Below are 444,437 nucleotides of genomic sequence, written 5' to 3'. Positions count from 1 at the left end.
GATCGAGAAGAACGCCAGCGTCCACTGGGAAGGCCGGGGCAAGCAGGGCCAGGGCCAGGTCAGCACCGAGACCGGCGCGCTGCAGGCCTACCCCTACGGCTTCGGCAGCCGTTTCGAGGACGACCGCCGCGGCAGCAACCCCGAGGAACTGCTCGGCGCGGCCCACGCGGCCTGCTTCACGATGGCGTTCTCGTTCGCCTGCGACAAGGCCGGCTTCGCCACCACCGCTGTCGACACCCAGGCCAGCGTGCGCCTGGCGAAGCAGGGCGAGGGCTTCGTCATCGACCGCATCGCGCTGCGCCTCGAAGCCACCGTGGCCGGCGTCGACGATGCCATGTTCCAGCAACTGGCCCAGAGTGCGAAGGAGAACTGCCCGCTGTCGAAGGCGCTGGCCAGCGTGCCCAGCATCACCCTGGTGGCCACGCTGCGCCGCTGACCCACCTGTCCGAGGGCGCCGCATGAACATACCGAGCATTTTTCCGGCGCTCGCCGGCTGGTTGATCGCGAGCGCCTGCACGCTGGCCTTCGGCCAGATGGACACGCCGTCGCCTCCCGGCCCGCCGGCGGCGCAAGCGGTGCGCCCCCCGGCGAAGCCGCCGCTGCGGCCGCCGGCACCGCCTTCGTCGGCCCCCTTGCACGCGGCAACGCCGGCCTACCCGGGAGATCCGCAGATCAACATCCCGCTCGGCAAGAAGCCGGTGCCCCCGGCGACCGAGGCGTCTGCGCCGGAGCCGCCGCGCGCCGCGTCGGCGCCCAGCGCGGCGCGCGATTCGATGGCCCGCTGCGACCGCCTGTCGGGCAAGGCGGCGGTGGCCGAGTGCCGCCGCCGCGCGGCGATCGAAGCCAAGCTGCAGCGGCCACCGTCCCCTTGAGGCAAGGCGCTCGGTTCATGCCCAAAAAAGAAGCCCGGTACAGCAGCGCTGCACCGGGCAATTGACGATGATCATTCCTGGTGGATTGGCGTCCAGAGAGGAATGGATTCATCCTAGTTCCTGCCCGCCGTTTCCGGGCCGGGAAAGCCTCCCGAAGTGAGGGGGCATTCGCCGGAGCGAGGCGGCTACCGGGTTCCCGCCTCGGCGCCGGTGAGCGCCCGCAGCTGCCGGTCGTGCCGGCGCGCCAGCAGCCACTGCGCGGCCATCGCGCCGAGCCAGGCGCAGAACATGTCCTTCTGGGTGTCGAACGGGTCGCCCTGCGTGCCCAGGAAGGCGTCGGCGCCGCCGCCCAGCGCAACGGCCGCGCCCCATTCGACCAGCTCGTAGAGCGCGCTGATCGCGAGGCACACCGCGGTGACCAGCGTGAACAGCCAGCCGCCGCGCATGTCGGGCCGCGCCAGCGGCGTGAGCCGCAGCAGCAGCTCGCGCGCGGCGATCGCCGGCACGAAGCCCTGCATCAGGTGGCCGATGCGGTCGTAGTGGTTGCGCGTGAAGCCGAACCACTCCTGCATCCAGTGGCCCAGCGGCACCCGCGCATAGGTGTAGTGCCCGCCCAGCATCAGCACCGCCATGTGCAGCAGGATCAGGCCGTAGAGCAGCGGCGTCAGCGGGAAGCCGAGCTGGGTTGCCAGCAGCAGCGGCAGCACCACCAGCACTGGCGCCACCTCCAGCAGCCAGGTGCCCCGCTCGTACGGGTGCAGGCCGGACCAGGCCAGCAGTGCTGCGGCGACGGCGGCATAGACCCACAGACCCTTGAGCGACAGGCTGGCGTTCGGCATGCACCGATGCTGCCAGAAGCGCCGAGGGTTGTTCCGCCGCCATGAGGGTGCGGTCGAGCGTGAATTGGCGGCTTCTCTTCAATTGTCGCGATTGACAACGGAAAGTGCGTCGTCAACCCGACAGAGGAACGGCCTGACTAGAGCCGTTTCAGCCCTTCGTCATAGCTGATGACTTCGTAAGCCTGGCTGTATTTGAGTGCGCCATCGACGATCGCATCGATCTTCTCGGCCGTATCCATCTTCTTCATCTTCGTCTTGTCGAGATAAAGGAAGTCGATGAGTTCGTTATAGACCGACGTGTCGTCAAGCGGCAGAACGTAAAACGGAACACCATTGAATTCGATCTGATAGCGCGAGGCGCGATCGAGATCGGACACGTAGATGAAGTATTTGCCGCCGGCCTTGATGTTCGCGCCCAGCGCCTCGATCAGCGCGGGAAGATGTTTGAAGGTCGAAAGCGAACCAGCCAGAAAAGACAGGGTCGCCTGCGCGTCGTCGGCCGCGGCGAAGGCCGCTTCAAGCGTCACCGCCGGATCAAGCGTCAGAGCGATTTCACCGCGAAAGCCGAAACGGCCAGGGAAACGCGTTGGCCCATTGTGAGCCGGCTTCAACAACCGACCTTCAGCTTCGAGACGCTGAAAAGCGGGGGATTTGATGGTGGTGGTCATGACATGTCCTTGTAATCCCGTCCTCGCGCATCAACGCTCGAACGGATTGTTCTTTCGGGATTGGAAGCAAAAAGGCGAGATGGAAGACGCGGCCCGTGCGATCACGTCCGGAGATGTCTTCTTGTGAGAGTGCGGATTGCCTCGCCAATAGCGAGCCAAGACGGGATTGCGCGTTGATCGACGCGCTCCGGGCCATGCCACCCGGATTGAAAGCCGCCGCCACAAGCGACGCTCCTGCCAATAGCCACTGCATTTATCGGGCCACGAGTCTTGCGCACTCACCCTTTTCAGTTCCGCAGGCACGGTGGCCCGACCCTGCGGATCGGGCCGCGCCGCCGCTGGTGCTTCAGAGCTTCAGGCGGCCGACCGCCTCGATCTGCGGGTTCATGCTCAGCATGCGCGCCGGGCCGAACAGCGTGGCGAAGGCCACGTCCTTGGCGTCGCGGCCGCTGGCAATGCGCACCAGGTCCTCGACCTGCGACATCTTGGTCGGGTCGAACAGCACCCAGCGCCCGCCCAGCCAGGCTTCGAACACCGCGTGGAAGTCGGGTGGCGGCTCGTCGAAGTGCGCATAGCCCACCGCCAGTCGGGCCGGGATGTTGAGCGCGCGGCAGAAGGTGATGCCCAGGTGGGCGAAGTCGCGGCACACGCCGGCGCGCTGCACGAAGACTTCGCGCGCGGTGGTCGTCGGCCCGGTCGAGCCGATCGCATATTCGATGTGCTCGTGGATCCAGTCGGCAATGGCCTGCACCCGCGGGTGGCCGGGTGGCAGGTCGCCGAACAGTTGCAGTGCGGCGCGCCCGAGGTGGTCCGATTCGCAGTAGCGCGTGGGCGCCAGGTTGTGCAGTACGTGGTCGGGCAGCTCGTGGACCGGATGCTCCGGTGCCTGCAGGTCGCGCGCGAACGGCCGCTTCCTCACCAGCGCGCGGTACAGCAGCGTGAAGCGGCCGGCCTCGGCCCGCACCCGCGTGAAGCGGTGGCCCTGCGTCGGGTCGGCGAACACGTGGAAGGGCACCTTGCTGTGGAAGGCGATGGACTCGCCGCTGATCCGCTGTTCGGGGTCATCGAGGGCGTGCACCAGGAACACGAAGTCGGTCGGGGCGCTGACCTCGTAGCTCAGCTCGCAGTCGATGCGGAACACGCGTTCCTTCAGCCGCGGCGCGGCCGAAGGAAGAAGCGGAAGCAGGGCGGAGACGGGCATGACGCGACAGGCTGATGACACCGGTGTTCATTTCAGCTGCGCCGGCCGGGGCTCACCATCGGACGCGCCGCCGCGGCGGCGTAGGACACCGCCGCAGGGGCGGTTGGATTCGGCCCGCACGCTCAGGAAAGCGCGGTCGCCTCGGCCTCGAGTTCGCGCAGCACCGCGGCGACGATCGCGAAGGAGCCGCAGACCAGCACGCGATCGTCCGGCCCGGCGGCGGCCAGGGCCTCGCGGTAGGCGTCGAGCGGCGAGGCGCCCAGGTGCACCGTGCGTTGCACCTGCGCGGCGTCGAGCGCCGCGGCCATGTCGGCGGTCGAGGCGCCGCGCCGCTCGGCGATGCCGGCGACGAACCAGGCGTCGACGCCACCCTGCAGCGCCTGCGCGGTGCCGGCGATGTCCTTGTCGCGCAGCATTGCGAACACCGCGAGCGTGCGGCCCGGTACCGGGTGCTGGCCCAGCGTCACCGCCAGCCGCTGCGCCGCATGCGGGTTGTGCGCCACGTCGAGCAGCACCTCGGGCACGCCGGCGCAGCGACGCCAGCGCTGGAAGCGGCCGATCAGCCGAACCTGCCGCAGGCCGCGGTGGATCTGCACGGCATCCACCGGCAGGGTGCGGGCCAACGACTCCAGCGCCATCAGGCAGGCGGCGGCGTTGTGCAACTGCACATCGCCGGCCAGCGCCGGCAGCGGCAGGCCGGTGAGCTCGCCGCTGCGGCGGCTCAGGGTCCAGGTGTCGCCGTCGCGGCGCAACCGGTAGTCGCGGCCGCTCTGCAGCAGGCGCGCGCCGACCCGCCTGGCCTCCTGCGCGATCGTGGCCGGCGGCTCGGGGTCGGCGCAGATCGCCGGCCGGCCGGCGCGGAACACGCCGGCCTTCTCGACCGCGATGCGCTCGCGCGTGGGCCCGAGGTAGTCGACATGGTCGATGCCGATGCTGGTGACGATGGCGCAGTCGGCGTCGAAGGCATTCACCGCGTCGAGCCGCCCGCCCAGGCCGACTTCGAGCACGGCCACGTCGAGGTCGGCCTCGGCGAACACGCACATCGCCGCCAGCGTGCCGAACTCGAAGGGCGTGAGCGGCGTGTGGCCGCGCGCGCCCTCGACCCGCGCGTAGGCGGCGCACAGCGCCGCGTCGCCGACGGGGGCGCCGTCGATGCGCACCCGCTCGTTGTAGCGCAGCAGGTGCGGTGAGCTGTAGACGCCGACGCGGTAGCCCGCGGCGCCCAGCACCGACGCCAGCAGCGCGCAGGTCGAGCCCTTGCCGTTGGTGCCGGCGACGGTGATCAGCGGGAAGCCGGGCTTCAGGCCCAGCGCGTCGCGCACCCGGGCCACCCGTTCCAGCCCCATGTCGATGGTCTGCGCGTGCAGCGCATCGGCGTGGGCCAGCCAGGCGGTGAGATCGGCGCCCTGGCGCGGGCGGCGCACGCGCGCCGGCGGCACGGCCTGCGGCCGCAAGGGAGCGAGCATGGCGGCGGCCTCGGGTCGCAGGCCGGTCAGAACAGGCCGACGACCTTGCCGTCGTCGCCGAGGTCGATCTTCTCGGCCGACGGGACCTTGGGCAGGCCCGGCATCGTCATCACGTCGCCGCACACCATCACGACGAACTCTGCACCAGCGGCCAGGCGCACCTCGCGGATGTCCAGCGTGTGGCCCGAGGGCGCGCCGCGCAGGTGGGGGTTGGTGGAGAACGAGTACTGCGTCTTCGCCACGCAGACCGGGTAGTGGCCGTAGCCGGCGTCCTGCAGCTTCTTGATCTCGGCGGCCACCTTGGCGCTGGCGGTGACCTTGGCCGCGCCGTAGATCTTGGTCGCGATCGCGGTGATCTTGTCCATCAGCGGCAGCGACTCGTCGTAGACGAACTTGAAGCCCGCGGCGCCGCTCTGGCCCTTCTCGACGATCTCGACCACCGCGCGCGCCACGTCCTCGGCGCCCTTGCCGCCTTCGGCCCAGTGGCGCGCCACGATCACCGGCACCTCGTGCTTCGCCATGCGGTCCTGCAGCAGCTTCAGCTCGGCCGGCGTGTCGAAGCTGAAGTTGTTGATCGACACCACGCAGGGCAGGCCGTAGTGCTCGCGGATGTTGGCGACGTGGCGCTCGATGTTGGCGATGCCCTTCTCCAGCGCCTCGAGGTTCTCGATGTTGAGCTCCTTCACGTCGACGCCGCCATGGAACTTGAGCGCGCGGATGGTGGCCACCAGCACCACCGCGTCCGGGCGCAGGCCCGACTTGCGGCACTTGATGTCGATGAACTTCTCGGCCCCCAGGTCGGCGCCGAAGCCGGCCTCGGTGACCACGTAGTCGGCCAGCTTCAGGCTGGTCTGGGTGGCGATCACGGAGTTGCAGCCGTGGGCGATGTTGGCGAACGGGCCGCCGTGCAGGATGGCCGGGTTGTTCTCCAGCGTCTGCACCAGGTTGGGCTTGAGCGCGTCCTTCAGCAGCACGGTCATCGCGCCGTGCGCCTTCAGGTCGCGCGCGGTCACGGGCTTTTGCTGGCGGGTGTAGCCGATGACGATGTTGCCCAGCCGCTCCTTCAGGTCCTTGAGCGAGGTCGCGAGGCAGAAGATCGCCATCACCTCGGAGGCCACCACGATGTCGAAGCCGTCCTGGCGCGGGTAGCCGTTGCCGGGACCGCCGAGCGAGCAGGTGATGTCGCGCAGCGCACGGTCGTTCATGTCGACCACGCGCTTCCAGGTGATGCGCCGCACGTCGATGTCGAGCTCGTTGCCGTGGTGGATGTGGTTGTCGATCATCGCGGCCAGCAGGTTGTTGGCCAGCGCGATCGCGCTGAAGTCGCCGGTGAAGTGCAGGTTGATGTCCTCCATCGGCACCACCTGCGCATGGCCGCCGCCGGCCGCACCGCCCTTCATGCCGAACACCGGCCCGAGCGAGGGCTCGCGCAGGCACACCAGCGCCTTCTTGCCGATGCGGTTGAGCGCATCGCCCAGGCCCACGGTGGTGGTGGTCTTGCCTTCGCCGGCCGGCGTCGGGCTGATCGCGGTGACGAGGATCAGCTTGCCGTTCGGCCGGCCCTTCAGCGTTTCGATGTAGTCCAGCGAGAGCTTGGCCTTGTAGTGGCCGTAGGGCTCCAGGTGCTTGTCGGCGATGCCGAGCTTGTCGCCGGCCACCTGGGTGATGCGCTGCAGCGTGGCTTTCTGGGCGATTTCGATGTCGGAGGCCATCTTGTCTCTCTCGTCTGGTGCGGGTGGGATGGAAGGAAAGGGGAGGCGCGCCTGTCGTCGCGTCACTCGATCAGGATCGCGCGGAAGTCGTTCACGTTGGTCATCGTCGGGCCGGTCATCACCAGGTCGCCGAGCGCCGAGAAGTAGCTGTAGCCGTCGTTGTTGGCCAGGAAGGCCGGTGCGTGCAGGCCCAGCGCACGCGCGCGCGCCAGCGTGTCGGGGGCGAGCAGGGCGCCGGCGTTGTCCTCGGTGCCGTCGATGCCGTCGGTGTCGCAGGCGATCGCGTGCATGCGCGGGTGGCCGTCGAGCGCGACCGCCAGCGCCAACAGGAACTCGGCATTGCGCCCGCCGCGGCCTTTGCCGCGCACGGTGACCGTGCCCTCGCCGCCCGACAGCAGCACGCAGGGCGCCGCCACCGGCTGGCCGTGGCCGGCCACCTGGCGTGCGATGCCGGCATGCACCAACGCCATCTCGCGCGCCTCGCCTTCGAGCGCACTGCCCAGGATCAGCGGCGCGATGCCGGCCGCGCGCGCGACGCCGGCCGCGGCTTCGAGCGACATCTGCGGCGTCGCCACCATCACCTGGCGGGCGCGGGCCAGGCGCGGATCGCCCGGCTTCGGCGTCTCGTCGTGACCGCGGCGGATGTGATCGAGTGCCGCCTTCGGTTCCGTGATCGCATATTTGGCGAGGATGGCCAGCGCGTCGGCGCAGGTCGTCGCGTCGGCCACGGTCGGGCCGGAGGCGATCACCGAGGGGTCGTCGCCCGGCACGTCGGAGATCGTCAGCGTCAGCACCGCGGCTGGCGCGCAGGCGGCGGCCAGGCGCCCGCCCTTGATGGCCGACAGGTGCTTGCGCACGCAGTTCATCTCGGTGATGTTGGCGCCCGACTTCAGCAGCGCACGGTTCACCGCCTGCTTGTCCTCCAGCGTCAGGCCCTCGGCCGGTAGCGCCAGCAGCGAGGAGCCGCCGCCGGAGATCAGGCAGATCACCAGGTCGTCCTCGTGCAGGCCCTGCACCCGCTGCAGCATGCGGCCCGCGGCCGCGCGGCCGGCGGCGTCGGGCACCGGGTGCGCGGCCTCGACCACTTCGATGTGCCGCGTCGGAACGCGGTGGCCGTAGCGCGTGACCACCATGCCCGACAGCTCGCCGGGCCACTGCGCCTCCAGCGCCTGGGCCATCGACGCGGCGGCCTTGCCGGCACCGATCACCAGCGTGCGGCCACGCGGCGGCGACGGCAGGTGAGCCCCCAGGCAGCGCGCAGGCGCGGCCGCCGCGACCGCGGCATCGAACATCCGGCGAAGCAGGGCGGAACCCGTGGAAGCCATCTCTTGGTGCGACCCGTGCGGTCGGCGATTGCGGTGCGGCGATATCGCCAGACCCACATCGGCCCGGCGGCTGCGGACGATCTTAGGCGCGGTGTGCGATGCCGGTCATTGGTCTTTCTGGGCCGGTTCGCCAAAAAGACTAATGGGTCATTTCGGCGACCCGCTCCTAGACTTTCTTCACGGTCAGCCGCGGCCTCCAAAGTCGCAGTCGGCCTCCGATTCAACCCGTCTGGAGCCCACCGTGTTCGATCCTTCCCTGCGCATTGCCGACACCGATCCCGAGCTGTGGACTGCGATGCAGAACGAGCTGCAACGCCAGGAAGACCACGTCGAGCTGATCGCCTCCGAGAACTACGTCAGCCCCAGCGTGATGCGAGTGCAGGGCTCGGTGCTGACGAACAAGTACGCCGAGGGTTATCCCGGCAAGCGCTACTACGGCGGCTGCGAGCACGTCGACGTCGCCGAGCAGCTGGCGATCGATCGCGCGAAGGCCTTGTTCGGCGCCGAATATGCAAACGTACAGCCACATTCAGGCTCGCAGGCCAATGCCGCCGTCTACATGGCGATGCTGCAGCCCGGCGACACCCTCCTCGGCATGTCGCTGGCCCATGGCGGCCACCTGACGCACGGCGCCAGCGTCAGCTTCAGCGGCAAGCTCTACAAGGCGGTGTCCTATGGCCTGGAGCCGGAAACCGAGACCATCGACTACGCCCAGGTCGCCGAGCTGGCCCAGGAGCACAAGCCGAAGATGATCGTCGCCGGCGCGTCGGCGTACTCGATGGTGATCGACTGGCAGCGCCTGCGCGACATCGCCGACCGCCACGGCGCCTACCTGCTGGTCGACATGGCGCACTACGCCGGCCTGATCGCCGCGGGCGAATACCCCAGCCCGGTCGGCATCGCGCACTTCGTCACCTCGACCACCCACAAGACCCTGCGCGGCCCGCGCGGCGGCCTGATCCTGTCGAGCGCCGAGTTCGAGAAGCCGCTCAACTCGATGATCTTCCCCGGCATCCAGGGCGGCCCGCTGATGCACGTGATCGCCGCCAAGGCGCTGGCCTTCAAGGAGGCCGCTTCGCCGGCGTTCAAGACCTACCAGCAGGAGGTCAAGTCCAACGCCAAGGCGATGGCGAAGACGCTCACCGAGCGCGGCCTGCGCATCGTCTCGGGCGGCACCGAGAGCCACGTGTTCCTGCTCGACCTGCGCGCCAAGAAGATCACCGGCAAGGCCGCCGAGGCCGTGCTCGGCCGCGCGCACATGACCGTGAACAAGAACGCGATCCCCAACGACCCCGAGAAGCCCTTCGTCACCAGCGGCATCCGCATCGGCGCCCCGGCGATGACGACGCGCGGCTTCGGCACGACCGAAGCCACCGCGATCGCGAACCTGATGGCCGACGTGCTGGAGGCACCCGAAAACGATGCCGTCATCGCGCGCGTCGCCGCCGAGGTCACGGCGCTGTGCCGGCGATTCCCGGTCTATGGCGCCGACGTCCACGGCCTCTGACCGCGCGCACCCGCACTGTCCCCCTTCAACCGATTTCGATCCACAGCAACAGAGGAGACTCCCCATGGCTGGCCGCAATTTCCTGTTCGTTCCCGGACCCACCAACGTGCCCGAGCGCGTGCAGCGCGCGATGGTCGTGTCGATGGAAGACCATCGCTCGTCCAAGTTCCCCGACCTGACCAAGAGCGTGCTCGAGGACCTGAAGGCGGTCTTCAAGACCACCACCGGCACGCCGATCATCTTCCCCGCCACCGGCACCGGTGGCTGGGAAGCGGCGCTGACCAACACGCTGTCGCCCGGCGACCTGGTGCTGGCCTCGCGCTTCGGGCAGTTCAGCCACCTGTGGATCGACATGATCACGCGCCTGGGCTTCCAGGTCGAGACGGTCGAGTGCGAGTGGGGCGAGGGCGTGCCGGTCGAGCGCTACGCCGAGATCCTGAAGCAGGACAAGGAACACAAGATCAAGGCCGTGGTGGCCACGCACAACGAGACCGCCACCGGCGTGACCAGCGACATCGCCGGCGTGCGCAAGGCCCTCGATGACGCCAAGCACCCGGCGCTGCTGCTGGTCGACGCGGTCAGCTCGCTGGGCAGCATCGACTTCCGCATGGACGACTGGGGCGTCGACATCTGCGTCAGCGGCTCGCAGAAGGGCCTGATGCTGCCGGCCGGCCTGGGCATCGTGTGCGCCAGCGAGAAGGCGCTGAAGGCGCGCGAGACCTCGACCGCGCCGCGCTGCTTCTTCGACTTCGGCGACATGATCAAGGCCAACGCCACCGGCTACTTCCCGTACACGCCGGCGCTGCCGATGCTCTACGGCCTGCGCGAATCGCTGACGATGATCAAGGAAGAGGGCCTGGAGAACATCTTCTGGCGCCACACCTACCTGGCCTCCGGCGTGCGCGCCGCGGTGCTCGACGGCTGGAAGCTCGGCCTGTGCGCCAAGGCGCCGAAGTGGTACTCCGACACCGTGTCGGCGATCGTCGTGCCCGAGGGCATCAACGGTGCGCACGTGATCGACGTGGCCTTCCGCCGCTACAACCTGTCGCTGGGCGCCGGCCTGAGCAAGGTCGCCGGCAAGGTGTTCCGCATCGGCCACCTGGGCGACCTGAACGAGCTGATGGTGCTGGGCGCGCTGGCCGGCGCCGAGATGGCGATGCTCGACGTGGGCATCGAGGTCGAGCCGGGCTCGGGCGTCGCCGCGGCGCAGAAGTACTTCCGCACCCACGACAACGTGCCGAAGAAGAAGGTGTCGCGCAGCGAGGTGGTCTACGCTTCGCAGTCGATGGGGTCGACCGAAGGCGCGCATTGACGACCACCCCCGTTGTGGATGACGCCCACCCCCGTTGCGCCAGCGGCGCTCCCCCTCCAGGGGGCGCCGCTGGCGGACCGGCGGAGCCGGATCCGCGGCGGCCGCGCGGCAGGGCGGTGGTTGGTGTGGATGGGTTGTTGCGAAGAACGATGGAGACGCTGACATGAGCCATTCCGTGGTGTTCCTGGACCGTGAATCGCTGAAGGCGAAGGTTCGCAAGCCGGCGCAGGCCGAGCGCTACGTGGAGCACGCCAAGACCTCGGTCGACGAGGTGGTGACGAAGCTGCAGGGCGCGACCGTGGCGATCACGAACAAGGTGCCGCTGCGCGCCGAGACGCTGAAGCAACTGCCGCAACTCAAGATGATCGCCGTGGCCGCCACCGGCTACGACGTCATCGACGTGCCCTACTGCAAGGAGCACGGCATCGCGGTCGCCAACATCCGCAACTACGCGGTGCACACGGTGCCGGAGCATGCCTTCGCGCTGATCCTGGCGCTGCGCCGCAACATCCTGGCCTACCGGCAGGACGTGGAGGCCGGCGTGTGGCAGAAGTCGGACCAGTTCTGCTTCTTCACGCACGACATCGGCGACCTGCACGGCGCCACGCTGGGCCTCGTCGGCGAGGGCGCGATCGGGCAGGGCACCGCGGCCATCGCGCGCGGCTTCGGCATGAAGGTGATCTTCGCCGACCACGAGCCGCCGAAGATGCCGGGCGTCGAGTTCACGCCCTTCGAGCAGGTGCTCGCCCAGAGCGACGTGATCTCGCTGCACTGCCCGCTGACGCCGTCGACGCGCAACCTCATCGGCCTCGAGGAAATGCGCCGCATGAAGCGCAATGCGCTGCTGATCAACACCTCGCGCGGCGGCCTGGTCGACGAGGCGGCGCTGATCCAGGCGCTGAACGAAGGCCTGATCGCCGGCGCCGGCTTCGACGTGCTCACCACCGAGCCGCCGAAGAACGGCCACCCGCTGCTGGACGTGCGGCGCCCGAACTTCATCCTCACCCCGCACGTGGCCTGGGCCTCGGACGGCGCGATGCAGTTCCTGGCCGACCAGCTGATCGACAACATCGACCTGTGGGCGGCCGGCAAGCCGCAGCACCTCGTGACCTGAGCAATGGGTGATTTCCGCATTCGTGAGGCTGGAGCGAGCAACGCCGTAGGCGGCTGGCAGCGCTCGTGGTGGTCGATGAAGTCAGCTGGCGTGTCCTGCGAAGCCGCTGGCAGGCGGTGGGCGCAGCGCCTCTGCGGTGCCGAGCAGCGCAGCGGGAGCGGGCGGCGCGCTTGCGCGCTGACCCCGCATGTCTGAGCGGTGTACTCGCCGCGAGTTTGCGGGGTCACCCGCGGACGCGAGCAGCGCAGGGGAGTCGCTGCGCAGCGGCGACCATCGCAGTGAAGCGGAGCACGCCGCCTGCCAGCGGCTTCGTCAACTCGAGAGCAACGCACGAATGAGAACCCGACCATGAAGAAGCTGCTCTATCAATTCGACACCGACCCGCACCCGGCGGTGTTCGACAACGTCGTCGCCTACGACGGCGGCGCGGACCACGTGACGGCCTATGGCGGCATCACGCCGGCCAACGTGGGCGGGCTCGTCGATGGCACGATCTTCACGCGCGCGCCGAAGGACAAGAAGAACACCGCGATCTTCGTCGGCGGCTCCAACATGGCCGAGGGCGAGGCGCTGTTCAAGGCGGTGCGCAAGAAGTTCTTTGCCAACTTCCGCGTCTCGGTGATGCTCGACAGCAACGGCTCGAACACCACCGCGGCGGCCGGCGTGGCCTGGCTGGCGCACGGCCGCTCGCTGGCCGGCAAGCGCGCCGTGGTGCTGGCCGGCACCGGGCCGGTGGGCCAACGCGCCGCGCTGATGCTGGCGAAGGAAGGCGCGCGCGTGGCGATCACCAGCCGCTCGCGCGAGCGGGCGCAGGCGGCGGCGCAGGCCATCGCCGAGCGCTTCAAGATCGAGGTCGACGCGATCGAGGCGACCGACAACGCCGCCCGGGCGCGCGCCATCGAAGGCGCGAACCTGGTGTTCGCCACCGGCGCGGCCGGCGTCGCGCTGCTCGACGAGGCCGCGTGGAAGGACCATGCGCAGCTCGAGCTGCTGTCGGACGCCAACGCCACGCCCACGCTGGGCATCGAGGGCATCGACATGATGGACAAGGGCGCACAGCGCCACGGCAAGACGGTGTTCGGCGCCATCGGCTTCGGTGCGCTGAAGATCGCGCTGCACCGCGCCTGCATCGCCAGGATGTTCGAGCAGCAGGACCTGGTGCTCGATGGCGAGGAGATCTATGCCATTGCAAAAACGATGGTGGGGTAGATGCGCCATGCCACAGCCCACCGGCCCGACTCGCCTTCTCCCTTTCCCTGTGGGAGAGGGCCGGGGTGAGGGCCGCTCGGGCCGGCTGCACCGCCGCCCCCTCACCCCCGCCCTCTCCCCGGAGGGGCGAGGGAGTCACAGCTCCGAGATGAACCCACGATGATCCAGCAACTCAGCACCGAAGCCTTCCTCGACGCACTGGCCAGCGGCAACGCCACACCGGGCGGCGGCAGCGCTGCCGCGATCATGGGCGCGATGGGCGCCGCGTTGGTGTCGATGGTGGCCAACCTGACCATCGGCAAGAAGGGCTACGAGGCCGTCGACGCCGAGATGCGCCAGCTGCTGGCCGAGTCCAAGGCGCTGCGTGCGCGCCTGGCCGGCATGGTGGCCGAGGACGTGGCGGCCTTCGATTCGCTGATGGCCGCCTACAAGCTGCCGAAGGCGAGCGACGACGAGAAGGCCGCGCGCAGCGCCGCCATCCAGGCCGGTCTGAAGCTCGCCACCGAGGCGCCGCTGGCCTGTGCGCGCGCCTGCGCCGAGGCGGTGCGACTGACCGAGCGCGCCGTCGCGCACGGCAACCTCAATGTCATCAGCGATGTCGGCGTCGGCGTGCTCGCGGCCTGGGCTGCGCTGCGCAGCGCCGCGCTCAACGTGCACATCAACGCGCCGCAGATCAAGGACCGCGCCTGGGCCGACCGCGCGCTGACCGAGCTGCAGGCCCTGCTCACCGAGTGCGGGCCGCTCGCCGAACGCGTGCACGACGCCGTCAAGGGCAAGCTCGGCTGAAGCCGGGCCGCCACCGCATTCCACAGATCCCACAGGAGACCCGACGATGGACATCCATGAATACCAGGCCAAGGAGCTGCTCGCCGGCTTCGGCGTGCCGGTGCCGCGCGGCAGCGTGGCCTACAGCGCCGACCAGGCCGTCTACGCCGCCACCGAGCTGGGCGGTTGGCACTGGGCGGTGAAGGCGCAGATCCACTCCGGCGGCCGCGGCAAGGCCGGCGGCGTGAAGCTGTGCCGCACCTACCAGGAGGTCGCCACGGCCGCGAAGGGCATGCTCGGCGCGACGCTGGTCACCCACCAGACCGGCCCGGCCGGCAAGGTGGTGAACCGGCTTTACGTCGAGCAGGCCGAGCCCTTCGAGCGCGAGCTCTACCTGGGCTTCGTGCTCGACCGCAAGATCGAACGCATCCGCGTCATCGCGTCGGCCAACGGCGGCATGGAGATCGAGGAGATCGCACACGACCAGCCCGAGTCGATCCTGCAGATCGAGGTCGAGCCGGCGGTCGGCCTGCAGTCCTTCCAGGCGCGCGAGATCGCCTTCGGCCTGGGCCTGAACATCAAGCAGGTGAACCAGGCGGTCACGGCCATCATGGGCTGCTACCGCGCCTTCCGCGACCTCGATGCGACGATGGTCGAGATCAACCCGCTGGTCGTCACCAAGGACGACCGCGTGCTGGCGCTCGATGCGAAGATGAGCTTCGACGACAACGCGCTGTTCCGCCGCCGCCAGATCGCCGAGATGCGCGACGTGGCCGAGGAGGATCCGCGCGAGGCCACCGCCAACCAGCACGGCCTGAACTACGTGGGCCTGGCCGGCGACATCGGCTGCATCATCAACGGCGCCGGCCTGGCGATGGCGACGATGGACATGATCAAGTACGCCGGCGGCGAGCCCGCGAACTTCCTCGACGTCGGTGGCGGCGCCTCGCCCGAGCGCGTCGGTCAGGCCTTCAACCTGGTGCTGTCGGACCGCAACGTCAAGGCCATCCTGGTCAACATCTTCGCCGGCATCAACCGCTGCGACTGGGTCGCGCAGGGCGTGGTGCAGGCCGCCAAGGGCCTGCGCGTGCCGCTGATCGTGCGGCTGGCCGGCACCAACGTGGAGGAGGGCCAGAAGATCGTGCGCGAGTGCGGCCTGCCCATCATCACCGCCGACTCGCTGGCCGAAGCCGCGCAGAAGGCTGTGGCCGCCGCGCGCGACCACCAGCCTGCCTGAGCCCACCCTACACAGAAGAGAGCGAGACACCCATGAGCATCCTGATCGACGAGAAGACCCGCGTCATCGTGCAGGGCTTCACCGGCGACAAGGCGACCTTCCACGCGAAGGAGATGATCGCCTACGGCACCAACGTGGTCGGCGGCGTGACGCCCGGCAAGGGCGGCCAGCGCCACCTGGAGCGCCCGGTGTTCAACACCGTCAAGGAAGCGGTCCACGCCACCGGCGCCGAGGCCAGCCTGCTGTTCGTGCCGCCGCCGTTCGCCGCCGACGCACTGATGGAAGCGGCCGACGCCGGCCTGAAGCTGGTGTGCATCATCACCGACGGCATCCCGGCCCAGGACATGATGCGCGTCAAGCGCTACCTGCGCCGCTACGCGAAGGACCAGCGCACCACCATCGTCGGCCCCAACTGCGCCGGCATCATCAGCGCCGGCAAGGCCATGCTGGGCATCATGCCGGGCAACATCTACCAGCGCGGCAACGTCGGCATCGTGTCGCGCTCCGGCACGCTGGGTTACGAGGCCGCCGCGCAGATGAAGGCGCTGGGCATCGGCGTGACCACCAGCGTGGGCATCGGCGGCGACCCGATCAATGGCAGCTCCTTCCTCGACCACCTCGAGCGCTTCGAGCAGGACCCCGAGACCCAGGCCGTCATCATGATCGGCGAGATCGGCGGCCCGCAGGAGGCCGAGGCCTCGGCCTGGGTCAAGGCGAACATGAGCAAGCCGGTGGTCGGCTACGTGGCCGGCCTGACGGCACCGAAGGGCCGCCGCATGGGCCACGCAGGCGCCATCATCTCGGCGGTCGGTGACACGGCGGCCGAGAAGGCCGAGATCATGCGCTCCTACGGCCTGCTGGTGTCGCCGAGCGCGGCCGAGCTGGGCAAGACGGTCGGGCAGGCGCTCACCCGCGTGCAGTGATGCCCCTGCCCTCCCGACCCGACCTCGCCGACCCCGACGAGTCGGCCGCCGGCACGGAGCGCGCCGACTCGCTGGCGCGCTCGGAGCTGCTGCGCGCCGCGCTGCTCGGCGTCATCGAGCGCTACGAGCCCGACGTGGCGCGCGTGCTGCGCGGCGCGGCGCCGCAGGAGCGCCTGTCCACGCGCCTGCTGGCCCGCACGATCCAGGCGCAGGCGATCTGGTTCCAGCTGCTCGCCATCGCCGAGCAGAACCGCGACATGCGGCGCCGTCGCGAGGTCGAGCGCCAGCGCGGCCACGCGCAGGTGCGCGGCACCTTCGCGCACGTGTTCCACACCGCCGTCGAGGCCGGGCTCGATGCGAAGCAGATCCGCGAGGCGCTGTGCAGCCTGCGCATCCGCCCGGTCATCACCGCGCACCCGACCGAGGCCAAGCGCGTGACGGTGCTCGAACGCCACCGCCGCATCTACCTGCGCCTGTTCGACCTGGAGTCGCCGCGCTGGACCGACCGCGAGCGCGAGGACCTGACCCGCGCGATCAGCGACGAGGTCGAGCTGCTGTGGCTCACCGGCGAGTTGAAGCTCGACAAGCCCACGGTCGACCAGGAAGTGGCCTGGGGCCTGTACTTCTTCGACGAGAACCTGTTCGACGTCGTGCCGCAGCTCTACGGCCGCATCGAGGCCGCGTTCGCGAAGCAGTTCCCCGGCGAGACGCTGGAGTTGCCGGTGGTGTTCGGCTTCGGTTCGTGGATCGGCGGCGACCGCGACGGCAACCCCTTCGTGACCAGCGCGGTCACGCGCCACACGCTGTGGCAGATGCGCCTGGCGAGCCTGCGCCGCTACCGCAGCCGGCTGGCCGACCTGGCGCGCAACCTCAGCATCAGCGAGCGGGCCGCCGCGTTGCCGGAGGACTTCCGCACCGCCGTCGCCGTGGCGCTGGCCGCGCTGCCCGACGGCGCCGGCGTGGCCGCGCGCAACCCCGGCGAGTTGTTCCGGCAGTTCATCGCCGGCATGCTGGCGCGGCTCGACGCGACGATCGCGCGCAACGGCGAGCCGCCCGAGCCGGCCGACGCCGCGCGCGATGCGCCAACTTACGAACACGCCGACCAGCTGATCGGCGACATCGAGCTGATGCACCGCGCGCTGCTCGAGACCGGCGCCCAGCCGCTCGCCAAGACCTTCCTCGCGCCGCTGCTGCGCGAGGTGCGCACCTTCCGCTTCGCGACGGTGCGGCTCGACATCCGCGAGAACACCCTCCGCATCAACGCCACGCTCGGCGAGCTCTACCGCGCCGCCCGCGGCGGCGAGCCGCCGCCCAGTGACAGTGCCGAGTGGAAGGACTGGCTGCTGACCGAGCTGGCCGCGCCGCGCCGCGCCGGCGATGCGCCGCTCGCCACCGCCGGCCTCACGCCCGAGGCGCAGGAGACGCTGGCGACCTTCCGCACCGTCGCCGAGATGCGCGACCGCGTCGACCGCGAGGCCTTCGGCACGCTGATCCTCAGCATGACCCACAGCGCCACCGACGTGCTGGGCGTCTACCTGCTGGCCAAGCACGCCGGGCTGTTCAACGACGCGCAGGCGGTGGAGCGCTGCACGCTGCCGGTGGTGCCGCTGCTCGAGACCATTCCCGACCTGCGTCGCGCGCCGGCCATCCTGAAGGAGCTGCTCGCGGTGCCGCTGGTGCAGCGCTCGCTGCGCCTGCACGGCAACGTGCAGGAGGTGATGATCGGCTACTCCGACTCCAACAAGGACGGCGGCTACTTCACCGCCAACTGGGAGCTGAGCAAGGCGCAGGCGACGATGACGCGGCTGGGCGAGGAGCTCGGCGTCAAGATCGCCTTCTTCCATGGCCGCGGCGGCTCGGTGAGCCGCGGCGGCGCACCCACCGGGCGCGCGATCGCGGCGCTGCCCGCGGGCTCGATCCGCGGTGGCTTCCGCAGCACCGAGCAGGGCGAGGTGGTGTCTTACAAGTACGCCAACCGCGGCACGGCGCACTACCAGGTGGAGCTGCTCGCGTCGTCGGTGCTGCAGCACGTGCTGCTGTCGGAGCGCGAGGCGGCGCTGGTGCCCAAGCACGAGTTCGACGAGGCGATGGAGGCGATCTCCGGCGTGTCGTGGACGGCCTACCGCCAGCTGATGGAGTCGGAGCACCTGCTCGCCTACCTGCAGGGCTCCAGCCCGCTGGAGGAACTGGCCATGCTCAACATCGGCTCGCGGCCGGCACGGCGCACGCAGGCCCGCACGCTGGCCGACCTGCGCGCGATCCCCTGGGTGTTCGCGTGGACGCAGAACCGCCACATGCTGACCGGCTGGTACGGGCTGGGCAGCGGGCTGGCGGCCTTCGCCGAGGTGCGCAAGGCGCGCGGCCTGGACCTGCTGCAGCGCATGTTCCACGAGGGCCGGCTGTTCCGCACCGTGATCGACGAGGTCGAGAAGACGCTGCTGACGGTCGACCTCGACATCGCGCGCGAGTTCGCCGGCCTGGTGGCCGACCCGGCGGTGCGCGAGCCGATCTTCCAGGCCCTCGAGCGCGAGTACCGCCTGACCTGCGAGATGGTGCTGAAGGTGTCGGGCGGCAGCGAGGTCGCCGAACGCTTCCCGCAGCTGCGCCGCCGGCTGGCGCGCCGGCTGCAGACCATGAACCAGGTCAGCCGTGAGCAGGTGCAGCTGCTGCGCGCGCTGCGCGACGGCGGCGACGACGACGTGCGCACCGCCTTCCTGCTGTCGATCAACTGCGCGGCCGCCGGCCTGGGTGCCACCGGCTGACGGGCCGGGCGAGCCGCCGCGTCTTCTTCTCCCCATCTTCCACCATCGAGGACTTGCTGCCATGAGCTTCACCATCATCGACCAGGCCACGCCGCGCCTGCACCGCTCCGAGCTGGCCGTGCCGGGCACCAACACGGCGATGTTCGAGAAGGCCGCCGCGTCGGCCGCCGACATCGTCTTCCTCGACCTCGAGGACGCGGTGGCACCCGACGACAAGCCGCAGGCGCGCAAGAACATCATCCAGGGCCTCAACGAGGTGGACTGGGGCACCAAGACGATGATGATCCGCATCAACGGCCTCGACACCCACTACATGTACCGCGACGTGGTCGACATCGTCGAGGCCTGCCCGCGGCTCGACATGATCCTGATCCCGAAGGCCGGCGTCGCCGCCGACGTGTACGCGATCGACATGCTGGTCACGCAGATCGAGGGCGCCAAGGGCCGCAGCAAGCGCATCGGCTTCGAGGTGCTGATCGAGACGGCGCTCGGCATGGCCAACGTCGAGGCGATCGCGCAGTCGAGCCGGCGGCTGGAGGCGATGAGCTTCGGCGTGGCCGACTACGCCGCGTCGACGCGCGCCCGCACCACGGTGATCGGCGGCGTCAACAAGGACTCGGTGGTGCTGACCGACAAGGACGAGCAGGGCCACCGCCAGGCGTTCTGGACCGACCCCTGGCACGCCGCGCAGACCCGCATGATGGTGGCCTGCCGCGCCTACGGCCTGCGCCCGATCGACGGCCCGTTCGGCGACTTCGGCGACCCGGACGGCTTCAAGGCCGCCGCCAACCGCGCCGCGGTGCTGGGCTACGAGGGCAAGTGGGCGATCCACCCGTCGCAGATCGAGCTGGCCAACGGCGTGTTCACGCCGTCCGAGGCCGAGGTGAGCAAGGCACGCCGCATCCTCGAGGCGATGGCGCAGGCCGCGAAGGAAGGCCGCGGCGCGGTCTCGCTCGACGGCCGCCTGATCGACATCGCCAGCATCCGCATGGCCGAGGCGCTGCTCGCGAAGGCCGATTCGATCAGCGCGGCGGCCAAGGGCTGAAGCGGCGGGACTCGACCCTCAGGCCGCGCTGCGCGCCGCCGGCTCGGCGACGACGGCAGCCGCCGTGGGCTCGGCCGGCGCTGCGGCCCCCGCGCCCTTGCGCCGCATCTGATCGAGCCGCCAGTGGATCCAGGCCTGGCCGTGCACGCGCAGGAACTGCTCGAAGGCGGCCGCCGCGGCCGGCACCGGCCGGCCGGCGAGGTGCATCACGTGCCAGTCGCGCTCGATCGGGTGGTCGGCCATCGGCAGTAGCGCCAGCAGGCCGGTCTCCAGCTCCAGCACGCAAGCGTGCAGCGACAGGAAGGCCACGCCGAAGCCGGCCGCGCACATCTGCTTGATCGCCTCGTTGCTCGACATCTCGGAGCCGATGGCGAGCGTCACGCCGGCGTCCTTGAACAGCTGCTCGACCGTCGTGCGCGTGCCCGAGCCGCGCTCGCGCACCAGCAGGTTGGCCTGGTTCAGCGCGGCCAGGCCGAGCCTGGACCCCGTCATCAGCGGGTGCGAGGGCGCGGCGACGAAGGCCATCGGGTGCTTCGCGAACGCGGCGGAAATGGTCTTCAGCTCCGACGGCGGGCGGCCCATGATCGCCAGGTCGATGTCCTGGCTGGCGAGCTGGTTCACGACGTCGGCGCGGTTGCCGATCTGCAGCTTCACCTTGACCTGCGGGTGCTCGCGCACGAACTCCAGCAGCAGCGGCGGCAGCAGGTACTCGGCGGTGGTCACTGCGCCGATGCGCAGCAGGCCGGCGATGTCGCCGCAGTGCGCGGCCATCGCGTCGCCGGCCTCGCCCCACAGGTCGAGGATGCGGCTGGCGTAGCCGGCCAGCAGCTCGCCGGCCTCGGTGAGCTTCACGCCGCGCGCACCGCGGCGCAGCAGCGGCGTGCCGGCGGCGTCTTCCAGGATGCCGAGCTGGATCGACACCGCCGGCTGCGTGAGGTGCATCTCGTCGGCCGCGCGCGACACGCTGCCCAGCCGCGCGACCGCGTTGAACGCGGCGAGCTGGCGGAAGGTGGCGTTGCGAAGGGGGCTGCTCATCGGTGACGTCGAATTGGCGTGCGAGCCTACGCCACTGCGCGAGCCGATTCCTGTTCTGCTCAACCGAATCGCCTGGGCAAGAAATGGCGAGACTCCCTGCAATAGGTCCATAATTCTCTATATTTATTGATATTAAAGGTCCACATATGCGGATTGCCATCCACGAATTGAAGTCAGGTTTGTCGCGCTACGTGGCACAGGCGAGGGCCGGCGACGTCATCGAGATCACCTCGCACGACAAGCCCGTTGCCCGGCTCGTGGGCGTGCCCGCCACGTCCTATGGCGGCCTTGGCCGGCTGATGGCCAGTGGCGCCACCCTGTGGCGCGGTGGCAAACCGGTGTTGCAGGCCCCCGTCGAACTGGGCGCTCAAGGCCGGACGGTCGGCCAGATCGTGCTGGAGGACCGGCGTTGATCCTGTTCTGCGACACCTCGGCCCTCGTGAAGCTCTACGTACTGGAAGAAGGCAGCGACGCGACCCTGCGGCAGGCCGAGGGCTGTGACGCCATCGCGGTCTGTCGCATCGCGTTCGTCGAACTCATGTCGGCCCTGGCGCGCCGTGCGCGCGAGCAGCCGCAGGACCAGCAGGCCATCGAGCGGGCGCGGCAGCGCTTCGTCGCAGACTGGCCGGACTACCTCTCGCTCGAGGTCACTCAAGAACTGGTCGAGCTTGCCGGCGACCACGCCGACACCTTTGCGCTGCGGGCCTACGACAGCGTGCAACTGGCGGCGGTGCACCTGCTGCACCGGGAGGTGCCGGGGGAAGTGCAGTTCGCGTGCTTCGACAGCCGCCTGGCGAAGGCGGCGAGGGCGCTGGGGATCGGGTCGGTTTGAGGAGGCCGGTCGCGGCGGCCTGGACGGGCCGGCCGCAGCATCCGCAGTCGCCGCGGCCTGAACGGCCGCAGCATCCGGTCAGCGGCTTCGCCGAGGATTCTTCTGGCTGCGGCACGGGCCCGGAGGCCCTTCACTTCGCTGGCGCGAAGTGAGCCTGCGCCGGAAGACCGGCAAACCGCGCGCGTTGCGCGCGGCGGCCTTACCGGCCGGCTGCGGCGCGGAGCGCCGCAGCTTTGTCGGTCTTCTCCCAGCTGAACTCGGGCTCTTCGCGCCCAAAGTGTCCGTAGGCCGCGGTCTTTTCGTAGATCGGGCGCAGCAGGTCGAGCATCTGGATGATGCCCTTGGGACGCAGGTCGAAGTGCTCGGTCACCAGTGCGGCGATCCGCTCGTCGGAGATCACGCCGGTGCCTTCGGTGTAGACCGTCACGTTCATCGGGTGCGCCACGCCGATGGCGTAGGCCACCTGGATCTGGCACTGCTTGGCCAGGCCCGCGGCGACGATGTTCTTGGCCACGTAGCGCGCGGCGTAGGCGGCCGAACGGTCGACCTTGGTCGGGTCCTTGCCGCTGAACGCGCCGCCGCCGTGCGGGCAGGCGCCGCCGTAGGTGTCGACGATGATCTTGCGGCCCGTGAGGCCGCAGTCGCCCTGCGGCCCGCCGATGACGAAGCGCCCGGTCGGGTTGATCAGGTACTTGGTGTTCTTCAGCCACTCCGCGGGGCAAACCGGCTTGATGATCTCCTCGATGATCGCCTCGGTGAACGAGGCCTTCATCTTCGTCTGCGTCTCGCTCTGGTCGGGGCTGTGCTGGGTGGACAGCACCACGGTGTCGATGCTGTGCGGCTTGCCGTCCACGTAGCGCATCGTCACCTGGCTCTTCGCGTCGGGACGCAGGAAGGGCAGGCGGCCGTCCTTGCGCAGCTGGGCCTGGCGCTCCACCAGCCGGTGCGCGTAGTAGATCGGCGCGGGCATCAGCTCGGGCGTCTCGTCGCAGGCGTAGCCGAACATCAGGCCCTGGTCGCCGGCGCCGGTGTTCAGGTGGTCGTCGGACGCATGGTCCACGCCCTGGGCGATGTCGTTGCTCTGCTTGTCGTAGGCCACCAGCACCGCGCAGCCCTTGTAGTCGATGCCGTACTCGGTGTTGTCGTAGCCGATGCGTTTGATGGTGTCGCGCGCGACCTGGATGTAGTCGACGTGCGCGTTGGTGGTGATCTCGCCGGCCAGCACCACGAGGCCGGTGTTGGTCAGCGTCTCGGCGGCCACGCGCGAGCGCGGGTCCTGCGTGAAGATCGCGTCGAGGATCGCGTCCGAGATCTGGTCGGCCACCTTGTCGGGGTGACCTTCCGAAACGGACTCTGAGGTGAAAAGGAAGTCGTTCGCCACTCTTAAACTCCATCAATCAAGTTGCAACTCGCGTTGCCGGCCTGGTTGGGAGGAGCGGCGAACGCTTTAGCGGTTTGTTGAGTCCTTCGACCCGGCAGCCGCCAGCCCGGGTCAGGCTGGATCTGCAATCGCCCCGCAAGTAGTTCCGTAACTCGGCGACCCCACAATTCTAACGAACCCCGATGAGTCGCTTCCTGACGTCCCTGATGCGTGTGATGGCACGCTGGCCGCTGTGGCTGCTGCACGGCATCGGCGCCCCGATCGGCTGGCTGGTCTATGCCGCTTCGCCCACCTACCGCCGGCGCTTCCGCGCCAACGCGGCGCGGGCCGGCGTGCCGTGGCCCGAGGCGCGCCGCGCCGTCGCCGAGGCCGGCCGCCTGCTCACCGAGCTGCCGCCGCTGTGGCTGCGCCCGCCCGAGGCCGCGCTGCCGGTGGCCGTGCAGTGGCAGGGCGGCGCGCTGATCGAGCGGGCCCAGGCCGCCGGCCGCGGGCTGGTGATGCTGACGCCGCACCTCGGCTGCTTCGAGGTCGTGGGCCAGTCGTATGCCGAACGTTACGGTGCCGGCCGCGGCGCGATGACGGTGCTGTACCGCCCCGCGCGCAAGCCCTGGCTGCGCCCGCTGGTCGAGGCCGCCCGCCGTCGGCCCGGGCTCGACGCGGCGCCGGCCACGCTGGGCGGCGTGCGCCAGATGATCCGCGCGCTCAAGCGCGGCGAGGTCGTCGGCCTGCTGCCCGACCAGGTGCCGCCCGAAGGCTTGGGCGTGTGGGCGCCGTTCTTCGGCCAGTCGGCCTACACCATGACGCTCGCCGCGCGCCTGGTGCAGCAGACCGGTGCCGCGCTGTTGCTCATCTGGGGCGAGCGCCTGCCCGGCGGTGCCGGCTACCGCGTGCGCGTCAGCGAACTCGGCGAGCCGCTGCCCACCGACCCGGCCGCGGCCGCGGCCACGATCAACCGCGCGATGGAAAGCCTGATCCGCCAGTGCCCGCAGCAGTATTTGTGGGGCTACCACCGCTACAAGCAACCCCGCGCCGCCACGCCCGGCGCTGACTGACATGCGTCTCGTCCTCCTCCTCCTGTGGCTGCTGCACTGGCTGCCGTTGCCGATCCTCGCCGCGCTGGGCCGAGGGCTCGGCCGGCTGCTGTGGCGGCTGGCCGGCTCGCGCCGCCACATCGCGCTGCGCAACCTGGCGCTGTGCTTCCCGGCCTGGACCGAAGACCAGCGCCGTGCGCTGGCACGCGAGCACTTCCAGTGGCTGGGCCGCAGCCTGCTCGAGCGCGGCCTGCTCTGGTACGCCTCGCCGGCGCGGCTGCGGCGGCTGATGCACGTCGAAGGCCCGGCCAGCTTTGCCGACACCCACGCCGGCCCGGTGATGTGGCTGGTGCCGCACTTCATGGGCCTCGACGTGGCCGGCGCCGCGGTGCAGCTGTTCGTGGCGCGGCCCGGCTGCTCCATCTACCAGGCGCAGAGCAACAAGGTGTTCGACGCCGCGCTGCGCCGCGCGCGGCTGCGCTACGGCAACGCGAAGATCTTCGCGCGCAACGAAACCGCCAAGCCGCTGCTGCGCGCCATCCGCGACGGCATGGGTTTCTTCAACCTGCCCGACATGGACTTCGGCGCCAAGGACGCCGCCTTCGTGCCCTTCTTCGGCGTGCCCGCCGCCACGCTGCTGGCGCCGTCGCGCATGGCGCGGCTGCTGGGCATGAAGGTGCAGCCGGTGATTGCCTACATGCTGCCCGGCGGGCGCGGCTACCGCGTGCGCTTCTTCGAGCCCTGGGCCGACTTCCCCACCACCGACGCCGAAGCCGACACCGCGCGCATGAACCGCTGGATCGAAGAGCGCATCCGCGAGCAACCGGCGCAGTATCTTTGGGTGCACAAGCGCTTCAAGACGCGACCGCCCGGCGAGCCGCCGCTGTACTGAGCGCCCCGGCCGGCTGACGGCGCCTTTTCGTGAAGGTGAACCCATGAACCACATCCCCGATCCGCCCGCCCGGCGAGCCGCCCGCGGCGCACCGACGACCCCCGGGGCGGCCGAGGACGTCCTGCGCTACTGGTTCGGCAGCGACGACGCGGTGCGCACCGAATGGTTCACCCGCAGCGCCGCCTTCGACGCCGAGACCGACCTGCGCTTCGGCGCCGAGGTGGAAGCCGCGCTGCAGGGCCGGCTGGACTTGTGGCGCCGCACGCGCGACGGCAGCCTGGCGCTGGTGATCCTGCTCGACCAGTGCACCCGCAACCTCTACCGCGGCACGCCGCGCGCCTTTGCCGGCGACCCGCAGGCGCTGACGATGGCGCGCGAACTCATCGCGCAGGGGCAGCACGCCACGCTGCCGCCGCTGCGCCGCTGGTTCCTCTTCATGCCGCTGGAGCATGCCGAAGACCGGGCGCTGCAAGACCAGAGCGTGAGCCTCTTCACCGCGCTGGCCGCGGACGCCGGCCCTCACGCCGCCGCGCTGGCGAACGCGCTGGACTACGCCGAGCGGCACCGCGCCGTCATCGCCCGCTTCGGGCGCTTCCCGCACCGCAACGAGGTGCTGGGGCGGGAGAGCACGGCGCAGGAACTGGCGTTCTTGAAGGAGCCGGGGTCGCGGTTCTGAGGAGGCGGGAGGCGTGCGCCCGTCTGCAGATTTTCAGGCGGCCTGTGTCGTGATGCAGCGTGGTCGCGGCCAAAGCGGGTGGGTTTTTCCAGCTTCTGGTGATTGCGTTGCGCCGCCTGATGCAATAGCGTGCGAGATGACTGAATCTAGTTAGAACTCGCTGGAATGCATCCGCACGATGCTATGACTCGTCCATCGCCAAGTGCCCTACAAATTGCCCGCCCCAGCTCAGGAACAGTCCGTGCCAGCTAACTTGTTGCCAATACTTTGTGCCTTGCTTGTCCTGCTCGCTGTTGCGGGCGTTGCGAGGTACTTCTCTGTTTCAGCGTCGCAGCGGAACGCGCTTTCGGTGGTTCTCGTGGTGCTCGGCCTGGTGACCGCGTTCTTTTTCTTCTTCGGCGCGGGGTCGTGGTTGCGCGAGCACCGGGTGCAACCCACGTCGCACGCCGGCGCGTCCTCGCATGAGTTGTTTGTTTTGCCGTTCACCGCCTTCGCTCCTGCCGACGTGCTACGGCCTTCGCACGCGGCTGAGCTCAAACGCTGGGCGTCATAGGGTGCACTGCACAAGGTCCCCATGCTCATCGCAGTCACGCTACTCGCTTGCATCGGTGCTGGCACGGTGGGCGGCGTCTTCTTCGCCTTTTCCGCGTTCGTCATGAAGGCGCTCTCGCAGCTTCCTGCGGCTCAGGGCGCCGCAGCCATGCAGCGCATCAACGTCGTCGTCCTCAATCCGCTGTTCCTGGGCGTCTTCCTCGGCACGGCTCTTTTGGCGGCCGCTGGTGTTGTCGTCGCAGCTCTGAATTGGGGCTCGCTGCGCTCGGCTTTGCTGCTTGCCTCAGGTCTCCTCTACCTGGGCGGCCCGTTTCTTGTCACGGTTGCGTTCAACGTGCCACGCAATGAGCGCCTCGCCGGCCTGGATCCGGCATCTTCACAAGCCGCTGAGTACTGGGCCGTCTATCTGCGCGAGTGGTCGCTCTGGAACCATGTGCGGTCGGTTGCCTCGGTAGCATCGGCCGCCTGCAGTGCCGGCGCACTGGCGATCTAGGTCGTTCACGAGCCTGCCACCGGCGACGCTCAACCCCGAGCCCGTCATTTCCAACGCTTGAAAATCGAACTCATGAAACCGCCATGGACCGCCTGTCGCTGGCTGGTAGGCAGCCTGGCCGCCGCGCTTGCCACGGCGGCGGCCTGGGCGGCCGAGCCCCCCGCCTCGCCGAACTGGCTGCTCTCGGAGGACGGCGCCTACGTGATCGACCCGCGCAGCAAGCTGGCCTGGCCGCGCTGCGTGGAAGGCATGCAGTGGAACGGCAAGACCTGCACCGGCGAGCCCGTGCTGGTGAATCATGCCGAAGCCATGGCATTGGCCACCACCCGTGCCAAGGCCGATGGGGTGCGTTGGCGCCTGCCGCGCGTCGCCGAGTTGCAGCGGCTGGTGAACAAGGCCGCCGCGCCGCGCCGCCTGGACCCGGTGCTCTTTCCCGCCGCGCCCGGCACCTGGCACTGGGCGATCCGGGCCAACGTCGATACCGCAACGGTCAACCAGTACGACTACGGCAACATCGTCCAGGGCCGCACGAACGCGAACGCCAACCGCATGGCCTTCCTGCATGGCTGGGCGGTGAACCTCGAGACCGGCGAGGCCCGTGGTGACGTGACCAAGCGCACCAAGCTGCCGGTGCGCCTGGTGCGGCCGCAACCCTGATCCCGCACGCCGCGTTCGTGTAGCCTGCGCCGGCACTCGAACTTCAGGCCCACCCCATGTCACCTCCTGCCGCCCGAACTGCGCTCCTCCTCCTGGCCTGCCTGCTCGCGAGCCCGTCCTTCGCCCAGCAGGCCTCGGCGCCCGCAGAGCCGGCGGCCGGTCCCGGGCGCATCCCGTTCTCGTCGGTCGCCGAGGCGCTGGCGGCCCTGGAAGGGAAGGACGGCAACGGCGCGATCGTCACGCATGCGGATGGGTGGGTCGTCGTCAACGAGCCGCAGGCGGCGGCCCAGTGGTCGTTCACGCCGCCCGGGCACGAGGCCTACCCGGCCGTGGTTCGCCGCATCGTTCGCCGCGGCGGCGGCGGCGCGGTCGACGTTGAAACGTCGAGCCTTTGCGAGGCCGCCAAGGACCCGTGCGCCAGGCTGCTGGTGGAGTTCGAGGCCCTGAACAGCCGCGTCACTCAGGCCATCAAGGCCCGGGGCCGCCAGGGTTCGTCGCAGGCGCAGCCCTAGAATTCCCTGCGCATCGGATGCTTGGAGTGCCCGGCCATGAATGAACTCAATGTCTTTGTGAGCGTCGGTGGTACGGCAACCGAGCGGCAGGAGGCGTTCGTTCGTGCTGTCGAAGACCGGTTGCGCAGCGAAGGGCTCGTTCCCCATACCGTGGGGAGAAATACCTTCAGTGCCGATGCGCCGCTGAAGACGGTGACCGAGCTGCTCGACAAGTGTTCCGGCACCGTGGTCATTGCGCTGGAGCGCATGCACTTCGAGTCGGGCACCGAGAAGCGTGGCGGCCCCAAGGAGTTGCCGCTGCGCGATATCAGCCTGCCAACGCCCTGGAACCAGATCGAGGCGGCCATGGCGTACAGCCGCGGGCATCCCTTGATGGTCATCGTGGAAAGCGGCCTGAGGAGCGAGGGGCTGCTCGAGCGCGGGAATGACTGGTATGTGCAGTGGGTCCAGCCCGACGCGGCTGCGCTCGGCACGACGGAATTCAACGGGGTCCTCGCCAGCTGGAAGCAGAAGCTGCTCCAGCCACCCAAACCATCGATCAGCGCCAAAGCCCCTGCCGAGCTCACGGTGGCCGAGCTGATCGGCGGCCTGAAGGCCACGCAGCTGTGGAGCGTTCTCGGGGCCTTGGCGGTATTGGTCGGCGGGGCCTTCGCGCTGGGCGCCAAGCTGTCCGGCGGGTGACGGGCGCACCGCGCTTCGCGCAAGGATTCCCTCGCCGACGCCAGCGGCTGGTCGATCTGCGGAGGGCATGGCCGACACAGGCGCGCAGTTAGGTGTTGGAGTCGTTGACAACAGCGGCTGTTGTTGGTACTTTCTCCAACATGAAGGCTTTTGAGCTGATACGAACCCGGATCGTTTACACAGCAGAGGCATTCGCTGAGTTGGTGCTCTGGGAACTGCCTGAGCCCCTGCGGGGCTCCGCCCGTCGATTCAAGTATCGGCTCGCGTACGTTGTACGGGGTGATTGCGTGCTTCGGTACGACAACGAGGCGGGCAAAGGTCGGCACTACCGGGGCAAGGAAAGTACCTACGCCTTCACAGATCCGGATGAGCTGATTGCGGCCTTTCAGGCCGATATTGCGAGGTGGAACCGTGAAAACAGTAACTCTTGACGTTCGGTCGCCGTCTGATGCCATGGCCGACTTCACGCACGCGTGGAAAAGTGGCAAGGGTCAGCGGACGGCGCGCATCACCTTCGCAACACCCGAGCTGCTTTGGCAGGTGTTGACAGCCAAGCGCTGGGAACTGCTCAAGGCGCTCTGCGGCGCTGGTCCGGTCTCCATTCGCGAGGCAGCGCGGAGGGTGAATCGCGATGTCAAGGCGGTGCACGGCGACGTCACGGCTCTGCTATCAGCGGGCCTGCTCAGTCGCACGGACGGTGGCGCAGTGGAGTTCCCTTTCGGGGCGGTCAAGGTTGAGTTCCTGCTCCAGGCAGCGTAGCCGCGTCCTGGAAACAGGGTCGCACCCTTCCGTCAAGGCGCCGCCGGCTACTTGATCCCGCTGCAGCTCGCACCGTGCCAGCGGCCCGCGATGTCGACGTTGAACGTCTTGCCGCCCTTGGGTGGGTTGACCACGATCGTGCCGCGCACCCGCTCGGGCGATTCCGCGGTGAAGTCGTCGTCATCGTCCGGGTCGGGGCCGCGCGCTAGTTGCGCCAAGTCGGCTTTGGTCACGCACTCTTTTTCCACCACCGGGTGCGGCAGTGCCGCACTCTTGTGCGTCATTTCCCAGGCGCCCACTTTCAGGTCGAGCGCCTGGGCCGCAGCGCCCAGGGCTGCCAGCAGGCAGATGCAGGCCACGAGGACTTTCATGGGCTCTCCTCCCTTCGCATTGGGTCGCCGGCATCGTACGCACGCCGGCACGTCGGGGTCAGCCGCTCACTCCCCATTCCCACCCGGTACGCGCAGGAAACCGGCCGGTGGACGCTTCGAACCTCGGCAACCCACGCACACGAGCCGCTGCAACGAGCCCTGGCCCGACCTTCAATCTGATGCGTTCGAATGCAATGCCGTATGAACGCTCAGTTCGTAGGCACGGGGCCGGCCGGCGCCGCAGCGCGGTCGGCCGCGAGCAGGGCTTCGAGGCACTGTTCACCGACGCCGTAGAAGGCCTTCAACTGCCGCACCTGCTCGCGCAGCGGCTCGGCGGGCTTGGGCTGCTCGCGCTTCACCGCGAGGATCATCTTGTTCTTGCTGGTGTGCTCGAGCGAGGTGAACTCGAACACCTGGGTGTCGTAGCCCTCGGCTTCGAGCAGCAGCGCGCGCAGGCCGTCGGTCAGCATCTCGGCTTCCTGGCCGAGGTGGATGCCGTGGCGCAGCAGCGGCAGCAGCAGCAGCGGGCTGCGCATCTGCGGGCGCAGCTGCTTGTGGCAGCAGGGCGAGCACATGATGATGCGGGCGCCCGAGCGGATGCCCATGTGCATGGCGTGATCGGTGGCGATGTCGCAGGCGTGCAGCGCGATCATGATGTCCACCGGCCGCGGCGCCATGGTGCGCACGTCACCCAGCTCGAAGTGCAGGCCCTGCAGCCCGAGCTGCTGCGCGGTGGCGTTGCCCAGTGCCACCATGTCGTCCTTCAGGTCCACGCCGCTCACCTGCGCGGGCAGGCCCAGTGTGTGGCGCAGGTGGTCGTGCACGGCGAAGGTGAGGTAGCCCTTGCCGGCGCCGAAGTCCAGCACCTGCAGCGGCGGCCCGCCGTGCTGCGTGAGCCCGGGGGCGGACGCCAGCGCGTGCGCCAGCACCTCGATGAACTTGTTGATCTGCTTCCACTTGCGCGCCATCGCCGGCACCAGCTGGTGCTGTGCGGTGGTGACGCCCAGCGCCACGAGGAAGGGCTGGTTCAGGTCGACGTGGCGGTGCTTTTCGCGGTCGTGCGAAGGCGGCACAGCCGTCGGTGCGTCGGCGGCGCCGGGGCCTTCGTCCGCCGTGGCGGCGGCCTGTTCCGGGTGCTCGATGGCGTCGGCGGGCGCGGCAGGCTTGCGGCTGCGCCGCAGCGTGGCCTTGCCCTTGCGGCTGATGGCGAGCTGCAGCTCGCCGCCGGGGGTCAGCAGATGCAGGTTGTCGAAGGCGCTGTCGATCAGCCCGGCCAGCGTGGCCAGGCCCTCGTCGAGCGGCAGGTTCTTGGTCACGTCCTTCGTGCGGTGGTTGTAGGTGAGCGACAGGCAGGCGCGGCCCTTCAGCGTGAGCGGGCGCACCAGCACGCGCTGCAGGTCGGGCCGCGGCCCGCGCGGGCCGGCGAGCACCAGCTTGATGAGGCTGCGGTCTGCCAGGGCGGCGCGCGCCTCGTCGAAGAACTGAGCCCGGGGGTCGGGCGCGGCCGGGGAGGGCGCGGGTGCGGCCGGGGCCGTCGGTGTCGGGTTCGTGGGCACGGTGGGTCGGCGCAACGCCGGGTTCGGTAAGCCGCTCATTGTCGGCCGGCGGCGCGTGGCGGGTCGATAATCGCCGCACCATGAGGCTGCGCTTTACCAAGATGCAAGGCGCGGGCAACGACTTCGTCGTGCTCGACGCCACCCGCGAGCCGCTCCAGCTGAGCCCGGCTCAGTACCGCTACCTGGCCGACCGGCGCTTCGGCGTGGGGGCCGACCAGATCCTGATCGTCGGCCCTTCCGACGAGCCGGGCATCGACTTCACCTACCGCATCGTCAACGCCGACGGCAGCGAGGTGGAGCAGTGCGGCAACGGTGCGCGCTGCTTCGTGCGCTACGTGCGCGAGGCCGGGCTGACCAAGAAGAGCGCGATCCGCGTGCGCACCGCCAGCGGCGTGATCGAGCCGCGCTGGCTGCACGACGGCCGGGTGACGGTGGACATGGGCGCGCCGGTGTTCGAGTCGACCCGCGTGCCGTTCGACGCCACCGGCCTGCAGCCGCGCGAGCTGAACGGCTTTGCGCTGTGGCCGCTGGACGTGGCAGGCCGCACGGTGGAGGCCGCGGTGGTGTCGATGGGCAACCCGCACGCGGTGATGAACGTGGCGCAGTTCGGCGGGGGCAGCCTCGACGAGGCGCCGGTGGCCGAGCTGGGCCCGCTGGTGGAGCGCCACGAGCGTTTTCCGCAGCGGGTGAACGCCGGCTTCCTGCAGGTGCTGAGCGACACGCATGTGAAGCTGCGCGTCCACGAGCGCGGCGCCGGCGAGACGCTGGCCTGCGGTACCGGCGCCTGTGCCGCGGTGGTGGCGGGCATCCGCCTGGGCTGGCTGCGCGCCGGCACGCCGGTCGACGTGGACACCCGCGGCGGCGAACTGACGATCGAATGGGCCGGCCGCGGCGACGCGCCGGTGTGGATGACCGGCCCCGCCGAGAGCGTGTTCGTCGGCGAGATCGATTTACCGGAACAGGGAGACTGACCCAGATGAGCACGCAGGGCATTACCGAAGAAGACATCGCGAATTTTCTGCAGCAGACGCCCGGCTTCTTCGAGCGGCATGCCGACACGCTGGCGAGCGTGCAGCTGACCAGCCCGCACGGCAACCGCGCGGTGTCGCTGCAGGAGCGCCAGATGGAGATGCTGCGCGAGAAGATCCGCGGCCTGGAGATGCGGCTGATGGAGATGATCCGCCACGGCCAGGAGAACGTGGCGATCTCCGACAAGCTGCACCGCTGGACGCGCTCGATCATGCTCACCACCAGCGCCAGCGACCTGCCGGGCGTGCTGGTCGACGAGCTGAAGCACGAGTTCATGATCCCGCAGGCCGGCATCCGCGTGTGGGGTGCGGCCGATGCCTTCGAGTCGCTGTCGTTCGCCCGCCCGGTGAGCGACGAGGTCAAGAGCTTCGCCACCAGCCTGACGCTGCCCTACTGCGGCGTGAACTCCGGCTTCGAGGCGGCCGGCTGGTTCGAGGAGCCGGGCACGGTGGTGTCGCTCGCGCTGGTGCCGCTGCGCAACGGCATCGCGACGCCGGCCTTCGGCATGCTGGTGCTCGGCTCGCCCGACCCGACGCGCTACAGCGCCGACATGGGCACCGAGTTCCTGATGCGCATCGGCGAACTCGCCAGCGCCGGGCTGCACCGGCTGCTGCCGGTGCATTGACGGGCCCGCGATGGCGGCCGGACGCAGCGCCCGGACGCGCACCGCCGCCACCGGGGCGGCGACGCCGGCAGCGGCGCTGCCGCTCGATGCCGACATCGCCGGCCACCTGGAGCACCTGCGCGTCGAGCGCCGGCTCGCACCGAAGACGCTGCTGAACTACGAGGACGCCTTTCGCCGCCTCGCCGAAGCAGCGCAGCGCGACGGCGTGGCCCTGCGCACCGCGCAGCCGCACCACGTGCGCCACTGGATGGCGCGGCTGCATGCGGGAGGGCTGGCGCCGCGCAGCATCGCGATCGCGCTGTCGGCCTGGCGCGGCCTGTACCGCTGGCTCGGCCACGAGGGGCTGGTGGCGCTGAACCCGGTTGAAGGCCTGCGCGCGCCGCGCGCGCCCAAGCCGCTGCCCAAGGCGCTGTCGGTCGACCACGCCGTGGCGTTGGCCGACCACCGCCAGACCGACGGCGACGCGCGGCTCGAGGCGCGCGATCGCTGCCTGGTCGAGTTGCTCTACGGCTGTGGCCTGCGGGTGGCCGAGCTGGTGGGATTGGACGTGACGGCCGGCGGCGGCGCGCTGGGTTGGATCGACCGCAGCGACGCCGAGGCGCATGTGCTCGGCAAGGGCAGCAAGCGACGCAGCGTGCCGGTCGGCAGGGCGGTGCTCGCCGCGCTGGACGACTGGCTCTCGCAGCGCGGCAGCGTGGCGCAGCCCGACGAGCCGGCGCTGTTCGTCAGCCGCCACGGCCGGCGGCTGACCGCCTCGCAGGTGCGCACCCGGCTCAGGGACCGTGCCATCCAGGCCGGGCTGCCGACCCACGTGCACCCGCACATGCTGCGCCACAGCTATGCCTCGCACCTGTTGCAGTCCAGCGGCGACCTGCGCGCGGTGCAGGAGCTGCTGGGCCACGCCAACATCACGACCACGCAGGTCTACACGAAGCTCGACTTCCAGCACCTGGCCAAGGCCTACGACGCGGCGCATCCGCGGGCGCGCAAGAAGTCGTGACGCGGCGCTGACGGCGGCGCGGCGCGCAGCGCCACGCGACAATCCGCCGATGAAAGCCATCAAACTGCGCGCCGGCAAGGAGCGCTCGCTGCTGCGCCGCCATCCCTGGGTGTTCGAGGGCAGCATCGCGTCCGGCAAGGCCGATGCCGGCGAGACGGTGCGCATCGACGCGCAGGACGGCAGCTTCCTCGCCTGGGGCGCCTACAGCCCGGCCTCGCAGATCCGCGTGCGGGCCTGGAGTTTCGAGCAGACCGAGCGCGTCGACGCGGCGCTGTTCGTGCGGCGCATCGCGCGCGCGGTGGCGCTGCGTGCGCGGCTGGCGATCGCCAGCGACGCGTTGCGCCTGGTGCACGGCGAGGCCGATGGGCTGCCGGGGCTGATCGTCGACCGCTATGGCGACACGCTGAGTGCGCAGTTCCTGGGCGCCGGCGTCGAGCGCTGGAAGGGGCCGATCGCCGACGCGCTGCTCGTGGCGACCGGCTGCACGCGCCTGTACGAGCGCTCCGACGCCAGCGTGCGCGAGCTCGAAGGCCTGCCGTCCGCGACCGGCTGGTTGCGCCGGTCCGAAGACGACGACGGCGCGACCGAGCGGACGATCCGCGAGCACGGCTGGCAGCTGAAGGTCGACGTGGCCGAGGGCCACAAGACCGGCTACTACCTCGACCAGCGCGACAACCGGCTGCGTTTCATGCAGCTCGTGCGGCAGTTCGGCTGCCAGCGCGTGCTCAATTGCTACAGCTACACCGGCGGCTTCTCGGTGGCGGCGCTGGCCGGCGGTGCGCAGCAGGTGACGAGCGTCGACTCGTCCGGGCCGGCGCTGGCCCGCGCGAGCGAGCACGTGGTGCTGAACGGCTTCGATGCGGCGCGGCACGAGGCGCTCGATGCCGACGTCAACGCCACGCTGCGGCGCTACATCGAGCTCGGTGCGAGCTTCGATGCGATCGTGCTCGACCCGCCGAAGTTCGCGCCGACCGCGGCCCATGCCGAGCGCGCGGCGCGCGCCTACAAGGACATCAACCGGCTCGCCTTCAAGCTGCTGGTGCCGGGCGGGCTGCTGTTCACGTTCTCGTGCTCGGGCGGGGTCGATGCTTCGCTGTTCCACAAGATCGTCGCCGGCGCCGGGCTCGACGCGGGCGTGGACGGCTACCTGCTGCAGCGCCTGGAAGCCGCGCCCGACCACCCGACGACGGTGACCTTCCCCGAAGGCGAGTACCTCAAGGGGCTGGCGATCCTGAAGCAGTGATCGGTGCGGCCGCGATGGCAGTGCGCGGCGCTCCTCCACTCAACGCTCGCGCCGCCGCCAGTAACGCTCCATCTCCAGGTACAGGAACGAGGCCGACCAGCCGATCAGCAGCAGGCCGTTGAGCGCCTCGACGCCCGCCAGCAGGCGCACCGGGCCGGCCGGCACCACGTCGCCGAAGCCGAGCGACGTGTAGGTCTCGGCCGAGAAGTAGAGCGCGCTGTCGAGTCCAGGTGCCGCGCCGGCGCCGAGCGAGCCGTGACCGCCGAGGCGGATCAGCGCCCAGTAGGCGGCGCCATAGAGCAGGATCTCGACGCCGTGGCTCAGGAAGCAGCCGAGCACCGCGGCGATCAGCTTCGCGCGGCCCGGCCAGCGCAGGTTCTCGAGCAGGCGCGTCATCAGGTTCAGCGCCTCGTAGTGGGTCAGGGTCGTGGCGACGATCAGCAGCACGCAACTGAGGGCGACGAGGGCCATGGCTGCCGAGCGGGTCTGCACTCAGGCGTAGGGGTCGGCGTAGCCGAGGGCCTGCAACACCTCGGTCTCGCGCGCCTCCATGAGCTGCGCCTCGGCCTCGACCTCGTGATCGTGGCCCTGCGCATGCAGCGTGCCGTGCACCAGCAGGTGGGCGTAGTGGGCCTCCAGCGAGCGGCCCTCGTCGCGCGCCTCGCGCTCGACCACCGGCGCGCACAGGATCAGGTCGGCCACCACCACCGGTTCGCTCTCGTAGTCGAAGGTCAGCACGTTGGTGGCGTAGTCCTTCTGCCGGTAGTCGCGGTTCAGGGCCCGGCCTTCGTCGGCGCCGACGATGCGCACCGTGATCTCGGCCGGCACCTCGAGCGCGGCGCGAATCCAGCGCGCCACCTTGTGGCGCGGCAGCTGCGCGCGGTGGCCAGCGTCGGCGAACTGCAGCGACAGGTTCAGCGTCGGGCGGGCGGGCATCTCACGGCTCCCGTTTCGGGGCGGCCGCCTCGTAGGCCTCGACGATGCGCGCCACGAGCGGGTGGCGCACCACGTCGGCGGAGGTGAAGCGCGTCATCGCGATGCCCTTGACGCGCCGCAGCACGCGCTCGGCCTCGACCAGGCCGCTCTCCACGTCCTTGGGCAGGTCGATCTGGCTCACGTCGCCGGTGACGACGGCCTTGCTGCCGAAGCCGATGCGGGTGAGGAACATCTTCATCTGCTCGGCCGTGGTGTTCTGCGCCTCGTCGAGGATCACGAAGGCGTGGTTCAGCGTGCGACCGCGCATGAAGGCCAGCGGCGCGATCTCGATCGTGCCCTTCTCGAAGGCCTTGGTGACGCGCTCGAAGCCCATCAGGTCGTAGAGCGCGTCGTACAGCGGGCGCAGGTAGGGGTCGACCTTCTGCGCCAGGTCGCCCGGCAGGAAGCCCAGGCGCTCGCCGGCCTCGACCGCCGGGCGGGTGAGGATGATGCGCTGCACGCTGCTCCTCTCCAGCGCGTCGATCGCGCAGGCCACCGCGAGGAAGGTCTTGCCGGTGCCGGCCGGCCCGATGCCGAAGGCGATGTCGTGCTCGAGGATGTGGCGCAGGTACTGGGTCTGGTTGCCGGTGCGCCCGGCGAGGTCGGCGTGGCGGGTGCGCAGCGTGATCGCGCCGTCGCCCGGCACGGCGTCGCGCGCGCCGCCGCCTTGGGTGGCTTCGACCAGCGCAAGCTGGAAGCTCTCGGCGCGATGGGTTTCTTGGCGCGGTCGTACAGCGTCTGCAGCAGCGCGGCCGCGCGCTCGGCCGGGGCCTTGGCACCCTCGATGCGGAAGGACTCGTTGCGACGCGTGATGTTCACGTTGAAGGTCGCCTCGATGGCGTGCAGGTGCTCGTCGAGCGTGCCGCACAGGTGCGCGAGGCGGGTGTTGTCGAGCGGGATGAAGGCGTGGCGCAGGATCACGGGCAGGGCGGCGGCGAAAGGGAGCCCGATTGTGGCCCGCGCGGGCCGCGGCGGCGGACACGGCGGGCGCCCCTTCCTGCACAATCGCCGCCCATGCTCCGCCACCTGCCTGCGCCCTCGCGCCTGCTCTTCTTGCTGTGGCTCGGCCTGCTCGGCTGCCTGCTCGCCAGCGGCCCCGCACGCGGCCAGGGCGCGGACGTGCTGACCCTGCGCACGGCACAGGCCGCCAGCGTGCCGTCACCGACGCCGACGCCGCCGGTGGGGGGCGGTTTCGAAGCGGTGGCGCTGCCGGACGACTGGGTCGTGCCGCACGTGGCGGGCGAGCAGGTCGTCAAGTGGTACCGGCTGCGTTTCGATGCGCCGCAGCTGCCGGCGGGCACGCTGCTGGCGGCCTACGTCCCCCGGGTGTGCTCGAACCTCGAGGTCTACCTCAACGGCCAGTTGCTGCTGCGTGGCGGCAGCATGCGCGAGCCCATGACACGCAACTGCTACCACTCCCAGCTGGTCAGTCTGCCGGCCAGCCTGTTGCGCCCGGCCGGCAACGAGCTCGAGCTGCAGGTGGCGGGTTTTGCGCTGGCGCGCGTGTCGGGGCGCCAGCGCGCGGGCGGCCTGTCGGAGGTGTTGATCGGCCCCTACCCGGAACTGAGCGACCTGCACGAGCGGCAGCGTTTCTGGAACGTGACGTTCGCGCAGATCGTGGCGGCGACGCTGGTGATGATCGGCGTGGCGATGCTGGCGCTGGGCTGGGTGCGGCGCGTGGTGCACCTGATCTACTTCGGCGTGGTTTCGCTGGGCTGGGCGCTGCTGAGCGCGCGCATCTGGTGGCGCGACATCCCGCTGCCGCACGGCACGCTGGAGCTGCTGAGCTGCATCGCCTTCATTCCGCTGTCGGTGTGCGGGGTGCTCTTCCTGCTGCGCTACTGCGGCGTGAAATGGCGTGCGGCCGACATCGCGCTGTGGGCGCAGTGCCTGGTGATGCCCGCCGGGCTGCTGCTCGCCGGGCCGGACCGGCTGTTCGCCGGCGCGGTGCTGTGCTATTCCGTGCTGGCGCTGGAGGTGTTCGCGGCGATCGGCTTCTGCCTGGCGCACATCTGGCGCACCCGGCGGCGGGAATTCTGGCTGTTCGGCACGATCCTCGCGCTGGTGGGGGTGGTGATCGGCATCGAGGTCGGCATCCAGGACAGGCTGTTGAACCTGCCCAGCGTGAATGTCTTCCATTTCGTGATCCCGCTGCTGTTCTGCGTGCTGGCGTTCCGGCTGGTACAGACCTTCGCGCAGGCGCTCACGGCGGCCGAGGACGCGCGCCACCAGCTCGAGCAGCGCGTCTACGAGATCTCGGCCGAGATCGAGCGCAATTTCTCGCACCTGGCCGAGGTGCGGGTCGAGCAGGTGGCCGAGAAGGAGCGCAAGCGCATCGCCGCCGACCTGCACGACGACCTGGGCGCCAAGCTGCTGACCATCGTGCACACCAGCAACGACGAGCGCATCTCGACGCTGGCGCGCGAAGCGCTCGAGGAGATGCGCCTGTCGGTGCGCGGCATCGCCGGCAAGCCGGTGCAGCTGGCCGACGCGCTGGCCGACTGGCGGGCCGAGACGGTGTCGCGGCTGGGAGACGCCGGCATCGAGATCGAGTGGCACAGCACCGAGCCGTCGACGCCGCGCACGCTGGCGGCGCGCTCCTATGTGCAGACCACGCGCGTGCTGCGCGAAGCGACCAGCAACCTCATCAAGCACAGCGGCGCATCGCGGGCGAGTGTCACCTGCCGCATCGGCGACGAGTTCCAGCTCGTGATCCGCGACAACGGGCGCGGCATCCCGCTCGAGCTCGACGGCCGGCTCGACCGCGGCCACGGCATGGCCAGCATGAAGCACCGCGCCAAGCAGATGCAGGGCCAGTGCCTGATCGAGTCGGGTCCGGGCTACGGAACCGTGATCCGGCTCACGCTTCCTCTGTGACCGCTCGTGCGGCCCTTGCGGCCCTTGCCGCCAGCGCTCAGACTGTTACCATGAAAGCGTGGCTGACATGACTCGCATCCTGCTGCTCGAAGACCTGCCCGAGATCCGCGTCTGGCTGAAGGCGCTTGCCCTGCAGGTGTTTCCCGAAGCGCAGATCACCGAGGCGGCGCGCGTGCACGACGCGCGCGAGCAGATCAGCGCCCAGCGCTTCGACCTGGCGTTGGTCGACCTCGGCCTGCCCGACGGGTCGGGCGTCGAGGTGGTGGCCGCGCTGCGCGAGGCCCAGCCCGAGGCGCAGTCGGTCGTGGTGACGATCCATGACGACGACGACCACCTGTTCCCGGCGCTGCAGGCGGGCGCCTTCGGCTACCTGCTGAAGGAGCAGTCGCGCGAGCAGCTGGCCGAGCAGCTGCGCCGCATCAGCGCCGGCGAGCCGCCGCTGTCGCCGTCGATCGCGCGGCGCGTGATCCAGTATTTCGCGGCCCAGCAGCGCAGCCAGTTCCGCGAGAAGACCCCGCTGATGCCCGGCGTGACCCTGACCGAGCGCGAGAACGAGGTGCTGCTGCGCGTGGCCAAGGGCTTCACGCTGCCCGAGATCGGCGTGCAGCTGAATCTGTCGCGCCACACCATCGCCGACTACGTGAAGCAGATATACCGCAAGCTCAACGTGAGTTCGCGTGCCGAGGTCGCCCTGGAGGCGCAGCGGCTCGGGTTGTTCCGGCGGTGAGGGTCCTGCGGCGGCGGCCGCGGCAGCCGTTGCGAAGCAGGGTGCCGGCAGTCTCGGTCCGGGTCGTGAGGTTCGGATGATCGGTCGCCTCACCGGCCTGCTGGCCGAAAAATCGCCACCCCAGGTGCTGCTTGACGTTGGCGGCGTCGGCTACCAGGTCGACGTGCCGATGAGCAGCTTCTTCAGCCTGCCGGCCGTGGGCGAGCGCGTCACGCTGCTGACCCACTTCGTTGTGCGCGAGGACGCGCAGGTGCTGTTCGGCTTCCTCACCGCGCCGGAGCGCGAGGCCTTCCGCCAGCTGATCAAGATTTCGGGTGTCGGGCCGCGCACCGCGCTGTCGCTCCTCTCCGGGCTGACGGTGGCCGATCTGGCGCAGGCGGTGACGGCACAGGATGCGAGCCGCCTCGTCAAGGTGCCCGGCATCGGCAAGAAGACCGCCGAGCGCCTGCTGCTCGAACTGAAGGGCAAGCTCGGCGCCGACCTCGGTGTCGCCGCCGGCAGCAGGCCGGGCAGCGAGGCCCATGCCGACATCCTGCAGGCGCTGGTGGCGCTGGGCTACAGCGAGCGCGAGGCGCAGGCGGCGGTGAAGGCCCTGCCGGTCGATGCCGGCGTCAGCGAGGGCATCAAGCTCGCGCTGAAGGCGCTAGCTCGTTAGCAGCTTCTTCAGCGGCGCCGGCAGACCCACGGTGTCCAGCGCATCGAGCGCTGTCCAGCGGCCGGGGCCCAGCGCGGCCTCGACCGCCGCCGCGCTGCCCAGCACCGCGCGGCGCGGATGCAGCGTCCAGTCGAAATGGGTCAACGCGTGCTCGATCACGGGTTGCGGCTCGGCGTGCACCTGCAGCCGACGCGTCACCGCGTCGAGCGCCGCCTCGTCGTCGAGCAGCGGCAGGCTCCACAGCCCGGCCCACACGCCGGTGGCCGGGCGCTGCTGCAGCCACACGGCGCCGGCGTGCTCGAGCCACAGCCACCAGTGCTCGCGGCGTGTGCGCTTGAGCTTGCGCGTCTTCACCGGGTAGGCCTGCGGCATGCCTTCGCGCTGCGCGACGCAATCGCCTTGCAGCGGGCACAGCAGGCAGTTCGGCCGGCGCGCGAGGCAGACGGTGGCGCCGAGATCCATCAGGCCCTGGGTGTAGGCGGGCATGTCGGCGGCTGCCGGTGGCAGCAGCTCGCAGGCCCGCACCCACAGCTCGCGCTCGTGGCGGGCGACGGCCAGGTCGGCACCGAAGCCCAGCGCGCGCGTCAGCACGCGCTTGACGTTGCCGTCGAGGATGGCGGCACGCTCGCCGAAGCAGAACGCCGCGATGGCGGCTGCGGTCGAGCGGCCGATGCCGGGCAGCAGGGCCAGCTGCTCGGCGCTGGCGGGAAAGCGGCCACCGTGCGCGGTCATCACGGCCTGCGCACAGCGGTGCAGGTTGCGCGCGCGGCTGTAGTAGCCCAGTCCGCTCCACGCGGCCAGTACGTCGTCGAGCGGGGCCTGCGCCAGCGCCGCCACATCGGGAAAGCGCTGCAGGAAGCGCGCGTAGTAGGCCAGGACGGTCGTGACCTGCGTCTGCTGCAACATGATCTCCGACAGCCACACGCGATAGGGATCGCGCTGGTCCTGCCAGGGGAGCCCATGGCGCCCCTGGCTGCGCTGCCAGGCAACAATGCGCGCCGCGATGGTGTCGGGCGCAGCGCCGGGCGGCGTGAGGGACGCAGAGGGTGCCCGGCCCCGAGCGGCCGACCGGTGCGCGGCGCTCAAGCGCGGGCCGGATCGGTTTCGAAGTCGAGCAGCAGGTCGATCGTCTCGACGTGCTCGTTGCCGCGCTCGGTGGCCATCGCGGCCGACACGGTCCCGCACGGATCGGCGTGCGTGCGGGTGTCCTGGGCCAGCTCGGTGACGCGCTGCTGCAGCTGCTGCAGGCGGGCGTCCTGATCCTGGAGTTCGCTCACGCGCGCCTCCAGCTCGCCGGCCGCCGCCTGGATGCGCTCCAGCGCCTCGCGCCGGCGCTTGAAGCCGCGGCGGCGCTCGCGCAGCTGGGTGTCGATCTGCGCGGAGGCAGTCTTGTTCCACAGCTCGAGCTCGCCGCTGGCGCTCTCGAAGACGACGCGCAGCCGCGATACCAGCATGCGGCGGAACTGCTCCAGGAAACGCTCCTGCGTGAGTTTCAATGCCTGTGTCAGGCCCAGGTACTGCACGTAGTTGCGTTCGATCAGATCGAGATCGCCGACGAAGCGACCGAGCTCCGGGGTCGGCGCGACCAGCAGGCTGAAGCCGAACTCGGTGTTCAGCATCTCGAACGACGCTTCGAGCATCGAGTGGATCTCCTCGCTGCGGGCCTGCGCGCGCTGCATGCGTTCGCGCAGCTTGCCGCACAGCGTCAGGAAGGCCTTCTTCGCGCCGAGCTGCAGCAGCGAGCTGCGGATGCTGTCCTGCATTTCGCCGACGTGCTCGCGCAGGCGGTCGCTCGACAGGTCGAGCAGCGCATCCTTGAGCATGCGGGTGTGCACCACGCGCATGGCCTGCAGGCGAGAGATGCACTGCTCGAACTCGGTGGCCTCGGCGTCGACGCGCGTCAGCATCAGCTGGACCTTGGTGGCGTTCTTGCCCCGCAGGCCGCGCAGTTCGAGCAACTGCTCGGTGATCTGGCGCCGCCGGTCGGTCAGGCGCCGGCCGACCTGCTGCTCCACCACCGCGATGCCTTCGACACCGATCTGCGCCAGCATCTGCTGGCGCTGCGGCAGGAGCCGCTCGCTCAAGGCTTCCTCGAGTGCGGGCAGGCGGCTGGCGAGGAGTTCCGGCTCGTCCCCGGCAACGCGCGCCGCCAGGGCCTGCTTGGCCGACAACGGGAACACGCGCTCTCGCGGCATGCTGAGGGTGTGGGCCACGTCGGTGCACTGGCGCTCGATCTGCGCCTCGGTTTCCTCGGGCGTGCCCAGCGGGTCGACCAGCGTGTCGATCTTGTTCAGCACCACATAGCGGCTCACGCCCTGCACGCCGAGATGGTCGCGCCAGATGGCCATGTCGGACTTCGTGACGCCGGTGTCGGCGCCCAGCACGAAGACCGTGGCATGGGCGGACGGCAGCAGGCCGACGGTGAGCTCGGGTTCGGCACCGATGGCATTCAGGCCCGGCGTGTCCAGCACGACCAGCCCGCGCTTGAGCAGCGGGTGCGGCAGGTTGATCAGCGCGTGGCGCCAGGCGGGGATCTCGACGCGCCCCTGCGTGTCGACCGGTGGGTTGTCGTCGGGCGTGTCGTCGCTCCAGAAGCCGAGGTCGCGCGCCATGCCGAGGCTCACCGGCTTGGTTTGCGTCACCTGCGTCAGCGCCTGCGCGAGGCCTTCGGTGTCGCCCATGTCCAGCGGCGTCAACTGCCAGGCGCGCGGCTGGCGGCGCAGCTCGGCGAGCGACTGGCCCTGCAGACGCGACTCGATCGGCAGCAGTGCCAGACCGGGGGGCTCGTCGGCCTCGTAACCGAGCTCGACCGGGCACATCGTGGTGCGACCCGGTGTGGCGGGCAGGATGCGGCGTCCGGTGTCGGCAAAGAAGATGGCGTTGATCAACTCCGACTTGCCGCGCGAGAACTCGGCGACGAAGGCCACGATCAGCTTCTCGCCGGCGAGCCGCTGGCGTAGCGATTCAAGCAGGTCTGCGGCCGGTTCGTCGAGCAATTCGTGTTCACGCAGGAAGCGCGACAACTCGCGCACCCGGGCCTCTAGCGCGCTGCGCCAGTGGCCGAGGGCATCGACACTGTGGGCAAACGAGGCGGATGGGGGATTTTCCAACGCTTTCTCTCTTCGAAAGAGATGGTAGCGCAGGCCCCTCGGCGGCGGCGATGCGCCGTCGTCAGCACGTCACGCCTAGGGCGCCCAAGACGTGTGCATTTGTGACAGGTGTTCGAGATGCCGCCTAGCGGCGCTGGCAACGCGGGCAGAAGTAGGTCGAGCGCTGCCCCTGGACGATGCGACGCACGGGCTCGCCGCAGGCGACGCAGGGCTGCCCCTCGCGGTCGTAGACCCGGGCCTCGTGCTGGAAGGCGCCGCCCATGCCATGGGCGTCGCGGAAGTCGCGCAAGGTCGAGCCGCCGAGCGCCACCGCCCGGGAGAGCACCTGTCGCACGGCATCGGCCAGGCGCACGCAGCGCGCCAGGCTGATGCGGCCGCCCGGCGTGCGCGGGTCGATGCCGGCCAGAAACAGTGCCTCCGACGCGTAGATGTTGCCGACACCGACCACGATGTCGCCTGCCAGCAGCGCCTGCTTGATGGCGACACGCCGGCCGCGCAGTCGCTCGTGCAACAGCACGGCGGTGAAGCCGGCGTCGAACGGCTCGACACCGAGTCCGGCGAGCAGCTTGCCGGCCGCGCCGTCGTCCCGCGACGGCGACCAGACGGCCGCACCGAAGCGCCGCGGATCGGTCAGGCGCAGCAGGCCACGGCTGGTGACGAGGTCGAAGTGGTCCCAGGGGCCCGGCGCAGCGAACTGTTCCGACAGGTTCAGCGAGCCCGACATGCCCAGGTGGAGCAGCAGCCCGCCGGCGGCGTCGGCGGCGACGTCGGCGCGTGCGCCGAGCGCGAACCAGAGGTATTTGCCACGGCGCGAGATGTCGAGCACACGCCGTCCGATCAGCGAGGCGGGCTCGCAGCCGAGCGGCCAGCGCAGGGGTTTGCCCAGGCGCACAGCGCTGATCTCGGCATCGCGCAGGCGATCGACCAGACTCAGGCGCGTGACTTCCACCTCGGGCAACTCGGGCATAGGGCCATTATCCCGGGGTGCATAGAATGAAATTCGACTTTGGAGTTGCCTATGGCCGCTTTCCGCCTCGCTGCACTGGCCTTCGCGGCCGGCAGCGTTCTCGCTGTTTCGGCACTGGCGCAGCCCGCGCCCGTGGCGGCATCGGCGTCCGCGCCCGACGCCTCGGCCTCCGTGGAGAACTCGGCGCTCGATGCGCCTTTGTTCTATCAATTGCTGATCGGCGAGATGGAACTGGGCCAGGGCGATGCCGGCACCAGCTACCAGGTGCTGCTGGATGCCGCGCGCAAGACCCGTGACGAGCGCCTGTTCCGGCGCGCCACCGAGGTGGCCTTGCAGGCCCAGGCCGGCGAGCAGGCGCTCGAAGCGGCACGAGCCTGGCGCCAGGCGGTGCCCGGATCGATCGATGCGCACCGTTTCGAGGTGCAGTTGCTGGTGGCGCTGAACCGCACGGCGGAGACGGCGACGCCCCTGCGCGCCACCCTGGCACTGGTGCCGGCGGCGCAGCGGCCCGCGGCGATCGCGTCGCTGCCCGGCTATTTTTCGCGCACGGCCGATCGCAAGGCGACGACTGCCGTGCTCGAACAGGTGCTGTTGCCCTATGCCGAGCAGCGCACGGCGGGGGAGTCGCCGGCGACCGCGGTCGCCGCCTGGGTGGCGCTGGGGCGCAGCCGTTTGGCGGCCGGCGAATCCGCACGGGCGCTGGATGCCGCGCGCCGCGGGCAGGCGCTGGGTCCTCAGTCCGAGGCCGTGGCCTTGCTCGCGATCGAGCTGATGCCGTCCGAAGCGCAGGCCGAGGCGCTGGTGACCACCTTCCTCGCCGCACAACCGCCGGCGTCGGCGGCGACGCGCAGCGCGGTCAGGCTCGTCTATGCGCGCACGCTGGCCCTCGGCCAACGCTATGTCGATGCGGCGCCGCAACTCGAGGCCGTGACGCGCGACGCCCCCCAGTTCATCGACGCCTGGCTGACGCTGGGTGCGCTGCGGCTGGAATTGAAGCAGCCGGCCGAGGCCGAGGCGGCGCTGCGGGAATACCTTGCCCGGGTCGAGTCCGCCACCGATGCCGCCGCGAACGAGCCGGCCGACGCGCAGGACGAGGACGCCGCCACGCCGACCCAGCGCCTGACCCAGGCCTACCTGTTGCTCGCACAGGCCGCTGAGCAGCGGCGTGACTTCAAGGGCGCGGAAGCCTGGCTCGCCAAGGTCGACAGCTCGCAGGCGCTGGCGGTCCAGTCGCGCCGTGCGTCGCTGCTGGCGCAACAGGGCAAGCTGGGCGAGGCACGCAGTCTGATACGCAAGCTGCCCGAGCGGCAGCCCGAGGATGCGCGGGCCAAGCTGCTGGTGGAGGCTCAGTTGCTGCGCGACCAGAAACAGTGGTCCGAGGCGCTCGGCGTGCTGGCCGAAGCCAACGACCGCTATCGCGACGACACCGACCTGCTCTACGAGCAGGCGATGATCGCGGAGAAGCTCGACCGCATGGCCGAGATGGAGCAGTTGCTGCGCCGGGTGATCGCACTGAAGCCGCAGCAGCCGCAGGCCTACAACGCCTTGGGCTACTCGCTCGCCGATCGCAACCAGCGGCTGCCGGAGGCACGCCAGCTGATCGCCAAGGCGATCGAGCTGTCGCCCGGGGACCCCTTCCTGATCGACAGTCTGGGCTGGGTCGAGTACCGGCTCGGGCATCACGATGAAGCGCTGCGCTGGTTGCGGCAGGCGCACAGCGCGCGACCGGACACCGAGATCGCCGCGCACCTGGGCGAGGTGCTGTGGGTCAGCGGTCGCCGCGACGAGGCGAGGCGCGTCCTGGCCGAGGCCCGTGCCCGCGACGCTGCGAACGACGTGCTGAAGGAAACACTGGCGCGGCTCAAGGTCGATCTGTGAGGCGCCGGGCGCTCGTCGCGGCGTGCGCAGGCGGCGCCTGGCTGGCCGGTTGCGCGAGCGTCGCGCCACCGGTCGGCGGCGAGCGGCTCGCCGGCCGGCTGTCGGTGAGTGTCGAGGGCGATGCAGCACGCGCTTTCCACGCCGGTTTCGAACTGGAAGGCTCGGCCCAATCCGGTGGGCTGTCGTTGACGACGCCCTTGGGCACCCAGGTCGCACGTGCCGACTGGTCGCCGCAACAGGTGCGGCTGCGATCGGGCGATGGCGACCGCGTCTACCCCGACCTGGAGAGCATGGCCGCCGACGCGCTCGGCGAGCGCGTGCCGCTGGCGGCCCTGTTCGACTGGCTGCGCGGCCGGCCCTGGCCGGGTGCGGCGAGCGCGGGCCGGCCCCAGGGCTTCGTGCAGCTCGGGTGGGTGGTCGACGTGTCGCGCCGGTCCGAAGGCTGGGTCGAGGCGCGGCGCATCGATGCGCCGGTCGTCACCGTGCGCGCCAAGCTGGACACGCCTTGAGGAGTGCCCGCCGGTGAGCCTGCAAGCCCTTTACGACGTTCCGGCTCCGGCCAAGTTGAACCTGTTCCTGCACGTGCTCGGCCGGCGCGCCGACGGCTACCATCTGCTGCAGTCGGTGTTCGCGCTGATCGACTGGTGCGACACGCTGCATTTCGAGCGCCGCACCGACGGCCAGCTCGTCCGCCACGATCTCGGTGCCGTGCTGCCCGACGACGACCTCTGCCTGCGCGCGGCGCGCCTGCTCCGGCGCGAGAGCGCCTGCCCGCTCGGGGCCGACATTTCGATCGACAAGCAGGTGCCCTGGGGCGCCGGCCTCGGCGGCGGCAGCTCCGATGCGGCCAGCACGCTGCTGGCACTGAACCGGCTGTGGGGCCTGCACTGGCCGCGCGAGCGGCTGCTGGCGCTGGGCCTGCAACTCGGCGCCGACGTGCCCTTCTTCATCGGTGGCCGCAACGCCTGGGTCGAAGGCATCGGCGAGCGCCTGACGCCGATCGCGCTGGAGCCGCGCTGGTGGGCCGTGTTAAAGCCGGCCGTGGCGGTGCCCACCACGGCCATTTTTGGCAGTCCGCTCTTGGTCCGGGACACCGCCCCTGCTACAATATCGGACTTTTCTGCAAACGCAGTGGAGTTCGGCCGCAACGATCTGCAAACGCCCGCCGAGGCGTACAGCATGGAGGTGGGTCAGGCTCTGGTGCTGCTGCGGGCCCGCTATGGCGCAAGCCGCATGTCGGGGTCCGGCAGTGCCGTGTTTGCGGAAGCCGGCACCGGCGACACACCGACGGTTGCGATGATGGACGCGGCGTCGCTTCCGCCATCGTGGGTGGGGCGCATGTGCCGAGGCTTGACAGTGCATCCGCTGGCGCTCTGGCCGGGCTGATCATCGTCAGGCGACGGTTTCGGGTGTGGCTCGGGCGCAAGCCGGAGCGATGTCCTGTGTAGGGGAGTCGCCAAGTTGGTTAAGGCATCGGATTTTGATTCCGACATGCGAAGGTTCGAATCCTTCTTCCCCTGCCAAAGCTTCCTGAAGCATGGCGCCCGCGCTCCGGGCGCCATGCTTTTTTGATCGAACAAGTTCCCAACGAACGACCGCCACGGAGGCGTGATGCTCTCCTCCAACACCGTGCTCTTTACTGGTAACGCGAATCCGGCGCTCGCGCAGGAGATCGCCGCGTCCCTCGGCATTGAGCTGGGTCGTGCGGCGGTCGGCCGCTTCTCGGACAGCGAGGTCACGGTCGAGATCCAGCAGAACGTGCGTGCGCGCGACATCTTCGTCGTGCAACCGACCTGTACCCCGACGAACGAGCACCTGATGGAGCTCTTCATCATGGTCGATGCGCTCAAGCGCGCCTCGGCCGGGCGCATCACCGCGGTGATCCCCTACTACGGTTACGCGCGCCAGGACCGACGCCCGCGCTCGACGCGCGTACCGATCAGCGCCAAGGTCGTCGCGAACATGCTCGAAGCCGTGGGCGTGAACCGCGTGCTGACGATGGACCTGCACGCCGACCAGATCCAGGGCTTCTTCGACATCCCGGTCGACAACATCTACGCCTCGCCGGTGCTGCTGTCGGACCTGAAGAGCCGGCGCTACGACAATCTGATCGTGGTCTCGCCCGACGTGGGCGGCGTGGTCCGCGCCCGCGCGCTGGCCAAGCAGCTCAACTGCGACCTCGCGATCATCGACAAGCGCCGTCCCGTCGCCAATGTCTCCGAAGTGATGCACGTGATCGGCGAGATCGATGGCCGCAACTGCGTGATCATGGACGACATGATCGACACCGCCGGCACGCTGGTGAAGGCCGCCGAGGTGCTGAAGGAGCGCGGCGCGAAGAGCGTCTTCGCCTACTGCACGCACCCGGTGTTCTCGGGGCCGGCGATCGAGCGCATCAAGAATTCTCAGGTCGACGAAGTGGTGATCACCAACACCATCCCGCTGAATGCGGCCGCCAAGGCCACGACCAAGATCCGCCAGCTGTCGGTGGCCTTCCTGTTCGCCGAGACCATCCGCCGCATCTCGGACGGCGAGTCGGTCACCTCGCTTTTCTCGGAGCAGAACAACAATTTCTAGCCAGTCCGAGTAGGGCCGTCCCTGACGGTCCGCCCCAACCTCGCGGAGCAGAACAACAACTTCTGATCCGCGTTCTGCCCGGGCGCATGGGGCGCACGGGTTCACAAAGGCGCCTGGTCGCGGGTGCCTTCCTCTTTGGAGAAACTCACATGAAATTCGTCGCATATCCGCGCGAACTGCAGGGGACCGGAGCGAGCCGCCGCCTGCGAATTTCCGGCAAGGTGCCGGGCATCGTCTACGGCGCCGGCGAGTCGCTGAAGATCGAGCTCGACCACAACGCCCTGTTCCATGCCCTGAAGAAGGAAGCCTTCCACGCGTCGCTGCTCGACATGGAGATCGAGGGCAAGAGCCAGCAGGTGTTGCTGCGCGACGTGCAGATGCACGCCTACCGTCCGCTCGTGCTGCACGTCGACTTCCAGCGCGTCGACGCGACCACCCGCGTCACGAAGAAGGTGCCGCTGCACTTCATCAACGAAGAGAACGCGCCGGCCGTCAAGCTCGACAAGGCCCTGATCTCGCACGTCGTCACCGAGCTCGAGGTGGAGTGCCTGGCTTCGCAACTGCCCGAGTACCTGACGGTCGACCTGGGCGATCTGGCCAAGGGCCAATCGCTGCACGTCAACGACATCAAGTTGCCCGCGAGCGTCAAGGTCGTGCTGCGCGGCAAGAAGAACCCGGTGATCGCGACCGTCGTGATGCAGGCCGAGGAAGAGGCGCCCGCCGAAGTCATGGCCGTGGCCGCAGCCCCCGCGCCGGCTGCCAAGGGCAAGAAGACCGAGAAGCAGAACAAGAAGTGAGTCTCGGGCGCAAGCCCTTGTTTCGAGCCCCGCCACGGCGGGGCTTTTTCATGTCGGTCTCGCGATAATCCCGGCCATGATTCGACTGATGGTGGGCCTGGGCAACCCCGGCCCGGAGTACGAGGCGACGCGCCACAACGCCGGCTTCTGGTGGCTGGGCGCCGTGGCGCGCCAGCTCAAGGCCACGCTGCACGCCGAGCGCGGCTACCACGGCCTGGTCGCGCGCGTGAACACCCCGGCCGGCCCGGTCTGGCTGCTCGAGCCGCAGACCTACATGAACCTGTCAGGCAAGTCGGTCGCAGCGCTGGCGCGCTTCTTCAAGATCGCACCGGAGGAGATCCTGGTCGCGCACGACGAGCTCGATCTGCCGCCCGGCGAGATGAAGCTCAAGCAGGGCGGCGGCCATGCAGGCCACAACGGGCTGCGCGACATCCACGTCCAGCTCGGTTCGCCCGACTACTGGCGGCTGCGTTTGGGCATCGGCCACCCGGGCGTGAAGACCGAGGTCGCAGACTACGTGCTTGGCAAGCCGATGCGCGAACACCGCGAAGCGATCGATGCCTGCATCGTGCGCTCGCTGACCGCCGTCGACGCGCTGCTGGCCGGCGACATGAGCAAGGCCACGCTGCGCCTGCACACCAGCAAGCCGCCGCGGCCCAAACCGCCGCGGCCGGCGACTGCACCGAACGAAGCAGCGCGCGCCGAGAAGCCGGCCGCCGGCGACCCACCGGGGACCGCCGAGGGAGCGGCGGGATGAAGCCGCTGCTGTGCGCGCTGTGCCTGTTCGCCGTGACGCCACTGGTGCAGGGCGAGACGGTCTACCGCTGCGGTGCCGACGGGCGCAGCTACTCCCAGCAGCCTTGTCCCGACGGCCGGGCGGTCGGCGTGGACGACCCGCGCACACCGGCCCAGCGCGAGCAGGCCGCGGATGCGGTCCGGCGCGATGCGCGTGCGGCCGAGTCGCTGGCGCATGAACGTCGGCGCGGCGAGGCGGTGGTCGTGAGGGCTGCCGGCCTGAGTGCGCCGTTGCCCAAGGCGCAGGGGTCGCCGGCGACCGACAAGCCGGTCAAGCGCCGTGCCAAGGCACACGGCAGCAAGACGGCGAGCGACGGCGAATTCCGGGCGATCGGACCCGCCGATCCGGCGGTCAGGAAGAAGTCGCGGTCGAAGTCGGTCGGATCGCCGTCGTCCTGAGCGCCGGCCGCCGCTTCAGGCGGCGGCCGGCGCCGGGGGCGGCGGCACACCGGCCGTGGGCTCACCGACCAGGGCCCGGAACTTCGCCCACAACTGGGGTTTGCTCTCCACCTGCCCAGGGTTCACCGGGATGCAGGCGACCGGGCAGACCTGCACGCACTGCGGCTCGTCGAAGTGCCCCACGCACTCGGTGCACCTGGAGGGATCGATGACGTAGATCTCCGGCCCGAGCGAGATCGCCTGGTTCGGGCATTCGGGCTCGCAGACGTCGCAGTTGATGCACTCGTCGGTGATCATCAGCGCCATGGAGACCTCCGCGCGCGCGCGCGGACCGGGCAGGCCCGGCTCGGCCCGCCGTGCGAGTCGTCGCTGCGTCTGCTCGCCGTTCTGCTCATTCCTGCCTCATGCACCCTGATTCACGCGTTGTTTCAGTCGGTCGAGCACGGAGGGTGCCACGAACTTCGAAACATCACCGCCAAGGGTGGCAATCTCGCGCACGAAGGTGCCGCTGATGAACTGGTACTGGTCGCTCGGTGTCAGGAACACGGTCTCGACATCCGGCATCAGCTGGCGGTTCATGCCGGCCATCTGGAACTCGTACTCGAAGTCACTGACGGCCCGCAGGCCGCGCACCACCACCTTGCCGCCATGCTCGACGACGAAGTCGCGCAGCAAGCCGCGGAACGCGATGACCTCCACGTTGCGGTGCACGGCCAGCAATTCCTGCGCGATCTCCAGCCGTTCGGCGACGGTGAACATCGTGCGCTTGTGGTGACCGGCCGCCACCGCGACGATCAGGCGTGGGAACAGCGCGCTCGCGCGGCGCACCAGATCCTGGTGCCCCAGCGTCATCGGGTCGAAGGTGCCGGGATAGACGGCGCTCAGGCCAGCGTTGAAGGGCACGTGCTTTCCTTCGCGAAGCGGACGGTGCGCGAGTTTATGCCGCGCTGTCACTGGAGGCGGGGCGCAGCAGGTGCGCGTGCACCTGTCCGGCGCGCAGGTGCCGGTAGAGCGTGAAACCGCAGGCTTTCAGCGCGGCGGCATCGAAGGTGTGGTCGGCCTCGAGATAGAGGCAGCCGGTGTCGGCCAGCACGCGGCGTGCGGCGGCCAGCGCCAGCTCGAACAGGCCGGCGTCGAAGGGCGGGTCGAGCAGCACCAGGTCGAAGGGCGGGCCGCCGTAGCGCGGCAACCACGCCAGCGCGTCCGCCGCTTCGATGCGCACCGCCTGGGCGTCAAGCCGGGCCTGCACCGCGCGCAGTCCGCGCACCAGGGTCGCGTCGCGTTCGATCAGCACGACCTCGGTCGCGCCCCGCGAGGCGGCCTCGAAGCCCAGCGCACCGCTGCCGGCGAACGCATCGAGACAGCGCCAGCCGCTCAGATCCTGGCCGAGCCAGTTGAACAGGGTCTCGCGCACGCGGTCGGGCGTCGGGCGCAGCCCCGGCGTCGCAGGCACCGGCAGCTTGCTGCGCTTCCACCGGCCGCCGATCAGCCGGACTTCGCCCGCATGTGATGGCGTGACGGTGCGGGCGGCAGGCGTGCGGGGCATGGGCCCGATTCTAGGCAGCGTCCCCCGGTCGCCGGCCCCGGGCGCGCCGTCGCGCTGTCCTCGGATCGCCGGGCAGAAAGTGCCCGGTGACCTGCCGGTAGGCATCGGAGGTCTTCGTGCCCGGCCAACCGTCGACCTTGACGAAGATGCCTGCAAAGCCGTTGAGCCAGCGCTGCAGCTGGATCGCCTGCTCGATCGTGGCCGCTGCGGTCGGCCTGCGGGCCGCGTAGCCGACGACGAGCGGCGCGTCGTTCGGGGTCGGCGGGGGCTGGTCGACGAAGGTGATGTGACCCCGCTCGACGAGGCGGCGCAGCAGCGTGGCGGCGCCGCACTGTGCGGATTTCGCGCTGTCGGACCAGCGGCCGTCGGCCACGTACTTGCCGGCGCTGTAGTGCGTCGAGTAGCTCCAGAGGTAGGGCGACTTCACTTGCGGGTGGTACAGGCGGTAGCCGAAGCCGTTGTAGCGTTCGGTCTCGTAGAGCAGGCTGGCGAGGCTCCAGTCGGTGCTGCCCGGCAAGCCGTGCAGCGCCAGTGCATCGGCGGCGCTGGCCTCCCAGGTGAACGGCGGTTGGCCGGCCTTCGGCCGACCCGCCGGCACCTGCCGCGTGCGGGCGGTCAGCGGGTCGCCGTTGTGCAGGTGGCGATCGAAGCGGCCGCCGGACTCCATCTGGTGCGTGACCGCGACGAAGTGCCAGGGCACGCCGGTCGCGGCCTCTACCTGCCGGTAACGCGTCTGGCTGGCCAGCACCCGCTGCATCAGTGCCTCGACCTCGGCGGCGCGCTCGGGCCGCAGATCGCAGGTGTTGAACAGCTGCTCGTACTCGGCGCGCAATGCGGGGCTGAGGCGGACGGTGGGCATGGCGGCCTCCGGCGGGGGACCTTGCATTACAGGCGCCGCGGCCATCGCTGCCAAGTGCGCGCCGGCTGCGATCTAGGGGGCACCCGGGTGGTCCCTAGAATCCTGTTCACATGTTCAGTTTCTTCAAGAAGAAGGTGCCCGCTGCGGCACCACCGATCCCCGAGCCTGCGGCGCCCGCGCTGCCTTCCGAGGCCGGCCTACCCTCTTTCAGCTCCGCAGCACCCACGGCGCCCGTGGTGGTGGCCGAGGCACCGGGCGAGCAGCGCAGCCCCTGGCTCGAGCGGCTCAAGGCCGGCCTGCGCCGCACCGGCTCCGGGATCACGCAGGTGTTCACCGGCACCCGCATCGACGACGCGCTGTACGAAGAACTCGAGGCCGCGCTGTTGATGGCCGATGCCGGCCTGCCGGCGACCCAGCACCTGCTGGCCGACCTGAAGCGGCGTGTCAAGGAGCGCAAGGCCACCGAGCCGAGCGCAGTGAAGGCCTTGCTGATCGACGCGGTGGCCGAGCTGCTCGCGCCGCTGCATCAGCCGCTGGTGCTGGGCGAGACGCGGCCGACGGTGATCATGGTTGCCGGCGTCAACGGCGCTGGCAAGACCACCAGCATCGGCAAGCTCACGCGTCATCTGGCCGACGGCGGCATGAAGGTGCTGCTCGCCGCGGCCGATACCTTCCGTGCTGCGGCGAAGGAGCAGCTCGCAGTGTGGGCCGACCGCAACCGCGTCGAGATCGTCAGTCAGGAAGGCGGCGATCCGGCGGCCGTGAGCTTCGACGCCGTCAAGGCCGGCCAGGCGCGCGGCTGCGATGTCGTGATCGCCGACACCGCCGGGCGCCTGCCGACGCAGGCGCACCTGATGGAAGAGCTGCGCAAGATCAAGCGCACGATCGGCAAGGCCATGGACGGCGCACCGCACGAGGTGCTGCTGGTGGTCGATGGCAACACCGGTCAGAACGCGCTGGCGCAGGTCAAGTCCTTCGACGCGGTGCTGGGCCTGACCGGCCTGATCGTCACCAAGCTCGACGGCACCGCCAAGGGCGGCATGCTGGCTGCCATCGCGCTGTGGTCGCGTGAGCGCGAGGGGCTGCGGCCGGTGCCGGTCTACTTCATCGGGGTGGGCGAGAAGCTCGAGGACCTGGAGACCTTCGACGCGCGCGAGTTTGCCCAGGCCTTGCTGAGCTGACTGACGCGAGCCGGCAGCTCAGCGGCTCGGCGCGTCGAGCGGCATCGAGGCGGACGACAGATCGTCGAACCAGGTCGACTGGGCGGGCTCGGCGAGCGTCGCTCCGTCGGCCGCTTCGCGGTCGAGGTCTTCCAGAACGTCCTGCAAGGTCACCGTCGTCTGCCGTGCCGTCACGGCGCCGGCCGTCTCGGTCACGAGCACGCCCGGCATGACCGCAGCCGGGCGGGTGCGCACATGGCCGCCGCCGTCCTCGGTGCGCAGGCCCTGCGAAGTGTTCACCAGTTGGTCGCGAACCGCCGCGATGCTCGGCAGGGCGTCCTCGTTCCAGACGATGACGCGGATGCCGGCCTGTTGCAGCACGCGGTCCATGCGTTCGTGGCGGCGCACGGTGCGTTCGCCGTCCTTGCCGGGCGGGCGGCGCACCTCGACGATGGCGACCACCTGCGACACGGCGTCGCAGACCACCAGGTCGGCGCAGATCTGGCCGACCCGACGCATCCATTCATGGTAGGAATTGCGGGTCGGCACGCGGATGAAACGGGCCAGCGGCACCTGCGCCAGCACCGTGTACTCGGGCAGCGCCTGCTGCAGCACCAGCTGCGCCTTGCGCTCCTTCAGCGTCAGCACCCGGGTCGCTTCGGGCGGCCAGGCGGCCACGGTGTCGAGGGCCTCGACGCGTTTGTCGCGCATGTCGCGGCCCGGGCTCTCCGGGCGTTCACGGCCACCACGGCCACGGTCACCACGGCGCCGTGCCAGCGCCACCAGCATCAGGCCGGCCAGCAGCACCGCCAGCACCTGCAGAACGATTGGATCGCCCATCTTCGTCATCCTCCAAAACCCCGGAGATGAACGTAAGTGGGGGGCCGAAGAGCGTCAAGAGAACAACGCACGCTTTCGGGCTAGCGAACAAATCCTTTCATTCCGCCGCCGCCCATGCGCTTCATCATTTTCATCATGCCGCCGCCCTTCATCTTCTTCATCATCCCCTGCATCTGCTCGAACTGGTTCAGCAGGCGGTTGACCTCCTGCACCTGAACCCCGGCGCCGGCGGCAATGCGGCGCTTGCGGCTGGCCTTGAGCAGTTCGGGCTTGCGCCGCTCGAGCGGCGTCATCGAGCGAATGATCCCTTCCATGCGGCGCACGTCGCGCTCGGCGCGGTCCATGTCGGCGGCGCCGAGCTGCGGCGTCTTGCCGCCGGTCATCTGCGCGGGCAGCTTGTCGATCAGACCCGACAGCCCGCCCATCTTCTTCATCTGCGAGATCTGCGACAGGAAGTCATCCAGGTCGAAGCCCGAGCCCGACTTCACCTTGTCGGCGAGCTTCTGTGCCGCCTGCAGGTCCATGCCCTGCTGCACCTGCTCGACCAGCGCCAGGATGTCGCCCATGCCGAGCACCCGCCCGGCGTGGCGCTCGGCATCGAACGGCTCCAGGCCGTCGATCTTCTCGGACACGCCGGCGAACTTGATCGGTGCGCCGGTCACCTGACGCACGCTCAGTGCGGCGCCGCCGCGCGAGTCGCCGTCGAGCTTGGTCAGCACGATGCCGGTCAACGGCAGCGCTTCCTTGAACACCTTGGCGACGTTGATCGCGTCCTGCCCCTGCATCGCGTCGACGACGAACAGCGTCTCGATCGGCTTGAGCGCGGCGTGCAGTGCGCGGATCTCGGCCATCATCGCCTCGTCGATCGCCAGGCGGCCGGCGGTGTCGACCAGCAGCACGTCGAAGAAATGCTTCTTCGCGTAGTCCACGGCGGCGAGCGCGATGTCGACCGGCTTGTCGCTGGCCTGCGACGGGAACCACTCCGCGCCGGCCTGCTGCGTGACGGTCCTGAGCTGCTCGATCGCTGCCGGCCGGTAGACGTCGCCCGACACCGTGAGCACCTTCTTCTTGCGCGCGATCAGGTACTTGGCCAGCTTGGCGGTGGTCGTGGTCTTGCCAGCGCCTTGCAGGCCGGCCATCAGGATCACCGCGGGCGGCTGCGTCGCGAGGTTCAGTTCGGCCACGCCGCTGGCGCCCATGGTCGCGGCCAGCTCCTTGTGCACCACGCCCACCAGCGCCTGCCCCGGCGACAGCGAGCCGACCACCTCCTGGCCCAGCGCCTTCTCCTTCACGCGGGCGATGAAGTCGCGCACCACCGGCAGTGCGACGTCGGCCTCGAGCAGCGCCATGCGCACCTCGCGCAGCATGTCCTGCACGTTGTCTTCAGTGATGCGGGCCTGGCCGCGCATGGTCTTGACCAGTCGGCTCAGGCGTTCGGAAAGGGCGGATGCCATGGGAGGTCTCGGGTTGGTACCGCGCAACGGGGCAGTGCGCAGCTGCGGCGCAAGGCCGGCGCGCAAGCCTGCACGGCAGGAGCGCGAACGTACACTGCGCAGCATGATTTTATCGCCCGGCGCCTCTGCTGCGAGCCTGCTGCCGCTGGCTGCCACGAGCCTGGTGGCCCTGCTCGCCTACCTCGTGGCGGCATTCAAGCGCGAGGCCGCCTGGCTGGGCATCGCGCTGGCCGTCGGCTGGATGGGCCATGGCCTGGCCATCGGCCTGCACGCTGCAGGGATCGGCGAACCCCAGCCCGGCGCGCGCTTCGGTTTCGCGCCGGTGCTGTCGGTGACGCTGTGGCTGGTGCTGGCGGTCTATGCGATCGAAAGCCGCTTCGTGCCGCTGGCCGGCGTGCGGCGCACGCTCGCCGTGCTGGGCGCTGTGGCGGTGATGCTGACGCTGGTATTCCCGGGAGAACTGAGGCCCCACGCCGGCTCGCCCTGGGCGCCGTTGCATTGGGTGCTCGGTATCGCGTCCTACGGTCTCTTCGGCGTTGCGCTGCTGCATGCGGCACTGCTGCGGCGCGCCGAGCGGCGCCTGCGCGGCAAGCCGGCGGCCGGCGAGGTGGCGCCGGCATCGTCGCCGGGGCTGCCGCTGCTGCGGCTCGAGAAGCTGACCTTCCGTTTTGTTGCCGCCGGTTTCGTGGTGCTGTCGGCCACGTTGCTGCTCGGATGGTGGTTCGCCGACCCGTGGCACTGGGATCACAAGAGCGTGTTCTCCGTGCTCGCCTGGGGCGTGTTCGCGGCCTTGCTCGCCGGACGCCGCGCCTTCGGCTGGCGCGGCCGGCTGGCGACGCGCTGGCTGTACGTGGGGGCGATGCTGCTGCTGCTCGCCTATGTCGGGTCGCGCTTCGTGCTGGAGGTCGTTCTCCACCGCGCCGTGTGAGAGCAGGCCGGACGTTCACTTCGATGGGGCGTTGCGCATGAAGTACCTGGTCCTGCTGCTGGTGATCGTGGCCGTGTTGTGGCTGGCCCGGTCCCGCCCGCGCGCCGCGCGCCCGCCGCATCCTGCCGATCAGGGCGGCAGCAAGCCGCAGGCCATGATCGAGTGCGCGCACTGCGGCGTGCACCTGCCGCGCGCCGAGGCCGTGGCCGGCACGCAGGGTCTCTACTGCAGCGAAGCGCACCGCCTCGCCCACGGCGACTCGCGCTGATGTTGGGCACGACCGGAACGGGCCGTCGTCGCGCTGCCGCGGCGGCCGAGGCTTCGTGGTTCGGGCCGATGGATCTCGGCTCGCCGGGGGACGACGATGCGGCCCACTCGCGCTTCGACCGCGGTGAATGGCGCGAGACCGACGCCGCCGACTCACGCTTCCTGTCGCGTCAGGCGCGGCGCATCGCCGGATCGGGCCAGAGTGCCGTGCACCGGCTCTACCGGGCTTTCGTCGCATCGCGGGCCGTGCTCGGTCTGGCGCTGCTGGCCACCGAAGTGGCCATCACCTGGCTGAGCCCGAGACCGCAGCGCGAACTGGTCCTCACGCTGTGTTCCCTGTATGCGATGGCGGCGTTGGTGCTGTGGGTGCTGCCCAACCTGCTCGGTCCCGTGCAACCGGCCCTGCAGATGCGTCTGCGGCGCCGGCAATGGCTGGCGACGATCGGCGTCGACATGCTGACCTTCGGTGCTCTGCACCTGCTCGCGGGCGGCGGCGTGCTGAACTACTCGGCCTTGCTCGTGCTGCCCGTGCTGATGGCCGGCGTGCTGACGCCGCGCCTGCAGGCGCTCGGCGTGGCTGCTGCGTGCACGCTGGTGCTGCTGGTCGCTGCCGGCCTGAGCGTGGACGCCACCGGCGAGGCGACCTTGCAGCTGACCCAGGCCGGCCTGGCAGGCGTCGGACTGTTCGTCGTTGGTCTGATGGCGGGCGAGCTGTCCGGGCGCCTCGCGCGCGAGGAGCTGACGGCGCGCGGCAGCCTCGAGCTGGCCCGCCAGCAGGCGCAGCTGAACCGGCTCGTGCTCGAAGAGATGCAGGACGGGGTGATGGTGGTCGATCGGCGCGGTCGCGTGCGGGCCGCGAACCCGGCCGCGCGCAACCTGCTCGACGAACCGCTGGTCAGCACGCCCGACAGTTTTTCCCTGACCGGCGTGCCGGCCTGGGAGCCGCTGGTGCGGGCGGTGGATCGCGCGTTCGCCGAAGGGCATTGGCCCGAAGGCGGGCGCGACGTGGTGCTGCCTCGCATCGGCGGCAGCGACATGGGGCCGCGACAGCTGCGGCTGCGTGTGCGTTTCACGCGGCGTCGCGAGACGGGCGCGCCGGAAGACTACTGCGTGCTCTTCCTCGAAGACCTGCGCACGGTGCAGGCGCGTGTGCGCCAGGAGAAGCTGGCGGCGATGGGGCGCGTTTCGGCCGGGATCGCGCACGAGATTCGCAATCCCCTCGCGGCGATCATGCAGGCCAACGCCCTGCTGGCCGAGGATGCGACCACTGCCCAGCAAATCCAGCTCACGCGCATGGTGGGCGAGAACGCCGAGCGCTTGAAGCGCATCGTCGACGACGTGATGGAAGTCGCACCGGGCCTCGTCCCCGAGCCGGCGCCGCTGGACGCGGCCTTGCAGGTGGCGACGATCTGCGGCGAGTGGGCGCGCACCGCGCAGCTGCCGCTCGGGGCGGACGGTGTGCTGCGGGTCGAGCTGCCCGCCGAGCCGCTGGGAGTGGTGTTCGATGGCGAACATCTGCGCCGTGTGCTGGTGAACCTGCTCGACAATGCGCTGCGCCATGGCAGCCGGGCGCCCGGCGCGGTGCACCTGCGGCTGACGGCGGCCGGCGACAGCCGGGCGCTGCTGACCGTGGCGAGCGATGGCGCGCCGATCGCGCCCGAAGTCGAGCGCTACCTGTTCGAGCCCTTCTTCTCGACCCGCAGCCGAGGCACCGGGCTGGGCCTGTATATTTGCCGTGAGCTGTGTGAGCGCTACGGTGCCAGCATCGACTACAGCTCGCGCGGCGCGCCGGAGCGCCACCGCAACGTGTTCTCGGTCGCCATGCGGCGCGTGCTGCTTCCGGACGGCGAATCCCGGCTCCACTTCAACGCATGAGAAGTTCAGTGCCAAGCGATTCGAGCCCGGCGTCGGGCGAGCCCTCTTCGGGACGGTGGGATGCAGCGCCGGGGGGAAGGACATGAGTCCGCCGTCGCATTTCAGCCTGCTGGTGGTCGACGACGAACCGGACCTGCGCACGCTCTACGAGTTGACGCTGCTGCGCGAGGGATACGAGATCGAGACGGCCGCCTGTGTCGAGGACGCCTGGGCCCAACTCAGCGACCGCACCTTCAGCGCCGTGATCACCGACATGCGCCTGCCCGACGGCAGCGGTCTGGACCTGCTGCACCGCCTCGAGGAGGCCGGGCGGCGCGAGAAGACCATCGTCATCACGGCCTACGGCTCGGCCGAAAGCGCCGTCGAGGCGCTGAAGGCCGGCGCCTACGACTACCTGACCAAGCCGGTAGACCTGAAGCTGTTCCGCAGCGTCGTGGCCTCTGCGCTCGGCCGTGCGGCGGCCAGCGGCCCGACCGTGCAACCCGATCAGCTGCCTTCGGAGAGCGGCGCCGTGCGGCCCTCACGCGCCACGGGCGCTGTGCGGCCCGTGCCGACCATCGTCGTCGGCCCCGCGGCAGCGGCGGTGCCCACGGGTGCGCTGGCGCGGATGGCGGGCAATTCGGCGGCGATGCAGCAGGTGCGTTCGCTGATCGAGAAAGTCTCGCGCAGCATGGCGCCGGTGCTGGTGCACGGCGAGTCCGGCACCGGCAAGGAGCTGGTGGCGCGTGCGATCCACGACAGCGGCGCGCGCCGCAACCAGCCCTTCATTGCGGTGAATTGCGGGGCGATTCCCGAGCAGTTGCTGGAGGCCGAGTTCTTCGGCTATCGCCGGGGGGCCTTCACCGGCGCGAACGAAGACCGCGACGGTTTCTTCCAGGCCGCGCGCGGCGGCACGCTGTTCCTCGACGAGATCGGCGACCTGCCGCTGTCGATGCAGAGCAAGCTGCTGCGTTCCATCCAGGAGCGCTCGGTGCGGCCGGTGGGTGCGACCGCCGAGACGCCGCTGGACGTGCGCATCCTGAGTGCCACGCACAAGAACCTCGCGGCCGACGTCCAGTCGGGGCGCTTTCGCCAGGATCTGTACTACCGGCTCAACGTGATCCAGATCCGCGTGCCGCCGCTGCGAGAGCGGCTCGAGGACCTGCCGGCGATCTGCGAGCGGGTGCTCGAGCGCATTGCTGCCGACGCCGGCGTCAGCCCGCCGCCACGGCTGACGCGTGAAGCGCTGGCCTATCTGCTGCGCTATCCCTTCGGCGGCAATGTGCGCGAGCTCGAGAACCTGCTGCACCGCGCCGTCGCCTTGTGCGATGGCGACCTGATCGACGTGGGTGACCTCGACCTGCCCGAGGCGGCGTTCAGCGACAGCGGGCGTGCCGAGCTGGCGGCACTGCAGGCCGAGGCCGCGCCGCCGAGCATGGTCGATGTGCCGCCGAGCGCGGCCCCGGCGCCGCTGCCGGACGACCTCGCGGCCTTTCTCGACGGGGTCGAGCGTGACATCCTCGTGCGCGCGCTCGAACGCTACCGGTTCAACCGGACGGCGGCGGGTGCCAGTCTCGGTCTGTCCTTGCGGCAGATGCGTTATCGCATGGCCCGTCTCGGCGTGATGGTGGCCGAGCACGGCGTGTCGGTCGGCGTCGGTGGTGAGGAAGCCGACGGCGAGGTCCCCGCGGATTCGGCGCGGCCGTGACGCTGAACGCGTTGCACTGGCACGGCGGCTGGTGGTCGGCGGCGCGCCGCGTCGATTCACCCAATCACGGTCCGCGGCCGCAGGACGTGGAGGTCACGCTCGCACTGATCCACTCGATCAGCCTGCCGCCCGGGACGTACGGCGGCGACGCGATCGAGCGACTGTTCACCAACACGCTCGACTGGGATGCCCATCCGTATTTCCAGCAGATCCGCGGGCTCGAGGTGTCATCGCATTTCGTGATCCGGCGTGACGGCGAGTTGCTGCAGTTCGTGCCGACGACACAGCGTGCCTGGCACGCCGGACGCTCGGTGTGGCAGGGCCGCGAGAACTGCAACGACTACTCGATCGGCATCGAACTCGAAGGGCTCGAAGGCGACCCCTTCGAGTCGCCGCAGTACGAGCAGCTGGCCGTGCTGCTGCATGAGCTCGCGCAGCGGCACCCGCTGTGCGACGTGGCCGGTCACGAACATGTCGCTCCCGGCCGCAAGCTCGATCCCGGTGCGGGTTTCGACTGGGTGCGGTTGCAGGCCCTGACGGCATGGCCGGATCGGTGTTTTCCCAAGGGTGCGCTGGCCACGCGCTGAAGCGGCCGCCGCGCCGCACGGCGGCGAGGCAGATTTCGTGCGGGCTTGCGGGCCGTTTGTGGCGTTTGCTCAAGCGCGGCGCGGTCGTCGCGGGCACGAGCGAGCGTTGATGCGGCCTGCCTGCGAAGCACCAATCGGCCTCCTCCCGTTTCAAGTCGTGACACGCTACATATAGTGCTTGTAGAGGCGCAATGCCCTAGATATAGTGTGCCGATGCCTTCCCGTCTTGCCTGAGCCGAGCACGTTCCGGGGTCTCCTTCGCGTGAACATCGACCTCGTTGCCGCCCTGCCGGGGCGGCGTCGCAGAGCCCGGCGCTTCGTCCGCAGCGCCGTTCCGGCGGATGGCATGACACGGGGTGTCCTGTCCGGGACGCGTCGGCTCCGAGAGGGCTGAACCCGGGCGACGTGGCGGGGCCGAACCGTGTTCCGTCTGTCCACCGCGAATACCGTCATTTCACAAGAACCGAAAGGGAATCCATGCAATCAGTCACCTCCAGCGCTCCGGCTGCCGCCCTTCCCAGCGGTGCTCTCGCCGCCCCTGCCTCTTCGCGCGCTGCCACAGGCAGCTCGGCCTATGCGGGTTACCAGATCATCCGGCGCAACGGAGCGGTGGTGGCGTTCGAGCCGAACAAGATTGCCGTTGCGCTGATGAAGGCGTTTCTGGCGGTGCACGGCACCCAGGGGGCGGCGTCGGCGAGCGTGCGAGAGATGGTCGATGGCCTGACGGAATCGGTGGTGCGTGCACTGTTGCGGTCGCGCCCGGGGGGCGGCACCTTCCACATCGAAGACATCCAGGACGCCGTCGAACTCGGGCTGATGCGCGGGGGGCATCACGAGATCGCGCGGGCCTACGTGCTGTACCGCGAGCGTCGCGCGCAGGAGCGTGCGAAGCAGGGCGCTGCCCCGGCCGCGCCGACCCCTGCGCTGCACGTGATCGATGGCGGCCAGCGCGTTCCGCTCGACACCGCCCGGCTGCGCGCGCTGGTCGAGTCGGCCTGTGCGAACCTCGGCGCCGAAGTGCAGGCGGGGCCGATCCTCGCCGAGACGCAGCGCAACCTGTACGACGGCGTGCCGATCGACGAGGTCTACAAGGCGGCGATCCTGGCGGCCCGCACGCTGATCGAGAAGGACCCGGCCTACACGCGCGCGACCGCACGATTGCTGCTGCACACGATCCGCCGCGAGATCCTCGGCGGCGAGGTTCTGCACGAAGAGATGCGCCAGCGCTACGCAGACTACTTCCCGGGCTTCATCAAGCAGGGCGTGGAAGCCGAACTGCTCGACGAGCGGCTGATGCAGTACGACCTGCGCCGGCTCGGTGAAGCGCTCGAGGCGGACCGCGACCTGCAGTTCGACTACCTCGGCCTGCAGACGCTGTACGACCGCTACTTCCTGCACGTGCGCAAGGCCCGCATCGAGCTGCCGCAGGCCTTCTTCATGCGCGTGGCGATGGGTCTCGCTCTCAACGAGGTCGACCGCGAAGCGCGTGCGATCGAGTTCTACGAGGTGCTCTCCAGCTTCGACTTCATGTCGAGCACGCCGACGCTGTTCAACAGCGGCACGCGCCGCTCGCAGCTGTCGAGCTGCTACCTGACGACCGTGGCCGACGACCTCGACGGCATCTACGAGGCGATCAAGGAGAACGCACTGCTCTCCAAGTTCGCCGGCGGCCTGGGCAACGACTGGACGCCGGTGCGTGCGCTGGGCAGCCACATCAAGGGCACGAACGGCGAGTCGCAGGGGGTCGTCCCGTTCCTGAAGGTTGTCAACGACACGGCCGTGGCGGTCAACCAGGGCGGCAAGCGCAAGGGCGCGGTCTGCGCCTACCTGGAGACCTGGCACCTCGACATCGAGGAGTTCCTGGAACTGCGCAAGAACACCGGTGACGATCGCCGCCGCACGCACGACATGAACACCGCGAACTGGGTGCCCGACCTGTTCATGCGGCGCGTGATGGAAGGCGGCGACTGGACGCTGTTTTCGCCCAGCACCTGCCCCGACCTGCACGACAAGTTCGGTGCGGCCTTCGAGCAGGCCTACACCGCCTACGAGCACAAGGTCGATCGCGGCGAGATCGAGCTCTACAAGCGCGTGCCGGCCAAGGACCTGTGGCGCAAGATGCTGTCGATGCTGTTCGAGACCGGCCACCCCTGGATCACGTTCAAGGACGCCTGCAACGTCCGCTCGCCGCAGCAGCACGTTGGCGTGGTGCACTCGTCGAACCTGTGCACCGAGATCACGCTGAACACCAACGGCGGCGAGATCGCGGTTTGCAACCTGGGCTCGGTCAACCTCGCCCAGCACCTGGTGCGTGGTGCCGAAGGCCTCGAGATCGACCACGCCAAGCTGAGGAAGACCGTGTCGACGGCAATGCGCATGCTCGACAACGTGATCGACATCAACTACTACGCGGTCAAGAAGGCGCGCGACTCCAACCTGCGCCACCGCCCGGTCGGACTGGGCGTGATGGGCTTCCAGGACAGCCTCTACCAGCTGCGCATCGCTTACGCGTCGCAGCAGGCGGTCGAGTACGCCGACCAGTCGATGGAGGCGGTGTGCTACCACGCCTACTGGGCCTCGACCGAGCTGGCCGAGGAGCGCGGCCGCTACTCCAGCTACAAGGGCTCGCTGTGGGATCGCGGCATCCTGCCGCTCGACAGCCTGGACCTGCTGGCGAAAGAGCGCGGCGGCTACGTGGAAGTCGACCGCTCCACCACGCTCGACTGGGATGCGCTGCGTGCGCGCATCCAGCAGCACGGCATGCGCAACTCCAACTGCGTGGCGATCGCGCCGACGGCGACCATCTCCAACATCATCGGCGTGGACGCCTCGATCGAGCCGTCGTTCAGCAACCTCTCGGTCAAGTCCAACCTGTCGGGGGAGTTCACCATCATCAACGAGTACCTGGTGCGCGACCTGAAGAAGCTGGGTCTGTGGGACGACGTGATGGTGATGGACCTGAAGCACTTCGACGGATCGCTGCGCCGCATCGATCGCGTGCCCGAGGATCTGAAGTCGCTCTATGCCACGGCGTTCGAGGTCGAGCCGATGTGGCTGGTCGAGGCCGCGTCGCGGCGCCAGAAGTGGATCGACCAGGCGCAGAGCCTGAACATCTACATGGCAGGCGCCTCCGGCAAGAAGCTCGACGACACCTACAAGCTCGCATGGCAGCGTGGCCTGAAGACCACCTACTACCTGCGCACTGTCGGTGCCACGCACGCCGAGAAGTCGACGGTGAAGGCCGGCCAGATGAATGCGGTGTCGAGCGGCAGCAGCGGCATCGATGCCGTCTCGGCGGCGGCGAAGTCGCAGGTCGAAGCGACACGCAATGCACCAGCGACCGACGTGAAGTTCTGCGCGATCGACGACCCGACGTGCGAGGCATGTCAGTGATTCGCTAGCGCGCCATGCGGTCGTGCGAGCTCGCTGGCGATGCACGACCGCAACAACTTCAGCGCCGCGATGTCAACAAGTGCTTGGTGTTTGAACACAACACTCCGATAATTCACTTCACAGGAAGTACACCATGCTGGTTTGGGAAGACGACGCTCGTTCCGCCTCCACTGCGACGCATCACACCCCGCCCTCATCGCTGCGCGATGCACGGGCCACAGACTCGTCATCCCTGATTTCCTCCATGCCTTCAGTGCCGGTCGCGTCGATGTTCGATGCGCCGCCGGTCGCTGTCGCGACGCCTGCGACGGGCGGTGCTCGCCGCGTCAACGTCGCCGACAAGCGCATCATCAACGGCCAGACCGATGTGAATCAGCTGGTGCCGTTCAAGTACAAGTGGGCGTGGGAGAAGTACCTCGCTACCTGTGCGAACCACTGGATGCCGCAAGAGGTCAACATGTCGCGCGACATCGCGACCTGGAAGGATCCCAATGGTCTTTCCGAAGACGAGCGCCGCATCATCAAGCGCAATCTCGGCTTCTTCGTCACGGCCGATTCGCTCGCCGCGAACAACATCGTGCTCGGCACCTACCGGCACATCACGGCGCCCGAGTGCCGGCAGTTCCTGCTGCGCCAGGCTTTCGAAGAAGCGATCCACACCCACGCCTACCAGTACATCGTCGAGTCGCTGGGTCTGGACGAGAGCGAGATCTTCAACGCCTACAACGAGGTCAAGTCGATCCGCGACAAGGACGAGTTCCTGATCCCCTTCATCGGCGCGATCATGGACCCGCACTTCCACACCGGCACACCCGAGAACGATCGCACGCTGCTGAAGTCGCTGATCGTCTTCGCCTGCCTGATGGAGGGCCTGTTCTTCTACGTGGGCTTCACCCAGATCCTGGCGCTCGGTCGGCAGAACAAGATGACCGGTGCGGCCGAGCAGTATCAGTACATCCTGCGCGACGAGTCGATGCACTGCAATTTCGGCATCGACCTGATCAACCAGATCAAGCTCGAGAATCCGCAGCTGTGGACGGCCGAGTTCAAGGCCGAGATCAAGGCCTTGTTCATGCAGGCCGTCGAACTGGAGTACCGCTACGCCGAAGACACCATGCCGCGCGGCGTGCTGGGTCTGAACGCGTCCATGTTCAAGGGCTATCTGCGTTACATCGCGAACCGGCGCGCGACGCAGATCGGCCTCGAGGAGCTCTTCCCGAACGAGGAAAACCCGTTTCCGTGGATGAGTGAAATGATCGACCTGAAGAAGGAGCGCAATTTCTTCGAGACGCGTGTCATCGAATACCAATCCGGTGGCGCGCTCTCCTGGGATTGAAGCTGCTCGTGCGCGTTGCGCTCGGGTCCCGAAAAAGAAGGAACGACAACGAATCAAGATCTGTGGGTGAGACGACTGGCGACATGAGAAGCGTCATCGCATTGCCCACGACCCCATTCACTGCACCGGAGCGTCTCTCCAAGGCAGCCCCCTGGGCAGTGAATCGCTGTGCCGTATCGAACGGCGCAGTGCTCTTTGCAACTTGATCAAGGAGAATCGTGATGGCAACTGCGAAGAAACCGGCCGCTAAGAAGGCCCCTGCGAAGAAGGCTGCGGCCAAGAAGGCCCCGGCGAAGAAGGTCGCGGCCAAGAAGGCCCCGGCGAAGAAGGCTGCAGTCAAGAAGGCTCCGGCCAAGAAGGCGGCAGCGAAGAAGGCTCCGGCCAAGAAGGCGGCGGCGAAGAAGGCTCCGGCCAAGAAGGCGGCGGCGAAGAAGGCTCCGGCCAAGAAGGCAGCGGCAAAGAAGGCCCCTGCGAAGAAGGCTGCGGCGAAGAAGCCTGCCGCGAAGAAGGCCGCCAAGAAGCCGGCTGCGAAGAAAGCCGCGAAGAAGCCGGCTGCGAAGAAGGCTCCCGCCGCCCCTGCTGCGCCTGCAGCCCCGGCAGCAAAGACCACGCTCAGCCCGCAAGCGGCCTGGCCTTTCCCGACGGGCACCAAGCCCTGACGGATCGGCTCGACAACTTGAAAGCCCGGCTTCGGCCGGGCTTTTTCATGGGCGTCGCGCAGGTGGTGGTGCGCGAACAACCTACAGGGGTTGGGTGTCGGCGAAGCCGTTGGCAGGCAGTGCCGTCACGAGTCGGCCGCGGTCCAGGTTCGCTGCAAGCTCCTGCTTGCGTGCGGCGGCGTCGGCGGCCTTGTCGCGGGCTTCACGCTGTACCGCGCTCAGCGCCGGGCGTTCGGCCAGTTCCTTCTGCAACTGCGCGATCTGGCGCTTGGCCTGAGTGGCGTTCTGGCCCGCCACGGCACGTGCCTTCTCGAGGCGTTGCAGCACCGCGCTCAACTGGCGCCGGTACCACCAGGCGCACATCAGCCACGAAAGCGCGGCCAGCGCGAGCGCAGCGCCCATCAGCAGCAACCAGGTCGTGAGAGTCATCGCACACTCCTTCGGTAGCCGTGCGTCTGCCGGCCACTCAGCATGATGCGAAAGATAGCCTCTCGGCCACCACAGCGTCCGTGAATCCATCTCGCGCACCGCCCTCTCGCAAGTGGCCGCGTCGGGACCGTGCACTACGGCACGCTCGATGCCGATTCAGAGTCCGAGTGCGGCCCGATCGATGCGATGGTTCTGCGGCCCGGCGCAGGCAATCTTCAGTGCGCCGACGCGGTTCCCCAGTTCGGCGCAGCGCGCCAGCGACCAACCGCGCTCGAGGCCGTAGAGCAGCGCGCCGCGGAAGGCATCGCCACAGCCGGTAGGGTCGACCACTGCGGTGGCGGCCACGCCGGCGATGCGCTGCATCCGGCCTTGCTCCCACGCCTCACAGCCTTCGGCGCCGAGCGTGACGAAAACGCCGCGCAGGTGCGAGCGCGACAGTTGCTCGAGACTCAGGCCGGTACGGTCGCACAGCATCCTGGCCTCGTAGTCGTTCACGGCCACCCAGCTGGCCTGCTCGATGAAGCGACGCAGCTCGGCGCCGTCGAACATCGGCAAGCCCTGGCCCGGATCGAAGATGAACGGGACACCGGCGCCGTGCAACTGCTGGGCATGCTCGACCATCGCGTCGCGGCCGTCCGGCGCCACGATGGCGAGCGCGAGGTCATCGCGCTGCGGCACCGCGGTGCGCTGCGCGAACTGCATGGCGCCGGGGTGGAAGGCGGTGATCTGGTTGTTGTCCTGGTCGGTGATGATGATGGCCTGCGCCGTGTAGCTCTCGTCGATGCGTTTCACGAACTCGGTGCTCACGCCCCAGTCATCGAGACGCCGCAGATAGCCGTCGCCATCGGCGCCGACGGTCGCCATCACGATCGGTTCGCCGCCGAGTTGCTGGTGCGTGTAGGCGATGTTGCCGGCACAGCCACCGAATTCGCGCTTCAAGGTGGGCACCAGGAAGGACACGTTCAGGATGTGGATCTGCTCGGGCAGGATCTGCTGGGCGAAGCGCCCGGGGAAGGTGGTGATGGTGTCGAACGCGAGCGAACCGCAGATCAGGGCCGGCATGGCAACTCCGCAAGGGTGAAGAAAGAGGTCGCGTGAAAGGCGACCGGCTCAGGGATAGAACAGCTCGACCGTGTAGCCGCTGACGCGTGCGCCGCGCGCCGCCAGCAGCGCCTGCATCGGGCTTTCCGAGCCGGGTGCGAGAGCCGTGCCCGCAGACCCATCGCCCGGTGTGGTGCGGAAATCGGTCGGTGCCAGTGCCCGCCGCGCGATCAGTGCGCCGCTGTTGTCGGTCAGGCTGAGATCGACCGAGGGCAGCGCGATATCGACCTGCCCCCGGTTGTGCAGCGTCAGGCTCAGACGGTAGGCTTCGCTCCCCTCGACCTGCGTCAATCCGCTCGACTCGACGGTGATGGCCGACAGGCGCCGCAACGGTTCGATGCGGCAGTCCATCACCTCGCACAGCGTCTCGAGCGTGGGCCGCGCCTGCGGCCATTGGGCGGCAAAGGCATCGCGGAACTGCACCGCAATCTGCGTGAGCAGCGTGCCGAGCAGCAGCACGGTGGCCAGAACCAGCGAGGCCCGCACCCGGGGCCGGTGCCAGCGCGCGGCGTCGTCGGCCTGTCGCAGGAAGCCCGGCGTGCCGGCGACCGCTGGCGCAGCGGCGGGCGCGGGAGCTGCCGCCGCTTCGTCGCCGACCGGCGCTTCCAGCAGCGAACTCATCGCGGCGGCCTGTCGTGCGGCGCGCCGATCCCGCCAGCGCTGCAGCAGCGGCGTTCGCGGCGGCGTGGGCGGTGGAGCGGCATGCATCCCGTTGCTGTCGGGGTTCATCGCGCCGTGCGCATCGGCATCGAGGGGCAGTTCGCTCGGGAATCGGGCGTCTGCGAAGTCGGGATATTCGCCCGACTCGCTGTCGCCGGACAGGGGTGCGAGAAAGCGCGACTCGATCGCGTCGTGCTCTTCGGTCGCCGGCAGCGCGTGCGGGCCGTGGCCAGATGTTCCGGGGTGCTGGCTCGCGACGAACTCTGCCATGCCCTCGACAACGGATTGGGTGGCGCCGGGCCTGGGCGTGCGCTGCGGCGGCGCCTCTCGTTCCAGATCGAACAGGCCTTCGAGCGCGTTGAAGGTCTCCTGGCAGCGGCCACAGCGCACCCAGCCTTCCGAGACCTTGAGCTGGTCCTGCACGACGCGGAAGATCGTGCCGCAGGAGGTGCAGCGGGTGGCCAGGCTCATGCCGCGGATGATGCCATCGCGCGCACCCGTCTCAAGCGGCGCGGCGTGCCGTCATCAGGATCCAGCCGTCCTCGCGGTCCGTGACCATCAGCTGAAGCAGGGGCTCATAGGCGGCTTGCAGTGCCTCGGCCTGGCGCTCGAGGATGCCCGCCAGCACGAGGTGCCCGCCGCGCGCGACATGCGCGCTGAGCAAGGGTGCCAGCAGCTTCAGCGGTGTCGCCAGAATGTTGGCCAGCACCAGGGGGTAGGCGCCGCTCGGGCTGCCGGCCAGCTCGGGCAGGCCGGTGTTGAGCGTTACGCCGTTCGCCTGTGCGTTGTCTCGCGTCGATTGCACCGCGGCGGGGTCGATGTCGACCGCGTCGATCGCTGCGGCGCCGAACAGCGCCGCGCCGATCGCGAGGATGCCCGAGCCGCAGCCATAGTCGAGCACGCGCTGGCCACGCACCGCCACTTCGTGCGTCGCGATCCAGCGCAGGCACATGCGGGTCGTCGGATGCGTGCCGGTGCCGAAGGCGAGGCCCGGGTCGAGGCGGATCACCTGCCTGGCCGCCGCCGGCGCCTCGTGCCATGAAGGCACGACCCAGAAGCTCGGCGTGATCTCGACCGGTGAGAACTGCGACTGCGTCAACCGCACCCAGTCCTGCTCGGCCACCGGCAGCAGGGACTGCACCTGCAGATCCGCCGCCCAGTCCTGCGCCAGCAGCAGCGTGGCAGCTTCGGTCGCCGCGGTCTCGGCGGGAAACAGGGCACGCAGTGTCGAGCGCTGCCAGCCGGCCTTCGGTGCCGGCATGTCAGGCTCGCCGAACAGCGCCTGCTCGGCCGGTGTGTCGGCGTCGGCATCTTCGACCGAGACGCTCAGTGCCTCCAGCTCCATCAGCGCGTCCGACACGGCTTCGACCTGCTCCTCGCGGGCCAGCAGCACCAGCTCGAACATGCTTGCGGTCGCCATTGCTTCGGCCGCCACCTCAGCGGTTTCGCTGGGCCATCCAGCCTTCGAGGTAGTGGATGCTGGTGCCGCCCTCGACGAACTTGGCGTCGACCACCAGTTCGCGGTGCAGCGGCGTGTTGGTCTGGATGCCCTCGATCACCGTTTCCAGCAGCGCAGTGCGCATGCGCGCCAGGGCCTGCTCGCGCGTGTCGCCGTGCGTGATGATCTTGCCGATCATCGAGTCGTAGTTCGGCGGCACGAAGTAGTTGGTGTAGGCATGCGAGTCGACTCGCACGCCGGGTCCGCCCGGCGGGTGCCACATCGTGATGCGGCCCGGCGACGGCGTGAACTTGTACGGATCCTCGGCATTGATGCGGCACTCGATCGCGTGTCCGCGCATCTCGATCTGCCGCTGTGTGAAGGGCAGCTTCTCGCCCGCCGCGATCTTGATCTGCATCTGCACGATGTCGATGCCGGTCACGAGTTCGGTCACCGGATGCTCGACCTGCACCCGCGTGTTCATCTCGATGAAGTAGAACTCGCCGTTCTCGTACAGGAACTCGAAGGTGCCGGCACCGCGGTAGCCGATCTTCTTGCAGGCGGCCACGCAACGCTCGCCGATGCGCTCGATCACGCGCCGCGGGATGCCAGGGGCCGGCGCCTCCTCGATGATCTTCTGATGGCGGCGCTGCATCGAGCAGTCGCGCTCGCCCAGCCACACCGCGTTGCGGAAGGTGTCGGCCAGCACCTGGATCTCGATGTGGCGCGGGTTCTCGAGGAACTTTTCCATGTAGACGGTCGGGTTGCCGAAGGCTGCGCCGGCCTCGGCGCGCGTCGTCTGCACCGCGTGGATCAGGGCCGCCTCGGTGTGCACGACCCGCATGCCGCGTCCGCCCCCGCCGCCGGCCGCCTTGATGATCACCGGGTAGCCGACCGCCCGTGCCTGGCGGATGATCTCCTTCGGGTCGTCGGGCAGCGCACCCTCGGCTCCCGGGACCGTCGGCACGCCCGACTTGATCATCGCCTGTTTGGCCGCCACCTTGTCGCCCATCACGCGGATCGACTCCGGTGTCGGGCCGATGAAGGTGAAGCCGCTTTGTTGCACGCGCTCGGCGAAATCGGCGTTCTCGCTGAGGAAACCGTAGCCGGGGTGGATGGCCTCGGCGTCCGTCACTTCGGCCGCCGCGATGATGGCCGGCATGTTCAGGTAGCTCTGCGCCGACGCCGCCGGACCGATGCACACCGCCTCGTCGGCCAGCTTCACGTACTTGGCGTCACGGTCGGCCTCGGAGTAGACGACCACGGCGCGCACGCCGAGTTCGCGGCAGGCTCTTTGAATGCGGAGGGCGATCTCCCCCCGGTTCGCAATCAATATCTTCTTGAACATCGAGTGCTCTGCCTCACTCGATGATGAACATCGGCTGGCCGAACTCGACGGCCTGGCCGTTCTCGCAGAGGATCTTCGTGACCGTGCCCGACTTGTCGGCCTCGATCTCGTTCATGATCTTCATCGCCTCGATGATGCAGATCGGCTCGCCTTCCTTGATTTCCTGGCCGAGCTCGACGAAGGCCTTGGCACCCGGGCTTGACGAGCGGTAGAAGGTGCCGACCATCGGCGACTTCACGCTGTGTCCGGCCGGTGCGGCGGGCTCCGGCGCCACAACGGCAGGCGCCGGTGCGACTGCTGCGGGGGCTGCCGGTTGTGCAGCGACGAATGCGGTGGCCACCACCGGAGCGCTCTTGACGATGCGGACCTTGCCGTCAGCCTCGGTGATTTCCAGTTCGGAGACATTGGACTCCGACACCAGGTCGATCAGTGTCTTCAGTTTGCGCAGGTCCATGGGGTTCTCTCTCCAACGAATGTCGTTATGGTTTCAAACGAGGCCAGCGCGGCTTTGCCGCTGCGTGGCCGGCCGCTAGCGGTGCGTGCCGCCGAGCTGCTCGAGCGCGAATTCGAGCGCCAGGCGGTAGCCGCTGGCTCCCAGGCCGACGATCACGCCTTCGGCCAGTTCCGAGAAGTAGGAATGATGTCGAAACGTCTCGCGGCGGTGCACGTTCGACAGATGCACCTCGACGAAGGGAATGGCCACCGCCGCCAGCGCGTCGCGCAGCGCGACGCTGGTGTGCGTGAAGGCGGCCGGATTGACGAGGATGAAGCGCGTGCCGTCATTACGCGCTGCCTGCACCCGATCGACCAGCGCCCCCTCGTGGTTGCTCTGGAAGCTCTCCAGCCCGAACCCGACTTCAGCCGCACGGCGCAGCAACGCCGCGTCGATCTCGGCCAGCGTCGTAGCGCCGTAGACCGCCGGTTCGCGGCTGCCGAGCAGGTTGAGGTTGGGTCCGTGAAGGACGAGTATTTCCATCAGATGCGAGTTCGATACCGGCAGATCGCCCGGCGAAGCCGCGACTTTACGCGCAAACGGGGCGCCGGTCGATGGCGTGGCGGGTCGGCTCAGGCCAGTGCCCGGGCCCAAGCGGCGAGGTCTTCGTAGCGGGTCTCGCCGAGCTTGCGCTGGATCAAGCGACCGCCGGCATCGAAGGCCACGCTGAACGGCAGGCCGCCCCGGTCGTTGCCGAGTTGCCGTGACAGCTCACTGCCTTCGAAGCCTGCCAGTCCGATCGGAAAGCCGAGCTTCAGCTTGGCCAGAAACTCGCGGACCGGCGTCGGGCCATCGACTGCCAGACCAACAACTTGCCAGCCTTTGGGCGCGAAATCGCGGTGGAAGCGGTCTATTTGCGGCAATTCTCGTACACAAGGTGCACACCAGGTGGCCCAGAAGTTGATCAGCAAGGGCTTGCCGCGCAGGCTCTGCATCGCCAGCCTGCCGCCATCGGGAGTGTCGAAGCTCAAGGACCACAGCGCCGCGACGGCGGGATCTGCCGGCTGCGACCGGCGGCTCAGCGCGAACCAGGCCCCTGCAGCGGCACCGGCGCCGGCGCCGAGGCCGAAGAGCAGGCGGCGGCGCATCGAGCGCGAAACGGGTGGATTCACGCGGACCCTTTCATCAGTTGGCGCAGCGCGGCGGTATCGCCGCGCGCGCTGCGGCCCTGTGCATCGCGTTTCAGCGCGCCTCGCAGATCGTCGTGATCCAGGATGCTGAGGTGCACGGTCACCGGCTCACCCAGCGCCGCGCTGGGGTGGGAAAGGCTCAGCACGTCGACGGTCCGGCCGCCGGCACCCCGGGTGCTTCCGACGTCGTAGCCGATGCGGGCGTTCAGCAAGGCGATCTCGGCCGCCTTCGAATCGTCGCAGTAGAGCTGCAGATGGACGTCGTTCAGGCGCGTGGCCGTGCCGCGCCAGACGGCGCCTGCCAAGTGCGGACGGAACTCGGCCAAGCGCTCCATCCACAGCAAAGCTACCTCACGCAGTGCCGCGAGTTCGGCAGGCTGGGTGTCGGCACAGAACAGGCTGAGGTAAGTGCGGACTTCGGCTTCCAGCATGTCGTTGTCGGGCAGATCACGGGCCGGCAGCCCGCGTTTGCCATGCAGCTTGAGGGCGCGTTGCTTGGCCGGGCCGTATTCCAGGCCTTCTTCCACGACCAGGCGGGCTGCCGTGGCGGCGATCTCGGCGCTGGCCGGCGATGGATGGGCGCAGGGGGAGGGCATGACACAGTTGGAGTCGGAGGACGCGCCGCGGTTCAGGGCAACTCGACCGCCCCCATGCGTGCCACGATGGTGGCGGCCCGGCCGCTGACGTAAGCCGAGCCGGGCCGCTTCTCGAAGCGCTTGGGTGCCGGGAGCATCACCGCCAGGCGAGCCGCCTGCATCGCGCCGAGCTGATCGGCATCGACGCGGAAATAGTGGCGCGCCGCAGCCTGCGCGCCGAACACGCCTTCGCCCCACTCGACGTTGTTCAGGTAGATCGCCAGGATGCGCTCCTTGTCGAGCAGTGCTTCGAGCATGAAGGTGATCACGAACTCCTGGCCCTTGCGGGCGAGGCTGCGCTCGCCCGACAGGAACAGGTTCTTCGAGAGCTGCTGGCTGATGGTCGAGCCGCCGACGATCTTCGCCACCGGGACCGGCTTCGCAGGGGCCGGCCGGGCGCTCGCCGTGCGTCTTTGCTGCTGGGCCTCGAGCTGGGACTGCAGTTTCTCGGCCCGCGCCTCGGCACGCTGGTTGCGCTCCCAGGCCTTCTCGATGGCTTCCCAGTCGACACCGCCGTGGTCGGTGAAGCTGGCGTCCTCCGACGCGATCACCGCCCGCTTGAGCGTGGCGGCGATCCGGTTGTACGGCCGCCAGCTCTGCGACCACAACACCTCGTGGCGCTCGGTCGCCAGGCGCCAGATCTCGGTGCGCTGGAAAGTCGTGGACTGAGGATCGACAAAGCGCATCAGCGCGATCCTCAGCACGAACACCAACTGCAGCGCGATCGCGCAGAGGACCAGCAGCGCCAGCCAGCGGCCCACGCGTCTCATGCGCTGTCCTCGGCGACCGCCGCGCGCAGATCGGCCAGCACGGTCGCAGTCGGTGGCCGCACGCCACGCCAGAACCGGAACGACTCCGCCGCCTGCTCGACCAGCATGCCCAGGCCGTCGCGCCCGTGGGCGCCGTGCTCGGCGGCCCAGGCCAGGAAACCCTGTGCTGCAGGCCCGTACATCATGTCGAGCGCCAGCGCGCCGGCGCGCAGCACATGGCCGCTCACCGGCACGGCGGCGCCGGCAAGGCTGGACGCGGTGGCGTTGACGACGATGTCGAAGCCGTCGCCGCACGTGTCCAGTGCCGCGGCCTGCAGCACCACACCGTGGCGCGACGCCAGCGCCGCGTGACGCTGAACCAGTGCCTGCGCTTTCCCGGGCGCGCGGTTGGCCAGCACCAGCCGGCGCGGGCCGGCCTCGATCAGCGGTCCCAGCACGCCGGCCGCCGCGCCACCAGCGCCGATCAGCAGCAGTGCCGTGCCCTGCAGCGTGACGCCGGCGTGGACCGTGATGTCGCGCACCAGCCCGGCGCCGTCGGTGTTGTCGGCCTGCCAGCCGTCGGTATCGAAGCGCAGCGTGTTGGCTGCCTGCGCCAGCGCGGCGCGCGGCGTCAGCCGGGCGGCCAGCGCCACGGCCTCGAACTTGAAAGGCACCGTGACATTGCAGCCGCGCGCCGGTCCGAGCCCGGCACCGGTCGAAGCGGCGAAGGCCTGCACGGTCGCGGCAAAGCCGTCGAGCGGGCAGGGCAGCCGGCCGTAGTCGACCGCCTCGCCGGTCAGCTCGGCGAAGCGCGCGTGGATGTAGGGCGAGCGGCTGTGCTCGACCGGGTGGCCGGCCACCGCGTAGCGATCGCGGAGCGGGGTATCGACGCGGTCCCTCATTGCGGCGAGGATTGAAGGAGCCGGGTCTCGAAGCCTTCTTCGCGCGTGAAGCGGAAGCGCGACACCACGACGATCTGGTCCGCCTGCTTGCGCATCGCGTCGGTGAACGGACCGAAAGGCGACGCGGCGCGCACGATGGCCTGGGCGCGGCGGTCGAGCGCGCGCTGCCCCGAGCCTTGCACGATCTCGGTGTCGAGCACCTGCCCCAGCGCGTCGATGGTCACGATCATCGTCAGTTCACCGTAGAGCTTGCGGCCCTTGTCCTCGGGAAAGTTCAGCGTGCCGCGCTCCTCGATCTTGCGCCGCAGCATGTCGTAGTAGATCGCGTACACCGCCTCGCTTGTGGACGGGCTGACGTAGCGCTTCTTCGGCTTCGCATTGGCCTCGTTGATGCGCTTCTCGATCTCGGCCAGCATCTGCAGCATCTGCTGGCGTTGCTCGGCCTGGGCGTGCGCCTCGGGCGTGCCCTCGTCGCGCTGCGGATCGGGCGGCGGCAGCCGCGCGAGCTCGCGGCGGATCTGTGCCAGCAACTGCATCTGTTGCTCTTGCAGGCTTTGGATCTGCTTGCGCGCATCCTCGAGCGAATCACCGACCTCGGTCAGCGCCGACGGAGGCAGCGGCGAGGTCGCCCGGCCCGCTTGCGCCTCGCCGCCGCCAGCCAGGGCGGCCTGGGCGATCGCCTGCGCCTTCAGCGGCGGCTCGCTCGAGCGGGCATTGACCAGGATCACCTCGAGCGGCGTGTCCTTGAACACGCGGTTGAAGCCCTCAGGGTCGACGAAGCGCACTGTCAGCAAGACCGCATGCACGCCGAAGGACACCAGCAACGCGATGTGCAGCGCGGTGAGTCGTTTGAGGTGCTCCGTCCAGCGTTGCGGCAACAGCTTCATGCAATGGGTCAGTTGACGGTGCCGGACGCGGCCGGCTCGGCGGCATTGTCGCCATCCTGCACATCGATCGCCAGCGCCAGCGGTGCGGCCGCATCGGCCGCGGCGTCGGCTTCGTCGCCTTCGTCCGTTTCGAGCGGTGCGTCGTCGGCCGGCGTGGCCGGGTCGTCGAGCCGGGTGACCAGGCTCGCATGCAGGTCCAGCGTGAGCAGGTCGACACCGGTGATGCGCACCCGCACCCGCGCGCCGCGCGGCAGCGCTTCGCAGCCGAGAGCACGGAACACCAGCGGCAGCGTGTCGGCGCGCACCAGGCCGTCCTTCATCACCGCGGCATCGAGCTCGGCGATGCCCGCCTGCTGCAGATGGCGCAGCGTCCAGTAACGCTCGAGCCCGTTCTGGAACTGGTTGTAGGCGGCGTAGGCGGCTTCGAATCCCGAGATCACCGAGAACAGCTCGGCATCCTTGGGTTTGAACGGCGCGGCCAGTGCCGCCGTGCGGCCGTGGCGCGCGCAGGCGATGATCTGCCACTGGTTCGCCAGGTCCACGTAGCGCCGCAGCGGCGAGGTGGCCCAGGTGTACTGCCTGACACCCATGCCGGCATGCGGCGCCGGCTTGGTGCCCATGCGCACCTTGATGCCCGGGGCCATGCTGGCCTGGCTGCGGTAGATGCCGGGCACGCCGCACTCGGCGATCCAGCCGCCCCAGTGGCTGTTGGCGAGGATCATCGCCTCGGCCACGATCAGGTCCAGCGGCGAGCCGCGCTTGCGTTCGGTGATGAGCACCGTTTCGCTGCCGTCGGGCTCGTCGCCAGCGTTCGCCGGCTTCGTGCCTTCGAGCTTGAAGTTGTAGTCCGGCCGGTTGAAGTTCTCGGGCTTGCCGCGCGCCACTTCGCGCTGCGCCTTCAGGTGTTTCGCCAGGCGGAAGGCGAAGGCGAGCTCGGGGGCGAACGCGTAGTCGGCCGCAGCCCCGCCGGTCAAGGTGGGCTCGGTGATCACCGCATCGAGCCGGTCGTGGCGCAGGTTGGCGGCAATCGCTACCCTCTCCAGCCGGGTCTCGACCGCCTTCACGGCCAGCGACTCCGCGTCGAAGCTGAAGTAGACCGACACCGCGGGGCAGTCGCGCCCTTCGAGCAGCGTGTAGCCCTGCACCACCTCGTCGGGCAGCATGGTGAGCTTGTTGCCCGGCATGTAGACCGTGGACCAGCGCGTGCGCGCCACCTGATCGATGGCCGAGCCCGGCTGGATCGCCAGGCCGGGCGCGGCGATGTGCACGCCGAACACGATGGTGTCGCTGCCCAGGCCCTGCACCGACAGTGCGTCGTCGATCTCGGTGGTGCTCGAGTCGTCGATCGAGAACGCCTGCACCGCGGCCAGCGGCAGGTCGTTCTTGACCGCCGGCGCGCTGAGCGGCGGGAAGGCCGTGCCCTTCGGAAAGAACTCGAACAGGAAACGCTTCCAGTGGAACTGGTAGGGGCTGGTGATCGCGCCGGCGTCCTTCAGCAGGTCGAGCGGCGCCTTGTGCGAGCGCTTCGCGGCATCGACCACGGCCTTGTACTCGGGGGCGTTCTTGTCCGGTTTGAACAAAATCCGGTAAAGCTGCTCGGCGATCGGTTCCGGGCAGTGCCCGCCGGCGAGCTCGACCGCCCAGGCGTCGATCTGCACCGCCTGCTGCGCCTTGCGCTCGATCGCCACCAGCGCCTGTTTCAGGATGTCTTCCGGCGCCTTGCGGAAGCGCCCCTTGCCACGCCGGTGGAAGTAGTGCGGCGCGTCGAACAGCCGCAGCAGCGTGGCCGCGCGCTGCGGCGCATCGGGGTGGGCGTTGAAATACTCGCGGGCGATGTCGTCGAAGCCGAACTCCTCGTCGGGCGCCACTTCCCAGATCAGGTCGAGGTCGATCTCGCCCGACAGGCTGTGCGCCTGCGCCAGCAACTCGGCCGGCGCCGGCTTGGCGAAGCGCAGCAGTGCATTGGCGCTCTTGACCTTGACGCGCTTGCCGGAATCGAGCTCGACCTGCAGCGAACTCTCGGCCTCGGACATCACACGGCCGGCGAGGAACTTGCCGGCCTCTTCGAACAGGGCATAGGTATCGGACATATCGGAGCGGATTGTCCCATCCGCCACGGCGCGTTCAGCCCAGGCCGAGAAAGCCCAGCAGATCCGGGAGGTGGTCGTCGAAGTCGCTCAGCGCATGGTCGCCGCCTTCCAGCAGCTTGATGCGGGCGCCGGCGTAGCGGGCCGTCATCTCGCGCCAGTCGAGCACCTCGTCGCCCTTCGCGATGACGGCGAGGTAGCGCGATGGATTGCGCAGGTGGTCCGGCCGCATCGCCCGCAGCTCTTCGACGTGGGCCGCGGTGAACTCGAAGCGCAGTGCCGGGTCGTGCCAGGCGGTCTGCTCGCCGATCTGGCCGGCCAGCGTGTCGGCCGGGTCGACGGCAGGATTGAGCACGACCGCACGGCAGCCGCGCTGTTCGGCCAGCACCGTGGCATAGAAGCCACCGAGGGAACTGCCGATCACCGCCATGCGATCGGACGGCCAGTCGCCGGTCAGCGAGTCGATCAGCGCCCGCGCGCCGGCCGGCGACGGCGGGAGTTGCGGGCAGCACCACACCAGGGAGTGGCCCGCGTCCTGCAGCCGGGCCACCTCGGCCGCCACGCGCTGGGCCTTCGCCGAACCGGGGGAGGAGCGGAAGCCGTGCAGGTAGAGCAGGTGCGACGGCGGCTTCATCGCGCCAGCGCGGCGAGCAGCTTGTCGTGGATGCCGCCAAAGCTGCCGTTGCTCATGCACAGCACGTGGTCGCCGGTGCGTGCGGCCTGGACGACGCGCTTGACCAGCACGTCGATCGACTCGCTGACGACCGCACGCTCGCCGAGTGGCGCCAGCGCCTCGTTCGCATTCCAGCCGAGGCCACCGCTGTGACAGAAGGCCAGGTCGGCCTCTTCCAGCGCCCACGGCAGCTGGGCCTTCATCGCGCCCAGCTTCATCGTGTTGGACCGCGGCTCGAACACGGCCAGGATGCGCTGCTCGCCGATCCGGCGGCGCAGGCCGTCGATGGTGGTGCGCATGGCCGTCGGGTGGTGGGCGAAGTCGTCGTAGACCTTCACGCCGCGGACTTCGCCGCGCAGCTCGAGCCGGCGCTTCACGTTCGCGAAGCCGGCCAGCGCCCGGGCCGCGTCGGCAGGCGCGACGCCCACGTGCTCTGCCGCGGCGATCGCGGCCAGCGCATTGAGCTGGTTGTGCTCGCCCAGCAGCGCCCACTCCACGCGACCGACCTGCACGCCGGATTTCAGCACGTCGAAGCTGTGCGGCTCGCCGCGGGCCCTGAAGCCGGGCACGTCGCCGCGCACGCCGAAGCGCTGCACATCGCTCCAGCAGCCGCGCTCGAGCACGCGCGCGAGGCTCTCCTCGCGAGCGTTGACGATCACGCGCCCGCTGGCCGGCACGGTGCGCAGCAGGTGGTGGAACTGGGTCTCGATGGCCGCCAGATCCGCGAAGATGTCGGCGTGGTCGAACTCCAGGTTGTTCAGCACCGCGGTGCGCGGCCGGTAGTGCACGAACTTGCTGCGCTTGTCGAAGAAGGCGGTGTCGTACTCGTCGGCCTCGATCACGAACGGCTGGCCCGAACCCAGACGCGCGCTCACGCCGAAGTTCTGCGGCACGCCGCCGACCAGGAACCCCGGCTGGCGGTTGGCCGCTTCCAGGATCCACGCCAGCATCGAGGTCGTCGTCGTCTTGCCGTGCGTGCCGGCCACGGCCAGCACGTGGCGGCCCTGCAGCACATGCTCGGCCAGCCACTGCGGCCCGCTGGTGTAGGGCAGGCCGGCATCGAGGAGGGCTTCCATCAGCGCGTTGCCGCGCGAGACCACGTTGCCGATCACGTACAGATCCGGCTTCAGCGCCAGCTGCTGCACGTCCCAGCCCTCGATCAGCTCGATGCCCAGCGCACGGAGCTGGTCGCTCATCGGCGGGTAGACATTGGCATCGCAGCCGGTGACCCGGTGCCCGGCCTCGCGAGCCAGCGCCGCCAGGCCACCCATGAAGGTGCCGCAGATGCCGAGGATGTGGATGTGCATGGCGTGGGATTCTAGGAGCGGGTCGCGGCAACGCCTGCAGCGGCCGTTGTCGTCGAATAGGCGGAAGCACGAGCTGTTCCACGCGGGTTGCCGAACAAGCCGGCACGCCGGTCGGCGTGCCCGGATTCACCTTCGGTGGCGGGCAGGGCGGCCCCATGTTGCGCGTCGGCGCGCTGTTCGCAGGCGGCTGGCCGCAGGTCTGCGCTCGCCGGCCCTGGGCAGGGGAGCGGGCTCAGGCCTGCAGCGTCTGCCGCGCGGCCCACTCTTGCCCGGCCGCGAGCATCACAGGCTGGCCGATGCAGGCCGCCTCGATGCACAGCAGGTGCTGCCAGTCCGCGTCGGGCAAGTCGGCCAGGGTCGCAGCCTTGTCGGGGCCGGGATTCCAGATCACCCGGTCGGGGAATCCTGCGGCCGTGAGCGCGAGGCGACGCCGCAGCGCCTGCAACACCACCGGCGTATCGACGTTCCAGTAGATGCGGTCGATCTCGCCGACGAGGGTGAGCGGCTCGATTTCCTGCTGGTGCGTCGTGCCGCGCAGGCTGTTCTCGAACGCGTGGCCCAGCAGGCCGCTGACGCGGCACTCGCGCACGTCGTCGCAGCGCAGATAGGTGTGCAAGGCGGTCGTGAACGTCAGCGGCTGCTCGCCGGTGTTGAGCACCGCCAGCTCCATCTCCAGCGTGCGGCCCGTCAGGCTGACGGTCAGCTCGGCCTCGAAGGCGTGCGGCCACAGCGAGCGTGTCGCCGCGTCGTCGGCCAGTCGCAGCACGGCCTGGGCGTGCTGCCCGGGGCCACCCTGATCGAGAAGGGTCCAGGCACGGTCGCGCGCGAAGCCGTGCCGCGGCAGCGGGCCGCGGCGCTCGAACTGCGGGAAGATCACCGGAATGCCACCGCGCACCGCCTGACCGGGGCCGGCCTTGGCCTGCGGCGAGAGGTAGAGCTGCTCGGGCAGGCCGGCCGGCTGCCATGACACGACATGGGCGCCGTGCAGCAGCACGGTCGCCCGCGCACCGTTGGGCGAGCGCAGCGCGACCGCCGGCTGGCCGAGCACCTCGATCAGCGCCATCAGCCGCTTGCCGCCAGTGCCTCGCGGGCCGCCTGCACGGTGGCGGCAAGATCGGCCTCGCTGTGCGCAGCACTGACGAAGCCGGCTTCGTAGAGGGCCGGCGCCAGGTAGATGCCGCGCTCCAGCATGCCGTGGAAAAAGCGGTTGAAGTGCTCGCCGTCGGTGGCCATCACCTGCGGATAGTTCTGCGGCAGTTCACGGGTTGCCGTCTTCGGGAAGAAGAAACCGAACATGCCGCCCTCGCTGTCGCCGACCATCGGCACGCCGCTCTCGGCCGCCGCCGTGAGCAGGCCGTCGAGCAGCGCGCGCGTGCGGCGCCCGAGCGCATCGAAGAAGCCGGGTCGCTGGATCTCGCGCAGCGTTGCCAGGCCGCAGGCGGTGGCGACCGGGTTGCCGCTCAGCGTGCCGGCCTGGTAGACCGGACCGAGCGGCGCGAGCTGCTCCATGATCGCGCGCGGACCGGCGAAGGCCGCGAGCGGCATGCCGCCACCGATGACCTTGCCGAACACGCTGAGGTCGGGCCTGAAGCCGGGGATCGCCCGCGCATACAGGCTCTGCGCGCCGCCGAGCGCGACGCGAAAGCCGGTCATCACCTCGTCGAACACCAGCAGCGCGCCATGCTGCGTGCACAGCTCGCGCAGCCGCCGCATGAAGGGCAGGCTGGCGCGCACGAAGTTCATGTTGCCGGCGATCGGCTCGATCATCACGCAGGCGATCTCGCCGCCGTGGGCAGCGAAGGCGGCTTCGAGTTCGGCCACGTCGTTGTAGGTCAGCACCAGGGTGTGCTGCACCACCTCGGCCGGCACGCCGGCCGAGGTGGGGTGGCCGAAGGTCGCCAGACCCGAGCCAGCCTTGACCAGCAGGGCATCGGCGTGGCCGTGGTAGCAGCCCTCGAACTTGACGATCTTCGAGCGCCCTGTCGCGCCGCGGGCCAGCCGCAGCGCGCTCATCGCCGCCTCGGTTCCGGAGCTGACCAGGCGCACCTGCTCCGCGCTCGGCACCAGCTTCAGGATCTCCTCGGCCAGCTCGACCTCGCGCTCGGTCGGGGCGCCGAAGCTGAAGCCTTCCGTGGCGGCCTTCTGGACGGCTTCCAGCACCGCCGGGTGTCCGTGGCCCAGGATCATCGGCCCCCAGGAGCCGATGTAGTCGATGTAGCGCTTGCCGTCGGCGTCCCACAGGTAGGCACCGTCGGCACGGGTGATGAAGCGCGGCGTGCCGCCGACCGCGCGGAAGGCGCGGACCGGCGAATTCACGCCGCCGGGAATGCTGCGGCGGGCCCGTTCGAACAGGCTGGCGTTTCGCGAGTCGGGCATCGGGGAGGATTCGGTGTCAGTGAATGCGACGCGGGCCGCGGTCGGCCGTCGGGATGTCGTCGGGCGCGGGTTCGCCCATCAGGCCTTCGTCGTCGGCACCGGGTTCTGCATCGGGCAGCGCCCAGAAGAAGCGATCGGGCACGACGCTGCCCATGCCCGGCCGGAAACCCGCGTCCAGCGCCTGGTCCAGGAAGCTGAGGGCCTCCGACACCGCCAGGTGCAGGTCCTGCCCGCTCGCCAGCAGCGAGGCCAGCGCCGCGGCCAGCGTCTCGCCGGCGCCCAGGAAGGTGGCATCGAAGCGCTCGAATTTCTCGCCGGTGATGGCACCCTGCGGCGAAGCCAGCACGTTGTCGACCTGGGCCTCGGCACCCCGGCCGGCCGGCAGCGCGATGCCGGTGACCAGCACGTACTTCGCCCCCAGTTCTCCGGCCGCCACCGCCAGCTCGCGCGCCGAGGGAGGACGCTCGGTGTCCCAGTCTGGCAACAGGAAGTCGATCAGGGTCTGCTGGTTGCCGACCAGCACCTCGGTCGCCGGCAGGATCAGCTCGCGGTAGGCGTCGAGGTAGGACTGCTGGTCGTCCTCGTCCAGCCACGACACGCTGCTCAGGTAGGCGACCAGCGGCACGTCGGGGTAGTCGCTCAGCACTTCGGCGACGCCGGCCACGCCCTCGGCGCTGCCAAGGAATCCGACCTTCCAGGCCGAGATCGTCACGTCCTCGAGGATGCTGCGGGCCTGCTCGACGATGGTGTCGGCCTCGATCTCGTGCGACTCAAAGACCTCGGCGGTGTCACGCATCACGATAGCGGTGACAACCGGCAGGGCGTGCGCGCCCATCGCGGCGATGGTGGAGATGTCGCCGGCCAGTCCGCCGGCGCCGCTCGGGTCGCTGGCATTGAAGCTCATCACGCATGCCGGCGGCGCGTCGCTCGCGGCGGGCTCGGTTTGGTCGGAAGCGCTTGGCGCGATGGTGTTCATCGGATGGTTCGATCAGGGCTCGGGGTCGCGGCTGCGCAGGCGGTCACGGAGTTCCAGAAAATGATGAGGAATGTTGCGTATGTGCCCACTAACCCTTGTTTTTTTGCCAAAGGCGATCGCTACAATCTTTCGTCATTGTAGTGAGCAGCCAAGACACCGTGAGCGAATCGAAGACCTGGATGTGCCTCATCTGCGGATGGATCTACGACGAGGCGGCCGGGGACCCGGAACACGGCCTCGCTGCAGGTACCGTATGGGCCGATGTGCCGATGAACTGGACCTGTCCCGAATGCGGCGCGCGCAAAGAGGACTTCGAGATGGTGCAGATCTAGCAACCTGTCGCTGAGGAGCACAGCCGGTGAACCAGGCGCTGACGCAAGTGGGTCAAGAGGGATCCGAAGCCGGAGCGGCCGAAGCGATCCGCGTGCTCGTCATCGACGACAGCAACACCATCCGGCGCAGCGCGGAAATCTTCCTGAAGCAGGGTGGCTACCAGGTGCTGCTGGCCGAAGACGGCTTCGACGCCCTGGCCAAGGTCAACGACCACCAGCCGCACCTGATCTTCTGCGACATCCTGATGCCGCGGCTCGACGGCTACCAGACCTGCGCCATCATCAAGCGCAACCCCAGGTTTTCCGGCGTGCCGGTGATCATGTTGTCCTCGAAGGACGGACTGTTCGACAAGGCGCGCGGCCGCATGGTCGGCTCCGAGGACTATTTGACCAAGCCCTTCACCAAAGACCAGTTGTTGCGAGCGGTGGAACAGCACCGCCGCCGCGTCGCGTGACTGCTCTCGCTCACCCCCTGCAGGGCGCAGGGAACGCAGTGCGCCCGGCTGCCCGCACAAGTTAGAGGACCCCCACCATGGCGATCGAGAAGATCCTGCTCGTCGACGATTCGAAGACCGAACTGCACTTCCTGTCCGAGTTGCTGGTCAAGCGCGGCTATGCCGTGCGCACGGCCGAGAACGGGGAGGAGGCCATGCGCCGTCTCGGCGAAGAGAAGCCCGACCTGATCCTGATGGATGTCGTGATGCCCGGTCAGAACGGTTTTCAGCTCACGCGTGCCATCACGCGCGACGCGCGCTTCACCGATGTGCCGGTCATCATGTGCACGAGCAAGAATCAGGAAACCGACAAGGTCTGGGGCATGCGCCAGGGCGCACGCGACTACGTGGTCAAGCCGGTCGATGCCGACGAGCTGATCGCCAAGATCCGCGCGTTCGACTGAGTCGATTGCCGAAGTCCACCGCAACAGAGTCGCACGGGCATGGCGAAGAAGGAAGCGCTGCGCGAACTGCAAAGCCGGCTTGCCGAGCGTCTGCAGGCCGCGCGTCTGAAGAAGACCGAAACGGCCACCTGGCTGGCTGTCGAGTGCGGCGGGCAGGGCATGCTGCTCCCCTTGGGGCAGGCGGGCGAGATCTTTCCGCTGGCGACCCTGATGCCGGTGCCGCACACCACGGCCTGGTTCCTGGGCGTGGCCAACCTGCGGGGGCGTTTGCACGGTGTGGTCGACCTGGCGGCCTTCCTGGGCTTGCGTGCGAGCGCTGCGAGCGAACTCGGTCCGCAGTCGCGCCTGATCGCGTTCAACCCGGCGCTGGAGGTCAATTGCGCCTTGCTGGTCGATCGCTTGGCCGGTCTGCGCTCCGCCGACCAGTTGCGGGTCTTGCTCGACGATGCGGTGCATCCGGCGTTCGCCGGCGCCCGCTATATCGATGCCGGTGGCCGTCGCTGGCAGGAGATCGTGCTGGCGGAACTGGCCGGCGAAGAGGCATTCCTGAGGATCGCCCGGTGAGCGCTGGCTTCAGCGCACCGGTGCACCGCGACCGAATCACCGAGGTGAGCGAGAGGCGTTTATGAGCTTTCTGAACAAGTTCAAGAATCTGGGTCAGCGCAGGACGCCGGGCGAGCCAGCCGACGACACGCCGTTCGACGACGCCTATCCGATGGCCGATGACCTGGTCGTCGCGGGACGTGATGGCGGTGCCGTGCTGGAGACGGCTGCCCTGCCGCTCACGGTCTCGCACGATGATTCGTCGATCATCTCCGAGGCAGCGCCTTCCGAGCTGAGCGACGGTTTCAGCGAGACGCGGGTCGAGAGCGGTGGAAACGACAGTTCGGTGGGTGCCGCGCTGCCACTGATCGGCGGTCTGTCGCTCGGCACCCAGCAGCGTGTGCTGGGCGGCATGCTGTTCGTGGGCTTGCTGGGCCTGGTGGTGGTGACCATCGCGGCGCTGACGTCGGCCGACCGGGGCGCGAACCAGGTGGCGGCGACCGGTGACGTGCTGATGCAGTCGCAGCGGCTCGCGAAGTCCGTGTCGCTGGCCTCGATCGGCAACGCCGCGGCCTTCCCCGAGGTGAAGGAGAGTGCTGGCGTGCTGTCTACCGCTGCGCGCGGGCTGCAGGTGGGCAACGAGATGGTGAGCCCGGCACCGACTGCCGTGCAGCCGCAGCTCGAGCCGCTGATGCCGCTGATCGATCGCGCCGAGAAGAATGCCAACACCGTGCTGGCGCAGCAACTGACGCTGACACAGGTGAGTCAGGCGCTGCGAGGCATCAACCGCCAGTCGTCCGATCTGCTCGATATCGCCGAGACCGTGTCGTCGCTGAAGCTGCAGCAGGATGCTTCGCCCGCCGAGCTGTCGGCGGTGGGCCAGCTGGTGATGCTCACGCAGCGCGTCGGAAAGTCGGCCAATGAGCTCCTCACCGTCGAGGGCGTGTCGCCGGAGGCGGTGTTTCTGCTCGGCAAGGATCTCAATTCTTTCCGCGAGATCGCCCAGGGTTTGCTCGACGGCAATGCCGATCTGCGGCTGCCGCCCGCCCGGGATGCAGCGACGCGCGAGCGACTGCAGGCCCTGCTCAAGCAGTTCGAGGAGACGCGCACGTTGGCCGGCTCCATCCTGGGCAATCTGCAGGGGCTGGTGGCGGCGCGCGAGGCGCAGTCCGCGATCGTGGCCGACAGCGAACCGCTGCGCGTGGGCTTCCAGGCCGTGCAGGCCCAGCTGCAGTCGCGCACCGGCCTGGGCACCTTCAACGGGGTCGTGATCCTGGTGTCGGTGCTGCTGGCCCTGGCCGGCATCGCCGGTCTGCTCTACGTCTATCTGCAGGACCAGCGCCAGCGCGCCGCGGTGGCCAACCTTCAGCGTGAAGAGGCCGAGCGCCAGGAGCAGGAAGCCAAGCGCGTCAACGATGCCAACCAGGCGGCCATCCTGCGGCTGATGAACGAACTGCAGACGGTCGCCGAAGGCGACCTGACGCAGCAGGCCACGGTGACCGAAGACATCACCGGGGCGATTGCCGATTCGGTGAACTACACCGTGGAAGAGCTGCGCACGCTGGTGTCGCAGGTGCAGGGCTCGGTGTCGCGGATGACCGACACGACCACCCAGGTGGAAGCGACCTCGACCGAGCTGCTGGCCGCCTCCGACGAGCAGCTGCGCGAGATCCGTGAGACCGGCGAATCGGTGCTGCAGATGGCCGGACGCATCAACGACGTGTCGGCGCAGGCCACGCAATCGGCCCAGGTGGCGCGTCAATCGCTGGTCGCGGCCGAATCCGGCCTGCAGGCGGTGCAGAACGCGATCGGCGGCATGAACACGCTGCGCGACCAGATCCAGGACACATCGAAGCGGATCAAGCGGCTGGGCGAGAGCTCGCAGGAGATCGGCGAGATCACCGAGCTGATTTCAGACATCACCGAGCAGACCAATGTGCTGGCGCTCAACGCCGCCATCCAGGCGGCGTCGGCCGGCGAGGCGGGGCGCGGCTTCTCGGTGGTGGCCGAGGAAGTGCAGCGACTGGCCGAACGTTCGGGCGATGCGACCAAGCAGATTGCCGCGCTCGTGAAGACCATTCAGACCGACACCCAGGACGCCGTGGCCGCCATGGAGCGGTCCACCCAGGGCGTGGTCGCGGGAGCCAAGCTGTCCGACAACGCCGGCACCGCGCTCGGCGAGATCGACCGCGTGTCGCGCCAACTGGCCGAGCTGATCGAGGCCATCTCGGACGAGGCCTCGCGCGAAGCGCGGTCCGCCAACGTCGTGGCGGCCAACATCCAGCACATCTTCGCAGTGACCGAGCAGACCGGCGATGGCACCCGCTCGACCGCCCAACTGGTGCGGGAGCTGTCGCGCACGGCCGAGGAGCTGAAGGCCTCGGTCGCGCGCTTCAAGATCGACTGAGGCAGTCCGGCAGCATCGTCGCACAGCGCAGACACGTCATCAGAACGAGCAGCGGATGGACAGCCCACACGACACCCTCGACGACGTCAGTGCCCTGGCCTGGGTCCAGGAGGAATTGCGCAAATCGCTCGATGCCGCGCACAAGGCGCTGCGCCGCACGCTGAAGGAGACCGAGTCCACCTACGGCTCCGACCTCGACGATGTCGAGCCGACGCAGTTGCGTGCGGCCCGGCAGCAGATCCACCAGGGTGTCGGCGTGCTCGAGCTGGTCGGCCTGCCGGCCGGCGCGGCGCTGCTGCGCGGCAGCGAGGCCGCGATCCAGCGTTTCATTGCCAAGCCCCATAAGCTCGACCTGGCTGCCGTCGAGACCATCGAACGCGCCTCGTTCGCGCTGCACGATTTCGTGGCGCGGCGGCTCGCCGGCAAGCCGGTCTCGCCGGTGGCGCTGTTTCCGCAGTACCGCGCAGTCCAGGAACTGGCGGGGGCAGAGCGTATCCATCCGGCCGACCTGTGGCCGCAGGATTGGCAGTGGCACGCCGTGGCAGCCGATGCGGGGGTCGCGCCGCGGGGCGCCGATGCGGCCATCGTCGCCGAGTTCGAGTCCCAGGTGCTGACGCTGATGCGCAAGCCGGGTGCCGAAGTGATGCAGCGATTGAGCGACCTGAGTGCCGGCCTTGCGGCGGGGGCTGAGCAGTCGCATACGGCGACGCTGTGGCGGCTCGCCGCGGCTTTCTTCGAGGCCCAGTCCAGTGGCCTGCTGGTGCCCGACGTCTATGCCAAGCGCATGACGTCGCGCCTGCTGGCGCAGCTGCGCGGTCAGCAGCGTGGCGATGCGACGGCCGGCGAACGCTTGGCGCGCGACCTGTATTTCTTCTGCGCCCAGGCGGCTGCGCCGGACGTTGGCGAGGCGCCGCGGCTCAACGCCGTGCGCGCGGTCTACCCGCCCACCCGGGACGCCGTGCCGGTCGACTACAACGCGGTCCAGCTCGGCCGCTACGACCCGGCCTGGATCACCCAGGCGCGCAAGCGCGTCGCCACCGCAAAGGACTCCTGGTCGGCGGTGGCCGGCGGCGAGATGCACCGGCTGACCGGCTTGAACGAACAGTTCGCGCTGGTGGCCGATTCGCTCAAGCGCCTGGTGCCCGACGGCGATCTGCTCGGCGACGCCTTGTCGCGTGCGGTCGGCGCGTCGGTGCAGGCCGGGACCGTGCCACCGCCGGCGCTGGCGATGGAAACCGCCACCAGCGTGCTCTACCTGGAAGCAGCGCTCGAAGAGGGCGCCTTCGACCAGCCCGAACAGGCCGAGCGCATACAGCGCCTGGCGCAGCGCGTCGACGCGGTGCTCGGCGGAGCCGCCCCGGAGCCGCTCGAAACGTGGATGGAAGAGTTGTACCGCCGCGTGTCCGATCGCCAGACGATGGGCAGCGTGGTGCAGGAGCTGCGCGCGTCGCTGTCCGAATCCGAGAAGCTGATCGACCAGTTCTTCCGTGCGCCGGCCGATCCGGCAGTGCTGATGCCGGTGCCGGCACAGCTGCAGGCGATGCGCGGCGTGATGTCGGTGCTCGGTCTCGACCAGGCGACGCACGCGATCCTGCGCATGCGCGATGATGTCGACACCCTGGTCGCTGCCGGTGAGCAGGCGCGTCACGAGCAGCCCTTGTTCGAACGCCTTGCCGGCAACCTCAGCGCGCTCAGTTTCATGATCGACCTGCTGGGCGTGCAGCCGCAGGTGGCCAAGTCGCTGTTCCGCTTCGACGCGGCCAGCGGCCTGCTGAGTTCGCAGCTCGGCCGTCACAGCACGCCGCTCGAGGAAGCCGCGGCCACGCGGCTCGAGCCGGAACTGATCGCGCAGGCGCAGACGCTGTCCTTCGCGGCGACCGACACGATGCCGCTGGCCGAGGTCTCGCGCGAGCTCGAGCGCCTGGCGCTCGAGCCTGGCGTGGCGGCACAGCCGGACCTGGTGGCCAGCCTTTCCAGCGCCCAGGCGGCGCTCGACCGCGCGGACGCGCCGTTCGGCCAGCGCGAGACCGAGGCGCGCGTGCGCGAACAGGTGGTCGATGCGCTGGCCGATTTCGTCTCGTCGGCGTCCGACCCCATCGGGCTCGATGCCGCACCGGTATCGAGCCGCATGCCATTGATGTCGCTGACGCCTGCCGCGCCGGTCCAGCAGACCGGGCTCGAGGGCGACGACGAGATGCGCGACATCTTCGTCGAAGAAGCGCGCGAGGTGCTCGAGACCGCACGCGCTGCGCTCGCTGCCTTGCGCGAGAGTCCGGGCGATGTGGAACAGCTGACCACGGTGCGGCGCGCCTTCCACACCTTCAAGGGCAGCTCCCGCATGGTGGGCCTGCGCGAGTTCGGCGACGCCGCCTGGGCGTGCGAGCAGCTCTACAACGACTTGCTGGCCAGCCAGCAGCCCGCCAGCGAGGACCTGCTGCGCACCAGCGACGACGCCCTGGATCACCTGAGCCACTGGGTCGACGCGATCGTCGAAGGCGACACCACGGGCTGGCACAGCGCGCCACTGCGCAAGGCCGCGGATGCCATGCGCATCGAGGGCCGCTACCTGGCCCTCGCAGACGCCGCTCCGGTGAGCGCTCCCGCGGTGCCGCTGCCAATGAGCTTCGTGCTCCCGCCGGCCAGCGACCTCGAGCTGCCTGCGCCGTCCGAGCCGGTGCCCGTGCCGGGCCTGGACTTCGCGTTCGACCTGGGCGATGCACGGCCCGCCGCCGAGCTGCCCGCCGTGGCTGCGCCACCGGCCGCCGGTGCGCAGACTCCGGCGCTCGACGACGGGTCCGACCTGCCGCAAGCGTCCGGGTTCGAGCTGGCGCCGACCTTGCCCATCCCGCTCGAGGAGCTGCCCTCCACGGCACCGATCGAAGCATCCATCAGCACATTCGATCTCGAATTGCCCGATCTGGCCGGCTTGCCTGCGGGCCCCTCGACCGAAGCGTCGCCGCTGATCGAGCCCCTGCTACCCAGCGCGGAGGTGCACCCCGCGGTCGAGCCGCTGGCGACTGCCGAGGCTCTGGAGGACGGCACGCCTGCCGCAGCCTTCGACGATGCGGCCGACTCCGACTCCGCGCCGTTCGAACCCGGCGAGATCGTCGTGGCCTTGCAGCCTTCGCGCACGGGCGATCCGACGTCGCCATCCGACGACGCCGTGGGCGAGGCAGCGGCGGTCGATGAGCCAGGGCTGGCCGAGCCGATCGACGCGGTCGGGCAGTCCCACGAACAGGTCAAGATCGTCGGGCCGCTGCAGATCGGCATCCCGCTGTTCAACATCTACCTGAACGAGGCCGACGAGCTGTCGCGCCGGCTCGGCACCGAGCTGTCGGAATGGATGCACGAACTGCAGCGCCCGGTCGGCGAAGCTGCAGTCGCGCTGGCGCACTCGCTGTCCGGCAGTTCGGCCACCGTGGGTTTCACGGATCTGTCGGCGCTGGCACGGCAGCTGGAGCATGCACTCGTGCATTCGCAGACGCTGGGCAGCGGCACGAGCGCCGACGCCCGGCTCTACGTCGATGTGGCCGAAGAGGTGCGTCGCCTGCTGCACCAGTTTGCGGCCGGCTTCCTGAAGTCACCCAGTCCGGAGCTCGTCGATCGGCTTGCCGCGCACGAGCTCGACCTGGTACGGCGCATCGAAGCGCAGGCCGGCTCGCAGCAGGACACGTCGTCCGGCGCGAGGGTTGCGGCGCCAGCCAACGAACCGCCGATGGTCGCGGCTCCCGCGTTCGCAGCCGAACCGGCGCCCGGCGCGACGGTGCTCGCCGACCTGGGCCAGGCCGATTTCAAGCCGCTTGCGCCGTTGCCGGTCGAGCCGCAGCGCGCGGCCAGCATGGCGGCGCTCGACAGCGACGAAGACCTCGATGCCGTCGATGCGGTCGACGCCGACCTGTTCCCCTTCTTCGAGGAGGAAGCGCAGGAGTTGCTGCCCGAACTCGCCGCACACCTGCGAGCCTGGGCCCAGCAGCCTCACGAGGCATCGCACGCCACGGCATGCATGCGCACGCTGCACACGCTCAAGGGCGGCGCGCGCCTGGCCGGCGCGATGCGTCTGGGCGAGTTGGCGCACCGGCTCGAAACCGCGATCGAGCACCTGCTGGCGCGAGAGGTCGTCACCACGCACGAGGTCGAGCAACTGCTCGGTCGGGCCGACGGACTCAATGCGAGCTTCGAGGCGCTGTGCCAGCGCGACGCACTGGCCTATGCGGCCGCCCAGGAGGCCGTGCAGCCGCTGACCGACACGCCTGACACCCCGGTCGTGACCACGGCCTGGCCGCCGCTCGACGAGTCCGTCAGTCCGCAGCCGGCACCGGCCGAGGCCGCACCGCCGGCGGATTCGATCGAAGAACTGCTGGCGGTCCCGCAGACGCCGACGGCAGTGCCCGAGCGCGAGATCGACTGGTCGCGTTTCGTGCCCGGCAGGGACGCGCCGGTGCCGGCCACCACCGCCGAGCGCGTGCCGCTGGCGTCGGTCACCGCCGTGCGGGTGCGCACGCAGCTGCTCGATCGCATGGTCAACCAGGCTGGCGAGGTGAGCATCGCGCGTGCGCGTCTCGAATCTCAGGTCGGCCAGATCAAGGGTTCACTCGGCGACCTGACGGACAACCTCGACCGCCTGCGCGGGCAGCTGCGCGACATCGAGCTGCAGGCCGAAACGCAGATGAGCACGCGCATGGAGGCCGCCAAGGCTGCCGCGCAAGCCTTCGATCCGCTCGAGTTCGACCGTTTCACGCGCTTCCAGGAGCTCACGCGGATGATGGCGGAGTCGGTGAACGACGTGGCCACCGTGCAGCGCACCCTGCAGCGCACGCTGGAGACCGCCGAAGACGAACTGGCGGCCCAGGCCCGGCTGACGCGCGACCTGCAGGACGATCTGCTGCGCACCCGCATGGTCGAGTTCGAGGGCCTGTCCGACCGCCTGTACCGCGTGGTGCGCCAGGCCGCGAAGGAAACCGGCAAACAGGTGCGACTCGACATCATCGGCGGCTCGATCGAAGTCGACCGTGGCGTGCTCGACCGCATGACCGGCGCCTTCGAGCACCTGCTGCGCAACTGCATCACGCACGGCATCGAGTCACCCGAGGCGCGCGCCGCGGCCGGCAAGGAGCCCATTGGCACGGTCGTCGTGTCGCTGCACCAGGAGGGCAACGAAGTCAGTGTCGAGTTCCGCGACGACGGCGCCGGGCTCGACTTGCCGCGCATCCGCGGCAAGGGCGTGGCGATGGGCCTGATCGACGCCAACACCCAGCACAGCGACGCCGAACTCGCGAACCTCATCTTCATGTCCGGCTTCACGACGGCCGACAAGGTGACCGAGCTGGCCGGTCGAGGCGTCGGCATGGACGTGGTGCGCGCCGAAGTCAATGCGCTTGGCGGCCGCATCGAGACCGCCAGCGCCGCGGGCCAGGGCGCCAGTTTCAAGCTGATCCTGCCGCTGACCACTGCGGTGACCCAGGTCGTGATGCTGCGCAGTGGCGACGCGACGGTGGCGGTGCCGGCCACGCTGGTCGAACTCGTACGGCGTGCCAACACCAGCGAGCTCGCGACCGCCTACGCCACGGGCACCTACCTCTACGCCGGGCACACGCTGCCGTTTTTCTGGCTCGGCGCGCTGTTGCAGCGCAGCCGGCGTGGCACCGAGATGGTGGGCCGGTCGCTGCCCGTCGTCGTGGTGCGATCGGCGCAGCAGCGCGTGGTGCTGCACGTCGATGAAGTGCTGGGCAACCAGGAAGTCGTGGTCAAGCACCTCGGGCCGCAGCTGTCGCATCTGCCGGGTCTGGCCGGCATGACGCTGCTGGCCTCGGGCTCGGTGTCGCTGATCTACAACCCGGTGGCACTGGCGACCGTGTATGGCGATGCGGCCCGCCAGACCATGGCGGCGCACGACGCGCCGGATGCGCCGGGCTTGGCGTTGCCTGCCGCACCGGAAGTCAAGCGCGCGCCGCTGGTGCTGGTCGTCGACGATTCGCTGACGGTGCGCCGCGTGACGCAGCGCCTGCTGGTGCGCGAAGGCTACCGCGTGCTGCTGGCCAAGGACGGCCTCGAGGCACTCGAGCGCCTGGCCGAAGAGCGCCCGTCGGTCGTGCTGTCCGACATCGAGATGCCGCGCATGGACGGCTTCGACCTGGTGCGCAACATCCGGGCAGACGCCGACCTGGCGGCCTTGCCGGTGATCATGATCACCTCGCGCATCGCGCAGAAGCACCGCGAGTACGCATCCCAGCTCGGCGTGAACCACTACCTCGGCAAGCCCTACAGCGAAGAGGAGTTGCTGGCGCTGATCGGTCGCTACTGCGCGGAACAACTGGCGCCGGCTTGAGCCAGGGCTTGTAAGCGCGAGGGGCGGGCCCTAGCCCGGCCCCTGGGCGGCGCCGGCATAGCCCTGCTGGCGCCAGGCCTCGAACACCGCCACCGCCACCGCGTTCGACAGGTTCAGGCTGCGCTGGCCGGCGCGCATCGGCAGCCGCACGCGCTGTCCGGCCGCGAAGCGATCGCGCAGCGCGGGATCCAGGCCGCGCGTCTCGCAGCCGAACACCAGCCAGTCGCCCGCCTGCCAGCGCAACTCGGCCAGCGGCTGGCTGCCGCGGGTGGTGAAGGCGAACATCCGCCTCGGGTCGGGCTGCTCGGTGGCCAGCAGCGCCTCCCAGCTCGCATGACGCCGCACCGCCGCATGCTCGTGGTAGTCGAGCCCGGCCCGCTGCAGCAGCTTGTCGTCCATCGAGAAGCCCAGCGGCTCCACCAGGTGCAGCGTGCAACCGGTGTTGGCCGCCAGCCGGATCACGTTGCCGGTGTTCGGCGGAATCTCGGGTTCGACGAGGACGATGTGGAACATGCGCGACGGGGCTGCGATGGCTGTCGCATTGTCGACGCTGCAGAGCCACGGTGCGCCGGCCGCATAGACTCGTGCGACCCCTTGCGAGGAGCCTGGCTTGCGACGACTCGGAACTGCCACAGCGCTGCTGCTGTCCGGCCTCACCGCGGCGGCGGCCCACGCCGTCACCGTGACCGGCGTCAGCCCCCAGGGCGAGGTCGCCCAGGTGAGGCAGGTCGTCGTCAAGTTCTCCGACGCGGTGCTGCCGTTCGGCGACCTGCGGCGGCCCGATCCCTACACGGTGCAGTGCGTCGGCGCGGCCACCGGCGGTGCCGGACGCTGGAGCAGCGACCGTGTCTGGCTCTACGATTTCCGCGAGGCGCCGGGGCCCGGCACGCGCTGCACGCTGCGGTTGCGCGCGGACTGGAAGCCGCTGCAGGGCAGCGTGACCGGCAAGACCGAATTCGGCTTCAACACCGGCGGGCCGGCCATCCTCGGCGTGCAGCCGTGGAGCGACGCCGAGATCGACGAAGACCAGCATTTCCTGCTGAACCTGAGCGGCCCGGCGGACGAGGCCAGCGTCACCGCCAACGCCTGGTGCGAGGTCGACGGCATCGGCGAGCGGCTGCCGGTGCGCGTGATCTTCGGCGCGGCGCGCGAGGCCCTGCTGAAGGCGCGGCACGTGCCAGCGAAGCGCGCCGGGCGCGCGCTCGTCGTCGCCTGTCCGCGCCCCTTGCCGGCCGACACCGCGATGCGCCTCGTCTGGGGCCAGGGCATCGCCGCCGCGGCGAACCCGGGCATCGTGACCCGCGTCGAGCAGCGCCATGGCTACCGCGTGCGCAAGCCTTTCCTGGCCGAATTCAGCTGCGAGCGCGAGCGGGCCAACGCCGCCTGCCTGCCGATCCGGCCGCTGCGGCTGCGTTTCTCGGCGCCGGTCGACCGCCAGCTCGCCGCGCAGGTGCAGCTGCGGCCGGCGCAGGGCGCGGCGCTGAAGCCCGTGTTCGACAAGGACGACCCGGCCACCCTGGTCAGCGACCTCGAGTTCCCGATGCCGCTGGCCGAGAACACCTCGTTCCGCATCGAGCTGCCCCCGGGCCTGAAGGACGATGCCGGGCGGCCGCTCGCCAACGCCAGCCTGTTTCCGCTGGCCGTCGCGACCGGCGACGCGCCGCCGATCGCCAAGTTCGCCGCCGCGCCGTTCGGCGTGGTCGAGCTGATGGGCGATGCGACGCTGCCGCTGACGCTGCGCCATGTGCAGGGCGATCTGCGGCCCGCCGCGGCCGGCGGGCAGGTGCGTCTGAAGCCGGTGCACAGCGACGCCGACATCCTGGCCTGGTACGCGCGACTGCAGCGCTACCACGAGCGCGAGCTCACGGCGCGCGAGGCCGGCCTGCCCGAGCGCGACTGGTTCACGACCGAACGCGACACCGACGCGAAAGGCCGTGTCACGCTGCGTCGCGTCGAGCGCCGCATCGCGAGCCGCGAGCTGTCGCTGCTCGCCAAGGACGCCGACGCGAAGCGCATGGACCTGCCGCAGTTGCAGGGCGGCGACCCGCGGCCCTTCGAGGTGGTCGGCATCCCGATCGCGCAGCCCGGCTACCACGTCGTCGAGATCGCCTCGGCGCGGCTCGGCCAGGCGCTGCTCGACAAGGCCGCGCCGATGTACGTGCGCACCGGCGTGCTGGTCACGAACCTCGGCGTGCACTTCAAGCACGGCCGCGACGCCAGCGTGGTGTGGGTGACGTCGCTGGACCGCGGCCGGCCGGTGGCCGAGGCCGAGGTGGCGGTGAACGACTGCAGCGGCCGGCGCCTGTGGGCCGGCCGCACCGACGCGCAGGGTCTGGCGCGCGTGCCGCAGGCACTCGATGCCGGGCGGTCCGATTGCCAGGTCGACGAAGGGCTGTTCGTCACCGCGCGCAAGCGCATCGAAGACGGCCCGGCGAAGGGCGCGACCGACCTGGCCTTTGTCTTCAGCGGCTGGCAAAAGGGCATCGAAGCCTGGCGCTTCAACGTGCCGACCAGCCAGGAGCCGCAGCCCGACATGCGCGCCCACACGGTGTTCGATCGCACGCTGCTGCGGGCCGGCGAGACGGTGTCGATGAAGCACTTCCTGCGCGCCGAGACCACGGCCGGGCTGGCTGCGCTGCCGGCGGCCGAGCTGCCGACACGCCTGAAGATCGTGCACCAGGGCAGCGGGCAGGAGTTCACGCAGCCCTTGCAATGGCTCGCACAGCGCCATACGGCGTCGAGCTGGCACATCCCGCCCGCCGCGAAGCTCGGCGTCTACGAGGTGACGCTCGAGCGCGAGCCGACCGGCGGGAGCACGGGCCGCAGCGGCGACGGCACGGCCCAGCGCCGTAGCTGGCCCAGCGGCAGCTTTCGCGTCGAGGAGTTCCGCGTGCCGCTGGTCGACGCGCGCGTGATCGCGCCGAAAGTCGTCCCCGTGGCGCCGAAGGCGCTGCGGCTCGACGTGCAGCTGAACTACCTGTCCGGCGGTGGCGTGGCGCAGGCGCTGCTGCGCGCATCGGCCCTGCTGAAGAGCCGCTACCCGAGCTTCCCGGGCCACGAGGGCTATTCGTTCGAGCCGCCGCGCGATCCTGCGCAGCCGGACGAGGCCGAGGGCGACGACAGCGAGTCGCGCCCGGCCGACGGCAAGCTGGTCGCCGACAAGCTGGCGCTGACCACCGACGCCCAGGGCGCCGCGCGGTTGGCGCTGAACGACCTGCCGACCCTCACCCGGGCCAGCGAGCTGCTCACCGAGGTGAGCTTCAGCGACCCGAACGGCGAGGTCCAGACGGCGGCCACGCGCGTTGCGCTGTGGCCCAGCGCGGTGGTGCTCGGCATCCGCGCCGGAGCCTGGGCCAGCAACCGCGGCCGCGCGAAGTTCGACGTGCTCGTGCTCGACACGGCAGGCGAGCCGCTGAAGGGACAGTCCGTCGAAGTCCGGGGCCGTTCGACGCAGGTCATCAGCACGCGCAAGCGCATGGTCGGCGGCTTCTACGCCTACGACAACCGCAACGAGGTCAGGAACCTGGGCAGCCTGTGCAGCGGCAGCAGCGACGACCGCGGCCTGCTGCTGTGCGAGGCCAGCCTGGACACGGCCGGCCAGATCGAACTGATCGCGCAGGCGCGGGACGCCGCCGGCAACCCGGTGCAGGCGGCCACCAGCGTGTGGGTCACGCGCCAGGGCGAGCTGTGGTTCGCGCAGGACAACGACGACCGCATCGACGTGCTGCCCGAGAAGAAGCGCTACGAGCCCGGCGAGACCGCGCGCCTGCAGGTGCGCATGCCGTTCCGCGAGGCGACCGCGCTGGTCGCCGTCGAGCGCGAGGGCGTGATTTCGACGCGCGTGCTGACGCTGCGCGGCGACGACCCGACGGTCGAGCTCCCGATCGAGCCGGGCTGGGGCCCGAACGTCTACGTCAGCGTGCTGGCGCTGCGCGGCCGCATCCGCGACGTGCCCTGGTACTCGTTCTTCACCTGGGGCTGGAAGGAGCCGCTGAGCTGGGTGCGCTCGTTCTGGTACGAAGGCCGCGAATACCAGGCACCGACCGCGCTGGTGGACTTGTCGAAGCCGGCCTTCAAGCTCGGTGTGGCGGCGCTGCAGGTCGGCATCGCCGAGCATGCGCTGCAGGTCAACGTCACGGCCGACAAGCCGCAGTACGCGGTGCGCCAGAAGGCCGTGGCGCGCATCCGGGTCACGCAGGGCGGCAAGCCGGTGGCCGGCAGCGAGATCGCCTTCGCGGCGGTCGACGAGGGCCTGCTGGCGCTGCGCGACAACAGCTCTTGGGACCTGCTCGGCGCGATGTTCCAGCCGCGCCCCTGGGGGGTCGAGACGAGCACCGCGCAGAGCGAGATCATCGGCCGCCGCCACTACGGCCGCAAGGCGGTCGCGGCCGGCGGCGGCGGCGGCCGCGGCAGCACGCGCGAGCTGTTCGACACCCTGCTGCTGTGGAAGGCGCGGGTCGTGCTCGACGCGAACGGCGAGGCGGTGGTCGAGGTGCCGCTGAACGATGCGTTGACCAGCTTCCGGCTGGTCGCGATCGCCGATGCCGGCGCACAGTCCTTCGGCACGGGCTCGACCACCATCCGCGTCACGCAGGACCTGCAACTGCTGTCCGGTCTGCCGCCACTGGTGCGCGAGGGCGATCGCTTCGATGCGATGCTGACCCTGCGCAACACCACCGCGCGCGCGATGAAGCTGCGCGCCAGCCTGCAGGGCATGGCCACCGGCGGCGACGGCGCGGTGCGCGCACCGATCGCACTCGCGCCGCAGGACGTGGTGCTGGCGGCCGGCGCAGCGCAGGCGCTGGTGTGGCCGGTCGACGTGCCGGCCGGGGCCAATGGCATCCGCTGGGACGCGTGGGTCGAAGAGCAGGGCGCCGCTTCGGAACGCGCTGCCGCGCCCGCACGAGATCGGCTGCAACTGAACCAGCTGGTGGTCGCCGCCGTGCCGGTGCGCGTGCTCGCGGCCACGCTGCAGCAGCTCGACGGCAGCGTCACGCTGCCGGTCGCCGCGCCGGTCGATGCGCTGCCCGAGACCGGCGTCAAGCGCGGTGGCCTGCAGGTCGCGGTGCAGCCCACGCTGAGCGGGGCGCTGCCCGGCCTGCGCCGCTACTTCGAGACCTACCCCTACAGCTGCCTGGAGCAGAAGGCCTCGAAAGCGATCGGCCTGCGCGACCCGGTGCTCTGGGCGGCGGTCGCGAACGCGCTGCCGAGCTACCTCGATGCCGACGGGCTGGCCGGCTATTTCCCGCCGCGCGCGCAGGACGCCGCGAACGGCAGCGACCGGCTCACCGCCTACCTGGTCGCGGCCGCGCACGAGGCCGGCGTCGAGTTGCCCGCACCGGCGCGCGAGCAGATGCTCGCCGGGCTGACGGCCTTCGTCGAAGGCCGCATCGAGCGGCGCTTCTGGGCGCCCGCGTCGGCGCAGTCCATCGACCGCGACGTGCGGCGGCTCGCGGCCATCGAGGCCTTGTCGCGCCACGGGCGCGCGCAGGCGCGCCTGCTGGGCACCGTGTCGCTGACGCCGAAGCTGTGGCCGACCGCCGCCGTGATCGACTGGCTTCACATCCTGCGGCGCGTGCCCGGCATCGCGGACCAGGCCCGGCACCTCGACGAAGCGCAGCAGATCCTGCGCAGCCGCCTGACCTGGGCCGGCACGACGCTGAAGTTCAGCACCGAGCAGGAGGATTTCTGGTGGTGGCTGATGGACAGTGCCGATGCCAACGCCGCGCGGCTGATCCTCACGGTGCTCGACGATCCGGCATGGAAGGACGAGCTGCCGCGGCTGGTGGCCGGCAGCCTCGGCCGGCAGCGCGGCGGCGCCTGGCTCACGACCACGGCCAACCTGTGGGGCTCGCTCGCACTCGACAAGTTCGCGAAGAAGTTCGAATCGGCCCGCGTCACCGGCAGCACCGTCGCGACCACGGGCGGCCCGGCGCAGACCATCGACTGGTCGCGCCAGCCCGGCGGCGGCGGCCTCATGCTGCCGTGGCCCGAGCAGCGCGGCGCGCTCACGGTCACCCAGCAAGGCAGCGGCAAGCCCTGGCTCAGCGTGCAGAGCCTGGCCGCGCTGCCGCTGAAGGCGCCGCTGCGTGCCGGCTACAGCCTGGCGCGCAGCGTCAGCGCGGTCGAGCAGAAGCTGCCGGGCCGCTGGTCGCGCGGCGACGTGCTGCGGGTGCGCCTCGAGATCGACGCACAGAGCGACATGAGCTGGGTCGTGGTCAGCGACCCGGTGCCCGGCGGCGCGACGCTGCTGGGTTCGGGCCTGGGCCGCGACAGCGAGATCGCGACGCGCGGCGACCGCCGCGAAGGCAGCGCCTGGCCTGCCTTCGAGGAGCGCGGTTTCGAGGCCTGGCGCAGTTACTACGCCTATTTGCCGCGCGGCAAGCATGTCGTCGAGTACACGCTGCGCCTCAACAACGCCGGCCGCTTCTCGCTGCCGCCGACGCGCGTCGAGGCGATGTACGCGCCGGAGACCTTCGGCGAACTGCCCAACGCGGCGGTGGAGGTGGCGCCATGAGCCCCGCGCAGAGGGGCCCCACGCCAGTGGGGATCGGAGCCGAGGCGAAGGGCGCCCGCGCCCGACGGTGCTGCGGTTCGACGGACATTGGCCGTGCGGAGGGCGCGCCATGAGCCCGCGCCTCGCGATCGCCGCATTGTGTTTGGTCTCGACCGTCGCGCTCGCCCGCGAGCTGCCCAGCTTCGCCGATGTCAAGGCCGCGCACCACCCGTCCGACGTGACGCTGCTCGACCGCCACGGCGTGCCCGTCCAGACGCTGCGCGCCGACCGGACGGTGCGCCGCCTCGCGTGGGTGCCGCTGGCGGAACTGTCGCCGGCGCTGTTGAACGCCATCGTGCTGAGCGAGGACCGCCGCTTCTACGAGCACAGCGGCGTCGACTGGGGTGCCGCGGCGACCAGCGCCTGGGGCAACCTCTGGAACACCCGCACGCGCGGCGCCTCGACGCTGACGATGCAGCTCGCCGGCCTGCTCGACGACGAACTGGCGCGCCCGGCGGCCGGCCGCAGCCTCGGGCAGAAGCTCGGCCAGGTCGTCGCGGCGCGGCGACTGGAAGCGCAGTGGAAAAAAAGCGAAATCCTCGAGGCCTACCTGAACCGCGTGAACTGGCGCGGCGAGATCACGGGCATCGGTGCACTGTCGCAGACGCTGTTCGGCAAGTTCCCCGGCGGGCTGGACGCCCAGGAAGCGGCGGTGGCCGCCGCGCTGCTGCGCGGACCGAATGCCGCGCCGGCCACCGTCGCGCAGCGCGCTTGCGGCGTGCTGACGCTGCAGCAGCTGCCGTGCGCCGGCGTGACCGCGCTGGCCGAGCTGGCGCTCGCGCGTCGGGGCGGCATGCCGCTGGGCGAGCAGTTGGCACCGCACTTCGCGCGCCAGCTGCTCGCGCTCGCGCCTGCGTCCGGCGACACGCTGCGCAGCACGCTCGACGCCGGCCTGCAGCGCGTGGCACTCGACGCGCTGCGCGTGCAGATGGCCGAGCTCGCGGGCCGCCAAGTCGAGGATGGCGCGGTGCTGGTGCTGGACAACGCCAGCGGCGAGGTGCGGGCCTGGGTCGGTTCGAGCGGCCACTATTCCGACGCGCCCCAGGTCGACGGCGTGCTGGCGCGGCGCCAGCCGGGCTCGACGCTGAAGCCCTTCGTCTATGCCCTCGCGTTCGAGCAGCGCCTCATCACGCCGGCCACGCTGATCGATGATGCGCCGACGCAGATCGCGACGCGCAGCGGCCTGTACCTGCCGCAGAACTACGACCGCGAGTTCAAGGGCTGGGTCAGCGCGCGTGCCGCGCTCGGCGCCAGCCTCAACGTGCCGGCCGTGCGCGTGGCGGCGATGCTCGGACCCGATGCGCTGTTCGAGCGCCTGAATGCCTTCGGCCTCGCCCTGCCGGAGAGCGGCGGCTACTACGGTCACGCGCTGGCGCTCGGCGGCGCCGACGTCACGCTGCTGGCCCTGACCAATGCCTATCGCACGCTGGCGAACGGCGGCCTGTACGCGCCGGTCCGGCTGACCGACCCGCGGGCCGCGCTGCGGCCCGTGATGGAACCCGCGGTGGTGCGTCGCGTGGCCGATGCGGCCGCGGTCCATCTGGTGAGCGACATCCTGTCCGACAACAATGCACGCGCCCTGACTTTCGGCCTCGACAGTGCGCTCGCCACGCGCGGCTTCGCGGCGGTGAAGACCGGCACGAGCAAGGACCTGCGCGACAACTGGTGCATCGGCTACACCGAGCGCTACACCGTGGGCGTGTGGGTCGGCAATGCCAGCGGCGAGCCGATGCACCAGGTCAGCGGCGTCAGCGGCGCCGCGCCGGTGTGGCAGGCCATGGTGCGGCAGCTGCACGAGGGCGCGCCGTCGCGCCGGCCGCCCAGGCCGCCGGGGGTGGTGAGCGTGCCCCTCCATTTCGAGACGGGGCACGAGCCGGCGCGCGACGAACTGTTCATTGCAGGGACCGAGCCGGCGCCCCGGCCAGCCGGGGCGCAGGCCTCGGCCGGGACGGGCCAGGCCGGCGGTTTCGGCATCCTCAATCCGCGCGACGGCAGTGTCTTCGCGCTCGATCCCGACATCCCGCCGGCGGCGCAGCGCATCCGCTTCGAGGGCGAGCCCGGCACCTGGGTGCTCGACGGCCATCGGCTCGGCAGCGGTGCGCGCTGGCAGTGGGCGCCCTGGCCCGGGCGCCACGAACTGAGGCTGCTCGACCGCGATGGCCGTGCCTTGCAGACGGTGCGCTTCGAGGTGCGCGGCGCGGGCGTGAAGACGGCGCAGGCCTCGCGCTGACGTGGCGGCTCGAAGCGCTTCTGCGGACAATGCGCTGCGGCTGGAGGCACGCCCGGCCGGCTGATGCGGCATTCAAACGCATCAGATTGAAGCTTGGGCCAGGGCTCGTGGCGGTGTTCGCTGCCTTGTCCGGAATGCTGACCATCCAACGTCAGCGGGGCGCTGAGCCGGGTCGCTGTGTTGCGTTCATGTCCCCCGGGGTACAGGCTCTCGCCCGGCGGCCTTGCCAGCACCGCGCGGTACCTGCAGGCGGCTGGCCGGCGGACCCGTCGAACCTCAGCAACCCGCGCACACGAACGGCGGCAACGAGCCGAAGGACGCCGGTTGATTTGACAGGTTTGAACGCGAGTCGGTGGGAGCCTCCCGGCGGGATCAGGGCGGCGTGCGCGCCACCACCCAGACCTGGACCGAGGCGGCGCCGCCGGCCAGCAGCACGCGCGTGATCTCGCCCGCGGTCGCGCCGGTCGTCATCACGTCGTCGACCAGCGCGACGTGGCGATCGCGCAGCACCGGCAAAGCCAGCGGTTCGACCGCGAAGGCACCGCGCATGTTGGCGACGCGCCGATCGCGCGGCAGGGCGGTCTGGCGCGGCGTGTCGGCCAGGCGCAGCAGCCAGCCCGGCTCGACGCGCACGGCGCGCCGGCGCGCCAGCTGCGCCGCGAGCAGCGCTGCCTGGTTGTAGCCGCGTTCGCGCAGCCGCGCCGCGGCCAGCGGCACCGGCAGCAGCACGTCGACCGGCGGCGTCGGGCACGCCTGCAAGGCCTGAGCGAGCCGCTGCGCCAGCGGGGCCGCGAGGTCGAGCGCATCGCGGAACTTGAGGGCGCTCAGCAGGCCGTCCCACGGGTAGCGGTAGTCGCAGGCCGCGACGGCGCCCGACCACGGCGGTGGGGCGCGCAGGCAGGCACCGCACACCGCCACGCCCTGCGGCAGCTGCAGGGCACAGCGCCCGCAGCGCGGCACCACGGGCGCAAAGCGCTCCAGGCAGTCGCGGCACACGCGGGCCGCGGGCCCTCTCGTGCTCGCACGGCAGGCCGCGCAATGGTTGGGCCAGCCGTTCCCCAGGCCGCTGCGGATGCGCGTGAGCCACGGGGTGCGCGCATCGGTGGGCATGGTCGGGTCAATATACTGCCGCGGCCTATGACATCCCCTCCCCAATCCACGAGCTCGTCGCCCGGCCCGCAAGCGGCCGCGGTGCAGGCCCATCTGCGCCGTGCGGCACGGGCCGGTGTGGCGCCGTGGCTGCACGGCGAGATCGCGCGCCGCATGGCGCAGCGCCTGGCGATCGTGAAGACGACGCCCGCCGTGGTGATCGACTGGTGGTCTGCGCAGGGGGGGGGTGCGGCCGCCCTGCGCGCGCAGTACCCACGTGCGCAGGTCGAAGCGGTGGAGCCGAACGAGGGACTGGTCCGGCGCAGTGCGCGCGCCGCGCTGGCGCCGTGGTGGTCGCCACGCCGCTGGACGCGTCCTGCCATGCCGGTGTGGCGTGAAGCGGACGCGCCGCGCGATGGCCGCGCTCAATTGCTGTGGTCGAACATGATGCTGCACTGGTCGGCCGATCCGGCCTTGCAGTTCACGCAATGGCGAGACGCCGTCGCGGTCGACGGCTTCGTGATGTTCTCGTGCTTCGGCCCCGACACGCTGCGCGAGTTGCGCCCGCTCTACCGGCGTCTCGGTTGGGCCGAGCCCGGCCACGCCTTCATCGACATGCACGACCTCGGCGATGCGATGGTGCAGGTGGGCTTCGCCGATCCGGTGATGGACATGGAGCAGCTCACGCTCACGTGGGCTGATGCGGCGGCGGCGCTGGCCGAGCTGCGCACCTTGGGCGGCAACGCCGGGGTGCAGCGCCATGCGGGGCTGCGCACGCCCCGCTGGCGCGCGCGCCTGCTGGCCGAACTCGACACCGCGCTGGCCGGCCCGGACGGGCGTCTGCGCCTGAGCTTCGAGATCATCTACGGCCATGCATTCCGCCCGCCGCCTCGCGTGCGTGTCGCTGCCGAGACCCGTGTTTCGGTGGAGGCCTTGCGCAGTCTGGCGCGTGCCGGCAGCAAGCCGGCATCGAAGTCTTGAGGGTGTGTCGAGCGCTGCGATAAACTGCGCAGCGGTGCGGCAGTGGTGGGGAGGATGGTCTCCGCTGCTTCCGACACGGTAGGTGATCAGGATCGGTAGCAGCATGTCAGCACCTTTCGCACCGGACCGGCCCGCGGCACACCTGAAATTCGGTCAGGTCCATGCGTCGGCCGAAACCCGCGGCGGTGCCGCGGTGACGGTGGAATGGAGCCTCAAGCGAAATTGCTCCTTCTCGCCCGCGCAGTTGCTGGCGGTCTATGCATCGCTGTGCGTGATCTCGTTGGGAATCGCGACATGCTTCTGGTTGAACGGCGCCACCCTGGTGATGCCGTTCGCAGGGGTCGAGCTGTTTCTGGTCGGTGTGGCCTTGCTGGTGTACGCCAGGCATGCCGCCGATCGTGAGCTCATCACCCTGCTGCCGGGGCGGCTTGTCGTGGAGCATCTCAACGGGGGGTGCATCGAGCGCGCCGAGTTCCTGCCGGACTGGGTGCGCGTGGAGCCGCGGGACGATGACCGGTCGTTGATCGAGTTGTCGGGGCAGGGCCAGGTGATCGTGGTCGGGCGCTATGTGCAGCCCGAACTGCGGCGGGCGCTGGCCGAAGAATTTCGCACCGCCCTGCGGCAATCGCCGCCGGGACGGTGGCCGGTGGGTGTCGCGAGCGACATCGCCTGAGACGGTTTTGTTTGGAAGTGAGCACGATGAAGACGATCAACGCCCTTAGCAACGCCGCGAACGCCCTCCGACGGCAGGCCATGGCGACCGGTCTCGGACTGGCCGCCACACTGTTCACGACCGCGGCCCTCGCGGTCAGTGACCTGCCGGGCGGCCCGGCCGTGAACCAGCTGGATCTGCCGCCGCCGGTGACCCGGATCGCCGCCGAGCAGCAATGGCTGCACTACTTCATGCTCGTGATCTGCCTGGTGATCTTCATCGGCGTGTTCGGCGTGATGTTCTATTCGATCTTCAAGCACCGCCGCTCCAAGGGCGCGAAGCCGGCCAACTTCCACGAGTCGACCACGGTCGAGATCATCTGGACCATCGTGCCGTTCTTCATCGTGATCCTGATGGCGCTGCCGGCCACCAAGGTCGTGGTGGCGATGAAGGACACCACCAACGCCGACCTGACCATCAAGGCCACCGGCTACCAGTGGAAGTGGGGCTACGACTACATCAAGGGCGAGGGTGAAGGCATTGCCTTCGTCTCCACGCTCGACCCGGCGCAGCGGCTGATGTCCGACAGCGGCAAGCCCGAGCCGACCGACGACTACCTGCTCAAGGTCGACCATCCGCTGGTGGTCCCGGTCGACAAGAAGGTGCGCATCATCACGACGGCCAACGACGTGATCCACGCCTTCATGGTGCCGGCCTTCGGCATCAAGCAGGACGCGATCCCCGGCTTCGTGCGCGACACCTGGTTCCGGGCCGAGAAGACCGGCGATTACTACGGCCAGTGCGCCGAGCTGTGCGGCAAGGAGCACGCCTACATGCCGATCCACGTGAAGGTGCTGTCGCAGGCCGACTATGCCGTCTGGGTCGATGGCGAGAAGAAGAAGCTGGCCGCGAAAGCCGACGATCCTGCCAAGGTCTGGGAATTGCCCGACCTCGTCGCCCGCGGCGAAAAGGTCTACGCCGGCAACTGCATGGCCTGTCATCAGGCCAACGGCAAGGGCGCCGGCGCGATCAAGCCGCTCGACGGTGCGGCGGTCGTGCTCGACGCCGACAAGACCAAGCAGATTCACGTGGTGCTGAACGGCCAGAACAACGGTGCGATGCCCTCGTGGAAGCAGCTCTCGGACACCGAGATCGCCGCAGTGATCACCTACACCAAGAACCACTGGTCGAATGCGACCGGTCAGATCGTGCAGCCGGCCGACGTGGTCGCCGCCCGCAAGTAATCCCCGGTTTCGGAAAAAGGATAGCCCCATGAGTGCAGTTCTGGACCATCACGGTGACCACGCGCACGACCACGCGCACGACCACCCCCACGGCTGGCGGCGCTGGCTGTTCGCCACCAACCACAAGGACATCGGTACGCTGTACCTGGTGTTCTCGCTCACGATGCTGATGATCGGCGGCGTGCTGGCGCTGGGCATCCGCGCCGAGCTGTTCCAGCCCGGACTGCAACTGGTGAACCCGGAGCTGTTCAACCAGCTCACCACGATGCACGGCCTGATCATGGTGTTCGGCGCCATCATGCCGGCCTTCGTGGGCTTCGCGAACTGGATGATCCCGCTGCAGATCGGCGCGGCCGACATGGCCTTCGCGCGCATGAACAACTTCAGCTTCTGGCTGCTGATCCCGGCCGCGCTGATGCTGGTCGGCTCGTTCTTCATGCCCGGCGGTGCGCCGGCCGCGGGCTGGACGCTCTACGCGCCGCTGACGCTGCAGATGGGCCCGTCGATGGACGCCGGCATCTTCGCGATGCACATCATGGGCGCGAGCTCGATCATGGGCTCGATCAACATCATCGTCACGGTGCTCAACATGCGCGCGCCGGGCATGACGCTGATGAAGATGCCGCTGTTCTGCTGGACCTGGCTGATCACCGCCTACCTGCTGATCGCCGTGATGCCGGTGCTCGCGGGTGCCATCACGATGACGCTGACGGACCGCCATTTCGGCACCAGCTTCTTCAACCCCGCCGGCGGTGGTGACCCGGTGATGTACCAGCACATCTTCTGGTTCTTCGGTCACCCCGAGGTCTACATCATGATCCTGCCGGCCTTCGGGATCGTCAGCGCCATCATCCCGGCCTTCGCGCGCAAGCGCCTGTTCGGCTACACCTCGATGGTGTACGCCACCTCGTCGATCGCGATCCTGTCGTTCATCGTCTGGGCGCACCACATGTTCACCACCGGCATGCCGGTGACGGGCCAGCTGTTCTTCATGTACGCGACGATGCTGATCGCGATCCCGACGGGCGTGAAGGTGTTCAACTGGATCGCCACCATGTGGCGCGGCTCGATGACCTTCGAGACGCCGATGCTGTTCGCCGTCGGCTTCATCTTCGTGTTCACGATGGGCGGCTTCACCGGCCTCATCCTCGCGGTGGCACCGGTGGACATCCAGCTGCAGGACACCTACTACGTCGTGGCCCATTTCCACTACGTGCTGGTGGCCGGTTCGCTGTACGCCATGTTCGCCGGCTACTACTACTGGAGCCCCAAGTGGACCGGCGTGATGTACTCCGAAACACGCGGCAAGATCCACTTCTGGGGTTCGCTGATCGCGTTCAACGTGACCTTCTTCCCGATGCATTTCCTGGGGCTGGCGGGCATGCCGCGTCGCTACGCGGACTACCCGATGCAGTTCGCCGACTTCAACGCCATCGCGACCGTCGGCGCCTTCTGGTTCGGGCTGATGCAGGTCTACTTCCTGGTCTTCGTCGTGATCCCGGCGATGCAGGGCAAGGGCGAGAAGGCGCCGCAAAAGCCGTGGGAGGCCGCCGAGGGCCTGGAGTGGGAAGTGCCGTCGCCGGCGCCTTTCCACACCTTCGAGACGCCGCCCAAGCTGAACGCGGCGGCGACCAAGATCATCGGCTGACGGCGCGACGAAAGCACGCGATGGCGATCTCACCCGAGCTGCGCAAACGCAATCTGCGTCTGGCGCTGATCCTGGCGTCGGTCGCGTCCGCCTTCCTGATCGGTTTCGTCGTCAAGATCGCACTGCTGAGCCACTGAGCGCTGACATGGCGACCCCTGAGCATGAGCCCGCCCGCAGCAGCGGCGACGACCTGGGCGGTGACAACCGGCACATGCTGGTCAAGCTGGCGGTCGTGGCGCTGCTGATGTTCGGCTTCGGCTACGGTCTGGTCCCCATTTACAAGAGCATCTGCGAGAAGCTGGGCATCAATGTGCTGTCCTTGTCGGAGCGCACCGTCGGCGGCACGGGCGGCGTCGGCAATACGCAGGTGGACCGCAGCCGCACCGTCACCGTCGAGTTCGATGCCAACGCCCACGGGCCGTGGGATTTCAAGCCGGCCGTGCGTTCGCTGGAGGTCCATCCGGGCGAACTGACCACGGTGATGTACGAGTTCAGGAACGTGCAGAACCGGACCATGAGCGCGCAGGCGATCCCGAGCTATGCACCCAAGCAGGCCATGTCGCACTTCAACAAGCTTGAGTGCTTCTGCTTCAACGAGTACCAGTTGCAGCCGGGCGAGTCCAAGCAATGGCCGGTCGTGTTCTACATCGACCCGAAGTTGCCAAAGGATGTGAAGACGATCACGCTGAGCTACACCTTCTTCGAGGTCGGCGGCAAGACCCCGATGGCGCCGAGCGGTGGCGTGGCAGCCGTCAAGACGGGAGCGCCGACATGAGCGGCCCGCAAGACGGCGACGGCGGGGCAGGGCTGCGCGATGCGTCGCGGCGCAAGGGATCGTTCACGCGCACCGCCCGTGCGGTGGCCTGGTCGTTCTTCGGCGTGCGCAAGTCGGCCGATTACGAGCGCGACGTGAGCGAGATCAACCCGGTGCATGTCGTGATCGCCGGCATTGTGGGCGTGCTGCTGTTCATCGGGGGTCTGCTGCTGCTGGTGCGTTGGGTCATCGGCAGCGGCGTCGCCGCCTGAGTCGGGCATGAAGGCAGGAACGGTAACGAGCGACACGGTGTGCCGACAGGCGGACCGGTTCGAGGCAAGCAACGTAGACAGGCGAGAGTTCTGAGGAGAAAAAATGTCGGCAGCATCCCACGGGCAGACGCCCTACTACTTCGTGCCGGGGCCCTCGCGGCACCCGATCATGGCCGCGTTCGGCCTGTTCCTGGTGATCCTCGGCGCCGGCCAGTGGGTCAACGGGCATGGCTGGGGCGCCTATTCGCTGCTGTTCGGTCTGCTGTGGTGGGCCTTCGTGCTGCAGCAGTGGTTCCGTCAGGCCATCGGCGAGAGCGAGGGCGGCCAGTACAGCGACCGCGTCGACGTCTCGTTCCGCTGGAGCATGAGCTGGTTTATCTTCTCGGAGGTGATGTTCTTCGGCGCCTTCTTCGGCGCGCTGTACTGGACGCGCCTGCACTCCGTTCCCAGCCTCGGCGATCTCGAGAACGCACTGCTCTGGCCGGACTTCAAGGCCGTGTGGCCGAGCGTTGCCGCCGGTGCCACGGCATCGCCGGCGGGCATCATCGAGCCCTTCACGACGATGGGTCCGTTCTGGCTGCCGACCATCAACACCGCGCTGCTGCTGAGCTCGGGCGTCTGGCTGACCATCGCCCACCACGCGCTGCGCGAGAACCACCGCGGCAAGGCGATCGCCTTCATGTGGCTGACCGTGCTGTTCGGCGCGACCTTCCTGTTCGTGCAAGGCTACGAATACCATCATGCCTATACGGAGCTCAATCTCAAGCTCAGCAGCGGCGTCTATGGCTCGACCTTCTTCATGCTGACCGGCTTCCACGGCTTCCATGTGTTCGTCGGCATGCTGATGCTGCTGTTCATCACGATCCGCCTGATGAAGGGGCACTTCACGCCGGAGCGCCACTTCGGCTTCGAAGGCGCCGCGTGGTACTGGCACTTCGTCGACGTGGTGTGGCTGGGCCTGTACGTGGTCGTGTACTGGATGTGACCGATCGCGAAGTCCCGGCTCGCAGGATCTGCAGCCGGGGCGGTTCGGAAGGATGAAAGCGAAAGAGCGCCTGCGGCGCTCTTTTCATTTGGCTCAGCGCGGTGACAGCGGCAAGCCGGTCGGCTGGATCCAGCCGAGCTTGTAGGCGACGAGGATGAACACGAACAAGGCCACCGACAGCCCGATCCGCCAGGCGAGCGCATGCAGCATGCGATCCGTCTTGGGCGCGCCGTCGCGGCCATCTTTCAGCAGGGCGCGGCCCGCGGCGGCGAGCGCGACGAGGATGCCGACGAAGGCCAGCGTGACGATCCACTTCATCCATGCACTGTATGGCATCCGGCCCGGGAGAGCGGCATGAGTGCCGGCTGGCGCCGCGGGATCGTGCTGCTGGCCACCGTGGTCGGCGTGGCCGCGACGGGCCGTCTGGGCGCATGGCAGCTCTCTCGCGCGGCCCAGAAGGAGGCCTTGCAGGCGAGCCTCGACACGCGCGGCGCCCTGCCGCCGCTGCCGGCGGCCACGCTGGCGCGCGATGCGTCGACGGCGGCGGCGCAGTGGCACCGGCGCATCGTGCTGAGCGGACGCTGGCTGCCGCAGCACAGCGTCTTTCTCGACAACCGGCAGATGAACGGCCGGCCCGGCTTCTTCCTGCTGACGCCGCTCGAGTTCGCCCCCGGCGATGCGGTGCTGGTCCAGCGCGGCTGGGCGCCGCGCGATCTGCGCGACCGCGCCCTGCTGCCGGAGGTGCCGACGCCGGGCGGCGCCGTGCGGTTGGTGGGGCAAGTGGCCCCGCCCCCGTCGCGGCTGTATTCCTTTGCCGAAGGCGAAACCGGCCGGCTCCGGCAAAATATCGACATTGAGGCCTACGCCCGTGAAACGGGTCTCAGGCTGCGGCCGCTGTCCATCGTGCAGACGGAAGGCGACGCACCCGATGACGGCCTGTTGCGGCAATGGCCGCGGCCGGCGGTCGATGTGCACAAGCACTACGGCTACGCCTTCCAGTGGTTCGCCCTGGCCACCTTGCTGACCGGTTTGTATGTCTGGTTCCAACTTCTCCACCCCTGGCTCCGCCGGCAGCGCACGCAGCGCTGACGCCGCCGCCGCGGAGCCCCTGAGCTTCGCGGTGCACAGCCTGCCGACACCGATGCTGCCGAGCGCGCAGGTGCGCCATGGCCGGCTGAAGATGCTGCTGGTGCTGCTGGTGTGCGCCGCACCGGTGATTGCTTCCTACGTCACCTACTACGTGATCCGGCCGCAGGGGCGCACCAACCATGGGCTGCTGATCCAGCCGCAGCGCCCCTTGCCCGCGTCGGCCGACCTGCCGCTGACCGACCTGCAGGGGGCGGATGTCGCGCCCGCCACGCTCGAGGGTCAGTGGCTGCTGGTCGTGGTCGCCGGGGGGGGCTGTGACACCCTGTGCGAGCGCCAGCTCTACCTGCAGCGGCAGTTGCGCGAGTCGCTGGGCAAGAACAAGGACCGGCTCGACCGCGTCTGGCTGATCGACGATGAAGCCGCGCCGCGTGCTGAATTGCTGCCGGCGCTGCAGGGTGCCACCGTGCTGCGCGCGCCAGCCGCGGCCCTCGGCCGGTGGCTGGAGCCTGCCGCCGGGCAGTTCCAGGGGGCGCACTTCTACCTCGTCGATCCGCGCGGCAACTACATGATGAGGTTCCCCGCGCCGAGCGAGCCCGAGCGGATCAAGCGCGATCTCGAGAAGCTCATGCGCGCGGCGTCCGGCTGGGACGAGCCGGGGCGCTGAAGACGGTCACATGGACAGCAGCACGCTCGTCAACCTCGAACCGCTCACGCGCATGGCGCTGATGGGGCTGGTCATCGCGCTCGGGCCGCTGGCCTGGGTGTGGGTGCGCACGCGCACCGAAGGCGGCGCCCACCGACTGCACGTGCTGACGCTGCTGACGCTGTTCCTGACCTTCGATCTGGTGCTGTTCGGCGCATTCACGCGGCTCACCGACTCCGGCCTCGGCTGCCCCGACTGGCCCGGCTGTTACGGCAGCGCCAGCCCGCTGGGCGCGCGCGAGGAGATCCACGCGGCGCAGAGCGCGCAACCGACCGGTCCGGTGACGCACGACAAGGCCTGGGTCGAGATGGTGCACCGTTACCTTGCCACCGCGGTCGGCGTGCTGATCACGGCCTTGGCCCTGCTGAACTGGCAGCAATGGCGACGAGAACGCCATGCGCGAGCCGCAGCGAGGGCCGCGGGCGACGAGGCCGCGCCGCGTGCCTCGCCCTGGTGGGCGAGCGTCACGCTGCTGTGGGTGTGCGTGCAGGGTGCCTTCGGTGCCTTCACCGTGACGCTCAAGCTCTATCCGGCGATCGTGAGCGCGCACCTGCTCGGCGGCCTCGCATTGCTCGCGCTGCTCGCCGTGCAAGCCTGGGGCGTGCCGCGCGCGAGCGGCACGGTGTCGGTGAGCCCCGCGCTGCGGCGGGGGATGCTGGTCGTGTCGCTGCTGGCGGTGGTGCAGATCGCGCTCGGCGCCTGGGTCAGCACCAACTACGCGGTGCTGGCCTGCAGCGATTTCCCGACCTGCCAGGGCCGTTGGTGGCCGGTCATGGACTTCGAGCACGGCTTCTCGATCCTGCGTCCGCTGGGTGCCGGCAAGGATGGTGGCTGGCTGCCGTTCGCCGCCCTGACCGCGATCCACATGGCGCACCGCCTGGGCGCGGTGGCGCTGCTGGCAGCGCTGGCCCTGCTGGCGTGGCATCTCGCCCAGGTGGCGGCGCTGCGGCGCTTCGCGGCGGGCTTCGCCACCGTCGCGTTGTGGCAGCTGGCCAGCGGCATCAGCAATGTGGTGCTCGGCTGGCCGCTGCTCGCGGCCGTTGGTCACACGGGTGGTGCCGCCGCGCTGGTCCTGCTGCTGACGGCACTGGCCCTGCGGACTGCGTCGAGGGCCGGTGTTCCGGCGCCGTCACGCGCCGCTGCGCCGCTCACGGCCAGCAGCGCTTCCTAGCATCCTTGTCCGCCGCCGCCATGTCCGAGACCCTCGTCACTCCCGTCGCCACGCTGCACACCTGGCTGTCGCGCTGGCGCCAGTTCAGCGCACTGACCAAGCCGCGCGTGGTGCAGCTGATCGTGTTCTGCGCCGTCATCGGCATGCTGCTGGCCGTGCCGGGCTGGCCGCCGCTCGCCACCTGGGGCGTGGCCTTGGCGGCCACCGTCGGGATCTGGCTGGTTGCCAGCGCGGCGGCGGCCTTCAACTGCCTCGTCGAGCAGACCATCGATTCGAAGATGAAGCGCACCTCCTGGCGGCCCACCGCCAAGGGCGAACTGAGCAACACGCAGACCCTGAGCTTTGCCGTGCTGCTCTGCGCCGCCGGCATGGCGGTGCTGTGGCTGTGGGTCAACCCGCTGACCATGTGGCTGACCTTCGCGACCTTCGTCGGCTACGCGGTCGTCTATACCGTGCTGCTGAAGCCGGCAACGCCGCAGAACATCGTGATCGGCGGCGCGTCGGGTGCGATGCCACCGGTGCTGGGCTGGGCAGCGATGCGCGGCGAGGTCGGCCCGGAGGCGTTGATGCTGTGCCTGATCATCTTCCTGTGGACGCCGCCGCACTTCTGGGCCTTGGCGCTGTACCGCGCCGAGGACTATGCGCGCGCCGGCCTGCCGATGCTGCCGGTGACGCATGGCAACGACTTCACGCGGCTGCAGATCCTGCTCTACACCTTCGTGCTGTTCGCCGCCACGCTGCTGCCTTTCGTGTACGGCATGAGCGGCTGGATCTACCTGGTCGCGGCTTGCCTGCTCGGGCTCGGCTTCTGCGCCCATGCCTTCAAGCTGTGGCGTGGCTACAGCGAGGCGCTGGCCAAGCGAACTTTCCGCTTTTCGATCTGGCACCTGTCCTTGCTGTTCGCAGCACTGCTGGCCGATCACTACCTGGACCCGCTGCTGTGGGGAATGCCATGATCCGACGCCTTGTCCTTGCTTTCTGTGCGGTGCTTGCGCTACTGGCGGGCTGCGACAAGTCGGCGACGCCGGCGGTGCCCTTCAAGGGCATCGACATCACCGGCGCCGACTACGGGCGCGACTTCGCCATGGGCGACCTCGACGGCCGCCCGCGCAGCCTGGCCGACTTCAAGGGCAAGGCGACGGTCGTCTTCTTTGGGTATACCCAGTGCCCCGATGTCTGCCCGACCACGATGACCGAACTGGCGGCCGTGAAGAAGCAGCTCGGCGCCGATGGCGACAAGCTGCAGGCGGTGTTCATCACCATCGATCCCGAGCGCGACACGCCCGAGATCCTGAAGGCCTACATGGCCAGTTTCGATCCGAGCTTCGTGGCGCTGCGCAGCACGCCGGAGCAGACGCTCGCGCTCGCGAAATCCTTCAAGGCCTTCTTCCGCAAGGTGCCGGGCAAGGAGCCGAACAGCTACACGATGGACCACACGGCTGGCGCCTATGTCTACGATCCCCAGGGTCGGCTGCGGCTGTTCGTGCGCTACGGTCAGCCGGTCGATGCCTGGGTCAGCGACCTGAAGCTGCTGCTGGCCTGAAGACGCGGAGTTGCCAGGTTGCGGACTGGCTGCAGCCATTCCCCGTGGGGTTCCGGCTGGTTTGGGACGGCCCGCGCTCGGCCGAGGGCGGCTGCCCGGCGGCGCGGCGCCATGAAACAAAGCGGCCCGCGGGCCGCTTTGTTTGCAGTACTCGCCGACGCGTCGTGTCAGGCGTACGCGGTCAGTGCCTTGCGCATCTTCTTCATGGCCGCCACCTCGATCTGGCGGATGCGCTCGGCGCTGACGCCGTACTCGGCCGCCAGGTCGTGCAGCGTCATGCCGCCCGAACCGTTGTCATTGACCTTGAGCCAGCGCTCCTCGACGATGCGGCGGCTGCGCGCGTCCAGCACGTCCAGCGCCTGACCGATGCCGTCGCCGGCCAGCGCGTCGCGGCGCTGGGCGTCGAGCACCCGTGTCGGCTCCTGGCTGTCGTCGGCCAGGTAAGCGATCGGCGCGTAGCTTTCCTCGCCGTCGTCGGTCTGCGGCTCCAAGGCCACGTCGCCGCCCGACAGGCGTGTTTCCATCTCGATCACTTCTTCGCGCTTGACCTTGAGCTCGCTGGCGACGATGTCGATCTCGGCGTCGGTCAGGGTGCTGCGGTGCAGGTCGTTGTCGGCGGCGTCGCCCTTGAAGCCCTGCTTCATCGAGCGCAGGTTGAAGAACAGCTTGCGCTGCGCCTTCGTCGTCGCCAGCTTGACCATGCGCCAGTTCCGCAGGACATATTCATGGATCTCGGCCTTGATCCAGTGCAGCGCGTAGCTGACCAGCCGCACGCCCTGGTTCGGGTCGAAGCGCTTGACCGCCTTCATCAGGCCGACATTGCCTTCCTGGATCAGGTCGCCGTGCGGCAACCCGTAGCCCAGGTACTGGCGCGAAACCGACACGACCAGCCGCAGGTGCGACAGCACCAGCCGGCCGGCGGCCTCGAGATCGTGTTCATCGCGCAGTCGCTGGCCCAGCGACTGTTCTTCTTCCTGCGTCAGCATCGGCAGGCGGTTGACGGCCGAGATGTAGGCGCTCAGATCGCCCAGCGAGGGGACGAGCGCCCACGGATCCCGCACGGCCAGCGCCTGGGCGCCGACCGACGAATTCAAGGGCAATGCGGTGTTCATGGCATCGACAGACATCAAGAACCTCCTTTCGTTCCGTCGATATTAGCACTCTGCAAAAAGGAGTGCTAACGACGCTTCCCAACCAGCCGGAGATCGATGAACTCCCTCCTGTATCCCTTCGATGGATGGGTTTAACGATAGTGAACCCACGCTAACAATATAGGGATCGTGTCGGAAATGCGGGCAGCCTGCCAAACAGGGAGGCGCTGGCTAGACTCTGCTCATCATCAGGAGAGCTCCATGGCTGCTGCCTTTCATTGGGAAGACCCGCTGCTGCTGGAAGGGCAGCTCATGCTCGATGAACGCCAGGTGCGCGACGCCGCCCGGGCCTACTGCCAGGACCGCCTGGCGCCGCGGGTGCTCGAGGCCTTCCGTCATGAGAAGACGGACCCGGCCATCTTCCGCGAGATGGGCGAACTCGGCCTGCTCGGCGCGACCCTCCCCGAAGCCTACGGCGGCGCCGGCCTCAACTACGTCTGCTACGGCCTGGTGGCGCGCGAAGTCGAGCGGGTCGATTCCGGCTACCGCTCCATGATGAGCGTGCAGAGTTCGCTGGTGATGGTGCCGATCTTTGAGTTCGGCACCGAGGCCCAGAAGCAGAAATACCTGCCCAAGCTCGCCCGCGGCGAATGGATCGGCTGCTTCGGCCTCACCGAGCCCAACCACGGGTCGGACCCCGGCAGCATGGCCGCACGCGCCCGCACGGTGACGGGTGGCTATGTCCTCAGTGGTGCCAAGATGTGGATCACCAACAGCCCCATCGCCGATGTCTTCGTCGTCTGGGCCAAGGACGACGAAGGCGCGATCCGCGGCTTCATTCTCGACAAGGGCATGAAGGGCCTGGACGCCCCGGCGGTGCATGGCAAGGTCGGCCTGAGGGCCTCCATCACCGGCGAGATCGTCATGGACGAGGTGTTCTGCCCCGAGGAGAACGCCTTCCCCGCGGTGCGCGGCCTCAAGGGCCCGTTCACCTGTCTCAACAACGCCCGCTACGGCATCGCCTGGGGCGCGCTGGGGGCCGCGGAAGATTGTTTCCACCGTGCCCGCCAGTACGTGCTCGACCGCCCGCAGTTCGGCCGCCCGCTGGCGGCCAACCAGCTGATCCAGAAGAAGCTGGCGGACATGCAGACCGAGATTGCACTGGGCCTGCAGGGTTGCCTGCGGCTCGGGCGCATGAAGGACGAAGGCACGGCAGCGGTGGAGATCACCTCGATCATGAAGCGCAACTCCTGCGGCAAGTCGCTGGAGATCGCACGCCTGGCGCGTGACATGATGGGCGGCAACGGCATCAGCGACGAATTCGGCGTGGCCCGCCACCTGGTCAACCTCGAAGTCGTGAACACCTACGAGGGCACGCACGACGTGCATGCGCTCATCCTCGGCCGCGCCATCACCGGCATCCAGGCGTTCTGCTGAACCGGGGTGCGCCGCCACGCCGGCCGGCGGGTCGGCCTTGACGGCGAGGCGGCGACTAGTGCAGCGGCCGGAGTCGGCGCGAGACGGTGTCTCCCTTCAAGCTGGCGTCAGCCCGGCGTCAGTGCCCAGTCGTGCGCAGCAGGGACGATGTCCAACGGTGTGGAAGCGGGCCTGCGCGCTACAGTGCGCAGCATGGTCATCGCTCCCACCGCGAACATGGTTCAGCGTTCCAAGGCGCCTGCGCAAGATCCCTCCGCAATGCACATCCTGCTGGCTGAAGACGACCCGGCGCTGGCCGAGTCGACCGCGCGTGCGCTGCGCTCGCAAGGCTGGGTGGTCGACCACACCCCCCGCGGCGAGCCGGTGCCCGCCTCGGTCAAGACCGACCCCTATGACCTGTTGATCCTCGACATCGGCCTGCTCGGCATCGACGGCTTCGAGACCTTGCGGCGCGTGCGCGAGCAGGGCTCGACACTGCCGGTGCTGATCCTGACCGCGCGCGACGCGATCGAGGACCGCGTCCACGGCCTGGAGATGGGTGCAGACGACTACCTCGTCAAGCCTTTCGCGCTGGCCGAACTGATCGCCCGCGTGCGCGTGCTGACGCGTCGCCACCAGGCACGCCAGGGCAGCGTGCTCTCGATGGGCGGCCTGCGCATGGACCTGGAGGCGCGCCGTGCCTGGATCGGGGAGCAGCCGCTGGATCTGTCGGCGCGCGAATGGGCGGTGCTCGAGTACCTGCTCGGTCGTGTCGGTCACGTGGTCGGCAAGGAGCAGATCCTGCAGGCGATCAGTGGCTGGGACGACGCACTCTCGGAGAACGCGGTCGAGGTCTATGTGTCGCGCCTGCGGCCGAAGATCGAGCCGGCCGGTCTGCGCATCCGCGCAGTGCGCGGTTTCGGCTATCTGGTCGAAGAGGTCGCTGGCGCGCCGTCCGCCCCGCCGTGATGCTGGGCAGCCTCAAGGCCACCCTGATGCTGTGGGTGGTGCTGGTGACCGTGGTGATCGCACCCGTGCGCCTGTTCTTCGACCTGCGGGGGCAGCTCCAGCGCACCAGCGAAGCGTATGACGTCGGGCTCAGTGACTGGGCGCTCGCGCTCGGCAATCTCGTGCACATTGTCGACGGACGCGTGCAGTTCGACCTGAACGAGCAGACCGAGCAGTCGCTGCGCACGAGCAGCACCGACACCACCTACTACATCGTGCTCGGCCCGGGCGGGGAGCGACTGGCTGGCGACGCGCCGCTGGGGGCGCCCTCGATCCTCCTGGCGCGCGGGGAGCGCCGCATGTTCAACACCCATGTCGGCAAGAGCCCCGTGCGCATGGCGGTGCATGCCGTCGAATGCGGCGCCCGGCTGTGCCAGGTGCGCGTTGCCGAAACCCTGGGCAAGCGCGACAAGGCGCGCAGCGAGTCCCTGGCGCTGACTTTGACGCTGGCATTGGTGTTCGCGCTGGTGTTCGCGCTCGCGATCTGGCTGGTGGTGCGGCATGCGATGCAGCCCCTGGAGTCTGTCAACGAGCAACTCGCCCAGCGCTCGCTCGACGATCTGCGACCCCTGCGCCGCGGGCGCATGCCCAGCGAGGTACAGCCCCTGCTCAACGCGGTCGATCAACTGCTGCAGCGGGTGGCCGCCGACGCGAGCCGGCAGCGCCACTTCATCGCGGATGCGGCACACCAGCTGCGCACCCCACTGACCTCGCTGCGCACGGAGGCCGAACTCGCCCTGCTCGAGGCGCACCCGCCTGCGGTGCACGCGACGCTGGAGCGCGTTCACCGTTCGACGCAGCGTGTGGCCCGCGCGGCGGACCAGCTACTGGCGCTGGCACGCAGCGAAGCGAGCAGCACCGAGCCGGGCGAGCCGGTCGACCTGAAGGCGGTGGCCCAGGATGCGGCGCAGGACTGGGTGCCGCGCGCCCTCGAGCGGGGCGCCGACCTCGGCTTCCAGCTCGATGCCGCGCCGGTGCGCGGGCGGCGCCACCTGCTCGGCGAACTGCTCGCCAACCTGATCCACAACGCGCTGGAGTACGCGACCGGTGATGCGCAGCGACCGGCGCGCATCACCGTACGCACCGGGTTGCGGGCGCAGGGCGGTGCCGAGCCCAGGCCGATGATCGAGGTCGAGGACAACGGCCCCGGTATCGCGCCCGAGGAGCGCTCGCGGGTGTTCGAGCGCTTCTACCGGGCGCCCGGCTCGGTGGGCGCCGGCAGCGGCCTGGGCCTGGCGATCGTGCGCGACATCGCCCGCTCGCACGGCGCGACGGTCGAGTTGCTGGACGGCGAGGACGGCTGCGGCCTGCGCGTGCGCGTCGTCTTCTTGCCCGCGAGCTGAGCGGCGATCCTGGCCGCACTGCCGGCCGATGCGGGGCCGCTATCCCTGGGCGCGTGCTACCCGAAGCGCGTGATCAACTGCGACAGCTGCTCGTCGAGCACCGCCAGCACCTCGTCGATCGCGACCGGCTTGGTGAGGTAGCGGATCGCGCCCGCCTGCAGCGCCGCCGAGATCTGCGCCGGCAAGGCATCGGCCGAGACCGCGACCACCGGGATGTCGACGGTCCGCTCGTCGGCCTTCAGGTGTTGCAGCAGCGCCATGCCGTCGATGTCGGGCAGGTGCATGTCGAGCAGGATCAGGTCGGGCGTGGCGGTGCGCACGGCCGCCAGTCCGTCCAGCCCGGTGGTCGCGATCGCGAGCCGCACCTGCGGACGCAGGCCGAAGATGCCGCGCATCACCTCGACATTGGTTTCGTTGTCCTCGATGTAGAGGACGTGACGGCGGTTGTAGGCAGCGTCCGCGGCTTCGTCAGCGTCATCTGTTGCCACCAGCAGCGGTGTTTGCACGTCCAGCGGCAGGCGCAGCGTGAAGGTCGAGCCGACACCCGGCTCGCTGCGCACCTGCAGCGAGCCGCCCTGGCGCTCGGCCAGCAGCTTGGCGATCACGAGGCCGATGCCGGTGCCCTCGGTCGTGCCACGCTCGCGCCCGAGCCGGTTGAAGGGCTGAAACAGCTGCGCCAGCTGCTGGGGCTCGATGCCCAGGCCGGTATCGCAGACGTCGAGTTCGAGCTGAGGCGTGCCGTCGGCGCCCTGGATCCGCCGTGTCGAAACGCGAACCTCGCCAGCGTCGCGGTTGTACTTGACGGCGTTGCTGAGCAGGTTGGTGAGGATCTGCTTGAGGCGCGTCGCATCGCCGATGACCTGCAAGGGGGCATGCTCGGCCATCGTGCGCACCAGCGTGAGTCCGCGCCCGCGAGCCTGCGGCTCCACCAGCGCCATCGACGCGGCGATCAGCGGCTCCAGTGCCAGCGACTCCACCTGCAGGCTCAGCGTGCCGGACTCGATGCGCGACAGATCCAGCACGTCGTTGATCATCTCCAGCAGATGCCATCCGGCCTGCTGTATCTGCGTCACCCACATGCGGTGCCGCTCGTGCAGCGGCGCGCCGCGGTCGAGGTCGAGCAGCTGCGCGAAGCCGAGCATGGCGTTCAGCGGCGTGCGCAGCTCGTGGCTCATGCGCGACAGGAACTCGCTCTTGGCGCGGTTGGCGGTTTCCGCCGATTCGCGTGCGTGCTCGGCCTCTTCGAGGCGCAGGTGTTCGCTGATGTCTTCGAGCAGGCCCACCAGGCGGTGCGGCTGGCCGTGCTCGTCGCGCAACAGGCTGACGGTTGCACTGACCCACAGGACCTGCCCGTCCTTGGGCACGCAGCGTTTGCGTCGGCGGTAGAGCGGCAGCTTGCCGTTCACCAGATCCTGTTGTGCCGCCACGTCGCCGGCGCGGTCCTCCGGGTGGGTCAGGCTGGCGATCGACAGGCTCAGCAGCTCCTCCTCGCTGTAGCCGGTCATCGCGCAATAGGCTGCGTTGGGCTGCTTGATGCGGCCCTGGAGATCGGTGTAGACCACGCCGATCGGTACCGAGTTGAAGATGCTGCGGAAACGCTGCTCGCTCTCGCGCAGCGCCTGCTCTGTGAGCAGCCGCTCGGTGATCTCGTGTTCGAGCTGCTCGGTGCGTTCGGCCACGGCGGTCTCGGTCTGGCGCGTGCGGCCGGTGACGAGCAGCAGCAGCGCGCCCATCATGCCGGTACCGAGCAGGCCGGTCAGCGAAAACAGCCAGGCACTCGCGCTCTCCCCGGTCAGCGGGCCGGCGGCCGCGTTGGTCGGTACGCCGTTGGGCGCGCGCACCCGCAACTCCCAGGCGCGGCCTGCGAACGGCATCGCGGCATGATGAGTCCATCGCTCTCCTGCCTGGCTGAGCGCGCAGTCGGCGGGTCCGGCGAGGAGCCTGCTTTCGGGCGGCGCTCCAGCGTCGAGCAGGCAGACCTGCAGGTAGCGAGGCGCGCCGGCCGCGAGGCGCGCCAGGGCGTCTTCCATGCGCAGCGTCAGAAACACCAGCCCTTGCAGGGCGCGCGGCGAACTGTCGCTGCGATACACGGCGCGGTAGAGCACGACGCCGGTCTGCCGTGCGGTCTCCTGAGTCAGTCGGAAACCGGGCGTCGCGGTCGCGCCGTCGTCCTGGCGCGCACGCGCGATGGCCTCGCGCGCTGCGCGGATCGACAGCACGTTCACACCGAGCGCCTTGTCGTTGCCTTCGCGCGGCTCGACGTAGCGCATCACGATCAGTTCGGGATCTCCGGCACTGAGGCTGGCGTCCCGCTCGAACACATGGTAGTTCGGCTCCCCCCGGGCACGCACGGCCGACTCGAAGGCCGCCAAGTCCTCGCGGGCCACGCGCTCGTGCCACCCGATCGCCTGAACACTCGGCAGTTTGCGCAGCCAGCCGGCGCTGGCACGCGCGAATTCACGACCGTCGACCTCCTCGGAGGCGATGTAGATGCTGTGCATCGCGTCCAGCGCGTCGAGGTGGGCATTGAGCCGCAGCTCGACGGTACGGCTCACGCTGAGTGCGTCGCGCTCGAAGCGGGCCTCGTCGCGCTGCTTGTCCCAGTGGGCGACCTGCGAGATGGCCAATGCCAGCAGCAGCGTCGCGATCACGAGGGGCAAAGCCACGGTGGTGCGCCGCGGCCGCCAGGCTGCCTGGGGGCGCCCGATCAGGGACAGCACCACGGGTGTCGCGATCATTGCGCCGAGTGCGTCGCCACCCCACCATGTCCACCAGGTGTCGATCAACAGCGACGTCGGCAGCAGACCCGCGAGCCACAGGGCGAGGACGCTGACACTCGCGCTCACGGTGCACGCAGCCAGCGCGCCCAAGCCGAACAGCCGCACGATCGAAGCCGGCCCGTCGAGCGTCAGCGGTCCTTTGGCAGTGCGGCGAACCAGCCACGCGCCGAGCGCCGCTTGCAGGGTCGCCCCACTGGCGATGGCCAGGCCCGTCAGAACGCTGCGAACCGCATGCTGCTGGTCGCCGCTGAAGTAGACGACGGTCTGGACGCTCAGGCTGCCGATCGCCACGGTCGGCAAGGCACGCCAACCATAAACCAGCGTTGCAGCCAGCGCGATGCCGGCCGAAGGGAACAAGGGCGAGGCGTAGCCCGGCGGGATCGCCAGTTGCAACGATGCTGCACCGACGAGCACGTAGGCCAGTGCAACCAAGGCCAGCGTTGCCAGCGATGCAGCAACGGGTGCAGGGGCGGCGAGCGCCGGGCTGGTGGTGATGGGCGTGTCGGCCATGTGGGCGGAGGCGGGCGGCTGAGAGCCTACCACCGGCGATCACCGCGGCGGTGCCCGCATGACGCTAGGCATCTCCCTGTGCCGTGGCCGCTGTCACGCCGGCACGTGGCACAGGCCGGGCCGTCATGATCGCTGCACTCTCGTGCCGCCGGCTCAGACGTTGAACAGGAAGTTCAGCACATCCCCATCCCGGACCACGTAGTCCTTGCCCTCGGCGCGCATCTTGCCGTGGTCCTTCGCGCCCTGCTCGCCCTTGAAGGCGATGAAGTCGTCGAAGGCGATGGTCTGCGCGCGGATGAAGCCGCGCTCGAAGTCGGTGTGAATCACGCCAGCGGCCTGCGGTGCCGTGTCACCGATGTGGATGGTCCAGGCCCGAACCTCCTTCACGCCGGCCGTGAAATAGGTCTGCAGGCCCAGCAACTTGAACGCTGCGCGGATCAGCCGGTTCAGGCCGGGTTCGTCCTGCCCCATCTCCCGCAGGAACATCAGCCGGTCTTCGTCCGACATGTCGGCCAGCTCGGCCTCCGTTTTCGCACAGATGGCGACCACCGGCGCCCTCTGGCCCTCGGCGTAGGCCCGCAGCTTGTCCAGGTAAGGGTTGTTCTCGAAGCCGCCCTCGTCGACGTTGCCGACGAACATCGCCGGTTTCGCGGTGATCAGGCACAGCGGCTTCAGGATCGTTTGCTCTTCCTTGCTGAAGTCGATACCGCGCACCGGCTTGGCCTGGTCCAGCGCCGCCTGGCATTTCTGCAGCACATGGACCAGCTTCGCAGCCTCTTTGTCATTGCCCGACTTCGCGGCCTTGAGGGAGCGCTGCAGCGTCTTCTCGACCGTGGCGAGGTCGGCCAGGCACAGCTCGGTCTGGATGACCTCGATATCGGAAATCGGATCCACCTTGCCGGCCACGTGGACCACGTTGTCGTCATCGAAGCAGCGCACCACATTGACCAGTGCATCGGTCTCGCGGATGTGCGCGAGGAATTGATTGCCCAGGCCTTCACCCTTGGACGCGCCGGCCACCAGCCCGGCGATGTCGACGAATTCGACGATCGCCGGCACGATGCGTTCCGGCCTGACGATGACCGACAGCGCCTGCAAGCGCGAATCCGGCAATTCGACGATGCCGACATTCGGCTCGATGGTGCAGAAGGGATAATTCTCGGCGGCAATACCGGCTTTGGTCAGCGCATTGAAAAGAGTGGACTTGCCGACATTGGGCAGTCCCACAATGCCGCATTTGAGGCTCATGGCAGGCAGAACTTTCGATGTGAGTGTGGCGGCGGAGGCTGCAGTGCCCCGAGTGCCGGGGGTTGCTTGCTGCGATTTTACCGGCGTGGCCTTATGCTCTCATCCTGTTCATTACAAACTCAAAGGACATCGGTATGGCGAAGTCACTCGCTCGGATTCAGAAAGAAATAGCGGCCCTTCAGCGTCAGGCAGAAGCGCTCAAGAAGCAGGAAGCGAAAGACGTGATTGAGCGCATCCGCGAGGCGATCACTTTCTACGGGCTGACGGCGGCGGACCTGGGTCTGAGCGCAGCCACCCGCCAAACGCGGGTCGCAGCAGGCGCAAAGAAGAAGGCCAAGACCGCCGGCAAGGTGAAGTTCCGCGACGACGCGGGCCACAGCTGGTCGGGTCACGGCCGGCGCCCGCAATGGTTCCTGGACGCGATCGCCAGCGGCAAGACGCCGCAAGACCTGGCCGCGTGAGCCCGAGCCGAAGGCCCGCGCGACGGCCGCGGGCCGGGGCGCGGCCGTCGTGCCCTCAGGTCGACAGTGTGCGACCGAGCTTTTGCTGGACCGACTCGAGCTTGGACTGCAGGCGCCCGCCCGGGCCGGCGCGGTAGTCGATCTTGATCTGCGTGCCCACGCGGTCGCAATCGGCGCTCATCGCTTCGAAGCAGGCCGTGACGACCGCCATCACCTCGTTCCACTCGCCTTCCAGGATCGTGCCCATCGGCGTGAGCTGGTAGGGCACGCCGCTCTTGTCGATGATGTCGAGCGAGCGGGCGACGAAGGGGCTGACGCTTTCGCCCTTGGCGAATGGGGCCATCGAGAATTCGAGCAGAACCATGGGAGTCTCCTTTTTCGGCAGGGGCGCAGGGCCCATGCCGGTGGCGCAGGCGGGGCAGGGCTGATAACGCTCGAATGCCGTTCGCATCCGATGTCGCAGGCCTGTTGCGCAAGCTCTGTGCCCGAGGTCGCCACGCAGGCCTGCACTGTCTGCGCCAGCGTGCAGGCAGATGAAGAAGCGGGGCTCGTGGTGTGCGGGCCGGTTGGCTGGAACACCACGAGCCCTGCCCTCGGCCGGCCGCGATGCGACGCTTGTCACAGCGGTGTCGGCGACACGTGTCTCCCCGGCCGGTGGGCAGACCTGTCGTCGAGCCGACTCGGCGAGGCGTCGTCGATCTCGTGCAGTAGCTCAGTCCACCCAGCGCCGCGCCGCCGATTCCACCACGGCCGGCAGCGGCAGCAAGGTCGCCCGCTGCGCACGCAGCCAGCGCGCATCGTTGCCGTCGAACAGGGAGTCGCGCAGCAATTGCGTCGCGTCGAGGGCCTCGAGGTCGAGCGCGTGCTCATCGAGGCGCGTCAGCGTGCGCAGGATGTCGTCACGCAGCCGTGAACGCTGCTTGGTCTTGGGGTCGACGATCTCGCCATCGAGACCGAAGCGGCAGGCCTGGAAGCGGTTGAAGGTGTAGACCAGGTAGTCGTCCTCGCTCGGCTCGAACGGCTTCTCTTCGCGCAGCTGGCGGCAGATGCACTGCAGGTAGCAGGCCAACGCCGCGGCCTTGTCGACGGTGAGCGGCGTGTCGCACACGCGCAGCTCGATGGTGCCGAACTCGGGCTTGGGCCGGATGTCCCAGTAGAAGTCCTTCATCGACTGCACGACGCCGGTGGCGGTCATCTTGTCGAAATAGCCGCCGAACTCGTCCCAGCTGCGCACGAAGGGCGCACGACCCGATAGCGGGAAGGCGAATACCGAGTTGAGCCGTGCCGAGTCGAAACCGGTGTCCTGCCCTTGCACATAGGGCGACGACGCGCTCAGCGCGATGAAATGGGGGACGTAACGGCTCAAGGCGTGCAGCAGCCACAGCGCCTGGTCGCCGTCCGGGCAGCCGACGTGCACATGCTGGCCGAACACGGTGAACTGCTTGGCGAGGTAACCGTACAGCTCGCTGATGTAGCGAAAGCGCTCGGCCGGGAAGATCTGCTGCTCGCTCCAGTGCTGGTAGGCGTGAGTGCCGCCGCCGGCGATGGCGATGTTGAGCTTGCGTGCCGCACGGGCGAGCTGATCGCGCATGTCGCGCAACTCGTCGCGCAACGGGCCGTGGCGGCGCTGCACCGAGCTGCCGATCTCGATCATGCTGCGCGTGATCTCGGGCTTGATGTCCCAGGCGCCGCCGTGCTTCGCGGTTTCGCGCAGCAGGTCTTCGGCCTGCGGGGCGAGATCGAAGTCGTGGGTGCTGAGCAGCTGCAGTTCGAGCTCGACCCCGAGCGTCAGCGCTTCGGAGGGGGTGAAGTCTTGCAAGGGCATGGTTCAGCTCCGTTCCGGGACTTCACGGGCGAGGCGGCGCAGGCCGAGCACCGACCACACGGGACCGCTGAGCTGCATCAGCGTGACGGCGATCACCAGTGCCTGCAGCACGCCGGCGTCGACGACCGGCGCGTCGGCCGGCCAGCCGTAGGTGCTGGCCCCCAGCAGCAGGGCCGACTGCGCCATCGGCTGCAGCGCCACCGTGAGGGCCAGTGCCTGGCGCATGCTCAGGCCGCTGGGACGCGCCAGTGCAGCGACCGCCAGCCCCTTGCCGAGTGCACGCGCGACGATGATCGCCAGCGCCCAGGGCCACAGGCTCCAGTAGCTCTCGACCGAGCTGACCAGTCCGAGGCTCACGAACAGCAGCACCGTGAGGGCGGCACCGGCGGTGCCGAGCTGGGGCTCGACGGTCAGGCCATGTCCCATGCGCGTGCGCGCCACGATGCCGGCCACCAGCAGCGCCAGCAGCGGCGACAGCGTCCACTGCGCGGCGAGCAGGGCGCCGAGCACCAACAGGCCGATCTGCAGCACCGCGCTGGCCATCGTGCGGCGCATGGGCTTGGACATCCAGGTGAGCAGCAAGCCGAGCAGCGCACCGAGCAGGAAGGAGCCGCACAACACGTAGACGGCGTTGGCCAGCGCCGGCAGCCACTCCGAACTCAGTGGCGCATCGGCGGCCGCGATCACGCGCCAGATCTTGAGCGCCAGCACGGCGAGCACGCTGTTGAGCGCCGTCATCATGAGCAGTCGCTCGGTCACCTGACCCCGCGGCTGGGTTTCGTGCACCGCCGCCATCGTGATGACCGGCGAGGTGGCCATCGCGACCGCACCGGCCAGTGCGGCCGACATCGCCGGCGCCCCCAGCATCACCAGGCCCACGGTGACGGCGGCGGCGGCCAGCAGGGCCTCGGCCACGCACTGGAGCGCCAGCGTCGGGTTGTCGAACAGCCAGCGCGGGCGGATGCGCGAACCGAGCTCGAACACCAGCACGCCGACGGCCAGATCGAGCAGGGGCTTCCATGGGTCGAGGTCGGTGCGCTCCAGCAAGCGCAAGGCCAGCGGGCTGGCGAGCACGCCGACCAGCATGTGGCCACAGGTCCGCGGCAGGCGGGTCCAGCGACGCACGGCCTCGCCGGTGACGACCGCGATGATGATGAGCAACGCGATCCCCAGCACGGGGTCGGCGCCGCGCAGACCTTCCAGTGTCCACAGCGGTGCCGTGGGCAAGACGAGAGCGGACGTCTCCATGGCGTTGTGGTTCTCCTTGGCGCTTGCGCACACCATGGGGTGTGCTGTGGTGCAGAGCGGTGGTCCGGTCCGCGACTCGGGGCCAGGCGATCTTGAAAGACACGCGGGTGGCCCCACAATGCTCGGCGCACGTTCAGGCACTCAATGCGCGTGCACCCTGTCAACGATTCTCAGGCCGCCATGACCAAGCAGACCCTGTCATTCCAAGCCGAAGTGCAACAGCTGCTGCACCTCGTTACCCACTCCTTGTACTCTAACAAGGAGATCTTCCTGCGCGAGCTGATTTCCAACGCCTCCGATGCCTGCGACAAGTTGCGCTTCGAGGCACTGAACGAGACCGCACTGTACGAGGATGCGCCGACGCTGGACGTTCGCGTGAGTTTCGACAACGAGGCGCGCACGATCACGATCGCCGACAACGGCATCGGCATGAGCGCCGACGAGGCGATCGCGAACCTCGGCACCATCGCCAAGAGCGGCACGCGCGAGTTCGTCGGAAAGCTGTCGGGCGAGCAGGCCAAGGATGCCCAGCTGATCGGCCAGTTCGGCGTCGGCTTCTACAGCGGCTACATCGTTGCCGACCGCATCACGGTCGAGTCGCGCCGCGCCGGCCTGAAGCCGGACCAGGGTGTGCGCTGGAGCAGCGCCGGCACCGGGGACTTCGAGGTCGAGAACCTCACGCGCGCGCAGCGCGGCACCGCGGTGACGCTGCACCTGCGCGAAGGCGAGGACGAATTCCTGAGTGCCTGGAAGCTCAAGTCCGTCATCGGGCGTTACTCCGATCACATTTCCTTGCCGATCCTGATGCGCGAGCAGCTGTGGGACGCAGAGAAGAGCGAGTACGTGACGAAGGAGACTTGGGAGACGGTCAACAAGGCCGCGGCCTTGTGGGCCCGCCCGAAGAGCGAGATCACCGATGCCGAGTACAAGAGCTTCTACGAGCAGTTCAGCCACGACAGCACGCCGCCGCTGGCGTACACGCACAACCGCGTCGAGGGTCGCAGCGAGTACATCCAGCTGCTCTACCTGCCGGCCAAGGCGCCGCATGACCTCTGGAACCGCGACCGGCAGGGCGGCATCAAGCTGTACGTGAAGCGTGTCTTCATCATGGACGATGCGCAGGCGTTGATGCCGAGCTACCTGCGCTTCGTCAAGGGTGTGATCGACTCGAGCGACCTGCCGCTGAACGTGTCGCGCGAGCTGTTGCAGGAAAGCCGCGACGTGAAGGCGATCCGCGAGGGGTCGACCAAGCGGGTGCTGAGCATGCTGGAGGAGATGGCGGGCAGCGATGATGTTGCCCGTCGCGATCAGTACGCCGCGTTCTGGCGCGAATTCGGCGCGGTGTTGAAGGAAGGCGTGGGCGAAGACCATGCGAACCGCGAGCGCCTGGCCAAGCTGCTGCGCTTCGCGTCGACGCAGGCCGACGAGGGGGTGTCGCTGGCCGACTACGTGACGCGCATGAAGGATGGTCAGGAGGCGGTCTACTACATCACCGCGGACACCGCGGCCGCGGCGCGCCACAGCCCGCAGCTCGAGGTGTTCCGCAAGAAGGGCATCGAGGTGCTGTTGCTCACCGACCGCGTCGACGAGTGGATGCTCGCGCACCTGTTCGAGTTCGAGGGCAAGCCGCTGCAGAGCGTCGCCAAGGGCGCCGTCGATCTGGGCAAGCTGCAGGACGAGGGCGAGAAGCAGCAGGCCGAGGCCGCCGCCGAGGCCTTCAAACCGCTGCTGGCGAAGCTGAAGGACGCGCTGAAGGACCGTGCCAAGGACGTGCGTGTGACGACGCGGCTCGTCGATTCACCGGCCTGCCTGGTGGTGGAGGACGGCGACATCAGCGGACATCTCGCGCGCCTGCTGAAGCAAGCCGGCCAGAGCGCGCCGGCCAGCCTGCCGATCCTGGAGGTGAACACGGAGCATGCGCTGGTCAAGCGACTGGACGGCGCCGAGCGCTTCGACGACCTGGCGCAGGTGCTGTTCGACCAGGCCGTGCTGGCCGAGGGCGGGCAGCTCGACGACCCGGCCGCCTACGTACAGCGCGTGAACCGGCTGCTGGTCTGAGCCGCATCCCGGCCGCGAGCAACCTCCTGGAACTCAACAGCTAGGCGTCGGTCATCAGTTCGATCTGCACCAGCAGGTGCTCGATCTGCTGGGACCAGTAGCTCGGCGCGCCGAACCAGGGAAACGCGGCCGGGAAGGCCGGGTCGTCCCAGCGCTGCGCGAGCCAGGCGCTGTGGTGGATCATGCGCAAGGTGCGCAGCGCCTCGATCAGCGCGAGCTCGCGGCGGTCGAAGTCGCAGAAGGTCTCGTAGCCTTCCAGCAGCGCGGCGAGCTGCTGCCGGGCGACATCCGGGTCGCCGGACAGCAGCATCCACAGGTCCTGGACGGCCGGCCCCATCGCCGCGTCGTCGAGGTCGACGAAATGCGGCCCCTGCGGCGTCCACAACAGGTTGCCCGGGTGGAAGTCGCCGTGCAGGCGCAGCGAGCGCAGCGGCGCGGCCGCCGCGAAATGCTGAGCGACCAGCATGAGCGCCTGACGAGAGACTTCGGACCAGCGAGGAAGTTCGGCGGCCGTGATCGTGTTCGTGTCCAGCAGCCATTCGCGCGGCGTCCAGCCGAGCGTGTCGGCGTCGAGCGTGCGTCGGTGCAGGAAGGGCCGCTGCCGCCCCACGGCGTGCAGGCGGCCGATGAAGCGGCCGATCCATTCGAGCACTTCCGGGTCGTCGAGCTCCGGCGCGCGCCCGGCGCGGCGCGGCGCGACCGCGAAGCGCGCGGTTCCGAGCTGCGCCAGCGTCGGCGGCTCGCCGAACACTTCGAGCGTGCCGCGGGCCACTTGCCGGTCCAGCACCAGCGGCGGCACCGCCGGCACTTCTGCCGCAGCGAGTTCGAGCGCGTAGGCATGCTCTTCGAGGATTTGGGCGTTGCTCCAGCGAGCGGGGCGGTAGAATTTTGCGACGACGGTGCTGCCGTCCTCGAGGGCCACCTGGAACACCCGGTTTTCGTAGGAGTTCAACTGCAGCAGCCGGCCGTCGCCGTAGAGGCCGGCGTCGGCCATCGCGTCCAGCACGGCGTGCGGTGTCAGTTCGGCAAAAGGCTGCTGCGGTGTTGCGTTTTCCATGCGGCGATGCTCGCACGCGAGCAGCGCATTCAGCGCAGGGAGCCTGGCGCCGAGTCGTGCGAGGGCGCTGACATCGGCGCGAACTCGCTGCTCGGGCCGTCGAGCCGGCTGTCGGGCGCGAAGAACGAGTCCTGTGGGAAGCCCGAATCGGCCCAGCGTGCCGATCGCTCGGCGCGGCGCGTGCGCACGGTGTCGGACAGCGTGCTGCGCGCTTGCTGGAAGTTCTTCGGCGGCGGCGCCAGCGGCGCCTGGCGCGGCACGGCGCCCTGGGGGCGCAGCAGCAATTGCAACTCGCTCATCGGTGGCAGGTTCTCGGCCCGGCACGACAAGTAGCGGATTCGGCAGGCATCGAGCACCGACTGCTTGATCCTGCTGGCGCGTCGTGACACGCCGCGCTCGGGTTCAAGGTCAATGACGGCGATGACGCGCCCGTTGGGGCTGCAGACCGCGAAACTGACGTGCAGGCTGCCGAGCAGGTCGAACCAGTAGCGGACCCGCCGCGGATCGCGTGGCTGGCAAAGCCGAACCAGCGGAAGCTTGGCGAGCACGATGTACTGCGGCAAGGCCTCGCGCAGCATGCGCATCGTGCGCCTTTCGTCTGAATTGAGTACCGGCCGGGCCATCACCAGCCATTGTTTGGGCAGCGACCTGCGCTGGCTGTGCGAATGGGAGTACCGCCCGGCCGCGAATGCACCGATCAAGGCGGCGCCCGCGAGCAGCAAATACAGCCAATGGGGCATCGTCATGAAAGGGAAAGTCGCGTGACGGAAACGCCACGGCACTGCGCGGTCGGTCCGGCATGCTAGTCACCGCCGGCGGGTCGCGGCATCCCCTCAGGTGAGTGCTTGTCGCGCAACCACGACGTCCCCGCTTCATTCCGAGGCGACGTGGGCTCCTTTCGCGAACTGCGCACGGACTTCGTTCACCGCGTCGAAAAGGTGCTCCAGGCGCATGGCATGGCGCATGATCCGATGGTTGACCTCGGCTGCATAGGTTTCCACCATCTCTTCGACTTGGCTTGCCAAGGTGTCGGGCGGCAGCGTCAGCCACGCTTCCGACTCGCTGCCGTCACGCACCACCTTGGCGCCTGCATTCCGGGCGATCTTCAGCATTGCCGTGTTCTCGCTCAGCGCATGGATGAACAGGGTCTCGGTGCTCCGGTTGCGGGCGTGCATGACAGCGTGTTCGAACAACCGGGCACCGTAGCCGCGGCCACGGGCCTGCGGCAACACCGAAACACCGAATTCGACCATCGCCGGACGGCTGCTCAGCTGTGGCGGGCGCTCGTACGCGAGATGCGCCACCGCAACCAACTCGAGACGACGGTTGAAGATGCCGAACACTTCATCACGGTCGAAGTCGATGCCGGTCACGTAGTTGGCGATCTGCTCGTCACTCGCCGTGTGGCCGAAGCGCAGGTAGCGGTCGCCCGGAGGCAGCGCGATCAAGTGGGTCGTGATCCGTTTGCGGTAGCGTTCGGCAAGCGAGCGGATCGGAACCCACCGGAATACGCCGCCGCGCGCCGGCACCGAAGCCGGCTCGGGCTGAACAGGCCGTTCAGTGAGCGGGTCAAGGCTGCTGGAGCTTGCGGGCACGGGCGGCATGGTGAATTAAGGGTTTACCCTTGTATTGTAGCGAGTGAGATGGGCTGCAGGGATTCTTGGGTGGGGTGTCCCCTCCGGAGTTGCTCCGTATGCAGTGGGTCGCGCTGTTCGCAGGTGCGTACCTGCCTTATACTCACAGGCTTTCCCGTCTTCCGACTCCGGGAAGTGACAGGGCGTCTCGTGTGCGCCCGATGTTCCGCCTAAGAGGCCTCGCACCCGCCCGCACGGTACTTCCGTCGGTCAGTGCATCACAAGAGGCACCGACCGCGGAAGCGAAGAGCCGGGATTTCCACTCAGTCATTTGTCATGAAAACCTTCAGCGCCAAACCGGCCGAAGTGACGCACGAGTGGTTTGTGATTGACGCGACCGACAAGGTCCTCGGCAGGGTTGCCAGCGAAGTGGCCCTCCGTTTGCGTGGCAAGCACAAGCCTATCTACACGCCTCACGTCGATACCGGCGACTTCATCGTCATCGTCAACGCCGACAAGCTCCGTGTCACGGGCAACAAGGCCAACGACAAGGTGTACTACCGCCACTCCGGGTATCCGGGCGGGATCTACGCGACCAAGTTCAAGGACATGCAGGCCAAGCACCCCGGCCGTGCATTGGAGAAGGCCGTCAAGGGCATGCTCCCCAAGGGCCCACTGGGCTACGCGATGATCAAGAAGCTGAAGGTTTATGCCGGTGCCACGCACCCGCATACCGCCCAGAGCCCCAAGGCGCTGGAAGTCTAAGGAGCGGCGATGATTGGCAATTGGAATTATGGGACCGGCCGCCGCAAGTCTTCGGTGGCGCGCGTGTTCATCAAGAAGGGCACCGGCCAGATCACGGTCAATGGCAAGCCGGCCGAGCAGTACTTCGGCCGGCAGACCTCGATCATGATCGTCAAGCAGCCGTTGTTCCTGACGAACAATGTCGAAGCCTTCGACATCAAGGTCAACGTCCACGGCGGTGGCGAATCGGGTCAGGCCGGTGCCGTGCGTCACGGCGTGACGCGTGCGTTGATCGACTATGACGCGGCGCTGAAGCCCGAACTCAGCCGCGCCGGCTTCGTGACCCGCGATGCGCGCGAAGTCGAGCGCAAGAAGGTCGGCCTGCACGGAGCGCGCCGCCGCAAGCAGTTCAGCAAGCGCTGATCTGCCTCAGAGCGAGAAAAAAGGCCGCCTTCGGGCGGCTTTTTCATTTGTGCTGCAAGTTCGTCTTCCGGTTGCACATCCGCACCGAGCGCAGAGGGGGGCTGCCTAGAATGAGCATTTTGGATTTGCCGAAACGCCATGCGCTGGAAGCTGCTGCGCCGCCGCTTGTCGATCAGTGCTCCGCGCATGATTGTGCGCAGCCATTTGCCCTGGCCGATGCGCTGGGCGGTGCTGGCGCTGGCGCTGGGTTTCTCGGCCGCCCTGGCCCTGTGGGCCTTCGAGTTTGGCAGGGACATTGCCGGGCTAGACCGGCTTGATCGGGTTCAGTCGCCTACGCCGGTGGCGTCCGACGCGACCGATCTCGAGCAGTTGCGTAGCGAGCGCGACAAGGCGCAGAGCATCGCCAACACTGCCGAGAGTCTGCTGAAGACCGAGCGCACGACACAGGAGCGCCTCGTGGGCCAGATCAAGGCGCTGGAAGCCGAGAACATGGTGCTCAAGGGCGACCTGGGCTTTTTCGAGCGCCTGCTGCCGACCAGCGGCAAAGCGGAATTGGTGGTGCGCGGTCTGCAGGCCGAGGTGGTCGGCAGCGGTCAGCTCCGCTATCAGTTGCTGGTGATGCAGCAGGGCAAGGCGCCGACCGAGTTCAAGGGCCGCTATGAATTGACGCTGCGGGGCCAGCTTGGCGGCCAGTCGTGGTCGCAGCAGCCGTCCGGTGCGCAGCGGTCCTTGCAGTTCCGGCAGTACCAACGCGTCGATGGCATGTTGGAGTTCCCCGCACTCGTTGTGGTCGACGCCCTGCAGGTCAGGGTGCTGGATGCGCAGGGTGGGGTGCGAGCCAGTCAGGATGTGAGCCTGTAGTGAGTCGTCGAAAGCACTCTAACGTTGGAGACTAGAAGATGTTTGGAATGCGCAAACAGCCGCCGATTCGTACCCTCGTCGGCGAGGGGATAGTGATCGAAGGAGAGATCCGTTTCACCGAAGGTCTGCGCATCGACGGGCGAGTGCTCGGCAACGTGCTTGCTCTGGGCGATGAGCGCAATCTGTTGGTGATCGGCGAGAAAGCCAGTATCGCGGGCAGGGTTAAAGCCGGGCACGTGATCGTCAACGGCGAGGTCCGTGGCCCCGTCGAGTCGGACGAACTGCTGGAACTGCAACCGAAGGCGCGCATAGAGGGCAATGTGCGTTACGAGCGCCTGGAAATGCACCAGGGTGCCCAAGTTCATGGCGAACTGCGCCCCTTGAATGTCGAAGACAAACCCGCACTTCGACTGGCGGCCAATGCAGTCTTGAGCGCGGTCGGTCACAATACCCGAACGGTCACGGACCGCGAGTCACAGGAGTCTCCATGAGCGCCGTTGCAGAACACATTGCCACCGAAATGCCGCCTGCCCCCATCGTCTTCACCGACAGTGCGGCAGGCAAGGTCAAACAACTGGTCGAGGAAGAAGGCAATCCCGAGCTGAAGCTCCGCGTCTTCGTGCAGGGTGGCGGGTGTTCGGGATTCCAGTACGGCTTCACCTTCGACGAGATCGTCAACGACGACGACACGAAGATGGAGAAGAACGGCGTGATGTTGCTGATCGACGCGATGAGCCTGCAATACCTGGTCGGTGCCGAGATCGACTACAAGGAAGACTTGGAAGGCGCCCAGTTCGTCATCAAGAACCCCAACGCCACCACCACCTGTGGTTGTGGCTCGAGCTTTTCGACCTGAGACGACGCCAATCTCTCTTCCCGGGTTTCGAGCCAAAGCCGCCTTCGGGCGGTTTTGTCGTTTCCGCGGTCTCTCAGGCCGGATAGAAGGCACCCAGCACGCGCGGTCCTGCGGCCCCCGTCACTTCCTTCAAGGAGCCGGGGCGGCCTTCGATGTGAGCGCGGGCAAGCCACGCAAAGGCGGCCGCCTCGACCTGCAATGGCGGCAGCCCGCGCGCGGCGCTCGACATCACCCGGGTGTTCGGCAGAGCGATCTGCAAGCGGCGCATCAGCTCCAGATTCAGCGCGCCACCGCCGCACACCAGCAACTCGGCCGCGCCGGGCAAATGACGTTGCAGGTCCTGCGCGATGACCTGGACGGTCAACTCGCAAAGCGTTGCCTGGACGTGTTGTGCAGGCGCATTCGGAAAACCGTCCAACAGGGTTTCGAGCCAGGCCGCGTGGAAGTCGTCGCGGCCCGTGCTCTTGGGAGGTGGCAGCGCGAAGTACGGGTCGCGCCGTGCCGCCGCGAGCAGGGCGGGCAGCACCTCTCCGCTGGCTGCCCAGCTCCCCTTGTCATCGTAGGCTTGGCCGCGGTGGTGCAGGCACCACAGATCCATCAGCGCATTGCCGGGCCCGCAATCGAAGCCCCGCACGACCTCGTCACCGCCCGGCAGCAGCGTGAGGTTGCTGATGCCTCCGATGTTGACGACCGCCACGTCCTCTCCGCGGTGGCCGAAGTGAGCATGGTGGAAAGCCGGCACCAGTGGAGCCCCCTGGCCACCGGCCGCGACGTCGCGGCTGCGCAGATCGGCCACCACGGCGATGCCGGTCAATTCGGCCAGCAGTGACGGTGCATTGAGCTGCAGCGTGTAGCCGACGCCATCGAACTGGCCTGGACGATGGCGCACCGTCTGCCCATGAGCGCCGATGGCACGCACCGGGCCCGGGGCCTGCTCGAGGAGCTCCGCGACGAGCGCCGCGTATACCTTCACCAATGCATTGGCGGCCAGCGCCGCGCGGTGAAGTTCGTTGTCGCCGGGGCTGTTCAGGGCGAGCAACTCGGCGCGCAGCGTTCGGTCGAACGAGCGATGCGCGTGGGCAATGACCTGCAGCCGTTCGCCACTGAACTGGGCCAGCACGCCGTCAGCACCGTCGATCGAGGTGCCGGACATCAGGCCAATGTACAGGTCGCTCATCACGTCATCCTAAGCCGGTCCGCACCGGATCCGCGCATGAAAAAGCCCGCCGGAGCGGGCTCTTCACACCGGGTGGTCAGTTCACTCGAAGCGCGCCACGGCCAGCGTCGAAGCCACCTGAAGCTGCGATCTCGCCGATGCCGCAATCTCGGTGAAACGCGCCCGCGCCGCGGGCGAGATGGTCAAGGCTTCGGATGCGCGCGCGATCGTCATCGGGTCCTGGACCTGGCCTCGCACGCGGAACTCGAAATGCAGGTGCGGTCCGGTGGCCCAGCCGGTGGCGCCGACGGCACCGACCACCTGGCCCTGGTCGATGCGCTGGCCGCGCTTCACCTCCAGGCGGCTCAAATGGGCATAGCGGGTTTCGCGCTCGCCAGCGTGACGGATGATCGCGATGTTGCCGTAGCCGTTCTGCCAGCCGGCAAACTCGACCACGCCATCGCCGACGGCGCGCACCGGTGTTCCGCTCGGGGCACCGTAGTCGACACCCAGGTGAGCGCGCCACGTCTGCAGGATAGGGTGCAGGCGCATCGAGAAACCCGAGGTCACGCGCGAGAAGGCCATCGGCGAGGCCAGGAACATGCGCGTCTTGCTGCGGCCGTCGAGCCCGAAATAACCGCCCTTGGTCTTGCCGTTCGTTGCGGTTTCCTGGAACCACACGGCGTCGTGCGTGTGTCCGTCGTTGATGAACTGCGCCGCCAGCACCCGGCCGCAAGCCTGGTTCCAGGTGACGGGTTCGCCATCAGCCGTGAGCGCCTCGTACAGCACGGTGAAAGTGTCGCCGCGCTTGAGCTCGCGACGGAAGTCGATGTCGGTGCTGAACAGTTCGGCCAGCTGTGTCGTCACCGTGTCGGGCAGCCGCGAATCGTCCGCGGCGGCGAACAGCGAGCTCTGGATGGTTCCGGACCCGAGCCTGACCTCGGTCGACAGCGGCGCCTGTTCGGTGTGGGCTCGCAGTCCCAGTGCGTCGCGCTCGATCGTCAGCCGGGTGAATCGTGTCGAAGACTGCTCGCCTGCTTCGGCCGGTGAGCGGACCGTGAGACGGGTGAGCCGGCCGTTGGTTGCCAGCGCCTGCACCATTTTGCCGGGGCGGCCTTCGAGCACTGCCCGCGCGGTGCTGTCACGCCGCAGGAAGGCAGCGGCCTCCGAGTCGTCGATGCCCAGGCGCTGCAGCAGTGTGTCGGCGGTATCGCTGCTGCGCGTCAGTTCGCTGTGATAGAGCGGCAGCGAATGCGTTTCAAGTGCTTGCAACTGCGCGTCGAGCGCGAGGGGCGTGACGCTTTGCGTCAGCACGCGGCGCGGCAGGTCGGCCGCATCGGGTGCGAGCGGCGCAACGCCGAAGGCCGTGACGGCGGTGCCCAGCAGCAACGTGACCACGGCAGCGGTCAGCCGACGCGGGTGGCGCTGCAGCAGCCCATCCGTGCGCTCGACGAGGCGCAGCAAGGAAGCAGAAGTGTTCAATCCCGACGATCCCAAATACTGCCGGTCATCGCGGCTGCGCTGGCAGCGGCCGCTTGCGGCGTGGTTAGCGTGTGCAACTGACGGTGGCGGGGCGTTGCCCCTCTAGAATCCCGTCACGCCGCAGACGCGCGATTGTATCGATGGCCCTTCCTGCGGCCCTGTGTAAAGCCCAAATCCTGCTCATGTCCCACCCTGCTGATCAGGTTAACGCCTCAACGACTCCTGAATTACTGGCTTCTGCTGCCAAGTTCAAGATAACGGACCGCGCTCAGGCCGCCATGGCCGTCAGCCTCCGGGGTTGCGACGAACTGCTGCCACAGGACGACTGGCTGCGAAAGCTCGCCAAGTCCGATGCAACCGGCGTGCCACTGCGCATCAAACTGGGCCTGGACCCGACCGCGCCCGACATCCACCTGGGCCACACCGTCGTGCTGAACAAGATGCGCCAACTCCAGGACCTGGGGCATCAGGTGATCTTCCTGATCGGTGACTTCACCTCGATGATCGGCGATCCGTCGGGCCGCAACGCCACGCGTCCGCCGCTGACGCGCGAGCAGATCGAAGCCAATGCCCAGACCTACTACCGGCAGGCCAGCCTGGTTCTGGATCCTTCGAAGACCGAGATCCGCTACAACTCCGAATGGAGCGATCCGCTCGGGGCACGCGGCATGATCCAGCTCGCTTCGCGCTACACCATCGCGCGGATGATGGAGCGCGATGACTTCACCAAGCGCTTCAAGGCCGGCGTGCCGATTTCGGTGCACGAGTTCCTCTACCCGCTGATGCAAGGGTACGACTCGGTGGCGTTGAAGTCGGATCTCGAGCTCGGCGGCACCGACCAGAAGTTCAACTTGCTCGTCGGCCGTCAACTGCAGGCCGAATACGGCCAGGAGCCGCAGTGCATCCTGACCATGCCGCTGCTCGAAGGGCTGGACGGCGTCGAGAAGATGTCGAAGAGCAAGAACAACTACATCGGCATCACCGAGCCGGCAAACAGCATGTTCGCGAAACTGCTGTCCATCAGCGACACGCTGATGTGGAAGTACTTCACCTTGCTGAGCTTCCGCTCCGAGGCCGAGATCGCCGCGCTGAAAGCCGAGGTCGAGGCTGGCCGCAACCCGAAGGATGCCAAGGTGCTGCTGGCCAAGGAGATCACCACCCGCTTTCACAGCGCGGCGGCGGCCGACACGGCCGAGGCGGATTTCCAGAACCGCGCCAAGGGCGGCGTGCCGGACGACGTTCCCGACGTGGCTCTGACCGGTGCGCCGCTGGGCATCGGCGCGCTGCTGAAGCAGGCCAAGCTCGTGACCTCGGGCAGCGAAGGCTTGCGGATGGTCGAGCAGGGCGGCGTGCGGATCGACGGCGCCGCGGTCAGCGACAAGGCGCTGAAGCTCGGTGCCGGTGTTTACGTGGTCCAGGTCGGCAAGCGCAAGTTCGCTCGCGTGACGCTCGGCTAGCCGCCGCCGGTCCGAACCTCGGCCGGTGCGGGCGACGGTGGCCTGCTCCTCGGCGGTCATGACAAACTAATGTCATGAAAACCCACCCGCGACTGGAACGAAAAGCGCTTGGCATCGCGTGCCCGCCGAGGTGGGGGTGCTCGTGAGTGCCCTGCGTCGCCTGCTCAACCGCATCGACCGCCGGCTCGACAGCAACAGCCTGCACGAGCCGCTGACCCGCAGCGAGCGCCCGCCGGGCGGCGGTGTGCCTTGTCTCGTGTCGCACGCGCTGGAACACGCCGTGAAGACTGCGCATCAGTTCGATGCCGACGCACGGCTCAAGCATGTGCTCGCGCCGCAGGGTGCTGCGAGCGATGGCGCCGCGCGGCGCTGGGAGTTCGTGTTCGACCTGCCGCAGCGGCGCGCCAAGATGCTCAGCCAGTGGTACCTCGATGGCGACCGCAAGTTCGGCCGTTTCGGCCGCGAGTGCTTCGACGCTTCCCTGGTCCCCTTTCCGCCGCTCGACAGCGCGCTGGCGCAAGCGGTCGCTCAGGGCCGGCTGCCCTATGCGCAATGCGCCGCGGCGTGGCGCGAGGAGCGGCGTCGCACGCCGGACCTGCCGCTCGGCCTGCGCGACTCCGACGCGGTGATGGTCGACTTGCTGCGCCAGGGCCTGCAGCCGGACGCCGGCCCCTGGGTGTTGCGCAACGCGCTGCTGCAACCCGGTGGCCACGTCTGGCTCGCGCAGGTCGGCGACACGAGCTTCCACTGCCGATTCAGTTGAACGCGCGTGAAAAAGCCACTCCGCGCAGCGGCTTCTGAGCAGGCTCGACCCGGCTGCAACCCCGCCCAGCGGCGCGGTATCCCGCGTAGCCGGGGACTGCATTCAGTCGGCGTACTGCCCGGCCGACTTGATGACCGGGCCCCACTTCTCGATCTCGGACGAGACCCACTTCTTGTGCTCGGCCGGACTCGTGCGGGCGTCGCTCACGACCACGGCGCCGAGTGCCTCTTCGCGCTTCAGGAAATCGGCATCCTTCAGTGCGGTCTTCAGTGCGGCGTTGACCTTGTCGAGCACCGCCTTCGGCGTGCCCTTCGGTGCGTACAGACCGTGCCAGATGCTGACGTTGAAGCCCTTCATGCCCGATTCGTCGAGCGTCGGCAGCTTGGCCAGTGCCGGCGTCGTCAGGCGCTTGGGCGTTGTCACCGCATAGGCCTTGACCTTGCCGCTTTCGATCTGCGCCGTGGTGTTGGTGGTCTGATCGCACATGAGGTCGACCTGACCGCCGATCAGGTCGGTCATCGCCGGGCCGGTGCCCTTGTAAGGCACCGTGGTCATGTCGACCTTCAAGGTACTCATGAACAGCAGGCCGCACAGGTGCGAGGCAGCGCCGAGGCCGGCGTTCGCGAGATTGACCTTGCCCTTGTTGGCATCGATCCACTTGGTCAGCTCGGCGTAGTTGGCGGCCGGCAGCGTCGGCTTGCCGATCAGCGTCATCGGCACTTCATTGATCAGGCCGAGGTACTCGAAGTCGTCGAGCGTCTTGTACTGCAGGTTGCGGTAGAGCGCCGGCGACGTGGCCATGCCGATGTGATGCAGCAGCAGCGTGTAGCCGTCGGGCAAGGCCTTGGCGACCTTGGCCGCGCCCAGCGTGCCACCCGCACCGCCGACGTTCTCGATCACGATCGTGGCGCCGCCCAGCGGCTTGCGCAGGGCTTCGGCAAAGTCGCGTGCCACCTTGTCGGTCGGGCCACCGGCAGAGAACGGCACGACGATGGTGATCGGCTTTTCCGGGTACTCGGCCAGTGCGCAGGTCATGCTGAAGACTGCAGTGGCGGCGAGCAGGAAGCGTTTCATACGGAACTCCTTCGAGGGAAACTTCAAAGCGTGAGGAATGCTAGAGGCTCCCGCCGGCGGGGCCATGCCGGAAACTACGTAAACGCTGCCACCGGGCCTGCGGCCATCGCGGTGCCGGGTGGCACGCAGGAGGGAGCCCCGAACTGCCCGGGGGTCAGTCGTCGCTGTCGTCCCAGCGTGCCAGCAACTGCTTGAGCTCGTCGCCGAAGCGGCGAATGTCGGCGCTGTTCCTGAGCAGCTTGTCGCTCCATTGCGGCGACTGCGCCGGCTGGCGCACCACGCGCGCGCGGATCGCACCGGCTTCCAATGCCAGTTCGACAACCGCCCGACCGTGCAACTCGAAGCGGCCCGCGCGCTCGACCAGCCGCCATTCGCGCAGGCTGCGCTTGAGCGTGGTGAGTGCCTCTTCGGCCTTGAACGGGGGCGGGGCGAAGAAGTCGTCGGTCATGGCTGTACTCCGGAGCGGCAGGCCGCGTCACGACGGACCGGGCGTCCTCAGGGGTTGGACACGCCCGAGGCCACGTGTCCGGCCGGCACGTGGTGCGCCGCGCTCTCGACGTGGCGCGTCTGATCGTCGAAGAAGAAGTCAGGCTCGAACTCACGCAGGAATTCGCCCTTCGGCAGGCCGCCGAGGAACATCGCCTCATCGACCTCGATGTGCCAGTTCATCAGCGTGCGGATCGCGCGCTCGTGCGCTGGTGCGCTGCGCGCGGTGACCAGCGCGGTGCGCAGGCGCATGCGGTCGGTGCTGGCCTGCTGCAGCTGCTGCAAAGCGTGGAGCAGCGGCTTGAACGGGCCGGCCGCGAGCGGACTGGCGGCGCGGTCGGCCTCGTGGCGCTGGAAGGCGTCGAGCCCGTCGCTCTGGAACACCTGCTCGGCCTCGTCGGAAAACAGCACGGCATCGCCGTCGAAGGCGATGCGAACCTCGTTCGGGTGGGCCTCGGAGGCGCGTGCCGCATGCGGCAGCACGCGGGCCGCCGGCACGCCGGCCTCGAGCGCCGAGCGCACGTCGGCATCGTTGGCGCTCAGGAAAAGATTGGCATGCAGGGGCTTCAGGTAGCGCCACGGCGAGCTGCCGCGCGTGAACACGCCGCGCTGGATCGGCAGGCCGTAGTGCTGGGCCGAGCGGAACACCCGCATGCCGGAGACCGGGTCGTTGCGCGACAGGATCACCACCTCGACGCGCGGTGCCTCGGGCGTGGTGAAGGCGAGCAGCTTGTGCACCAGCGAGAACGCGACGCCGGGCCGCGCCGGCTGTTCGAGCCGCTGCAGCTGCAGCTGCATGTAGGCGCGGTCATCGTTGCCTTCGAAGACCGTGTTCTCTTCTTCGAAGTCGAACAGCGCGCGCGAGGAAATGGCCACCACGAGCTGGCCGGCGAGGGAAACGGACATGCGCGCATCCTAGCCCGGCGGCATGCCTGGCACCGCATGCGCCTCGCCGCTTGTCCGCGTCGGGACTACTGCACGAAGCCGATCGGCGAGCGCTTGCCGTGTGCCTGCGGCAGGTCGCGCACCTGCACCTCGTTGCGGCCAGAGAGCTTGGCATTGCCGAAAGCGGTCATCCAGGCGCGGCGCATCTCGCGCGGTGCCAGCTCGGCCATGGCGTCGAGCACGTCGTCACCCGGGGCCGGCGCGAAGCGACTGCCCCAGTCGTGGTCGGCGCGGATGCCGCGGTACAGCCGGGCCGCGATCGAGCGCGCCGCGGCGGCATCGGGCGTCTGGACCTCGAACACGTTCATGCGGTTCAGGATCGGCTCGGGGATGGCGCGCGCTTCGTTGGCGGTGGCGACCCAGATCACCTGGCTGGCATCGATCGCCACCTCGGCGAATTCGTCGGTGAAACTGCCAGCGGTGTCGTGCTCGAGCAGGCTGTACAGGGCGCCGAGCGGGTCGTAGGCGTGCTCGCCGCCCGTCTTGTCGATCTCGTCGACCACCATCACCGGATTGGCGTACTGGCCGTCGACCAGGGTCTCGAACACCTTGCCGGGGCGTGCGCCTTTCCATTGGCTCGAGGCGCCGCTGAGCACCCAGCCGGCGGTCAACGAACTCATCGACAGGAAGCCCAGGCCGGTGCCGAGCAACTGCGCGATCTCGCGGGCGAAATGGGTCTTGCCGACGCCGGGCGGGCCGAGCAGCAGCATGGGCGTGATCTCGAGTGCGTCGCGACTGTCATGGCACAGCGCGAGCTGGCGCTTCACGTCGTCGAGCACGTCGTGGAAATTGGGCAGTTGCTCATAGAGGTGATCCATCGCGGGCACGCCCGAGGGCTTGACCTGGAAGCGCTCTGCACCCTTCTCGAGCATGCGCTCGTAAGTGGCGCGCAGGCTCTCGTGCTCTTTGGCGGGTAGTTTCTCGAGCCGGCGCTCGACGTCACCGAGGCGGTAGACGCTGCGCATGTGGGCAATCGGCAGGCCCGATCGTGGCAGCCCGTTCGGCACGGTGACGAGTTCGGTGGCGGTGGACGACGGCATGCAGATCCTCCAGACAACAACCCATTGAGATCCATTGCAGCAAAGCCTGACGCAAGCCAGCCCCGGATCAACGGGGCAAACCCCGAGCAGATCGCATGCAACCCACGTGCCGGGGGTATCGGAAGTGGCATGCCGATGCTGCGCTGCAACATAACCCGTGCAAGCCTCGAGACGCCAGCATATAATGGTTTACCCTAGTTAGACGGTGACGGGCTACAGCCCGTCGATCGACTGCTTCAGAAACGACGGTGACGGTGTCTTACAGAGAGGCCGTCGATCGACTGCTTGGTTAGAGGTTCGTCATGAAGACTCTGTTCCGCCCCCTGGTTGCCCTGTCCCTGGTCGTCGCGGCCGTGCTGCCCGTCCACGCTGAAACGACCGTTCCGGTCGAGGATTTCGGTGTGTTCGTCGACTTGCCGACGGGCTTTGCCTTCGTCAAGACGCCCGCGGGCTGGCACTTCGTGCGCCGGATCGAAGCGTCGCGGCTGTCACAGCTGCATCCGACGACATTTGTGTCACTGACACAGGCCGGTGCGCAGTTGGGCGGTGCCAAGACGCTGTCGCTGCGCGACGAACAGTCCAAGACTGACCGGCTCTGAGTCCTGCGTCGATCGAGCGGTGAATACCGGCCCTGCGGGGCCGGTATTCATTTCACCCAGGTGTTGAGCTGGATGATCGGCAACAGCACCGCCAGCACGATCAGCATCACCACCGCGCCCATGACGACGATCAGCAGCGGCTCGAGGATGGTGGCGAGCGCCAGCGCCCGCCGCTGTACCTCGGTGCCGAGCTGGTTTGCTGCACGCTGCAGCATCATCGGCAACTGACCCGTCTGCTCGCCCAGGCGCGCGAACATCGCCAGCAGGCCCGGGAAGCGCCGCTTGCCGGCCAATGCCGAGGCCAGCGGCGCACCTTCTCGCACCTGAACGAGGGCGGCCATCGCATCGGCACGCATTGCGCGGTTGCTCAGGGTTTCGGCGGCGGCCTGCAAGGCCTTGAGGATCGGCACGCCAGCGCCGGCCAGCATCGCCAGCGTGCCGGCGAAGCGCGCAGCGTTGTAGCCGCGCGAGAGGCGGCCGACCAGCGGCAAGGTGAGCCAGAACGCGTCGAAGCGTTCGCGAAAGGCTTCGTTGCGGCGCATGAAGAGCAGTGTCCCCACGCTGCCTGCGACGGCCAGGGCCATCAGCCAGCCCCAACTGCGCAAGAAGGCGCTGATCGCGAGCATGGCACTGGTGAGGAAGGGCAGCGCACGCTTGCCGCTGACGAACACGCTGGCGACCTGCGGCACGACGTAGGTGACCAGGAACACCACGATCACGATGGCCACCAGTGACACGATCGCCGGGTAGAGCGCCGCGCCGATCAGCTTGCTGCGCAGCTCCTGGCGCTCTTCCAGGTCATCGGCCAACTTTTCGAGCACCAAGCCGAGCTGGCCGGTCTGCTCACCGGCGCCGACCACTGCGCGGTACACGTCGTCAAACTCGCGCGGTGCATTGCCCAGCGCGCGCGCGAACGGCGAGCCGGCGTTGACCTCGGCCCGCAGGTGAGCGAGCAGCTCACGCTGGCTTGGGTCGTCGGCCTCGTCGGCCAGCGCGGTCAGGGCACGCTCGAGCGGCAGGCCGGCACTGACGAGCCCTGCCAGCTGGCGGGTCCAGATCGCCAAACCCGTGCTGTTGAAGACGCGGCGACCCAGATGGAACGAACGGGTGTTGACCGCCTGCGAGAACACGGGCCTGACCTCGAGCGGCACGAGCTGCTGCAGCCGCAACTGCGCGCGCGCGGCGCGCGCGTTGTCGGCTTCCAGCAGTCCCGTCTTGGGCTTGCCGGCGGCGTCGAGGGCGTCGAACTTGTAGGCGGGCATAGGGCGCGTGGCGAAGGGCCCCGTCTACGGGGATCGACCAGCGCAGCGACCGGCGAGCGATCCGGGCTCGATGCCCGGATCGTGAGCGCGCGTTCCCCAGAGCGATGGATTCATCATTCCCGTGTGACCCGCATCAGCTCTTCGAGCGAGGTCACGCCGCCGGCGACCAGCCGTTCGCCGTCTTCGCGCATGGTCTTCATGCCGGCGCGTTCGGCCGCCACGAAGACTTGCGACTCGGCGGCGCGGTTGTGGATCAGGCTCTGGATGGCGCTGTCGGCGACCATCAGCTCGTAGACCCCCGTGCGACCCTTGTAGCCGGTGCTGCCGCAGGCCGGGCAGCCGACCGGGTGCCAGCGGCCCTTGTCGTCCTGCTTCTTGCACTCGGGGCAGAGCTTGCGCACGAGGCGCTGCGCCAGCACGCCGAGCAGCGACGAACTCAGCAGGAAGGGCTCGATGCCCATGTCGGTCAGCCGCGTGACGGCGCTGGGCGCGTCGTTGGTGTGCAGCGTGGCGAGCACCAGATGGCCGGTCAGCGAGGCCTGGATTGCGATCTGCGCGGTCTCGAAGTCGCGGATCTCGCCGATCATGATCACGTCCGGGTCCTGGCGCAGGATCGCGCGCAGCGACTTGGCGAAGGTCAGGTCGATCTTCGGATTGACCTGGGTCTGGCCGATGCCGGGCAGCTCGTACTCGATCGGGTCCTCGACCGTAAGCACGTTGGTCGTTTGCGTGTCGACCTGGCCGAGGCCGGCGTACAGCGTGGTCGTCTTGCCCGAGCCAGTCGGTCCGGTGACCAGCACGATGCCGTGCGGCTGGGCCATCAGGCGCTTGAATTTCTCGAGCGTCTCGCCGCTCATGCCCAGCGATTCGAGCGAGAAGCGCGTGCTGTCGCCCTTGTCGAGCAAGCGCAGCACCGCGCGCTCGCCATGGGCGCTGGGCAATGTGGAAACGCGCACGTCGATTGCACGCCCGCCGATGCGCAGCGAGATGCGACCGTCCTGCGGCAATCGCTTCTCCGAGATGTCGAGCTCGGCCATGATCTTCAGGCGCGAGATCAGTGCCGCGTGCAGCGCCTTGTTCGGCTGCACCACCTCGCGCAGCGTGCCGTCAACGCGGAAGCGCACCGCCGAGCTGCGCTCGTAGGGCTCGATGTGGATGTCGCTGGCGCCGTCCTTCGCGGCTTGTGTCAGCAGCGCGTTGAGCATGCGGATGATGGGCGCGTCGTTGGCGGCTTCGAGCAGATCCTCGACGGCCGGCAGGTCCTGCATCAACCGTGACAGGTCGACGCCGCTCTCGACCTCGCCGATCACCGCCGCGGCGCTGGACTCGCCACCGGCATAGACCCGCGCGATGCGCTGCGACAGCGTGGCCGGCGCTTCGCGCTCGAGCGCATCGACCGCATAGAGCCGCATCACTTCGCTCAGCACCGATGGCGACACGCTGTCGCCGGCCCACAGCACGAGCTGGCTGCCATTGTCCTCGAGCAGCAACGAATGCGCCTTCGCGTAGGCGTAGGGCAGCGGATGGCGGGTGGACATGGCGGGACCCGGCGCTCAGTTCTGCAACGGTGGCGAGGCCGGCGGCGTGGGGGCGGGCTGCATCGGTTCACCCGGCGGCGGACGCAGGGGCGGCAGCACCGGGGCCTCGAAGGTCGGCAGCAGCACGCGCGGTTCGGGCTGCGTGTCCTTCTGCTGGGCGCGGATCAGGTCGTAGCGGTCGAGCGACAGCGCATTGCTGTTCTCGGCGCTGCGCATGACCTGGGGGCGCAGGAAGACCATCAGATTGCTCTTGGTGCGCGTGCGGTTGTCGCTGCGGAACAGCGCGCCGACACCAGGCAACCTGGACAGCCCCGGCACGCCGCTGGTGTTGTTCTGGAACTGGTCCTGCATCAGGCCGCCCATGACCAGGATGTCGCCGTCGTTGACCACCACGGTCGACTCGATCGAGCGCTTGTTCGTCACCAGCCCCGCGGTCGCGTCGGCCACGCCTTGCGAGACGTTCTGGTTCACGACACTCGACGCCTCCTGGTACACGGTCATGCGCACGGTGCCGTTCTCGCCGATCTGGGGCTTCACGCGCAGCGTGATGCCGACGTCCTTGCGCTCGATGGTCTGGAAGGGGTTGGTCGCGCCGCTGCCGGTGCCCGTGCTGGTGAAGGAGCCGGTCACGAAGGGCACGTTCTGGCCGACGACGATCTTGGCCTCCTCGTTGTCCAGCGTCACCAGGTTCGGCGTGGAGAGGATGTTGCCGTCGGCATTGGTCTCGAGAAAGCGGGCCAGTGCCCCTAGCGTGTAGATGCCCGCGAACTTGCGAATGACGCCGAGATTCAGCCCGGCCGAGGGCAGGCTGCTGCTGAGCGACGTGCCGCCCGCCGCCGCCGCGATCGACAGGTTGATGATGTTGTTGCCGCCGGTGCCGAAGTTGGTGCCGCCGATCAGGCCGGTCTTGTCGCCGTCCTTGCCGATCAGGCCTTGCCACTGGATGCCCGCATCGGCGGCCTTGGTGGCATTGACCTCGACGATCATGGTTTCCACATAGACCTGGGCGCGGCGCGCGTCGAGCTGGTCGATCACGGAACGCAACTGGCGGTACAGCGGTTCGGCCGCGGTGATGATCAGCGCGTTGGTCGCCGGATCGGCTTGGATGAAGCCGCCCGTCGAGGGCTGCGCGACCGAGTTGACGGGGTTGGTTGACTGGGGAGAGGCGCCGGTGGTCGAACTCTGGTTGTTGTTCTGGGTGCTCGCCAGGTTCGCGATGTTCGTGCCCGGGCTGGCGAGGTTGCTGCTGCCCGCGTTGCCGCTGTTGCTGAAGGCGGCCCGCAGCACTTGCGCGAGACGCGTCGCATCGGCGTTCTTCAGGTAGACGACGTAGATGTTGCTGCCTCCGGCGCCGCCGACGCCCGGCTGGTCCAGCTTGCCGATCAGCGCGCGCACCTGAGCTAGCTTGGCCGGATTGGCGGCGCGGACCAGCAGCGCGTTGGTCCGTGAATCGGCCATCACGGACAGCCCGCCACCGGCTGCCGTGGCGGGCGGACCGCCGGCCGCCACGGGCGCGTCGGAGAGCCGTTGCACGAGCACCGCGATGTCGGACGCGACGGCGTGCTGCAGCGGGATCACCTCGACGTCGGTTGCCCCGGGCACATCCATGGTCGCGATCACCTTCGCGATGCGCTGCAGGTTGTCGGCGTAGTCCGTGATCACCAGCGAGTTGTTGCCGGGGTTGGCGTTGATGGTGTTGTTCGGGCTGATCAGCGGGCGCAGCACGGCCACCAGGTTGTTGGCGTTCTCGTGGTTGAGCCGGAAGATCTGCGTGATGATCTGGTCGCCCTGGCGCGAGACGGTGCCGATCGACACGGTGCCGGTCTGCAGCTTGGCGTCGGCTTCGGGCACCACCTTCAACAGCCCGGCGACTTCGACCACCGTGAAGCCCAGCCCGCGCAGCGCCGCCAGGAAGTTCAGATAGGCTTCGCGCGGCGACAGCGGCTGCTCGCTGTACAGCGTGATCTGGCCCTTGACGCGCGGATCGATCACGATCTGCCGCTCCAGGATGGCGCCGATCGCGCGTGCCACGCCTTCGATCTCGGCGTTCACGAAATTCAGCGTCACCGGTTCACGCGACTTGGTCTTTTGCGCCAGGGCCGGCGGCGCAGCGCCGCCGAGCGCGACGCTGACCACGGCCGCAGCCAGCGCGCGCAGCGCCGTGGCGCGGCGAGCGGGCTTCGGGGAAAAGGGCAGGCTCATGATCATCCGATCGAAATGACGGACCGCGCGCCGTCGCGCCGCCCGATGATGTTCAGCAGGTTGGTCAGTGCCGGCTGGTCGGCCTCGGCCGCGCTCGCCTCACCTCGGAAGCGCAGGCCGCCGGCTCCGAGCGCACCCTGTCCCGAGAGCCTCAAGGCGCCTTCGGTCGTGCTCAGGGTCAACTGCGCCGTGCCGGCAGTGGCCGGGTCGCTGTCCAGCTGGAGACGGTAGCTGCCCAGGTGGTCCAGTGTCGATACCCTGGATGCGGCATTCACCACGTCCAGGCTGGCCTGGCCGTTCACGCGCCAGCGTCCCTGCACCGTCTGCAGGCTGATGCCCGTCGAACTCAAGCGCAGGACACCGCCGAGCTGCAGCGTGTTCCACGGTGTGCCCAGTCCGACCAGCCACTCGGCCGGCCATTGGCCGATCCAGGCCGGCGAGCCTTGCAGCGTGGTCGTGAGCGTCCCGAAACCGGGGGCCAGCCGCAGGCTCGGGCGGCCGTTGAGGCAGCAGGCATGTTCCAGCTCCAGCGCCAGCGCGAGACCTGCCGGGCGCAAGGTCCACTGCAGGCGTCCTGGCAGCGACCGCGCGTCGCGGCTGTCCGCGCCGCCGGTGAGCACGGCAACGGCACTGCCGTGCCACAGGCTGCCGCGCGCGTCGGCCAGCAGCACATGGCCGGCACTGGCACGCTCCACCCAGGCCGCGAGCCAGGCGGCCGGTGCAAAGGCCAGCAAGCCGAGCAAGCCCCCCAGCACCGCACCCCAGATCGCCCAGCGTCGCCCGGCGTGCCGAGCGCGCTCCCAGCGCATGCCCTCGAAGGTGGATTCGCCCCATTCGCTCGCGCGGGATGCAGCGCCGGCATCGCCGGGTCGACGCAACAGCGACACACGCCACGTCGACGGGCGCCACCGGGAGGCTGGGAAAGGGCGGGCCATCAGAGTGCGCCTCGTGCGTGAGCGTGGAATCGTTTCAGCCGGGACGCGACAGGCTGAGCAGCACGCTGCCGCTGTAGCCGTTCGGGCCGCGCGAGAGCTTGACCTCGTCGGGCCGCGCGCGCGCCGCGCTGCGCACCTCGCCGAGCCAGGCGGCCAAGGCTTCGCCGGGCACACCGCTCAGCGTCAGTGTCGCGCGGTCGCCCTGCAGCGTGATCCGGGCGTTCGCGCCCAGCCGCTCGGTCGCACCGCGCAGCGCGGCCTCGGCCTGGGCCGGCTTGACGGTCGGCAGCTTGCGCAGCTCACGGCTTTCAGCAGCCTGGCGCTGCATCTGCTGCAACTGCGATTCCACGGCATCTAGCTGCACCGGGGTGTCGCGCAAGGTGCGCGAGGCCGGCTGAACGGCCAGCATCCAGAGCAGCACCGCGCCGATCACCGTCAGCGCGGTGGTGACGAGACGACGCTCGCGCCGCGCGAGCCGGTTCCAGCGCATGCGCCACTGGTCGCGCGCGGCGACCAGACCCGCAGGGAGGGCGAGGCGACTCATTGGCGCGGCGCCCCCGGCGCTGTGCGCCGGCCCGGCCCGGGCCCCATGAAGACACTTCGTGGCCTCCCGCCGCGCTGTGGGTGCGGGGCCGCTCCGTGGTCCACGGCAGGTCGTGATGCGAGGCTCATGTGCGGCGCCCCCCTGGCGCCGACACGCGGCGCAAGCTCACGCGCTCATCGACCGCTTCGACCTGCCAGCCGCTCGAGGACAACGCGTCGCGAAAGCTCTGGATCTGCACGTCGCTCCAGCCGGGCGTGGCGAGCGTCAGCAGCCCGTTCTCGTAGCCGAGCATCTGGACAGGCTGCTGAGCCGGCCAGGCGCTGGCCGCGGCCTGCAAGGCCGATTCGAAGTCGGCTTCGCCGGGCCGCCCGGCGGCGACTCGCAGTGCGTCGGTTTCCTTTTGCATCTGTACCGGTGCATCGAGTACGGCGCGAACCTGCGGATAGGTGGTGTGCAGCAGGTCGGTCATGGCGACACGCTTGGCCTCGAGCGCGTTGCGCTGCTGCCAGGCGGCGACATTCAGGCCGATGAGTTGCACGGCGACCAGCCCGGTCAGTCCGAGGCGCACCGGTTGCCAGGCCGAACTCCGGAACCTTCGCCCGGCTTCGCGCAAGGCATTCAAACCCCGGTGGCGCGGTGCCAGACCGAACTGGCGCAAATTCCACAGCGAGCGCGCCGCCTGCAAGGCGTGCTCGGCCGGTGACTGAACGCGCACCGTGCTGCCGAGCCAGCGCTCGGCGGGCGCGGCGACCGCCGGGGTGGCCGTGAAGCGCGCGTCGGCGGGCAGCGGCTGCGGCAGCAGCGCACGCGCGAGCCCGCCCTGCAGCGGCCAGCACGCAACACCATCGGCATGCGCCCAGGTGAGCATGAGGCCCAGGCCGCCCACACCGGCGTCGCCACCGTCATGCGTTTCGGCGAAATGCCCGCTGGCCGGCTCATCCGGCCAGGCCGCCGGCACGACGCGATCGACCCGCAGCCCGGCGCCCTCGAGCATGGCGATTTCCCCGGCCAGCCAGGCGCGGTCCGTCGCGGCCACCCAGACCAGGTCGCCGCCCTTGGCTCCCGGGGCCAGGGCGAAATGCAGCTGCGCGGTGTCTTCGAGCAGTGCTTCCTCCAGCACGCCGGCCAGCGCGACCCCGAGACGGGCCGGCGGTGCCTTGGGGCAGACGATGCGGTGCCAGCTGACATCGGTGGCTGCCAGCACCGCCACCACCTGATCGGCCTTGGGCAGCAGCGCCGGAGCGGCCTGTCCTTCGCGGATCACGTCGAGGCTGTCATTGCTGAACGCATAGGCGAAGTTCCCCGCCACCCGCGGCGCGGGCGCAGTGGCACCGGCGCGCAAGCGCGGCCGCGGCGGGAACGAAACGACAAGCGTTGTCATGGGGGTGAGTGTGCGCGGCGATTGTAGGTGTGGCGCATCAGAGACAGCGCGGAATCAGTGCCTGGCGCCGGTTTCCGGATGTGTGCGGCGCGGCGCGTGCTCAGCGGGCCAGGCTGTCGACCGCCACGACCCGCTCACGCCGCAGTGTCACGATGTCCTGATTGCGGCGCTCGACCAGCGCACGCTCCTCCACGCTGCGGTCCTGCAGGCGCAGCCGGCCGCGAACCTCGAAGAAGGCCGAAGTCACCGAGATGCGATCGGTGGCTGCGCTGACGCCCTGGGGCAGCAGCTTGCCGATCTCGGCCACGTTGCGGAACGGGTTGTGCTGGCGTGCCTGGATCAGCCGGTCCGCGCTGGCGAGGTCCAGCCCCTCGATCACGGCTACGAGCACTTCCTTGGGTGCGGTGTTCGCATTCACGGTGGTGCGCACCGGCAGCAGCGACACATAGGGAGACAGCAAGGCCAGGGTCTCGGCGTCGATTCCCAGCCAGGCGATCTGCTCGACGCGCTCGGGCATCAAGGGCGGGTCGGCGTTGATCTCCGAGGTGCTCGTCTGCTGGCCGCTGGCAAGCGCCGCATCGCGCAGCCCGCGAGCGATCAGGGGCGCGAGATCGGACCGCGCGCCGATCGTCTCGAGCAGGCGCTGCAGCACCCGCTCTTCGGCTCCGGCGGCGGTCCCCGAGCGGGCGTCGATCAGGTTGCGCAGGTTGTAGCGTGACTGTGCATCGGTGATCGATCCGGACAGAAAGGCCTCCGGTGCATCGTCGGTGTTGTCACGATCGACGGCGAGAAAGGTCGAGAGCCTGGCCTCGGCGAGGGGCACTGCCCAAGGCTCGCCCAGATGGTCGGCGCCCCCGGTGCGGGCGTCCTCGCGCAGGATCAGGCGCGCCCAGTCGATGGCACCGGTCAGGATCCATTGCGCCTGCGAGCGTGCGCGCTCGGCCACTTCGACTTGCACCGCACGCCATTGCTGCCAGACCATGGCGCCTGCCAGCGTCGCCACCAGCGTGACGATGACCATGGCAGTCAGCAGGGCGGCACCGCGTTGGTGCCGGCGAATCAGGCCGGCACCCTGGCGGCGGCGCACTGTCGCTCCATGAGCGAGCCCGCTCTTCGGGCAGGACGGCCGGCTCATGAGCCTTGCGGCGACAGCCGCAGATCGCGTGTCAGCGTGCCGACGACGCCGCTGTCCTCGGCGAACGCCAGCACCAGCCGCACCCCTCCGGGCAGCACCTGGCGGGTCGCTAGCGTGGGCGTCTGCGCGGCGGCGGCGTCCGGTGCGGTGTCCCCGCTCGACTGCGCATTGCTCCAGGCGTTGCCGCGCCAGTAGTAGAGCTGCCAGCTCGCGATCCCACCCAGGGCGCGCAGCTGACCGGCCTCGTTGCCCAGCAGTTGCTGCGATTGCAGCCAGTTCTCGCGCAGTGCCGTGCCATGCGTCACGACGGGGCTCGCCCAGCGTGTCCAGCTGCCGCCGCGCAACGACCAGACGATGAGTTGCAATCCATCGGCCTGGCGCCGCGTCAGCCGCAGGCTGGCACCGTCGAACTGCAGCGGCGGCACGATGCCGCTGTCCTGCACCGCGGCGAGGTCGGCCTCCCACTGGGCGACAACGGATTGCAGCCGCAATTGCTCCTCGAGCCGCCGGGCGCTGATGTCGCGCGAGCGCACGATGGCGTCGATGCCTTGCCAGGACAGCGCCGCGACGATGGCCATGATGAGCAGCGCGACCATCACCTCGACCAGCGTGAAGCCGGCGTGGCGGTGGATGCGGTCGCGGGTGTGCATTGCTTCAGTACCTCGACAGCACCGTCGACAGCGTCAGGATCGGTTGCCCGCCGGGCGTGAGCACCACGGCGTCGGCGCGCCGGAAATTGGGGTTCGGCGTCGGGCGCACCACCATCCTGCCCTGGTAGACCACGCCCAACTGCTCGCAGAAGAAGTCGCTGTCGCCGACGCCGGGAAACTGCTTCATCAGCTTGAAGGCCGTGAGCTGGTTGTCGGCGCACCATTGGGCGGCCGTCACATCGGTGAGCCGCCGGGCGTTGTCGGTCAGCGCGCCGGCTGCCTTGATGCCGGCGCCCAGCGTGACCGCGACGATCGCCAGTGCGACCAGCACCTCGATCAGCGTCAGGCCGTGGGCTGGACCGCAGCGCCGTGGTTGCCGGCCGGGCTCAGCGCGCGCCATGGGGTACGACCTCGTCGTCGCCGGCCACGATGAAAGGACCGAAGCCGTCCGTCGCGAGCGCCACGCTCTGCGCCTCCAGGCGCAGCACGATACGCTGCGCGCCGATCACCGGCTCCGGGCCGAGCACGGCCCCCTGGGTCAGCCCCTGCGCTGTCCGCACCTCGGCGCTGACGCCGCTCTCGGTCAGCCACCGGGTCGGCAGGGCGAGTGCATCGGGCAGACCGACAAAGCGAAAGCCCGTGGCGGCGGGCACCCAGACGACCGCGACGCCCGCTGCCCTGGCCTCCGCACGGGCTGTTTCGAGCAGGGCCGCCAGCCGGGCGGCCTCGCGTTCGAGTTGAGTCGCTGCCGGATCGCGCAGGGCCAGCGAAGCGACCGCCGAGGCAATGGCAATCAAGCTCACCACGATGAGCAACTCGATCAGCGTGAAGCCGTTCGCTCGGCGCGCCGGTCGCGGTCGTGCGGGTCGACTGCAGGGCGGGTGCCCGCTCATGTCACTGCCAGGATCCGACGTCTGCGTCCTTGCCTTCGCCGCCGGCCAGGCCATCGGCCCCGAAGCTGAACACGTCCACCTCGCCCTTCACGCCCGGATTTGCGAACTGATAGGCGTGCCCCCAAGGGTCGTTGGGCAGTTTCTCGAGGTAGGGCTTCCAGTTCGGTGGTACCGGGCTCGCGGTCGGTTTGCTGACGAGGGCCTGCAGACCCTGCTCCGCGGTCGGGTAGCGCTGGTTGTCCAGGCGGTAGAGCTTGAGGGACTGCATCAGGTTGTTCACGTCGGTCCGCGCGGCGGTGACGCGGGCGTCGTCCGCTCTTTCCAGGACATTGGGCACGATCAGCGCCGCGAGCACGCCGATGATCACGAGCACGACCATCAGCTCGATCAGGGTGAAGCCGCGTGCGGTGCGCGGCGGCGAGCATCGGGGAGGAAGGTTCAGCATCTTGCTTGGGCGGCGGCGCGAAGCCGTCGCGGGCCATGGACTCGCTTCCATCATAATCGTCAGCCATGCCAGCCCGTATTGCTGCATTTCTCGTGTGGGCCGCCGTGGCGGCCTGTGCGGCGTTCTGGGGGCTGCGCGTGCTGGTGACACCGCGGCCTGTGCCGAGCCAGACCGAGCCCGTGGCGTCGGCCGAAGGTCGACGTGCAGACGTGCTGCGGCTGTTTGCCGTGGCCGCCACGCCATCGGCCGCGGCCAGTGCGAGCGCGCCAGGGTTGGCGAGCCGTTTCAAATTGATCGGCGTCATGGCGCCCAAGGAGGGCGAGCGCGGTCGCGATCAAGGCATCGCCTTGATCGCAGTCGATGAGAAGCCGCCGCGTGCCTACCGCGTCGGCGCGCCGATCGACAACGCGCTGGTGCTGCAATCGGTGGCAGTCCGCAGCGCCACCATCGGTCCGGCACAAGGGGAGCCTGCCGTGCAACTCGACCTGCCGCCGCTGCCGCCACCCGCGACGGGCAGCCTGCCAGCGGCTTCCGGGCTGCTGCCGGCGGGGCCAGTCGCCGTGCCGCCACCAGCTGCGCCTGATCCCGGGCCCGGACCGTCAGGCCCGCCCAGAGACCTGGTCAACCGCCGGTGACGCGGGGTCGCAGGGCCATCGCACTCAGGGCCGAGTGCCCCGGTCGAAGTCCACCTCCACCGGTGTGTCCAGCGTCGGGATGGTCGTCGTGGAAGGCGATGTCGGTCCCGGGTCTTCGCCTTCGGCCACCTGGGTCAGCAAGGCCGCCGCGCTGTTGACCAACGGCCAAGCCAGCGTCGCGCCCGTGCCGTCGGTGCTCTCCATGCCGAGTTCGAGCAGGGCGCTGGCGTGGAACAGACCAAGGGCATGGTCGAGGCCGCGGTGGCTGTGGCTGCGGCAGAACACCACGTAGTCGGTCACCGGCGCCGAGATGCGGGCGGCCACCAGCAGCGCGGCGCAGGCCGGGACGCCATCGACCATGATCAGGTGGCGCTTGCTCGCCGCGACCAGCATCGCACCGACCATCGTCGCGACCTCGAAGCCACCGAACGCGGCCAGTACTTCAACCGGATCGGTGACGTCACGGTGCCGGCCCTGGGTGCTCTGCAACACCACCATCGTCTGGGCCAGGGCATCGGATTGCATGTTCGGGCCGGAGATGGTCAGGTCGCGCAGCGGGATGTCCGCCAGGCGCGAGAGCACCAGCGAGGCACTCTCGTGCGCGCCGACGCCGATGCCGGCGCAGGCCAGCACGTTGCCGCTGAGCGTGTCGGCGATCTCCATGCCGGCCCGGATGGCGGCATGCGCCTGATCGATCGACATGGCCGGCCCGGAGCGCGCACTGCGCGTGCCGAAGCCGATCTTGCGTTGCAGCAGGCTCGGGTACGGGCTCATCGTCTCGGCCAAGCCGGCGTCGACCACCGTCAGTCCCATGCCCTGGATGAACGAGAACACTGCCATCGGCAGCCGGCCCGCCAGCAGGTGGGCCACTTGCTGGGACGTCGGCTCGGCGCGCGTCGACAGGCCATCGACGACCAGACCATGGTCGCCGGCGAACACCAGAAGCTGCGGGTTCTTGAGCCGCGGCTTCAGCGTGTTCTGGATCAGGCCCAGGCGCACCGCCAGTGGTTCGAGTTCGCCGAGGCTGCCGGCGGTCTCGGCGCGATGCTGAAGCTTCTGCCGTAGCGCATCTTCGAGCCGCGGGTGAGCCGTGGGGGCGATCAGGGAGCGCTGGACAGACATGGTGGAGGGGAGGGTTGGTCCAGTGGGATTGTGGGCCCTGCGCCGACCTGGCGACAATCGCGGATCGGGGCATCTGAATCAGCCCGCGGCTCCCGATCACCGCAAGCAATCACCCGGAGCACAGCGCTCAACGCAGGAAGAGCTGGTAGACGGGGTTGCGTGTCTCCTCGACACAGGGATAGTCGAGCGTTGCAAGGAATTCGCGCAGCGCGCGCTGCGCGCCGCGCGGGATCTGCAGCCCGACGAGGATGCGGCCGTAATCGGCGCCCTGGTTCCGGTAGTGGAACAGGCTGATGTTCCAGTCCGGATGCATGCGGGTCAGGAAGCGCATCAGCGCCCCAGGCCGTTCCGGAAAGACGAAACGGAACAGCCGTTCGTCGCGCGCGAGCTCCGAGCGGCCGCCAACCATGTGGCGGATGTGGGTCTTGGCGAGTTCGTCGTGGGTCAGGTCCACGGTCGCGAATCCCTGCTTCTGGAAGCGTTCGGCGATGCGCGTCGACTCACCGTGCTCGCGCGTCGCCAGGCCGACGAAGACCTGGGCGCTCCGTGCATCCGAGATGCGGTAGTTGAACTCGGTGACGCTGCGGGGTCCGAGAAGCTCGCAAAAGCGCTTGAACGAGCCGCGCTCCTCGGGGATCGTGACGGCGAATAAGGCCTCGCGTTCTTCGCCGACCTCGGCCCGCTCGGCGACGAAGCGCAGGCGGTCGAAATTCATGTTGGCGCCGCAGGTGATCGCGACGAAAGTCTTGCCCGTGCAGCCGGTGCGCGCCGCATACTGCTTGACCGCCGCCACGCCCAGGGCGCCGGCCGGCTCGAGGATCGAGCGCGTGTCCTGGAAGACGTCCTTGATCGCGGCGCAAACCGCGTCGGTATCGACGATCTCGAAGTCGTCGACCAACTGCCTCGTCAGGCGGAAAGTCTCCTTGCCTACCAGCTTGACCGCGGTGCCGTCGGAAAACAGGCCCACGTCGTGCAGCGTCACGCGCTTGCCGGCCCGCACCGAGCGCGCCATTGCGTCCGAGTCGACGGTCTGGACACCGATCACACGGATCTCGGGCCGTACCGCCTTGATGTAGGCGGCTATCCCGGAGATCAGGCCACCGCCGCCGACCGCGACGAACACCGCGTCGATCGGTCCCTGGTGCTGGCGCAGGATTTCCATTGCGATCGTGCCCTGGCCGGCGATCACATCGGGATCGTCGAAAGGGTGTACGAAGGTCTGCCCGTCGTCACGCTCGAGCTGCAGTGCGTGCGCATAAGCATCCGAGTAGCTGTCACCGTGCAGCACCACCTTGCCACCGAGTGCGCGCACCGCCTCGATCTTGAGTTGGGGCGTGGTGACGGGCATCACCACCGTCGCGTGGCAGCCGAGCTTGCGGGCCGACAGCGCGACGCCCTGGGCATGATTGCCGGCCGAGGCACAGATCACGCCGCGCTCGAGTTGCGCGGCGCTCAGATGGACCATCTTGTTGTAGGCGCCCCGCAGCTTGAAGCTGAAGACGGGCTGCTCGTCCTCGCGCTTGAGCCAGACCTGGTTGCCCACGCGGTGCGAGAGCTGAGGTGCGAGTTGCAAGGCGGACTCGATGGCGACGTCATACACCCGCGCGGTCAGGATGCGTTGCAGGTAGTCGGGCTTGGCCTGGGTCGTGGGACGAGCAGCCTTTGCGGATGGGGTTCGCGAGGCGAGGCGCGACGCGGCGCGGGCCATGAAGTCTCCTTGTTACAAGCGGCGCGATGATAAGGCAGGCCTTTGCGCCCTGATGGCCGGCCGCTGCAGCGCAACAAGCCCGGTCGCCGCGATGGCGCAATAAAAAAGCCCAAGGCCGTGAGGCCTTGGGCTGAATCCACCTATGGAGGAGGGTGGAGGAGACAAGCGGTGATTGGGGCACGTGCCTTGTCCAATCGATGATTAAATTCTACAACCGAACGATGGTGCGCCGCAACAAGCACGAGCGTTCTTTTTCTAGGGGGGGAGGCTCCCTATTTGTGCGGATTGGCACAATCGTCGCCAGTTCTGGAAGGGAATCGAGCATGGAGTGCACTGTTCGCTGGCAACCCGAGGCCGGCATGGCGTTCAACGCCGAGACCGGCAGCGGGCATCTGTTTTCAATGGATGGCGCACCGGATGGAGGGGGGCGCAATCTGGCGCCGCGGCCGATGGAGACTGTGCTGGCTGGCACCGGCGGCTGCGCTGCCTATGACGTGGTGTTGATCCTCAAGCGCGGACGCCACGACATCCGCGGCTGCGAAGTGAAGTTGAGCGCCGAGCGTGCACCGACCGATCCCAAGGTATTCACCAAGATCCACATGCAGTTCGTCGTCCGCGGTCGGGGCCTGTCGCTGGCTGCCGTGGAGCGCGCCGTGGCGCTGTCGCACGACAAGTACTGTTCGGCCAGTGCCATGCTGGGCAAGACCGCTGCCATGACGACCGGGGTGGAAATCGTCGAGGTCTAGCTGTGAAGCGTCACCTGCTTGCCTTGCAACAGCACTTCTCCGCCCGGCTGGGGCCCGTTCAAATGTGATGCGCGGTGGCCGTCATGAGCTTCGCCATGCCGCGCATCGCCCAGCGCACGGGCAGTGGCAGCGGTGCACCTCCGGCGCGCTCGGCGGCGTTGGCGTGCCTGGCTTCGTCTTCGCGCATCTGAGCCACGATGGCCCGGGATTCGGCGTCGGTGGCCGGTAGCCGGTCGAGGTGAAGCATGAGGTGCTGTTCCACCTGCCGCTCCGTTTCGACCACGAAGCCCAGGCTGGCCGCGTCACCGATGCGCCCCGCGATCACGCCCAGGCCAAAGGCGCCGGCGTACCACAGCGGATTGAGCCAGCTGGTCCGTCCGCCCAGTTCGGTCAGTCGGGCTTCGGTCCACGCGAGGTGGTCGGTCTCCTCCCGAGCCGCGGCCGCGAACTGGGCCTTGAGGGCCGGATTGCTCGTGCTCAATGCTTGCGAGTCGTAGAGGGCCTGAGCACAGACTTCGCCGACGTGGTTCACGCGCATCAGCGACACGGAGAGCGCTCTCTCCTGCGGGCTGAGCGACGCGCCGGAGTCGCTGGCCGGTCGGGGCGTGGGGCGGGACGCCGAGTGAGTCCCAAAAACGGTGCTCAAGGCCTTGTCGAGCAAGGAGATCACCTGATCGGTGCGGCTGAGTGTGGGCATGGTCTGGGGCAAAGAGTGGCAGGCGCCTGAAATTCGTGCCGATTCTCACGCCAGTTTTATAGAAGTCGGAGATTTGTGTCGGCTGTATGACGTGGCTTTCTGGCACCAATATCGTGCTTCTTAGTTGCCTCACCACAACAGAATGGGTACAGAAAGCGGTGAGGCTCTGGCGGCATCGCCGGGCGTCTGGTCGAATCTCCGCAGTTGGGACGGCTGGCGATCGATGGCACTGCTTTTGGGTGGCCTGTTCGGATCGGCCGGAACCACATGTTCAACTCTGGAGATAGTTGCAATGAAAAAATCAGTACTCGCTCTGGCCGTTCTGGGTGCATTCGCTGGCGCCGCGTCGGCGCAGTCGTCGGTGACGCTGTATGGCCGTCTGGACACCGCTGTCACCTGGACCGACGGCAGCATCCTCGATTCGAAGACCACGCTGAACAACCACCAGCCGATCGGTGGCTCGCGCTGGGGCCTGAAGGGCAGTGAAGATCTGGGCGGTGGCTTGAAGGCCAATTTCGTGCTCGAGTCGGGCTTCAATTCCGACGACGGCAGTGCCGCCAACGCGACCAAGCTGTTTGATCGTCAGGCATGGGTCGGTCTGAGCTCGGCCAGCCTGGGCGAAATCCGCCTCGGCCGCCACGACACGCTGACCCGTCAGCTGAATCTGGGCTATGGCTCTGACCTCACGGCTGAAGGCGAACTCACGGTCGTGGACAGCAACTTTGCCGCTTCTGCCGGCAGGGTCCTGTTCCAGAACTTCGGCACCCGCGTCGACAATGCAATCGTGTACCTGTCGCCGAACCTCAGCGGCTTCCAGGTGCGCGGGTTGGTGGCCGCCGGTGAAGGTACCACCGCTCGCCAGCAAGGTGTGTTGCTCGGCTACGCTGCAGGTCCGCTGAAGGCGGGCATCTCCTACGAGGAGTACGCCGAGCCGCCGACCGGCGGCAGCGCCTACAACAAGGTTGCCACCGTGGGTGCCAGCTACGACTTCGGTGTCGCGACGCTGGGTCTGGGCTATCAGAACACCACCGATTTCGGCACGAACCTCGCGCAGTCTGCTGTTATTGGCGACGTCGATGCGTACAACGTTGGCGTGCTGGTGCCCTTCGGTGCCTTCGAATTCCGGGCCCAGTACACCCATGCAAAGGTCGATCTGGACGCTGGCGGCAGCCGCAAGCAGGACAAGTATGGCGCTTCGCTGCGCTACTCGCTGTCCAAGCGGACCCAGCTGTACACCGCCTACCTCCACCGCGAGTCTGACAACGACGGCACCGTCAACTTGAACGGCGCAGACCAGTTCCTGGTCGGCATCGGTCACAACTTCTAAACCGAGTTGTGCCGCTGAAAGAGGCGCCCTGCGGGGCGCCTCTTTCGTTTTGTGTTCGAGAGCACCGTTTCCTTGATGTCCGCCGGAGTCCTGTCTTGTTGTTCTCGCTGCTAAGGCGCATCGCTTTCGTGGTGATGGGAGGATTGAGTGCCTGCGCAAGCGGACCGGGTGGCGAGTCGCTGGTCCAGCGGCCGCTGACGGGTGCATGGTCCGCGCAGTGCATTCCCATGTGGCAGCCTCATGCGCTACCGGGCAAGCGCGCCACACGCTATGACCTCGCTGCCGATGCCGGGCGGGCGGTGGTGCGGGCACGTGCCGAAGCCTCGGCCAGCATGCTGCGTTACCCGATCCATCTCGAGCCCGCGGCACTCGGGACGCTGAGGTTCTCGTGGCGCGTGGCCTCGCTGATTGCCAAGGCCGACGTGCGACAGCGGGACACCGAGGACTCGCCGGTGCGCGTCGTGCTCGCCTTCGACGGCGACCATGAGCTGCTGCCGGCGAAGGACCAGGCACTGTTCGAGCTGGCGCAGGCCGTGATGGGCGAGCGCCCGCCGTACGCGACGCTGATGTACGTCTGGGACAACCAGGCGCCGCTCGAGAGCGTGGTGATCAACCCGCGCAGCGAGCGCATCCGCAAGATCGTCGTCGAATCCGGCCCGGGCCATCTGCAGCAGTGGCGCGAGCACGAGCGTGACATCGCGGCCGACTACCGGCGTGCGTTCGGTGAGGCGCCCGGTACCCTGATCGGCGTCGGCCTCATGACCGATGCCGACAACACCGGCACGTCGGCGCTGGCCTGGTACGGCGCGGTCTGCCTGAGCGGCGCCCAGCTGGGCGCTGCGCCGAACTGATCGAACGTCGCACGGCGGGGCATGCGAGACCTGCCAAGGGGTCGTCCGACGGAACTGCAGGTGGCGCAAAGCCCGCCGGAAAGGCGGTGCGACGAGGGCGCAGCCACAATGGCCCTCCAACACCGCGCAACCATGCTGGCCTTCCTGTTTCGACGCCTTCTCCAAGCCGTGGTCGTGATGCTGGCGGTCGCTTTCATCGCGTTCATGCTGTTCCAGCACGTCGGTGACCCGGTCACCAACCTGCTGGGTCAGGACGCGACGCCCGAGCAGCGCAGTCAACTGCGCGCCGACCTTGGCCTGGACCGACCGTTCGTGCTGCAGTTCGCGCGCTTCATCGGCAATGCCGTGCAAGGCGAGTTCGGCCTGAGCCTGCGGCAGGGGCGCAAGGTGTCGGCGCTGATCGCCGAGCGCCTCCCGGCGACGCTCGAGCTCTCGTTCACTGCGGCCGTGCTCGCTCTCGCGGTCGGTGTGCCGATGGGGGTGATCGCGGCGCTCCGGCGGGGCAGTGTCCTGTCGCAGCTGCTGATGACGGTTTCGCTGCTCGGTGTCTCGCTGCCCACCTTCCTGATCGGCATCCTGCTGATCCTGGTGTTCTCGGTCTGGCTGCACTGGCTGCCGAGCTTCGGCCGCGGCGAGGTGCTCACGATCGGCGGCTGGACGACGGGCTGGCTCACGGCCAGCGGCTGGCAGCACCTGATCCTGCCATCGGTCACGCTGGCGGTGTTCCAGCTCACGCTGATCATGCGGCTGGTGCGTACCGAGATGCTGGAGGTGCTGCGCAGCGACTACATCAGGTTCGCGCGGGCCCGCGGGCTCACCGATCGCGCGGTGCACTTCGGCCATGCCCTGAAGAACACGCTGGTGCCGGTGATCACGATCACCGGCCTGCAGCTCGGCTCGCTGATCGCCTTTGCGATCATCACCGAGACGGTGTTCCAGTGGCCGGGCATGGGCCTGCTGTTCATCCAGGCGGTGAGCTTTGCCGACATTCCGGTGATGGCGGCCTATTTGTGCCTCATCGCGCTGATCTTCGTCGCGATCAACCTGGTCGTCGACTTGCTTTACTTCGAGGTCGATCCACGGCTGCGCCTCGACAGCGACGCCGCGCACTGAGGAGAGCGATGTGTTCAAGTTCGTTGCGATCACGGCCGTCCTGGTCTTGCAGCTCGCCGCGGCCCAGGCGGTGACGCTGCGTGTCGCGAACCAGGGCGATGCCCAGTCGATGGACCCGCATTCGCTCAACGAGTCCGTGCAACTCAGCTTTGCCAGCAATATCTACGAGCCGCTGGTGGCACGCGACAAGCAACTGCGGCTCGAACCCGGCCTGGCCACCCGCTGGGCGCAGACCTCGCCGACGGTGTGGCGCTTCGAGCTGCGCCGTGGTGTCCGATTCCACGACGGCACGCCGTTCACGGCCGACGACGTGGTGTTCTCGTTCGAGCGGGCCGCCGGCGAGGGTTCGGACATGAAGGGCTACACCGCCTCGTTCAAGGCGGTGCGGCGCATCGACGAGCACACCGTCGAGATCGAGACCACGGCGGCCTTTGCGATCCTGCCCGACGTGATTGCCTCGGTCTACATGATGAGCAAGGCCTGGTGCATCGCGAACAAGGCGCAGACACCGGTGGATCGCCGCAAGGGCATCGAGAACACGGCATCGTTCAAGACCAATGGCACCGGGCCGTTTCGCCTGAAGGAGCGGCAACCCTCGGTGCGCACGGTGCTCGTGCGCAATCCGGGCTACTGGAGCCGGGTCGAAGGCAACGTCGACGAGGTGGTGTTCACGCCCATCGGCAACGATGCCACGCGGGTGGCGGCGCTGCTGTCGGGCGAGATCGACGTGATGGAGCCCACGCCGCTGCAGGACATCGAGCGCATCAAGGTGAATCCCGCCTTCAAGCTGCTGCAGGGACCCGAGCTGCGCACGATCTTCCTCGGCATGGACCAGCAGCGCGACGAGTTGCTGAACTCCGACGTCAAGGGCCGCAATCCATTCAAGGACCGCAGGGTCCGCCAGGCCTTCTACCAGGCGATCGACATCGAGGCCATCAAGAGCCGCGTGATGCGCAACGCGGCGACGCCGACCGCGCTGATGCTGGCGCCGGGCGTGAAGGGCTTCGTGCCCGAGCTGAACAAGCGCCTGCCCTACGACATCGACGCGGCGAAAAGGCTGCTCGCCGAAGCCGGCTATCCGAACGGCTTCGAGGTCGGCCTGAATTGCCCGAACGACCGCTATGTCAACGATGCTGCGATCTGTCAGGCGGTTGCCGCGAACCTGGCGCGCGTCGGCGTCAAGGTCAGTCTGCAGACCGAGAGCAAGGCCAGCTACTTCCCGAAGATCCTGCGCCGCGACACCAGCTTCTACCTGCTGGGCTGGACCCCCGGCACCTACGATGCACACAACGTGCTGAGCGCGCTGATGGCCACGCCCAACGACAAGGGCCAGGGGCAATACAACCTGGGCGGGTACAGCAATCCGCGCATCGACGAGCTGACGCAGAAAGTGCAGTCGGAGATCGACGCGGCAAAACGCGGCGAGATGATCCGCGAGGCCTTCAAGCTCCACCAGGACGATGTCGGCCACATCCCCCTGCACCAGCAGGCGCTGGCCTGGGCGATGAAGAAGAACATCGAACTCGTGCAACTGGCCGACAACTACATGCCGTACAAATGGGTCGTGGTGAAGTAATGCGTGCCGGCCGACAGTCTGTTGCGGTGCAGGCTCATCTGCGGACGCAGGCCGCAGGTGAAGCGGCGCACGCCGCGGGCCGCAGCCACAACTACATGCCGTACAAATGGGTCGTCGTGAAGTGAACTCCGGCGCCGTGCATCGCTTTTTCGCCGGCGACGTCTGGTACAGCTTTCGCGCGTCGCCGGTGGCGATCTTCGCGGCCGTCGTTGCGGCGAGCTGTCTGTTCTGCGCGCTGTTCGCGAACCTCGTGGCGCCGCACGACCCGTTCGACCTCGCGACGCTCGAACTCGGCGACTCGCGCCTGCCGCCGGCGTGGCTGGCCGAGGGCAAGACGGCCTACCTGCTGGGGACCGACGACCAGGGCCGCGACATCCTGTCGGCGCTGATGTACGGCGCGCGCATCTCGCTGGCCGTGGGCATCGCTTCGGTGCTGCTGTCGATGCTGATCGGCGTGACGCTGGGGCTGGTGTCCGGCTTCCTCGGCGGCCGGGTCGACGCCCTGATCATGCGGGTGTGCGACGTGATGCTGTCCTTCCCCGCCCTCCTGGTCGCACTGCTGGTCGATGGCGTGGGTCGCGCGCTCTTCCCCGGCGCGCACGAGGCGCTGGCTTTCGGGGTGTTGATCCTCGCCATCTCGCTGACCGGCTGGGTGCAGTACGCGCGCACCGTGCGCGGCTCCACCCTGGTCGAGCGGCAAAAGGAGTACGTGCAGGCGGCGCGCGTGATCGGCGTCTCGTCGCTGCGCATCATGCGCCGCCACGTGCTGCCCAATGTGCTGGGGCCGGTGTTCGTGCTGGCGACCATCCAGGTCGCCACCGCGATCATCACCGAGGCGACCTTGAGCTTCCTCGGCGTCGGCGTGCCGCCGACCTCGCCGTCGCTGGGCACGCTGATCCGGGTCGGCAACGACTTCCTGTTCAGTGGTGAATGGTGGATCACGATCTTCCCTGGTGCCGTGCTGGTGCTGATCGCCCTGAGCGTGAACCTGCTCGGCGACTGGCTGCGCGACGCGCTCAACCCGCGGCTGAGATGACCCACCGTTGCGGCTTCGCCGCTCCCCCTCGAGGGGGCGTCGCTGGCGGACCGGCAGAGCCGGATCCGTGGCGGCTGCTTGGCGGGCCGGTTCGTGCGTCGAGCTACGCGCATTGCGCAGGCTGGCGGCGAGGATGAGGGCAGTGCAGTCCTTGCTCGAAGTGCGCGACCTGGTGGTCGAGTTTCCTGGCCGCCGCGGCACGCTGCGCGCGCTCGACGGCGTGTCGTTCGACATCGCCCCGGGCGAGATCCTCGGCGTGGTCGGCGAGTCGGGTGCGGGCAAGTCGCTCACCGGTGCGGCCGTCATCGGTCTGCTCGAGCCGCCGGGGCGCATCGCGAGCGGCGAGGTGCGTCTGTCGGGCCAGCGCATCGACAACCTGCCGTCCTCCGCTTTGCGCCGCATCCGTGGCCGGCGCATCGGTGCGATCTTCCAGGATCCGCTGACCTCGCTGGATCCGCTGTACACGGTCGGCCGCCAGCTGGTCGAGACCCTCCGCACGCATTTGCCGCTCGACGAGACGGCGGCACGCGGCCGCGCCGTCGAGTTGCTGCGCGAAATCGGCATCCCGGCGCCCGAGGCCCGCGTCGACCACTATCCGCACCAGTTCTCCGGCGGCATGCGCCAGCGGGTCGTGATCGCGCTCGCGCTGGCGGCGAACCCGGAACTGGTGGTGGCCGACGAGCCGACCACCGCGCTCGACGTGTCGATCCAGGCCCAGGTGATCGACCTGCTCAAGCGCCTGTGCAAGGAGCAGGGCACGGCGGTGATGCTGGTGACGCACGACATGGGCGTGATCGCCGAGGCTTGCGACCGCGTGGCGGTCATGTATGCCGGGCGCATCGTCGAGATCGGTCCGGTGCGCGACGTCATCCATGCCCCCGCACACCCGTACACGGTGGGTCTGATGCGTTCGATCCCGGCGATGGACGCAGACTCCGAGCGCCTCGCCCAGATCGACGGCGCCATGCCGCGACTGGACGCTATTCCCCCGGGCTGTGCCTTCCATCCGCGCTGCCCGCAGGCGTTCGCGCGCTGCCGCGCCGAGCGCCCCGGCCTGATCGACGCGGGCCGAACCCGCGCGGCGTGCTGGCTCGTGAGCACGCCCGTGGAGGATGCTGAATGAGCACGCCGGGCCGCCCCGAGTGCGTAGGCTCCCGCTTGGCGGGACCGCATGAAGTGCCTGGGGGGCACCAATGAGCTCGGCCCTGGTCGAGGTGCGCGACCTCGTCAAGCGCTTCGATGTGTCGCCGCCCTGGCTGAACCGGGTGCTGGAACGCCGGCCACGGCAGATCGTTCAGGCCGTCGACGGCGTGAGCTTCGCCATCGAGCGTGGCCAGACACTGGGCCTCGTGGGCGAATCGGGCTGTGGCAAGAGCACGGTCGCGCGGTTGCTGGTCGGTCTGCACCGGCCCAGCGCGGGCACGGTGCACTTCGACGGCGAGGACGTCACGCGCGCGCTGGCCTCGCCGAATCAGGCGCGGGCGCTGCGCCGCCGCCTGCAGATGATCTTCCAGGACCCGTACGCCAGCCTGAACCCGCGCTGGAGCGTGCAGGCGATCGTGGCCGAGCCCTTGATCGAGCAGGGCCTGGAGCGCGCACCGACCGCCTTGCGCGAGCGGGTCGCGGCGCTGCTCGCATCGGTGGGGCTGGCCGCGGCGGACGCCGGCAAGTTCCCGCACCAGTTCTCGGGGGGGCAGCGCCAGCGCATCTCGATCGCGCGCGCGCTGGCCACGGCGCCCGATTTCCTGGTCTGCGATGAGCCGACCTCGGCGCTCGATGTCTCGGTGCAGGCACAGGTGCTGAACCTGATGAAGGACCTGCAGCGCGAGCGCGGCCTGAGCTACCTGTTCATTTCGCACAACCTCGCCGTCGTGCGCCATGTGTCCGATCAGGTGGGCGTGATGTACCTCGGCCGGCTGGTCGAGTGGGCGCCCAAGCGGGCGTTGTTTGCCCGGCCGCGCCATCCCTACACCCGCATGCTGCTCGACGCGGTTCCCGATCTGCAGCTGAGCGGGCGCCCGCGCACGCCGGTGCAGGGCGAGGTGCCCAACCCGCTGCAGCCACCGAGCGGCTGTGCCTTCCATCCACGCTGCCCGCATGCCAACGATCGCTGCCGCAGCGAGCGGCCGCGCTTGCGGGAGGTCGACGGCGTTCGCGTGGCCTGCCACGCGGTGAGCGAAGGACGGCTGTAGAACTCGGCCCCGGTCGCCCGACCACAGCGCGTCAACGCTGCGGCAGCAGCCGCTCGCCGTGGAACAGCTCGGCCGGCGTCTCGCGCTCGCGGATCAGCGTGGCGACATCGCCGTCGACCATCACCTCGGCGGCGCGCGGGCGGGTGTTGTAGTTGCTGGCCATGCTCATGCCGTAGGCGCCGGCGCTTAGCACCGCCACCTGATCGCCTGGCTGCAGCGCGAGGGCGCGGTCGCGGCCCAGCCAGTCGCCGGACTCGCACACCGGACCGACGACGTCGTAGACGACCGGCGGGGCATCGCGCAAGCGGCAGGGCACGATGCCCATCGTGGCTTCGTACATCGCCGGGCGCATCAGGTCGTTCATCGCGGCATCGACGACGCAGAAGTTCTTGTCGGTGCCCGGCTTCAGGTACAGCACTTCGGTCAGCAGCACGCCGGCATTGCCGACCAGCGAGCGGCCCGGCTCGAACACCAGGGCGCGCTGGCCATGGCCGCGCGCATCCAGGCGCTCCAGCAGGGCGGCGATCAAGGCATCGGCGGCCGGCGGGGTCTCGTCGGTGTAGCGGATGCCCAGACCGCCCCCCAGGTCCAGGTGGCGGATGCGCAGGCCCGTCGTTTCGACCGCTTCGACCAGGTCGAGCACGCGATCGACCGCGTCGAGGTAGGGCGCGATCTCGGTGATCTGCGAGCCGATGTGGCAGTCGATCCCCACCACCTCCAAGCCGGGCAATTGCGCCGCGCGCCGGTAGGCTGCCGCGGCGCGGTCGTGTGCGATGCCGAACTTGTTGCCCTTCAGGCCGGTGGAGATGTACGGGTGGGTCTTGGCGTCGACGTCCGGGTTCACACGCAGGCTGACCGGGGCGGTGCGCCCCAGCGACACTGCCACCTCGGACAGCACGTCGAGTTCCGCTTCGCTCTCGACGTTGAAGCAGCGCACGCCGATATCGAGCGCGCGGCGCATTTCCGCGCGCGTCTTGCCGAGCCCGGAGAACACCACCTTGGCCGGATCGCCGCCGGCGGCCAGCACGCGCTCCAGCTCGCCGCCGGAGACGATGTCGAAGCCGCAGCCAGCCTGAGCGAAGGCCTGCAGCACGGCGAGGCTCGAGCTCGCTTTCATCGCGTAGCAGATCAGGTGCTCACGGCCGGCCAGCGCGTGCTGGTAGGGCGCCAGCGCGGCGAGCATCGAGCGACGGGCATACACGTACAGCGGCGTGCCGAAGCGCGCCGCAAGCTCGGTCGCGGCGCAGCCGTCGACATAGAGCTGCTCGCCACGGTAGGCGATGAAGGGGGCGCCGGGCAGTGTCATCGGGGGGTGTCGGCTGCGGGAGCGGAAGCCGGCCGTGCCGGAGCGGACGGTGCGACGGGCGAGGGGGCTGCGGCCGACCCGGGCAGGTAGAGCGCACCCTTTTGACCGCAGCCGCCGAGGAGCGGGCCGCCCAGCAAAGCACACACCGCGATCACGGACATGCGGCTGCCTAGAATCGAAGCGGGTTTGAACATGATCGGATTCTACGAATGAGCACCGCAACTCCCGCACCTGCGTTGAGCGACGCCGACTACCAGGCGCTGACGAGGGCCGTGCTGGGCGGCATCGAACTGCAGATCGATCGCTGGCTGCAGGACGATGTGGTCGACATCGACGTGGCCCGCACCGGCGGCCTGCTCGAGCTGAGCTTTCCGAACGGCAGCAAGATCGTCGTGAACACCCAGCCGCCGCTGCAGGAGATCTGGCTCGCAGCGAAGAGTGGCGGCTTCCACTACCGCCACGCCGGCGGGCAGTGGCGCGACACCAAGACCGACGACGAGTTCTTCGTGGCGCTGTCGCGGTGCGCGAGCGAGCAGGCAGGCAAGGCGCTGCGCTTCGCGGCCCCGGCCGGCTGAGTGGAGCGGCCCGGCTGCGGGCACTTCAGTTCTTGAACAGGTCGAGGATGCTCTTGCGTTCTTCCTCGGTGGGAGCCGGCGCGGTCGGTGTGTCGAGTCCGAGGCTGCTGACGCCGTTGCCCGGGCCGTACTCTTCGTAGTACCACTCGCCGCCGATGTTGAGCAGCCCTTCCGGCGTCGACGGCTCGCTGACCTTCACGCCCTTGAGCGCGACGCTCATGTAGTCGATCCACACCGGCAGGGACAGGCCGCCGCCGGTTTCGCGGTCGCCGAGCTTGCGCGGCTGGTCATAGCCGATCCACACCACGGCCACGAGGTTCGGTGTGTAGCCGGCGAACCAGGCGTCCTGGGAGTCGTTGGTGGTGCCGGTCTTGCCGTACAGGTCGGGGCGTTTCAGGGTGGCCTGGGCGCGCGCCGCGGTGCCGGTTCGCGTCACCTCCTGCAACAGGCTGCTCATCACGAAGGCGTTGCGGCCGTCGATCGCGCGCGCCGATTCGTCCAGCGGCGCCGGCTCGGTCTGGGCCAGGATATGCCCTCTGTTGTCGGTGACCCGCGTCACGAGCACCGGGTTGATGCGGTAGCCGCCGTTGGCGAACACCGAATAGGCGGCAGCCATCTGCAGCGGTGTCACCGAGCCGGTGCCCAGCGCCATCGGCAGGTAGGGCAGGTGCTTCTCGGCATCGAAGCCGAAGCGGGCGATCCAGCTCTGGGCGTAGTTGGTGCCGATGGCTTCCAGGATGCGAATGGACACCATGTTCTTCGACTTCGCCAGTGCGCGGCGCATCGACATCGGGCCATCGAAGCTGCCGTCGTAGTTCTTCGGCTCCCAGGGCTGGCTGCCGGTGGCCGCGGCGTCGAAGAACAGCGGGGCATCGTTGATCACGGTGGCCGGCGTGAAGCCCTTCTCGAGCGCTGCCGAGTAGATGAAGGGCTTGAAGCTCGAGCCAGGCTGGCGCCAGGCCTGCGTCACGTGGTTGAACTTGCTCTTCGCATGGTCGAAGCCACCGACCAGGGTGCGGATCGCGCCGGTGTGAGGGTCCAGCGAAACGAACGCCCCCTCGACCTCGGGCAACTGGGTGACGGACCACGGATCCTTCGCCCCCTTGATGACCCGGATGACCGCACCGCGACGGATCTGGACCTTGGGCCCGGCCTTGGGTGACAGCCCCGAAGTCGCCGGCCGCAGCCCTTCGCCGGTGATCGTCACGGTGTCGCCGCTTTGCAGCGCGGCGACGACCTGCCTGGGGCTGGCTTCGAGCACCACGGCGGCCTTGATCTCGTCGTTGTCCGGGTGCTCTTCGAGCGCCTCCGCGACCCGCGCATCGAGTGCCTTCGGGTCGGCCGGCAGATCCACATAGCCTTCGGGGCCGCGGTACACCTGTCGGCGCTCGTAGTCGGTGATGCCACGGCGCAGCGCGCGGTAGGCCGCCTCCTGCTCAACCGCGCGCACACTGGTGTAGACGTTCAGGCCGCGCGTGTAGGCGCTCTCGCCGTACTGGCTGAAGATCAGCTGGCGGGCCGTCTCGGCGACATACTCGGCGTGCAGAGGCACCGAGATATTGCTGCGGTACTTGAGGTGCTCTGCCTTCGCCGACTCCGCCTGCTCCTCGGTCAGGTAGCCGTTCTCGTACATCCGCTCGATGATGTACTGCTGACGCTGGCGCGCCCGCGCCGGGTTGGCGATCGGGTTGTAGGCCGATGGCGCCTTGGGCAGGCCGGCGAGCATGGCCGCTTCGGCAGCGCTCAGGTCCTTCAGCGGCTTGCCGAAGTAGATCTCCGACGCCGCGGCAAATCCGTATGCCCGCTGCCCCAGGTAGATCTGGTTCATGTAGACCTCGAGGATCTGATCCTTGGTCAGCTGGCTTTCGATCTTCAGCGCCAGCAGGATCTCGTAGACCTTGCGAGCGAAGGTCTTCTCGGTTGGCAGGTAGAAGTTGCGTGCCACCTGCATGGTGATCGTCGAAGCTCCCTGGCTGCGCGACTCTCCGACGTTGGCCAGCCCCGCCCGCACGATCCCGATGTAGTCAACGCCCCCGTGCTGATAGAAACGTGCATCCTCGATGGTCAGCACTGCGTCACGCATCACTTTCGGAATTTGGGTGATCGGCGCGAACAAGCGGCGCTCTTCGCCGTACTCTCCGATCAGCACCTCGTCGGCCGAAAAGACACGCAATGGCAGCTTGGGACGGTAGTCGGTGAGGCTGCTGATTTCGGGCAGATTGGGGTAGGCAACGGCCAGCGCGATCGCCAGCAGCGCCAGACCGCCCAGCACGGCGGGCACCAGAAGTGCCAGCAGCGAGCCGACGATCAACAGGGGCCACCGAGCGGCAGCCGGCAAGCTGGAAAGAAAACCAGTGCGGGAAGACTTGGACGCAGTGGACGAGGACTTGCGGTCGTTGGCGCTCATGAACCTCCAGCAGAACTGGGCGGATTATAGAAACGCGGGTCGGCGGGATGCCGCGGTTGCGCTGGCGCGCGCAAGAGAGAGATCTAGGGACAACCCGGTCCGGCCAAGGCGTTTGCCCCGACCGTGAGTTTTGCAACGTGCGCTTGTAGCGTGCTCGCCCACGCCGGCATTGAAAGCGTTGGGGCACAAGGGCTTTACTGCTAGCATTGAAGTAACTTGTTAACAGCCGTACAGCGGCGAGCGGGAGACCGTGTGGGCTTTCTAGACGGGTTATTGGGAGGCAAGCAAGCGCCGCTTGTTGGGCTGGATATCAGCTCATCGAGCGTCAAGCTCGTCGAACTGGGTCAGTCCGCTTCGGGTGAGTACGTGCTGGAGCGCTTCGCCACCGAGAGTTTCGAAAGAGGCTGGATCGCTGACGGCCAGATCGAAAAATTCGACGAGGTGGCCGACGCCGTGCGACGTGTCGTCAGCAAGAGCGGCACGCGCTCCAAGCGGGTGGCGATGGCGATGCCGCAGTCCGCGGTGATCACCAAGAAGATCATGCTCCCGGCTGGACTTCGCGATGAAGAGTTGGAGCTTCAGGTCGAGTCAGAAGCCAATCAATACATCCCGTTCTCGCTCGACGAGGTCAGTCTTGATTTCTGCGTGGTTGGGCCGAGCACCTCTTCGGCCGGTGACGTCGAGGTGCTGATTGCTGCGTCGCGCAAAGACCGTGTTCAGGACCGTCAGGGTCTGGCCGAGGCCGCAGGACTGAAGCCCGTCGTGCTGGATATCGAATCGCATGCCTCTCGTCTGGCGATGATGCGCATCATCACGGCGTTGCCGAATGAAGGCCGGGACGCGCTGGTCGCGCTGTTCGAGATCGGTGCCGAGACCACCAGCCTGAAGGTGTTGCGCGACGAGGAATTGCTCTACGACCGGGACCAGGCCTTCGGAGGCTCCCAGCTCACGCAGATGATCTCGCGTCAGTACGGCTTTTCGTTCGAAGAAGCGGAGCAGAAGAAGCTGGCGAGTGATCTGCCGGAGGACTACGAGTCCAGTCTGCTGGTTCCCTTCGTCGACAGTCTGGCGCAGGAGATCGGTCGTGCCTTGCAGTATTTCTTTACCAGCACCCCGCATCACAAGGTCCATTACGTCATGCTGGGTGGCGGCACTGCGACATTGCCCGGCTTGAAAGAGCGCGTGACCGAGCTGACGGGCTTTGCCTCGATGGTGGTCAACCCTTTCGAAGGCATGCGGCTCGGTTCTGCAGTGCGCGAAAGCAAACTGCGCCGTGAAGCTCCCGCCTACCTGACCGCGTGTGGCCTGGCGATGCGGAGGTTCCTGTAATGATTTTGATCAACCTCCTGCCGCACCGCGAAGAGCGACGGCAGCGCCGCAAGAAGGCTTTCTTTGTCGGGCTCGGCGTTGCTGCTGCGGCTGGCATTGCCATCGCAGCACTGTGGTATCTGATCCTGCAGCAAATGATCAGTACTCAGCAAGAACGCAATGCCTACCTGACGGCCGAGATCAAGAAGCTCGAGGAGCAGATCAAGGACATTGCGACGCTCAAGGCCGAGATCGACGGTCTGAAGGCGCGCCAGAAGGCGGTGGAGGACCTTCAGACCGATCGCAACATTCCGGTGTACCTGCTCAACGAACTGGTCAAGCAGACGCCGGAGGGTGTCTACCTGACGACGATCAAGCAGGACGGTCAGGTGGTGGCGATCAATGGCATCGCGCAGACCAACGAGCGGGTGTCCGAGTTCCTGCGCAACACGGCCTACAACTCGACTTGGCTCGAGAAGCCCGAACTGGTCGAGATCAAAGCGGCCAGTCTGACGACGGCCAACCGTGAACAGAAGCGCTTGTTCGATTTCGTGATGAAGGTGGGTCTCAAGCGTCCTCAGGAAATGGAGGCGTCGGACAAGTCGGCTGCGCCGGGTGCCGCCGGGGCGTCGGCTCCGTCGGCGGCCGCATCGGTGCCCAGGTCGTGAGGACGCACAGATGGCTACGAACAAGAATCGCACACTCGATCTGAACTCCGTCCTACACGAATTCTCGGGGCAGTTCCGCGGACTGAATCCAAACGAGCCAGGGCAATGGCCTTGGCTCCCGAAGCTGGCGACTTTCGTTGCTGTCGCGGCGGCGCTGGTGGTGGTTGCCTGGTTCTTGTTGCTGTCCTCGACCGCCGACGAGTTGCAGGCCGAACGCGACCGCGAGCCCGGGCTGCGACAGGACTATCGGGCCAAGCTGGGTCAGGCGGTCAATCTTGGCGAGTTGCGCAAGCAGAAGATTCAGGTGCAGGAGTACGTCACCCAGCTCGAGAAGCAATTGCCCGGCAAGGCCGAGATGGATGCGCTGTTGTCGGACATCAACCAGGCCGGTCTGGGCCGTGGCTTGCAGTTCGAGCTCTTCCGGCCCGGACAGGTGGCGGTCAAGGACTACTACGCGGAGTTGCCGATTGCGATCAGGGTCACCGGGCGTTATCACGATATCGGCTCTTTCGCCGCAGACGTGGCGAACCTGTCGCGGATCGTGACGCTGCACAACCTGAACATCTCCGGTGTCGGAGCCGCTGGCGGAGTGCCGAACGCGGCCAGCGCAGGTAGCGGCAATCTGAGCATGGACGCCATGGCTCGCACCTACCGCTACCTCGATCCGGCCGAGGTGGAGGCGCAGCGCAAGGCCAGAGAAGCGAGCCAGAAGGCCGCAGGGGCGAACAAATGATCAGGCCGATGCACCGCAACACGCTGCTGACGTCCGCGTTGGTGACCTTGATGATGCTGTCGGCCTGTGGTGCCGAACAGGAAGAACTGCAGGGGTGGATGGATCAGCAGCGCCGCGAAGTTCGCCCCAGCATCGCACCACTGTCGCCTCCGAAGCGCTTCGATCCTCAGCCTTATGAGCAGGCGCGTGCCGTAGAACCGTTCAGCAACCAAAAACTCGCCGTAGCGCTCAAGCAAGAGGCCCGGCAGCCGAATTCACTGTTGGCCGGCGAGATGAATCGCCGCAAGGAGCCGCTCGAGGCCTATCCGCTCGACTCGATGAGCATGGTCGGCAGTGTGTCAAAGCAAGGCCGTCAGTTCGCGCTGATGCGGGTGGACAACCTGCTGTACCAGGTCAAGGTGGGTGACTACCTCGGTCAGAACTACGGGAAGATCACCAAGATCTCCGAGACCGAGGTGGGCGTGCGGGAAGTTGTTCAGGATGCCGCGGGTGAATGGATAGAGCGTCCCTCTGCCCTCCAGCTGCAGGAGAAGGCGCGATGAAGAAAATTCGGGAGATCACGACCATGAACCAATGGCGAGCACCAGCCGTCGCGCTCGCGCTGTTCTTCTCCGCGTTCACCGCGTGGGCCGAGAACGCGATCCAGTCGATCAACAGCAGTCAGCAGGGCGCGGCTGACGTGGTTCGCATCGAGCTGACTGAAGCCCTCGCCGCCGTGCCGGCTGGCTTCGCCGTGCAGACGCCACCGCGCATTGCGATCGACCTCCCGGGCGTCGGCAACGGACTGGGCCGCAACAGTGTCGACGTCAATCAAGGCAATCTGCGATCAGTGAGCGTTGCGCAGGCCGGTGACCGTACGCGCCTGGTGCTGAACCTGAAGCAACCAGGCAATTATTCAGCCGCGCTGGATGGCAAGGCCCTTGTGCTGACGCTGCAAACCAGCGGCAATGTCGCTGCGGCTGCCCCAGCGGCACCGTCGCCCGCCGCACCGGTTGCGGCCCAGCCGGCGTCCGCTCCCGTGCGGTTTGCAGACAGTCTGAACGATGCGCCTCAGGTGCTGCGCAGCATCGACTTTCGCCGCGGGCAAGATGGCGCGGGTCGCGTCGTGGTCGACTTGCCGAGCAACCAGGTCGGCGTGGACATTCGTCAACAAGGTCAGAACTTGGTGATCGAGTTCCTGAAGTCCAGTCTGCCTGAAAGCCTGCGCCGCCGCTTGGACGTCACCGATTTCGGCACCCCGGTCCGCACGGTGTCGACCTTCCAGAGTGGCGACAAGGTGCGCATGGTCGTCGAGCCCACCGGCGTGTGGGAGCACAGTGCTTACCAGACCGACAACCAGTTCGTGCTGGAGGTGCGTGCTCAGAAGGTCGACCCGAACAAGTTGACGCAGGGGCCGGGCTATGCCGGCGAGAAACTCTCGTTGAACTTCCAGAGTATCGAAGTCCGTGCCTTGCTTCAGGTGATCGCCGATTTCACGAACTTCAACGTCGTGACCAGTGACACCGTGACAGGCAACGTCACGCTGCGCCTCAAAGACGTCCCTTGGGATCAGGCACTCGACATCATTCTGCAAGCCAAGGGATTGGGCGTGCGCAAGAGTGGCAACGTGCTGTGGATCGCGCCGAAGGACGAGATTGCGACCAAGGAGAAGCTGGAGCTGGAATCCAAGGCTCAGATCGCATCGCTGGAGCCGGTGCGTACACAGGCCTTCCAGCTGAACTACGTGAAGGCGGAAGAGGTTTCGAAAGGCTTGACCGGTCAGCAGTCAGGACAGGGCGGTGGCGGTGGTGGTGGTCAGGGCGGTGGCTCGAACAACAGCCGCATCCTGTCGCCGCGCGGCAGCATCGTGTACGAAACGCGCACCAACCAGTTGTTTGTCAGCGACATTCCGTCGAAGCTCGAAGAAGTCGCTCAGATCATCGCCCGCATCGATATCCCGGTGCGCCAGGTGCTGATCGAAGCGCGCATCGTCGAAGCGACCGATACCTTCGGCCGCTCGCTCGGCGTGAAACTCGGGGCATCGGTTGCCCCGTCATCGAAGGTGAACACCGGGATCGGTGGCAACTACCTTGGCATCGGGGCCGCCACCGGACAGGCGCCACCGATCAACAGCAGCGGCGCGACGGTGGGAACGCCTTCGACGAACAGCTACTTCGTCAACCTGCCTGCAGTTGGCCAGAACGGCTATGACGCCGGCACGTTCGCCGTATCGATATTCAACTCGGCGATGAACCGTTTCCTGAACCTGGAGATCTCGGCGCTGGAGGCCGATGGCAAGGGCAAGATCGTGTCGAGTCCGCGGGTGGTCACGGCCGACCAGGTCAAGGCCTTGATCGAACAGGGCACCGAAATCCCGTACCAAACCGCCACCTCGAGCGGCGCGACGGCAATCCAGTTCCGCAAGGCGACGCTGAAGCTGGAAGTCATTCCTCAGATCACGCCCGAGGGCAACATCATCCTTGATGTCGATGTCAACAAGGACAGCCCGGGCGCAACGACCGCTGCGGGCATCCTGATCAATACCAAACACGTCAAGACGCAGGTGCTGGTCGACAACGGTGGCACGGTCGTGATCGGCGGCATCTTCGAGCAGACCGATCAGGTGGACGAGACCAAGGTGCCCTTGCTCGGCGACGTGCCGGTGCTCGGTGCACTGTTCCGCACCAAGACTCGGACCGCGAACAAGACGGAACTGCTGGTGTTCCTGACACCCAAGGTGGTGACGGATCGCACTGCTGCGGCACGTTGATCGCTGGGGCCACCGACGCGCAGGAGCCTGTCGGCAGGCGGCAGCCGGATGAGCCCATGTGTCTGGTACTCGTCGGTCTGCCCGGCTCGGGGAAGTCGTCGGTCGGCCGTGTGCTGGCGAGGCGTCTCGGCATCGATTTCACCGATTCCGATGCAGTGATAGAGCAACGGATCGGCGAGCCGATCCGTTGCTTTTTCGAGCGTGAAGGCGAAGGGCGTTTTCGCGATCTCGAACAAGAAGTGATCGCTGAACTGTGCGCGAGTCGGCCCGGTGTCCTGGCCACCGGCGGGGGGGCTGTGCTGCGTGAGGCCAACCGGCAGGCGCTGCACAATGGCGGCACCGTGCTCTACCTGCGCTCGTCGCCAGAAGAGTTGCACCGGCGCTTGCGTCACGACACCCAGCGGCCCCTGCTTCAGGTCAAGGACCCACGTGCCAAGCTGCAGCAACTGTACCGGGAGCGTGATCCCTTGTACCGTGAGACAGCTCATTTCGTCATCGAGACGGGACGGCCGACGGTTCAGACACTGGTCGGCATGATCCTGATGCAACTCGAACTGGCGGGCATCGTCGATGCGAGCCGCGTCCCTTCGTCCGTCGACGCGCCACGCTGAACGCGCCTGAGCAGGCGGGCTCGTACACTTTGGGCCATGCCAGTGTCTTCAGTTTCCTCCGCGCCGGAGACGGTCTCCATTTCGCTGGGTGAGCGCAGCTACCCGATCCGCATCGGTTCGGGCCTGTTGTGTTCCCCTGACAGCTTTGCCGATGTGCCGCAGGCCAGCTTGGCGGTCATCGTCAGCAACACCACGGTCGCGCCTTTGTATGCCCAAGCCTTGCGAGAAACCTTGCTTGGCCAACACCGGCAAGTCGAACTGATCACGCTGCCGGATGGCGAAAGCCATAAAGACTGGATCACGCTGAACCTGATCTTCGACGATCTGCTCGCACGGGGCGCAGATCGCAAGACAGTGCTCTATGCGCTGGGCGGCGGGGTCGTCGGTGACATGACCGGATTTGCCGCAGCCAGCTACATGCGCGGAGTGCCATTTGTCCAGGTGCCGACCACGCTGCTGGCGCAAGTCGACTCGTCCGTCGGTGGCAAGACAGGCATCAACCACCCACGCGGCAAGAACATGATCGGCGCCTTCTACCAGCCGGTGTGTGTCGTCGCAGACCTCGATACGCTGAGCTCGTTGCCGGCACGAGAGCTTCGGGCCGGCCTCGCGGAGGTCATCAAGTACGGTCCGATCGCCGATGCCGATTTCCTCGACTGGATCGACACGCATCTTGATGAACTGCTCGCACGCGACGCCGCTGCCTTGCGGTATGCAGTGCGGCGCTGCTGCGAAATCAAGGCTTCGGTGGTCGGTCAGGACGAGCGTGAAGCCGGGCTGAGAGCCATTCTCAATTTCGGTCACACATTCGGACATGCGATCGAGGCGGGCCTGGGTTACGGCAATTGGCTCCACGGTGAAGCGGTCGGATGCGGCATGGCGATTGCCGCGGATGTGTCGGCGCGTCTTGGCTTGCTTGCGGAGAACGCGGCGGCGCGCCTGACCGGCCTGATCGAGCGGGCTGGCCTCCCGGTGCGCGGACCGGCCCTCGGTGCCGAGCGTTATCTGCAACTCATGCGGCTCGACAAGAAGGCCGAGGCGGGTGAAATCAAGTTCGTGCTGCTCGACGCGATCGGGCACGCCGTGCTGCGCGGCGTGCCGGACGATGTGCTCAGGCGGGTGCTCGCATCGCGCTGCGGCTGACCACGTTGCGCGGCGCATGCCCTTAGCGTCCTACGCCAGCGACCCCGCCGTCAGTCGAGGCAGGCGCTACGCAGAACCGCCTGCGCCGACCCGCGACGACTACCAGCGCGACCGCGATCGCATCGTCCATTCGACCGCCTTCCGGCGCCTCGTCTACAAGACCCAGGTCTTTCTGAACCACGAAGGCGACCTCTTCCGCACTCGCCTCACCCATTCGATCGAGGTGGCCCAACTCGCTCGCTCGATAGCGCGCGCCTTGCAACTGAACGAAGATCTCACCGAGGCGATCGCCCTGGCGCACGATCTGGGTCACACGCCTTTCGGGCACGCAGGCCAGGACGCATTGAACGAGTGTCTGCATCGCATCGATCCTCAGGGGCCGGGTTTCGAGCACAACCTGCAGTCCCTGCGGGTTGTGGACCGGCTCGAGCAGCGCTACGCCAGCTTCGATGGACTGAACCTCAGTTTCGAGACGAGGGAAGGCATTCTCAAGCACTGCTCGCGGCGCAACGCACAAGCTCTCGAACTGCAGGAGCCAAGCGGCGTGGGGCGCCGCTTTCTCGATGGCACACAGCCGAGCCTGGAAGCGCAGCTGTGCAACCTGGCCGACGAGATTGCCTACAACGCGCACGACGTCGACGATGGTGTGCGCTCGGGTCTCATCACCATCGAGCAGATCGAGGAGGTGCCCTTGTTCGCCGCGCAACTGGACTCGGTGAGGCGGGAGCATCCGGGATTGGAAGGGCGCAAGTTGCTCTTCGAGACGCTGCGCCGGCTCTTGTCCGCCCAGGTCTACGACGTGATAGAAGCCACGCGTGCAGCGTTGTGCGAGCACCGGGTGCAGCGCGCAGCGGACGTGTGGGTTGCGCCCCCGTTGGTGCGGTTTACGCCGGCCATGCGAGAGCAAAGTCTTGCCCTCAAGCGCTTTCTGTTCGCGCGGCTGTATCGCCACCCGCAGGTCGAAGACACCACGCAACGCGCCCAGGGCGTGGTGCGTGACCTGTTCGAGGCCTATGTGGCCGACACGGCCGGTCTCCCGGCGCTGACCATCGATGGTGCAGACCCGTTCCGGGCCGTGGCCGACTATGTCGCTGGCATGACGGATCGCTTTGCTCTGCGTGAGCACCACCGGCTCACCGGTCGCACGGTCTTCGAGAGCCATGGCCAAGCCGTTTGACGGCGCGTGATGTCCACGACTTGTGAGCAATTCGCAACATCCCCGTGTTGACCCCGTAGGGGCGTCCAGGGCGGGTCGATACAGTCTTGTCAAGCGGTCGTCGGAGAGTCGCAGCGGCGATCCGATTCAAGAATTTCCAGGAGACACTTTCCGTGAAGAAGACACTCGTTGCACTCGCTGCAGCACTCTCTGCATCGGCCTCGGTGTACGCACAGAACTCTGTCACCTTGTATGGCAGCGTGGATGCCGGTATCAACTATGTATCGGGTCAGGACGCAGCGAAAACGCGCCTCGCAAGCGGCATCATGGAAGGCTCTCGCTGGGGGTTCAAGGGGAATGAAGATCTGGGTGGCGGTTACCGCGCGCTCTTCGTGCTGGAGAGCCGGTTCGAGGCGGACACGGGTTCGCTCAGCAACCGCGCCGCGTCCGGCAACCAGGTGCCGGACCGTTTCACTGACCTGCAGTTCCTGGGGGTGCCCCTGATTCCGCTGGCGCCTGGCGTGACGACCCAGACGGTCGTGAACCAGGTCGGCGCGCTGCTCGGCACCCAGATCGGCGTGAACCTGAACAGCAACGCGTTCGATCGTCAGGCCTTCATGGGGCTCGTGACACCAGCGGGAGCTGTTCTTCTCGGGCGGCAGTACACCCCGGCCTACGAGATGTTCTATGTGTTCGATTCGATGCAGACCGACTCGAGCCTGTCGGCGGCGCAGATCGCGACGCTGCCGGCAGCGGTCGACATCCGCAAGAGCAATGCGCTCGCGTACCGCATCCAGAAGGAGGGGTTCACCGCCACGCTGATGTACGCCTTTGGCGAGACGGGCGACTCCAGTGCGAACAACCGGTATATGAGCGCCAACGCGTACTACAAAGGCAATGGCTTCGCGTTGGGGGCCGCCTATGGCACCAACAACAATGCCGTGGGTGACAAGGCGCTCACCGATGTTCTTGTCGGCGCCTCGGTGGACTTGGGGCCAGGCAAGCTGTCATCGCTGTACGCGACGTTCAAGGACGACAACCCGGGGGTCGGCGCTGGCATCACGGCCGGCCTCGTCGCGCAGAACCCCAGCCCTGCATTCGCTCCGCTGGCGACCTTGATCGGTAGTGCCTTCGAGCGCGCCCTGCGCCAGGATTCACGGCTGTTTCACATCGGGTATCGGTTCGGCGTCGGCTCCGGTACCGTCACGGTGGCCTACAACCGCTACGACGACCGAACGGTCGCCAATGCCGACGTCCAATCTTACGGGGCGGTCTACACCTACGCATTTTCGAAGCAAACCGACGTCAGCTTCGTGCTGACCCGCTTCGACAATGATGACAACGCTCAGGCTGCACCGGGAGGCGGTGGATTCTTTGGTGGCGTGACCTCTGAAGCAGGCAAGGGCGCGCACAACGTCGCACTGGGCTTGCGTCACCGATTCTGAGTATCGCGGGCATGTCACTGTGCCCCCGTGCGATGGACGTTGCCGCTGACGTGTACCTCCTTCGTCGACGAGTCACGGATGTTGGGCGCAATGAGAGAAGACTGCTCCCGTGGGTCGCCCGTCGCATGCTCGGGGTGTACCCTTTCGCGCCATGGCCCGATTGCCGCGTCTGATCGTCCCTGCGTTACCGCACCTCGTGAGCCAGCGTGCCCAGCACGGGCAGGTGATGGTGCATGACGACGTCGACCGCCGGTCGCTGATGCAATTGCTGCGCGAGGCCGCGTCGCAGCATCGCGTGGCGGTGCATGCCTACTCCGTGCTGGACGGACGTTTCGATCTGGTCGCGACGCCCGAGCGGGCCAATGGCCTGAGTCTGGTCATGCAGTCGGTGGCGCGCCGTCATGCCTCGGCTTTCAACCGACGGCATGGCCGCACCGGAGGGCTGTGGGAGGGCCGTTTTCGGGCGGCCGTGATCGAGCCCGAATCCTGGCTCCTGCCGTGCATGGTCTACGTCGAGCAACTGGGACGGGAGGCGCATGCCGGTACGCAAACGCTCGTCTGTTCCAGTGAAGCGCCTCATCGCGGCCGCGGTGCCGACCCGCTGCTGGTCCATCCGGGGGCCTATTGGGCGCTGGGCAACACACCTTTCGAGCGCGAGATGGCCTACGGCGAACTGCTGGAGCATCCCCTGCTGATCCGGCAGGTGCAGGTCATCGAGGCGGCGCTGCGCGGTGGTTGGGCCCTGGGCTCCGTTGCCTTTGCGACGCAACTGACATCGGCCGGGGCGCGACCTGCCGCGCCCCGGCCGCGCGGGCGCCCACCAAAGAGCAAAGCGCACCATTATTGATATGTCACTATTTATTTTCGCACCAGTGTTGAGCGCTTAATAAATAGAATCTGACCCTAAATTTTTTGATTGTCAGTTTTGCTGCGCTGCCGTAATCTCTTGGCCGTTTCCCTGCCAGGAGAGCGCCGTGACTTCGTACGCCCCGAGCCAGCAAGACATCGATACCCTCCGCCGTGAAGGCCTCTACGATCCGGCGAACGAGCATGACGCCTGCGGCGTCGGCTTCGTGGCGCATATCAAGGGGCACAAGGCTCACAGCATCGTCAGCCAGGGGCTGAAGATCCTCGAGAACCTCGACCATCGGGGCGCTGTCGGTGCCGACAAGCTGATGGGTGACGGTGCCGGCATCCTGATCCAGATCCCCGACGAGTTCTACCGGGCCGAGATGGCACTGCAGGGCATCGAGTTGCCGCCGCCGGGGGAGTACGGCGTGGGCATGATTTTTCTGCCGAAGGAGCATGCGTCACGCCTGGCGTGTGAGCAGGCGCTGGAGCGGGCGGTCCGCGCTGAGGGCCAGGTGCTGTTGGGTTGGCGCGACGTGCCTGTCGATCGCGACATGCCGATGTCGCCGACCGTGAGCGCCAAGGAGCCGGTGATTCGCCAGATCTTCATCGGCCGTGGCACGGACGTGATCGTGCCCGATGCGCTCGAGCGCAAGCTGTACGTGATCCGCAAGACAGCGTCGGCAGCGATCCAGAAGCTGCAACTCACGCACAGCCACGAGTACTACGTGCCCAGCATGAGCTGCCGCACGATCATCTACAAGGGCCTGTTGCTCGCCAACCAGGTGGGCACTTACTACCTTGATTTGCAGGACGAACGAACGATCTCTGCGCTGGCACTGGTGCATCAACGCTTTTCCACCAACACCTTTCCCGAGTGGCCGCTGGCGCACCCCTACCGGATGGTGGCGCACAACGGCGAGATCAACACGGTCAAGGGCAACTTCAACTGGATGCGCGCGCGCCAGGGGGTGATGAAGTCACCCGTCCTCGGAGACGACCTGAACAAGCTGTACCCGATCAGCTTCGATGGGCAGTCCGACACTGCAACCTTCGACAACGCGCTCGAGCTGCTGACGATGGCCGGCTACCCGCTGGCCCACGCCGCGATGATGATGATCCCCGAGGCCTGGGAGCAACATGCGACGATGGACGAGCGCCGTCGTGCGTTCTACGAATACCACGCCGCGATGCTCGAGCCCTGGGACGGTCCGGCTGCAATGGTGTTCACCGACGGCAAGCAGATCGGCGCCACTCTCGACCGCAACGGTCTGCGCCCGGCGCGCTACATCGTCACCGACGACGACCTGGTGGTCATGGCCTCGGAATCCGGCGTGCTGCCGATCCCCGAGAACAAGATCGTCAAGAAGTGGCGTCTGCAGCCGGGCAAGATGTTCCTGATCGACCTCGAGCAGGGGCGCATCGTCGACGACGAGGAACTCAAGACCCAGCACGCCTCGGCCAAGCCCTACCGCCAGTGGATCGAGAACGTCCGCATCAAACTCGATGCGGTGGAGGCGCCGGCCGATGCGGCACCGGTCTCCGGCGAAACGCTGCTCGATCGCCAGCAGGCCTTCGGCTACACGCAGGAGGACATCAAGTTCCTGATGAGCCCGATGGCTCAGGCCGGCGAAGAGGGCATCGGTTCGATGGGCAACGACTCGCCGCTGGCGGTGCTGTCCGACAAGAACAAGCCGCTGTACAGCTACTTCAAGCAGATGTTCGCGCAGGTCACGAACCCGCCGATCGACCCGATCCGTGAAGCGATCGTGATGTCGCTCAACAGCTTCATCGGCCCCAAGCCCAACCTGCTCGACATCAACGCGGTGAATCCGCCGATGCGGCTCGAAGTCGCGCAGCCCATCCTCGACTTCGAGGACATGGCCCGGCTGCGCACGATCGAGAAGCCGACGCACGGCAAGTTCAAGTCCTATGAGTTGAACATCGTCTACCCCTTGGCGTGGGGCGGCGAGGGCGTCGAAGCCAAGCTGGCCTCGCTGTGTGCCGAGGCGGTGGACGCCATCCAGAGCGGCCACAACATCCTGATCATCACCGACCGTCGCGTGAGCCGCGACCAGATCGCCATTCCCGCGCTGCTCGCCTTGTCGGCGATCCACCAGCACCTGGTGCGCGAGGGACTGCGCACGACGGCCGGTCTGGTCGTCGAGACCGGCTCGGCGCGCGAAGTGCATCACTTCGGTGTGCTCGCCGGCTACGGTGCCGAGGCGGTGCATCCCTACCTGGCGATGGAGACACTGGCCTCGCTGCACAAGGAACTGCCGGGCGATCTGTCGGCCGAGAAGGCGGTCTACAACTACGTCAAGGCGATCGGGAAGGGTCTGTCGAAGATCATGTCCAAGATGGGCGTGTCGACCTACATGTCCTACTGCGGTGCACAGCTGTTCGAGGCCATCGGCCTCAACAAGTCGCTGGTCGAGAAGTACTTCCGCGGCACCGCCTCGCAGGTCGGCGGCATCGGTGTGTTCGAGGTTGCCGAAGAAGCCATTCGCATGCACAAGGCGGCCTTCGGCGACGATCCAGTGCTCGCCAGCATGCTCGACGCCGGTGGCGAGTACGCCTGGCGCACGCGTGGCGAGGAGCACATGTGGACGCCGGACGCGATCGCCAAGCTGCAGCACAGCACGCGCGCGAACAAGTTCGACACCTACAAGGAATACGCCCAACTGATCAACGACCAGTCGCGCCGCCACATGACGCTGCGCGGGCTGTTCGAGTTCAGGCTCGACCCCAGCAAGGCCATCCCGCTCGACCAGGTGGAGCCGGTCACCGAGATCGTCAAGCGCTTCGCCACCGGCGCGATGTCGCTCGGCTCGATCAGCACCGAGGCCCACAGCACGCTCGCCATCGCGATGAACCGCATCGGCGGCAAGTCCAACACCGGCGAAGGCGGCGAAGACCCGGCGCGCTACCGCAACGAGCTCAAGGGCATTCCGATCAAGCAGGGGACGATGGTCAGCGAGGTCATCGGCAGCAAGGTGATCGAGGCCGACTACGAGTTGAAGGACGGCGACTCGCTGCGCTCGAAGATCAAGCAGGTGGCCTCGGGCCGCTTCGGCGTGACGACCGAGTACCTGGTGTCGGCCGACCAGATCCAGATCAAGATGGCCCAGGGCGCGAAGCCCGGCGAGGGCGGCCAGCTGCCGGGCGGCAAGGTGTCCGAGTACATCGGCATGCTGCGCTACTCGGTGCCCGGCGTCGGCCTGATCTCGCCGCCCCCTCACCATGACATCTACTCGATCGAAGACCTGGCGCAGCTGATCCACGACCTGAAGAATGCCAACCCGCGCGCGTCGATCAGCGTCAAGCTGGTGTCTGAGGTCGGCGTTGGCACGATCGCGGCCGGCGTCGCCAAGGCCAAGAGCGACCATGTCGTGATCGCCGGCCACGACGGCGGTACCGGCGCTTCGCCATGGTCCAGCATCAAGCACGCCGGCACGCCGTGGGAACTCGGTTTGGCGGAGACGCAGCAGACCCTGGTGCTCAACGGTCTGCGCGGCCGCATCCGCGTGCAGGCCGACGGCCAGATGAAGACCGGCCGCGACGTGGTGATCGGCGCGCTGCTGGGCGCCGACGAGTTCGGCTTCGCGACCGCGCCGCTGGTGGTCGAGGGCTGCATCATGATGCGCAAGTGCCACCTGAACACCTGCCCGGTCGGCGTGGCGACGCAGGACCCGGTGCTGCGCCGCAAGTTCCAGGGCAAGCCCGAGCACGTCGTCAACTACTTCTTCTTCGTCGCCGAGGAGGCGCGTCAGATCATGGCGCAGCTCGGCATCCGCAGCTTCGATGAACTGATCGGCCGCGCCGACCTGCTCGACACCAAGAAGGGCGTCGCTCACTGGAAAGCGCGCGGCCTCGACTTCGCCCGCGTGTTCCACCTGCCACAGGCGGCGGCCGACGTGCCCCGTCGCCAGGTCGACGTGCAGGACCATGGCCTGGCCAAGGCGCTCGACGTGCGCCTGATCGAGAAGTGCCGTCCGGCGATCGAGCGCGGCGAGAAGGTCCAGTTCATGGACGAGACGCGCAACGTCAACCGCACCGTCGGCGCGATGCTGTCGGGCGAACTGATCCGCCACCGGCCCGAAGGCCTGCCCGACCACACCATCTTCATGCAGATGGAAGGCGTGGGCGGCCAGAGCTTCGGCGCCTTCCTGGCGCAAGGCATCACGCTCTACCTGATCGGCGACGCGAACGACTACACCGGCAAGGGCCTGAGCGGCGGCCGCGTGGTGGTGCGCCCGAGCATCGACTTCCGCGGCGACGCGACGCAGAACATCATCGTTGGCAACACCGTGCTCTACGGCGCAACCAGCGGCGAGGCCTTCTTCCGCGGCGTGGCCGGCGAGCGCTTCGCGGTGCGGCTGTCGGGCGCGACCACGGTGGTTGAAGGCACCGGCGACCACGGCTGCGAGTACATGACCGGTGGCACGGTGGTCGTGCTCGGCAAGACCGGGCGCAACTTCGCGGCCGGCATGTCGGGCGGCATCGCCTACGTGTACGACGAGGACGGCAGCTTCGCGCAGCGCTGCAACACCTCCATGGTCGCGATGGACAAGGTGCTCGCGGCCGAGGAGCAGCGCAGCACGCAGGACGCCGCCCTTTTCCACAAGGGTGTGGCCGACGAGCTGCTGCTGCGCAAGCTGATCGAAGACCACCACAAGTGGACCGGCTCGCTGCGCGCGCGCGACATCCTCGACCACTGGTCGGCGGCGCGCGGCAAGTTCGTCAAGATCTTTCCGCACGAGTACCGGCGCGCGCTGGGCGAGATCCACGCCAAGAAGGAAGCCAGCGAGACCATTGCCAAGGCCAAGACCAGCGACAAGAAGTCCAACAAGGCAAAGGCCTGAGATTCGCCACGCAAGAGCGGCGCACGGAGCATCACACCATGGGAAAAGTCACCGGTTTTCTGGAGTACGAGCGCCTCGAGGAGGGCTATGCGCCCGTCGAGCAGCGGCTCAAGAACTACAAGGAATTCATCATCGGCCTGAAGGACGATGAAGCCAAGGTGCAGAGCGCGCGCTGCATGGACTGTGGCATCCCGTTTTGCAACAGCGGCTGCCCGGTCAACAACATCATTCCGGACTTCAACGACCTCGTGTACCGCGGCGACTGGGCGAATGCGATCACGGTGCTGCACAGCACGAACAACTTTCCCGAGTTCACCGGGCGCATCTGCCCGGCGCCCTGCGAGGCGGCCTGCACCTTGAACGTCAACGACGATCCGGTCGGCATCAAGAGCATCGAGCACGCGATCATCGACCGCGCCTGGGCCGAGGGCTGGGTGCAACCGCAACCCGCCCGGCACAAGACCGGCAGGACGGTGGCTGTGGTGGGCTCGGGCCCCGCGGGCATGGCGGCGGCGCAGCAGCTGGCACGGGCCGGACACACGGTCACGCTGTTCGAGAAGAACGACCGCATCGGAGGCTTGCTGCGCTACGGCATTCCCGACTTCAAGATGGAGAAGTCGCACATCGACCGTCGCGTCGAGCAGATGCGTGCCGAAGGCGTGAGCTTTCGCGCCGGTGTGCTGGTCGGACACCTCCCCGAAGGTTCGAAGGTCACCAACTGGGCCAAGGAGATCATCTCGGCCGAGCAATTGAAGGCCGATTTCGATGCGGTGGTGCTGACTGGCGGCGCCGAGCAGAGCCGTGACCTGCCGGTGCCGGGCCGCGACCTCGACGGCGTGCACTTCGCGATGGAGTTCCTGCCGCAGCAGAACAAGATCAACGCCGGCGACAAGCTCAAGGGTCAGATCCGCGCCGACGGCAAGCATGTCATCGTGATCGGTGGCGGCGACACCGGCAGCGACTGCGTCGGCACCAGCAACCGCCATGGCGCCAAGAGCGTGACCCAGTTCGAGCTGATGCCGATGCCGCCCGAGCAGGAAAACAAGGAGCTCACCTGGCCCTACTGGCCCTACAAGCTGCGCACCAGTTCCAGCCACGAAGAGGGTTGTGAGCGCGAGTTCGCGATCGCGACCAAGGAGTTCATCGGCGACGGCAAGAGCGGCAAGCTCACGGCGCTCAAGACGGTGCGTGTCGAGTGGCAGGGCGGCAAGATGGTCGAGGTGCCGGGCAGCGAGCAGGTGCTCAAGGCCGACCTCGTGCTGCTGGCCATGGGCTTCGTCAGTCCGGTCGCGACCGTGCTCGATGCTTTCGGGGTCGAGAAGGACAACCGCGGCAACGCGAAGGCCGGTACCGACGTCACCGGCGGCTACAAGACCAATGTCGACAAGGTGTTCGCTGCCGGCGACATCCGGCGAGGCCAGTCGCTCGTGGTCTGGGCCATCCGCGAGGGACGCCAGGCCGCACGGGCGGTCGACGAGTTCCTGATGGGACACAGCGACCTGCCTCGCTAGGGGTTGGCGCGGCCGTGCCCGTGCGGACGGGGCGGCCTCCGGGGGCCGCACAGCACGCCGCCCGGGTATCCCCTATCATTCGCAAAGCCGGATCGTCTGATTCGGCTTTTCCATCTTCGGCCCATGACAATTCCAACAGCGCCGTCGAACCCCGGCCGCGACTCCAACGCTCTCGTCGAACTCAAACACGTCACTTGCGGCTATGGCGAGCGGGTGATCCTGCGCGACGTGAATGTGGTCGTGCCGCGCGGCAGCGTGCTGGCCTTGATGGGCACGTCTGGCGGCGGCAAGACGACGGTGCTGCGCCTGATCGGCCGCCAGCTCGACCCGATGAGCGGGCAGGTGCTGTTCGACGGCACCGACCTCGCCTCGCTCGATCGCGACGGCCTCTATGCCGCGCGCCGTCGCATGGGCATGCTGTTCCAGTTCGGCGCGCTGTTCACCGACCTCTCGGTGTTCGACAACGTGGCCTTCCCGCTGCGCGAGCACAGCGGGCTCGGCGAAGCGATGATCCGCGATCTGGTGCTGATGAAGCTCAACGCCGTCGGCCTGCGCGGTGCGCGCGATCTGATGCCGAGCGAGGTGTCCGGCGGCATGGCGCGTCGCGTCGCGCTGGCGCGGGCGATCGCGCTCGATCCCGAGCTGATGCTCTATGACGAACCGTTCGCGGGCCTGGATCCGATCTCCATGGGCGTGGCCGCGCGGCTGATCCGCGAACTCAACCAGGCGCTCGGCATCACCAGCATCGTGGTGTCCCACGATGTCGACGAAACCTTCTCGATCGCCGACCACGTGGTCTTCATCGCCAACGGCGGCGTCGTGGCACAGGGCACGCCTGCAGAGATGCGCGCCAGCGACGATCCGCTGGTGCGTCAGTTCGTCGATGCCCAGGCCGATGGGCCGGTACGTTTCCGCTACCCCGCCGCGGCGGTGAACGAGGATTTCCAGGTGGGGTCCCCATGAGCTGGTACCGCCCGTCGGACGTCGGCTTCGCGGTGCGCGCCAAGCTCGTCGACCTCGGCGCGTCGGCGCGCCTGTTCGGACGCATGCTGGCCAGTCTGGGTCCGGCATTCAAGCGCGGCCAGCTGGTGGTCGACCAGGTGCATTTCCTGGGCAATCACTCGCTGGCGATCATCACCGTATCGGGCCTCTTCGTCGGTTTCGTGCTGGGGTTGCAGGGCTACTACACGCTGCAGCGCTACGGCTCGTCGGAGGCGCTCGGCCTGCTCGTCGCACTGTCGCTCGTGCGAGAACTCGGCCCGGTCGTCACCGCGCTGTTGTTCGCGGGCCGTGCGGGCACCTCGCTGACCGCCGAGATCGGCCTGATGAAGGCCGGCGAGCAGCTGACCGCGATGGAGATGATGGCGGTCGATCCGGTGCTGCGTGTGCTCGCGCCGCGTTTCTGGGGCGGCGTGATCGCGATGCCCCTGCTGGCGGCGGTGTTCAGCGCCGTCGGCATCCTCGGCGGCTGGGCGGTCGGCGTGTTGCTGATCGGCATCGACGCCGGCGGTTTCTGGTCGCAGATGCAAGGCGGCGTCGACGTGTTCAAGGACGTTGGCAACGGCATCGTCAAGAGCCTCGTGTTCGGCATCACCGTCACTTTCGTGGCGCTGCTGCAGGGCTACACCTGCCAGCCGACGCCGGAGGGCGTGTCGCGCGCCACCACGCGTACCGTGGTGGTGGCCTCGCTCGCCGTGCTCGGGCTCGATTTCGTGCTCACGGCGATGATGTTCTCGATTTGACGACGAGGCGCTTCAGGAGAAGGAAGATGCAGAAATCCAAGCATGACCTGTGGGTCGGCCTGTTCGTGATGATCGGTGCCGCGGCGATCGTGTTCCTCGCGCTCAAGGCCGGCAACCTGCTGAGCCTGAGCTTCGACGACACCTACACGGTCTCGGCCCGCTTCGACAACATCGGTGGACTCAAAGTGCGTGCGCCGGTCAAGAGCGCGGGCGTGGTGGTCGGCCGGGTCGCGGCGATCGGCTTCGACGCGGACACCTACCAGGCCCGGGTCGACTTCGACCTCGAGAAGCGCTTCGGCTTTCCGAAGGACAGTTCGGCCAAGATCCTCACCTCCGGCCTGCTGGGCGAGCAGTACGTCGGCCTCGAACCCGGCACCGAAGAGAAGGTCCTGATCGCGGGCGACAAGATCCGCGTCACGCAATCGGCGGTGGTGCTGGAGAATCTGATCAGCCAGTTCCTGTACAGCAAGTCCGCCGACTCCAGCAACGGCGAGGGGGCGAAAAAGTGAAGTGTCCGTTCGGCCGATCTGCTTTCGCTGCATTGTGGCTGTCGGCCTCGCTGGCCGGCTGCGCCACGGTGGAACAACCCGACCCGCTGGAGAAGCTCAACCGCAAGGTGTTCGCCTTCAACGAAACCGTCGACGAATACGTCATCGCGCCGCCGGCCCGCGCCTACCGCAAGGTCGTACCGTCGATGGTGCGCCTGGGGGTCGACAACTTCTTCAACAACCTGCGCGACGTGTGGTCGGCCGTCAACCTCGTGTTGCAGGGGCGGCTCGATGCCAGTGCGAGCGACGTGATGCGCTTCGGCACGAACACCGTGCTCGGTCTCGGCGGCTTCGTCGACTGGGCGTCCGAACTCGGCCTCGAGCCGCACTACGAGGACTTCGGTCAGACGCTGGGTGTCTGGGGCTTCAATGCGGGAGCCTATCTGGTGTTGCCAATCCTCGGGCCCTCGTCGGTGCGCGACGCCATCGGCCTGCCGGCCGACATACTGGCGTCGCCGGACCAGATCGCCGACACCGTGCGGCTGCGCAATTCCCTGACCGGCTTGCGCATCATCAACACGCGTGCCGGTCTGCTGGATGCGACCGGCCTGCTCGATGACATCGCGCTCGACAAGTACAGTTTCGTGCGCGACGCCTACCTGCAGCGCCGCCGCAGCCTGGTCGAAGACGGCAAGCGTCACGGAGCGGCGGCTGAAGAAGACTACATTCCACCCGAGCCGGCCGCAGCGGCCTCGGCAGCGGTGCCGGCAGCGAGCGAGCCGCTGGCGCCGGCCAGTTCACCGGCCGCGGACGGCAAACCCTGAGGGGCTTGGCAGCACCGGGTCGTGGCTGGCTGTGAACCGTCCCCGGGGCTGCGACGTTGAGGTGAGCGGTTGCAACGACTTGTAGGGCGGCGAACTCACGGCGGCAAACTGCCTCCAACACACACGATCGTGGTTTCTTCCACGGAAAGGCAAGCATGCTGAAACGTCAATTTCTGTCCCTGAGCCTCATCGCGCTCGGCTGGGCCTATGGGGGGGCCATCGCCCAGACCGCTGTGCAGACGCCGGACGCCCTGGTCAAGCAGGTGTCGACCGAGGTGCTGGAGTCGATCAAGGCCGACAAGGCGATCCAGGCCGGCGACACCAAGCGAATCCTCGCGCTGGTCGATGCCAAGATCCTTCCGCATGTGGATTTCGACGCGATGACGGAGTTCGCGGCCGGCAAGGCCGCCTGGGGCCAGGCGACGCCGGACCAGCGCAAGCGGCTCCAGGACGAGTTCAAGGTCATGCTGGTGCGCCAGTACGCCGCGGCATTCGCCCAGGTGCGCGACCAGAGCATCGAGTTCGGGCGTGTCCTCAAGAGCCCGGACAACCCGGGCGAGGTCATCGTGCGCACCAAGATCGTCGGCCAGCGCGATCCGGTGCCGATCAACTACTACCTCCAGCGCGTCGGCGACGAGTGGAAGATCTTCGACCTCGACGTGCTCGGCATCCGTCTCGGCCTGAGCTACCAATCGCAGTGGGGTCCGGTCATCAAGGCCAAGGGTCTGGACGGCCTGATCGCCGAACTGGCCCAGCGCAACAAGAGCGCCGCGGCCAAGGGTTGACGCGACCATGCTGCTGTTGCCCGAGACGCTGACCCTGCGCGAGGCGCGCGACGCGCTGCGCCTGCTCAAGGTCTCGCTGGAGCGCGAGGCGGAGCCGCTGCTGGTGATCGACGGCTCGCAGCTGCAACGCTTCGATTCCACCGCGCTGGCGGTGCTGCTCGAATGCCGGCGCCTGGCCCAGGCCTGGGGCAAGCGCTTCGAGCTGACCGCGCTGCCGCCCAAGCTGTCGGAGCTGGCGCGGCTGTACGGGATCGACGAATTGCTCACGCTGCCGGCCGCGGCGTCCTGAGCCCCGGCTGCTTGACGCCCGGCACGGGTACGGCGTCGGTTTACCATCGATGCTTGTTCCCGTGCGCGTTGTGCGTGAAGCCTTATGTCCAGCCAACTCGAGCAGCTCAAGGTTCATACCACCGTGGTCGCCGACACCGGTGACTTCAAGCAGATCGGCGTCTACTCGCCGCGTGATGCGACCACCAACCCCTCGCTGATCCTGAAGGCCGTCAGCCAGCCGGCCTATGCCCCGCTGCTGGCACAGACGGCCACGGCGCATCGCGGCCAGCCGCTGGATGCGATCGTCGATCGCGTGCTGGTGCGCTTCGGCTGCGAGATCCTCAACGTCGTGCCCGGCCGGGTGTCGACCGAGGTCGACGCGCGCCTGAGTTTCGATGCCGCGGCGACGGTGGCGCGGGCCCAGCGCATCATGGCGCTCTACGAATCCGAGGGCATCGCGCGCGAGCGCGTGCTGATCAAGATCGCCGCCACCTGGGAGGGCATCCAGGCCGCCAAGGCGCTCGAGCACCACGGCATCCGCTGCAACCTGACGCTGCTGTTCTCGTTCTGCCAGGCGGTCGCCTGCGGCGAGGCCGGCGTGCAGCTGATTTCGCCGTTCGTCGGCCGCATCCACGACTGGCACAAGAAGGCAGCGGGCAGCCAGTGGGACGAGGCCGCCAACGCCGGCGCCAACGACCCCGGCGTGAAAGCGGTCGCGCAGATCTGGCGCTACTTCAGGAAGTTCGGCATCGAGACCGAGGTCATGGGGGCGAGCTTTCGCAACACCGGGCAGATCCTCGCGCTCGCCGGCTGCGACCTGCTGACGATCGCGCCCGAGCTGCTGGCCCGGTTGCAGGCGAGCGAGGCGCCGGTCGAGCGCGCGCTCGACGTCGATGCCGCGCGACACTGCGACGCCAAGGCGCTCAGCTACAACGAGCCGAGCTTTCGCTACGCGCTCAACGAGGACGCGATGGCGACCGAGAAGCTGGCCGAGGGCATCCGCGCTTTCGCGGTCGATGCGGCCCAGCTCGATCGGCTGATCCAGGCCCTGTGATGGCAGCCTCCTGGGTGCGTGGCGACCGCACGCCGGCCTGGGCCGCCCTGCACGCGCACTTCGCCTCGGCGGCGCATCGCTTCGATCTGCGCGACGCCTTCGCCACCGATGCGCAGCGCTTCGTGCGCTACGGCTTCGAAGCGCCACACCTGTTCGTCGATCTGTCCAAGAACTGGCTGGACGAGCCGACGCAGGCGCTGCTGCTGCAGCTGGCGCGCGAGGTCGGTCTGGAGCGCTGGCGTGCCGCGATGTTCGCCGGCGCGACCCTCAACAACACCGAGGGTCGCGCCGTGCTGCACACGGCGCTTCGCGCCCCCCGGGGCAGCGCGGCTTTCAGCGAGGAGGTGCACGCGACGCTGGAGGCGATGCTCGACTATGCCGAGCAGGTGCGCGACACCGCGCGCAGCGGCATCCGCGACGTGGTCAACATCGGCATCGGCGGCTCCGACCTCGGGCCGCAGATGGCCGTGCCCGCGCTGCAGGCCTACACCCACCCCGGGCTGCGCAGCCACTTCGTCTCCAACCTCGACGGGCACGAACTGGCGCCGCTGCTGATGCAGCTGGACCCGCGGCACACCTTGTTCGTCATCGCCTCCAAGACCTTCACGACGCAGGAGACGATGGCCAACGCCGCGACGGCCAAGGCCTGGTTCGAGTCGCGCGGCGGCACCGACATCGCCAGGCACTTCGTCGCGACCACCACCAACGTGCAGGCCGCGGCGGACTTCGGCATCACCACCACCTTCGGGTTCTGGGACTGGGTGGGCGGGCGTTACTCGCTGTGGTCGGCCATCGGCCTGCCGGTGGCGATCGCGCTCGGCGCCGAGCACTTCCGGGCGCTGCTCGCGGGCGCGCACGCGATGGATCGCCACTTCGCCGAGACCCCGCTGGAGCGCAACGTCCCGGTGCTGCTGGGCCTGCTCGATGTCTGGTACCGCAACTTCCACGGCCTGGCGAGCCGCAGCGTCGCGCCCTATCACCAGGGGCTGCGCCGCCTGCCGGCCTACCTGCAGCAGCTCGAGATGGAGAGCAACGGCAAGGGCGTGGACCGCGATGGCGAGCGCCTGCCGTACGACACCTCGCCGGTGGTCTGGGGCGAGCCCGGCACGAACGCGCAGCACGCCTACTTCCAGATGCTGCACCAGGGGACCGACGTGATCCCGGTCGAATTCATCGCGGTGCGCGAGACCAGCCATGCGCGGCTGGACCTGCCGCCGCAGCTGCGGCGGCTGCTGGCCGATCAGCAACGCAAGCTGCTCGCCAACTGCCTCGCGCAGTCGCAGGCGCTGATGCGGGGCAAGACCGAGGCCGAGGCGATGGCCGAGGCCCTGCCCGCGGCGTGCCTCGCGGTGCCGCCCGCCGTGGCCGCCCGGCACCGCAGCTTTCCCGGCAACCGGCCCAGCAGCATGCTGGTGCTGGAGCGGCTGGCCCCGGCCAGCCTCGGCGCGCTGATCGCTCTCTATGAGCACCGCGTGTTCACCAGCGGTGTGGTCTGGGGCATCAACAGCTTCGACCAGTGGGGGGTCGAGTTCGGCAAGGCGCTGTGCGGCGACCTGCTGCCGCGTTTCGAGAGTGGCGACACCGCCGGGCTCGACGCCTCGACAGCCGGTTTGCTGTGCAAGCTGCGTTCATGACGCGCCGCGCGGTCGTCTTTGATTTCGGCGGGGTCGTGTTCCGCTGGCGCCCGCTGTCGCTGCTGCAGCAGGTCTTGCCCCGGCATGCGGGCGACGACATCGCGGCGCAGGCACTGGCCGAGCGCATCTTCCAGGGCTTTCGGCCCGGCAGCGACTGGGCCGAGTTCGACCGTGGCACGGTCGAGCCCGAGGGGCTGGTCACGCGCATCGCGGCGCGCACCGGCCTGGCCGCCGACGAGCTGCGGGCGGTGGTCGACGCGGTGCCGATGCACCTGGAAATGGAACCCAAGACGGTGGCCCTGATGCGCGCGCTGCGCGAGGCGAAGCACCCGCTGTACTACCTGTCGAACATGCCCGCGCCCTATGCCGACCACCTGGAGCGGCAGCACGAGTTCCTGTCGTGGTTCGAGGCCGGCCTGTTCTCGGCGCGGATCGGGCTGATCAAGCCGGAGCCGGCGATCTTCGAACGCGCGGAGCGCGACTTCGGCATCGATCCGGCGCGCAGCCTGTTCATCGACGACCACGCCGGCAACATCGACGCGGCGCGCGCCGCCGGCTGGCAGGCCTTGCATTTCACCGGACCCGACGCCTGCGAAACGGCGTTGCAGTCGCTCGGCTGGCTCTAGGGCCCGTGCGGCCCGCCCTCCGGTAGCGTGGACGGTCCCTGGGTCGCCACGCTCAGCGTGGCGCGGCCAGCCAGCGCTCGGCCAGCCGAACCCACAGCGTCGCTCCGAGCGGAATCAGGTCGTCGTTGAAGTCGTAGCTCGGGTTGTGCAGCATGCAGGGGCCCAGGCCGTGCCCGCCGTCGCGGTGCGCGCCGTCGCCGTTGCCGATCACGAAGTAGCAGCCCGGCTTGTGCTGCAGGTAGTAGCTGAAGTCCTCGGCGCCCATCGTCGGCTCGAACTCCAGCACGTTCTCGGCACCCACCACCTCGGTCATCACCGACTGCGCGAAGGCGGTCTCCGCCGCGTGGTTGATGGTGGGCGGGTAGTTGCGCGAGAACGCGAAGCGGCAGCGCGTCTCGAAGGCCGCGCAGGTGGCTTCGGCCACGGTCTTCATGCGCTGCTCGATCAGGTCCAGCACCTCGGTCGTGAAGGTGCGCACCGTGCCGCGGATCTCGCAGCTGTCGGGCACGACGTTGGTCGCCTCGCCGGTGTGGATCATCGTCACCGAGATCACGCCGGTGTCGAGCGGCCGCTTGTTGCGCGTGATGATGGTCTGGAACGCCTGCACCATCTGGCAGGCCACCGGCACCGGGTCCACGCCGAGGTGCGGCATCGCCGCGTGCGAGCCCTTGCCCTGGATCGTGATGCGGAACTCGTTGCTGCTCGCGAACACCGGGCCGGTCTTCAGCGCGAACTGGCCGACCTTCAGGCCCGGCCAGTTGTGCGCGCCGAACACCGCCTCCATCGGGAAGCGCTCGAACAGCCCCTCCTTGATCATCTCGCGCGCGCCGCCGCCGCCTTCCTCGGCCGGCTGGAAGATCAGGTAGACGGTGCCGTCGAAGGAGCGATGCTTCGCGAAGTGCTTGGCCGCGGCGAGCAGCATCGCCGTGTGGCCGTCGTGGCCGCAGGCGTGCATCTTGCCGGCGTGCCGGCTGGCGTGCGCGAAGCGGTTGTGTTCCGTGATCGGCAACGCGTCCATGTCGGCGCGCAGCCCCACGGCCCGCTGCGAACTGCCGTTCTTCAGGATGCCGACCACCCCGGTGGTCCCCAGCCCGCGGTGCACCGGGATGCCCCAGTCGGCCAGCGCCTTCGCGATCACGTCGGCGGTGCGCCGCTCCTCGAAGCAGAGCTCCGGGTGGGCGTGCAGGTCGCGGCGGATCGCGGTGACCGCCGCGCTGTCGGCCAGGATGGATTCGATCAACTGCATCGGGCTCTCCCGCGCGGGCCAACGGGCCCCGCCGAAGGATATTACGCCGCGCCCCGCAGGGCCGCGAGGTCCGGTTGGCGGGGCCTGCGAATGCTGCCTTCGCGCTGACGCACAAGACGCAGGTCCCGTGCCATGATCTGGAGATGAGTCCTGCCGCCGATTCAGACCTGTCGGGCGTGCGCACCGTGCGCGGCGCCTGCCCGCACGACTGCCCCGACACCTGCGCCCTGCGCGTCACGGTGCAGGGCGGCCGCGTGGTCAAGGTTCAGGGCGCCGTCGACCATCCCACGACCCACGGGGCACTGTGCACCAAGGTCTCCCGCTACGCCGAGCGCAGCTACCATGCCGAGCGCGTGCTGCATCCGCTCAGGCGAGTCGGGTCCAAGGGCGCCGGCCGCTTCGAGCGAGTCGGCTGGGACGAGGCGCTCGACGACATCGCCGGTCGGCTGGCCGCGATCGCGGCCCGCGACCCGCAGGCCATCGTGCCGTACAGCTACGCGGGCACGATGGGTCTGGTGCAGGGCGAAAGCATGGCGGCACGCTTCTTCCACAAGCTCGGCGCTTCGCTGCTCGACCGCACCATTTGCGCCAGTGCCGGCGGCGAAGCCTTGACGGTCAGCTACGGCGCCAAGGTCGGCATGCACGTCGAGCATTTCGCCGAGGCGAAGCTGATCCTGATCTGGGGCAGCAACAGCATCGCGTCGAACCTGCACTTCTGGACCTACGCCCAGGCTGCCAAGCGCGCCGGGGCGAAGCTGGTGTGCATCGACCCGCGCCGCACCGAAACCGCCGACAAGTGCCATCAGCACCTGGCACTGCTGCCCGGCACCGACGGCGCGCTGGCGCTCGGGCTGATGCGCGAGCTGATCGTCAACGACTGGCTCGATCACGACTACATCGACCGCCATACCGAGGGCTGGCCGGCGCTGCGCGAGAAGGCGCTCGCCTGGACGCCCGAGCGCACCGCCGCCGTCTGCGGCCTGGGCGCGGGCGAGGTGCGCGGCCTGGCGCGCGACTACGGAACGACCCGCCCGGCCGCGATCCGCCTGAACTACGGCATGCAGCGCGTGCGCGGCGGCGGCAATGCGGTGCGGCTGGTCGCGACGCTGCCCTGCCTGGTTGGCGCGTGGCGGCACCGGGCCGGCGGCCTGCTGCTGTCGAGCTCGGGCTGGTTTGCGGTCGACCGCGCGGCGCTGCAGCGGCCCGATCTGCTGGCCGGCCGCCGCCCGCGCACGATCAACATGAGCACGATCGGCGACGACCTGCTGCGCGAGAGTTCGGCCGATTTCGGCCCCGGGATCGAGGCCCTGGTGGTCTACAACAGCAACCCGGTCGCGGTGGCGCCCGAATCGCCGAAGGTCGTGCGCGGCTTTGCGCGCGAGGACCTGTTCACCGTGGTGCTCGAACATTTCCTGACCGACACCGCCGACCATGCCGACTACGTGCTGCCGGCGACGACGCAGCTCGAGCATCTGGACGTGCACGCCAGCTACGGCCACACCTCTGCGCTGATCAACGAGCCGGCGGTCTCCCCGGTGGGTGAGGCGCTGCCCAATACCGAGATCTTTCGCCGTCTCGCACGCCGCATGGGCTATGCCGATGCGTGCTTTGCGGACAGTGACGAGACGATCGCGCGCGCCGCGTTCGGCGATGCGATCCGCTTCGACGACCTGCGCGAGCATGGCTGGGTCAAGCTGCCGTTGCCCGACGCCCCGTTTGCGCAGGGCGGCTTCCCCACGCCGAGCGGCAAGTGCCGCATCGACGCGCCCGGCTGGGGCGTGCCCGACCATGTGCCGAACCACGAATCGGCCGCCAGCACGCCGGCCCTTGCGGCGCGCTATCCCCTGGCGATGATCTCGCCCCCCGCACGCAATTTCCTCAACTCCAGCTTCGTCAACGTCAAGAGCCTGCGCGACATCGAGGGCGAACCGCTTCTGGAAATCCACCCGCACGACGCCGCGCCGCGCGGCATCCACGATGGTGCGTCGGTGCGCGTTTTCAACGAGCGCGGCCAGTATTGGTGCAAGGCCGCGCTCAGCGAGCGGGCGCGGCCGGGCGTGGTCAACGGCCTGGGCATCTGGTGGCGCAAGCTCGGCATGCACGGCACGAACGTGAACGAAGTCACCCACCAGAAGCTCACCGACCTCGGCCGCGCGCCCAGCTTCTACGACTGCTTGGTCGACGTGTCCGTCACCTGAGCAATGGGTCACCCTGCGTGAACTCGCCCGGGTGACAGCGAGGGCACGGCAGGGGACGTGGCATGTGTCTTGCCACATTCCGGCGTCACCAGAACGTTGGGAATCCCTTTTGAAACCTGCTGTCCGTCGGGCCGCGCGACATCTGGCGTGCGCCGTTCTTCTTGCGAGCCTCGCCTTCGCCTCCCGCGCCGCAGACCCTACCCCGCTCGAACAGCTGAAGGCCGGAACCGACATGGTCTGGCTGACGGCGGCCGGCGCGCTGGTGTTCTTCATGCAGGCCGGCTTCGCGCTGCTGGAGAGCGGCATGAGTCGCGCGAAGAACGCGATCAACGTGATCATGAAGAACTACTGCGACATGTGCTTCGGCGCGGTCGCCTACTGGGCCGTGGGCTTCGGCCTGATGTTCGGCGCCAACGCCAGCGGCTGGATCGGCACCGACCGCTTCCTGGTGCATGCGGTGCCCGAGGCCGACTACGGCATGCTGTTCTTCCAGATGATGTTCGCCGCGACGGCGGCCACCATCGTCAGCGGTGCCATCGCCGAGCGCACGCGCTTCTGGGCCTACATCGTCGGCTCGGTCCTCATCACCGGGCTCATCTACCCGGTGTTCGGCGCCTGGGCCTGGGGCTCGCTGTTCTCGGGCCAGGGCTGGCTGCGCGAGATGGGCTTCATCGACTTTGCCGGCTCGACCGTCGTGCATTCGGTCGGCGGCTGGTCGGCGCTCGCCGCCATCCTGATGGTCGGGCCGCGGCTCGGCCGCTTCGGCCCCGACGGCCAGGCCCGCCCCGTCCTCGGCCACAACCTCACCTCGGTGGCGCTCGGCGGCTTCATCCTGTGGCTGGGCTGGTTCGGCTTCAACGGCGGCAGCACCGCCGCGGCCACGGTCGGGATCGGCAAGATCGTGCTCAACACCCACCTCGCCGGCGCGGCCGGGGCGATGGGCGCGCTCGCGATGCTCGCGCTCGGCCGTCAGCCGGTGCTGATGACGGCAGCCGTCAACGGCAGCATTGCCGGTCTGGTGGGCATCACCGCCGGTTGCCACGTGATGGAGCCGGTCTTCGCCCTGCTGACCGGCTTCGTGGCCGGCGGGCTGAGCGTGATGGCCGGCTGGCTGCTCGAGGCCGGGCGCCTGGACGACGTGGTCGGCGCGGTCTCGGTGCACGCCGTCGGCGGTGTCTGGGGCACGCTGGCCGCCGGCCTGTTCAGGCAAGGCGCGATGTTCGATCTGCATCAGCTCGGCGTGCAGGCACTCGGCTGCGCGGTGGCCTTCGCATGGTCGTTCGGCACCGCGCTCGTGATGTACTGGCTGCTGGCCCGCACGATCGGCCTGCGCGCCAGCACGCTCGACGAGCAGCGCGGGCTCGACTTCACCGAGCACTACGAGATCGGCTACCCCGAGTTCCAGCAGGAAGCGGTGCACCGGGGCAAGCGATGAGTGCCTCATCGATGGCTTCTCGCGACAACGATCCGACCACCGTGCGGCGCGCGCTCGCGCAAGCCTTGGGCGACTACCTCGACGGTCCGCGCGTGCGCGATGCGGTGACGCTGTGGAGCCGCCAGTTCCAGGGGCGCGGCGCGCTGTTCCTCGGCCTGAGCCGCTATTGCCGGCAGATCGCCGACGGCTTCGGCCTGTCCGGCAAAGAGGCCGAACTCCACCTGAAGATCTTCCGCGCGCTGCAGAGTGATCCGCAGCGGCTGCCGGACGATCCGCTCTCGTCACAGCCCTTCGAGGCCACCGAACCCGGCAGCCTGCCGCCCGGCACCGTCGTGCCCACCGCCATCCGGCTCGGTGAGGGCGCTGCGGCGATGCAGGCCTTTTACGCCGCGATCGAGGCCCAGCTCTCGCGTGACCTGCCGGTGGGCCTGACGCCGGCGCGGGTGCGCCGCACGCTGATCCGCCACGCGGTGGGCCTGCCGCGGCCGCAGCAGCACGCCGCCTCGCTGTGGTGGAGCGGGCAGGTGACATCGCTCGATGGCGACTGGCCCGCCGGTGGTCACGGCACGCAGCTGGTCAACGTGATGTACGTGGCGCTGGCCGAACTGCTCGGTCCGGTGCGCGCCGACCTGTGCTTCACGCAGGCGGTCGCGCGGCTCGAAGCCAGCGGCGATGCGGCGCTGACCGAGATCCGCCACTACCTGTAGCACGGTGCCGTGCCTGGCGCGACCGGGCCGTAGACTGCGCGCCATGCTGCTGCGCGCCCGGTCCTGGCTGTTCTCGCTCGCCGCGCTCGCAGCGGCGTTGGCCGTCGTCGTCGCGCTCGGCGGCTGCGGCACGGTGGGCTACCTGTCGCAGTCCGTCCACGGCCATCTCGGCGTGATGCGTGCGGCCAGGCCGGTCGACGAGTGGCTGGCCGATGCCGGCACACCGGCCACGCTGCGCGAGCGCCTGTTGCTGAGCCAGCGCATCCGCGACTTCGCAGTGCGCGAACTGGCGCTGCCCGACAACGCCAGCTACCGCCGCTATGCCGACCTCGGCCGGCCGGCCGTGGTGTGGAACGTGGTCGCGGCGCCCGAGCTGTCGCTGACACTGAAGACCTGGTGCTTTCCGGTGGTCGGCTGCGTTGCCTACCGCGGCTACTTCGATCGCGGCGCGGCCGACGCGCTGGCCGCCGAGCTGCTGGCGCAGGGGCAGGAGGTCAGCGTCTACGGCGTGCCGGCCTATTCGACACTCGGCAAGCTGCCCGGCGACTTCTTCGCCGACCCGCTGCTCAACACCTTCATCGGCTACCCCGAAGGCGAGCTCGCCCGGCTGATCTTCCACGAACTGGCGCACCAGGTTGCCTACGCCCCGGACGACAGCGAATTCAATGAAAGCTTCGCGACCGCCGTCGAGCGCATCGGCGGCGCGCGCTGGCTCGCACAGCAGGCCGGCGCGGCGGCGCGCGAGGAGTACGAGCGCTTCGATGCGCGGCGCAGCGACTTTCGCGCCCTGGTGCTGGCGACCCGCGCGAAGCTCGACGCGCTGTACCGTGGCCCCGGCAGCGAGGCCGACCGGCGCGCCGGCAAGGCGATCCTGCTGGCCGAGATGCGTGCCGAGCACGCCCGCCTGAAAGCGGGCCCCTGGAATGGCTACGGCGGCTACGACGCCTGGTTCGCGCAGGCCAACAACGCCAGCCTCGGCGTGCAGTCGGTCTACAACGCGCTCGTGCCCGACTTCGAAGCGCTGTTCGAGGCCCAGGGGCGCAACTTCGTGCGCTTCTACGCCGAGGTCCGCCGTCTCTCCGCCTTGCCGCAGCCCGAACGCCGCGCCACACTCGCCGCCGCCCGGCCTCCCCGTTCCTGAACCGAAGCGAGCCCCTCCATGCCCGACATCTCCCTGCACCGCAGCCACCAGCTCGGCCTGAAGCGCGCCCGCGAGCTCGCGTGGAAATGGGCCGCGGATGCCGAGGCGAAGTTCGGCATGGCGTGCACGGTCGAGGAGGGTGACGACGAGGACCTGGTGCACTTCACGCGCAGCGGTGTCAACGGCACGCTGCGCGTCAGCAGCGGCGCGTTCGAGCTCGACGCGAAGCTGAGCTTCCTGCTCGGCGCCTTCCAGAAGACCATCGAGGGCGAGATCGAGAAAAACCTCGACGGCCTGCTGGCGGCGGAGCACAAGCGCGCCAAGGCGCCGGCCGCGGCGAAGAAGGTGGTGCGCAAGAAGACCTGAACAAGGCCTGCATCCCTGGCACGGCATGGTTTCGAGCGCGGCTCTGGTGCGGGCGCCGCGCCGGTCCGCTGTGTTGCGGTCATGCCCGGCCGCCTGTATCGCGGCCCGGCGTTCAGCAGCCGAGAGTCGCCTTCCGGCGCCTCCCGCGCGGCTTCACTCCCCCGGACCGGGCTTGCGCCCGCTCCTCCTCCTTTACTTCCCTCCACACAGCGGCCCGTCACGGCGCTTCGATACACCGCGATGTGCTGGGGTTGAAGACCTTCACACGCCACGGCGGCGTGTGCGGATCAGGGCGTCGGGTGAATGGCGAAGTGAGGTAGAGGAGGAGGGGTCGGCCGCGAGGCCGACGCCGGGGGACACGAACGGAGCCGTTCACCCGGCGGCCTGGTCAGCAGTGCTCGTGCGTCGAGCATCGGCCCCCTACTTCAGCGACTCGATCAGGTCGATGTAGTCCTGCTGCGCGGACTCGCCGCCGGTGCCCTTCAGCTCGTTCCACGCGTCCCACTTGGCACGGCCCACCATGTCGGCGAAGCCCGGGCGCTGGCCCTGCGCGTCACCGCCGGTGGCCTGCTTGTAGAGGGCATAGAGCTTCAGCAGCGTCAGGTTGTCCGGCCTCTGCGGCAAGGTCTTGGACGCGGCGACGGCGGCTTCGAAGCGGGCTTTCAGGTCGGCCATGTGGCGCTCCAGACGAGGGTGGACAGGCAGTGAAAATCAGAGGGATGCCGCTGATGCTACCGGGCCCGGTCGCGGCCAGGCATGAGTGCAAGCCGAGGAGGTTCCTGACGTCCACATCGGCGCAGCGGCCCGATCGAGTGGGCCGCCACGGGCACGCGGATCGTCGAGGATCTTGCCACGCTCGTGATCGCCGGGCTGCTGCTTGGGCGAGGGCGGCCTCCGCGCGAACGCCCGTCAGCGGCAGGAAAAGCACCGTCCCCACCCCGCTTATCTCGCTCAAGTTTCGGCCGCCGCCCGGAAGAATCCTAGCCAAGGACTATTCCCAGGAACCATGGCCGACCAAGGCGCTCAAGACCGCAACCTGCCCGCGTCAGAACGCAAGCTGAAGAAAGCGCGCGAAGACGGGCAGGTGCCGCGTTCGCGCGATCTCGGGCACTTCGGTGCCATCGCGGCCGGCCTGGCGCTGATGGCCGCGATGGCGCCCGCCGCCACCGGCTGGATGACCCGGCTGCTGCAAAGCGGCCTGCGCTTCGACGCCCACACCCTGAGCAGCACCACCAGCATGGCCGAGCGCATGGGCGAGCTCGGCACGCAGTTCGCGTGGGCCATGCTGCCGGTGGGTGCGGTGATGGTGTTGGTCGCGCTGGCCAGTGGCCTGGCGACCGGCGGCTGGAACTTCACGCTCAAGCCCATCGCGCCCAAGTTCAGCAAACTCAATCCGCTGACCGGCCTGCCGCGCATGCTGTCGGCCGACCGGCTGGTCGACACGCTGCGCAGCTGCGTGCTGGCGCTGGTCATCGGCCTGGTCGGCGGCTACTACCTGTCGCAGCATGTCTACGGCTTTGCCGCCACCCTGGAGTTGCCTTTGCCGGCCGCGCTGGCGCAGGCTGGCAGCGATGTGCTCTACGGCATGGTGTTCCTGCTGCTCACGCTGGCGGTGTTCGCCGCAATCGACGTGCCGCTGCAGCGCTTCCAGCATGCGAAGCGGCTGAAGATGAGCCAGCAGGAAATGAAGCAGGAGCACAAGGAGAACGAGGGCAACGTCGAGGTCAAGGCCAAGGTGAAGGCGCGCATGCGCGAGATGGCCAACCGCCGCATGCTCGCCGCCGTGCCCAAGGCCGACCTGGTGGTCATGAACCCGACCCACTACGCGGTCGCACTGAAATACGAAGAGGCCCGCGGCGGTGCGCCGCGCGTCGTCGCCAAGGGTGCCGACCTGATGGCCCTGCGCATCCGCGACCTGGCCAAGGAATCCGCGGTGCCGGTGCTGCAGGCGCCGGTGCTGGCGCGTGCGCTGTACGCGCATGCCGAACTCGACCGCGAGATCCCGATGGCGCTGTACACCGCGGTGGCCCAGGTACTCGCCCACGTGTACCAGCTGCGCGCCGCGCTGGTCGGCCAGGCGCCGATGCCGGGCGTGCTGCCCGAGCTGCCGGTGCCCGCCGAACTCGACCCGCACAACAAACCGTCCACCGCACCAAGCGCCGAGGCTGCTGAATGAACCCGATGCTCGCTCGACTCCAGGCCCGGCTCGGTCCCAATGCGCGGATCATCCGCAGCCTCGCGGTGCCGCTGCTGGTGCTGATGGTGCTGGCGATGATGGTGCTGCCGCTGCCGCCGCTGGCGCTGGACCTGCTGTTCACCTTCAACATCGCGCTGGCGCTGATGGTGATGATGGTCAGCGCCTACATGGTCAGGCCGCTGGACTTCTCGGCCTTCCCGGCGGTGATCCTGCTGACCACGCTGCTGCGGCTGTCGCTGAACGTGGCCTCGTCGCGCGTGGTGCTGATGGAAGGCCACACCGGCCCCGGCGCGGCCGGCGCGGTGATCGAGAGCTTCGGCCACTTCCTGATCGGCGGCAATTTCGCGGTCGGCATCATCGTGTTCGCGATCCTGGTGGTCATCAACTTCATCGTGGTGACGAAGGGCGCCGAGCGCATCGCCGAGGTCGGCGCGCGCTTCACCCTGGACGCGATGCCCGGCAAGCAGATGGCGATCGACGCCGACCTGAACGCCGGCCTGATCGACGAGAAGGAGGCCAAGCGCCGCCGCCTCGAAGTGGGCAACGAGGCCGAGTTCTTCGGCTCGATGGACGGCGCCAGCAAGTTCGTGCGCGGCGATGCGATCGCCGGCATGCTGATCCTGTTCATCAACATCGTCGGCGGCTTCATCATCGGCGTGGTGCAGCACGATCTGAGCGCGGCCAAGGCGGCCGACAGCTACATCCTGCTGGCGATCGGCGACGCGCTGGTGGCGCAGATCCCGGCGCTGCTGATCTCGGTCGCCGCGGCGATGGTGGTGTCGCGCGTCGGCAAGGAGCAGGACGTCGGCGAACAGATCATGGGCCAGATGTTCAAGACGCCCAAGTCGGTGGCCATCGTCGCCGGCGTGATCGGGCTGCTGGGCGTGATCCCCGGCATGCCGCACTTCGTGTTCCTGCTGATCGCGAGCGCGCTGGGCTACCTCGCGTGGCTGATGCACCAGAACGAGCTGCGGGCCAAGCTGGCGCCGCCGAAGCCGGCGGCCGCGTCCGGACCGGCGCCCGACGCCGAAGCGAGCTGGGACGACCTGCAGCCGGTCGACACGCTCGGCCTGGAAGTCGGCTACCGCCTGATCGCGCTGGTCGACAAGGAACGCCAGGGCGACCTGCTGACGCGCATCAAGGGCGTGCGGCGCAAGTTCGCGCAGGACGTCGGTTTCCTGCCGCCGTCGGTGCACATCCGCGACAACCTCGAGCTGCGCCCCAGCATGTACCGCCTGACGCTGCGCGGCGCCGTGATCGGCGAGGGCGAGGCCTTCCCCGGCATGCTGATGGCCATCAACCCGGGCCACGTCGGCACGCCGCTGATCGGCACCACCACCACCGACCCGGCCTTCGGCCTGCCCGCCACCTGGATCGAGGAACGCCAGCGCGAAGCGGCGCAAATGGCCGGCTATACGGTCGTTGATTGCTCGACCGTGGTGGCGACCCACCTTTCACACTTGATGCAAGTGAATGCAGCCCGCCTGCTGGGTCGCGTGGAAACGCAGCAGCTGGTCGAGCATGTGACGAAATTGGCACCCAAACTCATCGAAGACGTGGTCCCGAAGATGGTCTCGATCGCCACCCTCCAGAAACTCCTCCAGCTGCTGCTGGAAGAGGGCGTGCACATCCGCGACATGCGCTCGGTGGTGGAAGCGCTGGCCGAGCACGTCGGCGCCAACGCCAACCTCGCCAACGACCCGCAGGAGCTGGCGCGCCGCATCCGCGTGGCGCTGGCCCCGGCGATCGTGCAGCAGATCTACGGCCCGGTGAAGGAGCTCGAAGTGATCGCGATCGAGCCCGACCTCGAGCGCCTGCTGTCGCAGGCCCTGACCTCGCAGAACGGCCCCGTGCTCGACCCGAGCATGGCCGACATCCTGACCCGCTCCGCCGCCGATTCCGCCAAGCGCCAGGAAGACCTCGGCCACCCGGCCTGCCTGCTGGTGCCGGACGCGATCCGCGTGCCGATCTCCCGCTTGCTCAAGCGCGCCGCGCCGCGCCTGCGCGTGCTCTCGCACAGCGAGATTCCCGACACGCATTCGATCCGCATCGGCTCGATCATCGGCGCCGCCGCCTGATCGCGCCCCCTGACAGACCCCGACCCAGAGGCTCCGCATGAACGTCCAACGCTTCACAGGCCGTACCTCGCGCGACGCGATGATCAAGATGCGCCAGGCCCTCGGCGACGACGCCGTGGTCCTGTCGACCAAGCCCTGCACCGAAGGCATCGAGATGCTGGCGATGGCTCCCGGCGCGCTGGCCGCTGTCGAACAGCGGGCGGCCGCGCAGCAACAGGCCGCCGCGAAGCCCTCCGCCAAGCCGGCCAAGTCGCCCAAGCCCGCGGCCCAGGCCGCCCTGGCGGCGGAGGTGCAGAAGGACGTGGCGCAACTGACGATGAGCACGCTGTCCTTCCAGGACTACGTGCGCGAGCGCATGCTGAAGAAGCGCGAGGCCGCCCTGCGCGGCGATGCGCTGCGCGGCGATGCGCTGCGCGACGAGCGCACCGAGCCGACGCTGGCGGCCGCGCCGATGGCGCCGGCCCGCGCCGCAGCGCAGGCAACGCAGTACGCCCAGGACTTGGACAGCGACCCGGTCGAGACCGCGGTCGACGCCGTGCACCACCGCATCGCCAGCCAGCGGGCGGCCATGCCGGTGCTGCGCGAGCAGGTCGTCTACGGCCCGGCGGCGGCAGCCGCCGAGCCGGTCTTGCGCGAGGCGCAGGCCGACGCGGCGATGCTCAGCGAGCTGCGCTCGATGAAGGGCCTGATCGAGGAACGCTTCGGCGCGCTCGCCTTCATGGAGAAGCTGCAGCGCGAGCCGGCGCAGGCCAAGCTGACGCAGAAGCTGCTCGAATGCGGTTTCTCGCCGGTGCTGATCCGCAAGCTGGTGGCCGGCATGACGGCCGACATGGGCGACGAACAGGCCTGGGCCGCCGGCGTGCTGGAGCGCAACCTGATGACCGGCGAGCGCGAGCTGCCGATCGAGGACCAGGGCGGCGTGTTCGCGATGATCGGCGCCACCGGCGTCGGCAAGACCACCTCGACCGCCAAGCTGGCCGCGGCCTTCGCCACCCGGCATGGCGCCGCGAACCTCGGCCTGATCACCCTCGACGCCTACCGCCTCGGTGCGCACGAGCAGCTGCGTGCCTACGGCCGCATCCTCGGCGTGCCGGTGCATACCGCCCACGACCGCACGGCGCTGGAAGACCTGCTCGAGCTGCTGTCGGCCAAGAAGATGGTGCTGATCGACACCGCCGGCGTCGCGCAGCGCGACAGCCGCACGCGCGAGCTGCTCGACATGCTGGCCCACCCGTCGATCAACAAGCTGCTGGTCGTCAATACCGCGGTGCAGGGCGAGACCATCGACGACGTGATGCTCTCCTACCGCGCCGCCGCCTGCAAGGGCATCGTGCTGTCCAAGCTCGACGAGGCGGTGAAACTCGCGCCAGCGCTCGACGCGGTGATCCGCCACAAGCAGAAGATCGTCGCGGTGGCCAACGGCCAGCGCGTGCCGGAAGACTGGCACCGCCTGTCGGCCCAGGCGCTGGTGCACCGCGCGCTGCGCGCCACCGGCAGCCCGGCCTACCACTTCGATGCCAGCGAGATGAACCTCGTGTTCGCCACGCCGCAGATGACGGAGCGCCGTGCCGTACCGGCCGGCCGCGCCTGAACTTCCTGCCTTAGCCGACTGCTCCCGCCATGTCCACCGACCGTCTGCGCCACGCCTACCGTCCCGCGACCGACAGCTGGTATGCCCAGCTCGACGAGCTGCCAACCGACCCCGCGCCTTCGGTGGCGCACGCGCCGGCCGACCAGGCCCAGGGCCTGCGCCGGCTCTTCACCAGCCGCACGATGCGTTGCATCCCGGTGGTCTCCAACCCGGGCATCGCCTTCGGCGGCGCACTGCTGGAGCGCCTGTGCAGCGCCTACGCCGAGCAGGGCCTGCGCACCCTGGTGGTCGACGCCGGCGAGAACGCTCGGGCCCCGGCCGAGTTGGCCAGCTTCGATCTGGCCGAAGGGGTGGAGGTGCTGAGCCCGCACGTCAGCTACCTCGCGGCACGCGGTCTTGCGTTGCGCTTCGTGGACGCCGGCGGCTCGACCTCCAGCTTCTTCGATGCGATTGCCGACGCTGCGCCCGATGTCGACGTGCTGCTGGTGCACGCCAGTGCCGCCGACCTGGCGCGTCTGTTCGCCCGCCGCGTGCAGGAGCTGCAGGCCGGCGCCGTGCGTCCGATCGTGCTGTGCGACGAGCAGGCCGACAGCGTGACGCATGCCTACGCCGCCATCAAGCTGCTGGTCACGCGCGCGGGCCTGATGGCGCACGACCTGCTGTTCAGTGCCGTGCCCGACTCGCCGCGTGCGGCGCAGGTGGCCGAGCGCCTGGCGCGCTGCGCCGACGATTTTCTCGGCGCCGCGCTGCACGACTGGGTTGCGGTCGACCCGACCGAGGCGCCGACCGACGGCCCCAGCCTGCGTCTGAAGCGGCTGGCGCGCGAGCAACTGGCCTGCGCACTGCCCTACACCGTGAGCGACAGCGTGTTCGGCGCACTGGCGGGCGAGATCGGTGCGCGTTCCGCGCTGCCGTCGCTGACGCCGCGCCACGGCGCACGCTCGCCCTGGTCGCGCTGAATCCCCGAACGAAGACCGAACCGCCGAATCTGCCTGGAGCCCGTCATGTACACCGCCACTGGTCGCCTTGAAACCAACGCGATGATCAAGCAGTACAGCCCGCTGGTGCGCCGTCTCGCGCACCAGATGATTGCCAAGCTGCCGGCCAACGTGGAGATCGACGATCTGATCCAGGTCGGCCTGATCGGCCTGACCGACGCCATGACGCGCTTCGACAGCGCGCAAGGCGTGCAGTTCGAGACCTTCGCCACCCAGCGCATCCGCGGCGCGATGCTCGACGAGCTGCGTGGCAGCGACTGGATGAGCCGCAGCAACCGCAAGCAGCAGCGCGACATCGAGACGGCCGTGCACAAGCTGCAGCAGCAGCTCGGCCGCGCGCCGGCCGAGAGCGAGATCGCCAAGCAGATGGGCCTGTCGCTGGCCGACTACCAGGAGCTGCTGGGCAAGGTGCGCGGCACCCAGCTGGTCTACCTGGAGGACATGTCGGGCGACGACGGCGACAACGATTTCCTCGACCGCCACGTGGCCGACGAGAACGAGAACCCGCTGGGCCTGCTGCAGGACCACCGCATGCGCCTGGCGCTGATCGAGGCGATCAAGACCCTGCCGGAGCGTGAGCAGTTCGTGATGAGCATGTACTACGAGCAGGACATGAACCTGAAGGAGATCGCGGCGGTGCTCGGCGTGACGGAGTCGCGCATCTGCCAGCTGCACAGCCAGTCGATCGCGCGACTGCGCGCGAAACTGCGCGACCACTGAGTCCCCTAGAACAGATCCGAGACAAGAGGCGATCATGCTGTCCCTTTTCAAGAAGACCCACACCCTGCAGCCCGCCGCACCGGCATCCGCCGAGGCGCCCGCACCCGATCTGCACCAGGCGGTGCAGACCATCGCCAAGGCCGCCTCGCGTCTGGGTCGCGACGCGGCCGAGGTGCGCGGTTTGATCGAGGACAGCAACCAGGTCAACCAGCGGCAGGTCCAGGCCCTGCAGGCGCTGGGCAGCCAGCTCGGCGAGGTGCAGCGTGCCCAGGGTGGCATCGGCACCACCACCACCGAGAGCCTGCAGGCCGTGGAGCGCGCGCGCGCCGCGGTCGAGCAGGTCGGCACCGAGGTCGGCGGCATTGTCGACACGCTGCGCCAGGTGGCCGCCGCGGCCGGGCAGATCACGCAGATCGCGCTGCAGACGCGGCTGGTCGCCTTCAACGCCTCGGTCGAGGCCGGCCGTGCCGGCGAGGCCGGCCGCGGCTTCGGCGTCGTGGCCGACGCGGTGAAGGACCTGTCGGCCAAGGTCGAGGCCTCCTCGAAGCAGATCATGAGCACCGTGGCCGAGCTCGACCAGCGCGTCGGTGCGCTGGCGCGCGAGATCCAGCTGCGCGAGGGCGAAGCGCCGCAGGGCGCATTCCACCGCGCGCTGGCCGAGGTTCAGGGCGGCGTGGGCAGCATCAGTGCTGCCGCCGAACAGAGCCGCGCCATCTGCGACGGACTGAACGAGCAGCGGGCCGCCATCGACCGCGAGATGCAGCGCTCCAGCCAGACGCTGGCCAGCGCCACGGCGCGCAGCGAGGCCTTCCTGAAGGTCAGCGAGAACATGATCGAGATCGTGGCCGATTGCGGGATCGACACCGACGACACACCCTACATCCACGGCGTGCAGGAGGCAGCCGCGCAGATCGCCAAGCTGCTGGAAGACGCGCTGCGCACCGGCACGATCGGCACGGCGGAGCTGTTCGACGAGCAGTACCAGCCGATGGCCGGTACCAACCCCGCGCAGCACACCACGCGTTTCGTCGCGCTGGCCGACCGCTTGTTCCCGCAGGTGCAGGAACGTCTGCTCACGCTGAACCAGAAAGTCGTCTACTGCATCGCAGTCGACCGCAACGGCTATGTGGCCACGCACAACCGCCAGTACTGCAATCCTCAGCGCAGCAACGACCCGGTGTGGAACGCCGCGAACAGTCGCTACCGTCGCATTTTCAACGACCGCACCGGCCTCGCGTCGGCGCGCAACACCCGGCCCTTCCTGCTGCAGACCTACCGGCGCGACATGGGCGGCGGCAACTTCGTGCTGATGAAGGAGGCCGCAGCGCCGATCACCGTCAACGGCCGGCACTGGGGCGGGGTGCGGCTGGCCTTCCAGTTCTGACCCGGCCTGCTGCCGCGACGGCGCCCGGGAGGGCGCCGTTTTGCATGGGCGAGCGCCAAGCCCGGACAGTGCGCAGGTGCATTGCGGCGCAGCGCAGGAAGGCGCACAGAATGCCCCGCATGAAGCGATCGATCCTGCTCCTGCTGGCCCTGATGGCACTGCCGTGGGCCGCGTTGGCCTATTCCGAAGCGACGCCGGCGGCCGCGACCAGCCAGTTCACCTTTGCCTGGCCCCTCGGCGAATCCGCGTTGAAGCCCCGCGGCGCCAGCACGCGTGGCGTGCCCGTCGAACTCGACACGGCACCGGGCGAGGCCTGGAAGCGCCTGCGCGAGCCGGGCCTGAGCGACCGCGAACGGGACCGCCGCGCGATCCTCGCGATGGCCGGCCCTTACCGGGTGAGCTTCGACTTCCTCGAGGTGCTGCGCTTCGATCCGGCCCTGAAGCCGGATGCGCCCTACCAGAGCTGGGGCACCGAGATCGTGTTCGTGTCCGAGGACCGCGGCGACTTCATCGCGCTGCAGCACGTCCTCGTGATGCGGGTGCAGATGGAAGGCGGTCAGGTCAGCGAGCCGATCGTCGTGCGCCACTGGCGGCAGGAATGGCGCTACCAGGCCGACAGCCTGCTCGCCTACGAAGGCGCGAACACCTGGGTGCGCCGGCCGGTGCCGGCCGGCGAGCGCCCGGGCAGCTGGGTGCAGAGCGTGCTGCAGGTCGACGATTCGCCGCGTTACGCGGCGCGCGGGCGCTGGGTGCACGGCGACAGCTTCTCCACGTGGATCGGCGACGAGACCTGGCGCCCGCTGCCGCGACGCGAGTTCAGCGTGCGCAGCGACTACCAGGTGCTGGTCGGCACCAACCGCCACACCATCACGCCGAGCGGCTGGCTGCAGGAAGAGAACAACCTCAAGCTCGCGCTCGGCGAGGGCGGCCGGCCGCGCACGACCCTGCCCTACCTGGCGCGCGAGTACGGCATCGCGCGCTACGAGCGCATCACCGGCCACGACTTCAGCGCGGGGCAGACCTACTTCGATCGCACCGAGCCGTTCTGGGCCGAGGTCAGGGCGGCCTGGCGCCGGGTCGGCAGCACCCGGGGCCGCTTCGCGCTGCGCGCGCCGGTCGACCAGGGTGGTCTCTTCACGCCGTTCTTCGACTACGCGCAGGAGCTGGTCGAGGGCAAGCGCTTCGATGTGCAGGACGCTCGAAGCTTCATCGAGCGGACCCTGGCGGAGCGCTACCTGGTGCAGGCGCAGGCTGCGCAGTGAGTGGCGGGTGGGCTCCCCTCAGCGCGGAAGGAGCTTCCGAAGAATATTAGGAGGAGGGCCGGGCGCCAGCCCGGCACGGGGGACATGAACGCAACACAGCGACCCGGCTCAGCGCCCTGGATGCGTTCGTATGCAATCCCGTATCAGGCCTTCAGCACGCCGCTGTTCGCGGCCAATGCCGCCGCGCCGCGCGCGTTGTAAACCGCTGCCTCGCGCGGGATCAGCACTTCGATCGCGCGGTCCAGTGCGGCGGTGGCGCGGGCCAGGGTGTCGCGTTGCGAGGCGACCTGGCCGCTGGCCAGCGCCAGGCGCCGACGCAGTGCCGGGGGCACCGGGCCACGGTTGCGGCTGAAGCAGTCGAGTGCGTTGGCCAGGGCGCGCTGCAACTCCACGGCAGCCGTGTCGACCCCGTGGTTGTCGCGCGCGAGCAGGGTCTGCGCCAGCGCGGCGAGGCGCTGCTCGACCGCCGCAATGGCCGTCTCGAGCAACTGGGGCGCAGCCGCCGGAGGTTGGGCGGAGCTCGGATCGGTCTGCATGGGCTGGCGTGGCGGTAGGGGTTCGGGCGTGTGGCGCAAGGCGCTCTCAGCGCTTCACGGCGTCGAGCATTTCCTGTGCGTTGGCAAGCAGCTTGTCGGCGATCACGTCGGCGTTCACAGTGAACGAGCCGTCGGCGATGGCCTGCTTCATGCGCTCGACCTTGGCGGCATCGAACTCGGGCGTGCCCGCACCGGCCAGCAGGCTGGCGGCCATGCTCGAGAGCTCCACGGTGCTGCCGTCGGATGCCTGAGCGACCCGCGCCTTGGCCGCAGCGGCGCCGGCCTCGGCATTGGCGCGTGCCAGCACGGCGGCATCGGCAGCGGGAGAGGAGGTGTGACCGATCTTCATGACGGACTCCTGCAGTCCGGGGACAGAGCCCCAGGACGGTTCAACATCCCAGCGGTATCGACGAGGACTCGCCGAACTTGAGAGACTCTTTTGTAACAGCGCGAGGTGTGCACGGCAAGCTCCGGGTTCGTTCGCTCACAGCCGCAGTTCGACGCGGCGCTCGCCCACCGGCACGCCGGTGACGATGCGGCCGCTCTCGGTGCGCACGCGCACGGGGCTGCCGTCGAGTCCGGGCGTGATCGCCTGGCCTTCGCTCTGCACGGAAAAGCCGGCGCCCACAGCGAACAGCTGCACGGTCTCGCCGGCGGCAAACCACTGGCGGGCGCGCAGCCGGTTCTGGCGCAGGTCCTCGCCGGCGCTGACGGTGCGCAGCAGCGAGCGGCCGATGGCGTCGTTCGGGTCGGTGAGGGCCGGCGCGAGGTCGGCGGCGAGGTCAATCTCGGCCTCGCGCAGGTCGGCGGCGGTGAGCACGGTGCCGGCCGGCAGCGCGGTCGCCGCGACCAGGGCGCGGCCGAACACCTTGACGGTGATAGGCAGGTAGACATTCCACTTCGTCGGGCCCTGCAGGCAGCGCAGGCCGACGCGTGTCCTGCCCCAGGGCTTGAAGCCGGCGGGCAGGTAGGGTTCGATCTGCTGGCAGGGCGCGAGCTTGAGACGCGGGTCCAGCGAGCCGGCCTCCACTTCGACCCGCAGACCGGCGACGGGCTGGGCGCTCTTCAGCGCCAGGCCGCGCACCTGATCGGCCAATGCGGCGGTGGCGGCGTCCTGCGCCCGCGCGCTGCCGGGCAGCGCGGTGGCGGCGCAGGCCAGTGCCAACAGGCAGGCGGTGAGCGCAGCGGGGGCCGAAAGGGTGTTCATCGAGCAGGACTGTAGAGGGCGGCTTGCGCCGGCGAGTCGCGAAATGAGCGGGGAAGGGGCCCTTATTCCCGCTAATGTTTCAGTTGGTTGCGTCCAAGAATGCCAGTCATCGCCACCACCGCGTGGCATCCGTCAACGGCACACCATGTTGGACCGCCTCACGAATTCGCTCGACTTCCAGACCCAGGCCCTGCTGCTGCGGTCGGAGCGCCAGCGTCTGATCGCGAGCAACATCGCCAATGCCGACACCCCGGGCTATGTGGCCCGCGACATGGATTTCGGTGCCGCGCTGCGCGAAGCCACCGGCAGCGCCCAGCCTGGCAATGCACTATCGGCCACGCACACCGGTCACTTGAGCCCTGCCGCCGGCGCCCACGGCGAGGCCGGCTTGAAGTACGCCACGCCGAGCCAGACCAACCTGGACCGCAACACGGTCGACATGGACCGCGAGCGCGCGGCCTTCGCCGACAACGCGGTGCACTACGAGGCCACGCTGCGCTTCATCAACGGCAGCGTGCGCACGATGCTCAGCGCGATCACCGGTCAGTAAGGAGAGCCTTCATGTCGATGCTCAACATCTTCAACGTCAGCGGCAGCGCCGTCAGTGCGCAGAGCCAGCGGCTCAACGTCGTCGCGTCGAACCTGGCGAACGCCGACACGGTGGCCGGCCCCGACGGCAAGTCCTACAAGGCCCGCCAGGTGGTGTTCCAGACCTTGCCCTTCCAGCAGCCGGGCGAGGCGGGCACCGCCGCCGGCGTGCAGGTCTCGCAGATCACCGAGGACAACACGCCCGGGCGGCGGGTGCTCGATCCCAAGCACCCGCAGGCCGACGCCGACGGCTACGTGACCTACAGCAACGTCAACGCGGTGGAGGAGATGGTCAACATGATCTCGGCCTCGCGCTCCTACCAGAACAACATCGAAGTGATGAACACGGCCAAGACACTGCTGCTGAAGACGCTGCAGATGGGCCAGTGATGCCTTTCCACTGAACCGGACCCGCCATGGCCACCTCCTCCGTCACCGACACCACGTCCAGCGCGCTGACCGCGCTGAACGGCACGACCGCCACCAAGAAGGACGACGGCTCCGAGCGCTTCCTCAAGCTGCTGGTCACGCAGATGAAGAACCAGGATCCGATGAACCCGATGGACAACGCGCAGGTCACGAGCCAGATCGCGCAGATCAACACCGTGACCGGCATCAACACGCTCAACGAGACGGTGAAGTCGCTGTCCAGCCAGATGCTGTCCTCGCAGGTGCTGCAGGGCGCCGGCCTGGTCGGACGCAGTGTGCTGACCGAGGGCAGCAAGCTGCACTTCAGCGAGGGTGTGGCGACCGGCGGCTTCGAGCTGGCCAGTCCCGCCGACAGCGTGAAGATCGAGGTCCTGTCGGCCAGCGGCCGTGTGCTCGACACCATCGACATGGGCGCCGCCTCCGCAGGCCGCAGCGGCTTCGAGTGGACCGCTCCGGCGGGCACCAGCACCGACGGCACGACATTCCGCGTTGTCGCCAAGTCGGGCAGCACCAGCCTCACCGCCACGCCGCTCACCACCGACGTCGTCAAGGCGGTCTCGACCGGTGGCGACACCCTGAATCTTGAGTTGCTGTTCGGCGGCTCGATCCCCTACACCCAGGTCAAGGCCATCTCCTGAGCCGCGCCTGCCGCCCCCTTCTGAAGAGGAAATCCCCATGAGCTTCCAGCAAGGTCTGTCCGGTCTGAACGCCGCCAGCAAGAACCTCGAGATCATCGGCAACAACGTCGCCAACGCCTCCACCTACGGCGCCAAGAGCTCGCGTGCCGAGTTCGCCGACGTGTACGCCAACGCGCTCAACGGCTCGGGCACCAACATGGTCGGCATCGGCGTCAACCTGTCGACCGTGGCCCAGCAGTTCACGCAGGGCAACATCTCGACCACCGACAACCCGATGGACCTGGCGATCAACGGCTCGGGCTTCTTCCAGGTGACCGACGGCAAGAACCCCACCATGTACGCGCGCAACGGTCAGTTCAAGATCGACCGCGACGGCTTCATCGTCAACAACGCCAAGCAGAAGCTGCTCGGCTATTCGGCCGACAGCCAGGGCGTGATCGTGCCGGGCCAGGCCCAGCCGATCCAGCTGCCGACCGCCGGCATCAACCCGCGTGCCACCGACCGCATCAGCATCGAGATGAACCTCGACGCCCGCCTGGCGACCACGGTGCCGGCCGCTGGCGGCATCGACATCAACGATCCCGCGACCTACAACAACGCCACCTCGGTCACGGTGTACGACGCCAAGGGCCAGGACGTGGCGTTGACCTACTACTTCCAGAAGGCCGCGACCGACCAGTGGAACGTCTACGTCACGGCGAATGGCACCCCGATCAGCGTCGACGGTGCCGGCGTGCCGTTGCCCAGCACGACGCTGCAGTTCCCGGCCAACGGCTCGGCGCCGACGGCACCGGTCGGCACGGTGCCGATAGACATCCCCGCCACCACCAGCACGACCGGCGGCGCCACGCTGCCGATCACCGGCGTGCAGCTCGACCTCACCAAGTCCACTCAATACGGCTCCGGCTTCGGCGTGACCGACCTGACGCAGACCGGCTATGCGCCGGGCCAGCTTTCAGGCATCTCGGTCGAGGGCAACGGCATCATCATGGCCCGCTACAGCAACGGCCAGGCCAAGCCGGCCGGTCAGCTGGAGCTGGCCAACTTCCGCAACCCGCAGGGCCTGCAACCGCTGGGCAACAACACCTGGGCCAGCACTTACACCTCGGGCGACCCGGTGGTCGGCGGCGCCGGCGACGGCAACTTCGGCACGCTGCAGTCGGGCGCGCTCGAGGAAAGCAACATCGACCTCACCGGTGAGCTGGTCAACATGATCACCGCGCAGCGCGTCTACCAGGCCAATGCGCAGACCATCAAGACGCAGGACTCGGTGTTGCAGACGCTGGTGAACCTGCGCTAGGTCTTGCTCCTCTCCCGCAAGGAGAGGGAGACAAACCGAAGGAGCCGCAATGGACCGCATGATTTACCTGTCGATGTCGGGCGCGAAGGCGACGATGCAGCGGCAGGAGACGCTCGCGAACAACCTCGCGAACGCCTCGACGACCGGCTTTCGCGCCGAGCTGCAGGCCTTCCGGGCCGTGCCGGTGCGCGGCGACGGCGCCAGCACGCGCGTCTACGCGCTCGAGACCACCACCGGCTACGACCCGACACCCGGTCCGGTGTCGGCCACGGGTCGTTCGCTCGACGTGGCGATGCAGGGCAACGCCTGGCTCGGCGTGCAGGGGCTCGACGGCACCGAGGCCTACACCCGCATGGGCTCGCTGCAGGTCGACGCCGAAGGCACGCTGAAGACCTCGGGCGGCCTCACGGTGATGGGCGATGGTGGCCCGATCGCGCTGCCGCCCAACACCGCGCCGCAGATCGCGCCCGATGGCACGATCAGCGTGAAACAGGCCAACGGCAGCGTCACGCCGGTCGGCAAGCTCAAGCTCGTCACGCCCGAAGCGCCGCTCCAGCGCGGCGACGACGGCCTGTTCCGCGCTGCCGACGGCGACCTGTCCGCCGACCCGACCGCGCGCCTGCAGGATGGCGCGCTGGAGGGCAGCAACGTGAACCCGATCGAGAACATGGTGGCGATGATCGCCGCGGCGCGCCAGTTCGAGAGCCAGATGAAGATGCTGCAGACGGCCGAGAGCGACGAGAAGGCCGCCGGCCAACTGCTGTCGATGAACGGCTGACCCGGCGCGCTCCGGGCCTGTCTCGGGCACCTACCCTTCCCAACGGTTGAAATTCGGTCGACCCCGTCCGGAATCCGGTGGCGAGTCGCCGCAAGAGCCGGACGTTCCGGCTTCCCGTGGATCCGCACATCCGCAGGGAAATCAAGCGCTTGGCGCGACCTGCGTGTGTTCATTGCGGTCTTGGCACGGTCTCTGCAATCAGTCGGGCGAGCGATTGGAATCGAACGCTCGGCAGAGATCCGTGAGAGGAGTGCAACATGAACACGTCGCCGATGGTTTCCGACGAAAGTACACGCTACCAACTGAGCTTCCGCTCGCTGTCTGACGAAGGCCGTGGCTGTGCATTCCCCTGCGATGCCACCGGCCGCGTGAACATCGACGAGCTCAGCGACACGGCCCGCCACAACTATCTCTACGCGCGCGCTGTCATCGGGCGTGAGTTCTCCATGCCGGCCGTTGGCCCGGCTTTGGCGCAGTGATGCGCGGCGCCGGGTTGGCATGCCGCCGGGCGGACTTCGACCGCTAGCCCTTCGAGTACAGCGCTGGAATTTCCGGCACACGGATCGAGGCCGAGGCCGTCGCCGATGGAAACAGCCGGTCTCTCAGGCGCAGCATCGGGCGCTCGACGCAGTTGGTGACCACGACCGCCACGGCCAGTGCGCCCCCGTACTGGATCGCCAGGTCGATCCATGCCGGAACGGCCGCGACTCCGAGCTTGTTCAGCAGCGATTCAGCCGCTCGCATGCCGACGAACTGATAGATGTACATCGCGTATGAGTACAGACCGATGGTCGACACCCTGCGCACGAGCCAACCCGCATCGGTCAGGCTCTTGAGCCCATGACAGAACATCAGCAGCGCCAGACCCGTCAGGTAAGCGATGGTGTAGCCGACCGTGACGGTGAACGGCTTATTGTCCTGCTGCAGACCGAGCACCGTGGCTCCCGCGATGAAGGCCAGGAGGAGCAGCTTCTTGTGCCTTGCCCATCGCTCGAACAGCGCGGGGTGATAGACATGCACGTAGCCGGCGCACACACCGCACACCAGGGCATCGATGCGAAAGTGAGTTTCGATCGCAATGTCTTGAATGTCGTACGAGCCATGCAACGCCGCGCTGCGCATGGCCAGGCATGCCACCGGAATGGCGGCCATGACAGCGATGAGCAGGTGCCGCCTGTGGTGGCGCAAGCTGGTCGCGGCCGCGAACAGGAGGGCCCCGCTCAAGTAGAAGTGTTCTTCGATGGCCAGACTCCACAAGTGGTCGAGACTGGTGTCGGCATAGTTCTGGACGTGGAACAGCGTCTGCAGCAGAAAGCTGTCCCAGGGATGTCGCTGGGCGAGCAACAACAGCGCCAGGTACAGGTACAGGATCGGCCAGATCTTGAATGCCCGTCGAATCAGGAATCGCCCCGGCCTGAAGTGGCCCGTGGCTCGGTATTCCTTGAAGATCAACCCGCCCACGAGAAAGCCGCTCAACACGAAAAACAGGTCGACCCCGGCCCAGCCGAGAGTTCGTCCGGGCGCCAGCAGCCAGTCGAGGGGAGGGAATCCCGTGTCGACGTTGTTGAAGTGCCAGCCCATCGCCAGAAGAATGGCGATGCCTCGAATGAAGTCGAGCGTGGTGCTGCGGTTCGATGTTGAAGTCGGCGCGGGCCACAGCGATCTCATCGTGCCGAACCATCGGGTTGCCAAGTGCATGACCGGTGCCTCATGAACGCCTGGAGCGGATCGGCGCATCGTAGTGAGCAAATGCCCGTGGACCCGGCGCCAATCGAAACTTGTTGCAACGCCGGCACGTAACCGGCCTGCAAATGAATGAATTAGGGGGGGGATCATGCCTCATATCGCAGGCTCGGATGGCCCATGAGCGTAGGAACATCCTTGCCACTAGGAGCCTCGCCATGATGCGTTCACTGTGGATTTCGAAGACCGGCATGGAGGCCCAGCAGACCCAGCTGGACCACATCTCGAACAACCTCGCCAACAGCGCGACGAATGGCTACAAGCGCTCGCACGCGGTGTTCGAGGATCTGATGTACCAGACCATCCGCCAGTCGGGTGCCAGCAGCTCCGAGCAGACGCAGCTGCCCACCGGCCTGCAGGTCGGGCTGGGCACGCGCGCGGTCGCGACCTCGCGCCAGTTCAGCCAGGGCTCGCTGCAGCAGAGCACGAACCCGCTGGACGTGGCGATCAAGGGACAGGGCTTCTTCCAGATCCAGTTGCCCGACGGCACCACCGGCTACAGCCGTGACGGCGCCTTCCAGGTCAGTGCCCAGGGGCAGCTCGTCACCAGCAACGGCTACACCGTGCAGCCCGGCATCACCATCCCGGCCAATGCGCAGAGCGTGACGATCGCTGCCGACGGTACCGTCAGCGTCGCGCTGCCCGGTCAGGCCGCGGTGCAGTCGGTGGGCCAGCTGCAACTGGCCAACTTCGTGAACCCGGCCGGCCTCGAGCCGCGTGGGCAGAACCTCTACACCGAGACCGCCGCCTCGGGCACGCCGAATGCCGGCGCCCCCGACAGCAACGGCCTGGGCTCGCTGGCGCAGGGCTTCGTCGAGGGCAGCAACGTCAACGTGGTCGAGGAACTGGTGGCGATGATCCAGACCCAGCGCGCCTACGAGCTCAACTCCAAGGCCATCCAGACCTCGGACCAGATGCTGCAGAAGCTGGCCCAGCTCTGAGCCTGAAAGACCCGTCCATGTCCCTCGCACTCCTTCGCGTCGCCGCACTGGCACCGCTCGCGTTCCTGTTCGGCTGCCAGGCGATGGCGCCCAAGGTGGACATCGCCGACACCTCGCCGGTGCTGCCGCAGGCCGTGGCCCTGCCGCCGGTGAACAACGGTGCGATCTTCCAGGGCGCCAGCTACCGCCCGCTGTTCGAGGACCACCGCGCGCGCCTGGTGGGCGACACGATCACGGTGCAGATCGTGGAGAAGGTCGCGGCCAGCCAGCAGTCCACCAGTTCGATCGACAAGACCGGCTCGGTCAACGCCGGCATCTCGGCGCTGCCCTTCTTCGCCCCGAACTCCTTCAAGCGGGCCACGGCGACCGGCAGCACCGAGCAGGCCTTCGAGGGCAAGGGCACGACGGCGAGCGCCAACACCTTCAGCGGCACGATCACCGCCACCGTGGTCAACGTGCTGCCCAACGGACACCTCATCATCACCGGCGAGAAGCAGATCGGCGTGAACCAGCATGTCGACGTGCTGCGCTTCTCAGGCCAGGTCGACCCGCGGGCGATCCAGCCCGGCAACGCGGTGGCGTCGGCCCAGATCGCCAATGTGCGCATCGAGCAGCGTGGCCGCGGCGCCCAGGCCGAAGCGCAGGGAATAGGCTGGTTGGGACGCTTCTTTTTGAACGTTCTGCCGCTCTGAAGTTTTCCAGAATGGTGGTATCCCCCCGGGAAAGCCACCACCATGCACCGCTCCCCCTTTCCTGAACAGCGCGCCGACCCGCTGCTGCGCCTGCTCATCGCATTCAGCCTGTTCGTCGCGAGCTCGACCGTGTGGTGGCCGCTCGAGGCCCGGGCCGCGCGCCTGAAGGAAGTGGCCGCCGTGCAGGGCGTGCGCTCCAACCAGCTGGTCGGCTACGGCCTCGTCGTCGGTCTCGACGGCACCGGCGACCAGACCACCCAGACCCCGTTCACGACACAGAGCCTCAGCGCGATGCTGCAGCAGATGGGCGTCACCGTGCCGCCGGGCACCAGCGTCCAGTTGCGCAACGTCGCCGCGGTGATGGTCACCGCCTCGCTGCCGCCGTTCGCACAGCCGGGCCAGCCGATCGACATCAACGTCTCGTCGATGGGCAACGCGAAGAGCCTGCGTGGCGGCACGCTGGTCGCGACGCCGCTGCGCGGCGCCGATGGCCAGGTCTATGCGCTGGCGCAGGGCAACCTGATCATCGGCGGCGCCGGTGCCTCGGCCGGCGGCTCCAAGGTGCAGGTCAACACGCTCAACGCCGGCCGCGTGCCCGGCGGCGCGACCGTGGAGCGCGGCGTGCCGACGCCGCTGGCCCAGGGCGACTCGATCCAGCTCGACCTCAATGCCTCCGACTACTCGACCGCGCGCGAAGTGGCACGCGTGGTCAACGCGAAGATGGGGGCCGGCACCGCGCAGGCGCTCGACGGCCGCACGGTGCGCGTGCTGATGCCGGCCGATGCCAATGCGCGCGTCGCCTTCCTCGCCGACATCGAGAACCTCAACATCGACCTGGTCTCGCCCGCCGCGCGCGTGGTGGTCAACGCTCGCACCGGCTCGGTGGTGGTGAACCAGGCGGTGACCCTGAACCCCTGCGCGGTGGCGCACGGCAACCTGTCGGTGACGATCAGCTCGCAACCGGTCATCAGCCAGCCCGGCCCGCTGTCCAGCGGCCAGACGGTGGTCGCCGAGCGCGCCGACATCGCCATCAAGCAGGAGGCCGGCTCGCTGATCCAGCTGCCCGCCGGGACGCAGCTCACCGACGTCGTGAAGGCGCTCAATTCGCTGGGCGCGACGCCGCAGGAGCTGCTGGCGATCCTGCAGGCCATCAAGGCGGCCGGCGCATTGAACGCCGAGCTCGAGGTGATCTGACGTGAAAACCGTCGGCCTCGACGCCAATGCGTTGCGCTCGCTGCAGGCGAGTGCCGGGGCCGACCCGCGCGCCGCCATCAAGGAAACCGCGAAGCAGTTCGAGGCGCTGTTCATGCAGCAGCTGATGAAGAGCATGCGCTCGGCCACGCTGGACAGCGGCATGCTGGAAAACTCGGGCACGCAGATGGGCACCGAGCTGCTCGACACCCAGTTCGCGCAGAAGCTGACCGGCCTGCCCGGCGGTCTCGGCGCGCAGATCGCCAGGCAGCTGGAGCAGCAGCTCAACGGCAGGATCGCCGCCGCGGCCATGCCGGGCGCGCAGGGCACCGAGTCCACGGGCGCGCAGGTCTGGAGCCGCCTGCCCGGCGCGTCGCGGGCGCAGGACTTCGTCGCGCGTCACAACGCGGCGGCCGAGAAGACGGCGGCCGAGACGGGCATTCCCGCGGCCTTCATCCTGAGCCAGGCCGCGCACGAGTCGGGTTGGGGCCAGCGCGAGATCAGGAACGCCGACGGCAGCAGCAGCCACAATGTCTTCGGCGTCAAGGCCGGGGCGGGCTGGAAGGGCGCGGTCGCCGAGGTCACGACCACCGAGTACGTGAATGGCCAGCCGCAGAAGGTGAAGGCGAAGTTCCGTGCCTATGCCTCGTCCGAGGAGGCCTTCCGCGACTACGCGAACCTGATCAAGAACAGCCCGCGCTATGCCAAGGTCGTGGAGCAGGGCGGCAGCGCCCAGGGCTTCGCGGTGAACCTGCAGCGCGCCGGGTACGCCACCGACCCGGCCTATGCCGCGAAGCTCGGCCGTGTCATCAACACCACGCTGCGGCTGCAGCGCACGCTGACGGCGTGAGGAGAAGCCCATGGCCGGCCTGATGTCCCTCGGAACGCGCGCGATGTTCGCGAACTACGCGACGCTGCAGACGATCAGCAACAACATCGCCAACGCCAACACGCCGGGCTACTCGCGCCAGCAGGTCGAGCTCGCGACCTCCGGCGGCCAGTCGACCGGCGCCGGCTTCTTCGGCCGCGGCGTGGACGTGCAGACGGTCACCCGCGCGAGCGACGCCTTCCTGACGCGCGACGCCGCGCTGGCGAAGTCGCAGGCCGCGCGCGATTCGGCGCGTCTCGAGCAGCTCCAGCGACTGGAGAAGGTCTTCCCGACCGGCGAGACCGGGCTCGGCTATGCGGCAGGCGACCTGCTGAACGCCTTCGTCGACGTGGCCAACCGCCCGCAGGACACCTCGGCGCGCCAGGTGGTGCTGGCGCGTGCGCAGGAGCTGGCCTCGCGCTTCCGTGCCGCCGACGGGCAGCTCGACGCGCTGCAGAGCGGCGTCACCGAGGACGTGAAGAACTCGGTGGCCGCAGTCAACACGCTGGCCCAGCACGTTGCCGACCTCAACCGCCAGATCGCCGCGACGCAGGGCAGCGGCCATGCGCCGAACGACCTGCTCGACCAGCGCGACCAGCTCATCAGCCAGATCGGCAGCTACGTGCAGGTCACGACCATCGAGGCCGATGACGGTTCGCTGGGGGTCTTCATCGGCGGTGGCCAGCGCCTGGTGCTGGGCAGCAACGCGCTGCAACTCAAGGCGGTGCCCGACACCTACGACGCGGCGAAGGTGCGCCTGTCGATCAACGAAGCCGGCGGCGACCGCCTGCTGCCCCAGGACACCCTGGTCGCCGGCAAGCTCTCCGGCCTGCTCGCCTTCCAGGACAAGGACCTCACCGATGCGCGGGCGCTGATCGGCCAGATGGCCAGCGCCATCGCCGGCGCGGTCAACCAGCAGCAGGCCCTGGGCCTGGACCTCGGTCAGCCTGCGGGCAGCGGTGCGCCGCTGTTCTCGCTCGGCACGCCCGCCGCCTTGCCGGCGTCGACCAATGCACGCGACGCCAGCGGCAACTTCCTGGCATCGGTGTCGCTCACCGTGACCGATCCCAAGCAGTTGCAGGCGAGCGACTATGAACTGCGCAGTGACACCAGCACGCCCGGGCAATACGTTCTGACGCGCCTGAGCGACGGCGTGAGCCGCAGTGTCGCCAACGGCGACACGGTCGACGGCTTCACCCTCGATGTCGGCACCCCGGCCCCGGGCGCGGCCGACCGCTTCCTGCTGCAGCCGGTCAGCCAGGCCGCGCAGAGCATGGCGCGCGCGCTCGACAACCCGAGCGGCATTGCCGCGGCGTCGCCGGTGGTGGCCACGATCGGTGCGAGCAACAGCGGCACCGCCACCGTCGCGTCGCTCGCCGTCGTGAGCCCGGCGCTGAACCCGGCGCAGACGGCGAACATCAGCTTCACCGACAACAGCGGCAACTACAACTGGGAGCTGCGAGATGCCAGCAACGCGCTGGTCAGCAGCGGCACCGGCACCTGGGCGGCCGGCTCGAAGATCGCGCTGAACGGCTTCGAGCTCACGCTCTCCGGCGTGCCGCGCAGCGGCGACACGCTGCAGGTCGCGCCGACCACGTTCGCGGCGGCGAACAACGGCAACGCGCTGTCGCTGCTGGCCTTGCGCGACGCGGGGATCGTCGGCCAGCAACTGCTCGCCGGCGGCGGCCTGACGGCGGGCGAGACCATCACCAGCGCCTATGCCAGCGCCATGGCCGACATCGGCGTGCGGGTGCAGAGCGCGAGCTCGTCGAGCAACATCTCCACCGCCGTGGCGACCAACGCCGAGGCGGCGCGCTCCGGCGTCTCCGGCGTCAACCTCGACGAAGAGGCAGCGCGGCTGATCCAGTTCCAGCAGGCCTACCAGGCCGCCGCGAAGGTGCTGCAGGTCGCGCAGAGCGTGTTCGACACGCTGCTCAACGTCGCTGCGCGCTGATTGAACCGAGGACCCTCCCATGCGAATGAGCACGGCCAACACCTACGACGCCACCATCGCCAACCTGCAGCGCCGCGCGCAGGAGCTGAGCCAGAGCCAGGAGCAGATGAGCAGTCTCAAGCGCGTCAACCGGGCCAGCGACGACCCCACCGCCGCGGCGCGTGCCGAGCGCGCCCTGGCGGTCGAGGCCCGCAGCGCCGCGAGCCAGCGGGGCATCGACGCCAGCATGAACGCGGTGAGCCAGACCGAGTCGACGCTCGGCGACGCGCTCACGCTGCTGCAGCAGGCGCGCGACACCGTGGTGTCCGCGGGCAACGCCAGCTACAGCGATGCGGAGCGCGCCAACCTGGCCCTCACCCTGCGCCAGATGCGCGCCGAACTGCTGACCGTCGCGAACAGCCCCGACGGGGCCGGCAGCTACCTGTTCGCCGGGCAGGGTGCGAGCAGCCCGCCCTTTGTCGACACGCCGTCCGGTGTGCAGTTCCGCGGCGTGTCCGGCGAGGCCGGAGCCGCCGCGACCGAGCCGCTGCCGCTGACGATGGACGGCCAGAGCACCTGGCTGCAGGCGCGCAGCGGCAACGGCGTGTTCGTGACCAGTGCCACGCAGCAGAACGGCACCGCCTGGATCGACTCGGGCCGCGTGACCGACCCGGCGCTCGTGACCGGCGACGCCTACAGCGTGAGCTTCGCCGTCAGCGGCGCCACCACCACCTACACGGTGCTGCACAACGGCAACCCGACCACGCTGACCAACCTGCCGTACAAGAGCGGCCAGGCGATCGAGATCGACGGCCTGTCGGTCACCGTGACCGGTGACCCGGCCAACGCCGATCGCTTCGACATCACGCCGTCCAGCGCTTCGCTCAGCATCTTCGACGCGCTCGACCGCGCCGCGACCGAGCTGGAGACCGGCGGCCGCAACAGCGGCCAGCTGGCGCAGACCGTGGCCGACAGCCTGCGCGACATCGACGCGTCCGCTGCCAAGCTGACGGCACAGCGCTCGGTGGCCGGCGAAACGCTCAACCGCATCGACCGGGCCACCGAGCGGCTCAGCGGGCAGAAGCTCGCGGCGCAGACCGACCGGTCGCAGGCCGAGGACCTGGACATGGTCGAGGCGATTTCCACGTTCCAGAAGCAACAGACCGGTTACCAGGCAGCGCTTCAGTCCTATGCTTCGGTACAGAAGCTTTCGCTGTTCCAGTACCTCAACCTGTGAGCCTTCGTCCGGAGAACTATTCGTGAGTGACAGCATCCTCGGCCAGGTCGCACTGAGCTATTCCCCGATGATCGACCGGCAGCGCACGGTCAGCGCCACCCGCCTGACCGTGTTCCCGCTGCAACCAGGCGCCGAGCTCGACGCGGCGGGCCTGCTGGAAGAGGTGGCGGCCGTGTGGCCCGCCGGCGGTGGGCAGGTGTCGCTGAACGTGCTCAGCGAGAACCTGCTGGGCGCGCTGCTGCAGGCTCAGCCGAGCCCGAACGTGATGATCGAGATCCCCGCCTTCATGGCCTGCGACGAGACGCACACCGAAGCGATCCGCGCGTTGCACGCGCGCGGCAGCGTGCTGCTGGTCAAGGGCCGGCCGCTGCGCGAACTGCCGCGCGAGGTGCTGCCGTGCTTCCGGTATTCCATCGTCGACCTGGCCGATGACCGCCGCGTCGGCGAAACCGTGCCCGCGGCCGGCGTGGTGCGCAGCATCGGCTTCGTGCAGTCGGGCGTGAACACCATCGCCGACATGGAAGGATCATTCAGCCGCGGCGCGGTGGCCGTGCTCGGCTGGCCGATGGACGATGCGATCGCCCACTCGTCGGTCGGCAAGGGCAAGGACCCGAAGGCGGTGACGCCCGACCTGCAGGTGATGGTGGAGCTGATCCACCGCGTCGACCAGCATGAGCCGATCGAGAAGCTCGAGGCGACCCTGCGGCGCGACCCCGCGCTGGCCTTCAAGCTGATGCGCTACATCAACTCGCCGGCCTTCGGCCTGAGCGTCGAGATCAGCTCATTTCGCCACGCGATCATGATGCTGGGCTACAACCGGCTCAAGCGCTGGCTGGCGCTGCTGCTGGCGACCGGCAGCAAGGATGCCAACCTCAAGCCGGTGATGTTCGCCGCGGTGCGCCGCGGCATGCTGATGGAGGAGCTGGCGCGCAACCTCGGTGACGAGGAGATGCGCAACGAGCTCTTCATCTGCGGCGTCTTCTCGCTGCTCGACCGCATGTTCAAGCAGCCGTTCTCCGAGCTGCTGAGCACGATCCCGGTGCCGGAGCGCGTGTACCAGGCGCTGGCCGACGCATCGGGCCCCTACGCGCCGTACTGTGCGCTGGTGCGCGCGGTCGAGGGCAATGCGCTGGACGCGATCCGCGAGGCCTGCGACGGGCTGCTGATGGATCCGGCGGAAATCAACCGCGGGCTGATGCGCGCGCTGGCGAAGGCAGCGCAGCTGGACTGACCACGTCGCGACCGGCCGCCGTCAGGTGTGGATGAACCGGCCGCCGCCGAAGACCCAGTTCTCCCACGCGGTCTCCTTGAAGCAGATCATCACGTTCTCCGGGTCGAAGCCCTCGCGCGACAGCGTCGCGAGGATGTCGTGCACGATCTTCTTCTTGATCTTCACGCTGCGTCCCACCGAGAACAGCACCTCGACGAGCACGAAGTCGGCGTTGCGCTCGGATTTCAGGTCCGGGTAGCTGGGGTCGAAGCGGAAGTCTTCCTCGTCGAGTTCGAGGGCCCGCTGGAAGCGGTCGGTGGCAGGCACGCCCGCGGCGACGAGCGCTTCGTGGACGGCATTGAAGACCGCGCTCTTGAAGGCAGCGGTCTTCGGTTTCCTGACGGTGATCGTGACGAGAGGCATGACAGGGTCCGCAACAAGGGGGTTCGGGGTTTACGGCGGCGCCGGTCGACACCGGGTGGCCGCCACACGGACCGGCAGCCTACGCCCAACGGGGCCGCCGCGTGCGGGAGCGGCCGAATGCCGGGTCGGTGCTTCAGCCTTTGCCGGCCGCCACCTTGGCCGCGCAGTCGTCGAAGCTGATCGGGCCGCCGGCCCCCGCGCTGGCCGCTGCCCTGTGTCGCGGTCTAATAGCGGCATGGCGCCGCCGACCGAGTCCGCTCCGACCGCCTGGACCGACACCCACTGCCACCTCGACGCTCCCGAATTCGGCGCCGACCGCGCGGCCGTGGTGGCCCGCGCGCGCGCTGCCGGGGTGACGCAGATCGTGCTGCCCGCGGTGGCGCCGTTCGACTTCGATACCGTGCGCGCGCTGGCGCACGAGCATGGCCTTGCCTACGCACTCGGCATTCACCCGCTCTACACCGATCCGCTCGACGATGGCGCGCTGGACAGCTTGCGCGCTGCGCTCGAAGCGCAGCGCGACGATCCACGCCTGGTCGCGGTGGGCGAGATCGGGCTCGACCACTTCGTGCCGGGCGGGGACCGCGCCAAGCAGGAGCACTTCTACGTGCAGCAGCTCGCGCTGGCGCGCGCCGCCGGGCTGCCGGTGCTGCTGCACGTGCGGCGCTCGGCCGACAGCCTGCTCAAGCAGCTGCGCCGCGCGCCAGTCGGCGGCGGCATCGCGCACGCCTTCAACGGCAGCCGGCAGCAGGCGCAGGCCTTCGTCGCGCTGGGCTTCAAGCTGGGCTTCGGCGGGGCGATGAGCTTCGAGCGGGCACTGCAGCTGCGCCGGCTCGCGACCGAATTGCCGCTGGACGCGATCGTGCTCGAGACCGATGCGCCCGACATTGCGCCGCAGTGGCTGTACAAGACCGCGGCCCAGCGCGCTGCGGGCGAGCGCAGCCGCAACGAGCCGGCCGAGCTGCCGCGCATCGCGGCGCAGCTGGCTGCCTTGCGTGGGTTGAGCCTGCCTGCGCTCGCCGCGGTGACGCAGGCCAACGCGAGGGCCGTGCTGCCGCGCCTGGCCGCGCTGGACCTGCGAGAGGCCACGGCTTGAGCGCGCTGCTGCCCGGTGGCCCGGCGCAGCTGCTCGAAGGCCTGCCGCCGGTCGTGGGCCCGGCGACCCGCCTGGTGGTGCTGGGCAGTTTTCCCGGCGCGGCCTCGCTTGCCGCTCGGCAGTACTACGCGCACCCGCGCAACCAGTTCTGGCCGCTGTTGTCGGCGCTGTGGGGCGTGGACCTGCGGGCGCTGGGCTACCCGCAGCGCCTGGAGGCCCTGGGCGCGCGCGGGCTCGGCCTGTGGGACGTGTACGCCGCGTGTCGCCGCGAGGGCAGTCTCGACAGCGCGATCCGCGACGCGCAGCCCAACGACCTGGCCGGCCTGCGCCGGCGCGCACCACAGTGGGTGGCGGTGGCGCACAACGGCGGCGAATCGGCCCGCTCTGCGCGGCTCACCGCCGCGCTCGGGCTGGTGGTGCACCGGCTTCCCTCCACCAGCCCGGCCAACGCCAGCTGGTCGTTCGAGCGCAAGCTCGCGGCCTGGCGCGCGGTCTTCGAACAACACGGACTGATCTGATCCCGATGGCGACTTCCCGCAAACCCAAGACGCCGACGCTCGCGCCGGCCACGATGTCCGAGTTCGACGGCGTGCGCTACCTGCACCTCGGCACGCCCTGGGTGCAGGGCGCGATGCGCATCGCCAAGCCGCACAAGCTCGAACTCGAGTACGTGCAGCGCATGATGGCGTGGATGCTGCTGTCCGAGCGCCTGCTGGACCCGGGTGACGGACCGCCGGGCCGCGCGGTGCAGCTCGGGCTCGGTGCGGCCGCGATCACCCGCTTTTGCCACAAGAAGCTGCGCTGGCGCAGCACGGCGGTCGAGATCAATCCGGCCGTGATCGGCGTGTGCCGCTTGTGGTTCAAGCTGCCGGCCGACGATGCCCGGCTCGAGGTCATCGAGGCCGACGCCGGCGCCTACGTGGCCGACGGCGCGCATGCCGGCAGTGCCGACGCGCTGTGCGTCGACCTCTACGACCACGACGCTGCCGCACCGGTGCTCGACGACGAGGCCTTCTACCGCGGCTGCCATGCGCTGCTGGCCGAGGGCGGCGTGATGAGCGTCAATTTGTTCGGTCGCGACGTGAGCTTCGACCGTAGCGCGCGGCGCATCGCCAGCGTGTTCGGCGCCGGGCGCGTCGCGATGCTCAAGCCCACCAAGGAGGGCAACACCATCGTGCTGGCGTGGCGGGGCCCCGCCCTGCCGGCGCGTGAAGAACTCGAGCGGCGCGCCGAGCTGATCGAGACAAAGTACGGGTTGCCGGCCCGCAAATGGCTCAAGCTCTTGCAGAATCTGCCCGCACGCGTCCCGACCGCCGCCTGACCCCCCCACCGAACCGCGCCTGAACCCTGCATGACCGCCCGCACTCCCGCTGCTCCGCGCCCGCCGGCCGCCACCGGCGCGGCGTCCGCCGCCGCCGAGGCTCCGCCCGTGGGCCTGCTGCACTGGCGCCAGCTCGTGACCTGGCTGCTGACCGACGGCGTGATCACGCTGGCCGACGGCAAGCGCGTGGCGCAGCGCTTTGGTGCCGGCGACAGCGCCCAGCACCCGCTGGTGCGGCTGGGCAGTGCCGGCCTCGTGCACGCCGTCACCGGCGCCGCACTCGATGTGGAGCTGCTGACCGAGTGGCTGGCCACGCACTGCAAGCTGCCGTATGTGCGCATCGATCCGCTGAAGGTCGACGTGGCGCGCGTGGCCGACGTGATGTCCGCCACCTACGCCGAGCGTCGCCGCGCGCTGCCGCTGCAGGTCGGTGCGAGCGAGGCGCTGGTCGCCACCTGCGAGCCTTTCGACATCGACTGGCTGCCGCAGATCGAGGCGCACACGCGCAAGACGATCAAGCTCGCGCTCGCCAGCCCGCTCGAGATCCAGCGCTACACGACCGAGTTCTACACGCTGTCGCGCTCGGTGCGCGCGGCGCAGAAGAGCGGCGACGGCGCCGGGCCGGCCAGCTTCGAGCAGTTGGTCGAGCTGGGCAAGAGCAACAAGCAGCTCGACGCCAACGACCAAGGCGTGGTGCAGGTGGTCGACTGGCTGTGGCAGTACGCCTTCGACCAGCGCGCCTCCGACATCCACCTCGAGCCGCGCCGCGAGATGGGCGCGATCCGCTTCCGCATCGACGGCGTGCTGCACACCGTCTACCAGGTGCCGCTGTCGGTGATGAATGCGATGACCAGCCGCATCAAGCTGCTCGGCCGCATGGACGTGGTGGAGAAGCGCCGCCCGCTCGACGGCCGCATCAAGACGCGCCGGCCGGGCCCGGGCGGCAGCTCGCGCGACGTCGAGATGCGGCTGTCGACGCTGCCCACCGCCTTCGGCGAGAAGATGGTGATGCGCATCTTCGATCCCGACGCCGCGGTCAAGCCGCTCGCCGGCCTGGGCTTCGCGCCGCATGAAGTGCAGCTGTGGGAGCAGCTTGTCACGCGCTCGCACGGCATCATCCTCGTGACCGGCCCCACCGGCTCGGGCAAGACCACCACGCTGTACTCCACGCTCAAGCGGCTGGCGACCGACGAGGTCAATGTCTGCACGATCGAGGACCCGATCGAGATGATCGAGCCGGCCTTCAACCAGACCCAGGTGCAGCCGGTGCTCGACCTCGGTTTCGCCGAGGGGCTGCGCGCGCTGATGCGCCAGGACCCGGACATCATCATGGTCGGCGAGATCCGCGACCTCGAGACCGCCGAGATGGCGATCCAGTCGGCGCTGACGGGTCACCTGGTGTTCAGCACGCTGCACACCAACGATGCGGCCGCGGCCGTCACGCGCCTGATCGACCTGGGCGTGCCGCCTTATCTGATCGGCGCCACCGTGATCGGCGTGCTCGCACAGCGCCTGGTGCGCACGCTGTGTCCGGCCTGCAAGCAGCCCGACGACAACGCGGCCGGGCGCGAGGTGCTCGACGAAGCGATCAAACCGTGGAAGCTCGGCGGCGAGTACCGGCCCTGCAAACCGGTCGGCTGCCTCGAATGCCGCCACACCGGCTACCGCGGACGCGCCGGTCTCTACGAGCTGCTCGAGATCAACGATGCGCTGCAGCCCAGCATCCACCCGCACTATGATGCGGCCGCCTTGCGCAAGCAGGCCGCGAAGCAAGGCCTGCAGCCGCTGCGGCTGGCCGGCGCGATGAAGGTCGCGCAGGGCCTGACGACGATCGACGAAGTGCTGCGCGCCACGCCGCGCTGGGAACAGTAGCGCGCCGGGCTCGGCGCGCCGCCGGGACAGCGGCACGCTACGTGTAAACCACACAGAGGGCCCGCGGGGGCGCTTCCTAGAATCGGTGCCACAAGAGTGCCGCGCGGCACAGACCGAGAGGAGGCCTCCGTGAAGATCAAGAGTCAGCGCGATTTCGTGTCCGGTGTGATGTTCGTCGCCATCGGCGCGGGCTTCGCGATCGGCGCCACGACCTACAGCTTCGGCACCTCGGCCAAGCCGGGGCCCGGCTACTTTCCCCTGCTGCTCGGTGTGATCCTGGCACTGCTCGGTGCGCTGGTGCTGTTCAAGGCGCTGACGATCGAGAGCGACGGCGGCGACCCGATCGGCGCCATCGCCTGGAAGCCGCTGCTGTACATCGTCGGCACCGTCGCCCTCTTCGGCTGGGCGCTGCCGCACCTGGGGATGTTCATCGCGCTGCCGATCCTGGTGGTGGTGGCCGCGCGTGCCGGCGACGAGTTCCATTGGGGCGAGGCACTGGTCAACGCCGCCCTCCTCACGGTGGGCAGCTGGGTGATCTTCATCTACGGGCTGAATCTGACGATTCCGCTGAGGCCTTCGTTCCTGGGCGGTTGAGGCATCCACCATGGATCTGTTTTCGAATCTCGCGCTCGGCTTCGGCGTTGCCTTCACCCTCCAGAACCTGCTGTACGCCTTCGGCGGCGCGGTGCTCGGCACGCTGATCGGCGTGCTGCCCGGCCTCGGTCCGGTGGCCACCATCGCGATGCTGCTGCCGTCGATCTACGCGCTCGACGCGACGCCGGCGCTGATCATGCTGGCCGGCATCTACTACGGCGCGCAGTACGGCGGCTCGACCACCGCGATCCTGATCAACGTGCCGGGCGAGTCGAGCTCGGTCGTGACGGCGATCGACGGCTACCAGATGGCGCGCCAGGGCCGCGCCGGCTCGGCGCTCGCCGCCGCCGGACTCGGCTCCTTCTTCGCCGGCTGCGTGGGCACGGTCATCATCGCCGCGTTCGCGCCGCCGCTGACCGAGCTGGCCTTCAAGTTCGGCCCGGCGGAGTACTTCTCGCTGATGGTGCTGGGACTGATCGGCGCGGTGGTGCTGGCCTCGGGCTCGCTGATCAAGGCGATCGCGATGATCATCCTCGGCCTGCTGCTCGGCCAGATCAACACGGACGTGATCTCGGGCACGCCGCGCTACAGCTTCGACATCCCGGAGTTGACCGACGGCATCGGCTTCGTCGCGATCGCGATGGGCGTGTTCGGCTTCGGCGAGATCATCGCCAACCTCGGCATGCCGGCCGAACACCGCGAGGTGTTCACGAAGGACGTGAAGGGCCTGTGGCCGACCAAGCAGGACTTCCTGGACGCCTGGCCCGCGGTGCTGCGCGGCACGACGCTCGGGTCCGTCCTCGGCGTGTTGCCCGGCGGCGGTGCGCTGCTGGCCTCGTTCGCCGCCTACACGGTCGAGAAGAAGATGCGCAGCCGGCCCGGCGAGGTGGCATTCGGCAGGGGCAACATCCGCGGTGTCGCCGGCCCCGAGGCGGCCAACAACGCCGGTGCCCAGACCTCGTTCATCCCGATGCTGACGCTGGGCATCCCGCCCAACGCGGTGATGGCGCTGATGGTCGGCGCGATGACGATCAAGGGCATCCAGCCCGGCCCGCAGGTGATGACCAGCAACCCCGAGCTGTTCTGGGGACTGATCGCCAGCATGTGGGTCGGCAACCTGATGCTGGTGGTGCTGAACCTGCCGCTGATCGGCATCTGGATCAAGCTGCTGACGGTGCCCTACCGCTTCCTGTTCCCCGCCATCATGGTGTTCTGCTGCGTCGGCCTGTACACGCTGAACAACAACGCCTTCGACGTGTACATGGGCGCGGGCTTCGCGGTGGTGGGCTACATCTTCTACAAGCTGTCGTGCGAGCCGGCGCCGCTGCTGCTGGGCTTCATCCTCGGGCCGATGATGGAAGAGAACCTGCGCCGCGCGCTGCTGCTGAGCCGCGGCGACTGGAGCACCTTCGCAACGCGCCCGCTGTCGGCGGGGCTGCTGCTGGCGGCGGTCGCGATGATCGTCGTCGTGATGCTGCCTTCGATCCGCAGCAAGCGCGAGGAAGCCTTCCAGGATGCGGATTGATACCAGCTCGAACTCAAACATATCAATCAGCCGGCGAGTCTTCGGCTCCTTGCAGCCACCCGCGTGCGTGTGAGGTTGCCGACCGAGGTTCGAAGCGTCGACCGGCCAGCCGCCTGCACGTACCGCGCGGTGCTGACGAGGCCGCCGGGCAAGCGACTCCGCTCATGTCCCCCGGCGCCGGCCCGAGGGCCGACCCCTCCTCCTCTACTTCGCTACGCCGCTCACCCGACGTCCTCGCCAAGCCTCACCATCGCCGCGTGCGAAGGTATTCAAACCCTGGCAAGCCGCGGCGGTGGCAGCGCTGGGGTGGGTCGTTGTGTGGAGTGAAGTAAAGGAGGAGGGGCGGGCGGTAGCCCGGCACGGGGGACATGAACGCAACACAGCGACCCGGCCCAGCGCCCCCCGCTGAGGTTCGACAGTCAGCGTTCCGGACAAGACACCGAACACCGCAACGAGCCCTGGCTCAAGCGCGTTTGAATGCAATGCTGTACGAGGCGCCATGGCGGCCGCCCGCCGACTTGCCGGTGCGGCTGCCCATAATCGGCGCATGAGCGTCTTCGATTACACCGCCGGCTACGCCAGCCAACGCCTGCCGCTGTTCGCGCGCAACGTCGTTGCCACTTCGCACCCGCTGGCTGCGCAGGCCGGGCTGCGCATGCTGGCGGCAGGCGGCAATGCGGTCGATGCAGCCGTCGCGACCGCGGCGGTCATGACCCTGGTCGAGCCCTGCAGCAACGGCCTGGGTTCCGATGCCTTCTGCATCCTGTGGGATGGGCGAGAGCTGCACGGACTCAACGCCTCGGGCCGCGCGCCGCAGGCCTGGACCCCGGACTACTTTCACCGCAAATACGGCGGCGATGCGAAGACCCCGCCGGTGCGGGGCTGGGACAGCGTGACGGTGCCCGGCGCGGTGGCCTCGTGGGGGGCCTTGAGCGAGCGCTTCGGCAAGCTGCCGTTCGCCGACCTGCTGGCGCCGGCGATCGAGGTGGCCGAGCGCGGCTATGCGGTGCCGGTGGTCGTCGGCCAGAAGTGGGCTGCTGCGGCGCAGGTCGAGGCGCTGGTCGCGCAGCCCGGCTTCGCCGCGGCCTTCCTGCCGCACGGCCGCGCGCCGCAGGTCGGCGAGCTGTTCAGGCTGCCGGGCGCCGCGCGGGCCCTGCGCGCGATCGCCGCGACGCGCGGGGCGGCCTTCTACGGGGGCGAGATCGCCGAGGCGCTGGCGCGCCAGGCACGCGGCCAGGGCGGCGTGCTGACGGCAGACGATTTCGCCGCCTACCGTCCCGAGTGGGTCGTGCCGATCGCGCAGGCCTACCGCGGTCACGCGCTGCACGAGATCCCGCCGAACGGGCAGGGCATCGCCGCGCTGATCGCGGCCGGCATCCTGGCGCACTTCGACGTTGCGTCGCTGCCGGTCGACGGCGTGGCCTCGCAGCACCTGCAGATCGAGGCCATGAAGCTCGCCTTCGCCGACGTCTACCGCTACGTGGCCGAGCCCGGCAGCATGGAGGTGAGCGCCGAACAGCTGCTGGCCGGCAGCTACCTCGCCGAGCGGGCGAAACTGATCGACCCGCGGCGCGCCCAGGACTTCGGCGCCGGCAACCCGGTGAAGGGCGGCACGATCTACCTGACCACGGCCGACGAGGCCGGCATGATGGTCAGCTTCATCCAGAGCAACTACATGGGCTTCGGCTCGGGCGTGGTGTTGCCCGAGTGGGGCCTGAGCCTGCAGAACCGCGGCCACGCCTTCAGCCTGGACGCGCGCAGCCCCAACGTCGTGGCACCCGGCAAGCGGCCCTTCCACACCATCATTCCGGCTTTCCTCACCGACGCGAACGGTGCGCCGCGCATGAGCTTCGGTGTGATGGGCGCGAACATGCAGCCGCAGGGCCACCTGCAGACGCTGGTGCGCATGGTCGACTACGGCCAGAACCCGCAGGCCGCCTGCGATGCGCCGCGCTGGCGCTACAACGCCGGGCTGGAGATCAACGTCGAGGCCGGCATGGACCCGGCCACGGTGCAGGGGCTGGCGGCGCTGGGTCACCGCATGGAGGTGATCCAGGACAGCTACCAGGACTTCGGCGCCGGCCAGTTCATCTGGCGCCTGGGCGATCCGGCGGTCGAGGGCTATGTCGCCGCGAGCGATCCGCGGCGCGACGGGCAGGCGGTGGGTTTCTAGCTCGCGCGTGAACCAGGACGCCACCGCCTCCGCGAAACCCGGCCTCCCTTGGGGCGGCCTGGCGCTGGCGATGGCCGGTGCGATCGCCTTCTCCGGCAAGGCGATCGTCGCCAAGCTGCTGTACCGCCACGGCCTCGACGCCGTCACGGTGCTGTTCTTGCGCATGCTGTTCGCGCTGCCGCTGTTCCTGGCGATGGCGTGGTGGGCGAGCCGCGGCCAGCCGCCGTTGACCGCGCAGGACAAGCGCAGGGTGCTGCTGCTCGGCGTCACCGGCTACTACCTCGCGAGCTTTCTCGACTTCCTGGGCCTGCAGTACATCAGCGCGAGCCTGGAGCGGCTGATCCTCTACCTCAACCCGACCCTGGTGCTGGGCTTCGGCGTGCTGCTGTTCGGCCACCGCGTCACCCGGCCGCAGGGGCTGGCGATCGGCGTCAGCTACCTCGGTGTGCTGCTCGTGTTCGGCCACGAGCTCGGCTTTCAGGGGCCGGACGCCGCGCTCGGCGCGCTGCTGGTGTTTGCCAGTGCCGTGAGCTATGCGGTCTACCTCGTCTACAGCGGCGAGGTGGTGCAGCGCCTGGGCTCGCTGCGGCTGGTCGGCCTGGCCAGCACCGTGGCCTGCGCGCTGTGCATCGTGCAGTTCTTCGTGCTGCGCTCACCGCAGGTGGCGCTGGCCGTGCCGGTGCCGGCGCTGTGGCTGTCGCTGCTGAATGCCACCGCCTGCACGGTTGCGCCGGTGCTGATGGTGATGATGGCGATCGAACGCATCGGCCCCACGCTCGCCGCGCAGACCGGCATGGTCGGCCCGATGAGCACGCTGCTGATGGGCATCGTGATCCTCGGCGAGCCTTTCACGTCCTGGCTGGCCGCCGGCACGGTGCTGGTGCTGGTGGGCATCTGGCTGCTGGCGCGGGCGCGCTGAACGAACGGGAGAACGGCATGGACCTGGGCATTGCGGGCAAATGGGCGCTGGTGTGCGGCGCCAGCAAGGGGCTGGGTCACGGTTGTGCGCAGGCCCTGGTGGCCGAGGGCGTCAACGTGGTGGTCACGGCGCGGCGGGCCGAAACCCTGGCGGCGGCCGTGGCCGCACTGCGGGCCTTGAATCCGGCCGTCGAGGTGCGCGCGGTGGCCGGCGACATCACGACGCCCGACGGGCGTGCGCAGGCGCTGGCCGCCTGTCCGCAGGTCGACATCCTCGTCAACAACGCCGGCGGCCCGCCGACCGGCGACTTCCGCGACTGGGACCGCGCCACGTGGATCGCGGCGCTCGACGCCAACATGCTCACGCCGATCGAGCTGATGAAGGCAGTGGTCGACCCGATGATGGCGCGCGGCTTCGGCCGCATCGTCAACATCACCTCGGCGGCGGTCAAGGCGCCGATCGACATCCTGGGTCTGTCCAACGGTGCGCGCTCGGGGCTCACCGGCTTCGTCGCCGGCCTGGCGCGCAAGACGGTGGCGTGCAACGTGACGATCAACAACCTGCTGCCCGGCCCGTTCGACACCGACCGGCTGGCCGCCACGCTGGAGGGCGCGGCGCAGGCCAGCGGCCAGACGGTGGCCGCGGTGATGGCCCAGCGTGCACTGAAGAACCCCGCGGGGCGCTTCGGCACGGCGGCGGAGTTCGGTGCGGCCTGCGCCTTCCTGTGCAGCGCGCAGGCCGGCTACATCACCGGCCAGAACCTGCTGATGGACGGCGGCGCCTACCCGGGCACGTTCTAGAGCCGCGCACCCGGGCGCGCGATCACGCGCGCTGCGCGGCCCAGATCTGCAGGTCGGCCTCGGACAGCGGCGGCGCGATCCGCAGGCCCTGCAGTTCCTCGCAGCCCAGCTCGCGCAGGAAGCGCTCCTGAGCCTCGGTCTCGACCCCCTCGGCGATGACCGTCATGCCCAGGCTGCGGCCCAACTGGACGATCGCGCGCACGATGGCCACCGCATCGGTGTTCTCGGGCACGTCCTGCACGAACGAGCGGTCGATCTTGACCTTGTCGATCGGCAGCTCCTTCAGGTGGCCGAGCGAGGAGTAGCCGGTGCCGAAGTCGTCGACCGAGATGCGCACGCCCAGGGCCTTGAGCCGCGCGAGCGCCGCCTTCACCTCGTCGAGGTCTTCCATCAGCATGCGCTCGGTGAGTTCGACTTCGAGCCACTCGCCGCTCACCTGTTCCTCCTGCAGCAGTTCGGCCAGTGCGGTGACGAAACCGCGTTGCTGGAACTGCATGCTCGACAGGTTGACCGAGATCGGCAGCGCGAGCCCCTGCTCGTGCCAGCGCTTCGCGCAGCGCATCGCCTCGCGCAGCACCCACTGGCCGATCGGCAGCATGAGGCGGCGCTCCTCCGCCACCGGAATGAATTCGTCGGGCAGCAGCAGGCCGCGCTCGGGGTGGTGCCAGCGGATCAGCGCCTCGACGCCGACGAGCCGGCCGTCGGCCGAGCGCAGCTGCGGCTGGTAGTAGAGCTCGAAGGCGCCGGTCTCTAGCGCCTGCGCCAGCTGGCTCTCGACCACCAGCGCGTCGTAGGCGGCACTCGCCACCACCGGGTCGAAGAACTGCACGTTGGCGCGGCCGCGCGCCTTGGCCATGTACATCGCCGCGTCGGCATGCTGGATCAGCTCGGCCGGCGTGCGCCCGTGCTCCGGGAACAGCGACACGCCGATCGATGGCGAGACCGAGATCGACCGGCCCGCCACCTCCAGTGGCGCCTCGATCACGGCCAGCAGCTTGCCGGCGACCTGCTCGACCACCGAGCGGTCCGTCACGCCGGGGAGCAGCACCATGAACTCGTCGCCGCCGAAGCGCGCGACCAGGTCGTCGGCGCGCAGGCAGGCGGTGATGCGGGTGGTGACCGTCTGCAGCAGCAGGTCGCCGACCAGGTGGCCCAGCGAGTCGTTGATGCGCTTGAAGTGGTCGAGGTCGATGAACAGCAACGCGATCTGCGCGTCGCCGGCACGGTGCGATGCGGTGAGCTGTTCGAGCTGCTGGCCGAAAGCAGTGCGGTTGGGCAGGCCGGTCAGCGCATCGTGGTGCGCCAGGTGGTGGATGCGCGCCTGGGCGGCGAGGCGCTCGCGGATGTCGCGCACGATCGCCAGCCGCAGCCGCTCGCCGTTGCGCGTGATCGAGCGCGTGATCAGCTCGACCGGGATGCGCTCGCCCTGGCTGCCGAGCACGACGCTTTCCCACGCGGTCTCGGCGCCGGTGGCGAGCACCTGCTGGGCGTGCGGCAGGTGCTCGGGCGCGAGGAACTCCGAGGTCTGCCGGCCGATCACCTCGTCGCGCGTGTAGCCGGTCAGCTCGCAGATCGGCGCATTGACGTCGAGCACCGTGCCATCGCGGTGGAACAAGATGCCCTCGGCGCTGGCCTGCATGAACTTCGCCAGCCGCTCCTCGGACTCGCGCACGGCGCGCTCGGCGAGGCGGTGCTTGGTGATGTCGGTCACGCGCACGAAGGCGCCGGACAGCTCGCCGTCTTCGTCGAAGTTCGGCAGCACATCGACCTCGAGCCATTGCGGCCGCCCCGCGCTGTCGGTCAGTTCGCGCTCGTACGACACCTGCGCGCGCGTCTCGACCACGGCCTCGATGTAGGGTCGGATCTGCTGCCAGCCGCGTTCGCCGACGATCTCGGCCGCGGTGCGGCCGAGAATGTTCTCGGTGGTCCACCCCAGCGCGCTCGCGTAGTGGCGGTTGGCGAAGGTGCAGCGGAAGTCCTGCAGCTCGTAGTAGGCGATCAGCGCCGGCACGTTGTCGGCCAGCACGCGCAGCTGGGTGGTCTGTTCGCGCAGGGCCAGCTCGGTGCGCTTGCGCGCGCTCACGTCGTGCAGCGAACACAGGCACAGCTCGGTGTCGCGGCTCCAGCGGGCGTCGCACTCGAGCCAGCCGACCTCGCCGCCGGGCCGGCGGAACTGCAGTTCGAGGCGAAAGCGCTCGGTCGTGTCGACGTTGTCCAGCGCCTTGAGCAGCTCGCGGTGCGAGGGTGCCGAGAGCCGGTCGAGCCAGGCTTCGCCGTCGGAGGCGGCGTCACGATGCCAGCCGGTGCATTCGGCCAGCGGTTCGTTCACCGCCAGCAGGCGGGCCTCCCGGCTGATCGCCATCATCAAGCCCGGGAGTCGATGCCAGTCGTGCTTTTGCGGGATCGCGACGTCGCTGGATGTTTGCATGGGCGGGTGGCAGGTTGGCTCGATCATAGCGAGCGGGCCGCCTGGCAGGGGCGTCGAAACGTTCGTCGGCCTAGGGCCTGTCGGCGCTGCGGGACGGCATGCGCCGCGGCGACACCGCGTTGCCGGCCCACAGCCGCGGCGGCAGGGTCATCAGGACAGCGATGCGCGGACTCAGGCCGGTCATCGGCGCTCGGGGCCCGCTCAGGGCGTCAGCGGCATGGCGCCGCCACAGTTCCAGCACTGCTCGAACGGACCGTCGATGCGCTCTGCGCAGCCGGGGCAAACCCACAGGCGCTGCGGGCAATGCGTCAGCTCGTCGAGCGCGGCGCGGGCGCGCTCGAACTGCTCCTCGTGCTGCACCCAGACCTCGGGCAGGGCCTGGTCGGGCGGCAACTCCCCGGCGATGCTGCTGGCGAACGCGCGCTGCACCGTGGCCGCGATGCCGGCCTGGCCGAGCAGGTCGACCCACAGCGTGGCGATCGCGAGGTTGGGGGCGGAGCGAAGTCGGCGCATCGGCAAGGGGTTTCGAACACTGGCACGATACCGGAGAACCCCCCACACCACATCACACACGAGAGGACATCCGGCATGTCGCAAACCACTGTCAAAGCCATCCAGGTCCTGCAGGCGGGCAGTGCCGACGCGATGCGGCTGGTCGATCTGCCGATCGGCGAGCCCGGGCCCGGCGAGGTGCGCATCCGCCACCACGCCTGCGGACTGAACTTCATCGACGTCTACCATCGCAGCGGCGTCTACGCCCTGCCGATGCCGCTGACCCTGGGCATGGAGGGCGCCGGCGTGATCGAGGCAGTGGGCGAGGGCGTGACGCACCTGCGCCCCGGCGACCGTGCCGCCTACGCCGGCCAGCCGCCCGGCGCCTACAGCGAGGCGAGGGTCATGCCGGCCAAGTGCGTGGTGGAGCTGCCCGACGGCATCGACTTCGAGACCGGTGCCGCGATGATGCTCAAGGGCCTGACCGCGCAGTACCTGTTGAAGAAGACCCTGCCGCAAGGCGGCCTGCAGCCCGGCGACTTCATCCTCTTCCATGCCGCTGCCGGCGGCGTGGGGTTGATCGCCTGCCAGTGGGCACGGGCGCTCGGGCTGCGGCTGATCGGCACGGCGGGCAGCGACGAGAAATGCGCGTTGGCCGTGAGCAACGGCGCCGAGCACGCCATCAACTACCGGCGCGAGGATTTCGTGGCGCGGGTGAAGGAGCTCACCGGCGGCCGCGGCGTCAAGGCGGTCTACGACTCGGTGGGGCTGGACACCTTCGAGAAGTCGCTCGACGTACTGCAGCCCTTCGGTCTGCTGGCGAACTTCGGCAACGCCTCGGGCAAGGCGCCGCCGGTGGAACTGGGCGTGCTCGCGGCCAAGGGCTCGCTGTACGTGACGCGCCCGACGCTGTTCACCCACATTGCCACGCGCGAGGGCACCCAGGCGATGGCCGACGACCTGTTCGCCGTGGTCACCAGCGGGGCGGTCAAGATCCCGGTCGAACGGCGCTATGCGCTGGCCGACGCGGCGCAGGCACACCGCGATCTCGAGGCGCGCCTGACCACCGGGTGCAGCGTGCTGCTGCCCTGAGCAGGTTCGTTCACTGCGCCGCTCACCCGACGCCCCCGACAGCAAGCGGATGCGTTTGGGTGCACTGCCGTATCAGCCGCTCGCCGTGGCTGCCGTGCCGACCGCATTGCGGTAGGCGTGCCAGGACGCATGGCCGAGCACCGGGCCGATCACCAGCAGCCCCAGGAAGCCGGGCAGCATCGCGAGCACGACCAGCGCCACGATCAGCGCGGCCCACCACAGCATCACGCCGGGCTGCGTCAGCACCAGCCGCAGGCTGACCAGGGCCGCGGTGATCGCATCGGCCGGGCGGTCGAGCAGCAGCGGGATCGACACCGCGCTCACCGCATAGATCAAGCCCGCGAACACGCTGCCGACCGCCAGGTAGGCGGTGATGAAGCCGAGGTTGCGCAGGTCCAGCAGCGCGAGCAGCGAGCCCCTGAAATCCGGCATGCCGTCGAAGCTGAGCGCGAACACGATCAGCGCCGCACGGCCCCACAGCATCTCGAGGATCAGCAGCGCGCCGCCGAACAGCGCCATGCTGCCCGGCCGCTCCTCCCAGGCCAGCAGCGATGCGCCCAGCGAGGGCGTCTCGCCGCGCTCGAGCGCGCGGCTCGCGTGGTACAGGCCGGTGCACAGGAAGGGGCCGACCAGCAGGAAGCCGGCCGACAGCGCCAGCGTGTAGGCCGGCGCATGACGGAACACCTGCATCAGCAGCCAACCCATGCCGACGAAGCAGCCGCCATAGAACAGGCCCAGGCCCGGGCAGCGCCGGAAGTCGCGCCAGCCGGCCGCCAGCCAGCGCGGCGGGTCGCCCCAGCGCAGGCGTGCCAGCGGCAGGTCGAAGGCGGTGAGCGCCTCGGGAGCCGGCGCTTGCGCACCGGACCTGACCTCGGACGGGCGAGGGGCATCGGAACTCATGCCCCGAGCCTAGACGCAGTCGCCCCTCGGGTCCAAGCGGGAAGACACCGACCGGACGGGCCGGCGTCAGCGTCCATCTCCTCCGACGCAAGCGGCCCTGGCCCCGGCCGCGGCGCTCAGCCGCGCCGCACGCGGCGCAGTTCGTCGAGGATCAGCAGCGCGGCCCCGACGGTGATGGCGCTGTCGGCGATGTTGAAGGCCGGGAAGTGCCGGCCTGCGAGGTGGAAGTCGAGGAAGTCGACCACGTAGCCGTGCAGCAGCCGGTCGATCACGTTGCCGAGCGCGCCGCCGAGGATCAGCGACAGCGCCCAGGCGAACTGCTTCTGGTGGCCTTGCGTGCGCAGCATCCAGGCGATGAATGCGGCCGCCACCAGGCCCAGCCCGACGAAGAACCAGCGCTGCCAGCCCGAGGCACCGGCCAGGAAGCTGAAGGCCGCGCCGGTGTTGTGCACCCGCACGAGGTTGAAGAAGCCGGTCACGTGGCGCGCATCGCCGTGCTGGAAGTGGCCGAGGATCAGCGTCTTCGTGAACTGGTCGAGCACGATCACGATCAGCGCGATGCCCAGCCAGGTGAGCAGGCCGCCGCTGCGGCCGAAGGAGGTCTTTGCCATCGATGAGGTCGGTCAGGCGATGTGGCGGACTTCGCCGGCACCATAGAGGTTGCTGGTGCAGCGGCCGCAGATCGTCGGGTGGGCCGGGTCGGCGCCGACGTCGTCGCGGTAGTGCCAGCAGCGTTCGCACTTCGGTGCGCGGCTTGGCGTCACCACGGCGGCGAGCGCCTCGCCGCTGCTCACGCTGGCCGCCGAGGTGATGAAGACGAACTTGAGGTCGTCGCCGAGGCTCAGCAGCAGATCGCGGTCGTCTGTCGCGGCGCTGACGGCCACGGTAGCCTGCAGCGACGAGCCCACGGTGCCCGCCCTGCGCACCCCCTCGATCTCCTTGTTGACCGCGTCGCGGATCTCGCGAATGCGACCCCACTTGGCGAGCCGCGCAGCATCGGGCACGTCGAACGCGGCATAGGTCTCGGTAAAGATCGAGGCCGACCGCTCCGGCGCGAACACCGGCCACGCCTCCTCGGCCGTGAAGCTCAGGAACGGCGCCATCCAGCGCAGCATGGCGTTGGTGATGCGGTGCAGCGCGGTCTGCGCGCTGCGCCGCGCCAGCGACTTCGGCGCGGTGGTGTAGAGCCGGTCCTTCAGCACGTCGAGGTAGAAGGCGCCCAGGTCCTCGCTGCAGTAGACCTGCAGCTTCGCGACCACCGGGTGGAACTCGTAGACCTCGTAGTGCGCCAGGATCTCGGCCTGCAGCTGCGCCGCACGGTCGATCGCATAGCGGTCGATCTCCAGCATCTCGGCCTGCGGCACGGCGTCCTTGGCCGGGTCGAAGTCGGAGGTGTTCGCGAGCAAAAAGCGCAGCGTGTTGCGGATGCGGCGGTAGGCGTCGACCACCCGCGCGAGGATCTTGTCGTCGATGTTCAGGTCGCCCGAGTAGTCGGTGCTGGCCACCCACAGGCGGATGATCTCGGCGCCGAGCTTCTCGCTCACCGTCTGCGGCGCGACGGTGTTGCCGAGCGACTTGCTCATCTTGCGGCCCTGGCCGTCGGTCGCGAAGCCGTGGGTCAGCAGGCCGCGGTAGGGCGCGCGGCCCTCGATCGCGCAGGCGATCAGCAGCGAGCTGTGGAACCAGCCGCGGTGCTGGTCGTGGCCTTCGAGGTAGAGGTCGGCCTCGGGGCCGCTCTCGTGGCTGCCGCCGGGGTGGCTGCCGCGCAGCACGTGGAAGAAGGTCGAGCCCGAGTCGAACCAGACGTCGAGGATGTCGGTGCTCTTGGCATAGTCGCCGGCCGCGTCGCCCAGCCAGTCGCGCGGGTCGAGCCGTGACCAGGCCTCGACGCCGCCCTGCCCGACCAGCGCGGCCGCGCGGTCCATCAGCGCCAGCGTGTCGGGGTGCAGCTCGCCACTCACCTTGTGCAGGAAGAAGGGCAGCGGCACGCCCCAGTTGCGCTGGCGGCTGATGCACCAGTCGGGCCGGTTGGCGATCATGTCGCGCAGCCGGGCGCGGCCGTTCTCGGGATAGAACGCGGTGGCGTCGATCGCCGCGAGCGCGGTCTGGCGCAGCGTCTTCGGCGCCTTGTCGACGGTGAACACGCCGTCGCCCTCGTCCATGCGCACGAACCACTGGGCGGCGGCGCGGTAGATCACCGGCGTCTTGTGGCGCCAGCAATGCGGGTAGCTGTGCTCGAGCTTGGCGGTGGCCATCAGCCGGCCGGCGTCCTGCAGGGCCTGCACGATCAGCGGGTTGGCCTTCCAGATGAACTGGCCGCCGAACAGCGGCAGCGCCGCCTCGTACACGCCGTTGCCCTGCACCGGGTTCAGGATCTCGTCGTGCTTCATCCCGTGCGCGGTGCAGGAGTTGAAGTCCTCGACGCCGTAGGCCGGCGCCGAATGCACGATGCCGGTGCCGTCGTCGGCGGTGGCGTAGTCGGCCAGGTAGACCGGGCTCAGCCGCGCGTAACCCGGGTGCACGTGGGCCAGCGGGTGGTGGAAGTTCAGGCCTTCGAGCGCCTTGCCGGCGGTCGTGGCGAGCACCGTGCCGGCCAGGCCGTAGCGCGCCAGGCACTTCTCGACCAGCGCGCTGGCCAGCAGCAGCAGGCCGCGCTCGGTGTCGACCAGCGCGTACTCGAGCTCGGGATTCAGGTTCAGCGCCTGGTTGGCGGGGAGGGTCCACGGCGTGGTGGTCCAGATCACCGCGAACGCGTCCTTGGCCAGCGCTGGCAGGCCGAAAGCGGCGGCAAGCTTGCCCGGCTCGGCGGCCAGGAAGGCCACGTCCACCGTCGGTGAGGACTTGTTCTCGTACTCGATTTCGAATTCGGCCAGCGAGCTGCCGCAGTCGAAGCACCAGTACACCGGCTTCAGGCCGCGGTAGACGAAGCCGCGCTCCACCACGCGCTTCAACGCGCGGATCTCGCCGGCCTCGTTGCCGAAGTCCATCGTGCGGTAGGGCCGGTCCCAGGCACCGAGCACGCCCAGGCGCTTGAAGTCGGCCCTCTGCTGCGCGATCTGCTCGGTGGCGTAGGCGCGGCTCTTCGCCTGCACCTCGTCGCGGCCCAGGCCGCGGCCGTAGAGCTTCTCGATCTGGTTCTCGATCGGCAGGCCATGGCAGTCCCAGCCGGGCACATAGAGCGCATCGAAGCCGGCCAGCTGGCGGGCCTTGACGATCATGTCCTTGAGCACCTTGTTCAGCGCATGGCCGATGTGCAGCTGGCCGTTCGCGTAGGGTGGGCCGTCGTGCAGCACGAACTTCGGGCGGCCGATGCGCGCGTCGCGCAGGCGCTGGTAGGTGCCCTGCTGCTCCCACTGCTTGACCCAGCCCGGTTCGCGCTTGGGCAGGTCGCCGCGCATCGGGAAGGGGGTGTCGGGCAGGTTCAGCGTGGCGCGGTAGTCGGTGGGCTTGTCGGTGCTCATGGCGTTCTCGGCGCAGCCGCGCGGGCGGCGCGCGGCGGGGGCAGGGCGGGTGGTGCACCGGGCGGCAGGCGCCGGTGCGCGCAGATCAACGGCCCTGAATTCGGTCGCGGGTGGTCTGGCGGCGCTCGGCCGCGTGGGCTGCGTGGTGGTCACTCAGCCACCGGTGCGCATGGCTCACGTCCTGCGCGATGGCGGCGGTCAGCGCGTCCAGCCCGTCGTAGCGGACTTCGTCGCGAAGTTTGTGCAGCAGTTCCACGCGAACGAGTTTACCGTAGCCCCCCTCGCTGCCCAGGTGGGCGGGCCAGCCGAGGCAGTGCACTTCGAGCAGCACGCGGCCGCTGTCGTCCACGGTCGGTCGCGCGCCCAGGCTGGCCACGCCGTCCAGCGGCTCGGTGCCCAGGCCGTGGGTGCGCACGATGAAGACGCCGTGCGCGGCCGGCTTGGGGTGCGGGAAACGCAGGTTCAGCGTGCGGAAGCCGTCGCCACCGCCGGGGCCGGCGCCGAGTTCGCGGCCCAGCTTGCGGCCGTGCGTCACGTGCCCACTGATGCTGTAGGGCCGCCCCAGCAGGCGCGCGGCGAGCGCCATGTCGCCGACAGCGAGGGCCTCGCGCACCGCCGAACTGCTGACGCGCAGGCCGTGCACCTCGTAGCTCATCATCCGCGCCACGTCGAAACCCTGGCGTTCTCCGGCAGCGTCGAGCATCGCGTAGTCGCCGGCACGCTTGGCGCCGAAGCAGAAGTCGTCGCCGACCAGCACGTAGCGAGCCTTCACGCCGCGCAGCAGCACGTCGTCGATGAAGGCCTGCGGCGACTGGTCTGCGAAGACCTGGTCGAAGCGCAGCACGACGACCCGCCCGACGCCGCAGCGCGCCAGCTCGCCGAGCTTGTCGCGCAGCGTGGCGATGCGTGCGGGCGCCTTGCCGGGCGCACCGGCGCGCGCGGCGAAGAAGTCGCGCGGGTGCGGCTCGAAGGTGAGCACCGTGCTGACGAGCTCGCGGTGCTCGGCCTCGCTCTTGAGCAGCGCGAGCATCGCCTGGTGGCCGCGGTGCACGCCGTCGAAGTTGCCGACGGTCACCGCGGACGGACCACCGTCGGTGAGCAGGGTGTGGTGCAGACCGCGGAAGACTTGCATCGCGCGATTATCGCGACAGCGCCCAGCGGACCCTGCGGCCGAGGCGCACGCAAAAAGGCCCGCGCGAGGCGGGCCTTCCTGAACCGGCGCGGCGGGGGCGCCTGCCGGAATCGCCTGGATCAGCGATTCGAGATGTACATCGTGATTTCAAAACCGTAACGCAGGTCGGTCGCTTGGGGCTTTTGCCATTGCATGTCGAATCTCCTTCACTGGGTGGCACAGGGCCGTGTGGCTGCTGCGGAGCGAACGTTTGCCGTCAACTCATGGCTCATCATGCCCACCTCCCCGGCTGCCGGGCAGTGCCCGGGCCATGATTCGCGCCTCATGATTTTCTGGAATCGACGGCTGCCCCGGCCCGAGGTGCGCCGATACCATGCGACGCATGAGTCTGCGCTTGAAGATCCACCTGATCGTCGGTGTGCTGGTCGCGCTGTGCCTGGTCGCGGTCATGGCGCTGCAGGTCAAGGGGGCGCGCGATTCGATCCGCGAGGAGGTGGAGGCCGCGAACCGCGTCGCCGCGCAATTGCTGCAGCGCACCCTGTGGCTGCAGGCGGCACGCGGCACGCCGGCGATGATGGGCTTCCTGCAGAGCGTCGGGCGGGTGCGCGCGAACGACATCACCTTGCTCGACGGCAAGGGCGAGCTGGTCTACCAGTCGCCGCCGTCGCCGTACAAGTCGGGCCGCGAAGCGCCGGACTGGTTCGTCGACTTCATGGCGCCGCCGCTGCCGCCGCAAAAACTGGACTTCCCCGACGGCACCCTGGTCGTGCGCGCCGATCCCTCGCGGGCCGCGCTCGACGCCTGGGACCAGTTCGCCGTGCTGGGCCTGGCGGCGCTGGGGGTGCTGGTGGCCGTCAACCTGATCGTCTACTGGGTGGTGGGGCGCACCGTCAAGCCGTTCGGGCAGATCGTCGCGGCGCTCAACCGCATCGAGACCGGGCAGCTGGACGCCAGGCTGCCGCGCCTGCCGGGCACCGAGGCGGCGGCGATCGGCGCGGCCTTCAACCGCATGGTGGTGGGTGTCGGCGAACGCATCGAGGCCGAGCGCCGGGCCGCGCAGGCCGAGCGTGAGCTGTCGGACCGGCGCGACCTGGCGCGCTGGATCGACCGCCACCTGGAGCAGGAGCGCCGCCTGATCGCGCGCGAACTGCACGATGAACTGGGCCAGTCCGTCACCGGCATGCGCAGCCTGGCGCTGTCGGTGGCACAGCGCGTGGCGACGCTCGATCCGCAAGCCGCGCAGGCGGCGAACCTGATCGCCGACGAGAGCTCGCGCCTGTACGACGCCATGCATGGCCTGATCCCGCGGCTGGCGCCGCTGGTGCTCGACGCCTTCGGCCTGGCCGATGCGCTGCGCGACCTGGTCGAGCGCACGCGGGTCAGCCAGCCGCAGGCCAGCGTCGAGTTGCAGATCGAGCTGGGCGACGTGCAACTGGGCAGCGAAGCGACGCTGGCGCTCTACCGCGCGGCGCAGGAGGGTCTGACCAATGCGCTGCGTCATGGCCAGGCGCAGCGCATGAGCGTGAGCCTGCGCGCCGAAGCCGACGGCGCCAGGCTGGAGGTCCGTGACGATGGCCGCGGTCTCGCACCCGACTGGCGCGACAGGGTGAAGGAAGACGGCGGCCACTATGGCTTGCGCTGGCTGACCGAGCGCGTCGAGGCGCTCGGCGGTGTGCTGCGCATCGACAACCTCGGTCCGCGCGGCGCGCAGTTGCAGGTCTGGATGCCGTTCACGATCGCGGAGGCCGCATGAGCGGACGAGCCCCTGCGAGCCTGCGGCGGCCCGGGATCGGACCGGGCAACACGCCCGGTGGGAGCGGGGGCGCTCCGCGATGGAGCAGCGGGGTGCCGACCCTGCCGGCGGCGTGGGTGACAACGATAGGCGGCCCTTGCGCACCGACTGCGGTAGGCTGCCCCGCAGGTTTCGCCGGCTTCGCGCCCGCACCCCGCCGTGCCCGGTGCACGCCGATTCACCCCACCCGCCGCCTGCAACCGCAGCCTTCAGGATCATGATCCGCGTGATGTTGGTCGACGACCATGCGCTGGTGCGCATGGGCTTTCGCATGCTGCTGGCCAATGCCGACATCGAGGTCGTGGCCGAGGCCGAGACCGGCGAAGAGGCCTGCCTGGCGGTGCCCAGGGTCAAGCCCGACGTGGTGGTGATGGACCTGTCGATGCCCGGCATGGGCGGCCTGGAGGCGGTGCGCCGCTTGCTCGCGCAAGATGGGAAGCTCAAGCTGCTGGTGCTGTCGGCCCACGAGGACACCGCCCACCCGCAGCGGGTGCTGCGCGCCGGCGCGCTGGGCTACCTGGCCAAGCGCAGCGCGCCCGAGGCGCTGATCGCCGCGGTGACCGCGGTGGCGCGTGGCGAACGCTACGTGGACGCGCAGACCGCGCAGCGCCTGGCGGTGGCGCAGATCGACGGCGAGACCAGCCCGGCCGACATGCTGAGCGAGCGCGAGTTCTCGGTCTTCATCCAGCTCGCGCGCGGCATGACGGTGGCGCAGATCGCCGAGACGCTGAAGCTCTCGCCCAGCACCGTTGGCACCCACCTGTACCACATCAAGCAGAAGCTGGGCGCCAGCAACCAGAGCGAGATCACGCTGGTGGCGCTGCGCTGGGGCCTGATCCAGGCCTGAAGCCGCCGCGGCCGCGACTTACGCGTCTGACTTCTGCGTGAGCCGGGCGCGCTCGTCCGGGCCGACCCAGCGCCACTGACCGACCGGCAGATCGTCCAGGCCCAGCGCGCCGATGCGGCTGCGGTGCAGCGCCTCGCAGCGGTTGCCCACCGCCGCCAGCATGCGCTTGACCTGGTGGTACTTGCCTTCGGTCAGCGTGAGGCGCAGCGTGTGCTCGCCGGTGCGTTCGGCCGCGGCGGCGCGCACCGGCTTGGGGTCGTCGTCGAGCACCACGCCTTCGATCAGGCGCGCGACCTGCTCGTCGGCCAGCGGGTGCTTGGCGGTGATCTCGTAGACCTTGGGCACGTGGTGCTTGGGCGAGGTCAGCCGGTGGATCAGCGTGCCGTCGTCGGTGAGCAGCAGCGCGCCCGTCGTGTCCTCGTCGAGCCGCCCGACCGGCTGCAGGCCGCGCACGCGCAGCGGCGTGGGCAGCAGCGTGAGCACGCCGGGATGGTGGCGCGGCTTCTGCGAGCACTCGTAGTGGGTCGGCTTGTGCAGCAGCACCAGCGCTTTGTCATGGAAAGGCCAGGCGCGGCCCTGCACGCTGAACGCCAGACCCTCGGTCGGCAGGTCTTCGTCGGGGTCGTCGATCACGCGGCCGGCAACCGCGACCTCGCCCGCGTGGATGAGCCCGGCGCAGTCGCGCCGCGTGCCGAAGCCCTGGGAAAACAACACCTGCGAAATGCGCATCCGGCAGTGTAGCGAGCGGTCCGTCGAGGTCGCCGGGGCCGGGCAGCGCCGCAGCGGCCGACTGCGGTTCTGCACCGCGAGGTGCGCGGCTGGGGCCTGCGGGCTATCCTGCGCCGAGTCGTCGTCGACCGGACGGCCCCAGGCCAGGAGGTCCGCCGTGCATGCAGCCCAGTGGTTCAGGTCCATCGTCTTCGCGGCCGTTGCCGCCCTTGCAGCTACCGTGCAGGCGGCATCGGTCGCGCCGGTGGCGGCCGAGAACGGCATGGTCGTCAGTGCGCATCAGCTCGCCACGCGGGTCGGTGTCGACGTGCTGCGGCGCGGCGGCAATGCAGTCGATGTCGCGGTGGCGGTCGGCTACGCGCTGGCAGTCGTGTACCCGGCGGCCGGCAACCTGGGTGGCGGCGGCTTCATGACCCTGCAGTTTGCCGACGGCCGCAAGACCTTCCTCGACTTCCGCAAGAAGGCGCCGCTCGCGGCCACCGCCGACATGTACCTCGACGCTGGCGGCCAGGCCGTCAAGGGCCTCAGCACCCGCGGCCACCTGGCGGTCGGCGTGCCCGGCACGGTGTCCGGTCTCGAGTTCGCACGGGCCAAGTACGGCACGATGCAGCGTGCCGCGCTGATCGCGCCGGCGCTGCGGCTGGCGCAGCGCGGCTTCGTGCTGGAGCAGGGTGACATCGACATGCTCGCCACCGCGACCGGGGACTTTCGCAAGGACCCGGCGTCGGCCGCGATTTTCCTGCGTCGGGGCGAGCCGTATGCCGCGGGGCAGCGGCTGGTGCAGAAGGATCTGGCGACCACCTTGCGGCGCATCGCCCGCCATGGCGCCGACGGCTTCTACAAGGGACCGGTCGCGGCCGCGCTGGTGGCATCCAGCCAGGCCGGCCGAGGGCTGATCACCCAGGCCGACCTCGACCAGTACGCCACGCGCGAACTGGCGCCGGTGGAGTGCGACTACCGTGGCTACCACGTCGTCTCGGCACCGCCGCCCAGTGCGGGCGGCGTGATCATCTGCGAGATCCTCAACATCGTCGAAGGCTATCCGTTGAAGGAGCTGGGCTACGGCTCGGCGCAGGCAGTGCACTACCAGATCGAGGCGATGCGCCATGCCTACGTCGACCGCAACAGCTACCTCGGCGACCCCGACTTCGTGCAGAACCCGCTGGAGCATCTGCTCGACAAGGGCTACGCCGCGCGCATCCGCGCCGTCATCGACCCGGCGCGCGCCGGTGTGTCGCAGGACATCCGTCCCGGCGTGACGCCGCACGAAGGCAGCAACACCACGCACTACTCGATCATCGACCGCGAGGGCAACGCGGTGTCGGTCACCTACACGCTCAACGACTGGTTCGGCGCGCGCGTCACCGCCGCCCGGACCGGTGTGCTGCTGAACAACGAGATGGACGACTTCACCACCCAGCTCGGCGCGGCCAACCTCTACGGATTGGTGCAGGGCGAAACCAACGCCATCGCGCCCGGCAAGCGGCCGCTCAGCTCGATGAGCCCGACCATCGTGTCGCGGGACGGCAAGACGGTCATGGTGCTCGGCACGCCCGGTGGCAGCCGCATCATCACCGTGGTGGCGCTGACCATCCTGAACGTCATCGACTACGGCATGACGATCCAGGAGGCGGTCGACGCACCGCGCTTTCACCAGCAGTGGCTGCCCGAGACGACGAACCTCGAGCCCTTCGCGCTGAGCCCCGACACGCGGCAGATCCTGCTCGGCATGGGCCACCGCTTCGGGGCGCCGCAGCCGGCCAACCACGTGGCGGCCATCCTCGTCGGCGCGCCGTCGCTGGGCGGCAAGCCGGTCGGCAGCAAGCGCTACTACGGCGCCAACGACCCGCGGCGCAACACCGGCCTGGCGGTCGGCTACTGAATCGGGGCCAGGGTCTCGCTCGTCGGGTGACCGCGTGCCGGCCGGCGGCGCCGGGTGCTCTATGCAGCCCTCAGAACCGCCGCTGCAGGACCAGCGTGTCGTTGTTCCGCTTCATCTGGAAGCGGTTGAGGAAGCTGTTGCCGAGCAGGATGAAGGGCATGGGCTGCGGCTGCACCACCGCCGCGACGTTGTGGATCTCCACGTCACCCACCCGCACGGTGGTCAGCGAGATGCGGTAACCGACCGTGTCGCCGTTGGCGGTGCGCAGTCCGATGCGTTCGCCGTTCTTGTAGGAGATGCCCAGGCGGTCGGCCTCGTCCTGGCCCATCGCGATCATCGTCGCGCCGGTGTCGACCAGGAACAGCGCGCCGCGGCCGTTGATCTGGCCGTTCGCCTGGAAATGGCCGTTGGCGTCGCTGCTGAGCGTGATCTCGCTGCCGCTGCCCGCACTGGCCGTGCCGCCCAGGTTCACCGCGGCCTCGCCCAGGCGCAGCGTCTGGCGGCGGCCCTCGATCTCGACCACCGCCTGCGCTTCGTTCAGGCTGATCAGCTTGACGCCCTGCGCGGTGGTGCCCACCGCGACCGCGCGCGGCGCACCGCCGTCGATGACCAGGAGCGCCTGGCTGCCCATGCTGCCGCTCAGCGCCACGCGGCGGCCCGACGAGACTGGCTGCGCAGCCACCAGCCCCACGGCGAACACCAGCAAGCCCAGCAATGCGAAGCGCGCACGACGCATCACATGGCCGCTGCCAGCAGACGCGGCGGAGCCGCAACGGGGGTGGCGCATCAATCCCTGAAGTTGTTGAACGACAGCGGCACGTCGGCCACGTCCTTGCGGATCAGCGCCATCGCGGCCTGCAGGTCGTCGCGCTTGGTGCCGGTGACGCGCACCGCGTCGCCCTGGATCGCGGCCTGCACCTTCATCTTGCTGCCCTTGATCAGCTGCTGGATCTTCTTGGCGGTCTCGCTGTCGATGCCTTCCTTCACCTTGAGCACCTGCTTGACCTTGTCGCCGCCGATCTTCTCGATCTTCGCGCTGGTGTCGAGGAAGCGCGTATCGACACTGCGCTTGGTGAGCTTGAGCGTGAGGATGTCCATCACCTGCGACAGCTGGAAGTCGCTGTCACCATAGAGCGTGATGTCCTTGTCCTTGAGTTCGACGCGGGCCGACGAGCCCTTGAAGTCGAAGCGCGTGCCGATCTCCTTGCTGCTCTGGTCGACCGCATTGCGCACTTCGACGAGGTTGGGTTCGAGCACGGTATCGAAGCTGGGCATGGTGAAGGGCATCCTGTGACGGAGATCAGCGAAAATTCTGCCATGTCCGACGCGCCTGCCATCGAAAACAATGTCAGCCTGAGGCGCTACAACAGCTTCGGCCTGCCCGCGCTGGCGCAGCGCCTCGTGCGCGTGCACACGGCCGACGACGTGCGGCGGCTGCTGGCCGACCCCGATCTTGCGCGCGCGCCGAAGTTCGTGCTCGGCGGCGGCAGCAACATCGTGCTCACGCGCGACGTTCGCGCGCTGGTGCTGAAGGTCGAGATCGCCGGGCGGCGCGTGCTGGCCCGCGGCGACGACGCGGTGATCGTCGAAGCCGGCGCCGGGGAGAACTGGCATGCCCTGGTGGCATGGACGCTGGAGCAGGGCCTGCCGGGGTTGGAAAACCTGGCGCTGATCCCGGGCAGCGTCGGGGCGTCGCCGGTGCAGAACATCGGCGCCTACGGCGTCGAGCTGAAGGACCGCTTCGACTCGCTCGACGCCATCGACCTGCAGACCGGCGCCGAACTCAGGCTGGATGCGCCCGCCTGCCGCTTCGGCTACCGCGACAGCGTGTTCAAGCAGGCGCTCGCCGGGCGCTGCCTGATCACCCGCGTGCGGCTGCGGCTGCCGCAGCCGCCGACCGCGGTGCTCGGCTACCTCGACCTGGAGCGCAGGATGGCCGAGACCGGCATCACCCACCCGACGCCGCGCCAGGTGTTCGACTGGATCTGCGAGATCCGCCGCGCCAAGCTGCCGGACCCGGCCGTGATCGGCAATGCCGGCAGCTTCTTCAAGAACCCGGTGGTCACGCCCGAGCAGTGCCGCGACATCATCGCGCGCGACCCGGCGATCGTGCATTACCCCCTGCCCGATGGCAGCTTCAAACTCGCGGCAGGATGGCTGATCGACGCCTGCGGCTGGCGGGGCAAGTCGATCGGCCAGGCCGGGGTGTACGAGAAGCAGGCGCTGGTGCTGGTGAACCGCGGGCAGGCAATCGGCGGCGAGATCGTGACCCTGGCGCATGCGATCCAGGAGAGCGTCTATGGCCGCTTCGGCATCCGGCTCGAGCCGGAGCCGGTGGTGGTGTAGTTCCATTGGTGTTGGTGTCACTCATCGAGGAGACGGTCATGACGCAGTGGCGCAGGAAGGGGGCCGACGAGGTCTATGCCCCCGAGGAGATCGAGGCCCGGCTGAAGGCCGAGCTGCCGCACTGGACCTACGAGGACGGCTGGATCCGCCGCAAGTACAAGACCAGCGGCTGGAAGGCCACGCTGATGGTCGTCAACACCGTCGGCCACCTGGCCGAGGCGGCCTGGCACCACCCGGACCTGGCGGTCAGCTACGCCTTCGTCATCGTGAAGCTGGTGAACCACGCCGCGAAGGGCGTGACCGAGAAGGACTTCGCGCTGGCGAAGAAGATCGAGGACGTGGTGCAGTGGCAGCCGGCGAAGGAAGAGGGCGCCGTGCTCGAAGGCACGCCGAACGAGGATGCGAGGTTCAAGTACCTCAAGTACGACTGAGCCGGCGGCCTCGCCGGCAATGCGCGGTACCTGCAAGCGGCTCGCCGGTGAACGCTTCGAACCCCGGCCACCCCCGCACACGAACGGCCGCAAGGAGCCGAAAGACGCCGGGTGATTTGACAGGTTTGAAGGCGGGTCGGTATGAATCCCGAGGACGGCCTCAGGGCGCCGTCGGCCGGATGGGCACCGCCTCCTGGGCGGCCTGGTACAGCCGCCAAGCCAGCGGCAGCCGCTCCTGCAGGCGCGCCAGTCGCTCGGTGGCCGCCGGGTGCGTGGCGGCGACCGGCCGCCGGCCGTCGTCCTCGGCCACCTCGTTCTGCATGAACTCGATCTGCCGGGCTGGCGCGTAGCCGGCCAGCGCAGCGAGCAACAGGCCCAGTTCGTCGGCCTCGAACTCACCTTGCTGCAGCACCGGCTCCAGCGACTTCAGCAGGCCGAAATTGTGCTCGAGCTCGACGTACATGTCGGGCACGCTGCGCTCGACCTGGCGCGGCAGCAGCATGCGGCCGGCCGTGAGCATCTGGCGCTCGTGCTCGAGGATGCTGTGCGCCATCTCGTGTGCCAGCACGAAGGCCAGTGCCTCGTCGGACAGGCCGCGGTCCTCGATCAGCGTCTCCGACACGACCACCTGGCCGTCCGGCAGCGCGAAGGCGCCGGTGTCGTCGTGGTGCAGCACGGTCAGCGACCATGGCAGCACGGCGGCGCGAGGCGTCTGTCGGCGCGCCTCGGCGACCAGTCGCCCGAAGGTGCGTTGCAGGCGTTCGCAGTGCTGCACGCAGCCGAGCCGATCGCGTGCGGCGGCGCTGGCCACGGCCTGCTGCAAGGTCTCGGTGCCGATGCGCCCGACCTCGCCGGCGGTCCAGTCCAGCGAGGTCGGTTCGTAGGCGAGTTCCAGGGCCGCGGTGCCGGCGCAAGCCGAAGCCAGACCCAGGGCCAAGACGCGGCGGCACACAGCGTTCATCGCAAGCCTCCTGGACGGAGGCTACGCTTTGTGACGCGGGTGTGAAAGACCCTGCGCGCTCCTCAGACCGGGGCCGGGCGGGCGGATCGCACGGCCGGCGGCGCGAGGCGCTGCCGGCCGCCGGGCTTGCTCAGGGCGTGTCGTCGCTCTGCAGGCGTGCCAGCGCCGCGCCGCTGCCGAGCGACAGCAGCCCGGCCTGGGCATAGATGCCGAGCTTGTCGCGGGTGTCGACGATGTCGAGGTTGCGCATCGTGAGCTGGCCGATGCGGTCCTGCGGCGAGAAGCTCGATTCGCCCTTCTCCATCGTCAGCCGCTCGGGGTGGTAGGTCAGGTTGGCCGAGGTCGTGTTCAGGATCGAGTAGTCGTTGCCGCGGCGCAGTTCCAGCGTGACTTCGCCGGTGATCGCGCGCGCCACCCAGCGCTGCGCGGCCTCGCGCAGCATGATGGCCTGCGGGTCGAACCAGCGGCCCTGGTAGAGCAGGCGGCCGAGCTTGCGGCCGTTGTCGCGGTACTGCTCGATGGTGTCCTCGTTGTGGATGCCGGTGACGAGGCGCTCGTAGGCGATGAACAGCAGCGCCAGGCCCGGGGCCTCGTAGATGCCGCGGCTCTTGGCCTCGATGATGCGGTTCTCGATCTGGTCGCTCATGCCCAGGCCGTGGCGCCCGCCGATGCGGTTGGCCTCCAGCAGCAGGTCGACGGTGCTCGCGAACTCCACGCCGTTGAGCGCCACCGGGCGGCCTTCCTCGAAGCGCACCGACACCGCCTCGGGCTTGACGACCACGTCCTCACGCCAGAACGCCACGCCCATGATGGGCTGCACGATCTTCATGCCGCTGCTCAGGTGCTCGAGATCCTTGGCCTCGTGCGTGGCGCCGAGCATGTTGGAGTCGGTCGAGTAGGCCTTCTCGGCCGACATCTTGTAGCCGAAGCCCGCTTTCGTCATGAACGCCGACATCTCGGCGCGACCGCCCAGCTCGTCGATGAAGGCCTGGTCCAGCCAGGGCTTGTAGATCCGCAGCGCCGGGTTGGTGAGCAGCCCGTAGCGGTAGAAGCGCTCGATGTCGTTGCCCTTGAAGGTGCTGCCGTCGCCCCAGATGTTGACGTCGTCTTCCTTCATCGCGGCCACCAGCATCGTGCCGGTGACGGCGCGCCCGATCGGCGTGGTGTTGAAGTAGGTGACGCCGGCGGTCGAGATGTGGAAGGCGCCGCACTGCAGCGCGGCAATGCCTTCGGCGACCAGTTGCGTTCGGCAGTCGATCAGGCGCGCCTGCTCGGCGCCGTACTGCAGGGCCTTGCGCGGGATCTCGTCGTAGTCCGGCTCGTCGGGCTGACCGAGGTGGGCCGTGTAGGCATAGGGAATGGCACCCTTGTTGCGCATCCAGTGCAGCGCGGCGCTGGTGTCCAGACCGCCGGAGAATGCGATGCCGACCTTCTGGCCGGCGGGAAGGTGCTGAAGAATGGTTGCCATGGTCGGGAGTGGGGCTGCAGGTTCGTGCTCGCCGTGCGGTGTGACGCGCAGGACGCGCGGGTGAGGTCAAATCGGCGATGCGCAGATTTTAGGCGCCTGCCCCGCTGCCCACCGTGACCCAGAAAGCCCGAGATGCCCGGAGACACCCTGCCGCCCCATGCCGTCGAGGCCGATGACCGTGCCGCTTGGCGGCGCTGGCTGAGCAAGCACCACACCCAGGCCAACGGCGTGTGGCTGGTGATGGCCAGGAAGGGCAGCGACTACGCGTCCCCGAGCCCCGACGAAGCCATCGAGGAGGCGCTGTGCTTCGGCTGGATCGACAGCAAGTCCGGCCGGCTCGACGAGCGCCGCTCGCTGCTGTGGTTCGCGCCGCGCAAACCCAAGAGCGCCTGGTCCGGCCCGACGCAGCGGCGCGTCGAGGCGCTGGAGGCGGCCGGCCTGATGCACCCGAGCGGCCAGGCCAAGGTCGACGAAGCGCGGCGCAGCGGCTTGTGGCACAGGCCCTAGGCGCCATGCCCCTGCATTGCCAGTCGAGCGCCGGCGAGCGCTCCGTCCCGCCGCCATCGAGCGGGCCGCCCCCATGATCCTCGTCGACCGTCCCAATGGCCTGCGGCTGTTCTTCGCCTTGCGCGGCTCGATCCTGCCACGCATCTTCTGGAGCCTCGCCACCTGCACGGCACTGGCCAGCGCGGTGTCGCTCAGCCACGGCTTCCTGTTCCGGTGGAAGGTGACGCTGACGCCCGTGCCGTTCACGCTGATCGGCCTGGCGCTGGCCATCTTCCTCGGCTTTCGCAACACGGCCGCCTACGACCGCTACTGGGAGGCCCGCCGGCTCTGGGGCGACGTGGTGCACCGCTCGCGCAGCATCGCGCGCCAGTTGCAGACGCTGTTCCAGGCGCCCAGTGCGCCGCCGCCGGTGAGGGACGATGCGCGCGCCGTGATGGTCCGGCGCACGATCGCCTTCGCCCACGCGCTGCGCCACCAGCTGCGCAGCAGCGACGCCGCACCCGACATCGAACGCCTGCTCGGCCACGAGGAGGCGCGCGCGTTCCAGGCGGCGACCCTGGGGACCGAGCATCTGCTGCGCGGCGTCGGGCGGGGTCTGGGCGACGCGATGCGCGCGGGGCAGCTCGACGCCCGCATCGCCGCCGAGATCGACGGCAACCTCTCGGGCCTGTCGGCCGCCGCGGCCGGCTGCGAACGCATCGCGAGCACGCCGATCCCGTTCGCGTACACGCTGCTGCTGCACCGCACGGCCTACCTGTACTGCTTCCTGCTGCCGTTCGGCCTGGTCGACCTGATCGGCTTCATGACGCCCTTCGTCGTTGCCATCGTCGCCTACACCTTCTTCGGCCTGGATGCCGTGGGCGACGAGATCGAGGAGCCCTTCGGGATGAAGGTGCACCACCTGCCGCTGGCGGCGATCTGCCGGACGATCGAGATCAACCTGCTGGAGGCGCTGGGCGAGAAGGACTTGCCGGCCGCGCCGCAGGCGGTGGGCTCCGTGCTGCACTGAGCCGCGGGCCCGACCCTCTCGCCCACCGCCGCGCTTCAGCCGCCGCGGCCGGCGGGGTCGCGCACCACCGTGACGCTGCAGTCGGATTCCGCGACCACCTGGGCCGAGACGCTGCCGAGGTAGCGGCGCAGCGGCGAGGCGCTGCGCGCGCCCATGATGATGTGGTCGACCTCGTTGCGGCGCGCGAACTCGACGATTGCGTTCGCCGCATCGGGCGCTTCCAGCACGTGGAAGGTCACGCGCCCGGCGCGTTCGGGGCTGTCGAGGCCGAGCGCCTGCTGCAGCGGGCGCGCCCAGTGCTTCAGCGCGACCAGCTGCTTGACGTGCAGGCTGCGGCCCTCGGCGTCGACCAGCTCGTCCATGCCGATGCGGGCGGTCTTCATCACGCCCACGCAGGCCAGCCGCGCGCCGGCCTCGGCCTGCAGGAAGTGCTGCACCGTCTCGCTCAGCATCTGGAGCAGGCCGGGCGTGCCGTTGACGTCGACCGCCGCCATCAGGATCGCGTGCCGCGGCAAGTCGGCGCTGGCGCTGCCCCGTGGTTCGGGCTCGGAGCCGATCGAGGCGAACCAGCGCCGCAGCGCCGTCAAGCGTCCGGCACGCCCGCGCTTCTCGGCGCGCTCCGTCAGCTGCACCTGCTGCGGATGCATCAGGTCGAAGGCCAGTTGCGCCGCCGTGTCGTGGCGCCGCCCGGCCCGCGGCTCGAGGCAGCGCAGGATGATTTCCTGCAGCCAGGGCGGGCAGTCGGGCCGCAGCACGCGCGGCGGCACCGGTTCGCGGTAGAGGCGCTTGCGCAGGCCGGCCACACTGGTCGGCTGGCCGAACGGCCGCGCGCCGGTCGTCAGGTGGTAGAGCATCACGCCGAGCGCGTAGAGATCGCTGCGCGGCTCGTCGCGCACGAACTGGATCTGCTCCGGCGACATGTAGGGGCCGGTGCCCATCGGCAGCGTGAACTCCTCGTCCAGCAGGTCGGGCAGGTGGTCGTGCCGCGCCAGCCCGTAGTCGACCAGCACCGCCTCGGCCTCGCTGCCGTCGGCGTGCTGGCGGAACAGGATGTTGCTCGGCTTCACGTCGAGGTGGATCACGTGCTGGCGGTGCAGGTCGTGCAGCGCCGTGGCGACCTTGGCGCCGATCTCGGCGACTTCGGCGATCGGCAGCGGCGCGCGGTCGAGCCGCGGGCGCAGCGTTTCGCCGGGCAGGTGCTCCATCACGAGATAGGGCTGGGCGGTGAAATCGCCCTGCGCCACGTAGCGCGGCACGTGCGGTCCCTGCAGGCGCGGCAGGATCATCTGCTCGACCTCGAAGCCGACGATCGTCGCCGGGTCCTCGCCGCCCTTGATGCGCGGCAGCTTCATCAGCATCGGCAGCGCGTGGGCCGGGTGGGTGACGCGCCACAGGTTGGCCATGCCGCCCTGGTGCAGATGTTCCTCGAGCCGGAAACCGTCGATCACGGTGCCCGGCTGCAGCGGCATCGGACCCGCGCCCGCGTGGCTGCTCATCGCCCCTCGATCAGCCGCTGGGCGAGCCGTTCGGGCAGACCGGCGCGGCGGATCTTCGCGGCGGCGGCCTCTTGGTCGTAGGGCACGCGATGAAAGCTCAGGTTCAGGCTGTCGCTGTCGTACAGCGCCCAGCAGGCCGCCGGGTTGCCGTCACGCGGCTGGCCGACCGAGCCCGGCAGCACCAGCCACTGCCGGTGTGCCGGCACCGGGATCGCCACGCCGGACACCGGCGTGAACTGGCCCGTCTTGCCGGTGCCCGCCAGGTGGTAGAGCTGCGGCTCGTGCACGTGACCGATGAAGACATGCCGCGCCGTCGTGGCCTGCAGGCAGCGCACCGCATCGTGCCGGCTGGTCACGTACTCCCAGTCGGCCGGGGCCCAGGTGTTCGCGTGGGCGAACAGGCAGCCGGCGCGCTCGACGGTCAGCGGCAGCGCTTCGAGGAAGGCGAGCTGCGCCGCGTCGAGCTGGGCGCGCGTCCAGGCGATCACCTGGCGCGCGTCCTCGACCATCGTCGGGCGCGGGCCCTCGGCCGCCGACTCGTCATGGTTGCCCTTGAGCACGATGGCGCCGCGGCTGGCGAGCGCACGGACCGTGTCGACGACCCAGGCCGGGTCGGCGCCGTAGCCGACCAGGTCGCCGAGGATGGCGTAGTCGGTCGCGCCGCAGCGGTGCGCGTGATCGAGGCAGGCCTCGAAGGCTTCGCGGTTGGCGTGCAGGTCGGTCAGCAGCGCGAGCTTCATGGCAGGGCGCGGAGCAAACCGTTTCGCGGGCGGCGCGGTTTCAGCCGATCCGGCCGAGCAACAGGTACTCCATGAGCGCCTTCTGCACGTGCATGCGATTTTCGGCCTCGTCCCAGACCACCGACTGGGCGCCGTCGATCACCTCGGCCTCGACCTCCTCGCCGCGGTGCGCCGGCAGGCAGTGCATGAAGAGTGCATCGGGCTGCGCCGCGGTCATCATCTTGCGGTCCACGCGCCAGTCGGCGAAGGCCAGCCGGCGCGCATCGTTCTCGGCCTCGTAGCCCATGCTGGTCCACACGTCGGTGGTCACGAGATGGGCGCCGCGGCAGGCATCCATCGGGTTCTTGAAGACCTTGTAGCAGCTGGTGTTCGTGATGCCGGCGACGGCCGGGTCGATCTCGTAGCCGCTGGGCGTGCTCACATGCACCGTGAAACCCAGGATCTCGGCGGCCTGCAGCCAGGTGTGGGCCATGTTGTTGCCATCGCCGACCCAGGCGACCACCTTGCCGCGCAGGCAGTCCAGCGCGTTGCCGTGGGCGCCGCGCACGCCGCGGTGCTCGATGTAGGTGAACAGGTCGGCGAGGATCTGGCAGGGGTGGTACTCGTTGGTCAGGCCGTTGATCACCGGCACGCGCGAGTGCGCCGCGAAACGCTCCAGCTTGGCCTGCTCGTAGGTGCGGATCATCACCACGTCGACCATGCGGCTGATGACGCGCGCGCTGTCCTCCACCGGCTCGGCGCGGCCGAGCTGGCTGTCGCCGGTGGTCAGGTGCACCACCGAGCCGCCCATCTGGTACATGCCGGCCTCGAAGCTCACGCGGGTGCGGGTGCTGGCCTTCTCGAAGATCATCGCCAGCGTGCGGTCGACCAGCGGCGTGTACTTCTCGTAGTTCTTGAAGCGGCGCTTGATGATCGCGCTGCGCTCGAACAGGTAGGCGTACTCCTCGGCGCGGAGGTCCTTGAACTGCAGGTAGTGTTTGATGAGGCTGGAGCCGGATTTCATGGCGCTCGCTCGGGCGGAGATCATGGGATGCTGCGCGAACCGCGGTTCATGCGGCCGGCGGCGGCGCGCCGAGGAAGCTGCGGATCAGCGGACACAGGATCGCCACGACGCGCTCGGCCTGCGCGGCGCTGAGGATCAGCGGCGGCACCAGGCGGATCACGCGGTCGGCGGTCACGCTGATCAGCAGGCCGGCTTCGGCGGCGCGGCCGAGCAGCTCGCCGCAGGGGCGGGCCAGCTCGATGCCGATCATCAGGCCCTGGCCGCGGATCTCGATGACGCCGCCCGCACCGGTCACGTCGGCGAGTTCGCGCGCCAGCCCGGCCCGCAACGCCGCCCCGACGGTCGCCGCGTTCTCGAGCAGGCGGTCCTGTTCCATGATCGCGAGCGTCTCGATGCCGGCCCGCATCGCCAGCGGATTGCCGCCGAAGGTGGAGCCGTGGTTGCCGGGACCAAGCACCGTGGCCGCGCGCGGGCCGCAGACGACGGCGCCCACCGGCACGCCCGACCCCAGGCCCTTGGCCAGCGGCATCACGTCGGGCAGGATGCCGGCCCACTGATGGGCGAACCACTTGCCGGTGCGGCCGATGCCGCACTGCACCTCGTCGAGCATCAGCAGCCAGTCGTGCTCGTCGCACAGCCGCCGCACGGCCTGCAGGTACCCGGCCGTGGCTGGGTTGATGCCGCCTTCGCCCTGGATCACTTCAAGAAAGACAGCGACCACGCCCGGCCGGGTGTTCGCCACTTCCTCGATCGCCGCCACGTCGTTCAACGGCACGCGCACGAAGCCCTCCACCAGCGGTCCGAAGCCAGCCTGCACCTTCGGGTTGCCGGTGGCCGACAGCGTGGCGATCGAGCGGCCGTGAAAGGCCTTTTCGTAGACGATGATCTCCGGGCGATCGATGCCCTTGTCATGGCCGAACTTGCGGGCGATCTTCAGCGCCGCTTCGTTGGCCTCGAGGCCGGTGCTGCAGAAAAAGGCGTTCGTCAGGCCACTCAACTCGCACAGCTTGGCGGCGAGCTGCTCCTGCAGTGGCGCCTGGTAGTAGTTGGAGCAGTGGATCAGCTTGCCGATCTGGTCGGTCAGCGCCGGCACCAGCTTCGGATGCGCGTGGCCCAGCGTGTTGACCGCGATGCCGCCCAGCGCGTCGAGGTATTCGCGGCCCTCGGTGTCCCACACGCGGCAGCCCTGGCCATGCGACAGCGCGAACGGCAGGCGGCCGTAGGTGTTCATCACGTGGGAGGCGGAGGTCGGCGGCGACTTGAGGGCTTCGGGCGCGTTCATGAGCGGCTTCCTCGCAAACTGGGGCTCGGTGAATGAAAAAGGCGCAGTCCATCACGGACGCTGCGCCTGCTCGATTCTACGGATGCCCGGCTGTCATCTCCCGCAAGGCTGGCGGGCGCCGCTCCTCGCACGGATTTGCCGTTTGCGTCTGCTGCAGTGCAGCACAATACAAAAACTTGTCGCCGCCAAGAGCGCTGTCCCGTCCGTGCTGACCCGTGCCCACACCCACCAGCCCCAAACCCAGAGAAGTCTTCATCCAGGGCCTGACCCTGGACGGACGCATGTTCCGGCCCAGCGACTGGGCCGAGCGCCTCGCCGGCGCGATGTCGAGCTTTCGTCCCGGGGGCGCGCAAATGGGCCGTGCGGCCTACATCGGCTATTCGCCGTACTGCGTGCCCAAGGTGATCAACGGTGTCAGATGCGTCGTCGTCAACGAGGCACTGCGCGAGCTGGAGCCGATGGCGTGGGACTTCGTCATGAACTTCGCGCGCGACAACCAGCTGCAGGTGGCCGAGGCGTGTCTGCTGCCCGACGCGCCGGCTGCGGCGCCGCGCCCCGAGCGGTGATCCCAATGAAGCAGGGCTCCTCGGGAGGCGCCCTGCTTGTTTTGGATGCCCCCAACGAAAAGGGCCCCTTGCGGAGCCCTTTTTCTTTCCACACCCGGATGCGGCTTCAGGCCGCCAGCGCCTTGACCTTGGCCGACAGGCGGCTCTTGTAGCGAGCGGCCTTGTTCTTGTGGAACAGACCCTTGTCGGCGATCGAATCGATCACCTTCTGGGCCGACTTGAAGGTTTCACCGGCCTTGGTCTTGTCGCCAGTGGCCACGGCCTTGAGCACGCCCTTGATGGCAGTGCGGAACTTCGAGCGCAGCGAGGTGTTGGCGGCGTTCAGGCGGACGTCCTGACGCACGCGCTTGCGGCCCGACGCGATGCGGACCGATTTCTTGACTTTGGAAGAGGTGGCCATTCTGTGACTGGGTTCCGGGTGGGAAGCCTGAAAGTATAGCACTGGCGAGCGCCGCTCAATCGGCTCGCACCAGGGGCCGGCCGAGACGTTAGTAGGCACTATCTATACTCGCGCACCTTTCCTGCCTGTGCAGCCTGCGCCGAGCGGCTGTGTTGTCTGCCCATGAACCTGCTGCGCGCCGCGTCGACCGTCTCCCTGCTGACGCTGGCGTCTCGCATCACCGGACTGGTACGCGAGCAGATGGTGGCCGCCGCGTTCGGGGCGAGCGTGATGACGGATGCCTTCAATGTCGCATTCCGCATCCCGAACCTGCTGCGTCGCCTGTTCGCCGAGGGCGCGTTCTCGCAGGCCTTCGTGCCGCTGCTGGCGCAAAGCCGGGCGCGCGACGGCGACCAAGTGACTCATGCGTTGATCGACGCCGTGGCCACGGTGCTGTTGTGGGCGCTGCTCGCCACCTGCGTGCTCGGTGTGGTGGGGGCGCCGCTGCTGGTATGGCTGATGGCCCAGGGGCTGCAGAAGAGCGGCGGCTTCGACCTCGCGGTCGTGATGACGCGTTTCATGTTCCCCTACATCGGTTTCATGTCGCTGGTCGCGCTGGCGGCCGGCATCCTGAACACCTGGAAGCGCTTCGCGGTGCCAGCCGCCACGCCGGTGCTGCTGAACCTGTCGTTCATCGCCGCCGCCTGGTGGGGCGTGCCGCGGTTCAGGGCCTGGGGCATCGAGCCCATCTACGCGCTCGCGGTCGGCGTGATGGTCGGCGGCATGCTGCAGCTCGGCGTGCAGTTGCCGGCCTTGAGGCGCATCGGCGCCCTGCCGCGTGTCGGGCTCTCGATCGCCCGTCTGCGCCTCGCCTGGGCCCACCCCGGCGTGCACCGCGTGCTGCGGCAAATGGCGCCGGCCATCCTGGGTGTCTCGGTCGCGCAGATCTCGCTGCTCATCAACACGCAGATCGCCACGCAGATCGGTGCCGGCGCGGTGTCGTGGCTGACCTATGCGGACCGGCTGATGGAGTTCCCGACCGCCTTGCTCGGCGTGGCGCTCGGCGTGGTGCTGCTGCCCCAGTTGTCGGCGACCCAGGCCGAGGGCAGCGGTGAACGCTATGCCGCACTGCTCGACTGGGGGCTGCGCCTGGTCGTACTGCTGACGCTGCCCTGTGCGGTGGCGCTCGTCGTGTTCCCCGAGGCGCTCGTGGCCGTGCTCTATCACCGTGGCGCCTTCAGCGCCTTCGACGTGCACCAGACCGTGACGGCGCTCAGGGGCTACGGCGCCGGTCTGCTGGGTCTGGTGGCGCTGAAGGTGCTGGCGCCGGGCTTCTACGCCAAGCAGGACATCCGCACGCCGGTCAAGGTGGCGATCGTCGTGCTGGTGCTCACGCAGTTGCTGAACCTGGTGTTCGTGCCGCGCCTCGGCCATGCCGGGCTGGCCTTGTCGATCGGTTGCGGCGCCCTGGTCAACGCGCTGTGGCTGCTGATCGGCCTGCACCGCCGCGGTAGCTGGCGCGCGGCGCCGGGCTGGCCGGCGTTCGGCGCCAAGGTGTCGATCGCCAGCGTCCTGATGGGTTGCGGCCTGGCGTGGGCCGCGCAGTCTTTCGACTGGGTCGCGCTCGGCAGCCACGAGCTGCGGCGCGCGGGCTCGCTGGCCGTGGTGCTGCTGGCGGCGGCGGCGCTTTACTTCGGCACGCTGCTGGCGCTCGGCATCCGGCCGAGGCAATTCGCCCGCCGCGCCTGACGCGGCGCCGGCACCGGTGGGACGCGACCTACAGCGCATCGCGCCGCGTCCGGCCGACATGCGGTGCGCGACTGCCTACAGTCTCCCCGGGTCGACGCCCGCGCGGCGCCACCCACGAGAGTCGAGCGGCCAGCGACAAGATCCAGGATGCCACCAAGGACGCGAAGAAGGATCTCGGCCGCTGAGGTCTCACGACGCCCGGCGGGGGCCGTGCCGGCGCCCCTGCCGTGCCGGCTCGCCGAGCGCGGCAATCCGCTCTAGACTCGGCGCATGTCCGCACCGTTTTCAGTCGAGGTGCCCACCGCCCTGGAGCACTTCGCGGCGCTCGTGGCCGACGACGCCAGCCTCTCGCTCACCGAGGCCGCCATCTCCATTGCACAGGACGAGCATCCTCTGCTCGACAGCCAGACGGTGCTCGCCGAACTCGACGCGCTGGCCCATCGCCTCGAGCGCCGCATTCCCGCCGACGCACCGCCGGTGCAAAAGCTCCGCTTCCTGAACCGGTATTTCTTCCAGGAACTCGGCTTCGCCGGCAACGTGAACGACTACTACGCCAGCGGCAACAGCTACGTGCACGAAGTGCTGCGCACGCGCTGCGGCATCCCGATCTCGCTGGCCATCATCTACCTCGAGTTTGCCGGCCAGATCGGCCTCGTTGCGCGCGGTGTTTCCTTCCCGGGGCATTTCCTGGTCAAGGTGAAGATGCCGCAGGGCGAGGTGATCGTCGACCCCTTCACCGGTCAGTCCTTGTCGCGCGACGAACTCGACGAGCGGCTGGTGCCCTACAAGCGCCGCCAGGGCCTGCAGGGCGAGTTCGACATGCCGCTGGGCCTGTTCCTGCAAGCGGCCTCGCCGCGCGAAGTGCTGGCCCGGCTGCTGCGCAATCTGAAGGAGATTCACCGGGCCGCCGAAGACTGGCCCCGCCTGCTCGCGGTGCAGCAGCGCTTGGTGCTGCTGCTGCCGCGGGAGTGGGACGAGCGCCGCGATCGTGGCCTGATCCAGGCCGAACTCGGTGTCTGGGATGCTGCGGCCGACGACCTCGACGCCTACGTGGCCCACAGCCCGCAGGCCGAGGACCGCCGGGCGATCGCCGAGCGCGCCGCCGAGCTGCGCGCGCAGGGCCGGCCTCGCCTGCACTGAGGCGGCGCCCGGCCGTTGGAAGGGCGGTCGTGGCCCCACGGGGCGGGCAGGCGGCGAGCGCCCCATAAAATCGGGCACTTGGGCGGCGGTCCTCCTGAACGGGGCCGCACGGCCCCGCGAACGCCGAACTCGCGTGACCCGTCCGCCCCCCCCCGCCTCCCACATCAAGCACCCATGCCCCTGACAGCCGCCCAACAACAGAGCCTTGCCTGGTTCGGCATCGGCGCCGCGCTGGCGCTGGCGCTGTGGCTGCTGGGGCCGGTGCTGACGCCGTTCGTCGTCGCTGCCGTGCTCGGCTATGCGCTGAACCCGCTGGTCGACGGCCTCGCGCGCCGTCGCGTGCCACGCCCGCTGGCCGCGTTGCTGATCGAGGCGCTGGCGCTGCTGGTCGCCCTGGCGGCGCTGCTGCTGGTCGTGCCGATCCTCGTGAAGGAGCTGCCGGTGCTGCGCGACCAGATCCCCGTGCTGCTGACGCGCCTGGACACCTGGCTGCAGCCGAATCTGTCGCGACTGGGCATCGACGTCTCGCTCGACATTGCCAGCATCAAGGCCTTCATCCTCAGCCACATGGGCGACAACACCGAGAGCTGGCTCACCACGGCGTTCGACTCGCTGCGCATCGGCGGCAGCTTCATGCTCGGCCTGCTGGGCGGTGCGGTGCTGCTGCCGCTGGTGCTGTACTACGTGCTGGTGGACTGGCCGCAGATCGTGGCGCGCACCCAGGCGCTGGTGCCGCCGCGCCGGCGCCCGGGGTTCGACAGTTTCATGGCCGAGTGCGACCGCATGCTCGGCCAGTACCTGCGCGGGCAGCTGCTGGTCATGGGCATCCTGGCGGCCTTCTACAGCATCGGCCTGGCGCTGTTCGGCTTCGACCTGGCTCTGCCGGTCGGCGTGTTCACCGGCGTGGCGGTGTTCATTCCCTATGTGGGCTTCGGCCTCGGGCTGGTGCTGGCGCTGCTGGTCGGGCTGCTGCAGTTCGGCGGACTGTACGGCGTCGTGGCGGTGGCGGTCGTCTACGGCCTGGGGCAGGTGGTCGAAAGCTTCTACCTCACACCAAGGCTGGTCGGCGAGCGCATCGGGCTGCATCCGATCACGGTGATCTTCGCGCTGCTGGCCTTCGGCCAGCTGTTCGGCTTCATCGGCGTGCTGATCGCGCTGCCGGTCAGCGCGGTCGGCGCGGTGGCCTTCCAGCGCCTGAAGGCGCTCTACCTCAGCAGCCCGCTGTACCAGGGGTGAGCGCCACGCGCATGAAGCAACTGCCCTTGCTGCTCGGGCCCGGCCCGGCGCAGCGCTTCGAGAACTTCGCGGTCGGTGCCAATGCGGTGACCGTGAGCGCGCTGCGATCGGTGGCGCCATCGTCGCCACCGGTCTACCTGTGGGGCCCGGCCGGTACGGGCAAGACCCATCTGCTGCGCGCGCTGGCCTGCGAAGCGCTGGGGCGCGGCGAGCGGGTCGGCGCCTTCGGGCCGTCGCTCGAGCCGCCGTGGAGCTGGGGCGAAGGCTTCGAGCTGGTGCTGCTGGACGGCTGCGATGACTTCGATGCCGCGCAGCAACACGCCGCCTTCGCGCTGTTCGTCGAGGCGGCGACCCACGGTGTGCCGGTCGCCGCGGCCGGGCGGCTGCCGCCGGTGGATCTGCCGGTGCGCGAAGACCTGCGCACGCGCCTGGGCTGGGGGCCGGTGTTCCAGCTCCTGCCGCTCGCAGACGCGGAGGTGCGCGCGGCCCTCAAGCGCGAGGCCGAGCGCCGCGGCATCGCCCTGTCCGACGAGGTGACAGGCTACCTGCTGACCCATTTCGCGCGCGATCTGGGCTCGCTGATGGCATTGCTCGATGCGCTCGACGAGTTCGCACTCAGCGAGCAGCGCGCGGTCACCGTGCCCCTGCTCAAGCGCATGCTGGCCGAGCAGGCCGTCAAGGAAGGTGCATGAATCTCTGCCTGTTCGATCTCGACCACACGCTGCTGCCGCTGGACTCCGACCACGCCTGGGGCGAGTTCGTCGTGGCCCTCGGCTGGGCCGATGGTCCGCAGCAGCGCCAGGCCAACGATGCCTTCTATGCGCAGTACCAGGACGGCACGCTCGACATCGCGCAGTACATCGAGTTCGCGACCCGTCCGTGGCGGCGGCGTCCGGCGGCGGCGCAGGCGGCGGCGCATGAGCGCTTCATGCGCGAGTTGATTCTGCCGGCGATCCGGCCCGAGGCCTTGGCCCTGGTGCGCGAGCACCGGCAGCGCGGCGAGCTGATCGCCATCGTCACCGCGACCAACGAATTCGTGACCCGGCCGATCGCGGCCGCTTTCGGCGTCGAGACGCTGATCGCGGTGGAGCTCGAGCGCGACGCCGCGGGCGCCGTCACCGGCCGGATCCGGGGCACGCCGTCCTTTCGGGAAGGCAAGACGGTGCGCGTCGAGCAGTGGCTGCGCAGCCTGGGCCGCCGTGTGCAAGACTCCGAGCGCATCACCGTCTACAGCGATTCGACCAACGACCTGCCGCTGCTCGAGCTCGCGACCCATCCGGTCGCGACCAATCCTTCGCCGGCGCTCGAGGCGATCGCCCGCGAACGCGGGTGGCCCCTACTGAAACTGTTCCCATGATCAAGAGACTCATCAACAAGCTGCTCGGCAAGGGCGACGACGGCACGCCCAAGGCCGCCCGTGCCGGCAAAGGCCAGGCCAAGGCCGGCAAGCGCGTCGAGGTGCCTCAGGCCGAGCACGGCATCGATCCGGCGCTGCTCGACGAGCGCGCGCTGAAGGTGGTGGCGACGCTGCAGGAGGCCGGCTACGAGGCCTACATCGTCGGCGGCGCGGTGCGCGACATGATGCTGGGCCTGCGCCCCAAGGACTTCGACGTCGCCACCAACGCCACGCCGGAGCAGGTGAAGGGGCTGTTCCGCCGCGCCTTCATCATCGGGCGGCGCTTTCGCATCGTGCACGTGGTCTACGGCCGTGGCCGCGAGCACGAGGTCATCGAGGTGTCGACCTTCCGCGCCTACCTCGATTCGGCCGCCGCCGAGCAGGTGGCCGGCAACGAGAAGACCTCGAAGGCCGAGCTGTCCGGCAAGAGCCACGTGGTGGACGCCAGCGGCCGCGTGCTGCGCGACAACGTCTGGGGTCCGCAGCACGAGGACGCCGCGCGGCGCGACTTCACCGTCAACGCGCTGTACTACGACCCGCAGACGCAGATCGTCGTCGACTACCACGGCGGCATCGCCGACGCCAAGAAGCGCCTGCTGCGCATGATCGGCGACCCGCTCACGCGCTACCGCGAGGACCCGGTGCGCATTGTGCGCGTGGTGCGCTTCGCGGCCAAGCTCGGCTTCGAGATCGAGCCGAAGACGCGTGCGCCGATCCGCGACTGCGCGGCGCTGCTCGAGGCGGTGCCGATCTCGCGGCTGTTCGACGAGATGATCAAGCTGCTGCAGACCGGTCATGCGCTGGCCTCGATCGCGCAGCTGCGCAAGCAGGGCCTGCTCGGCGCCGGCCCCGGTTCGCACGGCATCTTCCCGCTGCTCGACGCGGTGCTCGCCGATGCCGGGCGCAACCCGGCCCGCGCGGCCTTCATCGACGCGGCGCTGGCTGACACCGACCGCCGCGTTGCCGAGGACAAGCCGGTCGCGCCGAGCTTCCTGCTCGCCTGCCTGCTGTGGCACGAGGTGCTGGGGGGCTGGGACCGGCTCAAGGCCCAGGGCGAGCCGCCCTTCCCGGCGCTGCAGCAGGCGATCGACGCGGTGTTCGACGCCCGCATCGGCGACATCTCCGGGCGCGGCAAGCTCGGTGCCGACATGCGCGAGATCTGGATGATGCAACCGCGCTTCGAGCGCCGCAGCGGCAGCACGCCGCTTGGCCTGGTGGAGCAGCCGCGTTTTCGCGCCGGCTTCGACTTCCTGCGCCTGCGCGCCGACACCGGCGAGGTCGAACCCGAGCTGGCCGAGTGGTGGGAAGACTTCTCGCTCGGCGACGACGAAGAGCGCCGCGCGCTGCTCGAACTGGCGCGCGAGCAGGACCACGGCCGGCGCGCGGCCGGCGCCGGTACCGCCCGCAGCGGTGGTGGTGGCAGCGGTGGCGGTGGTGACGGTGAAGCCCCCGCTGCCGGCGGCGATGCGCCGGCGAAGAAGCGGCGGCGCCGGCGCCGCAAGCCGGCCGGCGAGGCGGTGGCTTCCGGGGCCGTGCTGGCGGCCGCGGCGGGCGATGGGGATGCCTGAGCATGGCGGGTGTGTGGCGCGCCTACATCGGCCTGGGCGCCAACCTGGGTGATGCGCGGCTCACTTTGAAGACGGCACTGGCCGCGCTGGCCGAACTGCCGGACACGCGGCTGGTGGCCAGCTCCTCGCTGTACCGCAGCGCCCCGATCGAGTCGAGCGGCCCGGACTACGTCAACGCGGTCGCGGCGCTGGACACGGCGCTCGGTCCCCATGCGCTGCTGGCCGCGCTGCAGTCCATCGAGCAGGCGCATGGCCGCGAGCGACCCTACCGCAACGCGCCGCGCACGCTGGACCTCGATCTGCTGCTGCACGGCGACACGCGGCTCGACACCCCGACGCTGACGCTGCCGCACCCGCGCCTGCACGAGCGCGCCTTCGTGCTGCGCCCGCTGGCCGAGATCGCCCCGGCGCTGGTGCTGCCGGGCCGGGGCGCCGTGTCCGCCTTGCTGCCGGCCGTCGCCGACCAGGCGGTCGAGCCCTGCCCGCCGGTCTGACGCCAGAGCCGCCATGAACCTCTCCCTGCCGATCCCGCTGCAGACCATCCTGCTGCTGACCGCGTCGAACTGCTTCATGACCTTTGCCTGGTACGGTCACCTGAAGAACCTGGCCGACCGCCCGTGGTACGTGGCGGCGCTGCTGAGCTGGGGCATCGCACTGTTCGAGTACCTGCTGATGGTGCCGGCCAACCGCATCGGCGTGCAGCAGTTCAGCGTCGGGCAACTCAAGATCATCCAGGAGATCGTCACCTTGAGCGTGTTCGTGCCGTTCGCCGTGTTCTACCTGCGCGAGCCGCTGAAGCTCGACTACCTGTGGGCCGGGCTGTGCCTGGTGGGCGCGGTGTACTTCATGTTCCGTTCCTCGTGAGTGCCAGGGCCGACATGCGTTTCGCGCACGTGGTCGTCGAAGGCCCGATCGGCGTCGGCAAGACCACGCTGGCACGCGCGCTCGCGGCGCACTGGGGCGCGAAGCTGGTGCTGGAGCAGCCGGCCGAGAACCCCTATCTGGCGCGCTACTACGAGCACATGGGCGAGCACGGCAGCGGCCGCGGCAACCCGCTCGCCTTGCAGACCCAGCTCAGCTTCCTGTTCCAGCGCGTCGAGCAGCTCAGGGAACTGGGGCAGGGTGGCATGTTCGACCACCACGGCGTGGTCAGCGACTTCCTGTTCGCCAAGGACGCGATCTTCGCGATGCTCACGCTCGACGACGAGGACCTGGCGCTGTACCGCCAGATCTACAAGCGCCACAGCGCGCAGGCCCCCCAGCCGGACCTGGTGATCTGGCTGCAGGCCGAGCCCGACGTGCTGATGGCGCGCGTGCGCCGCCGCGGCATCGAGATGGAGCGCCACCTCACCGAGGACTACCTGCGCGCGTTGTGCCGGGGCTACCTGCGCTACTTCGCCAGCCACCGGGGTGCGCCGGTGCTGGCCATCAACACCGAGGCCTTCCACCCGAGCGAGAGCCCGACCGATTTCGCCCGCCTGCTCGAGCGCGTCGAGCGTTTCCAGGGGCCGTTCGAGTTCTTCGATCCGCCGGATGCGCCCGGCCGTGCCGCCGATGGCCAAGTCAGCGACACGATCGCCGGGGGGCTGATCGAGCTGTGACAGTAATGTGACAATCCGGCTCGCGCGGCGCCGGCCCTCGGCGCCGCACTTGCATCTGGAGCGTCCATGCTGTTCGGCAAGCTGCTGCCGCGTGAAGGCAATTTCTTCGAGCTGTTCAACCAGCACGGTGAGCACATCGTCGAAGGCGCGCGCGCCTTCATCGCGATGATCGAGCACTACGCCGACGTCCCCGTGCGCGAGCGCCACGCTGCCGCCGTGATCACCGCCGAACAGAAGGCCGACAAGATCACGGCCGAGGTCAACCGCCTGCTGCACAAGACCTTCATCACGCCGCTGGACCGTGAGCAGATCCACGGCCTGATCAACGCGATGGACGATGTGCTCGACCTGCTGCAGGACACCACCGAGACGATGAGCCTGTACGACGTGCGCCGCATGACCGAGGAGACGCTGCGCCTCGGGCAGCTCAGCGCACGCTGCTGCGAGCGGGTGCGCGACGTGGTGGCGCTGCTGCCGCGCATCAGCGAGCCGAGCGCGGTCGAGGCCGCGATGAAGACCTGCGAGGAGATCGACCACCTCGAGAGCGACGCCGACCGCGTGATGCGCTCGGCGATGAGCAAGCTGTTCCGCGAGGAGCCGGACGTGCGCGAACTGATCAAGCTCAAGGCGATCTACGAGATGCTCGAATCGATCACCGACCGCTGCGAGGACGTGGCCAACCTGATCGAGGGCATCGTCCTCGAGAACTCCTGACCTGGTCCGTGGAATCGGTCCAGCTCGGCTTCTGGGTCGTGGCGCTGCTGGTGCTGCTGGCGATCGCGTTCGACTTCATGAACGGCTTCCACGACGCGGCGAACTCGATCGCCACCGTGGTCTCCACCGGCGTGCTCAAGCCGCAGCAGGCGGTGGTGTTCGCGGCGGTCTTCAATTTCATTGCGGTCTTCGTGTTTCACCTGTCGGTGGCGGCGACCATCGGCAAGGGCATCGTGCAGCCCGGCGTCGTCGACCCGAACGTGGTGTTCGGCGCGTTGATCGGCGCGATCGCCTGGAACCTGATCACCTGGTACTACGGCATCCCGTCGTCCAGCTCCCACGCGCTGATCGGCGGCATCGTCGGAGCCGTCATCGCGAAGGCAGGGCCCGATGCGCTGGTGCTGGCCGGCGTGCTGAAGACGGTGGTTTTCATCATCGTCTCACCGCTGCTTGGCTTCGTGCTCGGCTCGGGGCTGATGGTCGCGGTGGCCTGGGTGTTCCGCGGCAAGACGCCACTGCGCATCGACCGCTGGTTCCGCCGCGCGCAGCTGGTCTCGGCCGGCATGTACAGCCTGGGCCACGGCGGCAACGATGCGCAGAAGACCATCGGCATCATCTGGATGCTGCTGATCGCCTCCGGCTATGCGTCGGCGAGCGATGCGTCGCCGCCCTGGTGGGCGATCTGGTCCTGCTACATCGCCATCGCGCTGGGCACCATGATCGGCGGCTGGCGCATCGTGAAGACGATGGGGCAGAAGATCACCAAGCTCAAGCCGGTGGGCGGCTTCTGTGCCGAAACCGGCGGGGCGATCACGCTGTTTCTCGCGACTGCGCTGGGCATCCCGGTATCGACGACGCACACGATCACCGGCGCGATCGTCGGCGTCGGCTCCACGCACCGCCTGTCGGCGGTGCGCTGGGGCGTCGCCGGACGCATCGTCTGGGCCTGGATCTTCACGATCCCGGCCTCGGCGCTGATCGCTGCGGTGTTCTACGGGTTGAGCCGGCTGCTGTTCTGAACGCCGCCGCGGCGTCGTCTCACTGCTTCTCGACCAGCTTCTTCAGGTTCGCCAGCCCGGCCTGGTAGACGCCGGTGACGGCCTTGACCGCCGCCTCGTCGTTCTGGTCCGGCGGCGGGTCGTTGTTGGGGAAGCCGCGGTAGAAGGCGCCGCGCCATTCGACGACCGACGTGCCGCCGTCGCCGCTCACGCTGATCGTCGAGGTGTAGTTGCTCACCGGCAGCGCGCCGCCGTCCTTCGCGCGGTAGCTGTAGGACTTGCCTTCCGCGTTGTAGCGCTCGAGCGATTCGACCAACTCGCCGCCGCCCTTGAGCTTGAGGGTGCGCACCGAACCTTCCGCGTTGCCCTTGTCGGCCGGGCTCTCGGCCACCGCGGGGTGCCACTTGGCGAGCGCGTCGAAGTCCTTGATCCGGGCCCACACCGCATCGGCCGGTGCATCGATCGTGATCCTCTCGATCACCTTCTGGCGCGTCGGGCCGTGGGCCAGCGCCACGCCGGACGCCAATGTCAGTGCCGCGAGGGCGAGCCACCGTGAAAACATCGAAAGTCTCCTGTCTGTTGGGGGAAACGCAGAGGACGGGGCGTGAGCCTTCGCCTCGATTCAGCGTGCGACCGGCTCACCGACAAAGGCACCGAAACCGCGCGGGTTCCGGCCGGTGTCCACGCGGCGCAGGAGCCGGCCGCTGGCGGCATCGAGCACCGAAACATTCTCATCCATCCAGTTCACGACGAGCACCCGGTCACCGACCGAGGCTACCCCTTCCGGGTAGCCGAAGCCCGTCAGGGTCTGTACCAGCGTCAGTGTGTCGGGATCGACCACCGAGACCGTGTCATCGTGCTGATTGGTGACGTACAGCCGCCGGCCGCCGTCGGCCAGTGCGGCGCCGTAGGGCGCCTTGCCCACCTTCACGCTGCCGATCACGCGGGGCGATGCGGCATCGCGCAGGTCGACGACGGAGATGTCGTTGCTGTTGACGTTCATTGCATACAGCCGCCGGCGCGGTGCATCGAGCAGCAGCGCGAACGGGTGCTCGCCGACCGGCACCCGCACGTGCACCGTGGCGCTGGCCACGTCGACGAGGGCGACGCAGTCGTCGTCGCGCTCGGCCACGAAGACGGTCTTGCCATCGGCGGCCACCGCCACCCCGGCCGGCGCGCGGCCGAGCGGCACCCGCAGCACCTGCGCGTGCGTGCTGGTGTCGAAGCCCAGCAGGTGCTGGCCGAACCAATCGGCCACGTAGACGCGCCGGCCGTCGGCCGAGGCGTCGATGCCGACCGCGCCCCGGCCGGCCGGCAGGGTGTCGATGACGCGCTGGGTTCGCATGTCGACGACCGAGACGGCATCGCTGTCCGGCGCGGTGACGAACACCTTGCCGGCGCGGCTGACGGCGACCACGCCTGCAGGCGATCTGCCGACCGGGACGGTGGCGGCGACCCGGTCGGTCGCCAGGTCGATCACCGAGACGCTGTGGTCGCCCTGGTTGGTGATGTAGGCATAGGGTGCGGCCTGAACGGCGACGGCGCCGAGCAGCAAGGCGAGCAGGGCGATCGTCGGGCACCGCATCGGCGCGGTCGTGGGCAGGAACGATCTCATGGGCGCACGATACCAACCGCCGTGGAAGTCACCGAATCGTCATGCCGCCGACGTGGGCGTGTCATCGCCGCGCGCGACCATGGCGGTCCATGCGATGGACATCCCTTTCGTTCCGTGCCACCGGCACGCGCATGGCGAGCGCGCCGGACGCGTGGCCGTCGCCCATCGCACCGTTGCCGCCGGATGACGAGGGCGAAGGCAGGCTGCAGGTCCGCAGCGTCTGGATCTCCGACGTGCACCTCGGCACGCCCGGCTGCCAGGCCGTCGCGCTGCTCGACTTCCTGAAGACGGTCGAGAGCCAGCACCTCTACCTCGTGGGCGACATCGTCGACGGCTGGCAGCTGCGGCGCAGCTGGTACTGGCCGCAGGCGCACAACGACGTGGTGCAAAAGCTGTTGCGCAAGGCGCGCAAGGGCACGCGCGTGGTGTTCGTGCCCGGCAACCACGACGAGTTCGCGCGCAAGTACCTCGGCCACGACTTCGGCGGCATCGAGGTGCTCGAGGACTGCGTGCACGTCACCGCCGACGGCCGGCGCCTGTGGATCACCCACGGCGACTACTTCGATGGCGTGATCCAGTGCGCCAAGTGGCTGGCGCACGTCGGCGACTCGGCCTATGAATTCACGCTCCGGTTGAACCGCCACTTCAACTCGCTGCGCGCACGGCTCGGGCTGCCGTACTGGAGCCTGTCGAAGTACCTCAAGCTCAAGGTCAAGCGCGCGGTCAGCTTCATCGGCGACTTCGAACACGCGGTGGCGCGCGAGGCGCGCAGGCGCGGCGTGCACGGCGTGGTCTGCGGCCACATCCACCATGCGGAGCTGCGCGAGATCGACGGCATCGTCTATGCGAACGACGGCGACTGGGTCGAGAGCCTCACCGCGCTCGTCGAGCATGTCGACGGGCGGCTGGAAATCCTCGACTGGAGCCACCGTGCCTCGTCCGGTCGAGGTTCCCGTGCACCGCAGACTGCCGGCGCGGTGCGTGCTGCCACGCCGGTGAGCGTGGTGCAGCCGCCGAAGGCGAAGCTCGGCGCGGGCGTCGGGCTGGGTGCCGGCACCGAGCTCGCCGCATGAAGCTGCTGCTGGTCACGGATGCCTGGCATCCGCAGGTCAACGGCGTCGTCACGACGCTGGTGGAACTGGTGGACGGTCTGCGCGAACGCGGGCACGAGGTCGAGGTGATCGAGCCGTCAGGCTTTCGCCGCTTTCCCTGCCCGGGCTACCGCGAGATCGAGCTGTCGTGGCGGCCCGGTGCCGAGGTCGCACGCCGGCTCGACGCGGCCGGCGCCGATGCGATCCACATCGCGACCGAAGGTCCGCTCGGCATGGCCGCGCGCCGACACTGCCTGCGTCGCAAGCTGGCATTCACGACGGCCTTCCACACCCGCTTCCCCGACATCCTGGCCAAGGCCCTGCATGTGCCGACGAGCTGGGGGTATGCGTGGTTCCGCCGCTTCCACGAAGCTTCGAGTGGCGTGATGGTGCCGTCGGACGGCATGCGGCGCCTGCTCGAGGCGTATCGCTTCCGCCGCCTGCGCGCCTGGTCGCACGGCGTGGACCTGCGCCTGTTCGCACCGTCGACCGACAGCGAGTTGGATCTGCCGCGACCGATCTTCCTGTATGTCGGGCGCGTGTCCTACGAGAAGAACCTCGAGGCCTTCCTCGAGCTCGACCTGCCCGGCAGCAAGATCGTCTACGGCGTCGGGCCGCTCGAAGCCGTGCTGAGGCGCCAGTATCCGCAGGTCCATTGGCGCGGCGTGGTGCCGCGCACCGAGCTGCCGGTAATCTATAGCGCGGCCGATGTCTTCGTGTTCCCGAGCCGCTCCGAGACCTTCGGCCTGGTGATGCTCGAGGCCATGGCCTGCGGCACGCCGGTCGCAGCCTATCCGGTGGCCGGCCCGCTGGACGTGGTGGGCGACTCGCGCGGCGGCGTCCTGCACGAGGACCTGCGCGTCGCCGCGCTGCGTGCGCTGGAACTGCCGCGCGAGGGGGCCCGGGCCCGCGCACTGCAGTTCGACTGGTCCTCGGTGTGCGACCAGTTCGTCGGCCTGCTGGTGCCGGCTCATCGGCATGCCCGATTGACGACGAGCGCCGGCAGGGCGCGCGAGAACGACTTGTCGAGCGCCCCCGTCGCCTAGGGCCTGTTCACGCAACGCGAGGCCACGCGCAACCAGCTCAGAATCGCAGCACCAGACCGGCGTGAATCACCAGGGGGTCCAGGGTCACTTCGGCCCTCACCGGTGCTCCACCCAGCGCGGGCAGAACGCCGGTCGCGGTGGTCTTGAGGAACAGCTTCTTCACGTCGAAGAACAAGCCCATGGTCGGCGAGAAGTTGTAGTCGGCCCCTGCCTGGATCATGGAACCCCAGGCGTTGTCGACCTTGAGCTGGGTGATCGAGGCGTCCCTGTCGCTGAAGACCATGTAGTACACGGCGCCGGCGCCGACATAGGGCTGCAGCGCGGCGTCGGAGTTGAACTGGTACTGCGCCGTCAGGCCCAGCGGGCCGTACTTGATGTGCCCCAACTCGCCGAAGGGCTCGGCGGCGCCGGTGCCGCTCGCCTTGGTGGTGGGCGGGATGCCGATTGTCAGTCCGGCCGACCAATGGGGTGTGAAGCGGTAGCCGATCTCGGCGAGCAGCGTGGTGTTGTCCGACAGCCGTGCCCCGGCGCCCGGAACCGGAGCGCCGCCGATGCTCAGCGTGACCTGCTCATCCCATGCGATATGCCCGGGGCCGATGCGCAAGCGCCATGCGTTCTCGTCCGCGTTCGCCAGACCGGCGATGCCGGTGAGCAGGGTGGCCGCGGCGAATGCACGGCCCGCCCGGGTGATGCTTGCTCGAGTCATGAGTTCCAATGCTTTCTCCTTTGTTTTTTCAGGACGTGACACTCTCGTGAGTGCCATGGCAACCGGGCCGCGCCCTCGGCCTCTCGCGGCCGAACGGACCGCCGGTGTGCGAGCGTAGCTGCCAAAGCCCGTTGCTGTCAGTGGCCGCTGTGCGACAACAGCGCTTGATCGGCGCCAGAAAAGAACCCGTCAGGCTGTTCCACCTGCCGATCACTGTGTGACAGGTGGAACGGAAATGTGTCATGGCTCGCGGGAACAAATGCCTGCGAGCACCCCTGGTGTTATCCCTTGCTTCAAGACGTGAACCTGTTCATTTGACGCTTCGGCTGCGCCATTGCGGCGCAGCCGGGCCGCTGCAACAGTGCTTGAGCAACTGGCATAGCGATTGCGCACTTGGCCCTGCGGTTTTGGCCGCGACATGTCGAAACCGATCCAAGACCATCCCATAACGAGGAGACACCATGACGAAAAAGACGACGGCTCACATCCTTGTCAAGCGCTCGCTCATCGCTGGCGCCGTGCTGGCGACGGCCGGCCTGGCCAGCGCCCAAAGCAATGTGACGATCTACGGCCGCATCGACACGGGCGTCGAGTACCAGGACAAGGTCGCGACCGCTGGTGGCGACAGCTCGCGCACTTCCCTGGCCAACGGCGGCATCCTGCCGAGCATCTGGGGCTTCAAGGGCAATGAAGATCTCGGCGGCGGCCTGAAGGCCGTGTTCAACCTCGAAGGCGACTTCGACGGCAGCACGGGTGGCACGCGCTTCGGCGGCGGACTGCAACTCTTCGGTCGTCAGGCCAACGTCGGACTGTCCGGCGGCTTCGGAACCGTCTTGCTGGGCCGTCAATACAGCCCTGCGATCCTGGCGGACCTGGGCACAGACCCGCGCGGCTTCAAGGAGTCGTTCTCGGCCCTGCTGCCTTACGCCCTGACGCAGAATCCCGCCACCAACGGAGTCACCGGGAACAACTTCCTCGGGATCTTCAACGGCAACATGATCTCGTACAGCAATGCCTTCGGCCCGGTGAACCTCGGCGTGGGCTACGGCTTCGGCGAGGTTGCCGGCGAGTTTTCGCGGGGTAGCACGGTGGCTGTCGGCGTGTCCTACACCGGCCCGATCACCGTGTCGGGTTCGTACCAGAAGATCGAAGGCCTCGGCGTGGCCGCCGGGGCTGACCAAGACGAGTCCAAGCGCTTCTCGCTGGGCGTGGCGATTCCGTTCGGCGCCTTCACGGCCAAGGCTTACTACGCGAAGGCGGAGACCGATTCCGCCGCCGGGGCGAAGGTCAGCGACAGCGACTTCTTCGGCGTCGGCGTGAACTGGGCTTGGAACCCGCAGAACACGCTGACGGCTGCCTACTACCAGGGCAAGGACAAGGCCCCCGGCTTCGGCGGCAAGACCAAGGACATCGTGGTCAGCAATGACTACGCCCTGTCGAAGCGCACGACCCTGTACGCGCAACTCGTACGCACGGACGCCGACGCCCTCGCGAACACCGGCTTGTCGATCGCCGCGGACCGCGGTCCGATCGCCGGCCAGAAGACCAATATCGTCGGCGCCGGCATCAAGCACGACTTCTGATCGAAACCGGCTGAGCGCCCCGATTCGTCGGGGTTCGACCCAAGGGGCTGCATCTGCAGCCCCTTTTTGTTTTGGGACTGACGGACTGTCACGAATCTGTCGCGAGTCTTTCATAGACTCTGGAAATGAGCGCCCTTCCCAAGCCCCCTGTCGAGCCGGTGGTCCTGCCTGTTCCGATGCTGCTCAACCGCGAGCAGGCGATCCTCGAGTTCAACCGCCGCGTGCTGGCCCAGGCGCTGCGCGAAGACGTGCCGCTGCTGGAGCGGCTGCGCTATGTGTGCATCGTCTCGTCCAACATGGACGAGTTCTTCGAGGTGCGCTTCGCCGACTACCTGGAGGCCTCGCGCCTGCCCGGCTCGGGCATCACGCTGCGCGAGATGGCCGATGTCGCCGCCGCCGCCCACGCGCTGATCGACGCGCAGTACGCGGCCTTCAACGAGGTGGTGATGCCGGCGCTGCAGCGCGAAGGCATCGTGGTGCTGAACCACGCCGAGCGCGACGCCGCGCAGCGCCGCTGGGTCGACGGCTTCTTCCAGCGCCAGGTGCGGCCGCTGCTGGTGCCGGTCGGACTCGACCCGGCGCATCCCTTTCCGCAGGTCGCGAACAAGTCGCTGAACTTCATCGTCAAGCTCGGCGGGCGCGACGCCTTCGGGCGCGACAACTCCATCGCGATCGTCAAGGTGCCGCGCGTGCTGCCGCGCGTGATCCGCCTGCCCGAGCCGTTGTCAGCCGGGCGGCAGGCCTTCGTGCTGCTGTCGAGTGTGATCCGCGCCCACCTCGAGGAGCTGTTTCCCGGCCGCACGGTCGAGGCGTTCTCGCAGTTCCGCGTCACGCGCGACTCGGATCTGGACGTCGACGACGACGTGACCAACCTGCGCCAGGCGCTGCGCTCCTCGCTGTCGACCCGCCACTTCGGCCAGGCGATCCGCCTCGAGGTGGTGGCCACCTGCCCGGAGGAGTTGAGCGAATTCCTGCTGCAGCAGTTCGGCCTGCCCGACGCCGCGCTTTACCATGTCAACGGCCCGGTCAACCTGGTGCGCCTGAACCAGCTGATCGACCAGGCCGAGGCCGATGATCTGCGCTTCCCGCCCTACGAATGGGCCTGGCCAAAGGGCCTGCCGCGAGGCGAAGGCGCCAGCGCCTCGATGTTCGAGCGCCTGCGCGAGGGCGACGTGCTGATGCACCATCCGTTCGAGAGCTTCGAGCCGGTGGTGCAACTGCTGCGCGAGGCGGTGCACGACCCCGATGTGCTGGCGATCAAGCAGACCATCTACCGCACGGGCGCGCAGTCGGTCCTGATGGACCTGCTGCTCGAAGCCGCGCGGCGCGGCAAGGAGGTGATGGCCGTCGTGGAGCTGAAGGCGCGTTTCGACGAGGAGGCCAACATCAACTGGGCCGAACGCCTCGAGGCGGTCGGCGTGCAGGTGGTGTACGGCATCGTCGGCCTGAAGACGCACGCCAAGCTGCTGCTGATCACGCGCCGCGAGGCCAGGGCTCGCGGGCCGGTGCTGCGCCGCTACGGCCACTTGTCGACCGGCAACTACAACCCCAAGACGGCCCGCCTCTACACCGACATCGGTTGCCTGACCGCCGACGCCGAGCTGACCGCCGATATCGACCTCGTTTTCCAGCAGCTCGCCAGCCTGACCCGCGGCAAGGCGCCGAAGCAACTGCTGCTGGCGCCGAGCAGCCTGCACCGGCAGATGCTGCGCTTCATCGGGCAGTGCGCGGCAGCGGCGCGTCAGGGGCGCCCGGCACGCATCGTCGCCAAGCTCAATGCGCTGACCGACGAGGCGCTGATGCTCGCGCTGGCCGAGGCCTCGCAGGCCGGCGTCGAGATCGACCTGATCGTGCGGGGCGCCTGCATGCTGCCGCCCGGCGTGCCGGGCTACACCGAGCGCATCCGCGTGCGCTCGGTGGTCGGGCGCTTCCTCGAGCACACGCGCATCCTGTACTTCCGTTGGGGCCCGAAGGAGGACGACGAAGCGCTCTACCTGTCGAGCGCCGACTGGATGACGCGCAACATGCTGCGCCGCATCGAGGTGGCCTGGCCGGTGCGTGATGCCAAGGGGCGCCAGCGCGTGATCGACGAATGCCTGCTGCCCTACCTGCACGACCGCCGCGACGCCTGGCGCCAGCTCGGCGATGGTCGCTATGAGCGCATCGGCGTCGACGGGCCCAGCGCGCAGCAGGCGCTGATGACGCGCTACCACCCTGGCTGAGGGGCGGCAGGGGCCGCGGCATGGACCTGATCCTGTGGCGCCACGCTGAAGCGCATCTGCTGCGCGAAGGCCAGGCCGACGCCCAGCGGGCACTCACCGCCAAGGGCGAGCGGCAGGCGCAGCGCATGGCCGAATGGCTCAACCAGCGCATGGCCGAGTCGACGCGCGTCCTCGTCAGCCCGGCCTTGCGGGCCCAGCAGACGGCGCGGGCCCTCGATCGCAGCTTCAAGACCGTGGCGGCGCTGGCGCCCGAGGGCACGCCCGACAGCCTGCTGGCGGCGGTGCGCTGGCCGGAGTCGAACGAGCCGGTGCTGGTGATCGGCCACCAGCCGACGCTGGGCTTCGTGGCGGCGCGGCTGCTGGCCGACGTCGAGCGCTATTGGTCGATCCGCAAGGGGGCCGTCTGGTGGCTGCGCCACCGTGAGCGCGAAGGTGCCGTGCAGGTCGTTCTGCAGGCGATGCAGGGGCCCGACCTGCTTTGACAGGCGCCGCAGGGCGCGTTGTCAGCCGCTTGCGTTCACCACCAGTTTCAGGCGGCCGGCCCGCTCCCAGGCGCGTACTTCCTCGCCCAGCAGGTGCATCGTGCGGGGGTGGCCGTCGGCCCAGGCTCCGTCGAGCTGCAGTTGCGCACCCTCGGCCGTGCGCTTGAGCGTCACGATCCGCTGCGGCACGTCGTTGCGTGCGTGGCACAGCAGCGCTGCGAGCCGCAGGCACAGTACCGGCCACAGCGTGGCTTCCTGCTCCAGCGTGGTGTCGAGCTTGCGCAGGCTGCCGCGATGACCGAGCACCAGTTCGGCCACGCGCCGCTGCTGGCTCTGCGAGAAACCCGGCGCGTCGACGTGGGCCAGCAGGTAGGCGCTGTGGCGGTGGTGGTCGTGGTGCGAGACCGACATGCCGATCTCGTGCAGCGCGGCGGCCCAGCCGAGCTCGCGCGTGGCCTCCGCGCTGCCGTTGCGCTGCGTCGTGGTGCTGCGGTACAGCGCAACGGCCAGCCGCTGCACGCGCGCGGCCTGCGCCAGATCGCTGCCGAAGCGGCGCTGCAGTTCGTGCACCGAGGTGTCGCGCATGTCCCGCCGGTGAGCGTGGCGCGTCGCCGCCTGGGCGGCTTCCAGCCGCTCGGCCAGGTCGAACAGCACGCCCTGGCGCAAGGCGCCTCGCGCGGGCTGCAGGGCATCGATGCCGAACTGCAGCGCCAGCGTGTAGAGGATCGACAGGCCGCCGCCGAGCACCGCCCGGCGCTCGGGCTTCAGCCCCGGCAGGTCGAGCGCGTCCTGGTGGCCTGCGGCCAGGCAGGTCTCGATGCACCAGCGCAGGCCCACCGGCGTGATCACGCCGTCGCTGAGGCCGTTGGCCACCAGCAGCTGGGACACGGCGCTCACCGTGCCGGAGGCGCCGAGCGCCTCGATCCACTGGCCGGGGGCGAAGGGCTGCAAGGCCTCTTCGAGCTCGGCGCCGGCGGCCACCTGGGCCGCACGGAAGGCGCCCGCCGTGAAGCGGCCGTCCGGGAAGTAGCGCATCGACAGGCTCACGCTGCCGACCTGGAAGCTCTCGGCCTGGCGCGGCGTGCGGCCCTGGCCGAGGATCATCTCGGTGGAGCGCCCGCCGATGTCGATCACGATGCGGGGCCGCTCGTTCGGCTGCAGGCGGGCCACGCCGGCGAAGATCAGGCGCGCTTCCTCGCGGCCCGAGATCACCTCGATCGGGTGCCCGAGCACGGTGCGCGCGCGGGCCAGGAAGGCGTCGCGGTTCCTGGCCTCGCGCAGCGTCTGGGTCGCGACCGCACGGACCTGGGCGGGCGCGAAGCCGCGCAACCGCAGTGCGAAGCGCGCCAGGCAGGCCAGGCCGCGCAACTGGGCTTCCTCGTTCAGGCGCCCGTCGGCGTCGAGCCCGCCGCCCAGGCGCACGGTTTCCTTCAGGTAGTCGACGCGCTTGTAGCGGCCGCGGTTGAGCTGGCCGATCTCGAGGCGAAAGCTGTTGGAGCCGATGTCGATCGCAGCGAGTTGCGTGGCGTCGTGAAGCTCGGGCAGGGCGGTCGTCGGCATGGCGCAGATTGTCTCTGCAATCGGTGACACAGCCTGCGCTGCGGCAGGGCCGGTGCTCGGCCCGTACGCCGAACAGGACGGCGGCATCCCGCTTGACACCGTTGATAAGATGAAATCGGCCCTGGCGGCAGGGAGTGCCGCGGCGAAGCAGTCGGAATTCATCGTCTATCCCGACGCGCCGCACGCTTTCCACGCCGACCACCGGCCGAGCTATCGCCAGGAGGCAGCGCACGACGGCTGGAAGCGCTGCCGGGCCTGGTTCCAGACGAACGGCGTGGCCTGTGATGGGCCGCCGCCAGCGAGCCGCGTCTTCGGGCGCGGCTTTGTTTTGCCCGACTGACCCGAAGATCCGGACCGAGAAGCGAACGAAAACATGTCGATGACCCTGCTGTGGATCGTGCTGGCCACCTTGCTCGGTGGCGTGCTCTCTGTCGTGATCGCCGCCGGTGTGGCGCTGTCGATGCTGCCGCTGATCGTGCGGCATCTGGTCAGCCTCTCCACCGGCGTGCTGCTCGGCACGGCACTGCTGCACATGCTGCCCGAGGCCTTCGAGAGCGGGGCCGACACGCATGCGCTGTTCCTGACCCTGCTGCTGGGGCTGTTGTTCTTCTTCCTGCTCGAGAAGGCGGAGCTCTACCGCCACAGCCACCACCATGAGGGCGACGACCCGCACCACCATCACCACCATGGCTTCGATGCCGACCAGGCCGGGCGCGGCGGCTGGAGCGTGCTGCTGGGCGACGGCATCCACAATTTCTGCGACGGCCTGCTGATCGCCGCGGCCTTTCTCGCCGACCCACGGCTCGGCGTGGCCACCGCGGTGGCGGTGGCGGCCCACGAGATTCCGCAGGAGGTCGGCGACTACATCGTGCTGCTCAACGCCGGCTTCGCGCGGGGCCGCGCCCTGCTCTACAACGTGTTGTCGGGGCTCGGCGCGGTGGCCGGCGGCGTGGTGGGCTACTTCCTGATCCTGCCGTTCCGGTCGCTGATGCCCTACCTGCTGGTGCTGGCCGCGAGCAGCTTCGTCTACGTGGCGGTCGCCGACCTGATTCCGCAGTTGCAGCGGCGCCTGAACTGGCGCGAGACCCTGGCGCAGGTGCTCTGGCTCGGGTTCGGCCTGGGTTTCATCGCGCTGCTGGTGGAGTGGCTGCACCGCAGCCACTGATGCTCGGTGGCGCTCGGCTTCAGCCCGAGTTGCGCAGGCCGGCGGCCACACCGTTGATCGACATGTGGATGCCGCGCTGCACGCGTTCGTGCAGCTCGCTGCGCTCCCGCTGCGCGCGGTAGCGGCGCATCAGCTCGACCTGCAGGTGGTTCAGCGGGTCGATGTAGGGCAGGCGGTGCTCGATCGAGCGCGCCAGCGTCTCGTTCGTCGCCAGGCGCCGCGCCGCGCCGGTGATCGCTGCGAGCGCGACATCGGTGCGCTGCCACTCGGACTGGATCGCCGCGAAGATCTTCTTCGCGGCGCGCTTGTCCGGCACCAGCTCGACGTAGCGCGTCGCGATGCCGAGATCGCTCTTGGCCAGCACCATGTCGATGTTCGACAGCAGCGTGCCGAAGAACGGCCACTGCGCATGCATGCGCTGCAGCAGCGCGAGCCGCTCCTTGCGCAGCTTCGGTTCCTCGCCGAGGAAGCCCTCCACCGCCGAGCCGAAGCCGTACCAGCCCGGCAGCGCCACGCGGCACTGGCCCCAGCTGAAGCCCCAGGGGATCGCGCGCAGGTCCTCGATGGCGCGCGTGGCCTTGCGCGAGGCCGGCCGCGAGCCGATGTTGAGCTCGGCGATCTCGCGGATCGGCGTGGCGGCGAAGAAGTAGTCGGCGAAGCCCGGCGTCTCGTAGACCAGCTTGCGGTAGGCCGCCATGCTGAGCTGCGACAGCGTGTCCGCGGTGTCGAGGAACAGCCGCGGCGCATGGCGCTTCGGCGGCAGCAGCGTGGCCTCCAGCGTCGCCGCCACCAGCGTCTCGAGGTTGCGCCGGCCGATCTCGGGGTTGGCGTACTTCGAGGCGATCACCTCGCCCTGCTCGGTGAGGCGGATCTGGCCGTTCACGGTGCCCGGCGGCTGGGCCAGGATGGCCTCGTAGCTCGGGCCGCCGCCGCGGCCCACGGTGCCGCCGCGGCCGTGGAACAGGCGCAAGGTGAGGCCGTGCTCGCGCTTGAGCGGCTCGAACAGCTCGACCAGCGCGGTCTCGGCGCGGTAGAGCTCCCAGTTGCTGGTGAAGAAGCCGCCGTCCTTGTTGCTGTCGGAGTAGCCGAGCATCACGTCCTGCTCGCAGTACTGGTCGGCGCCGCTGCGCCGCACCAGCGGCAGCACGCCCGGCAGCGCGTAGAACTCGCGCATGATGGGCGCGGCCTGGCGCAGGTCGGTGATGGTCTCGAACAGCGGCACCACGATCAGGTCGCAGCGCGCGTCGGTGTCGAGCGTGCCGCGCAGCAGCCCGGTCTCCTTCTGCAGCACCAGCACTTCGAGCAGGTCGCTCACCGTCTCGGTGTGCGAGATGATGCAGTGGCGAATGGCCGCGTGGCCGTAGCGCGCGCGGCCCTCGCGCGCGGCCTCGAAGATCGCCAGCTCGCCGCGCGTGCGCTCGCTGTAGACGGCTCCGCGCACCTGCAGGCTGCGGGCGTCGTTCAGCAGGCCCAGCAGCAGCGCGACCTTGGCCTCCTCGGGCATCGCGGCGTAGTCGGCCTCGATGCGGGCGCCGGCCATCAGCTCGGCGAGCACCGCCTCGTGCTGGTCGGAGCTCTGGCGCAGGTCGATCGTCGCGAGGTGGAAGCCGAACACCTGCACCGCGCGGATCAGCGGCTTGAGCCGCGCTGCCGCGAGTGCGGCACCGTGGTGCGAGGCCAGCGAGGCCTCGACGGTGCGCAGGTCGGCCAGCAGTTCCTCGGCCGTCGCGTAAGGCGTGGAGGGCGCGACGGCGTGGCGCAGTGCCTCGGTGCCGGTCAGCGCCGTCAGCGTGCCGGCCAGCCGCGCGTACACGCCGATCAGCGCGCGGCGGTAGGGCTCGTCGAGGCGGTGCTCGTTGTGGTCGCCGGAGCGGTCGGCCAGCGCCTGCAGCTCTGGCGCGACCTGCACCAGCAGCGCCGAGATCGACAGCTCGGCGCCCAGTTCGTGCACCTCCGTCAGGTAGAAGCGCAGCACCGTCTCGCCGTGGCGCGCCAGCGCGAGGCGCAGCGTCTCGGCGGTGACGTTGGGATTGCCGTCGCGGTCGCCGCCGATCCAGTTGCCCATGCGGAAGAACGGCGCCACCTCGAAGCCCGGCAACAGGGCCTCGAGCTCGGCGTAGAGCTTCGGGATCTGGCGCAGGAAGGTGCTCTGGTAGTAGGACAGCGCGTTGTCGATCTCGTTGGCGACGCTGAGCTTGGAGGTGCGCAGCAGCCGCGTCTGCCACAGCTGGGTCACGCGGGCGCGCAGCAACGCCTCGTTGGCGGCGCGCTCGCGCAGGGTCGGCAGCGTGTCGCGCGCGCCGATCAGCTCGGCCACCGCGCGTTCGGCATCGAGCACGCTCTTGCGCTGCACCTCGGTCGGGTGGGCGGTGAGCACCGGCGACAGGTAGGCATGGTCCAGCAGCTCGGCGATCTCGGCCGCGCGCACGCCGCGCTTGGCGAGCCGCTCGAAGCTCATCGCCAGAGAGCCTTCCTGCACGTGGCCGAGCTGCTCGTGGTGTTCACGGCGGCGCACGTGGTGGCGGTCCTCGGCCAGGTTGGCGAGGTGCGAGAAATAGCTGAAGGCGCGCACGACCGACACCGCCTGCTCGACCGACAGGTTCTTCAGCAGCCGGTCCAGCGCATGTCCTGCCTGGGTGTCGCGCTTGAGGCGGTAGGCCACGGCGAGCTGGCGGATGCGCTCGATCAGCTCGTAGGCCGGCGCGCCCTCCTGCTCGCGGATCACGTCGCCCAGGATGCGCCCGAGCAGGCGGATGTCTTCGATCAGTGGGCGGTTCTTGTCGGCGCCGCGGTCGGCGCTGTGGAGGGTTTTGGCGGTGGCCATGGTCCGGAGGAGAGTCGGGTGGAGGGGGAAGCGCGAAGGCGCAGGGATGCTAGCAGTGCGCATGCCAGCGTCGTCGGGGCCAGCCGACGCGCTGCTAGCATTCCCGCATGGATGCGCATCGAGAACCCTGGGTCATCGCGACCCGCGAGAGCCGGTTGGCGCTGTGGCAGGCCGAGCATGTGCGTGCGCTGCTCGGTGCGCGCCTGAGCGCACCGGTCGAGCTGCTGGGGATGACGACGCGCGGCGACCAGATCCTCGATCGCACGCTCAGCAAGGTGGGCGGCAAGGGCCTGTTCGTCAAGGAGCTCGAGACCGCGCTCGAAACGGGCGAGGCCCACCTCGCGGTGCACTCGCTGAAGGACGTGCCGATGGACCTGCCGGCGGGCTTCGTGCTCGCTGCGGTGCTGGAGCGCGAGGACCCGCGCGACGCCTGGGTGTCGCCGCGCCACGCCGACCTGGCCGCGCTGCCGGCCGGCGCGGTGGTCGGCACCTCGAGCCTGCGGCGGCTCAGCCAGCTGCGCGCGCAGCGGCCCGACCTGCGCATCGAGCCGCTGCGCGGCAACCTCGACACGCGCCTGCGCAAGCTCGACGAAGGCCAGTACGACGCCATCGTGCTGGCGGCCGCGGGCCTGAAGCGCCTGGGCCTGGCCGAGCGCATCCGCAGCGTGTTCGAGCCCGACGTGATGATCCCGGCCGCGGGCCAGGGCGCGCTCGGCATCGAACTGCGCGCCGATGCGCCCGAGCGCCACCCGGCGCTGTGGAACGTGTTGCGCGCGCTGATCCACGAGCCGAGCTGGCTGGCGGTGCACGCCGAGCGCGCGGTGTCGCGGGCGCTCGGCGGCAGCTGCAGCATGCCGCTGGCGGCCCATGCCCAGTGGCAGGCCGACGGCCGGCTGGTGCTGCGGGCGGCATTGGGCAGCGTGGCCGAGGCTGTGCCCGCGCTGGTGCACGCCGAGGCCGGCGCGGCCGTGGCCGATACCGCTGCGGCTGAAGCACTGGGCCTGGCGGCGGCGCAGCAGCTGCGCGAGCGCGGCGGTGCCGCGCTGCTGGCGGCGCTCTGAAGGTCTCCGTTTCGACGGGCCTCAGCCGCATGCGCGTGCTCGTCACCCGTCCCGAGGAGCAGGCGCGCGAGTGGGTGGCGCGGCTGGCCGAACGCGGGGTCGTGGCGGCGGCGTTGCCGCTGATCGCGATCGAGGCGCCGGCCGACCCGGCGCCGGTGCGCTCGGCCTGGCAGACCTTGTCGCTACGTCGGCTGCTGGTGTTCGTCAGCCCGAATGCGGTGACGCAGTTCTTCGCGCAGCGGCCGGCCGGCAGCGACTGGCCGGCCGCGCTGCGCTGTGGCTCACCCGGGCCGGGCACGAGTGCAGCTTTGCGTGCCGCCGGGGTGCCGCCGGACGCGATCGTCGAGCCGCCGCTCGACGCGGGGCGTTTCGATTCGGAAGCACTGTGGGCCGTGCTGGAGGCGCAGGGGCCGTGGCAGGGTGGCTCGGTGCTCATCGTGCGCGGCAGCGTCGATGCCGAGGTGCAGGGCCGCGGCCGCGAATGGCTGTCCCAGATGCTGCGCGAGGCGGGTGCCCGGGTCGATCTCGTCGCCGCCTACCGCCGCGTGCCGCCCCGGCTCGATGCCGCGCTGCAGGCCTTGTGGGCGCAGGCGCTGGCGTTGCCGGCCGAGCACCTGTGGCTGTTCAGCAGTTCGGAGGCGATCGATCAGCTCGAAGCCCTGACCGCCGGTGCGTCCGGTCCGTCGGACTGGCGCGCCGCGCAGGCCCTCACGACCCACCCGCGCATTGCGCAGCGTGCGCGTGACGCCGGCTTCGGCAGGGTGATCGAGGCGCCGCCGACGCTCGATGCCATCGTTGCGGCGATCGGATCCCTGCGAGCCGGTCGATAGCGGCCGATAGAATCGGACGCACCGTGAGCGACTCCCCACAGCCGACTGTCGCGCCGCCCGCGCCCACCCCGCCTTCCTCGCCCGTGGCCGTGCAGCCGACGGTCCGCTCGATGCGGTCGCGGCGCTTGCAGTTTGCGCTGGCGCTGCTGCTGTTGCTTGTCAGCGTGGCGGCGCTCTCGGTCGCCTGGTACGGCCAGCGCCGCGTGCGCACGCTGGAGCAGGAGCTGGTGCGCCGCCAGCAGGACAGTTCGGTCCAGGCCACCGAAGCACAACTGCTGGCCAAGCAGGCGCAGGAACTCTCGCGCGAAGCGGTGGCCAAGGCGACGCTGGCCGAAAACCGCCTCGCCGAGATCACGGCCCAGCGCGGCCAGCTCGAGGAGCTGATCCAGTCGCTGTCGCGGGCCCGCGACGAGAACCTGGTGGTCGACATCGACGCCGGCATCCGCGTCGCCTTGCAGCAGACGGCGATCACCGGCAGCGCGGCTCCGCTGGTGGCGGCGCTGAGGGCGGCGGACGAACGCCTCGCGCGCGTCAACCAGCCACGGCTCGAACCGGTGCGCCGCGCGATCGCGCGCGACCTCGACCGCGTCAAGGCCGTGAGCGTGGCCGACCTCGCTTCGCTCGCGATCAAGCTCGACGAAGCCGTGCGGCTCGTTGACGAAGCCCCTTTGCAGGTGCTCGATCTGCAGCGGCTGGCGGAGGCCCGGTCGCCGCATGCCGTGTCGCGCGGCGCGGCCGCAGGCGCGCTCGAGCCGGCGTCCGGCGCCGCATCGGCGACGGGCCTCGGCTGGCTGCCTGCCCGTGCGGCCGAGTGGTGGCTCGGTGTCTGGTCCGAAGCGCGCGGCCTGCTGCGCGTGACGCGCATCGACCAGCCTCAGGCCATGCTGCTCGCGCCGGAGCAGAGCTTCTTCCTGCGCGAGAACGTGAAACTGAAGCTGCTCAACGCCCGCCTGGCGCTGATGAGCCGCCAGTTCGACACCGCGCAGTCCGACCTGCAGGGTGCGCTGACCGCGATCGACAACTACTTCGACCGCAGCGCGCGCAAGACGCAGCTGCTGAACGAACTGCTGCGCGGCGTGGCCCAGCAAGCGAGGCAGGCGGGCGTGCCGCGCCCGGACGACACGCTCGCGGCACTGACGGCCGCTGCAGCGGGCCGCTGAGGCTCCGGCTCCGATGCGCAGCGTGATCTGGTTGCTGTTGCTGGCCATCGTGGCGGTGGTGGCGGCCAGCCTGCTCGGCAGCAACGACAACCTCGTCACGCTGTACTGGGCCCCGTGGCGCGTGGACCTGTCATTCAATCTGTTCATGGTGGCCCTGGTCGTGTTGTGCCTCGTGCTCAATGCGCTGATCCAGGCGGTCGGTTTGCTCATCGGCCTGCCGCAGCGCGCACGTGAATGGCGCGTGTCGCGCCGCGACCGCATCGCCCAGGGCGCGCTGCGCGAGGCGTTGTCGCAGTATTTCGGCGGCCGCTACGGGCGCGCCCACAAGGCCGCACAGCGGGCAGTGGCGATCCAGGCCGACACCCCCGAACTCAGGCAGGACACCGAATTCACCGTGCTCGGCCACCTGCTGGCGGCCGGCAGCCTGCACCGCCTGCAGGACCGGGTGCGGCGTGACGAACAGCTCGCGCGCGCGCTCGACCTGGCCCATCGCAGCGCCGCCGCACGCTCGGCCGAAGAGGGCGCCCAGCTGCTGGCGGCCGAATGGGCGCTCGACGACCGCGATGCCGCCCGCACGCTGGAGCTGCTGGCGCAATTGCCGCCCGGCGTTTCGCGCCGGACCCAGGCGCTGCGCCTGAAGCTGAAGGCGGCACGCCTCGCGCAAGAGCCGCTGGAAGCCCTGAAGACCGCACGCCTGCTCGCCAAGCACCAGGGCTTCTCGCCGACCGCCGCGCAGGGGCTGATGCGCACCTTGGCGATCGAGGCCATCGATGCGGCCCGCGACACCGACCAGACCAAGCGCGTCTGGCGCGAATTCGACCCAGCCGACCGGCGCGATGTGGTCGTGGCGTCGCATGCGGCCCGTCAATTGGTCGCGCTCGGCGCGACGGAGGATGCGCGGACCTGGCTGCGGCCGTTCTGGGACCGTGCGGCCGGTTTGCCGCGCGAGGAGCGCGACACGCTGGCTTTCGCGCTGGCCGATGCCGTCGATGGCATCGGCCCCGAATGGCTGCCACGACTCGAGGCGGCGCTGCAGTCCTGTCCGGGCGAGGGCGCGTTGGCCTACGGGATCGGCCGCGCGATGATGGCGCGGCAACTCTGGGGCAAGGCCCGTGCCCTGCTCGAGCAGGCCGCGCGCGACGATGCGCTGTCGCCGGCGGTGCGCCGCGAGGCCTGGCTCCACCTGGCGGCGATGGCGGAGCAGGACCGTGACGACGAGCGCGCAGCCCAGTGCTTCCGCTCCGCCGCCGCACTCGGTTGAGGCGCGAATGGGCTTCGTGCTAAACTGCGAGGCTTGATGCGGCTGTAGCTCAGCTGGATAGAGTACTTGGCTACGAACCAAGGGGTCGTGGGTTCGATTCCTGCCAGCCGCACCAGATTTGCTCGACGAAACAACGGGTTGGCTTCACAGGAGCTGACCCGTTTTTTCTTGCCTGTGCTTTCAACCCAACCGCGGCCGAGCGGCCCACGCGCTCCGGCTTGCGCGCCGGTAGATCTGCTAGGTGGTTCGCGCGTCGGCATGCGACAGCATGCGCCCGGGTGTGCTCGAGCGACGCGGCATCGCTGGCGCACTTCGCGCGCAGGTCGTGCTCGGCGAACCGCACCTTGACCCTGGTCTCGGCGAGCACCCGGTCCATGAACCGCTGCCATATCGAGTTCCAGCCGTGGGCTTCACCGGTCCCCTCGGCGATGTAGCTCTTGCCGTCGCGCTTGGCGAACAGGAACGGCGAGAGCGTTGGCCGTACGGCCTGGGCCAGGTCGATGGCCGCGCAGCTCGGGTGTCCACTCGTAGATCGTGCTGCGTGGAGTTCCGAGCATGCTGGCAACGACCAATCCGCACGCGCAGCCGAGGCCGCTGCTCGGGCTGAGGAAGAGCAGCGCACCGCCGCACAGAAGGATATCTCGGATGAGTTCGAACGCAAGCTGCAGGCTGCTCGCGCTGACGCTGCTGCCGGTCGGCTATAGCCGCGCGTTACCGCCCTCGTCACCATCGCCCGTCAAGCTGCCGGCAATCTCCAAGCTGTCCAACCATGCGCCCGCCGGAGTGCTTGCCGAGCTGCAGCGCCGCGCTGACGAGCACGCGGGATCCCTGGCCCACATTGCTGACGAACGCGGAGCGGCAGGCACAGTCTGCGAGCACGAGTACGACGCGCTGACATCCTGAACGTGCGTTACATTGGGCGCCCAGGGAGTCCAGAAAATGGAAGACGATCAACGCTTGGCGTTCTATCGCCAAACGCTAGCGGCACAAGTCGCCGATCGCAGTGCGAAGATCCTTGTGCTGGCCGCCGGGAAGCGCGACAAGATGGTTTTCGAGGGGCTCGGCTACCGAGACGTGACGTTCTCGAACGTTGATGATACCTATGGCGCCGAACGGGAGTTCACGCCCTTTGGCTTTGCGCGGCTCGATGCGGAGCAACTGGCGGTGGACGACGAGGCCTTCGATTTCGTCGTGATCCACGCGGCGTTGCACCACTGCCACTCGCCGCACCGCGCGCTGCTCGAGATGTACCGGACGGCGCGTGTCGGGGTGCTGGTCTTCGAGGCCCGGGACAGCGCTCTGATGCGCCTGCTTGAGCGCAGAGGTCTGACCGAGACCTACGAGCAGCGCGGCGTCTACTTCAACGGTGGCGCCTTCGGGGGCGTGCGCAACGGTCCCGTACCGAATTTCATCTATCGCTGGACAGAGCGCGAGGTCGAGAAGACCATCAGCACGTTCGCGCCGCACGCGCAGCACACGTTCGCCTACCACTATGGGCACGACGCGCCAGCTGCGCTGCTGTACCCGGGGCGTGCGGCGCGCAAGGCACTGCTCCGTTCCGCATACTGGCTCTACAAGGGCTTCGCTGCCGCCATGCCACGGCAGCAGAACCTGTTCTCGTTCTACGTAGGGAAGGGGCCGCTGCAGCCTTGGATCACCGTCCGAGACGGGAAGCCTTGGTTCGACATGGAGTGGGCACAATCCAGGTTCGGATAAAGCACGGCCGGCTGAAACGAGGTCGACTGGTCGTCGTCAACCAGGGCTGCGCCGACCAGGGACTGTGCTACCCGCCGATGCAGCGGATGCTGCAGATCGAGCGCTCGGCAGGGGCCGTCACCGGGGTGACGCAGCTCGGCGCCGACGATGCGGCCCGCTGGCTTGCTGCCCAGGAGCAGGCTCTCGCGCAAGAACCCGGACCGGCCGTGGCCAATGCCGGCGAGACGCCGAAGGCGAGCCGGGTGAATCCGTGCGCCGCGCCGCTTGCCGCGGCGACGGCCAACCAGTTCGATTCGGTCCTGCAGTCCCGCAGTCTGCTGCTCAAGTTCAAGGCCGAGGCCATCCTGGTGGACCGGCTGATGGAGAAGGTGGCGGCCGACAAGATCGAGTTGAAGCTCTGCCACGTGCTCAACGAGGTGCTGGGCGATGCCAGCGGCGTGACCGGCGTGCGCCTGAAGAACACCCAGACGGGCGCGACGCAGGACCTGATGCTCAAGGGCTGCTTCATTGCGATCGGGCATCGCCCGAACACCGAGATCTTCCAGGGCCAGCTCGAGATGAAGGACGGCTACATCATCACGCGCACCGGGCTGAACAGCTTTGCCACGATGACCAGCGTGCCCGGCGTCTTCGCGGCCGGCGACGAGCAGGGCCACATCTATCGGCAGGTCATCATCAGCGTCGGCACCGGCTGCATGGCCGCGCTCGATGCGCAGAGATTCCTGGAACAGGGTTGAGCTTGGCACCAGGGCTGGATCGGGTGGGCTGCGGCGATGGGTCCGAGCGAAAGCTCCGGCATTCGCTGCGAACCGTAGGCGCCCTGCCGCCAAGCACCGGAGCAGTACGGACCGGACCGTGCCGTACCGGGCGACGGTCCCGGCGACGTGGATGGGTCGGCAGTCTGCCCGAAGCGATAGATGCTCTCGTTCAGGTAGCGCACACGTCGGCGATGTCAGCCTCGCTCCACGCCAGCGAGGCGGTGCCCTGCCACCGTCTGACCTGGGCCTTGAGGCTGGTTCAGTCGGTGACAACCCGCTGGTCGCGCCAATGCATCTGTGAGGTGTGGCAAGTGATGCTGTACGTGGTGTAGAGCAGTTCACCGCGTGATTCGGCCCCAGCGCGACAGGGCCAGAGCACCAAGGTGGCCGTCAACACGCCAACCGCGGAGCGGATGATGCTCAAAGCTGTGGTCATCTTGATTGCATCCAAATACAGCAGTCTTGCGAGTGCGTGCATCGCCGCCCGCGATCACGCAAGGCCCTACTTCTTGATGCGCAGTTCATCGTGAACGCCTTCGGCGCTGCGGGGTACCTTGATCGCATCTTCGACGCGCCGCCGCCCACAACTTCCTCCGTTTCGCAACGCGTGTCCGTGCGCTACCGAACACTTGGCCAGCCCGAGCCATGCAGCGTGCTCGCTGGCGCGTCGGGCTCAGTCTCGCGCGCGAACTTCGCGTGAACCCTTGCCGTCGGGTTCTTCGCTTGCGCTGCGGTGGCACTTCGCGCAGTTCCAGCAGGAAGAGCTTGTCATGCTCGAAACGGGCGGGCTTCCAGCACGGGTTCCGCTCAGAAGACCTTAATGCGCGGCGCCGATGCTGTCTGCGTACGGAACCACTCGCACCCAAGGATCGCAACATGCACACCGAGCTTCGCCGCTTCCTCTCCAAGCTGCTGGGGGCGATCGCCATCACGCTGGTGCCCGTCGTCGTGACGGCCTTCATTTCCATGCCGCTGAACCTGAATCGCCATCCCGGCGAACCGGTATCCCCGGGGTTGGAGGCGCCACGACACATGACCTGAATGACGGGTCCGCTCAGACGGCGGCCGGTCGTGGCCGACCGAGCCCCCACTTGACGCCCTCGAACCACAGCATGGCGATCGCGGAGATGCCCAGCCCGGCCAGGATCATGAACGGCGTCGGTGTCACGAACGAAAACAAGCGGCTGACGGCCGGCACTTCGAGCACGACGCCGAGAACCACGGTCGTTGCCGCGGCGATCCAGCCGAACTGCCCGTTGGAGGCGGCGCTGCCGCGCCAGGATGGGCGGCTCCAGGACCGGTTGGCCTGGATCAGACCGAGGTTGGAGAGCACGAGCACCGCGAAGGTCAGCGCCCGCGCCACGTCGTCCGAGTGCGCGACCGCCCGCACGGCGCCATACACCGCCAGGAGCAGCGCCAGCAGCCCGGCGCCTTGCCACAGGCCACGCGCCATCACCGCGGCGTCGAACAGCCGCTGGTCAGGGCGGCGCGGCGGTGCCTTCATGGCATCGGGCTCGAGCGGCTCGGCTTCGAAGACGACGGAGCAGGCGGGGTCGATGATCAACTGCAGGAAGAGGATGTGCACCGGCATCAGCAGCATCGGCCAGCCGAAGAGCACCGGCAGGATCGACAGCCCGACGATCGGCACGTGCACCGACACCACGAAGACGATGGCCTTGCGCAGGTTGGCGAACACCCGCCGCCCGTAGCGCACTGCGGTCACCAGCGACGAGAAATCGTCGTTCAGCAGCACCAGCGCAGCGGCCTCGCGCGCCACCTCGGTGCCGCGCGCGCCCATGGCCACGCCGATGTCGGCCGCTTTCAGGGCCGGGGCGTCGTTGACGCCGTCGCCGGTCATTGCCACGACGTCGCCGCGCGCGCGGAAGGCCCGCACCAGGCGCAGCTTCTGGTCGGGCTGGACACGGCAGAAGATGTGCGTGCCGGCGAGCCGTGCGCCGAGTGCCGCGTCACTCAAGGTGGCGAGTTCGGCCCCGGTGATGACCGGCGCCTCGGCGCTCAGGCCGGCCTGCCGCGCCACTGAGATCGCCGTGGCCGGATGGTCCCCGGTCATCATCACCACCCGGATGCCCGCAGCCTGGCACTCGGCGATGGCCTGCGGCACGTCGGGTCGCACCGGATCCTCCAGCCCGACCAGTCCAAGGAACTCGAATGCGAAGTCATGCTGCTGCTCGGGCAGGACGTCCGCATCGAACCTGGCCTGGGCGACGCCGAGCACGCGCAGTCCGTCGCCCGCCAGCGCCAGGACCTGCTCGGCGATCCGGGCGCTGCGCGAGGCATCCAGATGGCACAGGTCGACGATGGCCTCCGGCGCGCCCTTCGCGGCGATCAGGCGCTCGCGCTGGTCGGGCGATTGCCAGACGCGCGACATGGCCAGCATCTCGCTCGACAAGGGGTAGTCATCGACCAGGGTCCAGTCGTCATGCAGGTGCTCGGTGTTGGCCAGCAGCCGCTGCCCGGCGTCGCCGATGGCCGACTCCATCGGGTCGAAGGCGCGTCGGTGGCTGGCCAGGACGGCGTACTCGAGCACGCCATGCAGTTCCTCGGGCAGCGCGGCGGCGGCGGCCTGCACCGTGTCGTACACCGCCTGTTCGGACCACAGGCGCCGGACCGCCATGCGATTGGCGGTCAGCGTGCCGGTCTTGTCCACGCACAGCACGGTGGTCGCGCCCAGCAGCTCCACCGCCGGGATGCTGCGGGCCAGCACCTTCTCGCGCGCCAGCCGCCAGGCGCCCAGCCCCAGGAAGAGCGTCAACACCACGGGCAGTTCTTCCGGCAGGATGGCCATGGCCAGCGTCAGGCCGGCCAACAGACCGTGCAGCCAGTCGCCGCGCGCCATCCAGTGCGCAAGGGCGAGGCCGGCGGCCAGCACCAGGCCGACGAGGGCCACCCGCTTGACGACCCGGCGCGTCTCGCGCTGGATCGGCGTGGTCTCGACGACGATCGCCGCGAGCGATTGGCCGATGCGGCCCAGGGCGCTGCGCGCGCCGGTGGCCACCACGCGCCCGCGGCCGCTGCCCCGGGTGACCAGTGTGCCGGAGTACACCTGGGACGGGTCGCTGCCGTCAGGCGCGGGGCGGTCGTCGCCGGCGGCCTCCCCGACCGGCGAGGGCTGCTTGGCCACGGGAGCCGATTCGCCGGTCAGCAGCGATTCATCGACCGCGAGGTTCGATGCATCGATGAGCTGCATGTCGGCCGGGACGCGGTTGCCTTCGGCCAGCAACACGAGATCGCCGACCACCAGCTCGCGGGCCGCGATGCGGCGCGCCCCACCGTCGCGTTCGACGAGGGCGCGCGGGCTGGACAGGTCGCGCAAGGCCTCCAGCGAACGCTCGCTGCGCCGCTGCTGGGCGAAGCTGATGCCCATGACGACGAACACGAAGCCGAGCAGCATCCCCGCCTCCTGGGCATCGCCCAGCAGCATGTAGAGGGCCCCGCAGGCCACCAGCAGCAGGAACATCGGCTCGGACACGACCTCGCGCGCCAGGCGCAGCACGCTGCGCGGTTGCGAGACCGGCAACTCGTTGGGACCGTCCCGCCCGAGACACCGCTGCGCCTCGGCTTCGCTCAGGCCGCCGGGCGCGCAGGGCGTGCACGCCGGTGGCGAAGCGCTGTTCATCGGGCCGCCGAGGCGGTCGGCCCGGCGTGGTCCAGATCGGGGCGCCGCCACGGATCCACATGCGTCATCAGGTTCAGCACCCGATGACGCTGCAGCACGCGCTGCCTGGCTTCGACGGCGATGTCGTGGCCGGCCTCGACGCTGATCGCGGCGTCGACCTCGATGTGGGCGTCGACGACGATCATGTCGCCCATCTTGCGCGTGCGCACGTCGTGAACGCTCTGAACGCCGGGGGTCTCGACCAGCGTGCGGCGGATGGCCTCGACCTCCCGCTCGTCCACCGAGCGGTCCATCAGGTCGTGCAGCGCGTCCCAGCCGAATCCCCAGCCCATCTTGCCGACCATGAAGCCGACGATGAGCGCAGCGATCGGATCGAGGAGGGGGTAGCCCGCCAGGTTGCCGGCGATGCCGATGCCCGCCACCAGCGACGAGGCCGCGTCGGAGCGCGCATGCCAGGCGTTGGCCACCAGCATGCTGGACTTGACCCGCTTGGCCACCGACAGCATGTAGCGAAACAGCAGCTCCTTCGCGATGAGCGCGCCGCCGGCCACCCACAGCGCCAGGACATGGACCGTCTGCACGGTGCCGGGCGCCTCGAGCTTGCGCAAGGCCGACCACAGCATGCCCACACCGACCGCCAGCAGCAGCACGCCCAGCGCCAACGAGGCGGCAGTCTCGAAGCGCTGGTGACCATAGGGGTGGTCCTTGTCGGCGTCCTTCCTGGCGTGGTGGCCGGCGAACAGCACGACGAAATCCGCCACGAGGTCGGACAGCGAATGGATGCCGTCGGCCACCAGCGCCTGGGACCTGGACAGGATGCCGACCGCGATCTGCGTGAGCGTCAGCGCGAGGTTGACCCCCACGCTGACCCAGGTGCTGCGCGATGCCGCCGCGGCGCGCTCCGCCGGACTGTGCTGCGCGTGTTCGGAATCGTCGGCGAGGTCGGTGAATTGCATGGAAGGCTGGCGCGAGTCGCGCGGTGGTTTGCGGGTGTGGTGGGCGTCGGGCTGCCAAGCCTACCCTGTGAATCCGATGGACGTCGCCATCTTCCTTGCCGCGGCTCGGGGGCGCCTGAACAAGGCGCGGCGACCGCGCTAAGAAAGCCCTAAGACGCCGAACCGACCATGGCAACGAAGGAGTTGCCATGAGTCACATGCATGTTTCACCCGCCTTGGCCGCCGCGCTCGCCGCCGGCGCAGCCCTGGCCCCTGCGGCCCACGCCGCTACCCCGGCCGAGCTGCTTGCGGGCTACAACGCTCAGGCCGGTGCGGCAGCGGCACCGGACCGCGGACAACAGTGGTTCATCACCCGTCACGGCCGCGAGTGGAGCTGCGCCACCTGCCACGGCGCCGTGCCCACGCAAGCCGGCAAGCATGCATCGACCGGCAAACCGATCGGTAGCTTGGCACCGGCCTTCAATCCCGAGCGCTTCACCGACGCGGCGAAGACCGAGAAGTGGTTTCGCCGCAACTGCAACGACGTTGTCGGCCGCGAGTGCAGTGCCGCCGAGAAGGCCGACGTGCTGAGCTGGCTGCTGACGCTCGAACCCTGATGGCCCCCACCTCCCACCGCCTCACCGAGAGACTTGCCATGTTTCATCGACCTCGCCTCGATGTCCGACGCGGACTGTGCGGGCTGATCGCCAGCCTCGGCCTGGGCACTGCAGCGCTGGCCGACGATGACCAGCGCGCCGACCGCCTGCCCTTGCTGCCGACGTACCGGCAGGAATGCGCCGCCTGCCACGTGGTCTACCCGCCCGGCATGTTGCCCGCGGCTTCGTGGCGGCGCCTGATGACCCAGCTGCCCCGTCACTACGGCACCGACGCCTCGCTGGACCCCGCCACCGTGAAAGAGCTGTCGGCCTGGCTGGTCGCCCATGCCGGGACCTCCAGGCGCGTGCGCGAAGAGCCGGCCGAGGACCGCATCACCCGTTCGGCGTGGTTCATCCGCCAGCACGACGAGGTGTCTGCCGCCACCTGGAAGCTGCCGGCGGTGAAGAGCGCCGCCAACTGCGCCGCCTGCCATGCGCAGGCTGAAAAAGGAGATTTCAATGAACACGACGTCCACATCCCGCGCTGAGGCGCCCGCTGGTGCTTTGCCGCGCCGCACCGTCCTGGTCTGGGATGCGCCGGTGCGGGTCTTCCACTGGCTGATGGTGCTGAGCTTCGCCGGCGCCTACCTCAGCGCCGAGAGCGAGCGCTGGCGGCTGCTGCACGTGACCTTGGGCTACACGATGGGCGGCCTGGTGGGTTTTCGCATCCTCTGGGGCCTGGTGGGCAGCCGCTATGCCCGCTTCTCGAACTTCGTGCGCGGCCCGGCCGCCGTGGCACGCTACGTCGATGCTGCGCTGCGGGGTCAGCCCGAGCACCACACCGGGCACAACCCCGCCGGTGCGCTGGCCATCCTGGCCCTGCTGGGGCTGACGGTGCTGGTCACGGCGTCGGGATGGGCCACCTTCAATGAGGTGGGTGGCGGCTGGCTCGAAGAGGGCCACGAGGCGGCCGCCAACATCATGCTGGCGATCGTGGGCGTCCACGTGGCCGCCGTGCTGCTCAGCAGCTGGCTGCACCGCGAGAACCTGATCGGCGCGATGATCAACGGGCGCAAGCCGGGGCAGCCGCAGGACGGCGTGCGCAGCGCATGGCGCACCGTGGCCGTGCTGATGCTCGCGGCGGTGCTCGGCTTCTGGTGGCTGCAGTGGCAAAGCGCGCCGGCAGCCGGCCCGGTCGACCGCCCCGCCACCGCCGCGACGGCCCCATCTCATGATCGTGATCATGAGTGAAGGCGGCTCGGCGGGACACACTTCAGCCCATGCGCATCCTGCTCGCCGAAGACGACCCGCTGCTCGGTGACGGCCTGCGGGCCGGCTTGCGCCAGCTCGGCTTCCAGGTCGACTGGGTGCGTGACGGCGAGGCTGCCGAACGCGAGTTGCGTGCCCAGCCCCATGCCGCGGCGGTGCTCGATCTGGGGCTGCCGCTGAAGGACGGCATGGACGTGCTGGCGGCCGTTCGGCAAGCCGGCGTGTCGCTGCCGGTGCTGGTGCTCACCGCACGCGACGCGGTGCCCGAGCGCATCCGCGGCCTCGATGCCGGCGCGGACGACTACGTGGTCAAGCCGGTCGACCTGGACGAGCTGGCGGCGCGCCTGCGCGCGCTGGTGCGCCGCGCGCACGGCCAGCCGCACGAATGCCTGACGGTGCAGGACGTGGTGCTCGATCCGGCCGCGCGTTCGGTCGGGCGTGCCGGCGTGCCGGTGACGCTGTCGACACGCGAATTCGACCTGCTGCACGTGCTGATGCTGAACGCCGGCCGCGTGCTGTCGCGCGAGCAGCTCGAGCAGCACCTGTACAGCTGGGGCCGGGAGGTCGAGAGCAACGCGATCGAGGTGCACATCCACCACTTGCGCCGCAAGCTCGACGCCGCGCTCATCCAGACTGTGCGCGGTGTCGGCTACCTGCTGCTGCGCGAGAAGCCGAAGCCGTGACGGGGCAGCCACGCTCGCTGCAAGGCCGGCTGCTGGCGCTGGTGCTCGGCCTGGTGGTGAGCGTCTGGGCGGCGACCGCGGCGGCGACGTGGTTCGACGTGCGTCACGAGCTCGACGAACTGCTCGACGGCCATCTGGCCCAGGCGGCCGCGCTGCTGGTGGTGCAGCAGGCGCGCGAGGTCGGGGACGACGATCGCGGCGTCGACGCACCGACGCTGCATCGCTACGCGCCCAAGGTGGCGTTCCAGGTTTTCCATGAAGGCCGCCCGGCGCTGCGATCGGCCAATGCGCCGGCGCTGCCGATGGTCGAAGCCGGCGAGCACTTCCAGGCCGGTTTCAGGACGGTGCAGGTCGACGGCACGGCGTGGCGCGTGTTTGCAGCGCACGGCGGCGAGCGCGACGTGCAGGTGTACGTCGGCGAGCAGGTGGATTCACGGGCCGCCATTCTGTGGGCGGTGTTGCGCAGCACGCTGTGGCCGATGCTCATGGCGCTGCCGCTGCTGGCGTTGGCGGCCTGGTGGGCGGTGCACCGCGGCGTGGCACCGCTGCGCGCGCTGGGCCGCACGCTGGCCGAGCGCCAGCCGCAGGCACTGAGCCCGGTCGTCGTCGAGGGCGCGCCATCGGAGATGACACCGATGCTCGACGCGCTGAACCGCCTGTTCGCGCGCATCGCCGAGTTGATGGAGTCCGAGCGCCGGTTCACGGCCGACGCCGCCCACGAGCTGCGCACACCGATCGCGGCGATCCGTGCACAGGCCCAGGTGGCCCTGGGTGAAGCCGACGCCGGGCAGCGCCGCCACGCGCTGCGGGCGACGCTGGAGGGATGCGACCGCGCGACCCGCCTGGTCGAGCAGTTGCTGACACTGTCGCGGCTGGAGGCGGGCGGCCCGCCGGCGGGCCGCCCGGTGGAACTGAGCGCCCTGGTCCGGCGCGTGGTGGCCGAGCTGGCGCCGCAGGCCTTGCACAAGCGGCAGACGATCGAGGTCGACGCGGCCGAGCCCTGCCGGGTGCGAGGGGACGGCACGTTGCTGTCCGTGCTCGTGCGCAATCTCGTCGACAACGCGATCCGGTACAGCCCGCCGCAAGCGAGCGTGAAGCTCGCCGTGAAGCGGCACCCCACCCACGTCCGGCTGACGGTCGAGGACAGCGGGCCGGGCATGAGCGGCCAGGACGCGCAGCGCGTCGGTGAACGCTTCTTTCGCGTCGTCGGCAGCGGGCAAGCCGGCAGCGGCTTGGGCTGGTCGATCGTGCGGCGCATCGCAGCCGTGCACCAGGCCGCGGTCCGCGTCGGCCGGTCGAGCGCGCTCGGCGGCCTGGCCGTCGAGATCGACTGGCCTGCGCAGGCGGCGATGGTGCGCGCTGGCGAGGGCGCCGGCTGATTTTCGATGCGCTTGAACGCGACCGGGTCTCAGAACCTGATGCTCGCGCCGCCGGCCTGTCCGACGCGCAACACGCACTCGATGCCTTCGACGATCACCGCGTTCATGCCGAAGGTGATGGCGCCGCCGACGCGCGCGTCGGCGCGGTAGCCCGCCAGCGTGTCGCCCGGCTCGGTGCCCGGCACGCCGGTGGCCGGGTCGACGTTCGGGATCGGGCAGCGCGGGCAGGGCTTCACGAGCTTCAGGCGCACCGCGCCCTCGGCCGTGTCGAAGGCGATCTCGTCGAGGTGGTCCTCGCCGTGCGCGTCGAGCCCGGTGAGCACGAGGTTGGGCCGGAAGCGCTGCATCGCGACCGGCGGCCGGTCCTTCGCCGCCAGCCGCGCGTTCAGTTCGTCGAGCGAAGCCTGCGAGACCACGAGGATCGGGAAGCCGTCGCTGAAGGCGTTCTCCGCTTCGAGGGGGCCGGTCCAGGCGCGGCTGGACAGGCGCCTGTGTTCCGGGTCGAAGCGCACCAGCCGCAGCGGCTGGCGCAGGAAGTCGCTGAACCACTGCGCGGCCAGATCGCCCATGTCGTAGGCCGCCACCTCGTCGTTCCACACGCGCACCCGTGTCGGCGTCTCCACCGTGTCGAGCGCGAGGTGCAGCGCCAGCATGCCGGGCGCGCGCAGCACCAGCTCGCTGTGGCGCAGCTCGGTGGCGACCAGCGCCATGCGCGGCAGCTCGCGCTGGCTGAGGAAACCGCCACCGGCGTCGACCACCATCCAGGCGCGGTCGAACTCGAAGCCGGTCTCGATCAGCAGCACCTCGCTCAGGCTGACGCCCGCGCAGGACTTCACCGGGTGCACGTGCAGGCCGGTGATCGTGATGTCGAAATCGCTCATTGGTGCACCCTGCGCACTTCGTGTGGTCCCGCCGGGGGGATCCGGGCCGGCTTGGGAGCGGCCCGGCGCTCGGCCCGCGACGAAGCGAATACGGGATGTCTCATGACTTTCACCGCCCGAAGAGCTTCTTCAGCTCGTCCCTGGCCTTGTCTTTGGCCTTTTCCTTCACCTGCTCCTTGGCCGACGGCGCCGAGGCGCCGCTCGCGGCGGCAGCCGGGGCCTCGCTGCCACCGAGCAGGCCGCCGAGCACCCCCTTCGCGCGCTCGCCGAGCGCCCCCCGGGCCGCGCCGCCGAGCACGGCAGCACTCACCGCGGACCACTGGACCTTGTAGTCGACCGCCTCGAAGGGGCCGACCAGTTGCACCGGCACCGTCACGCCTTTCAGCAACGCGAGGTCGGCGCCGCCCTGGCCTTCGGCCGTGCCGGTGACGGTGGCCTTGGCCAGGTAGTCGACCCGGCCCCGGCCGATGTCCACCAGGCCGTCGCCGCCCACGCGCAGGAAGGGGCTCTTGGCCGACAGGTCCTTGCTGCGCGCCACGCCGTCGGCGATGGCGAAGCTGGCGCTGATCTCGGAGAAGTCGGTCTTCTCCTCGGCGCTCGAGGCCTGCACCGCGTCCTTGTTCAGCGTGACCGCCGAGCGCCACTGCCGCAGCGTCTTCGCGAGGTTGATGCCGCGCACCGCACCGTCGCGCAGCTCGAACGCGGCCTTGCCGTCGAGCGCCTGCTTGAGGCGCTGCACGCTGGCGCCCTGCGTCGTGACGTCGGCCGTCACGCGGCCCTTGCCTTCCAGCTTCTTGAACTGCGCCACGTCGGTCAGCAGCGCGGCGATGTCGACATCGGTCGCGTCGAGCTTCAGGCCGACGCGCTGCGCAGCGCGGTCGGCGCCGGCTTGCGCGGAGGCCTGGGCCGCGAAGCGCCCGCCCCAGGCCCGGCCACTCAGGTCGCTGACGCGCAGCACGCCGCCGGCGAGCGTGGCGTCGAGCGCCGCCTCGCCGATGCGGTAGGGCGGATAGACCAGCGTGCCGGCGCGCAGGCTGAAGCGGCCGTCGACCGCCTTCAGTGCGCTCAGGTCGACCGGCGTGTCGGCGGCCGGTTTTTCACCCGCCGGCTTGGTCTGGCCGGAGGGCGGCGCGACGAAGCGCGTCAGGTCGAGCGCCGCGAAGCGGGCCTGGGCATCGATGTAGGGCACGGGCCTGGCCAGGTCGGCGCGGCCGCCGGCGTTGAACTTCTGCTCGTTGATCGTGCCGTCGAAGCGCCAGCTCGCCTCCTTCGCGCCGGCCTGCGCCTGCCCTTGCAGCGCCAGGTTCACCGGTGGCAGCGCAGGGTCGGTGAAGGCGAGCTTCAGCGTCAGCGCATCGAGCGCGGCGGCCAGCGGCTGCGGCGCGAGGGTCAGGTCGCTGCGGACCTCGCCGTTCACCGTGCGGCCGGCGCCGCTGCCCTTGACGGCGAGCCGCAGCCCCGGCACGCGGATGCGCTCGAAGTTGCCGCTCGGCGCCTGCGACTCGAAGTCGATCTGCACCGTGCCGACCGCCGCACCGCCTTTCAGCGACGCGTTGCCTTTGAGCGCGCTGCCCTCGAGCGTGTCGCCGGCCACCGCGAGCTTCGGCCACGCGAGCTGGGCGGCGACGGCGTTCTCGCCGCTGCGGCCGGCCAGCTTCACGTCGAGCGCATCGAGCCGCAGGGTGCGCTTCGGCGGGTCGAAGCGCAGTGCATCGAGCGTCAGCGTGCTGTCCTTCAGTGCCAGGCCGAGGCGCTCGCCGGACACGGTGAGCCGGAGCTTGTCGGCCTGCAGTGCGCCGCTCGGCCCGTCGTAGGCCAGCGCCCCGGCCAGGCGGGCGTCGAGTTGCTTCACCTGGAAGCCTTCGCCGCGCAACGCCAGCGTCATGTCGCGCAGCGCCACGCTGGCCGGCGCACCGGCCGGCAGTGCGAGCTCGATCCGGCCGGCGAGCTCGACCCCGGCGTCGAGCTTCGGTTGCGCGAGCATCGCCCGGCCGCTGAACTGGATCGGTGACTCGGCCCCGTCGGCCAGCCGCCCGGTGCTGAACTCCTCGACGACGAGGCGGCCGTCGAGGCCCGACGGCAGGTCCTTCACCGTGGCCTGCAGGTCCTTGAACTCGATCGCGCTGACATCGAACTTCAGGGCCTTCGATGGGGCATCGGCGGGCGCGCCCACCGATGCCTCGGGCGCGGTGGGGCCCAGCAGGTCGTCGATGTTGCGTCGGCCTTCGGCGTCGCGGGTGTAGCGCACGCGCACGCCGCGCGCCGACACGCGGTCGACCGCCAGCTGCTGGCGCAGCAGCGGCATCACCTGCACCGCGAGCGTGGCTTCCTGCAGGGCGGCGAATTCCTCCGGCCTATGGTGCTCGCTGAGCTTCACGTCGCGCAGCGTCACCTCGATGCGCGGAAAGACCGACAGGCCGATGGCCCCGTCGATCGCCAGCGTGCGTGCCTTGTGTTCGCGCATCCAGTCGATCAGCAAGCCCTTGTAGCGGTTGGGATCGAAGCTCGCGACGAGGTAGGCCGCGGCGGCCACGGCGAGGCCCAGCAGCACGGCCAGGGCGATCAGGGAGCGACGGAGCCAGACGGGCATGACGCGGGCCGGGGCGGCAAGCCCCATGCAGTGGCGGTCGGGGCATTGTGCCGCCGGCCATGATGCGCACAGGGCGCTCCCTACAATGTGAATCGCAATGAAGCATTTCGACGTGAGCGTGCGGGGCCGCGGTGCGGTGGGGCAGGCGCTGGCCCTGGCGCTGGCCCGCATCGGGCTGCGCGTGGCGCTGTCCGGCGCGCCCGCACCGGGCGGGCCGGACGTGCGCACCTACGCGCTCGGTGCCCGCTCGGTCGCGCTGCTGCAGCAACTCAAGGTGTGGAGTGCCCTGCTCGGCGCCACGCCGCCGGCCGCGACCCGCGTGCTCGACATGCAGGTGGCCGGCGATGCCGGTGGCGCGATCGAGTTCAGCGCCTGGCAGCAGTGCGTCGGCGAACTCGCGTGGATCGTCGATGCGGCTGCGCTGGAGCGCGAGCTCGCTACCGCGCTGCGCTTCGCACCCCATGTCACGCTGCTCGACGAGGCGCCGCCCGCCACGCTGACCGCGCTGTGCGACGGCAAGGATTCCGGCGAGCGCGAGGCGCTCGGCATCGAGGTCGAACGCTTCGACTACGGCCAGCGCGCGATCGCCGCGCGGCTGGCCAGCGACCGGCCGCACCAGGGCATCGCGCGGCAGTGGTTCCGCTCGCCCGACGTGCTGGCGCTGCTGCCCTTCGACCTGCCGGGCGAGCCGGGCGGCTACGGCCTGGTCTGGTCGCTGCCCGATGCGCGTGCGGCCGACTTGCTGGCGCTGGACGGTGCGGCGTTCGAGCAGGCGCTGAACGAGGCGAGCCAGGGCCGTGTCGGGCGGCTGGCCTTGCGCAGCGCGCGGGCGGCCTGGCCGCTGCGGCTGGCGCGCGCGACGCGCTGGCATGGGTCGGGCTGGGTGCTGCTCGGCGATGCCGCCCACGTGGTGCATCCGCTGGCCGGGCAGGGCCTGAACCTGGGGCTGGCCGACGTCGACACGCTGTGCGCCGTGATCGCCGAGTGCCGGCGCCGCGAGGCCTGGCGCTCGCTCGGCGACGAGAAACTGCTCGCCCGCTATGCCCGCCAGCGCGCCGTGCCGACCTGGGCCATGGGCCGGGTGACCGACGGCCTGTTGCAACTATTCGCACACCAGAGCGGCCCGGTGAGGGAACTCCGCAACCGCGGCCTGAGTCTCGTGAATCATGTGCCCGCGCTGAAACGCTGGCTCACCGACCGCGCGTTGCGGGGCTGAGGCTCCGGATCACGCCGCCGCGCACCCGAAGGATTCCCATGAAGATCAAGACTGCCGTTCTGGCGGCCGCCACCGTTGCGGCCCTCGCCACCCCCCTCGCACTGACCGCCGTGGCCCAGGTGCCGCAGGAGACGGTGATCCGCAAGGCGATCACTGAACGCCTGAGCAGCGGCGCGAAGATCGACGAGGTGAACAAGGCGCCTGTCCCCGGCCTGTTCGAGGTGCGCATCGGCAACGATGTCTTCTATACCGATGCCGAAGGCGCTTACCTGATCCGCGGCGAGATCCTCGATCTGAAGACCAAGCGCAACCTGACCGAGGAGCGCCTGAACAAGCTCAATGCGATCGATTTCGCGTCGCTGCCGCTGAAGGATGCGCTGGTGTGGAAGACCGGCACCGGCGCCCGCAGGATCGCGGTCTTCGCCGACCCGAACTGCGGCTATTGCAAGCGCTTCGAGAAGGAACTCTCCAACGCCAAGGACCTGACGGTCTACACCTTCCTGATTCCCATCCTCGGCGGCGACTCGCCGGAGAAGGCCAACGCGATCTGGTGCGCGAAGGACTCGTCGGTGGCGTGGCGCAACTGGATGGTCGACGGCGTGCAGCCCCCGAAGCTGCTGGGCGCCTGTGCGTCGCCCATCGAACGCAACGTGGAGCTGAGCCGCAAGCACCGCGTCAATGGCACGCCGGCGATCGTGTTCGAGGACGGCACGCGCGTGCCGGGCATGCTGACCGCGCCACAGCTGGAAAAGCAACTCGCGGGCAGCGGCAAGTCCTGAGCGGGGTGGTCTCGCCGTGACGGAATGGGGCCTGCGGGCCCCTTCGTCGTTTCTGCACCGGCCGTGCGCGCCGGTCGGAGCGTGCGGCTGCGGCGACAATCCAGCCCGCGCTCCGAACTTCTCCCGCCGTTTCCGTGGTCACTGCCGAATCCGCCTCCGTCACCCTGAATCTCGCCCCGCATCCGCTGGCACTGCGCCTCGGGTATGCCGGCCTGATCCCCTTCGTGCTGGGGGCCTTGCTGACCTGGCTGGTGCGGCCCGACGCCCACCCCTACGTGACCGATGCGCTGGCCAAGTACGCGGCGCTGATCGTCTCGTTTCTCGGTGGCGTCCACTGGGGCCTGGGCCAGCGCCAGGCGCTGCCGTCGCCGAGCCGCTTCGTCTGGGCGGTGGCGGTGATGCTGCTGGCCTGGATCGCGGTGGTGATGCCGCCCTACGCAGGCCTGGCCGCGCTCGGCGCGTTGCTGGTCGCCTGCTATGTCGTCGACCGCCGCGTCTATCCGGCGCACGGCCTGGGCACCTGGCTGGTGCTGCGCTTTCGGCTCAGCGCGGTGGCCAGCCTGAGCTGCTTCATTGCCGCGGCCGGCAGCTGAGAACGGCGCCACTTTTCCGGACAAGACGTCTCGATGATCCGTTACCGCCTCGAGGTGGCCGATGCCCCGGCCCACCAGTTCCGCGTCACCGTCACCATCGCCCGGCCGGCCGCCGAGCAGGCACTGAGCCTGCCGGTGTGGATTCCCGGCAGCTACCTGGTGCGCGAGTTCGCCCGCCACCTGTCGCAGCTCGAAGCGCGGCAGGGGGGGCAGGCCGTGCCGCTGGTGCAGGGCGACAAGGCCGGCTGGGTGGCGCACTGCCGCGGCCGTGCCACGCTGGTGGTGAGCTATGTCGTCTACGCCTTCGACACCTCGGTGCGCGCGGCCTACCTCGATGCGCAGCGCGGCTTCTTCAACGGCACCGGCGTGTTCCTGCGCGTGCACGGCCGCGAGTGCGAGCCGCAGCAGCTCGCGCTGGGCCCGCTGCCCAAAGGCTGGCAGGTCGCCACCGCGCTGCCGGCGGCCGGCAAGGGCTTCGAAGCGGTCGACTACGATGAACTGGTCGATCACCCGGTCGAGCTGGGCCGCTTCTGGCGCGGCAGCTTCAAGGCCGGTGGCGCGCCGCACGAGTTCGTCGTCGCCGGCGCCTTGCCGAGCTTCGACGGCGAGCGCCTGCTGGCCGACAGCCGCCGGATCTGCGAGGCGCAGATCGCCTTCTGGCACGGTGGCAAGAAGCCGCCGTTCAAGCGCTACGTCTTCCTGCTGAACGCGGTCGACGACGGCTACGGCGGCCTCGAACACCGTGCCAGCACTGCGCTCATCGCCAACCGCCGCGACCTGCCGCGCAGCGGCATGAAGTCCGCCGGCGAAGGCTACGCGACGCTGCTCGGGCTGATCAGCCACGAGTACTTCCACACCTGGAATGTCAAGCGCCTGAAGCCGCGCGACTTCGAGCACTACGACTACACGCGCGAGAACTACACCGAGCTGCTGTGGTTCTTCGAGGGCTTCACGTCCTATTACGACGACCTGGTGCTGCGGCGCGCCGGCCTGATCGACGAGGCGCGCTACCTGAAACTGCTGGCGAAGACCGTCAACAACGTGCTCGGCACGCCGGGTCGTGCGGTGCAGAGCGTCGCCCAGGCGAGCTTCGACGCCTGGGTCAAGTACTACCGACCCGACGAGAACACCGTCAACGCCACCGTCAGCTACTACACCAAGGGTTCGCTGGTCGCGCTGGCGCTGGACCTCACGCTGCGCAGCGAAGGCAGCGGTTCGCTCGATGACGTGATGCGCGGCCTGTGGGCCCGAGGCAGCGGCGGGTCTCACGGCCGTGCTGCCGGGGGGCCGATCACGGAGGACGACATCGCTGCGGTGCTGGCCGAGGTCGGCGGGCGCTCGTATGCGCACGAACTCGCGGCCTGGGTGCACGGGACCGGCGAGCTGCCGCTCAAACCGCTGCTCGCGAGAGTCGGCGTCGCCTGGAGCGAAGACGCGCCCGTGCTCGCCCAGCGGCTCGGCGCGCGGCTCAGTGACGCCGGCGGCGTGCTCAGGCTGCAGTCCGTGATGCGCGGTGGCGCGGCCGAGCGGGCCGGGCTCGCGGCCGGCGACGAGCTGGTGGCGCTCGACGGCTGGCGCCTCAAACGCAGCGACGATCTGACGGCCCTGTGTGCCTTCGAGCGGCCCTTGCCGCTGCTGGCCGCACGCGACCAGCGCCTGCTCGAACTGACGCTGCCGGCCACGCAGGCCGCCGGCGCGGTGGTGCTCGGCATCGACGCGCAGGCCGACGCCGCGCTGCGCGCGCGCCGCCAGGCCTGGCTCGGCGGCGCCTGAAACCGCGGCGTGTCGTGACGCCCGCACGGCATCGCCCGCACCGGCCGGCGCGGCGGGGCGTCTTCGTGCTGCTGGTGGGGGCCACACTGCTGTTGCACGGTCTGCTGGCCGAGCGCGTGGGCGGCCTGCTCGAAGCCGGCCCGCAGGCCGACAACATCCCGCCGCGGCTGCAGGCCGCCTTCGTGCGCGAGCTGCAGCAGGCCGCACCACCGGCCGTCGCGCCGGCGCCGGCCGCGCCGCGGCGTCGGGCGCCTGCAGCGGCCGCCGCCCCGGCGGCCCGGCCGGCGTCGGTGCCGGACCCCGAGCCGGCCGAACCGCTGGCGGACCCGGGACCAGCAGCAGAACAGCCCGCCGCCTCGGAGCCGCCGCCCGCACCGTCGGATGTCGCCGCCGCCGCTGCGGCCGAGCCAGCCGCCAGCGCAGCGCAAGCCACGCCGCCGTCCGTCCCGGGCCAGCCCGCCTTCGCCTGGCCGGCATCGACGCGCCTGAGCTATACGCTCACCGGTTACGTGCGCGGCGAGGTGCTCGGCACGGCGCAAGTCGAGTGGGTGCGCGACGGCTCGCGCTACCAGGTGCACCTGGACGTGATCGTCGGCCCGGGCTTCGCGCCGCTGATGCAGCGCCGCATGACGAGCGACGGCGAGATCACGCCGCAGGGTCTGGCGCCGCAGCGCTACGACGAAGAGACGAAGCTCGCCTTCGGCCGCACACGCAGGGCCAGCCTGCAGTTCGACGCCGACGGCGTGACGCTGGCCAACGGCCAGCGCCACATCGGCCTGCCGGCCATGCAGGACACCGCCAGCCAGTTCGTGCAATTGACCTACCTGTTCACGACCGGCGCCGAGCGCCTGCAGCCCGGTGGGCGCATCGAGATGCCGCTGGCCCTGCCGCGGCGTGTGGACCGCTGGGTCTACGACGTGATCGGCGAGGAAGCGCTCGACACCCCCTTCGGTCGCGTGCCGGCCTGGCATTTGCGCCCTCGGCGCGAAGGCGATCCCAGCACGCTCAGCATCGAGGCCTGGTTCGCCCCCAGCCTGCAGTACCTGCCGGTGCGCATCGTGATCCGCCGCGGGGCCGACGAGTTCATCGACCTGATGATCGAGCGGCTGCCGCAGCAGGCCGAGGAGGTGCCACCGGGCGGTTCGGGTTCAGGCTCGGCGCTGCACTGAGTGAGCCGCGGGAAGCAGCCGGCCCTGCGTTCCAGCAGCCCCCCGGCCGCCGCGGTGCCCCGTGGCCGGCGGCAACGCCGTGGTGCGCCGCCCGGTACAGTGCGCCGATCTGCGAAAGGAGCGCCCGATGAGCTACGAGAACCTGCTGACCGACCTGCGCGGCAATGCCCCGCTGAAGACCGGCTGGATCACCCTGAACCGGCCCAAGGCGCTCAATGCGCTGAACGACGCCCTGATGGACGAACTGGGCCAGGCCCTGCAGGCCTACGACGCCGACGAGACAGTCGGCTGCATTGTCATCACCGGCAGCGAAAAAGCCTTCGCCGCCGGCGCCGACATCGCCGCGATGGCCGAATACGGCTACATGGATGTCTACAAGAGCGACTTCATCACCCGCAACTGGGAGACCATCCGGCGCGTGCGCAAGCCCATCATCGCCGCCGTGGCCGGCTACGCGCTGGGCGGCGGCTGCGAACTGGCGATGAGCTGCGACCTGCTGATCGCGGCCGACAACGCCGTGTTCGGCCAGCCCGAGATCAAGCTCGGCATCATCCCCGGCGCCGGCGGCACGCAGCGCCTGCCGCGGGCGGTCGGCAAGGCCAAGGCCATGGACCTCGTGCTCACCGGCCGCAACATGGACGCGCAGGAAGCCGAACGCGCCGGCCTCGTCTCGCGCCTGGTCCCGGCGGCGCGCCTGCACGAGGAAACCCAGGCGGCGGCCGACGCCATCGGCTCGATGAGCCTGCCCAGCGTGATGATGGCCAAGGACGCCGTCAACCGGTCGTTCGAAGGCAGCCTGTCCGAAGGCATCGCCTACGAACGCCGGTTGTTCCACGCCCTGTTCGCGACCGAAGACCAGAAGGAAGGCATGGACGCCTTCCGCAACAAGCGCAAGGCGCAGTTCAAGCAGCGCTGATCGCGGCGCGTTTTTCCTCCGCGAGCAGTTCGCTGAACTCCTCGTCGGTGAACAGCCTCGATCGGGTGTGGAAGGCCTTGCCCTCCGGCCCTTCGAGCGAGAAGGTGCCGCCGCCATGGCCGTCGATCACGTCGATGATCAGCTGCGTGTGCCGCCAGTACTCGTACTGTGCCTTGCCGATGTAGAACGGGCAGCCACCGATATCGCCGAGGTACACGTCCTGGGCTCCGATGGTGAGTTCCCCCGGCAAGTAGCAGTTGGCCGCACTGTTGTCGCAGCACCCGCCGGACTGGTGAAACATGAGCGTGCCGTGCTTGTGCTTGAGGATCTCGATGAGATCGAGCGCCGCGGCCGTGGCAATGACTTTTTCAATCATGTGGGTCACCCATTGAAAAAGGGGGTGGTTGCCCACCCCCTCGGTTTGCACGCGATGCGCGGGCTTCGGGATCAGAAGAAGCCGAGCTTGTTTTCGCTGTAGCTCACCAGGAGGTTCTTGGTCTGCTGGTAGTGGTCCAGCATCGCCTTGTGGTTCTCGCGGCCGATGCCCGACTCCTTGTAGCCACCGAAGGCGGCGTGCGCGGGGTAGGCGTGGTAGCAGTTGGTCCACACGCGGCCCGCCTTGATGGCGCGACCCATGCGATAGGCCACGTTGCCGTTGCGGCTCCACACGCCGGCGCCCAGGCCGTACAGCGTGTCGTTGGCGATCGCGAGGGCTTCTGCTTCATCCTTGAAGGTGGTCACGGCCAGCACCGGCCCGAAGATCTCTTCCTGGAAGATGCGCATCTTGTTGTGGCCCTTGAACAGCGTGGGCTTGACGTAGTAGCCGCCGTCGAGGTCGCCGCTCATGTGGGCCTGCTCGCCGCCGATGAGCACTTTCGCACCCTCCTGCTTGCCCAGGTCGAGGTAGGACAGGATCTTGGTCAATTGCTCCTTGGAGGCCTGCGCACCCATCATGGTGTCGGTGTCCAGCGGGTTGCCCATCTTGATGGCGGCCACGCGCTTGAGCACTCGCTCCATGAACTTGTCGTAGATCGACTCGTGAATCAGCGCGCGCGACGGGCAGGTGCAGACCTCGCCCTGGTTGAACGCGAACAGCACCAGGCCTTCGATCGCCTTGTCGAGGAAGGCGTCGTCCTTGTCCATCACGTCGGCGAAGAAGATGTTCGGCGACTTGCCGCCCAGCTCCAGCGTGGCCGGGATCAGGTTGTTGGCCGCGGCCTGCGCGATCACGCGGCCGGTGGAGGTGGAGCCGGTGAAGGCGATCTTGGCGATGCGCTTGCTGGTGGCCAGCGGCATGCCGGCTTCGCGGCCGAAGCCGTTGACGATGTTGAGCACGCCCGGCGGCAGCAGGTCGGCGATCAGTTCGGCCAGCACCAGGATGCTGATCGGGGTCGATTCGGCGGGCTTGAGCACCACGCAGTTGCCGGCGCCGAGGGCCGGAGCCAGCTTCCAGGCGGCCATCAGGATCGGGAAGTTCCACGGGATGATCTGGCCGACGACGCCGAGCGGCTCGTGGAAGTGATAAGCCACCGTGGTTTCGTCGATCTCGCTGACGCCGCCTTCCTGCGCACGCAGGCAGCCGGCGAAATAGCGGAAGTGATCGACGGTGAGCGGGATGTCGGCGTTGAGCGTTTCGCGGATCGGCTTGCCGTTGTCCACGCTTTCCGCATAGGCCAGCAGTTCCAGGTTGGCTTCGATGCGGTCTGCGATCTTCAGCAAGACACCGGCGCGCTCGGGAGCCGAGGTGCGACCCCATTGGTCGGCCGCCGCGTGGGCGGCGTCGAGTGCCAGTTCGATGTCCTCAGGGCCCGAGCGGGCCGCGCGGGTATAGGGCTTGCCGGTGATCGGCGTGATGACGTCGAAGTACTGCCCCTTGACTGGCGGCACGAACTTGCCGCCGATGAAGTTGTCGTAGCTGGGCTTGAAGATGACCTTGGAATCGGGCGAGCCGGGATAGGCGTAGAGCATGGCGTGTCTCCAATGGATGAGGGTTGCGTTGCAATCGGTCGGGGTCAGCTGTGTTTGTGGCTCGCCCGTTGCCTAGAACCCTCGAGGGCGCAGGGATCATGCCAAGTGGCTTTTGCGCCTCGGGGGCGCCGATCCATTGCAGTAATCGCGGGGGCGGAGTGCTACCCGATGCGCCATCTCGCGCGGTGGCGGCGTCAATTGCTACCGCGTGGAGCAGGCGCGTAGCAGAGCACACAAAGACCCTCCTATGCGGTGCAGTGCATAGGCCCGGCGGGCTCTCGCCAGCACTCACGGTTTGCGCATACGAGGGTGTTCAAGCCCCGGCAGGCCACGGTGGTGGCAGCGCTGGGGCGGGTTGCTGTGTGGAGTGAAGTAAAGGAGGAGGGCCGGGCGAGAGCCCGGCCCCGGGGGACATGAACGCAACACAGCAACCCGGCGCGGCGCCCGCGCTGGGGTTGGACAGTCAGCGTTCAGGACAAAGACACCGGCTTCAATCTGATGCGTTTGAATGCAATGGCGTATCAGGCTTCGCGGCGCAGTGCGGGGAACAAGATCACGTCGCGGATGCTCGGCGAATCGGTCAGCAGCATCATCAGCCGGTCGATGCCGATGCCGCAGCCGCCGGTGGGCGGCAGGCCGTGCTCGAGAGCGCGGATGTAGTCGGCATCGAAGTACATCGCCTCTTCGTCGCCGGCCTCCTTGTTCGCCGCCTGGGCTGCGAAACGCGCCGCCTGGTCCTCGGGGTCGTTCAGCTCGGAGAAGCCGTTGCCGAACTCGCGGCCGGTGATGAAGAGCTCGAAGCGCTCGGTGATCGCCGGGTTGGCGTCGGACGCACGCGCGAGCGGCGAGACCTCGACGGGGTAGTCGACGATGAAGGTCGGCTGCCAGAGCTTCTCCTCGACCGCGGCCTCGAACAGGCCGAACTGCAATTCGGCCAGGCCCCAGTGCGACGGCGCTTCCTCGCCATGGGCCTTCAGCTTCGCGCGCAGCACGGCCGCATCGTCGGCTTCGGCCTCGCGAAGGCCGGCATGGACCACGAGCGAATTGCGCACCGACAGGCGCTGGAACGGCGACTCCAGATCGACCACCCGGCCGCCGTAGCCGAGCTGCGCCGTGCCGACGGCCTTGCGCGCGGCGTGGCGCAGGATCTGTTCGGTGAAGTCCATCAGGTCGTGGTGGTTCCAGTAGGCCGCGTAGAACTCCATCATCGTGAACTCGGGGTTGTGCCGCACCGACACGCCCTCGTTGCGGAAGCTGCGGTTGATCTCGAACACGCGCTCGAAGCCGCCGACCACCAGGCGCTTCAGGTAGAGCTCGGGCGCGATGCGCAGGAACATCTGCTGGTCGAGCGCGTTGTGGTGGGTCACGAAGGGCTTGGCGTTCGCGCCGCCCGGGATGGGGTGCAGGATCGGCGTCTCGACCTCGAGGAAGCCGTGCTCGACCATGAACTGGCGGATCGAGCTGACGGCCTTGCTGCGGGCGCGAAAGCGCTCGCGCGAGCTCTCGTCCATGATCAGGTCGACCTCGCGCTGGCGGTACTTCAGCTCCTGGTCGGCCATGCCGTGGAACTTGTCGGGCAGCGGCCGCAGGCTCTTGGTCAGCAGCCGGATCGCGCTGACCTTGATGCTCAGTTCGCCGGTGCGCGTCTTGAAGAGCGTGCCCTCGGCGCCGAGGATGTCGCCCAGGTCCCAATGCTTGAAGGCGGCCAGCAGCTCGGCGCCCACGGCGTCGGACGTCACGTAGAGCTGGATGCGGCCCGAGCCGTCCTGCAGCGTCGCGAAGCAGGCCTTGCCCATCACGCGCTTGAGCATCATGCGCCCGGCCACCGACGCCGCGGTCGGCAGTGCTTCCAGCTCCTCGTTCGTCTTGCCTTCGTGCAGGCGATGCAGGTCGACGGCATGGTCGCCAGGCTTGAAATCGTTCGGGAAGGCCACGCCCCGGGCGCGGATCGCGGCGAGCTTTTCGCGCCGTTCGGCGATCAGCTGGTTGTCGTCGGCACCGGGTGCGCTGGGTGCCGGGGCGGCGGTCGGGGGCGTGGTGGTCATGGGTCGGTCCTGGGGAAGCGCCGGCAGCGGGCAGGGCGCGCGCTGAGGGCAAGCGGCGGATTTTAGAGACTGCCCCTGCTGCAGCCGGCCCGGCCCACGCCGGCACGGCCCGGTGTCCCTGACAATCAGCCGCCGCGCTCCTTCCTGCCGTCCTCCCCCGATGCCGCCCCGCTCGCTCGCCCGTGGCGCCGCCCTGAACCTGGCGGCGCGCCTCGCTGCGGTCGCGCTCGGCCTCGCCATCCTGGTCACGGTGGCCCGGCTCGGACCGGCAGTGCAGGGCGCGTTCGCGCTGTTCGTCGCGATCGAGTCGGCACTGCTGACGCTGTTCTCGGGCCTGGGCCTGCTGCTGGCGCGGGAGCTGTCGCACCGCGAGGCGCGGCCGGGTCCGCTGCTGGGCGCCTTGCTGCTCGCGGCGCTGGGTCTGGGCGTCGTGGCCGCGCTGGTGCTGCTCGGCGCATCGGTCTGGGCCGAGGCCGAGCCCTACCGTCACCTGTGGCTGCTGGCGCTGGCCGCGCCTTTCCTGCTGCTGGTGCCGACCGCCAGCGGCCTGTGGCTCGGCCAGGGGCGCATGGGGCCGCTCAATGCGCCGCAGGTCGCGGCACCGGCGCTCGTGCTCGGTCTGCTGCTGGTCCTGACGCAGGGCGCCGCACCCGCGGCGCTCGCGGTGCTTGCCGCCTGGGTGCTCGGCAAGGCGCTGGTCGGCGTGTGCACCGGGCTTGCCGCCTGGCGCGACGCCGGCCCGGCCGCACCCGACGCCGGTCCGTTGCGCGGGCAGTGGCGCTTCGTCGCCACGATCGGCGCGACCAACGTGGTGAGCCTGCTCAACTACCGCGCCACGCTGTTCCTGCTCGAGCGCCATGGCGGGCTGGCCGAGGCGGGCGTGTACTCGGTCGCGGTGCAGGTGGCCGAGCTGCTGTGGCTGCTGTCGTCGGCGGTCACGGTCTCGGCCTACCACCGCATCGGCGCGCCCGATGCGCAGCAGGCCGCGCGCACCACCTTGCGCGCGGTGCAGGTCAACCTGCTCGCGACGCTGGCCGCCGCACCGCTGCTCTACGCCGGCGCCACGCTCGCGCTGCCGCGTGTGCTGGGGGCCGCCTATGCCGGTGCGCTGCTGCCGCTGGGGCTGCTGCTGCCGGGCATCGCCGGCTACGCGGCGGCGTCCAGCCTGTCGGCCTACTACACCAACCAGCGCGGCCGGCCGCAGTGGTCGGCCGCCATCGCCGGGCTGTCGCTGGCGCTGACGCTGGCGATCGCGGCCTGGAGCATTCCGCGCTACGGCGCGGCGGGGGCGGCGCTGGCCACCTCGCTGGCCTATGGACTCGCGATCGCGGTCGCGCTGGCGCTGTTTCTTCGCGATACCAGGCTGCCCTGGACGGCCTTGTTCGGGGGCCGGCACACGCGACAATCCGGGCTGGCATGAACGGCTTCAAACGTCCCCTGATCCAGCTCTGGCAGCGCCTGATGGCGCCGCGCATGGTCTACGGCGTGCGCAGCGCCGATGGCGCCTGGCGCGAGCACAGCCGCGTCGGCAGCCACACGCACGTCGAAGCGCCGCGGCGGCTGATGCTGGGCGACCATGTGTTCATCGGTCACTTCAATTTCATCGACGCCTCGGGCGGCCTGGTGATCGACGAGGGCTGCCAGATCACCAACTTCGTCTCGGTGCTGACGCATTCGAGCCACCTGGCGCTGCGCCTGGAGCGCGAGCGCTACTGGAGCCACGAGGCACCGGCCGGCATGCAACGCGCACCGGTGGCGCTCGGCGCCTGGAGTTTCATCGGCCCGCACAGCGTGATCGCACCTGGCACGACGCTCGGCCGCGGCGTGCTGGTCAAGGCCTGCAGCTATGTCAGCGGCAGCGTGCCCGCCTTCGCCATCGTCGAGGGCCAGCCGGCGCGCGTGGTCGGCGACACGCGCGAGCTCGACCGCGCATGGATCGAGCAGCACGAGGCCAGCTACGGCGAGTCGGCGCGCATGGCCTACGAGGCCTGGGCCGCGGAAGGTGTGGGGCCTTGAAACGGATCCTCTTCTTCGCCGACGCGAGCAACATCCACACCCAGCGCTGGGTGCGCGAGATCGCGCAGCGCGGCTTCGACTGCGTGGTCGTCACGCGCCGGCCGGCCGAGGTGCCGGGCGCCAGCGACGTCATCGCGGTGCGGCCCGGCGGTGACGCGGCGGGCTGGTTCCTGGCGATCCCGGAGGTGCAGCGCCTCGCGCGCCGGCTGGCGCCGCAGTGGCTGCACGGCCACTACGTCACGTCCTATGGGCTGTGGGCAGGGGCCTGTTCGCTTGGCGCCCAGGTACCCAGGGTGCTGACGGCCTGGGGCTCCGACATCCTCGTGACCCCGCGCGCACCCGGCCTGCGCGGCGGTGCGATGGCGGCGCTGGTCGGCTGGTCGCTCAAGCGCGCGCGGCTCATCACCGCCGACTCGCAGGACATGCTGGCCGAGATCCGCCGCTACGGCGTGACGGCGCGCTGCGAGGAAGTGCTGTGGGGCGCGGACACCGAGCGCTTTCGCCCGGGCCGGCCGGCCGCCGACTTCGAGATCGCGAGCCTGCGCAACTGGGAAGCCAACTACAACATCGACACCGTGCTGCGCGCGCTCGCACGCTTGCGCACGGTGCGCCCGCAGGCGAATGCAACACTGCACCTGCTCGGCGGCGGGCCCGATGAGGCGGCGCTGAAGGCGCTCGCCGTGGAGTTGGGCCTGCCCGCGGACGCGGTGCGCTTCCTCGGCCGCGTGGGCGACGCGGCGATGATCGCGACGCTGCAGCGCTCGCGCGTGTCGCTCAGCGTGCCGAGCAGCGACGCGACCTCGGTCTCGCTGCTCGAATCGATGGCCTGCGGGCTGCCGGTGGTGGCGAGCGACCTGCCGGCCAACCGGCAGTGGATCGCCGGCGACACCGACCTGATCGTGCCGGCGCGCGACCCCAGCGCGCTGGCGGCGGCGCTGCTGCGGCTGCACGACGAGCCGGACTTCGCCCGTGCCGAAGGCCAGCGCAACCGCGAACTGGCGGTCCAGCGCGCGTCGCGCCGCGTGCAGATGGATCGCATGGCGGTGCTCTACGACTCGCTGCGCCTGCGGGCGCCGGCTCCGGCGGCATGAGCGGCAGACGCGTCAGCGTGATCGCCCCGTGCCGCAACGAGCGCGATCATGTCGCCGCGTTCTGCGACGCGCTCGCGCAGCAGCAGTTGCCGCAGGGCGTCGAGCTCGAGGTGCTGGTGGCCGACGGCATGAGCGACGACGGCACGCGCGAGCTGCTCGCGCAGCGCTGTGCGGCGGATGCGCGCTTCGTGATGGTCGACAACCCGAAGCGCATCGTCTCCAGCGGCCTGAACCGCTGCCTCGAGCGGGCGCAGGGCGAGGTCATCGTGCGCATGGACCTGCACACGCGCTACGAGAGCGACTACATCGCCGAATGCCTGGCGGCGCTGGCGCGCACACGGGCGGCCAATGTCGGCGGGCCCTGGCGGGCCGAAGGCGAGGGCGCGACCCAGGAAGCCATCGCTGCGGCCTTCCAGTCGCGCTGGGTGACGGGCGGGGCGCGCTCGCGCGACCTCGGCTACGAAGGGCCGGCCGACACCGTCTACCTCGGCTGCTGGCCGCGCGCGACCTTCGACCAGTTCGGGCCCTTCGACGAGAGCCTGGTGCGCAACCAGGACGACGAGCACAACCTGCGGCTCACGCGGGGAGGGGCGGTTGTCTGGCAGAGCGCGCGCATCGTCTCGGCCTACCGGCCGCGCGAAACCCTCGCGCAGCTGTTTCGCCAGCAACTGCAGTACGGCTACTGGAAGCCCTTCGTGATGCGCAAGCACCGCCAGGCGGCAGCGCTGCGGCAGCTGGTGCCGGGCGCCTTCATCGCCGCGATGGGCCTGCTGGCGGTGCTGGGGCTGGTCTGGCCGGCGGCGGGTGCCGGCTTCACGCTGCTGGGCCAGCTGTACGGGCTGTACGTGGTGGTCGCTTCACTGGTCGTGGCCCAGGAGGAGGGTTTCGACCTGCTACTGTACGTGCCGCTGGTGATCGTGACCTACCACGCCGGCTACGGCCTCGGCACGCTGCGCGGCTGGCTCGATGTGCTGCGGCACCGGCCGCCGTCGCCCGCGTACGGTGGGCTGACGCGATGAGCCTGTACGGCCGCCAAGGGCCACGAAAGGCCCTCTCCCGGTCCCCGGGCGAATGTTCCCGCTCGGCGGGACAGCGCGCAGCGCGAAGGGTGCCCCGATGAGCCCGCACGGCCGCCCGAAGGGCGAATGCTCCCGCTCGGCGGGACAGCGCGCAGCGCGAAGGGTGCCCCAATGACGCTGCCGGCCGACGGCGAGGCCCGGGCCGTGACCGAGCGCTATGCGCGCCGCGACCCGCAGGCCGACGCGCAGCGCTACAGCTTGTTCGACGCCGCCGCGCTGCAGGCACACCAGGAGCGCCTGCGCGCGGTGCTCGCGCTGTGGCGGCGGCAGGGGTGGACCGGCCTGCAGGGCCGCGACCTGCTCGAAGTCGGCTGCGGCATGGGCGGCAACCTGCTCGACCTGCTGCGCCTGGGCGCCGACCCGGCACGGCTGGCCGGGATCGAGCTGCAGGGCGCGCGCGCCGCCGCGGCGCGGCGCGTGCTGCCGCCCACGGTGCGGGTGATCGAGGGCGACGCCACCGCGGCCGAGCTGCCCGCCGAGAGCCAGGATGCCGTGCTGGCCTTCACCGTGTTCTCGTCCGTGCTCGACGAGGCGGCACAAAAAAGGCTCGCGCATGCAATGTGGCACTGGGTGCGTCCAGGTGGGGGGGTGATGTGCTACGACTTCGCGGTGGACAATCCGTACAACCCCGATGTACGCGGGGTGCCGGTGGCGCGGCTGCGGGCGCTGTTTCCGCAGGCGCGGGCCGAGGTGCGGCGCGTGACGCTGGCGCCGCCGATTGCACGCGCCGCGGCCCGGCTCCATCCTCGCCTGCCCGCCTGGTTGAACGCCCTGGCGCCGCTGCGCACGCACCGCTTGTGCTGGCTCGAGAAACTCTGAAGAACCGAAAGGGATGATGCGATGAAGATCACCGTGGTGGGTACCGGCTACGTCGGGCTGGTCACCGGCGCTTGCCTGGCCGAGATGGGCAACCACGTGCTGTGCCTGGACCTCGATGCGCGCAAGATCGAGATGCTCAATGCCGGCGGCATCCCGATCCACGAGCCGGGCCTGGAAGAGGTGGTCCAGCGCAACGCGGCCGCCAAGCGGCTGGAGTTCACCACCGATGTCGACCGCGCCGTGGCCCACGGCACGCTGCAGTTCATCGCGGTCGGCACGCCGCCCGACGAGGACGGCTCGGCCGACCTGCAGTACGTCGTCGCCGCGGCGCGTGCGATCGGCGAGCGCATGACCGACTACAAGGTCGTGATCGACAAGAGCACCGTGCCGGTCGGCACCTCCGAGAAGGTGCGCTCGGCCATCGATGCCGCGCTGGCCGAGCGCGGCGTGCGGGTCGGCTTCGCGATCGTCAGCAACCCCGAGTTCCTGAAGGAGGGCGCCGCGGTGGCCGACTTCATGCGCCCCGACCGCGTGGTGATCGGCGCCGACGACGAGCGTGCCATCCTGCTGATGCGCTCGCTCTACGCGCCCTACGTGCGCAACCGCGACCGCGTGCTGGTGATGGACCTCAAGAGTGCCGAGTTCACCAAGTACGCTGCCAACTCCATGCTCGCCACCCGCATCAGCTTCATGAACGAGCTGTCGCGCGTGGCCGAGGCGGTGGGCGCCGACATCGAGCTGGTGCGCCAGGGCATCGGCAGCGACCCGCGCATCGGCACCCAGTTCCTGTATGCCGGCTGCGGCTACGGTGGCTCCTGTTTCCCGAAGGACGTGAAGGCGCTGATCCGCTCGGCGAGCGAAGCGGGGCAGGAGCTCGAGCTGCTGACCGCCGTGGAGTCGGTCAACGACCGGCAAAAGCAGGTGCTCGGCGACAAGATCGTCGCCCGCTTCGGCGCCGACCTGAGCGGCAAGCGCTTTGCGCTGTGGGGCCTGGCCTTCAAGCCCGGCACCGACGACATGCGCGAGGCACCGAGCCGCGTGCTGATCGAGCGACTCACCCGGGCGGGCGCACGGATCACGGCCTACGATCCGGTGGCGATGGACGAGGCGCGCCGCGCCATGCCCGGCCAGGCCGGCCTGAGCTATGCGGACTCGGCCGTGGCTGCGCTCGAAGGGGCCGATGCCCTGGTCATCGTGACCGAGTGGAAGGAGTTCCGCAGCCCCGACTTCGACGCCATCGGCCGCATGCTGCGCACACCGCTGGTGTTCGACGGCCGCAACCTGTTCGAGCCGGCGCTGATGAAGGAACTCGGCATCGAATACCACGCGATCGGGCGCCCGCTCGCATGACGCAGCCACCCTTCCTGCCGTTCGCGTTGCCCGAGATCGGCGAGGAGGAGATCGCTGAGGTCGTCGACACGCTGAGGTCGGGCTGGGTCACCACCGGACCGAAGGCGAAGCGCTTCGAGCAGGACTTCGCGGAGTTCCTCGGTTCACTCCCTCTCCCTCCGGGAGAGGGCCGGGGTGAGGGTCTGGGCGAGGGAGCCAGTGGCTTGTTGCCCGCGGACGCCCGGCCGCTCCATGCCATTGCCGTGAACTCGGCCACCGCCGGCCTGCACCTCGCGCTCGAGGCGCTGGGCATCGGGCCGGGCGACGAGGTCATCACCACCACCCACACCTTCACCGCGACGGCCGAGGTGGTGCGCTACCTCGGCGCCGACGTGGTGCTGGTCGACATCGACCCGGCCACGCTGAACATCGACCCGGTGCTCGTCGAGGCGGCGATCACGCCGCGCACCAAGGCCATCATCCCGGTCCACTACGCCGGGCTGGCGGCCGACATGCAGGCGATCCTCGCGATCGCCCGGCGGCACGGCCTGAAGGTGGTGGAGGACGCGGCCCATGCGCTGCCCGCCAGCTGCGGCGGCGCGCTGGTCGGCACGCTGGCGAGCGATGCCACGGTGTTCAGCTTCTACGCCAACAAGACCATCACCACCGGCGAAGGCGGCATGGTGGTCACGCGCGATGCGGAGCTCGCGAAGCGCGTGAAGGTGATGCGCCTGCACGGCATCAGCCGCGACGCTTTCGACCGCTTCACCGCCAAGACCCCGAGCTGGTATTACGAGATCGTCGCCCCGGGCTACAAGTACAACCTGACCGACATCGCCGCAGCACTGGGCATCCACCAGCTCAGGCGCGCGCACGGCTTCCAGCAGCGCCGCGCCGCCATCGCGCGGCGCTATCGCGATGCCTTCGCCGGCCTGCCGCTGCAACTGCCGCCCGGGCCCGCGGCCGGCGACCTGCATGCCTGGCACCTGTATGTGCTGCGGCTGACCGACGACGCGCCGTTCGATCGAGACGCCTTCATCGAGCGGCTGTTCGCGCTCGGCATCGGCGTCAGCGTGCACTACATCCCGCTGCACCAGCACCCCTACTGGCGCGAGCGCTACGCCCTGAGCGCCGCGCAGTTCCCGCACAGCCAGCACGCCTACGAGCGCATGCTGAGCCTGCCGCTGTACACGAAGATGAGCGAGGCCGACATCGAGCGCGTGATCGCGGCCGTGCAGCAGTTGCTGCGCGGCTGACCGAGGCCGCACCGATGGCCAAGCGGCTCGTCGATCTGCTGCTGGCGCTGGGCGGGCTGCTGCTGCTCGCGCCGCTGCTGCTGGTGATCGCGGCTGCCATACGGCTCGACTCGCGGGGGCCGGTGCTCTTTCGCCAGGAGCGCGTCGGCCGCCACGGCAGGCTGTTTCGCATCCACAAGTTCCGCACCATGGTGGCCGACGCATCGCGGCGCGGCCCGTCGCTGACGGTGGGCGACGACGCCCGCATCACGCGCGTCGGGCGCTGGCTGCGCGAGCGCCGGCTCGACGAGCTGCCGCAGCTGATCGACGTGCTGCTCGGCGACATGAGCGTCGTCGGCCCGCGGCCCGAGCTGCCGCGCTACGTGGCGCAGTACCCGGCGGCGCTGCGCGAGCGTGTGCTGTCGGTGCGGCCGGGCATCACCGACCCGGCGTCGCTGGCGCACCTGGACGAGAGCGCGCTGCTGGCGCGCGCGGCCGACCCCGAACGCGAATATGTCGAAGTGATCCTGCCGCGCAAGTTGCAGCTGGCCGCCGACTACGCGGATCGGGCCTCGACGGCGTCCGACCTGCGCGTGCTGTGGCGCACGCTGAAGATGCTGCTGGGATGCGGAAATCGATAATCACGGCCGCTCCGACTCCCCGCGACCCATGACCTCCTCGCCCTCCGTGTGGCACCGCCTCGATGCTTGCCTCACCCGCCTGCGCCCGCACCGCCAGCCGCTGTCGCTGCTGATCGACGCGGTGGTGATCGCGACCTGCTGGCAGTTCACCTACCTGTTCCGCCTCGGCTTCGAGCGCTGGCTCAGCGCGCGGCCCGGCTATGACGGCTGGGTGCTCCTGGGCATCGTGGCGGTCTACGTTGCGGTGTTCCTGCTGCTGCGCGTGCCGCGCGGCATGTGGCGCTTCTCCGGCTTCGGCGAGATCAAGCGCCTGACGATCGCCTGCACCCTGGCCGGCGGCGTGGCGGCGAGCGTTGTGCTGATCGCCGGGCTGCGCGAGGTGCCGCGCGCCGTGCTGGCGCTGCACCCCGTCGTCACGCTGATGGGCCTGGCCAGCGTGCGCATCGCCTACCGCATGCTCTACGAGCACCTGCGCGGCCAGATCTCCGGCAGCGCCAGCGAAACGCGGCGCGCGCTGGTGCTGGGCGCGGGCGACGCGGCGCGCCTGCTGCTGGCCGGCATCCAGCACCAGGGCTGGGTGGTGCTGGGCCTGCTGGACGACCACCCGGCCAAGCAGCGCTCGCGCATCGGTGGCGTGCCGGTGCTGGGGCCGCTCGCCAGCCTGGTCGAGCAGGTGCGCCTGCTCGACGTGAGCCACGTCATCATCGCCATGCCCTCGCTGCGCGGCGCGGCGCGGCGGCGCGTGATCGAGCTTGCGGCCGAGACCGGCCTGCCGGTGCTGACCGTGCCCTCGGCCGAGGAGCTGCTCGAAGGCGCCGCCGTCAGCCGCGTGCGCGACATCGAGCCCGACGACCTGCTGGGCCGCGAGCCGGTGGTGCTGGACGAGGCCGGCATCTCGGAATGCCTGAAGGGCAAGTGCGTGCTGATCACCGGCGCCGGCGGCAGCATCGGCAGCGAGCTGTGCCGGCAGGTCGCGCGCTTTGGGCCGTCGCGACTGGTGCTGTACGAACTGAGCGAGTTCAACCTGTACACGATCGAGCAGGAGCTGGGGGAGCGCTTCCCGCAGCTGCCGCTGGTGCGGCTGATCGGCGACGTGAAGCACCCCGGGCACCTGGGCGGGGTGATGGCGCGCTGGAAGCCGCAGATCGTCTTCCACGCCGCTGCCTACAAGCACGTTCCCTTGATGGAGGAGCACAACGCCTGGGCCGCACTGCAGAACAACACGCTGGGCACCTGGCAGGCCGCCACCGCGGCGGCACAGGCCGGCGCGGAGCGCTTCGTGCTCATCAGCACCGACAAGGCGGTGAACCCGACCAATGTGATGGGCGCGACCAAGCGCGCCGCCGAGATGGTGATTTCGCACCTCGCCGCGCAGGGCCACGCGACCCGCTTCATGGCCGTGCGCTTCGGCAACGTGCTCGGCTCCAGCGGCAGCGTCATCCCCAAGTTCAAGGAGCAGATCGCCAAGGGCGGGCCGGTGACCGTGACCCACCCCGACATCACCCGCTACTTCATGACCATTCCCGAGGCGGCGCGGCTGGTGGTGCAGGCCGCGGCGATCGGCGAGACCGGGCAGGTCTTCGTTTTGGACATGGGCGAGCCGGTGCGGATCGTGGACCTGGCCAAGGACCTGATCCGCCTGGCCGGCCATGCGCCCGAGGAGATCGGCATCGTGTTCAGCGGCCTGCGGCCCGGCGAGAAGCTTTACGAGGAACTGCTGGCCGATGCCGACACCACACTGCCGACCGCGATTGCGCGCTTGAGAATCGCGCAGCTCGATGGTCGCGCCGATGGCACCGAAGACCTGCTCGCGTGGATGCGCAGCACCGGCGACGCCGGTGACGCCGAGGTGCGTGTGCGTCTGATGGCGCTGGAGGGCGGCTACCGGGAGGCGCCTCGATGATCTTCTGTGGATCATTGCAAATTGATCGGCTGACGGTCAATTTGCAATGATGCTGAAGCGCCAAGTGCAGGAAGCGGTGGAACGGCGGTTGGCGCAGCAGCAGCCGAATGCGCTGCTGCTCGACAATGCGCACCGCACCCCCGGGCGGTCTGCAGTCGCTGGGTTGCGCGGGGGCTACCCCTTGGGTCATCTCGCCGCCACCGCAGAAGCCTCCTACGCATGTCGGCAGGATTTCTACGCACCTTCTTGCAGCGCGACCTGCCGGTCGTGGGAGGGTTTCGTGGTGGAGCAGGTGGCGGCACAGTTGCCCGCCGATGCGCAGATGGGCTTCTACCGCACGGCTGCGGGCGCCGAGCTCGACCTGGTGATCGAGCACCGCTCGCGCAAGGTCGGCGTGGAGATCAAATTCTCTGCCGCATCCAAGCCGACCAAAGGCTTCTGGCAAGCGATCGAGGATCTGGCCGTCGACCGTGCCTACGTGGTGGCGCCGGTAGAGCGGCGGTACCCGCTGAGCGAGCGGGTGGAGGTGATTCCGGTGGCCCGGCTTTCGGAACTGTTCGCGTAATGCAGACGGGCGATGCGGCGCGCGTCGGACCTACGGGACTCACAGGCCCATCACCATCACGCTGACCACTGCATCCGTCGGCGTTGCGGTGCCCAGCAGGTAGGCTTTCACTCGGATGCGCTGCGGACCGCCTTCGGTCGCTGCGTTCACCGTGGCCGTGCCGCTGGTGGCCACGACGCAAATCCTGTCGGCCGCGCTGGCCGTCGGCCACGGCAGGGTGATGCTCAGGTCGCCGACGCCACCGCGGGCGACCGGGGCAATGCCGGGGTGGCTCGACGCCAGGATGGTGCCGGCCCCGCGCGTATCGCAGACAAACCATGCGTTGACCCCACCGGGGCTGCCGGCCGCTGCCTCCGGGATCGAGCGATTGGCCGGTTGTCCGCCGTACACATGGTTGCCGTCCCAGACCAGCTTGCCGCCGGTGTCGGATCGAGCGACGCCCGCGCCCTGATCGCGCACCGGCTGGCTCGACGCCGACAAGCCGAACGCGCAGTAGCGCGCCACGATGCCGGCGCCCACCCGGCTGTTCCATTGGATGCAGGCCTTGGCCTTGTTGTTGGTCAGGTTGCAGTTCTCGAACTGGGTGGGTGTCAGGCAGGCACCGACGTCGACAACCCAGTCGGTGGCCGAGTTGGCCTCGAACCAGCAATTGGTGAATTTGGCGAGTTGTACGTTGCTCAGTTGCACTGCCCGCCCGCAGCCCTCGAAGTCGCAACCGTCGAACACCCAGACGGCGCCACCGCTGATCTGGGCGGCAATCGAGCCGGGGCTCGCAGTTCCGACCTGGAAAATGCAGGCCTCGAGCCGGTTGAGGTTCGTGTAGTTGGCCTTGCTCGAGAACGAGCGGATGCCCACCATGGTGCCCGCGCGTTGCCCCGCCCCCTCGAAGCCGAACGAACATTTCATCAAGCGCGCGAAAATGCAGTTGGCGTTGATGCCGAAAGCCATGGTGTGGGAGAAGTGCACCGATTCCAGCTGGGGCCGGATCAGGTAACTTTGCAGCGGACCGTTACCGGTTCCCACCGCGACGCCCGTGCACCCCGCCCCATCGATCAGCAGCCGCTCCAGGCGCGGGTCGGTGTTGTCCTCCGGGAACTCGAACATCACGCCAGCATGTGTGCCCGTGATGACCGAGAACTTCTCGTGCTCGCCGACGAGGTTGGTGTGGCGACCCATCCTCAACTTGGCCGAAATTCGGTAGTTGCCGACCGGAACATGAACGGTCTTGGCGGCGTTGAGGGCTGACTGGAAGGCGGCGGTGTCGTCGGTCGCGCCGTTGCCGACGGCGCCGAAGTCCTTGACGCTCACGACATCACGCAGCCGGCTGCCGACGCTGCGTTCCTTGGCGTTGGCGTCGGATTGCCGGAACGACAGCTCATCGACCTGGGCGGGCGCCGCGCCGTTCCTACCCTCGGCCCGCGACGTGGACACCGCGCCGGTGGCCATGCCGCCTGCCGCCAGCAGCATGGCGCGGCGCGACGCGACGGGTTCGCGAACTGGGGCGCCCTCCGCGGCGGTGTCGGACTTGGCGATCGGGCGGGTGGGCTCTGCGTCCGGGGTAGCACTGGACATGGCTGTGGACCTCTCTCTCGCGGAATGTCAGGCCTGCGACCGTGGCGCGTCCCAAGGGCGCCACAAAGGCGCGGTGACCGGGCCGCCGGTCCGGGCGCGCAGGACCTGTGGCATCTTCCTCGCAATTTTCAGCGTGAGCGTGCCCCAGGGCCAGCGGCGGCCGAGTTCGCGCAGGGCCGCGGCGCATTCGCGGTTGGCCCGCCAGATGGCGGCCGGGCCCTCGGTGCTGGTGCCGCCCAGGCGCATGTTGATGAAGCGCTTCGCCACATGCTGCATCTTCAGGCCGGGGTGCAGCATGGCGGCAGCGAGGAAGGCGTAGTCGGCGCCGATGCGCCAGCGGGTGTCGAATCCGCCCAGCGCACGGAACAGGTCGAGCCGGATGAAGCTCGCCGGGTGCGCCGGCTGCCAGCCGTGCCGGAAGAAGTCGCGCGGCGCGTGCGGCCGGTCGTGCCAGACGCGGCGCACCGTGAACGGTGGCTCCGGGGTCACGAAGGCGAGGTCGCCGTAGACGAGATCGGCGCCGTGCTCGAAGCATTCGCTGACCCAGCCCAGCACCCCGGGGTCGGCGTACCAGTCGTCCGCATTCAGGAAGCCGATCACCTCACCGCCAGCCCGTGCAGCGCCCTTGTTCATCGCGTCGTAGAGACCCTCGTCGCGCTCGCTGACGAAGCCCGCCAGGTGCTGCCCGTGGCGTGCGACCACGGTCCGTGTGTCGTCCTGCGATCCACCGTCGATCAGCCAGTGCTCGACGTCGCGATGGCTCTGGCGGGCGACCGATTCCAAGGCGTCCCGCAGCGTGGCGGCGGCGTTGTAGGCGACGGTGACGATGCTGAGTTTCATCTCGGGTTCGCGCGGCGGTGCGTGAACCCGCGCCACAGCAGGTGCACGGCCAGCGAAATGCGCCACGCGAAGCGCCGGGGCCATGCTGCCGTCGAGGGCTCTGCCGTCGACGAGGCGTTGCCGCCGTGGCGGCGGTACTGGAGCAGCGGCTCGGCCAGGAAGCGGACCGAACCAAAACGCTCGGCGACGAGCCCGATCCACCAGTCGTGCATCGGTACGCCGGGGGGGAACGGCAAGGCACGCTCGAGCACGCTGCGTCGGAACGCCATGCAGCAACCGAGGTAGCTGTTGCGCGCGAGGTTCTTCAGCAGTCCCGGCCCGGAGCCACGCAGTGCGAAGAAAGAGGGGTGCAGCGGATGCAGGTCCTCCGAGACGACCCTGCAATCGGAGACGACCAGGTCCGCGCTCTGCAAGGCGTGCAGCATCGCGTCGACCTTGCGGCCGGACCACACGTCGTCCTGGTCGGCCAGGAAGATGTACTCGCCGCGTGCGGCGCCGAGCACCGATTCGAAGTTCCTGATCAAGCCCGCGCGCGGCCCCGCGAGCAGGCGGATTCGCGGGTCGGCGAAGCTGCGCACGATCTCGAGCGTCCGGTCTGTCGAGCCGTCGTCGGACACCAGCACCTCGCCGACGCGGGGCGACTTCAGGATCGACGCGAGCTGGGCGGCGATGTGGCGCTCGCCGTTGCAGGTGGTCATGCACACCGAGGTCAGCGCTTCCAATGCAGCAGCCTCTTCAAGCGGTGGTACACCGGGTGCAGCGCCAGCGCGAGCAGCAGCCTGGGCCGGCCGATGCGCCCGCACAGATAGTCGATGGCCTGCTTCTGGCTGAAGGTCTGCAGCCCGGCCGACAGGCCGTTGACGTCGATCACCGCGACGGTCGCGTCCACCGTGCGGCAGGCGGCGCGGCGCGAGCGGAGCAGCGTCGCGAAGAACAGGTAGTCGGCGGTCGTCAGCCCAGGGACCACCGCGTAGTGGCCGTGCCAGCGGTGGATGGCGCGGCTGTAGGCGACCGCCTGGTGGTTGAAGGAGCCGCTCTCCAATGCGGGCGCGCGCGCTTGGTCGCCGCCCGGGCCGCCGCGGCGGATCCAACCGCCGAACAGCGCCTGTTCCTGGCCCGGCGTGGCGGCGGCCAGCAGGTCCGAGACCGCCGTCGGCCCGGCGAAGACATCGCCGCAGTTCATGAACAGAATGAACTCGCCGCGGGCGAGTTCGATGGCCTTGTTCATCGCGTCGTAGACGCCGCGGTCCGGCTCCGACACGAAGCGGTCGATCGCGGCACCGAAGCCGCGGACCACGTCCTGCGTGCCATCGCTGGAGCCGCCATCGACGATGACGTATTCGACGTGGTCATGGTCCTGGCCGAGCACCGACTCGATGGTCCGGGCGATGTCGCGACGGCCGTTGAACACCACGGTGGCAACCGTGATGTGCGGCGCACCGTGAGGGCAGTCCCCGGCCCGATCAGGCCGATCCGGCACGCGAGGCTCAGCGGGCGGCGGGGGCATCGTCGTAGACCTGGCGGAACATGGGAACGAGGAAACGATTGCCGTACTCGCTGAGATGATGCCCATCCGAGTAGAGCGGGCGGCCGTGCAGCGAAGCCATGCAGCGCCCGCCGGGGCACAGGTAGGGCGTCGGGTCCAGCAGGCGCACCCCGCAGCTTGTCTGGGCTTCCTGCATGACCGCCAGGACGAAGGCATTGCGTCGGCGGTGCTCGTCGATGTCGATCGTCAGGTCGGCCGATGCCGGATCGCGCATCAGGCGGTAAGCCACGGCGCGGGGAACGTCCACCGCAAACTCCGGGAAGGGCTCGGTCACGTAGACGCGCCGGCTCCTGGCCAGGCCGCACAGCGTGGCGAGCAACTCCTCGCGGTAGCGCTCGCGGCTGAAGGGCTCGGTCGCGCCGTCGTTTCCTTCTCGCGTGGCGAAGCGGATGCGCGCCTGTTCGAGGTAGGACGTCCAGTTGTTCGTGATCACCAGAGGCAGCGTGAAGGGCGCTTCATGGCCGAGTGCCGACAACGCATCGCGATTGAATTCGCCGCACAGGTTCTCGGACGGACCATAGGTGGCGCCCCGCAAGGTCGGGCAACTCGCATAGCCATGGAACCTGACGCCACCATCGTGGCCCGGAATGGCCTCAGCCAGCGCCGTGACCACGGACGCAGCATGGCTGTCGCCGATCATTTCCGCGCGGCTTGTCTTGCGGTCTCCGCCCATCACACAAGGCGGAGACGGCGCACCGAAGGTCGAGAAGCATCCGCGGCCGTAGGGGTTGCTGTTGAGCGCTTCTCCATCGGCCAACCGCACTGCGGCAGCAAAGCGCCATGGCGCGCCGTCCGTGGACCAGACGACAGCACCGCACGATACGGCGACCACCACCAAGCCGGCCAGCAGCGCGCGGGGCGCATGCACGAAGCGGCGTGGGTTGTCGTGTCGCGGTTCGCGGCCGAGGTGGCGCGTGGGCGTTTCGACGAACCGGAAAGACAGGCAGCCGATCAGGACCGACAGCGCGATGCCCGCGAGCGTGCGGGGCAGCGGGGCAAGCTCGCTCAGCTGGGTCAGTCCCACAACCACCGGCCAGTGCCACAGGTAGATCGAATAGGAGGCCCGGCCGAGCAGTTGCGTCGCCCGGTTGTCGAACAGCGGAGAAGCCTGGCGCATTGACCAGATCACCAGGGCAGTGCCTGCCGTCGGCAGGATCGCCAGCGACCCGGGCCAGACATCGCCCGGGTTCAGGAAGACGACGCTGCCCCCGACCAGTGCAAGCCCCGCCGCTTCCATCGCCAGGCGAGCACGCGGACCCTGTTGCAGCGGGAACAGGAAGACCAGCGCACCGAGCAGCATCTCCCAGGTGCGCGTGGGCAGCAGGTAGAAGGAGGCGCTGGGCGCGCGACCGGACTGGGCGATGGAAAGTGCAAGCGAGCACAGTGCCAGCGCCGTCAGGGCCCAGCGGATGCGCGGCTGGCCGATCAGGCGCTGCAGCGCCACCAGCAGCAGCGGGTACAGCAGGTAGAACTGCCACTCCACCGACAGCGACCAGGTGTGCAGCAGCCACTTGCGGTGCGACACCGCATCGAAGTAGCCTGCCTCGCGCCAGAACAGGATGTTGGAGACGAAACCGAGGCTGCCGCCGACCTGCTTGCCGAGCTTCTTGTAGTCCGACGGCAGTAGCAGGAACCAGCCGATCGCGAGCAGCGCCAGGCACAGCACCACGAGCGCCGGGACGATGCGGCGCGCACGGTCGGCGTAGAACGTCCATACCGAGAACGTGCCGCTGCCCATCCGCCCGATGACGATGCCCGTCATCAGGTAGCCGGAAATTACGAAGAACACATCGACGCCGACGAACCCGCCCTGCAGGCCCGGCACGGAGAAATGGAAGAGCACGACCGCGACGACCGCGATCGCCCTCAGCCCGTTGATGTCCTTGCTGAACTGCATGCGTGGGGAGGGGGGGCCCGGGCTCAGTCCGAGTCGGCAGCCCGTTCTTTGGTCGCGAGGGAGACGTCGTGCACGCTACTGGAACGCATTCATCAACACGCTCATCGTCGAGACCAGTCCGGCATCCCCCTCCAGCGTCACGAAGCCGGCCAGCTTGTAGAGCAGCAGCACGTTGAAGATCGTCAGCAGGAGCAGGCGGTGCCGCTGCGCGATCATCTTGTAGGCCACGAGGCCGGTCGCGACCGAATGCACGGCGAGCGTCGAGCGCAGCGACGCCAGGGGAATCGGCAGCAGCAGCAGGTGCACGACGGCGGTGACCCACGGAATGGCGTGCCAGAGGCGCGTACGCCGGTCGAGCCTGAAGCCGCTGGCGACCGTTGCCAGCAAGGAAATGATGCAGAGCAGGCCGATGAGCTTCAGGGAAGCGATGTCCGAGTCGGTGTATTCACTGTTGTTGTCGACGTAGTAGGCGAGTTTCTCGACCAGTGCATCGGGCAGTACGTCGAGCAGCGTGAGCAGCACAGGGAAGTACATGCGCGACAGCACCACCAACGCAATCAGCAGCACGATGCCCAGCCGGCCCCGGCGCGCGAGCAGGTAAACGCCGTAGAAAAGCACTGCTGTCAGGTGGAACGCCGCCGCCAGCATCACGAACAGTGTGCGCCGTGTGGTGGTGGTGGCAGAAAACGCATAAAGCAGCAGCACCATCGAGAGGAACTGGCGCGCCAACTGCGTCGAGAGGTAGACGTTGAAGAGCAGCAATGCCGCGCCCATCAGGGCCATATCTGCACCCCGACGGTTCTTGCCATAGAAGGCTACTTCCACCCACGCCCAGAAGAGCACAGAACTGGTCAAGGCCAAGCACAGCATCAGCCCGTTGACCGAGAGCTTGGGCAGCAGCAGTCCCCACAGGTAGAACAGCAAGGGCAGTCCGACTTCGATGCCACCGCCGAACTGGAACATCTGTTCGAAATCGCCGCTGCGGACCGCCTCATAAAGATAGTAATAGCCAACGATGTCTTCCGAACCCTCGTCGGAGATGGGGCGCGACGACAGGATCATCGACACGGCGACGACCAACACCAGACCCAAAAGGCGACGCGCAATATCGGGCGTGGCTCGAGACAGGTTGATCAACAGCGCCCCTGCGATGAAGAACGCGAGAATTGGAAAATTAAAGAGCGCAAAGACAGTCAGTATTCCAAGGCACGGCAGCAGGCTGCTGCGGAAGTTGACGCTCGGGTTGGAGTATTGATAGGTGAGGGCAGTCATCGTCAACTTGTCAATCAAGAAGAGAAATATGACCTAATTTATTGAGGCGAGCGCCTCACCGTCAGGGCGTCGATCAAACCGGAAATGTTTCCACTCCTGAATATATCGGCATGCGCTCTGAGTACCTCCGTTGGAAGTGTCCACCATTGAAGTTTTTGTAAGGATTGAACTTCAGTCTCCGGAAATCTAAACTTAACTATTCTTGCAGGTGCTCCGGCAACTATCGCGTAGTCTGGTACATCTTTGGTCACCACGGCTCCGGCTGCTATGACTGAGCCATTTCCGATACTTACTCCATCGAGAACTACCGCATTGACTCCAACCCAAACGTCGTGACCTATCGTTGTTCGTTTAAATTCATCAAAGTGGTTTTGATCGACAAAACTGGCGCCACATTGTTTCAGTGTTGAATAAAAAACGGGATGAGTGCTGAGCATATCAATTGGATGAGCCCCCATTCCTCCCAATCGAGAGCCGGAACCAATGCTGCAGAACGAGCCAATTGTTATATTTCCAGCCCTGCTGTCCACGAGGTATGTATACCTCCCAATGGAAGCGTTAAATATTACAGTGTTTCCATGAAGTCGAACATACTCTGCAAATGTAACGTCTTTTGAGGCGAGGCTTAGTGGGCTTGCGGAAAAGCCTAGAATATTTTTCTTGAGTTTATATGCTCTAAGCATCCATTCGAGGCGACTGATCGCGCTCACTTTATTCTCCTGATTTCTCGGTTTATTTTTCCTATAATCCTCGATAGTAATGATTTTTTTGTTGATTGGAAAAATTTCTTATGTTGGCCAAGCTCGTACTCTCCTTCGGTTGCGGCAAGTAATTTTACATTTATAGGTCTTTGGTCAGCTGGTTTATTGAATAAAAATGATTTGGTGCAGTTTTCGCCGCTGCCGTCATGCCCGATATTCTCTACCAAACTTTCTCTTGGGAATAGCGCGAGAGCCTTTCTGTGCGCAAGCGTCATATACCAAAATATAAACCAAGTATCGGTGATTTTATTGAAATTATCTTTAGCTTGCGCAAAAAAATTATGACAACCATCGAAGTTAATATAACTAATTATGTCGATAGCTGTGTTGGGTATGGATGCCGGGCATTTTTTAAAATGACACCATTTTTCTTTCCAGGTCGCCCAGCCCCAGCACAGGGGGAGTCGCAGAAAAAAAGTATCCTCTGCTGATGCTTGGAGATCTATGGGATACGTGCAACCGGAGATGGCGTAAACATTTCCTACTTCAGAGTATGTGTCAAGGCCGTCATTCATGAATGTGAGAAAATACTTGGAAGTTAAGATATCATCTTCCAGTACGATAACTCGACCATGGTGATTGCAGACTTCAGTCACGCCTTCAATGATGCTGCGTGCCAACCCATAATTTTCGTCTCGCTCAATTATGGTGATACTGCGGAAGCCCGTTGTGGATCGAATAAGAGTCCGAACGTCTTGGACGTCTTTTGTCTGGCAGGGAAGACGGGCGGCGTCAGAAAATATTATAAGATCAGATTGGTTCGCCAAAAAATTATCTGCTAATGCATCGAGTGTCCGCTTTGTATGCGCGGGTCTCGCAAAGACAAAAATAACTATCGGCGCCAGTTTGTTCATGGCTTTTGGGGCTGTGCCTGTATTATTAAATAAGTGTTGGTCTTTTTGAGATATTTTGTGCTCTGCTGAAAGTGTCTGCCAATTTATTTCTACTGCCCGGAGAGTAATGTGTGAAGCAACGCGCGTGAGAAGCCGAACCAGATTTTGGCTAGGTGCAATGGAATGGATTTTGCGGGGCAGGTAAGAATAACAAATGCGCTCCAGTGCCTTGGGTTAAATTTTGCGCGATTGGAAAATGATAACTTTAGAAATTCTCTCAAGTCGCGCTGAGGATAACTGTTGAGGCCGCTCGTTGAATCATCCATTTCGGCTGCAAAGCGCTCTTCACATAATAATAAATAACCCGCCCGTTGAAGGCGAATTGTGAATTCGTAGTCGCTTAGGTAATGTGGTAGCCATTGAGGGCGAAATCCGCCCGATCGACAAAAGGTTGAGGCTTTCATTAAAAGACCTCGGGTGGAAAGGCAATTAACTGATTCTCCACGTTTGGCGGGTCTGAAGCGTAGTCGGGATAAATCGACCACTACACCGCGATCGACACGGCCCGACCGGCGGTCAGTACCCAGAGCTTGGATGCAAGCTCTAGGGTGTTCTGCAAGTAACGCCAATCCATTCGCAAGAAAGTCCGGATCGATGTAGGTATCATCATTGATGATAAGAACATCGTCGTTCGATGGTATCTGGATTGCCGTCAAATATTCAAAAGCCTTCTGAAGCGCTCCGGCCCACCACAACTTTCCATTCCCTGCGAGGATGACCATCTGCTCGGATGGCAACAGTTGTTGTGCCAAGTCTAGAGTATTGTCTGTACAACCATCGTTTACCAATACTAAACAATAATTCTGAAAACTCTGAGCTCGCACGCAATTGAGAAACCGAGCGGTTATAGGGCTGCGATTGTGGACCGGAAGAATAATGTGGAGCATTTCGTCACATCGGCCTACGAAGTATGTAGACGATGTTGTCGCCAAGACGTAGCTTATCGAAAGCTCGTGTGATCAGGTTGTTGACACCTGTGCGATCGATCCACCGAAAAAGCCTCAGCGCCACGCGTTGCCCGATCGTTCGCTTCAGTCGCGACGACCAGTACGCCGAAGGCTGGCCGGGGGCGGGAAACGTCACCAGGTGCCCCCACTGAAAGTCGAGCCACGCCGATTGGGTGACCGTCTTCGTCTGCTTCAGCTCCAAACCCGATTTCGCAGCGGCCTCACGCATCGAGCGTCGGCTGAAGAACTGCTGGTGGTACGGGGCATGCCAATGAATCCAGCGTCGACCGAATACCCTGGCTCCCCAGCCATCGGCGTTGGGCGTGCTGAGGATCAGCGTGCCGCCGGGCTTGAGCACCTGGTGAATGCCGCGCAGCACGCCGAGGGGATCGGACACGTGCTCGATCACCTGGTCGAGCGTGACGACATCGAAACTCGCCGGCGCGTAGCGGCCCGGATCGAACAGACCGACCTGCACATTGAGCCCGTGGCGCTCGGCCACGCGCAGGATGTTGCGGTCGGCTTCGACGCCGTGCGCGTCACAGCCACGCGCTATGTGATAACCCAGCGTTTCGCCGAAGCCGCAGCCGATGTCGAGAATGCGGACGTTGCGCGGCACCCAGCGGTAGGCAGAGGACTTCAGCCCGCGCCACCACATCTGCCATGTCGACCCGTCACGTGGCGGTGCCCAGCCTTCGACATCGAGATTCGATCGTGGGTAATAGCGCGTGTACAACTCCGAGATCTGGGTGGGGTTCATGTCCACATCGAGATGGCGGTGGCCGCAACGAAGGCAGCAATGCAGTGCGTACAGACCCGGGTAGCCGTATCGGTCATCGAAGACCGCTCGTTCCGGGTGTGTTTCGCCGGAGCAGATGAGGCAGGGGGTTGGTTGGGTGCTCACAATGATCTGATCACTTTGGCGGGAACGCCTGCTACCACCGTACTCGCCGGTACGTCGCGTGTGACGACACTGCCGGCACCGATGACGCTGTTGTCGCCGATCGTGATGCCGGGAAGGATGATTGCGCCGCTGCCGATCCACACGTTGTTGCCGATGACAACCGGCGCATCTTCTCGGTGGTCCCGATAGGGCCTGATTTTGTAGCTGTGTGTCGACGTCGTAATCTGTACGTGCGACGCAATCATCGTGTTGTCGCCAATGGTCACGGGCTTGTTCGCCCAGATGTGGACAAAGGCGTTGATGGCGACTCGCTTACCGACGCGTAAACCAGCAAGAGGTTCTATGAAGAGCGGGAAATGCAGCTCCAGAGTCGGGGCGTCGAGAATTAATCTGATGACGGAAAGCTTGATGGATGTTTGGCGGCTGCGCACCCGGTTGTATAGATTCAGTACGAGCGAGCGGACCTTCATTGCTTGACCAGTCGATAGGGAGCGGTGACGGCGTTCACCATCAGAAGAAAGTTGCGTCGAGCTTTCGGGAACATCAGTTGCGCGGGCAGCAGGCCTATCTGCGTGACGAGAGTGGCCCAGGCCGCTCCATGCGGGCCGAACCTGGGGATCAAAATGAGATTCAGGCTGACGTTGACGCACGCACCCAGCAGTGTGTAGACCAGTCCGTACCTCTGCAGCCCCTCCGCCAAGAGCCACCGGCTGTGCACGAAAGACATCGTTACAGTGACTCCGGCCCAGATTTGGATGGACAAAATCTCTGCCGCTGGCGTGAACTGTTTGCCGTACAGCAAGGGAACGACCCATGACGCAGCCAGGCTCGTGATGATGGCCACGGTCAAGCCCAGCCAAGCCATCGCGTCATACAGCCGCTGCACATAGCGTTCGTAGGCTTCTGGCCCTTCTTCGCGCTTCTTCATCATCGCGGGAAAGGCGGCGCTCATCAGCGCCATCGGGATGAAGTACCAGACTTCGGCAATGCGCAGCGCGGCCGAGAACTGGCCGACGGCCTCGTCGCCTGCCATCGAGGCCAGCATGACCTGGTCCATCCGCATGTAGATCATGACGGCCAGGCTAGACAACAGCAGCGGCCAGCTTTCTAGCAGCAGGGCTTTGGCGACGTGTGCGTCGAACTGCCAGGGCGTGTTGTTGCGTTCGGCCGATCGGTAGGCAACCACGAGAAGACTAGCGGCAAGACCAGCCTCGATGACCAATGTGACAGCAAACCACGCCATCGGTGCCTCGATCGCCAGCAGGCCGAGCCGACCGATCGTGGTGACGAGGAACGCCATGTTGACTGCGAGCACGGCCGGCCGCGCGTGCATGCGCGCCTGAAAATAGAGGTCGATGACCTGGGCGCTCTGGAACACGAGCACGACTGCATTCAATGCCACCAGCACCAGCGGCAACCACTCCCCAGGACGCAGCCAAAGCAGCGTCCCGACCGAAGCGAAGGCTGCCAGCGCGCTGGCGAGCAGGCGCAAGCCCATGGCCGTACCGAGCAACATCCCTGTTCTCGACGGGTCACGGACCAGTTCGCGGACCAGCACGCCATCCATTCCCAGCGTGGCGAAGGCGCCGAACAGCGCGGTGAAGGCGATCGCGTAGTTCCACAGCCCGAAGCCTTCGGGGCCAAAGTGACGCGCGAGCCAGACCCACACGATCAAGCCGACGCCCAGCCGGACGATCTTGTCCGCCATCAACCAGGCCGAATTAACCAGAACCAGACGCCGCGTCATCGCCCGGGTTTCGCTGCGGTGGGCGACTTCATTCGTCTGTCACCCTGTCTACCTCGGCGCGCAGGGCGGCGATGGTTTCCTGAAGCAGACCGAACTCGCGCTCCTTGCGCGACAGGAACGATCTCGTCAGCTGCAGCTTCTCGCGCAGCCCCGCGGGCGTGAGCAGATAGGCGTAGGCGATCTTGCGGTCGCTGCGCTGGAAGTTGCGCGCCTTCACCAGCCCCTTGTCCAGCAGGGCGTGCAGGACGTAGTGCGTCTTCCCGAGGCTCAGACCGAGCTCCTGCGACAGTTCGCGCTGCGAGAGCGCGGGCCGTTCGGCGAGCAGCCGCAGCAGCGCGAGGCGGGTGGCCTCGGGGTCGTCGGCAGACAGTGAAATCGTGGGCACGCGACAGCTACGTGTTCATGCGTTGAACGCACAAGTGTAGTACGGCACGGCGCCGGTTCTGTAGCCGGCCGTAACGGCGCGGGCGCCTTCCTTTCGGCTCAGGCGAAGGCCGGCGCTGCGTCCAGCATCGGTGCCTGGGCGTCCTTGGGCGAGAGCGTGGGCGGCATGCCCGCGTCGGGCCACTCGATGCCGATGCGTGCATCGTCCCAGCGCACCGCACCCTCGGCCCGGGGGCTGTAGTAGTCGGTGGTCTTGTAGAGAAAGTCGGCGGTCTCGCTCAGCACCAGGAAGCCGTGCGCGAAGCCCGGCGGGATCCAGAGTTGCTGGTGCCGGTCGGTGCTCAGCTCGAGGCCGGTCCATCGGCCGAAGCGCGGGCTGCTGCGGCGCAGATCGACCGCCACGTCGAACACGCGCCCCGAGGTCACGCGCACCAGCTTGCCCTGCGCATGCGGCGGCAGCTGGTAGTGCAGGCCGCGCAGCACGCCGCGCGCCGAGCGGGAGTGGTTGTCCTGCACGAAGTCGACGTGGTAGCCCACGGCGTCATCGAAGGTCTTCTGGTTGAAGCTCTCCATGAAGAAGCCGCGCTCGTCACCGAACACCTTGGGCTCGAGGATCAGCACTTCGGGAAGGGAGGTGGCGGTCGCTTTCATGGGGGCGCCGGTGCTCAGTACACCGCCTCGCGCAGCACCTGCATCAGGTACTGGCCGTAACCGTTCTTGAGCATCGGCTTGGCCTGCGCTTCCAGCTGTTCGGCGCTGATCCAGCCCGCGCGGTAGGCGATCTCTTCGGGGCAGGCCACCTTCAGGCCCTGGCGCTTCTCGAGCGTGGCGATGAACTGCCCCGCTTCGAGCAGGCTGTCGTGCGTGCCGGTGTCGAGCCAGGCATAGCCGCGGCCCATGATCTCGACGCTGAGCTGCCCCTGCGTCAGGTAGCGCGCGTTCACGTCGGTGATCTCGAGCTCGCCGCGAGCCGAGGGCTTGATGTCGGCCGCGATGTCGCACACCTGGGCATCGTAGAAGTACAGGCCCGTGACGGCGTAGTTGCTCTTCGGCGCCTTGGGCTTCTCTTCGATGTTCACGGCCCGCTGCTGCGCGTCGAAGGCAACGACACCATAACGTTCCGGGTCGTGCACGTGGTAGGCGAACACGCTCGCACCGTCGGTGCGCTCGGACGCGTTCTTCAGCAGCCGCTGGAAGTCGTGACCGTAGAAGATGTTGTCGCCCAGCACCAGGGCGCTCGGCTGGCCGCCGACGAAGTTGCGCCCGAGGATGAAGGCCTGGGCCAGGCCGTCGGGGCTCGGCTGCACGCAGTAGCCGAGGTTGATGCCCCAGCGCGCGCCATCGCCGAGCAGGGCCTCGAAGCGTGGCAGGTCCTGGGGCGTGCTGATCAGCAGGATGTCGCGGATGCCTGCCAGCATCAGCGTGCTCAGCGGGTAGTAGACCATCGGCTTGTCGTACACCGGCAGGAGCTGCTTGCTCAGCGCCAGCGTCGCGGGGTGCAGCCGGGTGCCGGAGCCGCCGGCCAGGATGATGCCTTTTCTTTGCATGTGCAGTCTCGGGTCGGTCCGTGGTCTTCAGTGTCCCAGCACTTCGGTCAGCAGGCGCTCGACGCCATCCTGCCAGGGCGGCAGCCGCAGGCCGAATGCGGCTTGCAGCTTGCGGGTGTCGAGGCGTGAATTGTGCGGGCGCCGGGCCGGGGTCGGGAAGGCGGTGGTGGGCACCGGCCTGATGGCCTCAGGGGCCACCTTCACCGGATGGCCGTGCGCGCGGGCCCATTCGATGACGAAACTTGCGTAGCCGTGCCAGCTGGTCTCGCCGGCTGCGACCGCGTGGTAGGTGCCGGCGAGCGAGGGTTGCTGCTGCACCGAGCGCACCGCGTGCGCGGTGACATCGGCCAGCAGGTCGGCGCCGGTGGGGGCGCCGATCTGGTCGTCGATGACGGTGAGTTGCTCGCGCTCGGCGGCCAGGCGCAGCATCGTCTTCGCGAAGTTGCCGCCGCGCGCCGCGTAGACCCAGCTGGTGCGCAGGATCAGATGGCGGCAGCCGCTGGCGCGGATCGCCTGCTCGCCTTCGAGCTTGCTGGCGCCGTAGACGCCGAGCGGGCCGGTCGGGGCGTCTTCGGTGCGTGGCGTGCCGCCCGATCCGTCGAACACGTAGTCGGTGCTGTAGTGCACCAGCGTTGCGCCCAGCGCCGCTGCGGCGTGGGCCAGCACGCCGGGCGCCGTCGCGTTGATGGCGCGGGCGAGATCGGGTTCGCTCTCGGCCTGGTCGACGGCGGTGTGTGCGGCTGCATTGACGATGACGTCGGGCCGCAGCGCCTGAACCGTGGCCGCCAGCGTGTCGGGGCGGTTGAAGTCGGCGCCATGTGGCGCGCTGTGGCGATCGAGCGCGGTCAGCTCGCCCAGTGGTGCCAGCGCGCGCTGCAGCTCCCAGCCGAGCTGGCCGTTCTTGCCGAGCAGCAGGATCCTCATGCGCTGCCGGGTGTCCGCGCCGCGTAGTTCTGCGCCACCCAGTCGCGGTAGCTGCCGCTCTGCACCTCGCGCACCCAGTCGGTGTGCGCGAGGTACCACTCCACCGTCTTGCGGATGCCGGTCTCGAAGGTCTCTGCCGGCCGCCAGCCCAGCTCGCGTTCGATCTTGCGGGCGTCGATGGCGTAGCGGCGGTCGTGGCCCGGGCGGTCGGTCACGTAGGTGATCAGGCGCTGGTACGGCCCGGCCGGGTCGGGCTGCAGTTCGTCGAGCAGCGCGCAGACGAGCCGCACGATGTCGATGTTCGCCTGCTCGTTCCAGCCGCCGATGTTGTAGGTCTCGCCCAGGCGGCCGCGTTCGAGCACCGCACGGATCGCGCTGCAGTGGTCGGTGACGTACAGCCAGTCGCGGATCTGCCGGCCGTCGCCATAGACCGGCAGCGGTTTGCCGGCGAGGGCGTTGACGATCATCAGCGGGATCAGCTTCTCGGGGAAGTGATAGGGCCCGTAGTTGTTCGAGCAGTTCGTCGTGACGACCGGCAGCCCGTAGGTGTGGTGCCAGGCGCGCACGAGGTGGTCGCTGGCGGCCTTGCTCGCCGAGTAGGGGCTGTTCGGTTCGTACGCGTGGGTCTCGGTGAAGGCGGGCGCCTCGGGGGCCAGCGAGCCGTAGACCTCGTCGGTGCTCACGTGATGGAAGCGGAACGCGTCTTTCTCGGCGCCGCCGAGGCCGGACCAGTGCGCGCGCGCCGCCTCGAGCAGCGCGAACGTGCCCTCGACGTTGGTGCGCACGAAGGCGCCCGGGCCGTGGATCGAGCGGTCGACGTGGCTTTCCGCCGCGAAGTGGACGATGGCGCGCGGGCGGTGCTCGGCCAGCAGCCGGTCGATCAGCGCCCGGTCGCAGATGTCGCCTTGGACGAAGACGTGGCGCGCATCGCCTTGCAGCGACGCCAGGTTGCGCAGGTTGCCCGCGTAGGTGAGCGCGTCGAGATTGACGACCGCCTCGCCGGTGGTGGCGATCCAGTCGAGGACGAAGTTGCTGCCGATGAAGCCGGCGCCGCCGGTGACCAATAGGCTCATGGTGTGTCTCTCTTCCGTACCGTGCGCGGGTGTTCAGCGGCGCTTCAGTGCAGCGCGCAATTTCGACAGCTTCATGGCCGTGCCGGGCTCCGACGCCGAACGCCGCCACAGGTGCCGCGCGATCACGAACGCCACGCAGGACAGCAGCCCCAGCAAGGTCGCCACGATGCCGATGAGCGCCCGCTTGGGCTTGCTCTTCCACTCGGGCGGCGTGGCGATGTCGACGACCTGGACCAGTGCGCCTTCACGGCTCTCGTCCACGCGCGCCATTTCGTACTGTCGCGCAAAGAGTTCGAACAAGGTTTCCTGGTACTTGAACTCGCGGTACTTGCTCACGTACTCGGAGCCGCCACCCAGGTCGCCGCTGCGTTCCAGGCTCGCGAGCTGGCCGCGCAGTGCGGACACCAGCGTTTGCTGTTGCTGCACCTCGGGCGTGTTGTCCGACAGGTTGCGGCGCATGGTCTGCAGGCGCACCTCCGCCGCGGTGACTTCGGCCTTGAGCTTGGCATAGCCCTCCGCCGCCGCCTTGGGCTCGGCTTTCAATGCCCCCTGGTTGAAGCCGCTGGCCTCCAGCGTCTCTTGCGCCCGTGTGAGCGTGTCGCGCGTCTGCTTCATCTCCGCTTCAAAGAACACGCGGCGTTGCTGGGCCTCGGTCAGTGCCAACTGGCCGGTGAGCTGACGCAGCTCCTCCACGTACGCATTGGCCAGGTCGGCGGCGCGCTGCGGGATCTTGTCGTCCACCTCGACGGTGATCAACCCGTCCTTCTTGCCCAGCGTGACATGCACGTTGCCCGCCAGCGCAGTGCGGGCCTGGAAGCGGTACTCACTCTTGTACACATCCATCAGCTTGAAGCGGTCGACCAGGCGATCGGCGATCGTCGTGCTCTGGACCAAGGCCACATACTGCTCGGCCGGGCTCTTGGCGCCGCCAGACCCACCACCTGTGAGGCTGGCCAGCGCGCCCAGCTGAGACAGCGCCGCAGCGGCGGCACTTTGCTGCTGCTGCGGCGGCAGGAAGACCGTGCGCGCCGTGAACTCCGGGGTGATCGAGAAACTGATGCCAAAGGCGGCAAGGCCGAAGGCCAGGGGGCCGAGAATCAGCAGCTTCAGGTGCTGCGCAAGCGGCAGCAGCAGATCGAGCAGGTCGACGCCATCGCCGTCCTCGCCGTCCTCGCCGTCACGCACCGGTGGTTGGAGGGGAAGATCGTCGCGCATCTCAGCGTCCCACCGCGATGACGGCGGCCAGGCCCAGGCCGAGCTGGTAGATGATCTGCGTCCAGTCCTTGAGATCCTGGGTCAGCGTGGTGCGGTTGACTTCGTCCGGCACGAAGATCGTGTCGCCGGCCTCGGCCTTCACCGTGTTCAGGTTGCCGGACGAGAAGAAGCCACCGCGCTGCCGGCCACTGACGACACTGCCATTGGCACGGATCAGGAACACGCTCTTCGCATCGGCGTTGCGGGTCGGGCCGCCGGCGAGTTGCAGGTACTCGCCGGCGTCCACTCCTTGAGTCCACAGGTAGCTGCCGGCGTTGTAGACGCTGCCGAACACCCCGATCGTCGTTGCGCGGGGCGGCACGTAGAGCCGGTCACCTTCTTCCAGCGCCAGGTTGGGCAGCTCCCGGGCGCCGGGATCGATCTGCAAGACGATGCGCCCCGAGGGCTTGAGGTCGCGGAGTCGATCGAGCAGGGTGGCACTCGCCGTTTCACGGGCTTTCTGCGCGGCGGCCTCGTCGGCGGAGGCCACCCGCTGGTTGCTGGCCGAGCGTGACAACTCCACTTCCAGATCCTGCAGCGCACGCTCGTAGTTCTTCTGCTGCGTCTGCCGCACGCTCTCGCGGTTGAACTCGGTGCCGAACACATAGGCCTCGGGCGTCAGCCCGCCGGCCGCCCGCAGCGCGTCGGCGACGCTGCTGTTCGGCGGCAGCACGTACTCGCCGGGGCGCACCACTTCGCCTTCGACGCGCACGCGCTTGTTCTGCCGCTGCATCGGGATCGCCAGGTCCACCGCGCTGAAGGCACGCAGCACGTCGCCGCCGCTCAAGGGGGCAGCGGCGTCGGCGGGCAGGCTCAATGGCGCAATGCGCACGTTGCTGCGATCGTCGAGCCGCTCGACCGTCAGCCGGCTGCGGTCGGCGACGGTGTTGAAGCCGCCGGCCATGCGCAGCACGTCGGTCACGGTTTCACCCGGCTTGATTTCGAACACGGCCGGCTGATTGACGCTGCCGATCAGTGCCACCTGCGGGCCCACCGGGCCGACATGGATCACGTCGTCGGCCTGCACGACGCGGTCGTTGCCGAGGTCGCCCTTGAGCAGCAGGTCGTAGAAGTCGAACTGCGCCTCGATCTTGCCGCCACGGCGCAGCTGGATGTCGCGGAAGCTGCCGGATGCCGCGGGGCCCTGGGCGGCGATCAGCGCCTGCGTGATCGTCGACAGGCTGCTCACGCTGTAGGCACCCGGCCGGACGGCGAAGCCCGTCACGTAGACGCGCACGCCACGCAGCTGGCCCAGCGACACGCTGAGCTGGAAGTTGCGAAACACCTGGGCCACGCGACGACTCACGGTGTCCGACAGGTCGGCGTAGCGCACGCCGACGACCTGGACGGCGCCGACCCTCGGGATATTGACGCGGCCGGCGCGGTCGACGATGAGGCGCAGGTCGGCGTCGACCGAGCCCCACATCGTGAGCAGGATCTCGTCACCCGGCTTGATCAGGTAGTCGGCCGGAACCAGGGGGCTGAAGTCCGCGCTGTTGGGGTCTTCGCTGCGCGTCACCAGCTCGGCCCCGAAGCGCCGGATCTCCACGGGATCGGCGAGCTTCTGCACGAAGGTCTCGAACTCGCCGGGCGGGGCGGGGCGCGGTCGCTGTTGCCGGTCGAACTGCGAATCGTCCGTTCCATTGGTCGAGGAAGGATCCTGGCGGTCGCGGCGCCGCGAGTCGTCTCGCCCGGTCTGCCGTGCGTCGTCGCGTTTCGACGAACCGCTGCGCGCTGCCGGGCTTGCCGTCTGGGACTGCGACGTGGTCGTGGATTGCCGCAGCCGGACCGGCCCGCTGTTGTTGCTGCCGCTGGTGCTGCTGGAGTCGTCGTAGCTGGTCTGACCCCAGGCCGGCGGAGCGGTCGAACAAACCACGGCCATGGCGGCTGCCAGCGTGCGGCGCAAGGCCCTGCGAACCCGTAACTTCAGCTGATCGGTCATAGGACGTGCCGGGCGACGGCGCGCTGGCGACATGTTCGGAGAAAGCGGAACGGACGGGCTGCGGTGGCGCAGTCCGACCGCGGGGAATTGTAGGGACTCGGCAGCGGCGGCTCGAACCGGCACGGCCACATGCCGTGGTGAGGGTGCTTCAAGCCGAGGGCACGCGACCGTAGGTGTCCTCGAAGCGCACGATGTCGTCCTCGCCCAGATAGCTGCCGGACTGCACTTCGATGATCTCGAGCGGGATCGATCCCGGATTCGCCAGCCGGTGGCGGTCTCCCAGCGGGATGTAGGTGCTCTGGTTTTCCGTCAGCAGCGTCTTGCGGTCGCCGCAGGTCACTTCGGCCGTGCCTGAAACGACGATCCAGTGCTCGGCGCGGTGGTGGTGCATCTGCAGGCTCAGCGTGGCGCCGGGCTTGACCAGGATGCGTTTGACCTGGAAGCGCGGGCCGGCATCGACGCTGTCGTACCAGCCCCAGGGGCGATGGACGCGCCGGTGCAGCGTTCCTTCGCTGCGACCACCCTTTTGCAGCGTGGCGACGATCTGTTTGACCTGCTGGCTGCGCGATCGGTCGGCCACGAGCACGGCGTCCGGCGTCTCGACGACGACCACGTTGTCCAGGCCGACGACGCCGACCAGCCGGCTCGTCGCATGGACCAGCGTGTTGCGGCTGTCCTCGATCAGCGCGTCGCCGTGCGTTGCATTGCCGAGCGCGTCGCGCTCGCTGACCTGCCACACGGCATCCCAGGCGCCGAGGTCGCTCCAGCCGGCGTCCAGCGGCACCATCTTCACGGCGAAGCCGGCCTGCTGCCGGGCCGGGCAGGGCTCCATCACCGCGTAGTCGATCGATTCGCTCGGGATCGCTGCGAAGGCGACCTTGTCCGGCCGCACGAAGCTCGCATCGGTGCTGCGCCCGGCCCACGCGGCCTGGGTGGCCTGCGCGATGTCGGATCGGAAGTGCGTCAGTGCGGCGAGCCACACCGAAGCGCGCAGGACGAACATGCCGCTGTTCCATGCGTAGCCGCCATCGGCGAGATAGCGTCGAGCGGTCGCCAGGTCGGGCTTTTCCACGAAGGCCTTGACCTTGCGCACCGTGGAGGCGCCCTCGCTGTGGATGTAGCCGAAGCCGGTTTCGGGCCGGTCGGGAACGATGCCGAGCGTCACCAGGCTGCCGTCGGCGGCCGCCGCGATCGCCTGTTGCAGTGCCTTGGTGAAGGCAGCGTCATCGGTCACCGTCTGGTCCGCCGGCGTGACGACGAGGATCGGGTCGGTGCCGCCCTCGATCTGGCTGGCCAGGGCGGCCAGCGTCAGCGCCGGCGCCGTGTTGCGGCCGGCCGGTTCGAGCAGCAGCGCGGCGGCGGCGATGCCGATCTCGCGCAACTGCTCCAGCAGCATGAAACGATGTTCTTCGTTGCCGACGACAAGGGGCGCGCCGACCGATATCTGCTCGTTGCCCAGTGCGCTCAGGCGCAAGACGGCCTGCTGGAACAGGGTCTGCGGGCCCGACAGGGCCAGGAACTGCTTCGGGTAGAGCGCCCGGCTCAAGGGCCACAGCCGCGTGCCGGAGCCGCCTGCCAGGATGACGGGGACGATGTGGTTCATGTCAGCGGTGGAAGTGGAAGATCAAGCACGAGCACTATAGCGGCGCGACCTGCGGGCCGACGCGCCGCGAGCGCTCGGTACACTGCCTCGATGCTCCTGTTTCTGTGCGTGTTTGCCGCTTCCGCGGCCCTGACCCTGCTTGTCGTGCGTTCGGGCCGCAAACATTTCCGGTTTTCCGCGGATCACGATCTGAGCGGCCCGCAGAAATTCCATGCAAGGCCTGTACCGCGGGTCGGCGGGATCGGCATCGTGGGCGGATTGGCCCTCGGCACTGCCTTGCTGTGGTGGTTGCGTGGCGACGCGGTCGGCCAGTACGCCGCCCTGCTGCTGCTCTGCGGTGTGCCGGCGTTCGGGGCGGGCCTGGCCGAAGACCTGACCAAGCGCGTGTCGGCTGCGTGGCGGCTGGTCGCCACGGCGCTGGCGGCCTTGCTCGCGGTGCTGCTGCTCGATGCGAGCATCACGCGCACCGATCTGTGGGGGCTCGACTGGGTCGCGTCCTTCACGGCCGGCGCCGCCTTCCTCGCCGTGTTCGCCGTCGCGGGCATCGCGAACGCGGTGAACATCATCGACGGCTTCAACGGGCTCGCGTCGATGTGCGTGATGATGATGCTGCTGGCCATCACCTACGTCGCGAACCAGGTCGGCGACAGCACGATCGCGTTGCTGGGGCTGGCCGGCGCCGGCGCCGTGCTCGGCTTCTTCGTCTGGAACTATCCGGCCGGTTTGATCTTTCTCGGCGACGGCGGGGCCTACTTCCTGGGCTTCTACCTGTCGGAGCTGAGCATCCTGCTCCTGCATCGCAACCCCCAGGTCTCGCCGCTGTTCCCGTTGCTGATGGCCATCTATCCGGTGTTCGAGACCCTGTTCTCGATGTACCGCCGCAGGGTGGTCCGGGGGCGCGCGATGGGCATTCCCGACGGCGTGCACCTGCACAGCCTGATCTACCGGCGCCTGTTGCGCTGGGCCGTGGGCAATCGCGATGCGGCCGCGCTGACGCGTCGCAATTCGATGACCGCTCCCTATCTGTGGCTCCTGTGCATGCTGGCGGTGGCGCCCAGCGTGCTGTTCTGGGACGACTCGCGCGTCCTCGGCAGTTTCATCCTGCTGTTCGGGCTGTCCTACACGGTGCTGTACGGGATGATCGTGCGCTTCAAGGCCCCCCGGTGGCTGGTGCTTCGACGCTGAAACGCGGCTGGCCGATAATGGCGGCCGATGCAAAACGATCCAACGATGGCGTCACCGGCCTTGCCGGCTGAGGCGCCCCCCGCCCGTTTCGACACCCTCGCGCTCGATCCCAAGCTGCTGCGGGCCGTGGCCGACTCCGGCTACATGGTGATGACGCCGATCCAGGCCAAGGCGATTCCGCTCGTGCTGGCCGGACGCGATGTCATGGGCGCCGCGCAGACCGGCACCGGCAAGACAGCGGCCTTCTCGATCCCGCTGCTGCAGAAGATGCTCAAGCACGAAAGCGCCAGCACCTCGCCGGCGCGCCACCCGGTGCGTGCGCTGGTGCTCGCACCGACGCGTGAGCTGGCCGATCAGGTCGCCAACAGCATTAAGACCTATTCGAAGCACACCCAGCTGCGTGCCACGGTCGTGTTCGGCGGCATCGACATGAAGCCGCAGACGGCCGAACTCAAGCGCGGCGTCGAGGTCCTAATCGCCACACCGGGACGGCTGCTCGATCACATCGAGGCCAAGAACTGTTCGCTCGGCCAGGTCGAGTACGTGGTGCTCGACGAGGCCGACCGCATGCTCGACATCGGCTTCCTGCCGGACCTGCAGCGCATCCTGAGCTACCTGCCCAAGAGCCGGCAGACGCTGCTGTTCTCGGCCACCTTCTCACCCGAGATCAAGAAGCTGGCCAACAGCTACCTGCAGGACCCGATCCTGGTCGAAACGGCGCGGCCCAACGCCACCGCGTCGACCGTCGAGCAGCGCTTCTACCGCGTCGAAGACGACGACAAGCGCGCCGCGGTGCGCCAGCTGCTGCGCCAGCGCGGCATCACGCAGAGCCTCGTGTTCGTCAATTCCAAGCTCGGCTGCGCACGGCTGGCGCGCGCTTTCGAGCGCGACGGGCTCAAGACCCAGGCCCTGCACGGCGACAAGTCGCAGGACGAGCGCCTCAAGGCCCTGGCCGCATTCAAGGCTGGCGAGGTGGACCTGCTCGTCGCCACCGACGTGGCCGCGCGCGGACTCGACATCGTCGACCTGCCCGCGGTGTTCAACTTCGACGTGCCCTTCAATGCCGAAGACTATGTGCACCGCATCGGCCGCACCGGCCGTGCCGGCGCCTCGGGGCTGGCGATCACGCTGGTGTCGCGCGACGACGCCCGCCTGGTGTCCGACATCGAGAAGCTGATCAAGAAGAAGCTCGACATCGAGCCACTCGAGCTCGAGGACGACCGGCCGCGCCGTGCGTTGCCGCGCCGGGACGACAGCGAACGCGAGCGCCCGCGTGAAGAGCGGCGCAGCGACAGCAGCGGCGAGCGCCCCGCGATGCCGGCACCCCGGCGCCAAGCCCCGCCGGCCCCCGCGGCCGATCCCTTTTTCAGCCAGCCTTACGAAGCCCAGGCCGGGGTCGAGCCGGTGTGGGAGAAGTCACCCCACCAAGCGGCCGCGCCGGCCAGTGGCCTGTCGCGCTACATCAAGGCCAAGAAGAAGGTCGCATCGCTGCTGGGCGGGAGTTAGCGTACTGTCCACGCTACGGCGGCTCAGCCGGCCAGCAACGCGAACACGGCCGGCACGTCCGCTGGCAGATCCACGGTCCGCTGGCGCCACTGAGCCACCCGCGCGCTGCGCGTCCAGCCCCCTGCCAAGGTCAGGCCGCAGCTGACGCTGAGCCAGGTGTCCGGCGCCAGCGTGCCGAGCAGCGCCCGCAGCAGCGCGGCATTGCGGTAGGGCGTCTCGATCATCAGCTGGGTCTGGCCGAAGCGCCGCGACAGTGACTCCAACTCCTGGAGGCGCTGGGCCTGCGCGCCAGCCTCCTGCGGCACATAGCCGATGAAGGCGAAGCTCTGGCCGTTCAGGCCGCTGGCGGCCAATGCGAGCAGCAGCGAACTCGGGCCGGCCAGGGGCTGCACGACGAGTTCGGCTGCGTGCGCCGCCGCGACCAGGGCCGCACCGGGGTCGGCCACCGCCGGCAGGCCGGCTTCGCTGATCAGCCCGATGTCGTGGCCTGCGAGCGCCGGCGCGAGCAAGGGCTTCAGGTCGACAGGGCCGGCCGTACCGCGGCCCTTCGGCGGGCGGGGCAGCTCGCGGATGTCGAGCGCCTGCAGGGCCTGCGCCAGCGGCGTGACGGCGTCCACCCGCTTCAGGAAGGCGCGCGTTGTCTTCGCGTTCTCGCACACCCAGTGTCCGAGCCGCGCCGCGGTGTCGATCACGCCCTGCGGCAGCACCAGGCGCAGGTCAGGGGGCGCCGCCTCGGGGGCCAGCGTTCCGAGGTCGAGCGTGTTGGGCACCAGGATCAGCCGGCCCTTCATTCCCGGCTCCGCAATGCGTCGATGCCGGCCTCGCGCAGCAGGCGGGCGGTGGCGATCAGCGGCAGGCCGACCAGGGCGGTGGGGTCGTCGGACTCGATGGCATCGAGCAGCGCGATGCCCAGGCCTTCCGACTTGGCGCTGCCGGCGCAGTCGTAGGGTTGCTCGGCGCGCAGGTAGGTCTCGATCTCGCTTTCCTGCAAGGTGCGAAAGCGCACGGTCACAGGCACCCGCAGCACGCGCTCGAAGCCGCTGGCCGATCGCACGACGGCCAGCGCGGTGTGGAACACCACCCGGCGGCCGCTCATCGTCCGAAGCTGCTCGACGGCCCGCTCGTGGTTGCCCGGTTTTCCGATGGGCGCGCCATCCAGGTCGGCCACCTGGTCCGAACCGATCACGACCGCATCGGCATGGCGCGCGGCCACGTCGCGTGCCTTGGCCAGCGCCAGACGCTCCGCCAAGGCCGCCGGGGTCTCGCCGGGGTGCGGTGTCTCATCGACGCACGGCGCGTCCACTTCGAATGGCAGGCGCAGGCGCTCGAGCAATTCGCGCCGATAGCGCGAGGTCGAGCCGAGGATCAGGCGATGCGGCGTCACGGTGGTGCTCATGGGCGCCATTGTCGGGCCGGCGCATAAACTCGCGTCTCGATGAGACGGAGTGAACACGACCCCTTGCGGCTGAATGTCGCCGTGCTGGCTGCCGCCGGCGGCAGTTTGGCCGGCACCTGGCCGCTGGCGTCGCTGGGGCGCCTGGCCGCCGGTGCGCATGCCGATGCGCCTGCGGCGGCCTGCGATGAGGTGAGCTGGTCGGTCCGTGGCGAACACCGCAAGCGCTCGGGTGCAGCCCCCGATATCTGGCTGCATCTTCAGGCCCGCACCGTGATCCCGCTGCAGTGCCAGCGCTGCCTGGCACCGGTCGAGGAAGCGCTGCGGATCGATCGCTGGTTGAGGTTCGTGGCGACCGAAGACGCCGCCGCCGCGCTCGATGCCGACAGCGAGGACGATGTGCTCGAACTGACCCGTTCGCTGGACCTGCGTGAACTGGTCGAGGACGAGTTCTTGATGTCGCTGCCTTTGGTGCCCCGCCACGAGCGCTGCCCAGCGCCGCTGGTGGCCCTGCTCGATCCGGCGGCGGCGAAAGAGCCGCCGCCGAGAGAGAACCCGTTCGCGGTGCTCCAGGCATTGAAGAAGCCGGAAGCCGAACGCTGAACAGCAAACCGGTTCGGGGTATACTCGCAGGCTGTTTTAGTTCAGTCGGGTTCTTTCTCGACGTGAAAGCTGCCGGAGCACCTCCGTTTCGGCATGGACCATCCGCCAAGGCGTTCCCGGTCGGACCGGGGCACCGTGGCAGCGCACCCGGTTTGCCGGGGCGCCAGCAAGACCCAGGAGCCCACCATGGCCGTTCAACAGAACAAGAAGTCTCCGTCGAAGCGTGGCATGCACCGCTCGCACAACGCCCTGAACACTCCGGGCCTGGCGATCGAGCCGACCACCGGTGAAACCCACCTGCGCCACCACATCAGCGCCACCGGTTTCTACCGCGGTCGCAAGGTGCTGAAGACCAAAGCGGATGCCTGAATCGGTGCAGCCCGGCGCCTCACGCGTCCGGGCAGCGTCATCCTGCATCGCCGTGCGCCCGGCATGCCCGACTCAGGGCAGCCGGGCGTTGTCGTTGGGGCCGGCGCGAGGCGCGATATGCCGTGCTTCGTTCTTCGCTTGCCACCGCTCGGCGCAAGGCTTAGCGTGCTGCCCGTGACACCGCTGCCTGCATTTCTCTTGCCGATGCCATGACCGACGCGCCCACCCCCGTTGCCGCGGCCCCGTCCGGCGTGGTGCGTCTGGCCGTCGATTGCATGGGCGGGGACCATGGTCCTTCGGTCACCCTGCCGGCCTGCCGGGCGTTTCTCGCCGGCCATCCGAACGCCGAGCTGCTGCTCGTCGGCCGTCCCGACGCCTTGGCGCCGGCGGCCTCGTGGAGTCGCTGCACGCTGGTGCCGGCGAGCGAGGTGGTGGCGATGGACGATTCCGTCGAGGTGGCCTTGCGGCGCAAGCGCGATTCGTCGCTGCGCGTGGCGATCAGTCAGGTCAAGCCGGTCGATGGCGTGGCGGCGGCCCAGGCCTGCGTCTCGGCGGGCAACACCGGCGCGCTGATGGCGGTCGCGCGCTACGTGTTGAAGACGCTCGAGGGCATCGACCGCCCGGCGATCGCCACGGTGATGCCGAACCAGCTCGATGGCCACACCACCGTGCTCGACCTCGGCGCCAACGTCGACTGCACCGCCGAGCACCTGCTGCAGTTCGCGGTGATGGGCAGCGCGCTCGTCGCGGCCGTCGAAGGCAAGGCGAATCCCAGCGTCGGGCTGCTCAACATCGGCGAAGAGGCGATCAAGGGCAGCGACACGATCAAGCGCGCCGGCGAACTGCTGCGTGCCGCAGCGGCCAGTGGGCAGCTCAACTTCGTCGGCAACGTCGAGGGCAACGACATCTTCACCGGCCGCACCGACATCGTCGTGTGCGACGGCTTCGTCGGCAACGTCGCGCTGAAGACAGCCGAGGGCCTGGCGTCGATGCTGTCGAGCTTCATCCGCCAGGAGTTCACGCGCACCTGGTACAGCAGGCTCGCAGCGCTGGTGGCCCTGCCGGTGCTCAAGCACTTCAAGAACCGCGTCGATCACCGCCGCTACAACGGTGCGGCGTTGCTCGGCTTGCGCGGCCTGGTGTTCAAGAGTCATGGCTCGGCCGATGCGTTCGCTTTCGAGCAGGCGCTGAACCGGGCTTATGATGCCGCGCGAAACCGACTGCTCGATCGGGTCCACGACCGTATCAGCGCGACCCTCCAGGCCTTGCCGGCCGAAGCGGGAACGCCGCCCGGCAAGGTACCCGAAGCCGCATGACCCAGATTCCCACACCGCCTCCTCGCTATTCGCGCATCACCGGCACCGGCAGCTATCTGCCGCCGCGGCGCCTGACCAATGCGCAGCTCGCCGCCGAGCTGGCGCAAAACGGGGTCGAGACCTCCGACGAGTGGATCGTCGAGCGCACCGGCATCCGGGCGCGCCACTTCGCCGAGCCCGACGTCGCGTCCAGCGATCTCGCCGCCCAGGCTGCGCGTCACGCGCTCGAGGCGGCCGGCCGGCAGGCCGGTGAGATCGATCTGATCATCGTTGCGACCTCGACGCCGGACATGATCTTCCCGTCGACCGCCTGCATGGTGCAGCATAAGCTCGGTGTCGCCGGCTGTCCGGCTTTCGACCTGCAGGCGGTGTGCTCCGGCTTCGTCTATGCCCTCGCGGTGGCCGATTCCATGATCCGCACCGGCGCCGCGAGCAAGGCCCTGGTCATCGGTGCCGAAGTGTTCTCGCGCATCCTCGATTTCAAGGACCGCACGACCTGCGTGCTGTTCGGCGATGGCGCCGGCGCGGTGGTGCTCGAGGCCAGCGACATCCCCGGCATCCTTGCCAGCGAACTGCGCGCCGATGGCAGCCATGTCGGCATCCTGTGCGTGCCCGGTACTGTCGTGGGCGGCAAGGTGCTCGGCGACCCACTGCTGAAGATGGACGGTCAGGCGGTTTTCAAGCTGGCCGTCAGGGTGCTGGACGAGGCTGCGCGCGCGGTGCTGGCCAAGGCCGGCCGGCAGGAAAGCGACGTCGACTGGCTGATTCCGCACCAGGCCAACATCCGCATCATGCAGGGCACGGCGAAGAAGCTGAAGCTGCCGCTGGAGAAGCTGGTCGTGACCGTCGACGAACACGGCAACACTTCGGCGGCTTCGGTGCCGCTGGCGCTGGATCACGCTGTGCGCAGCGGGCAGGTCAAGCCGGGCGACACGGTGATGCTCGAAGGCGTGGGCGGTGGTTTCACCTGGGGCGCGGTCCTGCTCGACCTGTGACCCCGTCGGGCGTGGCGGTCCGCCAGAAGAAGAACGAGGAAGCTCTCGATGTCCGCATTCGCATTTGTTTTTCCCGGCCAGGGCTCCCAGACGGTCGGCATGCTCGATGCCTGGGGCGACCACCCCGTCGTGGGTCAGACGCTGGCCGAGGCCTCGCACGCGCTCGGTGAAGACCTGGCGAGTCTCATCAAGGCGGGCCCGAAAGAGGCGCTGGACCTCACCGCCAACACCCAGCCGGTGATGCTCGCCGCGAGCATCGCGTGCTATCGCGCCTGGCTGGCCGAGACCGGGCTGCGGCCCGCTGTCGTTGCCGGCCACTCGCTGGGCGAGTACAGCGCGCTGGTGGCCGCCGGTGTGCTGAGCCTGGTCGAGGCCGTGCCCCTGGTTCGCTTCCGGGCCCAGGCGATGCAGGACGCCGTGCCGGTCGGCACCGGTGCCATGGCGGCGATCCTCGGTCTGGACGCCGATGCGGTGCGAGCCGGCTGCGTCGAGGCCGAGGTTGCCACCGGCGAGGCGGTGCAGGCGGCCAACTACAACGATCCGAAGCAGACGGTCATCTCGGGCAGCAAGGCCGCGGTGGACAAGGCCTGCGAACTGCTCAAGGCCGCCGGCGCGAAGCGTGCCCTGCTGCTGGCCGTCTCGGCCCCCTTCCATTCGAGCCTGATGAAGCCGGCCGCCGAGCGCTTGCGCGAACGTCTTGCGGGCGTCACGCTCGCCGCGCCGGCGATTCCGGTGCTGAACAACATCGACGTTGCAATCGCATCCGAACCGGGCGCCATCCGCGATGCGCTGTACCGCCAGGCCTTCGGGCCCGTGCGCTGGGTCGAAACGGTGCTCGCCCTGAAGGCGCACGGCGCGACGCAGATCGTGGAATGCGGGCCGGGCAAGGTGCTGGCCGGGCTGGTGAAGCGGGTCGATGCCGGATTGACCGCCATGAATATCTTCGATCAGGCCAGCCTGGCCGAGACGAAAAGGGGGCTGGCATGAGCACGGATCTATCCCCGGCGCAGGTGGCGCTGGTCACGGGCGCGAGCCGTGGCATCGGTCGCGCCATCGCGACCACGCTGGCCGCAAGCGGCTTCAAGGTCATTGGCACCGCGACCAGCGAGGCCGGCGCGGCCGCCATCGGCGAAGCGCTGGCCGCGCAGGGCGGGCGGGGCCTGGTGCTGGATGTGAACGACGGCGTGGCGCTTGAGGCGGCGATCGACGCGATCGTCAAGCAGGACGGCGGCCTGCACGTGCTCGTCAACAACGCCGGCATCACGCGTGACACCTTGTCGATGCGCATGAAGGACGACGACTGGGACGCCGTGCTCGACACCAACCTGAAGGCGGTGTTCCGGGCCAGCCGCGCCGTGATCCGGCCGATGATGAAGCAGCGCTACGGCCGCATCATCAACATCACCTCGGTGGTCGGTGCGAGCGGCAACGCGGGGCAGGCCAACTACGCCGCGGCGAAGGCCGGCGTGGCCGGCATGACCCGCTCGCTGGCGCGCGAACTGGGCAGCCGCGGCATCACGGTCAACTGCGTGGCGCCGGGCTTCATCGCGACCGACATGACCGAGGGCCTGCCCGAAGCGCAGAAGGTGGCGTTGCTGGCCCAGATCCCGCTCGGGCGCCTGGGCGCGCCGCAGGAGATCGCCGACGCCGTGGCCTTCCTGGCATCGAAACAGGCCGCTTACATCACCGGCACCGAACTGCACGTCAACGGCGGCATGTTCATGAGCTGAAGCGGGGAATCAGAGCGCGGTGCGGCCCGTCGCCCCGGGGCCGCGCCGCTGCGCCGGAGTTGTCACGCCGGAGCAACTAGAATCACGGGCTGTTTTTGCAAACTCTCCTTGGAGGAGTCATGAGCGACATCGAAGCACGCGTCAAGAAGATCATCGCCGAGCAACTCGGCGTGGCCGAGGGCGAGGTCACCAACGAAAAAGCCTTCGTCGCCGATCTGGGCGCGGATTCGCTGGACACCGTCGAACTGGTGATGGCACTCGAGGACGAGTTCAGCATCGAGATCCCCGACGAAGAGGCCGAGAAGATCACGACCGTGCAGCTGGCGATCGATTACGCCAAGAACCACGCCAAGGCCTGACGGCCGCGGTTCCCGTTTCCTTCCGTTCCTGCAGCGCATGAGCCGTCGTCGCGTCGTCGTGACCGGGCTCGGTCTCGTCAGCCCCCTGGGCAATACGGTGAACGAGTCGTGGTCCCAACTGGTGGCCGGCACGTCCGGCATCACCACTGTCACCAAGTTCGATGCCTCCAAGTTGGCCTGTCGCATCGCCGGCGAGGTCAAGGGTTTCCAGATCGAGGACTACATCCCCGCCAAGGAAGCCCGGCACATGGACACCTTCATCCATTACGGCCTCGCAGCGTCGCTGCAGGCCGTCAGGGATGCCGGGCTGCCCACCGGGAGTGAGTTGAGCGAGGAGCAGGCCGAGCGGGTCGGTTGTCTGGTCGGCTCGGGCATCGGTGGCCTGCCGCTGATCGAGGAGACGCAGGCCGAGTACGCAGCGCGCGGTGCGCGGCGGATTTCGCCGTTCTTCGTGCCGGCCTCGATCATCAACATGATTTCGGGCCACCTGTCGATCCAGTGCGGTTTCACCGGGCCGAATCTCGCGATCGTCACTGCCTGCACCACCGGGCTGCACTGCATCGGCCAGTCGGCGCGGATGATCGAGGCGGGCGACGCCGACGTGATGGTCGCCGGTGGCGCCGAGTCGACGGTGTCGCCGCTGGGCATCGGCGGCTTCGCGGCGGCGCGTGCGCTGTCGACCCGCAACGATGACCCTGCCACCGCGTCGCGCCCTTGGGACCGGGACCGCGATGGCTTCGTGCTCGGCGAGGGGGCTGGTGTGCTCGTGCTCGAAGAGTATGAGCATGCCAAGGCGCGTGGCGCGCGGATCTATGCCGAGCTCGCCGGCTTCGGCATGGGCGCGGATGCCTTCCACATGACCGCCCCCAATGTGGACGGACCGAAGCGCGCCATGAAAGCCGCGCTGCGCAATGCCGGCATCCATGCGGATCAGGTGCAATACCTCAACGCCCACGGCACGTCGACGCCGCTGGGCGACCTGAACGAGAGCAACGCGATCAAGCTGGCTTTCGGCGACCATGCGAAGAAGCTGGTGGTCAATTCCACCAAGTCCATGACCGGTCACCTGCTTGGCGGCGCGGGGGGCATCGAGTCGGTGTTCACCGTGCTGGCGATTCGGGACCAGGTGTCCCCACCCACGATCAACATCTTCAACCAGGACCCCGAGTGCGACCTGGACTACTGCGCCAATACCGCGCGCGAGATGAAGATCGAGCACGCCGTGAAAAACAACTTCGGTTTCGGCGGCACCAACGGCACGCTGGTGTTCAAGCGCGTCTGACGCGCGTGCCGTTTCTGGCCTGCCTGTCGTCCCCGTCGAGCGATGCGTGCGGCGCCCGCCGTGACGGTGATGGTTCGTCCTGGCGGCCGGGTGCGCGCCGCACTCTGGCTGCTGGCGGCGCTGGCCGTCGCCGTGACCGCGGTCTGGGCCGTGCAGCGCGCAGACGGGCTGGCGGCAATCGCCGTGGCCCTGGTGACGGCCGGCGCGGCCTGGCTGCTGTGGCAGGACCGGTGCGAGCCGGTCCTGAGCCTGCGGTGGGACGGTGCCGTGTGGTGGCTCGGCCCCGCCTCGGGTGCTGCCGAGCCGCAGCCTGGCCGGGTGGCGGTGGCGCTCGATCTCGACGGCTGCCTGCTGCTGCGCTTTCGAGCCGATGCTCCCGGGCCGCGGCGATCCACACGCTGGTTGCCGCTGCAACGCCGGGGACTCGAGGCCGACTGGCACGCCTTGCGCTGCGCGGCGTACTCGCCTGCGGCGTCCCGCGACGTGACGCTCGAACATGACTGAGCGCATGAATCCCGACAGCGATGCCCTGCTGGTCGACCGTGTCAAGCAGGGTGACGTGCGCGCCTTCGAGATGCTGGTCGTCAAGTACCAACGGCGCATCGAGCGGCTGATCGGGCGCATGGTGCGCGATGTCGATCTGGTCCAGGACATCGCCCAGGAGACCTTCATCCGCGCCTACCGGGCGATTCCCCAGTTTCGCGGCGAGAGCGCCTTCTACACCTGGCTGTACCGCATCGCCGTAAACACCGCCAAGAAGGCGCTCGGCGACCTCAAGCGCGACCTGCTCGTGACCGAATCGGCACGCGCCGGGCGCGACGAGGACGGGGATGAAACTTCCCGGGTCGAGAACGAACTAACCGACGGCGAAACGCCCGAAGCCTTGTTGGCCTCGAAACAAATCGCCAGTGCGGTGAACTCCGCGATCGAGGATCTGTCCGAGGACTTGAGGCAGGCCATCACGCTGCGCGAGATCGAGGGCCTGAGCTACGAAGAGATTGCCGACGTGATGAATTGCCCGATCGGGACGGTGCGTTCGCGGATCTTCCGGGCACGCGAGGCGATCGCCGAGCGGTTGCGGCCGATGCTGGAGCAGCGCTCCGGCGAGCGGTGGTGAGAGAGCATGAGCCCTGGGGCCAATGGAGCGTTCAGATGAGTGATGTCGAGAACCTGCAGGGGGCCGAGGCCCTTTCGGCCCTGGTTGATGGTGAGGCTGATGCCGGCATGGCCGCGGTGGTCAGCGCGAAGTGGCGCCACGAGCCTGGTGTGCGCGAACGATGGCACAGCTACCAGTTGATCGGTGATGCCCTGCGGTCCGAAGAGCTCTGTGGGCGTGGTCGGGATGCGGTCTTTCTGCGGCGTCTGCGGGAGCGGCTCGATCAGGAGCCGGTCATCCTGGCGCCCCAGCCGAAGCCGGCGGCCTCAGCAGCGACCGATGCGGCCTCGGCATCGAGGCCACGCTCTGCAAGGCTTGTGCGGCGCTGGGCCACGCCGGCGGCTGTCGCGGCCGGATTCCTGGCCGTGGTCGGGATCTTGACGATCATCCGACTGCCGGGGCCACAGGCCGCCGCACCCCAGCTGGCTCGGGCGCCGCTGTCGCCAGTGCTGCCGTCGGCAGCGTCCAAAGTGGTGGCCCAGGCGACACCCGAGCAGGCGGAGCCGGCCAGTGGTGTGCTGATCCGTGACGCACGGCTCGACCAGTACCTCACGGCCCACAAGCAGTTCGGCGGCAGCTCGGCCTTGGGCGTGCCCTCGGGCTTCCTGCGCAGCGCGACGTACGACGGCGCCGCGGCGGCCGCCTCTCGCTGAGCATGCTGCACGCCATCGTCTCGCGCGGGTTGCGCGCCATGCCGGCCATGGTCCTGATGGCAGCGTTGCTGCCGACCGCTGCCAGGGCGCAGGCAGGCAGCAGCGACCCACTGGTCGAGGCGCGCGATGCGCGCTACTGGCTGGCCCGCATCCACGAGGCGGCCGGGAAACGCAATTTCCAGGGGACCTTTGTCGTGACGGCGGCCGGGTCGGTGGCCAGCGCGCGCATCGTGCATTTCTGCGAAGGACGTAATCAGTTCGAGCGCATCGAGTCGCTCGACGGCCAGCAGCGTCAGGTCTACCGTTACAACGATCTGGTGCACAGCCTGTGGCCGCACAGCCGGGTTGCCGTGGTGGAGACGCGCCAGGCCATGGGCCAGTTCCCGCTGCTGCTGTCGGCGGGAGCCGATCGCATCGTGCCGTTCTACGACGTCAAGTCGGTGGGCGACGGACGCGTGGCCGGCCACGAGGCCAACGTGCTGTTGCTGCAGCCCAAGGATGGCTACCGTTTCGGCTACCGGCTTTGGGCAGAGCGGACTTCGGGCCTGCTGCTGCGTTCCGAGGTCTTCGACGAGCGCGACGTCGTGCTGGAGACCTCGGCCTTCTCCGAGGTGCTGATCGGCGTGAAGCCGCGGCCCGAGCTGGTGCTGCAGGCCATGAAGCGGCTCGAGGGCTATCACGTCGAGCGCCCTGCGCTGCGGGAAGTCGATCTCGGGCGCGAGGGATGGGTGCTGCGCGAGCTGCCGCCTGGTTTTCGCCATGTCAGCAGCGTCAAGCGCGTGATGAACGCCCCGGCCGAAGAGCAGGCCCAGGCGACCGCAGCGCAGGGCGAGTTTGCGATGGCGCCGCCGGCCGTGTTGCAGGCGATCTACTCCGATGGTCTGACCTATGTGTCGGTGTTCATCGAACCCTACATGCCACGCTGGCACCGTCGCGAGATGTTGATGGCGATGGGGGCCACGCAGACGCTGACGCGCCGCCGCGGTGAGTGGTGGATCACCGTGATCGGCGACGTGCCGGTCGTGACGCTGCGCACATTTGCAGCGGCACTGGAACCCCGCTGACGGTTTCGTGATCTCACGGCGCCGGGCTTGGCGCTTGCGGTGTCATGGCTCTCTGGTCGACTGTTGGTATGAGGTGATGATGCAAGCAAGAACTGAAGTGTCGCGCCCGCAGTGGCGCGTGCGTTCCTGGATCTGGATGGCGGCGATGAGCGTCGCCGGTGTACTGACGCTTGGCGTCACGCTGGTGCCGCATGCCGGTCACGCCCAGCCGGCGGTGGCCGCGGCACGTGGCTTGCCCGATTTCACCGACCTGGTCGAACAGGTCGGCCCGGCGGTGGTGAATATCCGCACCACCGAGCGCACCCGCGGCGCTCAGCGTGGCGCCAGCCCCGAGGTGGACGAGGAGATGCAGGAATTCTTCCGGCGTTTCTTCGGTACGCCCCCGGGGCAGATGCCGGGCCAGCGGCCCGATCCGCGGCGGCAGGCCCCCGAAGAAGAGCAGCAGCGCGGTGTCGGCTCGGGCTTCATCTTCACGGCCGATGGCTACGTGATGACGAACGCGCACGTGGTGGATGGTGCGGACGAGGTTTACGTCACGCTGACCGACAAGCGTGAGTTCAAGGCGAAGCTGATCGGAGCGGACAAGCGCACCGATGTGGCGGTCGTCAAGATCGAGGCGGCCGGATTGCCGTCAGTGAAGATCGGCGACGTGAGCAAGCTGAAGGTCGGCGAGTGGGTGATGGCGATCGGCTCGCCCTTCGGTCTGGAGAACAGCGTGACGGCCGGCATCGTCAGCGCCAAGGGGCGCGACACCGGTGAGTTCGTGCCTTTCATCCAGACCGATGTGGCGATCAATCCGGGCAACTCCGGCGGGCCGCTGATCAACCTGCGCGGCGAGGTGGTCGGCATCAACTCGCAGATCCTCAGCCGCTCGGGCGGCTTCATGGGCATCTCGTTCGCGATCCCGATGGACGAAGCCACGCGCGTGGCGGATCAACTGCGCGCCGGTGGGCGCGTGGTGCGCGGACGCATCGGCGTGCAGATCGGGGAGGTCACGAAAGACGTGGCCGAGTCCCTGGGCCTGGGCAAGGCCTCCGGCGCCCTGGTGCGCTCGGTCGAGGCGGGGGGGCCGGCCGACAAGGCCGGCGTCGAGGCGGGTGACATCATCATGAGGTTCGACGGCAAGACGGTCGAGAAGTCGAGCGACTTGCCGCGCCTGGTCGGCAGCACCAAGCCGGGCAGCAAGGCCAGCCTGCAGGTGTTCCGCCGCGGCAACTCGCGTGATCTCGGCGTGACCGTGGCGGAACTCGAGCCCGAAGGGGGGCGCCGCGCGTCGGTGCCGGAGAGCAAGCCGGCGCCAACGCCGAGTGTTGCCACGGGCGCGCTGGGTCTGATGTTGGTCAACCTGAGCGATGAGCAAAAACGCGAACTCAAGCTCCGTGGTGGCGTGCGCATCGAATCAGTGGAGGGCGCGGCCGCACGTGCCGGACTTCGCGAAGGGGACGTGATCTTGTCGGTGAGCAATGTCGAGATCGCCGATGTGAAGCAGTTCGAGGCCGTGATTGCCAAGCTCGACAAGAGCAAGCCCATCAACGTCCTCTTTCGGCGCGGAGAGTGGGCGCAGTACGCGCTGATCCGTACGGGCAAGTGAAGCGGGAGACCGGGTCCCGGCCCGAGTCAAGCAGGCAACCTAGCGCCCTGCCCGGTTTTTTCGCCGAACGGAAATTTCTCCAATGCGCCAGGATGCTTTGAACTGGAAAGAAGTTGATTGTGAGCACACACTCACTTTTGTTGCATCCGATTGACGCGCTGATCCACTAGAATCTGGGCGATTGCAAGGTGTTTTACATGCATCCTTGAGTAATAGTGGGGGTCACGAAAATCGTCCACAGGACACCCACAGGTTATTGTGGATAACATGTTTATAAAATTCCCTGTTGGCACACCGCAACGGCGTAAAACCGAGCACTGGCGCGGTTTCCGGCGCGGTTGATGTGGCTACAATGAAAGCCCAACGAAGCAGTTGCCAAACGTTTTTTGTTGGAAGGCGCGTCACCGGTTTGACGTGCCTTTTTTTTAGCTGCAGCACGGCGCGATGCGCCTTCACATCGCTGCGCGATGTGAGCTTGCGCTGCAACGGCTGTGCCGTTGTGTCCTCTGCGCGAGCCGACTCCTGAGACGTACGAAGGTCAGATGGACCACATTCGCAATTTCTCGATCATTGCCCACATCGATCACGGCAAGAGCACTCTGGCCGACCGCATCATCCAGCGCTGCGGGGGGCTGAGCGACCGCGAGATGGAAGCGCAGGTGCTCGACTCGATGGACATCGAACGCGAGCGCGGCATCACGATCAAGGCACAGACTGCGGCGCTGAAGTACAAGGCGCGCGACGGTCAGGTTTATCAGCTCAACCTGATCGACACGCCCGGGCATGTGGACTTCAGCTATGAAGTCAGCCGCTCGCTGTCGGCCTGCGAGGGCGCCTTGCTGGTGGTCGACGCTTCGCAGGGCGTCGAGGCGCAGACGGTGGCGAACTGCTACACCGCGCTGGATCTCGGCGTCGAGGTCGTGCCGGTGCTCAACAAGATGGATCTGCCGCAAGCCGATCCCGAGAACGCCAAGGCCGAGATCGAGGACGTGATCGGCATCGATGCCGAGCATGCGATCCCCTGCTCGGCCAAGACCGGAGAGGGCATCGAGGACATCCTCGAGGCCGTGATCACCCGCATGCCGGCGCCGCGCGGCATGCCCGACGGGCCGCCGCGCGCGATGATCATCGACTCGTGGTTCGACAACTACGTCGGCGTCGTGATGCTGGTGCGCATGGTCGACGGCGTGCTGCGCAAGGGCGATCGCATCCGCATGATGGCGACCGATACCGTCTATCCGCTGGAGCAGCTCGGCGTTTTTTCGCCGAAGTCCGAGCCGCGCGAGCAACTCGTGGCGGGCGAGGTCGGCTTCCTGATCGCCGGCATCAAGGAGCTGCAGGCGGCCAAGGTCGGCGACACGATCACGCTCGAGAAGAAGCTGCCCAACAACGCCGGGCCGGCCAGCGAGCCGCTGCCGGGCTTCAAGGAGATCCAGCCGCAGGTCTTTGCCGGGCTCTACCCGACCGAGGCCAGCGAGTACGACTCGCTGCGCGACGCACTGGAGAAACTCAAGCTCAACGACTCTTCGCTGCGCTACGAGCCCGAGGTGAGCCAGGCGCTCGGTTTCGGCTTTCGCTGTGGCTTCCTCGGCCTGCTGCACATGGAGATCGTGCAGGAGCGCCTGGAGCGCGAGTTCGACCAGGACCTGATCACCACCGCGCCCAGCGTCGTCTACCAGGTCCAGCTCGGCGGCCTGGCGGGCGAGGTGATCGAGGTCGAGAACCCGTCGAAGATGCCCGAGATCGGCAAGATCGCCGAGATCCGCGAGCCCATCGTCACCGTGCACCTGTACATGCCGCAGGACTACGTCGGCCCGGTGATGACGCTGGCCAACCTCAAGCGCGGCATGCAGCTCAACATGGCCTATCACGGCCGCCAGGTCATGCTGACCTACGAGATGCCGCTGGCCGAGATCGTGCTGGACTTCTTCGACAAGCTGAAATCAGTCTCGCGTGGCTACGCCTCGATGGACTACGAGTTCAAGGAATACCGGGCCGCGGATGTCGTGAAGGTCGACATCCTGATCAACGGCGACCGGGTCGATGCCCTCTCGATCATCGTGCACCGCAGCCAGAGCCAGTTCCGTGGCCGCGCGGTGGTGGCGAAGATGCGCGAGATCATCCCGCGCCAGATGTACGACGTGGCCATCCAGGCGGCGATCGGCGCCAATATCATCGCGCGCGAGAACATCAAGGCGCTGCGCAAGAACGTGCTGGCAAAATGCTACGGTGGCGATATCAGCCGCAAGCGCAAGTTGCTCGAAAAACAGAAGGCTGGCAAGAAACGCATGAAGCAAATCGGGACCGTCGAGGTGCCGCAGGAAGCTTTCCTTGCCATCCTCCAAGTGGACGACTGAACACTTCATGAGTGCATTGACCGGGTTGCTTTATGGCGCCCTCGTGGTTTACCTGGGCGGCTGGTATCTCGGGTCCTGGAGCGGCAATTTTTCGCTGCTGCTGTTTGTCCTGACACTGGCCACCTTCGGCTACTGGCTGGCCGAGCGCCTGCATTTCCTGCCGCGTCGCGTGGCGGCAGCCTCGGCGCTGGAGGTGCAGGACGCGCAGCGTCGCAGCGAGCTGCAGCGCCAGGGCATCCAGCAGGTCGACGGCAACGTGGCCGTGGCTCGGGAGCGACTGCTCGCCCAGCCCTGGTGGCTGGACTGGACCGCGGGGCTGTTCCCGGTGATCCTGGCGGTCTTCCTGTTGCGCTCCTTCCTGTTCGAGCCGTTCAAGATCCCCTCCGGGTCGATGATCCCCACGCTGGCGATCGGCGACCTGATCCTCGTGAACAAGTTCCACTACGGGGTGCGGCTGCCGGTGATCAACAAGAAGATCATTGCCAACCATGATCCGCAACGCGGCGACGTGGTGGTGTTTCGCTATCCGGTCGAGCCGAGCGTCGACTACATCAAGCGCGTGGTCGGTCTGCCCGGTGACGAGGTGGCCTACCTCAACAAGAAGCTGTCGATCAACGGTCAGCCGGTCGAGACCCAAGCGCTGCCGGAGTTCTACGACGAGGATTCGCTGCGATACGCACTGCAGGCGAGCGAGAAGCTCGGCGCGGTCGAGCACCGCATCCTGACCGACAAGGACCGCCCCGGTTTCGTGATCCCGATGCCCCAGTTCCAGAACTTCCGCGACAACTGCCGCTACAACGCCGAAGGCGTGGTGTGCACGGTCCCCCCGGGTCACTACTTCATGATGGGCGACAACCGGGACAACTCGCAGGACTCGCGCTACTGGGGCTTCGTCCCCGACGAGAACATCGTCGGCAAGGCCTTCTTTGTCTGGATGAATTTCGGTAACCTCAAGCGGATCGGCTCCTTCCATTGAGCCGGCGCTTCACCAGGAGAACAACGATGGCCTTCGCAGCGTCGGCAACGTCGGGTGCGGTCCGCGCACGCCCCGCCCAGAGAGGTGTCACCCTGATCGGCCTGCTGTTCTGGGCGATCATCATCGCCTGCGTCGCGCTGGTCGGGTTGAAGGTGCTGCCGACGATGAACGAGTACTTCACCATCCAGCGCGCGGTCAACAAGATCGCGAAGGAGGGCGGCAGCACCGTGCCGGAGATCCGCGCGGCCTTCGACCGCCAGAAGGACATCGAGTACTCGATCTCCTCCATCAGCGGCAAGGATCTCGACATCACGAAAGAGAACGAGAAAGTCGTGGTCAAGTTCGGCTACGACAAGGAGCTCGAACTGATCGAGCCGGTCTACCTGCTCATCAAGTACCGGGGGCGTTCACAGTGAAGCCGCTGCGCGCCGCCGCGACGCGGTGCGCGCCGGTGCCGCCATTGATGCCGTGAGCGCCGCGCTCGAGTCGCTCCAGGCCCGTCTCGGGCATCGCTTCGGGCAAGCCGCCCTGCTGGAGAGGGCGCTGACCCACAAGAGCTTCAGCGCCCACAACAACGAGCGGCTCGAATTCCTCGGCGATGCCGTGTTGTCCGCGGCCATCTCGGGCCTGCTGTTCGAGCATTTCAGCCAGTCCGGCGAAGGCGATCTGACGCGCGTGCGCGCACACCTGGTGCGCGAGGAGATGCTGCACCGCCTCGCGCTGGAGCTGGGTCTTGCGCCACTGTTGCGCCTGAGCGAAGGCGAAGCGCGCAGCGGCGGCGCACAGCGTCCGTCGATCCTGGCCGATGCGCTGGAGGCGCTGATTGCCGCGGTCTACCTCGATGGCGGCTTCGGGCCGGCGAGGGCGCTGGTCGAACAGCTGTTCACCCCCCTGGTGGCGAGCACCGCGGCCGAGGCGTGGACCCGCGACCCCAAGACCGAGTTGCAGGAGTGGCTGCAGGCACGCCGCGCACCGGTGCCGGGCTACCGCATCGAGGCGACCCGGGGCCGGCAGCACGAGCAGCTGTTCACGGTGATCTGCAGCATCCCGTCGCACTCGCTCGAGGTGCGTGGCGAGGGCCGTTCACGTCGCGCGGCCGAGCAGGAGGCGGCGCGCGCCGCGCTCGCTACACTGAAAACCGCCGACACCGAGCCCTCATGAACGACCGCACTGCCGCAGCCCCCGAAGACAGCGAGACGCCGCCGCAGCGTTGTGGGCTGGTCGCGATCGTCGGCCGGCCGAACGTCGGCAAGTCGACCTTGCTCAATGCGCTGGTCGGGCAGAAGGTCAGCATCACCTCCCGCAAGGCGCAGACCACGCGCCACCGCATCACCGGCATCCACACCTTCGAAGGCGCGCAGTTCGTGTTCGTCGACACGCCGGGTTTCCAGACCCGCCACACCGTCAAAGGCACCGGTGCGCTGAACCGCAACCTGAACAAGACGGTGCAGTCGGTCCTGAGCGACGTGGACGTCGTGCTGTTCGTCGTCGAGGCCGGGCGCTTCGGGCTCGACGACGCGAAGGTGCTCGCCCTCGTGCCGCCGGGCAAGCCGACGATCCTGGTCGCCAACAAGCTCGACCTCGTCCGCCGCCGTGCCGAACTCGCGCCCTGGCTCAAGGGCATGCCGGAGCGCCACCCCTTTGCCGAGTTCGTGCCGCTGGCGGCCACCAGCGAAGACGACGTGCGGCGGCTGCTGGGGATCGTCCAGCCCTACCTGCCCGAGCAGCCCTGGTTCTACGACGAGGAGGCGCTGACCGACCGCAGCGATCGTTTCCTTGCCAGCGAGATCATCCGCGAGAAGCTGTTCCGCCTGACCGGCGACGAGCTGCCGTACACGTCCACCGTCGTGATCGACGAGTTCAAGGAGGAGGGCGCGCTGCGCCGCATCGCGGCCACCATCATCGTCGAGCGCGAAGCCCACAAGGGCATGGTGATCGGCGACAAGGGCGAGCGCCTCAAGCGCATCGGCACCGACGCGCGCGTCGAGCTCGAGCGCCTGATGGGCGGCAAGGTCTTCCTCGAGATCTGGGTCAAGGTGCGCTCCGGCTGGGCTGACGACGAGGCGCGCCTCAAGAGCTACGGTTACGAGTGAGCGCCGCGCCGCGCGCCGCGGTCCACAAGCCGCGGGCCACCCGCACGAGCCGTGCCCTGGCACCGGCCCTGCAGCCTGCCTACCTGCTGCACCGCTACGACTGGAGCGAGTCGAGCCTGATCCTCGACCTGTTCACGCGCGAGCAGGGCCGTGTCGCGGTGGCGGCCAAGGGCGCGAAGCGCCCGTACTCGCAGCTGCGCGCGGTGTTGCTGCCGTTCCAGCGGCTCAACGTCGGCTACGGCGCACGCCGTGCGCGCGACACGGAGGGCGATGGCGCCGAGGTGCAGCCGCTGAAGGTGGCCGAGTGGGCCGGCGGCCCGGCGATGCTCGGCGGCGGGGCCCTGCTGACGGGCTTCTACCTCAACGAGCTGTTGATGAAGCTGCTGGCCCGCCAGGACCCCCATCCGGCGCTGTTCGACGCCTACGCGCACACGCTGCCGGCGCTCGCCGCCGCCGACGACACGCGTGTCGAGGCGGCGCTGCGTGCCTTCGAACTCGTGCTGCTGCGCGAGATCGGCCTGCTGCCCGAACTGGGCGTCGTCACACCGACCCAGCAGCCGCTGGAAGGGGCGGCGCGTCACGCGCTGAAGGCCGAGTCCGGCCTGGTGCCGGCGGTGCCCGGCGAGGCAGGCCTGGCGCCGGCCGACTGGCATGCCTTGCAGGCCGCGCTCGACGGCGACGACCTGGGTGCGCTGCAGCGCGCCTGCCTGCCGGTGCTGGCCGACCTGAAGCCGATGCTGCGCAGCCTGCTTCACTATCATCTGGCCACGCCCGTGCTGCGCACGCGGCAGCTGATGATGGACTTGCAGAACCTCGATCGCTGAACGACCCCTTCCCGATGAACCCGCTGATCGCCACCGGCCTCCCTTCCCATGGCGCGATGACCGCGCTGTCGGTCAACCTGAACAAGGTCGCGCTGCTGCGCAACACGCGCACGCTCACGATCCCGAGCGTCACCCATGCCGCGAGGCTCGCGCTCGATGCGGGCGCCCAGGGCATCACGGTGCATCCGCGGCCCGACCAGCGCCACATCCGCACCCACGATGTCCGCGACCTCGCGGCGCTGCTGAAGGCCTGGCCACACATCGAATACAACATCGAGGGCAACCCCTTCCACAACCTGATGGATCTGGTGCGCGAAGTCCGCCCGCACCAGGCGACCTTCGTGCCCGACAGCGTCGAGCAGTCGACCTCCGATCATGGCTGGACCCTGCCTGAAGACGGCGAGCGCCTGAAGCCGCTGATCGACGAATGCCACGCGCTCGGCGTGCGCGTCAGCCTGTTCATGGACCCGCTGCCCGAGGCCATGGTGCCTGCGCGCGCGATCGGCGCCGACCGCGTCGAGCTCTACACCGAGGCCTATGCGCGGTCGCACGCCGCAAGCGCCGGCACGCCGCAGCATGCTGCCCTGCTGGCCTGCTACGCCGCCGCGGCCGGGGCCGCGCTGTGCGCCGGCCTCGGGCTCAATGCCGGCCACGACCTGAACCGCGACAACCTGACCGACTTCCTGCGGGCCGTGCCCGGCGTGCGGGAAGTGTCGATCGGCCACGCGCTGATCGCCGACGCACTGGAGCTGGGCCTGACCGAGACCGTGCGCGACTACCTGCGCTGCATCCATCGCGCGTCTGCGCCATGAGGAGGGGCCGAACAGGGTGGCGGGGCGCCGGGCGCCGGGCCGCTACCAAGCCGGCCCGCAGTCCCTTCACGGACGAGGGGCCATCATGATCTACGGCATCGGCACCGACCTGTGCGACATCCGCCGCATTGCCGCCACGCTGGAGCGGCGCGGCGAGCGCTTCGCCGAGCGGGTGTTGGGCGCGCACGAGCTGAGCGTCTACCGCGCGCGCTCGGCCAAGGTGCCCGCGCGCGGCCTGCGCTACCTGGCGACGCGTTTCTCGGCCAAGGAGGCCTTCTCGAAGGCGATCGGCCTGGGCATCCACTGGCCGATGAGCTGGCGCGCCTGCGAGGTCGTCAACGCCGCCAGCGGCAAGCCCGGCATCGCGCTGCACGGCGAGCTGGCGCAGTGGTTCGCCGAGCGCCGGCTGGCGGCCCATGTGACCCTGACCGACGAATCCGACTACGCGGCCGCCTTCGTGGTGGTCGAACAGCACCCCGCACCATGAAGCACGACCTGCCGGGCCATGCGCCCATCGTCATCGACATCGCCGGCACCTCCCTCGATGCCGACGACCGTCGCCGTCTGCAGCACCCGCTGGTCGGTGGCCTGATCCTGTTCGCGCGCAACTGGCAGCACCGCGCGCAGCTGACGGCGTTGACTGCGGAGATCAAGACCCTGCGGCCCGACGTGCTGATCTGCGTCGACCACGAAGGCGGGCGCGTGCAGCGCTTTCGCAGCGATGGCTTCACCCACCTGTCACCGATGCGCGCGCTGGGCGAACTGTGGATGGACGACGGCAAGGCCGGCGCCGGCAGCGGTGCGATGCGCGCCACCGACGCCGCGACCGCCTGCGGCTACGTGCTGGCGGCCGAGCTGCGCGCCTGCGGCGTCGACTTCAGCTTCACGCCGGTGCTCGACCTCGACCATGGGCCCAGCGGCGTGATCGGCGACCGCGCCTTCCACCGTGACCCGCGCGTTGCCACCCTGCTTGCCAAGAGCCTGATGCACGGCCTGCTGCTGGCCGGCATGGCGAGCTGCGGCAAGCATTTCCCGGGGCACGGCTACGTGGCCGCCGACTCGCACACCGAGGTGCCGGTCGACCGCCGCTCGCTGCGCGAGATCCTCGGTGACGATGCGAAACCCTACCAGTGGCTTTCCACCTCGCTCGCCAGCGTGATGCCGGCGCATGTGATCTACACCAAGGTCGACGATCGGCCGGCCGGCTTCTCGCCCCGCTGGCTGCAGGACATCCTGCGCAGGCGGCTCGGCTTCACCGGCGCGATCTTCAGCGACGACCTCAGCATGCAGGGCGCGACCGTGGCCGGCACGCCCGTGGAGGCCGGTATCGCCGCGCTGAACGCCGGGTGCGACCTGGTGCTGCTGTGCAACCAGTCGCTCGCCGGCGGCGCGCCGCTCGACGCGCTGATCGACGGCCTGGACCTTGCCCTGGAACGCGGCCGCTGGCAGGCCAGCGCCGACAGCGAGGCGCGTCGCCTCGACCTGCTGCCGCAGACGGCGCCGCTGCCGTGGGACGAGCTGATGCACCACGCGCCCTACCAGCGCGCGCTCGACCAACTGCCTTGAGCGGGGGTGGCCGGCGCCGGTCCGGCCACGGCCCATGAAAAACGCCCCCGTGCCGCCAGGCCCGGGGGCGTAGTCCTGAGCGAGGGTTCAGCGGTTCTCGAACGGCAGCTTGATCTGCGACAGGTCCTGGCGCGTCTCCACCAGCACGAGTGGGCCCTCATCGACCGCAACGACCGGCTTCGGCTCGCGCGGCACATGCGAGGGCTTTGGCGCATCGGCCATCGCCTGCTGCACCGCGCGCACCTTGTCGACGTCGGAGTTCACCCACTCCAGACCGGCGCCGGAGGCCACCGAAGCGAGGTCGCCGACCGGCAGCGTGTAGGACGGCACCGGTTCGACGACGGGCACGGCCACCGGCGGGGCGGCCACCGGCGGGGCGGCCACCGGCGCAGCGACCACCGCAGCAGCAGGCGGCGGCACGATCGCCTCGGCGGGCGCCGCAGCAGGGGCCTTGGACACCACGTCAGCCAAGGCCTGTAGCGCGACCTCGGCCGGCTGCAGCGGCGGCGCGCTCGCGGTCTCGGGGGGAGGCGTCGTCTCGGCCACCGGCGTGGCTTCCCACCACGGGACGGGCGATGCGGGCATCGCCTGCGCCGCCGGGCTGGCCGCGTCGCCCGCTTCGGTCAACGCCGCTGCGGCGTCGCCCTCGGTGCGCTCGCGTCGGCCCCGGCCGCCACGGCGGCCGCGGCGCTGCTCGCCGCCTTCGCCGGCGGTGTCGTCCGCTGCCGCATCACCTTCGGTGCGGGCGGTACCAGCAGCGACATCGGCGACCAGCGACTCGTCGTTGGCCGCGGTCTCGGTCTGCCCCTCGGGTGCGTCGCTGCGAGCCTCGTCGCGCTCGCCGCGGCCTCGGCCACCGCGGCGGCGGCGGCGGCGTGCGCCTTCACCACCCTCGGGTGCATCCGTCGGCGGGCCGGCTTCCGTCTGGCCTTCAGTGCCAGCGAGCGGCAGGCGCAACTCGTCGGACGCGGTCGATTCCGGGCGCGGGCCGTTGCGGGGCTCGTGGCGTGGTGAGCGCTCGAGCCGCTCGGTGCCCGTGCTGCCCGGTTCGGCGGCAGCGCCTTCGGGACGCTCGCCACGACGGCCACGGCCATCGCGCTCGCCACGGCGGCTGCGGTCGTCACCGCGGCCTTCGCCGCGCTCGGTGCGTTCGCCGCGTTCCGCGCGCGCTTCGGTGCGTTCGCCCCCGCGGCCCTCACCCCCGCGGCCTTCGGCAGCCCGACCCTCGCCGCGCTCCGAGCGCTGACCATCGCGTCCGCCACGGCGTCCGCGTCCGCCATCGCGATTCCCGTCGCGGCCGCCTTCGCGGCCCGGTTTCGCCGGCTGTGTGGCGGGGGCCGCCACGACGGCCGGTGCAGCCGGGGTCTCGCCACCGAACAGCTTCTTGAGCCAGCCAAAGAAGCCACCGCCGGCGTCGCTCGCAAGTACCGGTGCGGCCGCCACCGGCGGTGCAGCCACCGGTGCCTTGGCGACCACCGGCTCCGCTTTCGGTGCGGCCACCGGCGCCGGCAGATCGGGCAGCACGCCCTTGATCACCGGCTCCTGCTTGGCCTTGGCCTTCTCGCGCCGGGTGATGCCGACCTCGTCGTCCGGCTCCTCGATCATCGTGTAGCTGGCCTGCAGGTTCTCCAGGCGCGGGTCGTCGTGGCGCAGGCGCTCGAGCTTGTAGTTCGGGGTTTCGAGGTGCTTGTTCGGCACCAGCAGCACGGTGGTGCGCTGGCGCAGCTCGATCTTGGTGATCTCGGTGCGCTTCTCGTTGAGCAGGAAGGAGGTCACTTCCACCGGCACCTGCACGTGCACGGCGGCGGTGTTCTCCTTCATCGACTCTTCCTGGATGATGCGCAGGATCTGCAGCGCGGAAGACTCGGTGTCGCGGATGTGGCCGGTGCCGTTGCAGCGCGGGCAGGTGATGTGGCTGCCCTCGCTGAGCGCCGGGCGCAGGCGCTGGCGGCTCAGTTCGAGCAGGCCGAACTTGCTGATCGAGCTGAACTGCACGCGCGCACGGTCGGTGCGCAAAGCGTCACGCAGGCGGGTCTCGACCTCGCGGCGGTTCTTGCTCTCCTCCATGTCGATGAAGTCGACGACGATCAGGCCGCCGAGGTCGCGCAGCCGCATCTGGCGCGCGATCTCGTCGGCCGCCTCGAGGTTGGTGCGCGTCGCGGTCTCCTCGATGTCGGAGCCGCGCGTCGAGCGCGCCGAGTTCACGTCGACCGAGACCAGCGCCTCGGTGTGGTCGATCACGATCGCGCCGCCCGAGGGCAGATTCACCGTGCGCGAGAAAGCCGTTTCGATCTGGTGCTCGATCTGGAAGCGGCTGAACAGCGGCGCATCGTCCTTGTAGCGCTTCACGCGATTGGCCGTTTCCGGCATCACGTGGTTCATGAACTGCTGCGCCTGCTCGTAGATGTCGTCGGTGTCGATCAGGATCTCGCCGATGTCGGCATGGAAGTAGTCGCGGATCGCACGGATCACCAGCGACGACTCCTGGTAGATCAGGAACGCACCCTTGCCCGCCTTGGCCGCGCCGTCGATGGCGCTCCACAGCTTGAGCATGTAGTTCAGGTCCCACTGCAGCTCGGGCGCGCTGCGGCCGATGCCGGCGGTGCGGGCGATCAGGCTCATGCCCTTGGGGTACTCGAGCTGGTCGAGGTTCTCCTTGAGCTCCTCACGGTCCTCGCCCTCGATGCGGCGCGACACGCCGCCGCCGCGCGGGTTGTTCGGCATCAGCACCAGGTAGCGCCCGGCCAGGCTGACGAAGGTGGTGAGCGCCGCCCCCTTGTTGCCGCGCTCTTCCTTCTCGACCTGCACCAGCAGCTCGCTGCCGTTACCGATCACGTCCTGGATCTTCGCGTCGCGGACCGTGACGCCTTCCTTGAAGTACTGCTTGGAGATTTCCTTGAACGGCAGGAAGCCGTGGCGGTCTTCGCCGTAGTCGACGAAGCAGGCCTCCAGCGAAGGCTCGACGCGGGTGACGACCGCCTTGTAGATGTTGCCCTTGCGCTGTTCGCGCCCTTCGATCTCGGTTTCGAAGTCGAGCAGCTTCTGCCCGTCGACGATCGCCAGGCGCCGCTCCTCCGGCTGCGTGGCATTGATCAGCATGCGTTTCATGTGCACTCCTCCGTGCGGGAGGCCAGGGGGCCCGCCCGCACACGAATCCGACCGGACCCGTCGCCGGGCACGGCCTGTCGATGCACGAAACAGCGTGGAGGAACCGGAAGGAATCGCCCTGGACTCGACCGCCACGCCCGCCAAGGCGCTGCAGCGATCAAGCGTTGGCGCGTGCGCTCGCGTGCGCCTGGACGGACTTGCCACGGGCAGGGCCGTGGCGTAGCGCGCCTCCTCCGCACGCACGCCCACCGACGCGCAGCGGCAAGACTGCAGGCGATCGGTGCACGGGGGGGAGGGGGTGGGCCGAAGACATCCGGGGCATCACGGGGGCGCGGGCTGCAGCTCGTCGGTGCACGGGGCACCTTCCGGTCTGCAGCCGGAAAACCTTGTTTGTTGGTCCGTACTACGCTGGCTCTGCCACCGCCTTGCGCTGACTGCCGCTCACCTTGGGAGCCGGCCCGGCCGCACAGCGCGGTGTTGCATCACCGAATACCTGCCGCCAACCCGGCGACAGGGCCCACGCAACGACGAAGTGACCGCTAAACTCAAGCAAATCAATCACTTACGGCGCACACGTGGTGCAACGCATTATAGGAGGCAAAGTCGCTCCGGCGCGCAAGGCCTCGCGAGCTCCCGCCGCCCCGCTGCGCCCGGCGTCCAGCCTCCCGGCCCAGCCCGTGGCGGCGCCTGCGCCGGCCCCTGCGGTCAGGCACCTGACGGTCGGCGAAGACGGTGCCGGACAGCGACTGGACAACTACCTCGTCAAGACCCTCAAGGGCGTGCCCAAGACGCATGTCTATCGGATCATCCGCAGCGGCGAGGTGCGGGTGAACCGTGGTCGTGCCGCGGCCGACACGCGGCTCGCCGCGGGCGACGAGTTGCGGCTGCCGCCGGTGCGAGTGGCCACGCCTGCCGAGCGCGAGGCCGCGCCGCCGCGCGAGTTCCCCGTCGTCTATGAGGACGAGCACCTGCTGGTGATCGACAAGCCCGCCGGCGTTGCGGTCCACGGTGGCAGCGGTGTCAGCTTCGGTGTCATCGAGCAGCTGCGCCGCGCCCGGCCGCAGGCGAAGTTCCTGGAGCTCGTGCACCGGCTCGATCGCGAGACCTCGGGCCTGCTACTGCTCGCCAAGAAGCGCAGCGCGCTCACGCGGCTGCAGGACCAGTTCCGCGCACGCGAGACCGGCAAGACCTATGCTGCGCTCGTGCCCGGCGCCTGGCCGGCGAAGCGCAAGGTGATCGACACGCCGTTGCACAAGTACCTCGACGCCGCCGGCGAGCGCCGCGTGCGCGTCACCGCGAAGGACGACGAGGACGGCCAGCGCTCGATCACCCTCGTGCAGGTGGCCACCTCCTACGCGAACTACACCTTGCTCGACGTGACGATCAAGACCGGCCGCACCCACCAGATCCGCGTGCACCTGGCGCACGAGGGGCATGCGATCGTCGGCGACGACAAGTACGGCGATTTCGCGCTGAACAAGGCGCTGGCCCGCGGCGAAGCCGTTCCGGCGGTCAAGTTCGACCGCATGTTCCTGCATGCGAAGCGGCTGCGGTTCGAGCACCCGGCCAGCGGCGAGACGATCGAGCTCGAAGCGGCCTTGCCGGCAGAATGCCGCAACCTCCTGCAATCCCTGTAGCACGCCCTGTCGCGGGCCCGGACCCGCGCGCCACCCCGACCCATGACCGATTTCCGCTCCCGCCAGTTCGACCTGGTCGTGTTCGACTGGGACGGCACGCTGTTCGACTCCACCGCGCTGATCGTCACCTGCATCCAGGCTGCGGCCGCCGACCTCGGCACCGCCGTGCCGCACGCCACGCAGGCGGCCTATGTGATCGGCATGGGCCTGCAGGAAGCGCTGCAGCATGCGGTACCCGGCCTGCCGCGCGAGCGCTACCCCGAGCTCGGCCAGCGCTACCGCCACCACTACGTCGCGCGCCAGCACGAATTGACGCTGTTCGCCGGCACGCTGCCGATGCTGTACGCGCTCAAGGAGCGCCAGCACTGGCTCGGCGTCGCCACCGGCAAGTCGCGCCGCGGGCTCGACGAGGCGCTGCAGACCGTTCAGCTCAAGGGCCTGTTCGATGCCACCCGCACCGCCGACGAGACCGCCTCCAAGCCGCACCCGCGCATGCTGCAGGAGCTGATGGCCGAGTTCGGCGTCGCGCCCGAGCGCACGCTGATGGTCGGCGACACCACGCACGACCTGCAGCTCGCGGCCAATGCCGGCACGGCCAGCGTGGCGGTGAGCTTCGGTGCGCACGAACCCGAGGCTTTCGACGCCTTCGCGCCGCGTTTCGTGGCGCATTCGACGGCCGAGCTCGATCGCTGGCTCAGGGCCCATGCCTGAGGCCGCCGAGCCGGTGCCGCTGTGCGCCGCCAGCGAGCTGAGCGACGGTGGCCGCGCGCTGGTGTTCGACGTGCTCGAGTACGGCCGCCCGGTGCGCGCCTTCGCGCTGCGTTTCGACGGCCGGGCGGTCGCCTACCTGAACCGCTGCGTGCATGTGCCGGTCGAGATGGATTGGCAGGCCGGTGAATTCCTCGATGCCGACCGCCGCTTCATCGTCTGCTCCATCCACGGTGCGGCCTACGAGCCGGCGACCGGCCGCTGTGCCGGTGGTCCCTGCGGACGCGGGCACCTGACCGCGCTCAGGGTGGCGGAGCACGACGGGCAGGTGTATTGGTATCCTTCTCGCGACATCCGGCCGGCATCCGGCACCTGAATTCCCCGAGCTTCCTTGCGCCCGAGACGCGCGCGACACCCATTCCGAGCATCCCATGAGCAGTTTCGACGATCCCGCCGAGCCCACGCTGGGCCCCGCCCCTTCCAGCCGTGCTCCCGCCGCGCCCGCCCCGGCGAACGTGGACGGCCGTGTGATCGAGGAGTTCGCGCGCAACTACCTGAAGGACCGGCGCAGCGAGCGGCGCTGGCGGCTGCTGATCCGGCTGGCCTGGCTGTTCGTCTTCGGCGCGATCGCCTGGGCGCTGGTGGCGCAGCAACGCCACGCCGCGGCACCGAGCGGGCCGCACACGGCGCTGATCGAGATCCAGGGCGAGATCGCCTTCGACGCGGTCGCCAGCGCCGAGGGCATCAACGCTGCGCTGCGCAACGCCTTCGACGACGACGGTGCGCAGGCCGTGGTGTTGCGCATCAACTCGCCCGGCGGCAGCCCGGTGCAGGCCGGTCTGATCACTGACGAGATCCGGCGCCTGAAGGGCCTGCACGCCGGCAAGAAGGTCTATGCAGTGTGCGAGGAACTGTGTGCCTCGGCGGCCTACTACATCGCCGCGGTGGCCGACGAGATCTTCGTCGACAAGGCCTCCATCGTCGGCTCGATCGGTGTGCTGATGGACGGCTTCGGCTTCACCGGCACGATGGACAAGCTCGGCGTCGAGCGCCGCCTCATCACGGCCGGCGACAACAAGGGCCTGCTCGATCCGTTCTCGCCGCTGAGCGATGCCCACAAGGCCTATGCGCAGGCGATGGTCAACCAGATCCACCAGCAGTTCATCAAGGTGGTGAAGGACGGGCGCGGCAAGCGCCTCAAGGAAGCGCCCGAGACCTTCTCCGGCCTGTTCTGGAGCGGCGAGTCCGCCGTGCAGCAGGGCCTCGTCGACAGGCTCGGCAGCCTGGACTACGTGGCCCGCGAAGTGGTCAAGGCCGAAGAGGTGATCGACTACACACCCAAGGAAAATGTGGCCGAGCGCCTGGCCAAGCGCTTCGGCGCGGCGGTCGGCGCCGGCGCCGCGAAGGCGCTGGGCGGCATGGCGCTGCGCTGAGCGCCCCGCGCCGCCGCTGCTTCGTCGACGACTTCGGTCCCGGCCACTCCAGTCTCGGCCACCTGAAGCGGTTTCCCGTCGACACCATCAAGATCGACAGAACCTTCGTCGAGGATCTTCCAGGGTTTCCTGTTTGCCCGGCCCGTCGATGCGCAAGCGGTCGCCGCCTGGCTGCACGCTCAGGCCGCAACCGGGCGGCCCGGGATGTCTGGCGTGCAGCGGCAGCCCGGCGACGGCATCGATGTCGAGGTTCTGCCAGCGCCGGTGCGCTGACGGAGGGCGCTCACGCCCCCCGCCCTCGCTCAGGGCAGCGGCGGGATGCGCAGTACCTGGCCCGGGTAGATCTTGTCCGGGTGCGTCAGCATCGGCTTGTTGGCCTCGAAGATGACCGGGTACTTGTTCGGCGTGTCGTAAAACTGCTTCGAGATCTTCGACAGGTTGTCGCCCTTGACCACCGTGTAGTACTGCGCCTCGGGCGTCGGTGCCGCCACGGTAAGCTGGTCGTTGACCGCCACCACGTGCTCGACGTTGCCGCAGCACAGCAGCACCTTCTCCTTCGTGGCCTGGTCGGGCGCCTGCCCCGAGACGGTGACGGTCGCGCTCGCACCGTCGAAGCCGACCGCCAGCCCGTCGACCTTCAGGCCCTGGGCCTCGATGTAGGTCACGATCGCGTCGCCCGCGGTCTTGTTCAGCCGCGCCAGGTTCTCGGCGCTGGGCGCCTGCGCCACCGCCTCCTGCGCTGCCTTGGCTTCGCCCTTGCCGAACAGCTTTTCTCCGGCTTCCTTGATGAAACTCATCAGGCCCATGGCGTCGTCCTTTCGTGAATGGAGAAGAGGGAGTGCCGACTCTAATCCCACCGCACCTCCGTGCCGATGACGATGGTCGCGATGCTAGGGGTGGTGGTGCTCAGACCGCGTTCAGCAGCCCCTTGCGCTCGATGAAGTCCACCACCTCGTTCAGACCCTCGTGGGTCTTGAGGTTGGTCATCACGTAAGGCCGCGACGTCGCGAAGGCGGGCCGCATGCGCCGCGTGTCGGCCTCCATCACCGCCAGGTCGGCGCCGACGTGCGGCGCGAGGTCGGTCTTGTTGATGACGAACAGATCGCTCTTCGTGATGCCCGGCCCGCCCTTGCGCGGGATCTTCTCGCCGGCGGCGACGTCGATCACGTAGATCGTCAGGTCGCTGAGTTCGGGGCTGAAGGTCGCCGCCAGGTTGTCGCCGCCGGACTCGATGAACACGATGTCGGCGTCGGGGAACTTCGCCAGCATGCGGTCGACCGCCTCGAGGTTGATCGAGGCGTCCTCGCGGATCGCGGTGTGCGGGCAGCCGCCGGTCTCGACACCCATGATGCGCTCGGGCTCCAGCGCGCCGGCGACGGTCAGCAGGCGCTGGTCTTCCTTGGTGTAGATGTCGTTGGTCACGACCACCAGGTCCCAGCGCTCGCGCATGGTCTTGCACAGCAGCTCGACCAGCGTGGTCTTGCCGGAGCCCACGGGCCCGCCGACGCCCACGCGCAGCGGGGGCAGTTTCTTCGTGCGACGGGGGATCGAATGCAGCGGACTCATGCCGACGATGATGCACGAAGCGAGCCACCGGCGCGCCGCAGCGTCCACGCCCAACCCGGGACCGTGTTGCTCGCGGCTCAGGAGCGGAACAGGCGCGAGTACTGGGTCTCGTGCCGCGCCGAGAGCACCGCGAGCATCGGCGTGAATGCCATCCGCTCGCTGTCCTGCAGCGCGAGCGCGGCATCGGCCGTCTCCGGGATCGCCTCGCCGAGCGCGCCGAGGATGCGCTGGCCGGCACTCTGGCCCAGCGGCACGGCCTTGATCGCCGCCTGCACCATGTTCTCGGCCCAGCCGAAGGCGAAGGCCAGCGCGGCCTCGCGGGCGCTGGCCTGCGTGCCGGCGGCAGCCAGCGCGAACGCGACCGGGTAGCTCGGCGCCGGCGGCAGCGCGCTCAGGGCGGCCAGCGCGGCCGCGTCGGTGTCCGGCCGCTGCTGCAGCCAGGCGGCGAGTGAGCGGCCCATCTGCTCGGTCTGCAGCCGCATCTCGGCGCTCTCGCGCGTGGCCAGCAGCCAGTCGTTGAGTTCGCGCACGCGCGCCGCATCGCGGCGTCGCCAGGCCGCGAGGGCTCGGCCGACGACCGCGAGCTCGCCGCGGCCCAAGCCCAGCACGAGCTGGTCGAGCAGCCATTCCCGTGCGGTGGCCTCGTCGCGCACCAGGCCGGCCTCCGCCGCCGCCTCCAGCCCCTCGGAATAACTGAAGCCACCGACCGGCAGGGCCGGCGAGGCCAGCCACATCAGCGCCAGCAGCGTGGCGGCGCTGGTCGGTGCCGCTGGTCGGCGCACGCGTGGCATCGGTCAGTGGGGGTGCCCGTGATCGTGGTCGTGATCGCAGCCGGGCCCGTGCACATGCGGTGCCGGAGCGGCGCTGACGGCCAGGCCGATCGGACGACCGCGCGTCGGCGGCGCCGCGGCGTGGACGTGCGCTTGACCGTGCGCATGGTCGTGCCCCTGCCCGTGCGGATGGTCGTGCGCTCGAACGTGGGCCTGCGCAGGCGCCCCGTGCTCGCCGTAGGCTCCGCTTTCCGGCTCGAACGGGGCGAGCGCTTCGCTGACGATCAGGTGCATCGCGCGCAGCAGGTCGGCCAGCACATGGTCGGGCTCGAGCTGCAGGCGGTCGGGCTGCAGTTCCAGCGGCACGTGCCGGTTGCCGAGGTGGTAGGCGGCGCGCAGCAGGTCGAAGGGCGAGCCGTGCTCGGTGCAGTGGCGCACCACCAGCACCGGCTGCTGCGCGGCGATCGCACGGATCAGCGAGCCGTCCTCGGCCACCAGCACGTCGCCGCCGCGCACCACGCTGCCGCGCGGCAGGAACACGCCGAGCGTGCGGCCCTGCGAGTCGGTGGCATCGAAGCGGCTCTTCTGGCGCACGTCCCAGTCGAGTTCCACCGTGGCGGCGCGCTTGAGCAGCGTCGGCGCGAGCCCTTCGCCGCGGGCAAGGAGTTTGTTGATCGTCAGCATGTCGTGAGTATGCACGCCGCGATCATTGCGCCGATCGAAGCGTCCGCCGGCCGGCTGCCTGCCGGTACCGCGCGTTGCTGACGAGGGCGCCGGGCGAGCGGCTCCGCTCATGTCCCCCGGCGTCGGCCTGAAGGCCGCCCCCTCCGCCTTGACTTCGCTGCGCCGCTCACCCGGCGCCCTCGCCAGCACTCACCATCGCCGCCTGCGAAGGTATTCGCGACCGCAAAGGCTGCGGTGGTGGCAACACAGCGACCCGGCGCGGCACCCGCGCTGACCGATCCAATCGGATGCGTTTGAATGCGCCGGATCAGAACAGGAAATAGCGCTGTGCCATCGGCAGCACGGTGGCCGGCTCGCAGGTCAGCAGCTGGCCGTCGGCGCGCACCTGGTAGGTCTGCGCGTCGACCTCCATGCGCGGCAGGTAGGCGTTGTGCACCATGTCGCCCTTCTTGACCGTGCGGCAGTTCTTCACCGCCGACAGCGGCTTGCGCAGGCCGTATACGCTGCCCACCTCGGAGGCCAGCGCCGCCTGGCTCACGAAGCTGAGCGAGCCGCGCGCCAGCGCGCCGCCGAAGGCGCCGAACATCGGCCGGTAGTGCACCGGCTGCGGCGTCGGGATGCTGGCGTTGGCGTCGCCCATCAGCGCCGACGCGATGAAGCCGCCCTTCATCACCAGCGAGGGCTTCACGCCGAAGAAGGCCGGCCGCCAGAACACCAGGTCGGCCCACTTGCCGACCTCGATGCTGCCGACCTCGTGGCTGATGCCGTGTGCGATGGCCGGGTTGATCGTGTACTTGGCCACGTAGCGCTTGGCACGCCCGTTGTCGTGGCGCTCCGGGTCGCCGGGCAGCTTGCCGCGCTGCAGCTTCATCTTGTGCGCGGTCTGCCAGCAACGCAGCACCACCTCGCCGACGCGGCCCATGGCCTGCGAATCGGAGCTGAACATGCTGATCGCGCCCAGGTCGTGCAGGATGTCCTCGGCCGCGATGGTCTCGCGGCGGATGCGGCTCTCGGCGAAGGCCAGGTCCTCGGCGATGGCGGCGTCGAGGTGGTGGCAGACCATCAGCATGTCGACATGCTCGTCGAGCGTGTTGACGGTGTAGGGCATCGTCGGGTTGGTGGAGGAGGGCAGGAAGTTCGGCTCGCCCACCACGCGCAGGATGTCGGGCGCGTGGCCGCCGCCGGCGCCTTCGGTGTGGAAGGCGCACAGCGTGCGGCCCTTCGTCGCCGCGACGGTGTTCTCGACGAAGCCCGACTCGTTCAGCGTGTCGCTGTGGATCGCCACCTGCACGTCGCTGTCTTCGGCCACCGACAGGCAACAGTCGATCGCGGCCGGCGTCGTGCCCCAGTCCTCGTGCAGCTTCAGGCCGACCACACCGGCCTCGATCTGCTGGCGCAGCGCCTCCGGCCGGCTCGCGTTGCCCTTGCCGAAAAAGCCCAGGTTCATCGGGAAGGCGTCGGCCGCGCGCAGCATGTTGGCGATGTTCTCCGGCCCCGGCGTGCAGGTGGTCGCGAAGGTGCCGGTGGCCGGCCCGGTGCCGCCGCCGAGCATCGTGGTCACGCCGCTGGAGAGCGCCTCCTCGATCTGCTGCGGGCAGATGAAATGGATGTGGCAGTCGATGCCACCGGCGGTCACGATCATGCCCTCGCCGGCGATCACCTCGGTGCCCGGGCCGATGACGATGTCCACGCCCGGCTGCACGTCGGGGTTGCCGGCCTTGCCGATGGCGGCGATGCGCTGGCCGCGGATGCCGATGTCGGCCTTCACGATGCCCCAGTGGTCGAGGATCAGCGCGTTGGTGATCACGCAGTCCACCGCGTCGTGCGGCCCGGGGCCGTTGGGCCGCTGGCTCTGGCCCATGCCGTCGCGGATGACCTTGCCGCCGCCGAACTTCACTTCCTCTCCGTAGCCGCCGGCACGCAGCGTGTAGTCGGCCTCCACCTCGATCAGCAGCTCGGTGTCGGCCAGCCGCAGCCGGTCGCCGATCGTCGGGCCATACATCTCCGCGTAGGCGCGGCGTCCGATGGTGGCCATGTCAGAGTTTTCCTTGCACGAGGCCGCGGAAGCCGTAGACGACGCGGTCGCCGGCATAGTCGACCAGATCGACCGTGCGCTGCTGGCCCGGCTCGAAGCGCACCGCGGTGCCGGAGGCGATGTTCAGCCGCATGCCGTGGGTCGCGGCGCGGTCGAAGCGCAGCGCGCCGTTGGTCTCGGCGAAGTGGTAGTGCGAGCCGACCTGGATCGGCCGGTCGCCGCCGTTCTCGACCACCAGCGTCAGCGTACGGCGCGCGGGGTTCAGCGCATGGTCCGGGCCGTCCGCCGGCAACAGCTCTCCAGGGGTCATGTGAGTGGCCTCATGCAATGGGTTGGTGCACGGTCACCAATTTGGTGCCGTCGGGGAAGGTCGCCTCGACCTGGATGTCCGGGATCATCTCGGCCACGCCGTCCATCACGTCGGCCCGGGTCAGCACCTGCTGGCCTTCGCTCATCATCTGCGCGACGCTCTTGCCCTCGCGGGCACCCTCCAGGATGGCCGCGCTGATCAGTGCCACCGCCTCCGGGTGGTTGAGCTTCAGGCCGCGGGCGCGTCGTCGCTCGGCCAGCAGGGCGGCGGTGAAGATCAGCAGCTTGTCTTTCTCGCGGGGCGTCAGGTCCATGGCGGTGCGCTGTGAGCAGGATGGGTGCCATGGTAGTGTCCGGCCGGCCCCGCGAGCTGGTGCGGTTCTTGATCGCTCCCGTGCAAACGCCCCTGCCCATGCTGCCCAGTCCCGTCCCGACCGCCCACGAACCGACCGCACCGCCGGTGCAGCGCGTCATCAAGCTGCGCCGCGACTACAACAGCTGGGTCGCGCGCGAGACCATGGAGGACTACGCGCTGCGCTTCACGCCGCGTGCCTTTCGCAAGTGGTCGAGCTGGCGGGTCGCCAACACCGCCATCGGCGGCGCGGCGTCCTTCCTGGTGCTGGAGGCGGTGGGGGCCACGCTGCTGGTCCAGCACGGTTTCGTCAACGCCGCGCTGGCGATCCTGGTGACCGGGCTGGTGATCTTCCTGGCCGGGCTGCCGGTCAGCGTCTACGCGGCGCGCCACGGCGTCGACATGGACCTGCTGACGCGCGGCGCCGGCTTCGGCTACATCGGCTCCACGCTCACCTCGCTGATCTACGCCAGCTTCACCTTCATTTTCTTCGCGCTCGAGGCCGCGGTGATGGCCTATGCGCTGGACCTGGCCTTCGACATCCCGCCGGCCTGGGGCTACCTGATCTGCGCGGTGGTCGTGATCCCGCTCGTGACCCACGGCGTCACCGCGATCAGCCGGCTGCAGGTCTGGACCCAGCCGCTGTGGCTGGCGATGCTGATCGCCCCCTATGTCTATGTGTTCGCCGAGAACCCGGGCGCCGTGGGCGAGCTGTTTGCCTACGGCGGCGAGCACGGCGTGCAAGACTTCTCGTGGCTGCACTTCGGCGGCGCCACCACGGTCGGCATCGCCCTCATCACGCAGATGGGCGAGCAGGCCGACTACCTGCGTTTCATGCCCGAGCGCACCGCGCGCAACCGCGGCCGCTGGTGGCTGGGCGTGCTGGTCGGCGGGCCGGGCTGGGTGCTGCCGGGCGTGCTCAAGATGCTGGGCGGCACGCTGCTGGCGTGGCTGGCCATCAGCCACATGGTGCCGCTGGACCGCGCGGTCGACCCCAACCAGATGTACCTCGCGGCCTACGAGCACGTGTTCCCGCACTACGGGCTGGCGGTGGCCGCGACCGCGCTGTTCGTCGTGATCTCGCAGCTCAAGATCAACGTCACCAACGCCTATGCCGGCTCGCTGGCCTGGAGCAACTTCTTCGCGCGGCTCACCCACAGCCACCCCGGCCGCGTGGTGTGGGTGGTGTTCAACACCGCGATCGCGCTGATGCTGATGGAGCTCAACGTCTTCCAGGCCATCGGCAGCGTGCTCGGGCTGTACAGCAACGTCGCGATCGCCTGGATGATGGCGGTGGTGGCCGACCTGGTGGTCAACAAGCCGCTGGGCCTGAGCCCGCCCGGCATCGAGTTCCGGCGCGCCCACCTGTACGACGTCAACCCGGTCGGCGTCGGCGCGATGGGCCTGGCCTCGGTGCTGTCGATCGCGGCCCACCTGGGCCTGTTCGGACCGATGGCGCAGGCCTGGTCGGCGGCCATCGCGATGGTCACCGCCTTCGTCACCGCACCGCTGATCGCGTGGGCCACGAAGGGCCGCTACTACATCGCGCGCCAGCCCGAGGCGCGCGTGCCCGAGGCCGACGGCAGCTACCGGCGCCTGACCCGCTGCTGCATCTGCGAGCGCGAATACGAGCGCGACGACATGGCGTCCTGCCCGGCCTACGGCGGGCCGATCTGCTCGCTGTGCTGCACGCTCGATGCACGCTGCGGCGACCTGTGCAAGCCGCCCGAGGCCAAGCTCGCGGTGCAGTGGTCGGCCGCGCTGCGGCGCCTGCTGCCGCGGGCCGTCTGGCCCTACCTCGACACCGGCCTGGGCCACTACCTGCTGCTGATGCTGACGGTGGTGCCGCTGCTCGGCGGGCTGTTCGCGCTGCTCTACCACCAGGAGCTGCGCACGCTGGCGTCGAGCGGCGCGCCGCTCGCGCCCGGCCTGGCCGGTGCATTGAAGCTGGGTTTCGTCAAGGCCTTCGCGGCGCTGCTGCTGATCGCCGGCACGGTGGCCTGGTGGCTGGTGCTCACGCACAAGAGCCGCGAGGTCGCGCAGGAGGAGTCGAACCGCCAGACCGCCGCGCTGCGCCACGAGATCGAATCGCACGGCCGCACCGACGCGCAGCTGCAGGAGGCCAAGCTGCAGGCCGAACGCGCGATGCACCAGGCCGAGCAGGCCAACCGCGCCAAGAGCCGCTACATCACCGCCATCAGCCACGAGCTGCGCACGCCGCTCAACAGCATCCTCGGCTATGCACAGCTGCTGGAGGAGGACGATGCGATGCCGCCGCACCGCGCGCAGGCGGTGCGCGTGATCCGCCGCGGCGGTGACCACCTGGCGAGCCTGATCGAGGACACGCTGGACCTGGCGCGCATCGAGAGCGGCAAACTCGCGCTCGAGGTGCGGCCGCTGCGGCTGTGCGAGGCGGTGCAGGAGCTCGCGCGCATGTTCGAGCTGCAGGCGCGCGCCAAGGGCCTGGTGTTCCGCCACGAGATCGAGGGCCCGGACGTGGTGCGTGCCGACGAGAAACGGCTGCGCCAGATCCTCATCAACCTGCTGGGCAATGCGGTCAAGTTCACCGAACGGGGCGAGGTGGTGTTCCGCATGCGCCATGCGCGCGAGATCGCGCATTTCGAGATCGAGGACTCCGGCCCCGGCATGACGCCCGACGAACTGGCCCGTGTGTTCGAGCCCTTCGAGCGCGGCGGCGCCCCGGCGGGCGGCGGTCATGGCACCGGCTCCGGCATCGGCCTCACCATCGCGAAGATGCTGACCGACCTGATGGGCGGCGAGATGACGGTGCGCAGCACGCCGGGGCGCGGCACCGCGTTCGCGATCCGCCTGTTCCTGCCGCAGGCCAGCGAGGCCGCGGTCGCGCCGGCGGTGCGCGTGGCACGGCGCACCGGCTACGCCGGCGTGCGCCGCAGCGTGCTGGTGGTCGATAACGAGGAGGCCGACCGCGGCCTGCTCGCCACCGTGCTGGAGCCGCTGGGCTTCACGGTGCGCCAGGCGGCGTCGGGCGAAGCCGCATTGCGGCTGCTGCGCGCCGGCCCGCCGCCCGACGCGATCCTGATGGACCTGGCGATGCCGGGGCTGGACGGCTGGGCCACGATCCGCCAGCTGCGCGAGGAGCGCCTGTGCGAGGCGCCGGTGGCCATCGTTTCGGCCAATGCCTTCGACCGCGGTCTCGACAACGACGTCGGCATCACGCCGGCCGATTTCTTCGTCAAACCGGTGCGCGTGGCCGACCTGCTGCAGTGGCTGGGCCAGCGCCTCGAGCTCGACTGGATCGACGCGCCGCCGGCGCGGCGGGCCGCGGCCGGCGCGGCCGTGGGAGCGGCCCCGGCCGGTCCGCCGCCCGCGGCCGCGCTGGCGCGCCGCGCCGCGCTCGACGAGCTGGCCCGCCTGGGCTACCTGCGCGGCCTGCTCGGCGAGCTGAGCGCGATCGAGGCCGAGGACCCGGACGCTGCCGCCTGGACCGGCCCGGTGCGCGAGCTGGCCCAGCAGTTCCGCTTCGACGCCATCCGTGCGTTGCTCAACCCCCGTGACGAGGAACCCGAAGATGCTGCCGCGGCCGCCTGATCGCCCCACTGACGACGGGACCGCCCGCGACCCCGAGCGCTTGCGCCTCGGCGAGAACAGCGACGTGGTGCTGATCGTCGACGACGTGCCCGACAACGTCGCGGTGCTGCACGACGCGCTCGACGAGTCCGGCTACACCGTGCTGGTCGCCACCAGCGGCGAGGCCGCGCTGGAGCGCGCCGCCCACGCGCGGCCCGACGTGGTGCTGCTCGACGCGCTGATGCCCGGCATGGACGGCTTCGAGGTCGCGCGCCGCCTCAAGCGCGACGCCGCCACCGCGCACATCCCCATCGTCTTCATGACCGGCCTGGCCGAGACCGAGCACGTCGAGGCCGCCTTCGAGGCCGGCGGCGTGGACTACGTGACCAAGCCGATCCGGCCGCGCGAGGTGATCGCGCGCATCGCCGCCCACGTGCGCGGCGCGCGCCAGGCCCGCCAGGCCCGCAATGCGCTCGACGCCTTCGGCCACGCCGTCATCACCGTGCGCGCCGGCGATGGCCGCGTGCTGTGGCAGACGCCGCTGGCGCGCGAGCTGCTGCAGGCGCTGGACGCCACGCGCGAGGCCGGCACCCGGGGCCCGGTGCTGAGCGAGACCCTGCTCGACTGGATGCAGGCGCAGGCCGTGCTGGCCGCGACCGAACAGACCGGCTACCCGATCGTGCTGGCGCGCGATGGCCGGCGCGTGAGCTTCGCGCTGCACGAGCCGACCGGCGACGACGAATGGCTGCTGGTGCTGACCGAGTCGAACGACCGCGCCACCATCGAGAGTCTGGCGGTCGCGTTCCGCCTCACGGGCCGCGAGGCCGAGGTGCTGCACTGGGTGGCGCAAGGCAAGACCAACCGCGACATCGGCGACATCCTCGGCACCAGCCCGCGCACCGTGCACAAGCACCTGGAGCATGTGTTCGCGAAGCTCGGCGTCGAAACACGCACCTCCGCCGCGGCGATGGCCCTGGGCAAACTCAAGCGCGGCTGATACGGCATTGCATTCAATCTGATGAGTTTGAACGCAATGCCGTATGAATGCCGCTGAGCCGCGCTCGCGCGCTACTGCGCGCGGCCGTCGTGCTGCTGCACCGGCACCGACTCCAGGTCCACACCTTCGAGGCAGCGGATGTTGACCGCGGCCATGCGGTTGCCTTTCGGGTCGGTGCCCTCGCCGAACGGGTGGATGCCGCAGCTCGGGCAGAAACGGTGCTGGATCCGGTGCTTGTTGAAGGTGTAGGTCGCGAGTCCGTCCTCGGGGGTCAGCAGGCGCAACTGAGCCGCCGGCACGAACCACATCAACGCGCCCTTGCGCGAGCAGATCGAGCAGTTGCAGCTCATCGCCTGCTTCAGTTCGCCCTCGACCTCGAAGCGGACCTGGCCGCAGTGGCAGCTTCCCTGGTAAGTCATCATCGTGGCTCCCGGTGGTGTGGACAGCCGGCAAGATACACCGATGCCCGGTGGTGCCGGCTCACGGCATGCGACCCCACAGCAGCGCGTGTTCCCACTCGAGCCGGCCGCGCTCGCGTGCCAGCGCCGCCATGGTCGCGTGGTCGTAAGGCACGGCGATCAGTTCGGCCGACCAACGGCCCTGCGTGCCGCGCTCGGCGATCGCGTAGCGCGCATCCGGCGCGCCGTTCTCGACGGCATGGTGGAAGGGCTGCTCGTCGTCATAGGCCGGCTGCCCGACGCTGCCGGGGTTGAGCAGCAGCTGACCGCGCCGGCTGCGCAGCAGGCGCGGCGTGTGCGTGTGCCCGCAGGCGACGAGCGCGGCCCGCACATCGCCCAGGCGCGCCTCGACCTCGTCGGCCGTCGCGCCGCGCAGGCCGTGCGGCGCCACCGTCTCGAAGAAGTACTCGTCGTCGCGCGCCGGCGTGGCGTGGCACAGGAAGGCGTCGTCGTCGGTGAGTGCGTGCCGGTGCGTCAGCGTGCGCAGCCAGTCGAGTTCGGTGGCGCCCAGCATCGCGTGCGCGTAGGCGTCCGAGGGCTCGCGCGGCAACGTGCCGCCACCGAGCACGTAGCGCTCGTGGTTGCCGGCCAGCTGCACCCAGTCCTGCGCCATCAGGAACTGCGCGGTCTCGCGCGGCAGCAGCGGGCCCGACAGGCTGTCGCCCAGGTTCACCGTGCGGTCGACGCCGCGGCGGCGGATGTCGGCCACCACCGCTTCGAGCGCGGCGAGGTTGCCGTGGATGTCGGAGACGAGGGCGATGCGCACGGTGTTCGAGCGGGGGCGCGACCTGGCAGACGCTTGCCCGAGGCTTCAGGCCAGGCCTTCGAACTGAGGATTCCAGGCGACCTCCCACAGGTGACCGTCGGGGTCCTGGAAGTAGCCGGCGTAACCGCCCCAGAAAGCTGTCCGGGCCGGCTTGACCGGTGTCGCCCCGGCTTGCACGGCGCGCGCCATCACGGCATCGACCTCGTCCTTGGACGCGACGTTGTGGCCGATCGTGATCTCGGTCGGGCTGCGCGGGTGCAGCGGCACGCCGGTGTCGTGCGCGATGCTGGCGCGCGGCCACAGCGCGAGCTTCAGCCCCGGCTGCAAATCGAAGAAGGCCACCGCACCATGCTCGAACTGCGTGCCGACGATGCCCTCGCTCGCGAAACCCAGGCCGTCGCGGTAGAAGGCCAGCGCGCGCGGCAGGTCGTCGACGCCGAGCGTGATCAGGGTGATACGGGCTTGCATGCGGGTCTCCGGAGGAAGGACGGTCGCGCTGCGGGTCGCCCCGTCAGGACCGCACGGTCTGGCCGCGGCAGACCACCGCCAGCTTGTGGCCGTCCGGGTCGCGCAGGTAGGCCGCATAGAAGTCGGCGTTGTACTGCGGCCGCAGGCCGGGGCCGCCTTCCGAGCTGCCGCCGTGGGCGAGGGCTGCCGCGTGGAAGGCATCGACCTCGGCCCAGCTGCGTGCCCGCAGCGCCACCATCGTGCCGTTGCCCACCGTCGCGGGCCGACCGTCGAAGGGCCTGCACAGCCAGAGCGCGATCTCCGTCGCACCGTGCTGCTCGTAGGTGCCCCAGCCGATCCAGCCGTCCCCGTCGGGCTCGTCGCTGGTGTCGCAGCGCTGCAGGCCCAGCGTGCTCATCGTCGCGTCGTAGAAGCGCGCGGCACGGGCCAGGTCGTCGGTGCCCAGGCAGACGTAGGTGAACATGGGTGCTCCTCGGGGTCAGGGGCCGGGCGCGAGCGCCCGGCCCCCGCCATCGTGAACCGTGGCGCCCTGCTCGGCAAGCAGGGTGCGCAGCACCGGCCGCGGCAATCGGCATCGAGCTCACCCTAAGGGGACGGCACAACGACGAGCTGGTTGATCACCGCCTCGACGTCGTCGATGCCGCGCACCAGTTGCTCCAGCGACGCGGCCTGCTCCGGTCGGCGCACGCAGCCCTTGAGCCACACCCAGCGGCGCTGCCCCTCGACCCACAGGCTGGTGTCGGCGTAGCGGCCGTCGGCCACGATCGCCTTGGCGACGCGCGGGATGATCTCCTTGTCGTAGAGGTAGGCGTTGGGCAGGCGGCAGCGGCCGGACTGGTAGCAGCTGGTGCCGCGCTCGGCACGCCAGTGCGCCTCGGCCTGCATCTCGGCGAGCGTGATCTTCGGGCCCTCCTGCTGCGGGCATTCGGCGAGGGCGGCGGTGACCTGCAGGAATGGGTCGTCGAAACGGTTCCTGCGCTCCTCCTGCGCGCCGGCGGCGATGCAGAGCGCCGCGCAGGTCGCGGCGACCGATCCTGGCGGCAGTCTCATCGTGCCGAGGCGGCGTGCGCGGAGCACACCTAGAGCACTTTCCACCTGAGCAGCAGCGCCGCCGCGGCGGGCAGGCCGAAGATCAGCAGCAGGATCGGCAGCTCCTCGGTCACCGAGTAGCCGGCCTTGACGACCCCGACCCACAGATTGGCCGCGGCGACGACGAACCACAGCGCGACGAAGGCCGCGGTGGCCCAGCCGGCAGCCGCAGGGTAGTTCGCCGAGAACAGCCGCGCCAGCAGGACGAACGCCGCCAGCAGCAACAGCCCTGCGGCCAGGAAGAGGAGGGTGCGCATGGGGAGCCTTTCCGTGTCGATGATGTGGGTCAAGCAAGGTTCGGCGGCAGGAGCATGGGCCGTGCCGCCGGCGGTGCATCGGACGCTCGCCGGCCGCGGCGAAGGATGGGGTGTAGGGGCCCGCGCTTCAGCGCGACCGCGCCAGGACCCGAACGACGATCTCCTGGTGCTGCCGGAACCCCATGCGTTCGTACACCCGGTAGGCGGTGCCGTTGTCTCGCATCACATGCAGGAAGGGCATCTCGCGGCGTTGCAGCTGGCGCCGGACCAGCATCGCCATCAGCCGGCGCGCCAGCCCCCGGCCCTGGAAGTCGGGATGGGTGCAGACACCGCTGATCTCGCGCAGTCCGCCCGCGCCCATGCGCTCGCCCGACATCGCCTTCAGGCGCGGCCCGTCGAAGCAGCCGAAGTACTCGCCCAGCTCGACCGTCCGTGGCCCGAACGGCCCCGGCTGCGTGGCGGCGACCAGCTCCAGCATCTGCGGTACGTGCTCGGCCCCCAGCCGCACGACCGCGAAAGACTCGTCGATGGCGGGCTGCGGCGCAGCCCACACCATCTGGTGCATCGTGGTCTCGGCATCGACCTGCCAGCCGGCCGGCGTGGGCCCGGACCAGCCGGCGCAGTAGAAGTGCTCGCCGGGCTCGCAATAGGGGGCCAGGGCGGCGAAGTCGGGCCGCGTCACGTCTTCGAAGCCGAGGATCGGCGAGAAGCCCGGCGCGTAGCGGCGCGCCGGCCCCGCGCCGGTCGCGAACCTCGCTTGCGGTCCGGCCAGCGTGTGCCAGGCGATGTTGTCCAGCAGCGGCAGGCTCATCGGCTCACTCTGAATCGGGCGGCTGATCGCGCGCCCGCCCGCGGGGCCTGCATGGCGGGCGGCTCGAAGCTGAACAGGGTCTGGATGTTGCGGCACATGGGAATTCCATCTGGCTGGACCACTTCTCCCCCAAGCGTAGCGGCGCTGCGGGTGACCGTGCAAGCAACCCGGGTACGAAGTGGCTTCGGGGCTGGGGAAGGGCGCCTGCCCCGAACGGGTCGGATCATCCAGGAGAACCGATGAGTGCCGCATCGACCCCCTCGTTCGCGGACATCCGGACATCACCAGTGCCTTCGTGGTCGTGGAGCGGGCCCCGGAGGGCACGCGTGGGTGGGGGCGCGAGCGCAGCCATGCAGCCAGCGCGGTCGTCCGTTGCATCGCCGGCCGCTCGATCAATCGAAAAGTGGCGAAGGCCCCGAGTATCAGGACGGGAGTGATTGCGGCCACCACGAGCCAATGAACCACCGGCGAAAAGGCTCCGGACACCGGCACCCCAAGAAGGATGTTGAAGGTGACAAAGAGAATGATGCCGTGAAGCAGGTAGATGCTGTACGTCATCTCTCCGAGCGTGCGCGAGACCGGCCCGTGCAGCAGGCCGAAGAGGCTGTTGCCGCCGGCAATGATCGCGAATGCAACCGACAGCAGCAGGATCGGCAGCGCGCCGTCGGCCGACGGGAACGCGGCAATCGCGACGCAGATGCAGCCCAGCAAGGCCAGCGATGCCGACTTCTTGACGGCCAGTTCGTGAAAGGAGTCGACGCGAACCAGGAGCGCCGCGGCGATTCCTCCCAGGAAGGACATCAAGTGATGCGGCTCCGGGCGCCATATCACCAGGCCCACGATGCTCAGGGCACTGAGCACGATGCAAGGGGAGTGGGGGCCTCTTCGCGCCGACCGTCAGCGCAAGCACCGGCAGCGACAGATAGAAGAACCACTCGTACGGGAGCGACCACGTCACGCCCGCGACGATGGTGGAGGTGGCGTCAGTCGGAGGAATCTCGCAATGAAGAGCTTGCTCCAGTCGATGCGCCTCGTTCGTCCGTCCAGCAGCTTCGAGAAGAACAGGAAGCCGGTGATCATGAAGAAGAGCGCCACGCTGCCTTGACCGAGATGGGTGTAGAGGCGCGAGGCGGGGGGTGCCCACTCGCCCGTGCGCAGATGAAAGTACCAAAGGCAGGAATGGTGCAGAAAGACGGAGAGCGCCAGATAGCCACGCAGCCCGTCGATTGAAGCAAAGCGCCCGGCGGCCGGCGGCGGGCCGAACCGTTTCGCAATGACGAGGTGGGTGGAGTGGCCGGGGCGCGGTTGCGGCTGATGGTGGCCAGGCTCACGCGATCGCCGGGACGAGGCCCGGGTTCAGTGCGGGGCGCGCATGACGCGCTGCGTTTCGGCCCACAGCGCCTGACACTGCTGATCGATGGGGCTGGAGGCCGCAGGCGCCATGCCGTTGGCCGCCGCCTGCCGCACGCGCCGCTGCTCCGACTTGTAGACGGCAGCCTTGCGCGCCGCGGTCAGCTGGGCGTGAAGCTGCTCATCCGCCTTGACGCGGCGCAGGCTCAAGTAGGCGTCGTCCCGGTGGCCGCGCATGGCCGGGAACTGCTCCTCGCACCGGGCGTACCCGATGTCGAAGCGGGCCATGGCCCTGGCGTCCAGCGTGTATGCCTGGGCCGGTGGCGCCGCCAGCGCCGTCGCCAGGACGAGGGCGGCCGAAATGCCGACATGCAATCGGGTTTCGCTTGGGGTCATGCGCTCGTCTCGGTTGGATCGGTTTTCCTTTGGCCTTCGAGCGGGCGTTGAGGCCGCTCATCCGGATCACTTCCAATCTAATTTGCCTGACCCGCCCGGGCATTCCGTGCGAAGTTGTAACCATGTGACTTTCGACGTGCCGTCGGTGGGTCATCACCCTGTAACACGGAGTGCTCAGGTGTGTGCATCTTGAGTATTCATGGCGGACGGAGCCGGTGAGCATTTGTCAACGCGCGCCCACTGCTTTGGTGCAAACCGTGCAGTCTTGCTCGGAAAACAGGCGGCCGGCACCAAAAAGTCATGCGGTGCACGCCTGAGCTCTCCCTGCAGCAGGTCTGGGCGATCCAGCGCGAGAAAGATGCAACAGCAGCCGGACGAGCCGCGGGTTGCAGTCACTTACGGGCCTCTGGGTTTGCTTACAAGTGGCGGTCCGGGCGACGAGACACTGTGGTCGAGGCAAAGCTCAACTGCAGTGGTGCCGGCCGCTAGGTCCCACCACAGGAAAATCACTTCGGTATTTTCTGCCTGCCTTCGGGCTGCTGTATTTGGCAGTAATTATTGGCATCGATTTATAGATTCGAGGTGTGTATTCAAGCACCGTCGAGTGATTCTGTTGCCAGATATTTGATTGGAGTGCGGGCGTGCGGTCTGTATCAATAAATCTCAAGATTATCGCGGCAGCAGTTATCGCATCCGCCTTGCTTTCTGCTTGCGGTGGCGGCTCATCGGGAGCGGCCGACTCGACCGCCGGCCAGCTCAGTGGGAACGCTGCCACCAGCTCGGTGGATTCGGCGGATTCATCGCAGGCGCTCGATGCGCAGGCGACGACAGGCGCACGCACGGCTTCCATCGCCAGCGTCAGTACCACGCCCAGCTGGACGTCCTGCGCGACCGAAGGCGGAACCTGCTCCTTCTCCGGCACACGATCGGTGCGATACGGCAGCTCCACGCTGTATGTGATCAAGACGTTTTCCAGCTCGGTGCTCTGCGCGAACAACGTCTTTGGCGACCCGGCGTTCGGCGTCACCAAGTCGTGCTGGTACGACAGCTCGGACACGACGACCACGACTGCTGCCACGACCACCACTGCGACCACCACGTCATCCTCGACGGAAAGCTGGCTGCAATGTGCCAAGGAAGGCCAGCAGTGCACGTTCTCCGGCACACTGGCGGTTCGCTACGGAACCTCGACCCAGTACGTCACGAAGACCATGACCGGCCCGGTGAACTGCTCGAACACCGTTTTTGGTGACCCCGCGTTCGGCGTGGCCAAGGCCTGCTGGTATGCCACGCAGGTGCTGACCACGGCGACTGTCTCGCTGGCGCCCGCCACGGCAACCACGACGACGACGACGGCAACAACGAGCACCACGACCAGCGGCGGCATCCCGACCCCCGCCAGCATCGCCGGCAAGCCGGTGGTGGGGGCCATCACCGCCACTTCGGGCATGGTGATCGAAGGCAAGCACATCACGAACCCGAACGGGCCGTGCATCTTCATCCCGCAAGGCGTCACGAACGTCATCATCCGGGACAACGAAATCGGCCCGTGCGGGAAGGCAGGCGATTCGGTCAATCGCGAGTCGGTCTACATCGACGCGGGTGCATCGAACGTGACGATCCAGCGCAACTGGATGCACGACATGAGCACCGGCATCTACGCCCGGCAAGCCAAGCACCCGCTCGTGATCGAGAAGAACTTCGTCTCCAACATCCGGGGCCCGTTGTGGCAAGGCCAGTTCGTGCAGCTGGCCAGCGTGCGTGAAGGGTCGGGGCAGACCAGGATCACCTGCAACGTGCTCGACGGCCGTTACGGCACCGCGCCGTCAGGTCGTTCGAACGAAGACCATATCTCCCTCTACAACACCCTCGGGTCGCAATCCAACCCCATCGAGATCGCCTACAACCGCATTCGTGGGTATCCGATGGGTGGTGGTCGCTCGGGCTCGGGGATGCAACTCGGGGACGGCGGCACCAGCTCCACCGGATCGGGGTGGTACTGGGTGCACGACAACACCATCGTCTACACCAACGGTTCGGGCATTTCCGTCGCCGGCGGCAGCAACATCACCATCGAGAACAACCGCGTCGACAACCGCGGGCCTAACCAGGACAGCATGACCAGCCAGGCCTTCGTCCTGCAGGCGCACGCGCCGATCAATGGCGTGACGCTGAGAAACAACCGCGGCATCGCGAACGGGTGGGCCTGGGATGGCGGGCGTCTGTTGCCCGGCTTCTATACCGACAACCTCGCCATCAATGTCAGCCTGGCCGGCAACACCTGGGGCGACACCAGCCTGGGCGCCAGCCTCTTCGACCAGCAGTACTCGCAGTGTCAGTGACGACTTGCATGGGCTGAATGGTGCGCCTGCAGGGGTGCGGGAGGTGTTTCTGCCGCCAACGTTTGATCTGAGCGGGCCAAGCCGGTGGAGGTCCGCACGAGCGAAGGCCTCACAGCGCCCGCCACAGCGACACGACTCCGTAGACGTGCACAAGCCCGATGAGTAAGCAGATGCTCGAAGAGAGCCACCAGAAGGTTGCCGAGTTATCGGGGAAGGCGGGCTTGAGAAGAGAGAAGGCGACTGCTCGCCCGATGTAGACGGCGCAGATGGCTGAAAGAGCGAGCTTGGTGAGCGGCAGGCGACCAATGACTCCAGCGCCAGACAGTGCGTAGGCTGCCCAGACCAAAAGAACGCCCGAGATTGCCAGCGTGACCAGCGTGGGCCGGAGCTTTCCGGCTTCAACTGCGCGAGCCATTCGCTCGCCGGCACCCATGAAGCGGTAGGCGGGTGCGCCGATGGCAATGCATGCCAGGTGCGCTACAGCGGCAATGGTGCTGAGCGATGCGCCAATGACAAGAGCTTGAGCGCCGATGCTGAGCATGGGGTGGCCTCGCCGAGCGGACGCGCGCCGCTTATGGTGGACTGAACAGCGAACCTAGGAACGGATTGCATTGCGCGCCCAACGAATGACTTAAGTGCGGCGTGCCAAAGGCACGTCCGCTTGAAGGAAGGCCTCGCTCACGGCCCGGCTAGACCGGGCGCAGCTGCTCGGACAGGCTGCGAGTCTTCGCCGTGACTTCGTTGCCGGTATGCAGGGTGCTCTTGCGCTCTATGAGCATGATGTGGCACTCCTGCTCAGCGATTGGGTTGTGGCGAACGCCCTTGGGAACGACAAAGGTCTCGCCCTCTTGGAGCACGACCGTTCGGTCTTCCATCTCGATGGCGAGCGAGCCCTTGAGGACGTAGAACAGTTCGTCCTCGTTCTCGTGGCTGTGCCAGGCAAGGGTTCCTTGCACCTTGGCAACCTTGACGAAGGAGTCATCCAACTCGGCCACCACACGTGGTGACCAGAGTTCAGTCAGGCTCTCGGCGACGCGGGTAGGGGATAGGGGCTCAGGCATTTGGTGCACCTCCAGCGGCCAGTTTGCCATTGAGTGCCTGTCTCAGCGCGCCCACGGAGATTGCGAGGCCTAACGACATGAGCGGTGGCCAAAAGACTGCGAGCAGGCTCTTGGACGTTCGCTCGATGAAGGGGTTATGCACCACGCACGCCTCAGCCGAGCTGCTCGGCAAGCGCGACAATGATGCCCTCAGGCCCGCGGATGTAGGCTAGGCGGTACGTGTCCTCGTACTGCATTTCGCCAATGAGCTCGGCCCCGTGGGCGCGCATGCACGTAACGACAGCGTCGATGTCTTCGACGGAGAACATGACGCGACGGAGGCCCAGCGTATTCACCGGTGCGTCTACAGGACCAAACCTGATCGCGTTGGGCGTGTGGAACTTGTCCAGCTCAATCCCCTGCCCATCGGGAGTCCGCATCATCGCGAGGGTGGCCCGGACATCCTTGAGCCCGATCAGTCTCCCGACCAAAGGCCCTTCGACTGTCGTTTCGCCTTCGAGCTTGAGGCCCAGTGCGATGAAGAACGCCTTGGCGGCTTCGAGATCGTCGACAACGATGAGGACGTTGTCCATCCGTTTAAGCGTCATATCCTTCCTTTCCTCACTTCACTGCTGGTGCCTGTACCTGCCGCATGTGGCCGTATAACGAATGAAAGGGACTTCCCCGTCCCGAGCTAGCAGCATTGTGCTTACCTTGCCGCAGCAGGGGCACTGCCCGAGGCGGGCGATCAGTGCGCGCGCAACCCCCTTACCGCATTCTTCATCGGCGGTGAAGAGGTCTTGCAGATAACAGATGGTGGTAGCCCACGTGCTCGTGTGGAACAGGTAATGGGCGATGCCCACGAGCTCGCCGTTGACCTTCGCGCCGAGACCAAGCACGCCGTCTTGGGCGAGCAGGCGATTCCAGGCGACCTCGAACTCCGCGTCGGACGCGGGCGTGCCGTAGAACTTCTTGTAGCCGCGCGCCAAGGTTTCCCAGGAGTCACGATCTTCAGCAGAGAGCGGTGCGATTTGCCTGCGTGAGGCGGCTCAACGAATGGCATGAGCGGCCCGCGGAGGCCGTGCAGGCCGGAGTGGGTCCGCTCGATGGAAGGAATGGGCGTCTTCAGCCCTCCTCGCTGGCGATGAATCGGTAGACCGCAGCGCCGAGCAAGGCGCCAGCGATTGGAGCGAGCCAGAACAGCCAAAGCTGACCGACGGCCCAGTCACCGACGAAGACCGCGACCCCCGTACTTCGGGCAGGGTTGACCGACGTATTCGTCACCGGGATGCTGATGAGGTGAATCAGCGTCAGCGCGAGCCCGATGGCGATGGGCGCAAAGCCTGCCGGCGCACGCTTGTCGGTGGCGCCGAGAATGACCAAGAGAAAGAACATGGTCATCACCACCTCGGTGACCAGCGCAGCCAGCAGTGAATAGCCGCCGGGCGAGTGCGCTCCGTAGCCGTTGGAGGCAAAGCCTTTGGAAACATCGAATCCGGGCGCCCCGCTGGCGATGACGTACAGCACACCACCAGCCGCTATGGCGCCGAGCACCTGAGCCACGATGTAGGGGGCGAGCTTGCTGGCGGGGAAGCGACCGCCGGCCCAGAGGCCTACGGAGACCGCTGGATTCAGATGGCAGCCGGAGATGTGTCCGATGGCGAAAGCCATCGTCAGCACGGTCAACCCGAAAGCAAGCGAAACGCCATGCAGACCGATGCCAACGTTCGGGAATGCGGCGGCGAGTACAGCACTTCCGCAACCGCCGAGAACAAGCCAGAACGTCCCCAGGAACTCCGCACCGTATTGCTTCATTTGCGCCTCTGTGTGTAGGTAAACGGGAATTCTGAACCTAAGACGCCCAACGTTCGACATGAGCGGCGGCACAAGGCGGGCGAAGCCTGCTTTGGGACGTCTGCTCGGTGGAAAGCTTAGACGCTCGCATGGCGCGACCTTGAACCGGTCAGGCGGTTGCCAACCGCCAGCAGTGCCCAAGCGGCTAGAACGAAGGTGGCGGCGATGCCGATGGCGTATGTTGCGACGCCGCCGTAGCCACCAACGTTGGCAGGATTGAGGAACGGATACGGGTACCAGCCCGTGTCTGCGCCACGAAGAATGACATATGTGAGATAGGCAAAAGGAAATGCCATCGCAAGAAGGACGTTCTTTGAACTCAGCCTCGAGGCTGGCGGGTTCACCAACCAGTCCAGAACGATAGCCACCGGCATGACGTAGTGGAGAGCAAAGTTGACCCAGGGGAGCAGTGCGCCGAGATCGATGTCTCTGAGCAGTACAGCGAAAACGAGACCGACTACGATCATGTTAACGGCTGACACGTACCTGGCGAGGTCTCGTGATTCTCCCCTGCCGGAGAACACGCTGAGCAGCAGCGCGAAAGCTGCGAAGAGGTTCGAAAGATTGGTGAAGTAGCTGAAGAAGTTCAGGACACTGTAGGACGCTCCAATATGCAGCATCAACTGCTGCCCGATCGCCACCAGGGCGACGAGAGCGAGTATCACGCGTGAGAATCCGAGCATAGGCGGTGGCTGAGGCGTCTAACGAATGAAAGGGACTTCCCCGTCCCGAGGTGTCCGCCTTGTAGTTTGACTCAAGCGGACTGCCGAAGGCCAGTCCGCTGGAATGATGGGATGGACTCCCCCGCGCATTTCGGTATCCAAGTACCAGCCGGCGACGCGTGGTGCGGGTGTCGGCACGATCGTCGGTGTGGATCTGGCCAAGACCGTGTTCCAGCTCTGCGTGGCCGATGGCGCTTGGCGCCCGGTCGACGCGCAGCGCCTGAGCCGCAGCCAGTTCGAGCGCTGGTTCGCCAAACGGGCCGTGTCGAAGGTGGTGATGGAAGCCTGTGGCAGGCCGACCGCACCCGGCGCATCAACACGCTGCGCGGCTACTGCCGCGAGTTCGGCATCGCCATCGCTCAGGGCGCGCGGCTCGGCCTGGAACAGATCGCCCGCGTGCTGGCCGAGCCGCATGGCGCGATCCCCGAACTGCTGCGCCCAACTTGCGTGCTGCTGGTCGAGGAGGTGCTGCTAAGAGTTAGGCCTCGCTGCGGTTGCTGTGCATCGACTGCCAGGGTATGATGTGTATGAGAACTAGGAGTGTACACATATGCGCACGAACATCGTGATTGACGACAAGCTCATGGAAGCCACGCTGAAGGCGACCGGGTTGAAGACGAAGCGTGAAGCGGTGGAAGCGGGGCTGAGGACACTTTTGCGGTTGAAGCAGCAGACCGAGCTGCGCAAGCTGCGCGGCAAGTATGAATGGGTAGGTGACCTCGACGCGATGAGGCGTGACAAGTGATTCTTGTTGACTCCAGCGTTTGGATCGACTTCTTCCGCAACAAGCCAACGGCGCAAGCCGAATGGCTTGACCGCAACCTTGGCGCGGAAGGCCTGGTAGTCGGTGACCTGATCCTTGCAGAGGTGCTGCAAGGGTTTAAGGACGACAGGGGCTTCAACGAAGCGAAGAGAGTGCTTGGGCAGTTGGAGCAAGTTGAAGTAGCCGGTTTCGACGTGACCGTTGAGGCGGCGCGGAACTACCGAAAGCTGCGGAGCCTTGGAGTCACAGTACGCGGTACTGTTGACGTGCTGATTGCGACGCGATGCCTGACGAGCGGCCTGCGATTGCTGCATAGCGACCGGGACTTCGACGCCTTTGAGAAGCACCTCGCGTTGCGCGTGGTGAATTGCGAGGCCTAATCTTACTGTGTCACAAGAGTAGCTTTGCGCTTGCTCTGCCGCAGCAGGGGCACTGCCCGAGGCGGGCGATCAGTGTGTAGCCGAGCCGGTGCCGCAGTGTCGTGATCGAATGGTCCACGTGCCGCTGCGCGCGCAGGACTGCCGCGGGGGACGTAGTCCTCGGGAATGGCAGGCACTTGGCGTTCGACGAAGTTTTTTTTGCCGCCGACGGGTTTGTCGGCAATGAGGCGTTCAGCCATCAGGAACCCATAGGCCGCGATACTCAGCGCGGCATGGTGGTGGAAGCCCCGCCAACCTCGGCCCTCGTAATGGCCGAGGCCGAAGTCCTGTTTCAGATCCTGGTAGTCCCGCTCGATGCGCCCGCGCTGGTGAGCGACGCGCACGAGTTCGTCGATGCTGACGTCCTCGGGTAGCGTGGACAGGAAGTACTTGCTCGGCTCCTCATCGCTGGCTGGCCATTCGATGAGCAGCCACTGCTCGGGGCGCAGGCGCGCCTTGCCGACATTGCCGCCGGCATGGCGCACGCGCACGGCCGCGAAGCGACCGCTCAGCGCTGAATTGCTGCCCTCGCGCCAAGTGATTCTCTGGAACGCCTGCGGCGGCAATGACATCGCCAACGCCTTGACACTCAGGGGCTGCAAAGTGGCAGTGCGCTGAGGTACGACGGGCGGGCGGCCCACGCCGCGGTAGGGTTTGGGAGGTAGCGGCTGGACCCCGGGCGGCCAGACCACGACCGCCGAAGTGACCCCGACCGCATAGAGCAAGCCCATGTCGCTGAGCGCCTGACGAAAGGCGTTGTCCACGCCGTAGCCGGCATCGGCCAGCACGCAGTGGTGCGGCGCACCTTCGGCCAGCAGCGCGCGCAGTTGCTCCAGGGCGATCTGTGTCTTCGTGGCGAAGCGCACTTCCTCTGGAACCCCGGCCTTGGTACGGCGTTCGGCATCTGCGGCCCAGTCCTCGGGCAGATACAACTGCCAGGCCACGGGCAGGCTGCCCTGATCGCTGGCCAGCGAGATGCTCACGGCCACTTGGCAGTTGTCCTGCTTGCCCAACATCCCGCAGTACTGGCGCGTGACGCCCACCGAATGGCGCCCCTTCTTGGGAAATCCGGTGTCGTCGATGACCCACCAGCCGCCCGATCGAAAGTCCATCTTCGGGAGCACCCACTGGGCAACCCGGCGCAGCATCTCGGTGTGAGACCACTCGGCCTTGGCCACGAAATGGTGAAGCGCCTGATGCCGGGCGCTGGCGTGCATCGGGTCGACCCGCGCGGCCATCGGCTCCACGCTCTTGCGCGACAGCGGCAGCATCAGGCCCGTGCAATAGTCTCGCAGGCCGGCGTGTCGGTCCGCGTGACCCAAGCCCGCACTCAACTGCTCAAGGTAACGATCAAAGCGCTCGGCTGCATTCATCGATCCTCCGGCATGAAGTCGAGAGGACCGCATTATCTTATTTATGACATAGTAAGATTAGGGCCAGGACGTTCATATGTTTTCCCTGGTTTCAAACCGAGAGATGCGCCAAACATTTGCGACGCGCAAAAGAACGACATGAAGGCGAGCAACTCAATGATCTCCTTTTCGGAGAACTCTGCCTTCAATGTGGAGAAAGCAGCCTCATCAATGTCTCGGTGATCTCGGGCAAAAAGTTGCGCGAAGCTGACCGCTACAGATGTCTTTGGGTCGCGTTGTACGCTGTCCGGCCGACCGGATTTTGCGATGCAGTACTCGCATCCATTTCCGATGGCCAGTTGTCTGCGCACCTGCTCAAGGAGTTCAGGCGAGAAGGTGCTACTCGCAAAGAATGCGCTTTCGAGTGCTGCCCAGCGCTGAAGAATCTCGGGTGAGTAACCCAGCAAACGCTCCCAAGGGGTAGAGCCATTCTCTGATAGAGGGATACGCGACATCCTGGCCCCTAACGAGACTGTGCCAAAACCCCCGCAAACATTGCGGCAGGCGGTGATGACGGTTGATGGCTATGGCGGCGCTGCATGGTATTCATCGTTGCGTTGCTTGATCCGGATTGGACCCTGAGGGCCTGAGGGCCGTCAATGCGGGCGCACGCTGGCGTTGTCCCGGCTGTCGCCGCCAGGCTCGCTGCCTCGTCACCTGTTCCTCGCCAGCTTCTCGATGTTGTGCACCGGGCAGTACAGCTGCCACTGAGTCGACACCTTGGCCTGCCCGCGCAGCGTGAAGCGGCTCATGCGCTTGTGGTGGCGGATGTTCGCAAACACCGGCTCCACGGTCGCGATGCGCTGGCTGTAGAGCCTTCGGCCCCGCACCGAATCGATGGCCTCGCGCATGCGCTGGCTGGGGTCACTGGCCGCACGTTGCAGCGGCGCAAAGCGCGCGACCTGACGCCCACGCGTGGCGTGCGGGTTGCGCAGGCAGTTCGTGCGCAGATGACAGTTGGCGCAGTCCACGGCGCGTGCCTCGTAGCGTTCAAACCTGTGCCCGCGCTGGCCGTAGGTGTGGCCGTTGCCGGTGAGCGCCTTGCCGGCCGGACACGTTGCCGTCTTGCCGTCGTTGAAGACGAAGTCGCCGGGCCTGAAGAGCTTGATCGTCACGACAGCGGTCTTGTCGTGCAGCACTTCGTCACCGGCCTTGTGGTGCGCGTTGTCGATGCGCTCGTCACGCTGGCGCATGCCGTTGTCGGCGACCATCTTGGCGCTGTCGGGGTCGGTGACGTTGGTCTTGAGTTCCTGGCCCTTGCGGTTCAGTCGCTTGCGATGCGTTGCCATGAAGTCGCGAGTGGCCTGCGCCTCGCGCCGCAGTTCGTCGATGCGGCGCTGGCGTTGCTCGTCGATACTCGCAGCGCCTTGTTGTGGCTGCCCGACGCGCTGGCGGTCAAGTACCCCCGGGCGGTCAGCGCCTGGGGCTGGCAGTGGGTGTTTCCGTCGCCGGTGTTGTCGGTCGACCCGCGCAGCGGGGTGGAGCGGCGCCACCACCTGGCCGAGCAGGGCCTGCAGCGGGCGGTGTCGCTGGCCGCCCGTCGCGCCGGCATCGACAAACCCTGTTCACCCCATGTGCTGCGGCATTCCTTCGCCACCCACCTGCTGCAGGCCGGCTACGACATCCGCACCGTGCAGGAGCTGCTCGGCCATGCCGACGTGAAGACCACCATGGTCTACACCCACGTGCTCAACCGCGGTGGCCGCGGCGTGCTGAGCCCGCTCGACGCGCTCTGATTCCCCGGGCACTGCCGGCGCCGCCGTTCCGTGCGGCCCGCCCGGGCACGGGCGCCCGTCTCTACGCCACCTTGCGTATTCCTCCCCCGCGGGCTCCTCCCTAAGCTGCGGCAGTCCGTTGCCCACACCACTGTCTACCGAGGAGGAACCCCCATGTCCCACACCACCCGCCGCGCGTTCGCGGCTTCGCTTTCAGCCGTGGCCCTGGCGGCTGCCGGCGTTTTCGTGCCCAGCGCCTTCGCGGCCGACACCATCAAGGTCGGCGTGCTGCATTCGCTGTCGGGCACGATGGCCATTTCCGAGACCGTGCTGAAAGACACGGTCCTCATGACCATCGACGAGATCAACGCCAAGGGCGGCGTGCTCGGCAAGAAGCTCGAGCCGGTGGTGGTCGACCCGGCCTCCAACTGGCCGCTGTTCGCCGAGAAGGCCAAGCAGCTGATCAGCCAGGACAAGGTGGCCGTGGTGTTCGGCTGCTGGACGTCGGTGAGCCGCAAGTCGGTGCTGCCGGTGTTCGAGGAGCTGAACTCGCTGCTGTTCTACCCGGTGCAGTACGAGGGCGAGGAACTCTCGAAGAACGTGTTCTACACCGGTGCCGCGCCGAACCAGCAGGCCATTCCGGCGGTGGAATACCTGATGAGCAAGGACGGCGGCTCCGCCAAGCGCTTCGTGCTGCTGGGCACCGATTACGTGTACCCGCGCACCACCAACAAGATCCTGCGCGCCTTCCTGCACAGCAAGGGCATCACCGACGCCGACATCATGGAGGAGTACACCCCCTTCGGCCACTCCGACTACCAGACCATCATCGCCAAGATCAAGAAGTTCTCCAGCGAAGGCAAGAAGACCGCGGTGGTGTCCACCATCAACGGCGACTCCAACGTGCCCTTCTACAAGGAGCTCGGCAACCAGGGCCTGAAGGCGACCGATGTGCCGGTGGTGGCCTTCTCGGTGGGTGAGGAGGAGCTGCGCGGCGTCGACACCAAGCCGCTGGTCGGCCACCTGGCGGCATGGAACTACTTCATGTCGATCAAGAACCCGACCAACACCGCTTTCATCAAGCAGTGGAGCGACTACGCCAAGGCCAAGGGCATCCCGGGGCACAAGGACAAGCCGCTCACCAACGACCCGATGGAAGCCACCTACATCGGCATCCACATGTGGGCACAGGCGGTCGAGAAGGCCAAGTCCACCGACACCGACAAGGTCATCGCCGCGATGGCCGGCCAGACCGTCAAGGCGCCGGGCGGTTTCACCAGCACCATGGACCCGAAGAACCACCACCTGCACAAGCCGGTGTTCATCGGCGAGATCAAGGCCGACGGCCAGTTCAACGTGGTCTGGAAGACGCCGGGCCCCGTCAAGGCCCAGCCGTGGAGCCCCTACATCCCCGAGAACAAGGGCAAGAAGGACGAGCCCGAGAAGAAGTAAGCAAGCAAGAGAAGCCTCCCTTCTCCCTCTCCCGCCGCGCGGGAGAGGGCCGGGGTGAGGGCGGGCGGGGTCGGTGCTCGGCCCCGAGCTGGCACGCCGTATGCACTGAACCCACCGGCCCGTTTTCGAGCACTCCTCACCGTGAATGCACCGCGCGCTTTCCTCCTGAGCCTGTGTGCCGCCTGGCTGCTGCTGGCCGCGGCCCCCGCCCGCGCCATGACGCCCGAGCAGGCGCACGCCATCGTCTCCGGCGACACCGACGCCCGCGTCGCGGCGCTGCAGCAGGCCATCGCGGCGCTCGACCCGCGCGTGCCCGTGCTGGTGCAGGCGCTGCTCGACGGCGAAGTGAAGTTCGACGACAAGCGCGCCTACATCGTCGCGGCCGACGGCTCGGCCGTGGACGCGGCGGGTGGCCAGCCGGCCACGCCCTCCGAGACTGCCGAAGACGCGGTCAACAACAACCGCATGCGCACCGAGCTGCAGGCCGCACTGGCCGCGCTGCAGCTCGTCACCGGCGACCTGACGCAGCGGCGCGCCGCCGTCGGTTCGCTGCGCGAGGCGATGGACGAAGCCAAGCTGCCGCTCGTCGAGCAGGCGCTGGCGAAGGAAAGCGACCCCGGCCTGAAGGCCGAACTCGAAACCCTGCGCGCCAAGGGGCTCATCGCCTCGACCGACGTGGCCAAGCGCCTGCAGGCGGCGCAGGCACTCGCCAGCAGCACCACGCCCGCCACGCGCAGCCTGCTGCTCGAGCGCCTGAAGCCCGCGGCCGAAGGCGGCGAGGCCGACCCCACGGTGCGCGCCGCGCTGCAGGCGGCGCTCGACGGCGTGAACTCCATGCTCGCCTGGGGCGAGCGCGCCGGCGTGGTGTTCACCGGCGTGAGCCTGGGCTCCATCCTGCTGCTCGCCGCGCTGGGCCTGGCCATCACCTACGGGCTGATGGGCGTGATCAACATGGCGCACGGCGAACTCATCATGATCGGCGCCTACGCCACCTACCTCACGCAGAACGCCTTTCGCGCCTGGCTGCCGAACGCCTTCGACTGGTACATCGTCGCCGCGGTGCCGCTGTCCTTCCTCGCCGCGGCGGCGGTGGGTGCGGTGCTGGAGCGCGGCGTGATCCGCTTCCTGTACGGCCGCCCGCTCGAGACCCTGCTCGCCACCTGGGGCATCAGCCTGGTGCTGCAGCAAGGCGTGCGCTCGCTGTTCGGTGCGCAGAACGTGCCGGTCGAGAACCCGTCGTGGTTGTCGGGCGGCGTGCAGATCATGAGCAACCTGGTGCTGCCCTGGAACCGCATCGCCATCGTGGCATTCGCGGCCGTGGTGCTGGGCGGCATCGCCTTCCTGATCGCGAAAACGCGGCTCGGCCTGTTCGTGCGCAGCGTCACGCAGAACCGCCCGATGGCCTCGTGCATGGGCGTCAACACCGCGCGCGTCGACACGCTGGCCTTCGCGCTCGGCGCCGGCGTGGCCGGGCTGGCGGGCTGCGCGGTCAGCCAGGTCGGCAACGTCGGACCCGACCTGGGGCAGAGCTACATCGTCGACTCCTTCATGGTGGTGGTGCTGGGCGGCGTGGGCCAGCTCGCCGGTACCGTGTATGCGGCGCTCGGGCTGGGCGTGATCAACAAGTTCCTCGAAGGCTGGGCCGGTGCAGTGCTGGCCAAGATCATCGTGCTGGTGTTCATCGTGGTGTTCATCCAGAAGCGGCCACAGGGGTTGTTCGCGCTGAAGGGGAGGGAGGCATGAGCGCCGTGCTGACTCCGCCTCTGCCCGTGGCACCGCCGCGCAGCCATCTGCTGCAGGGCAAGGCCTGGACGGCGCTGCTGGCCGCCGTCATCACCGTGACCGTGCTGGTCCCGGTGCTCAATCTCGTCGTGCCGGCAGGCAGCGCCTTGCACTTGAGCGACTACAGCGTCGCGCTGATCGGCAAGATCATGTGCTACGCGATCTGCGCGCTGGCAATGGACCTGATCTGGGGCTACACCGGCATCCTGTCGCTCGGCCACGGCGTGTTCTTCGCGCTCGGCGGCTATGCGATGGGCATGTACCTGATGCGCCAGATCGGCCGCGACGGCAACTACCAGTCGGACCTGCCGGACTTCATGGTCTTCCTCGACTGGAAGACGCTGCCCTGGCACTGGAGCTTCAGCGACTCCTTCGTCGCCACGCTCTTTCTCGTCGTCGCGGTGCCGGGCCTGCTGGCCTTCGTGTTCGGCTTCTTCGCGTTCCGCTCGCGCATCAAGGGCGTGTACTTCTCCATCATCACGCAGGCGCTCACCTTCGCCGCGATGCTGCTGTTCTTCCGCAACGAAACCGGCTTCGGCGGCAACAACGGCTTCACCGACTTCAAGCGCATCCTCGGCATCCCGATCGCGCAGCCGTCCACGCGCATGGTGCTGTTCGTGCTCACCGGGCTCACGCTGATCGGCTTCTTCCTGCTGGCGCGCTGGCTGATCCATACCAAGTTCGGCCGCGTGCTGCAGGCCATCCGCGACGCCGAGAACCGCGTGATGTTCTGCGGCTACGAGCCGCTGAACTACAAGCTCGCGATCTGGACGCTGTCGGCCGTGATGTGCGGCATCGCCGGCGCGCTGTACGTGCCGCAGGTCGGCATCATCAACCCGGGCGAGATGTCGCCGGCGGCGAGCATCGAGATCGCCATCTGGGCCGCGGTGGGCGGCCGCGCCACGCTGATCGGCCCGATCGTCGGCGCCTTCTTCGTCAACTTCGCGAAGAGCTGGTTCACGCAGGTCTTCCCCGAGTTCTGGCTGTATTTCCTGGGCGCGCTGTTCATCGCGGTCACGCTGTTCCTGCCGGACGGCATCGTCGGCGGCGTGAAGCGGCTGCTGGGCCGCGGCAAGGAGAAGCGCGCATGACGCCCGAGCTGATGGAGGCCGGCGTGCGCACCAGAGAGCGCATGGCCGCGAAGCTGGCGGCCTCGGGCAAGTCGGGCGGCCGGGCGGCGAGCTACGGCCGCCTGGTCGAGCCGGGCGCGCTGGACACGGCGCACGGCGGCATCCTCTACCTGGAGGACATCACGGTCAGCTTCGACGGCTTCCGTGCGCTGAACAAGCTGTCGCTGAACATCGCCGCCGGCGAGCTGCGCTGCATCATCGGCCCCAACGGCGCCGGCAAGACGACGATGATGGACGTCATCACCGGCAAGACGCGGCCCGACGCCGGCAGCGCCTTCTTCGGCTCCACCATCGATCTGCTGCGCCTGCGCGAGAGCCAGGTCGCGAGCATCGGCATCGGCCGCAAGTTCCAGAAGCCCAGCGTGTTCGAGCAGCTCACGGTGTTCGAGAACCTCGAACTCGCGCTGAAGGCCGACCGCCGGCCGCGCGCGGCGGTGTTCGCCAAGCTCTCGGGCGCGCAGCTCGACCGCATCGGCGAGATCCTCACGCTGATCCACCTGAAGGGCGAGGCGCAGCGCCTGGCCGGCCTGCTGTCGCACGGCCAGAAACAGTGGCTGGAGATCGGCATGCTGCTGATGCAGGACCCCAAGCTGCTGCTGCTCGACGAGCCGGTGGCCGGCATGACCGACGAGGAGACCGAACGCACCGCGCAGCTGTTCGTGTCGCTGCAGGGCGCGCACTCGCTGGTGGTGGTGGAGCACGACATGAAGTTCATCGACGAACTCACGCGCGACGACCCGGCCAAGAAGGTGACCGTGCTGCACGAGGGCAGCGTGCTGGCCGAAGGCTCGCTGGCGCAGGTGCAGGCGAACGACAAGGTGGTGGAGGTCTATCTTGGCCGCTGAACACACCCTGCTGAAGGTCGAAGGCGTCAACCAGTACTACGGCGGCTCGCACATCCTGCGCGGCCTGGACTTCGAGGCCCGGGCCGGCGAGGTGACGGTGGTGCTGGGCCGCAACGGCGTGGGCAAGACCACGCTGCTCAAGAGCCTGGTGGGGCTGGTGGCCATCAAGTCCGGCAGCATCCGGCTGGGCGATGCGGAGATCCAGCGCCTCACGCCCTACGAGCGCGTGCGCCGCGGCATCGGCTACGTGCCGCAGGGCCGCGAGATCTTCGGCCGCCTCACCGTCGAGGACAACCTGCGCATGGGCCTGGCCAGCAAGCCCGGCAGCACGCCGATCCCGGCCGAGCTGTACGAATTGTTCCCGGTGCTCAAGCAGATGCTCGGGCGGCGCGGCGGCGACCTGTCGGGCGGCCAGCAGCAGCAGCTCGCGATCGCGCGGGCGCTGGCGGCCGGCCCCAGGCTGCTGATCCTGGACGAGCCGACCGAGGGCATCCAGCCCAGCGTCATCAAGGACATCGGGCGCGTGATCCGCAAGCTCGCCGATCGCGGCACGAACGGGCAGAAGATGGCCATCATCCTGGTCGAGCAGTACTATGACTTCGCCGCCGAGCTGGCCGACCAGTACCTGGTGATGGAGCGCGGCGAGATCGTGCTGCGCGGTCGTGGCGCCACAATGGAAGCCGACGGCGTGCGCCAGAGAATGTCGATCTGAGCTGGGTGGTACCCGCGGGGGGGCGGGTTTCTCAAGTGTCCGGCAGACCGGCCGATAAGACGTCCAAGCTGATCCTCACCCCCCATGACCGACCCCCTCGTCTCCGTTGTCAGCCTCACCGGCTACCGTGATCGCGACCTGCTGGATGCCGGCGTGGTCTCGATGCTGGCCGACTGGTTGCGGCCGGTGAGCCTGAGCCTGTACCGGTGCGTGGGTGACTCGGCCGCCCCGCGGCTGCTGCTGCAGGTCAGCGCGCGCGACGGGCCGCCGGCGGTGGCGGGCGACCCGCCGTGGACACCGCTGGAGGCGCTGCCCGCCCTCGAGGACTGGCCGCTGCACCGCGACGCGATGGCGAGCGGCGAGGCGCTGCTCGACGCACCGACCAGCCGGCCCGGGCCGCGCGGCCAGCCGGTGCTGACGAGCGTCTTCCCGCTGTGGGTCGGCAACGAGCGCTTCGGCCTGGTCGAGGTGCTCGCCGAGCACCCGCTCGATGCCGAGCAGATGCGCTTCGTCGACGCGGTTCTGAAGATCTACCGCAACCAGATCGGCCTGCTCGACTACAGCGAGCGCGACACGCTGACCGGGCTGCTGAACCGCAAGACCTTCGACGAGCAGTTCAACAAGTGCCTGCAGGAATGCGCCGGCGCCGCGCTGCCGTTCCCGCTGCCGGGCGGCGACGTGCCCGAGCGGCGAGCCCGCTCGCTGCTGAGGTACTGGCTCGGCGTGATCGACATCGACCACTTCAAGCGCGTCAACGACGGCTTCGGCCACCTGATCGGCGACGAGGTGCTGCTGCTGATGGCGCGCATCCTGCGCGGCGCCTTCCGGCACGGCGACCGGCTGTACCGCTTCGGCGGCGAGGAATTCGTCGTGGTGCTGCGCGCCGATTCGCGCGTGCACGCGGCGCTGGCCTTCGAGCGCTTCCGCTCGCGCATGGAGACTTTCCGCTTCCCGCAGGTGGGCACCGTCACGGCCAGCATCGGCATGACCGAGCTGCGCGTGATGGACACACCGAGCGCGGCCTTCGAGCGCGCCGACCGCGCCGTCTACCACGCCAAGGACAACGGCCGCAACCAGCTGCAATGCCACGACCAGCTGGTCGAATCCGGCACGCTCGTCGAATCGAGCGACAAGACCGGCGAGATCGAGCTGTTCTAGGGCCTGTTAACGCTACCGGAGGGCTCGCGTGACCCAGGAAACGGACGCCATCAAGGCGCACAGCGCAGCCGGGGTCGGCCCCCGGCGAGCATGGGCAACGCCGAGGGCGCCCGTTTCCTGGGATCACCCTTCGGGCCCGTGCCGTGCAGGCCGCAGGGCGGCGTTGCTCAGTCGTTGCGTGCAACAGCACGCCGCCTCCCTCGCGCCTACCCCTGCGGCCTGCGCGGCGCGGGCGCAAGCCCTCCGGTAGCGCTAACAGGCCCTAGGCGGCCCTGGGCAGCCCGCGCCGCAGCAGATCGCCGGCCAGCCGGCCGATGCGGCCCAGCGCCTGCTCCTGTGCCTCGCCCCAGGCCCCGCCCACGCCCAGCCGGATGCAGTGCCCATAGCGCTGCGTCGCGGTGAACATGCGCCCCGGCGCGATGCAGATGCGCTCGGCCAGGCAGGCCCGGAACAGCGCCAGCGCGTCCAGCGCTTCGGGCAGCTCCACCCACAGGATGTAGCCGGCGCCCGGGTCGGTGATGCGCGTCTCGCGCGGAAAGCTCGCCGCGACGAGCCGCCGCCCGCGGTCCAGGCGCTGCTCGAGCCGCTCGCGCAGCCGCCGCAGCGAGGGCTCGTAGCCGGGCTGCGACAGCAGGTCGGCCATCGCCAGCTCCAGCAGCTCGGTGTGGCCGCCGCTGAGCACCGCCTTCTGCAGCATCACCGTGTCCGTCCAGCGCCCCGCCTCGACCCAGCCGAGCCGGATGCCCGGCGCGACGGTCTTGGAGAAGCTGCCGCACAGCATCACGTTGCCGCTGCGGTCGAAGGACTTCACGGCGCGGCGCCGGTCGTCGCCGCCGTACAGGTCGTTGAGCAGCGCATCCTCGATCAGCGGGATGCCGCGCTGCTCCAGCAGCGCGGCGAGGCGCCGCTTGTCGGCGGTCGGCAGCGTGGCGCCGAGCGGGTTCGACAGCGTGGGCACCGCCAGCACCGCCTTGACCGGCTGGGTGTCGAGCGCCAGCTCCAGCGCCTCGAGCGACATGCCGGTGCGCGGCTTGGTCGGGATCTCCAGCGCGCGCAGGCCCAGGCTCTGCAGGATCTGCAGGAAACCGAAGTAGGTCGGCGATTCCAGCGCCACCACGTCGCCCGGCTGCGTGACCGCGCGCAGGCACAGGCTGATCGATTCGAGGCAGCCGTTGGTGATGAGGAGCTGCCGGTAGTCGAGCTGGCAGCCCATCGCCAGCGCGCGGCGCGCGATGGCCTGGCGCAGCGCATCGCTGCCCGGCGCGAACGGGTAGCGGCCCAGCGCGCCGGGCTGGCGCTGCGTGGCGCGGCTCAGCGCGATGCGCACGCGATCGAGCTGGAACAGCTCGCCGCTCGGGCAGGCCGCACCGAACGAGACGCACGACGGGTCGACCGCGGCCGCCATCACCGTCTGCACCAGCGAGTTGACGTCGACCGCCAGCGAATCGCGCGGTGGGCGCGTGGTCTCCGGCACGGCCAGGCGCGGCGGCGGCCGGGCGACGAAGTAGCCCGAGCGCGGGCGCGCCTCGACCAGGCCGCGATCTTCCAGCTGCCGGTAGGCCTGCAGCACGGTCGAGGTCGCGACGCCCTGCTGCTGCGCCATCTCGCGCACCGAGGGAATGCGGTCGCCACGCTTGAGCGAGCCCACTTCCACCAGCCGCGTGAGCCGCTCGACGATCTGCAGGTACAGGGGCACGTCGTCGTCCATCGATTCATTCTGTCAGAGCGACCCTGCCCCGCACCTGTACAGATGAGGCTCCGGGCCATCGATACAGCGGCGCGCCCGGCCCTGCCTGCGCGCTGCAAACAGCGCCCGGCTGTGGCTGGCGCGCCGGCCGTGGCGTTCCTAAGCTGGCGGCATGAACGAAACCTGCCTCATCACGCTGCCGGCCGGCCGCATCGCCCGCCTGCAGCGCGCTGCCGGGCTGTGGGTGGAGGTGCGCAGCGGCCTGCTGTGGCTCACCGAAGCCGGCGACCCGCAAGACCACTTCCTGCGCGCCGGCGAGCGCCACCGCATCGCCGGGCGCGGCCTGGTGATCCTGGAGCCGCAGCCGCCGGCCGACGGCGAGGCCGCTGCCTGCGCCGCCGGTTTCGTGCTCCGCCGCCGCTGGCCCTGGAGCTTCGCGTCGCTGTGGTGCCTGCCGGCGGTGCCGGTGTCGCGGCCGTTGCGCTGGCGAGCGCCGGAGTTGCGGCCCGCCGGTGCCCGCCGGCCTCAGCGCGACGCCTTGAGCACTGCATAGCGCGCCAGCATGCGCTGGCGTGCCAGCTCGTGCCGGACGATGGGCTCGGGGTAGTCACGCCCGAGCACCACGCCGGCCGCGGCCAGGTCGAGCGGCGTCGCATCCCAGGGCGCGTGCAGTGCAGCGTCGGGCAGCGCGGCCAGCTGCGGCAGGTAGCGGCGGATGAACCTGCCCTGCGCGTCGAACCTCTGGCTCTGGCTCACCGGGTTGAAGATGCGGAACCAGGGCTGGGCGTCGCAGCCGCTGGAGCTGGCCCACTGCCAGCCGCCGTTGTTGGCGGCGAGGTCGAAGTCGTTGAGGTGCTGCGCGAAGTAGCGCTCGCCCCAGCGCCAGTCCAGCCCCAGGTCCTTGCACAGGAAGCTCGCGACCACCATGCGCAGGCGGTTGTGCATGTAGCCGGTCTGGTTGATCTGGTGCATGGCCGCATCGACCAGCGGGTAGCCGGTGCGCCCCTCGCACCAGGCGGCGAACAGCGCCTCGGCGTGCTGGCCGTGCTCCCACTTGATCTTGTCGTGCTCGGGCTTGAAGCTGCGCTCCACCACGTGCGGGTGGTGGTGCAGCACCTGGTGGTAGAAGTCGCGCCAGATCAGCTCCGACAGCCAGACCTCGGCGCCGCGCGACCCGCTGCGCATGCGGTCCCAGGCCGGCTTGGCCAGTTCGCGGATCGACAGCGTGCCGAAGCGCAGGTGCACGCTCAGGTAACTGGGGCCCTTGACGGCCGGGAAGTCGCGCGTCTGGTCGTAGCGGTCGATGCGCTCGTCGCAGAAGTCCTCCAGCAGTGCGCGCCCGCCGGCGGTGCCGGGCGCGAGCTTCAAGGCGGCGAGGTTGGTCGGCTCGAAGCCGATGTCGGCCAGCGCGGGCACGCCGCCCTGCGCCGCGGCCGGCAGCGGCGCCAGCGCCCCGGCGTGGCGGCCGATCGGGTAGGGCTGCAGGAAATACGGCTCCAGCTTCTTCAGCCACGCGTTCTTGTACGGTGTGAACACGGCGTAGGGCGTGCCGCCGCCGGTCAGCAGCTCGTCGGTCTCGAACACCACCTGGTCCTTGGACGGGTGGAAGGCGATGCCGGCGTCCGCCAGCGCGCCGCGCACCCGGGCGTCGCGCGCCTGGGCGGCGGGTTCGTCGTCGGCGTTGGCGTAGACCGCCTGGACATGCAGCGCTGCGGCCAGGCGCGGGATTTCCTCGCGCGGGCGGCCGTGGCGCACGATCAGCCCCACGCCCTCGGTGCCGTGGCTGCGGCCCAGCGTGCGCAGCTGCGCGTCCAGGTCGACCAGGCTGTCGCGGATGAACTCGACCCGCCGGTCCACGCGCGGCAGCGCGTCGAGGATCTCGCGGTCGAACACGAACACCACCCACACCTGCCGCGCCGCCCGCAACGCATGGTAGAGCGCCGCATGGTCGTGAGCGCGCAGGTCCCGACGACACCACACCAGGGCGGCGCCCAGCGGCTTGTCTGCGGCTTTGTGCATGTGCCGGAGTGTGCCCCGGTCACTACAATCGGCGCATGGCCGCCTCCAGCTCCGCCACCAACCTGACGAATCAGTTCCTGATCGCCATGCCCGGCATGGCCGACGACAACTTTGCCGGCTCGGTGATCTACCTGTGCGAGCACACCGAGCGCGGTGCGCTCGGGTTGGTGATCAACAAGCCCAGCGACATCAAGCTCGGGCGCCTGTTCGAGAAGGTCGACCTGGCGCTGGATCGCGAGGAGCTGGCCGAGCAGCCGGTCTACCTCGGCGGGCCGGTGCAGACCGAACGCGGCTTCGTGCTGCACGAGCGCGGCGACGACGACGCGGCCGACATCGACGCCGATGGCGCCACCTACACCTCCTCGCTGCGCATTCCCGGCGGCATGGCCATGACCACCAGCAAGGACGTGCTCGAGGCCCTGGCCAACGGCGTCGGCCCGAAGCGCGTGCTGGTGACGCTGGGCTATGCCGGCTGGAGCGCCGGCCAGCTGGAAGACGAGATCGCCCGCAACGGCTGGATCAACGTCGACGCCCGGCCCGAGGTGATCTTCGAGACGCCGACCGAGCAACGCTACGACAAGGCCTTGTCGCTGCTGGGCATCGACCCGAGGATGCTGAGCAGTGAAGCCGGCCATGCCTGAGCCGGCGAGCTCCGCGCACCTCCTGCAGACCCTGCTCGCATTCGATTTCGGCCTCAAGCGCACCGGCGTGGCCACCGGCAACACGCTGACGCGCACCGCGCAGCCGCTGCGCACCCTCAGCGCCGAGGGCGACGCGCGCTTCGACGCCATCGCCAGGCTGGTGGCCGAATGGCAGCCGGCCGCGCTGGTGGTCGGCGTGCCGTTCCACCCCGACGGCGCCGCGCACGACAATACGCGCCGCGCGCAGCGTTTCGCCCGCCAGCTGCACGGGCGCTTCCGGCTGCCGGTGCACGAGGTCGACGAGCGCTACTCGACGACCGAGGCCCTGGCCGAAGGCGCGCGCGACGCCGACGCCGCCGCCGCCGCGATCCTGCTCGAACAGTATTTCCGGGAGCACGCATGACGACCCTGCACCTCGACGCCGAAGCGCTCTACGGCGATCTGCTCGCCCACGTGCGCCCGCTGCTCAAGCCCGACACCGTGCTGGTCGGCATCTGGTCGGGCGGCGCTTGGTTGGCCGAGCGGCTGCAGCGCGATCTCGGCCTGGCCGGCCGCCACGGCGTGATCTCGAGCGCGCTGCACCGCGACGACTTCAGCTCGCGCGGCATGAGCACCACCACCGACGCGACCGCGCTGCCGTTCGAGATCGAGGGCCGCCACATCCTGCTGATCGACGACGTGCTCTACACCGGGCGCACCGTGCGCGCGGTGATCAACGAGCTGTTCGACTTCGGCCGCCCGGCCAGCGTCGGCCTCGCGGTGCTGGTCGACCGCGGCGGGCGCGAGCTGCCGATCGAGCCCGCCGTCTCGGCCGCGCGCGTCGTGGTGCCGCGCCACCAGCGGCTGGCACTGGTGCGCGACGACGCGGGTGGCTTCACCCTCCAACTCGAGAACAACTGAGATGAAAGCCCATCATCGGGAGGCCGGATGCTGAGCAAGCGCAACCCCCAGCTCAACGCCCACGGCGAACTGATCCACCTGCTGTCGATCGAAGGCCTGCCGAAGGCGGTGTTGACGCAGATCCTCGACACCGCGGGCACCTTCCTGAGCGTCAACGACCGCGAGGTGAAGAAGGTGCCGCTGCTGCGGGGAAAAAGCGTGTTCAACCTGTTCTTCGAGAACAGCACCCGCACCCGCACCACCTTCGAGATCGCCGCCAAGCGGCTGTCGGCCGACGTCATCAACCTCGACATCGCGCGCAGCTCCACCGCCAAGGGCGAGAGCCTGCTCGACACCATTGCCAACCTGTCGGCGATGCACGCCGACATGTTCGTGGTGCGCCACGCGGAGAGCGGCGCGCCCTACCTGATCGCGCAGCATGTGGCGCCGCACGTGCACGTGGTCAATGCCGGTGACGGGCGCCATGCGCACCCGACGCAGGGCCTGCTCGACATGTACACGATCCGCCACTACAAGAAGGACTTCAGCAACCTGGTGGTGGCGATCGTCGGTGACATCGTGCACTCGCGCGTCGCCCGCTCCGACATCCACGCGCTCACCACGCTGGGCGCTGCGGAGGTGAGGGTGGTCGGCCCGCGCACGCTGGTGCCCGGTGACCTGAAGCACATGGGCGTGCGCGTCTGCCACGACATGGTCGAAGGCATCCGCGATGCCGACGTGATCATCATGCTGCGGCTGCAGAACGAGCGCATGAGCGGCGCGCTGCTGCCCAGCGCCGGCGAGTACTTCAAGAGCTTCGGCCTCACCGAGGAGAAGCTCGTGTTCGCCAGGCCCGACGCGATCGTGATGCACCCCGGTCCGATCAACCGCGGCGTCGAGATCGACTCGGCGGTGGTCGACGGCCGGCAGAGCGTGATCCTGCCGCAGGTGACCTTCGGCATCGCGGTGCGCATGGCGGTCATGAGCACGATCGCGGGAAACAACGCATGAAGATCCTCATCACCAAGGGCCGTGTGGTCGACCCCGCCTCGGGCCGCGACGAGCGGGCCGACATCGCCATCGCCAACGGCCGCATCCTGACCATCGGCAAGGTCGCGCCCGACTTCGCCGCCGACCGCACGCTCGACGCCAGCGGGCTGGTGGTCGCGCCCGGCCTGGTGGACCTCGCCGCGCGCCTGCGCGAGCCCGGCCACGAGCACGAAGGCATGCTCGAGAGCGAGCTCGCTGCGGCGGCGGCCGGCGGCGTGACCAGCCTGGTCTGCCTGCCCGACACCGACCCCACGCTCGACGAGCCCGGCCTGGTGGAAATGCTGAAGTTCCGCGCGCGCAAGCTCAGCCGCTGCCGGCTGTTCCCGCTGGGCGCGCTGACACGCGGCCTGGCCGGCGAGGTGCTGACCGAGATGGCCGAACTCACCGAAGCCGGCTGCGTGGGTTTCTCGCAGGCCGACGCGACGGTGCGCGACACCCAGGTGCTGGCGCGCGCCCTGCAGTACGCGGCGACCTTCGGCTACACGGTGTGGCTGCGGCCGAACGACCCCTGGCTGGGCGGCGGGGTGGCCGCCAGCGGCGCCGTCGCCACGCGACTGGGTCTGGCGGGCGTACCGGTCGCCGCCGAGACGATCGCGCTGCACACCCTCTTCGAGCTGGTGCGCGCGAGCGGCGGGAAGGAGGGCGCCCGTGTCCACCTGTGCCGCATATCCAGCGCGGCCGGCGTCGAGCTGGTGCGCGCGGCCAAGGCCGAGGGCCTGCCCGTCACGGCCGACGTGAGCATCAATTCGCTGCACCTCACCGACGTCGACATCGGCTACTTCAACTCCGCCATGCGCCTCGTGCCGCCGCTACGCCAGCAGCGCGATCGCGACGCGCTGCGCGCTGGGCTGGCCGACGGCACGCTCGACGCGCTGGTGTCCGACCACACGCCGGTCGACGCCGACGCCAAGACGCTGCCGTTCGCGGAGGCCGAGCCCGGCGCCACCGGGCTCGAGCTGCTGCTGAGCCTGGCGCTCAAGTGGGGCCAGGACTCCGGCGCCGGCCTGCGCCGCGCGCTCGCCACCGTGAGCTGCGAGCCGGTGCGCGTGCTGGGCGACGCGCTCGGCTCGCTGGCCTCCAGTGCCGGCCGGCTGGTCGAGGGCGGCGTGGCCGACATCTGCGTGTTCGACCCCGAGGCGCGCTGGACCGTGACGCCCGGCGCCTTGCGCAGCCAGGGCAAGCACACGCCCTTCGCCTTCGAGACCAGCGGCTTCGAGTTGCCGGGCCGCGTGCGCGCCACCCTGGTGGCCGGGCACGTGGCGCACGAAGCGGCGCGCGAGGCCGCATGAGGCGCTGCCGGCAGCGCGCGCTGCGCAGCAGGCTTCGGGCCGCTGCCCGCTGATGCGCCGCATCCGCGCCGCCTGGCGCCTGCTGCGCGTGCTGCTGCACGTGCTGCACGGCGTGAGCATCGCGTTGACGAGTTTTCGTGCATTGAGCCGCGACGAGCGGCACCGGCTGGTGCGCTGGTGGGCCGGCAAGATGCTGCGCGTCGCGGGGGTCGGCTTCGAGGGCGAAGGCCAGCCGTGGCCCGGCGGCGCGCTGCTGGTGGCCAATCACGTTTCCTGGCTCGACATCGTGGCGATCCACGCGCTGTGTCCGCAGGCGCGCTTCGTGTCCAAGGCCGACGTGAAGCACTGGCCGTTGCTGCACCGGCTGACCGAGGCGGCCGACAGCCTCTACCTCGAACGCGAGCGCAAGCGTGACGCGCTGCGCGTGGTGCACCAGATGGCCGAGGCGCTGCGCGCCGGCGACACCGTGGCCGTGTTCCCCGAAGGCACCACCGGCGAGGGCCGCACGCTGCTGCCCTTTCACGCCAATCTCCTGCAGGCGTCCATTGCCACCGGCACGCCGGTGCAGCCGGTCGCGCTGCGTTACCGCGACCGCCGCGACGACTTCAGCAAGGCGGTCGCCTACGTCGGCGACACCACGCTGGTGCAAAGCCTGTGGTGGGTGGCCAGCGCCGAGGACCTGCGCGTGCACGTGCAGTTCCTCGCGCCGCAGGCCAGTGCGCACGCCGACCGCCGTGCACTCGCGGAGCAGCTGCGCGCCGAGATCGACGCCGCCCTGAAAACGCCACCGGTGGCGTGACGCCCCGGGGGGTGGCAATACCCGGCTTGCCGAGTGGGCGCTTCGCCCCTATCGTGCGCCCACGCTCCGGGCAGTCGGGACAAGAGAGCGGCGCATTGACGATCGAACGCCATGCAACTGTTGAAACTGGTCGCGCACCAGCTGAAGATTGGTGTGCCCTTGCCCTTCGGCGTGCGCAACGAGGACGGCAAGTTGCTGCTGGCCTGTAGCCAGGTCGTTGCCAGCGAAGCCCAGCTCGAAGCGCTGCTCGAACGCGGCGTCTACGCCGACATCGCGGAGATCAAGGCCTGGCAGCGCGCGCAGCAGGAACGGGCCGGGCCGGGCCAGTCGCAGCGCTCGCTCACGCTGTTCGACACCTGGGGCCAAATGGGCGCGCGGCTCGACCGCCTGCTGCGCAGCCTGGGAAACGAGCCGGACTTCGTGGCGCGCACCGAAGGCTTCGCGAACGACTTCATCGCCCTGGTCGATCGTGACCCGGACGTTGCCATCTACGTCTCGATCCGCCAGGACGAGCGGCGGCTCTCGCAGTACGGCCTGATGCATTCGCTGCACGCCGCGCTGGCGGCTCAGCTGATGGCGCGGCGCGCCGGCTGGCCCGCGGAGCGCGTGGCCACGCTGGTGAAAGCGGCGTTGACGATGAACATCGCCACGCTCGAGCTGCAGGGCATGCTGGCGGTGCGCGGCGAGCGCCCGACCGAAGCGCAGCTCGTGCGGATCCGGGCCCACCCGCAGCAGGCGGTGGACCGCCTGCGCGCCGCTGGCGTGAGCGACGAAGCGTGGTTGCAGACGGTGCTCGAGCACCACGAGCAACCTGGCGGTGGCGGCTATGCGCAGGGCCTGACGGAGGTCTGCGAGCTGGCCGTTGCGCTGCGCCTGGCCGACGTGTTCATGGCAAAGATCAGCCTGCGCACGGGCCGCACACCGCTGTCGATGCAGGAGGCCGCGAAGCAGCTCTTCCAGCAGTCGAACGGCAGCGCGCTGGCGGCCGCGATCATCAAGGAATACGGCATCTACCCACCCGGCGACTTCGTGCAGCTCGCCTCCGGCGAACTCGCGGTGGTGACCCGCCGCGGGCCCAGCGCCCACGCGCCGGTGGTCGCCGCGATCACCGACCGCGCTGGCATTCCGGTGGTGCGCACCACGCCGCGCGACACCGGCCAGCCGGGCTACAACATCGTCGGCCGCGGCACCGATCAGCGGATCGTCGCGCGTGTGGTGCCCGAGCGGCTGTTCGGTCTGGTGGACTGAGGCTCCCGGGGCGCGGCTTGGCCGAGACCCTCGTGGAGGCGGCTGCGGCAGGCCCGCAGCGCAGCGCTATCGGCCTTCGGTCTGCAGCGCCGACACCGACGCGGCCTGCGCCGCTGCGTCCGCACCGCCGAGGTAGTACTTCGAGGTCGGCTTCAGGTTCGCGTCGAGCTCGTACACCAGCGGGATGCCGTTCGGGATGTTCACGCCCACGATGTCGGCATCGGAGATGTTGTTCAGGTGCTTCACCAGCGCACGAATGCTGTTGCCGTGCGCCACGATCACCAGCCGCTGGCCGCCGGCGATGGCCGGGGCCAGCGTGCCGTACCACAGCGGCAGCACGCGCGCCACGGTGTCCTTCAGGCACTCGGTCAGCGGCACCTGGCCGGGCGCGAGCCTGGCGTAGCGCGGGTCGCCGCGCTCGCTGCGCGGGTCGTCGGCCGCCAGTACCGGCGGCGGCACGTCGTAGCTGCGGCGCCAGAGCAGCACCTGCTCGTCGCCGAACTTCTTGGCCATGTCGGCCTTGTTCAGACCCTGCAGCCCGCCGTAGTGACGCTCGTTGAGGCGCCAGTCGTTGATGACCGGCAGCCAGGTGCGGTCCATGCCGTCGAGGCAGTGCCAGGCGGTCCAGATGGCGCGCTTGAGCACCGAGGTGTAGACGGTGTCGAAGTCGATGCCGGCCTGCTTCAGCAGCCGGCCGGCCTGCTGGGCCTGGGCCACGCCGGTGGGCGTGAGTTCCACGTCGGTCCAGCCGGTGAAGCGGTTCTCGAGGTTCCAGGTCGATTCGCCGTGGCGGATCAGCACGAGTTGGGTCATGGGGCAGGTCGCTGCAGCAATGGGGGTAACCATAGATTCTAGAATCGCTGTCTTTCCGCCTCCCTGACCGCGCCGGCCGCGCGCGCCCCCACCGTGAAGTTTCTCCTCGACAACTGGTATCTCGTCCTCGCCGCTCTCGTTTCCGGCGGTCTGCTCGTGTGGCCGCTCATCGCGCGCGGGGGCGGCCCGAACCGGGTGTCGACCAGCGAGGCGGTGATGCTCATCAACCGCGAGAAGGCGGTGCTGATCGACGTGAGCGAGCCGGCCGAGTACGCCGCCGGCCATGCCAGCAACGCCCGCAACATCCCGCTCGGCGGGCTGGAAAGCGGCGCCAAGGGCCTGCCCGGCAACAAGACCCTGCCGGTGCTGGTGATCTGCCCCACCGGCGCGCGTGCCAACCGTGCCGTGGTCACGCTGCGCAAGCTCGGCTACGAGAAGGCCAGCGCCGTCATCGGCGGTCTGGCGGCGTGGCGCGAGGCGCAGCTGCCGATCGAGAAGTCGGTGGCCTGAGGGGCCATGCTATAGCGCAGATAGCGGCAAATGACGCGCCATGCGGCCTGAAAGCAAACCCGATGGCCTGCAAGGTCGTGTCGGGTCGATGACACTGGCGGCTCGTTCCATCGATTGCCCGTCATGTCCAACGTCAAGATGTACACCACCCAGGTCTGCCCGTTCTGCATCCGGGCCAAGTCGCTGCTCAAGCAGCGCGGGGTGGATCAGATCGAGGAAGTCCGCATCGACCTCGATCCCGCCCAGCGCGACACCATGATGCAGATCACCGGCCGGCGCACCGTGCCGCAGATCTTCATCGGCGAGACCCACGTCGGCGGCTGCGACGAACTCATCGCGCTCGACCAGCGCGGCGGCCTGATGCCGCTGCTGCAGCCGCAAGGCTGACGGCGGCCCCGCGGCGCCGGGCCGGTCTGCGTCGCTACGACATAATCCACCGGTTTATCGCAGAGCCCGCCAGCGTGACAGACGGCGGGCCGTTTGTTTGCCCCTTGCCCTCTTGCCCGCGACGAGCCGATGCCCCGCGCGTTCGAGCGGGCCCAGCCCCTGACGGACTTCCACCATGGCCGAGCAAGACTCCAACCCCGTGTTCCAGATCCAGCGCGTCTACCTCAAGGACGTGTCGCTGGAGCAACCCAACTCGCCGCAGATCCTGCTCGAGCAGTCGCAGCCGCAGGTCGACATCAGCCTCGGTGTCAACGCCGAGACCGTGACCGACGGCATTTTCGAAGTCTCCGTGACCGCCACCGTCACCACCAAGATCGGCGACAAGACGCTGTTCCTGGTGGAGGCCAAGCAGGCCGGCATCTTCGAGATCCGCAACCTGCCCGCAGGTCAGATCGAGCCCGTGCTCGGCATCGCCTGCCCCGGCATCGTCTACCCCTACCTGCGCGCCGTGGTGGCCGACGTCATCACCCGCGCCGGCTTCCCGCCGGTGCATCTGGCCGAAGTGAACTTCCAGGCCATGTACGAAGCCCAGCAACAGGCCGCCGCGCAGCAGCAGGGTGCGCTGAGCAACGGCAACGGCAGCGGCAACGGCGGCTCGCCGATCATCACCAGCGCCTGATTCCCGCACCGAGGCCCGCGCATGCGCATCACGGTCCTCGGCGCCGGCGCCTGGGGCACGGCGCTGGCTGCGGGCATCGCGCCGCGCCACGACACGCTGCTGTGGGCGCGCGATGCCACCCAGGCCGCGCAGATCGCCACCACCCGCAGCAACCAGCGCTACCTGCCCGGCGTGACCCTGCCCGCTGCGCTGCGGGTCGAGGCCGACCTCGACGCCGCGCTCGCCCACGCGGCCGGTCTACCGGCCGCACTCACACAGTCAGGCGGTCTACCAGCCGCACTCACGCATGCAGCCGGCGCACCGCAGGACAGCGGCCTGATCGTCATCGCCACGCCGATGTCGGGCTTGCGCGAGATGCTCGCGCGCTGCGCGGCCAGCGGCGCCGGCCTGTGGTGGCTGTGCAAGGGCTTCGAGGCCGGCAGTGGTGCGCTGGGCCACGAGGTGGCGCGCGAGGTGGCGCCCACCGCGCGCGTGGGCGTGCTCTCGGGCCCGAGCTTCGCGCTCGAAGTGGCGCGTGGCCAGCCCACCGCACTGGTCGCTGCCAGCACCGACGAGGCGCTGCGCGAGCAGGCCGTCGAGGCCTTCCACAGCGAATCGCTGCGCGTCTACACCTCGGCCGATCCGGCCGGCGTGGAGGTGGGCGGCGCGGTCAAGAACGTCATCGCCATCGCCACCGGCATTGCCGACGGCATGGGCCTGGGCCTCAATGCGCGCGCCGCGCTCATCACCCGTGGCCTCGCCGAAATGACGCGCCTGGGCACTGCCCTCGGTGCCCGCACCGACACCTTCATGGGCCTCAGCGGCCTGGGCGACCTGGTGCTCACCGCCACCGGCGACTTGTCTCGCAATCGCCAGGTCGGCCTGCAACTCGCCCAGGGCCGCAGGCTGGCTGAAGTGCTGGCCGCGCTGGGTCACGTGGCCGAGGGCGTGTACAGCGCCGCCACCGTGCTGGCGCGCGCGCAGGCACTGGGGGTGGACATGCCCATCACCGCCGCCGTGGTGGCCGTGCTCGACGGCCGCCTGACGCCGGCTCAGAGCGTGGAGCGGCTGATGCGGCGCCAGGCCAAGGCCGAGGGCACGCCAGGCTGAGCTGCACAAGCTCCGGGATGATGGCGTGGCTCGGCGCCGCGCCGCTTTCAGCAGCGGCGGGCCGACTTCACGCAGGAATACCGTGCTCGGAAGGTGGCGACGATGCAGACTCGTCATCCACCCGTGAGTACGCGGCAAGCAGGCGGCGCTGGAACCCGTCATGGCTGAACCGCTCGCGCGCGGTGGCCCAGGCGTTCTGGCCGACCGTGCGTCTCAGGTCTTTCGAATCGATCAGTGCGGCCACGCGCAGCAGTATCTCGTCATGGTGCTTGCACAGGTAGCCGTTGAGCCGGTCGTCGATGAGATCGCGGTGCTGCGGGTTGTCGATCGCAACGCACGGCAGGCCGGCCGCCATCGCCTCGGCCAATGCCACCGGAAAGCTTCGACCGCTGCCGCCCGCCGCAACGTAGACCCAGCCCGCGCCGAGGCGAGACGCGCGCGCTTCATCGCCTTCGGGCGCGTACACGCCCACGTTCGCGGCGCGCAGGCGGGCCGCGGAGGACGGGTCGGTTTCGCCGATCCAGTTGAAACTCACGCCCAGACCCTCATCCCCCAGCACCACGGCGAGCTGCGCGAACAGCTCCACGCTCGCGGCGCTGCCCGGAATGCCGCTCCCCACGATCAAGGGCTTGCGAGCTTCGAGCCGTTCGACCGCGAAGAAGGCGTCGGGAATCGGTGTCTCGATGAGCTCGATGTCGCGCTCCGCATAAGGCGCGAGATGGCGGGCGTCCGACAGTGCATTCGCGATGGCCCGCTGGCCCGAAAGACCCGCCATGGGGCGCACGATCCACATGATCGGTGCGCCGACGACGCCCAGTGCCCCCAGCAGCTTCGAGCTGTGCGGCGAGAAGTAGACGGGGACCTTGAGATTCTTGCGCTGGTGAGCCCACCGAACACCGGCGAGCGACGGCAACACACCATGCAGGTGAACAGCCCCGATGGGCTCTCGGTCGGTCACTGAACAGAAGAGCCGATAGAGCCCGCGCCACAGCCGCAGCGGATTCACATCGTCCCTCGCCAGCAGGATCTCCACCTTGCTGGAGAAGCGATTCAGCAACTCGCGACTCCGGGCGTCGTCGATCATCACGACGACCTGGTGCACACCGGACTCGGACAAGGTCCCGGTCGCGGGTCCGAGAAAACGGAACACCGCATCGGTGAGCCGACCGACCAGATGGACGACCGTGCCGCGAGACTCTTTCGAGGGGACGTCTTTCTTGCGCAAGCGCATCAGGTTCTCTGCAGGTCGCCAGACATCGTCAGCGCGCGCCATGCCCTGTCGCGACGACGACCAAGGTGCGCACCATGATCGACACGTCCATCGTCACCGAACGCTCTTCCACGTAGTGCTTGTCGAAGTCGACGCGTTCTTCGTAGGTCGTGTTGTTGCGCCCGCTCACCTGCCACAGACCCGTCACGCCGGGCCGCACACTCAGATAGTGCCAACGCACCTTGCCGTAGCGCGTCAGCTCACCCACGGTGATCGGGCGCGGACCCACGAGCACCATCTCGCCGCGCACCACGTTCAACAACTGCGGCAGCTCATCGAGGCTGGTGCGACGCAGGAAATCACCGATGCCGGTGATGCGGGGATCCTTGGACAGCTTCTGGTCCCGTGCCCACTCCTCGCGGGCCACCGGATCGTTGCGCAGCAGATCGGCGAGCACCTGCTCGGCATCGCGCCGCATGGAGCGGAACTTCAAGCACCTGAAGAGCCGACCGTTGAGGCCGACGCGGTAGTGCCCGAACAGCACCGGAGCACCATCGACCCGCCAGATCATCCATGCAATGGCGAGCAGCAGCGGGCTCAGGAGAAGCAGCGCCAGCAGTGCGCTTGCTTGATTGGCAAGAAGGTAGAGCTGCTCGAAAAACGATCTGCGAGGTCTTGCCCCGTTTTGGTTCAGAAGGGCCCCAGATAGGTACGCTACAGCACTCATGTTTGCTCCTTCGGCACACAAAGATGCGCCCAAAACATTTAGCAATTTCCGCACCGCAGCAATTAGTCTAAGACCCCTTCGTGTCGAATGCGCGCCAGCGAACAAACTGATGCACATGAACGCATGCACTTTCCGATCGACGGGCGCGCGCCGCCTCGTCTGGACGGGCTGTTGCACCAGCGCAAGACAAGGCTCGAAAGCCGCGAAGTCTCGGGTCGCGAGGTGACTCGGTCTGTACGCTGTCGCACGTTGTGAATGCGCACCAGCAGCTAGACTCTGCGCCGCTGCAGTGGTGCCACATGGCTACAACTTGCAAAGCTGTTTCATGCGCTGCAGCCCTAAGATGACTGCATCCATGCCGGTGCAAGGCGGCTGATCCTCGAAAGGAAAGTGGCGATGAAATTCATCAAGCGCGCAATGACTTCGTTGGCGGCATGTGCGGCATTCGCCGGGTTGCTGCCGTCCGCGCAAGCCTTGACCGTGCCGGCAGGCGGCAGCGATGTCCTGTCGTTCTTCGAAGTGTTGAACGGCGGAGTGTTCAACAAGAGCTACGGCTTCACGCTGGGCTCGGGCGGGCTTTTCGATGTCGACGGCGGCATCAGCTCCAACCAGAACATCTCGGCCCTCGCATACAAGCTCACCGGGCCCGGTGGCGTGGTCCTGAACGGCAGTGGGCCGGGGCTGTTTTCCGTCGCGGGGCTGGGTTCCGGCGGCTACACGTTCAACGTCACCGGAACGGCCACCAGGGCGCCCGGTATCTACAGCGGCTTCGCCATCATCACCTCGGCAGTGCCCGAGCCGGCAACGCTTGCCATGTCGCTGGCCGCCTTGGGCTTGATCGGCGGCCTGGCCCTGCGCCGCCGATCGAGCTGACGGCCGTGCCTTCTCCGAGCGAAGCGGGCCTTGGCCCGCTTTTCTTTTTGCTACGCCTTGCTAAACCTGACCGACGCATTGGCCCGTTAGCATGGTGTTCCCCACTTCACGGCACCGACTTCCACGAATGATCTGCAAAGGCCTCTCCCGTTCGCGCTGCTCGATGCGCGCCTTCGCGCTCGCGAGTTGCTGCCTTGTCGCGCTCACAGCCTGCGGCGAGCGACAGAAGGCTCCGGCATCGCAAGTGGCTGCCAGCGTCAACGACCGCGAGATCTCGGTCCACCAGCTCAACTTCGCGCTGCGGCAGCGTCCCGGTGTTCAGCCTTCGGATGCCACAGCCGCCCGCAAGGTGCTCGATGAGCTCGTCGACCAGGAGCTTGCCGTTCAGGCCGCACTCGACCTGAAGCTCGACCGCGATCCGAACGTGCTGCAGGTCCTGGAAGCCGCCCGCCGCGAACTGCTCGCGCGCGCCTACCTCGAGCGCATCAGCCAGACCACCACCAAGCCGAGCGTCGGCGAGATCGACCGCTTCTATGCCGAAAAGCCGGCCTTGTTCAAAGCGCGTCGCATTTACAGCTTCCAGGAATTCGACATCGACATTGCGCCCGACAAGATCGCAGGCCTGGAAGCTGCTATCGACAACCTGACCTCGGCGCCAGCCGTCACCCAGTACCTCAAGAGTTCCGGCTTGCCCCACACCACCCAGAGCACCACCCGCCTGCCCGAAACGCTGCCCATGGACATCCTCGACCAAGTCGTTGCCTTGAACGAAGGCAAGACCCTGCTGGTGGCGCGGCCGCCGCAAGGCGTCAAGGCCATGGTGCTCACTGCCGCCACCCCCGCAGCGGTGCCCGAGGCCCAGGCCCGCACCACCATCGAGCAGTACTTGATCAACAGCGCCCGGCGCAAGGCCGCCGAGGCGCAGGTCGCCGCCTTGCGCAAGAGGGCGGTGATCAATTACTCCGGCGCCCTGGCCGTCGCCGACGCGCCGTCCGCGGCACCCCAATGAAGGCCTGCGCCTCGCGCACGACAAGACCATGACACTTTCGCAGTTCTTCGTGATCCTGCGTGCGCGCTGGAGGCTCGGGCTGGGCATCTGGCTGCTCACCGTCGGCCTGGTGGTCGGCATCAGCCTGCTGATGACGGCGCAGTACACCGCCACCTCGGCGGTGGTGGTCGATACCAAGTCGGGTGACGCGCTGGCCGGCATCACGCTCAGCAACGGCGGCAGCATCCCCGGCTACATGGCCACGCAGGTCGACGTGGCGCTGAGCGAGCGCGTCTTCCTGCGTGCCTTTCGGGCGATGAAGCTGGGCGAGAGCGCGCCGCTGCGCGAGAGGTGGCAGGCCGAGACCGAAGGGCGCGGCAGCTTCGAGTCCTGGGCGGCCGAGACGATGGGCCGCCGCTACGAGGTGAAGCCCACGCGCGACTCCAATGCGCTCACCCTGTCCTTCACCGCACCCGACGCCGGTTTTGCCGCGGCAATGGCCAATGCGCTGATGCAGGCCTACATCGACACCACGCTCGAACTGCGCGTGGAGCCGGCCAAGCAGTACAACACCTTCTTCGACGACCGCTCCAAGCAACTGCGCGACGCGCTGGAGCAGGCCCAGGCCAAGCTCTCGGACTACCAGCGCAAGAACGGCCTGCTGGCCACCGACGAGCGGCTGGACATCGAGAACGCACGCCTCGCCGAGCTGAGCTCGCAGGTGGTGGTGCTGCAGGGCATGGCCGCCGAGACGGGGGGGCGCCAGAGCCAGGCCAGCGCCGATGCCGACCGCATGCAGGAGGTGCTGAGCAACCCCGTGGTGTCGCAGCTGAGCACCGACCTGTCGCGCCAGCAGGCGCGGCTCGAGGAGCTGAACTCCCGCCTCGGTGACCAGCATCCCCAGGTGCAGGAGGTGAAGTCCAGCATCGCCGAACTGCGCCTGCGGCTCGAGGCGGCGACGCGCCGCGCTTCGGGCAGCGTGGCGGTGTCCAACACCGTGACGCAGGGGCGCCTGACGCAGGCCACGGAAGCGCTGGCCGAGCAGCGTGCCAGGGTGCTGCGCCTGAAAGCCCAGCGCGACGAGTCCAGCGTGCTCCAGCGCGACGCCGAGAACGCGCAGCGCGCCTATGACGCCGCACTGGCCCGGCTGACCCAGACCGACATGGAAAGCCAGAACCGCCAGACCAACGTGTCGATACTCAAGCATGCCTCCCAGCCGCCGTTTCCGTCGTCTCCGAAGATCGTCCTGAACACGGCCGTGGCCCTGGTGCTGGGCGCGCTGCTCGCCGTGGGCGGTGCCTTGCTCCGCGAAATGACCGATCGCCGCCTGCGCACCGAAGAAGACGTGGCCTTCGGCCTCAACCAGCACCTGCTGGCCGTCATTCCCCATGCCGCGCTGTCCAGCCGGCGCGACAGCTCGCGCCTGCGCCAGATCAAGACCCGCGTGCTCAGCGGCCTGCCTGGTCCTCTGGCGCGCTGACATGCCACCCCCTGCCCCATGATTCCCCTCCTGCCTGCAAACAACCGCTCCGAAGAGGCTGAATTCGCGAAGCCCCCCGGCGTGCACGATCGCTCCATCGGCGATCTGATCCGCGAAGCCCGCGGTCTGAGCGACCAGCAGATCGAGCAGATCGTCATCTACCAGCGCAAGTACGGCCTGCGCTTCGGCGAGGCGGCCATCGCCCTCAAGCTGGCGAGCAAGGAGGACGTGCTCCAGGCGCTGGCACAGCAGTTCCACTACCCCTATGCCCCCGGGCTGTCGGGCCCGAGCAAGAACACCGAACTGGTGGTGGCCGCCAGTCCGTTCGGTGACGAGGCCGAGGCCTTCCGCGAGCTGCGCAGCCAGCTGATGATGGGCGCGCTGGCGACCGACCAGCCGCGCCGTGCCCTCGCCGTGACGAGCCCCGACGCGGGCGACGGCAAGAGCTACGTGGCGGCCAACCTGGCGGTCGCCTTCAGCCAGCTCGGCGGCCGCACGCTGCTGGTCGACGCCGACATGCGCACGCCGCGCCAGCACCAGCTGTTCAGCGTGAGCGGGGCGGTAGGGCTGAGCAGCATCCTTTCCGGCCGGGCCGAGAGCAACGTGGTGCACCAGGTGGCCGGTCTGGCCAGCCTCTACGTCATGCCCGTTGGCGCCGTGCCGCCCAACCCGCTGGAGCTGGTGCAGCGCCCCGCCTTCGGGCTGCTGCTGCACGAGCTGCTCAGCAAGTTCGACCACGTGGTGGTCGACACGCCCGCTGCGGCGCATGGTGCCGATGCGCGCGTGATCGCAGCCAAGTCCGGTGCGGTGCTGGTGATCGGCCGCAAGGGCCGCAGCCGCATGGGCAAGATGCAGGGCCTGCTCAAGTCCTTGGGCAAGGGCCCTGCGGCGATTGCCGGTGTGGTGATGAACGAGTACTGAGCTTGCTCGCCCAGGTCTAGCGCACAGATCGGCCCGATTCCTGCGAGCTCTGAACAACGCTGCTGGTCTGTCACGCCGCGATTTGGCTGAAGCCTCGAGGCAGCTGCTTGCGGCCTCATGCAGACGAGATCTGTCACGGGCCGCAATTCTTGACGGTGCGTGCGCAGCGGCTGCCGGGAACACCGCGACGCAGTTCGGGTAACGGTCACTAGGCAACAAGGAAATTGACCATGAGCATCTATTCAATTGCCAGATGGTTCTGGTACGCCTCGGGTCTGAGGGCGGCGAAGTTGTGGGTCAAGTACAACGTGACGAACGCCGAATGGAAAAGACTGCAGCGATCGGGGAACACGAGGTCTTGGGCTGCGCAGACCGGAGCTTCACCGACTGCGTTGATCATTCCACCCGATCCATTGCTGCTGATCGCCTCCAAGGGCGATGAAGCCATGATCACTTGCGTGATATCCGCAATTCGGCAAGACAACGAGAATGCTCGGATCGTCATAGCCACCTGCGGCGAGGGCGCGGATGCAAAGGCGAGACAGATGGGGTTGGAGCCCTGCAGAATCCTCGACGAGGGAAGTCTCAGCAGATCCGCCGAGCGGATGTCCAGCGTGTCGCCGACCCATGTTTTCACGATCGGTGCGGACGTGCTCGACGGATCGTACGATCCGGATTTCAGCCTACGGCTCTTGGCGTTGACGGACTTGGCTGCCCGCAAAGGGGCCGTCTGTTCCGTGACGGGTTTCAGCTTCAGCAAGAAGCCCTATCGAGCACTGGCCAAGGCTTATTCTTCTGCGTCCAGAAGTATCGTCTTCCGATTGAGAGATCGACGCTCGTTCGAGCGATTCAGAGAGTTCTGCTCGGCAAGGGCTGAGCTGGTCGCCGATGTCGCGTTTTTGCTCAAGCCGGATCCTCACAGTGCACGGACAAATGACTTGAGGAGCTGGATCACCGAAAGACGTGCCGAAGGCCAGAAAGTGATCGGATTGAATTTCCACCCGCTCTTGCTTCCACCCGTTCGGCGAGGTGAGTTGCCGAGTTTCGTGGCTTCGCTCGCGGACAGCATCTCCAGTTTGATAGCCAACGCGAACTGCAGCGTGGTGCTGCTGGCGCATGACTTTCGTGGAACCTCTGCAGATCACCACTGCCTCGGACCGCTGTACGACAGCCTCCAGCGATCGGTGCCGGGTCGGGTCTTCAACGCCGATGAGGAATTCTCCGCATCCGAGCTGAAAGGTCTGGTGGGTGCGCTAGATGGCGTCATCTCGGGCCGCATGCATCTGGCCATCGCCTCCTTGGGCATGGGTACGCCGGTGTTCGCGTTCAGCTACAAGGACAAGATGGAAGGGTTGCTCATGCATTTTGCGTTGAGCGAAAGCATGATGGTCATGATTGACGACGTCAAAAATCGGACGAAGTTCGACCAACTGCTGGGTTCGTTCGTCAGTGAACTCGACGGCGTTCGTCGAAGCGTTGCTGACAGTCTGCCGACCGTGAAGGCATTGGCAAAGAAGAACCTTCAGCCGTCACCTGCAGAAACCTGACTGCGGATGAATTGAATTCTTGCCGATGGCACGGGTTCACGGTTGCCCAAGCTACTCGTCATGGGCGTGTGAGCGGCCGTGATTGAAGAGGGCCCATTCCTCGGTCACCATCGCAGCCATGCGGTTGCGGAACACGGCAGTCGCAAAGCCTTCCGCATGCTGCCGGCAACTATCCGGAGTGAAGCTCTCGGATTCACTGTCGAATCGCAGCACTGCGTCGCGGATCGCCTCCACCGTCTGCTCCATGAAGAACAGCCCCGTGCGCTGCGGGTCACTGCCGCGCACCGTTTCCAGCGAGCCGCCGCGTCCGAAGGCGATGACCGGTGTGCCGCAGGCCTGCGCCTCCACGGGCGCGATGCCGAAGTCCTCTTCCGCCGCAAACACCAGTGCCCGCGCGCGCTGCATGTAGTCGACCAGCTGCGCGGTCGGCTGGTAGCCGAGCAGCATCACGTTGGGCGGTAGCGAGGCGGCCACGCGGGCGTGGTCGGGCCCGTCACCGATGACGACCAGGCGCTTGTCGGGCATGCCGGCAAAGGCTTCCACGACCAGCGGCACACGCTTGTACGGCACCATGCGCGAGGCACAGAGGTAGAAGTCTTCCTTGTCCTGCCGCAGCGCAAAGCGCTCGATGTCGACCGGCGGGTACAGCACCCGCGCCTCGCGCCGGTAGACCTTGCGGATGCGCTGCGCAATGAACCGGGAGTTGGCGACGAAGACGTCCACACCGTTGGCCGAGCTCCGGTCCCACAGACGCAGGTAGTGCAGCATCGCGCGCGCCAGCGCGCTCTTCACGCCGCGCGCGAGGCCCGACTCCGCCAGGTACTGGTGCTGCAGGTCCCAGGCGTAGCGCATCGGTGAATGCACGTAGCTGATGTGCAGCTGGTGCGGCCCGGTGATCACGCCCTTGGCCACGGCGTGGTTCGAGGAGAGCACGATGTCGTAGGCCGACAGGTCGAGCTGCTCCACCGCCAGCGGCATCAGCGGCAGGTAGGCGCGGAACCGGGTGCGGGCCCAGGGCAGCCGCTGGATGAACGTGGTCTTGGGGGTGTGCCCTTGCAGGAATCCGCGCTCCGCGGGCGGCACGAAGTCCACCACCGAGAACAGGTCGGCCTGGGGGAACACCTGCAGCATCTGCTCGACGACGCGTTCGCTGCCGGCATAGGTGGCCAGCCATTCATGGACGATCGCGATCTTCATGAGGTGCGTGCTGCGCCATCGCGCAGCAGGGGGTGTGAGGCAGAAGGCGGCATCGGGCGCAAGGCCGCGGCCAGCGTTGCTGCGCTGTGGCGCCAGTCGTGCTGGCGGGCGAGGTCAGGCTCCGGCACCACGGGTGACGTGAGCGCATGGCGGAGGCCTTCGCGCACACCGTCCACGGTGGGTGCCACGACGGTGGCGTGCGGGCCGCCGGCTTCGCGCAGTTCCGGCACATCGGCAATCACGACGCGGGTGCCGCAAGCGCGTGCTTCCAGCACCGGCATCCCGAAGCCTTCGTACAGCGACGGGCACACCAGCGCGTCAGCGCTCGCGTACAGCGCCGGCATCAGCGCATCGGGCACGTAGCCGGCCATCAGGACGCCGAGCTCGTGCGCGTCGAGCAGTTCGCGCTCCAGCGCCGGATCCTGCCAGCCCTTGGCGCCAACAAGCACCAGTTGATGGCCCGGCAGCTCGCCCGCCCGCTTCAGATTGGAGAAGGCACGGAACAGCGCCACCACGTTCTTGCGCGGCTCCAGGGTGGCGACCGACAGCAGGTACGGAGGCCGGATGCCGAGCGCGTGCAGCGGCTCCCGCGCGGCGGCCAGAGCCTCGGCTGTCAGCGGCTGGAACTGCGGTGCCAGCCCCGGCGGCACGACGCCGTCGACGCGGCGCTTCAGCAGCGCGTGCACGCGCCCGGCCGTACCCTGCGAATTGGCGAGCACGGCGTTGGCACTGGCCACGTCGCGGTCGAACCACAGCCGGTGCGACCAGCGCGTGGCGGCTTGCATGGTCTCGGGCACCAGGCGGTGGTTCAGGTCGTGCACCGTGACCACGGTGCGCACCGGCGCGGCCAGGCCGGGGTGCAGCGTGCGCCCGGCCCAGAACACGTCGAGCCGGTCGTGCGCACACAGCTGTGCGCCCCGCGTGCGAAGCCAGGCGAACGATGGCACGCGGCGCAGCGCCGATAGGGGCTCCTGCCGCAACGTCCAGCGCGGCGAGGGCAGCGCGAGGCGATCGGCAGGCAGGCGTGAGTAGGCGAAGAACTGTGCCTCGGGCAGCAAGGACTCCAGCTCGCGGCACAGCTGAAAGACGTAGTGCCCCACACCGGACAGTGGTTGGCGCAGAGCTTCGCCGTCGATGCCTAGCCGGAGAGATCCGGACTCTGGTGATGCAGCGGCGGCATGAGACACGGTGGGTTTGGGCACCATTGCCGTCATGCGCTGCCTGTGCGTGGTGTCATCGTTTGAACAGGCCTGCGCTTTGTGCCGCCGCGCCAACGACGCGCCACAGGGGTCTCGAACCAGCGGAACGAGACAGACGCGAGTGCCACCGTTACCAGCCAGACCCCGGCAAACGTGAGCAGCCGTTGCGCGACAGGAAGTTCTTTCACCTGTCCGTCGAGCAACGAGTGGCTGATCGCCCAAATGACGAGGGCGTGAAACAGGTAGCCCCCGTAGGAGACTCGGCCCACCCAAGCAATGGGGCCCCAGGCCAACACCGCTGTTCCGGGGCGCCTCAACAGAACATGGACCAGTGCCGCCGCGGCGAGCAGATCGATCGCGAGGTAGACGAACACCTCGCGGTGCTGACCGTAGAGGATGCCCGAGACCACGTTGCGCAAAGCCTCGGTGCCAGCCGCGCCGAGCCGGTGGTTGATCGCCACGTAGACCGCTGCATAGCCCGTGGCGACCGCCAGAGCGACCCCCCACAGGCCGGCCGCCACACGCGGCGACGCACGCAAGCGGGGCTCCAGGCGCGCGATCAGCGAACCCATCAGGAAGGCGTCGACGTGACACGGTGTGGCCGCGTACACCGCAAATGCCAGCCAGCCTGCATCACCGGCCGTGTTCGCACTCAACAAAGTGGCATAGCCCCACCGGACCAGCGGGCCCGCGGCGATCAACAGCGAGCAGGCCAGCACCTGCCGGCGTGCGGGCAGCAGCAGCGCGAGCAAGGGGAACAGCAGGTAGAACTGCTGCTCGACACTGAGCGTCCACAAGTGGCCGAAGGGTCCCCAGTTGCCCGGGCCCGGCCAGAACTCGAACACCATGTGCCAGTTGTAGGTGAAGCTCAGCAGATACGGCAGATCGGTCAGGCGCGACGCGCCGCCGGAGGCCAGCACCACCATCGTACCGACCCCGAGATACAGCAGGTACACCGGCACGATACGCAGCGCTCGACGTCCCATGAAAGCGACGTAGGCAGTGGTCGGGCGGGCTGCAGCGTAGTCACCGTTCACGAAGCCGGCCGTGATCACGTAGCCGGAGATCACGAAAAAGAGCCATACCCCCGTCCAACCGAAGGGCAACAGACCGCAATGTTGAGCGATCACCATCGTCATCGCGATGGCGCGCAGGCCGTCGACAGCGTCAATGCGCATCGCTGGTCCTCCTTCGCTCGGGGTCATTCCAGACCAAGGATGCGGCGCGGATCGAGGCGGCCCTGCAGCAGGTCCCTCATGGCCAGCAAATTGCCTTTCAGGCGGCCTTTCCGGTCGACCCATTGTTCCGGCCACAGGGCGCGCAGCAGGTTCATGGCAAAGTTCTTTCCGACGTGTCTCAATGCGTAGGTACTCGACATCGATCCCTTGCGAAGCAGATAGATCGGATTCGCGACCTGTGAGTAACCGAAGCGAAGTCCCGACGTGCGGCCGCGTTTCGTGCCGAGGTGGACGCCTCTCAGCGCCGAGCACGCCACAACGCGACCACAGAGAGCCAGGCGCCGGCTGAAGTCGATGTCTTCGAGCCAGCCATACAGCGGCAAATTGATATCGAACAGGACAGCGTGCTCGACAAGCGACTTAACCCGCACAGCCAGATTGCAGCCGTACCCCCCATAAGTTGGCGCAACCTGCGGTGTCGTTGTGTTGAGTGAAGGCAACTCGTCAAGCAGGTGTACAGCTTCACGATGAGGAATGCCAGGGCCGGTCGCTCCGTCGCGCACGGGTTGATTCGTGGCGATCACGATGTCTGGATTGTCCGAGAACACCGCGGCGAGCTGCTCGACGTAGTCGGGCGCGGGGTAGTAGTCGTCGTCCATGAACAGCAGCACGTCGGCGTCATGGCATGCGGCGATGATGGTGTTGCGCTGAGCGGAGGAACCTCGCGGACCACGCACCACCTGCACCGGGCAAGGGACGAGGAAGGAGTTTGCTTCGTCATAGTCGGCCGGGTTCGCGGGACACACGACGATCCGATCCGGCATCACGCGCTGCCGAGCAAGCTGTGCCAGCGTCAAGGGCATCTGCTCCCGTCGCCCGGCGGTTGCGATGCCGATCACCACTCTTGTGCCTTGAGTCATGCGTGCCAGATCCTGTTCAACAGTCGTTCTCGGTGCAGCACGAACAGCAATGCTGCAGCCAGTGCGACCGTGCCACATGTTCGTGCGACCGCCACGCCGAAACCCTCGCGGTAGTGGGCGAGTATCAAGATCAATGCCACGGTGACCAATGCACCAAACAGGCTTATCGCCGACATCAGCCGGTCCCTGCGTAGCGGTATCAGCACATAGCCCGAGACCACCTGGGCGAAGGCGACGAAGGGGAACATGAGGGCCAGCACATTGAGCATCCCCACCGTCGGGCCGAACGCCGGGCCCAGGATCAGCGGCACCAGGGGTTTGGCCAGCAACAAGGTACCAAGAAGCAACGCCACACCAAACCCGGTCATCACCAAAAAGGAACTGCGCATCAGCCGATAGGCTGATGCCTCGCTTGACTTGGTGCTGATTCGCTTCGAAACGGTGCCCACCAGCACGTGATTGGCTGGCTGCATAAGACTCAGCCCCACGGCTGCCAGGCGTTCGGCCGCGCCGTACCAGCCAACCTGCGATGCACTAGCGAACAGGCTAAGAAGGTAGGTGGAGGAACTCGCCATCATCATGGTGACGCCCTTGTGCGCGAACAGCGCAGTGGAGCCCCTAACCAGTTGCCAGCCGCCGCGCAGGCGTACGCCCTTTCGGTCCATCGTGGGCTTGGCAATCACATGGGCCGCTGTGACACAAATAAGACTGGAAGCCAGCAGGGTTGC

The 444,437-nt window shown here is 68.7% G+C and carries 425 protein-coding genes, 2 tRNA genes and 6 pseudogenes (2 of these 433 only partly in view); 263 read left to right on the top strand and 170 right to left on the bottom strand.

The annotated features are described in order from the left end of the window. Window positions 1-436, top strand: the 3' portion of a protein-coding gene (locus ACQY9S_RS13895; RefSeq protein ID WP_428420317.1) for an OsmC family protein. The gene continues 2 nt to the left of window position 1, outside the view; 436 of the gene's 438 nt are visible here — the last part of the coding sequence; its start codon straddles the left edge of the window (only 1 of its three bases is visible, at window position 1); its stop codon occupies window positions 434-436. A 22-nt stretch (window positions 437-458) separates the two neighbouring features. Next, window positions 459-872: a hypothetical protein gene (locus ACQY9S_RS13890; RefSeq protein WP_428420315.1), complete on the top strand. Its 414-nt coding sequence runs from the start codon at window positions 459-461 to the stop codon at window positions 870-872. Between the two features lie 185 nt (window positions 873-1,057). On the opposite strand, the gene ACQY9S_RS13885 is transcribed toward ACQY9S_RS13890, so the two are convergent. The 6 genes from ACQY9S_RS13885 to ACQY9S_RS13860 form a co-directional block, all read right to left on the bottom strand. After that, the gene (locus ACQY9S_RS13885; protein WP_428420314.1) at window positions 1,058-1,711 is read right to left on the bottom strand and encodes a DUF2238 domain-containing protein; all 654 of its coding nucleotides are present in this window, start codon (window positions 1,709-1,711) and stop codon (window positions 1,058-1,060) included. Window positions 1,712-1,848: 137 nt separating this feature from the next. After that, entirely contained in the window at window positions 1,849-2,379 is a 531-nt protein-coding gene (locus ACQY9S_RS13880) for a hypothetical protein (RefSeq protein ID WP_428420313.1), read from the bottom strand. A gap of 346 nt (window positions 2,380-2,725) precedes the next feature. Continuing rightward, on the bottom strand, window positions 2,726-3,580 hold the full coding sequence (locus ACQY9S_RS13875; protein ID WP_428420312.1) for a transglutaminase-like domain-containing protein: 855 nt from the start codon (window positions 3,578-3,580) through the stop codon (window positions 2,726-2,728). A gap of 122 nt (window positions 3,581-3,702) precedes the next feature. Continuing rightward, entirely contained in the window at window positions 3,703-5,046 is a 1,344-nt protein-coding gene (gene folC / locus ACQY9S_RS13870) for a bifunctional tetrahydrofolate synthase/dihydrofolate synthase (protein ID WP_428420310.1), read from the bottom strand. A 26-nt stretch (window positions 5,047-5,072) separates the two neighbouring features. Continuing rightward, a complete protein-coding gene (locus tag ACQY9S_RS13865) occupies window positions 5,073-6,758 on the bottom strand; it encodes a formate--tetrahydrofolate ligase (protein WP_428420309.1) in 1,686 nt (561 codons plus the stop codon). Window positions 6,759-6,820: 62 nt separating this feature from the next. Next, window positions 6,821-8,083, bottom strand: a complete 1,263-nt coding sequence (locus ACQY9S_RS13860) for a glycerate kinase type-2 family protein (protein ID WP_428420307.1) — start codon at window positions 8,081-8,083, stop codon at window positions 6,821-6,823. A gap of 295 nt (window positions 8,084-8,378) precedes the next feature. On the opposite strand from ACQY9S_RS13860, the gene glyA reads away from it, so the two are divergent. The 9 genes from glyA to ACQY9S_RS13815 all read left to right on the top strand — a co-directional run bounded on the left by glyA (window position 8,379) and on the right by ACQY9S_RS13815 (window position 19,957). Beyond that, entirely contained in the window at window positions 8,379-9,590 is a 1,212-nt protein-coding gene (glyA, locus tag ACQY9S_RS13855) for a serine hydroxymethyltransferase (protein WP_428425754.1), read from the top strand. Window positions 9,591-9,654: 64 nt separating this feature from the next. Continuing rightward, the gene (locus ACQY9S_RS13850; RefSeq protein ID WP_428420306.1) at window positions 9,655-10,902 is read left to right on the top strand and encodes an aminotransferase class V-fold PLP-dependent enzyme; all 1,248 of its coding nucleotides are present in this window, start codon (window positions 9,655-9,657) and stop codon (window positions 10,900-10,902) included. A 163-nt stretch (window positions 10,903-11,065) separates the two neighbouring features. After that, window positions 11,066-12,016, top strand: coding sequence for a D-2-hydroxyacid dehydrogenase (locus ACQY9S_RS13845; RefSeq protein WP_428420304.1), 951 nt, complete (start codon window positions 11,066-11,068; stop codon window positions 12,014-12,016). Window positions 12,017-12,364: 348 nt separating this feature from the next. Further along, window positions 12,365-13,225, top strand: coding sequence for an NADP-dependent methylenetetrahydromethanopterin/methylenetetrahydrofolate dehydrogenase (locus ACQY9S_RS13840; protein ID WP_428420303.1), 861 nt, complete (start codon window positions 12,365-12,367; stop codon window positions 13,223-13,225). Window positions 13,226-13,384: 159 nt separating this feature from the next. Next, window positions 13,385-14,011 carry a methenyltetrahydrofolate cyclohydrolase gene (fchA, locus tag ACQY9S_RS13835; protein ID WP_428420301.1) on the top strand — a complete coding sequence of 209 codons (627 nt, stop codon included), beginning with the start codon at window positions 13,385-13,387 and terminating at the stop codon, window positions 14,009-14,011. Window positions 14,012-14,057: 46 nt separating this feature from the next. Next, a complete protein-coding gene (locus tag ACQY9S_RS13830) occupies window positions 14,058-15,227 on the top strand; it encodes a malate--CoA ligase subunit beta (protein ID WP_428420299.1) in 1,170 nt (389 codons plus the stop codon). 32 nt (window positions 15,228-15,259) lie between these two features. Further along, window positions 15,260-16,150 (top strand): succinate--CoA ligase subunit alpha, encoded by an 891-nt coding sequence (gene sucD, locus ACQY9S_RS13825; RefSeq protein WP_428420297.1) that lies wholly within the window; start codon window positions 15,260-15,262, stop codon window positions 16,148-16,150. Continuing rightward, a complete protein-coding gene (locus ACQY9S_RS13820) occupies window positions 16,150-18,912 on the top strand; it encodes a phosphoenolpyruvate carboxylase (RefSeq protein WP_428420295.1) in 2,763 nt (920 codons plus the stop codon). The genes sucD and ACQY9S_RS13820 overlap by 1 nt, the downstream gene beginning before the upstream one ends. A gap of 61 nt (window positions 18,913-18,973) precedes the next feature. After that, entirely contained in the window at window positions 18,974-19,957 is a 984-nt protein-coding gene (locus ACQY9S_RS13815) for an HpcH/HpaI aldolase/citrate lyase family protein (RefSeq protein ID WP_428420293.1), read from the top strand. A gap of 18 nt (window positions 19,958-19,975) precedes the next feature. Here ACQY9S_RS13815 and ACQY9S_RS13810 read toward each other — a convergent pair whose 3' ends face one another. After that, window positions 19,976-20,992 carry a LysR family transcriptional regulator gene (locus tag ACQY9S_RS13810; RefSeq protein ID WP_428420291.1) on the bottom strand — a complete coding sequence of 339 codons (1,017 nt, stop codon included), beginning with the start codon at window positions 20,990-20,992 and terminating at the stop codon, window positions 19,976-19,978. A 146-nt stretch (window positions 20,993-21,138) separates the two neighbouring features. Between ACQY9S_RS13810 and ACQY9S_RS13805 the strand changes: the two genes are divergently transcribed. Beyond that, on the top strand, window positions 21,139-21,405 hold the full coding sequence (locus ACQY9S_RS13805) for a type II toxin-antitoxin system Phd/YefM family antitoxin (protein ID WP_428420289.1): 267 nt from the start codon (window positions 21,139-21,141) through the stop codon (window positions 21,403-21,405). Then, complete coding sequence (locus tag ACQY9S_RS13800) at window positions 21,402-21,824, top strand: type II toxin-antitoxin system VapC family toxin (RefSeq protein WP_428420287.1); 423 nt, start codon at window positions 21,402-21,404, stop codon at window positions 21,822-21,824. The genes ACQY9S_RS13805 and ACQY9S_RS13800 overlap by 4 nt, the downstream gene beginning before the upstream one ends. A 199-nt stretch (window positions 21,825-22,023) precedes the next feature. Here ACQY9S_RS13800 and metK read toward each other — a convergent pair whose 3' ends face one another. Continuing rightward, a complete protein-coding gene (gene metK, locus ACQY9S_RS13795; protein ID WP_428420286.1) occupies window positions 22,024-23,205 on the bottom strand; it encodes a methionine adenosyltransferase in 1,182 nt (393 codons plus the stop codon). Window positions 23,206-23,387: 182 nt separating this feature from the next. On the opposite strand from metK, the gene ACQY9S_RS13790 reads away from it, so the two are divergent. From ACQY9S_RS13790 to ACQY9S_RS13745, 10 genes are all read left to right on the top strand, one after another. Beyond that, entirely contained in the window at window positions 23,388-24,257 is an 870-nt protein-coding gene (locus ACQY9S_RS13790; RefSeq protein ID WP_428420285.1) for a lysophospholipid acyltransferase family protein, read from the top strand. 1 nt (window position 24,258) lies between these two features. After that, a complete protein-coding gene (locus tag ACQY9S_RS13785) occupies window positions 24,259-25,128 on the top strand; it encodes a lipid A biosynthesis acyltransferase (RefSeq protein WP_428420284.1) in 870 nt (289 codons plus the stop codon). A 43-nt stretch (window positions 25,129-25,171) separates the two neighbouring features. Then, a complete protein-coding gene (locus ACQY9S_RS13780) occupies window positions 25,172-25,804 on the top strand; it encodes a DUF924 family protein (protein WP_428420283.1) in 633 nt (210 codons plus the stop codon). 274 nt (window positions 25,805-26,078) lie between these two features. Next, window positions 26,079-26,357, top strand: coding sequence for a hypothetical protein (locus ACQY9S_RS13775; protein ID WP_428420281.1), 279 nt, complete (start codon window positions 26,079-26,081; stop codon window positions 26,355-26,357). A 21-nt stretch (window positions 26,358-26,378) separates the two neighbouring features. Continuing rightward, window positions 26,379-26,849 carry a DUF1772 domain-containing protein gene (locus ACQY9S_RS13770; RefSeq protein ID WP_428420279.1) on the top strand — a complete coding sequence of 157 codons (471 nt, stop codon included), beginning with the start codon at window positions 26,379-26,381 and terminating at the stop codon, window positions 26,847-26,849. A 72-nt stretch (window positions 26,850-26,921) separates the two neighbouring features. Beyond that, on the top strand, window positions 26,922-27,506 hold the full coding sequence (locus ACQY9S_RS13765) for a DUF1566 domain-containing protein (RefSeq protein ID WP_428420277.1): 585 nt from the start codon (window positions 26,922-26,924) through the stop codon (window positions 27,504-27,506). A 56-nt stretch (window positions 27,507-27,562) separates the two neighbouring features. After that, window positions 27,563-28,018 carry a hypothetical protein gene (locus ACQY9S_RS13760; protein ID WP_428420275.1) on the top strand — a complete coding sequence of 152 codons (456 nt, stop codon included), beginning with the start codon at window positions 27,563-27,565 and terminating at the stop codon, window positions 28,016-28,018. Window positions 28,019-28,054: 36 nt separating this feature from the next. Beyond that, window positions 28,055-28,699 (top strand): hypothetical protein, encoded by a 645-nt coding sequence (locus tag ACQY9S_RS13755; RefSeq protein WP_428420273.1) that lies wholly within the window; start codon window positions 28,055-28,057, stop codon window positions 28,697-28,699. Window positions 28,700-28,839: 140 nt separating this feature from the next. Continuing rightward, window positions 28,840-29,130, top strand: coding sequence for a toxin-antitoxin system TumE family protein (locus ACQY9S_RS13750; RefSeq protein ID WP_428425752.1), 291 nt, complete (start codon window positions 28,840-28,842; stop codon window positions 29,128-29,130). 22 nt (window positions 29,131-29,152) lie between these two features. Beyond that, window positions 29,153-29,458, top strand: a complete 306-nt coding sequence (locus ACQY9S_RS13745) for a DNA-binding protein (RefSeq protein ID WP_428420271.1) — start codon at window positions 29,153-29,155, stop codon at window positions 29,456-29,458. A 47-nt stretch (window positions 29,459-29,505) separates the two neighbouring features. Here the strand turns inward: ACQY9S_RS13745 and ACQY9S_RS13740 are convergent, their stop codons facing one another. Together ACQY9S_RS13740 and ACQY9S_RS13735 are read right to left on the bottom strand one after the other, a co-directional pair. Continuing rightward, complete coding sequence (locus ACQY9S_RS13740; protein ID WP_428420270.1) at window positions 29,506-29,829, bottom strand: hypothetical protein; 324 nt, start codon at window positions 29,827-29,829, stop codon at window positions 29,506-29,508. 209 nt (window positions 29,830-30,038) lie between these two features. Next, on the bottom strand, window positions 30,039-31,424 hold the full coding sequence (locus tag ACQY9S_RS13735; RefSeq protein ID WP_428420268.1) for a class I SAM-dependent methyltransferase: 1,386 nt from the start codon (window positions 31,422-31,424) through the stop codon (window positions 30,039-30,041). A gap of 41 nt (window positions 31,425-31,465) precedes the next feature. On the opposite strand from ACQY9S_RS13735, the gene dapF reads away from it, so the two are divergent. The 4 genes from dapF to ACQY9S_RS13715 are packed head-to-tail and all read left to right on the top strand — an operon-like array spanning window position 31,466 to window position 35,282. Beyond that, entirely contained in the window at window positions 31,466-32,356 is an 891-nt protein-coding gene (dapF, locus tag ACQY9S_RS13730) for a diaminopimelate epimerase (RefSeq protein ID WP_428420266.1), read from the top strand. 5 nt (window positions 32,357-32,361) lie between these two features. Then, window positions 32,362-33,039, top strand: coding sequence for a DUF484 family protein (locus ACQY9S_RS13725; RefSeq protein ID WP_428420264.1), 678 nt, complete (start codon window positions 32,362-32,364; stop codon window positions 33,037-33,039). A gap of 10 nt (window positions 33,040-33,049) precedes the next feature. Further along, a complete protein-coding gene (locus tag ACQY9S_RS13720; RefSeq protein ID WP_428420263.1) occupies window positions 33,050-34,039 on the top strand; it encodes a tyrosine recombinase XerC in 990 nt (329 codons plus the stop codon). A gap of 49 nt (window positions 34,040-34,088) precedes the next feature. Further along, entirely contained in the window at window positions 34,089-35,282 is a 1,194-nt protein-coding gene (locus ACQY9S_RS13715; RefSeq protein WP_428420261.1) for a class I SAM-dependent rRNA methyltransferase, read from the top strand. A gap of 39 nt (window positions 35,283-35,321) precedes the next feature. Here the strand turns inward: ACQY9S_RS13715 and ACQY9S_RS13710 are convergent, their stop codons facing one another. From ACQY9S_RS13710 to ACQY9S_RS13700, 3 genes and pseudogenes are all read right to left on the bottom strand, one after another. Beyond that, the gene (locus ACQY9S_RS13710) at window positions 35,322-35,753 is read right to left on the bottom strand and encodes a potassium channel family protein (protein ID WP_428420260.1); all 432 of its coding nucleotides are present in this window, start codon (window positions 35,751-35,753) and stop codon (window positions 35,322-35,324) included. A 21-nt stretch (window positions 35,754-35,774) separates the two neighbouring features. Continuing rightward, window positions 35,775-36,218, bottom strand: a complete 444-nt coding sequence (ybeY, locus tag ACQY9S_RS13705; RefSeq protein ID WP_428420258.1) for an rRNA maturation RNase YbeY — start codon at window positions 36,216-36,218, stop codon at window positions 35,775-35,777. A 1-nt stretch (window position 36,219) separates the two neighbouring features. Continuing rightward, window positions 36,220-37,178, bottom strand: a pseudogene (locus ACQY9S_RS13700) (PhoH family protein). A 93-nt stretch (window positions 37,179-37,271) separates the two neighbouring features. On the opposite strand from ACQY9S_RS13700, the gene ACQY9S_RS13695 reads away from it, so the two are divergent. The 3 genes from ACQY9S_RS13695 (at window position 37,272) to ruvA (ending at window position 40,516) form a co-directional block, all read left to right on the top strand. Further along, the gene (locus tag ACQY9S_RS13695; RefSeq protein ID WP_428420256.1) at window positions 37,272-39,134 is read left to right on the top strand and encodes an ATP-binding protein; all 1,863 of its coding nucleotides are present in this window, start codon (window positions 37,272-37,274) and stop codon (window positions 39,132-39,134) included. Window positions 39,135-39,201: 67 nt separating this feature from the next. Beyond that, a complete protein-coding gene (locus ACQY9S_RS13690) occupies window positions 39,202-39,861 on the top strand; it encodes a response regulator (protein ID WP_428420254.1) in 660 nt (219 codons plus the stop codon). 76 nt (window positions 39,862-39,937) lie between these two features. Further along, window positions 39,938-40,516, top strand: coding sequence for a Holliday junction branch migration protein RuvA (gene ruvA, locus ACQY9S_RS13685; RefSeq protein WP_428420252.1), 579 nt, complete (start codon window positions 39,938-39,940; stop codon window positions 40,514-40,516). Here the strand turns inward: ruvA and mutY are convergent. The 3 genes from mutY to mutM form a co-directional block, all read right to left on the bottom strand. Further along, entirely contained in the window at window positions 40,505-41,509 is a 1,005-nt protein-coding gene (mutY, locus tag ACQY9S_RS13680) for an A/G-specific adenine glycosylase (protein WP_428425750.1), read from the bottom strand. The genes ruvA and mutY overlap by 12 nt on opposite strands. An 89-nt stretch (window positions 41,510-41,598) precedes the next feature. Next, on the bottom strand, window positions 41,599-43,626 hold the full coding sequence (locus tag ACQY9S_RS13675; protein WP_428420250.1) for a dynamin family protein: 2,028 nt from the start codon (window positions 43,624-43,626) through the stop codon (window positions 41,599-41,601). Window positions 43,627-43,750: 124 nt separating this feature from the next. Further along, the gene (gene mutM, locus ACQY9S_RS13670) at window positions 43,751-44,593 is read right to left on the bottom strand and encodes a bifunctional DNA-formamidopyrimidine glycosylase/DNA-(apurinic or apyrimidinic site) lyase (protein ID WP_428420248.1); all 843 of its coding nucleotides are present in this window, start codon (window positions 44,591-44,593) and stop codon (window positions 43,751-43,753) included. A 51-nt stretch (window positions 44,594-44,644) separates the two neighbouring features. On the opposite strand from mutM, the gene ACQY9S_RS13665 reads away from it, so the two are divergent. The 8 genes from ACQY9S_RS13665 (at window position 44,645) to ACQY9S_RS13630 (ending at window position 51,039) form a co-directional block, all read left to right on the top strand. Beyond that, window positions 44,645-46,471, top strand: a complete 1,827-nt coding sequence (locus tag ACQY9S_RS13665) for a tetratricopeptide repeat protein (protein ID WP_428420247.1) — start codon at window positions 44,645-44,647, stop codon at window positions 46,469-46,471. Then, on the top strand, window positions 46,468-46,980 hold the full coding sequence (locus ACQY9S_RS13660; protein ID WP_428420245.1) for a lipoprotein insertase outer membrane protein LolB: 513 nt from the start codon (window positions 46,468-46,470) through the stop codon (window positions 46,978-46,980). The genes ACQY9S_RS13665 and ACQY9S_RS13660 overlap by 4 nt, the downstream gene beginning before the upstream one ends. Window positions 46,981-46,993: 13 nt before the next feature. After that, the gene (gene ispE, locus ACQY9S_RS13655; protein WP_428420243.1) at window positions 46,994-47,857 is read left to right on the top strand and encodes a 4-(cytidine 5'-diphospho)-2-C-methyl-D-erythritol kinase; all 864 of its coding nucleotides are present in this window, start codon (window positions 46,994-46,996) and stop codon (window positions 47,855-47,857) included. Between the two features lie 60 nt (window positions 47,858-47,917). Further along, window positions 47,918-47,994: transfer RNA gene (locus ACQY9S_RS13650), tRNA-Gln, on the top strand. Window positions 47,995-48,082: 88 nt separating this feature from the next. Beyond that, window positions 48,083-49,048: a ribose-phosphate pyrophosphokinase gene (locus ACQY9S_RS13645; protein ID WP_428420242.1), complete on the top strand. Its 966-nt coding sequence runs from the start codon at window positions 48,083-48,085 to the stop codon at window positions 49,046-49,048. Window positions 49,049-49,197: 149 nt separating this feature from the next. After that, complete coding sequence (locus tag ACQY9S_RS13640) at window positions 49,198-49,845, top strand: 50S ribosomal protein L25/general stress protein Ctc (protein ID WP_428420241.1); 648 nt, start codon at window positions 49,198-49,200, stop codon at window positions 49,843-49,845. A 76-nt stretch (window positions 49,846-49,921) separates the two neighbouring features. Continuing rightward, complete coding sequence (gene pth, locus ACQY9S_RS13635) at window positions 49,922-50,602, top strand: aminoacyl-tRNA hydrolase (RefSeq protein ID WP_428420239.1); 681 nt, start codon at window positions 49,922-49,924, stop codon at window positions 50,600-50,602. Next, window positions 50,599-51,039 (top strand): DUF4124 domain-containing protein, encoded by a 441-nt coding sequence (locus ACQY9S_RS13630; RefSeq protein WP_428420238.1) that lies wholly within the window; start codon window positions 50,599-50,601, stop codon window positions 51,037-51,039. The genes pth and ACQY9S_RS13630 overlap by 4 nt, the downstream gene beginning before the upstream one ends. 15 nt (window positions 51,040-51,054) lie before the next feature. Here ACQY9S_RS13630 and ACQY9S_RS13625 read toward each other — a convergent pair whose 3' ends face one another. The 4 genes from ACQY9S_RS13625 to ACQY9S_RS13610 all read right to left on the bottom strand — a co-directional run bounded on the left by ACQY9S_RS13625 (window position 51,055) and on the right by ACQY9S_RS13610 (window position 53,444). After that, window positions 51,055-51,345, bottom strand: coding sequence for a YfhL family 4Fe-4S dicluster ferredoxin (locus ACQY9S_RS13625; protein WP_428420236.1), 291 nt, complete (start codon window positions 51,343-51,345; stop codon window positions 51,055-51,057). A 96-nt stretch (window positions 51,346-51,441) separates the two neighbouring features. Next, window positions 51,442-51,891, bottom strand: coding sequence for a pantetheine-phosphate adenylyltransferase (gene coaD, locus ACQY9S_RS13620; RefSeq protein WP_428425748.1), 450 nt, complete (start codon window positions 51,889-51,891; stop codon window positions 51,442-51,444). A gap of 85 nt (window positions 51,892-51,976) precedes the next feature. After that, window positions 51,977-52,585: a 16S rRNA (guanine(966)-N(2))-methyltransferase RsmD gene (rsmD, locus tag ACQY9S_RS13615; RefSeq protein WP_428420234.1), complete on the bottom strand. Its 609-nt coding sequence runs from the start codon at window positions 52,583-52,585 to the stop codon at window positions 51,977-51,979. 10 nt (window positions 52,586-52,595) lie between these two features. Continuing rightward, window positions 52,596-53,444, bottom strand: a complete 849-nt coding sequence (locus ACQY9S_RS13610) for a hypothetical protein (protein WP_428420232.1) — start codon at window positions 53,442-53,444, stop codon at window positions 52,596-52,598. A 110-nt stretch (window positions 53,445-53,554) separates the two neighbouring features. Here ACQY9S_RS13610 and ftsY point away from each other — a divergent pair, with 110 nt between their 5' ends. After that, window positions 53,555-54,625: a signal recognition particle-docking protein FtsY gene (gene ftsY / locus ACQY9S_RS13605; RefSeq protein WP_428420231.1), complete on the top strand. Its 1,071-nt coding sequence runs from the start codon at window positions 53,555-53,557 to the stop codon at window positions 54,623-54,625. Window positions 54,626-54,643: 18 nt separating this feature from the next. Here the strand turns inward: ftsY and ACQY9S_RS13600 are convergent, their stop codons facing one another. Both ACQY9S_RS13600 and ffh read right to left on the bottom strand, forming a co-directional pair. Next, window positions 54,644-55,444, bottom strand: coding sequence for a DUF2726 domain-containing protein (locus ACQY9S_RS13600; protein WP_428420229.1), 801 nt, complete (start codon window positions 55,442-55,444; stop codon window positions 54,644-54,646). An 80-nt stretch (window positions 55,445-55,524) separates the two neighbouring features. Next, window positions 55,525-56,898: a signal recognition particle protein gene (ffh, locus tag ACQY9S_RS13595; RefSeq protein WP_428420228.1), complete on the bottom strand. Its 1,374-nt coding sequence runs from the start codon at window positions 56,896-56,898 to the stop codon at window positions 55,525-55,527. A gap of 103 nt (window positions 56,899-57,001) precedes the next feature. Here ffh and ACQY9S_RS13590 point away from each other — a divergent pair, with 103 nt between their 5' ends. From ACQY9S_RS13590 to ACQY9S_RS13555, 8 genes are all read left to right on the top strand, one after another. Next, the gene (locus ACQY9S_RS13590; RefSeq protein ID WP_428420226.1) at window positions 57,002-57,826 is read left to right on the top strand and encodes a cytochrome C assembly family protein; all 825 of its coding nucleotides are present in this window, start codon (window positions 57,002-57,004) and stop codon (window positions 57,824-57,826) included. Window positions 57,827-57,863: 37 nt separating this feature from the next. Next, on the top strand, window positions 57,864-58,094 hold the full coding sequence (locus ACQY9S_RS13585; RefSeq protein ID WP_428420225.1) for a PP0621 family protein: 231 nt from the start codon (window positions 57,864-57,866) through the stop codon (window positions 58,092-58,094). Then, window positions 58,094-59,968, top strand: a complete 1,875-nt coding sequence (locus tag ACQY9S_RS13580) for a sensor histidine kinase (RefSeq protein WP_428420224.1) — start codon at window positions 58,094-58,096, stop codon at window positions 59,966-59,968. Before ACQY9S_RS13585 ends, ACQY9S_RS13580 begins: the two co-directional genes overlap by 1 nt. Before the next feature lie 82 nt (window positions 59,969-60,050). After that, entirely contained in the window at window positions 60,051-61,655 is a 1,605-nt protein-coding gene (locus tag ACQY9S_RS13575) for a sigma-54-dependent transcriptional regulator (RefSeq protein WP_428420222.1), read from the top strand. Then, complete coding sequence (gene ampD, locus ACQY9S_RS13570) at window positions 61,652-62,242, top strand: 1,6-anhydro-N-acetylmuramyl-L-alanine amidase AmpD (protein WP_428420220.1); 591 nt, start codon at window positions 61,652-61,654, stop codon at window positions 62,240-62,242. Before ACQY9S_RS13575 ends, ampD begins: the two co-directional genes overlap by 4 nt. A 477-nt stretch (window positions 62,243-62,719) precedes the next feature. Then, window positions 62,720-65,635, top strand: a complete 2,916-nt coding sequence (locus ACQY9S_RS13565) for a ribonucleoside-diphosphate reductase subunit alpha (RefSeq protein ID WP_428420218.1) — start codon at window positions 62,720-62,722, stop codon at window positions 65,633-65,635. Between the two features lie 133 nt (window positions 65,636-65,768). Beyond that, window positions 65,769-66,971: a ribonucleotide-diphosphate reductase subunit beta gene (locus tag ACQY9S_RS13560; RefSeq protein WP_428420217.1), complete on the top strand. Its 1,203-nt coding sequence runs from the start codon at window positions 65,769-65,771 to the stop codon at window positions 66,969-66,971. Window positions 66,972-67,192: 221 nt separating this feature from the next. Further along, a complete protein-coding gene (locus ACQY9S_RS13555) occupies window positions 67,193-67,630 on the top strand; it encodes a histone H1-like DNA-binding protein (protein WP_011830788.1) in 438 nt (145 codons plus the stop codon). Between the two features lie 81 nt (window positions 67,631-67,711). Here ACQY9S_RS13555 and ACQY9S_RS13550 read toward each other — a convergent pair whose 3' ends face one another. From ACQY9S_RS13550 to thiD, 18 genes are all read right to left on the bottom strand, one after another. Continuing rightward, window positions 67,712-68,059 (bottom strand): hypothetical protein, encoded by a 348-nt coding sequence (locus ACQY9S_RS13550; RefSeq protein ID WP_428420216.1) that lies wholly within the window; start codon window positions 68,057-68,059, stop codon window positions 67,712-67,714. A gap of 156 nt (window positions 68,060-68,215) precedes the next feature. After that, a complete protein-coding gene (locus ACQY9S_RS13545; protein WP_428420215.1) occupies window positions 68,216-69,121 on the bottom strand; it encodes a carbohydrate kinase family protein in 906 nt (301 codons plus the stop codon). A 48-nt stretch (window positions 69,122-69,169) separates the two neighbouring features. Continuing rightward, a complete protein-coding gene (locus tag ACQY9S_RS13540; RefSeq protein WP_428420214.1) occupies window positions 69,170-70,291 on the bottom strand; it encodes a zinc-ribbon and DUF3426 domain-containing protein in 1,122 nt (373 codons plus the stop codon). Window positions 70,292-70,322: 31 nt separating this feature from the next. Next, complete coding sequence (gene prmA, locus ACQY9S_RS13535; RefSeq protein WP_428425746.1) at window positions 70,323-71,225, bottom strand: 50S ribosomal protein L11 methyltransferase; 903 nt, start codon at window positions 71,223-71,225, stop codon at window positions 70,323-70,325. Between the two features lie 31 nt (window positions 71,226-71,256). After that, window positions 71,257-72,606: an acetyl-CoA carboxylase biotin carboxylase subunit gene (gene accC, locus ACQY9S_RS13530; protein WP_428420213.1), complete on the bottom strand. Its 1,350-nt coding sequence runs from the start codon at window positions 72,604-72,606 to the stop codon at window positions 71,257-71,259. Between the two features lie 13 nt (window positions 72,607-72,619). Next, window positions 72,620-73,060 carry an acetyl-CoA carboxylase biotin carboxyl carrier protein gene (accB, locus tag ACQY9S_RS13525; RefSeq protein ID WP_428420212.1) on the bottom strand — a complete coding sequence of 147 codons (441 nt, stop codon included), beginning with the start codon at window positions 73,058-73,060 and terminating at the stop codon, window positions 72,620-72,622. A 75-nt stretch (window positions 73,061-73,135) separates the two neighbouring features. Continuing rightward, a complete protein-coding gene (gene aroQ, locus ACQY9S_RS13520; RefSeq protein WP_428425744.1) occupies window positions 73,136-73,585 on the bottom strand; it encodes a type II 3-dehydroquinate dehydratase in 450 nt (149 codons plus the stop codon). 86 nt (window positions 73,586-73,671) lie between these two features. Further along, window positions 73,672-74,211, bottom strand: coding sequence for a TlpA family protein disulfide reductase (locus ACQY9S_RS13515; RefSeq protein ID WP_428420211.1), 540 nt, complete (start codon window positions 74,209-74,211; stop codon window positions 73,672-73,674). Beyond that, window positions 74,208-74,825 carry a hypothetical protein gene (locus ACQY9S_RS13510; protein ID WP_428420210.1) on the bottom strand — a complete coding sequence of 206 codons (618 nt, stop codon included), beginning with the start codon at window positions 74,823-74,825 and terminating at the stop codon, window positions 74,208-74,210. The genes ACQY9S_RS13515 and ACQY9S_RS13510 overlap by 4 nt, the downstream gene beginning before the upstream one ends. Before the next feature lie 32 nt (window positions 74,826-74,857). Next, on the bottom strand, window positions 74,858-75,634 hold the full coding sequence (locus ACQY9S_RS13505; protein WP_428420209.1) for a transglycosylase domain-containing protein: 777 nt from the start codon (window positions 75,632-75,634) through the stop codon (window positions 74,858-74,860). After that, entirely contained in the window at window positions 75,631-76,515 is an 885-nt protein-coding gene (gene aroE, locus ACQY9S_RS13500) for a shikimate dehydrogenase (RefSeq protein WP_428420208.1), read from the bottom strand. Before aroE ends, ACQY9S_RS13505 begins: the two co-directional genes overlap by 4 nt. After that, window positions 76,512-77,402, bottom strand: coding sequence for an energy transducer TonB (locus tag ACQY9S_RS13495; RefSeq protein WP_428420207.1), 891 nt, complete (start codon window positions 77,400-77,402; stop codon window positions 76,512-76,514). Before ACQY9S_RS13495 ends, aroE begins: the two co-directional genes overlap by 4 nt. Before the next feature lie 8 nt (window positions 77,403-77,410). Further along, entirely contained in the window at window positions 77,411-79,492 is a 2,082-nt protein-coding gene (locus tag ACQY9S_RS13490; RefSeq protein ID WP_428420206.1) for a ribonuclease catalytic domain-containing protein, read from the bottom strand. A gap of 34 nt (window positions 79,493-79,526) precedes the next feature. After that, window positions 79,527-80,123, bottom strand: coding sequence for a YqiA/YcfP family alpha/beta fold hydrolase (locus ACQY9S_RS13485; RefSeq protein ID WP_428420205.1), 597 nt, complete (start codon window positions 80,121-80,123; stop codon window positions 79,527-79,529). Next, complete coding sequence (gene mpl, locus ACQY9S_RS13480; protein WP_428420204.1) at window positions 80,120-81,469, bottom strand: UDP-N-acetylmuramate:L-alanyl-gamma-D-glutamyl-meso-diaminopimelate ligase; 1,350 nt, start codon at window positions 81,467-81,469, stop codon at window positions 80,120-80,122. The genes ACQY9S_RS13485 and mpl overlap by 4 nt, the downstream gene beginning before the upstream one ends. A 232-nt stretch (window positions 81,470-81,701) precedes the next feature. Then, window positions 81,702-82,532, bottom strand: a complete 831-nt coding sequence (locus ACQY9S_RS13475) for a D-hexose-6-phosphate mutarotase (RefSeq protein WP_428420203.1) — start codon at window positions 82,530-82,532, stop codon at window positions 81,702-81,704. After that, window positions 82,532-83,845, bottom strand: a complete 1,314-nt coding sequence (gene hemL, locus ACQY9S_RS13470; RefSeq protein ID WP_428420202.1) for a glutamate-1-semialdehyde 2,1-aminomutase — start codon at window positions 83,843-83,845, stop codon at window positions 82,532-82,534. Before hemL ends, ACQY9S_RS13475 begins: the two co-directional genes overlap by 1 nt. Window positions 83,846-83,861: 16 nt before the next feature. Further along, entirely contained in the window at window positions 83,862-84,821 is a 960-nt protein-coding gene (thiD, locus tag ACQY9S_RS13465) for a bifunctional hydroxymethylpyrimidine kinase/phosphomethylpyrimidine kinase (RefSeq protein ID WP_428420201.1), read from the bottom strand. A gap of 179 nt (window positions 84,822-85,000) precedes the next feature. On the opposite strand from thiD, the gene ACQY9S_RS13460 reads away from it, so the two are divergent. The 6 genes from ACQY9S_RS13460 to ACQY9S_RS13435 all read left to right on the top strand — a co-directional run bounded on the left by ACQY9S_RS13460 (window position 85,001) and on the right by ACQY9S_RS13435 (window position 95,326). Then, complete coding sequence (locus tag ACQY9S_RS13460; RefSeq protein WP_428425742.1) at window positions 85,001-85,153, top strand: rubredoxin; 153 nt, start codon at window positions 85,001-85,003, stop codon at window positions 85,151-85,153. A 47-nt stretch (window positions 85,154-85,200) separates the two neighbouring features. Next, window positions 85,201-85,608 carry a response regulator gene (locus ACQY9S_RS13455; protein ID WP_428425740.1) on the top strand — a complete coding sequence of 136 codons (408 nt, stop codon included), beginning with the start codon at window positions 85,201-85,203 and terminating at the stop codon, window positions 85,606-85,608. Between the two features lie 77 nt (window positions 85,609-85,685). Then, entirely contained in the window at window positions 85,686-86,051 is a 366-nt protein-coding gene (locus ACQY9S_RS13450) for a response regulator transcription factor (RefSeq protein ID WP_428420200.1), read from the top strand. 39 nt (window positions 86,052-86,090) lie between these two features. Then, the gene (locus ACQY9S_RS13445; protein WP_428420199.1) at window positions 86,091-86,615 is read left to right on the top strand and encodes a chemotaxis protein CheW; all 525 of its coding nucleotides are present in this window, start codon (window positions 86,091-86,093) and stop codon (window positions 86,613-86,615) included. A gap of 61 nt (window positions 86,616-86,676) precedes the next feature. Next, complete coding sequence (locus tag ACQY9S_RS13440; RefSeq protein ID WP_428420198.1) at window positions 86,677-89,001, top strand: methyl-accepting chemotaxis protein; 2,325 nt, start codon at window positions 86,677-86,679, stop codon at window positions 88,999-89,001. 55 nt (window positions 89,002-89,056) lie between these two features. After that, window positions 89,057-95,326, top strand: coding sequence for an Hpt domain-containing protein (locus ACQY9S_RS13435; RefSeq protein ID WP_428420197.1), 6,270 nt, complete (start codon window positions 89,057-89,059; stop codon window positions 95,324-95,326). Between the two features lie 30 nt (window positions 95,327-95,356). Here ACQY9S_RS13435 and trmL read toward each other — a convergent pair whose 3' ends face one another. After that, window positions 95,357-95,839: a tRNA (uridine(34)/cytosine(34)/5-carboxymethylaminomethyluridine(34)-2'-O)-methyltransferase TrmL gene (gene trmL, locus ACQY9S_RS13430; protein WP_428420196.1), complete on the bottom strand. Its 483-nt coding sequence runs from the start codon at window positions 95,837-95,839 to the stop codon at window positions 95,357-95,359. 97 nt (window positions 95,840-95,936) lie between these two features. Between trmL and ACQY9S_RS13425 the strand changes: the two genes are divergently transcribed. Next, window positions 95,937-101,843: an alpha-2-macroglobulin family protein gene (locus tag ACQY9S_RS13425; RefSeq protein WP_428420195.1), complete on the top strand. Its 5,907-nt coding sequence runs from the start codon at window positions 95,937-95,939 to the stop codon at window positions 101,841-101,843. Between the two features lie 109 nt (window positions 101,844-101,952). Continuing rightward, on the top strand, window positions 101,953-104,112 hold the full coding sequence (gene pbpC / locus ACQY9S_RS13420; RefSeq protein ID WP_428420194.1) for a penicillin-binding protein 1C: 2,160 nt from the start codon (window positions 101,953-101,955) through the stop codon (window positions 104,110-104,112). Window positions 104,113-104,484: 372 nt separating this feature from the next. Here the strand turns inward: pbpC and ACQY9S_RS13415 are convergent, their stop codons facing one another. Beyond that, on the bottom strand, window positions 104,485-105,222 hold the full coding sequence (locus ACQY9S_RS13415; protein ID WP_428420193.1) for a ComF family protein: 738 nt from the start codon (window positions 105,220-105,222) through the stop codon (window positions 104,485-104,487). A gap of 27 nt (window positions 105,223-105,249) precedes the next feature. On the opposite strand from ACQY9S_RS13415, the gene ACQY9S_RS13410 reads away from it, so the two are divergent. The 8 genes from ACQY9S_RS13410 to ACQY9S_RS13375 all read left to right on the top strand — a co-directional run bounded on the left by ACQY9S_RS13410 (window position 105,250) and on the right by ACQY9S_RS13375 (window position 111,737). After that, on the top strand, window positions 105,250-106,182 hold the full coding sequence (locus ACQY9S_RS13410; RefSeq protein ID WP_428420192.1) for a biotin synthase: 933 nt from the start codon (window positions 105,250-105,252) through the stop codon (window positions 106,180-106,182). 103 nt (window positions 106,183-106,285) lie between these two features. Then, a complete protein-coding gene (locus ACQY9S_RS13405; RefSeq protein ID WP_428420191.1) occupies window positions 106,286-106,855 on the top strand; it encodes a DUF2244 domain-containing protein in 570 nt (189 codons plus the stop codon). A gap of 80 nt (window positions 106,856-106,935) precedes the next feature. Beyond that, a complete protein-coding gene (gene coxB, locus ACQY9S_RS13400) occupies window positions 106,936-108,078 on the top strand; it encodes a cytochrome c oxidase subunit II (RefSeq protein WP_428425738.1) in 1,143 nt (380 codons plus the stop codon). A gap of 28 nt (window positions 108,079-108,106) precedes the next feature. Further along, the gene (ctaD, locus tag ACQY9S_RS13395) at window positions 108,107-109,726 is read left to right on the top strand and encodes a cytochrome c oxidase subunit I (protein ID WP_428420190.1); all 1,620 of its coding nucleotides are present in this window, start codon (window positions 108,107-108,109) and stop codon (window positions 109,724-109,726) included. Window positions 109,727-109,746: 20 nt separating this feature from the next. Next, entirely contained in the window at window positions 109,747-109,863 is a 117-nt protein-coding gene (locus tag ACQY9S_RS13390; protein ID WP_428420189.1) for a cytochrome oxidase small assembly protein, read from the top strand. A gap of 8 nt (window positions 109,864-109,871) precedes the next feature. Then, window positions 109,872-110,501 (top strand): cytochrome c oxidase assembly protein, encoded by a 630-nt coding sequence (locus ACQY9S_RS13385; protein WP_428420188.1) that lies wholly within the window; start codon window positions 109,872-109,874, stop codon window positions 110,499-110,501. Further along, complete coding sequence (locus tag ACQY9S_RS13380) at window positions 110,498-110,752, top strand: DUF2970 domain-containing protein (protein ID WP_428420187.1); 255 nt, start codon at window positions 110,498-110,500, stop codon at window positions 110,750-110,752. Before ACQY9S_RS13385 ends, ACQY9S_RS13380 begins: the two co-directional genes overlap by 4 nt. A 103-nt stretch (window positions 110,753-110,855) precedes the next feature. After that, window positions 110,856-111,737, top strand: a complete 882-nt coding sequence (locus ACQY9S_RS13375) for a cytochrome c oxidase subunit 3 (RefSeq protein ID WP_428420186.1) — start codon at window positions 110,856-110,858, stop codon at window positions 111,735-111,737. 93 nt (window positions 111,738-111,830) lie between these two features. Here ACQY9S_RS13375 and ACQY9S_RS13370 read toward each other — a convergent pair whose 3' ends face one another. Then, a complete protein-coding gene (locus ACQY9S_RS13370) occupies window positions 111,831-112,055 on the bottom strand; it encodes a DUF2909 domain-containing protein (RefSeq protein ID WP_428420185.1) in 225 nt (74 codons plus the stop codon). A 36-nt stretch (window positions 112,056-112,091) separates the two neighbouring features. On the opposite strand from ACQY9S_RS13370, the gene ACQY9S_RS13365 reads away from it, so the two are divergent. From ACQY9S_RS13365 to ACQY9S_RS13345, 5 genes are read left to right on the top strand one after another with little or no spacing between them, the layout of a single operon-like run. After that, window positions 112,092-112,826: an SURF1 family protein gene (locus ACQY9S_RS13365; protein ID WP_428420184.1), complete on the top strand. Its 735-nt coding sequence runs from the start codon at window positions 112,092-112,094 to the stop codon at window positions 112,824-112,826. Continuing rightward, window positions 112,771-113,490: an SCO family protein gene (locus ACQY9S_RS13360; protein ID WP_428420183.1), complete on the top strand. Its 720-nt coding sequence runs from the start codon at window positions 112,771-112,773 to the stop codon at window positions 113,488-113,490. The genes ACQY9S_RS13365 and ACQY9S_RS13360 overlap by 56 nt, the downstream gene beginning before the upstream one ends. Before the next feature lie 10 nt (window positions 113,491-113,500). After that, window positions 113,501-114,700 (top strand): COX15/CtaA family protein, encoded by a 1,200-nt coding sequence (locus ACQY9S_RS13355; RefSeq protein WP_428420182.1) that lies wholly within the window; start codon window positions 113,501-113,503, stop codon window positions 114,698-114,700. A gap of 20 nt (window positions 114,701-114,720) precedes the next feature. After that, the gene (gene cyoE / locus ACQY9S_RS13350) at window positions 114,721-115,656 is read left to right on the top strand and encodes a heme o synthase (protein WP_428420181.1); all 936 of its coding nucleotides are present in this window, start codon (window positions 114,721-114,723) and stop codon (window positions 115,654-115,656) included. Next, window positions 115,653-116,243, top strand: a complete 591-nt coding sequence (locus ACQY9S_RS13345; protein WP_428420180.1) for an SCO family protein — start codon at window positions 115,653-115,655, stop codon at window positions 116,241-116,243. The genes cyoE and ACQY9S_RS13345 overlap by 4 nt, the downstream gene beginning before the upstream one ends. Before the next feature lie 167 nt (window positions 116,244-116,410). On the opposite strand, the gene rpoH is transcribed toward ACQY9S_RS13345, so the two are convergent. Further along, a complete protein-coding gene (rpoH, locus tag ACQY9S_RS13340; protein WP_428420179.1) occupies window positions 116,411-117,370 on the bottom strand; it encodes an RNA polymerase sigma factor RpoH in 960 nt (319 codons plus the stop codon). 225 nt (window positions 117,371-117,595) lie between these two features. Here rpoH and ACQY9S_RS13335 point away from each other — a divergent pair, with 225 nt between their 5' ends. The 3 genes from ACQY9S_RS13335 (at window position 117,596) to ACQY9S_RS13325 (ending at window position 121,101) form a co-directional block, all read left to right on the top strand. Next, the gene (locus ACQY9S_RS13335; protein ID WP_428420178.1) at window positions 117,596-118,771 is read left to right on the top strand and encodes an acyl-CoA dehydrogenase; all 1,176 of its coding nucleotides are present in this window, start codon (window positions 117,596-117,598) and stop codon (window positions 118,769-118,771) included. A 258-nt stretch (window positions 118,772-119,029) separates the two neighbouring features. Continuing rightward, on the top strand, window positions 119,030-119,719 hold the full coding sequence (locus ACQY9S_RS13330; protein ID WP_428420177.1) for a response regulator: 690 nt from the start codon (window positions 119,030-119,032) through the stop codon (window positions 119,717-119,719). Beyond that, window positions 119,719-121,101: a sensor histidine kinase N-terminal domain-containing protein gene (locus tag ACQY9S_RS13325; RefSeq protein ID WP_428420176.1), complete on the top strand. Its 1,383-nt coding sequence runs from the start codon at window positions 119,719-119,721 to the stop codon at window positions 121,099-121,101. The genes ACQY9S_RS13330 and ACQY9S_RS13325 overlap by 1 nt, the downstream gene beginning before the upstream one ends. A 56-nt stretch (window positions 121,102-121,157) precedes the next feature. Here the strand turns inward: ACQY9S_RS13325 and ACQY9S_RS13320 are convergent, their stop codons facing one another. Continuing rightward, window positions 121,158-124,391, bottom strand: a complete 3,234-nt coding sequence (locus ACQY9S_RS13320) for a CHASE domain-containing protein (protein WP_428420175.1) — start codon at window positions 124,389-124,391, stop codon at window positions 121,158-121,160. Between the two features lie 153 nt (window positions 124,392-124,544). Beyond that, window positions 124,545-125,639: a redox-regulated ATPase YchF gene (gene ychF, locus ACQY9S_RS13315; RefSeq protein ID WP_428420174.1), complete on the bottom strand. Its 1,095-nt coding sequence runs from the start codon at window positions 125,637-125,639 to the stop codon at window positions 124,545-124,547. Window positions 125,640-125,773: 134 nt separating this feature from the next. On the opposite strand from ychF, the gene ACQY9S_RS13310 reads away from it, so the two are divergent. Then, a complete protein-coding gene (locus tag ACQY9S_RS13310) occupies window positions 125,774-126,100 on the top strand; it encodes an H-NS family nucleoid-associated regulatory protein (protein ID WP_428420173.1) in 327 nt (108 codons plus the stop codon). Window positions 126,101-126,155: 55 nt separating this feature from the next. On the opposite strand, the gene ACQY9S_RS13305 is transcribed toward ACQY9S_RS13310, so the two are convergent. The 3 genes from ACQY9S_RS13305 to ACQY9S_RS13295 all read right to left on the bottom strand — a co-directional run bounded on the left by ACQY9S_RS13305 (window position 126,156) and on the right by ACQY9S_RS13295 (window position 129,173). Continuing rightward, window positions 126,156-126,464, bottom strand: coding sequence for an MTH1187 family thiamine-binding protein (locus tag ACQY9S_RS13305; protein ID WP_428420172.1), 309 nt, complete (start codon window positions 126,462-126,464; stop codon window positions 126,156-126,158). 348 nt (window positions 126,465-126,812) lie between these two features. Continuing rightward, the gene (locus tag ACQY9S_RS13300) at window positions 126,813-127,925 is read right to left on the bottom strand and encodes a YbdK family carboxylate-amine ligase (protein WP_428420171.1); all 1,113 of its coding nucleotides are present in this window, start codon (window positions 127,923-127,925) and stop codon (window positions 126,813-126,815) included. Between the two features lie 3 nt (window positions 127,926-127,928). Further along, a complete protein-coding gene (locus tag ACQY9S_RS13295) occupies window positions 127,929-129,173 on the bottom strand; it encodes a cation:proton antiporter (RefSeq protein WP_428420170.1) in 1,245 nt (414 codons plus the stop codon). A gap of 180 nt (window positions 129,174-129,353) precedes the next feature. Here ACQY9S_RS13295 and htpG point away from each other — a divergent pair, with 180 nt between their 5' ends. After that, the gene (gene htpG / locus ACQY9S_RS13290) at window positions 129,354-131,231 is read left to right on the top strand and encodes a molecular chaperone HtpG (protein ID WP_428420169.1); all 1,878 of its coding nucleotides are present in this window, start codon (window positions 129,354-129,356) and stop codon (window positions 131,229-131,231) included. A 40-nt stretch (window positions 131,232-131,271) separates the two neighbouring features. Here htpG and ACQY9S_RS13285 read toward each other — a convergent pair whose 3' ends face one another. Both ACQY9S_RS13285 and ACQY9S_RS13280 read right to left on the bottom strand, forming a co-directional pair. Then, entirely contained in the window at window positions 131,272-132,288 is a 1,017-nt protein-coding gene (locus tag ACQY9S_RS13285) for a serine/threonine protein kinase (RefSeq protein ID WP_428420168.1), read from the bottom strand. A gap of 29 nt (window positions 132,289-132,317) precedes the next feature. After that, window positions 132,318-132,872: a hypothetical protein gene (locus ACQY9S_RS13280; protein ID WP_428420167.1), complete on the bottom strand. Its 555-nt coding sequence runs from the start codon at window positions 132,870-132,872 to the stop codon at window positions 132,318-132,320. On the opposite strand from ACQY9S_RS13280, the gene ACQY9S_RS13275 reads away from it, so the two are divergent. Continuing rightward, entirely contained in the window at window positions 132,865-133,053 is a 189-nt protein-coding gene (locus tag ACQY9S_RS13275) for a hypothetical protein (protein WP_428420166.1), read from the top strand. The two genes, ACQY9S_RS13280 and ACQY9S_RS13275, sit on opposite strands and share 8 nt — an antisense overlap. A 107-nt stretch (window positions 133,054-133,160) precedes the next feature. On the opposite strand, the gene ACQY9S_RS13270 is transcribed toward ACQY9S_RS13275, so the two are convergent. Next, window positions 133,161-133,892 (bottom strand): GNAT family N-acetyltransferase, encoded by a 732-nt coding sequence (locus ACQY9S_RS13270; RefSeq protein WP_428420165.1) that lies wholly within the window; start codon window positions 133,890-133,892, stop codon window positions 133,161-133,163. Window positions 133,893-134,198: 306 nt separating this feature from the next. Here ACQY9S_RS13270 and rplM point away from each other — a divergent pair, with 306 nt between their 5' ends. From rplM to erpA, 5 genes are all read left to right on the top strand, one after another. Next, a complete protein-coding gene (gene rplM / locus ACQY9S_RS13265; protein ID WP_428420164.1) occupies window positions 134,199-134,627 on the top strand; it encodes a 50S ribosomal protein L13 in 429 nt (142 codons plus the stop codon). A gap of 9 nt (window positions 134,628-134,636) precedes the next feature. Beyond that, window positions 134,637-135,029, top strand: coding sequence for a 30S ribosomal protein S9 (rpsI, locus tag ACQY9S_RS13260; RefSeq protein WP_428420163.1), 393 nt, complete (start codon window positions 134,637-134,639; stop codon window positions 135,027-135,029). Between the two features lie 138 nt (window positions 135,030-135,167). Then, window positions 135,168-135,890 (top strand): DUF6776 family protein, encoded by a 723-nt coding sequence (locus ACQY9S_RS13255; RefSeq protein ID WP_428420162.1) that lies wholly within the window; start codon window positions 135,168-135,170, stop codon window positions 135,888-135,890. Window positions 135,891-135,928: 38 nt separating this feature from the next. Beyond that, window positions 135,929-136,381, top strand: a complete 453-nt coding sequence (locus ACQY9S_RS13250) for a bactofilin family protein (protein ID WP_428420161.1) — start codon at window positions 135,929-135,931, stop codon at window positions 136,379-136,381. Beyond that, window positions 136,378-136,746 (top strand): iron-sulfur cluster insertion protein ErpA, encoded by a 369-nt coding sequence (gene erpA, locus ACQY9S_RS13245; protein WP_428420160.1) that lies wholly within the window; start codon window positions 136,378-136,380, stop codon window positions 136,744-136,746. The genes ACQY9S_RS13250 and erpA overlap by 4 nt, the downstream gene beginning before the upstream one ends. 73 nt (window positions 136,747-136,819) lie before the next feature. On the opposite strand, the gene ACQY9S_RS13240 is transcribed toward erpA, so the two are convergent. Both ACQY9S_RS13240 and ACQY9S_RS13235 read right to left on the bottom strand, forming a co-directional pair. Then, window positions 136,820-137,923, bottom strand: a complete 1,104-nt coding sequence (locus ACQY9S_RS13240; protein WP_428420159.1) for an anhydro-N-acetylmuramic acid kinase — start codon at window positions 137,921-137,923, stop codon at window positions 136,820-136,822. A gap of 81 nt (window positions 137,924-138,004) precedes the next feature. Beyond that, a complete protein-coding gene (locus ACQY9S_RS13235; protein ID WP_428420158.1) occupies window positions 138,005-139,384 on the bottom strand; it encodes a M23 family metallopeptidase in 1,380 nt (459 codons plus the stop codon). A gap of 278 nt (window positions 139,385-139,662) precedes the next feature. On the opposite strand from ACQY9S_RS13235, the gene tyrS reads away from it, so the two are divergent. Next, the gene (gene tyrS / locus ACQY9S_RS13230; RefSeq protein ID WP_428425736.1) at window positions 139,663-140,841 is read left to right on the top strand and encodes a tyrosine--tRNA ligase; all 1,179 of its coding nucleotides are present in this window, start codon (window positions 139,663-139,665) and stop codon (window positions 140,839-140,841) included. 142 nt (window positions 140,842-140,983) lie between these two features. Further along, complete coding sequence (locus ACQY9S_RS13225; RefSeq protein ID WP_428420157.1) at window positions 140,984-141,604, top strand: hypothetical protein; 621 nt, start codon at window positions 140,984-140,986, stop codon at window positions 141,602-141,604. 102 nt (window positions 141,605-141,706) lie between these two features. Here ACQY9S_RS13225 and ACQY9S_RS13220 read toward each other — a convergent pair whose 3' ends face one another. From ACQY9S_RS13220 to ACQY9S_RS13205, 4 genes are all read right to left on the bottom strand, one after another. Continuing rightward, the gene (locus ACQY9S_RS13220; protein ID WP_428420156.1) at window positions 141,707-142,678 is read right to left on the bottom strand and encodes a tripartite tricarboxylate transporter substrate-binding protein; all 972 of its coding nucleotides are present in this window, start codon (window positions 142,676-142,678) and stop codon (window positions 141,707-141,709) included. A gap of 154 nt (window positions 142,679-142,832) precedes the next feature. Beyond that, window positions 142,833-143,126, bottom strand: coding sequence for a hypothetical protein (locus ACQY9S_RS13215; protein WP_428420155.1), 294 nt, complete (start codon window positions 143,124-143,126; stop codon window positions 142,833-142,835). A gap of 47 nt (window positions 143,127-143,173) precedes the next feature. Next, window positions 143,174-144,070: a 5'-nucleotidase gene (locus tag ACQY9S_RS13210; protein WP_428420154.1), complete on the bottom strand. Its 897-nt coding sequence runs from the start codon at window positions 144,068-144,070 to the stop codon at window positions 143,174-143,176. 65 nt (window positions 144,071-144,135) lie between these two features. After that, a complete protein-coding gene (locus ACQY9S_RS13205) occupies window positions 144,136-145,149 on the bottom strand; it encodes an AAA family ATPase (RefSeq protein ID WP_428420153.1) in 1,014 nt (337 codons plus the stop codon). Window positions 145,150-145,451: 302 nt separating this feature from the next. Between ACQY9S_RS13205 and ACQY9S_RS13200 the strand changes: the two genes are divergently transcribed. Then, entirely contained in the window at window positions 145,452-145,748 is a 297-nt protein-coding gene (locus tag ACQY9S_RS13200; protein ID WP_428420152.1) for a hypothetical protein, read from the top strand. Between the two features lie 47 nt (window positions 145,749-145,795). On the opposite strand, the gene gspF is transcribed toward ACQY9S_RS13200, so the two are convergent. From gspF to gspG, 11 genes are all read right to left on the bottom strand, one after another. Further along, a complete protein-coding gene (gspF, locus tag ACQY9S_RS13195; protein WP_428420151.1) occupies window positions 145,796-147,010 on the bottom strand; it encodes a type II secretion system inner membrane protein GspF in 1,215 nt (404 codons plus the stop codon). A gap of 113 nt (window positions 147,011-147,123) precedes the next feature. Then, the gene (gspE, locus tag ACQY9S_RS13190; protein WP_428420150.1) at window positions 147,124-148,548 is read right to left on the bottom strand and encodes a type II secretion system ATPase GspE; all 1,425 of its coding nucleotides are present in this window, start codon (window positions 148,546-148,548) and stop codon (window positions 147,124-147,126) included. Between the two features lie 15 nt (window positions 148,549-148,563). Next, the gene (gene gspD / locus ACQY9S_RS13185) at window positions 148,564-150,756 is read right to left on the bottom strand and encodes a type II secretion system secretin GspD (RefSeq protein WP_428420149.1); all 2,193 of its coding nucleotides are present in this window, start codon (window positions 150,754-150,756) and stop codon (window positions 148,564-148,566) included. Further along, window positions 150,753-151,637, bottom strand: coding sequence for a type II secretion system protein N (gene gspN, locus ACQY9S_RS13180; protein ID WP_428420148.1), 885 nt, complete (start codon window positions 151,635-151,637; stop codon window positions 150,753-150,755). Before gspN ends, gspD begins: the two co-directional genes overlap by 4 nt. 82 nt (window positions 151,638-151,719) lie before the next feature. After that, on the bottom strand, window positions 151,720-152,229 hold the full coding sequence (gene gspM, locus ACQY9S_RS13175) for a type II secretion system protein GspM (protein WP_428420147.1): 510 nt from the start codon (window positions 152,227-152,229) through the stop codon (window positions 151,720-151,722). A gap of 124 nt (window positions 152,230-152,353) precedes the next feature. After that, entirely contained in the window at window positions 152,354-153,610 is a 1,257-nt protein-coding gene (gene gspL / locus ACQY9S_RS13170) for a type II secretion system protein GspL (RefSeq protein WP_428420146.1), read from the bottom strand. Window positions 153,611-153,710: 100 nt separating this feature from the next. Continuing rightward, on the bottom strand, window positions 153,711-154,697 hold the full coding sequence (gene gspK / locus ACQY9S_RS13165) for a type II secretion system minor pseudopilin GspK (protein WP_428420145.1): 987 nt from the start codon (window positions 154,695-154,697) through the stop codon (window positions 153,711-153,713). 44 nt (window positions 154,698-154,741) lie between these two features. Next, window positions 154,742-155,395, bottom strand: a complete 654-nt coding sequence (locus ACQY9S_RS13160) for a PulJ/GspJ family protein (RefSeq protein ID WP_428420144.1) — start codon at window positions 155,393-155,395, stop codon at window positions 154,742-154,744. Window positions 155,396-155,399: 4 nt separating this feature from the next. Further along, window positions 155,400-155,795 (bottom strand): type II secretion system minor pseudopilin GspI, encoded by a 396-nt coding sequence (gene gspI / locus ACQY9S_RS13155; RefSeq protein ID WP_428420143.1) that lies wholly within the window; start codon window positions 155,793-155,795, stop codon window positions 155,400-155,402. Next, window positions 155,782-156,288 carry a pilus assembly FimT family protein gene (locus ACQY9S_RS13150; protein ID WP_428420142.1) on the bottom strand — a complete coding sequence of 169 codons (507 nt, stop codon included), beginning with the start codon at window positions 156,286-156,288 and terminating at the stop codon, window positions 155,782-155,784. Before ACQY9S_RS13150 ends, gspI begins: the two co-directional genes overlap by 14 nt. Window position 156,289: 1 nt before the next feature. Beyond that, window positions 156,290-156,733 (bottom strand): type II secretion system major pseudopilin GspG, encoded by a 444-nt coding sequence (gene gspG / locus ACQY9S_RS13145; RefSeq protein WP_428420141.1) that lies wholly within the window; start codon window positions 156,731-156,733, stop codon window positions 156,290-156,292. Between the two features lie 65 nt (window positions 156,734-156,798). On the opposite strand from gspG, the gene ACQY9S_RS13140 reads away from it, so the two are divergent. Next, window positions 156,799-157,368 (top strand): type II secretion system protein N, encoded by a 570-nt coding sequence (locus tag ACQY9S_RS13140; protein ID WP_428420140.1) that lies wholly within the window; start codon window positions 156,799-156,801, stop codon window positions 157,366-157,368. A gap of 24 nt (window positions 157,369-157,392) precedes the next feature. Here the strand turns inward: ACQY9S_RS13140 and ACQY9S_RS13135 are convergent, their stop codons facing one another. Both ACQY9S_RS13135 and ilvA read right to left on the bottom strand, forming a co-directional pair. Beyond that, the gene (locus ACQY9S_RS13135) at window positions 157,393-158,490 is read right to left on the bottom strand and encodes a nicotinate-nucleotide--dimethylbenzimidazole phosphoribosyltransferase (protein WP_428420139.1); all 1,098 of its coding nucleotides are present in this window, start codon (window positions 158,488-158,490) and stop codon (window positions 157,393-157,395) included. A 127-nt stretch (window positions 158,491-158,617) separates the two neighbouring features. Continuing rightward, the gene (gene ilvA, locus ACQY9S_RS13130; RefSeq protein WP_428420138.1) at window positions 158,618-160,198 is read right to left on the bottom strand and encodes a threonine ammonia-lyase, biosynthetic; all 1,581 of its coding nucleotides are present in this window, start codon (window positions 160,196-160,198) and stop codon (window positions 158,618-158,620) included. 323 nt (window positions 160,199-160,521) lie between these two features. Here ilvA and ACQY9S_RS13125 point away from each other — a divergent pair, with 323 nt between their 5' ends. After that, window positions 160,522-160,944, top strand: coding sequence for an OsmC family protein (locus tag ACQY9S_RS13125; RefSeq protein ID WP_428425734.1), 423 nt, complete (start codon window positions 160,522-160,524; stop codon window positions 160,942-160,944). A 58-nt stretch (window positions 160,945-161,002) separates the two neighbouring features. On the opposite strand, the gene coq7 is transcribed toward ACQY9S_RS13125, so the two are convergent. Then, the gene (gene coq7 / locus ACQY9S_RS13120; protein ID WP_428425732.1) at window positions 161,003-161,641 is read right to left on the bottom strand and encodes a 2-polyprenyl-3-methyl-6-methoxy-1,4-benzoquinone monooxygenase; all 639 of its coding nucleotides are present in this window, start codon (window positions 161,639-161,641) and stop codon (window positions 161,003-161,005) included. Window positions 161,642-161,864: 223 nt separating this feature from the next. Here coq7 and ACQY9S_RS13115 point away from each other — a divergent pair, with 223 nt between their 5' ends. The 7 genes from ACQY9S_RS13115 (at window position 161,865) to ACQY9S_RS13085 (ending at window position 169,736) form a co-directional block, all read left to right on the top strand. After that, complete coding sequence (locus ACQY9S_RS13115; protein ID WP_428420137.1) at window positions 161,865-162,968, top strand: porin; 1,104 nt, start codon at window positions 161,865-161,867, stop codon at window positions 162,966-162,968. A gap of 227 nt (window positions 162,969-163,195) precedes the next feature. Further along, entirely contained in the window at window positions 163,196-163,819 is a 624-nt protein-coding gene (locus ACQY9S_RS13110) for a DUF3047 domain-containing protein (protein WP_428420136.1), read from the top strand. Between the two features lie 132 nt (window positions 163,820-163,951). Then, on the top strand, window positions 163,952-164,932 hold the full coding sequence (locus ACQY9S_RS13105) for an ABC transporter permease (protein WP_428420135.1): 981 nt from the start codon (window positions 163,952-163,954) through the stop codon (window positions 164,930-164,932). Window positions 164,933-164,942: 10 nt separating this feature from the next. Then, a complete protein-coding gene (locus ACQY9S_RS13100; RefSeq protein ID WP_428420134.1) occupies window positions 164,943-166,508 on the top strand; it encodes an ABC transporter substrate-binding protein in 1,566 nt (521 codons plus the stop codon). A 106-nt stretch (window positions 166,509-166,614) separates the two neighbouring features. Next, complete coding sequence (locus ACQY9S_RS13095) at window positions 166,615-167,544, top strand: ABC transporter permease (protein WP_428420133.1); 930 nt, start codon at window positions 166,615-166,617, stop codon at window positions 167,542-167,544. Between the two features lie 142 nt (window positions 167,545-167,686). Next, entirely contained in the window at window positions 167,687-168,667 is a 981-nt protein-coding gene (locus tag ACQY9S_RS13090) for an ABC transporter ATP-binding protein (protein WP_428420132.1), read from the top strand. A gap of 70 nt (window positions 168,668-168,737) precedes the next feature. Next, window positions 168,738-169,736 (top strand): ABC transporter ATP-binding protein, encoded by a 999-nt coding sequence (locus ACQY9S_RS13085; protein WP_428420131.1) that lies wholly within the window; start codon window positions 168,738-168,740, stop codon window positions 169,734-169,736. 31 nt (window positions 169,737-169,767) lie between these two features. Here ACQY9S_RS13085 and lysA read toward each other — a convergent pair whose 3' ends face one another. Beyond that, on the bottom strand, window positions 169,768-171,042 hold the full coding sequence (gene lysA, locus ACQY9S_RS13080) for a diaminopimelate decarboxylase (RefSeq protein ID WP_428420130.1): 1,275 nt from the start codon (window positions 171,040-171,042) through the stop codon (window positions 169,768-169,770). Further along, window positions 171,039-171,203: an LPS translocon maturation chaperone LptM gene (gene lptM / locus ACQY9S_RS13075; RefSeq protein WP_428425730.1), complete on the bottom strand. Its 165-nt coding sequence runs from the start codon at window positions 171,201-171,203 to the stop codon at window positions 171,039-171,041. Before lptM ends, lysA begins: the two co-directional genes overlap by 4 nt. Before the next feature lie 75 nt (window positions 171,204-171,278). Between lptM and cyaY the strand changes: the two genes are divergently transcribed. Then, entirely contained in the window at window positions 171,279-171,617 is a 339-nt protein-coding gene (cyaY, locus tag ACQY9S_RS13070; RefSeq protein WP_428425728.1) for an iron donor protein CyaY, read from the top strand. Between the two features lie 25 nt (window positions 171,618-171,642). On the opposite strand, the gene ACQY9S_RS13065 is transcribed toward cyaY, so the two are convergent. After that, window positions 171,643-174,024 (bottom strand): penicillin-binding protein 1A, encoded by a 2,382-nt coding sequence (locus ACQY9S_RS13065; RefSeq protein ID WP_428420129.1) that lies wholly within the window; start codon window positions 174,022-174,024, stop codon window positions 171,643-171,645. Between the two features lie 252 nt (window positions 174,025-174,276). Between ACQY9S_RS13065 and ACQY9S_RS13060 the strand changes: the two genes are divergently transcribed. The 21 genes from ACQY9S_RS13060 (at window position 174,277) to ACQY9S_RS12960 (ending at window position 198,485) form a co-directional block, all read left to right on the top strand. Continuing rightward, entirely contained in the window at window positions 174,277-175,353 is a 1,077-nt protein-coding gene (locus ACQY9S_RS13060) for a pilus assembly protein PilM (protein WP_428420128.1), read from the top strand. Next, complete coding sequence (locus tag ACQY9S_RS13055) at window positions 175,353-176,000, top strand: PilN domain-containing protein (protein ID WP_428420127.1); 648 nt, start codon at window positions 175,353-175,355, stop codon at window positions 175,998-176,000. The genes ACQY9S_RS13060 and ACQY9S_RS13055 overlap by 1 nt, the downstream gene beginning before the upstream one ends. Window positions 176,001-176,010: 10 nt before the next feature. Then, a complete protein-coding gene (locus tag ACQY9S_RS13050) occupies window positions 176,011-176,733 on the top strand; it encodes a type 4a pilus biogenesis protein PilO (RefSeq protein WP_428420126.1) in 723 nt (240 codons plus the stop codon). Between the two features lie 8 nt (window positions 176,734-176,741). After that, window positions 176,742-177,275 carry a pilus assembly protein PilP gene (locus ACQY9S_RS13045; protein WP_428420125.1) on the top strand — a complete coding sequence of 178 codons (534 nt, stop codon included), beginning with the start codon at window positions 176,742-176,744 and terminating at the stop codon, window positions 177,273-177,275. After that, window positions 177,272-179,482: a type IV pilus secretin PilQ gene (gene pilQ / locus ACQY9S_RS13040; RefSeq protein WP_428420124.1), complete on the top strand. Its 2,211-nt coding sequence runs from the start codon at window positions 177,272-177,274 to the stop codon at window positions 179,480-179,482. The genes ACQY9S_RS13045 and pilQ overlap by 4 nt, the downstream gene beginning before the upstream one ends. A 56-nt stretch (window positions 179,483-179,538) precedes the next feature. Further along, a complete protein-coding gene (locus ACQY9S_RS13035) occupies window positions 179,539-180,093 on the top strand; it encodes a shikimate kinase (protein ID WP_428420123.1) in 555 nt (184 codons plus the stop codon). 36 nt (window positions 180,094-180,129) lie between these two features. Continuing rightward, complete coding sequence (aroB, locus tag ACQY9S_RS13030; RefSeq protein WP_428420122.1) at window positions 180,130-181,236, top strand: 3-dehydroquinate synthase; 1,107 nt, start codon at window positions 180,130-180,132, stop codon at window positions 181,234-181,236. Window positions 181,237-181,252: 16 nt separating this feature from the next. Then, complete coding sequence (locus ACQY9S_RS13025) at window positions 181,253-182,413, top strand: deoxyguanosinetriphosphate triphosphohydrolase (RefSeq protein ID WP_428420121.1); 1,161 nt, start codon at window positions 181,253-181,255, stop codon at window positions 182,411-182,413. A 152-nt stretch (window positions 182,414-182,565) separates the two neighbouring features. Beyond that, a complete protein-coding gene (locus ACQY9S_RS13020) occupies window positions 182,566-183,837 on the top strand; it encodes a porin (RefSeq protein ID WP_428420120.1) in 1,272 nt (423 codons plus the stop codon). A 151-nt stretch (window positions 183,838-183,988) separates the two neighbouring features. Then, window positions 183,989-184,684, top strand: coding sequence for a transposase (locus ACQY9S_RS13015; protein ID WP_428420119.1), 696 nt, complete (start codon window positions 183,989-183,991; stop codon window positions 184,682-184,684). Between the two features lie 127 nt (window positions 184,685-184,811). Beyond that, window positions 184,812-189,551 carry a glutamate synthase-related protein gene (locus ACQY9S_RS13010; RefSeq protein ID WP_428420118.1) on the top strand — a complete coding sequence of 1,580 codons (4,740 nt, stop codon included), beginning with the start codon at window positions 184,812-184,814 and terminating at the stop codon, window positions 189,549-189,551. A gap of 38 nt (window positions 189,552-189,589) precedes the next feature. Beyond that, a complete protein-coding gene (locus ACQY9S_RS13005; protein ID WP_428420117.1) occupies window positions 189,590-191,062 on the top strand; it encodes a glutamate synthase subunit beta in 1,473 nt (490 codons plus the stop codon). Window positions 191,063-191,185: 123 nt separating this feature from the next. Further along, window positions 191,186-192,025, top strand: coding sequence for an ABC transporter ATP-binding protein (locus tag ACQY9S_RS13000; protein ID WP_428420116.1), 840 nt, complete (start codon window positions 191,186-191,188; stop codon window positions 192,023-192,025). Further along, window positions 192,022-192,804 carry a lipid asymmetry maintenance ABC transporter permease subunit MlaE gene (mlaE, locus tag ACQY9S_RS12995; protein WP_428420115.1) on the top strand — a complete coding sequence of 261 codons (783 nt, stop codon included), beginning with the start codon at window positions 192,022-192,024 and terminating at the stop codon, window positions 192,802-192,804. The genes ACQY9S_RS13000 and mlaE overlap by 4 nt, the downstream gene beginning before the upstream one ends. Before the next feature lie 26 nt (window positions 192,805-192,830). Continuing rightward, window positions 192,831-193,313 carry an outer membrane lipid asymmetry maintenance protein MlaD gene (gene mlaD / locus ACQY9S_RS12990; protein WP_428420114.1) on the top strand — a complete coding sequence of 161 codons (483 nt, stop codon included), beginning with the start codon at window positions 192,831-192,833 and terminating at the stop codon, window positions 193,311-193,313. Next, window positions 193,310-194,116: an MlaA family lipoprotein gene (locus tag ACQY9S_RS12985; protein ID WP_428420113.1), complete on the top strand. Its 807-nt coding sequence runs from the start codon at window positions 193,310-193,312 to the stop codon at window positions 194,114-194,116. The genes mlaD and ACQY9S_RS12985 overlap by 4 nt, the downstream gene beginning before the upstream one ends. A gap of 155 nt (window positions 194,117-194,271) precedes the next feature. Next, window positions 194,272-194,901, top strand: coding sequence for an MlaC/ttg2D family ABC transporter substrate-binding protein (locus ACQY9S_RS12980; RefSeq protein ID WP_428420112.1), 630 nt, complete (start codon window positions 194,272-194,274; stop codon window positions 194,899-194,901). A 7-nt stretch (window positions 194,902-194,908) separates the two neighbouring features. After that, a complete protein-coding gene (locus tag ACQY9S_RS12975; RefSeq protein WP_428420111.1) occupies window positions 194,909-195,190 on the top strand; it encodes an STAS domain-containing protein in 282 nt (93 codons plus the stop codon). 84 nt (window positions 195,191-195,274) lie between these two features. Beyond that, window positions 195,275-196,225, top strand: coding sequence for a transaldolase (gene tal / locus ACQY9S_RS12970; protein WP_428420110.1), 951 nt, complete (start codon window positions 195,275-195,277; stop codon window positions 196,223-196,225). After that, the gene (gene pgi, locus ACQY9S_RS12965; protein WP_428420109.1) at window positions 196,225-197,859 is read left to right on the top strand and encodes a glucose-6-phosphate isomerase; all 1,635 of its coding nucleotides are present in this window, start codon (window positions 196,225-196,227) and stop codon (window positions 197,857-197,859) included. The genes tal and pgi overlap by 1 nt, the downstream gene beginning before the upstream one ends. Beyond that, window positions 197,856-198,485, top strand: a complete 630-nt coding sequence (locus ACQY9S_RS12960; RefSeq protein WP_428420108.1) for an HAD family hydrolase — start codon at window positions 197,856-197,858, stop codon at window positions 198,483-198,485. Before pgi ends, ACQY9S_RS12960 begins: the two co-directional genes overlap by 4 nt. Before the next feature lie 52 nt (window positions 198,486-198,537). Here the strand turns inward: ACQY9S_RS12960 and ACQY9S_RS12955 are convergent, their stop codons facing one another. Then, window positions 198,538-199,731 (bottom strand): M20 aminoacylase family protein, encoded by a 1,194-nt coding sequence (locus ACQY9S_RS12955; RefSeq protein ID WP_428420107.1) that lies wholly within the window; start codon window positions 199,729-199,731, stop codon window positions 198,538-198,540. Between the two features lie 143 nt (window positions 199,732-199,874). Between ACQY9S_RS12955 and ACQY9S_RS12950 the strand changes: the two genes are divergently transcribed. The 5 genes from ACQY9S_RS12950 (at window position 199,875) to ACQY9S_RS12930 (ending at window position 205,578) form a co-directional block, all read left to right on the top strand. Further along, window positions 199,875-201,929, top strand: coding sequence for a molybdopterin-containing oxidoreductase family protein (locus ACQY9S_RS12950; protein WP_428420106.1), 2,055 nt, complete (start codon window positions 199,875-199,877; stop codon window positions 201,927-201,929). A 232-nt stretch (window positions 201,930-202,161) separates the two neighbouring features. After that, window positions 202,162-203,364: an ammonium transporter gene (locus tag ACQY9S_RS12945; protein ID WP_428420105.1), complete on the top strand. Its 1,203-nt coding sequence runs from the start codon at window positions 202,162-202,164 to the stop codon at window positions 203,362-203,364. An 11-nt stretch (window positions 203,365-203,375) separates the two neighbouring features. Further along, window positions 203,376-204,071 carry a hypothetical protein gene (locus ACQY9S_RS12940; RefSeq protein ID WP_428420104.1) on the top strand — a complete coding sequence of 232 codons (696 nt, stop codon included), beginning with the start codon at window positions 203,376-203,378 and terminating at the stop codon, window positions 204,069-204,071. 43 nt (window positions 204,072-204,114) lie between these two features. Continuing rightward, the gene (locus ACQY9S_RS12935; RefSeq protein ID WP_428420103.1) at window positions 204,115-205,212 is read left to right on the top strand and encodes an aminopeptidase; all 1,098 of its coding nucleotides are present in this window, start codon (window positions 204,115-204,117) and stop codon (window positions 205,210-205,212) included. A gap of 18 nt (window positions 205,213-205,230) precedes the next feature. Next, complete coding sequence (locus ACQY9S_RS12930) at window positions 205,231-205,578, top strand: polyhydroxyalkanoic acid system family protein (protein WP_428420102.1); 348 nt, start codon at window positions 205,231-205,233, stop codon at window positions 205,576-205,578. A 420-nt stretch (window positions 205,579-205,998) separates the two neighbouring features. Here the strand turns inward: ACQY9S_RS12930 and ACQY9S_RS12925 are convergent, their stop codons facing one another. Next, window positions 205,999-206,253 carry an acyl-CoA-binding protein gene (locus ACQY9S_RS12925; protein ID WP_428420101.1) on the bottom strand — a complete coding sequence of 85 codons (255 nt, stop codon included), beginning with the start codon at window positions 206,251-206,253 and terminating at the stop codon, window positions 205,999-206,001. A gap of 331 nt (window positions 206,254-206,584) precedes the next feature. Here ACQY9S_RS12925 and flhB point away from each other — a divergent pair, with 331 nt between their 5' ends. The 7 genes from flhB (at window position 206,585) to ACQY9S_RS12890 (ending at window position 215,808) form a co-directional block, all read left to right on the top strand. Then, window positions 206,585-207,754: a flagellar biosynthesis protein FlhB gene (gene flhB, locus ACQY9S_RS12920; protein ID WP_428420100.1), complete on the top strand. Its 1,170-nt coding sequence runs from the start codon at window positions 206,585-206,587 to the stop codon at window positions 207,752-207,754. Then, complete coding sequence (gene flhA / locus ACQY9S_RS12915; protein WP_428420099.1) at window positions 207,751-209,853, top strand: flagellar biosynthesis protein FlhA; 2,103 nt, start codon at window positions 207,751-207,753, stop codon at window positions 209,851-209,853. The genes flhB and flhA overlap by 4 nt, the downstream gene beginning before the upstream one ends. A gap of 37 nt (window positions 209,854-209,890) precedes the next feature. Beyond that, window positions 209,891-211,444 carry a flagellar biosynthesis protein FlhF gene (gene flhF / locus ACQY9S_RS12910; RefSeq protein ID WP_428420098.1) on the top strand — a complete coding sequence of 518 codons (1,554 nt, stop codon included), beginning with the start codon at window positions 209,891-209,893 and terminating at the stop codon, window positions 211,442-211,444. 29 nt (window positions 211,445-211,473) lie between these two features. Further along, window positions 211,474-212,403 carry a MinD/ParA family ATP-binding protein gene (locus ACQY9S_RS12905; protein ID WP_428420097.1) on the top strand — a complete coding sequence of 310 codons (930 nt, stop codon included), beginning with the start codon at window positions 211,474-211,476 and terminating at the stop codon, window positions 212,401-212,403. A 45-nt stretch (window positions 212,404-212,448) separates the two neighbouring features. Then, window positions 212,449-213,162, top strand: coding sequence for an RNA polymerase sigma factor FliA (locus ACQY9S_RS12900; protein ID WP_428420096.1), 714 nt, complete (start codon window positions 212,449-212,451; stop codon window positions 213,160-213,162). Between the two features lie 34 nt (window positions 213,163-213,196). Beyond that, window positions 213,197-214,546, top strand: coding sequence for a methyl-accepting chemotaxis protein (locus ACQY9S_RS12895; RefSeq protein WP_428420095.1), 1,350 nt, complete (start codon window positions 213,197-213,199; stop codon window positions 214,544-214,546). A gap of 119 nt (window positions 214,547-214,665) precedes the next feature. After that, window positions 214,666-215,808: a DUF6607 family protein gene (locus ACQY9S_RS12890; protein ID WP_428420094.1), complete on the top strand. Its 1,143-nt coding sequence runs from the start codon at window positions 214,666-214,668 to the stop codon at window positions 215,806-215,808. A 143-nt stretch (window positions 215,809-215,951) separates the two neighbouring features. On the opposite strand, the gene ACQY9S_RS12885 is transcribed toward ACQY9S_RS12890, so the two are convergent. The 3 genes from ACQY9S_RS12885 to flgA all read right to left on the bottom strand — a co-directional run bounded on the left by ACQY9S_RS12885 (window position 215,952) and on the right by flgA (window position 217,551). Next, a complete protein-coding gene (locus ACQY9S_RS12885; RefSeq protein ID WP_428420093.1) occupies window positions 215,952-216,344 on the bottom strand; it encodes a hypothetical protein in 393 nt (130 codons plus the stop codon). 46 nt (window positions 216,345-216,390) lie between these two features. Further along, the gene (gene flgM, locus ACQY9S_RS12880) at window positions 216,391-216,693 is read right to left on the bottom strand and encodes a flagellar biosynthesis anti-sigma factor FlgM (protein WP_428420092.1); all 303 of its coding nucleotides are present in this window, start codon (window positions 216,691-216,693) and stop codon (window positions 216,391-216,393) included. Window positions 216,694-216,828: 135 nt separating this feature from the next. Then, a complete protein-coding gene (gene flgA, locus ACQY9S_RS12875; protein WP_428420091.1) occupies window positions 216,829-217,551 on the bottom strand; it encodes a flagellar basal body P-ring formation chaperone FlgA in 723 nt (240 codons plus the stop codon). Between the two features lie 145 nt (window positions 217,552-217,696). On the opposite strand from flgA, the gene flgB reads away from it, so the two are divergent. The 6 genes from flgB to ACQY9S_RS12845 all read left to right on the top strand — a co-directional run bounded on the left by flgB (window position 217,697) and on the right by ACQY9S_RS12845 (window position 221,763). Continuing rightward, window positions 217,697-218,101 carry a flagellar basal body rod protein FlgB gene (gene flgB / locus ACQY9S_RS12870; RefSeq protein ID WP_428420090.1) on the top strand — a complete coding sequence of 135 codons (405 nt, stop codon included), beginning with the start codon at window positions 217,697-217,699 and terminating at the stop codon, window positions 218,099-218,101. A gap of 11 nt (window positions 218,102-218,112) precedes the next feature. Next, window positions 218,113-218,529 (top strand): flagellar basal body rod protein FlgC, encoded by a 417-nt coding sequence (flgC, locus tag ACQY9S_RS12865; RefSeq protein WP_428420089.1) that lies wholly within the window; start codon window positions 218,113-218,115, stop codon window positions 218,527-218,529. Between the two features lie 26 nt (window positions 218,530-218,555). Then, window positions 218,556-219,206, top strand: coding sequence for a flagellar hook assembly protein FlgD (locus tag ACQY9S_RS12860; RefSeq protein WP_428420088.1), 651 nt, complete (start codon window positions 218,556-218,558; stop codon window positions 219,204-219,206). Window positions 219,207-219,243: 37 nt separating this feature from the next. After that, window positions 219,244-220,506, top strand: coding sequence for a flagellar hook protein FlgE (flgE, locus tag ACQY9S_RS12855; protein WP_428420087.1), 1,263 nt, complete (start codon window positions 219,244-219,246; stop codon window positions 220,504-220,506). 49 nt (window positions 220,507-220,555) lie between these two features. Further along, window positions 220,556-221,284, top strand: coding sequence for a flagellar basal-body rod protein FlgF (flgF, locus tag ACQY9S_RS12850; RefSeq protein WP_428420086.1), 729 nt, complete (start codon window positions 220,556-220,558; stop codon window positions 221,282-221,284). A 257-nt stretch (window positions 221,285-221,541) separates the two neighbouring features. Continuing rightward, window positions 221,542-221,763: a hypothetical protein gene (locus ACQY9S_RS12845; RefSeq protein WP_428420085.1), complete on the top strand. Its 222-nt coding sequence runs from the start codon at window positions 221,542-221,544 to the stop codon at window positions 221,761-221,763. A 43-nt stretch (window positions 221,764-221,806) separates the two neighbouring features. On the opposite strand, the gene ACQY9S_RS12840 is transcribed toward ACQY9S_RS12845, so the two are convergent. Next, entirely contained in the window at window positions 221,807-223,120 is a 1,314-nt protein-coding gene (locus tag ACQY9S_RS12840) for an acyltransferase family protein (protein ID WP_428420084.1), read from the bottom strand. A gap of 65 nt (window positions 223,121-223,185) precedes the next feature. Between ACQY9S_RS12840 and flgG the strand changes: the two genes are divergently transcribed. Genes flgG through ACQY9S_RS12805 form a run of 7 tightly spaced genes read left to right on the top strand, consistent with a single transcriptional unit; the run spans window position 223,186 to window position 231,120 of the window. After that, window positions 223,186-223,968, top strand: coding sequence for a flagellar basal-body rod protein FlgG (flgG, locus tag ACQY9S_RS12835; protein WP_428420083.1), 783 nt, complete (start codon window positions 223,186-223,188; stop codon window positions 223,966-223,968). Window positions 223,969-223,985: 17 nt separating this feature from the next. Further along, window positions 223,986-224,660: a flagellar basal body L-ring protein FlgH gene (locus tag ACQY9S_RS12830; protein WP_428420082.1), complete on the top strand. Its 675-nt coding sequence runs from the start codon at window positions 223,986-223,988 to the stop codon at window positions 224,658-224,660. 42 nt (window positions 224,661-224,702) lie between these two features. After that, window positions 224,703-225,854: a flagellar basal body P-ring protein FlgI gene (locus ACQY9S_RS12825; RefSeq protein WP_428420081.1), complete on the top strand. Its 1,152-nt coding sequence runs from the start codon at window positions 224,703-224,705 to the stop codon at window positions 225,852-225,854. Between the two features lies 1 nt (window position 225,855). Next, the gene (gene flgJ / locus ACQY9S_RS12820; RefSeq protein WP_428420080.1) at window positions 225,856-226,701 is read left to right on the top strand and encodes a flagellar assembly peptidoglycan hydrolase FlgJ; all 846 of its coding nucleotides are present in this window, start codon (window positions 225,856-225,858) and stop codon (window positions 226,699-226,701) included. A 10-nt stretch (window positions 226,702-226,711) separates the two neighbouring features. Beyond that, window positions 226,712-228,673, top strand: coding sequence for a flagellar hook-associated protein FlgK (flgK, locus tag ACQY9S_RS12815; RefSeq protein WP_428420079.1), 1,962 nt, complete (start codon window positions 226,712-226,714; stop codon window positions 228,671-228,673). Between the two features lie 19 nt (window positions 228,674-228,692). Next, window positions 228,693-229,889, top strand: a complete 1,197-nt coding sequence (gene flgL, locus ACQY9S_RS12810) for a flagellar hook-associated protein FlgL (protein ID WP_428420078.1) — start codon at window positions 228,693-228,695, stop codon at window positions 229,887-229,889. A 22-nt stretch (window positions 229,890-229,911) separates the two neighbouring features. Further along, window positions 229,912-231,120: an EAL and HDOD domain-containing protein gene (locus ACQY9S_RS12805; RefSeq protein ID WP_428420077.1), complete on the top strand. Its 1,209-nt coding sequence runs from the start codon at window positions 229,912-229,914 to the stop codon at window positions 231,118-231,120. Between the two features lie 21 nt (window positions 231,121-231,141). Here ACQY9S_RS12805 and ACQY9S_RS12800 read toward each other — a convergent pair whose 3' ends face one another. Then, window positions 231,142-231,522, bottom strand: a complete 381-nt coding sequence (locus ACQY9S_RS12800) for a tautomerase family protein (protein ID WP_428420076.1) — start codon at window positions 231,520-231,522, stop codon at window positions 231,142-231,144. Window positions 231,523-231,757: 235 nt separating this feature from the next. On the opposite strand from ACQY9S_RS12800, the gene ACQY9S_RS12795 reads away from it, so the two are divergent. From ACQY9S_RS12795 to ACQY9S_RS12755, 9 genes are all read left to right on the top strand, one after another. After that, window positions 231,758-232,618 (top strand): TatD family hydrolase, encoded by an 861-nt coding sequence (locus tag ACQY9S_RS12795; protein WP_428420075.1) that lies wholly within the window; start codon window positions 231,758-231,760, stop codon window positions 232,616-232,618. Further along, on the top strand, window positions 232,615-233,136 hold the full coding sequence (locus ACQY9S_RS12790; RefSeq protein ID WP_428420074.1) for a DNA-deoxyinosine glycosylase: 522 nt from the start codon (window positions 232,615-232,617) through the stop codon (window positions 233,134-233,136). Before ACQY9S_RS12795 ends, ACQY9S_RS12790 begins: the two co-directional genes overlap by 4 nt. A 5-nt stretch (window positions 233,137-233,141) precedes the next feature. Next, window positions 233,142-233,939, top strand: coding sequence for a spermidine synthase (locus ACQY9S_RS12785; protein WP_428420073.1), 798 nt, complete (start codon window positions 233,142-233,144; stop codon window positions 233,937-233,939). Window positions 233,940-233,969: 30 nt separating this feature from the next. Next, a complete protein-coding gene (locus ACQY9S_RS12780) occupies window positions 233,970-235,811 on the top strand; it encodes a GspE/PulE family protein (RefSeq protein WP_428420072.1) in 1,842 nt (613 codons plus the stop codon). A gap of 129 nt (window positions 235,812-235,940) precedes the next feature. After that, complete coding sequence (locus tag ACQY9S_RS12775; RefSeq protein ID WP_428420071.1) at window positions 235,941-236,405, top strand: tripartite tricarboxylate transporter TctB family protein; 465 nt, start codon at window positions 235,941-235,943, stop codon at window positions 236,403-236,405. A gap of 10 nt (window positions 236,406-236,415) precedes the next feature. After that, window positions 236,416-237,930 (top strand): tripartite tricarboxylate transporter permease, encoded by a 1,515-nt coding sequence (locus ACQY9S_RS12770; RefSeq protein WP_428420070.1) that lies wholly within the window; start codon window positions 236,416-236,418, stop codon window positions 237,928-237,930. Window positions 237,931-238,477: 547 nt separating this feature from the next. Beyond that, window positions 238,478-240,103: a gamma-glutamyltransferase family protein gene (locus tag ACQY9S_RS12765; protein ID WP_428420069.1), complete on the top strand. Its 1,626-nt coding sequence runs from the start codon at window positions 238,478-238,480 to the stop codon at window positions 240,101-240,103. A 70-nt stretch (window positions 240,104-240,173) separates the two neighbouring features. Further along, window positions 240,174-241,022: a DMT family transporter gene (locus ACQY9S_RS12760; protein ID WP_428425726.1), complete on the top strand. Its 849-nt coding sequence runs from the start codon at window positions 240,174-240,176 to the stop codon at window positions 241,020-241,022. Window positions 241,023-241,039: 17 nt separating this feature from the next. Next, window positions 241,040-241,822 carry an SDR family NAD(P)-dependent oxidoreductase gene (locus tag ACQY9S_RS12755; RefSeq protein ID WP_428420068.1) on the top strand — a complete coding sequence of 261 codons (783 nt, stop codon included), beginning with the start codon at window positions 241,040-241,042 and terminating at the stop codon, window positions 241,820-241,822. 22 nt (window positions 241,823-241,844) lie between these two features. On the opposite strand, the gene ACQY9S_RS12750 is transcribed toward ACQY9S_RS12755, so the two are convergent. Beyond that, complete coding sequence (locus ACQY9S_RS12750) at window positions 241,845-244,250, bottom strand: EAL domain-containing protein (protein WP_428420067.1); 2,406 nt, start codon at window positions 244,248-244,250, stop codon at window positions 241,845-241,847. A 201-nt stretch (window positions 244,251-244,451) separates the two neighbouring features. Then, complete coding sequence (locus tag ACQY9S_RS12745) at window positions 244,452-244,763, bottom strand: DUF2007 domain-containing protein (protein WP_428420066.1); 312 nt, start codon at window positions 244,761-244,763, stop codon at window positions 244,452-244,454. Between the two features lie 132 nt (window positions 244,764-244,895). Between ACQY9S_RS12745 and ACQY9S_RS12740 the strand changes: the two genes are divergently transcribed. Beyond that, complete coding sequence (locus ACQY9S_RS12740; protein ID WP_428425724.1) at window positions 244,896-245,834, top strand: quinone oxidoreductase family protein; 939 nt, start codon at window positions 244,896-244,898, stop codon at window positions 245,832-245,834. 72 nt (window positions 245,835-245,906) lie between these two features. On the opposite strand, the gene ACQY9S_RS12735 is transcribed toward ACQY9S_RS12740, so the two are convergent. The 5 genes from ACQY9S_RS12735 to pqqA form a co-directional block, all read right to left on the bottom strand. Further along, window positions 245,907-246,734: a DUF2189 domain-containing protein gene (locus ACQY9S_RS12735; RefSeq protein WP_428420065.1), complete on the bottom strand. Its 828-nt coding sequence runs from the start codon at window positions 246,732-246,734 to the stop codon at window positions 245,907-245,909. A 116-nt stretch (window positions 246,735-246,850) separates the two neighbouring features. Next, window positions 246,851-247,345: a signal peptidase II gene (lspA, locus tag ACQY9S_RS12730; RefSeq protein ID WP_428420064.1), complete on the bottom strand. Its 495-nt coding sequence runs from the start codon at window positions 247,343-247,345 to the stop codon at window positions 246,851-246,853. 12 nt (window positions 247,346-247,357) lie between these two features. Further along, complete coding sequence (ileS, locus tag ACQY9S_RS12725; RefSeq protein ID WP_428420063.1) at window positions 247,358-250,195, bottom strand: isoleucine--tRNA ligase; 2,838 nt, start codon at window positions 250,193-250,195, stop codon at window positions 247,358-247,360. Window positions 250,196-250,280: 85 nt separating this feature from the next. Continuing rightward, window positions 250,281-251,327, bottom strand: a complete 1,047-nt coding sequence (locus ACQY9S_RS12720) for a bifunctional riboflavin kinase/FAD synthetase (RefSeq protein WP_428420062.1) — start codon at window positions 251,325-251,327, stop codon at window positions 250,281-250,283. A gap of 119 nt (window positions 251,328-251,446) precedes the next feature. Further along, window positions 251,447-251,521: a pyrroloquinoline quinone precursor peptide PqqA gene (pqqA, locus tag ACQY9S_RS12715; protein ID WP_081771315.1), complete on the bottom strand. Its 75-nt coding sequence runs from the start codon at window positions 251,519-251,521 to the stop codon at window positions 251,447-251,449. 188 nt (window positions 251,522-251,709) lie between these two features. Between pqqA and ACQY9S_RS12710 the strand changes: the two genes are divergently transcribed. Further along, window positions 251,710-253,080 carry an ATP-binding protein gene (locus ACQY9S_RS12710; protein ID WP_428420061.1) on the top strand — a complete coding sequence of 457 codons (1,371 nt, stop codon included), beginning with the start codon at window positions 251,710-251,712 and terminating at the stop codon, window positions 253,078-253,080. 256 nt (window positions 253,081-253,336) lie between these two features. After that, a complete protein-coding gene (locus ACQY9S_RS12705) occupies window positions 253,337-253,966 on the top strand; it encodes a response regulator (RefSeq protein WP_428420060.1) in 630 nt (209 codons plus the stop codon). An 18-nt stretch (window positions 253,967-253,984) separates the two neighbouring features. On the opposite strand, the gene ACQY9S_RS12700 is transcribed toward ACQY9S_RS12705, so the two are convergent. Beyond that, the gene (locus tag ACQY9S_RS12700; protein WP_428420059.1) at window positions 253,985-254,695 is read right to left on the bottom strand and encodes a pseudouridine synthase; all 711 of its coding nucleotides are present in this window, start codon (window positions 254,693-254,695) and stop codon (window positions 253,985-253,987) included. Between the two features lie 184 nt (window positions 254,696-254,879). Here ACQY9S_RS12700 and ggt point away from each other — a divergent pair, with 184 nt between their 5' ends. Continuing rightward, window positions 254,880-256,577 (top strand): gamma-glutamyltransferase, encoded by a 1,698-nt coding sequence (ggt, locus tag ACQY9S_RS12695; protein WP_428425722.1) that lies wholly within the window; start codon window positions 254,880-254,882, stop codon window positions 256,575-256,577. A 70-nt stretch (window positions 256,578-256,647) separates the two neighbouring features. Here ggt and ACQY9S_RS12690 read toward each other — a convergent pair whose 3' ends face one another. Together ACQY9S_RS12690 and ACQY9S_RS12685 are read right to left on the bottom strand one after the other, a co-directional pair. After that, window positions 256,648-257,313 carry a retropepsin-like aspartic protease family protein gene (locus tag ACQY9S_RS12690; protein ID WP_428425720.1) on the bottom strand — a complete coding sequence of 222 codons (666 nt, stop codon included), beginning with the start codon at window positions 257,311-257,313 and terminating at the stop codon, window positions 256,648-256,650. Between the two features lie 50 nt (window positions 257,314-257,363). Further along, complete coding sequence (locus ACQY9S_RS12685) at window positions 257,364-257,852, bottom strand: YajQ family cyclic di-GMP-binding protein (RefSeq protein ID WP_428420058.1); 489 nt, start codon at window positions 257,850-257,852, stop codon at window positions 257,364-257,366. A 42-nt stretch (window positions 257,853-257,894) separates the two neighbouring features. Here ACQY9S_RS12685 and murB point away from each other — a divergent pair, with 42 nt between their 5' ends. Together murB and ACQY9S_RS12675 are read left to right on the top strand one after the other, a co-directional pair. Continuing rightward, window positions 257,895-258,923: a UDP-N-acetylmuramate dehydrogenase gene (gene murB, locus ACQY9S_RS12680; RefSeq protein WP_428420057.1), complete on the top strand. Its 1,029-nt coding sequence runs from the start codon at window positions 257,895-257,897 to the stop codon at window positions 258,921-258,923. A 38-nt stretch (window positions 258,924-258,961) separates the two neighbouring features. Then, complete coding sequence (locus ACQY9S_RS12675; RefSeq protein ID WP_428420056.1) at window positions 258,962-259,354, top strand: 4a-hydroxytetrahydrobiopterin dehydratase; 393 nt, start codon at window positions 258,962-258,964, stop codon at window positions 259,352-259,354. A gap of 160 nt (window positions 259,355-259,514) precedes the next feature. Here ACQY9S_RS12675 and ACQY9S_RS12670 read toward each other — a convergent pair whose 3' ends face one another. Beyond that, window positions 259,515-260,315 (bottom strand): M48 family metalloprotease, encoded by an 801-nt coding sequence (locus tag ACQY9S_RS12670; RefSeq protein WP_428420055.1) that lies wholly within the window; start codon window positions 260,313-260,315, stop codon window positions 259,515-259,517. A gap of 130 nt (window positions 260,316-260,445) precedes the next feature. Continuing rightward, complete coding sequence (gene argG / locus ACQY9S_RS12665; RefSeq protein ID WP_428420054.1) at window positions 260,446-261,783, bottom strand: argininosuccinate synthase; 1,338 nt, start codon at window positions 261,781-261,783, stop codon at window positions 260,446-260,448. Window positions 261,784-261,915: 132 nt separating this feature from the next. Here argG and ACQY9S_RS12660 point away from each other — a divergent pair, with 132 nt between their 5' ends. Then, on the top strand, window positions 261,916-262,290 hold the full coding sequence (locus tag ACQY9S_RS12660) for a YdeI/OmpD-associated family protein (protein ID WP_428420053.1): 375 nt from the start codon (window positions 261,916-261,918) through the stop codon (window positions 262,288-262,290). Window positions 262,291-262,363: 73 nt separating this feature from the next. Next, on the top strand, window positions 262,364-263,299 hold the full coding sequence (locus tag ACQY9S_RS12655; protein ID WP_428420052.1) for a bestrophin family protein: 936 nt from the start codon (window positions 262,364-262,366) through the stop codon (window positions 263,297-263,299). 35 nt (window positions 263,300-263,334) lie between these two features. Here ACQY9S_RS12655 and ACQY9S_RS12650 read toward each other — a convergent pair whose 3' ends face one another. Genes ACQY9S_RS12650 through ACQY9S_RS12635 form a run of 4 tightly spaced genes read right to left on the bottom strand, consistent with a single transcriptional unit; the run spans window position 263,335 to window position 267,820 of the window. Next, window positions 263,335-264,795, bottom strand: a complete 1,461-nt coding sequence (locus tag ACQY9S_RS12650; protein ID WP_428420051.1) for a serine/threonine protein kinase — start codon at window positions 264,793-264,795, stop codon at window positions 263,335-263,337. After that, window positions 264,792-265,535, bottom strand: coding sequence for a metallophosphoesterase family protein (locus tag ACQY9S_RS12645; RefSeq protein WP_428420050.1), 744 nt, complete (start codon window positions 265,533-265,535; stop codon window positions 264,792-264,794). Before ACQY9S_RS12645 ends, ACQY9S_RS12650 begins: the two co-directional genes overlap by 4 nt. Window positions 265,536-265,575: 40 nt before the next feature. Beyond that, window positions 265,576-266,538, bottom strand: coding sequence for an ornithine carbamoyltransferase (argF, locus tag ACQY9S_RS12640; RefSeq protein ID WP_428420049.1), 963 nt, complete (start codon window positions 266,536-266,538; stop codon window positions 265,576-265,578). Between the two features lie 46 nt (window positions 266,539-266,584). Then, on the bottom strand, window positions 266,585-267,820 hold the full coding sequence (locus ACQY9S_RS12635) for an aspartate aminotransferase family protein (protein ID WP_428420048.1): 1,236 nt from the start codon (window positions 267,818-267,820) through the stop codon (window positions 266,585-266,587). 281 nt (window positions 267,821-268,101) lie between these two features. On the opposite strand from ACQY9S_RS12635, the gene ACQY9S_RS12630 reads away from it, so the two are divergent. After that, window positions 268,102-268,386, top strand: a complete 285-nt coding sequence (locus ACQY9S_RS12630) for a DUF3579 domain-containing protein (protein WP_428425718.1) — start codon at window positions 268,102-268,104, stop codon at window positions 268,384-268,386. A gap of 106 nt (window positions 268,387-268,492) precedes the next feature. Here the strand turns inward: ACQY9S_RS12630 and rpsT are convergent, their stop codons facing one another. Then, window positions 268,493-268,786 (bottom strand): 30S ribosomal protein S20, encoded by a 294-nt coding sequence (gene rpsT, locus ACQY9S_RS12625; RefSeq protein WP_428420047.1) that lies wholly within the window; start codon window positions 268,784-268,786, stop codon window positions 268,493-268,495. A 162-nt stretch (window positions 268,787-268,948) separates the two neighbouring features. On the opposite strand from rpsT, the gene murJ reads away from it, so the two are divergent. The 11 genes from murJ to ACQY9S_RS12570 all read left to right on the top strand — a co-directional run bounded on the left by murJ (window position 268,949) and on the right by ACQY9S_RS12570 (window position 279,188). Further along, window positions 268,949-270,514 (top strand): murein biosynthesis integral membrane protein MurJ, encoded by a 1,566-nt coding sequence (murJ, locus tag ACQY9S_RS12620; protein ID WP_428420046.1) that lies wholly within the window; start codon window positions 268,949-268,951, stop codon window positions 270,512-270,514. Window positions 270,515-270,784: 270 nt separating this feature from the next. After that, the gene (locus ACQY9S_RS12615; protein ID WP_428420045.1) at window positions 270,785-271,654 is read left to right on the top strand and encodes a SirB1 family protein; all 870 of its coding nucleotides are present in this window, start codon (window positions 270,785-270,787) and stop codon (window positions 271,652-271,654) included. A 174-nt stretch (window positions 271,655-271,828) separates the two neighbouring features. Further along, window positions 271,829-272,890, top strand: coding sequence for an AI-2E family transporter (locus ACQY9S_RS12610; RefSeq protein ID WP_428420044.1), 1,062 nt, complete (start codon window positions 271,829-271,831; stop codon window positions 272,888-272,890). A gap of 11 nt (window positions 272,891-272,901) precedes the next feature. After that, complete coding sequence (gene hda / locus ACQY9S_RS12605; protein WP_428420043.1) at window positions 272,902-273,582, top strand: DnaA regulatory inactivator Hda; 681 nt, start codon at window positions 272,902-272,904, stop codon at window positions 273,580-273,582. Next, on the top strand, window positions 273,579-274,247 hold the full coding sequence (locus tag ACQY9S_RS12600; RefSeq protein ID WP_428420042.1) for an HAD family hydrolase: 669 nt from the start codon (window positions 273,579-273,581) through the stop codon (window positions 274,245-274,247). The genes hda and ACQY9S_RS12600 overlap by 4 nt, the downstream gene beginning before the upstream one ends. Further along, window positions 274,244-275,854 carry a polynucleotide adenylyltransferase PcnB gene (gene pcnB / locus ACQY9S_RS12595; protein ID WP_428420041.1) on the top strand — a complete coding sequence of 537 codons (1,611 nt, stop codon included), beginning with the start codon at window positions 274,244-274,246 and terminating at the stop codon, window positions 275,852-275,854. Before ACQY9S_RS12600 ends, pcnB begins: the two co-directional genes overlap by 4 nt. A 2-nt stretch (window positions 275,855-275,856) precedes the next feature. Beyond that, window positions 275,857-276,348 (top strand): 2-amino-4-hydroxy-6-hydroxymethyldihydropteridine diphosphokinase, encoded by a 492-nt coding sequence (folK, locus tag ACQY9S_RS12590; protein WP_428420040.1) that lies wholly within the window; start codon window positions 275,857-275,859, stop codon window positions 276,346-276,348. Window positions 276,349-276,361: 13 nt separating this feature from the next. Beyond that, window positions 276,362-276,718: a DMT family protein gene (locus ACQY9S_RS12585; RefSeq protein WP_428420039.1), complete on the top strand. Its 357-nt coding sequence runs from the start codon at window positions 276,362-276,364 to the stop codon at window positions 276,716-276,718. Window positions 276,719-276,732: 14 nt separating this feature from the next. Beyond that, the gene (locus ACQY9S_RS12580) at window positions 276,733-277,455 is read left to right on the top strand and encodes a deoxynucleoside kinase (RefSeq protein ID WP_428420038.1); all 723 of its coding nucleotides are present in this window, start codon (window positions 276,733-276,735) and stop codon (window positions 277,453-277,455) included. A gap of 66 nt (window positions 277,456-277,521) precedes the next feature. Beyond that, the gene (locus ACQY9S_RS12575; RefSeq protein ID WP_428420037.1) at window positions 277,522-278,169 is read left to right on the top strand and encodes a DUF47 domain-containing protein; all 648 of its coding nucleotides are present in this window, start codon (window positions 277,522-277,524) and stop codon (window positions 278,167-278,169) included. An 8-nt stretch (window positions 278,170-278,177) separates the two neighbouring features. Continuing rightward, window positions 278,178-279,188 (top strand): anion permease, encoded by a 1,011-nt coding sequence (locus tag ACQY9S_RS12570; protein WP_428420036.1) that lies wholly within the window; start codon window positions 278,178-278,180, stop codon window positions 279,186-279,188. Window positions 279,189-279,207: 19 nt separating this feature from the next. Here the strand turns inward: ACQY9S_RS12570 and ACQY9S_RS12565 are convergent, their stop codons facing one another. Both ACQY9S_RS12565 and ACQY9S_RS12560 read right to left on the bottom strand, forming a co-directional pair. Beyond that, window positions 279,208-279,729, bottom strand: a complete 522-nt coding sequence (locus ACQY9S_RS12565; RefSeq protein ID WP_428420035.1) for an SRPBCC family protein — start codon at window positions 279,727-279,729, stop codon at window positions 279,208-279,210. A 60-nt stretch (window positions 279,730-279,789) separates the two neighbouring features. Further along, complete coding sequence (locus tag ACQY9S_RS12560) at window positions 279,790-280,782, bottom strand: YncE family protein (RefSeq protein WP_428420034.1); 993 nt, start codon at window positions 280,780-280,782, stop codon at window positions 279,790-279,792. Window positions 280,783-280,871: 89 nt separating this feature from the next. On the opposite strand from ACQY9S_RS12560, the gene ACQY9S_RS12555 reads away from it, so the two are divergent. Both ACQY9S_RS12555 and ACQY9S_RS12550 read left to right on the top strand, forming a co-directional pair. Further along, window positions 280,872-281,855, top strand: a complete 984-nt coding sequence (locus ACQY9S_RS12555; RefSeq protein WP_428420033.1) for a UDP-2,3-diacylglucosamine diphosphatase — start codon at window positions 280,872-280,874, stop codon at window positions 281,853-281,855. Next, entirely contained in the window at window positions 281,852-282,919 is a 1,068-nt protein-coding gene (locus ACQY9S_RS12550; RefSeq protein WP_428420032.1) for a glycosyltransferase family 4 protein, read from the top strand. The genes ACQY9S_RS12555 and ACQY9S_RS12550 overlap by 4 nt, the downstream gene beginning before the upstream one ends. A 37-nt stretch (window positions 282,920-282,956) precedes the next feature. Here the strand turns inward: ACQY9S_RS12550 and ACQY9S_RS12545 are convergent, their stop codons facing one another. Then, entirely contained in the window at window positions 282,957-283,625 is a 669-nt protein-coding gene (locus ACQY9S_RS12545) for an OmpW/AlkL family protein (protein WP_428420031.1), read from the bottom strand. Between the two features lie 461 nt (window positions 283,626-284,086). Between ACQY9S_RS12545 and ACQY9S_RS12540 the strand changes: the two genes are divergently transcribed. From ACQY9S_RS12540 to sixA, 3 genes are all read left to right on the top strand, one after another. After that, on the top strand, window positions 284,087-285,208 hold the full coding sequence (locus ACQY9S_RS12540; RefSeq protein ID WP_428420030.1) for a porin: 1,122 nt from the start codon (window positions 284,087-284,089) through the stop codon (window positions 285,206-285,208). Window positions 285,209-285,333: 125 nt separating this feature from the next. Continuing rightward, window positions 285,334-287,430, top strand: coding sequence for a polyphosphate kinase 1 (ppk1, locus tag ACQY9S_RS12535; protein WP_428420029.1), 2,097 nt, complete (start codon window positions 285,334-285,336; stop codon window positions 287,428-287,430). Window positions 287,431-287,450: 20 nt separating this feature from the next. Further along, entirely contained in the window at window positions 287,451-287,912 is a 462-nt protein-coding gene (gene sixA / locus ACQY9S_RS12530) for a phosphohistidine phosphatase SixA (RefSeq protein ID WP_428420028.1), read from the top strand. A 21-nt stretch (window positions 287,913-287,933) separates the two neighbouring features. Here sixA and ACQY9S_RS12525 read toward each other — a convergent pair whose 3' ends face one another. Continuing rightward, entirely contained in the window at window positions 287,934-289,472 is a 1,539-nt protein-coding gene (locus ACQY9S_RS12525) for an exopolyphosphatase (protein ID WP_428420027.1), read from the bottom strand. A gap of 46 nt (window positions 289,473-289,518) precedes the next feature. Between ACQY9S_RS12525 and ACQY9S_RS12520 the strand changes: the two are divergent. Together ACQY9S_RS12520 and ACQY9S_RS12515 are read left to right on the top strand one after the other, a co-directional pair. Then, window positions 289,519-289,749: pseudogene (locus tag ACQY9S_RS12520) on the top strand (dienelactone hydrolase family protein); the annotation flags it as partial. A gap of 96 nt (window positions 289,750-289,845) precedes the next feature. After that, a complete protein-coding gene (locus ACQY9S_RS12515) occupies window positions 289,846-290,637 on the top strand; it encodes a ZIP family metal transporter (protein WP_428420026.1) in 792 nt (263 codons plus the stop codon). Window positions 290,638-290,656: 19 nt separating this feature from the next. On the opposite strand, the gene ppc is transcribed toward ACQY9S_RS12515, so the two are convergent. Beyond that, a complete protein-coding gene (ppc, locus tag ACQY9S_RS12510) occupies window positions 290,657-293,461 on the bottom strand; it encodes a phosphoenolpyruvate carboxylase (protein WP_428420025.1) in 2,805 nt (934 codons plus the stop codon). Window positions 293,462-293,568: 107 nt separating this feature from the next. Between ppc and hemC the strand changes: the two genes are divergently transcribed. The 9 genes from hemC to ACQY9S_RS12465 all read left to right on the top strand — a co-directional run bounded on the left by hemC (window position 293,569) and on the right by ACQY9S_RS12465 (window position 301,288). Further along, complete coding sequence (gene hemC / locus ACQY9S_RS12505) at window positions 293,569-294,522, top strand: hydroxymethylbilane synthase (protein WP_428420024.1); 954 nt, start codon at window positions 293,569-293,571, stop codon at window positions 294,520-294,522. Between the two features lie 29 nt (window positions 294,523-294,551). Then, window positions 294,552-295,352 carry a uroporphyrinogen-III synthase gene (locus ACQY9S_RS12500; RefSeq protein WP_428420023.1) on the top strand — a complete coding sequence of 267 codons (801 nt, stop codon included), beginning with the start codon at window positions 294,552-294,554 and terminating at the stop codon, window positions 295,350-295,352. A gap of 23 nt (window positions 295,353-295,375) precedes the next feature. Then, a complete protein-coding gene (locus tag ACQY9S_RS12495) occupies window positions 295,376-296,512 on the top strand; it encodes a uroporphyrinogen-III C-methyltransferase (protein ID WP_428420022.1) in 1,137 nt (378 codons plus the stop codon). 13 nt (window positions 296,513-296,525) lie between these two features. Then, entirely contained in the window at window positions 296,526-297,773 is a 1,248-nt protein-coding gene (locus ACQY9S_RS12490; RefSeq protein WP_428420021.1) for a heme biosynthesis HemY N-terminal domain-containing protein, read from the top strand. A gap of 38 nt (window positions 297,774-297,811) precedes the next feature. Continuing rightward, window positions 297,812-297,888, top strand: a tRNA-Arg gene (locus tag ACQY9S_RS12485). A gap of 530 nt (window positions 297,889-298,418) precedes the next feature. Next, a complete protein-coding gene (locus ACQY9S_RS12480; protein ID WP_428420020.1) occupies window positions 298,419-298,676 on the top strand; it encodes a DUF2514 family protein in 258 nt (85 codons plus the stop codon). 36 nt (window positions 298,677-298,712) lie between these two features. Beyond that, window positions 298,713-299,489, top strand: a complete 777-nt coding sequence (locus ACQY9S_RS12475; protein WP_428420019.1) for a methyltransferase domain-containing protein — start codon at window positions 298,713-298,715, stop codon at window positions 299,487-299,489. Further along, on the top strand, window positions 299,465-300,226 hold the full coding sequence (locus ACQY9S_RS12470) for an FAD-dependent oxidoreductase (protein WP_428420018.1): 762 nt from the start codon (window positions 299,465-299,467) through the stop codon (window positions 300,224-300,226). The genes ACQY9S_RS12475 and ACQY9S_RS12470 overlap by 25 nt, the downstream gene beginning before the upstream one ends. Window positions 300,227-301,123: 897 nt before the next feature. Beyond that, window positions 301,124-301,288: a hypothetical protein gene (locus ACQY9S_RS12465; protein WP_428420017.1), complete on the top strand. Its 165-nt coding sequence runs from the start codon at window positions 301,124-301,126 to the stop codon at window positions 301,286-301,288. 13 nt (window positions 301,289-301,301) lie between these two features. On the opposite strand, the gene ACQY9S_RS12460 is transcribed toward ACQY9S_RS12465, so the two are convergent. Both ACQY9S_RS12460 and ACQY9S_RS12455 read right to left on the bottom strand, forming a co-directional pair. Continuing rightward, window positions 301,302-303,884, bottom strand: coding sequence for a cation-translocating P-type ATPase (locus tag ACQY9S_RS12460; protein ID WP_428420016.1), 2,583 nt, complete (start codon window positions 303,882-303,884; stop codon window positions 301,302-301,304). Continuing rightward, window positions 303,881-304,840 (bottom strand): cation diffusion facilitator family transporter, encoded by a 960-nt coding sequence (locus ACQY9S_RS12455; protein ID WP_428420015.1) that lies wholly within the window; start codon window positions 304,838-304,840, stop codon window positions 303,881-303,883. The genes ACQY9S_RS12460 and ACQY9S_RS12455 overlap by 4 nt, the downstream gene beginning before the upstream one ends. 188 nt (window positions 304,841-305,028) lie before the next feature. On the opposite strand from ACQY9S_RS12455, the gene ACQY9S_RS12450 reads away from it, so the two are divergent. From ACQY9S_RS12450 to ACQY9S_RS12430, 5 genes are read left to right on the top strand one after another with little or no spacing between them, the layout of a single operon-like run. Next, window positions 305,029-305,436: a DUF1924 domain-containing protein gene (locus tag ACQY9S_RS12450; protein ID WP_428420014.1), complete on the top strand. Its 408-nt coding sequence runs from the start codon at window positions 305,029-305,031 to the stop codon at window positions 305,434-305,436. 38 nt (window positions 305,437-305,474) lie between these two features. After that, a complete protein-coding gene (locus ACQY9S_RS12445) occupies window positions 305,475-305,963 on the top strand; it encodes a diheme cytochrome c (protein ID WP_428420013.1) in 489 nt (162 codons plus the stop codon). Beyond that, the gene (locus ACQY9S_RS12440; RefSeq protein WP_428420012.1) at window positions 305,935-306,666 is read left to right on the top strand and encodes a cytochrome b/b6 domain-containing protein; all 732 of its coding nucleotides are present in this window, start codon (window positions 305,935-305,937) and stop codon (window positions 306,664-306,666) included. The genes ACQY9S_RS12445 and ACQY9S_RS12440 overlap by 29 nt, the downstream gene beginning before the upstream one ends. A 29-nt stretch (window positions 306,667-306,695) precedes the next feature. Continuing rightward, window positions 306,696-307,367, top strand: coding sequence for a winged helix-turn-helix domain-containing protein (locus tag ACQY9S_RS12435; protein ID WP_428420011.1), 672 nt, complete (start codon window positions 306,696-306,698; stop codon window positions 307,365-307,367). After that, entirely contained in the window at window positions 307,364-308,746 is a 1,383-nt protein-coding gene (locus tag ACQY9S_RS12430) for an ATP-binding protein (protein WP_428420010.1), read from the top strand. Before ACQY9S_RS12435 ends, ACQY9S_RS12430 begins: the two co-directional genes overlap by 4 nt. 29 nt (window positions 308,747-308,775) lie before the next feature. On the opposite strand, the gene ACQY9S_RS12425 is transcribed toward ACQY9S_RS12430, so the two are convergent. Together ACQY9S_RS12425 and ACQY9S_RS12420 are read right to left on the bottom strand one after the other, a co-directional pair. Further along, entirely contained in the window at window positions 308,776-309,627 is an 852-nt protein-coding gene (locus ACQY9S_RS12425) for an MOSC domain-containing protein (protein ID WP_428420009.1), read from the bottom strand. A gap of 109 nt (window positions 309,628-309,736) precedes the next feature. Continuing rightward, the gene (locus ACQY9S_RS12420; RefSeq protein ID WP_428420008.1) at window positions 309,737-312,217 is read right to left on the bottom strand and encodes an AsmA family protein; all 2,481 of its coding nucleotides are present in this window, start codon (window positions 312,215-312,217) and stop codon (window positions 309,737-309,739) included. Between the two features lie 97 nt (window positions 312,218-312,314). Between ACQY9S_RS12420 and ACQY9S_RS12415 the strand changes: the two genes are divergently transcribed. From ACQY9S_RS12415 to ACQY9S_RS12390, 6 genes are all read left to right on the top strand, one after another. Continuing rightward, window positions 312,315-313,433 (top strand): FAD-dependent monooxygenase, encoded by a 1,119-nt coding sequence (locus ACQY9S_RS12415; protein ID WP_428420007.1) that lies wholly within the window; start codon window positions 312,315-312,317, stop codon window positions 313,431-313,433. A 38-nt stretch (window positions 313,434-313,471) separates the two neighbouring features. Then, window positions 313,472-314,212, top strand: coding sequence for a DsbC family protein (locus ACQY9S_RS12410; RefSeq protein ID WP_428420006.1), 741 nt, complete (start codon window positions 313,472-313,474; stop codon window positions 314,210-314,212). A 134-nt stretch (window positions 314,213-314,346) separates the two neighbouring features. Next, on the top strand, window positions 314,347-314,805 hold the full coding sequence (locus tag ACQY9S_RS12405; protein WP_428420005.1) for a DUF3429 domain-containing protein: 459 nt from the start codon (window positions 314,347-314,349) through the stop codon (window positions 314,803-314,805). A 33-nt stretch (window positions 314,806-314,838) separates the two neighbouring features. After that, window positions 314,839-316,578 carry a M61 family metallopeptidase gene (locus tag ACQY9S_RS12400; protein WP_428420004.1) on the top strand — a complete coding sequence of 580 codons (1,740 nt, stop codon included), beginning with the start codon at window positions 314,839-314,841 and terminating at the stop codon, window positions 316,576-316,578. A gap of 14 nt (window positions 316,579-316,592) precedes the next feature. After that, window positions 316,593-317,747, top strand: a complete 1,155-nt coding sequence (locus ACQY9S_RS12395; protein ID WP_428420003.1) for a DUF3108 domain-containing protein — start codon at window positions 316,593-316,595, stop codon at window positions 317,745-317,747. 127 nt (window positions 317,748-317,874) lie between these two features. Beyond that, on the top strand, window positions 317,875-318,663 hold the full coding sequence (locus ACQY9S_RS12390; RefSeq protein WP_428420002.1) for an enoyl-CoA hydratase: 789 nt from the start codon (window positions 317,875-317,877) through the stop codon (window positions 318,661-318,663). Here ACQY9S_RS12390 and ACQY9S_RS12385 read toward each other — a convergent pair. The 3 genes from ACQY9S_RS12385 to lysS all read right to left on the bottom strand — a co-directional run bounded on the left by ACQY9S_RS12385 (window position 318,650) and on the right by lysS (window position 322,676). After that, entirely contained in the window at window positions 318,650-319,039 is a 390-nt protein-coding gene (locus tag ACQY9S_RS12385; RefSeq protein ID WP_428425716.1) for a DUF779 domain-containing protein, read from the bottom strand. The two genes, ACQY9S_RS12390 and ACQY9S_RS12385, sit on opposite strands and share 14 nt — an antisense overlap. A gap of 71 nt (window positions 319,040-319,110) precedes the next feature. Further along, entirely contained in the window at window positions 319,111-320,631 is a 1,521-nt protein-coding gene (gene exaC, locus ACQY9S_RS12380; protein ID WP_428420001.1) for an acetaldehyde dehydrogenase ExaC, read from the bottom strand. A gap of 521 nt (window positions 320,632-321,152) precedes the next feature. Next, entirely contained in the window at window positions 321,153-322,676 is a 1,524-nt protein-coding gene (gene lysS / locus ACQY9S_RS12375) for a lysine--tRNA ligase (RefSeq protein ID WP_428420000.1), read from the bottom strand. 160 nt (window positions 322,677-322,836) lie between these two features. Between lysS and ACQY9S_RS12370 the strand changes: the two genes are divergently transcribed. The 10 genes from ACQY9S_RS12370 (at window position 322,837) to ACQY9S_RS12325 (ending at window position 333,354) form a co-directional block, all read left to right on the top strand. After that, window positions 322,837-324,096, top strand: a complete 1,260-nt coding sequence (locus ACQY9S_RS12370; RefSeq protein WP_428419999.1) for a lipopolysaccharide biosynthesis protein — start codon at window positions 322,837-322,839, stop codon at window positions 324,094-324,096. Then, a complete protein-coding gene (locus tag ACQY9S_RS12365; RefSeq protein ID WP_428419998.1) occupies window positions 324,093-324,692 on the top strand; it encodes an acyltransferase in 600 nt (199 codons plus the stop codon). The genes ACQY9S_RS12370 and ACQY9S_RS12365 overlap by 4 nt, the downstream gene beginning before the upstream one ends. Further along, window positions 324,689-325,783, top strand: coding sequence for a glycosyltransferase (locus ACQY9S_RS12360; RefSeq protein WP_428419997.1), 1,095 nt, complete (start codon window positions 324,689-324,691; stop codon window positions 325,781-325,783). The genes ACQY9S_RS12365 and ACQY9S_RS12360 overlap by 4 nt, the downstream gene beginning before the upstream one ends. Beyond that, on the top strand, window positions 325,780-326,802 hold the full coding sequence (locus tag ACQY9S_RS12355; RefSeq protein ID WP_428419996.1) for a glycosyltransferase family 2 protein: 1,023 nt from the start codon (window positions 325,780-325,782) through the stop codon (window positions 326,800-326,802). The genes ACQY9S_RS12360 and ACQY9S_RS12355 overlap by 4 nt, the downstream gene beginning before the upstream one ends. A gap of 171 nt (window positions 326,803-326,973) precedes the next feature. Next, the gene (locus ACQY9S_RS12350) at window positions 326,974-327,681 is read left to right on the top strand and encodes a class I SAM-dependent methyltransferase (RefSeq protein ID WP_428419995.1); all 708 of its coding nucleotides are present in this window, start codon (window positions 326,974-326,976) and stop codon (window positions 327,679-327,681) included. Window positions 327,682-327,702: 21 nt separating this feature from the next. Beyond that, entirely contained in the window at window positions 327,703-329,031 is a 1,329-nt protein-coding gene (locus tag ACQY9S_RS12345) for a UDP-glucose dehydrogenase family protein (protein WP_428419994.1), read from the top strand. After that, entirely contained in the window at window positions 329,028-330,266 is a 1,239-nt protein-coding gene (locus tag ACQY9S_RS12340) for a DegT/DnrJ/EryC1/StrS family aminotransferase (RefSeq protein ID WP_428419993.1), read from the top strand. Before ACQY9S_RS12345 ends, ACQY9S_RS12340 begins: the two co-directional genes overlap by 4 nt. A 14-nt stretch (window positions 330,267-330,280) precedes the next feature. Beyond that, window positions 330,281-330,886: a sugar transferase gene (locus ACQY9S_RS12335; protein WP_428419992.1), complete on the top strand. Its 606-nt coding sequence runs from the start codon at window positions 330,281-330,283 to the stop codon at window positions 330,884-330,886. A gap of 28 nt (window positions 330,887-330,914) precedes the next feature. Then, window positions 330,915-332,789: a polysaccharide biosynthesis protein gene (locus ACQY9S_RS12330; RefSeq protein WP_428419991.1), complete on the top strand. Its 1,875-nt coding sequence runs from the start codon at window positions 330,915-330,917 to the stop codon at window positions 332,787-332,789. Between the two features lie 46 nt (window positions 332,790-332,835). Beyond that, complete coding sequence (locus ACQY9S_RS12325) at window positions 332,836-333,354, top strand: DUF4143 domain-containing protein (protein ID WP_428419990.1); 519 nt, start codon at window positions 332,836-332,838, stop codon at window positions 333,352-333,354. 39 nt (window positions 333,355-333,393) lie between these two features. On the opposite strand, the gene ACQY9S_RS12320 is transcribed toward ACQY9S_RS12325, so the two are convergent. From ACQY9S_RS12320 to ACQY9S_RS12225, 20 genes and pseudogenes are all read right to left on the bottom strand, one after another. Further along, window positions 333,394-334,800, bottom strand: coding sequence for a glycosyl hydrolase family 28-related protein (locus ACQY9S_RS12320; RefSeq protein ID WP_428419989.1), 1,407 nt, complete (start codon window positions 334,798-334,800; stop codon window positions 333,394-333,396). 153 nt (window positions 334,801-334,953) lie between these two features. Next, window positions 334,954-335,766 carry a glycosyltransferase family 2 protein gene (locus tag ACQY9S_RS12315; protein ID WP_428419988.1) on the bottom strand — a complete coding sequence of 271 codons (813 nt, stop codon included), beginning with the start codon at window positions 335,764-335,766 and terminating at the stop codon, window positions 334,954-334,956. After that, a complete protein-coding gene (locus ACQY9S_RS12310) occupies window positions 335,763-336,488 on the bottom strand; it encodes a glycosyltransferase family 2 protein (RefSeq protein WP_428419987.1) in 726 nt (241 codons plus the stop codon). Before ACQY9S_RS12310 ends, ACQY9S_RS12315 begins: the two co-directional genes overlap by 4 nt. Next, window positions 336,476-337,177, bottom strand: coding sequence for a glycosyltransferase (locus tag ACQY9S_RS12305; RefSeq protein WP_428419986.1), 702 nt, complete (start codon window positions 337,175-337,177; stop codon window positions 336,476-336,478). The genes ACQY9S_RS12310 and ACQY9S_RS12305 overlap by 13 nt, the downstream gene beginning before the upstream one ends. A gap of 76 nt (window positions 337,178-337,253) precedes the next feature. After that, window positions 337,254-339,209 carry an acyltransferase family protein gene (locus tag ACQY9S_RS12300; RefSeq protein WP_428419985.1) on the bottom strand — a complete coding sequence of 652 codons (1,956 nt, stop codon included), beginning with the start codon at window positions 339,207-339,209 and terminating at the stop codon, window positions 337,254-337,256. 75 nt (window positions 339,210-339,284) lie between these two features. Beyond that, a complete protein-coding gene (locus ACQY9S_RS12295) occupies window positions 339,285-340,481 on the bottom strand; it encodes an EpsG family protein (protein ID WP_428419984.1) in 1,197 nt (398 codons plus the stop codon). A gap of 38 nt (window positions 340,482-340,519) precedes the next feature. Beyond that, window positions 340,520-341,191 carry a CatB-related O-acetyltransferase gene (locus ACQY9S_RS12290; RefSeq protein WP_428419983.1) on the bottom strand — a complete coding sequence of 224 codons (672 nt, stop codon included), beginning with the start codon at window positions 341,189-341,191 and terminating at the stop codon, window positions 340,520-340,522. Next, window positions 341,188-342,096, bottom strand: a complete 909-nt coding sequence (locus ACQY9S_RS12285) for a hypothetical protein (RefSeq protein ID WP_428419982.1) — start codon at window positions 342,094-342,096, stop codon at window positions 341,188-341,190. Before ACQY9S_RS12285 ends, ACQY9S_RS12290 begins: the two co-directional genes overlap by 4 nt. A gap of 89 nt (window positions 342,097-342,185) precedes the next feature. Then, window positions 342,186-343,022 carry a glycosyltransferase family 2 protein gene (locus ACQY9S_RS12280; protein WP_428419981.1) on the bottom strand — a complete coding sequence of 279 codons (837 nt, stop codon included), beginning with the start codon at window positions 343,020-343,022 and terminating at the stop codon, window positions 342,186-342,188. Window positions 343,023-343,026: 4 nt separating this feature from the next. Then, window positions 343,027-343,842: a class I SAM-dependent methyltransferase gene (locus tag ACQY9S_RS12275; protein ID WP_428419980.1), complete on the bottom strand. Its 816-nt coding sequence runs from the start codon at window positions 343,840-343,842 to the stop codon at window positions 343,027-343,029. Between the two features lie 149 nt (window positions 343,843-343,991). Next, window positions 343,992-344,144 (bottom strand): annotated as a pseudogene (locus tag ACQY9S_RS12270) (DapH/DapD/GlmU-related protein); the annotation flags it as partial. 308 nt (window positions 344,145-344,452) lie between these two features. Then, entirely contained in the window at window positions 344,453-345,733 is a 1,281-nt protein-coding gene (locus ACQY9S_RS12265; RefSeq protein WP_428419979.1) for a flippase, read from the bottom strand. Between the two features lie 28 nt (window positions 345,734-345,761). Further along, window positions 345,762-346,118: a MarR family EPS-associated transcriptional regulator gene (locus ACQY9S_RS12260; RefSeq protein ID WP_428419978.1), complete on the bottom strand. Its 357-nt coding sequence runs from the start codon at window positions 346,116-346,118 to the stop codon at window positions 345,762-345,764. A gap of 98 nt (window positions 346,119-346,216) precedes the next feature. After that, a complete protein-coding gene (gene rfbC, locus ACQY9S_RS12255; protein ID WP_428419977.1) occupies window positions 346,217-346,768 on the bottom strand; it encodes a dTDP-4-dehydrorhamnose 3,5-epimerase in 552 nt (183 codons plus the stop codon). Between the two features lie 14 nt (window positions 346,769-346,782). After that, the gene (rfbA, locus tag ACQY9S_RS12250; protein ID WP_428419976.1) at window positions 346,783-347,664 is read right to left on the bottom strand and encodes a glucose-1-phosphate thymidylyltransferase RfbA; all 882 of its coding nucleotides are present in this window, start codon (window positions 347,662-347,664) and stop codon (window positions 346,783-346,785) included. 27 nt (window positions 347,665-347,691) lie between these two features. Then, complete coding sequence (rfbD, locus tag ACQY9S_RS12245; protein WP_428419975.1) at window positions 347,692-348,588, bottom strand: dTDP-4-dehydrorhamnose reductase; 897 nt, start codon at window positions 348,586-348,588, stop codon at window positions 347,692-347,694. After that, window positions 348,585-349,661, bottom strand: coding sequence for a dTDP-glucose 4,6-dehydratase (gene rfbB / locus ACQY9S_RS12240; protein WP_428419974.1), 1,077 nt, complete (start codon window positions 349,659-349,661; stop codon window positions 348,585-348,587). The genes rfbD and rfbB overlap by 4 nt, the downstream gene beginning before the upstream one ends. A gap of 33 nt (window positions 349,662-349,694) precedes the next feature. Further along, entirely contained in the window at window positions 349,695-350,876 is a 1,182-nt protein-coding gene (locus ACQY9S_RS12235) for a Wzz/FepE/Etk N-terminal domain-containing protein (protein WP_428419973.1), read from the bottom strand. 1 nt (window position 350,877) lies between these two features. After that, a complete protein-coding gene (locus ACQY9S_RS12230) occupies window positions 350,878-352,857 on the bottom strand; it encodes an SLBB domain-containing protein (RefSeq protein ID WP_428419972.1) in 1,980 nt (659 codons plus the stop codon). Window positions 352,858-353,005: 148 nt separating this feature from the next. Beyond that, on the bottom strand, window positions 353,006-354,460 hold the full coding sequence (locus tag ACQY9S_RS12225) for a mannose-1-phosphate guanylyltransferase/mannose-6-phosphate isomerase (protein ID WP_428419971.1): 1,455 nt from the start codon (window positions 354,458-354,460) through the stop codon (window positions 353,006-353,008). A gap of 90 nt (window positions 354,461-354,550) precedes the next feature. Here ACQY9S_RS12225 and ACQY9S_RS12220 point away from each other — a divergent pair, with 90 nt between their 5' ends. Together ACQY9S_RS12220 and ACQY9S_RS12215 are read left to right on the top strand one after the other, a co-directional pair. Further along, a complete protein-coding gene (locus ACQY9S_RS12220; RefSeq protein WP_428419970.1) occupies window positions 354,551-355,645 on the top strand; it encodes an MraY family glycosyltransferase in 1,095 nt (364 codons plus the stop codon). A 45-nt stretch (window positions 355,646-355,690) separates the two neighbouring features. Further along, the gene (locus ACQY9S_RS12215; protein ID WP_428419969.1) at window positions 355,691-357,151 is read left to right on the top strand and encodes a DEAD/DEAH box helicase; all 1,461 of its coding nucleotides are present in this window, start codon (window positions 355,691-355,693) and stop codon (window positions 357,149-357,151) included. A 23-nt stretch (window positions 357,152-357,174) separates the two neighbouring features. Here the strand turns inward: ACQY9S_RS12215 and ACQY9S_RS12210 are convergent, their stop codons facing one another. Both ACQY9S_RS12210 and ACQY9S_RS12205 read right to left on the bottom strand, forming a co-directional pair. Next, entirely contained in the window at window positions 357,175-357,942 is a 768-nt protein-coding gene (locus ACQY9S_RS12210) for an SAM-dependent methyltransferase (RefSeq protein ID WP_428419968.1), read from the bottom strand. Continuing rightward, entirely contained in the window at window positions 357,939-358,547 is a 609-nt protein-coding gene (locus ACQY9S_RS12205) for a Maf family nucleotide pyrophosphatase (RefSeq protein ID WP_428419967.1), read from the bottom strand. The genes ACQY9S_RS12210 and ACQY9S_RS12205 overlap by 4 nt, the downstream gene beginning before the upstream one ends. Before the next feature lie 39 nt (window positions 358,548-358,586). Between ACQY9S_RS12205 and ACQY9S_RS12200 the strand changes: the two genes are divergently transcribed. The 13 genes from ACQY9S_RS12200 to ACQY9S_RS12140 all read left to right on the top strand — a co-directional run bounded on the left by ACQY9S_RS12200 (window position 358,587) and on the right by ACQY9S_RS12140 (window position 369,662). Continuing rightward, window positions 358,587-359,147 (top strand): YceD family protein, encoded by a 561-nt coding sequence (locus ACQY9S_RS12200; protein ID WP_428419966.1) that lies wholly within the window; start codon window positions 358,587-358,589, stop codon window positions 359,145-359,147. A 186-nt stretch (window positions 359,148-359,333) separates the two neighbouring features. Further along, window positions 359,334-359,516 (top strand): 50S ribosomal protein L32, encoded by a 183-nt coding sequence (gene rpmF, locus ACQY9S_RS12195; protein WP_011828234.1) that lies wholly within the window; start codon window positions 359,334-359,336, stop codon window positions 359,514-359,516. 209 nt (window positions 359,517-359,725) lie between these two features. After that, window positions 359,726-360,832, top strand: a complete 1,107-nt coding sequence (gene plsX / locus ACQY9S_RS12190; RefSeq protein WP_428419965.1) for a phosphate acyltransferase PlsX — start codon at window positions 359,726-359,728, stop codon at window positions 360,830-360,832. Beyond that, window positions 360,829-361,827 carry a beta-ketoacyl-ACP synthase III gene (locus ACQY9S_RS12185; RefSeq protein ID WP_428419964.1) on the top strand — a complete coding sequence of 333 codons (999 nt, stop codon included), beginning with the start codon at window positions 360,829-360,831 and terminating at the stop codon, window positions 361,825-361,827. Before plsX ends, ACQY9S_RS12185 begins: the two co-directional genes overlap by 4 nt. 48 nt (window positions 361,828-361,875) lie before the next feature. Beyond that, window positions 361,876-362,814 (top strand): ACP S-malonyltransferase, encoded by a 939-nt coding sequence (fabD, locus tag ACQY9S_RS12180; RefSeq protein ID WP_428419963.1) that lies wholly within the window; start codon window positions 361,876-361,878, stop codon window positions 362,812-362,814. Continuing rightward, on the top strand, window positions 362,811-363,557 hold the full coding sequence (fabG, locus tag ACQY9S_RS12175; protein WP_428419962.1) for a 3-oxoacyl-ACP reductase FabG: 747 nt from the start codon (window positions 362,811-362,813) through the stop codon (window positions 363,555-363,557). Before fabD ends, fabG begins: the two co-directional genes overlap by 4 nt. 119 nt (window positions 363,558-363,676) lie before the next feature. Beyond that, window positions 363,677-363,916 (top strand): acyl carrier protein, encoded by a 240-nt coding sequence (acpP, locus tag ACQY9S_RS12170; RefSeq protein ID WP_428419961.1) that lies wholly within the window; start codon window positions 363,677-363,679, stop codon window positions 363,914-363,916. Between the two features lie 37 nt (window positions 363,917-363,953). Continuing rightward, a complete protein-coding gene (gene fabF / locus ACQY9S_RS12165; protein WP_428419960.1) occupies window positions 363,954-365,198 on the top strand; it encodes a beta-ketoacyl-ACP synthase II in 1,245 nt (414 codons plus the stop codon). Between the two features lie 42 nt (window positions 365,199-365,240). Continuing rightward, the gene (locus ACQY9S_RS12160; RefSeq protein WP_428419959.1) at window positions 365,241-365,702 is read left to right on the top strand and encodes a hypothetical protein; all 462 of its coding nucleotides are present in this window, start codon (window positions 365,241-365,243) and stop codon (window positions 365,700-365,702) included. A 4-nt stretch (window positions 365,703-365,706) separates the two neighbouring features. Further along, a complete protein-coding gene (rpoE, locus tag ACQY9S_RS12155) occupies window positions 365,707-366,315 on the top strand; it encodes an RNA polymerase sigma factor RpoE (RefSeq protein ID WP_428419958.1) in 609 nt (202 codons plus the stop codon). A gap of 35 nt (window positions 366,316-366,350) precedes the next feature. Continuing rightward, window positions 366,351-367,007, top strand: a complete 657-nt coding sequence (locus tag ACQY9S_RS12150; protein ID WP_428419957.1) for a sigma-E factor negative regulatory protein — start codon at window positions 366,351-366,353, stop codon at window positions 367,005-367,007. 2 nt (window positions 367,008-367,009) lie between these two features. After that, window positions 367,010-368,071 (top strand): MucB/RseB C-terminal domain-containing protein, encoded by a 1,062-nt coding sequence (locus ACQY9S_RS12145; RefSeq protein WP_428419956.1) that lies wholly within the window; start codon window positions 367,010-367,012, stop codon window positions 368,069-368,071. Window positions 368,072-368,207: 136 nt separating this feature from the next. Continuing rightward, window positions 368,208-369,662: a DegQ family serine endoprotease gene (locus tag ACQY9S_RS12140; protein ID WP_428425714.1), complete on the top strand. Its 1,455-nt coding sequence runs from the start codon at window positions 368,208-368,210 to the stop codon at window positions 369,660-369,662. Between the two features lie 222 nt (window positions 369,663-369,884). Here the strand turns inward: ACQY9S_RS12140 and ACQY9S_RS12135 are convergent, their stop codons facing one another. Beyond that, the gene (locus tag ACQY9S_RS12135) at window positions 369,885-370,148 is read right to left on the bottom strand and encodes a hypothetical protein (RefSeq protein WP_428419955.1); all 264 of its coding nucleotides are present in this window, start codon (window positions 370,146-370,148) and stop codon (window positions 369,885-369,887) included. Between the two features lie 56 nt (window positions 370,149-370,204). Between ACQY9S_RS12135 and lepA the strand changes: the two genes are divergently transcribed. The 9 genes from lepA to nagZ all read left to right on the top strand — a co-directional run bounded on the left by lepA (window position 370,205) and on the right by nagZ (window position 378,290). Then, a complete protein-coding gene (gene lepA, locus ACQY9S_RS12130; protein ID WP_428419954.1) occupies window positions 370,205-372,019 on the top strand; it encodes a translation elongation factor 4 in 1,815 nt (604 codons plus the stop codon). 7 nt (window positions 372,020-372,026) lie between these two features. Continuing rightward, the gene (gene lepB, locus ACQY9S_RS12125; protein WP_428419953.1) at window positions 372,027-372,995 is read left to right on the top strand and encodes a signal peptidase I; all 969 of its coding nucleotides are present in this window, start codon (window positions 372,027-372,029) and stop codon (window positions 372,993-372,995) included. A 26-nt stretch (window positions 372,996-373,021) separates the two neighbouring features. After that, on the top strand, window positions 373,022-373,411 hold the full coding sequence (locus ACQY9S_RS12120) for a DUF4845 domain-containing protein (RefSeq protein ID WP_428419952.1): 390 nt from the start codon (window positions 373,022-373,024) through the stop codon (window positions 373,409-373,411). Between the two features lie 52 nt (window positions 373,412-373,463). Then, window positions 373,464-374,156 carry a ribonuclease III gene (rnc, locus tag ACQY9S_RS12115; protein WP_428419951.1) on the top strand — a complete coding sequence of 231 codons (693 nt, stop codon included), beginning with the start codon at window positions 373,464-373,466 and terminating at the stop codon, window positions 374,154-374,156. Then, window positions 374,153-375,088 (top strand): GTPase Era, encoded by a 936-nt coding sequence (gene era, locus ACQY9S_RS12110; protein WP_428419950.1) that lies wholly within the window; start codon window positions 374,153-374,155, stop codon window positions 375,086-375,088. Before rnc ends, era begins: the two co-directional genes overlap by 4 nt. Before the next feature lie 56 nt (window positions 375,089-375,144). Further along, window positions 375,145-375,912, top strand: coding sequence for a DNA repair protein RecO (recO, locus tag ACQY9S_RS12105; protein WP_428425712.1), 768 nt, complete (start codon window positions 375,145-375,147; stop codon window positions 375,910-375,912). Window positions 375,913-375,926: 14 nt separating this feature from the next. Beyond that, window positions 375,927-376,724, top strand: coding sequence for a pyridoxine 5'-phosphate synthase (locus tag ACQY9S_RS12100; protein ID WP_428419949.1), 798 nt, complete (start codon window positions 375,927-375,929; stop codon window positions 376,722-376,724). A gap of 85 nt (window positions 376,725-376,809) precedes the next feature. Beyond that, window positions 376,810-377,211 carry a holo-ACP synthase gene (acpS, locus tag ACQY9S_RS12095; RefSeq protein WP_428419948.1) on the top strand — a complete coding sequence of 134 codons (402 nt, stop codon included), beginning with the start codon at window positions 376,810-376,812 and terminating at the stop codon, window positions 377,209-377,211. After that, entirely contained in the window at window positions 377,208-378,290 is a 1,083-nt protein-coding gene (nagZ, locus tag ACQY9S_RS12090; protein ID WP_428419947.1) for a beta-N-acetylhexosaminidase, read from the top strand. Before acpS ends, nagZ begins: the two co-directional genes overlap by 4 nt. An 87-nt stretch (window positions 378,291-378,377) precedes the next feature. Here the strand turns inward: nagZ and ACQY9S_RS12085 are convergent, their stop codons facing one another. Beyond that, a complete protein-coding gene (locus tag ACQY9S_RS12085) occupies window positions 378,378-381,398 on the bottom strand; it encodes an Rne/Rng family ribonuclease (RefSeq protein ID WP_428419946.1) in 3,021 nt (1,006 codons plus the stop codon). Window positions 381,399-381,976: 578 nt separating this feature from the next. Between ACQY9S_RS12085 and ACQY9S_RS12080 the strand changes: the two genes are divergently transcribed. The 5 genes and pseudogenes from ACQY9S_RS12080 to ACQY9S_RS12060 form a co-directional block, all read left to right on the top strand. Continuing rightward, window positions 381,977-383,035, top strand: coding sequence for an RluA family pseudouridine synthase (locus ACQY9S_RS12080; protein WP_428419945.1), 1,059 nt, complete (start codon window positions 381,977-381,979; stop codon window positions 383,033-383,035). 42 nt (window positions 383,036-383,077) lie between these two features. Continuing rightward, window positions 383,078-383,746 carry an HAD family hydrolase gene (locus ACQY9S_RS12075; protein ID WP_428419944.1) on the top strand — a complete coding sequence of 223 codons (669 nt, stop codon included), beginning with the start codon at window positions 383,078-383,080 and terminating at the stop codon, window positions 383,744-383,746. Then, complete coding sequence (locus tag ACQY9S_RS12070) at window positions 383,739-384,119, top strand: Rieske (2Fe-2S) protein (protein WP_428419943.1); 381 nt, start codon at window positions 383,739-383,741, stop codon at window positions 384,117-384,119. The genes ACQY9S_RS12075 and ACQY9S_RS12070 overlap by 8 nt, the downstream gene beginning before the upstream one ends. Before the next feature lie 55 nt (window positions 384,120-384,174). After that, the gene (locus ACQY9S_RS12065; RefSeq protein ID WP_428419942.1) at window positions 384,175-385,176 is read left to right on the top strand and encodes a S49 family peptidase; all 1,002 of its coding nucleotides are present in this window, start codon (window positions 384,175-384,177) and stop codon (window positions 385,174-385,176) included. Window positions 385,177-385,196: 20 nt separating this feature from the next. Further along, window positions 385,197-385,298 (top strand): annotated as a pseudogene (locus tag ACQY9S_RS12060) (EAL domain-containing protein); the annotation flags it as partial. A gap of 180 nt (window positions 385,299-385,478) precedes the next feature. On the opposite strand, the gene lysM reads toward ACQY9S_RS12060, so the two are convergent. The 7 genes from lysM to ACQY9S_RS12025 all read right to left on the bottom strand — a co-directional run bounded on the left by lysM (window position 385,479) and on the right by ACQY9S_RS12025 (window position 390,854). Next, a complete protein-coding gene (gene lysM / locus ACQY9S_RS12055; protein WP_428419941.1) occupies window positions 385,479-385,982 on the bottom strand; it encodes a peptidoglycan-binding protein LysM in 504 nt (167 codons plus the stop codon). 100 nt (window positions 385,983-386,082) lie between these two features. Next, complete coding sequence (ureG, locus tag ACQY9S_RS12050; protein WP_428419940.1) at window positions 386,083-386,742, bottom strand: urease accessory protein UreG; 660 nt, start codon at window positions 386,740-386,742, stop codon at window positions 386,083-386,085. 77 nt (window positions 386,743-386,819) lie between these two features. Then, window positions 386,820-387,533, bottom strand: coding sequence for an urease accessory protein UreF (locus ACQY9S_RS12045; RefSeq protein WP_428419939.1), 714 nt, complete (start codon window positions 387,531-387,533; stop codon window positions 386,820-386,822). 3 nt (window positions 387,534-387,536) lie between these two features. Continuing rightward, window positions 387,537-388,196, bottom strand: a complete 660-nt coding sequence (ureE, locus tag ACQY9S_RS12040; protein WP_428425710.1) for an urease accessory protein UreE — start codon at window positions 388,194-388,196, stop codon at window positions 387,537-387,539. A gap of 307 nt (window positions 388,197-388,503) precedes the next feature. Beyond that, entirely contained in the window at window positions 388,504-390,231 is a 1,728-nt protein-coding gene (gene ureC / locus ACQY9S_RS12035) for an urease subunit alpha (RefSeq protein ID WP_428419938.1), read from the bottom strand. A 1-nt stretch (window position 390,232) separates the two neighbouring features. After that, window positions 390,233-390,541: an urease subunit beta gene (locus ACQY9S_RS12030; RefSeq protein ID WP_428419937.1), complete on the bottom strand. Its 309-nt coding sequence runs from the start codon at window positions 390,539-390,541 to the stop codon at window positions 390,233-390,235. A 10-nt stretch (window positions 390,542-390,551) separates the two neighbouring features. Next, complete coding sequence (locus tag ACQY9S_RS12025) at window positions 390,552-390,854, bottom strand: urease subunit gamma (protein WP_428419936.1); 303 nt, start codon at window positions 390,852-390,854, stop codon at window positions 390,552-390,554. A gap of 98 nt (window positions 390,855-390,952) precedes the next feature. Here ACQY9S_RS12025 and ACQY9S_RS12020 point away from each other — a divergent pair, with 98 nt between their 5' ends. Beyond that, window positions 390,953-394,462: a hybrid sensor histidine kinase/response regulator gene (locus ACQY9S_RS12020; RefSeq protein WP_428419935.1), complete on the top strand. Its 3,510-nt coding sequence runs from the start codon at window positions 390,953-390,955 to the stop codon at window positions 394,460-394,462. Next, complete coding sequence (locus ACQY9S_RS12015; protein ID WP_428419934.1) at window positions 394,443-395,438, top strand: response regulator; 996 nt, start codon at window positions 394,443-394,445, stop codon at window positions 395,436-395,438. The genes ACQY9S_RS12020 and ACQY9S_RS12015 overlap by 20 nt, the downstream gene beginning before the upstream one ends. Before the next feature lie 71 nt (window positions 395,439-395,509). On the opposite strand, the gene ACQY9S_RS12010 is transcribed toward ACQY9S_RS12015, so the two are convergent. The 9 genes from ACQY9S_RS12010 to ACQY9S_RS11970 all read right to left on the bottom strand — a co-directional run bounded on the left by ACQY9S_RS12010 (window position 395,510) and on the right by ACQY9S_RS11970 (window position 401,033). Further along, entirely contained in the window at window positions 395,510-395,857 is a 348-nt protein-coding gene (locus ACQY9S_RS12010; RefSeq protein WP_428425708.1) for a GFA family protein, read from the bottom strand. Between the two features lie 61 nt (window positions 395,858-395,918). Continuing rightward, a complete protein-coding gene (locus ACQY9S_RS12005; protein ID WP_428419933.1) occupies window positions 395,919-396,662 on the bottom strand; it encodes a metallophosphoesterase family protein in 744 nt (247 codons plus the stop codon). A 45-nt stretch (window positions 396,663-396,707) separates the two neighbouring features. After that, a complete protein-coding gene (locus ACQY9S_RS12000) occupies window positions 396,708-397,130 on the bottom strand; it encodes a VOC family protein (RefSeq protein ID WP_428419932.1) in 423 nt (140 codons plus the stop codon). A gap of 43 nt (window positions 397,131-397,173) precedes the next feature. After that, complete coding sequence (locus ACQY9S_RS11995; protein ID WP_428419931.1) at window positions 397,174-397,593, bottom strand: VOC family protein; 420 nt, start codon at window positions 397,591-397,593, stop codon at window positions 397,174-397,176. A gap of 122 nt (window positions 397,594-397,715) precedes the next feature. Next, window positions 397,716-398,180, bottom strand: coding sequence for a BON domain-containing protein (locus tag ACQY9S_RS11990; RefSeq protein WP_428419930.1), 465 nt, complete (start codon window positions 398,178-398,180; stop codon window positions 397,716-397,718). 29 nt (window positions 398,181-398,209) lie between these two features. Further along, on the bottom strand, window positions 398,210-398,476 hold the full coding sequence (locus tag ACQY9S_RS11985; protein WP_428419929.1) for a hypothetical protein: 267 nt from the start codon (window positions 398,474-398,476) through the stop codon (window positions 398,210-398,212). A 127-nt stretch (window positions 398,477-398,603) separates the two neighbouring features. After that, window positions 398,604-400,088, bottom strand: a complete 1,485-nt coding sequence (locus tag ACQY9S_RS11980; protein ID WP_428425706.1) for a GNAT family N-acetyltransferase — start codon at window positions 400,086-400,088, stop codon at window positions 398,604-398,606. A 153-nt stretch (window positions 400,089-400,241) separates the two neighbouring features. Continuing rightward, window positions 400,242-400,475 (bottom strand): acyltransferase family protein, encoded by a 234-nt coding sequence (locus ACQY9S_RS11975; protein ID WP_428425704.1) that lies wholly within the window; start codon window positions 400,473-400,475, stop codon window positions 400,242-400,244. Between the two features lie 168 nt (window positions 400,476-400,643). After that, on the bottom strand, window positions 400,644-401,033 hold the full coding sequence (locus ACQY9S_RS11970; RefSeq protein WP_428419928.1) for a hypothetical protein: 390 nt from the start codon (window positions 401,031-401,033) through the stop codon (window positions 400,644-400,646). Between the two features lie 641 nt (window positions 401,034-401,674). On the opposite strand from ACQY9S_RS11970, the gene ACQY9S_RS11965 reads away from it, so the two are divergent. Then, window positions 401,675-403,375: a right-handed parallel beta-helix repeat-containing protein gene (locus ACQY9S_RS11965; protein WP_428419927.1), complete on the top strand. Its 1,701-nt coding sequence runs from the start codon at window positions 401,675-401,677 to the stop codon at window positions 403,373-403,375. A gap of 109 nt (window positions 403,376-403,484) precedes the next feature. Here ACQY9S_RS11965 and ACQY9S_RS11960 read toward each other — a convergent pair whose 3' ends face one another. The 6 genes from ACQY9S_RS11960 to ACQY9S_RS11935 form a co-directional block, all read right to left on the bottom strand. After that, on the bottom strand, window positions 403,485-403,916 hold the full coding sequence (locus ACQY9S_RS11960; RefSeq protein WP_428419926.1) for a hypothetical protein: 432 nt from the start codon (window positions 403,914-403,916) through the stop codon (window positions 403,485-403,487). A gap of 148 nt (window positions 403,917-404,064) precedes the next feature. Continuing rightward, window positions 404,065-404,466, bottom strand: a complete 402-nt coding sequence (locus ACQY9S_RS11955) for a cupin domain-containing protein (RefSeq protein WP_428419925.1) — start codon at window positions 404,464-404,466, stop codon at window positions 404,065-404,067. Between the two features lie 122 nt (window positions 404,467-404,588). Then, a complete protein-coding gene (locus ACQY9S_RS11950) occupies window positions 404,589-405,023 on the bottom strand; it encodes a VOC family protein (protein WP_428419924.1) in 435 nt (144 codons plus the stop codon). 18 nt (window positions 405,024-405,041) lie between these two features. Beyond that, window positions 405,042-405,404, bottom strand: a complete 363-nt coding sequence (locus ACQY9S_RS11945) for an N-acetyltransferase family protein (protein WP_428419923.1) — start codon at window positions 405,402-405,404, stop codon at window positions 405,042-405,044. 136 nt (window positions 405,405-405,540) lie between these two features. Next, complete coding sequence (gene aqpZ / locus ACQY9S_RS11940; protein WP_428419922.1) at window positions 405,541-406,230, bottom strand: aquaporin Z; 690 nt, start codon at window positions 406,228-406,230, stop codon at window positions 405,541-405,543. A 116-nt stretch (window positions 406,231-406,346) separates the two neighbouring features. Further along, window positions 406,347-406,934: a Pr6Pr family membrane protein gene (locus ACQY9S_RS11935; protein WP_428419921.1), complete on the bottom strand. Its 588-nt coding sequence runs from the start codon at window positions 406,932-406,934 to the stop codon at window positions 406,347-406,349. 252 nt (window positions 406,935-407,186) lie between these two features. On the opposite strand from ACQY9S_RS11935, the gene ACQY9S_RS11930 reads away from it, so the two are divergent. The 3 genes from ACQY9S_RS11930 to vapC are packed head-to-tail and all read left to right on the top strand — an operon-like array spanning window position 407,187 to window position 408,134. Further along, window positions 407,187-407,513, top strand: a complete 327-nt coding sequence (locus tag ACQY9S_RS11930) for a hypothetical protein (RefSeq protein ID WP_428419920.1) — start codon at window positions 407,187-407,189, stop codon at window positions 407,511-407,513. Between the two features lie 28 nt (window positions 407,514-407,541). Then, on the top strand, window positions 407,542-407,736 hold the full coding sequence (locus ACQY9S_RS11925) for a type II toxin-antitoxin system VapB family antitoxin (protein ID WP_428419919.1): 195 nt from the start codon (window positions 407,542-407,544) through the stop codon (window positions 407,734-407,736). After that, on the top strand, window positions 407,733-408,134 hold the full coding sequence (gene vapC, locus ACQY9S_RS11920) for a type II toxin-antitoxin system VapC family toxin (protein WP_428419918.1): 402 nt from the start codon (window positions 407,733-407,735) through the stop codon (window positions 408,132-408,134). The genes ACQY9S_RS11925 and vapC overlap by 4 nt, the downstream gene beginning before the upstream one ends. A 2-nt stretch (window positions 408,135-408,136) precedes the next feature. Here vapC and ACQY9S_RS11915 read toward each other — a convergent pair whose 3' ends face one another. From ACQY9S_RS11915 to ACQY9S_RS11905, 3 genes are all read right to left on the bottom strand, one after another. Further along, a complete protein-coding gene (locus ACQY9S_RS11915) occupies window positions 408,137-409,546 on the bottom strand; it encodes an IS701 family transposase (protein ID WP_428419917.1) in 1,410 nt (469 codons plus the stop codon). 41 nt (window positions 409,547-409,587) lie between these two features. Continuing rightward, entirely contained in the window at window positions 409,588-410,040 is a 453-nt protein-coding gene (locus ACQY9S_RS11910; RefSeq protein WP_428419916.1) for a carboxymuconolactone decarboxylase family protein, read from the bottom strand. A 198-nt stretch (window positions 410,041-410,238) separates the two neighbouring features. Further along, the gene (locus ACQY9S_RS11905; RefSeq protein WP_428419915.1) at window positions 410,239-410,874 is read right to left on the bottom strand and encodes a transposase; all 636 of its coding nucleotides are present in this window, start codon (window positions 410,872-410,874) and stop codon (window positions 410,239-410,241) included. Between the two features lie 81 nt (window positions 410,875-410,955). Between ACQY9S_RS11905 and ACQY9S_RS11900 the strand changes: the two are divergent. From ACQY9S_RS11900 to ACQY9S_RS11870, 7 genes and pseudogenes are all read left to right on the top strand, one after another. Next, a pseudogene (locus tag ACQY9S_RS11900) lies at window positions 410,956-411,321 on the top strand (tyrosine-type recombinase/integrase); the annotation flags it as partial. 153 nt (window positions 411,322-411,474) lie between these two features. After that, a complete protein-coding gene (urtA, locus tag ACQY9S_RS11895) occupies window positions 411,475-412,752 on the top strand; it encodes an urea ABC transporter substrate-binding protein (protein WP_428419914.1) in 1,278 nt (425 codons plus the stop codon). 216 nt (window positions 412,753-412,968) lie between these two features. After that, window positions 412,969-414,495 carry an urea ABC transporter permease subunit UrtB gene (gene urtB, locus ACQY9S_RS11890; RefSeq protein ID WP_428425702.1) on the top strand — a complete coding sequence of 509 codons (1,527 nt, stop codon included), beginning with the start codon at window positions 412,969-412,971 and terminating at the stop codon, window positions 414,493-414,495. Continuing rightward, entirely contained in the window at window positions 414,492-415,625 is a 1,134-nt protein-coding gene (gene urtC / locus ACQY9S_RS11885) for an urea ABC transporter permease subunit UrtC (RefSeq protein WP_428419913.1), read from the top strand. Before urtB ends, urtC begins: the two co-directional genes overlap by 4 nt. Continuing rightward, a complete protein-coding gene (urtD, locus tag ACQY9S_RS11880; protein ID WP_428419912.1) occupies window positions 415,622-416,509 on the top strand; it encodes an urea ABC transporter ATP-binding protein UrtD in 888 nt (295 codons plus the stop codon). The genes urtC and urtD overlap by 4 nt, the downstream gene beginning before the upstream one ends. Window positions 416,510-416,516: 7 nt before the next feature. Further along, a complete protein-coding gene (gene urtE / locus ACQY9S_RS11875) occupies window positions 416,517-417,221 on the top strand; it encodes an urea ABC transporter ATP-binding subunit UrtE (protein WP_428425700.1) in 705 nt (234 codons plus the stop codon). Between the two features lie 84 nt (window positions 417,222-417,305). Beyond that, a complete protein-coding gene (locus tag ACQY9S_RS11870; protein WP_428419911.1) occupies window positions 417,306-418,379 on the top strand; it encodes a GGDEF domain-containing protein in 1,074 nt (357 codons plus the stop codon). Window positions 418,380-418,641: 262 nt separating this feature from the next. Here ACQY9S_RS11870 and ACQY9S_RS11865 read toward each other — a convergent pair whose 3' ends face one another. Beyond that, entirely contained in the window at window positions 418,642-420,087 is a 1,446-nt protein-coding gene (locus tag ACQY9S_RS11865) for a PLP-dependent aminotransferase family protein (protein ID WP_428419910.1), read from the bottom strand. A 151-nt stretch (window positions 420,088-420,238) separates the two neighbouring features. Between ACQY9S_RS11865 and ACQY9S_RS11860 the strand changes: the two genes are divergently transcribed. Beyond that, window positions 420,239-420,619: a DUF2917 domain-containing protein gene (locus tag ACQY9S_RS11860; protein ID WP_428419909.1), complete on the top strand. Its 381-nt coding sequence runs from the start codon at window positions 420,239-420,241 to the stop codon at window positions 420,617-420,619. Here the strand turns inward: ACQY9S_RS11860 and ACQY9S_RS11855 are convergent. After that, a complete protein-coding gene (locus tag ACQY9S_RS11855) occupies window positions 420,592-422,085 on the bottom strand; it encodes a cryptochrome/photolyase family protein (protein WP_428419908.1) in 1,494 nt (497 codons plus the stop codon). The two genes, ACQY9S_RS11860 and ACQY9S_RS11855, sit on opposite strands and share 28 nt — an antisense overlap. Window positions 422,086-422,120: 35 nt before the next feature. Here ACQY9S_RS11855 and ACQY9S_RS11850 point away from each other — a divergent pair, with 35 nt between their 5' ends. From ACQY9S_RS11850 to ACQY9S_RS11820, 7 genes are all read left to right on the top strand, one after another. Then, the gene (locus ACQY9S_RS11850; protein WP_428419907.1) at window positions 422,121-422,726 is read left to right on the top strand and encodes a YqgE/AlgH family protein; all 606 of its coding nucleotides are present in this window, start codon (window positions 422,121-422,123) and stop codon (window positions 422,724-422,726) included. Then, the gene (gene ruvX, locus ACQY9S_RS11845) at window positions 422,719-423,129 is read left to right on the top strand and encodes a Holliday junction resolvase RuvX (protein WP_428419906.1); all 411 of its coding nucleotides are present in this window, start codon (window positions 422,719-422,721) and stop codon (window positions 423,127-423,129) included. Before ACQY9S_RS11850 ends, ruvX begins: the two co-directional genes overlap by 8 nt. Next, on the top strand, window positions 423,126-423,626 hold the full coding sequence (pyrR, locus tag ACQY9S_RS11840) for a bifunctional pyr operon transcriptional regulator/uracil phosphoribosyltransferase PyrR (protein WP_428419905.1): 501 nt from the start codon (window positions 423,126-423,128) through the stop codon (window positions 423,624-423,626). Before ruvX ends, pyrR begins: the two co-directional genes overlap by 4 nt. 27 nt (window positions 423,627-423,653) lie before the next feature. After that, window positions 423,654-424,616, top strand: a complete 963-nt coding sequence (locus ACQY9S_RS11835; protein ID WP_428419904.1) for an aspartate carbamoyltransferase catalytic subunit — start codon at window positions 423,654-423,656, stop codon at window positions 424,614-424,616. Further along, window positions 424,613-425,944, top strand: a complete 1,332-nt coding sequence (locus ACQY9S_RS11830; protein ID WP_428419903.1) for a dihydroorotase — start codon at window positions 424,613-424,615, stop codon at window positions 425,942-425,944. The genes ACQY9S_RS11835 and ACQY9S_RS11830 overlap by 4 nt, the downstream gene beginning before the upstream one ends. A gap of 52 nt (window positions 425,945-425,996) precedes the next feature. Then, window positions 425,997-426,743, top strand: coding sequence for a lysophospholipid acyltransferase family protein (locus tag ACQY9S_RS11825; RefSeq protein WP_428419902.1), 747 nt, complete (start codon window positions 425,997-425,999; stop codon window positions 426,741-426,743). A gap of 111 nt (window positions 426,744-426,854) precedes the next feature. Beyond that, window positions 426,855-427,991 carry an HD-GYP domain-containing protein gene (locus ACQY9S_RS11820; protein ID WP_428419901.1) on the top strand — a complete coding sequence of 379 codons (1,137 nt, stop codon included), beginning with the start codon at window positions 426,855-426,857 and terminating at the stop codon, window positions 427,989-427,991. Window positions 427,992-428,057: 66 nt separating this feature from the next. On the opposite strand, the gene gpmA is transcribed toward ACQY9S_RS11820, so the two are convergent. Beyond that, window positions 428,058-428,804, bottom strand: a complete 747-nt coding sequence (gene gpmA / locus ACQY9S_RS11815; RefSeq protein ID WP_428419900.1) for a 2,3-diphosphoglycerate-dependent phosphoglycerate mutase — start codon at window positions 428,802-428,804, stop codon at window positions 428,058-428,060. 93 nt (window positions 428,805-428,897) lie between these two features. Here gpmA and ACQY9S_RS11810 point away from each other — a divergent pair, with 93 nt between their 5' ends. The 4 genes from ACQY9S_RS11810 (at window position 428,898) to ACQY9S_RS11795 (ending at window position 431,469) form a co-directional block, all read left to right on the top strand. Then, entirely contained in the window at window positions 428,898-429,314 is a 417-nt protein-coding gene (locus ACQY9S_RS11810) for a rhodanese-like domain-containing protein (RefSeq protein ID WP_428419899.1), read from the top strand. Between the two features lie 123 nt (window positions 429,315-429,437). Beyond that, window positions 429,438-429,701, top strand: coding sequence for a glutaredoxin 3 (grxC, locus tag ACQY9S_RS11805; RefSeq protein WP_428419898.1), 264 nt, complete (start codon window positions 429,438-429,440; stop codon window positions 429,699-429,701). A gap of 175 nt (window positions 429,702-429,876) precedes the next feature. Beyond that, a complete protein-coding gene (gene secB / locus ACQY9S_RS11800) occupies window positions 429,877-430,380 on the top strand; it encodes a protein-export chaperone SecB (protein ID WP_428419897.1) in 504 nt (167 codons plus the stop codon). Window positions 430,381-430,401: 21 nt separating this feature from the next. Further along, window positions 430,402-431,469, top strand: coding sequence for an NAD(P)H-dependent glycerol-3-phosphate dehydrogenase (locus ACQY9S_RS11795; RefSeq protein WP_428419896.1), 1,068 nt, complete (start codon window positions 430,402-430,404; stop codon window positions 431,467-431,469). Window positions 431,470-431,536: 67 nt separating this feature from the next. On the opposite strand, the gene ACQY9S_RS11790 is transcribed toward ACQY9S_RS11795, so the two are convergent. Beyond that, a complete protein-coding gene (locus ACQY9S_RS11790; protein WP_428419895.1) occupies window positions 431,537-432,700 on the bottom strand; it encodes a glycosyltransferase in 1,164 nt (387 codons plus the stop codon). A 28-nt stretch (window positions 432,701-432,728) separates the two neighbouring features. Further along, window positions 432,729-433,406 carry a sugar transferase gene (locus ACQY9S_RS11785; protein ID WP_428419894.1) on the bottom strand — a complete coding sequence of 226 codons (678 nt, stop codon included), beginning with the start codon at window positions 433,404-433,406 and terminating at the stop codon, window positions 432,729-432,731. A 396-nt stretch (window positions 433,407-433,802) separates the two neighbouring features. Here ACQY9S_RS11785 and ACQY9S_RS11780 point away from each other — a divergent pair, with 396 nt between their 5' ends. The 5 genes from ACQY9S_RS11780 (at window position 433,803) to ACQY9S_RS11760 (ending at window position 439,215) form a co-directional block, all read left to right on the top strand. Then, the gene (locus ACQY9S_RS11780) at window positions 433,803-434,279 is read left to right on the top strand and encodes an FxDxF family PEP-CTERM protein (RefSeq protein ID WP_428419893.1); all 477 of its coding nucleotides are present in this window, start codon (window positions 433,803-433,805) and stop codon (window positions 434,277-434,279) included. Window positions 434,280-434,442: 163 nt separating this feature from the next. Further along, complete coding sequence (locus ACQY9S_RS11775; RefSeq protein WP_428419892.1) at window positions 434,443-435,288, top strand: EpsD family peptidyl-prolyl cis-trans isomerase; 846 nt, start codon at window positions 434,443-434,445, stop codon at window positions 435,286-435,288. A gap of 28 nt (window positions 435,289-435,316) precedes the next feature. Beyond that, the gene (gene epsF / locus ACQY9S_RS11770; RefSeq protein ID WP_428419891.1) at window positions 435,317-436,747 is read left to right on the top strand and encodes a chain length determinant protein EpsF; all 1,431 of its coding nucleotides are present in this window, start codon (window positions 435,317-435,319) and stop codon (window positions 436,745-436,747) included. Window positions 436,748-436,765: 18 nt separating this feature from the next. Further along, the gene (locus ACQY9S_RS11765) at window positions 436,766-437,668 is read left to right on the top strand and encodes a polysaccharide biosynthesis tyrosine autokinase (RefSeq protein ID WP_428419890.1); all 903 of its coding nucleotides are present in this window, start codon (window positions 436,766-436,768) and stop codon (window positions 437,666-437,668) included. Window positions 437,669-437,898: 230 nt separating this feature from the next. Further along, window positions 437,899-439,215 (top strand): polysaccharide pyruvyl transferase family protein, encoded by a 1,317-nt coding sequence (locus ACQY9S_RS11760; RefSeq protein ID WP_428419889.1) that lies wholly within the window; start codon window positions 437,899-437,901, stop codon window positions 439,213-439,215. Between the two features lie 105 nt (window positions 439,216-439,320). Here the strand turns inward: ACQY9S_RS11760 and ACQY9S_RS11755 are convergent. From ACQY9S_RS11755 to ACQY9S_RS11735, 5 genes and pseudogenes are all read right to left on the bottom strand, one after another. Continuing rightward, window positions 439,321-440,508, bottom strand: a pseudogene (locus tag ACQY9S_RS11755) (glycosyltransferase family 4 protein); the annotation flags it as partial. Beyond that, window positions 440,409-441,512, bottom strand: coding sequence for a glycosyltransferase family 4 protein (locus ACQY9S_RS11750; protein ID WP_428419888.1), 1,104 nt, complete (start codon window positions 441,510-441,512; stop codon window positions 440,409-440,411). The pseudogene ACQY9S_RS11755 and the gene ACQY9S_RS11750, both read right to left, overlap by 100 nt. Window positions 441,513-441,622: 110 nt before the next feature. Further along, window positions 441,623-442,789: an acyltransferase family protein gene (locus tag ACQY9S_RS11745; RefSeq protein ID WP_428419887.1), complete on the bottom strand. Its 1,167-nt coding sequence runs from the start codon at window positions 442,787-442,789 to the stop codon at window positions 441,623-441,625. 23 nt (window positions 442,790-442,812) lie between these two features. Further along, window positions 442,813-443,709: a glycosyltransferase family 2 protein gene (locus ACQY9S_RS11740; RefSeq protein ID WP_428419886.1), complete on the bottom strand. Its 897-nt coding sequence runs from the start codon at window positions 443,707-443,709 to the stop codon at window positions 442,813-442,815. Beyond that, a protein-coding gene (locus tag ACQY9S_RS11735) for a lipopolysaccharide biosynthesis protein (protein WP_428419885.1) crosses the window boundary here: on the bottom strand, window positions 443,706-444,437 show its 3' portion. Its footprint extends 624 nt past the window's final position; the window shows 732 of its 1,356 coding nt (coding positions 625-1,356); the start codon falls outside the window, past its right edge — the gene reads right to left on this strand; it ends in the stop codon at window positions 443,706-443,708. Before ACQY9S_RS11735 ends, ACQY9S_RS11740 begins: the two co-directional genes overlap by 4 nt.

The sequence above is a fragment of the Methylibium sp. genome (genome assembly GCF_965279545.1).
Taxonomy (GTDB): domain Bacteria; phylum Pseudomonadota; class Gammaproteobacteria; order Burkholderiales; family Burkholderiaceae_C; genus Methylibium.
This window is presented reverse-complemented; position numbering and strand designations above follow the sequence as displayed.

Bases quoted from the DNA above. Each gene is read 5' to 3' on its own strand.
- ACQY9S_RS11855 (WP_428419908.1), bottom strand. From the start codon at position 422,085: ATGCACAAAGCCGCAGACAAGCCGCTGGGCGCCGCCCTGGTGTGGTGT.
- ACQY9S_RS13150 (WP_428420142.1), bottom strand. From the start codon at position 156,288: ATGAGCGGGCACCCGCCCTGCAGTCGACCCGCACGACCGCGACCGGCG.
- flhA (WP_428420099.1), top strand. From the start codon at position 207,751: ATGAACCCGATGCTCGCTCGACTCCAGGCCCGGCTCGGTCCCAATGCG.
- ACQY9S_RS12425 (WP_428420009.1), bottom strand. From the start codon at position 309,627: ATGAGCGATTTCGACATCACGATCACCGGCCTGCACGTGCACCCGGTG.
- acpS (WP_428419948.1), top strand. From the start codon at position 376,810: ATGATCTACGGCATCGGCACCGACCTGTGCGACATCCGCCGCATTGCC.
- ACQY9S_RS13055 (WP_428420127.1), top strand. From the start codon at position 175,353: ATGATTTTGATCAACCTCCTGCCGCACCGCGAAGAGCGACGGCAGCGC.
- thiD (WP_428420201.1), bottom strand. From the start codon at position 84,821: ATGAACACCATCGCGCCAAGCGCTTCCGACCAAACCGAGCCCGCCGCG.
- ACQY9S_RS12950 (WP_428420106.1), top strand. From the start codon at position 199,875: ATGAGTCCTGCCGCCGATTCAGACCTGTCGGGCGTGCGCACCGTGCGC.
- ACQY9S_RS13785 (WP_428420284.1), top strand. From the start codon at position 24,259: ATGCGTCTCGTCCTCCTCCTCCTGTGGCTGCTGCACTGGCTGCCGTTG.
- ACQY9S_RS12000 (WP_428419932.1), bottom strand. From the start codon at position 397,130: ATGCAAGCCCGTATCACCCTGATCACGCTCGGCGTCGACGACCTGCCG.
- ACQY9S_RS11835 (WP_428419904.1), top strand. From the start codon at position 423,654: ATGCTGAGCAAGCGCAACCCCCAGCTCAACGCCCACGGCGAACTGATC.
- tyrS (WP_428425736.1), top strand. From the start codon at position 139,663: ATGGCCGTCAGCCTCCGGGGTTGCGACGAACTGCTGCCACAGGACGAC.
- flgB (WP_428420090.1), top strand. From the start codon at position 217,697: ATGTTGGACCGCCTCACGAATTCGCTCGACTTCCAGACCCAGGCCCTG.
- ACQY9S_RS12010 (WP_428425708.1), bottom strand. From the start codon at position 395,857: ATGACTTACCAGGGAAGCTGCCACTGCGGCCAGGTCCGCTTCGAGGTC.
- ACQY9S_RS12615 (WP_428420045.1), top strand. From the start codon at position 270,785: ATGTCCGCACCGTTTTCAGTCGAGGTGCCCACCGCCCTGGAGCACTTC.
- ACQY9S_RS13885 (WP_428420314.1), bottom strand. From the start codon at position 1,711: ATGCCGAACGCCAGCCTGTCGCTCAAGGGTCTGTGGGTCTATGCCGCC.
- ACQY9S_RS12585 (WP_428420039.1), top strand. From the start codon at position 276,362: ATGAACCTCTCCCTGCCGATCCCGCTGCAGACCATCCTGCTGCTGACC.
- ACQY9S_RS11970 (WP_428419928.1), bottom strand. From the start codon at position 401,033: ATGACCCCAAGCGAAACCCGATTGCATGTCGGCATTTCGGCCGCCCTC.
- lysM (WP_428419941.1), bottom strand. From the start codon at position 385,982: ATGGGCCTGATGAGTTTCATCAAGGAAGCCGGAGAAAAGCTGTTCGGC.
- ppc (WP_428420025.1), bottom strand. From the start codon at position 293,461: ATGGCCACCGCCAAAACCCTCCACAGCGCCGACCGCGGCGCCGACAAG.
- fabG (WP_428419962.1), top strand. From the start codon at position 362,811: ATGAGCACGGATCTATCCCCGGCGCAGGTGGCGCTGGTCACGGGCGCG.
- ACQY9S_RS12065 (WP_428419942.1), top strand. From the start codon at position 384,175: ATGAGCAGTTTCGACGATCCCGCCGAGCCCACGCTGGGCCCCGCCCCT.
- ACQY9S_RS12385 (WP_428425716.1), bottom strand. From the start codon at position 319,039: ATGATTGAAAAAGTCATTGCCACGGCCGCGGCGCTCGATCTCATCGAG.
- rfbA (WP_428419976.1), bottom strand. From the start codon at position 347,664: ATGCAAAGAAAAGGCATCATCCTGGCCGGCGGCTCCGGCACCCGGCTG.
- murJ (WP_428420046.1), top strand. From the start codon at position 268,949: ATGAACCTGCTGCGCGCCGCGTCGACCGTCTCCCTGCTGACGCTGGCG.
- pbpC (WP_428420194.1), top strand. From the start codon at position 101,953: ATGAGCCCGCGCCTCGCGATCGCCGCATTGTGTTTGGTCTCGACCGTC.
- ACQY9S_RS13410 (WP_428420192.1), top strand. From the start codon at position 105,250: ATGACATCCCCTCCCCAATCCACGAGCTCGTCGCCCGGCCCGCAAGCG.
- ACQY9S_RS12830 (WP_428420082.1), top strand. From the start codon at position 223,986: ATGTCCCTCGCACTCCTTCGCGTCGCCGCACTGGCACCGCTCGCGTTC.
- ACQY9S_RS13205 (WP_428420153.1), bottom strand. From the start codon at position 145,149: ATGCCGTCGTCCACCGCCACCGAACTCGTCACCGTGCCGAACGGGCTG.
- ACQY9S_RS13860 (WP_428420307.1), bottom strand. From the start codon at position 8,083: ATGGCTTCCACGGGTTCCGCCCTGCTTCGCCGGATGTTCGATGCCGCG.
- ACQY9S_RS12480 (WP_428420020.1), top strand. From the start codon at position 298,419: ATGAGTTCGAACGCAAGCTGCAGGCTGCTCGCGCTGACGCTGCTGCCG.
- ACQY9S_RS12445 (WP_428420013.1), top strand. From the start codon at position 305,475: ATGTTTCATCGACCTCGCCTCGATGTCCGACGCGGACTGTGCGGGCTG.
- ACQY9S_RS12705 (WP_428420060.1), top strand. From the start codon at position 253,337: ATGATCCGCGTGATGTTGGTCGACGACCATGCGCTGGTGCGCATGGGC.
- ACQY9S_RS13550 (WP_428420216.1), bottom strand. From the start codon at position 68,059: ATGACTCTCACGACCTGGTTGCTGCTGATGGGCGCTGCGCTCGCGCTG.
- ACQY9S_RS13210 (WP_428420154.1), bottom strand. From the start codon at position 144,070: ATGTCCGTTTCCCTCGCCGGCCAGCTCGTGGTGGCCATTTCCTCGCGC.
- hemL (WP_428420202.1), bottom strand. From the start codon at position 83,845: ATGCCCGACTCGCGAAACGCCAGCCTGTTCGAACGGGCCCGCCGCAGC.
- fabF (WP_428419960.1), top strand. From the start codon at position 363,954: ATGAGCCGTCGTCGCGTCGTCGTGACCGGGCTCGGTCTCGTCAGCCCC.
- flgC (WP_428420089.1), top strand. From the start codon at position 218,113: ATGTCGATGCTCAACATCTTCAACGTCAGCGGCAGCGCCGTCAGTGCG.
- plsX (WP_428419965.1), top strand. From the start codon at position 359,726: ATGACCGACGCGCCCACCCCCGTTGCCGCGGCCCCGTCCGGCGTGGTG.
- gspG (WP_428420141.1), bottom strand. From the start codon at position 156,733: ATGCTGAACCTTCCTCCCCGATGCTCGCCGCCGCGCACCGCACGCGGC.
- rfbC (WP_428419977.1), bottom strand. From the start codon at position 346,768: ATGAAAGCGACCGCCACCTCCCTTCCCGAAGTGCTGATCCTCGAGCCC.
- ACQY9S_RS12265 (WP_428419979.1), bottom strand. From the start codon at position 345,733: ATGACGCGGCGTCTGGTTCTGGTTAATTCGGCCTGGTTGATGGCGGAC.
- ACQY9S_RS13295 (WP_428420170.1), bottom strand. From the start codon at position 129,173: ATGGAGACGTCCGCTCTCGTCTTGCCCACGGCACCGCTGTGGACACTG.
- ACQY9S_RS12980 (WP_428420112.1), top strand. From the start codon at position 194,272: ATGCTGAAACGTCAATTTCTGTCCCTGAGCCTCATCGCGCTCGGCTGG.
- ACQY9S_RS13255 (WP_428420162.1), top strand. From the start codon at position 135,168: ATGCGCTGGAAGCTGCTGCGCCGCCGCTTGTCGATCAGTGCTCCGCGC.
- ACQY9S_RS13845 (WP_428420304.1), top strand. From the start codon at position 11,066: ATGAGCCATTCCGTGGTGTTCCTGGACCGTGAATCGCTGAAGGCGAAG.
- ACQY9S_RS13365 (WP_428420184.1), top strand. From the start codon at position 112,092: ATGAGTGCCGGCTGGCGCCGCGGGATCGTGCTGCTGGCCACCGTGGTC.
- aroB (WP_428420122.1), top strand. From the start codon at position 180,130: ATGCCAGTGTCTTCAGTTTCCTCCGCGCCGGAGACGGTCTCCATTTCG.
- ACQY9S_RS11825 (WP_428419902.1), top strand. From the start codon at position 425,997: ATGCGCCGCATCCGCGCCGCCTGGCGCCTGCTGCGCGTGCTGCTGCAC.
- ACQY9S_RS13625 (WP_428420236.1), bottom strand. From the start codon at position 51,345: ATGGCGCTGATGATCACCGACGAGTGCATCAACTGCGACGTCTGCGAG.
- ACQY9S_RS13640 (WP_428420241.1), top strand. From the start codon at position 49,198: ATGAAATTCGTCGCATATCCGCGCGAACTGCAGGGGACCGGAGCGAGC.
- ACQY9S_RS12230 (WP_428419972.1), bottom strand. From the start codon at position 352,857: ATGACCGATCAGCTGAAGTTACGGGTTCGCAGGGCCTTGCGCCGCACG.
- ACQY9S_RS12330 (WP_428419991.1), top strand. From the start codon at position 330,915: ATGACCTCCTCGCCCTCCGTGTGGCACCGCCTCGATGCTTGCCTCACC.
- ACQY9S_RS13025 (WP_428420121.1), top strand. From the start codon at position 181,253: ATGCCCTTAGCGTCCTACGCCAGCGACCCCGCCGTCAGTCGAGGCAGG.
- ACQY9S_RS12960 (WP_428420108.1), top strand. From the start codon at position 197,856: ATGACGCGCCGCGCGGTCGTCTTTGATTTCGGCGGGGTCGTGTTCCGC.
- ACQY9S_RS13450 (WP_428420200.1), top strand. From the start codon at position 85,686: ATGGCGATCGAGAAGATCCTGCTCGTCGACGATTCGAAGACCGAACTG.
- rfbB (WP_428419974.1), bottom strand. From the start codon at position 349,661: ATGAGCCTATTGGTCACCGGCGGCGCCGGCTTCATCGGCAGCAACTTC.
- ACQY9S_RS12490 (WP_428420021.1), top strand. From the start codon at position 296,526: ATGCGCAGCGTGATCTGGTTGCTGTTGCTGGCCATCGTGGCGGTGGTG.
- ACQY9S_RS11820 (WP_428419901.1), top strand. From the start codon at position 426,855: ATGCAACTGTTGAAACTGGTCGCGCACCAGCTGAAGATTGGTGTGCCC.
- ACQY9S_RS13805 (WP_428420289.1), top strand. From the start codon at position 21,139: ATGCGGATTGCCATCCACGAATTGAAGTCAGGTTTGTCGCGCTACGTG.
- pth (WP_428420239.1), top strand. From the start codon at position 49,922: ATGATTCGACTGATGGTGGGCCTGGGCAACCCCGGCCCGGAGTACGAG.
- ACQY9S_RS11910 (WP_428419916.1), bottom strand. From the start codon at position 410,040: ATGTCGCGTATCCCTCTATCAGAGAATGGCTCTACCCCTTGGGAGCGT.
- ACQY9S_RS12635 (WP_428420048.1), bottom strand. From the start codon at position 267,820: ATGAACGCGCCCGAAGCCCTCAAGTCGCCGCCGACCTCCGCCTCCCAC.
- gpmA (WP_428419900.1), bottom strand. From the start codon at position 428,804: ATGACCCAACTCGTGCTGATCCGCCACGGCGAATCGACCTGGAACCTC.
- ACQY9S_RS12600 (WP_428420042.1), top strand. From the start codon at position 273,579: ATGAATCTCTGCCTGTTCGATCTCGACCACACGCTGCTGCCGCTGGAC.
- ACQY9S_RS12370 (WP_428419999.1), top strand. From the start codon at position 322,837: ATGCCGCCCCGCTCGCTCGCCCGTGGCGCCGCCCTGAACCTGGCGGCG.
- ACQY9S_RS13760 (WP_428420275.1), top strand. From the start codon at position 27,563: ATGTCACCTCCTGCCGCCCGAACTGCGCTCCTCCTCCTGGCCTGCCTG.
- ACQY9S_RS12975 (WP_428420111.1), top strand. From the start codon at position 194,909: ATGCTGCTGTTGCCCGAGACGCTGACCCTGCGCGAGGCGCGCGACGCG.
- ACQY9S_RS12560 (WP_428420034.1), bottom strand. From the start codon at position 280,782: ATGAGATCGTTCCTGCCCACGACCGCGCCGATGCGGTGCCCGACGATC.
- ACQY9S_RS12210 (WP_428419968.1), bottom strand. From the start codon at position 357,942: ATGAAGGGCCGGCTGATCCTGGTGCCCAACACGCTCGACCTCGGAACG.
- rfbD (WP_428419975.1), bottom strand. From the start codon at position 348,588: ATGAGGATCCTGCTGCTCGGCAAGAACGGCCAGCTCGGCTGGGAGCTG.
- mpl (WP_428420204.1), bottom strand. From the start codon at position 81,469: ATGCACATCCACATCCTCGGCATCTGCGGCACCTTCATGGGTGGCCTG.
- ACQY9S_RS13250 (WP_428420161.1), top strand. From the start codon at position 135,929: ATGTTTGGAATGCGCAAACAGCCGCCGATTCGTACCCTCGTCGGCGAG.
- lspA (WP_428420064.1), bottom strand. From the start codon at position 247,345: ATGGCAAAGACCTCCTTCGGCCGCAGCGGCGGCCTGCTCACCTGGCTG.
- rpmF (WP_011828234.1), top strand. From the start codon at position 359,334: ATGGCCGTTCAACAGAACAAGAAGTCTCCGTCGAAGCGTGGCATGCAC.
- ACQY9S_RS12280 (WP_428419981.1), bottom strand. From the start codon at position 343,022: ATGCTCCACATTATTCTTCCGGTCCACAATCGCAGCCCTATAACCGCT.
- ACQY9S_RS13355 (WP_428420182.1), top strand. From the start codon at position 113,501: ATGGACAGCAGCACGCTCGTCAACCTCGAACCGCTCACGCGCATGGCG.
- ACQY9S_RS12275 (WP_428419980.1), bottom strand. From the start codon at position 343,842: ATGAACCCCACCCAGATCTCGGAGTTGTACACGCGCTATTACCCACGA.
- ACQY9S_RS12750 (WP_428420067.1), bottom strand. From the start codon at position 244,250: ATGCAAACATCCAGCGACGTCGCGATCCCGCAAAAGCACGACTGGCAT.
- ACQY9S_RS12325 (WP_428419990.1), top strand. From the start codon at position 332,836: ATGATGCTGAAGCGCCAAGTGCAGGAAGCGGTGGAACGGCGGTTGGCG.
- ACQY9S_RS12940 (WP_428420104.1), top strand. From the start codon at position 203,376: ATGGCTTCTCGCGACAACGATCCGACCACCGTGCGGCGCGCGCTCGCG.
- fabD (WP_428419963.1), top strand. From the start codon at position 361,876: ATGTCCGCATTCGCATTTGTTTTTCCCGGCCAGGGCTCCCAGACGGTC.
- ACQY9S_RS12650 (WP_428420051.1), bottom strand. From the start codon at position 264,795: ATGAGCAGCCACGCGGGCGCGGGTCCGATGCCGCTGCAGCCGGGCACC.
- coxB (WP_428425738.1), top strand. From the start codon at position 106,936: ATGGCGACCGGTCTCGGACTGGCCGCCACACTGTTCACGACCGCGGCC.
- ACQY9S_RS12765 (WP_428420069.1), top strand. From the start codon at position 238,478: ATGAGCGTCTTCGATTACACCGCCGGCTACGCCAGCCAACGCCTGCCG.
- ACQY9S_RS12900 (WP_428420096.1), top strand. From the start codon at position 212,449: ATGTACACCGCCACTGGTCGCCTTGAAACCAACGCGATGATCAAGCAG.
- ACQY9S_RS12120 (WP_428419952.1), top strand. From the start codon at position 373,022: ATGGCCTTCGCAGCGTCGGCAACGTCGGGTGCGGTCCGCGCACGCCCC.
- ACQY9S_RS12945 (WP_428420105.1), top strand. From the start codon at position 202,162: ATGGTCTGGCTGACGGCGGCCGGCGCGCTGGTGTTCTTCATGCAGGCC.
- ACQY9S_RS11865 (WP_428419910.1), bottom strand. From the start codon at position 420,087: ATGGACGACGACGTGCCCCTGTACCTGCAGATCGTCGAGCGGCTCACG.
- ACQY9S_RS12045 (WP_428419939.1), bottom strand. From the start codon at position 387,533: ATGCCACGCGTGCGCCGACCAGCGGCACCGACCAGCGCCGCCACGCTG.
- ACQY9S_RS12475 (WP_428420019.1), top strand. From the start codon at position 298,713: ATGGAAGACGATCAACGCTTGGCGTTCTATCGCCAAACGCTAGCGGCA.
- ppk1 (WP_428420029.1), top strand. From the start codon at position 285,334: ATGAGCGCCCTTCCCAAGCCCCCTGTCGAGCCGGTGGTCCTGCCTGTT.
- ACQY9S_RS13345 (WP_428420180.1), top strand. From the start codon at position 115,653: ATGATCCGACGCCTTGTCCTTGCTTTCTGTGCGGTGCTTGCGCTACTG.
- secB (WP_428419897.1), top strand. From the start codon at position 429,877: ATGGCCGAGCAAGACTCCAACCCCGTGTTCCAGATCCAGCGCGTCTAC.
- ctaD (WP_428420190.1), top strand. From the start codon at position 108,107: ATGAGTGCAGTTCTGGACCATCACGGTGACCACGCGCACGACCACGCG.
- ACQY9S_RS11795 (WP_428419896.1), top strand. From the start codon at position 430,402: ATGCGCATCACGGTCCTCGGCGCCGGCGCCTGGGGCACGGCGCTGGCT.
- exaC (WP_428420001.1), bottom strand. From the start codon at position 320,631: ATGCTCTACGCCTATCCCGGCTCGCCCGATTCCAAGGTCATCTTCAAG.
- ACQY9S_RS12895 (WP_428420095.1), top strand. From the start codon at position 213,197: ATGCTGTCCCTTTTCAAGAAGACCCACACCCTGCAGCCCGCCGCACCG.
- ACQY9S_RS13270 (WP_428420165.1), bottom strand. From the start codon at position 133,892: ATGCCGCCCGTGCCCGCAAGCTCCAGCAGCCTTGACCCGCTCACTGAA.
- rplM (WP_428420164.1), top strand. From the start codon at position 134,199: ATGAAAACCTTCAGCGCCAAACCGGCCGAAGTGACGCACGAGTGGTTT.
- ACQY9S_RS13645 (WP_428420242.1), top strand. From the start codon at position 48,083: ATGCTCTCCTCCAACACCGTGCTCTTTACTGGTAACGCGAATCCGGCG.
- ACQY9S_RS13105 (WP_428420135.1), top strand. From the start codon at position 163,952: ATGCTGGCCTTCCTGTTTCGACGCCTTCTCCAAGCCGTGGTCGTGATG.
- glyA (WP_428425754.1), top strand. From the start codon at position 8,379: ATGCAGAACGAGCTGCAACGCCAGGAAGACCACGTCGAGCTGATCGCC.
- ACQY9S_RS12160 (WP_428419959.1), top strand. From the start codon at position 365,241: ATGCGTGCGGCGCCCGCCGTGACGGTGATGGTTCGTCCTGGCGGCCGG.
- ACQY9S_RS12410 (WP_428420006.1), top strand. From the start codon at position 313,472: ATGAAGATCAAGACTGCCGTTCTGGCGGCCGCCACCGTTGCGGCCCTC.
- ACQY9S_RS13815 (WP_428420293.1), top strand. From the start codon at position 18,974: ATGAGCTTCACCATCATCGACCAGGCCACGCCGCGCCTGCACCGCTCC.
- argF (WP_428420049.1), bottom strand. From the start codon at position 266,538: ATGAAATCCGGCTCCAGCCTCATCAAACACTACCTGCAGTTCAAGGAC.
- ACQY9S_RS13790 (WP_428420285.1), top strand. From the start codon at position 23,388: ATGAGTCGCTTCCTGACGTCCCTGATGCGTGTGATGGCACGCTGGCCG.
- ACQY9S_RS11860 (WP_428419909.1), top strand. From the start codon at position 420,239: ATGAACGAAACCTGCCTCATCACGCTGCCGGCCGGCCGCATCGCCCGC.
- ACQY9S_RS12435 (WP_428420011.1), top strand. From the start codon at position 306,696: ATGCGCATCCTGCTCGCCGAAGACGACCCGCTGCTCGGTGACGGCCTG.
- ACQY9S_RS12285 (WP_428419982.1), bottom strand. From the start codon at position 342,096: ATGAACAAACTGGCGCCGATAGTTATTTTTGTCTTTGCGAGACCCGCG.
- ACQY9S_RS11955 (WP_428419925.1), bottom strand. From the start codon at position 404,466: ATGGCAAACTGGCCGCTGGAGGTGCACCAAATGCCTGAGCCCCTATCC.
- ACQY9S_RS13735 (WP_428420268.1), bottom strand. From the start codon at position 31,424: ATGAGCGGCTTACCGAACCCGGCGTTGCGCCGACCCACCGTGCCCACG.
- ACQY9S_RS12460 (WP_428420016.1), bottom strand. From the start codon at position 303,884: ATGAACAGCGCTTCGCCACCGGCGTGCACGCCCTGCGCGCCCGGCGGC.
- ACQY9S_RS12525 (WP_428420027.1), bottom strand. From the start codon at position 289,472: ATGCCGACGACCGCCCTGCCCGAGCTTCACGACGCCACGCAACTCGCT.
- gspL (WP_428420146.1), bottom strand. From the start codon at position 153,610: ATGACAACGCTTGTCGTTTCGTTCCCGCCGCGGCCGCGCTTGCGCGCC.
- ACQY9S_RS11790 (WP_428419895.1), bottom strand. From the start codon at position 432,700: ATGCGCTTGCGCAAGAAAGACGTCCCCTCGAAAGAGTCTCGCGGCACG.
- ACQY9S_RS13360 (WP_428420183.1), top strand. From the start codon at position 112,771: ATGTCTGGTTCCAACTTCTCCACCCCTGGCTCCGCCGGCAGCGCACGC.
- ACQY9S_RS13215 (WP_428420155.1), bottom strand. From the start codon at position 143,126: ATGACCGACGACTTCTTCGCCCCGCCCCCGTTCAAGGCCGAAGAGGCA.
- ACQY9S_RS11745 (WP_428419887.1), bottom strand. From the start codon at position 442,789: ATGCGCATTGACGCTGTCGACGGCCTGCGCGCCATCGCGATGACGATG.
- sixA (WP_428420028.1), top strand. From the start codon at position 287,451: ATGGACCTGATCCTGTGGCGCCACGCTGAAGCGCATCTGCTGCGCGAA.
- ACQY9S_RS13710 (WP_428420260.1), bottom strand. From the start codon at position 35,753: ATGGCCCTCGTCGCCCTCAGTTGCGTGCTGCTGATCGTCGCCACGACC.
- ACQY9S_RS12315 (WP_428419988.1), bottom strand. From the start codon at position 335,766: ATGAAACTCAGCATCGTCACCGTCGCCTACAACGCCGCCGCCACGCTG.
- ACQY9S_RS13135 (WP_428420139.1), bottom strand. From the start codon at position 158,490: ATGTCTGTCCAGCGCTCCCTGATCGCCCCCACGGCTCACCCGCGGCTC.
- ACQY9S_RS12785 (WP_428420073.1), top strand. From the start codon at position 233,142: ATGGCGACTTCCCGCAAACCCAAGACGCCGACGCTCGCGCCGGCCACG.
- aqpZ (WP_428419922.1), bottom strand. From the start codon at position 406,230: ATGAAGCAATACGGTGCGGAGTTCCTGGGGACGTTCTGGCTTGTTCTC.
- ureG (WP_428419940.1), bottom strand. From the start codon at position 386,742: ATGAGTCCGCTGCATTCGATCCCCCGTCGCACGAAGAAACTGCCCCCG.
- flgG (WP_428420083.1), top strand. From the start codon at position 223,186: ATGATGCGTTCACTGTGGATTTCGAAGACCGGCATGGAGGCCCAGCAG.
- urtB (WP_428425702.1), top strand. From the start codon at position 412,969: ATGACGCCCGAGCAGGCGCACGCCATCGTCTCCGGCGACACCGACGCC.
- ACQY9S_RS13065 (WP_428420129.1), bottom strand. From the start codon at position 174,024: ATGAGCGCCAACGACCGCAAGTCCTCGTCCACTGCGTCCAAGTCTTCC.
- ACQY9S_RS12565 (WP_428420035.1), bottom strand. From the start codon at position 279,729: ATGTTTTCACGGTGGCTCGCCCTCGCGGCACTGACATTGGCGTCCGGC.
- urtD (WP_428419912.1), top strand. From the start codon at position 415,622: ATGACGCCCGAGCTGATGGAGGCCGGCGTGCGCACCAGAGAGCGCATG.
- ACQY9S_RS13125 (WP_428425734.1), top strand. From the start codon at position 160,522: ATGGAGTGCACTGTTCGCTGGCAACCCGAGGCCGGCATGGCGTTCAAC.
- ACQY9S_RS13580 (WP_428420224.1), top strand. From the start codon at position 58,094: ATGTTGGGCACGACCGGAACGGGCCGTCGTCGCGCTGCCGCGGCGGCC.
- ftsY (WP_428420231.1), top strand. From the start codon at position 53,555: ATGTTCAGTTTCTTCAAGAAGAAGGTGCCCGCTGCGGCACCACCGATC.
- ACQY9S_RS12020 (WP_428419935.1), top strand. From the start codon at position 390,953: ATGCTGCCCAGTCCCGTCCCGACCGCCCACGAACCGACCGCACCGCCG.
- ACQY9S_RS13460 (WP_428425742.1), top strand. From the start codon at position 85,001: ATGTGCCTCATCTGCGGATGGATCTACGACGAGGCGGCCGGGGACCCG.
- ACQY9S_RS12550 (WP_428420032.1), top strand. From the start codon at position 281,852: ATGAAGCTGCTGCTGGTCACGGATGCCTGGCATCCGCAGGTCAACGGC.
- ACQY9S_RS12025 (WP_428419936.1), bottom strand. From the start codon at position 390,854: ATGGACCTGACGCCCCGCGAGAAAGACAAGCTGCTGATCTTCACCGCC.
- ACQY9S_RS12645 (WP_428420050.1), bottom strand. From the start codon at position 265,535: ATGAAGCTCGCGCTGCTGACCGACCTGCACGCCAACCGCGAAGCCTTC.
- ACQY9S_RS13590 (WP_428420226.1), top strand. From the start codon at position 57,002: ATGATTTTATCGCCCGGCGCCTCTGCTGCGAGCCTGCTGCCGCTGGCT.
- ACQY9S_RS12235 (WP_428419973.1), bottom strand. From the start codon at position 350,876: ATGCGCGACGATCTTCCCCTCCAACCACCGGTGCGTGACGGCGAGGAC.
- hda (WP_428420043.1), top strand. From the start codon at position 272,902: ATGAAGCAACTGCCCTTGCTGCTCGGGCCCGGCCCGGCGCAGCGCTTC.
- ACQY9S_RS13875 (WP_428420312.1), bottom strand. From the start codon at position 3,580: ATGCCCGTCTCCGCCCTGCTTCCGCTTCTTCCTTCGGCCGCGCCGCGG.
- era (WP_428419950.1), top strand. From the start codon at position 374,153: ATGAACGACCGCACTGCCGCAGCCCCCGAAGACAGCGAGACGCCGCCG.
- ACQY9S_RS13370 (WP_428420185.1), bottom strand. From the start codon at position 112,055: ATGAAGTGGATCGTCACGCTGGCCTTCGTCGGCATCCTCGTCGCGCTC.
- ACQY9S_RS13755 (WP_428420273.1), top strand. From the start codon at position 28,055: ATGAATGAACTCAATGTCTTTGTGAGCGTCGGTGGTACGGCAACCGAG.
- sucD (WP_428420297.1), top strand. From the start codon at position 15,260: ATGAGCATCCTGATCGACGAGAAGACCCGCGTCATCGTGCAGGGCTTC.
- folC (WP_428420310.1), bottom strand. From the start codon at position 5,046: ATGCTCGCTCCCTTGCGGCCGCAGGCCGTGCCGCCGGCGCGCGTGCGC.
- ACQY9S_RS13330 (WP_428420177.1), top strand. From the start codon at position 119,030: ATGCACATCCTGCTGGCTGAAGACGACCCGGCGCTGGCCGAGTCGACC.
- ACQY9S_RS13140 (WP_428420140.1), top strand. From the start codon at position 156,799: ATGCCAGCCCGTATTGCTGCATTTCTCGTGTGGGCCGCCGTGGCGGCC.
- ACQY9S_RS12225 (WP_428419971.1), bottom strand. From the start codon at position 354,460: ATGAACCACATCGTCCCCGTCATCCTGGCAGGCGGCTCCGGCACGCGG.
- ureC (WP_428419938.1), bottom strand. From the start codon at position 390,231: ATGGCCACCATCGGACGCCGCGCCTACGCGGAGATGTATGGCCCGACG.
- ACQY9S_RS12345 (WP_428419994.1), top strand. From the start codon at position 327,703: ATGAAGATCACCGTGGTGGGTACCGGCTACGTCGGGCTGGTCACCGGC.
- ACQY9S_RS13390 (WP_428420189.1), top strand. From the start codon at position 109,747: ATGGCGATCTCACCCGAGCTGCGCAAACGCAATCTGCGTCTGGCGCTG.
- lysA (WP_428420130.1), bottom strand. From the start codon at position 171,042: ATGACACTGCCCGGCGCCCCCTTCATCGCCTACCGTGGCGAGCAGCTC.
- ACQY9S_RS13565 (WP_428420218.1), top strand. From the start codon at position 62,720: ATGCAATCAGTCACCTCCAGCGCTCCGGCTGCCGCCCTTCCCAGCGGT.
- ACQY9S_RS12580 (WP_428420038.1), top strand. From the start codon at position 276,733: ATGCGTTTCGCGCACGTGGTCGTCGAAGGCCCGATCGGCGTCGGCAAG.
- ybeY (WP_428420258.1), bottom strand. From the start codon at position 36,218: ATGCCCGCCCGCCCGACGCTGAACCTGTCGCTGCAGTTCGCCGACGCT.
- ACQY9S_RS12610 (WP_428420044.1), top strand. From the start codon at position 271,829: ATGCCCCTGACAGCCGCCCAACAACAGAGCCTTGCCTGGTTCGGCATC.
- flgL (WP_428420078.1), top strand. From the start codon at position 228,693: ATGCGAATGAGCACGGCCAACACCTACGACGCCACCATCGCCAACCTG.
- ACQY9S_RS13830 (WP_428420299.1), top strand. From the start codon at position 14,058: ATGGACATCCATGAATACCAGGCCAAGGAGCTGCTCGCCGGCTTCGGC.
- ACQY9S_RS13415 (WP_428420193.1), bottom strand. From the start codon at position 105,222: ATGCCCACCGATGCGCGCACCCCGTGGCTCACGCGCATCCGCAGCGGC.
- ACQY9S_RS13475 (WP_428420203.1), bottom strand. From the start codon at position 82,532: ATGGCGCTGATCGAGGTGCTCGGCCAGCCGGCGGTCGCGCTGCGCTCG.
- ACQY9S_RS12465 (WP_428420017.1), top strand. From the start codon at position 301,124: ATGCACACCGAGCTTCGCCGCTTCCTCTCCAAGCTGCTGGGGGCGATC.
- ACQY9S_RS12660 (WP_428420053.1), top strand. From the start codon at position 261,916: ATGCCCGGAGACACCCTGCCGCCCCATGCCGTCGAGGCCGATGACCGT.
- ACQY9S_RS13665 (WP_428420247.1), top strand. From the start codon at position 44,645: ATGGCCGCTTTCCGCCTCGCTGCACTGGCCTTCGCGGCCGGCAGCGTT.
- aroE (WP_428420208.1), bottom strand. From the start codon at position 76,515: ATGAGGGACCGCGTCGATACCCCGCTCCGCGATCGCTACGCGGTGGCC.
- ACQY9S_RS12420 (WP_428420008.1), bottom strand. From the start codon at position 312,217: ATGCCCGTCTGGCTCCGTCGCTCCCTGATCGCCCTGGCCGTGCTGCTG.
- ACQY9S_RS12390 (WP_428420002.1), top strand. From the start codon at position 317,875: ATGAGCTACGAGAACCTGCTGACCGACCTGCGCGGCAATGCCCCGCTG.
- ACQY9S_RS13440 (WP_428420198.1), top strand. From the start codon at position 86,677: ATGAGCTTTCTGAACAAGTTCAAGAATCTGGGTCAGCGCAGGACGCCG.
- ACQY9S_RS12655 (WP_428420052.1), top strand. From the start codon at position 262,364: ATGATCCTCGTCGACCGTCCCAATGGCCTGCGGCTGTTCTTCGCCTTG.
- ACQY9S_RS11780 (WP_428419893.1), top strand. From the start codon at position 433,803: ATGAAATTCATCAAGCGCGCAATGACTTCGTTGGCGGCATGTGCGGCA.
- ACQY9S_RS12400 (WP_428420004.1), top strand. From the start codon at position 314,839: ATGATCCGTTACCGCCTCGAGGTGGCCGATGCCCCGGCCCACCAGTTC.
- ACQY9S_RS13305 (WP_428420172.1), bottom strand. From the start codon at position 126,464: ATGGTTCTGCTCGAATTCTCGATGGCCCCATTCGCCAAGGGCGAAAGC.
- ACQY9S_RS11830 (WP_428419903.1), top strand. From the start codon at position 424,613: ATGAAGATCCTCATCACCAAGGGCCGTGTGGTCGACCCCGCCTCGGGC.
- ACQY9S_RS13725 (WP_428420264.1), top strand. From the start codon at position 32,362: ATGAGCACGCAGGGCATTACCGAAGAAGACATCGCGAATTTTCTGCAG.
- ACQY9S_RS11915 (WP_428419917.1), bottom strand. From the start codon at position 409,546: ATGAATGCAGCCGAGCGCTTTGATCGTTACCTTGAGCAGTTGAGTGCG.
- ACQY9S_RS11775 (WP_428419892.1), top strand. From the start codon at position 434,443: ATGCGCGCCTTCGCGCTCGCGAGTTGCTGCCTTGTCGCGCTCACAGCC.
- ACQY9S_RS13220 (WP_428420156.1), bottom strand. From the start codon at position 142,678: ATGAAACGCTTCCTGCTCGCCGCCACTGCAGTCTTCAGCATGACCTGC.
- ruvX (WP_428419906.1), top strand. From the start codon at position 422,719: ATGCCTGAGCCGGCGAGCTCCGCGCACCTCCTGCAGACCCTGCTCGCA.
- mutM (WP_428420248.1), bottom strand. From the start codon at position 44,593: ATGCCCGAGTTGCCCGAGGTGGAAGTCACGCGCCTGAGTCTGGTCGAT.
- ACQY9S_RS12745 (WP_428420066.1), bottom strand. From the start codon at position 244,763: ATGCGCCGACTTCGCTCCGCCCCCAACCTCGCGATCGCCACGCTGTGG.
- ACQY9S_RS13810 (WP_428420291.1), bottom strand. From the start codon at position 20,992: ATGAGCAGCCCCCTTCGCAACGCCACCTTCCGCCAGCTCGCCGCGTTC.
- ACQY9S_RS12205 (WP_428419967.1), bottom strand. From the start codon at position 358,547: ATGAGCACCACCGTGACGCCGCATCGCCTGATCCTCGGCTCGACCTCG.
- ACQY9S_RS13405 (WP_428420191.1), top strand. From the start codon at position 106,286: ATGTCAGCACCTTTCGCACCGGACCGGCCCGCGGCACACCTGAAATTC.
- pilQ (WP_428420124.1), top strand. From the start codon at position 177,272: ATGAAGAAAATTCGGGAGATCACGACCATGAACCAATGGCGAGCACCA.
- ACQY9S_RS13310 (WP_428420173.1), top strand. From the start codon at position 125,774: ATGGCGAAGTCACTCGCTCGGATTCAGAAAGAAATAGCGGCCCTTCAG.
- ACQY9S_RS12455 (WP_428420015.1), bottom strand. From the start codon at position 304,840: ATGCAATTCACCGACCTCGCCGACGATTCCGAACACGCGCAGCACAGT.
- ileS (WP_428420063.1), bottom strand. From the start codon at position 250,195: ATGAGCACCGACAAGCCCACCGACTACCGCGCCACGCTGAACCTGCCC.
- ACQY9S_RS12800 (WP_428420076.1), bottom strand. From the start codon at position 231,522: ATGCCTCTCGTCACGATCACCGTCAGGAAACCGAAGACCGCTGCCTTC.
- ACQY9S_RS12795 (WP_428420075.1), top strand. From the start codon at position 231,758: ATGGCGCCGCCGACCGAGTCCGCTCCGACCGCCTGGACCGACACCCAC.
- lepA (WP_428419954.1), top strand. From the start codon at position 370,205: ATGGACCACATTCGCAATTTCTCGATCATTGCCCACATCGATCACGGC.
- ACQY9S_RS13765 (WP_428420277.1), top strand. From the start codon at position 26,922: ATGAAACCGCCATGGACCGCCTGTCGCTGGCTGGTAGGCAGCCTGGCC.
- ACQY9S_RS11905 (WP_428419915.1), bottom strand. From the start codon at position 410,874: ATGGCAACGCATCGCAAGCGACTGAACCGCAAGGGCCAGGAACTCAAG.
- ACQY9S_RS11960 (WP_428419926.1), bottom strand. From the start codon at position 403,916: ATGCTCAGCATCGGCGCTCAAGCTCTTGTCATTGGCGCATCGCTCAGC.
- ACQY9S_RS13300 (WP_428420171.1), bottom strand. From the start codon at position 127,925: ATGCCCTTGCAAGACTTCACCCCCTCCGAAGCGCTGACGCTCGGGGTC.
- folK (WP_428420040.1), top strand. From the start codon at position 275,857: ATGGCGGGTGTGTGGCGCGCCTACATCGGCCTGGGCGCCAACCTGGGT.
- ACQY9S_RS12575 (WP_428420037.1), top strand. From the start codon at position 277,522: ATGCTGTTCGGCAAGCTGCTGCCGCGTGAAGGCAATTTCTTCGAGCTG.
- gspI (WP_428420143.1), bottom strand. From the start codon at position 155,795: ATGGCGCGCGCTGAGCCCGGCCGGCAACCACGGCGCTGCGGTCCAGCC.
- ACQY9S_RS13610 (WP_428420232.1), bottom strand. From the start codon at position 53,444: ATGCCCACCGTCCGCCTCAGCCCCGCATTGCGCGCCGAGTACGAGCAG.
- ACQY9S_RS12860 (WP_428420088.1), top strand. From the start codon at position 218,556: ATGGCCACCTCCTCCGTCACCGACACCACGTCCAGCGCGCTGACCGCG.
- ACQY9S_RS13485 (WP_428420205.1), bottom strand. From the start codon at position 80,123: ATGAAGCCGCCGTCGCACCTGCTCTACCTGCACGGCTTCCGCTCCTCC.
- ACQY9S_RS12355 (WP_428419996.1), top strand. From the start codon at position 325,780: ATGAGCGGCAGACGCGTCAGCGTGATCGCCCCGTGCCGCAACGAGCGC.
- ACQY9S_RS13380 (WP_428420187.1), top strand. From the start codon at position 110,498: ATGAGCGGCCCGCAAGACGGCGACGGCGGGGCAGGGCTGCGCGATGCG.
- ACQY9S_RS13850 (WP_428420306.1), top strand. From the start codon at position 9,655: ATGGCTGGCCGCAATTTCCTGTTCGTTCCCGGACCCACCAACGTGCCC.
- ACQY9S_RS11925 (WP_428419919.1), top strand. From the start codon at position 407,542: ATGCGCACGAACATCGTGATTGACGACAAGCTCATGGAAGCCACGCTG.
- gspE (WP_428420150.1), bottom strand. From the start codon at position 148,548: ATGTCCACCCGCCATCCGCTGCCCTACGCCTACGCGAAGGCGCATTCG.
- ACQY9S_RS11785 (WP_428419894.1), bottom strand. From the start codon at position 433,406: ATGAGTGCTGTAGCGTACCTATCTGGGGCCCTTCTGAACCAAAACGGG.
- ACQY9S_RS12670 (WP_428420055.1), bottom strand. From the start codon at position 260,315: ATGAACGCTGTGTGCCGCCGCGTCTTGGCCCTGGGTCTGGCTTCGGCT.
- mlaD (WP_428420114.1), top strand. From the start codon at position 192,831: ATGCAGAAATCCAAGCATGACCTGTGGGTCGGCCTGTTCGTGATGATC.
- ACQY9S_RS12955 (WP_428420107.1), bottom strand. From the start codon at position 199,731: ATGCAGTTGATCGAATCCATCCTGGCCGACAGCGCGGCGGTCACCGCG.
- rpsT (WP_428420047.1), bottom strand. From the start codon at position 268,786: ATGGCCACCTCTTCCAAAGTCAAGAAATCGGTCCGCATCGCGTCGGGC.
- ychF (WP_428420174.1), bottom strand. From the start codon at position 125,639: ATGAGCCTCAAATGCGGCATTGTGGGACTGCCCAATGTCGGCAAGTCC.
- gspD (WP_428420149.1), bottom strand. From the start codon at position 150,756: ATGATCATGAGCCTGCCCTTTTCCCCGAAGCCCGCTCGCCGCGCCACG.
- flgE (WP_428420087.1), top strand. From the start codon at position 219,244: ATGAGCTTCCAGCAAGGTCTGTCCGGTCTGAACGCCGCCAGCAAGAAC.
- ACQY9S_RS12720 (WP_428420062.1), bottom strand. From the start codon at position 251,327: ATGCAAGTCTTCCGCGGTCTGCACCACACCCTGCTCACCGACGGTGGT.
- murB (WP_428420057.1), top strand. From the start codon at position 257,895: ATGTCCGACGCGCCTGCCATCGAAAACAATGTCAGCCTGAGGCGCTAC.
- ACQY9S_RS13335 (WP_428420178.1), top strand. From the start codon at position 117,596: ATGGCTGCTGCCTTTCATTGGGAAGACCCGCTGCTGCTGGAAGGGCAG.
- ACQY9S_RS13375 (WP_428420186.1), top strand. From the start codon at position 110,856: ATGTCGGCAGCATCCCACGGGCAGACGCCCTACTACTTCGTGCCGGGG.
- ACQY9S_RS12890 (WP_428420094.1), top strand. From the start codon at position 214,666: ATGAAGCGATCGATCCTGCTCCTGCTGGCCCTGATGGCACTGCCGTGG.
- ACQY9S_RS12415 (WP_428420007.1), top strand. From the start codon at position 312,315: ATGAAGCATTTCGACGTGAGCGTGCGGGGCCGCGGTGCGGTGGGGCAG.
- ACQY9S_RS13865 (WP_428420309.1), bottom strand. From the start codon at position 6,758: ATGGCCTCCGACATCGAAATCGCCCAGAAAGCCACGCTGCAGCGCATC.
- ACQY9S_RS13445 (WP_428420199.1), top strand. From the start codon at position 86,091: ATGGCGAAGAAGGAAGCGCTGCGCGAACTGCAAAGCCGGCTTGCCGAG.
- gspM (WP_428420147.1), bottom strand. From the start codon at position 152,229: ATGAGTCGCCTCGCCCTCCCTGCGGGTCTGGTCGCCGCGCGCGACCAG.
- prmA (WP_428425746.1), bottom strand. From the start codon at position 71,225: ATGTTCGAGCTGGTGCTGCTGGCCCGCGAGGAGCAGGTCGAAGCCGTG.
- rpsI (WP_428420163.1), top strand. From the start codon at position 134,637: ATGATTGGCAATTGGAATTATGGGACCGGCCGCCGCAAGTCTTCGGTG.
- rpoH (WP_428420179.1), bottom strand. From the start codon at position 117,370: ATGTCTGTCGATGCCATGAACACCGCATTGCCCTTGAATTCGTCGGTC.
- rsmD (WP_428420234.1), bottom strand. From the start codon at position 52,585: ATGCCCCGCACGCCTGCCGCCCGCACCGTCACGCCATCACATGCGGGC.
- coq7 (WP_428425732.1), bottom strand. From the start codon at position 161,641: ATGCCCACACTCAGCCGCACCGATCAGGTGATCTCCTTGCTCGACAAG.
- ACQY9S_RS13320 (WP_428420175.1), bottom strand. From the start codon at position 124,391: ATGGCCGACACGCCCATCACCACCAGCCCGGCGCTCGCCGCCCCTGCA.
- ACQY9S_RS12710 (WP_428420061.1), top strand. From the start codon at position 251,710: ATGAGTCTGCGCTTGAAGATCCACCTGATCGTCGGTGTGCTGGTCGCG.
- ACQY9S_RS11985 (WP_428419929.1), bottom strand. From the start codon at position 398,476: ATGCGCACCCTCCTCTTCCTGGCCGCAGGGCTGTTGCTGCTGGCGGCG.
- flgA (WP_428420091.1), bottom strand. From the start codon at position 217,551: ATGAACACCCTTTCGGCCCCCGCTGCGCTCACCGCCTGCCTGTTGGCA.
- dapF (WP_428420266.1), top strand. From the start codon at position 31,466: ATGAGGCTGCGCTTTACCAAGATGCAAGGCGCGGGCAACGACTTCGTC.
- ACQY9S_RS13600 (WP_428420229.1), bottom strand. From the start codon at position 55,444: ATGGGCGATCCAATCGTTCTGCAGGTGCTGGCGGTGCTGCTGGCCGGC.
- ACQY9S_RS13495 (WP_428420207.1), bottom strand. From the start codon at position 77,402: ATGAAGCTGTTGCCGCAACGCTGGACGGAGCACCTCAAACGACTCACC.
- ACQY9S_RS12755 (WP_428420068.1), top strand. From the start codon at position 241,040: ATGGACCTGGGCATTGCGGGCAAATGGGCGCTGGTGTGCGGCGCCAGC.
- ACQY9S_RS12840 (WP_428420084.1), bottom strand. From the start codon at position 223,120: ATGATCCCCCCCCTAATTCATTCATTTGCAGGCCGGTTACGTGCCGGC.
- ACQY9S_RS12555 (WP_428420033.1), top strand. From the start codon at position 280,872: ATGCGATGGACATCCCTTTCGTTCCGTGCCACCGGCACGCGCATGGCG.
- hemC (WP_428420024.1), top strand. From the start codon at position 293,569: ATGGATGCGCATCGAGAACCCTGGGTCATCGCGACCCGCGAGAGCCGG.
- ACQY9S_RS13585 (WP_428420225.1), top strand. From the start codon at position 57,864: ATGAAGTACCTGGTCCTGCTGCTGGTGATCGTGGCCGTGTTGTGGCTG.
- ACQY9S_RS11980 (WP_428425706.1), bottom strand. From the start codon at position 400,088: ATGTCCTTCCTGGGAGGAATCGCCGCGGCGCTCCTGGTTCGCGTCGAC.
- ACQY9S_RS12630 (WP_428425718.1), top strand. From the start codon at position 268,102: ATGTTCCGGCCCAGCGACTGGGCCGAGCGCCTCGCCGGCGCGATGTCG.
- nagZ (WP_428419947.1), top strand. From the start codon at position 377,208: ATGAAGCACGACCTGCCGGGCCATGCGCCCATCGTCATCGACATCGCC.
- lepB (WP_428419953.1), top strand. From the start codon at position 372,027: ATGAGTGCATTGACCGGGTTGCTTTATGGCGCCCTCGTGGTTTACCTG.
- ACQY9S_RS13110 (WP_428420136.1), top strand. From the start codon at position 163,196: ATGTGGCAGCCTCATGCGCTACCGGGCAAGCGCGCCACACGCTATGAC.
- ACQY9S_RS13095 (WP_428420133.1), top strand. From the start codon at position 166,615: ATGGGTCGTCGTGAAGTGAACTCCGGCGCCGTGCATCGCTTTTTCGCC.
- ACQY9S_RS13715 (WP_428420261.1), top strand. From the start codon at position 34,089: ATGAAAGCCATCAAACTGCGCGCCGGCAAGGAGCGCTCGCTGCTGCGC.
- ACQY9S_RS12100 (WP_428419949.1), top strand. From the start codon at position 375,927: ATGAACCCGCTGATCGCCACCGGCCTCCCTTCCCATGGCGCGATGACC.
- ACQY9S_RS12320 (WP_428419989.1), bottom strand. From the start codon at position 334,800: ATGGCCACCGGCGCGGTGTCCACGTCGCGGGCCGAGGGTAGGAACGGC.
- ACQY9S_RS13240 (WP_428420159.1), bottom strand. From the start codon at position 137,923: ATGAGCGACCTGTACATTGGCCTGATGTCCGGCACCTCGATCGACGGT.
- ACQY9S_RS12905 (WP_428420097.1), top strand. From the start codon at position 211,474: ATGTCCACCGACCGTCTGCGCCACGCCTACCGTCCCGCGACCGACAGC.
- ACQY9S_RS13050 (WP_428420126.1), top strand. From the start codon at position 176,011: ATGGCTACGAACAAGAATCGCACACTCGATCTGAACTCCGTCCTACAC.
- flgF (WP_428420086.1), top strand. From the start codon at position 220,556: ATGGACCGCATGATTTACCTGTCGATGTCGGGCGCGAAGGCGACGATG.
- ACQY9S_RS13770 (WP_428420279.1), top strand. From the start codon at position 26,379: ATGCTCATCGCAGTCACGCTACTCGCTTGCATCGGTGCTGGCACGGTG.
- ACQY9S_RS12350 (WP_428419995.1), top strand. From the start codon at position 326,974: ATGACGCTGCCGGCCGACGGCGAGGCCCGGGCCGTGACCGAGCGCTAT.
- ACQY9S_RS13560 (WP_428420217.1), top strand. From the start codon at position 65,769: ATGCTGGTTTGGGAAGACGACGCTCGTTCCGCCTCCACTGCGACGCAT.
- ACQY9S_RS12215 (WP_428419969.1), top strand. From the start codon at position 355,691: ATGGCGTCACCGGCCTTGCCGGCTGAGGCGCCCCCCGCCCGTTTCGAC.
- ACQY9S_RS12070 (WP_428419943.1), top strand. From the start codon at position 383,739: ATGCCTGAGGCCGCCGAGCCGGTGCCGCTGTGCGCCGCCAGCGAGCTG.
- ACQY9S_RS13720 (WP_428420263.1), top strand. From the start codon at position 33,050: ATGGCGGCCGGACGCAGCGCCCGGACGCGCACCGCCGCCACCGGGGCG.
- trmL (WP_428420196.1), bottom strand. From the start codon at position 95,839: ATGTTCCACATCGTCCTCGTCGAACCCGAGATTCCGCCGAACACCGGC.
- ACQY9S_RS13000 (WP_428420116.1), top strand. From the start codon at position 191,186: ATGACAATTCCAACAGCGCCGTCGAACCCCGGCCGCGACTCCAACGCT.
- ACQY9S_RS12030 (WP_428419937.1), bottom strand. From the start codon at position 390,541: ATGACCCCTGGAGAGCTGTTGCCGGCGGACGGCCCGGACCATGCGCTG.
- ACQY9S_RS12075 (WP_428419944.1), top strand. From the start codon at position 383,078: ATGACCGATTTCCGCTCCCGCCAGTTCGACCTGGTCGTGTTCGACTGG.
- ACQY9S_RS13840 (WP_428420303.1), top strand. From the start codon at position 12,365: ATGAAGAAGCTGCTCTATCAATTCGACACCGACCCGCACCCGGCGGTG.
- ACQY9S_RS13780 (WP_428420283.1), top strand. From the start codon at position 25,172: ATGAACCACATCCCCGATCCGCCCGCCCGGCGAGCCGCCCGCGGCGCA.
- ACQY9S_RS12200 (WP_428419966.1), top strand. From the start codon at position 358,587: ATGAGACGGAGTGAACACGACCCCTTGCGGCTGAATGTCGCCGTGCTG.
- accC (WP_428420213.1), bottom strand. From the start codon at position 72,606: ATGTTCAAGAAGATATTGATTGCGAACCGGGGGGAGATCGCCCTCCGC.
- ACQY9S_RS12145 (WP_428419956.1), top strand. From the start codon at position 367,010: ATGCTGCACGCCATCGTCTCGCGCGGGTTGCGCGCCATGCCGGCCATG.
- ACQY9S_RS12015 (WP_428419934.1), top strand. From the start codon at position 394,443: ATGCTGCCGCGGCCGCCTGATCGCCCCACTGACGACGGGACCGCCCGC.
- ACQY9S_RS13200 (WP_428420152.1), top strand. From the start codon at position 145,452: ATGAAGACTCTGTTCCGCCCCCTGGTTGCCCTGTCCCTGGTCGTCGCG.
- rpoE (WP_428419958.1), top strand. From the start codon at position 365,707: ATGAATCCCGACAGCGATGCCCTGCTGGTCGACCGTGTCAAGCAGGGT.
- ACQY9S_RS12450 (WP_428420014.1), top strand. From the start codon at position 305,029: ATGAGTCACATGCATGTTTCACCCGCCTTGGCCGCCGCGCTCGCCGCC.
- ACQY9S_RS13540 (WP_428420214.1), bottom strand. From the start codon at position 70,291: ATGAGCCTGGCCACCCGCTGCACCTCCTGCGGCACGATCTTCCGCGTC.
- ACQY9S_RS13015 (WP_428420119.1), top strand. From the start codon at position 183,989: ATGGCCCGATTGCCGCGTCTGATCGTCCCTGCGTTACCGCACCTCGTG.
- ACQY9S_RS12675 (WP_428420056.1), top strand. From the start codon at position 258,962: ATGACGCAGTGGCGCAGGAAGGGGGCCGACGAGGTCTATGCCCCCGAG.
- ACQY9S_RS12845 (WP_428420085.1), top strand. From the start codon at position 221,542: ATGAACACGTCGCCGATGGTTTCCGACGAAAGTACACGCTACCAACTG.
- ACQY9S_RS12825 (WP_428420081.1), top strand. From the start codon at position 224,703: ATGCACCGCTCCCCCTTTCCTGAACAGCGCGCCGACCCGCTGCTGCGC.
- ACQY9S_RS11740 (WP_428419886.1), bottom strand. From the start codon at position 443,709: ATGACTCAAGGCACAAGAGTGGTGATCGGCATCGCAACCGCCGGGCGA.
- ACQY9S_RS13750 (WP_428425752.1), top strand. From the start codon at position 28,840: ATGAAGGCTTTTGAGCTGATACGAACCCGGATCGTTTACACAGCAGAG.
- ACQY9S_RS13005 (WP_428420117.1), top strand. From the start codon at position 189,590: ATGGGAAAAGTCACCGGTTTTCTGGAGTACGAGCGCCTCGAGGAGGGC.
- ACQY9S_RS12690 (WP_428425720.1), bottom strand. From the start codon at position 257,313: ATGCGTCGTGCGCGCTTCGCATTGCTGGGCTTGCTGGTGTTCGCCGTG.
- flgK (WP_428420079.1), top strand. From the start codon at position 226,712: ATGGCCGGCCTGATGTCCCTCGGAACGCGCGCGATGTTCGCGAACTAC.
- ACQY9S_RS12150 (WP_428419957.1), top strand. From the start codon at position 366,351: ATGAGTGATGTCGAGAACCTGCAGGGGGCCGAGGCCCTTTCGGCCCTG.
- ACQY9S_RS11950 (WP_428419924.1), bottom strand. From the start codon at position 405,023: ATGACGCTTAAACGGATGGACAACGTCCTCATCGTTGTCGACGATCTC.
- cyoE (WP_428420181.1), top strand. From the start codon at position 114,721: ATGTCCGAGACCCTCGTCACTCCCGTCGCCACGCTGCACACCTGGCTG.
- ilvA (WP_428420138.1), bottom strand. From the start codon at position 160,198: ATGGCCCGCGCCGCGTCGCGCCTCGCCTCGCGAACCCCATCCGCAAAG.
- ACQY9S_RS12500 (WP_428420023.1), top strand. From the start codon at position 294,552: ATGCGCGTGCTCGTCACCCGTCCCGAGGAGCAGGCGCGCGAGTGGGTG.
- ACQY9S_RS12760 (WP_428425726.1), top strand. From the start codon at position 240,174: ATGGCCGGTGCGATCGCCTTCTCCGGCAAGGCGATCGTCGCCAAGCTG.
- ACQY9S_RS13690 (WP_428420254.1), top strand. From the start codon at position 39,202: ATGACTCGCATCCTGCTGCTCGAAGACCTGCCCGAGATCCGCGTCTGG.
- ACQY9S_RS11850 (WP_428419907.1), top strand. From the start codon at position 422,121: ATGGCCGCCTCCAGCTCCGCCACCAACCTGACGAATCAGTTCCTGATC.
- ACQY9S_RS11990 (WP_428419930.1), bottom strand. From the start codon at position 398,180: ATGAGACTGCCGCCAGGATCGGTCGCCGCGACCTGCGCGGCGCTCTGC.
- ACQY9S_RS13890 (WP_428420315.1), top strand. From the start codon at position 459: ATGAACATACCGAGCATTTTTCCGGCGCTCGCCGGCTGGTTGATCGCG.
- ACQY9S_RS12770 (WP_428420070.1), top strand. From the start codon at position 236,416: ATGGATCTGTTTTCGAATCTCGCGCTCGGCTTCGGCGTTGCCTTCACC.
- ACQY9S_RS12545 (WP_428420031.1), bottom strand. From the start codon at position 283,625: ATGACTCGAGCAAGCATCACCCGGGCGGGCCGTGCATTCGCCGCGGCC.
- ACQY9S_RS12885 (WP_428420093.1), bottom strand. From the start codon at position 216,344: ATGCAGACCGATCCGAGCTCCGCCCAACCTCCGGCGGCTGCGCCCCAG.
- ACQY9S_RS12295 (WP_428419984.1), bottom strand. From the start codon at position 340,481: ATGACTGCCCTCACCTATCAATACTCCAACCCGAGCGTCAACTTCCGC.
- ACQY9S_RS12335 (WP_428419992.1), top strand. From the start codon at position 330,281: ATGGCCAAGCGGCTCGTCGATCTGCTGCTGGCGCTGGGCGGGCTGCTG.
- tal (WP_428420110.1), top strand. From the start codon at position 195,275: ATGTCCAGCCAACTCGAGCAGCTCAAGGTTCATACCACCGTGGTCGCC.
- ACQY9S_RS13510 (WP_428420210.1), bottom strand. From the start codon at position 74,825: ATGCCCTCCCCCTGCGCCCATCCATCGCCGGCCAGCGCCGAGATCGCC.
- coaD (WP_428425748.1), bottom strand. From the start codon at position 51,891: ATGACGCTGGGGCACCAGGATCTGGTGCGCCGCGCGAGCGCGCTGTTC.
- ACQY9S_RS12365 (WP_428419998.1), top strand. From the start codon at position 324,093: ATGAACGGCTTCAAACGTCCCCTGATCCAGCTCTGGCAGCGCCTGATG.
- fchA (WP_428420301.1), top strand. From the start codon at position 13,385: ATGATCCAGCAACTCAGCACCGAAGCCTTCCTCGACGCACTGGCCAGC.
- erpA (WP_428420160.1), top strand. From the start codon at position 136,378: ATGAGCGCCGTTGCAGAACACATTGCCACCGAAATGCCGCCTGCCCCC.
- ureE (WP_428425710.1), bottom strand. From the start codon at position 388,196: ATGCTGACGATCAACAAACTCCTTGCCCGCGGCGAAGGGCTCGCGCCG.
- ACQY9S_RS13555 (WP_011830788.1), top strand. From the start codon at position 67,193: ATGGCAACTGCGAAGAAACCGGCCGCTAAGAAGGCCCCTGCGAAGAAG.
- argG (WP_428420054.1), bottom strand. From the start codon at position 261,783: ATGGCAACCATTCTTCAGCACCTTCCCGCCGGCCAGAAGGTCGGCATC.
- epsF (WP_428419891.1), top strand. From the start codon at position 435,317: ATGACACTTTCGCAGTTCTTCGTGATCCTGCGTGCGCGCTGGAGGCTC.
- ACQY9S_RS13575 (WP_428420222.1), top strand. From the start codon at position 60,051: ATGAGTCCGCCGTCGCATTTCAGCCTGCTGGTGGTCGACGACGAACCG.
- ACQY9S_RS12930 (WP_428420102.1), top strand. From the start codon at position 205,231: ATGCCCGACATCTCCCTGCACCGCAGCCACCAGCTCGGCCTGAAGCGC.
- ACQY9S_RS13035 (WP_428420123.1), top strand. From the start codon at position 179,539: ATGTGTCTGGTACTCGTCGGTCTGCCCGGCTCGGGGAAGTCGTCGGTC.
- urtA (WP_428419914.1), top strand. From the start codon at position 411,475: ATGTCCCACACCACCCGCCGCGCGTTCGCGGCTTCGCTTTCAGCCGTG.
- ACQY9S_RS12440 (WP_428420012.1), top strand. From the start codon at position 305,935: ATGAACACGACGTCCACATCCCGCGCTGAGGCGCCCGCTGGTGCTTTG.
- ACQY9S_RS12140 (WP_428425714.1), top strand. From the start codon at position 368,208: ATGGCGGCGATGAGCGTCGCCGGTGTACTGACGCTTGGCGTCACGCTG.
- htpG (WP_428420169.1), top strand. From the start codon at position 129,354: ATGACCAAGCAGACCCTGTCATTCCAAGCCGAAGTGCAACAGCTGCTG.
- pyrR (WP_428419905.1), top strand. From the start codon at position 423,126: ATGACGACCCTGCACCTCGACGCCGAAGCGCTCTACGGCGATCTGCTC.
- ACQY9S_RS12185 (WP_428419964.1), top strand. From the start codon at position 360,829: ATGACCCAGATTCCCACACCGCCTCCTCGCTATTCGCGCATCACCGGC.
- ACQY9S_RS13045 (WP_428420125.1), top strand. From the start codon at position 176,742: ATGCACCGCAACACGCTGCTGACGTCCGCGTTGGTGACCTTGATGATG.
- ffh (WP_428420228.1), bottom strand. From the start codon at position 56,898: ATGGCATCCGCCCTTTCCGAACGCCTGAGCCGACTGGTCAAGACCATG.
- ACQY9S_RS12740 (WP_428425724.1), top strand. From the start codon at position 244,896: ATGCGGCTGGTCGATCTGCCGATCGGCGAGCCCGGGCCCGGCGAGGTG.
- ruvA (WP_428420252.1), top strand. From the start codon at position 39,938: ATGATCGGTCGCCTCACCGGCCTGCTGGCCGAAAAATCGCCACCCCAG.
- ACQY9S_RS12340 (WP_428419993.1), top strand. From the start codon at position 329,028: ATGACGCAGCCACCCTTCCTGCCGTTCGCGTTGCCCGAGATCGGCGAG.
- ACQY9S_RS11995 (WP_428419931.1), bottom strand. From the start codon at position 397,593: ATGTTCACCTACGTCTGCCTGGGCACCGACGACCTGGCCCGTGCCGCG.
- ACQY9S_RS13745 (WP_428420271.1), top strand. From the start codon at position 29,153: ATGGCCGACTTCACGCACGCGTGGAAAAGTGGCAAGGGTCAGCGGACG.
- lysS (WP_428420000.1), bottom strand. From the start codon at position 322,676: ATGACCACCACGCCCCCGACCGCCGCCCCGGCACCCAGCGCACCCGGT.
- ACQY9S_RS13695 (WP_428420256.1), top strand. From the start codon at position 37,272: ATGCTCCGCCACCTGCCTGCGCCCTCGCGCCTGCTCTTCTTGCTGTGG.
- ACQY9S_RS12515 (WP_428420026.1), top strand. From the start codon at position 289,846: ATGTCGATGACCCTGCTGTGGATCGTGCTGGCCACCTTGCTCGGTGGC.
- flhF (WP_428420098.1), top strand. From the start codon at position 209,891: ATGAACGTCCAACGCTTCACAGGCCGTACCTCGCGCGACGCGATGATC.
- ACQY9S_RS12220 (WP_428419970.1), top strand. From the start codon at position 354,551: ATGCTCCTGTTTCTGTGCGTGTTTGCCGCTTCCGCGGCCCTGACCCTG.
- grxC (WP_428419898.1), top strand. From the start codon at position 429,438: ATGTCCAACGTCAAGATGTACACCACCCAGGTCTGCCCGTTCTGCATC.
- ACQY9S_RS13325 (WP_428420176.1), top strand. From the start codon at position 119,719: ATGCTGGGCAGCCTCAAGGCCACCCTGATGCTGTGGGTGGTGCTGGTG.
- ACQY9S_RS13160 (WP_428420144.1), bottom strand. From the start codon at position 155,395: ATGCACACCCGCGACCGCATCCACCGCCACGCCGGCTTCACGCTGGTC.
- ACQY9S_RS12685 (WP_428420058.1), bottom strand. From the start codon at position 257,852: ATGCCCAGCTTCGATACCGTGCTCGAACCCAACCTCGTCGAAGTGCGC.
- ACQY9S_RS13385 (WP_428420188.1), top strand. From the start codon at position 109,872: ATGGCGACCCCTGAGCATGAGCCCGCCCGCAGCAGCGGCGACGACCTG.
- ACQY9S_RS13435 (WP_428420197.1), top strand. From the start codon at position 89,057: ATGGACAGCCCACACGACACCCTCGACGACGTCAGTGCCCTGGCCTGG.
- ACQY9S_RS13115 (WP_428420137.1), top strand. From the start codon at position 161,865: ATGGCACTGCTTTTGGGTGGCCTGTTCGGATCGGCCGGAACCACATGT.
- ACQY9S_RS13275 (WP_428420166.1), top strand. From the start codon at position 132,865: ATGCGCATCGTGCGCCTTTCGTCTGAATTGAGTACCGGCCGGGCCATC.
- flhB (WP_428420100.1), top strand. From the start codon at position 206,585: ATGGCCGACCAAGGCGCTCAAGACCGCAACCTGCCCGCGTCAGAACGC.
- ACQY9S_RS12780 (WP_428420072.1), top strand. From the start codon at position 233,970: ATGACCGCCCGCACTCCCGCTGCTCCGCGCCCGCCGGCCGCCACCGGC.
- pcnB (WP_428420041.1), top strand. From the start codon at position 274,244: ATGATCAAGAGACTCATCAACAAGCTGCTCGGCAAGGGCGACGACGGC.
- ACQY9S_RS13630 (WP_428420238.1), top strand. From the start codon at position 50,599: ATGAAGCCGCTGCTGTGCGCGCTGTGCCTGTTCGCCGTGACGCCACTG.
- ACQY9S_RS13880 (WP_428420313.1), bottom strand. From the start codon at position 2,379: ATGACCACCACCATCAAATCCCCCGCTTTTCAGCGTCTCGAAGCTGAA.
- ACQY9S_RS12735 (WP_428420065.1), bottom strand. From the start codon at position 246,734: ATGAGTTCCGATGCCCCTCGCCCGTCCGAGGTCAGGTCCGGTGCGCAA.
- ACQY9S_RS13490 (WP_428420206.1), bottom strand. From the start codon at position 79,492: ATGTCCGATACCTATGCCCTGTTCGAAGAGGCCGGCAAGTTCCTCGCC.
- pgi (WP_428420109.1), top strand. From the start codon at position 196,225: ATGGCAGCCTCCTGGGTGCGTGGCGACCGCACGCCGGCCTGGGCCGCC.
- ACQY9S_RS13285 (WP_428420168.1), bottom strand. From the start codon at position 132,288: ATGGAAAACGCAACACCGCAGCAGCCTTTTGCCGAACTGACACCGCAC.
- ACQY9S_RS13085 (WP_428420131.1), top strand. From the start codon at position 168,738: ATGAGCTCGGCCCTGGTCGAGGTGCGCGACCTCGTCAAGCGCTTCGAT.
- accB (WP_428420212.1), bottom strand. From the start codon at position 73,060: ATGGACCTGCGCAAACTGAAGACACTGATCGACCTGGTGTCGGAGTCC.
- ACQY9S_RS12540 (WP_428420030.1), top strand. From the start codon at position 284,087: ATGACGAAAAAGACGACGGCTCACATCCTTGTCAAGCGCTCGCTCATC.
- ACQY9S_RS12935 (WP_428420103.1), top strand. From the start codon at position 204,115: ATGCTGCTGCGCGCCCGGTCCTGGCTGTTCTCGCTCGCCGCGCTCGCA.
- ACQY9S_RS13505 (WP_428420209.1), bottom strand. From the start codon at position 75,634: ATGAGACGCGTGGGCCGCTGGCTGGCGCTGCTGGTCCTCTGCGCGATC.
- ACQY9S_RS13545 (WP_428420215.1), bottom strand. From the start codon at position 69,121: ATGCCGGCCCTGATCTGCGGTTCGCTCGCGTTCGACACCATCACCACC.
- ACQY9S_RS12300 (WP_428419985.1), bottom strand. From the start codon at position 339,209: ATGCAGTTCAGCAAGGACATCAACGGGCTGAGGGCGATCGCGGTCGTC.
- ACQY9S_RS11870 (WP_428419911.1), top strand. From the start codon at position 417,306: ATGACCGACCCCCTCGTCTCCGTTGTCAGCCTCACCGGCTACCGTGAT.
- ACQY9S_RS11765 (WP_428419890.1), top strand. From the start codon at position 436,766: ATGATTCCCCTCCTGCCTGCAAACAACCGCTCCGAAGAGGCTGAATTC.
- ACQY9S_RS12085 (WP_428419946.1), bottom strand. From the start codon at position 381,398: ATGAAACGCATGCTGATCAATGCCACGCAGCCGGAGGAGCGGCGCCTG.
- acpP (WP_428419961.1), top strand. From the start codon at position 363,677: ATGAGCGACATCGAAGCACGCGTCAAGAAGATCATCGCCGAGCAACTC.
- ACQY9S_RS12925 (WP_428420101.1), bottom strand. From the start codon at position 206,253: ATGGCCGACCTGAAAGCCCGCTTCGAAGCCGCCGTCGCCGCGTCCAAG.
- ACQY9S_RS13280 (WP_428420167.1), bottom strand. From the start codon at position 132,872: ATGCGCATGCTGCGCGAGGCCTTGCCGCAGTACATCGTGCTCGCCAAG.
- ACQY9S_RS13820 (WP_428420295.1), top strand. From the start codon at position 16,150: ATGCCCCTGCCCTCCCGACCCGACCTCGCCGACCCCGACGAGTCGGCC.
- ACQY9S_RS12700 (WP_428420059.1), bottom strand. From the start codon at position 254,695: ATGCGCATTTCGCAGGTGTTGTTTTCCCAGGGCTTCGGCACGCGGCGC.
- urtC (WP_428419913.1), top strand. From the start codon at position 414,492: ATGAGCGCCGTGCTGACTCCGCCTCTGCCCGTGGCACCGCCGCGCAGC.
- lptM (WP_428425730.1), bottom strand. From the start codon at position 171,203: ATGTCCGTGATCGCGGTGTGTGCTTTGCTGGGCGGCCCGCTCCTCGGC.
- ACQY9S_RS11760 (WP_428419889.1), top strand. From the start codon at position 437,899: ATGAGCATCTATTCAATTGCCAGATGGTTCTGGTACGCCTCGGGTCTG.
- flgM (WP_428420092.1), bottom strand. From the start codon at position 216,693: ATGAAGATCGGTCACACCTCCTCTCCCGCTGCCGATGCCGCCGTGCTG.
- ACQY9S_RS13740 (WP_428420270.1), bottom strand. From the start codon at position 29,829: ATGAAAGTCCTCGTGGCCTGCATCTGCCTGCTGGCAGCCCTGGGCGCT.
- gspF (WP_428420151.1), bottom strand. From the start codon at position 147,010: ATGCCCGCCTACAAGTTCGACGCCCTCGACGCCGCCGGCAAGCCCAAG.
- mlaE (WP_428420115.1), top strand. From the start codon at position 192,022: ATGAGCTGGTACCGCCCGTCGGACGTCGGCTTCGCGGTGCGCGCCAAG.